Below are 450,041 nucleotides of genomic sequence, written 5' to 3'. Positions count from 1 at the left end.
TTCACGGTGACCTTGGTGCCGCCGGCCAGCGTGTCGGTGGTCGCCGACAGGTTCACCACGACCGGGGCGTAACTCACCGTCACCGGCTTGCCCGGCACCCCGTCGTGCAGCAGGGTCACCGGGGCCGTCGCCGCGGCCGAGGCCGGCATCGGCACCTTCACGTGGGTGGCGTCCACCCAGACCGGGACGACCTTCGAGGTGCCGACCGTGGCGCTGATCGCCTGCGTGCCGAACTCCTTCGGGGTCGCGCCGACCGTCCCGCCGGTCACCGTCAGCGTGACCGTGCCGCCGGAGGCCTTCGCCACCGCGCCGGCGGGAACTTCCAGGCCCAGAGGCGTGCGGTACGTGACGGTCCCGCTCACCGAGCCACCCGCGCTCTTCACCACGACCGGGGCCGCCCCGTTCGCGCCCTCCGGCACCACCGCGGTGATCTGGGTGGCCGACTTGACCGTGAAGCTGGTCGCGTTCCTGCCGCCGAAGGTGACCGATGCCGGGTCGTCGCTGGCCACGTCGGTGAAGCCGTTCCCGGTGATCGTCACCGTCTCGCCGCCCGCGGTGGACACCTTGGCCGGCAACACCCCGCTCAGCAGCGGCGCGTAGCGGATCGTCGACTCGGACGGGGTGCCGGCCACCCCGTCGTGGGTCAGCGTCAGCTTCATCGCGCCGAACTTCGTGCCGGCCGGCACGGTCACCTTGACGTGCGCCTCGTCGGTCCAGGCCACCGTCGCGGTGGCGTCCCCGACCTTCGCGGTCACCTTCTCGGTGGTGAAGGCCGCGGCGGTGGCGCCCACGGTGCCGCCGGTCACGGTGACCGGGACGACGGTGCCGCCCTTCGCCCCGGTCACCGCCTCGAACCGGGCACCCAGCGGCGCCCGGAACCCGAAGCTCACCGTCCCGCTGCTGCTGCCCACCGTGTTGGTGACGGTCACCTTGACCGCGCCGTTCGTCCCGGCCGGGGTGACCGCGGTCAGCCGGGTGTCCGACACGACGGCGAACGAGGCCGCGTTGAGGTCACCGAACTTCACCGCGGCCGGGTTCGTCAGGTCCAGCGACGAGAACCCGGAACCGGTGACCGTGACCGTGGTGCCGCCCGCGGTGGTGCCGCTCGGCGGGGTGACCGCGGTCGCGGTCGGCGCCTTGGTCACCGGCTTCGCGGTCCCCGGGGTGTCGGCCAGAACGCTGACCGGGACACCCGGCGCCGCGCCGGCGGCGATCGGGTAGGCGAGGCTGACAGCGGTGGCGGTGGCGGCGGCGACGGTGAGAGCGGCCCGGCGCGCGTGCTTCTTGGTGGCCATGGAAGACAACGGTCGGTGCGGCTGAGTGTGGAAGCGGTCGCCTCCGGTTGCTAACGGGTTGCTTCGAACACCTCGTCGACGGTCTCCGGCCGCACCTCGGCGAGGGACGACGGCCGCCAGCGCGGATTGCGGTCCTTGTCGATGATCTGCGCCCGGATCCCCTCCGCCAGGTCCGGCAGCCGCAGCATGGCCGCCGACAGCCGCAGCTCCTGCCCCAGCGCGGCGCGCAGATCGGGCAGGCGCGCTGCCGTCCGCAGCGAACGCAGGGTGATCGTCAGGGCGGTGGGGGAGCGGGTGCCGATCTCCTTGGCGGCCGCCTGCGCGCCCGGGGCCGGGTGCCGGGCCAGCCGGTCCACGATCTCGATCACCGAGTCCCCCCGGTAGCAGACGTCGATCCACTCCCGGGCCGTGGCGAACTCACCCGGCGGCGGCTCGGCCGTGAAGGCCCGCACCCCCTGCCCCTGTTCCAGCGCCGCGACCAGCGCGGGCAGGCGCTCGGACGGGACGAAGAAGTCGGCGAGCCCGGCCGCGATCCCGTCCGCCGCCCCCACCGCGGAGCCGGTCAGCGCCAGATGCGTGCCCAGCTCGCCGGGCGCCCGGGAGAGCAGCCAGGAGCCGCCGACGTCCGGGTGCATGCCGATGCCCACCTCGGGCATCGCCAGCCGGGACCGCTCCGTCACCACCCGCACCGACGCGTGCGCCGAGACACCGATCCCGCCACCCATCACGAGACCGTCCATCAGCGCCACGACCGGCTTCGGATACTCCGCGATCGTCGCGTTCAACTCGTACTCGTCAGCCCAGAACCGGATCGACCCGCTGCCCCCGGACACCGCGTCCGCGTGGATCGCCCGGATGTCACCGCCGGCGCAGAGCCCGCGCTCACCCGCTCCCGTGATCAGCACGGCCCGCACGGTGTCCGACGCCGCCCACCCGGCCAGAGCCCGGCGCATGATCGCCACCATGCCGGCGGTGAGCGCGTTGATCGCCCGCGGCCGATTCAGGACCAGGTGCCCGAGGCCTTCCCGGACCTCGACGATCACTTCCTCATCGGTACCCATGATCTTGTTATAGCCCCCCCCGCGCCGCGACAGCGTCCGGCAGGCACGGCGTGGCGGTGATCGCCGGGGTCAGAGCACGGCGAGCCGGTCGACCAGCAGTTCCACTCTCGCCTCGGCGAACGCGGGCAACAACCGGCCGGTGCGGGTCAGGGTGGCCAGGCCGTGCAGCGACGACCAGAAGACCTCGGTGAACAGGCCCTTGTCGACCCCGTCCCCGGCGACCTCACCCAGGGTTTCCCGCAGCGCGGCGAAGGCGTCCCTGAGCGGCGCCGGGGTGTCCTGGCGCCCATACGCCAGGCCGCCGTCCAGGAGGAACAGCGCGTCGTAGACCGCCGGATGGCGCGCGGCGAAGTCGAGGTAGGCGCGGGCCAGGGCGGTGACCCGGGCTCGCGGGTCGTCCGTCGCGTCCGTCGCGGCCCGGACATGGGCGGCCATCTCGGTGGCGCCCTGCAGGGCGACCGCGCCGATGATCTCCCGTTTGCCGCGGAAGTGGCTGTAGAGGACGGGCTGGCTGTACTCGATGCGCTCGGCGAGCCGGCGGGTGGTGACCGCCTCCCAGCCCATCTGCTCGGCGAGCTCCCGGGCGGTCGCCACGATGAGGCGCTCGCGGACGGCCCGTTCCCGCTGCTTGCGTTCTGTTACCGACACGGGCCGATCCTAGCACTGCTAGACATGGGATCGATGACAATGCTAGCCTCGATCCGAAAGCTAGCGCCGCTAGATACCTGGAGAGGTTCGCCATGCTCAACGCTCTGGAAGTCATCACCACCGTGGTCGTCGGCCTGATGGTGGGGGTCGAGTTCTCCGTCGCCTTCGTCATGAACCCGATCCTGGACGCCCTCCCCGAGGACAGCGGCCAGCTCGGCCACGCACACGGCGGCCGGATGCTCGGTCGGCTGATGCCGTTCTGGTACATCGGCTCGGTCGTGCTGATCGCGATCTGGGCGGTGGCCGGCCGGCGGCACGACGGTGACGGGCTCGTCGTCACCGCCGCCGGGCTGCTGATCGTCAGCGTGCTCATGTCGGTGCTGCTCCTGGTCCCGATCAACAACCGCAACCGGACCTGGACGCCGGAGACCCGGCCGGCCGACTGGAAGCAGCAGCTGAACCGGTGGCTGCGCTACCACTACGGCCGGCTCGCCGTCATCCTCGCCGCCTTCACGGTGCTGGTCACCGCCCTGGTCTGAGCGCCACGGCGGGTGGCCGGCGTCAGCCCCGCAGGATCGACCAGCCGGGGCCGGGGACGAGGGTGCCGGTGCCGCCGGAGGACTCGACGACGCGGGCGGGGCCGAGGTCCAAGGGGAAGTCGTGGCCGTGGTCGGCGGCGTTCAGCAGCACGATGAGGCGGTCGGGGCCGGCGGACACCTCGTACGCCAGTTGTTTGTTGGTGAGGTGCAAAGGTTTCGTGGTGGCGCGGTGCAGCCACGGGAATCGGCGGCGCAGGCTGATCAGCTGCTGGTGCAGGTGGAAGGTGGGCTCGCCGAACGGGGCCAGATCCGCCGGGGTCGCGGGGAAGGCCGGGCGGATCTCGTCGTCGCCGAACTCGATGTCGCGTTTGACGCCGGTGAAGGCCTGCTCGTCGCCGGCGTAGACGCTGGGCACGCCGCCGACGGTGAACAGGACGGCCAGGGCCAGGCCGAGATGGCGCGGCTCGGTCAGGGCGCTGGCGATCCGGGTGACGTCGTGATTGCCGACGAAGGTCAGCGGGGGGAAATCGGCGCCGAACGCGTCGTGCCGCTCCAACGCCCAGGCCAACTCGAAGAAGTTCAGGTCGTTCAGACTGGACCGGATCGCCTTCCACAGCTCGTACTGCGTCACGGAATCGAGGCCGCCGTCACGCACGAAAGCCGGATAGTCGCCGTGGATCACCTCACCCACGAACCAGCCGCCGTCGATGCTCCCGGCGGTCGCCCGCCAGAACGGCAGCGGCACCGCATAGGCCGCGTCGAGACGCCAGCCGTCCGCGCCGAACTCCCGCCAGTGCCGCATCACCCCGGCGACGTAGTCGACGACGGCCGGCTCATCGTGATTGAGGGCGACCAGATGGTGGTGACCCTCGAAATCGGCATGGTCGAACCCGCCGTCGTCGTTGTAGGAAAGACGAAACCAGTTGGCGTACGCCGAATCGCGCCCCCGGTCGAGCACGTCCCGGAACGGGCCGAAACCGCGCCCCACGTGATTGAACACGCCGTCGAACAGCACCCGGATCCCGCGCCGACGACACTCGTCGAGCAGCCACCGCAGATCGTCCGTGGTGCCCAACCGCGGATCGACCCGGTAGTGGTCGACCGTGTCGTAGCCGTGCGTCTCCGCCGCGAAGACCGGCCCCAACGCCAGACCGTTGCAGCCCAGCTCCACCAGATAGTCCAGCCACGGCGCGAAACGCCGCAGCCGCGGCACCGGCGCGGCATCCGGTGGCAGCGCCGCCCGCTCAGCCCCCAGGAACGTGAGGGGATGCGCGTGCCACCAGATCACGTGCTCGACCCAGTCGTTCATCGTGAAGCGTCTCCGATCCGGTTGGCCCGAGGGACAACGTACCCGCCGGGCCACCGGACGACATCTCAGAACTCGCCGCTCAGCAGCATCCCCGCGGCGACCGCCGCGCCGTCGGTGCGGATCGTGCCGCCCACCTCGGCGGCCCGTGCCCGGACATCCGCACCCAGTGCCGTGGCCAGCGCCGCGGACAGCGACCCGACCGTGGGGGAGCGGCCCTCGTGTGCCACCCCGATGCCGAGCTCGGCGATCCGCTCCGCCGACATCGTCTGGTCGGCGATCTGCGGCACCACCACCTGCGGCGTCCCCGACCGGCTCGCCGCGGTCGTCGTCCCGGCCCCGCCGTGGTGCACGATCGCGGCCACCCGGGGGAACAGCGCCTGCTGGTTCACCTCGCCCACCACCAGGCAGTCGGCGCCGTCGTCGAGCGCGGACAGGCCGGCCCAGCCCCGGTTGATCAGCACCCGGCGGCCCCGCGCGCGGATCGCCTCGACGGCGACCCGGCCGATGTCGGCCGGCAGGTACGAGGCGATGCTGCCGAAACCCACGTACACCGGCGGCTCGCCGGCATCCAGGAACGCGGTCAGCTCGGCCGGCAGCGGACGGTCGTCCGGCCGGATCCACGCGCCGGTCTGCACCACGTCCAGGTCGGTGGTGTCCGCCCACGGGCACAGCACCGGGTCGGCGGCCAGCAACGGCCGGTCGGTGAAGACGTACGACCGGATGTCCTCGACCGGCGGCATCCCGAGCGCCGCCCGGTGCCGGTTCTCCGGCTCCGCGTACAGGGCGTTGATCCGGTCCGCGTCCTCCTTCCACAGCACCCGCGGATCGGTCTCCTGCGCCGCCGACTGCACCCCGGGCCGGGTGCCCGGCCGGCGGTGCCGCGACGGCAGCCCGTACACGTGGAAGCAGGCCATCGCATACCGGACGCCCAGGTGGTCGGCGACCGAGCGGACACCGGACGGCATCAACCCGGTCGCCAGCAGCGCCTCGGCCCCCTTCGCCACCCGGCCCAGCGTCTCGAACCGGGCCGCGACCAGATCCGCCGCCAGCCGGAACGCGTCCTGCGCCGACGGCGGCCGGCTGCCGGCCACCACCGAACCCACCGCCGGCCCCAGCGGCACGTGCTCGGCGCCCACCCCGTTCAGCAGCGTCGTGAACTCCTCATCCGGCGGCGCGCAGACCTGCACCTCGGCCCCCTGTGCCCGCAACTGGAACGCCAGCGCGGCCAGTGGTTCGACATCGCCCCGCGAACCCCAGGTGCTCAACACCACACGCATCTTCCCGGCCCCCATTCAACGATTGCGGCAGCCAGTGTGCGCCGGTGACGGGGTCTTGCGGCAAGCCCACCCATGCGATATACGTTAAAGTGGGAGATGGCGGTATTCCACGAGCTGTTTCCGCTTCGCGAGTTGTTTCCGCTTAGCGGATCCCTTCGTCACCGGTGGCCCGTCACCGGTGGCCGGCGAGCGCCAGGGCGGTGTCCAGTTCCCGCAGCTTGGCCGGGGACAGCGTGCCGATCCTCTCCACCAGCGAGTCGACGCTGACGGTCGCCTCCCAGGTGCAGAAGACCTTCCCCTCCCGGGGCAGGGCCAGCCGGACCACACCGCTGCGTGGCAGGCCCTCCTCGGCTCCGAGGAAGACCTCGATGCCGCCGGCCCGCGTATCCGGTCCGGCAGCCGCGAGGATCCGGCACCGCTCGTCGGCGTCGACCGCTTGCGCGCCGGACAACAGGACGAACCCGATCTTCTGCGCCGGCGTGGCCGGTTCGACGACCTGCACCGCCGCGAACGCCGGCCCGGGGCCGCCCGAAAGCAGCACGACGGGCTGTTTCCCGTCGATCTCAGCCCACCAGACCTCGCCGCGCTCCACATGTCCTCCCGGGTGCGGTCCCGCTCAGCGCCGCCCGCCCGAACCGCGATGCCATTGTGCACCGCCGGCGCTGGCGGCCGCCGGGTTCGCGCAGGCGCTCGGCAACCGGTCCGGGATCCGAGTCGCGATAGTCGATCATCGAGCGGCATACTCGGCCGGTGCGCCGCCCGATGAGTCTTGCCGTCTCCGCCGGTGTCGCGGTCGCCTGTGGACTGGCCGCCGTCGCCGTCACCGCTTCGTCCCGCCGTGCCGGCCCCGGGGCCGGCACGGCCACGGTGGCCGCTGTCGCCGTCAGCACCGGCGCTCCGGTCCGGCCGGCCCTCTGCGACGCCGCGCGGCCCGCCCCGCGCGACCCGTTCCCGTTCAACCCGGACGCCGCCGGCCGTGACCGGCTGCTCCCCTTCGTCGACCTGCTCGGCAACGGCGCCACCTTCACCGGCGGCGCCGGGTACTTCGGGCCGCTGGACGCCGCCGGGCTGGCCGCGCTCCTCGACGGGAAGTGGCTGGACCCGGACGACCGGCAGAACGCCGCCCCGTCGGCCTGGGACATCTTCCGGTTCGTCTGCGACCACCCGGGCACCCACGCGCAGGGTTACGCGGTCAGCCCGGACCGGGACGACTACCGGGTGTCCCTGGAGACCGTCTGGGCGCCGCGGATCGACGACGCGCTGCGCGCCGACGCGACCAGGTTCTGCGCCGACGCGGACGCCATCGAGACCTCCGACCACCTGGAGTGCTTCTGGGACTGATCGGCGGCCGGCCCCTTCGGGCGATATCTGCCGGGACGAACAGGACGGCAACCTCTACAGTGCGTCGATGGTGACGAAGCTCGATCTCGTGTGTGCCGCCCTCGACGCGCTCTTCGACCTTGACACGGCGGCCCCCGACGCGGCGATGAGCCGGCATGTCCCGCGGGTGTACGACGAGGCCGGAGTCGACTGGCGGGCGTTCGTCGAGCCGCGTTTCGCGCAACGATTCAACGGGTTGATGCACCGCGGGCATCCCTCGGTGGGTGCCGTCCACGGCGCCTGCCTGCCGTCGGCGCAGGTGCTGGACGACTGGCTCTCCGTCGCGCGGACCGGTGACTTGTTGATCACTCACCATCCCATCGACATACGGAACGGCTCGCCCGAACACGACACCTGGGCGGAGGGTTTCGTGCCGATCGCCGACGCGCACCGGCTGGCCATCGTCGAGCGTCAACTGTCGATGTACTCCTGCCACGCGCCGATGGACACCTCGGTGCGGGTCGGTACCGCCGCGGCGATCGTGGAGGGCCTGGGCGGCACCGCGGTGGACTATTTCTGGCCGTACGACGAGGGTTACGCAGGGCATGTCGCGGACATCGCGCCCACGACGACCGACCTGCTCGTGCGCCGTGCCCGCGAACTGTTCGGCCTGGACCTCGTCGAAGTGGAAGGCCGGTCACGCGACGACATCACCCGCATCGCCGTCGTCGGTGGCGTCGGCGACCACGTCGATCAGATGGCCGAGGCGGAGAGGCTCGGTGCTCAGGCCTACCTGACCGGCGAGCTGCATGTGCGCATCGAGGGTGACTACGGCCGCCGCAAGTTCGCCGACGTGCAGAACTTCGCCGCCACGACCGGCATGACCTTGATCGGGGTGTCCCACGCGGCCAGCGAACACCTCGTCATGGAGACCCAGCTGGCTCGCTGGTTCACGGGGACGCTGGGCCTCACCCTGCACCCGATCCGCGAAACCGACTGGTGGCGGTAGGCCGTCGGGCTGATACGCTCCCGGCGCGGTGGGATCGGTAGTGCAGAGGTCGGCACGTCGCCCTGTCAAGGCGGAGGACGCCGGTTCGAATCCGGCTCGGTCCCATCGCCCTCGGCGTACTCGTCCTCTGGGCGGGGCGTATCTGAACAAGACCGCCCGGGGCAGGTTCTGCGTGGTCAGCCTGTCGGTGCGCAATGTCGGCGATCGGGCGCAGATGTTCTCCGGCAGCAACCAGAAGGCGCTGGATTCCGCCGGCACCGAGTTCCAGAACGACGGGGCCGCCGAAATGGACGCCGACGACCACGCGGACACGTTCCTCAACGACATCAACCCCGGCAACCGGGTCAGTGCGAAGGTCGTCTTCGACGTGCCGCGCAGCACCACGCTGACCCGGATCGAGTGGCACGACTCCGCCCGGTCCCGTGGCGTCAAGGTCGCCCCGAGGTAGGTAGGCTGCGGGCGCGGCGGGGCCGGTAGCGCAGCTGGTCGACGCACACCGTTCGCATCGGTGGGGACGCCGGTTCGAATCCGGCTCGGCTCCGCCGCCCTCGATCGCTACACTCCCCCCTTGGCGTGCCGTAGCGCAGAGGTCGTCGCATCGCCCTGCACAGGCGAAGGACGCCGGTTCGAATCCGGCCGGCCGCCACCACGAGGACGGGCGGGGCACGGTGGATCTGGGACGGCGGCGGGACCGCGACGACTATGCGCGGCGGATGGCGTACGCGTCGCCCGGTGGCATGATCGCCCGGGCGACCGCGGCGCGGCTGGCCGGTGACTGGCGGGCCGCGTGCGCCGCGGCGATGGTCGACGTGCGCTTCGAGCCGGCCGCGGTGCGGGACCGGTTCGGTGCCGCAGCGACCGCGGCGATCGAGGACGATCTCGCCGGACTGGCCCCTGACCTGCTGCGTCGCCACCTGCCGGTGGACACCTGGGGGCGGTGGCCGTCCCGGGCCCGGGTGGTGCTGTCGAGCCGTCCGGAGCCGTTCCGCGAGCGCCGCTTTCTCGCCCGCCGGCGTCCGCGGGTTCCGGTGCTGGTCGCGACGCTCCCGCGGGACGGGCTGGTCGCCCGGCGGGTCACCCTCGAGGTGGTCGACGTCCACGAGCTGTCCGGGGTCTGGGTGGATCTGCCGGCCTGGGCCTGGCACGCGGACGCGATCGAGGGGCGCCGCTGGGCCTACGGGGCCTCGGCGGCACGTCTGCCCTGGCACTTCGCGGACGGCACGGCGTACCCGCAGGGAACCGTGACCGACGGGACCGATCGCGCCGGCGAGTTCGAGCGCCTTCTCGGCCCGATAGATCAGGATCGCAGGACGGAGTGGTACGCCGCGGCCGGCATCGCCGTGCCCGATCCGCACCGCGACGCCTGGATCGTGCAGCGGCTCGCCGGTCTGCAGGATCGGCTGCCGGTCGCCGCGGCCGAGGCCCGCCGGCTGATCGAACGGTACCCGGAGCGCACCGGCGGCCTGTTGCGCGCCCCGCAGTGGCTCGACGTGCGGCTGACCGCCGCCCCGGGGGGACTGTTCCGCGCCGAGCCGGCGGACCGGGTCGCCGGTGAGCCGGGCGGCGGGCCGGCCGCGTTCGGCGTCGCCGCGCCCCGGGACGCCGCGCTGCTGCGCTGGGGCATGATCGGCCCGGATCAGCTGCATCCGCTCGTGCACGAGGCGCTGTTCCCGGGCCGGGTCCAGCACTGGCAGCCGATCGAGCACCGGCCACGCCGGACGTTCCGGGTGCTGTGCGGCGGCCGGTGGCATCCGGTCGAGGCGGCCGGGGCGAGCCTGCGCATCCTGCACCCCGACCATCCGGTGACACCGAACGGGTGCACGGCCGCGGTCGACCGGTTCCGCACCGCCGGCGCCGGCACCCCGAAGAAGGTGCGCCGGCTGCGCCAGCGGGTGTTCGAGCGGATCGTGCACGGGGACACCGACGCGGTGCTGGCCGATCTGGCGGCCGGCTGTGATCCGTTGCTGCGCGACCAGCACGGCCGGACGCTGCTGCACTACATCGCGAACGTCGAGCATGAGCGGGTGCTGCCGGTGCTGCTGGCCGCCGGCCTGTCGCTCGCCGACCGGGACTACGACGGCCGCACCCCGCTGCATGTGGCCGCCCTGTCGGCGGACACCGGGGCGATGGCCGCGCTGATCGCCGCCGGCGCCGACGAGAACGCCTTCGACGGCCGCGGTTCGACCGCCGCCCAGGTCCGGCGGGTCGGGTCCTGACGTGGACCGCGCGGACCTCGACGCCGCCGTGGCTGCCCTGGCCCGGCTCGACGACCCGGAGCTGGACCCGGCGTCCCGGCTGGAGCTGGAGCGTGCGGTGACCACCGCGGCGCGCCGGATCAAGCAGCGGGCGAAGGCCCGGCGGTCCGCGCAGTCCCGGGACGCCGACCGGACCCTGCTGGCCGGGGCGAGCCGGTTCCGGACCGAGATCCCGTCCCCGGAGCCCGTCGCACCCGCCGCACCGGCCGAGACGCTGGGCGTGCTGCGCCGGGTGCGGCTCTGCTACGTCTGCAAGGGCGACTACCGCGAGGTCGACGCCGACTACCACCAGATGTGCCCGGTCTGCGCGGCGGAGAACCGGGACTGGCGGCACGCCCGCACCGACCTGACCGGACGGACCGCGATCATCACCGGCGGCCGGGTGAAGATCGGCTTCCACACCGCGCTGAAGCTGCTGCGCGACGGCGCCACCGTGGTGGCCACCACCCGGTTCCCCGACGACGCGGCCCAGCGGTTCGCCGCCCTGTCCGACTTCGACCAGTGGGGTGACCGGCTGCACCTGCACGGCCTGGACCTGCTCGACCTCGACGCGCTGCAGGAGTTCGTACGCTTCGCCGGGCGGCGTTTCGACCACCTCGACATCCTGGTCAACAACGCCGCGCAGACCGTGTACCGGCCGCCCGCCTACTACCGTTCGCTCGGCACCGCGCCCGAACTCCAGGCTCTCGACCAGCGGTTCTTCCCGGCCGGGCGGGTCGACGAGACCGGTTTCCAGCTCGACCTGCGCCCGGTCAACTCGTGGGTCCTGCGCGACGGCGAGGTCAGCCCGCACGAGTGGCTGTCCGCGCACGTGGTCAACGCGTTCGCGCCGTTCCTGCTCACCTCCCGGCTGCGCCCGCTGCTGGCCGCCGGGCCGCCGCGGGACCGGCACGTGGTGCAGGTGTCCGCCATGGAGGGCAGCTTCTCGCGGACCGGCAAGACGGTCCGGCATCCGCACACCAACATGGCCAAGGCGTCACTGAACATGCTGGTCCGGACGTCGGCGCCGGACTACGCCCGGGAGCGGATCCTGATGAACGCGGTGGACACCGGCTGGGTCACCGACGAGCGGCCGCACCCGCACAAGCAGGAGCAGCGGGCCATCGGTTTCCGGCCACCGCTGGACGTCATCGACGGCGCGGCACGGGTCTACCATCCGGTCGTGGCGGCCGGCCGCGGTGCGCCGATCAGCGGGAAGTTCCTCAAGGACTATCGGAGCGTGCCCTGGTGACCATGCCGATCCGCTGCCCGGCGATCCAGAACCCGGACGACGGCCTCGCCCCACCCGCCGACTTCGACCCGTTGGTCAGCTGGCTCGCCGAGGGCCCGGCCGGCCCGGCTGTCTTCCCGCGCGGGGCGGTCCGGCAGGACGGTCGCCTCGACCTGTGCAAGCAGGGCGTCGGCCCGGTCGAGGTGGGCCGGATCGCCGCCGCGGCCGCCGGCTCCCCGCACGTACGGCACCTGCTGCTCGGCACCAACGCGCTGGGCACCGAGGGCGTCGAGGCGGTCGCCGGCGCGCTGCGGCCCGGGCACGGCATCGAAACCCTCTACCTGGGCTGCAACCGGATCGGCCCGGACGGTGCCGCGGTGCTCGCCGAGCGGCTGGCCGCCGACGACACGGTCCGCGCCCTCTGGCTCAAACGCAATCCGGTCGGTGACGAGGGCGTCGCGCGGCTCGCGGCGGCGCTCGCCGGCAACCCGATCCTGCGTACGCTCGATCTGGTCAACACCGGGCTCACCGTGACCGGCCTGACCGTGCTGACCGACGCCCTGGTCGCCGGCGGCGCCCGTCTGCAGCGGCTGTTCCTCGGCGGCAACGGACTCGGCCCGGACGCCGTCGGCGTGCTGGCCCGGCTGATCCACGAGGCCGGCGTGCACGAGCTGTACCTGGCCGCCAACCATCTGGGCGACCGGGGCGCCGCCGCGCTCGGCGAGGCTGCTCACGGCGTACCGGCAATCCTGGGTCTCGGCGGCAACGGGATCACCGCGACCGGCGCCGCGGCCCTGGCCCGCGACTGCGCCGCCTGGCAGATTCTGGACCTGAGCCGGCCACCGTCCGAGCGCGCCCTCGGCGCCACCGCCAACGACCTCGGCGACGAGGGCGCCGCCGCCTTCGCGGCCGCGCTGCCCACCGCCCGGCTGCGCCGCCTCGACCTGCGCCGGACCGGGATCGGCGGCCGCGGCGCCCGGCTGCTGGTCGACGCGATCGCCGACGGGCATCCCACCCTGGAATACCTCGGCATCAACGGCGGCGTTCCCCGCAAACAGCGGCGCCGCGCCGCCGGCCTGCTCGCCGACCGTCCCTCGACCACCCCGCACCCGGACATCCGCGCGATCGCCAGCATCTACCGCTGACACCCGCGCCGTACCTGCAGTGCTGGCTGACGGTCTCCGCCTCCGGCGTCCTTGACCGGGTGGACGACCTGGCGTCGCAGTTGCGGGGGCACGGCTTCGCCGACGGCGTTCGGGTGGCGGCCCTGCTGTGCCTGCTCGTCGGCGTCGGGGTGATCCGCAACGACGTGCGCCGCTCGGTCGCCTTCGCCGCCACCCGCGATTGGCGGGCAGGCTGGGGGGATGGAATCGGTGTGGGATTATCCGCGGCCACCGCGGGTGGAGCGGACGGCCGCGCGGGTGACGATCGTTCACCAGGGGCGGGTGATCGTGGACAGCGACCGCTGCTGGCGGGTGCTGGAGACCTCGCACCCGCCGGTCTACTACGTGCCGCGCGGCGAGATCGCCGCCGGGGTGCTGGAGCCGGGGGAGGGCCGGTCGTTCTGCGAGTTCAAGGGGATCGCGGCCTACTGGGACCTGGTCGGGGACGGCATCCGGGTGCCGCGGGCCGGCTGGTCGTACGAGGATCCTTCGCCGGGGTACGCGGTGATCGCCGGCGCGGTGGCCTTCTACCCCAGCCGGGTGGGCGAGTGCCGGGTGGACGGGGAACTCGTCCGCGCGCAGGAGGGCGACTTCTACGGCGGCTGGATCACCGCGGACATCACCGGCCCGTTCAAGGGTGGCCCGGGCACCACCGGCTGGTGACGGCGCCCGTCTGACCTTTCCGGGACGGATAAGATCCGGGCCGGTCGCGCCGAACGAGGGCAGCGTGACGACGGATGACGACAGCAAGGGCTTCGTGCCACCGCAGCCGATCGAGTTCGCCGGTGCCGTGCCGTGGACGCCGCCGGCCGGGTTCGCCGGGCCGGTCCCGGCCCGCGCGGGCGCCGGCCGGGGCCGCTCGGCGGTGTTCGCCGGGGCCGGGCTCCTCGCCGGCCTGATCGCGGGCGTGGGTCTCGCGGTGGGGCCGCTGCACGATCCGCTCGCGTCGCTGTCGTCGAAGGCGTCCAGCGAGTCGCCGCGACCGACGGCCGCGCCGTCGGGCCGGGGGCCGGTGGTGCCGCTGGGCGACGCGCTGACCCTGAACCTCGCCGACGGGCACTACCTGAAACTGGGCATCGCCCTGCAACTGGCGGCCGGGCAGCCGGACAGTCTGGACGTCAACAAGGCTCTCGAACTGGCGGTCGACAACTACACCGGCCAGGATCTCGGCGAACTCAGCACCGCGCAGGGCCGGGCGCGGCTCAAGCAGCAGCTGCTGGAGAAGACGCAGGCGGCCTACCCGGGTGTCGTGTCGGACCTCTACTTCGTCCAGTTCGTCACCCAGTAGGGCGCGGCCCGCCGCGTCACAGCTGGAAGCGGTCGGAGACCAGGCGCAACTGGTGGGACAGCTGGGCGAGCTCGACGGCGGCCGCCTCGGTCTGGTTGGCGGCCTCGTGGGTCAGGACCGTGGTGTCGGTGACCCGGCCGATCGAGGCGGACACCGCGGCCGCCGAGCGTTCCGCGACCTCGACGTTGCCGGCGATCAGGTCGGTGGCGCTGGTCTGCGCCTCGACCGCGGTGGAGATCGACTGCTGCAGCTCGTCGATGCGGGAGATCACCTGGCCGATCCGGCCGATCGCGTCGAAGGCCTGCCCGGTGTCGGTCTGCATGGCGGTCACCCGGGACGAGATGTCGCCGGTGGCCGTAGCCGTCTCCCGGGACAGGTCCTTGACCTCGCCGGCCACCACGGCGAAACCCTTGCCCTGCTCGCCGGCCCGGGCCGCCTCGATGGTGGCGTTGAGGGCCAGCAGGTTGGTCTGCTCGGCGATCGAGGTGATGATGCTGATCACCGCGGAGACCTCGTCGCTGGAACTGCGCAGCCGCTCGATCATCCGGTTGGCGTCCGAGGCCAGGCCGACGGCGTCGCGGGCGACCGTGTCCGCCTCGGCGACCGCGGTCGTGATCGCCTGGATCGAGCTGCCCAGACCGCGGGCGGCCCGGGTGGATTCGTGCACGCTCGACGTCACCTGCTCCAGGTCCTGCTTGGCGACCGCGGCCTCGGACGACGCGGTGCCGGCGCCCTCGGCCAGGTGCCGGCTGGTCGCGGTCAGCTGCTCGGAGGCCGCGGCGACGGAGCTCGCGTTCCCGCTGATCTCCGACACGGCGGTCCGCAAGGCGCTGACGATCTCGTTGAGGCTGGTGCCGAGCTGGGCCAGCTCGTCGCTGCCACCGAGGCGCGCCTCGACGGTCAGGTCGTAGGCGGCGATCGACCGGGCGGCCGACAGGCAGCTGTTGACCCGCTGGGCGATCCGGCGGGCGAGCAGCATCGCCGCACCGCCGAGCAGCAACGCGGCGACCAGGCCCACCACCACGGTCAGGGTCTTGGACCGCTTGGCGGCCGCGGCGGCATCGTCGTACGCCGCCTTCATCCGCTCGTTGATCGCGGCCTGCAGCGCGCCGATCGCCTGGGCCGCCTTGACGTCGACCGCGTCGTAGGCGGGCCGCGCCGCGAGCGCCGCCGTCCGCTTCGGGTCGGACGCCACCCGGCTGGCCAGCGTGACGATCCGCTGCCCGGACGCGATCAGCTGATTGAGCACCGGCAGGACCGCGTCGGCCTGGGGCCGCACCTGCGGCATGTCGCGGATCACCTCGTCGACGCCCTGCCGGACCTGGCGCACGTTCCTGCCCAGCCGGTCCAGGACCTCCTGGCGTTCCTTGGCGTCGTTGGTGACCAGCGCGGCCAGGACGCTGCCGCGGAACAGCGACCGTGCGATGTCGGCCGACTGCGCCGCCTGCAGCGCGGCGGCCGCGTTGCGGGTCACCGCCTGCTGCTCGTCGAGCGCGGACGTGCCGAGGTATCCGATGGCGCCGGCGACCGCGACCAGCAGGAAGCCGGCGACGGCGAGAGCGGCGATCTGGCGCCGGATGGTGAGCGTCACGTGGTACCCCCCGACCGCCGACGATAGGAGAATCTAGCTGGATTCGTCGCGAATCCGCTCAGTTCGGTCGCCGACCGGCCGAATTGCGGGGCATGGGACGACTGGCCCGTCTTCTCCTTCCCGCCCTGCTGGTGGCGACCGGCGCGACCGGTTGCGGCTCCGCGACCGGCGCCCTGGGGCAGCCCGTCGACCGGCTGGCCGAGGCCCGCGCCGCACTGCCGCCCGGCATGGCCGACGGCGGGGTGCTGGTCGCCGGCACCGACCCGACGTTCGAGCCGATGACGTTCAAGCAGGGCAGCACCTACACCGGTCTGGACGTGCAGCTGGTCGAGGCGATCGCGGCCCGGCTGCGGATGCGCGTCGACTGGCGGACGGTGAGCTTCGGCGACCTGCTCGACCAGGTGCAGCAGCACAAGATCGACCTGTCCGTGTCGTCGATGTTCGACCGGGCCGAACGGCAGAAGAAGGCCGACTTCGTCGACTATCTCAACGCCGGCACGTCGATCGTGGTCGCCAAGGGCACCGGTGACGTCGGCGGCATGCCCGGCCTGTGTGGGCGGCGGGTCGCCGTGCAGCCGGACACCGTCTACGTCGACATGGCGGCCGCGCAGGCCGCCCGGTGCGGCGGCCGGAAACTGGTCTCGGTACGCAGCGACAACCCGTCGGCCGCGGTCGCCCAGAAGGCCGCCGACGCTGCCCTCAACGACTTCCCGATCGCCGCCCTCGACGTACAGAAGAACCCGGGCCTGGAGCTTTCCGGACCGCAGATCGAGGCCATCCCGTACGGCATCGGCATCGCCAAGGATCGTCCGGCGCTGACCACCGCGGTGCAGACCGCGTTGTACTCGCTGGTCGACGACGGCACCTACGACGCCCTGCTGACCAAGTGGAAGGTGACCGAGGGCGCCCTGCGCACCGGTGCCGTCGACGGCGGCGCGTGATCCGTCCGGCTCAGCTTGCCGGTCGGGCGCCTTCTCCCGCGGACATCCGTCATGGTGGACCAGACGGTCGGCACGCGTAGCCGATCGCGCGGCAAACGTGAAAGGCCGTTCCTCCCGCCTTGCCGATCGGAGTTACTGTATATCCGCTCAGGCGGATGGCAGAGGAATGGAGCACTGTGCCCATCGATCCGTCCAAGGCTCCCGCATCAACTTCGCCGTTGTGGATAATCGCGCTCTTCATCGTGCTCAGCGAGGTGATGGCGGGCGTTGCCTCCATCGCCACCGACGGAGCAACCCGAATAATATTCGCGGTGTTTGCGGTGGGATTTCCGCTGATTGTCTTCGCCGTGTTCTCCTACCTGCTGGTGGGTCACACCGCGAAGCTTTACGCTCCAAGTCAGTACAGTGTTGACATCGACCCGGAGCGCTTCGCTGTCGGTGTGAATGCCGGCGGCTTCACGCAGCCTCAGGTGACGCTCATCGCCGAAGCGGTGGCCCAAGCCATCGAGCAGTCCGAACCGGCTTCCCATGGCGACGCGAACGTGGCGTCACGAGCTGTCGAGGTGTTCCGCCAGACGATCTTCCAGTCATCTGTCGCGGTCGATCTTGACGGCATCGGCGATGGAGGTTCGGACGGTCTCGTGATTCCCGTCGACCGCGGCACGGGAGTCGATGACTTTCTTGATCAGGTCTGGTTCGCGATGCGGGGAAGGTTCAGGGCGTTCACGTATGGCAAGGACTGGGTTCTAGTGGACGACGAGAACCGGAAGGAGTTCCGTGAAGCTGGGACTGCCTGGGCCCAGAAGCATGGTGAAACCCGCGATCGGCGTCCGCTTTCGGAAATCGGAATCTCTCCTGGATCGAACCTCAGGGTTGTGGCGTTGTAGTCCCGTTGGACCAGGAACGAGTGGACAGGGTGAGGCGGTAGCCGTCCGGGTCGACGACGGTGACACCCCAGCGGTCCCAGTACCCGCCCTGCGCGACCCGGCGGCCGCCGGCCCGCTCCAGCCGGGCGATCAGGGCCTCGTCGACCGGCCCGGCCAGGTAGAGGACGAGCAGGTCCGCCGCGGTGGGCGACGGCTCGACGGTCAGGTTCGGGCCGCCGACCAGCTCCAGGTGCCAGGTCGCGCCGGGCCAGCCGAGCATGATCAGGTCGTGCTCGCCGGGTTGCAGGTCGCCGGTCGTGCGCCAGATGACGGTCAGCCCGAGACCGTCGACGTAGAAGCGTTCCGCCGCGGCCAGATCGCGACTCGGACGCGCTATCCGGACGGCCACCGTGGGTTCGATCATGCTCTCATCGCCTCGTCTCGTACCGGGTCAGGAGCACGCCGCCGGGGAAGGCGCGGGTCTCCACCAGGTTCAGGTTCACCCAGCTGTCCAGGGCGGTGAAGAACGGCGTGCCGCCGCCCACCAGGACCGGCGCGGTGACCAGCACGTATTCGTCGATCAGCCCGGCCCGCACGGCCGCCGCGGCCAGGGTGGCGCCGCCGATGTCCATCGGGCCGCCGTCGCCGGCCCGGAGCCGGGTGATCTCGGCGACCGCGTCCCCGGTGACCAGACGCGCGTTGCCGTCGACCGCGCCGATCGTCGAGGAGAACACCACCTTCGGCATGGCCCGCCAGCGGCCGGCGTACTCGATCTGCGCCGGGGTGGCATCAGGCCGCCGGTCGGCGGTCGGCCAGTGCGCGTTCATCGTCTCCCACAGCCGGCGCCCGTACAGTGCCAGCCCGGTCGCGGCCACCCGGTCGGACCACCACTGGAACAGCTCGTCACTCGGCGCGCCCCAGCCGAGGTCGCCGCCGGGCGCGGCGATGTAGCCGTCCAGGCTCACGTTCATCCCGTAGGTCAGTTTCCCCATCGTGCCAGTCTCCCGCAGGGGGCGGCTCCCGTGGGATCGCTGCCCGGTGGGTATGTACACGCATACCCAACGTGTGTACGCGCGTACATATGGGCGCCTCGCTCGGCTTCCCGGTCGGGATGGCGCGGGCGGCGACGATCCGCGGATGGCCGCCGCCCGGGACAGGGTGATCGCGTCGATCGGTTACCGCGCGTTCCTCGGCGGGCCGCCGGCGATCGGTTTCCTCGGCCACCATGTCGGCGTGCTGAGGGCACTCATCGTGGTGGCCGCCCTGCCGGCCCTCGCGGTACCGATCGCCGGCAGTGTGCGGCCGGCGCACCGCGACTGATTCACCATCCGACCGCGACCAGCAGATACTGCGGGTCGCCGTGCGACACGAACGAACTCTGGCCGGCCACGTCGTCATAGGGGAACCCGTAGGCCAGTCTCCCCAGCGCGTGGTCGTGCCAGAATTTCGCGTAGTAGTTGGCCGGCGCCGCCCGGTAGAAGTTCGACGGCGTCTCCCACTGCGCCTGCGGCAGGTCGATCGTGTGCCGGTTCAGCGCCGCGCACTGCTGCGGCTGCCCGGCGAGCACCCCGGCGCACCCGAAGATGTCCGACGTGATCGCGGTGATCCCGTTCTGCGCCGCGTAGCCGGACAGATAGTTCTGGTACTGCCCGCCCTGCCGGAACGCCGCGTCGCTGCCCGGCGCCAGGATCCGGTACGGCGCGGTCGCCGTCGCCAGGTGCTTGAACTCGGCCGGCACCTCGTCGGAGAACTTCTGGAAGGTCACCGCCCGGTCCTCGGTGAAGGTCTGGTAATCCTCACCGACCTGCACGTCGTTGCCGTCGTGCGAATGCAGCCGCATCGCGATCTTCAACCCGAAGGCGTCGACCCGCGTGGTGTTGCCGTTGAACTGGTCCGGTCCCACGGTGAATTCGATGAAGTCGTAGTACTGGCTGTTCGGCGAGCCGAGGTAGAAATACATCCGCCCGGCGGTGTTGGCCGGCATGTCGAAATAGGGCTGCTCGGCGATCGAGTGCGCGACCCCGTTGTAACTCCAGTACACCTGGCTGTCCGGATATCTGCCGTTGGTGCGGTTCAAGATCTTGACCTGCAGGACGTTTCCAGCCGCCGGAATGCCGCTCGTGTCACCCCAGAAGGAGTCCGGCATGGTGGTGCCGCCCGGCGGCGTGCCGGTGCCACCCGTCGTGGTGTGCACGACGAAGGACCACAGCGAGTAGCCGTAAACGGTCGCCCGGACGGTCCCGTTCATCCGCACGTACCGCCCGGTGCCGCTGACCGTCAGCGACTGGTTGCCGCCGGCGCCGGTCGTCGTGCTGTAGGCGGTCGTCCAGGTGCTGCCGTCCGCGGAGATCAGGATCTGGAAGGACCTGGCGTACGCCGCCTCCCAGCTCAGCTCCACCCCGCAGACCGTGGCGGCCGCGCCGAGGTCCACCTGGATCCACTGCGGGTCGCTGAACGCGCTGGACCAGCGGGTACTCGCGTTCCCGTCGACCGCCTTGGCCGCCGCGGTGTCGGCGTTCTCCGCGGAGGACGCGGTCGCCGTGGCGCCACGCGCCGAGTCGTTCGCCGAGCATCCGGACGCCGTGAACGTTCCGTGGACCTGGAACTCCCACAGCGAGTAGCCGTACGCGGTGGCCCGCACGGTCCCGTTCATCCGCACGTAACGAGCGGTCCCGCCGACTGCCAGGCTCTGCGTACCGCCCGTCCCGGTGGTGGTGCTGTAGGCGGTCGTCCAGGTGGTGCCGTCGGTGGATATCAGGATCTGGAAGGACCTGGCGTACGCGGCCTCCCAGTTCAGGGTGACCGAGCTGAGGGTGGCGGCCGCGCCGAGGTCGACCTGGATCCACTGAGGGTCGCTGAACGCGCTGGACCAGCGGGTGCTCGCGTTCCCGTCGACCGCCTTGGCCGCCGCGGTGTCGGCGTTCTCGGCGGACGACGCGGTGGCCGGCCGGCCTTGGGAGAGCAGCTGGTCGGCAGCCTGCGCGGGGCCGGCGAAGACCGCCGCGAACGCCGCGACCAGCACGGTGATCAGGGCGCCGATCAGTAGGCGCCGTCGGGGGACAGGGCTCATCGAACCTCCAGGGGAGCGGGCCGGCGGGACTGTGAGAGCGCTCTCTAAGGAGTTTCATCGGTTAACGCCTATGTAACAAGGTGTTCACGGTTCCGGAACCGGTTTCGTGGTGGCCCGTGTCCGGCCGGCCGCTTGCTCCGGCGGTGGTGATCGACAAGACTGCAGCTGTGCGACGGCGAGCGGTACTCACCACCCTGGCGGCGGCGGCCGGACTCCCGGTCCGCCCCCAGCCGCAACCCGTCGGCCTGCAGTTGCGCTACAAACACCTGGGCGACGCGGCACAGGCGATCATCGTGAGCGGCGAGAGCTGGACGTCGACGTATGCCACGTTGCGCAGCTTCCAGCGCGACAGCGACGGCCGGTGGCAGGTGGCGTACCCGGCGATGCCGGCCCGCACCGGCTACGGCGGGTGGGCCTGGGCGGCCAAGCGGGTCCAGGACCGGGGGCTCACCCCGGCCGGGACGTTCACCCTCACCGAGGGCTTCGGGGTGCAGGCGAACCCGGGCAGCCGGCTGCCGTACCGCAAAGTCGACGGCGACGACTACTGGGCCGGCGACAAACTCGACCCGGCGACCTACAACATCTTCCAGCCGTCCGCACCCACCACCCGCACCTGGCGGATCACCGAATCGGAACGCCTCGCCGACTACCCGACGCAGTACGCCTACGCCGCGGTGATCGACTTCAACCGCCCGGCCGGCGTGCACTGGGACGCCTCCCATGGGCAGAACGTCACCGCCACCCCGTCCCACGTCGGCGCCGGCTCCGCCGTCTTCCTGCACTGCAGCGGCGCCGGCAACACCGCCGGCTGCGTCTCGGTCGGCAAGGACGACATGGTCACCCTGCTGAAGTGGCTCGACCCGGCCCGCCACCCCCGCATCGTGATGGCCCCGGCGGCCGACCTGCACAGCGCCTGACATCAGCGGAACGGGGCGACGAACCGCCGCTGCCACGGCATCTCGACGGCCCCGGGAGAGTGGTGGGCCCGGGCGTAGCCGACCGCCCGGTCACCAGGCACGCCGTCCAGGACCGCCAGGCGGGACCATCGAGGCCCGCACCGACAGCCCACGGCTCACCACGGCACATCCCTGACGAGCCGGGCGAACCAGGTGTCGCCGTACGCCGGACGGGTGCGCCGGTCGAAGCGGTAGCCGAGCCGATCGTAGAACCGCCGGGCACCGGCGTTGGCCTCCCACACCTCGGCGTGGGCCGTCCGCAGGCCGCGACGCCGCCAGCTGTCGGCACACACCCGGTGCAGCGCCTGCCCGACACCGCGCCCCTGATGGTCCGGCCGCACCTGGATCTGCCACAACTCGCCGATCCGCGTCACGTCGGCGGCCGGGTCGTGCGGCGGGCCGATCAGCGCCATGCCGACCACCTCGCCGTCGTGCTCCGCGACCAGCAGCTCCCGGCCCGGGTCGCCGAGGATCGCCGGCACATAGGCGCCGCGCACCACCACCGCCCGTGCCGCCAGCTGCGCAGCGCTCTGCACGTCCCGCAGGACCCCGTTGCGCGCGGCGACATGCACCCCGGCCACCGCATCGAGATCCCCCACCCGCGCCGGCCGGACCACCGTCTGCGTCCCGATGCGCTCCCCGCCGACTCCCATGATCCAAGCTTATCGAGGCAAGACATCGACACAGTCAAACTATTGGTGGTACGCGTTAAGGTGCCCCGTGTGATCACCGACGGGGTGCATGTCCACGTGTCCAACGCGGCGGCGATGTGGCGGGTGCTGGTGCCCGGCGCGCGTGAGCTCGGCGATCATCTGCGGGCCGACCGGGCCCCGGCGACCCGGTTGCTGGTCACCCGCCCGCTACCGGCCGCGGCCGTCGCCGCACTGTTGGCGACCGTGCCGGACGGGCGTCCGGTGACGGTCGAGGACACGTTCGGCGCGGAACCGGCTGAGGCCGCCGGGGCCACGGTGCGCCGCATGCCGGTGATGAACCGGCCGGCCGGCCCGCCGGATCCGCGCAACGCGCCCGATGTGCGGGTGACCCCGGTGACCGCCGCCGACGAACTCGCCGTGGCCGAGCGGATCATGGTGGAGAGTTTCCCGATGTCCGAGTTCCTGCCGCTGGTGCGCGGCGCGGCGCTGCCCGAGCGCCTGCTCACCGCGCCCGGCTGGCAGGTCTGGCTGGCGTATCTCGGCGATCGCCCGGCCGCCGCCGCGTACACCTTCGACGACGGCGTCGCGGCCGGCGTCTACTGGCTGGCCACGCTGCCCGGGTTCCGGTCGCGCGGGCTGGCCCGGGCCCTGCTCGCCACCGCGATCGCGGCCTACCCGACGCGCGTCTTCACGCTGGTGGCGACAGCGGCCGGGATACCTCTCTACGAGTCCCTCGGCTTCCGGACGGTGGGTACGACCATCTGGTACCGGAGCCCGGGCGCCGCGCGCTGACCGGCGGGTTCGCCGCCCTGCCGGCAGGACGACCAACGGTGGACGCGGCGAACCCGCCGCCCGGCATCCTCCGAGGGCGTGCGCCACCGCGTCGCGCTCGTCGTTTCGTAGTCTCTATCGGTGCACATCGAATTCACCCATGCGCGGTCGTCGAAGTACTTCCGCCGCAGGTTCGCCGCCGCCGGGTCGAAGGCCGCCAAGCCGTTCGTGATCCCGGCGGTGATTCTCGGCGTGCTGGGCTGGCTCGTCTTCTGCGTTGCCGGGTCGGTGCGTAACGAGCTCGCGGTGGGTGCGGTGTTGGTCACCATGGCCGTCGCGCTCGCCGGCGTCGGGTTCTGGCGGTGGAAGCGTCAGGTGACGGTACCGGCCGCCTGGCGCGGACCTGGGTGCTTACCCGGAAGGAATTCAAGTCCCGCACCGCGGAGACATCGACCGAGCTTCCGTGGTCGGCGTTCACCTGGCTCTGGCAGGACGACGACGCCTACCTGCTGCGTACCGGCGACGGCAAGACCTGGGACATTCCGCGAGAGCCGCTGACCGCGGAACAGGATGCCGTGCTGGCCGGTTTCCTGGACGGGCTCCGTCGGGCCTCTTGATGCCGACGGATCGTGGTGAAGTCCATGGGGTCAGACCGCGGGCGTAGGCACCGACATCCGGATCCGCTGCCGACGAGCTCGGCCGTTGGAGTCGGTCACGATCCGGTCGAAGTGGCGGGCCGGGGCACTCCCTGGCCTGCCACTCCTTCACCGGCCGTAGCGTCAGTTCACGGTTGTGCCGTAGGGCTGAGTGATGATCTCCATGCCGTGCCCTGCCGGATCTTTGAAGTACAGGCCGCGTCCACCGTGGTGGTGGTTGATCTCTCCAGGCTGCTTCAGGTGCGGATCCGCGTAGTATGTGACGCCGGCCTCCCGGATTCGCATGAAGGCCGCGTCGAACTCCTCATCGGAAACCAGAAACGCATAGTGCTGCGTGGCGATCGGCCCCGCCGGGATGGCGGCGAAGTCGAGTGTGACCCCGTTGCCGGTGGTTACCGGAATGAACGGGCCCCACTCGGCTCCGACCTCAAGTCCCAGGATGCGTGCCAGGAACTCGGCCGACTCCCGGCTGTCCCGGGCGTGGACGATGGTGTGATTCAACTCAACTGGCATGTGTGGATGCCTCCGCAAGGCAATCTCACGGGCACCTCCATGCCTCACCCGGCCGGTGACCGACACGCGATGCCGTGCCCACGATCCTAAAGAACCACTCGCACCACGTCGAGGCCCGCTCACCAGCAGGCACCGATAGCCACTCATCACCACCGGCACGTCCAGCGAGAGTAAGAACTGACGACGGTTGAATAGGTGCTCTGAACAGCATTGAGGACCGGAATGTGAGGGTCGGGGAGGGCGATCGGTGTCTAGTGCGTTGACCACGAACGTTCACCGGGTCCGATCCGTCAGGCGGCCTTGGCTCGGGGTCGGCCCCAGCGTTGTTGGCGTTCGCTGCGGACTCGGGCTCGTTCGCGGCGTTGCGCGGCCAGGACGTCGGGGTGGCGGGCGTTGGCGTTGCGCCAGCGCAGGTATTGCTGCAGTTTGCGGGCCAGGACGGTGTGGTTCGGGTGGTTCGAGTTCGCCATGGTGAACATGCGCAGCGGCCCGAACTGCGCCTCGATCGGGTTGGCCCAGGACGCGCTGGTCGGCGTCAGGCACAGCTCGACCTTGTTACGAGCGGCCCAGGCCCGGATGGTCGGCGTTTTGTTCGCCGACAGGTTGTCCATGATTACGTAGATCGGCGCGCCGTCCGGCCGCGCTTTCCGGATGGACTTCAGCGCGGACAGGGTGTGGTCTGCGCCTTTGCGTCGCCGGTTCACGCCCCAGAGGTGGTCGTCGCCGAGGCTGTAGCAGCCGTGGAAGTAGCGGATGCCGTGCGTGCGATGGTAGGTCGCCGGCAGCCGGTCCGGATGCGATCGCGGGGCCCAGCCGCGGCCGTGGTTGGGGCGGATCGACAACGGCCCGAACTGGTCGAACGCAAAGCTGCGGGTCGGGAATCGGGTGGTGACTTCCTCGATCCGGTCGAGTTTGGCGTCGAAGTCCGGGTCCTTCGACTGCTTCCAGGTCCGGGTCCGCTGCCAGCTGACCTGGTTACGGCGCAGGATCTGTCGCAGCCGTTCCCGGCCGATGATGACTTCAGGAGCGGCGTCGGTGGCCAGAAAATCGGCGAGTTTGCGCAGGCTCCAGCAGGTGAAAGGCCGCCCGAGCGTGCTCGGGCGGGCCGTGGCCGTCGCGACGATGAACGCTTCATCGTCGTCACTGATCGGGTGGGGACGGCCTCCCGCCCACTGAGGGTCCAGCGCACGTAAGCCGATCTCGTTGAACGAGTGGATCACGTCGCGGACGGTGTCCTCATGCCCGGCGATCAAGTTCGCGATCGCTGCGACGGGTGTCCCGGACGCGGACGCCATGATGATCAACGCCCGGCGCACCCGGACCGAATCGTGCTTGCCTCTGCGGACTAGTTGTTGCAGCTTGCGGCCTTCTTCTTGCGTCAACCGCCGTGCCCTGACCGGCTCGACCAACCCGCTACCTCACTCTCCACGACGAATGTCACCGCCGTTGAGAGTGAGGTGTTCCCAGCAGTTACCGGTGGAAGTGATCCGGCGTGTCATCGACCCGGCGAACGTTCGTGGTCAACGCACTAGGCCGATCCGGCAGGTGTCGAACGCCGGGGGATCCACGGCAGCGCCTGCGCGGCCTCCGGATCGACGAAGGCGAGGACGGACTCGTCGAGGCGGTGCCAGGAGAGGTCACCGTCGCCGTTCTCGTACGCCTCACCCGCGATGAGGAGCAGGTTCCGCTCGCCGATCCGCAGGACCACCTCGGCCAGGACATCGGCGTCCAGGTGGACGGTGACCTCGTCGACCGGGCCGACCGGCAGCTCGGGCAGGCTCCGCGCGCGGAAGATGCCGTTCCTAGAGGAGGCGCCGTCCTCGGGGGAGGTCAGGAGCAGCCCGAACACATCGTCGTCCTGGTAGGTGCCGACCGTCAGGGCGGGACCGTCGAGCACCTGGGCGCTCAGGGTCAGCAGCTGCAGGCAGGGCGCGTCGGGGCCGGCGAACTCGGGTCCGGCACCGCCACCTTCACGAACGGCCATCTCCACGCCGTACCACCCGGTGACGGTCCGGCCCGGTACGGCGCGGAACTCGGCGATCCTGGCCTGTAGCCATGCGGGCGTCACGAGGTCAGTGTGCCCATACCGCCGCCACTGTGAGTACGGGGTGGATACGCGGCGGGGGTGGACTGGTCAGCGTTTCGGGGTGGAGGCGACGGTGGAGAGGGACCCGGACCCGGTCGGGGTCGGTTGAGCAGTGGCGGAGGCGGCCGACGGGGTGGGCGTGGTGCCGGCCGGCGCGGTGACACCCGGGCCGGTGACGGCGAGGGCGGTGGGGGACGCGGGGCGGGCCGACGATGACGGGACCCGGCCCGCCGAGGACGCCGTGGGGGCCGGCGGCGACGCCGAGGTGGGCAGGGCCGACGGTGTGGGGGAGACCGCCGGGGAGGGCGGGGCGGCCGGCGGGTTCGCCGGGCCGTTGGGTCGCAGCAGGGCGAACGCGGTGATCGACACGGCGGCCGCGGCGGCGCCGGCGGTGAGCGGCAGCCACCAGCGGGCCACCGTGCTTTGGCGGGCGGCCTCGGACGGTGACTCGGCGGGACGCAGGTCCCGGGCGGTGACGGCGGCGGCCCGGGCGGCGAGCGCGTCCCGCAGGCGCCGTTCCAGATCGGTGTCGGTCATTTCTCCCCCAGCTCGGCGCGGAGCAGCGTCAGGGCGCGGTGCGCGGTCGACTTGACGGTTCCGGTGGTGACCCGCAGCGTGGCGGCGATCTCCCGCTCGGACAGCCCGGACCAGTAGCGCAGGACGATGACCTGCCGTTGGCGGGCGGTGAGCCGGTGCAACGCCCCGATCACCGCGCGGTCACCGGCGCCGAGCAGGGCCTCGTCTTCGGCGGCCGGCGCCGGCTCGGGGCGCGGCGGCAGGTAGGCGCGGGCGATCCGGCGCCGGCGCAGCGCCGACCGGGCCGCGTTCATCACCGCTGACACCAGGTAGGCATGGGGGTCGGTGAGGGCGTCCAGGCCCCCGCCGTGCCGGCGGTGCAGCCGGGTGAAGACGTCCTGGACGATGTCCTCGGCGGTGGGCAGGTCGTCGACCATGAGCACGGCCAGCCGGACCAGGGGCAGGCGGCGCTCCCGGTACAACTCGCCGATCTCGGTCGCCGTGGTCGCCGCCGTCCGCACGGCGCCCGGGGGACCGGATCGCCACCAGCGCAGCAACGACGTCGGCATCGGCAACACGAAGATCAAAAGAGGCCTCTCGGGGTGACGGGGCGGCCGGTCGCGTGCCGGCCGCGGGGGCGGCCGGCACGCGACGCCTCAGGACGCGGGCGAGGCGGTGGGCGCGGGCGTCGTCGCCGGGCGGGAGGCGGACGCGGTCGGCCTGGGTGTCGTGGCCGGCCGGGAGGCCGACGGCGTGGGCGCGGCCGTCGGCCTCCCGGCCGAGGCGGTGGGGGCCGGGCGCGACGAGGCCGTCGTGGCCGGCGAGGCGCTCGGGGTGGCGATCACGGTCGCGCTCGGGGTGGTGGCCGGGCTCGCGGTGGCGGACGCGGACGTGGCCGGGGAGGCGATCACGGTAGGGGAGGTCGCCGGGGCGGGTTTCCTGTCGCCGGCGAAGGCGGCTGCTGCGGACACTCCGCCGATCGCGGCGACGGCCACGGCTCCGGCGGTGACCACGAGGGCCCGGGTGGATCTGCGCATCTCAAGCTCCAGCACTGTCGGTCGGTGCACTGTCGCCTGGGAGGACGCCTCAGCGCAAAAAAGGTTGGCGATCATGATGTGACCCGCGACACAGTGCCGGGGCGGCCGGTGGGCGCGGAGCCGGGATAATGAGCGCTGTGGAGAGCTTGCGCTTCGCCCGTGCCGAGGACGGTGTGACCGTCGGATACCAGGTGTTCGGGCGGGGGCCGGCGCTGGTCTGGATGCCGTCGCTGAGCAACATCGTGGCGCAGTGGCGGATTCCGGTGATGCGGGCCGCCTATCGGGGGCTGGCCGAGCGGGTGACCCTGGTGCTCTACGACGGGCGGGGGACCGGCAGCTCGGACCGCCGGATCGACCTCACCGACCTGGGGGTCGACGCGCACCTGCGGGACCTGCGGGCGGTCCTCGACCACGCCGGGATCGCCCGGGCGTCGCTGCTCGGCTACTACCACTCGGTGACCACCGCGCTGGCGTTCGCGGCCCGCGAACCCGGCCGGGTCGAGCGCCTGGTGCTGTTCGGCGGGTCGCCGCGGCTGCGCGAGGCGATGCTGCCGGCCCAGACCCGGGCGCTGCTGTCGTTGATCGAGCAGGACTGGGACCTGTTCGCCGACGCGGCGGCGGCTGCCTGGCTGGGCTGGGATGCGGCGCCGTCGAACCGGTGGACGGCGGAGGCGTTCCGCGGGGCGACGACCGCGCCGGTGGCCAAGGCGTGGTTCGAGGCGGCCGGCGAGATCGACGTCAGCGACGAGGTGGCCCGGGTCCGGGCGCCGGCGCTGGTGCTGCACCGGCAGGGCGAGCAGCAGATCCCGGTCGAGGTGTTCCGCCGGCTCGCGGCCGACCTGCCGGACGCGCGGCTGGTCGAGCTGCCCGGGTCGACGCCGACGCTGTTCATGGAGGATCCGGGGGCGGATCTGCGGCTGGTCACCGATTTCGTGGTCGGCGGGCGGGCCGGCGCCTTCCGGGCCTCGCCGGGGCTGACCGCGCGCGAGGGGGAGGTGCTGGCCCTGCTGGCGGCCGGCGAGTCCAACAGCGCGATCGCCGGGCAGCTCGGAATCGCGGTGCACACTGTGGAACGCCACCTGGGCAGCATCTATCGCAAGATCGGGGCGCGCGGCCGGGCCGACGCGGTGCGCCTGGCGGTCTCCCGCCATCCGCGCTGACCGGCCGCCGCCAAGTGCCGCGGCCGTTGGACGGCGTACGGCGTACGGCAGTGGGTGATGACCGGGACCGAGGCGGCGACCCGATGCCGGCGCGTCTGGCGGTTTTCCGTCATCCGCACTGACGGAACGCCGGGAAGCGCCGGGCCCGTCCGCGGCGGCACGATCGGGGTATGACAACCGTGGCTCCCAGCAGCACCTCCTGGCGTTTCGCCCGGGCCACCGCGCCCGCCGTCCGGGTCCTCGCCGGCCGCCGGCTGATCCCGCTCTGGGCGGTGGTGCACCACCGCGGGCGGGTCAGCGGGCGCGCGCTGACCGTGCCGATCGCGCTCACCGTGGCACCCGACGTGTTCGTGATCAACCTGCCCTGGGGTGCCACCACCAACTGGGTCCGCAACGTCCTGGCCGCGGGCGGGTGCGTGATCCGTTGGAAGGGGGCCGACCATCCGGTGCGTGATCCGCAGGTGATCGGCGAGGTGCAGGCGCGGCCGTACTACGGGCGGGTGGCGTGGGCGATCGCCCGGCGCCTGTTCCCGGCGGACGAGTGGCTGGTGGTCTCCCGGCATACCGCAAATCCCGCCCGATAGAGTGATCGGGTGGGCGAAGGGCGGGCCGCGCCGATGGCGACGCGGCGGCCCGGGGGATGGTGTCGCGGTCGGCTGGTGGAACGCGAAGAGCGGCCCCCCGAACCTCACACCCCACTGTGGACCGTTCCCGGGCCGCGATTCAGCCCGCGCGAACCGGGTATCCGGCGGGCATGCCATGGATCAGACGCCGCCGCTACGACTACTACGACCCGTACTACGACCGGCGTTACCGCAACCCGCAGGGCTCCTGCCTGCGCGATGCCTGCCTGCTGGAGACCGGCTGCTGCATCGCCGAAGGCCTCGACGGCAACTGCCTGATGCTGACCCTGCCGCTGCTGCCCCGGCTGCTGACGGCCACCACCACCGGCGGGGGTGGCCTGCTCGGCGGGATCCGCTTCTACCAGCGGGAGATCAGCGCCCACCGGCCGGCGGTCTGCCGGTTCACCCCGAGCTGCTCCGAGTATGCCGCGCAGGCCATCGAGCGTCGCGGTGCACTGCGCGGCGCCCTGCTCGCCGCCCGGCGCCTGCTGCGCTGCCGGCCCGGCGGCGCCCGCGGCAGCGACCCGGTGCCGGCATAGCCCTGGTGCCGCGGCGCCGAGTGATCTGTTCCACAGCGGAGCCCGCAGGAATTGCCGACAAATGACCTGCTATGTTGGTGAAGTTGCAGTTTTGATTTCCGTAGACGTTGGTCAGCGCCTGATGGGTTATCGGAAACCCATCCAGGCGCTTTTCGTTTTTCGGCGTCCGGGCTGCACCGCGCGACCTGTCACCACCTGCTAAGGAGCAGACATGACCACCGGCACCGTGAAGTGGTTCAACGCCGACAAGGGCTTCGGCTTCATCAGCCCGGACGACGGCGGCGCCGACGTCTTCGCCCACTATTCCGCCATCTCGGCCGGCGGCTACCGCAGCCTCGACGAGAACCAGAAGGTGGAGTTCGAGATCACCCAGGGTCAGAAGGGCCCGCAGGCGCAGAACATCCGCCCGCTCTGATCCACGCCTGCCGACGACGGCCCGACCCATGCGGCGGGCCGTCGTCCGGCATTCCGGGCGCCCGCGCGTCACCGCCATGGGTACCACGGCTTCGTCGCCACTTGACTCCAGCCGCCGGTCCGACTTTCATCGGTTACCGACCGCTACCCGCCTCGCCGCCGCGCCGGCACCCGACCATGCGCGTGCGCCCGACCGAAGAACTGAAGGACAACACCATGACCACGAACTATTCAGGCCCCGCGAAGCTGACCCTGGTCGACGGCGCGTGCATCTCCGGCATGGTCTCCCTCAGCACCAACCAGCGCGGCGGAATCACCGGCTGGGGCGGCACGTTCCGACCCGACCAGATCACGACCGAACTGCGCAACGCGGGCGACGGGTTGCAGCTGGAACTGCCCTACGACCGGGTGGGGACGGTCGCCGTCACCGGCATGCGCAAGCTGCTCGCCACGCAGCTGCTGATGTCGTTGACCGGTCAGGGCCCCGCACCGTTCTGACGGAGCACCGCACCGCAGCGCCCGCCTGCGGACCCGCCGCCACCGGGGCGCCGGCGTAGGATCGGCGGCGTGCTTTCGGTGCAGGTCAGTGGCCGCGATGACGGCCCGGTGCTGCTCCTGCTGGCCGGGCAGGCCAACTCGCACCTCTGGTGGACCGGGCTGCGCGAGGGCTTCGAGGACCGCCACCGGGTGGTCACCTTCGACTGGCGGGGCACCGGCGACAGCCGCGGCCCGGTCGGCGACTGGACCACCCGGTCGTTCGCCGACGATGCGGCGTCCGTGCTGCGGTCGTTGCCCGGCCCGGCCGACGTCTACGGCACGTCGATGGGCGGGCGGGTCGCGCAGCACCTCGCGGCCGGGTATCCGGGCCTGGTGCGCCGGCTGGTGCTGGCCTGCACCTCGCCCGGCGGGCCGCAGGCGCACGAGCGCACCCCTGAGGTCCGGCGCCGGCTGCTGGAGGCCCGCGCCGGCACCCTGCGCGAGCTGTTCTACACCGACGGCTGGGACGGGCACAGCCATCTGTTCGGCGACCCCACGATGAGCGCCGAGGAGAGCCGCGCCCACCTGCGGGCCAGCAACCGGCACGACGCCTGGGACGCGCTGCCCCGCGTCCGGGCGCCCACCCTGATCCTGCACGGCACCGACGACCGGATGGTGCCGTCGGCGAACGCGCCGCTGCTGGCCGCCCGCATCCCGGGCGCCGTGCTGCACCTGCACGAGGGTGGCCGGCACGGCTTCTTCGACGAATTCGCCGGCGAGATCACGCCGATCATCGATGACTTTCTGGGCGACTGAGCGTTCGCCGGGGGCGCGTAGCATCGCGAAGCGTGAACGGGGACAGCGGCGGCACATGGACATCGCCGGACGGCTCGTACATGGAGCGACTGCTCTGTCACCGCCGGCTGCCCCTGATCGCCGGCGTGAACGGGAGCCGCCCGGCGGTGCACGTGTGGGAGCACGGATCGGGCGGGCTCCGGCAGCTCGGCGTCGTCGACGCCGGCGGTGAACCCTATCCGGCCGAAGCCTGGAAACGACAGGCACTCGTCCCCGAGCCGGCCTGGCATCCGTCCGCGGCGCGGCTGGTCGTGACCGGCCCGGCCGGCCCGCACCTCTGGACGCCGGAGGGCACCGCTCCGCTGCCCGCGTCCCGGCCCGGCCACGCCTACCGCTTCGTCGCCTTCAGCCCGGACGGGCGCACGCTGTGGGCGTCGCCGTCCGCACTGTTCGATCCGGAGTCGGCCGGGGAACGGTCGGACGCCATCGACCTGGCCACCGGCGAGCTGCGGCCGGGGCCGAGGTGGGACACCGCCGTCGTCGAGCATCCCGGCGGCGGACTGCTGGCCACCATGGTGAGCGACCAGGGCGCGACCCACATTCTGTTCGCCCGGCCCGGCGCGGACCCGCCCGCGGGCCTGACGCTGTTGCGTGATGCGATCATCCTCGATGTCGACGGCTACGAGACGCCGGTGTTCTCCGACGACGGGCGGTTTCTGGCGGTCCGGGGCAACGCCTACGTTCAGTCTCTCGACGTCTTCACGTTCCCGGCCATGCGCAGGGTCCTCAGCACCACCCTCGGCGAGCCGTATCCGGGTTATCCGTATCCGCCCGAGTGGCTGGCCGAGCAGCAGCGCTGGTCCGCGCACAACATCGCCTTCGCCCCCGGGACCGGCACCCTGCTGGTCGGCACGGCGCGGGGCGGCATCCTCGGCATCGATCTCGACACCGAGCAGGTCGCCGAAGAGGAGCACAGCTCCGCGCCGATCAGCGCGCTGGCGATCACCTCGACCGGCCGCCTGGTGGTCGCGGACCGCGCCGGGCAGGTCACCGTGACACAGCACCGGGGCCGCCGGACCGGAGACAGCCGGCCGGCGAGGGCGGTCGCCGCCCGGTTCCGCGCGGCGACCGTCGAGCTGCCCGAGGGCGCCGACCTGGCGGAACACCTGATCCGCCACGACGGCGAGCGGGTATGGGTGCCCGGCGACCTCGGTGACGTGACCGCGGCCGCGGAGACCGACCCGACCTGGCTCCGCCTCCAGGCCGCCATCAACACGGCTCAGCGCCGCTGACCACCGCAGGCGCGGGTCAGGCCACCAGAAGGCGGAGGCCGAGGTCGGCGGAGTCGAGGGCGAGCAGGTCGCGGTTGCGGGCCGCCCACCCACCGGAGGCCAGGTCGGCGCGCAGCGCGGTGACGGCGCGCCGCTCCGCCCGCGGGCCCACCCGGGTCCAGACCGAGACCGCGCGGCGGACCCGGTCGTCGAGATAGGCCTCGGGACGCCGCCAGTAGGCCTCGAACAGGCCGTCGGTGCAGTCCCACGGGATCGGGACCGGCTCGGCGCGGGCGCCGAGGGCGCCGGTCAGCTCGGCCAGGGACGGCCAGGCGGTCAGCAGACCGTCGAATTCCGGCAGGTAGTCACGGTTCAGCCAGAAGTGTTGCGAGCAGGCGGCGTCGTACGTCAGGACGACCACGCGGCGCGCCACCCGCTGGAGTTCCCGCAGGCCGGCCACCGGGTCGGGCCAGTGGTGCACGGTGCTGACCGCCATCGCGGCGTCGAACGACCGGTCGGCGAAGGGCAGCCGGTCGGCGGTGGCGGCCACGCACGGGGCCGAGCCCGGCGGCCGCAGGGAGCGCATCACCGCGGCCGGTTCCACCGCGGTGACCGCGAGGTCGGGCGGTTCGTAGGAGCCGGTGCCGGCGCCCACGTTGAGCACGGTCCGGGCATCACCGAGAGCCGTCCGGATCCGCGCGGCGATCCGCGGGTCGGTGCTCCGGGTGGTCGGATAGTCGGCGCCGATCATGTCGTACAGAAGCAAGGTTCTTCTCCTTGTGGAAGGGATCAGTCGCGGCGCAGGACGACGACCAGCACGCGCAGGACGAGGACCACCGCGACGATCAGCAACAGGTACCCGAGCACCGGGAACAGGCCGATGCCGGTGGTGACCCGCGGCCCGCCGGTGGTGCCGAGCAGCAGGGTGGCCATCACCCCGGCCGCGGCGCCGATGACCGTGAGCAACGTCTGGTGGACCAGGCCGGTGACCACCTGGCGGTCCCGGTCGTCGGAGAACAGGCGGATGTTGAGCCGCAGCCGGCCGTTCTCGATCGCGTCGCCGATCCGGTCGAGGCGGCGCGGGACGCCGCGCAGCATCGGCAGCAGCGCGATCAGCTCCTCCTCGACGGTGCGGGACAGGTTTGCCGGGGCGAAGGTCGCCGCCAGCCGGCGCCCGGCCGAGGCGCGCGCCTGCGCGATCAGGTCGAAACCGGGCCGGAGCAGGCCCAGCGTGCCCTCCAGGGTGGCGAACGCGCGGAAGACCGCGGCCACCGCCGCCGGGATGCCCAGGCCGTACGCGGTCAGCGTGCGCACCAGGGCGGACACCGCGGCCACCCCGGCACTGCTGCCCGGCGCCGCGTAGCGGACCAGCAGCACGCCCAGCGCCCGCTGCAGATCCCGCTCGTCGACCTCCTCGGTGTGGTCGGCCAGGTCGAGCAGCGCGTCGCTGGCCGCCACCGCGTCACCGCGGCCGACCGCGCCGAGCAGCCGGCCGACCGCGGCGCGGGTGATCGCGTCGAGCCGGCCGACCGAGCCGAGATCCAGCATGCCGAGGGCGCCGTCGTGGTCGACGAGCAGGTTGCCGGGGTGCAGGTCGGCGTGGAAGACGCCGTGCACCAGCACCTGGTCGAGCAGGCTGTCGAGCAGCGCCGCGGCGACCGTCTCGCGCCGGTCGGCGCCCAGCCGGTCGAGCACGGGTGCGGCCGACCCGAGCGGCGTACCCGGCAGCCGGCGCATCACCAGGACCTTTTCCGAGCTTATTGCGGCGTACGGGGTGGGCACCCGCACGCCGCGCTCCGGCGCGGTGGCCAGCGCCGCGGCCATCGTCTGCAGATTGTCGCGTTCGACGGTGAAGTCCAGCTCCTCGCGCAGCGCCTCGGCGAAGCCCAGCGCCAGCCCGCGCACCCCGAGCGAGCGGCCCCAGCTCGTGCGGGCCTCCAGCGTGGCCGCGAGCCGCCGCAGGATGTCCAGATCCCGGTCGACGATCGTGGCGATGCCGGGACGCTGCACCTTCACCACGACCGGGGTGCCGTCCGGCAGGGTGGCCGCGTGCACCTGCGCGACCGAGGCGGCCGCGAGCGGCTCCCGGTCGATGGTCGCGAACACCTCGCCGGCCGAACGTCCCAGCTCCGCGCTGAGGACCGCCTCGATCCGCTCCCACGGCACCGGAGCGGCCCGGTCCTGCAGCGCGGTCAGCTCCTCGACGAACTCGGCGGGCAGCAGGTCACGCCGGGTGGACAGCAGTTGGCCCACCTTGACGAAGGTGACCCCGCCCTCGTCCAGCGCGGCGCGCAACGACCGGGCCAGCCGGCGGCGGGCGGCGGCCGAGGTGGGCCCGGTCTGCCGGCGGCCGCGCAGGAACCGGCCCAGACCGTGGCGCAGCGCGATCCGGACGATCGCCGCATAGCGCCGGGTGCGCACGATCCGCCGGCGGGTGCCGCGCCACAGCTCCACCGGACCGGGCAGGGTGCCGGTCGGCAGCAGCACCTCGGCGATCACCAGGGCGGCCATCGCGATCAGCACCGCGACGCTGGCCGCGGCCAGCATCAGCAGGACGCCTTGACCGGTCGTGACGTGCCGGGGGTCGGGCGGCGCCAGGGCCGCCAGCAGCGGCGAGGTCACCCCGGTGGCCAGCACCGCGGCCAGCAGCGTGCGACCCAGGCCGACCCGGACACCGAGCAGCCGGCGGATGATCGCCGCGAAGGCCAGCACGGTGAGGATCAGGAACGGGACGAACAGCAGCACCGAGAGCACGCACCGACCATAGGGGAGACCGGTGTCGATGCGCGGCCCCGCTCAGCGGTAGCTCAGCAGCCGCGGCTCGGTCTCGGTGTGGGTGTGCTCGTTGAAGGTGGACAGCGACAGCCCGGCCCGCCCGGCGATGATCTTGGTGACGCCGGTGTTCACCGACACCCGGTTCAGCGCCGCCCAGATCGTCGCCAGGGTGTTGGCCGGCGCGTCCGGGCCGGCGGTGAGCAGGGCGGCGGCGATCGCGATCGGGCCGCCCGAGCTGACCGCGACGACGTCCCGGTGCTCGCGCAGCAGGGCGGCGACCGCGGTGAGCGCGGCGGCGACCCGGGTGCGGAACGCGGCGAAGGACTCGGCGTACTCGGCGTCGAAAGCACCGGAACACCAGCGGGCGGTGGCCTCGTCGAAGATCGCCTGGAAGGCGCGGCCCGGCTGCTCCGACCGGTTCAGCTCGGCCATCATCGCGGCCCGGTCCCGGAAGTGCGGGCGATGCACCTCGACGACGTGCTGGAAGTCGAACTCGTTCCAGTTCGCGTCGGTCACCACCGGCGCGTCCAAACCCAGCCCGTCCAGGGTTTCCCGATGCCGGCGCATGGTGCCGCGCAGCAGCAGCGTGGGCCGCACCCCGCGGGCGGCGAGCACCCGGCCCAGCGCGGCGGCCTGCTCGTGCCCCCGGTCGGAGAGGGCGTCGTAGTCGTCGGCGCCGAACGACGCCTGACCGTGCCGGATCAGCAGAAGCCGGGCCACGGCGTCACACCATCCTTCGTACGACGGAAAGCGGAAGAAGCCGCATCGCGGCGCCGATCGGCACCCACGGCCAGGCCGGGACGAACGCCTTCAACCGGCGTTTCTCGATCGCCGCGACCATCGCCCGCACCCCGACCGGGGTGTCGACCATGAACCTGGTCTTCTGCTGGACGTGCTCGTTCATCTCCGACCGGATGTACCCCGGATAGATCACCGACACGTCGACGCCGGGAATCCGCTCCGACCGGACACCCTCGGCGATCGCCGCCACGCCGGCCTTGGTCGCCGCGTACGTCGTCATCGATCTGCGCATCCCGCGCAGCGCCGACATCGACGAGATCAGCACCAGATGGCCGCCCCGCTGCCGGCGGAAGATCTCCAGCGCGGCGTCCGCCTGGGCGAGCGCCCCCACGAAGTTGACCATCGCGGTCGCCCGGTTCGCGGCGAACCGGCCGGTGCCCAGCGGCGCGCCCTTGCCCAGCCCGGCGTTGACCACCACCCGGTCGATCCGGCCGAACTCGGCGGCGAACTCGCCGAACACCCGGGACACCGCGGCGTCGTCGGTGACGTCCAGCTGCTTGACGACCACCCGGCGGCCGGGCAGCTCGTCGCGCAGCGCCGCCAGCCGGTCCACCCGGCGCGCGCACAGCGCCAGGTCGTAGCCGAGCGCCGCGAACTGCCTGGCCATCTCCTCGCCGAGGCCGGCACTGGCACCCGTGATCAGGACGACTCCTCGTGACATGCCGACACGGTAGGGCACGCCGTCGCACCCGTCGAAACCGCGTCCTGATACATCCGATCAACGTCGGCTCCCAGGACGTCGCCGCGGCCAAGGGCGACACCTTCACCTCGATCGCCCACCTCGACCTGGGCGGCAACCGCCACTACGGGATGGTGATGACCGGCGGCGAAACCTCCGGCCCGGTCCAGGCCGCCGAATGAGGAGATCGTCAAACTCCTCTCGGGAACCGGCAACCTGTAGCCGCTCCCCGGCACCCGCCTGACATGATCATGCGACACGTGCCGGGGTGACGGAGGTTCGGATGGTCTGGCGAAAATTCTGGCGTACGGTCGGCTCGATCCCCGGGTTCACCCCGATCGCGAAACGCACCGTGACCCTCGACCGCTGGGTCAGCCGGATCACCCGCGGCCGGATCGTGGCCCTCGGCATGGCCCCCGGCCTGCTGCTCACCACCACCGGCCGGCGCAGTGGTCAGCCCCGCAGCTGCCCGCTGCAGTACGTCACGGACGGCGAGGGGTACGTGGTGGTCGGCTCCAACTGGGGCGGCCCGAACGCCCCGGCATGGGTCCACAACCTGCGCGCGACGCCCCGCGCCACCATCACCATCGGCGGCCGCGACGTGCCGGTCGACGCGCTGGAGGCCGACGGCGACGAGCGGGAACGCCTGTGGCAGTTGTTCGTGGACCAGTGGCCGGGCTACGCCCGATACCGCGACCGGGCCGCCCACCGCACCCTGCGCATCTTCCGCCTCGTCCCGGTCAGGTAACTCACGGCACGGGCCGGCGCTCAGCGGTCGGCGGCGTCTGATCGTCATCGGTCAGGGCCGGATCGGCGGTCCGGCGCATCAGCCGCGACCGCCCGACCCGGTCGGTGAAGCCCCACCGGCGGTAGAACGGCAGCAACTCCGGCTGGCAGACCAGCTCGACGCTGCGCGCCGCCGCCACCGCGGGATGCCGCAGCACCGCGTCCATCACGAGCGCGCCCACGCCGGTGCCGCGATGCTCCGGGGCGACGATCACGTCCAGCACCATCGCCAGGGCGACACCGTCGGTCAGCACCCGGGCGAATCCGGCGAGGCGGCCGGAGTCACGGTCCACGGCGGCGACGACCACGTCCGAGCCGGCCACGATCCGGGCCACCTCGTCGTCGGTGCGCCCGGCCGCCCACCAGGCGGTGGCGAACAGCGCCGCCAGCCGGGGGACCGGCGCGTCCGCGGGGCGGTAGGAGATCTCGACGGTCATCACGCCGGGTCGCCGGCGGGGGTGCGGATCTCCCCGGCCGACATCAGGTCGTTGTCGCCGGCCGGGCGCTGGGCGAGGGTGAGCCTTCCGGTCTGTGGCATCGACACTCCCATCCGGTTGTGCAGCGCTTCGTAGCCGACCCGGGTGACCGGGCTGACCCACCGTGTCCACCCTGCCACCGCAGTGCCGGGACGCCAGGGCGCCGAGCGGACCGGGGCCGCAGGACCGATCACCGACCGGGGTGGGCGGCTCACCCGACCGGGCCGCTCGCCAGGGCCACGGTGCCGGAGCGGGTCCGGCCGGCGGTGTCCGTCCAGGACAGCTTCACCCGGTCGCCGGGGTGGTGCCGGTCCAGCCGCTCGATCAGCGCGGCCGCCGAGCCGACCCGGGCGCCGTCGACGGCGGTGATCGTGTCGCCGCGGGCGAGGCCCGCCGAGGCGGCCGGCGAACCCCGCACCACGCTGCGCACCGCGGCGCCGCCGGCACCGTCGGCCGCGCCGATCCCCAGATAGCCGGTGGCGCCCAGGTGACTGCCGTCGGAGGCCTGACCGGCCTGGATCTGCCGGACGATGCTCATCGCGGCGTCGATCGGGATCGCGTAGCCGGCACCGCCCGAGGCCGGATAGCGGAAACCGGTCGAGGCGGCGGTGTCGACCCCGATCACCGTGCCGTCGGTGGTCAGCAGCGGGCCGCCGGAATCACCGGGCCGGATCGCGGCGTTCACCTCGATCAGGTCGGTGAGCTGCTCGGACGCGCCGCTCGACGCGTCCTGCGCGGTGATCGACCGGTGCAGTGCGGCGACCACGCCGCCGACCGCGCCGGGGGTGCCGCCGGCGCCACCCGCGTTGCCGATCGCGACGACCGGGTCGCCCTGGCGGACCGGGGTCGACTCAGCGAGCGTGGCGGTGGCCAGGCCGGACGCTCCGTCGAGGTGGAGCACGGCGATGTCCCGGGCGCGGTCGTAGCCGACGACGGCGGCCCGGTAAGCCCGGTGGTCGCCGATGTCGGTGACCGTGATGGCGGTGGCGCCGGCGATCACGTGGTTGTTGGTGAGCACGATGCCGTCCGCGCCGATCACGATGCCGGTGCCGGCGGCCGCGCCGTTCTGCGCGCCGAGGACGGTGTCGATGTCGACCAGGGCCGGGTCGACCTTGGCCGCGACCGCGGCGACCTGGGCGTCGGTGGCCCCGGCTGAGGACGAGGCGCCGTCGCCGGGATCTCGGGGCAGGTGGGATCCTCGGGTGCTCTGCTGCGCGACCGGCTCGCTCCGCAGACCCCAACCCGCGGCGAACCCGGCCCCACCGGTGACCATCAGCGCCGCGAGCGCACCGGCCACCAGCGCACCCACCGGCCGTCGCCGCGGCGGCGGGGCCGGCTGCGGCCAGTACTGCTGCGGCGGCATCGGCGTGTACGGCGACTGCTCGTGCGGGTTCACCCCCATTGATGTACTCCCCGATGCTGGAAAGGTCCTGACCTGTTCCTGTGCGTACGCCACGAACCGTTTATCGGCGCCGCGGCGTGGTATCCGGGGGGACATGGGTCGTACACGCAAATCGCTTCTGATCGTCGGACCGCTCGCGGCCGGCGTCGTCGTCGCCGCAACCGCCGTCCGCCGCCGCGGTGCCGCGCCGCCCACCCGCCGGCGGCACGTCCTCACGGTCTACAAACCCCTGTCCGAGTTGGAGAGCACGCAGCTGCCCGGCTCGCTGCGCGAGATCGCCGACCGGGTCGAGATCTCGCTGGCGGCCGCACCCGGCGGCCGCGGCACCGAGATCGCGGTCCGCATCCCGGACGGCTCCCCGGTCACCGACGGCGACGTCCGCCGCGCCCTGCGCGAAACCCGCTCCCTGATCGAGGCCGGTGACGTGCTGCTGCCGTCCGGCCCGGCCACCACCACGCCGACGCTGCTGAACCGGCCGCTGCAGGCGGCCACCCGCAACGGCCGCGAAGGAGGCCTGCTGTGAAGGCGCTGCAGTGGGAGGGTGTGAACAAGCTCGCCGTCGGCACCGTGCCCGACCCGGAGCTGCGCAACCCGGGCGACATCATCGTGAAGGTCGCCAAGACCGTCACCTGCGGCTCCGACCTGCACCTGCTCGGCGGGTACATCCCGTTCATGCAGAAGGGCGACGTGCTCGGGCACGAATTCCTCGGCGAGGTCGTCGAGATCGGCCCGGACGTGCGCAACCACCGGGTCGGCGACCGGGTCGTGGTGTCGTCGTTCATCGCCTGCGGCAACTGCTGGTACTGCGACCAGAAGCTCTACTCGCTGTGCGACAACGGCAACACCAACCCGGCGATCACCGAAACCCTGTGGGGGCACGCGCCCAGCGGCTGCTTCGGCTACTCGCACGCGATGGGCGGCAACGCCGGCAGCCACGCCGAATACATCCGGGTGCCGTTCGCCGACGTCGGCGCGTTCACCGTCCCGGAAGCGGTCAGCGACGAGCGCGCGCTGTTCGCCTCCGACACGGCCGCCACCGGCTGGATGGGCGCCGACCTGGCCGGGGTCGCCCCGGGCGACGTGGTCGCGGTGTGGGGCGCCGGGGCGGTCGGGCAGATGGCGGCCCGCGCCGCCGTGCTGCTCGGCGCCGACCGGGTGGTCGTCATCGACCGGCTCGAGAACCGGCTGCGGCAGGTCCGGCAGCACATCGGCGCGGAGACCCTGAACTACGAGCAGACCGACATCGCCGGCGAACTGCGCGAGCTCAGCGGCGGCCGCGGCCCGGACGTGTGCATCGAGGCGGTCGGCATGGAGGCGCACGCGCCCGGCCCGCACTTCGCCTACGACCAGCTCAAACAGCAGCTGCGGCTGCAGACCGACCGGCCGATCGCGGTCCGCGAGGCGATCCACGCCTGCCGCAAGGGCGGCTCGGTGTTCGTCCTCGGCGTCTACGCCGGTTTCGTCGACAAGTTTCCGCTGGGTGCGTTGATGAACAAGGGATTGACGGTACGCGGCGCCCAGATGCACGGGCAGCGCTACATCCCGATGCTGCTGGACCGGATGGCCACGGGTGAGCTCACCACCGAACACCTGGCCACCCATGTGATGCCGCTGGACCGGGCGCCCGAGGGCTACCAGATCTTCAAGGACAAGAAGGACGACTGCGTACGCGCGGTGTTCGTGCCCTGATCCCGGGCTCTTCCTCCCGGCCGGGTGATCCACGATGGACACCCGGCCGGGATCTGATAGTGTCCGGCTCGATCGTGACCCCGTCGAGGAGGTGAGACCCATGACCGCAGTAACCACGTGGGTGCTCCCCTCGCCGTCACGATCAGGCGATTGAGCTGAGGATTGCCGGGAGCCCCGACCGCCATCGGAAGGCAACCCGTCATGCACTCGCTCCACTTCACCGCCCAGACCACCGCCGACGGCGTCCTCGAACGCGACTTCCTCGTCGGTGACATCCCCGGCGTCCTCTGGTCACCGGCCGGCGACGCCGGTCCCGGCCCGCTGATCCTCATGGGTCACGGCGGTGGCCTGCACAAGAAGACCCCCGCCCAGGCGGCCCGGGCCCGCGACCTGGTCACCGCCCACGGTTTCCGGGTCGCCGCGATCGACGCCCCCGGCCACGGCGACCGCCCCCGCGGCCCCGAGGACGACCGGGCCCGCGCCGCCTTCGCCTCCGGCGACCCGTCGCTGTTCCGGTCGGCCAGCGTCCGCTACGGCATCCACCTGGCCGCCCAGGCGGTTCCCGAGTGGCAGCAGACCCTGGACGCGCTGCAACAGCTGCCGGAGATCGGCCCGGACGCGCCGATCGGTTACGGCGGCGGCATCACCCTGGGCACCGCGATCGGCCTCCAGCTGACCGCGGCAGATCCCCGGATCAGGGCCGCCGTCTTCGGCAGCGGCTTCTTCGTGTACGACGCGGCCCGGCAAGCCGCGCGCCGGATCACCGTCCCGGTCCAGTTCCTGATGCCGTGGGACGACGAACACGTCACCCGGGCCGAGGCCCTGGAGCTGTTCGACGCGTTCGCCAGCCCGGAGAAGACCCTGCACGCCAACCCGGGCGACCACCGGCGGATCCGGTGGTACGGCCTCGACCACGACTTCCTGCCCCGCCACCTGAAGTGAGGCCCGGCCCGCCTGATCAGTCCTCGTCGAGGCCGAGCAGGCGGGCCACCAGGGCGACCTGGTCGGCGTAGTGTTCGACGAACTCGGGGGAGCGCGGGTCCGCCCCGCACAACCCCTCGATCACGTGCGGCAGCGTCGTGGTGGCCATGCTGGCGGCCATCAGCATGATCTGCAGGCAGACCGGGTCGATCTCGGCCGGCAGCCGGCCCGCCTCCTGGAGCCGGCGCAGGTGGGTGACGCTGCCGCCGAGCATCTGGGTGCGGGAGTCCCGGTCCGGGTCGTCGTCGGGGCCGGTGTACTGCAGGCCGCTCCAGGCGAACATCCGGACACCGTCCGGGTTGTGCACGATCTCCATGGCGTACCGGCGGAGCTGTTCGGGCATCGGGGTGCCGTCCGGGGCGAGGTCGTCGCGGCGCTGCCGCCACTGGTCGGACATGGCCCGGTAGAGGCCTTCCTTGCCGCCGAAGTAGTACGACACCAGTTGCTGGTTGACGCCGGCGCGGGCGGCGATGGCCCGGGTGCGGGCGCCGGCGTAGCCGTGGTCGGCGAACTCGACGGCGGCCGCCTCCAGAATCTTCCGGCGGGTGCGTTCCGGGTCTCGCCGGCGTTCCTGAGGCGGGGGTGACCTGCGCGGACGTGGTGATGTCACAGACGGACCCTACACCGGATCAATCAATCACATGATTGACAAAGACATGCGGGCGCTTGATACCGTGTCGGGCATGACGAAAATCCTGATCAGCGGCGCCGGTCTCGGTGGTCTCGCGCTCGCCCAGGCCCTGCACCGCGGCGGCTTCGAGGTCGCCGTCCACGAGCGTGACCCCGGTCCGCAGACCCGCGGTCAGGGCTACCGCCTGCACATCGACGCGGATGGCAACGCCGCCCTGCGCGACTGTCTGCCGCCCGCCGTCCTCGATCTGGTTCGGGACACCAGCGGTGTCACCGGCGACCTGGTCGCCACCCTGACCCCCGACCTGCGGCGGGTGTTCGCCCAGGAGTTCCCCGGCATCCCGGACACGGAGATCACCAACGTCGATCGGGAGACGTTCCGCCGCGGCCTGCTCACCGGTGTGACCGACCTCGTCCACTTCGGCCACACCGTGGCCGACTACCGGGTCACCGAGGCCGGCCGGGTCCGGGTGACGTTCGCCGAGGGCGGCACCGACGAGGGCGATCTGCTGGTGGGTGCGGACGGGGCCGGCTCGGCGGTGCGCGCCCGGCTGCTCCCCGGCGCCGCGCCGCGCGATCTCGGGCTGCGCTGCCGATACGGCCGGATGCCGATCGACGCCACCACCGGCCCGCTGATCCCGGCCGATTTCCGCCGCGGGTTCTGCTGGGTGACCGGGAGCGGGGGCTGGGGCGCCGGCTTCGCGCCGGTGGTCTACCGGGACGGCCGCCCCGGCTACCTGATGATCGCGCTGGTCGGCCCGGCCGGCACCGGTCAACCCGACGACTGGCATCCGAAAATTCAGCAGCTTCTTTCGTACGCCGATGGCTCCTCCTTCTTCCCCATCACCATCCGAGCGAGCGTCCGCACCGACCCGTGGGCGCCCGGTCCGGTGACCCTGCTCGGTGATGCCGTGCACACCATGCCGCCGGCCGGGGGAGTGGGCGCCAACACCGCCCTGCAGGACGCCGCGACCCTGGCCGCCGAGCTGCTGTCCGGCAGGCCACTACCCGACGCGGTCGCCGCCTACGAGCGGGTGATGATTCCCCGGGGATACGACACCGTGGAGCGGTCCGTCCAGATGATCACCCAGATGTCCGGAGCCACCCACTCCTGAAACGCGGCAGCGTGTTAGCCCCGCCTCCACAGGGTGTCGGGCGCAGGGAGGCCCGTCGATGCGTACCTGACTGATCCGGATCGGATCCTGGTGGTACGTCGGGCTGCGGATCGTCGTCCGCTGTCGGGTCACCGCCATGGGGGTGCCGGCTGTGCCGCAGCGCCACGACGGCAGCCGGTGCGGCGTCCGGGTCCTCGGGTGAAGGGAGCTCGACCATGTCGTCGTCAATCGCTGACGACGTCGATCACCCTGCCGCCGAGCCCGGACCGGGACGTGGGCCGGCCGACCGGTTCGACGAGAACGTCGCCCCGGCAACCGTCGCCGAAAACGGCGGTGATGGCCTCGGCGAGCGCGGCGACCAGGTGTGCGGCGACGGTGGCCGCGTCCGGTCGGGCGAACACTTCCTCGCGCATGCCGAACGTGACCGAGGGTGCAGCCGTCGCGACCGCCGCTCCGCCGCGAGCCCACCGTCCGGCCGGGATGCCGACCAGCTTGACGTCCACTGAGCTGCGGACCCGTTCGCCGTAAACGGATACGACGGCGGTGGTCAGTTTCGCGATGAGGGCCGGTTCATGGCTGGCCAGCTCGTGTTCGAGTGCATGGATCGTCACGTGGGGCATCGGCCCCACCTCGGTGTCAGCAACGGCGGCTGGCAGCGTGCCATCGGCGCAGGATAGGACCGTTCATACGCGGCGGGAAGCGATTTCCCGTCGTCCGCTCCGGCGGTGGGTTCACCGATCGCAGCGACGGTGCGACGATGTCCGGCGGTTCCGTGCCATGGTCGGTCACCGGGGCGGCCGCTGCCGGCTCACGATGCGAGGCGGTCAGCCCAGGCCAGCAGTCCAGGATCGGTCAACGACGCGTACGACCGGTGGGCTTTGAGGGTGGTGCCCGGGACCGATGGCACGCCGATCACGAAGAGGCCGGCGGCGCTGGCGGAGGCGACGCCGGTCGCCGAGTCCTCGAAGGCCACGCAGCGGGCCGGGTCGGCGCCGAGGCCCGCGCAGGCCGCCAGGTAGAGGTCGGGTGCCGGTTTGCCGTGTTCGACGTCGCCGACCGCATACACGTACTTGAACAGGTCGGCCAGGCCGGAAGTGATCAGCGCGGCGTCGACGAAGGCGCGCGGGCTGTTGCTGGCGACCGCGATCGGGACCCGGCCCAGCAGCGACTCGACCAGGTTCCGGGCCCCCGGTAGCGGCTCCGCGCCCGTCGCCAATTCCTGCGCGACCAGGGCGGAGAGTCGTGCCGCCAGGGCCGGGCCGCTGCCGGGCAGACCGAAGTGGTCGGCCATCACCTCGCCGGCGGCCGGCAGCGTCTTGCCGATCAGCAGGTTCTTCTGCTCCGGCCCGAAGCCGTGGCCGTGCTCGGCGAACAGGGTCGTCTCGGCGCGTGTCCAGCAGGTCTCGCTGTCGACGAGCAGGCCGTCGCAGTCGAAGATGATGGCCGCGGCGTCGTTCGGAAGATCCACACCGTCACGGTACCCGGTACGGCGGCGCCACCCCCCAGCCCCAGTGCGGCACCGGCGCCTGTCGTGGTGGTGCGGCGCCGGGCTGCGAGTTGGCCAGGGCCAGTCGGGTGCCCCACTCGATGTAGCCCATGAACGCGGCCCGGAACTCCGGGTCGTCGGGCAGCCCGACCTCGTCGGCGGCGTCCACGAGCAGCGCCACCCAGCGGCGGCGTTGCTGCTCGGTGATCGCCCGCCCGAGGTGTTTGCCCAGCATGTGGGCGTATCCGCCGCGCGAGTCGGTGTACGCGGAGGGGCCGCCGAACACTTCGGACAGCCACATCGCCACATATCTCGGGTGGGACGGGTCCATGTGGGCGAACAGCGGGCCGATCGTGTCGTCGGCGAGGACCCGGGTGTAGAAGGCTGCGGTGAGCCGTTCGAAGGCCGCCGCGCCGCCGGCCCACTCGTACATCGTCGGCACCGAGCCCCCGGTGCCGTGCACCCCGGTCACCTCGTAGTGCCGCATTTCTTCGATGTCGTCGACGTAGGGCCGGATCTCGGCCAGAAAACCGGGGAAGAGCTCGCCGCCCCGGAATCCCTTCAGATGATCTTCGGCCGATGTCCAGGTGATCCGCAGCAGGTATGCCGCCGGCTCGTCGACGCAGCGGCTCAACTCGTAGTCGACGCACTGCGGGGCGGCCGCCAGCTGCACGGCCGCCCGCTGGTACGCCTGCTCGAACCCGGCGGCCCGGTCAGCATCGACCCGGTAGCGGAGGTATTCGACGATCATGACGCACCCGTGCCCGTAATCATGTAATCAAGTAATACACGCTTAGTCGGTATCTGTCGACGGCAGGTACGCCCCCGGCACCCGATCGGGCGCGACGATCGTCGCCTCCCCCGGGTACGGCTTGGTCCAGTTGTGCGTCTGATACCAGGTGAAGTGGTTCATCTGCGCCGGGTTGGCGAAGTCAGGCACCGCGTCCGGACCGGTCAGCCGCTGCCGGGACTTCCACGCCTCCCACTGCGCGACCAGCGGGGTGACCGCCGCCGGGACGGCCGCCGCGGGGGCTGCCGCCACCGGGGTGTCCGCACCGCACGGCGGCGGCGTCGACAGGCCCAGGGTCAGCGAGGTGCGGTTCGGCAGCGCGGTGAACGGCGTGAAGTCCGGCCGCCCGGTGAACGCGGTGACCATCGGCGTGGCCGCGCTGTCCTTCTGGTTCATCGGGTGGACCCCGAGGATCTGCTCGATCGTGCGGATCATCGTGATCTGCGAGTAGTACCGGCTGTCCACCACACCGTGCCGCGCGTACGGGCTGATGACCTGGATCGGCGCCCGATGCCCGTCGACGTGGTCCAGCCCGGCCTGCGAGTCGTCCTCGACCACGAAGATCGCCGAGTCCTTCCAGTACTTCGAGTGCGAGATGGTGTCGACCATCTTCCCGACCGCGAGATCGTTGTCGGCGACCTGCGCGGCGGCGCTCGGCGGGCCACCGGTGTGGTCGCTGGACAGCCAGAACATGTTCAGGTTCGCCGGGCCGTTGTGCTCGAAGTCCCGCTTCCAGATCTCGTACCGGTAGATGTCCGGCACCGCGGTGTCGAACTTCGGGAAGCCGGGCACCGACACGCTGTTCAGCGACGGGATCGGCGAGGACGACACGAGGTGGTACGCCGTGTCCGCCCCCGCGGCGCTCATGGTCTTCGCGTCGCAGTACAGGTTCTGCCAGGTCGCATCGGCCGGCTTGGTGAGGAACTGGTGGAATTCGCCGAAGTCGCGCACCGTCCTGCCGGCCGCCTGCGCGCCGGTCCAGATGAACCCGGTCCGCTGGTGACCCAGTGCATCGTCCTCGGTGTCGTAGCTGCGCGTGTACTCGCCGGCCGAGGACTCGGTGTACTCCGGGTCGTCGGCCTGCATCAGCCAGTTGTGCCCTTCGGCCGAGTTGGTGCCGATGTCGTAGGTGTTGTCGTACAGCCCGAACTGCCGTTCGAGCGCGTGCTGGTTCGGCGTCACGGTCTCGCCGAACTCGGCCACCGCAGGGTCACCGTCCGCCCGTGGCTCGTCGCCGAACATCTGGTCGTACGTCCGGTTCTCCTTGACGATCAGGAACACGTGTTTGATCGTCGACGGGTCGCCGAGCCGCGCCGGCACCGGCGTCGCCCGCACGCGTCCCCGTTTCGGGGCCTCGACCACCGAGCCCGGGGTCCAGCCGTTCTGCCGGAAGACCTTGGCGGTGTACGCCTTGATCACCCGATCCGCGGGCAGCGCGAACCGCTGCAGGCTGGACGTGGTGTCGTGGCTGCCGTGCCCGGCCGCGGTGGTGGGCCGCCGCGCGTCGATGCCCCGGGTGTTGGCCACCAGCACCTGCCCGCCGACCGTCGCGATCTCGGCCGGGAAGTAGTCGGTCGGCAGCAGCCCCACGTAGCTGACCGGCTCCTGTGCCCCGCGGAACCGGTAGACCGCGACGGCGTTCGCCCGTCCCAGGGTGACCAGCAGGTGCCCGTCGCCGGTCAGGGTCACCGCATCCGGCTCGTACCCGACCGACGCCTCCGGCCAGGGCTGCGTGGCGATCGTCTGCACCACCGCGTCCCGGGCGGTGTCGATCACCGAGACGTCGTTGGTGGCGGTGTTGGTGACGAACAGCGTGCTGCCGTGCGCGTACACCGCGGTCGGGTGCAGCCCCACGGTGATGCTGCCGACCGCCGCGTCCGGATCCGCCACGTTGATCACGCTGACCGTGCCGGTCGTCGTCGCGCCGGTCACCGGATTGGCCGGCACCTGCGTGTCGTAAGAGTTCAGCGTGGTGTCGCCGGTGACCGCGGTGCGCCCGCCCTCGTTGCTGACGTACAGCTTGGACCCGACCAGCGCCAGGTCCCGCGGCGCGTTGCCGGTTGCCCAGCTCCGGGTGATCGCACCGGTCGCCGCGTCGATCGCGACCACCCGGTTCTGCCCGTTGACCGCGGCGTACACGGTAGCGCCGTCCGCGCTGAACACGGCCTGCCCGGCCAGGGCCTTCTTCGTCGCGTCGGTGGGGATCGGGACGAACGCCGGGTCGGCGAGCGTGCCGTCGTCGTGCACGGTGAATCTGCGGTATCCGGTCGCCTGGGCAAGCCACAGCTGTCTGCCGTCGGGGGAGTAGGTGGGACCCTCCTGCCCGACGTCGTTACCGCTGATCTTCAGGTCGGCGGCCGCGTTGTTGCCGATCAGCTGCTGCACCCGCCACGTCGTGAGGTCGACGACGGCCAGCGCCATCCCGCCGTCGGTGATCGACGCGGCCACGTGCGTGCCGTCCGGGCTCACCACCGCGGACATGATCTTGCCCTTGTCGATGACCAGGCGCTTGCCGATCGGGTCGATGTACTGATCGGCGGAGACCACCTGCCCCTTCGCGGTGACCTGTCCGACCTGGTCGTGACCGAACGGGAGGGTCGACCCGTAGGCCACCCCGGCCCCGGCCAGCACGACCGTCGCGGTCGTCCCGGCGGTCACCGCGAACCACCGGCCGGACCTCTGTCTCACCTGCCTGCGGCGCTGTACCTGCATAGTCGCTATCCCTTCGGAAGCAGCTCGACGATGCCGTCGAACTGCCAGAGCGGATTCGGTGCGTCGCCGTTGTCGGTGCGCACGACGAAATAGCCGTTCACCTCTTTCGGGCCGTCGCCGTCCGCGACATACCGCCCGTCCGTGGCGACATCCAGCTGGTAGACGGCCTGACCCACAGCGGTCACCTCGGGCAGATGCCAGGAGACGACGCAGCGCCAGTCGTTGCCCGGCCCCTCCGCGTCGACCAGACCGCCGCCCTTCGTGCACGCCGCGGCCGCCTGCAACTGCGCCTCGGTCACGTCCGGCCGGTGCAACTGCCCGGCCTGCAGCCGATAGAGACGGGCGAAAGTGGTCGCCACCGAGGACTCCACCCGCGCCTGGGTGATCCCGGTCCCGGTCGAGCCGGGCACCGTGACGAGCAACAGCCCGACCGTCGCCACCGCCAGACCGGCCAGCGGCAGGGCGCCATCGACCAGCGCGCGGCGGCCCGAGCCGTCGTACGCCGCAGGGGTGAAGTCCCGGCGCACGAAGATCCGGTAGGCCAGAGCGGTGGCCGCGGCCGCCCACAGCAGACTGACCGCGACGCTGATCAGAAGCGGACCGAGCTCGCGCGGGCTGGTGAACAGGCCGTGCCAGCTGAGGAACGCGTGAATGGGCAACGCCAGGCGCACCGCCACCGGCAGCGGCAGCATCTGCGCCACCTGCATGCCCAGCCCCACCATCGCGGGCAGCAGCAGCCCCATCGGGTTGCGGCCGAGTGCCACCGAACCGAGCAGCCCGATCGCGGCCAGCGCCAGGGTCGGGGCAAGGGCAGAAATCCAGGACAGGATTGCCGGTACGCCGGCGGACCCCGCCGTCAGCACCTGCCCATCGAGTCCGATCAGCGGGTGGTCACCCACCGCGAGCAGCCCGCCCACCGTGCTGGACACGGCCAGCCCCGCCACCAGCAGCACGATCACCGTCAGGCCGGCCAGCGTCTTGGCCACGAAGATCCGCCGCGGTGACCGCACCGTGACCAGCAGATGCCGCCAGGTCCCCAGCCGGTCCTCCACCGCGAACACGTCGCCCGCGGCCGGCGCCGCCAGCAGCGGCAGCCCCCACGTGCCGGCGAACCCGAGCATGACCAGCGGACTCGCCCACCCGGTCGCGAGCATCCACCGCCCGAACAGCGTGTCCACCGGCAACGTCGTCTGCTGACCGACCCCCGCCACGAACAACCCGGGCGCGATCCAGCAGGCCAGGACCAGTAGCCGGATGCGCCACTGCGCCCCGAGCTTCACCAGCTCGAACCGATACCCCCGCCGCACCGGCACCGGCACCGGTCGCTCGCCGGTCCGTTGCGGGTCCGGTGCGATGCCGGCGGTCATGCCGCGGCTGCTTCGGTGAGTGACAGGAAGGCGGCTTCCAGCGGCGACACGGCCGGGGTCAGCTCGCGCACCGCGATGCCGGCCCGCACCAGCCGCACCACCAGGTCGTCCAGTGCCGGAAGGAGCGCCCGGATCACCAGGTCCCCGGTGACCGCGACCCCCGGCGTGTCCCCGGCCACCCGCCGGGCCCCGGCCGGATCCGAGGTGACCAGGCGATACTCCAGCTCGCGATGCTCGGCGGCCAGCTTGGCCAGCGGCCCCGAGAACACCACCCGCCCCAGGTTCAGAATGGTGACCTCGGAGCAGAACGCCTCCACTTCGTCCATCCGATGGCTGGACAGGATCACCCCGGTCCCGTCCGCGGCCATCCGTTGGAGCACCCCGTGCACCTGCCGTTTGCCGGCCGGGTCGAGCCCGTTGGACGGCTCGTCCAGCACCAGCAGCCGTGGCCTGGTCACCAGCGCCGCCGCCAGTCCCAGCCGCTGCCGCATCCCGAGCGAGAACGTCCCCGCCCGATCATCGGCCACCTCGGCCAGTCCCACCTGGCCGAGCACCTCATCGAGGTCCGCTTCCCGTGCCACCGCCCCGGCCCGGACACGACCGGTGCGGCCCCCGGAAACCTGACCCCGCAGCGCGGCCAGCGCCTCCAGATTCTGCCGCGCGGTCAGCGACGGATAGAGCCCGGGCCCATCCACGAACCCCGCCACCCCATCCGGCCCCGCCAGCGCCCGCCGAACCGGCACCCCGAGAATCTCCAGCGTCCCGCCGTCCGGCACAGCCAGCCCCAGCAGCAGCCCGAGCAGCGTCGTCTTCCCCGCCCCGTTCGGCCCCACCAGCCCGTGAATCTGTCCACGCCCAAGATCCAGGTCAACGCCGTCGAGTGCGACAACCTCCCCGAAGCGCTTGGTGACACCCCGGGCCCGGATCGCATGCAGTGCCGGCATAAGTCCCTCTTTCGTGACCTTCGATGGAATCTAGGGGCCACCGGTTATAGCCGGGTTAACGTCAGACGAAAGCCATCCGTCTGGGTCAATGCCCTAGATCTCTCCGGAGCCCACTACGGTCTCCCGGCCGGCGCGCACGGCTTCGGGTCCCGATTAGCCGCTCGCCGGTTCCGGGTCGTAGCTGGCCGCGAACGCTTTCGCGTCGTAGCTGGCCGCGCACGCCTTCAGGTCGCGGTCGGCCGCTTGCTGGCTCTGGGTTGCGGTCGGCCGCTTGCTGGCTCTGGGTTGCGGTTGGCCGCTTGCTGGTTCCGGGTGGCCGCTTGCCGGCTCCGGGTCGGGGGTGGCCGCTCGCCGGTTCCGGTCGCGGCCGGCCGCTTGTGCCGTGGCCGGCCACCCGCACTGCCGGCAGGTAGGCAACGGCGTACCGACTGGAGCACGCCGCGGAGAGGCGCTGGGCAAGAAGCGTGTGGCTCCCCCGATGGTGGGAAGCCTGGGGATTCGCAGGCGCCTGGTTGGTCAGCCGGGCAAGCCCGAACGATGAAACCGGGGCGGTGAACCCGGTAGTGGCAGGGCCGGGAGGCGGCTGGACGGATCGGCGGGCCGGGAGGCGGCTGGACGGATCGGCGGGCCGGGAGGCGGCTGGACGGATCGGCGGGCCGGGAGGCGGCGGGACGGATCGGCGGGCCGGGAGGCAGCAGGCCCGGAGGCGGCGGGACGGATCGGCGGAAATGGAGGCGGTAGACCCGAGGGCGGTGGGTCGGGCCGCGGAGGACCGGGAGCGGTGACGAGGGTGGTCGGTGGGTGTCAGGCGGGATTGCCTAGCCAGGTGGTCAGGTGGTGGCGGAGGTCGGTCGTGGGGGAACCGGAAGAGGCCCAGGCGACGTAGCCGTCGGGGCGGATGAGTGCGGCGGTGAGGTCGGAGGTGGCGGCTTTGGCCGAGTGGACGGTGAGGCGGTCGGCGTAGCCGGTGGCCAGGGCGGGGAGGTCGGGGTCGTCGGCGAGGTCGACCAGCAGGGCGCGACCGGAGTGGAGGTGGTCGGGGAGTCGGGTGCCGTCGTCGAACGTGAGGTCGGGGGCGCTGCGGCCGGTCAGCGGATGGTCGCCGGGCAGGTCGTAGCCCTGCCAGACGCCGGAGATGCGTTTGGCCAGCCAGGTGGTGGCGTCGACGGTGGAGGTGAGACCCTGAAGGACACCGCGAATGGCGCGGGAGTGCTGGTCGGGGCGCATGATCGCGATCTGGGCACGGGTCCAGTCGAGGATCTGGGCGCCGATCGGGTGGCGCTCCGCGGTGTACGTGTCCAGCAGCCCGTCGGGGGCCCAACCCCGGATGGTGGCGGCCAGTTTCCAGCCCAGGTTCATCGCGTCGCCGAGCCCCAGGTTGATGCCCTGACCACCGAATGGTGAGTGGACGTGGGCGGCGTCTCCGGCGAGCAGCACCCGGCCCGACCGATACGTACCGGCCTGGCGGGCGTTGTCGGTGAACCGGGTGACCGAGCTGATCCCCGTGACGGTCACGTCCACGCCGGTGACCCGGCGGATCGCTCCCTGCAGTTCGTCGACGGTGACCGGGCTGGTGCGGTCGGCCGGGGCGCCGTCGAACTCGGCGACCAGGATGCGGCCGGGGAACGGGCCGAACGTGTAGACCCCGGTGTCGGTGATGTGCCAACCCGGACGCAGGCCCTCGGTGCCGATCATGTCGGCGATCGCCTGGTAGGCGGTGATCTCCGGATCGGTGCCCGGGAATGCGAAACCGGCCAGTTTGCGGACCGTGCTGCGGCCGCCGTCGCACCCCGCGAGCCAACCGGCCTCGATGAGGCCCTGGTCGGTGGTGACGACGACGCCGTCGGCGTGTTGCTCGAAGTCGGTCAGGGTGACGCCACGGCGCACCTCGGCGCCGAGCGCCCGGGCGCGCTCCTCGAGGATGACCTCCAGCTGCTGCTGGCTGACCATGCCGAGCGCGCTGAACCGGCCGCCGGCGGCGATGTCCGGATCGTCGGGGTCGAGAAGCTGGCCGTCGAGCATCATGCCACCGAAGTGGCCGATGAATCGGGGCATCTTCTGCTGGACTGGGCCCCGGCCGGCGAAGCCCATGCGGGCCAGCGTCTCGTCGCGGGCCCGCTCGATCGCGGGCGACAGGCCGCGCCGGTCGAGGGCCTGGATGCCGGGCACGGTGATGTAGCCGGCCTTGACCGTCAGGTCGATCTCGGTGTTTCGCTCCAGCACCACCACAGTGACCCCGGCCAGTCGCAGCTCACAGGCGAGCAGCAGGCCCACCGGGCCCGCCCCGGCCACTACGACGTCGGTCATCGTCGTCCCCCGTCCTCCCCTTTTCACTGTCACCAGAAAAGTACTGCCACTAAAAGGTTCTAGCAAGTAAACTTTTGCTGTGACCGAAATGGGACTGCGGGAGCGCAAGAAGCGCCAGACCCGCGAGCTGATCTCCGGCGTGGCGACGGAGATGTTCGTCCAGCGGGGCTTCGACCTGGTGACCGTCGCCGAGGTGGCCGCCGCGGCCGGCGTCTCGGAGAAGACGGTGTTCAACTACTTCCCGCGCAAGGAGGACCTGTTCCTCGACCGGTTGCCCGAGCTGCTCGCGCTGACCACCGAGGCGGTCCGCAACCGTCCGGAGGGGACGAGTGTGCTCGCCGCCTTCCGGGGTGTCGTGTTCGACCTGCTGGCCGCCGGTCACCCGTTGAGCGCCTACCCGGGTCGGGGGCACGCCGGGTTCTACCGGGTGGTGGTCGGTTCACCGGCGCTGCAGGCACGGGTCCGTGAGTTCCAGCAGGAGTTGGAGGATCTGTTGGTCGAGCTCGCCCGGGAGAGCAGCGGGAGGGGCGGGGGCGAGGGGGAACTGCGGCTCCGGCTGGCCGCGGCGGTCACCGTCGCCGCCTACCGGACGGTCTACTTCCGGGCCGCCGCTCGCGTGCTGGCCGGCGAAGATCCCGTGGCGGTCGGTGAAACCCTCTTCGCGGAGTACGCGGAGACCTTCGCCGCCGCGGAGAAAGCACTGAGCTGAGGAGCGACGGACCACCGGGGCGGGATAGAAGCGTGCTGGTGCGGGAGGGTGCCGGCCGGCGGTCGAGGGGAGGCGCCGGAGCGGGGTTGAGGCGGTGCGGTGCGGTGCGGTGGGGTGCCGGGCCGGTGGTCGAGGGGAGGTACTGGTGCCGGCCCGGCGGTCGAGGGGAGGCGCCGGGGCGGGAGGGTGCCGAAAGTCGTCCCATTCGAATCCCTGGGTGAACGCAAAGGGAGGGCTGCGGAGGGCGCGGGCCGGTGCCGGTCAGGCTCGGGCGATGTCGAGGGTGCCCAGGCCGGCGGTGGCGGTGATGTCGAGGGCGGGGCCGGCGGTGAAGTCACCGGAGCGCAGGGTGGCGCCGGCGCCGATGCCGCCCTGATGGTTGCCGTAGAAGGCGATGTCGCCGGCGCCCTGCCCGACTGTCACCTTGACCGGTATCTCGCCGGCGGTGCGGATCTGCCAGGTGCTCACCCCGCCCGCCATCCGGATCGGCAGGGTTGCGGCCAGGCGGCCGAGGGTGATGTCGATGCGTTCGGCGCCGCCGTTCAGGTCGATGCGGCTGATCGTGCCCGCGCCTAGGTTCAGGGTGACCGATTTGGTGCCGGCGCCGATCCGCAGGCGCCACACCCGCTGGTCGCTCAACTGGACCTCGACCGGGCCGGAGCCGTCGCCGTTGCCGCTGAGCCGCAGCACGCCGTCGTCGAAGGCGCTGTCCGCCGGTCCGCTGACCTTGAAGTCGCCGTCCAGCCGGGCGGTGCGGACCGAAAGGTCGGTGACTCCGGTGACCAGTTCGAACCGGGCGGCGGCCGTGGTCCGGACCGGGATCACCGGGATGCTGGGCGCATGGCTCGGCGCGACGGACGACGGGGTGGGCCTGGGTTCGAGCGGAATGACCACCTGACTCGGCAGGGGCGGCACGACGGGCGCCGCGCGCTGATGGATGTCCGAGTTGGTGAGTGGGCGGGCGAGCAATACCGATCCGATGATGACCAGCAGCGCGAGGACCCCGGCGAGGATGACCGGCCGACGGCGCCGGCGCCGGGACGAGGGAGACGAATCCGGAATGTCGCTACCGCGGCCGGTAGCCGGCCGCCGGTCAGGATGGCGGCTGCCGGCGCTGTGGTCGCCGCCCCCGCCCGGGAGTGGGCCCTGCCGGCGACCCGCACCCGGGAGCAGACCCTGCCAGCCGGCTTTCCGGCGGCCGGGGGCATCCGGCCAGTAGTCGGCGATGTTCGGCAGGCGCCGATCGAATGAGGCGGTAGCCGTCGACGCGGTGGCAGGCAGCGTGGACCTGGTGGCGGTCGACGTCGCTGTGGTGGCAGGCAGCGTGGACCCGGTGGCGGTCGACGTCGCTGTGGTGGCAGGCAGCGTGGACCCGGTGGCGGTCGACGTCGCTGTGGTGGCAGGCAGCGTGGACCCGGTGGCTGCTGACGTCGCTGTGGTGGCAGGCAGCCTGGCCCCGGTGGCTGCTGACGTCGCTGCGGTGGCGGACGACGTCGATGTGTCAGCCGCCGACGTGGGCCCGGCCGCGGACGACGTGGGCGGAGCACCGGCCGGCGGGGATGGTGCATCGCCTGACGCCGATGCAGTCCCGGTTGACGCCGATGCGGTCAGTGGTGGCGCGGACGGTGCCGGGCTGTCCAGGTAACGGGCGATCCGCAGCCGGGTTTCCTCCCGGCCGGCCTGCTCCACACACGTCTCCTCGGGGCGCCGCACTGTTTTCCCGAGGACGGTACCGTCTCGTTGACGCCTCGCCAACAGGGATCACCCCCGGGCGCGGACCTGTCCCACGATCGCGTTGAAGGCGACGTCCTCGATCGACGGCCGGGGCTGCGACGCCTCCTGCGGCCACCACTCGGACACCGACTGCACGCCGGGCTCCAGCAGGTCGAGCCGCTGGAAGAGTTTGCCGAGCTGCTCGCCGGTGCGGGCGCGGAACCGGCCGTCGGCGTTGGCGGCCTCCAGCGCGGCGATCGCGTCGGCCGGCAGATACTCCCACGTGGAGTGGGAGGCGACCACATAGCTGCCGGGCGGCAGCGCGTCCAGGATGGTGTCGACCACGCCCTGCGGGTCCTCGTCGTCGCGGATGAAGTGCAGCACCGCGACCATCATGACCGCGATCGGCCGGTCCCAGTCGAGGGTGGCGCGCACCTCCGGGTCGTCGAGGATGGTGCGCGGGTCGCGCAGGTCGGCGTCGATGTAGGCGGTGACGCCCTCGGGGGTGCTGGTGAGCAGCGCCCGGGCGTGGGTGAGCACGATCGGGTCGTTGTCGACGTAGACGATCCGGGCGGCCGGGTCGATCCGCTGGGCGACCTCGTGCGTGTTGTCCGCGGTCGGGATGCCGGTGCCGATGTCGAGGAACTGCCGGATGCCGCGCTCGGCCAGGAACTTGACGGCCCGCTGCAGGAACGCCCGGTTCTCCAGGGCGGCCAGCCGGATGGCCGGCATCGCTTTCTCGATCGCCTCGGCCGAGGCCCGGTCGGCGGCGAAGTTGTCCTTGCCGCCGAGCAGGTAGTTGTAGCGCCGGGCCGGGTGCGCCACCGTGGTGTCGATCCGATCCAATGCGCTGCGCCGGTCGCTCACGACGTCTCCCCACGAACCACGAAGCCTCACCGAAGATCCGCAAGCATCGTAGTACGTCACCTCGGGTCCGAAACGGACAGCGGCGTGGAGACGGGTCAGGCGAACCGGGCGTGCATCTCCACCAGCAGTTCGCCGGTGCGTCCGTGGAAGGTGTCCAGCGCCGTGGCGAACGTGTCGGCCAGCGCCCGCGCCGGGTCCGGGTCGGCGGTGTTGAAGATCGTGATCACCGCCATCGGTGCACGGTCGATGCGTTCTCGCAGGTCGGCCCGCTGCTCCTCGGTGAGCCGGTCTTCCAGCCGGTCCAGCGGCAGGCCGGTCGCCGCGGTCACCAGCGCCGCCGCGGAGATCAGCCGGAACACCGCCCGCCGGTCCGGGAACGGCAGCGGCGCCCCGCGATCGAGCGCCTCCAGCGCGGGCCGCGCCCAGTCCAGGGTGTCCAGCCCGGCCACCTCGAACGCCCGCCGCGCCAGCCACCGGGTCACCCGCCGCTGCTTATCCGGGTCCCAGGTGGCGAACTGTTTGGCCACCGCCGCGTACGCCGAGGACACCGCCGGGCTCGGGGCCGGCATCACCGGCCGGGGCGGCGCGTCCCGCAGTGCCCGCTGGGCGCACCGCCGCAGCACCGTCGCCTGCAGGCTGCGATCGCTGTCCCGGATCGCGTACGCGGTCCCGAACCGGTCCCCATCGGCGGGGAAAGCCGCCGCGGCGATGTCCCGCACCGCGTTCATCACCTGCGGATCGTCGCGTTCGTGCAGGTCCCGCAGCCGGGCCCGGAGTTCCGGCGCCGGTTCACGTCCGGCTTCCAGAGCTTTCAGCGTCTCCCGCACCGCGGGTTCGCCGATCAGCCCGGCGTCCTCGGCGATCAGTCGCGCCCGGAACGCGGCCATCGCCGGCACGTTCGCCGCGGTCGGTTCGGCGAGCATCCGCCGCAGGAACGGATGGTCGAGCGCGGCCAGGCCGCGCCCGCCCTCCGGGACGAGATCGTCGGGCACCGGAGTCAACACCACGCCGGGCAGATCCCGGTCCAGAAGATCGGGAGGCAGCCGTACGCCGGTGAGCCGCTCCGCCAGGGCCAGACCGGCCGCCTCGGGAATGATGTCGTCCTGGTGGCCGAAGGGCAGCCGGCCGACGTGTTCGTCGAGCAGCCCCGGCTCCTCCCCGGACCGCCGCTGCGGCCGCACCTGGTCCAGCACCACCATCGTGCGCCCGTCGCGGACCAGCGTGAACTCGGAGCGGCCGCGGACGTCCCGGAAGACGCTGAGCGCCGTGCCGTCGCCGGCCTCGGCCGCCCGGCGCAGCACCTCCGGCCGGTTGCCCTGGCCGCCGTTGACCTCGATGCCGAACCGCCACCCGCCGAGGCTGGTGACGACCAGGGTGGCCGGTTCCGCGCCGTGCGGGAACGTGTCCAGGATCTGGGCGAGCTCGGCCTGCGGCAGCACGGCCGCCGGGTCGCCGCCGAACGCGGTGATCAGGTCGGCCTCGGCCAGGCCGCGGACCATGGTCAGGCAGAACGCCTCGCCCCACTCCGCGTCCACCAGCATCCGGTCGTAGTACTCGGCCGCCTCGTCACCCACCCGGTCACCGTACGATCAACGGCCGCGCCCCGGAGCCGATTCCTGACGACGCTCGCCCGACAGCGTGGCGGATCCGGGTGGGACCGCGCACCGCGCCGGACGCATTCCGCTATGGTCGACGGTTCCATTCCGGCACGATTGCCGCCGCGCACCCCGGCCGCCCGCACCGGATCGGCCCGTATTCCGGTCCACCAATCGGTGGCTTTTCTGTTCTCCTTTTGGTGAATAGGCAGGATCCGCGCCGCTGTGACAGCCTTTTTCCTGTGACGGTGCGCCGGGTGACGCTCGCGGAGATCCTCTCCTTCTACCGTCCCGCGGTCGGCGGTGACACGTGGGAGCAGGCCATCCCCGATCTGCTGGCCGACCCCGACGACGCCCGGATCGTCGACCTGCTCCGGTCCGAACTCGTCGCGCACGGCGATTTCGCCGAACCGATCGTCGTCGACCAGCAGGACCGCGACATTCTCAACGGGATGCACCGGATCGCCGCCGCGGTGCTGAATCGGCAGTCGGCGCTGGACGTCGCCGACACCTACGCGGATCTGCCGGAGAAACGGCGGGTTCTCGTGGTTCTCGGCGCCGAGGCGCTCAGCGCCGCGGTCGTGGACCGGCTGACCAAGGTGCTGTGGTCGTTCCCGTTCGCCGGTGGCTGGACCAACTGTGACGTGATGTTCCCCGGTGACGGTCGGGTCTCCGGCTGGTGGCACTGCCCGGACGGGAGGGACCGGGCGCTCGGCGACGAGCTGGTGATCCGCGCCGCCGAGGCCGGGATCCGGCTGACCGTGGAGTCGATCACCGAGGTGACCGGGGCCGATCCGGGGTGACGGTCAGCCGATCCGCAGGCGTTCGCACAGGGCACGCAGCTCGGTGCCGCCGGCCGCCCGGCGCGACCGGTCCAGCAGTGCCCGCGCGGTCTCCTGGACCAGCGACGACGTGTGCACGTGCTGCGGCGCCACCCGTTCCGCGGTGAGCAGGAACCGGATCGCCTCCCGGTCCCGGTGACGCAGCCGGGTCAGGGCGCGCGCCGTGTCGGCATAGAAGAACACCTGCCGGAACCCGACCGGCAGCACCGCCGGATCGGTCTCCCGGGCGATCGCCACCGCCCGGCCCGGCTCGTCGCCGTCGGATTCGATGCCGACCCGCCACACGTTCACGTTGGTCGGGCCGAAGTACAGGCCGAGCGTGGTGGTCTCCCCGGTGCGGGCGGCCAGCGCGGCGGCCTCGGTGAGCCAGGCCCGGCTGTCGTCGGAGCGTTTCCGGCCGCGGCTGCTGTCCGCGCAGATCAGCTGCAGCGAGCCGGTCATCTCCGGCCAGCCGGCCCGGGCCGCGTGCGGGCGCAGCTCGTCCACCGCCTGCGCGGCGAGCGTGTACGCGCGGTCGTAGGAGCCGCACGCGCCGGCCGCGGCGGCTCGCGAATAACCGGCGTACCCCCGCAGGATCGGATCCCGCGCCGCCTCGGCCGCGTCCCGGCAGCGTTCCGCGCCCAGCCATGCCTCGGCCGGATGGCCGAGATTGCGCAGCACCGACGAGGCGATGAAGGTGACCTCGCAGAGCAGCCGCAGGGCGGCCGGCCGCTGCTCGGAGCCGGTCGCGGCGTGCAGGCCGCGGAGCAGCCCGGGCAGCAGCCGTCCGGCGCCGGCGTAGTCGCAGGCCTGCCGCAGCGTGTCCAGCAGCGCGGCCGTCCGGGTCAGTTCCGGGAGCGACGGGAGTGCCGGAAGTGAGGCAGGCGTCGCGGTCAGGTCCAGGTCGACCAGGGCCTGGCGGACGGCGTGCACGGCGGCGTGCGCGGCGACCGCCTCCCGATCCCCGGCCGGCACCGCCGTCCCGGCCAGCTCGGCGGGGGAACAGTCCAGGGCGGCGGCCAGATCGGCGAGCATGAACCGGTTGTCGGCGGCCTGCCGGCCGCGCTCGATCCGGCTCCAGGTGGCGTGTGAGACACCGGCACGGCTCGCGGCGAACCGGATGCTCCAGCCACGCCGCAGGCGGCGGTCCCGGATCCGGTCGCCGATCGCCGGGTCGGCGGAGGGTCGAGGCGTCATGCCCCGACGCTAGGCGGGCATGCACCGCGGTGCGGTACATGCCCGTACCGGTCAGTGCGGGCCGACCGCGACGATCCGGATCGCCGCGCCGCCGATCTCGTCGGACTCGGCGAGGTCGATCGTGGCGTCGATGCCCCAGTCCCGGTCGCCGGCCGGGTCCTCGAAGACCTGCCGGACGCTCCACATCGCCGGGCTCGTCTCGATCTGCAGGAACTGCGGGCCGCGCGCCGACGAGCCGATGCCCAGCTCGTCGTACTCGTCGAAGTAGCTCTCGATCGCGTCCCGCCACCGGTCCGTGGTCCAGCCGGAGGTCTCGCCGTCCAGCTCGCCGAGCTCGGCGTAGCGGCCCAGGGCGGCCAGCTCGACCCGGCGGAACAGGGCGTTGCGGACCAGCACCTTGAACGCGCGCACGTTGCGGGTGACCGCGGGCGGCTTGTCGTCGATCCGCACCTCCTCGATCACCGCGCCCGGGTTGCGCAGCCGCTCCCACTCGTCGAGCAGGCTGGAGTCGACCTGGCGGACCAGCTCGCCGAGCCACTCGATCAGGTCGCCCAACTCCTCGGTGCGGGCGTCCTCCGGTACGGTCTGGCGCAGCGCCCGGTACGCGTCGGCCAGGTAGCGCAGCACCAGCCCCTCCGAGCGGGACAGCCCGTAGAAGGAGATGTACTCGGTGAACGTCATGGCCCGCTCGTACATGTCGCGGACCACGGACTTCGGCTTGATCTCGTAGTCGCCGACCCACGGGTGGCCGCGCCGGTACGTCTCGTACGCGCCCTCCAGCAGCTCCAGCAACGGCTGCGGCCAGGTCACGTCCTCGAGCAGCGCCATCCGCTCCTCGTACTCGATGCCCTCGGCCTTCATCGCGTTGACCGCCTCGCCGCGCGCCTTCTGCCGTTGCGCGGAGACCACCTGGCGCGGGTCCTCCAGGGTCGCCTCGATCACCGAGACCACGTCTAACGGATACTCCGGGGCCTCCCTGTCCAGCAGCTCCAGGCAGGCCAGCGCGAACGGGGACAGCGCCTGGTTCAGCGCGAAGTCCAGCTGCAGGTCGTCGACCAGCTTGTAGACGCCCTCGTCGGTACGTTCCAGGACGCCGCCGGCGATCAGCGCGCGGGCGATCGCGATGGCCCGGCGGATGTGCCGGCGCTGGGCGGCCGGCTCCTCGTGGTTGTCGGTGAGCAGGTGCCGCATCGCCTGGTACGGGTCGCCGCCGCGGGCCACCACGTTGAGCAGCATCGCGTGCGACACCTGGAACGACGAGGTGAGCGGCTCCGGATCCGCCTCGACCAGCCGGTCGAAGGTGGGCCGGCCCCAGCCGATCTGACCCTCCGGCGGCTTCTTGCGGACCACCTTGCGCCGCTTCTTCGGGTCGTCACCGGCCTTCGCCAGGGCGCGCTCGTTGTCGATCACATGCTCCGGCGCCTGCACGATCACCGTGCCGATGGTGTCGTAGCCGGCCCGCCCGGCGCGCCCGGCGATCTGGTGGAACTCCCGGGCCTTGAGCAGCCGGGTCTTCACCCCGTCGTACTTCGACAGGCCGGTGAACAGCACGGTGCGGATCGGCACGTTGATCCCGACGCCGAGCGTGTCCGTCCCGCAGATCACCTTCAGCAGACCGGCCTGGGCCAGGGTCTCCACCAGACGCCGGTACTTCGGCAGCATGCCGGCGTGGTGCACGCCGATGCCGTGCCGGATCAGCCGCGACAGCGTACGCCCGAAACCGGCCGCGAAGCGGAAATTGCCGATCGCCTTGGCGATCGCGTCCTTCTCGTCGCGGGTGCACATGTTGATGCTCATCAGCGACTGCGCCCGCTCCAGCGCGGCCGCCTGGGTGAAGTGCACGATGTAGACCGGCGCCTGCTTCGTGGTGAGCAGCTCCTCGATCGTCTCGTGCAGCGGGGACATCGCGTACTCGAAGAGCAGCGGCACCGGACGCTCGGCGTTGCTGACGGTCGCGGTCTCCCGTCCCGTCCGACGGGTCAGGTCGTCGACGAACCGGGTGGTGTCGCCCAGCGTCGCGGACATCAGCAGGAACTGGGCCTGCGGCAGCTCGATCAGCGGCACCTGCCACGCCCAGCCCCGGTCCGGCTCGGCGTAGAAGTGGAACTCGTCCATCACCACCTGGCCCACATCGGCCTGGGCACCCTCGCGCAACGCCAGGTTGGCCAGCACCTCGGCGGTGCAGCAGATGATCGGGGCGTCCGCGTTCACGCTCGCGTCGCCGGTCAGCATGCCGACGTTGTGCGCGCCGAAGATCGTGCACAGGGCGAAGAACTTCTCGCTGACCAGCGCCTTGATCGGGGCGGTGTAGAAGGTGGTGCGCCCGTCGGCCAGGGCGGCGAAGTGCGCGCCGGCCGCGACCAGGCTCTTACCCGAGCCGGTCGGCGTGTTCAGGATGACGTTGGAGCCGGTCGCGATCTCGATCAGCGCCTCCTCCTGATGCGGATACAGGGTGAGGCCCTGCTCCGTCACCCAGGATTGAAAGGCTTCGAAGACGGCGTCGGGTTCGGCGGTGCCGGGAAGGCGATCGGTCAGCGTCATGATCCTGCAATTTTGTCAGTACGCTCCGAAGATCGCGCGAAGGGGACCCGCCAGGCTGCCTGCGATGCTGACCACAGCCGCGATGACCGCGACGGTTGCGGCGATGCGTACGCGCATGTCCGGATCTGCTCCTCAGATTCTTTGATCTTGTCGGGTGAACTGTGCCCGGCGGCGGTTGCAGACGTGGTAGCCGTTCGGTTGTAGGGTCTGCGCCGTGGGACTTCCTGTGCCGGCGCCGATCTCCGACGGTGACCGTGAACGAACCGCCGAACTCCTCCAGCACGCGTGCGGCGACGGACGCCTCACCCTGGAGGAGTTCAGCGTCCGGGTCGGCGCGGTGTGGGCTGCCGAAACCGACGCCGAGCTCGCCCGGACCATCGACGGGCTGCCCGCCCAGCCGGTGGTCGGATCCGCCGCCACCGTCGACAAGGTGGTGACCATCTTCAGTCAGACCCGGCGGCGCGGCCGGTGGCGGCTGCGGGACCGGATCCTGCGCACCACCACCCTGTTCGGCTCCACCGAGCTCGACCTGCGGTCCGTGCTGACCGGACAGGACGTCATCGAGATCAGCGGCACCTGCTGGTTCGGTCAGATGACCGTGATCGTGCCCGAGGGCATGGAGGTCGACCTGACCGGGACACACGCGTTCAGCCAGCACGAGCTGCGGCTGGCGCCGGTCCGGCGGCTCCCCGGCACCCCCGAGGTGCGGGTCGCGGTCAACGCCTGGTTCTCCCAGGTCAACGTGGAGTCCCGGCCGCCCGAGCTGCCTACTCGTTGAGGAGGTCGCGGAGCAGGCGCTCGTCGTCGGCGTCCAGGTTGCCGACGAAACGGCGCAGCACCGAGGCGCGGTCCGGCTCGATCGCCAGCAGCCGGGACATCCGGTCGGCGACCAGGCCGGCCGGACCGTGCGGCGCGCCGTAGCGGAAGGCACGGCCGTCCCGCTGCCGGACCGCGGACCCCTTCTCGAACAGCCGGGTCAAGGTGGTCACGACGGTGCTGTACGAGACGTCGCCGGCCGGATCGAGCACGTCGCGGACCTCGCCCGGGGTGAGCGGGTGATCGGCGTCGGCCAGCACCGCCATGATCTCGGACTCCAACTGGCCCGGGCGCCGTCTGCTCACGCCCCGCACTGTATCGACCGCCGCTGTGGGTCCACGACCGCGACCCGCTCGGTCTATCGGCCGGCGGGCAGGCCGGGTGCGGCGCGGGGTGCGTTGATCACGGACAGTTCCAGCATCGGGGAGAGGTCGGCGCGGCCCGGCCCGCCGGCCCGCACCCAGCCGCAGATGTCGTCGAGCACCACGTCGTCGAGCACCAGGCCGAACCAGACCGGCCGGGCGCCGTCGCGCCGCGCCGCCGGCGTGGGCTGCACCACCAGCACGTTCGATTGGGCACAGACATCAAGACAGAGACTGCGGCGTACGCGGTGAGCCGGACCGAGCGCCGCCGCGAGCCGGTCGAGCTGGGCGTCGTGGTCCACCGTGGGATGTTTGCCGGCGCTGCCACAGCAGCAGTCCCGGCACACCGTGACCGTGCAGCCGTCCATCGCGTCGTCCTCCATGATCGACCACCCTACGGGTGCCGCCCGCGCGGTCGGCTGGGCGGTACCGCCGGGGGAATGGGAGCATGCGCGGGGGCGCGCGGAGGGGAGCCGGCGATGTTCGACCATTTCCTGTGGTCCGTGGTGGTGGTGCCGCCGCTGGCCGTGCTGGTGGTGCGGCTGCTGGACGACCGGATCGCGCCCGCGCGGGCGGCCGCGGTGATCGCCTGGTCGGCGGTGACCGTCGCGGTGACCAGCATGCTCAACCTCCTCCTGCTGGCCGCGCACGCGCTCGCCCAGGTGCCGGCGATCGGGCGGCGGTTCGGCTGGTCCGCCGCGGTGGTCGCGGCCGACACGGCCGGGGTCGAGTGGGTGCCGTGGCTCAGCGTGGCACTGCTCGTCGGCGGCCTGATCGCGGTGATCCGGCGCTGGCGGCAGCAGCGGCGGGTGCTGGCCATGGTCCCGGCCCGCGGTACGGGCGACCTGGTGATGCTGCCCGACACGGCGCCGCGCGCGTTCGCCGTGCCCGGCCACCCCGGGCACGTGGTGGTCACCACCGGGATGCGCGGCCTGCTCACCGACCCGCAGTTCGAGGCCCTGCTCGCCCACGAGAACGCGCACCTCGCCGAACACCACCACCGCCTCGCCCGGGTCACCGAGCTGGCCGTCGCCGCCCACCCGGCCCTGTGGTGGGTCGGCGGACACGTCGACTACCTGATCGAACGGGCCGCCGACGAACACGCCGCCGCCCGCCTCGGCAACCGGCGCACCCTGGCGCACGCGATCGGCCGGGCCGCGCTGGCCGGCGCCGGCAGCCCGTCCGCGGCCGCGCTGCACGCCGCCGTCCCCGGCGGTGTGGTTCCCCGCCGGGTGGCGCACCTGCTCCGACCGCAGCCGGTGGCAGCCCCGCGCGCCGCCGTCCTGCTGCCGGTCCTGGTCGCGCTCAGCTCGGTGCTCTGGACCGGGGAGGCCACCCTCGACCTGGTCGAACTCCTGCACAGCGCGCTCCGCTGAGCCGGTGCGGTGATCAGGTGAACAGGGTGCGGCCCCAGTAGTCGCCGGCGTCCGGCATGCCGGGCGGGCAGGCGAACAGGGCGCTCGAGGTGTGACGGATGTACTCGTTGAGGGCATCCTGTTTGGCCAGCTGGTTCTGGATGGGGACGAACTGTTTGCGCGGGTCCCGCTGGTAGGCCATGAAGAACAGACCGGCGTTCAGCCGGCCCAGGCCGTCGGAGCCGTCGACGAAGTTGTAGCCGCGGCGCAGGATGCGGGCGCCGGCGTTCTGATCCGGGTGGGCCAGGCGCAGGTGCGAGTCGACCGGGATGACCGGCTGGCCCTCGCCGTCCTGGGCTTTGAAGTCCGGCTCGTCGTGCTCCTGCCGGCCGGAGAGCGGGGCGCCCTCGCCCTTGTCCCGGCCGATGATCGTCTGCTGCTCGGTCAGCGACGAGCGGTCCCAGGTCTCGACCAGCATCCGGATCTTGCGGGTGACCAGGTAGGAGCCGCCGGTCATCCAGTCCGGGCCGTCGCCGGGCTGGACCCAGAGGTGCTCGTCGAGCTGGGCCGGCTCCTCCGCCTTGAGGTTGCGGGTGCCGTCCTTGAAACCGAACAGGTTGCGCGGGGTGGCCTGGGTGGTGGAGGTGGAGGAGGTGCGGCCGAAGCCCAGCTGGGACCAGCGGACGCTGACCTTGCCCATGCCGATCCGGGCCAGGTTGCGGATCGCGTGCACGGCGACCTGCGGGTCGTGGGCGCAGGCCTGCACGCCGATGTCGCCGCCGGAGATCGCCTCCTCGAGCGCGTCGCGGGGGAATTTCGGCAGGTCGGCCAGGGCGGCCGGGCGTTTCGCGGCGATCCCGAACCGGTCCCGGCCCTGCGCGTCGCGGAACAGCGTGGGGCCGAAACCGATGGTCAGGGTGAGACCGGCGGCGGGCAGGCCGAGCGCCTCGCCGGTGTCGTCCGGCGGGGCCTCCAGCGAGCCGCCGACCGCGCCGAACGTGCCGGCGTCCCGGCCCTGGGTCATCCGGGCGGCCGCGGCCGTCCAGTCCTGCAGCATGTCGATCAGGGCGGCCTTGTCGTTGGTGATCACGTCGAAGGCGCAGAAGTGCAGCCGGTCCTGGGCCGGGGTGACGATCCCGGCCTGCCGTGCCCCGTAGAACGGAATCGCCCCGGCGGCGTCCGCCGCGGAGCCGGCGCCGGATGCCGGAGTCGCGGCGGAGTCGCGGTGGGTCAGGGCCACCGCACCGGCTCCGGCGACGGCCACTCCGGCCGCGCCGGCGCCTGCCAACCCGAGCACTCTGCGCCGTTCCATGCCACGAACCTCTTTCCGGGGGATCCTGCTTGCGGTCTTGCCGAGGGGTGTTGTGGGCCCGGACGTGCGACGACGCCTCGCGTCCGGGCCGGTCCGATGCGGTTACTTCTTGGCGACCAGCGCCGCCACCCTGCTGATCGGTTCGGCGAGGGCGTTGATGTCGTCGCTGAGTTCCTTGAGGTCGGCCTGGGTGAGCTGGTTGTGCAGCTTCCAGCCGTCGCCGGCGCGGTGCTTGTCGAGCGCGGCCTGGACCTTGGCGAAATTGTCGTCGAGGGTCTTGACCAGGGCCGGGTCGCGGTCCTGCAGGGCCGGGCGGAGGGCCTGGATGGCGCCCTGCGAGCCCTCGATGTTGGCGGCGAAGTCCCACAGGTCGGTGTGCGAGTAGCGGTCCTCCTCGCCGGTGATCTTGCCGGTGGCGACCTCGTCGAGCAGGCCCTTGGCACCGTTGGCGAGCTCCACCGGAGAGAAGGTGACCGATTCCGCCTTGGTGACGATGGTCTGGACGTCCTTGAGCAGCTGATCGGCGACCGGGCCGTCCTTGGTGATGTCCTTGGTCGCCCAGAGGTCCTTCTCGATCTTGTGGAAGCCGGTCCACTCCTGGCCGGCCTCCACGTCGCCGTCGCGGGCGTCGATCTTCGGGTCGAGGTCGCCGAAGCTCTCGGCGACCGGCTCGATCCGCTCCCAGTAGGTGCGGGCGACCGGGTACAGCGCCTTCGCCTTCGCCACGTCGCCGGCCTTGACCGCGGCGACGAACGCGGTGGTCTGTTCGATCAGGGCGCCGGTCTGCGACTTGACGTAGCGCTGGTAGTCGGCGGTGGCCTGGGCCAGCTTGGCGTCCTCGGTCAGCGGGGCGGCCGAACCGGACACCTGGAAGGCGTTGCGGATGCCCTTGCCGACCATGCCGGGCTTGCAGGCGGTCTCGTACGACCCGGCGGGGAGCTCGACGATCAGCTCGCGGGACAGGCCGGGCGCGATGTTCTCGATCTCGCCCATGATCCGGTCGCCGGCCGCGTACACGTAGAACTCGTTGATCTTGGAGCCCTTGTTGGTGACGCCGAAGGTGACCGTGCCGGCGCCGGCGGTGCCGCGGTCGACCTTGCACTCGGTGTCCGAGGCCGCCACCGTGATCTTGCCGGTGCCGGCGGCGCCCGAACCCGCTTTGTCGGCGCCCTTGTCGGCGCATCCCGTCAGGAGTAGCGCGGCTGCGGCGCCTGCGGTCAGCAGTCGTGCGGTGTTCATCGTTCTCCTAGGAGGCGGTGGTGGCGGGGGTGGTGGGGGAGGCGGCGGCCGGGCGCTGGGGGCGCGCCGGCCAGAGGAAGAGAATGAGGACCGGGATCCCGTACGCCAGCCAGGCGACCGTCTCGATCACGGTGGGCGCGGGCGTAAAGTTGATCATGCCGCGGAGCAGCTCCGCGTACCACGCGGTGGGCGGGAAGCTGTCGGTCAGATCGAACGCGGTCTTGTCCAGACCGCCCAGGACGTTGGCCTCCTGCAGGCCGTGGAAGCCGTACTTGAAGATGCCGGCGGCGACCAGCACCAGCAGCGCGCCGGTCCACTTGAAGAACGTCCCGAGGTTGACCTTGACGGCGCCGAAGTAGAGCAGCCAGCCGAGCACGATCGCGGTGAGCATGCCCAGCGTGATGCCGATCAGCGGCTTGGCGTCGGTGGCGCCCTGCGCGGCCGCGTAGAACAGGATCGACGTCTCCAAACCCTCCCGGATCACCGCGAGGAACGCGACGCCGGCCACCGCGAGCGGGCCGACCTGGATCGCGCCCTCCATCCGGTCGCGCAGGTCCGCGCCGATGTGGCGGGCCATCCGGCGCATCCAGAAGATCATCCAGGTGACGAAGAGCACGGCGACGAACGACGCGATCCCCTCGAACAGCTCCTGGTTGGTGGAGCTGAGCTCGGCGATGCCGACCTGCAGCAGGACCGCGAAACCGATGGAGATCACCGCGGCCAGCGCGACGCCGGCCCAGACCGGGCGCAGCAGCGGACGCCGGTCGCTCTTGACCAGGAAGGCCACGAGAATCGAGACCACGAGCGTGATCTCCAGGCCCTCACGCAGTCCGATGAGGTAGATGGCGGTCATGGAGCTCCAAAGGTTAGCCAATCCTAACTCGGTATCGACACTGTGTTCTACGGAGTTGTAGATGTCAAATCCCGACTTTGTAACAGTGGTTATATAAGTGCTGTTAGGATCCCGGCGTGGTGAACTTCATCGATCCGACCGACCGGGCGGTCTGGCGGCCCCTGTGGGATCTGCAGGCGGCCCTGGACGCCGACATCGCCCGGCTCTACGCCGCGGCCGACCTCGGCGGGCTCAAGAGCACCTGGGTGAAAGAGCTGATCAAGCTGCATGCCGGCGGGCCGATGACGATCACCGAGCTGGCCGCGGCGGTGGGGCGGACCCACTCGGCGATGAGCCAGAAGGTGTCCGCGATGCGCGCCGCCGGATGGGTGCGGACCACGGCCGGGGCTGACGGGCGCACCAAGAAGGTGGCACTGACCGCCAAGGCCGCAGCGGTCGCCGACCGGCTCGCCGCCGAATGGCGGGCCACCGAGGAGGCCGTCGCCGAGATCGAAGCCGAGATTCCGTACGGGATGCTCCGCGTCGTGCGTGACATCGAAGCGGCCCTAAGCCGCAAGAGCTTCCGCGACCGGATCGCCGAGCGGCTCGCCGGGGACCCGGCGTGGGGCCTCGCCGGGGATCCGGCCTGCGGCCTCGCCGGGGATCCGGCGTGGGGCTGAGTGCGGCGCTGATCGACCTCCGGCCGCTGCGGAGCTCGCCGGCCTTCCGCCGGTTGTGGGCGGGCGGGCTGCTGTCCGGGCTGGGCACGCAGATGACCCTGGTCGCCGTGATGTACCAGGTGTGGCGGCAGACCCACAGCACGGTGTGGACCGGCGCGGTCGCGCTCGCGCAGGCGCTGCCGATCGTGGTGTTCGGGCTGTTCGCCGGCGCGCTCGCCGACCGGGCCGATCGGCGCCGGCTCAGCCTCGGCACCACCGCCGGACTCACCCTGTGCTCCGCGCTGCTCACCGTGCAGGGCTTCCTCGGGCTGCTGCCGGTCACCGGGCTGCTCGCCCTGGTCGTCGTGCAGGCCTGCTTCGTCGCGGCCGGCGGCCCCGCCCAGCGGACCTTCCTGCCCCACCTGCTCACGGCCGAGGAACTCCCGGCCGGGCTCGCCCTCAAGCACATCTCGTTCCAGGCGGCGATGCTCGCCGGGCCGGCCCTCGGCGGCCTCATGCTCGGCTGGCTCGGTGTCGGTGGCTGCTACCTGGTCGACACCCTGACCTTCCTCGCCGCGCTGTACGGCATCGCCGGGCTGCCGTCCCTGCCCGGCGGCGCCGAACCCGGCCGCTCCGGGCTCCGCGCCGTCGGCGAAGGACTGCGGTTCATGGCGCACAACCGGGCTGTCCGCGGCGCCCTGCTCACCGACCTCGCGGCCACCGTGCTCGCCATGCCGATCAGCCTGTTCCCGCTGATCAACGCGGAACGCTTCGGCGGCGGCGAACGCACCTTCGGACTGTTCCTCACCTCGGTCGCGGTCGGCGGGGTGATCGCGTCGCTGCTGTCCGGCACCTACACCCGGCTCGGCCGCCCCGGCCTGACCATGCTCGGCGGCGCCATCCTGTGGGGGCTGGCGCTCGCGGCGTTCGGTCTGGTCACCGACCCGTGGCTGAGCCTGGGCTGCCTGGCCCTGGCCGGGCTCGCCGACACCGTCTCCGTCGTGTCCCGGGCCACCGTCATCCAACAGCACACCCCGGCCGCACTGCTCGGCCGGGCCGCCGCCGCCGAGCAGATCGTCGGCCAGGCCGGCCCGGACGTCGGCAACATGCGGGCCGGCCTGGTCGCCGGAGCATTCTCCGGACCGGTCGCACTGGTCAGCGGCGGACTGCTGTGCGTCCTCGCGGTCGGGGTGATCGCCCGCACCTCGTCACCGCGGGCGTGACTTCCCGACCGCGGTCAGCACCTCGGTGCGCGGCTTGTGACACTGGTCGACCGGGATCGACGGGTGGATCCACCGGTTCTGGTCGTCGAGCAGGGCGATCCACGGCGGCGCGATGAAGATCTTGGTGCAGACCGGCGACCGGGACGCCGTGTCATCCGGCAGGCGCAGAGCCGTGACCAGCTCCGAGATGTCGGTCACCCGCTGCTCCACCGGCGCGCTGCTGCCATCGGCCCGCGGCACCGGCCGGATCTGGCAGACCACCGCGGCGACCGGCTTGAACGCGTCGTTGAGCCGGGCGCCGGACGGTGCGCCGGCCTCATCCTTGCGCGCCTGTTCGCAGGACACCCACTTGTCGTGCAGGCCGGTGACCTTGTCGGGCTGGGTGGCCTGAGCCGAACCGCAACCACCGGCGACCAGTGCCAACGCGGGCAGGGCGAAAATCCACTTCCTCATGGGAGTGAGACGTTAGCGGGCCGGGGGCGGTTCCCGTCAATCCGGCCTAATCGCGGGGCCACGCGGACAGCCGGTCACGAAGATCGCTGATCTGGGCGGGATCCAGGCCGTACAGGGTGAAGCGGGCATCATCCAGGCGGTCCAGGTAACGGCCCGCGTCGGCGATGTCCTCCGGATCCAGGGCCGGATCGGCGGCGTACGCCAACTCCAGGATCCGATCCAGCGGATACCGTTCGAGCGCGGCCGCGACGTCGATGTAGTCGCGGACCTCGCGGCGGTTCACCAGCGCGGCGACCTTGGTGGCGACGAGATCGTCCAGGTGCATGACCGGACCCAGGTCCATCACCACCGGGGTGCGGCGGCGGTCCAGGCGGCACAGGGTCAGGCGCAGCGCCCGATGCTCGCCGGCGACCAGGAACTCCTGGATGTCGGCGTCCATGCCGGGAAACAGTTCGTCGCCCTCCTCGCGGACCACCCGGTAGCCCGCCCCGGTCAGCGCCGAGGTCACCTCGCCGGCCGCCGCGGTCACCCCGCCCGCCGTGTCGGTGAACAGGTCGATGTCCTCGGTCGGCCGCGCGACCAGTCCGTTGACCAGCCAGGCGACGCCGCCGCCGAGAACGAACCCGTGCTTGTCGGCGACCGCCAAGGCGATCCGGGCGACGTCACGGTAGAAGTCGTCGACGTTCATCGGTGAGGGTCCGGCTCGCTTCTGGTTGGTTCGCTGTCGTCCGCTGGTCGGCCGGGTGCGGCTTCGCTTGTGTCGGCCGGGTCCAGGTTTGCTTGTGTCGGCCGGGTCCAGGTTTGCTTGTGTCGGCCGGGTGCGGCTTTGCTTGTGTCGGCCGGGTCCGGCTTTGCTCGTGTCGGCCGGGTCCGGGTTCGCTTGTGTCGGCCGTTCTGGCTTTTACGCTCTTCAGGCGGCCGCGCGGAGCCGCAGCCTGGGATGCCGGGCCTCCCAGGCGGCGCGGACGCCGCGCGGAAGGTTCAGCTCGGACCAGACCCGGACCAGGGTCGCGCCATCCAGAAACGCGCGCAACTCGTCGACCCGGATCGATTCCCGCAGCACATTTTCATACATCCACAAGAGCATCGTGCGCTGCGACAGATCGAACGCCCGCTGCGGATGCCACCACAGGCGCAACGGCAACTCGACGAACCCGCACGTCGGCCCGCGCAATTCCGCCAGGGTGCCGGCCACCACCACCGGCCGGTGCGGCCGAGCCAGGTGGACAACGGGTGCGGCGCTCGCGGACATGGGCCAAGCCTAAACCGGAACACCTATGACAAAGCAAGCGCCCGCATTCGTTCGTTGCCCTTTTCTCAGCTTTACGACCTCCAAAAGCAGCCCTCGATTCGCCACCATTGATTCCGTCGTGTCCGTGTGACGTCTCCCGCGATGTGGGTCGCGGGCGTGCCGATACGGTCCGGGCTTTCGCCGAGCGTCATCCGGCGGCGTGGGCCGCCGCCGGATGTCTCGGGCTCCTCAGCCGCTGCGGACGGTCCTCGCGGCGTGAGCTGAGCTGTGCCTGACCGACGCCAACTCCTGTTGTGTCTGAGCGGCGCTGGCTGCCGCCGTGCCCGACCGGCACTGGCTGCCGCCGTGCCCGACCGACACTGGCTGCCGCCGCGTCTCTACCCCGGTGTGGGCTGCCGGTGGAGGCCGTTGTCTGCTCGGCTGGCTTGCTGAGGTGGGGCTTGGTTCATGGCGGCGTCCAAGAGGGCCAGGGCGGTGCCTTGAACGGTCGCGGCGGCCTGGTCACGGGTCTGGGCGGCGATGTCGATCAACCAGATCAGTGACTCGATGCCGGTGGCGGATCGGATGGCGACGGCGAGGGACCGCCGGTCGATGGCGGGGTGGCTGTCGGCAAGGGGGCGAAGTGCGTCCTCGATCCAGCCGATTGCCCTGCCGCGGCGGAGGAGGGGCTGCTCCGTGCCGGCTGATCCACTGCTGTCGGTACCGGCTGGTGCACTGCTGTCCGGCTGCGTCGAGGTGGGGTCGCTGTCCGGGTGCCCCTGCCGTGTCGCAGCTGGGGGCGGTGCGTGCCAAACGGTGTCGTCGTGGCGGCCGGTGTGGGCGCGGGCAGCTGCGAACCGGAGCTCTGGACGGTCAGGGGTCGGCACGGCGGTGTCCCGTGGAGCGGCCAGGGAGAGCCGCAGGGCGGAGCGGAGCTGGGGCTCCCACTGGAGGTTGTAGGCCGTGAACGCGTCCATGAACGCCGTCATCCGGGCGCGAGGCTCGGTCGGGGCGGTGGCATCGAGCAGCGTGTCGGGCTGGATCTGGGGCTGTGCCGCCAGCAGGAGCGAGTGCTGGTTGGCGAAGTAGCGGTATGCCGTCGTGCGGGAGATGCCGCTGTGTGCGGCGGCGTCCTCCACCCGCGGCGTCAGCCCGTCGGCCAGCAGCTCACGGGTGGCCTCGACCAGCGCCTGCCGGGTGCGGGACTTCTGCCGGGTGCGCCCGGTCGACTCATATGGCATCCGCATGCCCATCATGGTACCGTCGTCCCACGAGGCACGGCAACCGGAGGTGGCAAGTCCGATGAGCAGTCACGATCCGATCCAGACCGATCCCGACCTCTACAAGGTGGTCTTCGAGAACGAGCGCGTGCGCGTCCTGGAATATCGGGATGCACCAGGAGACAAGACCCATACTCATCGGCATCCGGACAGCGTGATGGTGACCCTCAGCAGCTTCCGGCGCCGGGTCAGTTCCGGCGATCAGGCTGTCGATGTGGAGCTGCCCGCGGGCGCCGTCCGCTGGGTCGGGGCGCAGGAGCATCAAGGCCACAACGTCGGGGACACCCCGACGCACGGCATCTTCATCGAGCTCAAGGAGAAGCCCGCGGTTCAGGTTCCCGGGCTGCTCGGCCCACAGACCTGATCATTCGCCGAGCGCCGGGTCAGGTTCAGGCGAATCTTTCCGTTGTCAGCGGGACAAGTCCCTGACGGCGTACGTCGGCGGTCAACTTCCGCAGGACGGTGCCGGTGATGTCGGCGGTTTCGGCGCCCAGCAGCACGGTCACGTCGAGCCCCCAGGCTATGCCCTGGCCGACCCGGCGCAGATTCCAGGTGAACAGGTGGTCACCGGCCCGCCCGTTGCCGGAGGGCATGCCCCCGCCGGTGGTGCCGCGCCAGGCGGCGGACAGTTCGGCCAGTTGTGCGGCTCGCGGTTCTTTGGCGAACAGCACTCGATAGATCCGCTTCTCCTGAAAGCCGTCGGGGGTGTCGTCCATGCTCAAGCGCAACGGCGCGGCGTTCGCGAAGCGTACGACTTCTCCGAACACTCCGCGCAGAGCCGCCTCGGTCGGCAGGGCCCCACCACTGAGTTCGAGATGAATCCGCTCCGCCCGATCGCGGGTGATCGGCGTGGCCGTGGCGAGCAACTGCTCATTGGTGCGCAGCAGGCGGCCGAAGCTGCCCGCGTCAGACCAGCCGTCGCTACCCGCCGACCACATCGCGCCGCTCAGGGCAACGGTGACGTGGTCCGGTCCGTAGGTGAACTCCTCGACCAGCAGAACGTCCCCGGCCAACAGGTAGTAATCCATCGACATCCCCCATGACAACACCCGTCTATGGAAACCGGTGCCGGTCGATGTCGCGGGAAACGACGCGCCCCTTGCACTGTCCAGTAGCCGACCCGCCCAGGCTGGTGGGCAGGTCCCGCGGAGGACGGTCAGACCGAGGAATCAGCGAGAACGCACCTGAGGAGGCACGAAGTCACGGAGCCGGAACGATGAGGCCGCGTATCCGTGTCACGGGGTCGGACTGACGCGGTCGGACTGGCGGGGTCCCGGTTACGGAGTCAGGTGGCCGGGGGGTTACGGAGTCACGGGGCCGGGGAGTGCCTTGCGGGCGGCTTCGTGGTCGCCGGTGAGGCTGGACCAAGGGAGCCGGTTCCACAGCGCGAGCAGGATGTCCGCGGCCGGACCGGAGAGGGTGGTGATCGGGTCGCCCTCGCCCAGGGTCCATGACTCGGCGAGATCGGTGGCGGCGAAACAGACGGCCGCGGTGGGAGCGGGAATGCGACCGAGTGCGATCTGCCGCGGGAGGAAGGTGTCGCCGACTTCGGCAATGCCGTCGGCGCACCATGCGGGGTCGAGTTCGCTGGGGAGGTGGAGGGCGTTTTCGGCGTCCCAGCGGTGGATCAGGGTTTCCAGCCAGCGGCGGCGGCGCCAGAAGGCGACGGTTCGCGGTGGCCAGAATGTCGAGGCTTCGGTGTCCGGGTCGGCGGACAGAGTGGCGAGGAGGATGCGGCTGGATTCCTCGACCCACGGGGCGATGTCGTCCGGGGCGGGCGGGCCTTGGAAACGGCCGTGCCGTTCGGTGACCGCGGTGGCTGCCCAGAGGTTGCCCTGAGCCAGGTGGCCGGCCAGGTCACGGAGGGTCCAGTCGCCGCAGTGCTCGACCGGGGCGTCCAGGTCACCGGTCAGGCGCGACTGGAAGGTGGTCAGTTCGTTACGCAGGAGTGCCAGGTAGTCGGGTCCCATGGGCGGGACCCTACCGAGGACTGACACTGGGAGGGTGCCCCTTGGACGCTTGCACCATGTGATTGTGGACTGTCCCGAGCCGCGGGAGCTTGCCGAGTTCTGGAGCGCGGTGCTGGGGGAACCGGTCACCTACGACGACGGTGACTTCGTGGTGGTGTCGGCTGATACGACCACGTCCGGGTTGGCCTTTCAGCGGGCGCCGGACCATCGGGCGCCGACCTGGCCGGATGCGGCGGTGCCGCAGCAACTTCACCTGGACGTCATGGTGGAGGACGTGGCGCTGGCAGGCGCGGCGGTGGTCGCGCTCGGCGCCGTGGCGTTGCCTGGTGATCACGTGTTCGCTGACCCGGCGGGGCATCCGTTCTGCCTCATCCCGCGGCCCGGCTGGGCGCCGCCAATGCAATAGTCCGCGCCCGCTTGCCTGCCCGCGCCCGCCCGCTTGCCTGCCCGCGCGCGCCCGCTTGCCTGCCCGCGCGCGCCCGCTTGCCTGCCCGCGCGCGCCCGCTTGCCTGCCCGCGCCCGCCCGCTTGCCTGCCCGCGCTCGGTCGCTCGCATGCCGGCCCGATCCGCTTTGAGCCTGCGTGTGGCCTGATGCCGGCCTGCGTCTGTGCCTCGTCGGCGGTGGCGCGGCGTGGGCTGGGTCAGGAGTGGGGATGGTGAGGGCGGAGGTGGGAGCGTTCGCCCTCCTGGTCGAGGATGCAGAGGACTTCGGCGGGGCCGCCGGCGGAGCCGAAGGCGTGCGGGACCATGGTGGAGAACTCGGCGGCTTCGCCGGCTCGGACGGTGATCGTGCGGTCGGCCAGGCGGAGCGTGATGGTGCCGGCGAGGACGACGAACCAGTCGCGGCCGGGGTGGACTCTCAAGTCCTGGGGGACGGGGCGGTCGATCCGGAGTTTGGCGACGGTCATGCCGGTGGGGGCGCCTTCGCGGTTCAGCAGCCAGGTGGTCATGCCGCGGGAGTCGTCGTGGTGGGGGCGGATCACCACGTCCTCGTCGCGGCCTGACTCGACCAGCTGGTCGAGGGTGGTGCCGAGGGCCCGGGCGATGGGGGCCAGCTGGTCGAGGGCGATGCGGCGGTGGCCGGTTTCGATGCGGCTCAAGGTTGACGGAGTGAGGTAGGCGCGGGAGGCCAGCTCGTCGAGGGTCCAGCCGCGGGCGATCCGGAGGCCTCGGATCCGCTGCCGGACCAGAACATCCAACTCTCCGTCTTGCGTCATGCGCAAGATGATATGCCCATAACGCAAGGTGGGGGTAGCGTCGAGGCATGGCGAACGAACACGGTCACGGCGGGCAGCACGGTAACGGTGAGCTCAGGGGTGACGCGCAGCTCCGGCATGGCGGGCATGGGCATGGCGGCGACGGATCCGGCGGGCATGGGCATGGCGGGCATGGGCATGGCGGCCATGCGGACGGCGGTGACGGGTCCGGGCTTGCTCAGATGCTTGATCTTGATGCGGAGGTGTTGGGGGACTACTACCGGGAGCTGATGGACTGGGCTGCTTCGCTGGTGCCGGGGGAGCCGGCAATCGTCGACCTCGGGGCGGGGACCGGGACGGGAACCATTGCGCTGGCTCGGCATCTGGTGGGGGCTCGGGTGACCGCGGTGGATGTCGATGAGGAGATGCTTGCCCTGCTGCGGCAGCGGGTGGATGCGGCGGGGCTCCGGGACAGGGTTCGGACGGTTCGGGCGGATCTGGACGGCGACTGGCCGGCGCTCGGGGCGGCGGATCTGGTGTGGGCTTCCGCGTCGATGCATCATCTGGCTGATCCGCAGCGGACCTTGGAGCAGGTCAAGGATGTGCTGCGGCCGGGCGGCGTATTCATGATCACGGAGCTGGACGGGTTCCCGCGGTTTCTGAGCGATCCGGCGGGTGTGGCACTGGAGGAACGGTGCCATGCCGAGCTGGCGCGGATGCGGTTGGAGGGCGGCCTGCACATGGGTGAGGACTGGGGTGCCCGGCTTACGGCGGCGGGGTTCGCGGTCGAGGCGGAACGCCGCTTCGACATCGACCTGACACCGCCGTTGCCGCCGCAGGCCGGGCGCTACGCGCAGGTGACGCTGGAGCGCACGGCGAGCCGGCTTGCTGATCGGCTCAGCGGCGACGACCTCGCGGCGCTGCGCGACTACGCCGCGAGCGCGCCGGCCCGGTCCGACCTGACCGTCCGCGCCACCCGCGACGTCTGGATCGGCCGCCGCCCCTGACGGTCCGGCCGAAACCGCCCACCGGCGATGCGCTCCGGGAGCGTGCGTACCGGCGGCGCGTCCGAACAGCCGCGCGTGCGGCGGCGCGCCGCGAAAAGGCCGGCCGGTGGTGTGCGGGGGAGAGCGGGTGGTCCTCCCGAGGCCGGTCCGGGAGGGGCGGTGTCAGCTCAGGCGGGTCGTCACGATCAGGTTGTGGAGGGCGGTGACGGTGGCTTCGGCGGGGCGGTCCGGGAGCGCCGAGGCGTCCTTCGCCGCTTCCAGGTCGGCGCGCAGGCGGGGGATGTCGGCGGCCAGGCGGGTGGCCACTCCGGGCGGGAACGGGCCGTGTTCGGCCTCGCGCTTGGCGGCGATCAGGTCCGGGACGTAGGCGATCTCGGCCCCCAGCACGCCCAGATCCGTCTCCAGGCGCCCGGTCCTCATCAGATGGATGCCGGTCAGCAGCACCCGTAGGGTGTACAGCGCCGGTTTCAGTTCGCCGGTTTTCGCGTACAGCTTCTCCTGGCTGTGTGAGAAGCCCAGGTAGTGGTAGCTGTGATGCCGGGTGATCAGGCCGGGTGCCAGCGCGGTCAGCGCCTCGTGCAGCGGGCTGGTGACCACGACCAGCGGGGACAGCAGCTGCTCCAGCACGTAACCGTTGCGGCTGTTCAGCAGCTTGGCGAACTTCAGCAGGTCGTGGGAGACCACGTCGAGTTCGACGCCGTCGCGGACGCCGCCGCGCTGCAGGGTTTCCGGGCCGTGGTGCAGGCCGACGACCTCGGCGGCGGGCAGCACGTGGGCGGCGCGCAGGTCGAGGTCCGAGTCGACGGAGGCGAAACCGTACAGGTGGGCCCCGCTGACCGTGCAGAAGACCAGGGGATACGGGAGTTCCCGGGCGGCCGAGGCGGCCCAGGACGGCACGTCGATCGTCATGACAACCTCCGTTGGCGGATTCCGGTCAACAGGTGCTCGACCCGGTCGCGGTCCGGGTCGGACGGCAGCCGGGTCTCGGACCGGGCGCGGTCCAGGTCGGCCAGCAGGTCGGCGGCCCAGCCGGTGACCGCCTCCCAGGACAGCTCGCCGTGCCTGACGGCGAGCAGCCGGTCCCGCAGCGGGCGCACGTCGACCAGCACCTCGCCGGTGCGCAGCACATGCGCGCCGGCGATCAGCAGCCGGATCATGTGCATCGCCTGCTTGTGGTTGGTCTCCCCGGTCCGGGCCCGACGGGCGGCGACCCGGTCCAGCTGATCGCGGGCATAGTTGCCGTAGGTGTCGGCGACGCGGCGGGAGAGGAACGCCGTACGCGCGGCAAGAAGCTCTTCGCCGTCCGCGGTGACCGTTTCGACCAGCGGCGACCAGAGGACCTCCAGCACGGTGGGGTTGGCCTGCAGGGCGAGCGTGCAGAACCGCTCGACCTCCCAGGAGAACTGCTCCTCGACCGGCCCGTCGAGATGGGTGGGCGGTTTGTCGAGGCGCCAGAAGTCCCGGGTGGGCGCCGCGTAGACGCCCCGGCGGTCGTGGTCGCTGCCCGGCCCGTCCAGCCCGTAGGCGCGGGACCCGACCACGACCCCGAGGATCGTGTGCTTCTCGACAAGGTCCGTCATGATCCGGAACCGTAGTCAATCAGTCCCGGGCCGGCGACGGGTTTACAGGTCGAGGACGGTGGCGTCGATCTCGCCCAGCTCGGCCTCGGAGAGCACCGGGTTGGTCAGCGCGGCGATGTTGTCCTCCAGCTGCCGCACGCTGGACGCGCCGATGATCAGGCTGGTCATCCGCGGGTCGCGCAGCGCCCAGGCCAGGGCCAGCTGGGCGAGCGACTGGCCGCGCCGCTGGGCGATGTCGTCGAGCGCGTGCAGCCGGCCGAGAGTCTTGGCGTCCAGGGCGTCCTCGTCGAGGAACACGCTGGTGCGGATCCGGGAGTCGTCCGGGATGCCGTTGAGGTACCGGTCGGTGAGCAGGCCCTGCTGCAGCGGGCTGAACGCGATGCAGCCGGCGCCCACCTCCTCGAGGGTGTCGAGCAGGTTGTCGTGTTCGATCCAGCGGTTCAGGATCGAGTACGACGGCTGGTGGATCAGCAGGGGCGTGCCGAGATCGCGCAGGATCGCCGCGGCCCGGGCGGTCTGCTCGGCCTTGTAGTTGCTGAGACCGACGTACAACGCCTTGCCGGATCTGACGATCCGGTCCAGCGCGGACATGGTCTCCTCCAGCGGCGTCTCCGGGTCGGGCCGGTGGTGGTAGAAGACGTCGACGTAGTCGACGCCGAGCCGCCGCAACGACTGGTCGAGCGAGCTGATCAGGTACTTGCGCGAGCCGAAGTCACCGTACGGGCCGTCCCACATGGCGTAGCCGGCCTTCGACGAGATGATCATCTCGTCGCGGTGGTGGCGGAAGTCGGCGGCCAGGATGCGGCCGAAGTTGGTCTCCGCGCTGCCCGGCGGCGGACCGTAGTTGTTGGCCAGGTCGAAGTGGGTGACCCCGAGGTCGAAGGCACGGCGGACGATGTCGCGCTGGCGGTCGGCGGGGCGGCCGTCACCGAAGTTGTGCCACAGGCCCAGCGAGATGGCGGGGAGTCTGAGGCCGCTGCGGCCGGCGCGGCGGTACGTCATGGACGCGTAGCGGTTCTCGGCAGGGGAGTAGGTCACACGTACAGCCTAGGCATTCCGATCTTGATCGTGTGCGCTGGTAGGTTGGTGGGGACCCGCGTGGGAGAGACCGATCATCGGCGCCGAAGAGGCAAATCCTCCCCGGAAACTTTCAGGCAAACGGACCGCGCGGGCCAGCGACTCTGAAGTGCCCGAAACGGGGTATGACAGAGGGGGAGGTTGTTCCTCGACCTTCTCACCGCGCTGGAGTCGCCCATGACCTCGTCATTCACGCACCGCCACATCGGCCCGCAGGCCGACGAGCAGGCGGCGATGCTCAAAGCCGTCGGGTACGCGTCGCTCGACGAGCTGATGGATGCCGCGATCCCCGAGTCGATCCGGTTCCGTGGCGACCTGGACCTGCCCTCCGGTGCCTCCGAGGAGGAGACGATCGCCGAGCTGCGGTCGATCGCGGCCCGCAACACCGTGGCCACCCCGATGATCGGCCTCGGCTACTACGGCACCCACACGCCCGCGGTGATCAAGCGGAACGTCCTGGAGAACCCGGCGTGGTACACCGCGTACACCCCGTATCAGCCGGAGATCAGCCAGGGCCGCCTCGAGGCGCTGCTCAACTTCCAGACCATGGTCACCGACCTGACCGGGCTGACCACCGCGAACGCCTCGATGCTCGACGAGGCCACGGCGGTCGCGGAGGCGATGACGCTCGCGCGCCGCTCCTGCCGCAGCAAGAGCCCGGTGTACGTCGTGGACGCCGACACCCTCCCGCAGACGCTCGCCGTGCTGCGCACCCGGGCCGAACCGCTCGGGATCGAGGTGCGGCTCATCGACCTGGACGCCGGCGCCGACCTGCCCGACGAGTTCTTCGGCCTGCACCTGCAGTACCCGGGTGCGTCCGGCGCGGTCCGTGACCACGCCGCCCTGGTCGAGGCGGCGCACGCCAAGGGCGCCCTGGTCACCGTCGCCGCCGACCTGCTCGCGCTGACCCTGCTGCGTGCCCCCGGTGAGATCGGGGCGGACATCGCGGCCGGCACCACGCAGCGTTTCGGGGTGCCGCTGGGCTTCGGCGGCCCGCACGCCGGCTATCTGGCGGTGCGCGCCGGCCTGGAGCGCAGCCTGCCCGGCCGCCTGGTCGGGGTGTCCAAGGACGCCGACGGGGCGCCGGCGTACCGGCTCGCGCTGCAGACCCGGGAGCAGCACATCCGCCGGGAGAAGGCGACCAGCAACATCTGCACCGCGCAGGTGCTGCTCGCGGTGATGGCCAGCATGTACGCGGTGTACCACGGCCCGGCCGGGCTGCGCGCGATCGCCCAGCGGACGCACGGGCACGCGCTGACCCTGGCCGGCAGCCTGAGCGCGGCCGGCGTCGAGGTCGCCCACCGGGCGTTCTTCGACACGGTCACCGCGGTGGTGCCGGGCCGGGCCGCGGCGATCGTCGCGGCCGCCGCCGAGCAGGGCGTGGACCTGCGCCTGGTGGACGCCGACCGGGTGTCGGTCGCGACCGACGAGACGACCACGGCGGCGCACGTCGCCACCGTGCTGGCCGCGTTCGGAGTGCCGGTGGCCGAGGCCGCCGAGTGCGGTGCGAAGGCCCTGGCCCGCACCGGCGACTACCTGCACCACCCGGTGTTCAACACCCACCACTCGGAGACCGGCATGCTGCGCTACCTGCGCAAGCTGTCCGACCGGGACTACGCGCTGGACCGCGGCATGATCCCGCTGGGCTCCTGCACGATGAAGCTGAACGCCACCACCGAGATGGAGGCGGTCACCTGGCCGGAGTTCGCCAACATCCACCCGTTCGCGCCGGCGTCGCAGACCGAGGGCTACGAGGACCTCGTCGCCCAGCTGGAACGCTGGCTCGCCGAGATCACCGGGTACGACGCGGTCAGCGTCCAGCCGAACGCCGGCTCGCAGGGTGAGCTGGCCGGTCTGCTGGCGATCCGCGGCTACCACCGCTCGCGCGGCTCGCTGGGGCGCGACGTCTGCCTGATCCCGTCGTCGGCGCACGGCACCAACGCGGCCAGCGCCGTGATGGCCGGCATGCGGGTGGTCGTGGTGGCCTGCGACGAGAACGGCAACGTCGACCTGACCGACCTGGCCGCCAAGATCGAGAAGCACCGGGACGCGCTGGCCGCGATCATGGTGACCTACCCGTCGACCCACGGCGTCTACGAGACCGGCATCGCCGAGCTCTGCGAGCGGGTGCACGAGGCCGGCGGCCAGGTGTACGTCGACGGTGCCAACCTGAACGCGCTGGTCGGCTTCGCCAAGCCGGGCAGGTTCGGCGCCGACGTGTCGCACCTGAACCTGCACAAGACGTTCTGCATCCCGCACGGCGGTGGTGGCCCCGGCGTCGGCCCGGTCGCGGTCCGCGCGCATCTGGCCGAGTTCCTGCCCGGGAACCCCCTGGAGCAGGGCGACCACCACGCGGTCTCGGCCGCCGCGCACGGCTCGGCCGGCATCCTGCCGATCTCCTGGGCGTACGTGCGGATGATGGGCCCGGACGGCCTGGCCCAGGCCACCGCCACCGCGGTCCTGGCGGCCAACTACGTGGCGAGCCGGCTGCGCGAGCACTTCCCGGTGCTGTACGCCGGGGAGAACGGTCTGGTCGCCCACGAGTGCATCCTCGACCTGCGGCCGATCACCAAGGCCACCGGGGTCAGCGTCGACGACGTGGCGAAGCGGCTGATCGACTACGGCTTCCACGCGCCGACCATGTCGTTCCCGGTTGCCGGCACCCTGATGGTGGAGCCGACCGAGAGCGAGGACCTGGCCGAACTGGACCGGTTCTGCGCCGCGCTGATCGCGATCAAGGCGGAGATCGACCAGGTGGCCGCGGGGACCTGGCCGCGGGACGACAATCCGCTGGCGAACGCGCCGCACACCGCCTCCGCGGTGACCGCGGACGAGTGGTCGCACCCGTACCCGCGTTCGGTGGCCGGTTTCCCGGAGGGCGTCGACCGGACGGCGAAATACTGGCCGCCGGTACGCCGCATCGACGGGGCGTACGGGGACCGGAACCTGGTCTGCTCATGCCCCTCGCCGGAGGCGTTCGAGAGCTGATCCCGGGTCTCTAGCGCAGGTCGCGGTCGTCATGATCGCGGCCTGCGCCGTCTTCGGGGAGGGCCGGAACTTCCGCCAAACCGGGCGGCCGTATTGTTACCCTCAGTGATTTACGCCGCGAGGGCGTGGCGGGCCGGACCGCGGTGCGGCTCGATCGTCGTGCCGTCCGGCAGCAGCTCGCCGGTGTCCTCGAAGACGATGACGCCGTTGCAGAGCAGGCTCCAGCCCTGTTCGCAGAAGGTCGCCACGGTACGGGCCGCCTCCCGGTCGATAGCGTCGGCGGGCGGACATTGATTCAGGTGCTGGCACATCGGGTTTACTCCGGTAGGGGGCTGTGTGAAGGTTCACAAAGTCGGGCTCGAACGTTACCTCAGATCGAACGATGACGGTGCACTGCGGTGACGGTGCCGAGCCACGGTTTCGCGGTTTCGATGGTCCACGCTGAGACCCCTCGCGACCACTCTTCGCCACCTCCTCCCGGTGCTCCGCCGGCGGCGCCGACCACCTGCACCGCCCGTCACCATGCGTTACGTTCCTTTTCGTGGCACCGGGGTGATTCCGGTGACCCTGCCGAGCTTGTGACCGGGTTCCTGGCCGACAACGGACTGCCGGTGCGAAACCTCGGCCGAACGGATGACAAAGACAGGACTATCGGCCATGGCGCTATCTGCGGAGCGTCGCTCTACGTGTCGGCTGATGCCGGATCCGTAATGATCAACGCCACTCCCGGCGGCCCCAGTCCGATCCCCGTGGTACCGGACGTGTACGCCGTCGTCTGGGTACACGCCAGCGTGGCCCCGCCCGGTTCAACCGGAGACTGGGAACTCGGTTCCTGGCACGAAAGCTGGACCACCGACGAGCACGCCCGGGCCGTCCAGGACGTGCGTGACGCGATCGGCCGCGGTGACGTCTACCAGGTCAACGTGGTGGGGCACGCGGCCGCGGCGTACACCGGAAATCCGCAGGCGGCCCTGCGCCGCGTCGCCGCCCTGCCCGGCGCCCGCTACGGCGGGATCCTCGCCGACGACCGGGCCGGCTGGGCGATCGCCACCGCCTCCCCGGAGACCCTGGTCGAGGTGCGCGACGGGCGCGTCGTCACCCGGCCGATCAAGGGCACCCGGCCGGCCACCGCGGCCGGCCGCCGGGAACTGCTCGCCTCGGCCAAGGAGCGCGCCGAGCACATCATGATCGTCGACCTGGAACGCAACGACCTCGCCCGGCTCCCCGGCACCGGTCCGGTCCGCGTCGACGAACTGTTCGCGGTCCGCCGATGGTGCGGACTCTGGCAGGCCGAATCGGTCGTCTCCGCGCCCCTGACGGGTGACGTCGGACTCGCCGACCTGCTCCGCGCGGTCTGCCCCGGCGGCAGTGTCACCGGCGCCCCCAAGATCGCCGCGTTGGCCCGGATCGCCGCCCTGGAGCCGGTCGGCCGCGGGGTCAGCATGGGCGCCCTCGGCTGGATCGGGCACGACCACCTCGACCTGGGGCTGAGCATCCGCACCGTGGCGGTCGACGGCCGGCGGGTGCACGCCTGGGCCGGTGGCGGGATCACCGCGGACAGCGATCCGGAAGCCGAGGTCGCCGAGGCCGCCGCGAAAGCCGCACCGCTGCGTGCCGCCCTCGCCGGGACGGTCACCGCCACCGCATAGCGGTGCGGAGCGTCTTCTACCTATTGCGTGCCACTCTCCCTGTCCGCCCGCACGATCGGGGCCGGAGCGCGTACGTTGACGCACGCGTTTCCCCGGACACGGTCCACAGTGACTGCAGAGAAGGCAACACCCATGCTCGATGCCCTCGACCCGCCCGCCGCGGTGGAGTTCACCCGTTTCGCGCGGGACACCCGGCAGCGCCTGCACGGCAGCGCCTTCCAGCTCTGCCGCGACTGGCACCTGGCGCAGGACCTGACCCAGGCCACGCTGACCAAGCTGTTTCTGAGCTGGGAGCGGGCCGCGGACAGCGACAACCTTTCGGCGTACGCGCAGAAGATCCTCTTTCGCACGTACGTCGATCATCGCCGGCGCCGCGCCTCGACCGAGGCGGCCATCGGCGAGCTGAGTGAGCCGGCCTACTCGATCGACCCGGACCTGCGGATCACCGTGCTCGCCGCGCTCGGCCGGCTGCCCGCCCGGGACCGCGCCATCGTGCTGCTGCGCTACTTCGCCGACCACAGTGTCGAGCAGGTGGCCGCCGAGCTGGACGTGCCGATCACCGTCGTGAAGAGCCAGACCCGGCGCTCGCTGATCAAGCTCAAGCACATGCTCGTCGGTGACCGTCAGGCTCTGCTTGCCGCGTGAGGGTAGACTTCGCTGCGAAGGGGAGTAGTCCTTCGCCGGTCGTTCGACATCCTGGAGCCCGCCCGGGCTCCCGGCGCCCGGGCCCCGCTGGGGTGGACCAGACCTTCGGCCCTGCAGTGACGTGAGTCGCCGCGGACAGGGGCCGGGGTCTCGGCGTGCCTGGGGTTTCGGTCTCCTGCCACGGCAGGAGAGGACCGGCCATGGCAGCCGTCGGACACGACCTGCGCGGACGTCTGATGCCCGCGCTCAACTATCCGGCCGGGGCGCTGCTGATCGTCGCCGGAGTGCCCGGGGCCGGCAAAACCACCCTGCTCCAGCGGCTCCTCCCGCACCCGGGTGTCCGGCTGCTCGACTCCGGCCAGGCCCGCGAGGAGTTGCGGCCCTACCTCGGCGCGGTGCCGTACCGGTACTGGCGACCCGTCGTGCACGCGGCCCACTACGTGCGGCTGTACCGGGCGCTGCGACAGCCCGGGGCCATCGTGGTGCACGAATCCGGCACCCGCCGCTGGGCTACCAGGCTGATCACCGCCGCGGCCCGCCGGGCCGGCCGGCGCACCCACCTGCTGTTGCTCGACGTCGACCCGGCGCAGGCGCGGGCCGGGCAGGTGGCCCGCAACCGGAAGGTGCGGCGGTCGTCGTTCGCCGGGCACTGCCGGAACTGGCAGCGGCTGCTGCGATCGGTGGCCGACCCGGCCGATCGGATCCACCGGGACACCGCCACCATCACCATCATCGACCGGCCGCTGGCGGCCGGGCTGACCGCGATCCGGTTCGACGGGCTGCACATCGTTCCCGCGGCGCGGGCTCTGCGTCGCGCGGCCTAGCCAGGCGGGCCGTGGCCCGGCTTTGTCCGTGGCCCGGCTTTGTCCGCGGCCCGGCCGGCGGCGACGCGCCGATGGTAGCCGGTGACCGCGAGCAGCAGGCCGGCCCGGAGCAGCACCTCGACCAGCGTGCCGGTGTCGTGCGGGCCTGTCGGGGCGGTGGTGTAACCGGCGTACGCCCGGAAGTTGCGCCGCTGCTGCGGCGGCAGGACGAGGTGCGGCACCCGGGCAGGGTGCAACGGTCCCGCACGCCGGCGGGTAACGAGCGGATAGGCTCTCGGGCATGACGATCCGGCCGATTCGGCTCTATGGTGACCCGGTCCTGCGCACCCCTGCCGACCCGGTCACCGACTTCGACGCCAGCCTGCGCGAGATCGTGCGGGACCTCGAGGACACCGTCCGGGAACCGGGACGGGCCGGGGTCGCCGGGCCGCAGATCGGGGTCGGGCTGCGGGTGTTCTCCTACAACGTCGCCGGGCAGGTCGGACACCTGATCAACCCGGTGCTCAGCGACTTCGACGGGGAGCAGGAGGACGACGAGGCGTGCCTGTCGCTGCCCGGCCTCGGATACTCCACGAAACGGGCCATGTCGGTCACCGCACGCGGCTTCGACCAGCACGGGGAGCCGCTGGTGATCCACGGGACCGGGTTCCTCGCGCGGGCACTGCAGCACGAGACCGATCACCTCGACGGCCGCCTCTACATCGACACGCTGACCGGCGACACCCGCCGCCAGGCGCTGCGCGAGCTGCGCCGGGTCGTCCCGCGGTGACCGTTCCTGATCCGACCGACACGCGGCGGTACGCGGCGCAGTCGCTCGCCGCGGGCGATGCGACGGGCTGGTTCGAGCGGCTCTACCGCGACGCCCGTGCCGGCCGGGCGGTCGTGCCCTGGGACGTCGCGGCGGCGAGCGTGAGCCTGCGCGAGTTCCCGCTGCCACCCGGTGACGGCCGAGCCGCCCTGGTGGTCGGCTGCGGTCCGGGGCGCGACGCGGAACACCTGGCCGCGCTCGGCTACGCGGTGACCGCTTTCGACATCTCGGCGACGGCGATCGACCTGGCCCGGCAGCGGCATCCGGGGTCGTCGGTCGACTACCGGGTGGCCGACCTGCTCGACCCGCCGGCCTCCTGGCGGCGGGCTTTCGCGCTGGTGCTGGAGAGCAACAACGTGCAGGCACTGCCCGCGCAGATCCGGGCGCGGGCGATCGGTGCGGTGGGCGGGTTCGTGGCCGACGGCGGGACGCTGCTGGTCCTGGCCGCGGCGGCCACCGACGACCCGGCCGCGGGGCCGCCCTGGCCGCTGAGCCGGGCGGAGATCGGCGCCTTCGCTGCGCCGGGCCTGCGCGAGGTCTCGGTCGAGGAGCTGGCCACGCCGGGGTCGCGGTTGCCGGCCCGCTGGCGGGCCGTCTTCACGCGGTGAGGGACCTTGTCCGCGTGACCCGCTGACGTCCGCACCGGCCGGGCCGTTGACGCGGGGAGCAGCGGGGTGGCGCGCCGGGGCGTGCCGTCCGCGGCGGGCTTCGCGGGCTCGGCGGGTGGTGCGGGCCCGGCGGGCGGTTCGGGTTTCGGGGGCTCGGCGGGCGGTCCGGGTATCGCGGGTCTCGGCGGGTGAGCTGATCCCGGGTTTCGGGGGCTCGGCGGGTGGGCTCACGGCGTACGCGCCAATCGAAACGATCGGGAGGTCGGCGAAGGCTGGACGTGTCCGCCTACCCTGTCGCCGTGATCTTGCGAGGGCGATGGTCGGTGGCCGGCGCGGCGGTCGTGGTCGTCATGGCCGGTGTCGTGGTCTACGAAGTCCGGAAGCCCCGGGGGGACGACCTGCCGGACACGGTGCGCGACGGCCTCGCGGTGGCGGCCCGGGACGCGATCGAGGGCGCCGCCACCGGTGACCGGCTGGCCTGCGCGGTCCGGGTCATCGGCGCGGATCCGCCGACGGCGACGGCCGCGGCGCAGGTGCGTACGGCGTACGTGTGGTCGTTGTGCGAGACGGTCGGCGCCCGGGTCCAGTCCGGATCGTCGATGCCGGCCGCGGTGCATCTGACCGTTCCGCCGACGGTGGAGACGCCCGGTGACGGTGTCGCCTACGGCCCGGACCTCGAGCGGATCTTCCCCGCCCGGCTCCGCGATGCGGTCCTCGACGTCGACGGCGCCGCCCTGGAGCCCCAGGTTCGGCAGCGGATCCGCGAGCGCTCCTGAGCCCGCACCCGGTGAGTGGCTGTCTCGCGACCTGTTTCCGCAGCTAGCGTGACTATTGCACCGCTGAGCTCAGTCTCTGCCGTTCGGATCGGCGTACCGGTGACGCCGATGCGAACGCGTGAAGCTCTCGATCAGCCGGCGGTAAGATCGCGGCGAGTTCGGACTGGTCAGCGAGCGGGAGCGTCAGCATGGGTACCTGGGACGTCGGGCCATTCGACAATGACACCGCCGCGGATTGGTGCGGTGATCTGGACGAGGCCGCCCCGGGGCAGCGAGAAGCGCTGATCCGCGATGCGTTGAATAGGGTCGCCGAGCACGGCGACGAGTATCTCGACAGCGACGAGGCAGTGGAGGCGATCGCCGCCGCGGCCATCGTCGCATCTCAACTGCCGGGCGGGACGGCGATTACGACCCCCTACGCACCCGACTTCCTGCTGGAGGGCGGCCGGATCGAGGTACCCGACGATATCCCCGCCATCGCAGTACGAGCTTTGGATCGGATCGTCGGGGACGACTCGGAGTGGCGTGAGCTGTGGGCGGAGGCTGAGGAGTCGTATCCGCAGGCGCTCGCCTCGGTGCAAGCCATCCGCGACACTCTCGAACGGGCGATTCGCCGCTGAGCTGAGCGCCTGTTCGCCGACGCACGAGTCGGGACAACGTCCGCTTCGACCATGATCTGCGCCTCTGGCGAGCCTGCTGATCTGGCCGCAATGGGCTGAGGTAGCGCAGGCCGCCGGCCATCCGCGCGCGTGATCCGACGGGTCATGAGGGCGATGTCTGCCCGAGTGCAAGAGATGGAGGCGCCGGTGCCCGGATCTGCCGAATTGAGTGCGTCTGACCACCGAGTGGGCCACTACCTGTTCGTGTTGGCCGCATTAAGAGAACCTTGACCCACCCGCGGCCAGGTGGGCTCAAATGGCAGACGTGGCGGGGTGAGGACACGGATAACGAAGCGGTTGTGCACCAGGAAAACCTGCTCAGGGATGCCACGAGCAAGCGTGTTGCGACGCGGCTTGCCGTGGCGGAGGATCGGAAGACGCCACCCGGGATCATCGCTCGTCTGGCCGTCGACCCGTCGACGAGAGTTCGCCGGGCCGTTGCCGTTCGCTCGGATCTGACACGAACGGTGCTCAACACGCTCGCATCGGACGACGACAGGAACGTGCGGGAAGCGGTGGCAGCCAACCCGGCAACATCCCAAGAAGACCTGATCCGGCTCGTCGGCGATCCGCACCCGCACGTCCGCTGGGAGGTGGCAGACAATCCCGGGTGCGACGAACACGTGCAGCGCGCGATCTGTGCGTCACCCGACGAGGATCTTCGCTTCAAGCTCGTCTACCGCAAAGACCTCGCGCCCGACGTAGTAGCGGCGCTCGTTGCCGACAGCTCCGTCAATGTCCGCAGTGAACTTGCCTTCGAAACGGCTGATTCGGTCGCCTTGGCCGCCTTGGGCGCCGACTCCGTCGCCAAAGTCCGAGCCGGCGCGGCAATGAACACCCGCACGACGGCCGAGCAACGCCGCGTCCTCGCCAGGGATCGCTCAGCGCTGGTCCGGTCCGCACTCGTTCGCGCCGTCACCCTGGAGGAGAAAGACCTCCAGCGGCTCGCCCGAGATCGATCGGTAGAGGTCCGCTGGCGGATGGCCGCCGCGCTCATTACCCCACGACACATCCGCGACATCCTCAGACAGGACCCTGACGCCTCAGTCCGCTCGCAGGCGGAGGATCCTTCGTACTAAATCGCCTCGCCGGCGCATCCGCAGACGGCGCCACCCTGTTCCCTGCCCACGGTGCCTATCCTCGGCACTTTCAACTGCCGACGAGAGTGCGTTCAAGCCCATGATTTGAACGCCAAATAAGCCAGCGATGAAGCGGCTCCTGCCATTTGAAGGCCTGGACTATATCCGCGGATGACCCTAGGGTGCGACGAACCTCGTCGCTCGCGATCTTGGTGAATGATTTGTCCGGACCGTCAAGCGCTATACATCCGACAACCTTCCGGATAGCCGACGAGTCGTCAAAAACAGGAGTAGCCAGCGCAACGTGATGCCGTTCGATCGTACTGTGAAACTCCGAGTGGCTCATGCCCATCCGGTCGGCAGTGGGTAATGCGTTCCACTGATCCTCCGTAAGGCCTTTATGCGCCTTCCAATGCTTTTGAGGTCAATCCACTGGTCTTGACCCGTTTCGACGCATAGGCCGATGATGCCTTTGCCTGGCCGCCACACGACAGCCGTCGTGGCGCGGCGTCGTCGGGATCGATCGCGGAACACCCGCACTAGCCGCGTTTGGCGGGTCAGTCTTCGGTTGACCCAAGTTGGCCACCGTTCTTTACGTACCGCATACAGGGCGATTCCCAAATCGCCTGGAGGAATTCCTGTCAGTCGTGATATCTCGTACATTGCCGTCCGCAGTGTATCGCCGATCTTTTGAATATCCTCCAAGCGTCGACTCTTGCGACGCTCGGCGAAGGCACCAGAAATTTGCGTTAGTAGAGTAATTATGCCGGAAGCGATAGCCAGATACGCACGAGTCAGATCTGAAGCATTCCAGACGCGAGTCTGGATCAAGGCCAGTGCGATCACGAGCGCCGCTGCAATTGCGGCAAGGACTATCTTGCGATAGAGGGACGAACGCCCTGATTTCACATCATCCTCCCCGAAAGCCTATGTAGCACAATAGGGGGCATTGGTGTTGCTGTCTTGGATTCGCGATCCTTGGGCTGGCTTATCTGCCGACCGGACGGCGGGAACGGGGAAACCACCAATCGGTTTGTCTGGCGGAATGCAAAAATCGCTCGGTTCGTGCAACAACAGGCGTTCCGGAGCGCCTGAGGGCGTGGGTCGAACCGGTGGAAGTGCGAGGCGACTCACGGCGGTCATGCGCGTGATGCACGAACGGCGGCCTGGATAGGCGCTACGGACCTGGGTTGAGCTGCGCGGCCGTACTCAAGGCTGCTGGCTGGCATTCCTCGCCACATCGGACATGTCTTCGTCAACACCGGCAATCGCGACTGACTCCGCACCAGCAATGTCCATTGCGCAAGCGATCTCTGTATCTGGAGCTTCGCTTCCACTGATGTCCAACTTCAGCACAAGCCGGCAGAAGGCTTACGCGTTGCGCGACGAAGTTCATAGGGACACCCCACCGACACCAGCTGATGGTTGCGCCCTTGTGCCAGGATGGCGGGCCGGAACGGCGCAGGCGCTACCGGAGGACAGCCATGGTGACCAGCAAAATCGGCAGGATCGCCATAGGCATGGTCAGCACCCCGCTGCTGCTGTTCGTGGCGATTCCGCTCGTGTTGGCCCTGCTGGATGCGGTGACCAGCGCGGGCAATCAGACAGGTGAAATGGATCGCACGATCCAGTGGATGTTCGTGATCGAGGTGGCGCCCTTCCTGACCGAACCGATTCGCGAGTTCATCGACGCACGCGCCGCGGAGCTTTCAGTCAGCGCTGACGTACTGTGGTCAGCCTGGCAGTTCACCGCGCTGGCGATCCTGGTAGCCGGCTTTACCGGGGTGCTCTGGGCCCGGATTGCCCGGCTGGGATTGTGTCTGAGCATCGGTGGGATGCTCTGGGTGACCACCACAGGCCTGCACCGGCAGGCGACGCTGAGCTTCACACTGGCGTGGCTGATGCTCGAGGTAGTGCTGAGCATCCGGCCGGTCGAACGCCTTCGCCGGTCGCGCGCGATCGAACTCCTTCGCCGGTTCTGGCGGAATCTGACGCGTCCGCAGCTGGCGTCGTACGAACAGCAGCATCTCGAAATCGAGGTGCTGCCGGAACATTCCCTGGATGCTCGTTCAGGCACCCCCAACGGCCAGCCTCAGCGGTGATTTCGACACCATCATCCAACTCTCCTTGCGCCTGGGGCCGAGCAGGCCACTCCGGGGTGATGAGAATCGATAGCGGTCGTCCCGGCGGGCTTTGGTCTGGGTCAACTCTCATGCCGCCGAGAAGGCTAGTGATGTCGTCGGGCGGACCCTGGGGGATGTCGAACGTCCTCCAGCCAGCCTTCGTGCGAAGACCGCTTCCGGGATAGGGAGGTCGGCAGGCGATGGGTACCTGGGGCGCTGGACCGTTCGACAACGACGACGCCGCGGACCTCGCTGGCGACCTTGACGACGCGCCGGCGCATGTCCGGGTCGAGATGATCGGTGCCGTCCTCGCACGCGTTGCCGACCCAGCCGACGACGACTCCCAGCTCTCGGACGCTCCACGCGTCGTCGCCGCAGCTGCCTTGATTGCAGCCCAGTGCCCAGGTGGTGCTCCCGTCGTCTCCAACTATGGCCCGGGCACGCCCATGCCGCAGTTCCCTATGTACCTGCGAGGCCTCGCCATCAACGCGTTGGACTGTTTGATCGCGAAACCGACATGGCTAGCAGATGCTTGGAGGGAGAGCCCGAACGGCCCCGAATGGCGCCGGACCGTTTCAGATCTCCGCGCCGTTCTGGACCCGCCTCAGCAGGAAGCACTCTTCGCACTTTGAGAGACGCGCCGCACTCATCTGCCGCAGTCCGCGCACAGGACGCGCGGAGCACGTCACGCACCGTGTGCGGCACTCTCGCTCCCGGCCGGCCGCTCAGTCATAGCCGTAGTCGCTCTCCGGCCGCAGCGCTTGGAGGAAGCTGACGAAATCCGGCGCCAGTACGGTGATCCGGTAGTCAACCTCCTGATCCACGTGGACAACGCGCGGTTCGCCCCGGGGGCCGCAGTCCCGGTAGTCGAACGCGATCATGTCGTGGCCGGCCGAAGGACGGTCAGCGAAGTACACGCCGATCTCTGGATAGCCCCACTCCTGGATGAGGAACCGGCTGCCCGAGCGCCCAGCCAGGGAACAGTCCTTCTCCCGTCCGATCCCCATGATCGCGGTGAGGGCGACGTGGTCTTCGGCCCAGCTCGTTCCGCTCGGAGCCGGACACTGCCGGGATCCGCGCGCCAGCTGACGCCAGACTGCTCGGATAGAGCTCGACTCCGCGACAATGCGTAGTCGGCGGCGGTCGGTCGGGGGACTGTGCCGATCGCGGTACGGACCCTCGGTCGGACGCCGCGCAACCAGTTGGTCGGCTATTGCTGGACAACTTGACAGATCAGATTCCACAGAAGGCGGGGCAGCACCTTGAAGCCGACCCGGTTCGGCGGCCTATTCACGACCTTGAAGGTGAGGTTGAGGTCGTTGCGGGCCCGGTCGGCCAGACCTGTGTAGGCGTTGTCGGCCCACATCAGGGTCACCTCCGGGTTGTTCTTGCGCAGCTTAGGAAGCATCTCGCGGGCGGCATCGCGGTCGGTGACGTCTGCCGGTGTCACCTGCACCGTCATCAACAGACCCTTCGTGTCCACGATTGAGACTGGGGTGGAAGATGGTCTGGCGCCGACGATCCGTCGGGTGGCTGGATATTCCGATGCTCGCCGAACCGGCATTTCCAGGCCGGTGTGGAGGCTTCCGGCATTACGCAGACCCTGAAGGGATCGGCTTGCGACACCTACACTTAGGAGGTTTGAGCTCCTCGTTGTCGGTCTGGTCGCGGAGATCTGTGATGCGTTGGCGAGCAGCTGCAGCGTGGATGATGGCGATTATTGTGTGCGTGGCATCGGCGGGTTGTTCACACCGCTCCGGGCCGCCGCAGATGAGCTCGGCGGCTCGTGCCTACTTGGCGCGGGCCCTTGATCTGCTCCAGCGCAATTCGATTGACGCCGGCGCGGTCGACTGGCCGGTGCTTCGGGCTAAGGCCTACGAGGTGGCTGCCACGGCACAGACGAGCACCGACACCTACGAGGCGATCCACCGGGCGGTCTACCTGCTGCACGACGCGCACACCCGTTTCTTCACCCGGACCGAGGCCAACCTTGCGTTCGACCAGGCCACTATGTCGGACGGCCCACCCACCGGACGGATTCTGCCCGGCGGCTATGCCCTGTTGACGGTTCCCGCGATGAGCGGCAACGACCAAGCCGTGGCCGCCTACATGAAGGGCGGCGTTCAAGCCGTCCATGAGCTGGATCAGGACCACCCCTGCGGCTGGGTCGTCGACCTGCGCGGAAACGGGGGCGGGAACATGTGGCCGATGCTCACCGCGCTGGCGCCGCTACTCATCGGGCCCACTCTCGGCTACTTCGTCGACGCATCAGGTAAGCGCAGTTCGTGGATCCTGCGGGACGGCCAACTGTTCGTCGACGGCAGCCCACAGCTACCGCAACCCGACAACTATTCGTTGGCCCGACCGCAGCCACCGGTGGCGATCCTCACCGACCCACTCACCGCCAGCGCTGCAGAGGCCACACTCATCGCCTTCCGCGGACAGGCGAACAGCCGAACGTTCGGCCAACCGACCGCCGGATTTCCCTCAGCCAACGAGGCCTTCGCACTAAGCGACGGCGCCGTTCTTCTGATCACGGTTGCCAACGACGCCGACCGAACTGGCCACGTCTATCCCAACCTCGTCGCGATCCCACCAGATCAACCCGTGTCGCATTCAAAGCCGGGCCCCAGCACCCCGCGCGGAGCTGATCCGGTCATCGACGCCGCGACCCAATGGCTTGCCGGCACACCGGCCTGCCGGTAACCGATCCACGTCCCTCCTTTCGCATTTCTCACACCCACCTCGGCACACGGACATACATGCCCGGGCACGGCGTCACGAGATCGCACGCCTCCCGCTCGCCCCGGCCGGACACGAGACCGACGACCAGGCCCAGCAACGCGGGCAGACATCCGGTCGTCTCGAGTACCGCACATGCGTAGGTGGCGAGCGCACTACATTCGGCAGATCCGGATGTTGCCGACCGCCCCACCGTCACGCCGCGTAGCTGACGAAATTCAGGCGCGGGTCCATCCGTCCCATCTGCCGAACGCCCTCGTCCTGAGGACCACCCAGACGGACTACAACGGCTGCCCCAGCACCGCGCTTCGCACCGCTCATCCCACGAGCGTAAAACCGACCCTGAAGCGATCTTGAAGTAGCGAGCCAGGCAGTGAGCGGGAATGCCGCGACCGGGAACGACGATCCCATGGGGAATGACATGCCGCGGTCCCGAGCCGGGATTCCGCGGTCGGGAACCGAAAGGCCGTCGCGAGCTGGCGGTCAGGAACCGGCCGGGTCCAGGTGGGCGCGCAGCGTCAGCGCCAGCTCGTCGCGCTCCGCCTCGGTGAGGCCCTGGGTCGGAGCCTTGGCAAGATACCGGAAGACGGCGGGGCCGCGGCGGTCGTCCGGGAGGTCCGGCATCCGGGGCACGATGGGGAAGTGGACGTGGCCGAAGCCGTCCTGCTCCGCGAACTGCACCACGTAGGTCTTCGCGCAGCGGGTCGCGGCGTGCAGGGCGCGGGACACCCGGACCTGCCACGTGCCGAGAGCCGCCGCCTCGTCGTCGGTCAGGTCGGCGATCGCGGTGACGTGGCGGCGGGGGATCAGCACCAGCCAGCCGGGCAGCGTGCTGGTGAAGGCGTGGACCACCCGCCAGTGCGGGTCGGCCGCGATCCGCTCGCGGGGCGGCGGGTCGTCGAACCGGGCGTCGGTCGCGCAGGCGAGGCAATCCACGCCTGGACGATAGCGGCCGGCCTCAAGTCACCAGGTGTCACCGGCCATGTTGTAGGGGCGGGCCTCGCCGGGGCTCGGCTCGGGACGGCGGGCCTGCGGGATGACCGGCGCGGGCCGCGTCCCGGTGGGATCGTCCGCCGATCCGGCGCCGCTGAGGCGGGCGGTGGCCGGGCGCAGGGCGAGCGCGGCGGCGTAGCCGAAAGCCAGGGCGACCGGGAGCCAGAGGGGCAGCATCAGGCGGTCATACTGGCTTTTCAGCGGGTGCGCCGCGACCATCATCACACCGGTCAGACCGGTGAAGATCCAGAGCGGGGCGTACGGGCGCATCTTGATGATCAGGACGGCGACCGCGAAGCCGAACGCGGCCAGGGTGGTCGGCACGGTCAGCTCGGCCTTCAGCTGGGTGGGCCAGAAGTCCAGGTCACGGTCGATCAGCCAGCTGATCGGGTGGGGCACGTCCGGCTTCGCGGTGAAGTGGCCGGTGGCGTAGTCCTGAATGGTGTCGTTCAGGCTCGGCAGGTGCAGCAGCGAGCTGAGCAGCTGCCAGCCGAGCACCGCGACGGCGCCGGTCGCGACCAGGATCAGGCTGGTCCGGCGGTGCTCCCGGCGCAGCGCGGCCAGGGCGCCGGCGGCGAGTAGGGCCAGGGCCATCGCCATGCCGCTGGCCGAGCGGAAGGCGAACAGCCAGACCAGCGAGGCCGCGATGATCGCGAAACCGGACCGCCGCCCGCGCAGCACCAGCATGCCGCCGATGATCGAGGCGAGATAGCCGGCCATGACGCCGCCCTCGGTCAGCATCCGGGTCATCAGGAAGCCGGTGGGCAGCAGGAACATGGCGACGGCACTCAGCACGCCGGCCAGCCGCAGGCCGCTGGCCATCCAGACGGCCAGGTACGCCAGGGTGGCGGCGAGCAGGGCCAGCACCATGGTGGCCGCCATCATGCCGGTCCAGGCGCCGAGAACAGCCACGAACGGGCTGGCGAACAGCGGATAGCCCGGGCGGCTGTCGAAGATCGCGATGTACCGCGGGGAGATGCCGGCCAGCGTGTACTCGACGCACTCGGGGCGGTGCCCGTTGGCGACCAGCGACCGGTTGATCTCCCGGCAGATCTGCCGGGCGGCCTCGGTGTGCGCCTCCTGCTTGGTCAGCCCGGTGTACATCAGCGCCTGCCGCATGTACCAGAAGCTGTCACCGCTGACGATCTTGCGAGGATCGTTGTACCGGGCGAGGAAGAGCAGCGAGAGGATGACCAGGAGCAGAGCCAGCCACGCCGTTTCGACGAGCCCGCGCCTGCGCCCCGGCCGGCTCGTGCGGGCCCCGGTTTCGGTTGTCACGGTGAACACCTGATCTTGTGGGATGGGGTGGCGGCAACAGTGGACGATCCACACTGTCGGCGACAAGATACCGCAACGCGAAAAACCTGCACGATCCCCGGTGTGGGCGACGGGACGGCACCCGGCCGGAGACCGGGCACCGTCGTGCCGCCTACAGGTAGGGCCGGGTGATCAGCTCGATGGCGTGACCGGACGGGTCCTTGAAGTAGACGCCGCGCCCGCCGTGCTCGTTGTTGATCTCACCGGGGCGCCGCATCTGCGGGTCGGCCCAGTGCACGATCTCCTGCTCGACGAGCCGGGAGTACGCCCGGTCGAACAGCTCGTCGTCGAGCAGGAACGCGTAGTGCTGCATCTGGATCTCGACCGGCGGCTCGGCGAACTGCAGCAGCACGCCGTCGGTGAGCTGAAGGTTGGCGAACGGGCCCCAGGACGGGGCCTCCGGGATCTCCAGCAGGTCGCGGAAGAACCGCGCCGACGCGGAGCGGTCCCGGCTGGCGATGATGGTGTGGTTGAAGGAAGCGGGCAAGTGACTCGACCTCACGATACGTTCGGATGGGGCGGGACCTGGGCGCGCGAGGCGCGGGAGGTCCGCGGGCCGAACGTGGGGCGGTCAGCTAGCCACCGGGTCGCCGATCCGTGCGTGGCGCAGAGCCGGTCCGGTGTTCACGGTGGACGATGCTACCGGACAACTCCTGCAACGTCACGCGCAGCGCGTGCAACTCGTCCGCGACGGCCAGCACGGCGTGCGCGTGCGCGGCCGCGATCACCGTCGCCGTGCCGGGGAGTTTGCCCTCCAGACTGGCCAGCATCTCGCTGGCCCGGCCCCGGTGCGTCATGGTGCTCCCCTCGCGGTCCGCTTCGCTGACACGCCTATGAGTCTTGGCCCATCCGGATCGCGCGGTCCGGTGTTCGGCCAGATTCGCCCGGTCGATGCCATCGACGACGTTCATCTGCGTCCATCTTCTCGACGCGTGCCGGAAAGGTTCCGCGGGTTGCCGGGTTCATCCGTTGTGCGGCGCGCCGGTGGCTACCCTCCGGCGTGGGAGGCACGGGTTGACCATCGAATACGCGGCTCAGCGGACAGGGCTTCCCGCTGGGCGGCAATGAGAACGAACCGGACCGGCCCCGGCGGATGGGGCGGCTCAGCAGCCGGCGGGCGTTCGGGCACAACGGCTCGAACGCCTGCCTCGGCTGGGCCGACCCGGACCGCGGGCTGGTCATGGCGTATGGGATCGGCCCGGCCTGCGGGGAGTGACGCAGGCCCGTGGAGGCGAGCTAGGCCTGTGGGGTGGGCAGGGCGATCACCTGGCGCAGGTTGACGTGGCGGGGGCGGGACACCACGTACGCGATCAGATCGGCGATGTCGTCGGCGCGCAGCGCCGGCAGCAGCTCGAACATGCCGCCCAGCTGGCCGGCGAGCTCCGGGTTGTCGATGTGGTCGCCCAGCTCGGTGCCGGTCAGGCCGGGCTCCAGGTTGGTCACCCGGACCATCTCGGCGCCCAGCTCGGTGCGCAGCGACGCGGAGAGATGGGTGAGCGCGGCCTTGGTCGCCGCGTACACCGCATAGCCCGGGAAGGTCACGTGCGCGCCGATCGACGACACGTTGACCAGGTCGGCGGGGCGGCCGGCGGCCGCGGCGGCCCGCAGCCCCGGCAGGAAGGCGCGGAGCACGTGCAGCGCGCCGGTCAGATTCGTGTCGATCATCCGGGCCCACTCGTCGGCGCGGCCGTCGGCGATCGGATTGGGCAGCATCACGCCGGCGGCGTTGACGATCAGATCCACCTCGCCGGCCGTCGCCGCGGCGGCCGTGACCGCGTCCAGGTCGGTGACGTCGACCGGCAGCGCCTGAGCCCGGCCACCGCCGGCGATGATCTTGGCGGCCAGGTCTTCGAGCCGGTCACGGCGGCGGGAGAGCAGGAGGACGCGGGCGCCCGAGACGGCGAGGAGCTCCGCGGTGGCGGCGCCCATGCCGCTGGCGGCTCCGGTGATGACGGCGGTGCGATCCCGCAGGTCGTAGGTGTTCATGCGGCCCAGCCTGGACCGGTTTCCGCGCGGTAGGCAGGGGTGCGTCGATACGGGGATCGCCGTTGCCTAGGACTGACAGAACCAGGCTCCGATGTGCTCGCCGGGGCAGAATGGGGCCATGAACGGGGAGGCGGAAATCGGGGCGTTCCTGCGGGCACGCCGGGCGGCGATCAAGCCGCAGGACGTGGGGCTGCCCGCGCTCGGCCGACGCCGGGTGCCCGGGCTGCGGCGCGAGGAGCTGGCCCAGCTGGCCGGGGTCAGCCCGGACTACTACATCCGGCTGGAGCAGGGCCGCGGGCGGAACGTGTCCGATGCGGTGCTCGACGCGGTCGCCCGCGTCCTCGGGCTCGACGAGACCGAGCGGCGGCATCTGCACCGCCTGGCCCGGCCGGCCATCGCCCCCGTGCGCCGGCAGCGGGTCCGGCCCGGCGTGCGACTGCTGCTCGACATGATGGAGACGGTGCCGGCGTTCATCCTCGGGCGGCGGATGGACGTGCTCGCGTGGAATGCGCTCGGCGACGCGGTCAACGGGTTCAGCTCCTGGCCGGCCGACCGGCGCAACGTCGCCAGGCAGGCCTTCCTCGACCCGGCGGCGCGCACCTTCTATCCGCAGTGGACCGAGGTCGCGGCCGAGACGGTGGCGTTCCTGCAGCTCGACGCGGGACGGCATCCGGGCGACCCGCTGCTGGCCGCGATGGTCGACGAGCTCTCCGGCGCCAGCCCCGAGTTCGCCCGTCTGTGGGCCGACCGCCGGGTCAAGGAGAAGGCGTCCGGGACCAAGGTCCTGCGGCATCCCACGGTCGGTGAGATGGCCCTGGGATATGAGACGCTCACCCTGCCCGGCGAGACCGATCAGATGCTGGTCACCTACACCGCCCCGATCGGCAGCCCGGCCCACGACGCGCTGCGCCTGCTGACCAGCTGGAACGCACCCACCCGGGCGGTCGCATGATCGGTTACTGTGCCGGGCATGCGATTCGAGCCGGGTCAGGTCATCATTCGGCGGTATCGGCGCGGGCCGTGGCGCACGTGGGCGCAGCCGATGCGGGTGATCCGGGACGATGACGCGGGGCTGCTGCTCTGGGCGCCCGAGGGCGGCGACTTCGCCCGGCTGGTCGATGTGGACGGGCGGACCACCCGCGACGTGAGCCCCGACCTGATGCAGGATCCGCGGCTGGCCCGGCACACCTGGCGTGGCAACGACGTGCTGATCCTGATGCCGCCCGGCGCCGGATACTCGGTCTGGTGGTTCTTCGTCGCCGGCGGGTTCACCGGGTGGTACATCAACCTGGAGAAACCGGCGGTCCGGCAGGAGGACGGCGTCGAGACCACCGACCTGGTCCTCGACATCGTCGCCGACCCGGCCCGGAACTGGGAGTGGAAGGACACCGACGAGTTCGCCGAGCTGACCGGCCATCCGCTCTACTTCGACAGCGCCGAGGCGGCCGTGATCGAAGCCGAAGCAGCCCGGCTGATCACGCTCCTCGAGGCGGGCGACTTCCCGTTCGACGGCACCTTCACCGGTTTCCGCCCCGACCCGGCCTGGGATCCGCCCCGCCTGACCGACGCGGCGATGCACCGGTGATCGACGTGCGCCCCAGCTCCGCCTGATTCCGCCTCGCCGGCGCGGCGAGGCACGGCCACCGGTCTGCCGGTTCTCGGGGCTGCCGGCAACCGGCTACGGCGCGGGACGACCCGGCCCAGCCGAGACCCCCGACGGGCGCCGCGCCCAGGAGCAGCGGTGGACTTTCTCCACGAAAGCGGCCGCGACGTATCAAAGGGCGGGCATACCTGCCGCGAGGCGGTGTCGGACCCCTCGCTTAGGATGCGCGCCATGCGGGGTGAGGCGGGGGCGGCGGTTCTGCCGTTACGGGTGGCGACCGCGGGGGAATCGCTGGACAACGCGGTGGCGTTGTTGCGGCGGCGGGCCCTGCCGCTGCTGGTCATGGCGGCCGTGCTGGCGGCGGGCGAGCAGGTGCTGCTGCACCGGCTGCGGACGGGGCTGTATCTGCGGCCGCCGTTCTACTGGCCGGACATGGGCTACGACCCCTATTACGGCTATCGCGGGCAGCCGGGCGCCTTCGGCGTCTGGTGGCAGGTGGTGGCGACCGGGCTGGCGACCGAGGTGCTGATCATCACGTTGTTGGGGGCGTATGCGGGGGCCGCCGCGGGGCCGGCCCTGGTCGGCCGCTCGGTGACCAACCGGGGGGTGTTACGGCGTACGCCACCCTGGTCCGCCCTGCTGATCGCGGTCGTGCTGGCCGCGGCGGCCTGGCCCCTGGCGTACCTGGGCCTGGTGGGGTTGATCGTGCTTTACGGCCTTTTCGGGCTGGCCGTGCCGATGCTGGCGTTCGACGGGGTCAACCCGGTGCGCGCGGTGGTGCGGTCCGGGCAGTTGTCGGTGCGGACCGGGGCGCGGGTGGCGCGGGTCCGGATTCTGGGCTACCTGACCTGGCTGGGCATCCGGGCGGCGCTCGGCTTCGGGTGGATCGCGGTGGCCGGCATGCTGGCCGTCAACGTGGCCGACGCCGGCTGGCTGGACTGGGTCGTCCCGATCGCCTGGGGGATCGCGAACACGGTGGCCTACGCCGCGCTGGCCTGCCTCGACGCGGTGCTGCTGGTGGACGCCCGGATCCGGACCGAGGGGCTGGACATCGCGCTGCACCGCGCCCGGGCGCGCGGCGAGGATGACGCCGCCGTGGTGGCGGGCGCGCGATGAGGGGCTACGACGAGTTCGTCGGCCGGATCTTCGACGTGGTGCCGGGCCGGGTCCTGCTGCTCATCCTGATCATCGTGGCGGGTCTGACCGCCGCCCTGTGGTACTGGTATCCGTCCTGGGTGCCGCGCCGGATGCCCCGGATGCCCCGGCTGCCGCGCTTCCGGCTGCCGCGGTTCCCCCGCTGGCGACTGCCCCGGTTCCGGCGGCGGCGGAGGGTCAGGAAGAAACCGGACCCCGTGCGGCCGTCGCCGGTGCCCGACGACGACCCGGTGGCCGATGAGCCACAGCCGATCGGCGGCCTGTCCCTGGCCGACCGGTTCGCCCTGCAGGGGCGGTATGCCGAGGCGATCCGGGAGCGGCTGCGTGACACCGTCCGCGACCTCGCCCGGGCCGGCGTGATCACCCCGGAGCCGGGCGCCACCGCGGCCGAGCTGGCCGCGGCCGCCGCGGTGCGCCAGCCGGTGGTGAGCGCGCCGCTGGGCGGCGCCACCGAGATCTTCTCCGAGATCTGGTACGGGCGGCGGGAGGCCTCGCCGGGTCACGACGCCCGGATGCGTACGCTCACCGACGAGGTCCGTGCCGCCCTCACCACCGTGCCGGGAGGGCCGCGACCGTGACCGTCAAGAGACGCCGCCTGCGCGTCGTGATCCCGCTGGCGGTGCTGTTCGCGCTGGTCGCCGGCACCCTGATCGTCCACGCGATCGAGCAGCCCGATCAGGACGACAGCGACTTCCTGTCGCCGGTCAGCAGCGCCGGGATCGGCGCCGACCGGCTCGCCGGCCTGCTGCGCGGGCGCGGGGTCGGCATCGTCCGGGAGACCACCTCGGACGAGGCGATCGCCGCGCTCGCCGGCGGGGACGCCACCCTGTTCGTCACCACCCCGGCGATCGCCGACCTGGCCCGGATCAGCCTGCCCGACGGCCGGGCCGGGATCCGGATCGTCGTCGTCGCCCCCGAGCAGGCGCAGCTGACCGCGACGCCGTGGCCGGTGCGGGTGCGGGATTCCCGGTGGACCACCGAGGTCGCCAGTCCCGACTGTGCCGATCCGCTGGCCACCGGCGCCGGGCGGGCCGGCGTGCACGGCCTGCGCTACACCTCCGCGGCGGCGACCAGCTGCTACGACGGCTCGCTGCTCGACGTGCCGGCCGGGCAGGCCGCGGTCACCGTGATCGGGGCGGCCGACCCGTTCCGCAACGACCGGATCGGCGAGCACGGCAACGAGGCGCTCGCGGTAGGGCTGCTGGCACGCACCTCCCGGGTGGTCTGGCTGGACCAGCACCGGCGGGACACCCCGCCGGCACCGGCCACGACGCCGACCGACGAGGACACCGAGGACCCGTACGCCGCGCCGCCGACCCGGGAGCGGGAGACCGCCCGGCCCGACCGGGCGCCGCGGCGGACCCCGGCGGGTCCCGGCGGTGGCGGCGACGATGACCAGGCGCGGGGCGGCGGCGAGCCGGACCCGCTGTTCCAGGCGTTCCCGCCGGCCGTCTTCGCGACCGTCGCCCTGCTCGCGCTGGCCCTGCTGGCGCTGGCCGGGGCGGCCGCGCGCCGGCTCGGCACACCGGTCAGCGAGCCGTTGCCGTCCCGGGTGCCGTCGAACGAGACGATGCTCGGGCATGCCCGGCTCTACCAGCGGGCCCGGGCCCGCGACGAGTCGCTGGGCCTGCTGCGGTCCGCGGCCCGCCGGCGGATCACGGCGCACCTGGGCCTGCCGCCCGGGGCGCTGCTCGCCGACCTGGCCGAGCATTCCGGATACGACGAGGACGACATCCGCGAGATCCTCGCCGACTTCCACCCCGACAACGACGACGAGCTGGTCTCGGCCGCCGCCGCCGTGCAGAACCTGGTACGCGAGATCACCGGATTTGAAGGAGACCAGCCGTGACCCCCGATGCCCAAGAAGCCCGCCTCGCCCTGGGCCGGCTGCGCGCCGAGGTCGGCAAGGCCGTCGTCGGCCAGGACGCGGTGATCGGCGGCGTCGTGGTGGCGCTGCTCTGCGGCGGCCACGTGCTCCTCGAGGGCGTTCCCGGGGTGGCCAAGACGCTGCTGGTGCGCACCCTGGCCGCCGCCCTCGACCTGGACACCAAGCGGGTGCAGTTCACCCCCGACCTGATGCCCGGCGACGTCACCGGCTCGCTGGTGTACGACTCGCGGACCGCCGCGTTCAACTTCCGGGCCGGCCCGGTCTTCACCAACCTGCTGCTCGCCGACGAGATCAACCGGACGCCGCCGAAGACGCAGGCGGCCCTGCTGGAGGCGATGGAGGAACGCCAGGTCAGTGTGGACGGCACGGCCCGGCTGCTGCCCCAGCCGTTCCTGGTCGCCGCCACCCAGAACCCGATCGAGTACGAGGGCACCTACCCGCTGCCCGAGGCCCAGCTGGACCGCTTCCTGCTCAAGCTCGTGGTGCCGTTGCCGGAACGCGACGCCGAGCTGAACGTGCTGCGCGCCCACCACCACGGCTTCGACCCGCGCGACCTCAAGGCCGCCGGGGTGAGCGCGGTGGCCGGCGCCGCCGACCTGGCCGCCGGCCGGGCCGCGGTGCAGCGGGTGCAGGTCGCCGACCCGGTGCTCGCCTACGTCGTCGACCTGTGCCGGGCCACCCGGGTGGCCCCGGCGCTGGAGCTGGGCGCGTCCCCGCGCGGTGCGACCGCGCTGCTGGCCGCGTCCAAGGCGCACGCCTGGCTGAACGGCCGCGACTACGTGGTGCCCGACGATGTGAAGGGCTACACGTTGCCGACCCTGCGACACCGGATCCGGCTGCGCGCCGACGCCGAGCTGGACGGGGTGACCGTCGAGTCGGTGCTGGCCGCCGTCCTGGCCTCGGTGCCGGCGCCGCGCTGATGATCACCAGGCGTTTCGCCGGGCTGCTCGCGGCCGGACTGCCGCTGCCGGCGCTGCTGCCGTCGCCGTGGCTGGGACTGGCCGTGGTGCTGATCCTGGCCGGCGGGCTGGCCCTGGCCGACCTGGCCGTCGCCGGCCCGCTGAACGGGCTGCGGCTGCGCCGCGACGGCGACCGCACGGTCTGGCTCGGCCACCCGGCCACCACCCGGCTGACCGTCACCAACACCTCGGACCGCACCGTCCGGGTCGGCCTGCGGGACAGCTGGGTGCCGTCGGCCGGCGCCGGGCCGCTGCGGCACAGCCTGGAGCTGGCGCCGGGCGGGGAGGGCACGGTCACCACGACACTGACGCCGACCCGGCACGGCGACCGGCCCGCGGTGCGGGTCACCACCCGGTCGTACGGACCGCTCGGTCTCGCCTACCGGCAGCGGCGCCGGGCGTTCAACGACCGGCAGACCCCGGCGTGGACGCTGCGGGTGCTGCCCCGCTTCCCGTCCCGCCGGATCCTGCCGGAGAAACTCGCCCGGATCCGGGTCCTGGACGGCGCCGTGGTCACCCGCGGCCGCGGCCACGGCACCGAGTTCGACGTGCTGCGCGAGTACGTGATCGGCGACGACGTCCGGTCGATCGACTGGCGGGCCAGCGCCCGGCATCACGACGTGGTGGTCCGCACCTGGCGCCCGGAACGCGACCGGCGCGTCTACTGCGTGCTGGACACCGGCCGCACGTCGGCGGTCCGGATCGGCGACGCGCCCCGGCTGGACAACGCGATCGACGCGGCCCTGCTGCTGTCGGTGCTGGCCGCCCGCGCCGACGACCGGGTCGACCTGCTCGCCCTGGACACCGAGATCCGGGTCCGGGTCGAGGGCGGCGGGCACCGCACCCAGCTGCCCCGGCTGATCGACGGCATGGCCTCGCTGGAACCGGCCCTGGCCGAGACCGACTTCACGCTGCTGGGCCGCGAGCTGCTGCGCCGGGACCGCAAGCGCGCCCTCGTGGTGATCTTCACGGCGCTGGACACCGCCCCGATGATCGAGGGCCTGCTGCCGGTGCTGCCGCGGCTGGCCGCCCGGCACAAGGTGGTGGTGGCCGGGGTGCGCGATCCGCAGGTGGCCCGGCTGGCCGCGCTGCCGGCCACGCCGACCGCCGCGGACGTGCACACGGCCGCGGCCGCCGAGCGGGTGCTCGCCGAACGGGACCGGGTGCGCGACGTGCTGGGCCGGTCCGGGGCGACCGTGGTCGACGCCGACGCGGCCGACTTCGCGAGCCGGGTGGCCGACGTCTACCTGCTGCTCAAGGCCAGCGGCCGGCTCTGAGCGCTCAGGCGGTCGGCAGGTCCGCGTGGTCCGGGCCGGCCGGCGCCCGGGCGTCCGCCCGCCGGCCCCAGAGCAGGGCGTACCAGAGGAAGCCGAGCCAGACCACGGCGCCGATGCCGACCCGGACCACGGCCGGCAGCCCGGACGGGGTGACGAACGCCTCCAGGCAGCCGGCCACCGCGAGCGCCACCACCAGGCCGACCGCGATCACCATGCCCTCCCGGAACCAGTCGATCAGCGACTGGCGGCGGGTCCGGGACGGCCCCGGCGCGATCCACGCCCAGCCGATCCGCAGCCCGACCCCGGCGCCGACGAACAGGCAGGTGATCTCCAGCAGGCCGTGCGGGGCCAGATAGATCAGGAAGGTGTCACCGGCGTTGCGGCTGACCATCACCGCGCCGAGCACCCCGGTGTTGAGCAGGTTGCCCCAGAGCAGGTAGAGCACCGGCAGGATGAGCACCCCGGCGGCCAGGCACTGGGCGGTCAGCAGCGCGTTGTTCGTCCATACCTGCAGCGCGAAGTTCTGCGCCCGGTACTCGCTGTAGTAGCTGACGAAGCTGCGGCCGGCGATGTCCTCGATCTGGTCGCCGGAGACGAAGGCGGCCAGCGCGTCCGGGTGGTCGGCCAGATACCACACCATCGCCGCGGTCACCGTGACCAGCACCACGCCCACCGTGCCCCACCAGGCCCGGGTCCGGAAGAGCGCGCCGGGCAGGCGGTAGGCGAAGAAGTCGGCCAGCGGTCGCAGGGAGAAGCCGCCGGAGGTACGGGTCACCGCGGCCCGCCCGGCCAGCACCAGCCGGGACAGGTCGGCCAGCAGCACCGGATCGGCGTTGCGGCTGCGCAGCGCCGACAGGTGGGTGGCCGCCCGCTGGTAGAGCACCACCAGCTCGTCCAGCTCGCCCGGGTTGAGGTCCTTGGCCCGGCCGGCGAGCAGCTCCAGCCGCCGCCACTCGCCGCCGCGCTCGGCCAGATACGCGTCGAGATCCATCATGAGTTCTGCCGCCCCCGCCGGTTCGTTGTGCGGAAGCGTAGTGGACGCTGTGCGGGTGACAGCAGCAGCCACCGACCTGGTCACCGCCGAGGCGGTCGCCCTCGACCTGCGCCCGGCCCGGCTCGGTTCCCGGGCCATCGCGTTGGGCATCGACATCCTGGTGCAGGCGGTCATCGCCCTCGTCCTGTCCATGGTCGGCAGCGCGGTGCTGGCCACCCTGCCGGAGAGCATCGTCGACGACGCGCTGTACGCGGCGACGGTGCGGATCGCGATCGTGCTGGTCCTGCTCGGCTATCCGACGCTGGTCGAGACCCGGACCAACGGCCGCAGCCTCGGCAAGTCGGCGATGGGCCTGCGGGTGATCCGCGAGGACGGCGGTCCGATCCGGGCCCGGCACGCCTTCACCCGCGCCCTGGTCGGCCTGGCCATCGAGTGGCCCGGCCTGCTGCTGCCGTTGGTGACCTGGGTGGTGGCGCTGGCCGTGATGCTGTTCTCGGCGCAGGGCCGGCGTCTCGGCGATCTCGCGGCCGGCACGATCGTGGTGCACGAGCGGCGGCCGATGTCGTTCCGTTTCGTGCCGGCCATGCCGGTCGGCCTGGCCCCGTGGGCGGCCGGGCTGGACCTGGCCGCGGTCGACGACGAGCTGGCCGGGCAGGTGCGGCAGCTGCTGTCCCGCTTCGGTGACCTGGCCGAGCCGCACCGCACCGCGCTGATGCACCTGCTCGCCGGTGAGGTGGGCGCCCGGGTGACGCCACCGCCACCGCCGGGCACCCCGCCGTACTACTTCCTGGCCGCGGTGCTCGCCGAGCGGCGCCGGCGGTCGGCCGCGTCGCTGATGGCCGGGCGCCTGGTCACCGAGCGGCTGCTGCCTGGTTTCGGGCGGTTCGTGCAGGCCGCGCCGCGGCTGGTGCGCCCCGGCACGCCGCCCGGCGGGTCGATGTGACCGGGGTGCGGCTGGAGCCGATGACCGAGGAGGAGTACCGGTCGTGGCGGGCCGACGCGGAGGCGCACTACACCCGGAGCGTCATCGCGTCCGGCCGGTCACCGCACGATGCGGCCCGTTTCGCCGCCGACACCTATCAGCGGTTGCTGCCCGGCGGCTTCGCCACCGCGGACAACCATCTCTGGTACGCCCATGACGGTGACCGCCGGGTCGGCTTCCTCTGGATCAAGGTGGAGCACGGCGCCGCGTTCGTCCACAACGTGGCTGTCGAGCCGGACCTGCGCCGGCAGGGTCACGGCCGGGCGATCATGCAGGCTGTCGAGCGCTGGTGCCGGGAGCGCGGACTGACCCGGATCGGCCTGCACGTCTTCGCCCACAACACCGGCGCCCGCGCCCTGTACGAGGCGCTGGGCTTCGTCGAGACCGGCCGCAACCTCGCCAAGGATCTCTAGAACAGGCCGGCCGGCAGGTCGAGGGCCGCTCCGGCGAGGTTTTCCCGCAGGTGGGCGACCGACGACGTACCGGGAATCAGCATGATGTTCGGGGAGCGCCGCAGCAGCCAGGCGAGCGCGACCGCCATCGGCGTCGCGCCGAGGTCGTCGGCGGCCCGCCGCAACTCGGCGGTCTGCAGCGGGCTGAAGCCGCCGAGCGGGAAATAGGGCACGTAGGCGATGCCCTGCGCGGCCAGCGCGTCGATCAGCGGATCGTCCTCCCGGTTCGCCAGGTTGTAGAAGTTCTGCACGCAGACGACCGGGGCGATGGCCTGCGCCTCGGCGACCTGCTCGGCGCTGACCGTGCTCAGCCCCAGGTGCCGGATCAGGCCCTCGCGGCGCAGGTCGGCGAGGGTGCCGAACATCTCCGCGATCGAGCCCGGCTCGGGCCGGTCGAAGCCGCCGACCCGCAGGTTGACCACGTCGAGGGTGTCCAGGCCGAGGCGGCGCAGGTTGTCGTGGACCTGGTCGCGCAGCTCGCGCGGGCTGCGGGCGTGCGGCCAGCCGCCGGTCTCGTCGCGGCGGGCGCCGACCTTGGTGACGATGTGCAGATCGTCCGGGTAGGGGGCGAGGGCCTCGCGGATGATCTCGTTGGTCACGTGCGGGCCGTAGAAGTCGGCCGTGTCCAGGTGGTTGATGCCCAGGTCGACGGCGGTGCGCAGGACGGCGATCGCGGCGTCGCGGTCTTTCGGCGGGCCGAAGACGCCGGGCCCGGCGAGCTGCATCGCGCCGTAGCCGAAACGGGTGAGGTCGAGGTCGCCGACGCGGTAGCGCCCGCCGGGCAGGTCGTGGTTCATGCCACCACCATGCCGCGCGGCGCCGCCGGTAGGGAGGACCCGGTCATCCTGGGACCGGCAGGGCCAGGCAAGCGGTCCAGCCTCCTAGGATGCGTGAGGCGCCGTGACGGGCGTGCCGCCGCCCGGGCTGCGGGAACCGGCCACGCGACACTGCACCCCGCTCTAGCCGGTGACGGCCTGTTCCAGCCGCACGTCCACGGCCTGTCGGGCGGCCCGGCCAAAGGCGTCGCCGCCGTCACATGATTGCCGGATCCGCCCGGGACGCCTACGCGGCCCGGTGCGGGCTGCCAGGATCGTGAGGTGGACTTCCGGCAGGCAGCGGCGGACGGGCGGCAGACGGCCGAGGCGCTCGGGGCGCTGCAGGCCTGGCTGCTCGCCGAGGACGCCTATCGGCGTGGCGGGGTGCCCGACGAGGTGCTCCAGTTCCTTCAGGACCATGTCGGCCACCTGCTCGGGCCGCAGGCGATGGCCACGGCCCAGATCTTCCTGCGCGGACACGCTGACTGGGCCACGCCCGCGCGGGACCGGGCGCTGCTGCTGGACCTGCTCGCGGAGATCGAGGGCGCGCGCCGGCCCGGCTTCGAGTTCGGGTGGTACGCCTTCGGGCCGGACGGTGCGGACGACGGGCCGACGACGCTGCTGGTGATGGCGGAGTACGGCGTCCACGATCCGGTGTGGGAGCGGCCGCGGGGCAGCGGCTCACCGGTGTCGCTGGCCGATCACGGCGTCTCGGAGTCGCTGGTGCGGCGGCTGCGGGCGTGGAACGAGACGTTCGAGCGGTACGGGACCCGCGACGAGGATCGGGCGGACGACGCGTGGGCCGCCGAGGGTCTGGCGCTGGCGCACGAGTTGCAGCGGGAGCTGCCGGACGTGGAGGTCCGCTACTACCACGGTGACGACGACCGTCCGCTGCGCGACGTGGTCACCGGGGCGTCCTGACCGGCCCGGCGTCGGTCAGGCCCGGGGCCACAGGTCCCACGGGGTGCGGCCGGGGCGGAAGCCGAAGGCGTCGGCCATCGCGGTGGCCTCGCGGAAACCGTTGGCGACCAGCTCGGGGCGGTGCGCGTCGCTGCCGAAGCTGACCGCCCGGCCGCCCTCCTCGTGCCACCAGCGCAGGATGGTGGCGTCCATCGGGATCCGGGTGTTGATCTCCAGGGCGCGGCCGGACTCGGCGGTGGCGCGCAACGCGTACCGGAAATCGTCCTCGAACAACGCCGGGTCGAACGGCCCGGACTTCTCGGCGGGCCAGGAGCGCAGCGGATAGTCGATGTGCGCCAGCACGGTGAACGGGTCGTCGCCGGCGACCATCCGGGGGATCTCGGCGAGGTACTCGCGGACCAGGGCGGCCGGGTCGCGGTGCGGGAACAGCGCCCACGGCTCGGCGAAGCCGGCGCCGTCGGGCAGGCAGTGCAGCGAGCCGAGGACCCGGTCGAAGGTGCCGGCCGAGAGGATCCTGGCGCACTGCTCGGCGTACCAGTGCGGCTCGCCGATCTCCAGCCCGGTGAGGATCCGCAGGCCGGGGAAGCGGTCGCGGCAGCGTTCGACGGCGGCCAGGTAGCCCTCGGCGTCGAAGGCGGGCGGGTGCAGGATGCCGTCGGCGTCGGCGGCGGCGGTCAGCTCCGGGCTCGCGTACGGGCCGTCGACCGGGACCGGCCAGCTGGTGTGGTCGACGTGCTCGGTGAACGCGAGCGCGGGCAGGCCGATCGCGACGGCCCGCTCGCAGGTGCCCTCCATCGACCCGACCCGGGTGTCCCAGGACCACTCGCTGTGCACATGGCTGTCGGCCGGCAAGGTCATGCGCACCAACCTATCGGTGTGGCGCCGCCGGTACCGGTGCGACCCGGGTGACCGCCGCCGCGGTGCTGCGCCGGCGGCTGCCGGCGACGGTCAGGGCCAGGCCCGCGGCCAGCCAGCAGAGCAGCACGGTCAGTGGCCGGGCCGCGGCGTGCCCGTCGAAGAAGGCGGCCGAGCGCAGCAGGGACTGCGAGGCCCCCGGCGGCAGGAACTGCCCGGCGGCGCCGGACCACCCGGGCAGCATCTCGGGCGCGCTGGTCGCCCCGCTCAGCGGGTTGCCCAGCAGCATCAGCAGGACCGCGCCGGCGCCGAAGCCGGCCGTGCCCAGCAGCGACTCGAAGCCCAGGATGGTCAGTGCCGGTGCGCCCAGGGCGAGCGCCATCACCGCGGCGTTGGTCAGGTAGTCACCGGTCAGCGAGCCCAGCCAGTACTGCAGGATGGCGGTCATCGCGAGGCCGCCGAGCGCGGCATAGGTGAGCGCGCCGGCGATCCGCCGGGTGGCGCCGTCGACGCGCAGGCTGAGCAGTACTGCGGCGAGCATGCCGCCGAGGACCATGGGCAGGGCGGCGGCGGCCAGGCCGGCGCCGCGGGCGTCGTCGGCGGGCAGCGGCACGATGTCGCGGACCGGGGGAGCGGCCGATCCGCTGAGGGCCGCGGCGACACCCTGTAGGGCCTGGGCGACGGCCGGGCTGGCGGCCGAGGCGGTGAGCACCTGCGGGGTGCCGCCGGTGAGGTCGATCGCGCCGTACACGTCGCGGTGCCGGATGGCGGTCTCCGCGGCGGCCGTGCCGGCGACGGTGGAAACCGTGAAGGCGCCCGGGCGGTTGTCGGCGACGGCCGCGGTGACCCGGGCCGCGGCGGCCGGGGGACCGGCGACGGCGATCGGGATGTCGTGCACCGCGGCCCGGGTGGCGGGCCAGGCGAACGCGGTCAGCAGCGCGCTGATGATCACCGTGAGCAGGGCGACGGTGGCCAGGACGCGCGGCCAGGGGCTCGGTGCGGTGTTCATGCCGGCTCCTACAAGAGAACGATCATTCGTTTTAGAGTTTGGAGCCCCTCGTGCCGCCGTGTCAAGAACGATCGTTCGTTTTATGGCTCAGGCCGCCTCCGCCGGCGTGATGCTGCCCAGCAGGTCCTCCGGATGCACCGGCCGGCACAGGTGGTACCCCTGCCCCAGGTCGCACCCGAGCATCCGCATCGCGGTGCGCTGTGCCTCCGTCTCGATCCCCTCGATCACCGTGCGCAGCCGCAGCGTCCGGGCCAGCTCGACGATCGTCCGGATCACCGCCATGTCCGCGGTCGTCGGGATCTGCTTGCTGATGAACGCCCGGTCGATCTTCAGTTCGTCGACCGGCAGCCGCTGCAGGTAGGACAGTGACGAATAGCCGGTCCCGAAGTCGTCGATCGACACGTCCACCCCGAGGTCCTGCAGGTCGCGCAGGCAGGCGATGGCCGTCTTCGGGTCGCTCATCAGCACCGACTCGGTCAGCTCCAGGGTGACCGCCTCGGCCGGCAGCCGGGTGTCGCTGAGCATCCGCTCCACGTCCGCGGCGAACTGCGGATCGGTCAGCTGGCGGCCCGAGACGTTCACGTTGATCCCCAGGTGCGGGCGGGTGCGGCGCCAGGCCGCCGCCTGCCGACCGGCGGTGTGCAGCACCCACCGGCCCAGGTCGCTGATCAACCCGGTCTCCTCGGCCATCGGCACGAAGTCGGCCGGCGACACGTACCCCCGCTCCGGGTTCTGCCAGCGCACCAGCGCCTCCACCCCGACCGGCTCGCCGCTGTCCAGGTCGATCAGCGGCTGATACTGCAGCCGGAACTCGCCCAGCGTCAGCGCCCGCTGCAGATCGCCGTTGAGGGTCAGCCGGGCCAGGGCCTCGGCGTGCATCTGCGGCTCGAACAGCACCACCTTGCCCGGGCCCTCGGTCTTGGCCCGGTACATCGCCACGTCTGCGTTGCCCAGCAGCTCACCGGGCGCCGGGCCGGGGCCGGCCGCGATCCCGATGCTGGCGCCGATGAACACGTCCTGCCCGGCCACCGTGAACGGCTTCTTGATCGCGTCGATCAGCCGCTGCGCCACCGGGACGGCCTGGTCCGCCGGGCAGTCGGCGAGCAGCACCGCGAACTCGTCGCCGCCGATCCGGGCGGCCGTGTCGGTCGGCCGCAGGCAGCCGCGCACCCGGCCGGCGACCAGGCCGAGCAGTTCGTCGCCGGCCCGGTGCCCGAGGCTGTCGTTGACCGCCTTGAACCGGTCCAGGTCGATGAAGAGCACACTGGCCGGCACGCTGCCGGCCAGCCGCTCGGCGAGCATCTCGAGGAACAGCATCCGGGTCGGCAGACCGGTCAGCGGGTCGTGCCGGGCCTCGCGCAGCGACTCGATCAGGGTGAGCCGCTCGGACGCCTCCCGCTCCCGGTCCTCGCGCAGCGACCGTTCCGTGGTGAGCAGGCCGATGTTGGTCAGCGCCAGGCCCAGCGTCTGCGCCATCGCCTGCAGCAGCTGCCGCTCCTCCGGGTCCAGCGGGTCGCCGGCCCGGGCCAGCAGCAGCGTCCCGCCCGGCTTCGCCCCGAACCGGACGGTGCTCACGTGCAGCTCACCGATCCCGGGCACGGTCAGCATCGCCGGCCGCGGGTCACCGTCCAGCAGGGACTGCAGCTGCTCGCGGCTCGCGCCCCAGGCCACCTCGACCCGGCCGTCGCGCAGCACCGCCCCGATCTCGGTCTCCAGCACCTCGGCAGCCCGTTCGACGGCGACCATGATCGCGGAGTGTTCCTCCTGCGGCGCGCAGACCGCGGCGAAGAACTCGGTGAGCTGATGGGTCGACCAGTGGTTCATCGTGCTGTCCGTTCTCAGGCCAGGGCCAGGGTGACCAGGGTGAAGTGGTGCATGCCGAGGGCGCCACGGACCCGGGCGATCTCCCCGTTGGTGTAGAAGCCGCCGTACGGCACGCCGTCGAGCCGTTTGCCGATCTCGGCGTTCTCCCGCTCCACCCCCGCCTCACCCAGCTTGATCCAGCGGGCCGCGCAGTCGAACACCAGCATGCCCAGCGCCGGGACCCCGCCCAGCGCGTCGAGCGCCTGCCCGGCCGCCTCGCCGGCCCCGTCGAGCAGCGCGTCGCTGTCGCTCTCCATCAGCCAGACCAGCGCGCCCTGCGGCACGTCGGCCAGGCAGAGCAGCGACCGGTCGGTCCGGTTTCCGTCGTGGATCACCCGGATGTCCTCGCCGCTGCGCCGGGACAGCCCCAGCGGGTGGTGGAACGCCAGCTCCCGGAACCCGGCCGGGTCGTCGAGCGCGGACTCGTCCACGCCCAGCCGGCGCAGGAAGACGTCCAGGGCCGGTTCGCCGTCGAGCTCCAGCACCCGTCCGTCACGGCTGCTGGTCACCACCAGCGCGTCGCCGTCCTTGCGCCAGCCGTGTGCGATGCCCACCCCGAGCGGCCGATCCGAGCCGACCGCCACCCCGACCACCGCGTCGGACAGGATCGCCACCCCGTCGCGACCGCCGTGGAACTGGTAGGTCCGCACATACGTCAGGTCGTCCCCGGCGCACCCGCCGACCAGCGGGATCGCCGCGCCGGCCACCGAGAAGGCGCCGCGCACGATTTCGTGCTGGGTGCCGGTCAACCCGTCCCCGATCATCAGCAACGCCCGATGCTCCGCATCGATCCCGGCCAGTGCCGACGCGGCCCGCGCTCCCGACTCCCGGAGGCGGCCACTCACGCTCTCCGACACCTGGGTACGGACGGAGAACCCCGCCCCGCCCCACGCCGTCATGGCCACCCCGGCCCGACTCACCCGCCCCTCGGCCAACTGCCCCGACGTCGTGCAGCCGACGATCACCGTGGCCGGCCCGGCCTGCGCCCGCAGCGCGTCGAACAGCTCGGGCACCTGGTAGCCGACCGAGCAGAACACGAACACGACGGCCGGCACCCGCCCGCCCAGCGCGCCGGCGGCCGCCTCCGCCCCGGCCGCGGCCGGATCGCTCAGCGTGCTGTGCCCACTGCCGAACCACCGCTCCCCACCGATGCCATCCGTCATGCCCGCAGACATCGGCCGCCGGTCGCCCGAGTTGAGGTGCGCGCCTAGAGTCGGCCGATGAGCTCCCTCATTCGCAACGTCTCGTTCGATGCGGCCGACGCGTACGCGCTCGCGGTGTTCTGGTCCGGGGTGATCGGGCATCCGGTGCACCCGGAATGCGCGCCCGGCGATCCCGAGGTGGTCATCGAGCCGCCGGACGGCCCGCGGCTGTACTTCCAGACGGTGCCCGAGCCCAAGCAGGCCAAGAACCGCGTCCACGTCTGCCTGACCCCGCGGGACGGGGGGCGCGACGCGGAGATCGACCGGCTGCTGCGGGCCGGCGCCACGCTGTTCGCCGACCACCGCACCCCGGACGGCGCGGGCTGGGCGGTGCTGCGCGACCCGGCCGGCAACGAGTTCTGCCTGACCCGCTCCGCCGCTGAACGACACAGTTGAGCATTTTTCAGGTTTTGTCGGATCTGTCGACGGGTACAAGATCACTACACCTCCGGTGCGGGCCCCCCACCGGCCTCACCGTGGCTTCGCCCGTCTTCCGGAGGTGTAGTGATGAAGAACGTTCTCCCTGCCGCCCTGCTCACCGCGGCCACGTCCCTCGCCGCCATCCCGCACCCGGCCCTCGCCGCCGCACCCTCTCCGATCGCCGCGCCGTCTTCCGCGGCCGCGCGGTCTTCTGCCGCCGCGCCGGCAGTGTCCGCCACCGCCCAGGTCTACGACGAGGACAGCCGCCTGCTCGCCGAAGCCCGCTTCGACGCCCCGGCCGACGCCTTCACGGTGACCAAGCGCATCACCGGCACCGAACGCGCCTACCTGGAATACCGCTACACCACGCCGGCCGGGGCCGTGCAGACCGGCACCCAATGGGGCTCCCGCGCAGCCGGCGAAACCCTCCGATTCCGGCACGACTTCGCCAAGGGCCGTCAGGTCACCTTCCGCGTCTGCCTGGAGGGCGACCACCCCTTCAACCCCTGCAGCGGCGCCGACAACGGCGAGAACTGGACCCTGGCCATCGCCTGATAAGCCCGCCGCCCGACTGCCACCGGGCGCGGAGAAACTCGCGACAGTCGTCGCCGGCCACCCCGCAGTTGACCCAGCGGTCAGGGCGGGCGGCAGCAGCCAGTTCGGCGCCGGACAGTGCCTCCTCCGGTCCGGCGGCGCGGGCGACGGGCACGTTCTCGAACTCGAAGCCGGCCGGAGGTGGCGGCAGGCTGGGCAGGTCGCCGAATCGGGGATCGCCGAGGCTCTGCCGGCGATGCACGACGACCAGGAAACCCTCCCCGGCCGGGCGGACGCTCACCCATCGCACGGTTTCGTCATCGGCGCTGAGAAACTGCTCGACCTCGCCACCGCGCCGCAGAGCACCGACAGCGAAGTTACGGGTCAGATACCGCATTCAAAGAACTTAACGGCTCGCCGTCGTGCTCGGCGGTCCAGTGGCCGACGACGCAGGCGGCCTCCGGGGAGCCTCTGCTCGGTTACCGCGGACCAGTCGGTCCGCTTGATGGCGACAGTCTGGTCGCCAGGCCTCCGGGGCCGGGCCGCAGGGAGGAGACCGGGGCATGGCAGCCCGCACCCGGCGCGCCCATCGCCGGCGGACTTCCGGGATAGGGTGCTCCGGTGCTTGTACTGACCGGCGCCGATGTGGAAGCTCTGTGTGACCTGGACGCGCTGACGGCGGCGATGGCCACCGCCCTGCGCGAGCTGAGCTGCGGGCGGGCGCACCTGCCGCCGCGGGCGAGCCTGCTGGTGGACGGGGCCGGGCTCCTCGACATGCCGAGCTGGATTCCGGCGCTGGGGGCGCTCACCACCAAGGTGGTCAGTGTGTTCCCGGGCAATGCGGGCGGGGATGTACCCGTACGGCAGGCGATGATCGTCGTTTTCGATCCGGAGAACGGCGTGCCGGTTGCGATGATCGATGCCGGGTGGCTGACCGCGGCCCGGACGGCGGCCTGCTCGGCGCTGTCGGTGCGGCTGCTGGCCAGGCCGGACGCCGCGGTGCTGGCGATCGCCGGGACCGGGGTGCAGGCGCGGGCGCACGCGGTGGCGGTGAGCCGGGTGCGGCCGTTCCGGGAGGTGCGCGTCGCCGGTTCGTCGCCGGACCGGGCCGCCGCGCTGGCGGAGGAGCTGTCCGCGGTGCTGCCCATGCGGGTGCGGGCCGTCGCCGACCATCGGACGGCGCTGCGCGGGGCCGACGTGGTGTGCGGGGCGAGTTTCGCGGTGCGGCCGCCGATCCGCCGGGAGTGGCTGGCGCCCGGCACCCATGTGACCTCGGTCGGCTACCGGCTGGACGGCCGAGAGGTGGACGATGCGACGGTGGCCGGGGCGGCGCTGTTCGTGGAGTCACGGGACGCCGCGCTGCGCGCCGTGCCACCCACCCCGGATCTGGCGCAGCCGCTGGCCGCCGGGCTGATCACCGCCGGACACGTGCGGGCCGAGCTGGGCGAGGTGATCGCCGGAACCGCGCCCGGACGGCTCGACGACGCCGAGTTGACGCTGTACAAGTCGGTCGGTGTGGCGGTGCAGGACGGCGCCGCGGCCGCGCTGCTCCTGGCCGCGGCCCGCGATCACGGCCGCGGTCAGGAGATCACCGGGTTCTCGCCGATCGCCGGCACCAGTACGGCGAAGTCGAAGGCGTCCGCGGCCGGCAGCTCGATGTAGCCGTCGAGATTGCGGAACCGGCGCGGTGCCTCCGGTGTGCCGCGCAGCGGGCGCAGATCGGTGATCCGGACGCCGTCGTGGGGGAGCAGCGCCTCGAGGCTGCCCGGGACCGGCTCGGCGAGGTCGACGGTGAGCACCTCGACACCGCTCTCGGTACCCGGGGCGGGCCGCCGGGTCGGAGTTCGGCCCCCGCCGCAGGTGACCGCGATCGACAGGTAGTCGTCGCCCAGGTCGCCGGCCAGGTGACCACCGGCGACCGGCACCTCGAAGGTGCCGCCCAGGCTGATCGGAATCCGCTGCAGGTGGGTGTTGGCCGCGGAGATCACCAATCGGCCGCCGCCGGCCAGCAGGTGGCGGGCGGTGGCTGCCATCGCCGCGTCCCGCACGTTCACCGCGGCGTGGACGCCCGACCCGCCGACCGCCGCGACCTGCGCGCGCAGCATCTGGTCGAGCAGGCCCGCCAGGCGCAGCTCGTGCCGGGCGGTGGCGAATCCGTCCCCGGCGCCACGTCGCGCGTACAGCGGGCGCATCGCCTCCATCCGGGTGGCGAGTTCGGACAGCAGGATCGTCAGCGCGTCCCGGTCCGCTGGCGGGACGGCCTGGTAGGCGCGGAACGCCACCAGGGTGTGCGGGCTGGCCCAGGCCTTGCCGTACGTCCGGATCCGATCAACCAGCTGGGCGGCGGCGGGGTCGGCTTCGGCGAGATAGCGGGCCACCCCGTCGATCGCCGGGAGCAGGGATCCGAGCTGAGCCGGCAGGTCCAGACCGGCGAACCGAACATTTCGCCCGGTGCGGTGGTGCTCGCGAAGCCAGCGGATCAGTCGCCGCGTCTCCGCGGTGCCCCCGAACCCGTAGGTCAGCCCCCGGTCCGTCACGTCGTCGGCTGCACCGGCGCGATCTTCCACGGCGACGTCCGGGTGCACATCGCTCGCTGCGTCATGGTCGTCATGGGCAGTGCTGTGCGCGCCGGCGATCCAGCGGCCGACCGCGAGGCCCTCGCTGAAGCCGGACTCCAGCGCCACGTCGGTGAAGCCCATCCGCTCCACCAGGAACCGCACCAAACGATGCCTGACCTGCTGATACTCCCGGACGTTGTGCGCCGACTCGCCGATCCCGACCACCCGCGCCCCGCCGACGAGCTCGCGGAGCGGCTCAAGGTCGTCAAGGCCGGCGTCCGGGTCCAGAGTGGACAGAAGCATCGCGCGGGCTCCCTCGCGTCGTGGTGATCCAGCGCCCTCGGCCGGGACCTGACGACCCTACCGTCACCACCAACAACCTAGAATCCTAGGATGCTAGAGAGGCGGTGCGGCACGCCGCCCCGAGAACGGATACGACGGCTTCGCCGACAACCGAAAATCAACGATCACATTCATTCTTTTGTACGGTGTTCCGGGCCCCCAACCGCAGAGATCAGGTCCCGTTGGTGCGCGGCGAGGTCGCGGCCACCCGGGATCGCTGGGCGGCATCCGGGGCGTGTCGCCGGGTCGAGGCGGGCCGCCCATCTCCTCGCGCCGCCGTTTTCGGTCACAGCCAGTGCGCTCCGTAGTGAGATCAGGCGCTTGTTCACCGGCGCGGCGGGGTGCGCAGACCTACCACCGGGCGGCTGCGGCGGGCCGGGGCTGAGTGCGGACTGCAGAGGCTTGCCGGGCGATCGGGCTGAAAGCGGCCCGCGCCCTTCCGGGGCGGGTGAGCGCTGCCGGAAAATGGTCCCGGGCGAGTGCCGGGTTGTCGCGGCCGGCCGGTGGTGCCGGCTTTTCCCGGGCCGCTGATCCCGGCGTCCGCACGCACCGAAGGCCATCGACGCAGGTGATCCGAACGCCGGGTGGAACCTTGCCGCCGTCGTCGACCGGGCCGTGGTGCGCGACGTCAGTGGTCGGGCGGAACCTTGTCGCCGTCGTCGACCGGGCCGTGGTGCGCGACTTCAGGGGTCGCTGTCGTCGACCGGGCCGTGGTGCGCGACTTCAGGGGTCGCTCATTTCTCCGCGTCGATGATGAGGAATTCCGGGTGCGGGTGGCGGAGGAAGTCGTGGTGGGAGATGTCCCAGCCGTAGGCGCCGGCCCGGCTGAAGATGAGCAGGTCGCCGACGCGGAGGTGGGCGACGTGCTGGCCGCGGGTGAGGACGTCGCGGGGGGTGCAGAGTTCGCCGACGGCGTCGATCTCGGTGTCGGTGACCTCGGGGCGGGGGTAGGGGCGGGTCCAGGACTCGATCGGCAGGATGGTGAACGGGTGGCTGTAGCCCCAGGCGGCGGGCAGGCGGAAGTGGTGGGTGCCGCCGCGGAGCACCGCGAAGGTGCGGCCGTGGGTGGTTTTCAGGTCGACGACCTCGGCCGCGTAGAAGCCGGCGTCGGCGGCCAGGAAGCGGCCCGGTTCGAGGATCAGTTCGAGGCTGTCGGGGACGGTGACCGTGGACAGCGGGGCGAGGTCGATCGAGGTGTCGGAGGTGTAGTCGATTCCCAGGCCGCCGCCGGCGTTGACGACGCGCAGGTCCACCCCGTACCGGGAAGCCGTCGTCATCGACCAGGCGATGGCCTGCGTGAGGAAGGCCGCGTGCGCTGCGCCGTCGAGGTTGTTGGAGACGGCGTGCAGGTGGAATCCGATGACGGTGAGCTGTGGGGGGAGTTCACGCAGGACGGTGGCGAGCTGATTTTCGTCGATGCCGAACGGGGTGGGGCTGCCGGTCATGGTGTGGCTGCCGGTGACCGCGACGGTGGTGCGGTTGATGCGCAGGCAGATGTCGCCGCGGAAGCCCAGGGCGGCCAGGCGCCGGGCTTCGAAGGGGCTCTCGACGTTGATCAGGGCGCCGGCGTCGATGGCGGCGGTGAGTTCCGCGTCGGTCTTGGCGGGGCCGCCGAAGACGATGCGGCGGGCGCCGGCGTGGCGGGCCAGGGTGAGTTCGCCGCCGGAGGCGACCTCCAGGCCGTCGCAGGCGGACAGCAGGGCACGGACGACGTCCGGGTGGCCGTTGGCTTTGACGGCGTAGAGCAGGGTGGTGCGCGGTGGCAGGGCGGCGCGCAGGCGGGCGGCCTGGCGGCGCAGCGTGGTGGTGTCGTAGAGGTAGGCGCAGACCGGGGTTGGTCGGGCGGTGAGCGCGTCGGTGATGTGCGGGGGCGGCTCAGCCATGCAGGGGGTTCTCCACCGGGAGGTAGATGTCGCCGTTGTCGGCGAGCCGCATCCGGACGAGGGCCTTGTGCGGGACGGTCGGTGCGGTGAGGGCGGCGTGGTCGGCGCGGGCGTCCGGGGTGTCCAGAGCGTCGTAGGTTTCGTCGACGACGTCGCGGATGATCCGCCAGGCGTCGGGTTCGTCGAGGTCGAGGTGCAGGACGAGTTCGCCGAGGTGGGCCTGGAACGCGGTGTAGCCGAGTTTGGCGCGCATGACGGCGGGGTCGGTGGTGCCGACGACGGAGTCGGGCCAGAGGTCGACGTCGTGGCCGGCGGCGGCGAGGCGGGGCAGGTGCAGGCGCAGGCCGGCGAAGTCGCGCAGGGCGAGCCGGTGGGGCCGGCCGTGCAGGAAGGTGGGCAGGCAGTTCTGCAGGTGGGCTTCGATGCCGACGCCGTGGGCGGCGAGGCGGAGCAGTGGGGGGAGCAGGAGCCGGGTGTAGTCGCGCAGCCAGGCGGCGGGACCGCCACCGTGCCGGGTGAGCAGGCCGGGGAGCCGGTGGGGCAGGGCGCTGCCGGGGATGGCCTCCTCGCCGGGGTGCAGGCGGCCGGTGAGGCCGTCGCGGACGATGGCGGACAGGTCGCGTCCGGTGCCGGCGGGGACGGCGGCGCCGTGGGTTTCGGCCATCAGCAGCAGGGTGGGTTCGCCGGTGGTGAGGCGGTGCAGGAGGGCGGAGACGGCGGGGCCGTTGCGGGTGCTGGCGACGGAGATGCTGCGGCGGGTGGAGGTGATCTGGATGTCGAGGGAGACCTTGAGGTAGTGGCGGCGGCCGTCGGCGGCGGGTGGGAGCAGCAGGGTGCGCAGGGCGGCGGTGGGGACGGCGTCGAGGTGGCCGTCGGCCGGGCGCAGGACGCCGGCGTCGAACAGGTCGCGGTATCGGTGGCGGACGAGGTCGTGCTGCCAGGCGTGGACGGGCTGCAGCCGGAAACCGGACGGTGGGCGCGGGATGGCGGGGTAGTGCGTGCTGAGGTCGTCGCCGAGGTGGGCGTCATCGCGGACGGCGATGAATCGGATGTCGGTGGATCCGGATTCGAGGTCGTGGGCGAGGACGTCGCAGGTGTCCCAGCCGAGCCGGGTGCGGCCGCAGGGGTGCAGGTTGTGTCCGGTGACGGCGAGTCGTTCGGCGGCGATGGCGGCCTCGTCGGCGTCGCCGCCGGGGGCCGGGCCGGGCCGGGCCAGTGCGACCGCCAGGTTGATCACCGCGTTGCGGATCTCGGCGGCGAAGCGGGGTGCGTCGATGCCGGTGAGCAGGTCCACCGGGTCGGCCACGCCGGAGCGGGCGAATTCGATCCGGTGGAACGCGTGCCGGGTGGCGCCGGGTGCGTCGTCGTCGGTGAGGCCTTCGCGGGCGAGGGCGCCGCGCAGTCGCCGGCCGACGGTGTCGGCGGCCCGGGGCAGGTTGTCGAGGAAGCCGGTGACCAGGTCGGGTGCGTGTACGGCGAGGGCGGCCTGGGTGTGCGCGGCGGCCGCGGCGAGGCGGCCGGTGGTCAGGCTGGAGGTCATGCGTACACCGCCATGGGGTTGGGCTGGTGGATCCAGATGTCCTGCAGCGGGTCGGCGGCCAGGCGCATCGCGGTGGTCGCCTTGATCGGGAGGGGTTCGGTGAGCAGGGCGGGGTGGTCGCGCAGGCCGGCGGCGACGATCGCCCAGAGGCGGCCGGGTTCGGCGCCGTGGTGGGTGGCGAAGGCGTCGGTGAGCTGGGTGGCGACGGTGCCGAGGGCGGCCGCGGCGAGTTTGGTGCGCAGTGCGGTGGGGTCGTCGGTGGGCAGGTCGCCGTGCAGGTCGAGGCCGAGGCGCCGGTCGACGCGGACGCCGCCGAGGTCGCGGTAGAGGATCCGGACGGGGTGCCGGTCGCGGAGTACGACCAGGGTGTTCTGGCCGTGTGCCTCCAGGGCGACGCCGCGGCTCAGCAGGGTGGCGAGCGGGGTGAACAGGATGCCGGTGAGGGCGGTCAGCCAGGTGTACGGGTCGTCGACGGTGTGCAGGAAGCGGGTGGCGAAAACGCCGAGTGGCACGGCGGTTTCGCCGGGGGCGAGGTGGGGGGCGCGGCGGATCAGGTGGGCGAGGCGCCGGTCCGGTCCGTCCTCGGTGATCACGGCGCCGGCCTCGGTCTCGGCGAGGATGTCGATGGGCAGGTCGGCGCAGAGGCGGGTGAGGGCCTCGGAGAGGATCGGCCCGTTGTGCACGGCGGCCGGGCTGACCGTGCGTACGGCGGAGGTCATCTGCACGTCGACGGCGGTTTTGAGGTGGGGGCCGCCGCTGACCGGGGCGACGGTGCGCAGCGACATCAGGGGGCGCATCGGGCGGGTCGGGCCGGCGTCGGTGAGCCACGGGTATCGCCGGAGCAGGCGGGCGGCCTGCCAGGGGTGGGCGTAGAGGACGGGTTGCCCGGTGCCGTGCCAGCGTTCGGCGGGGACGCGCAGGCGGCGCAGGCGGATCACCGGCCGGTGTTCGGGGGCGTAGGCGAGGACGTCGGCGACGGTCATCCCGGCGCGGGTGCGGCAGCACGGGTGCCGCGGGTGTCCGTCGGTGTCCAGCTGTTCGACGGCGGCGAGGTCGGTGGGCAGGGTGGCCGGGGGGAGCGCGTCGGCCCGGGCCAGGGCCAGGTTGGCGACGCTGTTGGCGATCTCGGTGACCAAGGTGGTGCCCGGCCACAGTTTCGCGGCGAGGTCGACCGGGTCCATCTCGGTGTAGGTGGCGCCGGGCAGTGGCTCGCGGTCGATCGCCAGGCGTAGCCGGTGCAGCACGGCGGCGCGGGCTGCGGGCAGTGCCGCGTCGTAGCGTTCGACCAGGTCGGGCCGGAGGTTTTCGAGCTCGGCGCGGGTCTGGGCCGGGTCGGCGGTGGGGGTCGGCTGCGGCACCTCGTCATTGTCGCGTCGCGGGGGCGCGGTGTGGCTCGCGGGTGGGTGCCGGGCGAGCGGCGACACACTGGTGACGCGCCCATCGGAGAAAATCCGATACATTCTCATATCTTCAACGAGCGGGAGGTCATCGTGGACACGGATGTCATCGTGGTCGGCGCCGGGCTGGCCGGGCTGGTCGCGGCGCGTGAGGTGACCGCCGCCGGCAAGCGGGTCCTGCTGCTCGACCAGGAGAACGCGGCGAATCTGGGCGGGCAGGCGTGGTGGTCGTTCGGCGGGCTGTTCTTCGTCGACAGCCCGGAGCAGCGGCGCGCCCGGATCAGCGACAGTCTGGAGCTGGCCTGGAGCGACTGGCGGGGCAGTGCCGGCTTCGACCGGCTCGGCGACGAGGACTCGTGGGCGGTGAGGTGGGCACGGGCGTACGTCGAGTTCGCCGCCGGCGAGAAGCGGTCCTGGCTGGCCGGGCTGGGCCTGAGGTGGCTGCCGTTCGCCGGCTGGGCTGAGCGCGGTGACCTGCGCGCCGGCGGGCACGGCAACTCGGTGCCGCGCTTCCATGTCACCTGGGGCACCGGCACCGGGGTGGTCGAGCCGTTCGTCGCCGCCGCGCACCGGTCCGCCGAGGCCGGCCTGCTCGGGTTCCGGCACCGCCACCGGGTCGACGAGCTGATCGTCGAGGGGGGCGCGGTCGTCGGCGTACGCGGGAAGATCCTTGCTCCGGACGAGGGCGCCCGGGGGGTGGCGTCGAACCGCGAAGAGCTGCAGGATTTCGAGGTACGGGCGCAGGCCGTGATCGTGACGACCGGGGGGATCGGCGCCAACCACGATCTGGTCCGCGAGTACTGGCCGGCCCGGCTGGGCACCGCCCCCCGGGAGATGATCACCGGGGTGCCGGCGTACGTCGACGGCCGGATGCTCGCGATCGCCGAGGCGGCCGGGGTGCGCCTGGTCAATCGTGACCGGATGTGGCATTACACCGAGGGCATCCGCAACTGGGCGCCGATCTGGCCCGGGCACGGCATCCGGGTGCTGTCCGCTCCGTCGCCGATGTGGTTCGACGCGCTCGGGCGCCGGCTCCCGCAGCCGTACTACCCGAGCTACGACACTCTGGGGACGTTGCGCTACCTGCGGACGACGCCGGAACTGGCCGAGCACGACCACTCGTGGTTCATCCTCACCCAGAAGATGATCGAGAAGGAGTGGGCGCTGTCCGGGTGCGAGCAGAACCCGGACGTGACCGCGAAGGATCGTCGGGCGTTCGTGCGCGAGCGGCTGTTTGGCAAGGGCGCCCCGGCGCCGGTCGAGGCGTTCAAGGAGCACGGCGCCGACTTCGTGGTGGCCGGCACGCTCGACGAGCTGATCGCCGGGATGAACAGGCTGACCGACCGGCCGCTGCTGGACGCCGCGCACGTGCGTGGGCAGATCGAGGCCCGGGACCGGCAGCTGGCCAACAAGGTCACCAAGGACGCGCAGATCCAGGGTATCCACAACTCGCGCCGCTACCTCGGCGACAAGCTCGGCCGGACCTCGGCGCCGCACCGGGTGCTCGACCCGGCGGCGGGCCCGCTGATCGGCGTCAAGCTGCACATCCTGACCCGCAAGACGCTCGGCGGCATCCAGACCGATCTGGACTCGCGCGCCCTGGCCCCGGACGGCTCGGCGCTGCCCGGGCTGTACGCGGCCGGCGAGGTCGCCGGTTTCGGCGGCGGCGGTGTGCACGGCTACAACGCCCTGGAGGGGACGTTCCTCGGCGGCTGCATCTTCAGCGGCCGCGCCGCCGGCCGGCACGCGGCCCGATCCCTCTGAACGCTCAGCGCCGTCGATCGGTTCAGATGCGGCGGCGTGATTCGCGGTCGCCGCACAGTTGCGCCCGGCACCCGTCCACGACCGGGCCGGGCGGGGTTCACCCCGGTGACCGACCACGGAACGGGGGACTGGCGATGGCGGACACGGCGCCCGGGCTCGGCCCCGACCTGCACCCGGGTGCCGCCCAGTCCGGCGCGGACGACGACGGCCTGGTCCGGGTCCGGCTCGGACCGGACGGCCGGATGCTGTCGCTGGAGGTCGACGCGCGCTGGCCGGACCGGCTGCCCGGGCCGGAGGCGCTGACCGCGGCGATCCTCACGGCGTACCGCCAAGCGCTCCTGAAACGCATGGCGGCCCGCCTGCTCACCGATCCGGCGGCGGCGCCGCTGCCGGACGTCACCGACGCCCACTGGCTCGCCGGGATCCGCGACGCCCTGGACGGCACGCTGCGCCGGATCTGTCCAACCGGCCCGGCCCGGCACCCCGCCGGCGGAGACGGCGCATGAGCGCGATCCGGGGTGCTCGCGATGAGCTGCTCGACTGCCTGGCCCGGGAGGTCGGCGCGGTCGCCGTCGCGCACCCGGTGCGGGTCGCCGTGGACGGGCCGCCCGCGGCCGGCAAGACGACGCTCGCCGACGAACTGGCCGGCGTGCTGCGCGCCGCGGGCCGCGTCGTCGTGCGCGCCACGATCGACGACTTCCTGGTGCCCCGGGCACGGCGCTATGCGCGGGGCGAGTTCTCGATGGAGGGGTGCTACCGCGACGCCCACGACCACGATGCGCTCAAGCGGGTCCTGCTCGACCCGCTGGGCCCGGGCGGCGACCGGCGTTTGCGCACCGCGGTCCACGACCACGGTGCGGATGCGGTGTGCTGCCCGCCGCCGTCGCCGGCCCCGGCCGACGCGGTGCTGATCTTCGACGGTGTCTTCCTGCTGCGGCCGGAGCTGGTCGACCGGTGGGACCTGCGGGTGCTCGTGACGGTGTCACTCGACACCACGGTGGAGCGGGCCCTGGTCCGGGAGCGGGAGAAGGCGTCCCGGGCGGCGATCGAGCGGCGGTGGCGGGAACGGTACATCCCCGCGCAGCGGATCTACTTCCGCACGGCGCATCCGGTGCAGCGTGCCGACGTCATCGTCCACAACGACGATCCGCGGTGCCCGGCCTGGCAGGTGCGGCGGGCTCCGGGGTAGATGGCCTCGAAGGCGGGACAGAAGGCTGAAATCCGGCAAGACCGCCTGGACGACGGTGCGGGCCGATGCCTTCGACGCGAAGACCGGCGACTCCTGCGACTCGGTCCCGGAGCTCACGGTCGGTGCCCCCGGCGAGGCGCCGGCCGTCACCTTCGCCGGGGACGGCGGCTGCGCCGACTTCGTCGTGTTCCCGCTGGTCAGCGGCACCGACATGCGGTAGTCGCCCGGCCGGGTAGCCAGCTCATCGTCGGCGGCCCGGCCGCCGTGCCCGCAGGCCGGCACCCGCCAGGACGACGCCGATGACGACACCGGTCACGAAGGCCGCCGGCCCGGAACGGGCCGGGCGTTGCACCGGCAGACGGGACGGCTCCGGCGCGGGCGGGTCGACCGGCGGCGGTTCGGGCCGGGAGTCCGGCGCGATGTACATCGTCGCCGTGGTGAGCGCGAGCACCAGGGCGCAGACCGCCTGGAGCACCAGGATGACCGTCGCGAGGTGTGCCACGCCGTTCCGGGCGTCCGGGGTGTCCGCGGTGAAGAAGGTCATCACAGCGAAGTAGACGCAGGTGAGCACGTCGCCGGCGACCCCGGCCGGCGTGGTCTGCGCGATGCGGAACGCGTCGTACCGAGCGCCGTGGCCGGCCGAGAAGTAGAAGATCATGCTGCCGATGAGCAACGAGTAGAGCACGGCCCCGACGAGCGTCTTCACCTCGGCGAAGTAGGTGCCGGCACGCTCGCGTTCGACATATCTGCTGGCCCCGTGGAAGCCCAGGCCGTAGGAGCCGATCCGCGCATACGACACGCAGGCTTCGGCGTAGATGGCGATCAGCTGCAGCGCGCCCAGCCCCGCCGAGATCCAGGCCAGCGTGGTCACCGGGCCGTGCACCCGGTTCCGGAGAGCGGGCGCACCGGTGATCAGGAGGAAGGCCGCGACGTACACACCGATCGCCGTGAAGTCGTAGAGGATCGTCCGGCCGAACCTGATCGCGACGCCGGCCGCTCTGCCGCGTCGGCTCGCGAACCGCAGGAGCCGGTACTCCAGCACTCCGAACGGCGGCACCGCCCGGCCGTTGCACCGGTCGAGCACCTCCCAGTAGGCCGCCTCGGAGAAGGTGTCCTGCCGTTTGCGCAGCTCGACGATGAACTCCCGCCCGTTGGCGAGGATCCACCGGATCGCCGAGAGCACCCCGGAGAACTTGACGATCTGCAGGAGCAGCAGCACCGATCCGGCGACGAGGAGAACTCGCTGGAGGCTCACCGCCCGCCTCCTCCCGCCGGCATCCAGGTGCGCGACGGTTCGATCTTCACCGATCGGGGTGCCCCGCGCAACGGCCGGTCGTGCCCGATGCTGGGACGGTGATGATCGATGAAGGGGCGGGGATCCGGCGGCCGCGGCTGGCGCAGGCGCCGCCGCGGGTGCGGCTGGCCGTGCGGGAGATGCTGGGCGGGCCGGTCGTCGCGGAACAGGCGGCGGATGCCGGGTTCACCCCCTCGATCGCTTCGGTGGTCACCGGCGGTGACGGGAGGCGGCTGTTCGTCAAGGCGGCGCCGGTCGGTGACGGGCTCGGTGAGGCGGTGACGGCCGGGGTGGTCCTGGCCGGGGTGACCGGACCGGTGGGTCCGCGGCTGGTCGGCTGCGCGTCGGCCGGACGGTGGCGGGTGGCGGCCTACGAGGTGGTCGACGGGACCGCTGTGACCTGCTGGCGGGCCGCTGATCTGCCGCATCTGCTGCGGGTGGTGGATCGGCTGCGGAAGATCGCGCAGCCGTGCCCGGTGGTCGGTGTCACTCCGTACGCCGAAGCCTTCGTTCCTCTTCTCGGTACCTGGCGAGCGCTGAACGGGGAGGGTGACGGCGGGGTCGCGGTCGATCATCTGCGCGGGCGGCCGCTGCCGGTCGAGCTGCCGATCCCGCTGCTCGCCGGGCTGGAGGGGGACTGGCTCGACGCGCTCGCTGCCGGCACGGCCCTGCATCACGGGGACCTGCGGCGCGACAACGTCATCCGGGAGCCGGGCGGCCGGCTTCGGATCGTGGACTGGACCCATCTGTGGACGGCGCCGGGATGGCTGGATCTGGTGCGGCTGGGGCCGGACCTGGCGATCTGCGGGCATGATCCGGAGCGGATGCTGCGGCGTTCCTGCTGGCGGGACGCTCCGGCGGACGCGGTGGACGTGGCGCTGGCCGGGCTGGCCGGGCGGGCCTGGCGAGAGGGCTGGCTGCCCCCGGTCCCGGGCCTGCCGGGGCTGCGGCGCATGCAACGGCGTCAGGGCCTGCACCTGCTGCGCTGGCTGGCGGCGCGAAGGCGGCGCACCTTGCCTCCGCCCCTTGCGCAATGACAAGATGTCACGCATGCAGTTGCGGGATGACTATCTCAGTGGCAGTGCGCTGGCCGAACGTGGGTGGACGCCGGCGGCGATCCGCCGGTTCCTGGGGGCGCCGGACCGGACCTCGCCGAGACCGGGGTTCTGCCGGGAGCGGGTGGTCGCCGCGGAGCAGTCGGAGCCGTGGCGGCGGTGGCGGGCCGGGGCGGTGCGCCGGTCGGCGCGCGGCCGGGCGGTCGTCGACGCGCGGCGGGCAGCGCTGCTGGCGCAGGTCGCGGCGCTCGACATCCGGGTGCCGGTGCTGGCGTCCGCGGCGCTGGCCGAGCTGGCGGTCGCGCATCGCCATCGGGGCTACCGGGTGGACGAGGTGGATCGGACGACGCTGCGCCGCTGGATGGTCGATTACCTGCGGCAGCAGGCCACGCTGTACGACGCGGCGCTCGACGCGGTCTTTGCCACGGTCGGGCGGGCGGAGGCGACGGTCGCGATCCGCAACACGGTGTACGCGGTGATCGCCGCCGCCTACCCGGAGCTGGCCGGGGAGGCGCGCCGGCAGGTCGCCGAGCACGCCGCGGCGGTCCCCGCCCGCCCCCGCCGGTCCCGCGCCGGCCACCGGCGGTGACGGCGCGCCGGTCGGTCCTTTTCGGGCCTTGCGGGGGTACGCGATGAGCCGGTGCCGTCGGATCCGTCAGTCCCGTTGCGCCTCCCGACGGATCTGCTCGATCGCGGTCACGGCCGCCTGCCAGCCGACCGTGACGTCCGGGGCCGCGTCCGTCCCGGACAGCAGCGGTGCGAGTTCCCGGCACATCTGGACGAGGGCGGCCCGGGTGCCCGTCAGCCAGGCCCGCGCGCTGCTCACCGCCCGCCGGTCACCGCCCCGGCCGGCGCCGATCCGACGGTGCTCGGCCAGGGCGGTGGCGAGCGTCTCGCGGTAGCGGGCCAGGTAGGCCTCCGGGGTGCCGCCGAGCGCCGCTTCGAGGTGGTCGAGCACCAGCTTCGGGTCGCGCACCGGGTCACCGGTCCGCGTCCCGAAGTAGTGGATCGCCGCGAGGCAGGCCGCGAGCCGGCGGTGGACGGTCTCGGCGACGCCGAGCGCCGGGCGGCGCTCGGCGGCATCCAGGGACTCCACCAGCACCGGCGCCCAGGCGCGGGCGCCGGGCTGTCCGGATTCGGCGCCCAGCAGCGCGGCCTGCCCGACCGAGATCACCGCGAGCCACCACTGCGGGTCGTCGGGCAGGTCGTCGCGCCGGATCAGGTCCCGCATGGTCGCGGCGGACCTGATCCGGTTCACCTCGGCGAAGCTCGGGACGCTCATCAGTTCGGCGCGAACGGCAGCAGCCAGTCGCCGTCGCGCCACGAGCTGGGGAACACGTCGATGCCCGCCTCGTGGAATTTCTCGACGCCGAGGTCGATGAGTCCGTCGGTCGGCTGGAAGTGACCGCTCGAATCGTTGATCTCGACGCCGAACAGGTCGTCGATGTGGCCGGTCCCGGCTGCCCGGAGTTTGCCTTTCAGCCCGGCCAGGACGGTGTGTGCGATCTCCACCCGGGGCCAGCCGCTGCCGGTGGTCCCGGCGAAGGCGGGGATCACCTTGAGCTCACCGTCCATCGTGATCCCCCATTTGAAGTATCCCTCGGTGCCGGGCGACGCCTTGCTGATCGCGTCCTTGAGTGCCTGCAGCCCGCTGCCCGGCCCGATCGTAACCGGGCTGACCCCGCGTTTGGCCGCCGCGTCCAATTCGATCTTCTGCATGCCCTCGTCCCTGAGGTTGGGCAGGCAGTTGTGGACGAGGACCGGCGTGGCGCCGGCCAGCACGTAGAAGGTGTGCAGCGTCGCGACCGTGAGGTTGTGCATGATCCGGCGGCCGGTGTGCTGCTGGACGGCGGTGACGGTCGCCGGCCCGCCGCGCCCGAGCAGGGTGTCGCCGGGCTGCAGGGCCCCGGCGTCGGTCCACTGCCGGGTTCCCGCGTTCCAGAACGGGTGGTGTGCGGTGGTGTGCACGGCCTGGTCGCCGTGCCGGCCGCCGATGCGGACGTCGGCGAACGCGGTGTCCAGGTTGCGGTGCAGGTCGGTCACCGGTTCGGCGGCGGTCACCCCGGTCTCCGGGTCGGTGGCCAGGACCAGGTCGCCGACCCGGACGGCGGCGATCGGCACCGCGCGGCCGTCCGCGAGCAGCACCCGGGTCTGCGGCGTGAAGCTGTCGCCCAGGCATTTCTTGATCAGATCGTCGAGGCCGTCGAGGATGCCCTTGCCGTCGATCAGGCCCTTGAGTGCGTCCGCGACGGCCGGGAACCCCTTGACGTCGATGGCGAGCTTGAGGGCACTCAGTTCGTCCGCGCTGAAGGTGATCTTCTTGGGCAGGTCGACGTTGAGCTCGATCAGCTTCGTGAGCTTGAGCGCGCCGAGTTTCTTGAGCGCCGCGTCGATCAGGTCGGCGCCGATGTTCTTGAGGCCGTTGAGCAGCTCGCCGGAGAGCAGTTTGGCCAGGCCCGCGGCGATGCCGTCGCGCAGCACGTCGATCGCCGCGGTGATCTTCCCGATCTTCGGCAGGTCGAGGGTGGCCAGGTCGACCACGCTCATGCCGAGCGCCTTGGCGTAGTCCCCGTTGCGCCATTCGTCCAGGTGGATGAGGGAGCCGGGGTGGTCGATGAGCTGCTTGACGCCGTCCTTGAGCATGTCGCAGGCTTCTTCGGAGTCCGGCGTGTTGCCCGGGGTGTTGCCGGGGGCGCCGAACGCGCAGAGCCCGGAGAGCCAGAGGCCGCCGGCGATGCCGAGCACCTCCTCGCTTTCGCCGCGGTAGAACTTCTTCAGCCAGTCGGGGAGGTCCTTGGCGGCGAGCTTCTTGTCGACGTAGTCGCGCCAGGTCTGCATCCAGGAGGTCTGGCGGGCCTTCTTCTCCGCCTCGGTGAGATCGGCGAGCTGGTGCACCGCGGTGTGGGTGTCGGCCGCGATCTGCACCATCCGGGCGGCGGTGTTCTTCATCGCGGTGGCGAAGGTGGTGGCCGAGTCCGACGCCGCCTTGATCTGCTTGGCGATCGAGTCGGCGTTGTCGGCGGCGGTCTTCGCCTGGTTGGCGTAGTTGCGGGCGGCGCCCGCCGCCTGCCGGCCCACGGCGGCGTCGTGTCCGGCCTGAACCGCCATGCCCTCGGCGGCGTTGGCGTAGGCGGTCGCCTGCTGGGCGGCGTGTGCGGCGTCGTTGGCGGCCGCCACGGTGGCGCGCGCCTCGGTGGCGGCGTTGTTCGCGGCGGTGATCGCGGCCTTGCTCGCCTTGATCGCCCGGCTGGCGTCCTCGGCGGCTTTCTGTGCCGCGGCGTAGGCGGGCTTGACCTGTTCCTGCGCCCGCAGCGCCTCCTCGGCCGCGTGCACCGCGGCGGCCTCCGCGTCGGCCGCGTGCTGTTCGGCCGCGGCGCTCTGTTCGGCGCCGATCAGGATGGCGCTGTTCGCGACGTCGATCGCCATCTGCGCGTCGTTGTCGGTGGCCGCGTACTGGTCGGCGACGCTGAGCGCGGCGGCGGCCGGGTCGGCGATCGCCCGGGCCGAGGCGCGGGCGTCGATGGCGGCCCGCCCGGCGATCCGGCTCTGGAACGCGGCGATGCCGGCTTCGCGCAGCGCCGAGTCGGCCGCCGAGCTGGTCAGGTCGGCGTCGGCTTTGGCGGCGGCGGCCCGGTTGATCGCCTGCCGGGCCACGTCGACCGACTGCCGGGCCAGGTCCTCGGCCCGCTGGGCGTCGGCGATGGCCCGGTTCGCCGCGGCGGCGGCGTCGGCCGCGTCACGGCGCGCGGCGGCGGCCGCGGCCGCGGCGGCTTCCGCCTCGGCCTTGGCGGCGGCCGCGGCGCCGTTCGCCTCGGTCCGTGCCTGATCGGCGGCGGCCCGGGCGCCGGGCAGCTGGGCGCCGATGATCGCGGCCTGTTGCGCGGCGTAGTCGCCCTCGGCGGTGCCCTTCTTGGCGATCGCGTCCTGCTGGTACGCCTCGTAGCTGAGCTGTTTGGTGTCGCGGTCGCTGATCGCCTTCTGGGCGCGCAGGGAGGCCGCCTTGGAGTCGTTGACCAGAGTGTCGAACCGGTCGATCGACTTGGTGACCTCGTCGGCCGCGGCCTTGGCGGTGGCGCCCTTGCCGGCCGCGACGTTCTGCTGCTCGACCGCCCGGCGCGCGGCGTCGTAGGCGGCGGCCTGTTGGGCGATCGCGATCGCACTCTGCTGCCGGGCGATGTCGCGCTGGGTCTTGGCCCGGGTGTAGTGCTCGCGGGCCTCGGCGGCGCGGGACCGGGCGTCGCGGGCGTCCTGTTCGGCGCGCAGCCGCTGCTGGTGCGCGTCGGCTTCGGCGGCCTGGGCGGCGGCGGCGAGTTTCTCGGCCTGGGCGGCGAGCTTCGCCGCCGCGGCCGCTTCCCGTTCGGCCTCCTGCCGGTACTTCACCGCGTTGTTCGCATCGACGGTGGCGTGGTGGTCGGCGTCGAGCGTCCTGGCCGCGGCCTCGGTGGCCTCGGCGGCATGGCAGGCGGTCGCGGCGGCCTGGCCGGCGGCGTCGGCGGCGTCGTTCTGCGCCTGCATGACCGCGGCCCAGTCGACGCCGTGCGTCAGGCCGGTGGTGACCAGGGTGTCGGCGGCGGTCTTGGCGACGCCGGTGTGCGCGGTGACCTGGCCGGCGTTGCGGGCGGTGGTGGCCGACTCGGTGCAGGCGTCGGTGCGCAGCCGAGTGAGGTCGGCGGTGTGGGTGGCGCCGCCGGCTGTGCGGATCGGCAGGTCCGCGGCGTAGACGGCGTCGGCCTGCTTGGCGTATTTGTCGGCCAGGCCCATCGAGTTCGCGGCCACGGTCAGCGCCTGGGTGGCGGTGACGCTCTCGGTGATGATCGTCGTGCGGGCGGTGGCCGCCTGGGTGGCCCGCCGGGCGAGCGCGGTCAGGTCGTCGACAGCCTTGGTGCGCGCGGCCAGCGCGGCCTCGATCTGCTGCTGCGCGGCGGTGTCGCGGGCCGCGGCCGCGGCGTAGCCGGTGGTGTAGAACGCGGCGATCGTCGCCGGGTCCTCGGTGTCGAGGGCACCCTGGCCGGCCCACCTGACCTCGTAGCCGCCGGCGGCGACGATCTGCTCGACCCGCGCCTTGATCGTTTTGGCCTGCTCGGCCGCGGTGATCCGGTCCTGCTGGTCGGCCGCGACCGCGGCGGCGTGCCCGACCGCGATGAAGTCCGCGATCCTGTCGTCGTTCCCGGTGGCCAGCGCCGCGGCCGCCTTCTGCCGCTCGACCGGGCCGCCGGTGGCGGCCCAGTCCTGCACGATCTCCCGGTTCTCGGCGGCGTCGCGCGTGCGACGTTCGGCGGCGGCCGCCCGGTAGACCGGCAACGCGCGGTCCAGGAACGGCGCGAACTGGGCCGGGTCGCCGGCCTGCAGCACCTGCGCGGCGGCGGCCCGGACGTCCGGGTCCGCGTCGTAGTCGGCGAGGTCCTGGATCAGCATCCGGTCGAGTTCGGTGTCGTCGATCGGGCCGTCGGCCGCGAGCCGGCGTTCCCGGTCGGCGTCGGCGGCCGCCTCGCGGGCGATCCAGTCCTGCAGCGTCGGGGCCGCCGCGGGCGGCACGGCCTCCGGTGTGATCGGTACGGCGGCGTTCGCGGCCTGCGGCAGCATCACCACTGCGAGCAGGCTTGCGACGACCGCGGCGATACGTGCGCGCGTCATCCCGTTGTTCCCCCGTGTTGATGATCGACAAGTGTCGATGCGTTGCTTCTGTCAGTCGTACCAGAAGCGGGGCGTTCGTGGGGGGCCCGGGAACGGGAAAACGCCCGGGCCGGCGTACGGCCCGGGCGTTTTCGCGGTCTTACTGGGTGATGCGGATGTCGTCGATGTAGCCGCGGTAGCCGCCGGTGCCGGCCGGCTGGTCGTAGCCGAGGTCGATCTGGGTGATCCGCTTGCCGTTCGCGATCGCGCCGAGCGGCACGATCACCTGGGTCCACGTGTCCAGCGGCAGTTTGCCGCACTGCTTGAACGGGTGCACGACGTTGCCGCGGGTGTCCTTGACGCCGGTGTCGCGCAGGGAGACCGTGGTCGCCGCGATCTTGTCCTCGAGCAGCAGGTCGAGCGACACGCAGGAGCTGTTGCTGCCGGTCACCCCGCCGAACGACCGGGTGCTCTGCGGGTAGATCCAGTAGGACAGCTGGGTGCTCGGGGTCACGTAGGTCTCGCCGAGGCTGTAACCCTTCATGTACGCGTGCGAGCTGGTGGCGCTGGTGTCCTTGCCCGAGTAGAGCACGACGTTCGAGCCGGTGCGGCCGGTGGCCGGCCCCTCCTTGAGCTCCGGACCGGTGACGCTGGCGACGATCGGGCCGACGTTGAGCGATCCGCCGGCCGGCTTGGCGCCGGTGTCGGCACTGTTGGTCCAGGTCAGCTTGGTGTCACCGGGCTCCGCCGAGGTGCGGAACTTCGGCGCGCTCTCCAGGTCGGAGAACGACAGGTCGTCGATGAAGCCACGGTAGCCGCCGGTGTTCGCCGCCTGGTCGTAGCCGACGGTGACCCGCAGGATCGTGCGTCCGGCCGCGACCGCGCCGAGGTCCACGTCCACCTCGTTCCAGGTGTCGAGGGTCAGCTTGCCGCACTGCGCGGCCGGGTGGACCGAGTTGCCGTGCTGGTCCTTGGCGCCCGAGTCACGCAGGTTGGTGCCGTCCGAGAAGATCAGGTCGACCGCCACGCAGGAGCTGTTGGCGCCGGACACCTGAGTCATCTGCGCCGAGCTCTGCGGGTAGATCCAGTACGACAGCTTGGTGGTCGGCCGCACCGAGACGCCCTTGAGCCCGAACACCTGGTTGTAGGCGAACGACTTGGTGGCGTTGTTGTCCATGCCGGAGTACATCAGCGCCTGCGACCCGGTGTGCGCCTTCTCGGCGCGCACGCCCAGCTCCGAAGTGGTCACCGAGTTGACGATGCCGCCGACGTTGATCGTGCCGCCGTGCCCGTTGCCGGTGTTGTCGACCGTGTTCTGCCAGTTCGGCCGGGCGTCGGCGGCCTCGAAGCCGCTGCCGAAGTCCAGCCGGCGGTCCTTGGCGCGCGCCTCGTCCTGGCCCTTGAGCAGGAAGGTCTGCAGGGCGACCAGGGTGTTGGCGGCCAGTGCCGCCTGGGCCGCGGCGAGCAGGTTCGGCGAGAAGCCGTCGTGCTCGGCGGCGTCGCGGATCGGGATGACCCGGGCGTGGTAGCCGTCGCGCTCGATGACCGCGGCGGCGTCCTCGTCGCGCTTGTTGGCGGCGGCGCCGCCGGTGAAGATGAAGTCGGTCAGCGCCTTGTCGAGCTGGTCGTCGGGCGCGTTCAGGGCGACCTGGGAGGCCAGGGAGACCTCGGAGCCCTTGGCGTTGTTGTGGACGAACAGCACGAACTGCCGGTTCGGCGCGCTGACCAGCTCGTCGGTCACCTGCAGCAGCAGGAGCTGCAGCAGCGACTTCTTGGCGGCCAGGAGCTGCGCGGCCCGCAGCTTGGCGGCCTGCTCCGCGTCCGCCTTGGCGATCGCCTCGCGGATGTCCAGGTCGGCCGCCGCGGCCGCGCCGGTGTTCAGAAAGGTGTCCCAGTCGGCCTGGGTGGTGCCGTCGGCGATCGCGGCCTGGGCGGCATCCCGGACGTGGCTGCCGGCCTCGACCCGCTGCCAGACCCCGAAGATGAAGTCGCGGTCGTTGCGCTCGATCAGCGCGGTGTCGGACGGGTCGAGCCCGACGGTCACCGCGACCGAGCGCCGGCGGGCCTGCGCGGCGGCCTCGGCGATCTTGGCCTGGGCGTCGTCGTTGGCGGCCACGAAGATGCCGGTGACGATGAAGTCGTACGCGGCGTGCGGGTCGTCGGACTCGTACGCCCGCAGCGCGGCGGCCTTGACGTTCGTGCCGGCCTCGTCGCGGCGCCACAGCGCGAAGACGAACGCCTGGTCGTTGAGGACGAGCAGGTCGACACCCGGGTTGACGCCGATCGCGCCGGCCGCCTTGACCTTGTCCTCGTCGGTGGCCAGGTTCGTCGGATCGTCCACCGTGGCGGCGGAGGCCTTGGCGGCCCGCACGCCGGCGGAGGCCGACGGCGACGGTGACGGGGCGGCGTGGGCGGCTCCCGGCACACCCAGCAGCCCGCACACCAGGCCGGCCGCGAGCAGGCCGGCCTGGACGGTTCTCACAGACATGACGATTCTTCCCCCATGAAGATGGCCGGTCCCGCGGTATGCGCGCCCCGGCCGTCCGGTCCGGACAGTCGCCGGGCACGATCTTGCCCACAGCGACGGGCGCAAATATACGGCACCGCCGCTCGGCGGTGTGTCCGGTGGGACATACCGCACAGGCCCGGGCCGGCCGCCGGAGCGGCCCGCCCGGGCCCGGGAGTGCGTGATGCGGGGGAGTGGGGTCAGGCCAGGTTCAGCGCGACCTCGACGTTGCCGCGGGTGGCGTTGGAGTAGGGGCAGACCTGGTGGGCGGCCTCCAGCAGCGCCGTGGCCTGCTCCTCGGACAGGCCGGGCAGCTCGGCCTCGATGGTGACGTTCAGCCCGAAGCCGCCGCTGGGGAGCTGGCCGATGCCGACGTCGACGGTGATCGCGGTGTCGGTCAGCGTGACCTTCTGCATGCTGGCGACCCGCTTGAGGGCGCTGTGGAAGCAGGCCGCGTAGCCGGCGGCGAACAGCTGCTCGGGGTTGGTCAGGGCGCCGCCCGGGCCGCCCATCTCCTTCGGGATGGCCAGGTCGAAGTCGAGGACGCCGTCGCTGGAGCGGACGTGGCCGTTACGGCCGTCGCCGGTCGCGGTCGCCGAGGCGGTGTAGATCGCGGTCATCCGGGGATGCCCCTTTCGAGGGATGGTCGACTCAGCCGCGGGCGCGGATGAGCAGGCTGTGCAACTGGGTGAGCTCGTCGACGGTCAGGTTGACCGAGCAGAGCAGGGCCTGGGTCAGATCGCCGATCGCGTCCCGCAGCCGCAGGCCGGAGTCGGTCAGGCTGATCAGGACGGTGCGTTCGTCGTCGGCCCCGCGGACCCGGGTCAGATGGCCCTGCGCCGCCAGGCGTTTCAGCAGCGGGGAGAGGGTGCCGCTGTCGAGCCGCAGGGTGCGACCGAGATCACGCACGGTAGTGGGGCCGTCGTGCCAGAGGACGCGCAGCACCAGGTATTGCGGGTAGGTCAGGCCGTGCGGGTCGAGCAGCGGACGGTAGAGCGCGGTGATCGATCGGCTGGCCGCATAGAGCTGGAAGCAGATCATCTCGTCCAGTGCCGTGCTCTCCCGCATGCCCAGAAAGGTAGTGGGCAATTTAGTTGTGCACAACTGATTGGTGGCGACCGTCACCACCGTGTGTGATCATCGCGGGATGCCGGGCATCCGATTCGTGAAGCTTCCCCCCGCCGCCCTCAGCGCCCTCATCGACGGCGACCTGGCCGCCGCGAGCCACGCCGCCGGTACCCCGCTGAGCCGCTACCTGATCGACGAAAGCTGGCTGTGGCGCATCCGGCTGGAGGACGTGCGACGCGACCCGGAGGCCGCCGACTGGATCGCCCGGGCCGCGGTCACCGACCCGGACGGCGTCGTGGTCGGGCACGGCGGCTTCCACGGGCCGCCCGACGCCGACGGGATCGTCGAGGTCGCCTACTCCGTCGACCCGGCACACCGCCGGCAGGGCCACGCCAAGGCGATGCTGCGCAGCCTGCTCGACCGCGCCGACGCCGACCCGCGGGTCACCGCCGTGCGGGCCAGCATCCGCCCGGACAATCTCGGCTCCCGCGCCACCATCAAGGGCTTCGGCTTCCGCAAGATCGGCGAGCAGTGGGACCCGGAGGACGGCCTGGAGGACGTCTACCTGCGCCCCACCCGCTGATCAGCGGTCCAGCCGGACCACCAGCGGCCGGTGATCGGACACCGCCGGATGCGGCGTGCGAACCTGCACCACCCGACCCAGCTGCCGCCCACCGCGCGGATCGGCCAGCACATGATCGAGCTGGGTGCGCGGCGACGGACTCGGAAACGTCGCCGCCCGCGCCAGCGGCCGCCACCCGGAGAACGCGCGGACCGGCCCGGCCGGCATGTTCAGATCACCCAGCAGCACCCGCGGCGCCGGCAGCGCCCGCATCGCCCGGACCGCGTGCCGCAGCTGCCGCACGTTCCAGCCCGGCACGAACGACAGATGCGTGGTCCCGACACTCATCAGCCCGTACGGCGTCTCCAGCACCGCCGCGAGCAGCACCCGCGGCTCGTCCTTGAGCAGCAGCAGCCCCTCCGGGGTGAGCACCGGCGACCGGATCGGCGCCCCCGGCAGCTGGGTGATCTGCCACTGCCGCACCGGAAAGCGGCTGACCAGCGCGATCCCGTACTGCGGATGGGCGATGTCCGCGTCGGCATGCCACGGCTCCCAGGTCTGCCCCGGCGTGCCGACCACCGCCGCCGCGAACCGGTGCGCGGGCGCCCCCAGCGCCTCGGCGCACAACACGGTCAGATCCAGCCCGCCCGACCGGGGCTGCGCCCGGTCGACCTCCTGCAGCCCGAGGACGTCCGCGTCGAGCTCGCCGACAGCGTCGCGGACCCGATCGGCGTGTACCGTGCCGTCGGACAGTGATCTGCCGTGCAACAGGTTGAACGTGGCCAGGCGCACCGGCCCGACCTTAGTCGATGGAGGCTGGCATGTTCATCAAGGCCCTGTGCTGCACGATGCTGATCTTCGTGGCCGGCGCGATGCTCGGCATCTGGCTGCAGCGGGCGCGCGGCCGCAAGTGATCGTCCTGCTTTTGGTGGCGGCCGCGGCGGCCGGGTGGGTCGACGCGGTCGTCGGGGGTGGCGGCCTGCTCCTGCTGCCCGCGCTGCTGCTCGCCGCACCCGGGCTGCCGCTGCCGACCGCGCTGGGCACCAACAAGCTCGCCGCGATCTGCGGCACCGGCACGGCCGCGGTCACGTACGCGCGCCGGACCAAGATCGACTGGGGGGTCGCCGGGCCCTCCGCGGCGGTGGCGCTGATCTGCGCCGGCTGCGGGGCACTGCTGGCCGGGGCGATCCCGGCAACGGCGTACCGGCCGATCGTGATGATGGTGTTGATCTTCGTGGCGATCTTCGTGACCGTGCGGCCGGCCATGGGGCTGGCCGAGCACGGGGAGAAACGCACGCCGGTGCGCCGGGCGCTGGCCGTGGCGACCGCGGGCGGGCTGGTCGCCGCCTACGACGGACTGATCGGTCCGGGTACCGGCACGTTCCTGGTGCTGGCCTTCACCACGATCGTCGGCGCGGACTTCGTGCGCGGCTCGGCGATGGCCAAACTCGTCAACACCGGCACCAACCTCGGGGCGCTGATCGTTTTCGGCGTCACCGGGCACGTCGACTGGCTGCTCGGCGCCGGCATGGCGGTCTGCAACATCGGCGGTGCGTTCCTCGGTGCCCGGATGGCGCTGCGCCGCGGCTCCGGCTTCGTCCGGATCGTGCTGCTGATCGTGGTGCTCGCCCTGATCGTCAAGCTCGGCGTCGACCAGATGAGAATGGGCTGATGAGCGACGAGTCGCAGAACCTGATCGCGGAACTCAAGGACCAGGAACGCCGCCTGGTCTTCGACCACTTCGACGAGGCCGACGCGTGGGCGTTGGGCTGCCTGCTGGTCAACCTCGCCACCGAGCGCAGCCTGCCCGTCGCGATCGACATCCGCCGCGGCGAACAGCAACTGTTCCACGCCGGGCTGCCCGGCTCCACCGCCGACAACGACGTCTGGATCCAGCGCAAGGTCCGGGTGGTCTACCGGTTCGCCGCCTCCTCCTACCTGGTCGGCCGCGAACTCGCGGCCAACGGCAGAGAGCTCGACGCCGCGATGGGCGTCGATCCGATGCGGTACGCGGCCCATGGCGGGGCTTTCCCGGTACGCGTTGCCGGGGCCGGCGTGATCGGCGTCGTCACCGTGTCCGGGCTGCCGCAAGCCGACGACCACGCGTTGGTCCTCGAGGCGCTGGAGACCTTCCTCGACCGATGAGCTCTGCCGTCGGCAGATCCGTTTGGGGCCGGGCCGGATCCTCGGGCAGGCTCGACCCATGCGGATACTGATTCTCGGCGGCAGCGGATTCGTCGGCCGGGTCCTGGCGGCCACCGCGGTGGCCGACGGCCATGCGGTGACGGTATTCAATCGCGGGCACCGCGACCCGATCCCCGGCACCACCCTGATCACCGGCGACCGCCTCGCCGACGACGGACTGGCCGGTCTGGCCACCGGGACGTGGGACGCGGTCGTGGACACGTGGTCGGCTCAGGCGTCCGCGGTGCGGGCCGCCGCCCGGCTGCTCGCCGGGCGTGCCGGGCACTGGACGTATGTGTCCAGCCGATCCGTGTACCGGTGGCTGGCACCGCAGCCGCTGACCGAACAGACCGCACTCGCGGACGTCGACGATCCCGGATACGCCGGGGACAAACTGCGCGGCGAGATCGCCACCGAGGCGTTCGGCGGGCCGGTGCTGCTGGCCCGCGCCGGGCTGATCCTCGGCCCGCACGAGGACGTCGGCCGGCTGCCGTGGTGGCTGCGGCGGATGCACCGTGGCGGCCCGACCCTCGCGCCCGGCCCCCGCTCGCTGCCGCTGCAGTACATCGACGTCCGCGACCTGGCGCTGTTCCTGCTCGCCACCATCGGCGCCGAGGGGCCGGTCAACGTGGTCAGCGAAGCCGGCCACGCCACCATGGGCAGCCTCCTGGACGCGGCGAACGCGGTCACCGGCGGGCACGCCGAGCTGCGGTGGACCGACCCGGAGCCGATCCTGGCCGCCGGGGTGCAACCGTGGACCGACCTGCCGATCTGGATGCCGCCGGGGGAGGCCCACGACTTCATGCACAAGGGGGACGTCAGCCGGGCCCTGGCGGCGGGGATGCGGTGCCGACCGGTGATGGAGACGGTCAGCGACACCTGGGCGTGGCTGTCGGGGCTGCCGGGGGCGGCGCCGTTACGGACCGATCGGCCCGCGGTCGGACTCGATCCGGACGTCGAGGCGAAACTGCTGTCGGACTGACGGCCCGCGGTGGTGCGTCTCCCGCCCGGATGGCCGGAGACGCACCGGCGGTCATCCGCGTTTTCGCAGGGCGAAAACGCCCCAGCCGAGATACTCGCGCCGATGGCGCACGTGGCGCAGCGGGTCGGTGTCGAGTTCGGCGCGCATCCGCGGGGCCAGCTCATCGTGCGGGTTGGCGTCCAGCCAGGTCCGGATGTTCAGCCAATGCGCGGCCGCGTACCGGTCCCAGCAGTCCTGATCGGCCAGCACCATCTCGACGAGGTCCCAGCCGAGGTCGGCACCGAGGTGGGCGACCAGTTCCGGCAGCGACCGGAAGTCGTCGCGGGCCTGCGCGTGGCACGCCTCGACGGTCTGCTGGTCGGGCGGTTCCCGTCGCCAGTACGGCTCGCCGATCAGCAGCATGCCACCGGGACGCAGGCTGCGCTCCAGGATCTCGATGGTGCCGGCGACGCCGTGGCCGATCCAGGTGGCGCCGATGCAGGCGGCCACGTCAGCCGGTTCCGGCGCGACGAAGCCGGCGGCGTCGCCGTGGACGAACTCCACCGGAAGGCCGGCCGCGTGCTCGCGCGCCTCCGCGATGAAGGCGGTGCTGAGGTCCACCCCGATGCCGCGGATGCCGTGCGCCAGGTGCCAGCTGCGGAGCAGTTCGCCCTTGCCGCAGCACAGGTCGACGAGGCGGTCGCCGGCCCGCAGCTTGATCGCTCGGCCGAGGACGGCCAGCTTCGCGGGCGAGAACGGGTTGAGAATGCGAAGGTCACCCTCGCGGATGACGTGATGACGGGGGATGTCCATGGCGGAGTGTCCTGTCTGGGCTCGGTGCGATGGCGAAGGTCGTCGAGGAATCGCTACGCAGCGGCATCAGATGCACCCACACTCTCCGGTCCGGATTTCGGGGTCAGGCTAGATCTCGTCCGGATGACCGGGCAACCGGTATATCCCGGTGGTAATACAGCGTTTCATGCCGATACAGTGTATCGGCATGAGACCTCGTATCGCTGTGGTGGGGGCCGGTCCCGGGGGGCTGAGCTTCGCGCGGGTCATGCATCACCATGGCCACTGCGTCACCGTCCTGGAGCGTGATTCCGGACCGGATGCCCGGCCACCCGGCGGCACCCTGGACCTGCACGAGGGCATGGGCCAGGTGGCGCTGGAGAAGGCCGGCCTGTTGCCGGAGTTCGAGAAGCTGTCCCGGCCCGAGGGCCAGGCCATGCGGATCCTCGCCGCGGACGGCACGGTCCTGCGGGACTGGCGGCCCCGCCCGGACGAGCGGGCCAACCCGGAGATCGACCGGGGCCAGCTGCGCGACCTGCTGATCGGGCCCCTCGACGTGCGGTGGGGACACGCGGTGTCCGGGGTCGTTCCGGGGGCGGTGCACTTCGCCGACGGGCGGCGGGAATCCTTCGACCTGGTGGTCGGCGCGGACGGCGCCTGGTCCCGGGTGCGCCCGGCCGTCTCGCCGGTGACGCCCCACTACACCGGTGTCACCGTGGTCGAGACCGCCCTGGACGACGTCGACACCCGCCACCCCGAACTCGCCGGGCTGATCGGTGACGGTTCCGTCGGGGCGTACGGCGTGAACCGCAGCATCGTCGCCCAGCGCAACAGTGGCGGCCACGTCAAGGTGTCCGCCCGCTTCCGGGCACCGCTGGACTGGCACGCCGGCCTGGATTTGACCGACGCCGCGGCGGTGCGCGCGACACTGCTCGCCCGGTTCGACGGCTGGGCGGCCCCGGTCCTCGATCTGGTCCGCCGGGGGACCGCGTTCGTTCACCGTCCGATCCACGTTCTACCGGTGGGCCATACCTGGGCCCATGGTCCCGGGGTGACCCTGCTGGGCGACGCCGCGCACCTGATGCCCCCGCTGGGCGCCGGTGCCAACCTGGCCATGCTGGAGGGCGCCGAGCTCGCCGAGGCGGTCGCCGCCGGTCCGGAGGATCTCGACGGGGTGGTCCGAACTTTCGAGGAACGGATGTGGGCGCGGGCCGGGATGTGGGCGCGGATCACGACGGCCGGCCTCGAACGCCTCGTCAGCGCGGACCCGGCGGAAGCCGTCGCGCAGTTCGACCGGGTCAACCAGGATTCCGGTGCCCGAACCGGTCGCTGCCCTGCTGCTTGAGTACCTGGGACAGCGCACAAACCTGCGCACTGCGACCAACCGCGACTCGCGCTGGCCGTTCCCCGGCCGCTGGGCCGGTCAACCGCTCCAGTCCCGCGTCCTGTCACCGCTGATTCACGCGCTCGGCGTCCCGACCACCAGCGGCCGCGCCGCCGCAATCCGTCAGCACGTGCTCACCAGCCCCAACGGCCGGGTCGCTCCGCGGGTGCGCTCGGCCGGCCACTGCCGGTCCGGGTGGAGGCCGATGCCGCGGCGTACGGCATCGTGGTGATGCGACTCGGCACGCATTCCGCGCTGCGGGAGGCGATCGTTCTGTACCGGGCTGCCGGATACAGCTCATCGCCGTACCGTCAATCGGTCCTGGAGAAACCGCTCACCGGTCAGATGAGGCGGTCGGCGGGCGGCTGGAGAATGCAGAACTCGTTGCCGTCCGGGTCGGCCAGAATGTGCCAGACCCAGCCCTCCTCGGCGATCGGCTGCTCGGTGAGCAGGCGGGCGCCGAGGGCGGTGACGCGTTCCCTCTCGGCCTGCAGGTCGGGGACGCGTAGGTCGAGGTGCAGACGATTCTTGGTGGCTTTGCGCTCGGGGACGCGCTGCAGGAGCAGTTCGACGCCGTTGCCGTCGGGCGGGAGCAGGCGGCGATAGGGGCCGTCGCCGTCCGGGCCGGGGGTGTAGCCGAGGACGCCGGACCAGAAGGCGGTGGATTTCTCCAGGTCGCCGCAGTCCAACACGATCGCCAGGACGACGGTGGAGCGCCCGCCGAATCGGGCCGGTCCGTGAGTCACCCTGACACCCTAGCCGGTTTCCAATCCTAGAATCCTAGGACGCCTTAGAGGCAGTGCGGCAAGCCGCACCAAAACTCGAAAAGGACGGCTTCGCCGACCCCGGTAAATTCAAGAGCCGTGATGCTTGAGCTGCCGGCGGGCTGGGATTGGGAGATTCACAGGTACGACGGATGGCGGTTGACATTGATCGGGGATGTCGATCTGACGTACCACTGGAACCGGGAAGTCATCTTCTGCGACGTCACCCATCTGGCATGTCCGTTCCAGTTCTGCGACCCGATCTTTCGCGAGCCGACGCCGCGGGAACTCGCCTCGGTCCGCGAGGATGAGCCGGCGGTGGTCGTGGCGTTCGACGTCGAGGACATGCCGTGCCTGATCGCGGCCGAGTCGGTCGCGATCAGGCACGGCACGGTGATGCGCCGCTAGTGGGCGTATTTCAGGCCGACAACGCCGGCCACCACCAGGAACAGGCAGATGATCCGGGCCGGCGAGGTGTTCTCGCCGAGCGCGACCATGCCGACGACCGCGGTTCCCACCGCGCCGATCCCGACCCATACGGCGTATCCGGTGCCGACCGGGATGGTGCGCAGCGCGTAGCCGAGCCCCAGCATGCTGAGGATGACGGCCACGCCGAAAACGCCGGTGGGGAGGAGTCTGCTGAAGCCGGCGCTGCGGTCCAGGGCGATCGCCCAGACGGTTTCGAGCAGACCGGAGACGACGAGAACGGTCCAGGCCATGACGGACTCACCTCGGTGAAGGCGGTCGTCTTGTCGGGCCGGGTACGACACGCATCTCGTCCGGGGCGGCCACGGTCGTGGCGCCGTGACAAACGGTAGCACCGGTGGCACCGGTGGCACCGGTGGCGGAGCGGCCGATGGATGCGGGTGTGCGGGGCGTGTCATCATGGCCCGCCTATGGAGACGTCTACTACCTGGCGAGCGCCGCTGTTGTGGCGGTTTCTGCTCGCGCTGTCCCGCGTGGTGATCGCGCCGGTGTGCCGGTTGCGGGTGTCGGGTTCGGTGCCGGCGGAGTTGCGGTCGGGGCCGGTGATCCTCGCGGCGAATCATGTGAGTCCGTTCGACCCGCTGGTGTTGGTGGCGGCGTGTCACCGGGTGGGGTTGGCGCCGCGGATCATGATCACCGGTGGGTTGTTCGACGCGCCGGTGGTGGGTGCGGCGATGCGGGCGTGTGGGCACATCCGGGTGGATCGGGGTACGGCGCGGGTGGCGGAGGCGTTGCCGGCGGCGGCGCAGGCGCTGAAGGACGGTGCGACCGTGCTGCTGTATCCGGAGGGGCGGATCGGGCTGGATCCGTGGATGTGGCCGGAGCGGGGTAAGACCGGGGTGGCGCGGATGGCGGCGGCGACGGATGCGCCGGTGGTGCCGGTGGCGCAGTGGGGTGCGCATCGGGTGTTGCCGTATGAGGCGCCGACGCGGATCGGGCGGGCGTTGTTGCGGGCTCTGTTCACGCGGCCGGTGGTGCGGGTCGGGTTCGGCGCTCAGGTGGATGTGTCGGGCCTGTCGGGTTCGGCGGGTGCGCAGGCGATGCGCGCGACGCGGTTGATCATGGAGGGGATCGACGCGGCTCTGGCGCCGCTGCGGGCTGATGAGATGCAGTTGCCGCGGTACGTCGATGCCTCTCGCCCGGTCGACCTGTCGCGGGTGCGGCGCCCGCTCTGATCGGGGGCGGGTGTTCGTGGTCGGCTCGCCTGCCGCTGCGGTCGGTGTCGTGGCCCGGTGGCAGGATCGGCGGCATGGTGAAGGGGCGGATCGTCGCCGAGAGTCTGCGTCCGGGTGCCGCGTTGGTCGTGCCCGGGCTGGAGCTGGCGCGGGTGGCGCGGGTGGCGGTGGCGGCTCCCGGGCCGGGGCAGCCGGCGGTGTGGACGCTGCTGGATGTGGTGGCGCCGGAGGAGCGGTCGGCGGAGTTGGCGGCGGCGTTGAGTGCGGCACTGGCTCCCGACGGTGGGTGGTATGCGGATTTCCGGTCCGGTGGCGAGCATGTGGTGGTGTTCGCCGGCCGGGTGTTCCGGTATGCGGTGGGTGATGGGGTGGGGCGGGCCGAGGCGGTGGCTTACGGGCGGTCGCTCGGGGTGCCGCGGGCGCAGCTGGACTGGGGTCCCTGAGGGCGTTGCGGTCTGGTGGGTGAGGGGGCGTGGTAGGCGGGGTGTTAAGTCACCGGTTGGCGGTGCGGGCGGATCTGCCGGTGCTGGAGTCGCTGGTCGAGGCGGCGATCGGGGAGTTGCAGAGGGGTTTTCTCGACGAGGGGCAGATCGCGTCCAGTCGGGCGATCATGGGGTTGGACACGGCGTTGATCGACGATGGGACGTATTTCGTGGTCGAGGCCGATGGGCGGGTGGCCGGGTGTGGTGGCTGGAGCCGGCGCGCCACGCTGTACGGGGGTGATCATCGCGCGGGGCGGGATGCGGCGTTGCTGGATCCCGTGACGGATCCGGCGAGGGTCCGCGCCATGTACACGCATCCGGATTTCGTCCGTCGCGGCATCGCTCGGTTGATCCTGTCGTTGAGTGAGGCGGCTGCGGCGGCGGAGGGTTTCCGTGCGTGTGAGTTGATAGCGACGCTGTCCGGGGAGCCGTTGTACCGGGCCGCGGGTTTCGTTCCGGTCGAGCGTCTCAGCGATGCTTCGGGTGGGGTGGCCGTCCCTTTGGTGCGGATGCGCAAGGCTCTTTGATGCCGTTGGCCGGATCGCCCGGCGGCCACCTTCGCCCTCGTTCCGGCGCATCCGGACGGCATGGCGCCCGGATTTATCTTGGGATCCGATTTGTCAGCGCTGCGGGCGTGCTCTCGACTGACCGGTGGTGCCGGGGCCGCGGCTGCGGGCTTCGGTGGACGGTCTGCCTGTCTGAGGGTGTCGGGGGTTACCAGTCGCGCCATTGGTCGGTGAGTTCGGCGGGGTGCAGGCCTCGGCGGCCGGCCACGGCGGTGACGTCGACGCCGGCGCCGACGAGGACGTCGTGGACGTAGGCGGCGAGTTGTTCGCGTTCGTCGGTTTCGATGTAGTCGTCGACCTCGTTGAGGGCGAGCACGACGCGTTCGACGGCGGTCCAGATGTCGTGGTCGCTGCTGGTGGGGGAGAACTCGCGGACGTCGTCCTCGTAGGCGGTGAGGGCGAGGTCGACGGCGGCGATGAAGTCGGGGGGCCACAGCTCGGCCGCGTACGCCTTGTCGGGGGTGAGTTGGCCGGCGGTGATCTGGGCGGTCTGGGTGCTCACCTGGCGGCGCCAGAGGTCGCTGGGTCGCTCGCCGGTGGCCCCGCGGCTGTCGCCGGGCTGGTGTCCGGTGGGGCCGGGCTCGGTGGGCCGGTCGTCGGGTCGGTGGCCGGTGGGCCGGTCGTCGGGTCGCTGGCCGGGGTGGTGTTCGCTCATGTCGTGAACCTAGCGAGACCCACCGACACTTTCGGGTGGCTTCCGGCGCCGGTTCCCTCGAAGGCGATTGTCGTTTCGCTGGCTGGGACCGGAGGCGGTAGGGGAGTCGGGATGCCGGCGCCGGCCGCCGAGCGCCGTGCGGGCGAGCCGGGGTTGGGTGGTCGAGCCGGGCCCGCAGGGTGTGCGGGTGGCCGGGTCAGGCGTGCAGGGCGGCTTCGACCAGGGCGAGGGCTTTGTCGGCGGGGATGCCCAGGGCGCGTGTGGTTTCGGCGTACGCCGCTGCTGCTTTCTGGGCCCGCAGCGATGTGCCGGTGGCGCGGGCGGTGATGACCGTGCCGGCTCGGCCGCGGGTTTCGACGAGGCCGGCCTGTTCGAGTTCCTTGTAGGCGCGGGCGACGGTGTTGGCGGCCAGGCCGAGGTCGGTGGCGAGGTGCCGGACGGGGGGCAGGCGGGTGCCGGCGGCGAGGTGGCCGTCGGCGGCGAGTGCGGCGATGCGTAGGCGGACCTGTTCGTAGGGCGGGGTGGGGGAGTCGGGGTCGATCGTGATGTCCATGGGTTGTCCGGCCTGTTCGGGCGACGAAGGGAACGAAGCGGGGGTCTCAGATGAGTGTGGGGGGTGTGTTGCCGGCGGCGATGACGGCCCGCCGGATCGGGACGAGGGCGAGCAGGATGCCGCCGGTGACGAAGAAGACGACGAGCGAGACGATGCCGAGGCGGTAGCTGCTGGTGAGCTGGAAGATGATGCCGAAGAACAGCGGGCCGAGCCAGCTGGTGCCCTTGTCGCTGATTTCGTAGAAGCCGTAGTACTCGCCTTCCCGGCCGGTGGGGATGAGTTGGGAGAACAGGCTGCGGCTGAGGGCTTGGCTGCCGCCCATGACCAGGCCGATGCCGGCGCCCAGGAGCATGAAGGGGACGGGGGCGCCGGCGGGGAGCCAGAAGGCGGCCACGACGACGACGAGCCACAGGGCGAGGGCGACCAGGATGGTGTTGCGGGCGCCGATGCGGTTGGCGAGGGCGCCGAGCAGCAGGGCGCCGCCGAAGGCGAGGAATTGGACGATCAGGATGGTGATGATCAGCGTGGATTGTTCGAGTTTGAGTTCCTCGGTGCCGAATTGGCTGGCGAGGGAGATGACGGTCTGGATGCCGTCGTTGTAGATCAGGTAGGCGCCGAGGAAGGCGAGGGTGAGCGGGTAGGCGCGCATCGACTTGAGGGTGTGGCCGAGCTGCCGGAAGCCGTCGGTGACGACGTTGCCGCGGGTGGGGGTGCTGTCGGCGCCGGGGTGTTCGCGGAGCCAGAGCAGGGGCAGCAGGGTGAAGGCGGCCCACCAGACGCCGGCCGAGACGATGGACCAGCGGGCCAGGTCGAGGGTGCGTTGGGGGTTGCCGTCCTGGCTGAACAGGGTGACGGCGACGAGGTTGAGCAGCAGCAGGACGCCGCCGCCGAGGTAGCCGATGCCCCAGCCGCGGCTGGAGATCCGGTCGCGTTCGTCGGGGCCGCCGAGGTGGGGCAGGAACGAGTTGTAGACGACGACGGAGGCGCCGAAGGCGATGTTGGCGATCAGGAACAGGATGCCGCCGAGCAGGTAGCGGTCGCCGGTGACCAGGGCCATCGCGACGGTGGCGGCGGCGCCGGTGAACGCGGCGGTGGCGAGCAGGGGTTTCTTGCGCGGGGAGCGGTCGGCGACGGCGCCCATCACCGGTAGGACGAAGACGGTGAGCAGCACCGACAGCGACACCAGGTAGGGGAAGTAGGAGCCGGCGGCGACGGTGAGCCCGAACGGGTGCACGGAGGCGTGGCACTCGTCGGCGTCGATGGAGCAGCCGGCGGCCCGTTCGGTGACCTTGGTGAGGAACGGGCCGAGGAAGACGGTGATGACCGTGGTGGAGAACGCGGAGTTGGCCCAGTCGTAGAGGTACCAGCCGGTGCGTTCCCGTTTACCGGCGGGTGCGGGTGTCGGGGTGCCGGTGAGGGCCATCGTGTGCGCTCCAGGGTGTGGGTCGGTGCGCGCACATGATGCCATCCACGGGCGTTTCAAGCGAGATGTTGGTCACTGTTCATCGGGTGTCCACCAGCGGGCCAGGGCGCTGATCGCGGGGTCGTCGGAGGCGGTCAGGGCGGTCCACGGGTCGCTGCCTTCGGGGACGTCGAGGCCGGCGTAGGCGGCGAGGTCGTGCGGGTCGACCGGGTCGGTGGTGGGGGTGTAGGCGGCGGCGTGTCCGAGGGTGGCGGCGTCGGTCCAGGGGAAGCCGTCGACGGGTTCGGGGAGTTCGCCGACTTCGAGGTGGGGCGGGAAGTCGTCGGTCAGCGCCACCGGGTCGTGGTGGGTGTCCGGGATTTCGGCGATGTCGTGCTGGGCGTCGTCGTGGTGGGCGTCGTCGTGTCCCGGGTCGTCATGATCGTGCTGATCGTGCAGGTCGGACATGTCCGTCAGGTCGTGGCCGGCGGGCAGGTCGTGGGAGTCGTCGAAGTCCGGCAGGTGGTGATCGCCGCCGTCGTCGTGGTGGTCGAAACCGCCCCAGTGGTCGCTCATCTGTCCCTCTCGTCGATCGGTGCCGGGGTCAGCGCCCGGGCCCGCAGCAGCGCCTCGTCCGCCTGGCGCACCCGTACGCGTACCGTGTCAAGCTCTTGCTGGGCCACCGCGCGCCGTTTGGCGCGCCCGGCGGTGTCCTCCGCGGCGGCCGCGTCGATGTCGGCGATCTGCGCGTCGAGGTCGCGCAGCCGCCGCTGGGTGGCGTCGTCCAGGGCGACCGACAGGGCGTACTGCAGGTCGGTGAACCGGACGGTGATCTCGTCGGCGAGGGCGGCGCGGGCCTCGCCGAGCACGTCGCGCAGCCAGCCGCGGGCGTGCTGCCGGTCGGAGTGCACGCGCCGGCGGTACAGCACGTACCCGCCGGCGGCCAGGCCCAGTCCGATTCCGGCGACCGGGACGAGCAGGCCGCCGGCGGCGCCGAGCACCGAGATGCCCAGGGCGGCGCCGCGCCCGGCCATGAACGCGATGCCGCCGGCGGACAGGGCGATCAGCATGTTGTCGCCGGCGCCGTCGCGCGGTGGCGCCGCGGTCAGTTCGTGGCGCAGTGTCGCGTTCAGTTTACCCAGCACGGCGTCGCGTTCGTCCGGTTCGAAGGCGCTGGTGAGCACGGTCTCGGCGACCTGGGCGAAGGTGTTCTCCAGGCGTTGCGACAGGTCGGCGGCGACCGCCCGCAGGTGGGTGTCGACGTCGTCGGGCAGGTGGGTGAGCTGCTCGCCGCGCATCTTGTCGATCCGGGCGGACAGGTCCTGCTGGATGTCGGCGACCCGGCTGCGCAGCCCGCCGACCGCTTCGACCCGGGCGCGCTGCACCTCGGCGTTGAGCAGCAGCGACCACTGGCGGGACTCGGTGCGTTTGCGGGCGGCCAGGGCGGCCCGGTCGGCGCGCAGTTCGGCCTGGCGGGCCGGGTCGGCGGTGGCGGCTTGGACCCGGGTTTCGGCCTGGGTCTGCAGGCGGCCGAGTTCGCCGCGGGCGGCGCGCAGCACGTTGGCCAGTTGCAGCTGGTGGCCGCGGCCGGCGAGTTCGATCAGGGCGTGCTGCAGGGCGGGGATCTGTGACGCTTCGGCCAGGGTGCTCTGGTGGTCGCCGGCGGCGGTCAGGGCGAGTTCGGCGAGGCGGGCGGAGACCGGGTACCAGGGTGCGGCGGCGAAGCGCGGGGCGTGGGCCTGCAGCAGGGCCCGGTTGTCCTCGGCGATGCGCCGCCACTGCCCGAACGCGTCGATCTTGGTGAGGGCGAAGACGACGGCGTCGACGCGTTCGGCGGCCTGGGCCAGGAAGGCGAGTTCGGGGCTGGACAGGGGGGCGGAGGCGTCGGCGACGAACAGCAGGGCGGTGCCGCGGCGGACCGCGTCGAGGGCGACGACGGCGTGCACCGGGTCGAGGCCGCCGGCGCCCGGGGTGTCGAGCAGGCTCAGGTACTGCAGCAGCGGGGCGGGGTGGGTGACCTCGATGCGGCGGGCGCGGTGGGCGCCGCGGGCCCAGGCGCCGAGGTCGTCGACCGGGACGCTGTCGCCGCCCTCGGGCAGCCAGGCGCGGGCCGAGTACGCCGGGCCGGGCACGAAGTCGAGGTAGGCGGCGGTGGTGACGGCGGCGTCGACCGGGGACAGGCCGGGGACCCCGAGCAGGGCGTTGACCAGGGAGCTCTTGCCGCGTTTGGTTTCGCCGACGACGACCACGCCGGGTCGGGTGAGCTGGGTGCGGCGCAGCTCGGCGAGGTCGGCGGCGGCGTCCATGTCGACGCCGCGCAGGTAGGCGAGGCTGTCGCGGACGGCGGCGTCCAGGGTGGCGGTCAGGTCACGCATGGCGGACCTCCTGGGCCAGCAGCTGGAAGCCGCGGTGCGCGATGTGCGCGACGCGGGCCTGGGCGGGGCCGGCGCCGTCGACGGCGTAGGCGCGCCAGCGGCCGGCCGCGGCGATGGCGGCGGTGGCCAGTTCCTGCTCGGGTGCCTGCGGCAGGTCGAGGATGTACCGGGGGTCGGTGGAGGTGGCGAGGCGGATCAGTTCGGTCTCCCGGTCGGCGGGCAGGCGTACGGCGCCGGTCGCGGCGCGCTGGGCGGCGTCGAGCAGTCGCAGCCGGTGGTAGGCGGGGTCGCGCAGCACGGTTTCCAGGGCGTCGCGGACGCCGGCGCGCAGGCGGGGGTCGCCGGTGTGCCCGGCGAGGCGGTCCAGCCGGGTCAGCGCCCAGCCGGCCTTGATCGCGTCGGCGCGCCAGCCGAACGACTGTTGCAGGGTGGTGCGCAGCCGGGGGATGCCGGAGGCGGCTTCGAGGCGGCGCACCAGGTCGCCGGTGCCCAGCCGGGGTTCGGCGGCGAGCTGCGCGCAGGCGAAGCCGATGCCGTACAGGTCCAGGCGCCCGAGGAGCCGTTCGCGGTGGTCGGCCGGGATCGGGGCGGGCAGGGTGCGCAGCAGGTCGGTGGAGGTGAGCAGCAGGGTGAGCTCGCCGGTGGGCAGGGCGGCCAGGCGGGCCAGGGCGTCGCGGTCGGCGTCGGTGAGCCGGCCGGCGCCGGTGGTCTCGGCGAGCAGGCCGATCAGCGGGACGACGCCGCTGACCGTGCGGCGCAGCAGGGCGGCCTGCTGCTCGGCCAGGGGCGCGGCGACCGGCCACGGGTCGCCGGCGCCGCCGGCCAGGGTGTCGACCTTGGCCAGGACGCCGAGGGCGTTGATCGGGCTGGCCGCCAGACGGGCGGACGCGTCGTGGAAGGCGTCCAGGGCGCGTACGTCGTCGGCGCGCACCGCCTGGGTGAAGACGTAGATGACGGCTTCGGCGGCGGCGACCTCGCCGGCCGAGTCGGCGTCGATGTCGTCGTCGAAGGGTGCGTCGCCGACGACGTGGCGGGCGCGGTCGCTGGAGGCGGTGTCGGTCGAGGACAGGCCCGGGGTGTCCACGACGGTGATCGTTTTCAGTCGGTCGTTGGTGAGGGTGACGTCGAGGTAGGCGATCCGGGTGGCGGGCACGCCGAGGCGGGCGGGGACCATGCCGTCGTCGTCGAGGGGCAGGCTGTGGTGGATGCCGTCGCGGGTGACGATGTTCACCCGGTCGGCCGGGCCGTACCGGAACCGGGTGACGACCCGGGTGCACTCGCCGGCGGCGGTCGGGGCGACCCGCCGGCCGATCAGGGCGTTCACTAGTGTCGACTTTCCGGCTTTCAGGCGCCCGGCGATCGCGACGCGTAACGGCTCGTGGAGACGGTTGCCGATCTGTCGTACCTGGCCACCAGCAGCGGAACCGAATTCCGTGACAATATCGTGACAGAGGGTAGCCAGTCGGGTGCTGAGCGGGCCGGTCACCGTGACTCGTCAGCTGAGCACACCGTCAGCGACAATGTGCAGAAGGCGGCAGTCGACGTCACGAAACGGGGCCCTTTCTCGACCGTGGATCAGGATCAGGTTTGATTACCTGTCCGCGGCACAGCCTACGGATGCCGACACCACCCGGGGGATCCCGTGTTCGTGCCAGAGAAGGAGGACCACTAGTGGCGGACGAGGCTCACCTGGCCGCATCCTCCACTCTGCGTCACGGCCCCGGCCTCGTCGTGCTCGCCGGCCCGCCCGGCTGCGGCCGCAGCACCCTGCTGCAGCGCCTCGCCGCGACCCTCGGCGGCCCGGTGCACGCCGGCGGCGGCCTGGCCATGCTCGCCGGCGTCCCGGCCCTGGCGCTGTCCCGCGCGGTCCGCGCCCGGCTGCCCGGCGACGACGTGCACCTGCTCGCCGAGGCGGTCCGCTCCCGGGTCCGCGGCGGCCTGCTCGTCCTGGACGACCTGCACCACTGCGACCCGGCCACGATCGCCGCCCTGCCGCACCTGGCCCGCACCTGCCGGGTGCTGGTCGCGCTGCGCACCCCGCACCGGCTGCCCGACGAGGCACATCAGCGGCTGCGGGCCGCGGCGAGCGCCTGGATCGGCGTACCCCCGCTGACCGACGACGAAGCGCTCGCCCTGGCCCGGCGCACCGCCGCCCGCCTCGACGAGGGCACGCTGACCGCGGTCGCCGCCCGGGCCGGCGGCAACCCCCTCGCGATCATCGCTCTGGCCCGGCAGGCGGCCGCGGGTCGCGCACCCGCCGGCCAGGACATCGATCAGATTGCGTACGCGATAGCCACCGCCCTGGCCGATCTGCCCCGCCCGGCCCGCACCGCCCTGGCCGCCCTCGGTCTGCTCGGCCGGCCCGCCCCCGCCGGACTGCTCGGTCCCGGCGCGGCCGACCTGCTCGCCGCGGGCCTGGTCGGCACCGAACCCGGCGGCGATCTGTACCCGGTGTCGGCCTACGTCGCGGAAACCGCCGCCGGGCTGCTCGACACCGCCGCCCGCGCGGACATGCACCAGCGTCTGGCCCAGCTCACCCCACCGGCCGAAGCGGCCCGGCACCTGGCCGCCGCCGGCGACACCGCCGGCGCGTACCGGCACGCCCTGACCGCCGCCGACCAGGTCGTCGGCGGGCAACGCGCCGCCCTGCTGCTGTTCGCCTGCCGCCTCGACACCCCGGTCGACCTGCGGGTGCGCCTGGCCGCCGCGGACGCCCTGCTGCAGGCCGGGCAGCCCGGGGACGCGGCGGGCGTGCTGGCCGCGGCCGGCGCCCGGGCGAGCGGCGCGGCCGCCCCGCTGGCCCTGGAAGTCGCCGTCCTGCACGGCGAGGCCCTGCTGCAGGCCGGTGACCCGCACGCCGCCGCGGCCGCGGTCACCGGCGTGCCGGACACCGCCGCCGCCCCCGTGGTCGCCGCCCGCGACCGGGTCATGCTGCTGTCCGCCCTGGCCACCGCACCCATGTCCGCCCTCGACCTGGCCGAGAAGATCGCCGCCCGGCACGCCACCGCACCCCCCGGGGTCGCCGCCGCCCTGGCCGCCGTGCGTGCCGCGCACCGGGTCGCCGGCTGGGACACCGACCTCGCCGCCGCCGCCGACCCCGGCGGCGACCCGCTGATCAGCCGGTGGAGCGCCTGGCTGCTGGTCGAACACCTGGCCGGCGACGGCCGCCTGCAGGAGTCCGCCGAGGTCGCGCTGCGCGCCGCCGAGGTCGCCGGGCAGCAATTGGCCTACACCTGGCAGACCCGGTTCCTGGCCGCCGCCGACTGGGCGCTGGCCCTGCACGGGCCCGCCGACGGCGTCGTCAAACGCGCCACCACCCTCACCGACCTGGCCGTCCCCGACGACGCGCAGGCGTACGCCACCGCCGCGACCGCCCTCATCGAGGCCGACACCGGCCTGCTCGCCGCCGCCCGGGCCCGGCTGAAGACGGCGCCACCGCACCCGGCCGCCGACTGGGTCGCCCGCGAAGCCGCCTGGCTCGACGGGCAACCCGAGCGCGGCGCCGCCACCGGCACCGGCGACGGCCTGCTCGCCGGCCTGCACGCGATCACCGGCCGGTGGGCCGCCCACGACCTCGGGCTGCCGGCCGCCGCACCCATCCCCACCGGACTGCCCGGTCCCGCCCGGCGCACCCTGACCGCCTGGGCGGTCGGCACCGGCTTCCCGGCCGCCGCCGACAGCTGGCAACCCGTCGCCCTGCGCGAACAGATCCGCTGCCTGCTCGCCGCCGGCCTCACCGACCCGGACCGGGACCGGGCCGTCACCGCCCTGCTGCGCGCCGAGGAGCTCGCCGACGCCGCCGGGCTGACCGTGCTGGCCGGCCGCGCCCGCCGCGGCCTGCGCCAGCACGGCATCCACCGCGACACCCGCAGCCGCCGCTCCGAGGGCGGCCTCACCCAACGCGAACAGGACGTGCTGCGCCTGGTCGCGGCCGGCGAGCCGACCCGGCGCATCGCCGGGCAACTCGGCATCTCCACCGAGACCGTCGACACCCACATCCGGGCCAGCATGCGCAAACTCGGCGCCCGGACCCGCACCGAAGCCGCCGCCCTGGCCTTCGCCGCCGCCGGGCCCCGCGCAGACACCAGCGACAACAGCGAGGATGGCCGGTGAACAATCCACCCGACACACCACGCCACGTAGTTGCCGGCACCGCCGACGCCGAGACCATCCTGCGGCGCCTGGTCCGCGACGGCTGGACCGCCCGGCCCGGCTTCGCCCTGCCCGACGCCAACTGGGATGTCACCGCCGCCCACCTCGTCCTGCACGGCCGGGTCTCCGACGACGACACCCACACCGCCGGCCTGGCCGTCCTGGCCGCCGCCCGCGGCGCCGCCGTCATCGTCATCTGCGACACCGACTCCCCGGCCGGCCGCGCCCTGATCGACGACCTGTCCCGCATCGGCGCCGTCAACCAGGACCCCGACGGCGCCGACCCGGTCGCCCACCTCATCCCCGAACAACGCGCCCTGCTCGACCGCCTCGCCGCCGGCGACACCATCGCCGCCGCGGCCGCCGCCGAGTTTCTGTCCCTGCGCACCGCCAACCGACGCATCGCCGAAGCCCGCGCCCTGTTCGGCGTCCGCACCACCCGCGAAGCCGTCCTGGCCTACCTGCGCCAGCGTCAACCCGACTGACCTTCGCCCCACCCGCTGGACCCGTCCCCGCACCCTCGCCGATCATGAACGGATGAGGCGCTACACGCTGGCCGGATTCGTGGCCGGCCACCCGTGGACGACCGGCGGTCAACCCTGGACCGCCGACCTGCCGGGCACGGTGGCCACCGTCAGCGACTGCCTCACCGCATTCCTGCCTCTGGGCCGGGACATCGAGCCGTGGCAGCAGCCCCTGTTCGAGCCGTGGCACCGTACCCTGCGTCAGGCAGCCCGCGCGGCCGAGCGGGCACCCGGGTCGCACGTGCTGAGCATGAGCGTGCCGGCCGACGGGTCCGACCCACTCACCACCATGATCGAAGAGTGGATCGGTGACCTTCCGCACCCGATCCGGATCAACCTCGCGCACCCCGCGGCCGCCCCACCCGGAACGATCCGCGGACACGAGGTCCTCGGCTTCTCCGGCGGCCGCTTCCACAGCTGGCTCTGCTACCGCCTGGACATTCCGGCAGCCGCCGAACTCGGCGTGCAGGCGGCCGGCAACGCCCTGCTGAGCACCCTCGACGACGCCCGGCGAGTCGCCGACATGGCCAACGACAACCGCGGCACCCCTGACGGCACCCCGCACGACATCACCTGGTTTCCCGCGCTCATCACCGAACACCACGACGCGGCCCCGGCACCGCAACGCTGAACCGGGACAGGGCGCTCGACGCCGGCCGCCGGCACCGTCACGCCGTCCTATGGCAAGGGAGCCGGATGACCGGCGATGGGGCGTGGAACGCGCTCATGCCGATGCGTCCGATCATGCCCGTGGTGACGGCCTATCCTGGGCCGGTGCTGGAAACCGTGGCCCGTGCCCTGTTCGAGTGTCTGATGTTCGTTGAACTCAGCGACGACGACGCCGTTGACCCCGACAGCGCGGTGGCCTTGATGGAATCGGTCTCTCACGTGCTGCTCGAGCTGCCGCTCGCCGAGCGACTCGTCCTGGTCCAGCTGGCGCAGCGCCAGGCCGAGCAGGAGTCACTACCGGCTCGCCGAGATTTTCTGGCGTCGCTCGGTGGCGGCCTCGGACTTATCGACGAAGGCTGACCGACCGCGGCTGTGGGCGCCGCCGGCACCTGCATGCGCGAGGGTGATCCCTCGGTCACGGCCACCCGGACACGTGACGCCGGCCCGGTCAAAGCGAGGGGTGTTCGCCTAATCCGGTTCGTCGCCGCATGGCGCTGAGCATGGACCGGACGTCGTCGCGGGCCAGCCCCGCCGGGTCAGTGGCCTGAGCGAGCGTGCTTGCGGGGCGTCGGATCGTCGCTCGCCACCGGTGGTGGGCGTGACGGATCGAAATCGCGGTTGCAGCGGCCGCGAAGTCGTACCGGATCTCCAGGACCCCCTGCGTGCCGGCCGCCCACCAGGCCTGCCAGGGTGGTGTGCAGAGTTGCTCGAGCAGGGCGTGAAGAGTGGTCTCGTAACCGGCAGGGATGCCGTTCATCGGTCCGCCACCGATGACCTCGACGCGGGCGCCGAGGTCATCGGGAGTCAGCACGGTGATCGCGGGACGAGTGACAGATCCGTCGGTGGTGCCGGCTGCCGACTCATCCGGCTCGGCGGTGCCCGACGAGCCCGGATTCGTCAGATCGAGCCGGAGTACGCCCTGCTCCTCGCCGAGCAGGCCGATCCAGGGCTTGATCTCCATGGTGTTCGCATCCGTCCAGCGCAGCGTCCGGGCGGCGCGCCGGAAACCTGCCGAGGTGCTGAACGCCAGAGCGGACGCGGACGCGGCGACCACCTGCCCATCGACACGTCGCCGGGCCTCGATGATCACCCGGCCATAGCCGTCATCATGCAGCACGAATACCGGACGAGCGGTATGCCGCCGGTCCGGGCTGGTCTTTGCCGGCCCGGTCCACCGGAAACGCAGACCGGCCGCCAGCGCGTGGTCATACGCGCGAGCCAGAGCGTCGCAGTTCCCGCCACGGTCGTGCGCCAGTCGAGTGGCGGCGGCATGCACCACGTCCAAGACCAGACGCGCACGGTCGGTGGCCGGCAGTGCCGCAACGGTGGGCGGTATCGCGGCCGCCGCCGTCTCGAACCCCTCGCGAACCTCCGGATACACCGTCACCACGACATCCGCACGGCTCCGGTCGAGCCGGCAGAAGAGCCGCAGCTCCGAATGACGTGCAGGAATGGCCGCCTGCGCCACCGCTTCGCTGTACAACTCACAGACACTACGTGCGCTGCGCACGAACGCGTCCTCGTCGGGGTGCTCCAGCCAGGGCCGATCAGGGAACCCGGCAGGCGGCCAGAACCCGACCATACGCAGGTACGACATGCTATCGATCATGCCGCACGGCAGGGAGAGCCACCGGCGGTCGCCTGCGCCATGGGACGGACTCGACGAAGGCTGGCGCCGCAACTCGCGAACGGGACCGGCGCATGGTCTCCGCGGGTTTGCACCGTTGACTACGATCCGGGACATGGCGTTCCGGGTGAAGCGGGTGCACGACGATGCCGATCCGGCCGACGGCTGTCGCGCCGAACTCGACGCCCACCCGCAGGCCGTGGCCGACCCGCGCCGGACGCCCCGCGAGCACGGCACGATCACCCTGCTGCACAGCGTCCGCGAGACCACCGACAACCATGCCCGCGTGCTCGCCGACCATCTGTCCGCCGGCGCCGACCTGCCGGCACCGGCATGACGCTCGGCCGCGGGAAGCTCGCCGCCACCGCCGCCGCGATCGCCGCCATCGGCGTCGGCATCGGCATCGGCATCCACGGGCTCGGGGGCCGCACCATCACCAGCAGCAGCCCCAGCCCCAGCAGCCCCAGCGCCAGCCCGAGCCCCAGCGCCACCTCCAGCCCCATCACCACAGCCACCACCAGCAGCACCAGCCCCGGCACCACGACCGCCGACACCCCGGCCGGGGCGCCACCGCCGGGCAACGCGAGTTTCGACTACCAGATCGGCGGTGCCTACACCCCACCTACCGGGGTCACCGTGGTCAGCCGCGACAGCCAGGCGTCCCCGGCGCCCGGGCTCTACAACATCTGCTACGTCAATGCCTTCCAGGCCCAGCCGGGCACCCAGCCGTGGTGGCAGGCCCACCACCCCGAGCTGCTGCTGCGCACCGCCGACGGCGACCCGGTCATCGACAAGGACTGGAACGAGGCCCTGCTCGACTTCTCCACCGACGCCAAGCGCAGCGCGCTGACCGCGATCGCCGGCGCCTGGATCGACCGGTGTGCCGCCGCGGGTTTCCAGGCCGTCGAGCCGGACAACCTGGACTCGTACACCCGCTCCGCAGGGCTTTTGACCAAGAATCAGGCCATGGTGTACGCCACGGCGCTGGCCGGCCGCGCCCACGAGGAGAAACTGGCGATCGGGCAGAAGAACACCGCCGAGCTGAGCAGTGCCGACGCGCACCGCATCGGCTTCGATTTCGCCGTCACCGAGCAGTGCGCCGACTTCGACGAATGTGACGCGTACACCGCCTCGTACGGCGATCGGGTCTTCGTCATCGAATATTCCACGGCCGGTTTCACCAAAGCCTGCCACGCCTACGGCGCCCGCCTGTCCATCGTGCTGCGCGACCTGGAAGTGAGCACCCCCGATTCCCCGTCGTACCGTTACCGGGCATGCTGAACGCGGATCCCAAGCGACCTGTAGGGGAGAAACGTTGAGTTCAGTGGTCAATCACATCACCGTCGACTGCGTCGGCGACCCGTACGACCTGGCGCGGTTCTGGAGCGCGGTCACCGGCAACCCGTTGTCCGACGACGATCAGCCGGGCGATCCGGAGGCCATGGTGATCCCGCCGGCCGGTACCGGTCCGTTGATGCTGTTCGTCCGGGTGCCCGAGACCAAGACGGTGAAGAACCGGCTGCACCTGGATGTCAAACCGACCGACCGGACCCGCGACGAGGAGGTCACCCGCCTGCTCGGGCTCGGTGCCCGTCCGGTGACCGATCACCGCCGCGGCGACGGCTCCGGCTGGGTCACGCTCGCCGACCCCGAGGGCAACGAGTTCTGCGTCGAGCGTTCCGACGCCGAGCGCCGCGGGGGCTGACCCGGGGGTTACGCACCTTGAAGTGCGTACTTCCTGATGGAGAGTTACCACGCCATGGTGGAGGAACACATCCGCTGGGTGGCACGTGCCGCCCAGCCCGCCAAGGATCAGAGGTAACAGCATGTCGTCTCCTTCGCTTCCCGGTGGCTCCGGGAATCTGGGTGGCTCGCCGGTCACCCGGTTCGGGTACGGCGCCATGCAGCTGGCCGGTCCGTGGGTGATGGGGCCGCCGGCCGACCGCGACGGAGCGCTGGCCGTGCTGCGGGAGGCCGTCGAGCTCGGGATCACCCACATCGACACCAGCGGGGCGTACGGGCCGCGGATCACCAACGAGCTGATCCGTGCGGCGCTGCACCCGTACCCGGCGTCGTTGTTCATCGCGACCAAGGTGGGCGCCCACCGTGACGCGCAGGGCGGCTGGCCGACGGCCCGGCGCCCGCAGGATCTGCGTCAGCAGGTCTCCGACGATCTGCGGACTCTCGGGGTGGACACGCTCGACCTGGTGAACATGCGGATGGGTGACGCCCGGGGGCCGCGGCCCGGCTCGCTGGCCGAGGCGTTCGGGACGCTCGTCGAGCTGCAGAAGCAGGGGCTGATCCGCCATCTGGGGGTCAGCAACGTCACCGCCGAGCAGGTCGGCGAGGCGCAGTCGATCGCGCCGATCGTGAGCGTGCAGAACATGTACAACCTGGCGCACCGGCACGATGACGCCCTCGTCGACCGGCTCGCGGCGGACGGGATCGCCTATGTGCCGTTCTTCCCGCTGGGCGGTTTCACCCCGTTGCAGTCCGCGGCGTTGACGTCGGTGGCGGACCGGCGCGGGAGCACGCCGATGGCGGTCGCGCTGGCCTGGCTGCTGCAGCGGTCGCCGAACATCCTGCTGATCCCGGGCACCTCGAAGGTGGCGCACCTGCGGGAGAACGTCGCCGGGGCCGGTCTGGTCCTGTCCGGCGAGGATGTCGCCGAGCTGGACGGCATCGGCCGCTAGCGCAAGCGGGCGGCGTAGCCGGGCCGAGGAGGCGGGGAGGAGGATGCTTCGGGGGATCGAGGGTGAGGAGCATCCGGTGGCAACGACGACAGCCGCGCAGGCACGGGCCGACGCCAGAGGGCGGTACAACGCGTTTCTGGCGGTGTGTCCCAGCCACAAGATGCTGGAGCGGATCTCCGGGAAGTGGGTCATCCTCATCCTGTCGGCGCTGGGCAGCGGGCCCGGCTGTGACGGCGACCCCCGCCCGATGCGCTACTCGGAGCTGTCCCGGGTGCTGGCCGGGGTCAGCCAGAAGATGCTGACCCAGACCCTGCGCTCCCTGGAAGGCGACGGGCTGATCAGCCGGACCGTGGTGCCGAGCGTGCCGGTCACGGTCTCCTACGAGCTGACCGAGCTGGGCCTGTCCCTGCACCACCTGATGCGCGGCCTGAAGAGGTGGGCCGAGGATCACGTGGAGGCGGTGTCGGCCAGCCGCACCCCGGAGTGAGACTCGACCGTGGTGGCGGCGCGCAGTGCCGCCGCCACCCGCCGGTTGCCGGTCATCGTCGCCGTCACCAGGGTCATGCTCAGCAGCAGGCCGCCGCCCACGTACAGCGGGGTGCGCACGTCGAACGCGGCGGCGAGCCAGCCGCCGAGGAAGGCGCCCAGCGGTGCCGCGCACATGGCCAGCATCCGGGAGGTGGCGGTGACCCGGCCCAGCAGATGACCGGGGACGATCGACTGGCGCAGCGACGGCGCGAGGACCATGGTCGCGCCCATGCCGGCGCCACAGACGGCCAGGGCCAGCCCGGCGGCATACGGGTTCGGGGCGGCGGCCAGGCCCAGGACGGCGAGGCCTTCGATGGCGGCGGTGCAGGTCAGCGCGGTGCCGGTGCCCAGGGTCCGGCGAAGCGGCGAGGCGAGGCCGGCGCCGAGCAGCCCGCCGGCGGCCTCGGCGGTCAGCAGCAGGCCGAAACCGGCGGTGCCCAGGCCGAGGCGATCGTGGGCGAACAGGGCCAGGACGGTTTCGGCGGCCACGAAGGCGATGTTGCCGATCGCGGGGCGCAGCGCGAGGCCGAGCAGCAGCCGGTCGCGGAACACGTACGACGCCCCGGACCGGGCCTGCCGCAGCAGCGACTCCCGGGCCTGGCGGGCCGGCCGGTGCAGCGCCGGCAGTGACCTGACCAGCAGGGCGGAGACGGCGAACGACGCCGCGTCGGCCAGCAGCGGGAAGGCCCGGCCGAGGCTGAGCAGGGCGCTGCCGGCGGGGCCACCGGCGCTGACCACCTCGTCCGGCGCCCACAGGATGCCCCGCTCGCGCAGCAGATCCGCGGTCCGCGGGTCGTCGAGCTGGTTGTTGGCCGGCCCGGCCACCGCGGCGCACCGCAGCCGCGGCACGGTCGCCGCGGTCAGCACCCCGCCCAGCGCGGCCGGCACCAGGATGTCGGTCTCGGCGCGCAGGCAGTCGTCCGGGCCGGTCCAGGTCGCGCCGTGCCGGTCGGCGAGCGCCCGCCGGCTGTCGTCGACGTCGGCCACGGTCAGCACCGCGCCCTCGGCGGCCAGCATGCGCAGCAGGTGCGCGCCGACGTGGCCCAGCCCGAGGATCGCGATCCGGCGCCCGGCCAGCTCCGGCGTGCCGAACCGGTGGGTGCCCACGGCCCGCAGGGCGGCCACGACACCGGCCGCGGTGTGCGGCGAGGAATCCCCGCTGCCCCCCTGCGACCGCGGACGGCAGAACACGTGCCGCGTCCGGTCGTGGATGACCGTCATGTCGTCGGGGCCGGTGCCGACATCCGGACCGGTCGCGTACCGCCCGCCCAGATCCTCGATCAGGTCACCGACGTCGTGCAGCAGATCCCGCCGCCCGGCCGCGTCCAGCCGGTGTCCGGGCGGCAGCGTCACCACCGTCTTGCCACCCCCGAGCGGGAGACCGGCGTACGCACACTTGGCGGTCATCGCCGCCGACAACCGCAACGCGTCGGCGAGCCCCGCGCGCCAATCCGGATAGTGCTTGATCCGGCAGCCGCCGGCGGACCGGCCGTGCGCGGTGGCATGCACCGCGATCGTCACGGCCAGCCCCGAGCGCTCCCCACGCCGCGTAACAACATATTCGTGGTCCATGGCAAAAAACTAATGAGGTGTACGTCGTGGGCGATCTGTTTCCGAACGATGTTCGCGCGCTGGGCGATAATTCCGGCCGTGGACGAACTTGATTCGGCGATCGTGGCCCATTTGCAGACCGACGCCCGGCAGACCAACCGCGACCTGGCCCGCGCCGTCGGGATCGCCCCGTCGACCTGCCTGGAGCGGGTCCGGTCACTGCGCGAGCGCGGGGTGATCAGCGGCTTCCACGCCGAAGTGGACCTCGGCGCCCTCAACCGCGCGGTGCAGGCCCTGCTGCACGTGCAGGTCCGCCCGCTGAACCGTGGTGTCATCGAGAGCTTCAAGGCGTACGCGATGGGCCTGCCCGAAGTGCTGTCGGTGTACGTGCTGGCCGGCGGCGACGACTTCCTGGTACACGTCGCCGTGCCCAGCGTCGACGGGCTGCACGCGTTCCTGATGGACAAGCTCAGCGGCCGCCGGGAGATCATCGGTTTCCGCAGCTCGATCATCTACGAGCACACCCGGAAACCGGTGATCGACCCGCTCGACCTGTGAGCCGTCAGTCGGCGACCGGGACCGGGGTCCGCGAGGGCATCGGCATCAGCGCCACACATCCGATGGTGATCCACGATCGCCGTGACGAGCAGCACGATTCCGGTGGGCACCCCGGCGAAGAACGCCGGCAGCGCGGTCAGCACGGCGACCCGGCCACCCGCCGGGCACTGCACTGGTTGGCCCTGGGCGCCGGACCGGGCACGCTGACCGCCGCGGCGGCCGCGGACGCTGAGCCCCGGCGTGCTCGGCCTGATCGCGGCCGGCTGCGCGCTCGGCTACGCCCCGTTCGCCCGGCTGTTCCGGCAGATCATCGAGATCCTGCTGTTCGGCGCCCGGCACGACCCGATCCGGGCCGCCACCCGCGCCGGCGGCCGCCTCGGCGACGACCCGGTCCCGGCCCTGCGGTCGCTGCGCGAATCCCTGGCCCTGCCGTACGCGGCGCTGCTCGACGCCGCCGGCGAGGTGGTGGCCGCCAGCGGCACCACCAGCGCGACCGTGGTGCGCCACCGGCTGGCCGGCCTCGGGCACCTCGACGTCGGCCTGCGGACCGGTCAGTCCCACCTGCTGCCCGGCGCCGTGCAGGTGCTGACCGTGCTCGCCCCCGCCCTGGCCCAGCTGCTGCACGCCCGCCGGCTCGGCGCCGACCTGCGCGCCTCCCGCGCCGCCATGGTCCAGGCCATCGAGGAGGAGCGCCGCCGGCTGCGCCGCGACCTGCACGACGGGCTCGGCCCCGGCTGACCGGTCTCGCCTACGCCGCCGACGCGATCGTGGAAGCCGCCGCGCGCGTCGAGCAACCGACTGCCTGTGCTGCACTGCCCTCGGAGCGGGTCAGCACCCGTACGTTCCGGTGCGGTTCCGGGTCTGCACAATGTCGCGGGCCGGCATCCAGGACCTGTCGGTCAGGTGTCGACCGTCAGGTCCTGGGTGCCGATGACGGAGAGCAGGGCCAGCTTCTGGTGGCTGTCACTGCCCGGGACGGCGGTGTAGACCAGCAGCGAGTGGCCCTGCTCGGGGTCGAGCAGCGCCTGGCAGGTCAGTTCCAGCCCGCCGACCTCGGGATGCACGAAGCGTTTGACGTGCTGGTACCGAATGCCGATCTCGTGCTCGTTCCAGACCTCCCGGAATTCCGCGCACCCGTCGAGCAACTGCTGCTGCAGTTGCGCGGCGCGGGAGCCGGGGCCGCGCAGGGTTGCCACCTGCCGCAGGCCGGAGGCGAAGACCCGGGAGTGCAGCCGGTGGTCGTCCGGGTGATACCGGGCCCGGCTGGCCGGGTCGGTGAACCAGCGCCAGCCGATGCTGCGGGCCGGGCCGGTGAACCGGGTGAGGTCGCCGTTGAGGGCGACGCCCAGCGCGTTCTGGCGCAGGGTTTCGCCGAGCTCGGTGATGATCTCGGCCGGGGTGTCGGTGAGCCGGTCGAAGATGCGCAGCAGGCCGGGGCTGATGTGGTCGCCGGCGTCGCCGCGCACCGGTGGGTGGTGCCCGGCCAGGCGGAACAGGTGGTCGCGTTCGTCGAGGGACAGGTGCAGGCCCTGCGCGATCGACGCGACCATCTGCGGCGAGGGGTGCGGTCCGCGGCCGCGTTCCAGGCGGCTGTAATAGTCGGCGGACAGGTGGCAGAGCGTGGCGACCTCTTCGCGGCGCAGCCCCGCCGTGCGGCGGCGGGTCCCGCGGGGCAGGCCGACGTCCTCAGGTTGCAGGGACTCCCGGCGTCGCCGCAGAAACTCGGCGAGCCCGGCCCGGTCGATCAGCATGCGTCCCCCTCCATCACCACAACCACGCTTCCCTCGCCAGGACGCGCCCACCGGTCAACCAGGACGCGAACACGATCAGGACGACCGGTCGCTCACCGGTGCAACCCGGCGGCGAACGACACCCGCGTCATCTCCTCGGAGACGCGCCAGATCCGCTCGGCGTCGGCCTCCCCGCGCAGCCGCGAGTACAGCTTCTGCTCGGCCGGCGCCCCACCCAGGCGCCCGGGCCCGCCCGGGCCGTAGAAGGCGCCGTCGCGCCCGGTCGCGGCGAGCAGCGCGGGCAGGCTCGCCGAGTCGGCGGTGCCGAGCAGGATGCCGCGCGCCGACAGGGCGCCGATCAGTCGCCGGCCGATGGTCTGCCGGTCGCGGCCGACCTCCGGGCGGGCGGCCAGCAGACTGGTCGGTGCGACCCCGGGGTGTGCCAGGGTGCAGGTGATGCCCCAGCCCAGCCGCCGGCTGCGGCGGCTCAGCTCCAGCCCGAACAACCCGAGAGCGATCTTCGATTGGCTGTACGCCCGCATGCCGTCGTACGAGCGTTCCCCGTTCAGATCGTCCCAGTCGATGGCGTGGGAGTCGGCCGCGACGCTGATCTGGTTGACCACCCGCGCCGCGCCCGCCCGCAGGAGCGGCAACAGGTGCGCGACCAGGGCGAAGTGGCCCAGGTGGTTGGTGGCGAACTGCAGCTCGAAGCCGTCGATGGTGCTCTGCCGGCTCGGCGGGGTCATCACCCCCGCATTGTTGATCAGCAGGTGGATCGGCCGGTCCTCGGTCCGCAGCGTGGCGCCCAGCGCCGCCACCGAGGCCAGCGACGACAGGTCGAGCTCGCGCAGAGAGACCCGTGCGGCGGGCTGCTGCCGGCGGATCGCCGCGATCGCGGCCTCGCCCTTGTCCCGGTTGCGGACCGGGAGGACGACCTCGGCGCCGGCGGCGGCGAGCCGGGTGGCCACGCGCAGGCCGATGCCGTCGCTGCCGCCGGTGACCACGGCCCGCCGGTCGGACAGGTCGGGAAGGGTGAGGTCGGGCTGGGTGCGCGGCATGGGCTGCTCCTCCGTGGTCGGTGCGCGGGTGCTGTGACCAGGATGCGGCGGCCGGCCGGCGTTAACCACGGCCTGTCGATCCCAGGCTCGCGGAACTCACGACCGGCCGGCGCGGCCGCGCCATGCCTTGGAGGTGGCGGCGGCGGCCGGTGCCGATATGACATCGTGGTCGCCGTGCCGGCGCCCGCGGACCGGCTCGACCTGGCCCGGCATCCGAGCTCGGACGCCGACGACGCTGTCCGAGGTAGGACGGGGTACTTCGATACAGTCGTGGCGTGCAGCCGAGAATCGACGCCGGCAATACCGTCCTACGGCCGTTGGTGTTGACTGGAGGACCGGCGGTCGGCAAGACGACTACGGGTCGGCTTCTGGCGGAAGGCCGAGCTCAGGCCGCTTTCGTTGATGTCGATGATGTGCGGCAGCTGGTGGTGGCCGGGGCTGAGGCGCCCTGGCGGGGCACCCAGGGAGCCACTCAAGCCGCTCTTGCGGCCGAGAACGCCTGCGGTCTTGCTCAGCGGTTTCTGGCTGAGGGGTTCGACGTCGTGATCGTTGACGTGCTTACGCCGGCTACGTCGGTGATTTACCGGCGGCTGCTTCCGACCTGCCTGATAGTTCATCTTCGGGCAAGTCCGGATGAAGCGCGGCGCAGGGCGATGACTCGGAAGGTCTGGTTGACGGATGCGGAGTTTGAGCTGCTCCACCGCAGAGATCGAGAGGCGCCTCCGCAAGCCGACGCTCGGATCGAGGTCGCGGGTCTGACGGTTGAGCAGCAGGTAACCGCCGTCGCGGACCTCTGGTTCGGCGAGCGCTGACAGGGTCGCCGACCTGCCCGCCAGCCTCGCCGAGCAGCAGTGGCGGGCGCCGACCGTGTGCGCGGGCTGGCGGGTGCACGAGATGGCCGCACACCTGCTCCAGCCGGTTCCTGCGTGACTACCTCGCCGGCCGGGACGCCGCGCCGACCCTGGTCAGGACCGTCGGCCGGCGCCTTCAGCCCGGACGGCGGGGCGGGCGGGCGGTCAAGCAGTACTCCCGGCCGGCCGGGTCCCGCAGCGTCGTCCAGTCCCCGGGCACCCGGCGCACCACCGTGGCACCCAGCGACTCGTGCCGCGCCACCTCGCCCGGCACATCCGTGCACGCCCAGTCCAGGTGCATTCCGGCCGGCCCCGCGCCCACCCGCTGCAGCAGCAGCTTCATCGGGAGCGTCGGCGGCGGGGTCAGATGCTCGAACTCCGGCGCCCCGGACGGGGTCCGCGCCCAGCCGGTCAGGGCCGTCCAGAACGCGGCCTCCACCTCGTACAGCTGATCGGGAATGTCGAGACACACCTGGTCGACGACCGCGGACCGGTCCAGCGCGACGATCTTCTCCCCGGACCACGGGACCACACAGAACACGATCCCGGCCGGGGACCGCAGCACCATCACGTCGTCCTGCCGGTCGACGACCCGCGCCCCGGGCACCTCGAAGCCGGCGAAGTCGTCGACGTGCAGGTCCAGATGCGTACGGGCCGGGCCGTCCCCGACGACCTGCACCCGCAGCCACGGGTCACCGGCCGGCGGCAGCAACGTCGCGAACGTGCCACCGCCGCGCCGCGGCGACATCACCGAACCGGTCACGGCGAGCCAGAACCGCTCACCGGCCGCGGCCAGCCCGGCGGGGGAGTCCAGGAAACCGGTCACCCAGCGGATCGTCACGGCAGCAGCACCACCTTCCCGCAGTTCGCCCGCGCCTCGACGATCTCGTGCGCCCGCGCCGCCTGCGCCAGCGGCAACGCCGCGTGCACACACACCGTCAGCCCGAGATCCCACAGCTCACGACCGTGCCCGGCATACACCTCAGGATTGCCGCGGGCGAAGTTGGCCATCGTGAACCCGGTCATCGTCTTGGCCCCCGCCAGCAGATCGAAAGCGGGCACCGTGCCACCACCACTGGCGAAGAAGATCAGCCTGCCGCCGGCCCGCACCGACCCGAGCGCCGCGCCCAGCAGGTCACCACCGGCCCCGTCGAGCACCACATCCACCGGGTCCGGCAACGGCAACCGGTCGTACGTGACCACGGCATCCGCCCCGAGCCCGTACAGGAAATCGGCTTTTCCGGGCCCCGCCGCCGCGACCACCCGCCCCGCCCCGCGCCGCCGAGCGGCCTGCACCAGCAGATGACCGACCCCGCTGGCCGCCGCCGTGACCAGCACCGACTCACCCCCGCGCAGCGCCGCGACGGTCAGCACCCCGAGCGCCACATGCCCGGAGCGCACCAACGCCACCGCGTCGACGAACGAACCGGGAATCCGCTCCGCAAACGCCGCCGGCACCGCCACCACCTCGGCATACGAACCACCGAACGGCAACGCCGCCACCCGGTCCCCGACCGCCCAACCCGACACGCCCGGACCGATACCGATCACCTCACCGGCGACCTCCCCACCCGGCATCGCCGGCAGCGGACCGTCCCCGCCGCGCACCCGCGCCACCCCGGGCCGGGTCACCCCGATCGCCGCCGCCCGGATGAGCAGCTCACCCTCGCCCGCAACCGGCTCCGGACCGTCCTCCACCACCAGCACCTCGGGACCGCCGTGCCGGTGATAACGCACCCGCCGCATCAGTGTCAGTTCCTCCCCGTCCGCAACGCCCGCGCCACATCCGGGCGCCCGAAACCCTCGGCGAACCCGGCGGCGACCTCCCACGGATACTCCACCGCCCGCAACTGCGCCTCCCACCGGCCCGACGCATCGTCGACCACCGCATACCGGGCATGCGGGCTGCCGGCCGCCATCTGGTGCTCGAACGGCCGGTCATCGGTGTACGCCGGCCAGCCGACACTGCCGGGGTTCACGATCAGCGGCCCGCCCGGCAGCCGCAGCGATCCGGCCAGATGGGTGTGCCCGCACAGCAGCAGCGCCGGCCCGGCGGCCGCCGCACCGAGCCGCTCACGCACCTCGTCCCCGGTCGCGTCCCGAACCCCGTCCGCGGTGACCGTGTGCAGCAGATACTGCAGGTCGTCGGTGGGCGTGCCGTGAAACGCCAGCACCCCCGGTGCGGGCGACACCACCGCCGGCAGCGCCGCCAGCCACGCCCGATGCGCACCGGTCAGCAACCCGGTGGTGATCCGGTCCGCCATGCCCTGGCGATCCTCGGGCAGAGTCAGCACCTGCCGCTCGTGGTTGCCGGCCACCGTCACCAGATCCGCGGCGATCAACCGGTCCGCGGTCTCGGCCGGCTGCACATAGCCCGACAGCAGATCACCCAGGTTGACGGTCAGATCGACGCCGTCCGCGGCGATCGCCGCGAGCACCGCGTCCAACGCCGGCAGATTGCCGTGCACATCGGAGATCACCGCAAGCCGCATGCGATCACCCTACGGCGACGGGAAACCCATTTTGATACGCCAACCGGGCGTCCGCCCCCGCCGCCAGCACATCCAGCTGATCATCCAAGGTCAGAAACACCGACCACGGCTCACGCCCGGACACCGCCACCAGCCGCTCCACCACCAGCTGCTCCAGATCCGGCACCCGCTTCGCCTTCCACACCTTGTCGGCGACGGCGACCAGCAGATCCTCCACGCCCAGCCCCGGCGCATCCCACACCCCGTGACTGGCCGCGAACCGGGCCAGCCGCGGCGCCACCCCCGCCGCCAGGAGCAGCCGCTGCCCGGCCGACTCATGCCGCGACCCCGGACCCGACAACTCCCGCGGATGCCACACCTTGCCGATGTCGTGCGTGGCCGCCCCGAACAGCACCGCCGCCCGATCGAAGACCAGCCCCGGATACGCCGCGGCGAGCCAGCCGGTCAACTCCCACGCCACATCGTGCACCGCCCGCAGATGCGCGCCCAGCCGCGGTGGTGCCTGCATCGACACCAGAAGATCAGCCACCTCCGGCGGCAACAACCGCAGCCGCGGTACGCACGGATCCCGCAACGCCCCGCTCAACGTGGCCGCAGCCATCAGGCACCCCCCTCGGCGAGCCGGGTGAACCGGCGGGCGAACTCGCGGTAGGCGACCGCGTACCCGTCGTCGCGCCCGCTCAACTGTCGCACCTCGGCCCGGACCAGACCCACCGCACGCTCGCGCTGCCCGCCGGCCAGCGCCACCGCCGGCACCACCAGATGCCGCGTCTGCTGCGCCACCACCGTGCCGATGTCACGGCGCAACGCCACCGGATCCGACCAGCGGTCGATGAACGGCTGCCCGCGCACCACCACCTCCTCCGCCAGCTCCGCGGCGATCTCGCTCAGATCCGCCCCCGCCGGGAACCGCCAGCCCCGCCCCAGCGGCAACGTCACACACGCCACCGGCTCATCCCAGCCGGCCGTCGCCACCAGGATCCGCTCCACCACCGCATGCCGCACCCCGACCACCGGCTCCGCCACCACCGACGTCTGATGATCGGTCAGGCCCAGGTCCAGCCAGCCGGAATCGGCCTGCAACAGGATCCCGTGCCGCCGCCGGGTGAAACCGCAACAGGCCAGCGCTCGCGCGCAGGCGTCCGTGACCCGTTTCCGCACCGCACATTCATAGCATCCACAAAGGACGGGTGAGCGCATTTCGCGATACCTGTCGTTACCGACAGTTCCACCGCCGTCGATTCAATGGAGTATCGACCCCGCTCCCGCCGGCCCGGTCGGCTTACCCGCTCAGCCACAGCGACCGGACCGGACCCGCCGTCACCCACACCGCTCGACGACCACCACCACACCCACCGCGGCGAGCTGTTGCCGCAACAGCTCCATCTCCGCCTCGGTCCCGGTCACCCCCCTCTGCCGTACGCCGTCCAACGACCCGATCGCCACCCCGCGCCGCCGCAACACCCGCAGCACCGCCAGCCGATCCGCCTCCGGAAACCCGACCCGGAACCGTCCACCCTGCGCCAGCACCGCCTGCCGCAGCTCGTCAGGCAACCCGTCCCGGCCGCACGAGACCTGATCCCCGTCCGGACACCGGTGATGGACGTCCCACAGCAGCCGCCCATCCCGGACAGCCTCCGACACCGTCGCCGTCCCGCAGTGAAACGGCACCCGCACCTCACCCACCGCAGCATCATGGCAGCCACCACCACAGCGACCGGGACTGTGCCAGGAGCGGTGTCTCCGGCCCGACATGCCGGGCTGAGGCCCGGCGGGATGGGCACTGTGAGTAGCGACATTGAACGTTGCGAGTCCACTCGCTGAGCTGCCCCGCCGGTAGATCATCCGGCGGTCTCACGAGGGTGATACCGAGGAGCGGGCGCTCAGCGGGCCAGGACGATGAGGGCAGCGGCGACGTACCAGGCGTTCGTGACCAGAAGGAACAGCCGCTCGGTGACCCCGAAGAGCCGGCGTAGTGGCCGGAACATGGTGACGGCGACGGCGGCGAGCAGTACGGGCGTCGCGATGGCGAGCCAATGTGGCACGTCGGGGTGTGAGGTGGCGGCGCGCAGCGTGGGGGTGAGGCCGTCGATGGCGAGGTAGGTGAGGGTGAACGCGGCGATGGCCGACAGGTAGTGGGCGATGCCGGTCGGTGTGAGCCCGCGGCCTTCGAGGTCGGTCGGGAAGACGGCGATGCCGATCCTGGCTACCGGCAGCAGCACCAGGTAGACCAGGGGAGTCGTGGGCGGGTCCAGGTTCGGTGCGAGGGCCAGGGCGGCCGCGAGCGCGAGGACGCCCAGCGAGTTGACGATCAGGCCGGTGTGGAACAGGCGGGCGTACCGGCCCACGCCGTAGTCGCTGACGGCGTGGTCGGCCAGCCGGTATCCGGTCGGCAGGACGTGCAGCGCGGTGATGATGATCAGGTAGGCGGCGAGCGCGATGAGAGCCGCGGTGGCAGCGGTCTGCGAATTGATCATGATGATGGGGAAGATATCAAGCGCTCGCATTCCGATCTTCGCCCGCAGCCGTCCACCGCCGGACCACCCTCAGCGACCCCGCCCAGGACGACACCATCCGCGTCGGCACCCACCAGCGGACCCACCATCAGGAGCACCACCGAGCCGGAAACGGCGCACCGTATCCTCGGCGTACGCGACGACCAGATCACCGCCCGGGCCCCCGGCCAGCCGATCGCGACAGGACCGTACAAAAGCAATCCCGGTTTAAAGTTCCCGAGTCCAAACCCGGAATCAGACCAACAAAGCCTCAACCACAGGAGAATCCATGAGCGACTACGACGAACGCTACCGCAGCGGCAACACACCCTGGGAGATCGGGAAACCACAACCCGCCCTCACCGCACTGCTCGAACACGGCGTCCGCGGACCCAAAGTCCTCGACCTCGGCTGCGGCACCGGCGACCTCGCCTGCACCCTCGCCCGCCGCGGATACCACGTCACCGGCATCGACATCTCGCCCACCGCCATCGAACGCGCCCGCCAGAAAGCCGCCGGACTCACCGCCACCTTCCACGTGCAGGACGCCACCAAACTCGACCTGCCCAACAAACCGTTCGACACCATCTTCGACTCCGGCCTGCTGCACAACCTGCACCGCAACGGCGGACCCGTCGACCAGTACCTCGCCCAACTCCCCGAACTCGCCGAACCCGGCACCCTGCTCTACATCCTCGCCATCTCCGCCACCGCCGGACAGGGATGGACCATCACCCGCGAATACCTCCAGGAAAACCTCCCCGAACCCACCTGGACCGACACCAGAATCAAAGACGTCACCGTCACCGCCCAGGTCGACGACACCACCATCACCATGCCCGCCTACCTACTGCGCACCGCCCGCTCCTACTGACCCACATCCCCCGGAATCACACTGAACACCGCCAGATCAGCCCGCCCCGACCGCGTCCACGACGCATTCCGCAACACCCCCTCGAACCGGAAACCCGCCCCCCGCGCCACCCGCCGCGAACCCACATTCCGCACATCCGTCTGCAACGTCACCCGCGCGAACCCCAACACCGACAACGCCCACCCCGCCACCAACCGCGCCGCCTCCACCGCGAAACCATTACCGCGCGCCCACACCGCCGTCCAGTAATGAATCTCCACCGTCATCGCCGACCAGTCCGCCCCGAACAACCCCACATGACACGCCAACCGCCCACTGGACCGCTCCACCCCGGCGAACACCTCACCCCGGGCACACCAGTCCGCCACCCGGGACAGATCCGCACCCGCGAACCGGAAACCGACCGGCGCGAACCGCAGAAACTCCCGCTCGTTCCACACCGCATGCACCCCCGGCGCATCCCCGGACTCGAACGGCCGCAACACCAGGCGCGCCGACTCCAACCTCACCCGCGGAATCCCCGACTCAACGCCCACGGTAAAAAGAAACCGCCTCCGCCAACGCCAGATCCGTCAGCACCGGATCATGCCGGGCACCCACATCCCGCATGAACGCATGCTCCCCACCCTGATAAACATGCAACTCCGCATCATCGAGCCCCGCCGCATACAACGCACCCACGATCCGCAGCCGCGCCTGCGAAGGAACATGCGGATCCCGCGACCCGAACACCACCATCAACCGCCCCCGGATCTCCCCGGCCCGCGCCAGCGAATCCGCCACATCCGCACCCAACCCACCATCCTGCAAACCGGTCGGATAAAAACACACCGTCGCCGACACCCGCGGATCCAACGCCGCCCGGAACGCCAGATGCCCACCGATACAGAAGCCCGTCACCAACAGCGCCGACACATCCGCCCGGGCCTGCAGATAATCCAGCACCGCCACCCGATCGGCATCGAACTGCGCCGTCGGCGTCGCCGCCGCACCCGCCAACCCCCGCGCCTTGCCCGCATCGTCGAACGCCAACGCCACCCCGGCCAGCTCACCCCGCGGATAGATCTCCGGAACACACACCACAAAACCCTCCGACGCCAGCCTGCGCGCCGACCGCAACGTCGACTCCGTCAGCTGAAAAATGTCGGTGTACAACAACACCCCGGGAAACGACCCACCACCGGACGGCCCCACCACCACCGCACGAATCTCACCGATTCGCACCTCATCCTCGACCAGCTTCATGCGAGCCAACCTACGCCCGGCACGATCACGCCAACTCGCGCAACACCCGGTTCGTACGATTCGACTGGATCGCCGCCCGCTGCTGCTCCGCCGTCACCTCGATATAGTTCTGCGACGTCGCCAACGACGCATGCCCCAACAGCCGCATGATCTCCGACGCATTCGCCCCATCCTCGGCAAGACGCGTCGCAAAGGTATGCCGCAATGCATGCAACTGCGCACCCCGCGGCACCCGGTCACCGATACCCGCCCGCCGGAAACACGACCGCACCAGATACTGCAGACCACCCCGCTGCAACGGCGCCCCATGCCGATCCACCAGCAACCGATCCACACTCGCCACCCGACCGAACCGCACCCGCCGGCTCGCCACATACCGCGCCACCGCGGCATCCAGCCCCGCATCGATCGGCACCGACCGCGGCCGCCCACCCTTACCGGCCACCTCGATCCGCCGCTCACCATCACGACCCGACACCGCACCGACGGTCAACCCCAGCAACTCCGAAAGCCGCAACCCGGCACACAGAGCCAACGCCAGAACCAGCACATCCCGCTCCGGCCACGGATCACGCTGACGCTCATCCGCGACACTCGCCACCCGCAACAATTGCTCCGGCGTGTCCTCACCCCGCAACGGCTTGGGGGAGTGCGCCACCATCCGCGGCTTGTCCACCGCCGACATCGGATTGCCCGCCACCACACCCTCGGTCACCAGAAACGTGAAAAACGCATTCCACGACGACCAGGCACGCGCCACGGAAGCGGGGGCGCGGTCCGCCGCGAAACGCGCGAACGCCGCCCGCAACAGGCGAGGGGAGAGGTCCGCCGGATCGGCCGGCGCGGGGGACACCTGCCGCAACACCAGGGACAGATCGCGCCGATACGCAGCGAGAGTGTGCGCCGACGGCTTCCGCGTGGCCCGCGCGGCGAGGAACTCCTCGACCAGGTCAGAAAGGGGAGAGGGCGGATCGACAGATGGTTCGTGCTGCATAAGAGATATTATGCATGATATATCCGCATTCGTGCCCGTCTGCACCGTAGCATGCCCGCCACCGACCAGGACACCCGATCACCCGAATCCGCCGGTCGGGGAGGGCAGCCACGATGCCGAACACCCCCGCATGCGTGGCGTGGCTAAACCGGTGTGGAAATCATCTCGGGAACGGTTCCGCCCAGCACGGTAGTCACCCGGAAACGCTCGGACCGGTCGGTGGTCACCGTTGGCCGGCTACCACGGGCGGATCGGGCCGCGGCTGACTTGGTTCGGCTCGCCGATCCACACGACGCCCGGCAACTGGCCCGACTCGGCCATCTCGATCTGCCGGAAACCATTGAGTTCGGCGTGATGCGCTCGCCGGAACGGGCCGGCCCCGCGGTGAAACCTCCACAGCTTCCGGGCCGGTCTGCCGATCGCACGAGACGTCCCGGAGTGACACCGCAGGGGATGGCACGACCACACCTCTCCAGCCTCTAGTTGACATAATATACATTATCGACCTGAGATTTTGGCGAGCGGACCATAGGCTGACGCGCATGCCGATCCCCGCATTCGTCCTCGCCCTGCGCGCCAAGCTCGGGCACGACCCACTGCCCTTGAACGGTGTGATCGCCGTGGTGCTCGACGAGAACAACCGGATCCTGCTCGTCCGGCGCTCCGACACCGGCGAATGGGCCCTCACCACCGGATGCCTCGAACCCGGCGAACAACCCGCCGACGGCGCGCTCCGCGAGGTCTTCGAGGAAACCGGTGTCCGCGCACGGGTGGAACGCCTGCTTTCCGTGGAGGCGCTGGATCTGTCGGTCGCACCCAACGGCGATCAGATCTACTGGCTCGCCATCGGTTTGCTGTGCCGGTCCGTCGAGGGTGACGCCCGGGTCAACGACGATGAATCCGTCGAGGTGGGCTGGTTCGATCCGGATTCGGTGCCGCCGTTGCCGGCGCACCAGGCGCGATGTCTGGCGCTCGCGTTGTCTGACGACGCCGGTCCCTGGTTTGCCGCTCCCCTGGATTGACGGCGTCACAGGGACGGCTGAGCGGATTCAGCGGCGGCGGCGATGGGCGCGGCGGGAAATGCCGGGTTGCGGTGGCTGCGTGCGGCGCGGTTGGTTTGCGGGGCGAAGTAGACAGCGGTTGTACGGTGTTTCGGCCGGCTCCGAACGCAGGCTCGTGCCCTCGTTCGCACGCGGCGATGTGGTCTCGGTGCGGGGCTCGCGGGGCGGCATCCGAGGTGTGCTCCCGGGTCAAGGCGGTTTGCCCTCTCCCCGGCTCAAGGTGATCCCGCAACTTGCGGTTGCGAAAAGGTCGAGCCGGTCAGTCCCGGTGACGGGCCGTCGGCTGAATGGGTTCGGGCGGGTTTCGCGCGAGGACGGTTGTCTCTCCCCCGGGCCTCCATGATGATCAACATCGGTGGTCGGTCGGCGGGATGGGTGTCGTGGTGGATGCGGGGCGCGCGGGGCGGGCCGACGTGCGGGATGCGCTGGCGGGTGCGGGTTTCGTGGTGGAGGGTTTCCTCGACCACGCGGAGCTGCCCGCGCAGGGTGAGGTGTGGCGGCCGTTCATCATGTCGTCGGCGCGGCCGGTGAAATGGGTACGTCATGAGTCTGACGATCATGATGCCCGGGTGGATCGGCTGTGGCATCTGGTGAGTCGCCGCAACGGCACGATCGATGCGGACGGTGCGGTGCTGCTGTCGTTGGCTCAGGGTTCGTTCGGTCCGTTGCCGTGGATTCGGGTGCGGGTCGGTGAGTCGTTGCCGCGGGTCGCGGGGTTCCGGGAGTTCGTGGCGTTGTCACCGACGACGTGGGCGAGTAGCGCGGTCAGCGAGGAGGAGTATGCGACGTGGATTCTCGCTGATCCGCTCCCCTGAGCCGCCCACCCGCGTGTGCGGCTGATCGGCCGTCGGCCCGGTCTCGTCCGCGCGCGCTGCTTCCTGAGCCCGTCGATTTTGTCCTCGTCCCGGCTGGATCCGTTCTTTGCGGCTGTCAGTCATGAGGGCGACCGGTTGCCCGGGATGAGACGGTCCGCCGAGCCGGTCGACCCGGTTGCGTCCGGCTGAGTCGTTGTCGGGTCCGGCGCGGCGGGCGTCGGCGGTTCCCTTGAGCGCTGCCGCCCTCTGGGGCGCCGGCCGGTGGGTCGCGGTCTTGCGGGTGATCTTGTCGCCGGCCACTCCCTCAATAATGATCATCTTCGCCGGAGCGCTGGGCCTGGTCGATGAAGTGCCCGATCAGGCTCTCCCCCGGGCTCGCATGATGATCAACGTCGGGGGTCGGTCGGCGGGATGGGTGTCGTGGTGGATGCGGGGCGCGGTGGGTGTCCGTGCTCTGTGGGCTGCTCTGTGGGCCGTGCCGGGGTGGTACACCGGTGCGTGCCCGGTGATGTGGCGGCCGGTCGGATCGGCGGCGGTGGTGCGGTGGTGCGTCACGTGCGGTGGGGTGGTCGGCGGGGCGTGGGGTTCTTGTCGGTGGGGGCTGGTAGAAAGAAGGCCCTCTCATACAGGCGTACGAAGGTGGGGCTGAGATTGATGGCGGCGGCGGGTGTGGAGGCCCGTGGGTTGACCACGGAGGAGTTGGACGGGATCCGGGACGCGTTGGCGGCCGGGCGCAAGCCTCGGGTGCAGTTCACCGAGGCGGCGGGGCAGATCGCCGGGCAGATCGGGCAGGTGGTGGGGCTGGCGGATCCGGCGGTCTCCGATGAGTGGGTGGTGGTCCGGTTCGGTCGTGATGAGCTGCCCTTCTCCCCCGGTGATCTGCGGATCGCGCCGAAAGGGGCGCCGGTGAGGAAGGTGGTGCCGGTGGTGGAGCCGGAGCCTGAGCCGGTGTTGTCGGGGCCGGAGTTTCTGATCGACAAGCCGATCGGGAGACCGGTGGAGAAGCCGCGGGCGGCTCCGGTGCAGCGGCGTGGGGATGACGATGGTGTGGTGGGAAAGGATGTGCAGGACGTGACGGCTCCGGCTCCGCGTAAGGTGGCGGCTCGTTCGGTGAAGGCGAAGCCTTCGCCGTCGTTGACGGTGACGCTGGCCTACGGCGAGGGTGAGTGGACGGTCGGGGCGACGCAAGGTGCCAAGGCGCTGGCGAAGCCCTATGTGATCCGTCCGGCCGAGGCGTTGAAGATGGTGCAGCTGATCGACGTTCCGGGGGTGCAGGAGGCGGTGGAGCAGATCCTGTCGGCGGAGCGGGCGGAGGCGGAGCAGCAGGCGCAGCGGTTGCGGGCGGAGTTGGCGGAGATCGAGGCGCGGTTGGCGGAGCTGGGTGAGGCGGGTCAGCAGCCGTCGTGATCACCGGTGGTCCGGTGGTGCGTCGATCAGGGAGCACGGGCCGGGTGTCGGTGTGCGTCCGTGCCCGGCCGTCTCGTGGGCGGCTTGGTGACGGGGTGCTGCTCCCCCGGCGCCGCTAGCGGCGGGTTTCCCGATGGCCGGAAACGGCGAAGCGCTCGCACGGGGCGAGCGCTTCGGCGGGATGGGGGCGTGACGACTGGCCGGGGCCGGTTCGGCGCGGCCGGTGGGGGCTGTTTACTGGGCGCTGATGGTGCCGGTGCCCAGCAGCAGCAGGAGCAGGGCGCCGAGGGCGAGGCGGTAGAAGATGAAGATGCGGTAGGAGTGCTTGGCGACGAATTTGAGCAGCCAGGTCACGGCGAAGTAGGCGACGATGAAGCTCACGGCGGTGGCGACGATGGTGTTGGTCCAGCCGACGCCGTGGGAGATGTTGTCGTATTCCTCGTAGCCCTGCAGCAGTGAGGCGCCGGTGAGGGCGGGCACGGACAGGAAGAACGAGAGTTTGGTGACGGTGACCCGGTCGAGGTCGCGCAGCAGGCCGGCGGACATGGTGGAGCCGGAGCGGGAGATGCCGGGGATGACGGCCAGGCACTGGACGGTGCCGATGATGAGGGCGTCTTTCCAGGTGACGTCGTCTTCGTGGCGGACCTGGGTGGCGGCGTAGTCGGCGAAGGCCATGACGGCTGACCAGACGATCAGGGCGATGGCGACGAACCAGAGGCTGCGCAGGGTGGTTTCGATGGCGTCTTTGAAGGTGAGTCCGGCGATCACGATGGGGATCGAGCCGAGGATGACGGCCAGGGCGAATCGGTAGTCGGGGTGTTTGCGGGCGTCGGCGTTGGTGAGGCCTTTGAAGAAGGCCGGGACGATCCGCAGGATGTCCTTCATCAGGAAGATGATGGTGGCCAGGACGGCGCCGGACTGGATGATCACGGTGAAGGCGGTGATGTCCGGGTCGTCGAGGCGGTAGCCGAGCAGTTTTTCCAGGATGGTCAGGTGTCCGGTGCTGGAGACCGGGAGGAATTCGGTGACGCCTTCCACCGCGCCCATCAGAATCGCCTGAAAGATGTTCAACCTGTTCCCGCCCTGTTTGTTCCGTTGCCTGGCCGGTCAGAGCATAGGGGGCGGGCGACGCGCTCGGTGTGTGGGGCTAGGCGGTGCGGCGGCGGTCGCGGGCGGCGGCGATGGTGTAGGCGGGGTCGCGGTCGAGGTTGTGGCGGTCGCGGTCGTAGCGGCGGGTGGTGCGTGGGTCGGCGTGGCCCATGGCGTCCTGGACGTCTTCGAGGGGTACGCCTTCGGCGCGGGCGGTGGTGGCGAAGGCGTGGCGTAGCGAGTGTGGGGAGAGTTTGTCGGCGCCGGCGATGCCGGCTTCGGCGGCCAGGCGCCGGACGAGGCGGAAGACGGCGTGCCGGTCGAGGCGGGCGCCGGTGGTGGTGGCGAACAGGGGGCCGGGCTGGGTGCCGCGGACGCGGAGGTAGGTGTCGAGGGCGGCGGCGGCGCTGGGGGTCAGGACGCGGCGGCGGGGGCGGCCGCCTTTGCCGGTGAAGCGGACGGTGCGGTGGCCGCGCTCCCAGCCGAGGTCGGTGAGGTCGAGGCTGACGAGTTCGCCGACGCGCAGGCCGAGGTCGGCGAGCAGGGTGAGCACGGCGCGGTGGCGCACGGCGGCGGGTCCGTCCTGGCGGTCGGCGGCGGCCAGCAGGTTGTCGACTTCGTCGGGGGTCAGGCCGATGGTGGCGGAGTGGTCGCGGTCGACGTAGGGGCGGTCGGCGTCGGCGACGGGGTTGCCGGTGACGACGCGGAGTTTGACGAGGAAGGCGTACCAGCTGGAGAGCCCGGAGAGTTTGCGGGCGACGGTGGCGGCGGCCATGGGGCGGGCTTCCAGGCCGCGGGCGTAGGCGTTGACGTCGAGGAAGGTGGCCTGCAGGGGGTCGAGGTGGTGTTCGGTGCACCAGGTGAGCCAGGTGGTGACGTCGCGGCGGTAGGCGTCGCGGGTGTGGTCGGACAGTCGCCGGTTTTCCAGCCAGGCGTCGGTGAAGCGGGTGGCTGACGCGGTGACGTGGGGCAGCAGCGACATGGGGTCCATGGTGTCAGTTCTCGATCACGGTGCGGTCGGCGACATGCCAGTGGCGGGTGTGTCCGACGGCGTCGGCGAAGTAGTGGTCGTGGGTGACGGTGAGCAGGGTGCCGCGGTAGCGGCGCAGGGCTTCCTCGATGACGTCGAGGGCGTCGAAGTCGAGGAAGTTGGTGGGTTCGTCGAGGAGCAGGATGCGGGCGGGACTGTTGACGAGGATGGCGAGCAGCAGGCGGCGTAGTTCGCCGGCGGACAGGTCGCGCAGCCGGGCGGTCCACTGGTCGGGGTCGAACTGGTGGCCGGTGAGCAGGCGTTCGGCGTCGTCGGCGTAGACCGGGACGTGGGCGCGGAAGTGGTCCAGGACGGTGGTGTCGGTGCGCAGGTGGTCGGTGGTCTGCGGGAGGACGGCGACGTCGGGGTGGCCGGCGGCGATGGCGCGCAGCAGGGTGGTTTTGCCGGTGCCGTTGCGGCCGGTGATCAGGATCCGGTCGCCACGGGTGACGTCGAGGTCGATGTGGTCGAGCAGGGTGCGCTCGCCGAAGCCGAGGGTGAGGTCGCGGATTGCCAGGACGGTGTCGGCGGGGTCGCCGTCGTCGTCGGGGAAGGCGAGGGTCAGGGGTGGGCGGCGGCGGGGTTCGGCGATCCATCGTACGGAGGCCATCTGGCGGCGGAGCCGGCGTTCTCTGACTTTGGCTTTGCGGGCGACGCGGCGGGCGACGCGGCGCAGGTGGGGGGCTTCGGCGCCGGAGCGGACGGTGTTCTCGACGCCGCGGGCGTGGTTCTTGGTGCGTTCGATGTCGGTTTCCCAGCGCAGGCGGTCCTTCTCCTGGGCTTCGTAGTCGAGCAGCAGGCGTTCCCAGCGACGTTGTTTTTCCTGGCGGTAGGCGGTGTAGCCGCCGCCGGGATAGTCCTGGGGGTGTTCGTCGATGCCGTCGAGTTCGATGATGCGGGTGACGGTGGCGTCGAGGAAGGCGCGGTCGTGGCTGACGGTGAGCACGCCGCCGGGGAATTGCTGGAGCCAGTCGCGCAGCCAGGTGGCGCCGTCGGTGTCGAGGTGGTTGGTGGGTTCGTCGAGGAGCAGCAGGTGGGGGTGGGAGAGCAGGGCGCGGGCGAGCATGAGGCGGGCCTGTTCGCCGCCGGAGACGGTGGCCAGGGGCAGGGTGTCGTCGAGGTGGTCGATGTCGAGGCGCTGGCGGATTTCGGTGAGGCGGGTTTCGGCGGTCCAGCCTTGCAGGGCGGTCCAGCGTTCCTGGGCCCGGGCGTAGGCGTCGAGGACGTCGGCGCCGGCGGCGAGCCGGTTCTCCAGGGTGCGCATGGTGGTGGTGACGGTGGCGAGTTCGCCGAGGCCGGCGGTGAGGTAGGCGCCGACGGTGTGGTCGGGGTCGGGGATCTGCTGGGTGACGTGGGCGATGCGGGTTCCGGGGGTGCGGGTGACGGTGCCGTGGGTGGGTGGCAGGTCGCCGGCGAGCACGCGCAGCAGGGTGGTTTTGCCGGCGCCGTTGGGGCCGACGAGGCCGTAGCGGTCGCCGTCCTGCAGGATCAGGTCGACGCCGGAGAACAGCAGGTCGCCGTCGTGGGTGCGGGCCAGCCCGGTGGCTTTGAGGTGGGCGGGCATGGCGGCCTCCTGGGGGTGGGCTCGGGTGGGAACCAATCCGGGGACCAATAGTGGACGGCCGGATGGGCCTGACCGGCGTTAGGCTGCGGGCGTCGGCCTCGACCAGGCCCGTGTGCGCCACGCGCGTTGATGGCACGACCGTCCGTGATCCGTGGGTTATGTTCTCCCGCTGGAAGGACCCTGTCATGCGTGTTTCCGCTGTTGCCAGCTCCCCCGTGCGTGATCTGTTGGCGCTCGTCGACCGGCCGGAGGTGATCTCGTTCGCCGGTGGGCTGCCGGCGCCGGAGATGTTCGATGTGCCGGGGTGGCGGGCGGCGTTCGACGCGGCGTTGAGCGGGCCGGCCGCGCGCCGGCATCTGCAGTATGCGCCGACCGAGGGTGATCCGCGGTTGCGGGAGTTGGTCGCGGCCCGGATGGCCGGGCGCGGGTTGGCGACCGGGGCCGGTGACCTGTTGGTGACGACCGGGTCGCAGCAGGGGTTGACGCTGGTGGCGGCGGCGTTGCTGGAGCCGGGGTCGACGGTGGTGGTGCAGGAGCCGACGTATCTGGCGGCGTTGCAGTGTTTCGCGATGGCCGGGGCGCGGGTCGTGTCGGTGCCCTCCGATGAGCAGGGGGTGGATCCGGCGGCTCTGGCGGAGGTTCTCGTGCGGGAGCGGCCGGCGCTGGTGTATCTGGTGCCGACGTTCGCGAATCCGACCGGGGCGACGATGAGTGCGGCGCGGCGGGCGCAGGTGGCCGCGGTGGCGGCCGGGCACGAGGTGTGGATCGTGGAGGACGACCCGTACGGCGAGTTGCGGTATCGCGGGACGCCGCTGGCGCCGCTCACGACGTACGGTGATCGGGGTATTTATCTGGGTAGTTTGTCGAAGATCGGTGCGCCGGGGCTGCGGCTGGGTTGGGTGCGCACCCCGGCGGCGCTGCGGTCGGCGCTGGTGATCGCGAAGCAGGCGGCCGATCTGCACACGTCCACGATCGATCAGGCCGCGGCGGCGGCCTATCTGGCGGCCACCGACCTTGACGATCATGTGCGCCGGCTGTGCGACGGGTATCGGTTGCGGCGCGACACCATGCTCGCCGGACTGCAGGGGATCACCCCGGGTGGTACGTCGTGGACCGATCCGGACGGCGGCATGTTCGTCTGGGTGCGGCTGCCGGAGGGCACCGACACGACCGCGCTGCTGCCCGTCGCGTTGCGGCACGACGTGGCGTTCGTACCCGGCGCGCCGTTCTACGCCGGCCGGCCGGACCCGGCCACGCTGCGGCTGTCGTTCACCACCGGCACGCCGGAGCAGATCACCGAGGGTCTGGGTCGGCTGGGGCGTGCGATCGACGCCGCATTTGACATGCTGGCGGGGTCCGACACGTGACCTGAGGAGACACCGCGATGGCGAAGCTGGTCTCGACACTGTTCATTTCGGCCGATGGGGTGGCCGAGATTGATCCCGCATGGCATTTCCCGTACTTCGACGACAACATGGGCCGCGCGGTCAGCGAGGACTACGAGACCGCGGACGTGCTGCTGCTGGGCCGATCGACGTACGACAGTTTCGCCGGGGCGTGGCCGCTGCGCGAGGCCGGCGGCGAGGACGACGCGCCGTTCGCCAAGCAGCTCGGCGACACCCGCAAGGTGGTGGTGTCCCGGCAGTCGCTGGAGTTCACCTGGCGCAACTCGGAGCTGCTCGGCGGGGAGCTGGCCGCGGGTGTGGCGGCGCTCAAGGCCGACCCGCAGGTCAAGGGCATCCTGGTGCCCGGGTCGATCTCGGTGGTGCAGCAGCTGCTGGCCGCCGGGCTGGTCGACGAGCTGCGCCTGCTGGTGCATCCGGTCGCCGCGCGGCGGGGGCGGCGGCTGTTCGACGAGGGGGACACGGCGTACCACCTGAAGGTGGTGAGCACCGAGGCGTTCCCGACCGGGGTGCTACGGGTGATCTATGCGCCGGGTGAGGCGCCGTTCGTGGCCGGCTACGAGGAGACCAAGGGCAAGGTCTGACTCCGGTGGGGCCGCCGCGGCGGCCCCACCGGCTGCAACCGGGTCATGCCGCCACGGCCAGGCGCATGCCCTGCGCGTCGGTGGCACTCAGCCGCGTCGCCATGGTCGAGCGGGCGGCGATCTGCGCGGCGTACGCGGCGCGGCGCCGGGCGACACACCCGTCCTTGGCGACCGGGCCGGACACCTGCTCCATGTGCGTGGTCAGACCGTCGCGCAGCAGGGCGAGAGCCTCGGTGCGCAGCTGCGACACCCGCGACTCGGTCACCCCGAGCTCGGCGGCGACCTCGGACAGCGGACGCTCCTGCAGGAACGAGGCCTCGACCACGAACCGCAGCCGCTCCGGGAGCACCGTCACCGCGTCGTGCAGGTAGCCCAGGCGCTCCCGGTGCAGCAGCATCTCCTCCGGGTTCATCGCCGACTCGGTCACCATGTCCTCGGCGGTGCCCGAGGTGAACCCCTGCAACGACAGCACCGCGGCACGCTGCACGTCGTCGTCGACGCTGCTGAGCTCGCCGACCGCGACACCGAGCAGTTCGGCCAGTTCCTCGGCGGTCGGGGTGCGGCCCAGCTGGCGGGTCAGCTCCTCGCGGGCCACATCGGCGCGGCGGGCCCGGGCGCGCACCGACCGGCTCGCCCAGTCCATGCTGCGCAGCTCGTCGAGCAGTGCGCCGCGGACCCGGACGGCGGCGAAACGGCCGAACGGGATGCCGCGTGCCGGGTCGTAGGCCTGCGCGGCGGTGACCAGCGCGGCGTAGCCGGCCGAGGCCAGGTCGTCGCGGTGCACGTGCGGCGGAACCTTGAACAGCATCTCGCGGACCATGTGACCGACAAGCGCCATGTTGTCGCGGATCATCTGCTCCTGCTCCCGGCTGACGGAGCGGGTGTTGCCGGTGTGCTGCGCGGTCGCGGTCATGTCGAATCCCCCCGTGGTGTCGGTTGCAGGGGGAACTTTTCGCGGCGACGGGTGCAGCGGATGGGCACTCTTGGTTGCCGCTCGGTTGCACTGCGAATTTCTTCTCAAGTCCGGGAGGCGGGTTCATAGCAGACCCACAGCGCGGCCGTCTTGACTTTGCCGGCGGCCGTCTCGGCTTTGCCGGCAGGAACGCCGCCGGGCCTGGGCGGCCGGCGGCGTCTGTATCTACCCGCTGTTGCCACCCGGCTTTCGCCGGGGGTGCGGTGTGGCTTACGCCTGGTCGGCTCAGCCCAGCAGCCAGCCGTTGTCGACGGCGAGGCGGACCGCCTCGGCGCGGGTGCGGGCGCCGGTCTTGCCGATCGCCGAGGACAGGTGGTTGCGCACCGTGCCGTCGGACAGGCGCAGCTCCCGGGCGATGTCGGCGACCGTGCCGCCGTCCCGGGCGGCCTGCAACACCTGCGACTCCCGTTCGGTCAGCGGCGAATCGCCGTGGGCCAGGCTCTGTGCGGCCAGCGCCGGATCCACCACCCGCAGGCCCTGGTGCACCCGGCGGACCGCGTCGGCCAGCTGCCGGGCCGGGGTGTCCTTGACGACGAACCCGTGCGCGCCGGCCGCCATCGCCTGACGCAGATAGCCGGCCCGGCCGAAGGTGGTCACCATCAGCACCCGGCACTGCGGCAGCGCCTCGTTGAGGCTGCGCGCGGCGCTGATCCCGTCCAGGCCGGGCATCTGCACGTCGAGCAGGGCGACGTCGACCTCGTGGGCGCGGGCCGCGTCGACGACCTCGTCACCCCGGCCCACCTCGGCGACCACCTTGATGTCCGGTTCCAGGTCGAGCAGGGCCGCCATCGCGCCGCGGACCAGAGCCTGGTCGTCGGCCAGCAACAGTTTGATCATGAGGGGACCTCCACTCGAACACGGAACCCCGGCCGGTCCCCCCGCTGGCCGGCGGTGAGGTGCGCGCCCAGTTCCTCGGCCCGCCGGCGCAGCCCGGCAAGCCCCTGACCTGGATTGTCATTGCCGACGGCGCCCTGACCGTCGTCGACTATCTCGACACTGTTGGGGCTCAGGCGCACCTCGGCGTGCCGGGCCCGGCTGTGCCGGACGATGTTGGTGACCGCCTCCCGGATGGTCCAGGCGAACAGCTCCCGGTTACGGGTCGGCACGTCGTCGGCGGCACCGGGCAGATCCGCCTGGACGTTCGCCGCGGTCAGCGCGGCCTTGGCGGCGGCGATCTCGCCGGGCAGCGAGATGCCGCGCATGCCCAGTGCGGTCGCCCGCACGTCGGCCAGCGCGTCGCGGGCCAGTGACTCCAGATCGGCCAGCTCGGCGCGGGCCCGGTCCAGGTCGACGTCGAGCAGCCGCTGGGCGAGCTCCGCCTTGACCGCGACCACGGTCAGCGAATGCCCGAGAATGTCGTGCAGGTCGATGGCGATCCGGGCCCGCTCGTCGGAGACGGCCAGCTCGGCCAGCTCGTGCTGGGCCTGGATCAGCCGGCCCTGCCGTTCGAAGGCCAGCCGCATGCCCCAGGTCGCGGCGCCGGCCAGGATCACCGCCAGGGCGTAGCCGTGGGCGCTGGTGGTCTGCCACCCGGGCACGAACCGCACGGTCAACTCGATGGCCGCGGCGATGACCACCACGACCGTCAGGCCGTGCCGCAGGGGCAGGCCCATCACCGCGGTCGCCGCGATGTACACCCCGCAGGTCAGCGTCGTCTCACCGACCGCCGGCACCTGCAACACCGTGAACACCAGCATGACCAGCAGCGCGATCCAGATCTGCAGGGCCGAGGCCGTTTCCGGGCCGTCGCGGCGGTGCCGGCGCATGGTGGTCGAGGCGACCAGGAAGGTCGCCGCGAACAGCAACAGCGACACCAGGCCGGTGTCGCGCCACATGCCGTCCGGCTGGTGGAGCAGGATGTTCAGGTTCTCACCGAGATAGAACAGCCAGATCCCGGCGAACACCCAGCCGGCCCGGAAGCCTGGGCTGGGTGTTCGCGTCGTGGCCGCTGCCCCGGACGGTGCCGGTGTCGCGGTCGGTGCCGGTGCCATGTGATGACGGTACCGGCAGGTCAGACGCGGGCGGTGTCGCGACGGAACCGCCACATCGCGCCGGCGGCGAAGACCAACGTCCAGGCGACCACGTTCAGCACGGCCTGCCACAGCTGACCGTCGTGGGTGTCCGGGTAGCGGGCCAGCTCACCGACGCCGTACACCGGGGTCCACTTGGCGATCGCGGCGAACGTCGAGCCGAACTGGTCGAGCGGCACGAACAGGCCACCGGCGAACGACAGGAGTGCCAGCACCGGGCCGAGGATCTGCATCACGTTCTCGCTGGGCAGCAGGTAGCCCATGAACAGGCCGAACGCGGCGAACACCAGGGCACACACCCAGGCCAGCGCGGCGCAGGCCAGCCACTGGGCGACCGGCAGGTCCGCGCCGAAGAACAGCCCGGTGACGTTGACGACCACTACCGACACCAGGCCGATCAGCATCGCCAGGGTCAGCTTGATCGCGACGTACGCCGCCGGCTTGAGCGGGGTCAGGCGCAGCTGACGGCTCCACCCGGCGGCCCGCTCGATGGACACCATCGCCCCGCCCGAGGTGGTCGCCAGCATCGCACCGTAGACGGCCATGCTGATCAGCACGTACGCGGTGACGTTGCCGTCGCCGATGCGCTCGTGCTTGTAGTCGGCGCTGGTGCCGAAGAGCAGGAAGAACGCCGGCGGCATCACGACACTGAAGATGACGGTGCGCTTGTTGCGGATCAGGCGCCGCAACTCCAGGGCGATCATGCCCAGGTTGAAGCCGCCGAATTTGGGAAGTTTGCGGTCCGTCCGGCTACGGTCCACGGTCACGGCGGTCATGCCGGCTTCTCCTCGTCATCGTCGGCGGTCAGGGTCAGGAACGCGTCTTCCAGGTTCCGGGAGGTGATCTCCAGGTCCCGGGCCTCGGTCTGGGTCAGCAGATACCGGGCGATCGCGTCGGTGTCGCGCCCGTGCAGGTAGATCGTGTCGCCGCGGATCTCGGTCGTCTCGACCCCGGGCACCTGCGACAGGTCGGCGCGTTCCGCGTCGGGCAGGGTGGCGCGCACCGTCCGGCCCGCGGCCAGCGCCTTGACCTCGGCGGCGGTGCCGTCGGCGACGATCCGGCCGCGGCGCACCAGAACCACCCGGTCGGCGTACGCGTCGGCCTCCTCCAGGTAGTGGGTCGCGAAGATGACCGTGCGGCCACCCTCGGCGTCCTGGCGGATCGCGTCCCAGAACTCGCGGCGGCCACCGACGTCCATGCCGGTGGTCGGCTCGTCGAGGATCAGCAGCTCCGGATCGGGCAGCAGGGCCATCGCGAACCGCAGCCGCTGCTGCTGGCCGCCGGAGCACTTGCCGACCAGCCGGTCGGCGATGTCGGCGATCCCGGCCCGTTTCAGGGCCACCTGCACCGACGAGCGCGGCTTGCCGAACAGCACCGCGGTCAGCCGCACGGTCTCCTCGACCGTGTAGTCCTTGAGCAGACCACCGGTCTGCATGACCGCGGACACCAGCCCGAGCGCGACCGCCTCGTGCGGGGCCCGCCCGTACACCTGGACGGTGCCCGCGCTGGGCTGCGAGAGCCCGAGCAGCATGTCCACCGTGGTCGTCTTGCCGGCACCGTTCGGGCCGAGCAAGGCCACCACCTCTCCGGGGCGGATGCGCAGGTCGATTCCGTTCACGGCGGTGACCGTGCCGAAACGTTTGACCACGCCGTCCAGATTCACGGCCAGCTGCCCCGTACCGGAGGCCGCGAGATCGGTTGAAGCGGTGAGCGTCATGGGAACATTGTGTTGGCGCACCATCGTGCTGTCCCCCGCTATGCGTCACGGCTCGCCCATGACATCCGTCAGTATGTGCTTTGTCCGGCGGCGTCCATCGACGACACTTTCCGGGATGGAACCGACGCACAGCGCCCTTATCGTTCCTGTACCCGAAGCCGAGCCGGCGGTGGCCGACCTGAGGGCCCGACTCGACCGGGCCGCGTCCTGGGGAGTGCCCGCACACATCACCGTCCTCTACCCGTTCCTGCCACCGGCCCAGCTGACCCCGCAGGTGCTGGCCGCGATCCGGCTGATCGCCGCCGGCGTGCCGCGCTTCTATCTGACCCTGGACAGGATCGGCTGGTTCGACGACCGGGTGCTGTGGCTGTCACCCAGCCCGGCCGAACCCTTCCGCGAACTGACCAACCGGCTCGCCGTCCGATTCCCCCAGACCCAGCCCTACGAGGGTGAATTCGCCGACGTCATCCCACACCTGACCGTCGGGCACGACACACCGGGCCTGCCCGAAGCAGCCGCCCAGGTGCAGCCGCTACTGCCGATCCGGGCCAGGGTCACCTCGCTACGGCTGATCGCCGGCCGCCGGGAGCCCGGCGACTCCTGGCACACCCTGACCGACTTTCCCCTCGGCTGACCCTCCCCCGACCCGGCTCGCCCACCTGACCTACCTCAGGTGACGGCCCAGTCCGCTGTCCCTCAGGTGACCGCCCACCTGACCGTCCCCGGATGATGACCCACCTGGCGATGCTGGCCCGGGCTAAGCGTCGGCCGGCTCGCTCGCCACGACCTGCTCGACGGCGGCCTTGGACAGGCCCAGATTGCGCAGCGTGCCGTCCTCCTGCTCCTCCTCCAGCAGGGCCAGCAGAACATGGCCGGTGCCGATGTCCTCGTGCGACAGCCGCAACGCCTCCCGGAAGGTCAACTCCAGCGCCTTGCGCGCCCGGGCGTCGTAGGGCACCAGCTCCGGGACCTCACCGGCCGGGGCCGGCAGGACCGCGGTCAGCCGCTGCCGGATCTCGTCGATGCCCAGGCCCTGCGCCATGATCGCGGTCACCGCGGTGCCCTGCGGCTGGTCGAGCAGGCCGAGAGCCAGGTGCGCCGGGCTGATCTCCGGGTTGCCGTGCGCCTTGGCCAGGTTCAACGAGGCGACGATCGCGGCGCGGGCTGCCTCGGAGAACCGGTTGAAGCCCTGCGAGGGGTCCAGCTTCTCCCGGGGGACGAAGCGTTTCTGCGCGGCCTGCTTGGACACCCCCATGCTGCGGCCGATGTCGGTCCAGGACGCGCCGGAGCGCCGGGCCTGGTCGACGAAGTGCCCGATCAGGTGGTCGGCCAGCTCGCCGAGGTGGTCGCCGAGCAGCACGGCATCGGACAGGCGGTCCAGCGGGTCGTCGGGGCGGTTTCGGCTGATGGCGGCGATCAGATCATCGAGGCGTACCGGCGGATCAATCTGCGTCATGCCGTCAACCTTAGGTTGACGAATTGCTGGCGTCAACCTTGAGTTGACGGCGTAGGGTGAGGGTATGGATCTGACCCCGCGGCGATGGCGTCCGGCCGACGCCGACGAGCTCGGCCCGCTGCTCGACGACCTGGACGTCCGCCGAAACCATCGTCGCCTCGACGGGACCGGCTGGGTGACCATGCTCGACCCGGAGGGCAACGAGTTCTGTGTGGAGCGCAGCGCGCCCGAGCGGGCCGGTCAGGAGCCGCTTCGGCTGCGCGGGGCCCCCGCTTCGCGGCCCTCCCGGACAACCGGGGGTTCCGGGACTCCCCGGAGGCGGGCACGCATCCCGCACGACGGCCCGCTCCGCGCGCCCGGCAGCCAGGGGGAATCAGGACTTCGCGGCCTCGCGGCGGCCGCGCTTGCCCAGCGGCACTTCGGACATGTCGACCGTCTGCGAGGTGATCTTCTTGTAGCCGTAACCGTGCTCCTCCAGCCACGCCACCGCCTTCATCTCGGCGTTGATCGCGGCCTGCGGGATCTCCTTCTCCTCGGTGACCTGCTCGGCGAAGCGGAAGGTGAAGAACGGGCGGGCCGCGATGTCGTACGTCAGGTGACCCTGCTCGGTGTACTGCGCGGTCAGCAGGTCGTCACCACCGTTGGCGGTCAGCTCGGTCTTCTGCTTGTCGGTCAGATTGTCGAAGGATCCGCGGACGGTGACACGGATCGTGCGGGTCTGGCTCATCCGGCCAGTATCGGCATGCCGGCCCGTCAGCGACAGCCGATTATCGGCAGCAGGTCGCCGGGGGCGGCCAGGGTGTGGTCGGCGGGGGCTGCCGGGTCGTGCATGTGGCCCCAGGCCGCGGCGGCGCTGCGGCTGCCCGCGGCGGTGGCGGAGCCCAGGTCCAGGGGCGAGTCCCCCACCATGATCAGCCGGTCGGGGGTGACCCCGAGGCGGTCGGCGGCCAGCAGCATGCCGTCCGGGGCCGGTTTCGGGGCCCTGATCTGGTCGCCGCCGATCAGCAGGTCGCAGGTGATGCCGGCGGCGTGCAGCAGCAGCGTGGCGGCGCGGGTGGAGGCGCCGGTGAAGACGACCAGCGGCAGGCCGGCGGCATGCAGAGCGCAGAGGGTGTCGAGGATGCCGGGGTAGACGGGCACGCTGACGTCGTCCAGCTGGCGGAAATAGATCTCCTGTTCAGCCGGGGACAGGGGGCGGCCGACCAGGTGGGTGAGGATGACCTCGTTCGTGCCGCGCCAATAGGAGCCGACCACGTCGGCGGGCGTGACCGGTGGGCCGCCCAGCACGGCCACCGCCTGCACGAAGGCGCGCGGGACGGCCTCGGTGGAGTCGATCAGTGTGCCGTCCATGTCCCACACCGGAATGATCATGCGGGACCTCTCTGGGGTGGGCGGTGTCAAGTGGGGCTTCTCCTGACTGGAGTGGATCATGCAGTGAGGAATTCGTGGGCGCCGCGCAGGCGGGTGTGCAGCAGCTGTTCGGCACGGTCGACAACGAGGCGGACGTCGCCGGGGCGGTGCAGGCCCCGTGCGGTGAGCGTGGTGGCGGGGATCGCGGCCGGATCGAGGCCTTCCCGGCGGGCGACCAGGACGCCCAGGTCGTAACGGGAGATCGGGTCGGCGCCGGCGACGTTCAGGATTCCGGCGTAGTCGCCGGCGGCCAGTTCGAGCAGGGCGTCGGCCAGGTCGTCGACGTGGACGGGGGTGCGGATCTCGTCGGTGAACAGGGCGCCCCGGGCCCGGCCGGCGATCAGGGCGCGGGTGAGGATCTCGTGGGCGCCGTTGCCGTCGCCCAGGATCAGGGAGGTGCGGACGACGGCCGCGGAGGGGGTGATGGCGCGGACGGCGGTCTCGGCGGCGGCCTTCGCGGCGCCGTAGCGGTAGACGGGATCGGGGAGGGCTGACTCGTCGTAGTGGATCTCGCGGCCGGAGAAGACGGCGTCGCTGGAGACGTGTACCAGGCGGATGCCCGCGGCGGCGACGGCCAGGTGGGCGGCGCCGTCGGCGGTGGACGGCCAGTCGTTGCGGTCGCGGCCCGAGGCGGTGTGCACGATCGCGTCGGGGCGCAGGTCGGCGAGGACCCGACGGATGCCGGCCGGGTCGCGGATGTCGAGGTGGACAGACGCGGTCGGGGCCGGTGCGGCCACATAGGTGCCGATCGGCTCCCATCCGGCGGCCGCGGCACGGGCGAAGACCCGGCGGCCCAGGGAGCCACTGCCGCCGGTGATCAACAGTCGTCGTGTCACGCCGGGCAGCTTAACCGGGCTCCGCGATCAGTCCGGAAGCAGCGAGACGGCGCGGGCGCGGGATTCGGGGGTGGCGGGGAGCAGCGGCAGGCGTACGGACGGGGTGGGGATCCGGCCCTGCGCGTGCAGGACGGCTTTGATGACCGAGGGGTTGGGCTCGGCGAACAGGGCCGCGGACAGCGGGGCGAGCAGGTGGCCCAGTTTGCGGGCGGTGTCCAAGTCGCCGGTCTGCCAGGCCGCGGCCAGGGCGGCGAACCGGTCGGTGGCCAGGTGCGCGGACGCGGTGATGCCACCGGCGGCGCCGAGGGCCAGCATCGGGGACAGCAGGGCGTCGTCGCCGGCCAGGATGGCGAAGCCGGGCGGCGGGTCGGCCAGCAACGCGACCGCGTCCGGGTCGAGGCTGCCGGTGGCGTACTTGATCCCGATCACGCGGTCGAGTGAGCCGATCCGTCGCAGGGTGCCGGCGTCCAGCACCTGACCGGTGCGGGCCGGCACGTGATAGATGACCAACGGGACCGGGCTGGTTTCGCTGAGCGCGGTGAAATGGGCCACGACACCGTCCGGGCCGGGGCGCACGAACGGCGGGACGACGCTCAACCCCGCGTCGGCCGGCGCGGACACGGCGCTACCGACCGATGCGGACACAGCGCCGCGGGGCGGTGCGGACACGGGCCCGCCGGCCAGCAGCGGGACGTGGTGGGCGGTGGCGACCCGGGACAGCACGGCGAGCACCGCCTGCTGCTCGCCGGGGGTGAGTGACGACGGCTCCCCGGTGGTGCCGAGCCCCACCAGGCCGGCCGCGCCCGCCTCCAGGACCTCGTGCGCGAGCCGTTCCAGGGCGGGTAACGCCACCGCTCCGGACGCGTCGAAAGGAGTGATCATCGGGACGAGGACACCGGTCAGCTGCATGCAGTCCAGCCTTGCCGCCAACGAGCATCACATCCAGTTCACGTTTGTGGGGCCATCCGTAAGCTCAGCTGATGCTCGACGTACGCAAGCTGCTGCTTTTTTGTGATCTTGAACGTCTGGGAACGATCGCCGCGGTCGCCGCGGCGCGGGCCTATACGCCGTCGGCGGTGTCGCAGCAGCTGGCCGCGCTGGAACGGGAGGCCGGGGTGCCGCTGCTGGAACGCACCGGGCGGCGGGTGACGTTCACCGCGGCCGGGCGGATCCTGGCCCGGCACGCCACCGCCGTCCTGGCGACGCTGGAGGAGGCGGACGCGGCGCTCGCCGCGGTGCGGACCGGGCCGGCCGGGCCGATCCGGATCGGCGCCTTCCCCAGCGCGATGCGGGCGCTGCTGCCGCAGGTGCTGGTCGCGCTGGGCCGCGACCATCCGGCCCTCGAACTGACGGTGACCGAATTGGACCCGGTCGCGGTGCCGGCCGCGCTCCTCGACCGCAGCCTCGACGTCGGGCTGCTCAACGACTACGACATCGCGCCCGCCGGGACCGACCCGGCGCTGGAGTCCGTGCCCCTGCTGCAGGAGACCGTCTACCTGGCCGTACCGGCGCCCGCCGGCGCCGGCACGCTGGCCGCGGCCGCGGATCTGCCGTGGATCCTGGCCACCCCGGGCACCCTGTGTCACGAGGTCACGCTGCTGATCTGCCGGACCGCCGGGTTCCGCCCGCAGGCCCGCCACCATGCCGACGACTTCGCCACGGTCCTCGCCCTGGTCGCCGCCGGGCAGGGGGTGTCGATCGTCCCCGAACTCGCGGTTCCGGCCGCGCCGGCCGGAGTCCGGCTGACCGCCCTGGACACCCGGCGGCGCACCCGGATCGCCTACCGCCGCGGTGCCGCGACCCACCCGGCCGTCGCCGCGGTGATCACCGCCCTGGACACCGCCACCCGCACCGCGCCGACGCTCAGCGGCGCGCCCCGATGAGGAAGCGACGGGAATGGGCGACGAGATCCTCGAACGTACCCATGGGTGAAGATCATGCAGGATGGGTCGCATGACTGTCGCCGATGTCTACCGGGAGTTCGCGGCCACCGAGGCGCGCGGGGTGTCGCCGATCTACGAACGCCTGGCCCGGCAGGTGGCCGCCGACCCGGAGCTGCTCGACCGGCTGGCCATGCTGCCCGCACCGAAGCGTCAGCCGAACCTGCTGTTCGCGGTGGTCCGGCTGCTCGGCGGGCCGGTGGGTGACCCGGCCGGCTTCCACGACTTCGCGCTCGCGCAGTGGGACGCGATCCTGGCTCAGCTGATGGTCCGGGGCACCCAGACCAACGAGATCGGGCGTACCGCCGCGCTTCTTCCGGTTCTTGCGGCGTTGCCGCAACCGCTCGCGTTGATCGATGTCGGTGCGTCCGCGGGCCTGTGTCTGTATCCGGACCGGTATTCCTACCGCTACGGATCGCACGTGGTCGGCGACAGCGGCCCGCTGCTCGACTGCGCGGCCACCGGGTTCACCCCGCCGGACCGGCTGCCGCGGGTGGTGTGGCGCGCCGGCCTCGACCTCAACCCCCTCGACGTGACCGATCCCGACGATGTCGCCTGGCTCGACGCGCTGATCTGGCCGGAGCACACCCACCGGCGCGATCGGCTGCGCCAGGCGGTCGCCATCGCCCGGGCCGACCCGCCACACCTGGTCCGCGGCGATGCGGTGACCGACCTGCCGGCTCTGGCCGCCCAGGCTCCGGCGGGTGCGACGCTGGTCGTCTACCACACCTCGATGCTGTACCAGTTGCCCGACCGGCAGGCGTTCCTCGACGTGGTGCGGGCCCTGCCGGCCCGCTGGGTCGCCGTCGACGGCGACATCGGCGCCGACCTGCCCGAGCCGCCCACCGCCGATCTGTACAACGTGCTCGCCCTCGACGGCGAGCCCCTGGCCTGGGTGCGCGGGCACGGGCAGAGCGTCACCTGGTTCGGCGCACATTCACTCACGTAAACGTTTTAAACACCCCACGCGTCGAGGTTCTTCGATAGGTTGCAGCGGACTGCTTCACCCGATCGGAAGGAGCTCGACGTGCGACGACTGCTCGTGGCCACCCTTGCCACAGCGTTGACGCTGGCCGCAACGGGCGCGGCCGCCCAGGCACACCCCAGGGTCGCCGCGCCCGCACCCGGCGCGCCCGGCATCGGGGACCCGTACTACCCGGACTACGGCAACGGCGGGTACGACGTCTCCCACTACGACATCCGGCTGCGCTACACCCCGGCCACCGACAAGCTGACCGGGACCACCACGATCCTGGCCACCGCCACCCAGGATCTGAGCCGGCTCAACCTCGACTTCGTCCTGGACGTGTCGACCGTCCTGGTCAACAACCGGCCGGCCACCTTCGCCCGCGAGGGCGACCACGAACTGGTCGTCACCCCCGCCCGGACCGTCGCCAAGGGGGGCGCGCTGACCATCGTCGTCACGTACTCCGGCGTGCCGTCCACCAAGGTCGCCGGCGGATTCACCGCGTGGACCCGCACCCCGGACGGCGCCCTGGCCGTCGGCGAACCGGAAATCGCCTGGTGGTGGTACCCGAGCAACGACCACCCGGCGGACAAGGCCACCTTCGACGTGTCGGTCTCGGTGCCCGACGGCGTCGAAGCGATCAGCAACGGCGTCCAGCCGCGCCCGCCGGTCCGGGAAACCCTCGGATACACCCGGTGGAGCTGGCGTTCGCTGAAGCCGCAGGCCACCTATCTGACCTTCCTGACCATCGGCCAGTACGACGTCACCACCGACACCACCGCGGACGGGTCGGTCGTCTACAACGCCTACTCCCAGCTGCTGAGCCCGGACTTCCGGGACGCCGCCCAGGCCAGCGTCGAACGCACCGCGGAGATCACCGACTGGGAGTCGACGGTCTTCGGCCCGTTCCCGTTCGAGGCCCGCGGCGGCATCGTCGTCCCGCCGAACACGATCAATTTCGCGCTGGAGAACCAGACCCGGCCCAACTACTCCGCCGGCTTCTTCCGGCGCGGCTCGAACACCTACGTGATCGCGCACGAGAACGCGCACCAGTGGTTCGGTGACTCCGTCTCGGTGCGGACCTGGCAGAACATCTGGCTCAACGAAGGTTTCGCCAGTTACGCCGAATGGCTCTGGTCGGAGAAGAACAACGAGGGAACCGCCCAGGAGATCTTCGATTACCTGTACGCCACGTCTCCCGACGACGCGCCGGTGTGGACCACCGCGCCGGCCGATCCCGGCACCGCCGAGCTGTTCGGCGACGCCGTCTACGACCGCGGGGCGATGACCCTGCACCAGCTGCGCCTGGCCGTCGGCGACGACGCGTTCTTCCAGATCCTGCGCACCTGGACCGCCACCCACAGGTACGGCAACGGCACGACCCCGGAATTCACCGCCCTGGCCGAGAAGATCTCCGGAAAGGACCTGGACGCACTGTTCCAGGCCTGGCTCTACACCCCGGCCAAGCCGGTGGTGGCCACCGCGGCACGCTCGCTGAGCGCGCCGGTCGCCCCGAAGTCGTGGGCGGCGATCAAGCAGACCCACGCGCTGCTGCACGAGCACTGACCGGTCGGGGGCCGCGGCGCGCGCCGCGGCCCCCGACTACGGGCGGACGGCGGCGAGCTGGGTGGCCTGGGCGACCAGGGCGCCCTTGCTGTCCCAGAGCAGCGCGGTCTCGTCCATCCGGCCGCTGGTGACCTCGGCGGCCCGCATGGTCATGCGCAGCGGGCCGGGGGCGGGCAGCCGCCGCAGGTACGCGGTGAGGCTGACCGTCGGAGCCCAACCCTGGATGCCGAGGGTGAGCGAGATCGGCGGGGACGGATCGAGCGCGACGAGCAGGCTCCACGGGTCCCAGTCGGTGCCGTCGCTCAGCCGCAGCCAGCCGCTGACCTGCCCGGTCGACGACGGCTGGCCCACGGCGAAACCCAGACACGACGGGTCGAGGCGATGATCGACGACGTCGAGCAGGTGCACCGGGAACGCGGCGCCCGGCGGGCGCGACGGCAGCAGGAAACAGTCGTCCTCGGCCGGCAGGTCCGGGACCGGCAGGCCCGACCACCACGGCGCCGCATCGTCGAGCCGGCCCTGGGTGAGCAGCGACTCGGCGCACGGCTCGCCGTCCTGGCTGAGCCGGGCCCGGTACTGCGCCGAGCCGCGGCCGGAGCGCAGCAGCTCGACACCGACCGTCGCGGCGCCGGCCGCGGCGGCCGCAGGAACGCGGTGGTCATCGCCACCGGATGCGGGTGCGCCGCGGTGTCCGCGGCGGCGGCGACCGCGCGGGCGATCACCGCCATCAGGTAGCCGCCGTGGAGTTTGTCGCCGACACCCCACTGCGGATCGAGGTCGGCGTGGTATCCGTCGTCGGCCGGCTGCACGGCGGTGGCCTGCGGGAAGCTCTGCACCCGACCACCCTAGAGGCGTTCGATGATCGTCGCGTTGGCGGTGCCGCCGGCCTCGCACATGGTCTGCAGCCCGTACCGGCCACCGGTGCGCTCCAGCACACCGAGCAGGGTGGTGGCCAGCCGGGCGCCGCTGGCGCCCAGCGGGTGACCGATCGCGAGCGCGCCGCCGTCGACGTTGACCTTGGCCGGGTCGGCGCCGGTCTCGGCGAGCCAGGCCAGCACCACCGAGGAGAACGCCTCGTTGACCTCGAAGGCGTCGATGTCGGCCAGGGTCAGCCCGGCACGCCGCAGCACCGCCGCGGTGGCCGGGATGATGCCGGTCAGCATGTGGATCGGGTCGTCGCCGACGGCCACCGCGGTGTGGATCCGGGCGCGCGGGCGCCAGCCGTGCCGGGCGGCGTACTCACCGGTGGTGATCAGCAGGGCGGCGGCGCCGTCGTTGACCGGGCTGGAGTTGCCGGCGGTCACCTTCCAGTCGATCACCCCGAACCGGCGCTCCCACCGCGGGTCGGCGAACGACGGCGCCAGCGCGCTCATCGCTTCCCGGTTCGCCCCCGGGCGTACCGTCTCGTCGGTGTCCAGGCCGGCCAGCGGGGCGACCTGCGCCGCGAATCGGCCGGCCGACCAGGCGCGCGCCGCGTTGTGGTGGCTGAGCAGGGCGAACTCGTCGAGCTGGGCGCGCGACAGGCCCCATTTGCGGGCGATCAGCTCGGCCGCGACGCCCTGCGGGATCAGGCCGCCGTCGTAGCGTTCGGTGATCAGCGGCCCGCCGACGTCGTGGCCCAGGGTCTGGCTGCCGATCGGCACCCGCGACATCGATTCCGATCCGGACGCGATGACCAGGTCGTACGCTCCGGAGATCACGCCCTGGGCGGCGAAGCTGAGCGCCTGCTGGCTGCTGCCGCACTGCCGGTCGACGGTCACGCCGGGCACCGATTCGGGGAGTCCGGCGGCCAGCGCGGCGAGCCGGGTGGTGTTCCCGGACTGCTCCCCCACCTGGCCGACGGCGCCGCCGATCACGTCGTCGATCGTGGCCGGATCGAGGTCGGGGACGCGGGCGATCAGCGCGCGCAGCACGTGGGCGTGCAGCGAGACGGGGTGGATCCCGGCGTACGCACCGGTGGGCTTGCCTTTGCCGAGCGGGGTGCGCACCGCGTCGACGATGACGGCGTCTCGCATGGGGGTTTCTCCTGACCACAAGTTTCGGACCGATCGGTCCCAGCGTAGCGGAGAGTTGGACCGAGCGGTCCGTTACCATTGTCACCGTGCCCCGCCCCGCCACCCCCGGCTCCCGCGACGCGATCCTGCACGCCGCCAGCCGGCTGTTCTACTCGCACGGCGTCCGCGCGGTCGGCATGGCCCAGGTGATCGACGCCGCCGGCTGCGGCAAGAACCTGCTGTACCGGCACTTCCCCAGCAAGACCGACCTCGCCGCGGCCTACCTGAAGCTGGTCCGCGCCGACCGTGACCGGTCCGCCGACATCGCCCTGAACGGCGCCGCCGACCCGGGCAGCCGACTGGTCGCGCTGGTCGGCGAGGTCGCCGCCCTGGTCCGCGGCCCGCACTACCGCGGCTGCGCGTTTCGCAACTACCTCACCGAGTTCCCCGGCGACGACGACGAACCGGCCCGGATCGCCCGCGCCTACCTGCGTGACACCCGTGCCCGCATCGACGACCTGGTCGCCGCCCGGGGCCTGGCACCGGTCACCGCCGACCGGATCTGGCTGATCGTCGGCGGCCTGTACGCCGGCCCCGCCGACCAGGCCGAGGTCGCCGTCGACTGGGTCCGCGAACTCGTCGCCCAGGTCGGATATCCGACCGGCAGCACTGGTTCGCCCCGCCACGGGATAAATAACGGCTGATGTCTCGGTCGTGGGGTTCCTCGCCCGGCCCGACTCTGGGACGCTGCACATAGTTCCCCGTCGTTGTGGACTGCTGGGAGGTCGTCGCCCGTGGAGGTTGCCGCCTGGTTGTGGACGGTCACCCTGGTCGGACTCGGCGCCCTCGTGCTCGCCGACCTCGCCCTGGTCAGCCGCCGCCCGCACGAGCCGAGCCTGCGCGAATGCGCCCTGTGGGTCACCGGTTACGTCACCGCCGCACTGCTGTTCGCCGGTTTCCTGTGGCTGCGCTTCGACGGCGCCGCCGCCGGGCAGTACCTGGCCGGCTGGCTCACCGAGTACAGCCTGTCGGTCGACAACCTGTTCGTCTTCGTCATCATCATGTCGCGGTTCCGGATCGAACGACGCCACCAGCAGAAGGTCCTGCTGATCGGGATCATCCTGTCGCTGCTGCTCCGCGGCGTCTTCATCGCCCTCGGCGCCGCCGCGATCAGCCGCTTCACCGGGGTGTTCTACATTTTCGGCGGCTTCCTGATCTACACCGCGGTCCGGCTGTTCGGCTACGACACCGACGAGCCGGAATACGCCGAGAACATCGTCATCCGCTGGGCCCGCCACGTCCTGCCGATGACCGGCAGCTACGACAACGCCCGCCTGACCACCCGCGATGCCCGCGGCCGCCGCCGCCTCACCCCGCTGATCGTCGTGTTCATCGCGATCGGCACCACCGACGTGATCTTCGCTCTGGACTCGCTGCCGGCCATCTTCGGCCTCACCGACCAGCCCTACCTGATCTTCACCGCGACCGTTTTCGCCATGATGGGCCTGCGTCAGCTCTACTTCCTGCTCGGCGGCCTCCTGGACCGCCTGGCCTACCTGTCCATCGGCCTCAGCGTCGTCCTCGGATTCATCGGCGTCAAACTCGTGCTGCAGGCCCTGGCCGACAACAATCTGCCCTTCGTCAACGGCGGCGACCCGGTCGACTGGGCCCCGCACATCAGCATCGGCGTCTCCCTGTCGGTCATCGCCGGCACTTTGTCGATCACCGCCCTGGCCTCGATCCTCAAAGCCCGCCTCGACGCGTCGAAGATCAGCTCACGACGATGACGCATTCCCACGGCGACGGATTCGCGGGGCGACGGTCCGGACGGCGATGTGGACGGGCGGACAAATAAAGATCAGTTTCTTCATGTCCCATGCTGCGGCCGATATCTGATCGCCGCTCCCGCGGAGGCCGGGCAGGGCGATTTTGGCCGCTGGCGCGTCCAGGACAAATCGCCCTGCCCTTCATTGCCCGTGGCCGGTCACCGAAAAGACCGCCCGTGGCCGCCGGCCGAGCCACGGCTTTCCCGCACCATCGACACCGACCGTGTGCGTCCGCCACGCGAAGGGCGCTCGCCATCACTCCCGGAAAAAGTGCTCGCCGCGCCACCGGCGACCAACCGGACGTGGCTGATATAAAACCACCGGCTCACCCTTTTACCGATCGGACATCTTCACCATCTCTCGTGGGCGCGACGATTCAGCGAAACTCGCCGCACCTCCCCCGGTACTGCGACCTGAGCCTGATCCCGATAAGTCAGAAGTATCGCCGGGCGCCCGCATTCCCTGCCGACAAGTGGCATGTTCCTGTTGTGCCCGGATCGCGCGGCCCGGCCGAACTACGGAGGAGATTCCCATGAATATTCGTAAGCCGTTCCTCGGCGCCGCACTGACCACCGCAGTCCTGGCCGGGACGCTTGGCGTGAGCCGGGCCGCACAGGCCCGGGCCGCCGACTGGAGCACCGTGGCCGCACCGTATTTCGCCCTGGTCTTCGACGAGTATGGTGGCCCCACCACCATCGGGCACACCCAGAACGAGTACGTCTACGCGGTCTGCCAGCAGGACGGCATCTGGGGCTGGCAAACCAACGCCTACGTGCCGTCGCTGTCCGCATACGGCTGGATCCGCAACGGCGACCTCTTCGGCTATACCAATCCGGCTGAGGGTCTCAGCGTGTGCTGACGGATGAGCATGCCGACCATCGCCGGCGCACCATCCCCGCGCTCCCGGTGGATCCGGGTCGGCGCTAGGCTCGTCCGTAGCGTCGCGTGTCGGTGGCAGACCGTGTCAGGCATGGAGGCGCCGGACGGAAGGGGAGATCACCATGATGATCGTTGTCCCTTCGCCCCGCCCCTGTGGGTGAGGGCGAGAAGACCAGGGTGATCGCCTGGAATCGCGAGCTGCGCAGCGTCCACGGCAGATTGCGCGAGGCGCTGGCAGTGACCCGGCACGCGTTGGCCGCGGGCGAAGCGGTCGAGCCGGCCACCAGAGATCTGCTGCTGTTCTGTCACGGGTTCTGCACGGCGCTGGCCGCCCACCACGAGGGCGAGGATCATCACCTGTTCCCCGCGATCGTCGAGCAGCATCCCCACCTGCGGGAAACGCTGCGTCGCCTGCAGCAGGACCACTCGATGATCGCTCACCTGGTGGGTGGGCTGCAGTCCGCCGTCGCCCGGGCTGCGCCACCCGCAGAGCTGCACCGTCACCTGGACGGTGTGGCGGCGATCATGGAATCGCACTTCAGGTACGAGGAGCGCCAGCTGCTGAGCATCCTGGAGGGCCTGGCTCTCGACGTGGAACCGCACTCAGCGCTGGGGCCCCTGTAACCCCACGGCTATGCGCCCGCGGTGGATGCGCTACCAGGTGAGCTCCGGGCCGTCCAGCGAGAAGTAGCGGGGCGAGGTCTGATCGTGCCGGTCCAGCAGTGCCGCGAGGCGTTCCGCGGCGTCGACCGGATCGGTGGCGGCGTCCCGGCCACCCATCGCCGTGGTCAGCGCGCCCGGATGGACCGCCCAGCAGCGGATCCGCCCGGCGAATTCCTGGGCGAGGGCGACCGTCAGCATGTTCTGGGCCGCCTTCGAGATCCGGTAGGCGTAGCTGGTCCGGTGCGCGGCGAACACCCCGGCCGCCTGCGCGGTCAGCGAACCCAACCGCGACGACACGTTGACGATCAGCGGATCACGGGCCTGCAGCAGCCGCGGCGCCAGCGCCTGAGCCAGACGCAGCGGACCGGCCACGTTCACGTCGACCGCGGCCAGAATCGTCGCCGGGTCGGTCTCCGCGAGCGGCCGGCCCGGCGCACCGATCCCCGCGTTGTTGACCAGCACGTCGACGGCCCGCTCCCCGACCGCGGCGAGTAGCTCCTCCCCGACCGGGTCCCGCACGTCGTGCCGCACGACCCGCACCCGGCCACGGCCCGCAGCCGCACCGGCATCCCGGACGCAGGCCACCACATCCCAGCCGCCGGCGGCGAGCCGCTCGGACAGGGCCGCGCCGAAACCGCGGGCCGCCCCGGTCACCACCGCCAGGCGGTTCACCGGCTCACCGCGCACTGCCGGAAGCGACGGTGCGGAACAGCCGGTCGCACCACCGAGCCAGCCACGGCCGTTGAGGAGCATCGGAACGAGAACTGGCGCTAAGGGTGATCTTGATCCGGGCGGACACGATTGGGGTACGTCGGTCGTCGTGATCGGCTGACCGTTAGCCCGGCTTCGATCATGTTCGATCTCTTCTAGCGTTTTGGGCTGTGCCGGTTGAGTTCCTCACTGATGAGCAGGCCTCCGCCTATGGCCGGTTTCCGGCCAGGCTGACGCCGACGGAGCTGGAGGGCCTGTTCTTCCTGGACGACTTCGACCGGGACCTGGTGGCCCGGCGCCGCGGTGACGAGAACCGGATCGGGTTCGGGTTGCAGGTGGCGACCGTGCGGGCGCTGGGCTTGTTTTTGGCCGATCCCCTCGAAGTGCCGACCGAGGCGGTCGACTACGTCGCGCGCCAGGTCGGCGTGGCGGATCCGTCCAGGGTCAAGGGGTACCTGCGGCGGGAGAAGACGCGTTTCGAGCATCAGTGGGAGATCGCCCGGGAGTACGGGTACACCGACTTCGCCGCGGCGGAGCCGGAGCTGATTCGCTGGGTCGATGACCAGGCGTGGACGAGTGGGGACGGGCCGAAGGCGCTGTTCGACGTGGCGGTGGGCTGGCTGCGCGAGCGCAAGGTGCTACTGCCGGCGGTGAGCACGCTGGCCCGGCTGGTGGCGCAGGTTCGTGGGAAGGCCACTGATCGGCTGCACGAGCGGCTGTCGGGGCTGGTGTCGGCGGAGCAGGCGCGGCTGCTGGAGGGTCTGCTCGACGTTCCGGAGGGTTCTCGGTTCTCGCAGCTGGAGCGGTTACGGACGCCGGTGACGAGGACGTCGGGTATCGGCATGGTGCGGGCGTTGCAGCGGGCCGGTGAGGTCGCCGGGCTCGGCTTGGGTGGGCTGGATGTCGCGATGGTGCCGTGGCGGCGGGTGTGGGAGCTGGCCCGCTACGGGTTGGAGGCGAAGGCGCCGACGCTGCGCCGGCACCCGTACCCGCGCAAGCTGGCCACCTTGCTGGCGACGGTGCGGGCGTTGGAGGCGCGCTCGGTCGATGACGCGTTGGAGTTGTTCGACGTGCTGATGACCACGGAGTTGATGAGCCGGGCCGAGCGGCAGTCGAAAAAGGAGAAGCTGCGCCGCTATCCGAAGGTGTCGCGGCATGCCGGGAAGCTCGCGGCCGCGGTGGCGGTGCTGCTGGAGGCGGCCGAGTGGGGTGAGCAGGTGCGCCTGCAGCAGGTGTGGGACGCGATCGAGAGCAAGGTGTCGCGCGCTGAGCTGCGGGCGGCGGTCGCCGGGATCGCTGAGGTGTTGCCGCCGGCGGACGCGGATCCGGATGGGGAGTGGCGGGCGCATTTGCTGGAGCGGATGGCCACCATCCGCGGGTTCGTGCCCATGTTGTGTCAGGTCATCGAGTTCGGCGCCACCGCGGACGCCGCGCCGGTGCTGTACGCGGTCAACGGCCTGCCGGAGCTGCTGGATGCACGGCAGGGCCGCAAGGTCGCCGCCGGGTTCCTCGACGCCCGCCGGATCCAGGTGGACGTCGTGCCGTCCGGCTGGTGGCAGCGCCTGGTGTTCCCGAAGGACCGGCCGCCGGGCACGGTGGACAAGGCCGCGTACGTGTTCTGCGTGCTCGAGCAGTTCCATCAGCGGCTCAAGCGCCGTGACATCTTCGCCGCGGTCTCCGAACGCTGGGGTGACCCGCGGGCCCGGCTACTCGACGGCGACGCCTGGCAGCAGGCCAAGGCGCCCGCGTTGAACGCGCTGCAACTGCCCGAGGAACCCCACGACCTGCTGCAGGCTCACGCGGTGACGCTGGACGAGGCGTGGCGGACGGTCGCGGCCGGGCTGTCCGCGGACACCGCGGCCCGGCTCGACGACGAGGGCCGGCTGCACGCGCAGAAGGTCACCGCGATCCCGGACCCGGCGAGCCTGGTCGACCTGCGCCATCGGGTGCAGGCGATGCTGCCGCGCATCGACCTGGGCGAGCTGATCTTGGAGGTGATGGCCTGGTACCCGGGCTTCGCGGCCGCGTTCACCGCGCTGTCCGGGTCGGCCACCCGCCTGGACGACCTGCACGTGACGATCGCCGCGACCTTGACGGCGCACGCGCTCAACGTCGGGTTCGCCCGGTCATCTCCGACGGCATCCCGGCGCTGACCAGGGGCCGGATCAGCCACGTCGACGCGACCTACCTGCGGCCGGAGACCTACGCCGCCGCGAACGGCGTGTTGATCGACGCCCAGGACGGCATCGGCATGGCCCGGGCGTGGGGCGGCGGCTTGGTCGCCGCAGCTGACGGGATGCGGTTCGTGGTTCCGGTGCGCAGCGTGCACGCCCGGCCGAACCCGAAATACTTCGGTCAGCGGCGCGGCGCGACCTGGCTCAACATGGTCAACGACCAGGCCGTCGGCACCGCCGGCCGGGTGTTGTCCGGTACGCCGCGCGACTCGATGCACCTGATCGACCTGCTGTACCGGCGCGACGGCGGCCGCCGCCCCGAGGTCATCATCACCGACACCGGCTCGTACTCCGACGTCGTCTTCGGCCTGCTGCAGCTACTCGGCTTCGACTACCGGCCGCAGCTGGCCGACCTGCCCGACGCCAAGCTGTGGCGCATCGACCGCAGCGCCGACTACGGCCCCTTGGACGCGACCGCCCGCGGGATCATCGACCTGGACCGGATCCGCCGGCACTGGCCCGACATGCTGCGCATCGCCGGATCCATTCACACCTGGCAGGTGTCGGCCTACGACGTGCTGCGGGTGCTGTCGGCCGGCGGGAACCTGACCCAGCTCGGCGAGGCCCTGGCGGCCTATGGGCGGATTTTTAAGACCCTGCACGTGCTGACCTTCGTCGACGACGAACCGTACCGGCGCCAGATCAAGGGCATGCGCAACCTCAACGAGGGACGCCATGACCTGGCCCGGCACGTCTTCCACGGCCGCCGCGGGGAACTGCACCGTGCCTACCACGACGGCATGGAGGACCAGCTCGGCGCGCTCGGCCTGGTCCTTAACTGCATCACGCTGTGGAACACCCTCTACCTGGACCTCGCCCTGGCCGGGCTGCGTGCGCAGGGCTATCCGGTCCTGGACGCCGACGTCGGCCGGCTCTCGCCGTTCGTGCGCCACCACATCCGCGTCCACGGCCACTACACCTTCACCCTGCCCGACTTGGGTGGGCGCACCTACCGCAGGCTGCGCGACCCGGACGCCGGCGACGACGAGTAGATCGGAGAGGAGCTCAGCAGGGCTAGTGCCCTGTTGACCGGCTTGGCTGGCACAACGGTGGTGGCGACGCTGGCGGTGATGCGGTCGCGGCGGTCGTGGGAGATGTCGGTGTGGTGCTGGCCGCCGGGGTGGCTGTCGGGGTCGACGTGGACGGTGACGCCGGTCAGCCGGGGCACGCCGTGGGTGAGTTGGTGTTCGGCGTCGGCGGCGATTTCGTGTGCGGCGAGCAGGGTGAGGTTGGCGTCGACGACGACGGCGGCTTCGGCGTGCATGCGGTGCCCGATCCAGCGCAGCCGCAGACCGGAGACGTCGTGAACGCCGGGGATGGCGCGCAAGGTCCGCTCGGCCTGGTCGACCAGTTCAGGGTCGACGCGGTCCATGAGCCGGTGGTAGACCTCGCGGGCGGCGTCTTTGAGGACGAAGGCGATCGCGATGGTGATGGCCAGGCCCACGGCCGGGTCGGCCCAGCTCCAGCCCGCCCAGGTGCCGAGCGCGGCGAGGACGACCGCGAGGGAGGTGAAGCCGTCGGTGCGCGCGTGCAGGCCGTCGGCGACCAGGGCGGCGGAGCCGATCCGGCGGCCGACGGTGATGCGGTAGCGGGCGACGATCTCGTTACCGGCAAAGCCAATCACGGCAGCGGCGAGAACCCAGGGCAGGTGCGTCATGGGTTGCGGGTGCAGCAGCCGGTCAACGGCGAGCCAGGCGGCGGTGATCGACGAGGCGGCGATGACCAGCACGATGACGATGCCGGCGAGGTCTTCGGCGCGGCCGAAGCCGTAGGTGTAGGCGCGGGTGGCGGCCCGGCGTCCGAGCATGAAGGCGATGCCCAGCGGGACGGCGGTGAGTGCGTCGGCGACGTTGTGCAGGGTGTCACCGAGCAGGGCGACCGATCCGGAGAACACCACGATCAGCGCCTGCATGATCGCGGTCGCGCCGAGCACGGCGAGCGAGATCCACAGGGCGCGCATGCCGTCGCGGGAGGCTTCCATGGCCGAGTCGACCTTGTCGGCGCTGTCGTGCGAGTGCGGTGTGATCATGTGCTGGAGGCGATGCCAGAGTCCCTGGCCGTGCTCGTGGCCTCCGTGATCGTGATCATGTCCGTGGCTTTCACCGTGCGGGTGCTCATGGCCATGGTCGTGGCCGTGGCCGTGGTGCTCGGGTGCGACGCCGTGCGGTTCGTGGCGGTGCGCCGGCTCAGCCATCGCAATCGTCCTCGTGCTCGCGGGTGGTCTACGTGCTGTCACCGCCATAATATGTGCTCATGCACGCACGCGACAACATGGCAAGTGCCAGTGACCTGCAACAACGCGCTGTGAGTGACAACGTCATCGGTGCAGCAACGCTGGCGCTGGGGATGCTTGCGGACGCGACGCGGCTGCGGCTGATGGTCGCGCTGCTGGCCGGCGAGCAGGACGTGACCGCGTTGACGGCAGCGGTGGGCGCGGCGCGTCCGGCGGTGTCCCAGCACTTGAGCAAGCTGCGACTGGCCGGCCTGGTGGCCGCTCGGCGCGACGGGCGCCGGGTGATCTACGTGATCGCCGACGAGCATGTGGCCCGGCTGGTGACCGAGGCGGTCTACACCGCCGAGCACCGGGTGTCGGCCAGCCCGGACCATCATCTGCCCCCGCAACGCTGACCCGCCTCGGCGAATACCCAGCCGGAACCGCAGGGAGGCGGTGTCCGCCCCCGATCGGCTCCCCTGCCTCGCGTTGCTGCGCACGATCGCAGTGCGTCTCAGTACAGGTAGACGTCGATGAGGAAGGCTGCCAGGCCGGCGAGTGCGGCGGTGGCGGCGAGCCGGCGGCCGGTTCCCGCGGCGAGGGGCCCGAGGCCGAGCGCGAGCGCGGTGACCGCGATGGTGAACACGCCGCTGCCGGTGTCCTGCCACGAGGCGGGCAGGACCGCGACGGGCGCGTCGGTGAAGAACTGGGCGCCGTGGGCGGCGCGCAGGATCGCGTTCCACGCCAGCGGCCCGAGCAGGGCGCCGATCGCGGCGGTGGCGATCACGGCCGGGCGACGCGGCCGCACGGCGGCGGCGACCAGAACGGCGGCGAGCAGCGCGGACAGCGCCGCGCCGTAGATCATCGTGCCCCAACTGAGCATGATTCCTCCCGAACTCGTTCCCGCCAGCGATACCGTAACCACGGTTACATTACCGAGGGTGGACGGGGACGCGCGATGGACACGACACGCAGGCGACTCCTGCAGGCCGGCTGGACAGTCCCGGCCGCGGCATTGACCGTCGCGGCCGCGGCGCAACCGGCGCGGGCCGCCGGCGATGACCATGCCGGGGACTGCCATGGCCGCCTCGCGCCGGTGGTGACCGCCGCGGCGGACTGGGCGCCGGTCGCGCAGGCGCTGGGGCGAGAGGGCAAGCTGCTCGACGACGGCCGGGTCTACCGGGTCGGGTTCGCCCGTCGGGACCTGACCGTGGTCAGCGGCGCCGTGACGATCAAGCCGGCGTTGTCGCTGGGGTCCTACGCGGCTTTCACCCGCTACCGCGACGGACAGGTCCTGCTGATGGGCGACCTGGTGGTCACCGAGCAGGAAATGCCCGCCGTCACCGACGCGCTGCAGGCTGCCGGGCTGGCGCAGACCGGCATCCACAAACACCTGCTCGCGCACGAGCCGCAGCTGTGGTGGACCCACATCCACGCCGTCGGCGACCCGGTGAGCGCCGCCCGCGGTGTCCGCGCGGCCCTCGACCACACTGGCACTCCACCGCCCGCACCGGCGAACACCACCCCTGGCGAGCTGGACACCGCCGCCCTCGACCAGGCCCTGGGCCGGACCGGCGCCTGGGACGGCGGGGTCTACAAATACACGATCGCCCGCGCGGAAACGATCACCGACCACGGCCGGACCCTCACCCCGGGCATGGGCGTCACCACCGGGCTCGGCTTCCAGCCCGCCGGCGACGGCCAGGCGGCGGTCAACGGTGACATCGCCATGCGCGCCGACGAGGTCCAGCCGGTGATCACCGCCCTGCGCGGCGGCGGCGTAGCGGTGGTGGAGTTGCACAACCACGCCCTGCACGACGAGCCGCGCATGTTCTACCTGCATTTTTGGGGCCACGCGGACGCGCAGGCCCTCGCCCGGACGCTGCGCGCCGCGGTCAACGCCACCGCCACCACGCCGTAAGCACCTCGGCACGAGGGCCGCCTCGTCAGCCTGGGCGTCGCTGTCCGGCTTGCTGGTCCGCCTGTCCGTGTGCCGGCCGGGTAGTGCCGTTTCCCGACGACTCATCTACTGTAACCATGGTTACATCAATCGGGATGAGGGTGGTATGCGGTGACGGCACAGCGCACGGTGGTGTTCGTGTGTCCCCACGGGGCGGGCAAGAGCCGGATCGCGGCGGCCTGGTTCAACGGGCTGGGCCTGCCCGGCTGGACGGCGACCTCGGCCGGCATGGAACCTCAGCAGCAGGTCAGCGTGCACGCCGCACGGCTGCTGCAGAACACGCCGGTGCTGCCGTTGCTGGACGAGGCGATGCCCCGGCCCCTGTCGGCAGTCCCGGAGCGGGACCTGCTGGTCGCCATCGACTGCTCCCGCGAGTTCCCCGCCGACCACCGGTGGGACCTGGAGCAGCAGCAGTTCACCCCGCAGATGTGCACCGAGATCCGCGACCGGGTGCAGGCCCTCGCCGCTGCTCTTGCCGGGCAGCCGTCATGAGCCGACCAGCCGGGCAGTGGGTGTTGCTGTCCTACCGGATTCCGCGGGAGCCGTCCGCGCCGCGCATCGCGGTGTGGCGCAAGCTGGAACGCCTGGGCGTCGCCCGCCTCGGCGATGGCCTGGTGGGGTTGCCGGCCGACGCGCGCACCCGGGAGGCGCTCGACTGGATCGCCGACGAGATCCTGCAGGCCGGCGGATCGGCGACGGTGTGGCTGGCCGCTCCGACCACAGCCGCCCAGGAACGCGCCATCGCCGAGTCGATGCGCGACGCCCGTGCCGGCGAGTACGAGGCCGTGCGACTCGAAGCGCAAGCCGCTGCCGGGTTGCCGGACACCGAGCGGGCCCGCGTCGTGCGCCGGCTGCGGGCTGAGCTACGCCGGATCGACCGCCGCGACTTCTTCCCGCCGGCCGAGCGCGACGCGGCCCGCGCCGCGATCCAGGCCCTCACCGGCGCCGCAACCGACGTCCCGGTGGAGGAGGACGCATGAAGTGGGCCACCCGTGCCGGCGTACACATCGACCGGGCCGCATGCGCCTGGCTGATCCGCCGCCACATCGACCCAGACGCCGAGTTCGTGTTCGTCACCGACATGACGGCGGTCCCGGCCGATGCGACCCCGTTCGACATGCGCGGCGTGGATCTGGGCCACCACGGCGACGACTGCAGCTTCGAAACGATCGTGCGCCGCTACGAACTCACCGACCCGATCCTGTGGAAACTCGCCGAGATCGTGCACGAAGCCGACCTCGACGACGAACGCTACGACGCCCCCGAAGCCCCCGGCCTCGACGTGATCCTGCGCGGCTTGTCGATGATCTGCGACGACGAGCAGATCCTCGCCCTGACCGGGCCGGTCTTCGACGGCCTGTACGAGTACCACCGCCGCGCCCTGCTGCTGAACCGCCCACCTGCCTGAGCATCAGCCGTCACCCGCATGCCCGCCCGAGCTCCAGAAAGGCGCTGATGAACAGCACCGACCCGTCGTCCCACCCCTCCGCTGCGCCAACCGGCCCGGCACCGGGGCAGCAGCCGGCCCGTGACGTGGTCCCGTTCGGCGAGGCCGTCAAGGCGTGGCTCGTGATCTCACTGCAGACCTTCGGCGGCCCGGCCGGGCAGATCGCCGTCATGCAACGCCACCTGGTCGACGAACGCCGCTGGATCGGGCAGAAACGGTTCCTGCACGCGCTGAACTACTGCATGCTGCTGCCCGGGCCCGAGGCCCAGCAACTGGCCATCTACGTCGGCTGGCTGCTCAACGGCCTACGCGGCGGCCTGTTCGCCGGCACCCTGTTCGTGCTGCCCGGCGTGGCCGCCCTGCTCGCGCTGTCGGCGGTGTACGTCGGCTTCGGCGACACCACCGTGGTCACCGCCCTGTTCGCCGGCCTCGCCCCGGCCGTCGTCGCGATCGTCGCCCAGGCGGTGTGGCGCGTCGGCAGCCGCGCCCTGACCACCAAGATCCTCGTCGGCTTCGCGGTGGCCGCGTTCGTCGCCCTCGCCGTGTTCGGGGTGCCGTTCCCGACCGTGGTCGCCGCGGCCGGTGTGACCGGCTGGGCACTGCACCGCTGGCGGCCCGCCCTCGTCGCCGGCGGTGGCGGCCATGGCGGCGCCCAGGACGGCCCCCAGCCGTTGATCTCCGACGACGCGCTGCACGACGACCGGCCCTCGGCCCGGCGGGCGCTGACCATCCTGACGGTGGGGCTGCTCGCATGGTTCCTGCCGATCGCCACGGTCGCCGCCCTCACCGGGGTCAACAGCGTCTACACGCAGCAAGGACTGTTCTTCTCCGGTACCGCCGTGGTCACCTTCGGCGGCGCCTACGCCGTGCTCGCCTTCGTCGCCCAGCGCGCCGTCGAGCACTACGGCTGGCTGGCCGCCGGCGACATGGTCCGCGGCCTGGCCCTGGCCGAGACCACCCCGGGCCCGCTGATCATGGTCGTGCAGTTCGTCGCGTTCCTCGGCGCCTACCACCATCCCGGCACCGTCAACCCGTGGACCGCCGGCATCGTCGCTTCCCTGCTCACCACCTGGGTGACGTTCGTGCCGTGCTTCCTGTTCATCCTGTTCGGCGCCCCCTACGTCGAACGGTTGCGCGGCAACCACGCCCTGTCGGCCGCGCTGACCGGGATCTCCGCCGCCGTGGTCGGCGTGATCGCCAACCTCGGCCTCTACTTCGCCGTGCACACCCTCTTCACCGACATGCACGAGGTCACCAGCGGGCCGTTGCACCTGCAACTACCCGACGTCGCCACGATCCGCCCGGTGCCGGTAGGGATCGCCGTGGTCTCCGCCGGGCTGATCTTCCGGCTGAAATGGTCGGTCCTGCGGGTCCTGGGCATCAGCGCCGGCCTCGGCCTCGCCGCCGGACTGGCCGGCCTGCCCGGCATCTGACAAACCGGCGCCCCCGGGCGGACGTCCCGGCCCGGTTAAAGATCACTCTCGCTTGTGCCTTTCCCGGCACCCGACCCGCGGCACCTGTAGGCGTTCTCACAAACGGTCCATTGTGAGAACCGTCCGCCGACCGACACCACCGGCATCACTTCGGGTCGGATTTGTTCTCACAACGCGTTCTCACGCAAGCGCGTCGGTCCGCGATTCTGAGAAATGTTTGTGCGAGCATTCCGGGCATGGCCGAACCCGAGAACCGCGAATCCGACTCGCGTGACGCCGCCGCGATCGAGCGGCACCCGTGCCCACGCTGTCTGGCGCAGCCCGGCTCGCCGTGCCGGTCGCGCTCCGGCGTGGTCGCAACCTCGTACCACACCGGCCGGTTCACCAGGGTCGGCCGGCTGAGCAAGGCCCTGCGCGTGCTCACCCCGGCCGGCCGCGGCCCGGGCCAGCCGTGGCGGCCCGGCACCCCGCCGCTGACGCTGATACCCGCCGACCTCCCGAGCGCCGACATCCGGATCGGGTACGCCCGGTGCAGCACCATGACCCAGGAGCTCCAGTCACAGCTGGACGCGCTCGCCGCGCACGGCATCCCCCGCGACAAGATCTTTTCCGAGAAGATCTCCACCCGGATGCGCATCCGGCCACAGTTCGAGGCGGCCCTCGCCCTCGCCCGCGAGATCAAGGCCCACGCCCCGCACTGCCGGGTCATCCTCACCGTCAACGAGATGAAGCGCCTCGGCCGCGACGCCGCCGAACTCACCGCCCTCGCCGACCACCTCGTCGCGCACGGCCTGGTCCTGGAGATGCTCGCCGGACCGCTGCCGGGCATCTACGACCCGACCGGGCCCGGCCGGATCCTGTTCGCGTTCTTCGCCGCCCTGGCCGAGACCGAACGCGACAACATCCGCGAAGGCACCCTCGAAGGCCTCGATGCCGCCGCCCGGCAGGGCAAACACGGCGGCCGGCCCCCGGTCATCACCGACGACATGCTGCACACCGTGCTACGGCGCCGCGCCAACGGCGAGACCGTCGAAAGGATCCAGCCCGACCTGATCATCCCAACCGGCAAGCGCAAAGGCCGCAACCCGAGCGTGGCCAGCATCTACCGGGCCATCGCCGCGTACGAGAAGGCCCAGGGCTACCCGGACGCCATCGAGCAGGCACACGCTGAGCACGCAAAGCGAGCCAGCGACCGCCTCCCGGCGATCGTGCGCCCCCGGCCCGCTCGGGTTCTCGACCCGATCGACCCCGAACTGGCCGCCCGGATCCAAGGCCGCCCCCTCGACCGGATCGAGTAGCCGCTCCTCACCTTCACGCCGCAGCGGAACTCTCCAAGATCACCGTTAGCGCCAGTTTTCGCTCCGATGCTCCTCAACCCCCGCCACCGGCGCGGTCATCGCAGGACCAGCAGTCGCGGCGAAGCAGCGGCGTCGCCGGAGTCGTACGCAATAGGCGCCATGGAGGCCAGCGAACCCGGCGGCGGGGCCGCGGTGCAAGAGAAGGTACGACATCGCACCGGGAGAAGCTTTCAGAAGCGGCTGTTGGCCAGCCAGCGGCGCAGCAGGGCGCGGTCGCCGGTGGACGGGCCCGGTTCGCGGCGCCGGTTCAGGGTCAGCAGCAGCTCCTTGGCCGGCGCGCGCAGGGTCACGGCGGCGGGGACGGTGACGTCCGGAGTGTCGGTCCAGGCGGCGCCGGTCGGGGTGAGGGTGGCATGCCAGGTGTGCCGGCCATCGCTGAAGCGCAACGTTTCGCCAGCGCCGCGCAGGCCGGCCATCCTCGGCTGCGGGCGGGCGCTGAGCGTGGCGCAGCACAGCAGGATGTCGCTGACCCCGTCGACGGCCAGATCCTGGTCCAGGTCACCGCCGGGCGCCACGTCGAACCGGTGGATGATCAGGTCGTGCAGCATGCGGCGCGCCCAGAAACCGGCGATCGGATACTTCGGCACCCACGCCCAGACCGTCGTGTCGAAGCCGACGTCGCGGACCGCGGCGATCAGGTCCGCGGCACCCGAACTCAGCCACCCGGGCCAGTCGTCCGGGTCGTCGGGGGCCGGGATCACCGCGTACGCCGGCGGGGTCGGCGATGGTGATCTGATCACGCCGGTGGCCGTCCGATGGCCGGTGCCGACGTGGGTGACCAGGTCACGCAGCGTCCAGTCGGGGCAGGTCGGGATCGGCTCCCCGGCCGCACGCCCGCGGATCGCGGTGATCAGGCGGGTGGTCTCGGATTCCAGGGCGGACAGATACCGGTCAGGAGTGAGCCAGTCCACAGTTGTCGATGCTACGCACTCCGCAGCAGCCGGTACACCTCTGACCGTGGGCGGCGCCGGATCCGAAAATTCGTGCCACGCCGCCCGACTCCATCGAGGCCGGCAGTGTTGCTCTCCGGGCACCCGGTTCCGGGCTTTTCCGGCGGGCACAGGTGACGTCCTGGTTCACTCAACGGCGCCGAGACTGTCGCCTCTTGTGTGATCAACTCGAGCCAACGCCGCCCCGTGGTCAGAGCGCTCCGAGTCCGGCTCCGCCGGACCGTGCGCCAATGCCCGGGCCCGGCACGCCGACGAGCAGAAAAGCAGCGGTGTCCTTACTTCCTCGAATTCACGAACCGCCGCTTCTCGCGGTGTCTCGCCCCGCTCCACCATGCCACCCGATAGTTCCCACTGCCCTCAAGACCGGTTCAGCACGAGCAGGGTCTCGCCCTCGTGCGTGGCCACCACCAGCGCGAGCGGAAGCGGGATGTCGGCTTCGAGCAGCCCTGGCTCAATTTCCGCCTGGTCGGAACTCCAGCAATTCGATACCCGCCGCATCGGCGGCGATGAGTGGGGCCATGAGGTGAGTATTGCTCCGAAGCGGGCGGTGCCTGCTGTTTGATTCCCGACATGTCGGGAATGCGGCGCCGGACATCGCCGAAGGAGTTCTCCATGACATCCACGTCGAGCCGCATCACCACGGACGACGCACAGGCTCACTGGTACGAGGAGCGTGCGGCGCAAGCCACCTCACCCTGGATGTTCTCGCCCGCCGATGACCAGGCCACCCGGCGAGAGCCGCTCTGGTCCGGCTCCTGCCACGACGCCCGGTTCACCACGGTGCAGGGCCACGACTCGGTCTGGGTCCTGGCCACGGCCGGCGACGGGGCCCGCACGGCCCTGCGCGTGGCGTACTGTCCCGGCGGGCTGCTGCGAACGGTGGACGTGGAGCCGGCCGGCAGCGGTGTACGCCTGCGGGTCGAATCGGCGATCGGGACGTTCCGCACCGAGATCGCGCTGCCGGATTCTGACGTGGCCCTGCTGCACGCGACGACCACGCTGACGCCCGCCGCCACGCTGAGCGTGCCGTACTGGCCCCGGGATCTGATCCCGCTGGGTGACGGCGACGCCCTCACCGACTCGGCCGGGCGCGTGTACGCGTATCAGGAGGGCGTGCGCACCGGATGCGTGCACTTCAGCGTCACCCGGCCCGAAGGCGCCGGCAGCATCTACTACTTCCAGAACCTCACGGCGCTCAACGACTACGCCGAACAGACCACCACCTCGCTGGCCGGGGTGGTGGGCGGCGCGTGGCCGGAACTCGGCCTGTCCTTGCCGGTCTCGGTGGACAACCCCCTGCGTGCGGGGCAGGAGACGGTGCTGTCCGACGCGTACGTGCTGTTCTGGCCGTCGATCCCCGATGACGACACGGGGATGGCCGAGCAGTTCCTCGACTCGCTGGCGCGCATCCTGCTGCTGCTGCCGCACCGCGAGCCGGCCTACATGCCGTGGCCGGACATCGCCGAGAAAGCGCTGCGGGACCTGTCCCAAGCGGCCGGCTGCAGCACCCGCATCGACGGGCACCGGTTCCTCAACGCCTACGTCGGCGACGTCGATACACCGCCGGAGAGCATGGTGCAGCTGGCCGTCCTGCTGCCGCTGCTGGAGTACGCAGAGTGGCGCGGCGACGAGATCGCGCTGACCGGCGAACTGCTGGACGGGCTGCCGGGCTTCTTCGACGACGAGGCCGGGGTGATGGGGCGCTGGCTGATGGCCCGGAAGGACCGGCTGGACGGCTCCGAGCCGCAGAAGAAGCCGGGGACCATGGACTCCTGGTACCTGTACCACTCGTTGCTCAACCTCGCCCGGCTGGCACGCCACGGTGACCGTACGGCCCGGCGGCTGTTCCTCGACTCGATGGACTTCGCCGTCGAGGTGGCGCACCATTTCGAGTACCGCTGGCCGGTGCTCTACGACATGTACACCCTCGACGTGGAGGTGGCCCGCTCGGGCGAGGACGAGGCCGGGGAGAGCGACGTCGCCGGCCTGTACGTGCACGTCATGCTGGAGGCCTTCGAGCTGACCCAGGACCGGCGCTTCGTCACCGAGGCGACGGTCGCCGCCGACCGGCTGGCAGGGCTCGGGATGCGGATGTTCTACCAGGCCAACGTGACCATGTTCGGCTGCGCCGCGCTGCTGCGCCTGGCCGAGCTCACCGGCGAGCAGCGGTTCCGCCGCCTGAGCTACGTGGCCCTGGCCAGCGCCTTCAACAACACCTGGACCTGGGAGTGCGACTACGGCCACGCCGCTCACTACCCGACGTTCCTGGCCATGCTGCCGCTGCGCGCCGCTCCGTACATCGCCGTCATGGAAGCGATCGAGGCCTTCAGTGCGGTCCAGTACTACCTGCGCTCGTTCTCCGAGCCGATGCCGTCCTGGATGACGGTCCTGCTGCCGCAGTTCTGCCGCGGACTGCTGGAGCGTGCGGCCTTCTACTACCCGCAGAACCTGCCGGACGACGTGATCAGCGACGAGCAGGAGTCAGGATCGCTCGACGCGCGGCTCTGGATCCCCCTGGAGGACCTGCGCGACGGCTGGGAACGGCCGGGCCAGGTCGGGCAGGAGGTGTACGGCGCCGGTGTGCCCTTCGCCCTCGTCCCCCGGCAGTACCGCCGGATCCCCGAGGCCGGCCTGCTGGTCTTCACCGACTACCCGATCGCCGCGTTCACCGTCGGCACCGGCCGGGCGACGCTGCGGGTGACCGGGGACGCCCGGTTCACCTGCCGGCTGCTGCTGATCCCCGACGATCCCGACCGTACGCCGCAGGTCTCGGTGAGCGACGCCGCCGACGGCGGGCTCGTGCCCGCTGACCGCACCAGCGAGGGATACCTGGACCACCGGCTGCGCGGCGACCAGGCCGTGATCATCCGTTGGCAACCGACTGAGAACGAGGAGCACGTCCATGACCGCCACCGCGCAGAAGCATGAACCCGCCACTGCCCTGCTACCCGAGTCGGTAGCCGGCAAGAACATCCTGATCACCGGCGGAAGCACCGGTATCGGCCGGGCCACCGCCGAGCTGCTGGCGTCCGCCGGGGCCCGGGTGGCGATCGTCGGACGCCACCAGCCGGAACTCGACGACGCGACACACGACATCCACGCGGCCGGCGGTGACGTGCTGGCACTGCGGGCCGACCTCACCGCCGACCGCGACGTCCAGCGGGTCTTCGCCGAGCTCGACCGGCATTTCGGCGACGTTCACATCGTGATCAACAACGCCGCGCTGGGTGCCGGGTCGATCGCCGAGGGCACGTACGAGCAGTGGGAGTACGTGGTACGCACCAACCTGCTGGCCTACCTGGCCGTCACCCATGAGGCCGTCACCCGGATGAGAGAGCAGGGCAGCGGCCACATCGTCTGCATCGGGTCGATGAGCGCGGACGTACGCGAGAAGGGCAGCTCGGTCTACGTGGCCACCAAATCCGGGATCCAGGGCTTCACCGAGGCGCTGCGCAAGGAGGTCAACGAGTTCGGGATCAAGGTGAGCCTGATCGAACCGGGCGCGGTCGGCACCGACATGCAGGCGCAGTTCTCGCCGCAACAGCAGCGTGAGCAGATCGAAGCGATGACGATGCTGGACGCCCGGGACATCGCCGCCTGCGTGCTCTACACGCTCACCCAGCCGCGCCGCTGCGACGTCGTCGACATCAAGATCCGTCCGCACCGGCAGGAGATCTGATCCACCGCCCGTGTGGCCGCCTCATGCCGCGGCCACCGCCAGTTGGTCCGCGGCGCGCGGCACGCTCGCCACGGCGGACGCGGCGACCGGCGGCACCGCTCGCTGCCGGCGGGCGCTGACGAGCACCGTGCACACCACCAGAGAACAGGCCAGCCCGGTCAGCGAGCACACCAGCACGGCGCCCTGGCCGAGGCTGTAGGCGTACGCCGCCCAGCTGAGGTTCGCCGCGCTGGCCAGCACCCACCGCAGCCCGGACACTCCGGACAGGTCTTGCCGGCGGTCGCGCAGCAGGGCCAGCGGTTGCGGCACGTTGGCCAGCACGACCGCCACGGTCAGGACCATGCCCAGGACCGACGCGAGCGTGCGGTGCTCACCGCCGGGCAGGCTCGCGAGCCCGGCGGTGAGCGCCGTGGCCGACAGCAGCACCGCCGCACCCACGGCGGCACGCGCACCGAAACGGCGCTGACGCAGCTCGGCGCGTGCCGCGAGCAGAGCGACCAGCACCGCGATTCCGGCGCCCGCGCCCACCGTGTTGGTGTAGATCTGCACCGGGTCGTCGATCAGCAGCCCGTACTCGACCCATCCCACCGGCAGCGCGAATCCCAGCCAGGTGGCGGTGGGCGACAACCCGGCGGTGCGGCGCAGCACACACGAGCGCCACACCTGCGGCCACATCAGGGCGATCGACAACGCCGCGGCGAACCAGCCCAGCACAGCGGAGAACATGAACCTACCCATCGCAGACATGCGACGGCCGGGTGCCAGCCGCCGGGGAACGTCTGCTGATTCGGCCCGCGTCACGAGCCGCTGAGTCGAGCCGGCCGGCTGCTACCGACCGGGACCCGAGAGCAAACCGGGGTCAGGTCACACGCTGATCGCCACGAAGACCGCCCCGGTGCCGCTCTTGTCGGCCGCGGTCTCGAACGCCTCGTTGATGCGTTCCAGCGGGAACCGGTGGGTGATCAATCGCTGGGCGTCGAGCATGCCGCTGGCCAGCAGGTCGACCACCATGCCCTGTTCCGGGTCGAGCTCGTGCACGGCGAAACTGGCGCTGGGCAGGATCCGGATTTCCGACTTCTGGATGTCCTGCCACGGCAGTGCGATCTCCACGTCACCCTCGTCGAAGCCGCCCACCACCACGACCGCTGCGCCGCGGCGCGCCGCCCGGGTGGCTTGCGGGAGCGTCACCGGCATCGCCGGGCCGCCCACGCACTCGAACACGACGTCAGCGCCCCGACCGCCCGTGAACTCCATCACCCGGGCGACGACGTCCTCGTTCGCGGCGTCGACGACGGCGTCCGCCCCCAGCTCGCGGGCCATGCGCCGCGACGACGCCACCACGTCACTGATGATCACCCGGGCGCCGGTGGCCTTGGCGAGCATCAGTTGGCCCAGCCCGATCGGGCCGGCGCCGAGCACGGCGACCCGGTCGCCGATCGAGAGCCCGCTCAGATGCTGCGCATGCAGGCACACCGAAAGCGTGTCGACGAGCGCCGCCTCCTCGAAACTGATCCGCTCCGGGAGCCGGTACAGCTTCGCCCGCGGCGCGACGAGGAACTCGGCGTAGGCGCGCGAGACGGTGCGCGTACGCACGTCGTACAGATGGGGGCAGATGTTGTAGCGGCGGACCCGGCACCATGGGCAGACACCGTCACCCATCACGGTTTCGACCACCACGCGGTCGCCCGGGTTCAGGTCTGACACGCCCGGTCCCACCTCGGCGACCTCGCCGGCCACCTCATGTCCCATGACACGGCCCGTCACCGCGGGATCGGGGACCTTCCAGTGCCGCAGATCCGTTCCACAGACACCGGCCACACGCACCCGGATCCGGGCCCAGTCCGGGCCGGGAAGCTCCGGCGAGTCGACTTGTTCGACGGTGAATGTCCCGTCCGCTGTCTTGACCGCTGCCCGCATGCGCGGCGCCTCCTCGATCCGGTTCGCGAGCCGGTCGCGCAGGCGAGTGGCACGCCAGCTCAGCCGGGGGCCGACTCTTCGCACTCTACGGATCGCCGGGGCCGCGGATGCGCCAATCCGGATCATGGCGGTCATGCCCGGCCGGGGCGTGATGACGAGGCCCGTCGTATAGAAGGCCATTGAGACTGGCGGGCTCCGTTGATCGAGTAGTCGGAGCCTGCCAGTCTCAATGGCCGTGACGGGGTGCGGCGTCGGAACGGCCTGCTGGGGTGCCGGTAAGAAACCTGTCACCAGCCGCAGATGACGGCCTGTATGTGCGTTCGCTTAATGGGTGTCTGTTTCAGTTCGCGTCTGTCCGTTAGGGGCGTCGGCTGCTAGGTCCAGTGCTCGGTACAGCGTTGACCGGCCGACGCCCAGGTGCGCGGCGATCGCGGTCACGGATTCGCCGCGGGACAGCCGGGCGCGGGCGATGTCGAGTTGGTCGGCGGTGACGGCGACCGGTCGGCCACCGCGGCGCCCGGCGGCTGCGGCGGCGCGTAGCCCGTCGAGGGTTCGTTCGCGGATCAGTTCGCGTTCCAGTTCGGCGAACAGCAGCCGGTCGGCGATGGTGGCTCCGTCGGGGCGGTGGACGCCGGCGCAGACCCCTGTCAGGATCTCCAGCACGATGCCGCGGGCGTGCAGTTGGTCCTCGACGAAGATCAGCAGCTCCTTCATCGACCGGGCTACTCGGTCCGGCTTGTAGATCACCAGGGTGTCGCCCGGCTGCAGCCGGGCGAGGGTGGCGCGTAGTTTCGGTCGATCGCCTCGGGTGCTTGCCGTTTCCACCACCACCTCGCGACAGTGCGCGCCGGTGAGGGCATCCAGCTGCGCTTGATGATCCTGGGCCCGAGTCGACACCCGGGCGTAGCCGACGCGGATCCGGTTGTGCGGATGCTCGATGCCGGCCGGGATGCCGGTAGGGGCAGTGGTCATGCCCGGCATCGTCCCGCAAACGTCCCACAACCAGGATGAATACACGCTGGTTTCGGGACGGATTACGGGACTCTGCGACCTGCGGAAACGGCGGCGATCGTGGCTGCAGGTCCGGGCGTCCCGGAAACCCTCGTTTGCGAGACGACTCCGGGAAGCCGGCACGGACACAGTTGTCGTTCATCCGGCCGCGACCGGCCGCGCATGTTGGCATGTGCGGCTGTGGGGGTTCGACGGTTCGCCTGCCGGGCACCTGTCAGCGTCGGGGTTACCGTGAAGGCGGCCGGTCCCGACGCACCGGATCGTGTCGACTCAGCCGTCCAGCCGCACTAGCCGTTCTCCAGGAGGTTGTTGATGGGTGACGCCGGCAACGCCTGGGTTACCGTGACGCGGACCGATCGTGCCGGCGTGGTCTGCACCGTCCATGGGGATGTCGATCAAGACACCCGTGCTGTGGTGACGCGTGAACTGTTGGCGGCTGTCACCGCCTCATCACCTCCGGACGTGGTCGTCATCGACCTGAGCGCCGTGGCGTTTCTTGCCGCCGCAGGGTTGCACGTGCTCGGCGAGGTTGCCGCAGTCTGCTCTGAGCGGCGCGTTCCGGTCCGGCTCGTCAGCGCCCCGGGCGCCTGCACTACCAGAGTCTTGCAGCTGTGTCCGCCCGGTGGCGACGTGCCGGTGTTCGGCAGCGTGGCCGATGCTCTCGCCCTCGGTCAGGCGGCTCATGCACCACAACCATCGGCGTCGGCGGTGCCCGAACCACTTCACCGCTTCGTCGGCGCTCCCGCGCTGCCGGCGGTCGCGGGACCGGCGTGGCGCAGTCGCCCCGAGCAGGCGATCATCGACGCCGAGATGCGGGCCAGCCGGCGCGCGATCCTGGCGCTGTTTCGCCGCCGGTTGCGCACCGACGTGGCCACGCTGGTCGCGCCGGATTTCCTGGTGCTCGCCGACGAGCCACTCGTGTTCTCGGCGATCACTACCGCGGCGTTCGGTGTCGCCGATGCCTGTGATGTGCAGACCTACGACCCGGTGACCCGGTCGTTGCAGGTGGTTGCGCAGCGGGGTCTGCCGCGGGCCTTCGTGGAGCATGTCGCCACGCTCGACGTGACGGCCGGTTCCGCGGCCGGGGTCGCGGCGCGCACCGGTGAACCGGTGCTCGTCGACGGCGTCGCGGCCAGCCGGGTATTCGACGGCCAGCCGACACGCGAGGTATTGCTGGCCGCCGGGTCACGTGCTGTGCACAGCTATCCCTTGCACGACGACCACCGCCGGCTACGAGCGGTCCTGTCGCTGCACTATCACAGTGCGGGACGCCATCCCGGTCAGGAGTTGCTCGCCTGGTACGCCGAGCAGGCACTCTCCCGCGTTGCCCTGCCTTTCACACTCGCAGCCGATGCCGGGCAGCTCATGACAGAGTCGATGAGCGCCGGCATCGCCGTGGCCGCCTCTGATGCGAGCACCACGACGATCACCGTGTCCGGATCGCTCGACGCCAGCACCGCCCCTGAGCTGACCGACCTCATCCATCAGACGCTGAACCGCCTCACGACGCCCCATGCAGTCCACATGGACCTGCGTCAGCTGCAGCATCTCGCGGCGGCGGGCGGGCGCGCCCTCATCCAGGCCGCCGAGCGATGCCACGCCCATGGGGTCGACTGCTACCTGATCATGGGCGCCGATGATCCCGCCCGCACCGTGCTGACCCGGCTGCAAGCACCCAGCAGCCTGCGCATCGTCGAGGACGTGCACCTGCTTCGTGGCCAGCAGGGGCAAGGACCGGCCGCGCCGTAAGTCTCGACCGCGACGTCGTCCTCGCCCAAGGGTCGCGACGCTAGTGGCCAACCCAGCCATCCGCTTGTGTAGACCTCTACCGCGACAGCCACGACGCGCTACCGGTGCGGCAACGTCGCGAGGTAAGTTCCGGCCGGCGCGGGGAGTCGCTGCGCACCAAGGCGTTTGATCAGTGAGATGGTGAGTCCGTGCAGAACAGCTCAGCTAACGACCTCGATGGCCTGGTGGGGGACGCGCAGACCGTCCGGCACACCTTCGAGTCCATGCCGTTGATCATGATTGAGTGGGCGGGTAGCGACCACCGCATCGCCGCCATCAACGCGGCGTTCCGCCGGATCGTGGGCCGCGAGCACGAGCGGCTGGTCGGCCTGCCGACGCGTGAGGCCACGCCGGAACTCGCCGGTCAGCAGGTCTTCGAGATGTTCGACGAGGTCTACACGACCGGCCGCGAGCAGGTAGCGCGGGAATGGCGTTTGCAGGTCAGTGCCGGACCGGGCGGCGAGCTGCGGGAAATCTTCCTCGACTTTTACCTGGTCCCGGTGTACGACGACAGCGGTGCGGTGGTCGGCATGCGAGCGTTCTCCACCGACGTAACCGACCGCGTACGGGAACGGCAGGCGGCCCAGGAGCGCACGGCGGCGGCCGAACATCGCTATACCCAAGCCCGCGACGTCATCAACGCCCTGCAACGACAGCTGCTGCCCCCCGGGTTGCCCGTGCTGCCGTCGGCGCGGATCGCGGGCAGCTACCTGCTCGCCGACGCCGAAACCGCCGCGGGCGGTGACTGGTTCGACGCGGTGCCGTTAGCCGGCGGCCGGGTGGCGCTGGTCGTCGGCGACGTGGTCGGGCACGGCGTCGCCGCGTCCGCCGCGATGGGGCAGCTGCGTGCGGTGCTGCAGGACCGGCTTGACGACAGCGGTGACATTCTGACCGCGATGGGCGCGGCTGACCGGATGGCCCGTCGGATGCCGGCCGCCCGCGCCGCTACGGTGTGCATCGTGGTACTCGACCCCGTCGACGGCGCACTGAGCTGGTGTTCGGCCGGGCATCCGCCGCCGCTGGTGGTCAACGCCGACGCCGCCCGGTTCCTGCCTTCGTCCGGGACCGCCCCGCTGGGCACCGGCGGGCGCTACACCGTGTCCAGCGACCAGTTGCGCGCCGGTGAGATGGTGCTGCTCTACAGCGACGGCATCATCGAACGACCCGGCCGCGAACCCGCCGCCGCCACCGTCGAGCTGTCCCAGGTCGCCGTCGACACCGTCGCCGGGCGCGGCATGGACACCGACGACCTGTCCGCCGTCGAGCGGGCCTGCACACAGATTCTGGAACTACTGGTCCGCCGAACCGGGCACACCGACGACATCACCCTGCTCGCCGCGCAACGCCGCACGCCGTCACCGCCGCTGCACCTGAGCGGTCCGACAGCAACAGTGACCCCGCGGGCTGCCCGGGCCGCCGTCGAGGACTGGCTGAGGCTGCATGAAGCCGGGGAAGAAGACCTTGTCGCGCTGACGCACGCGGTCGGCGAGCTGGTCACCAATGCCGACGAGCACGCCCGGCCCGACACCGCCGACGCCACGGTGACGGTCACCGCCGAACTGCGCGACGACGGCGAGGCACGACTGTGCGTCGCCGACAACGGCCGCTGGCGGCACCGCGACCGCCCCGGCGACGAGCAATTCCGTGCCGGCCATGGCTTCGGATTGGCCATGACCGCCAGCTTCGCCGATGACCTCGACATCGACCGCGGTGAGCACGGCACTACCGTCAGCGTGCGGCGGCGACTGTACCGCCCGGCCCGGCTGCTCACCGCCGAACAGATCAACCACGAGCGTCCCCCCGCGGACGAAGCGCCGAAAGTGATGATCATTCTTGATCAGCCGCACGCTGCCGGCAGCCGCATCGCCATCCACGGCCCCCTCGACACCGACACCGTCGACAACCTGCGTACAGAACTGGACCGATACACCCTCGGGGGCACCCACGAGCTGACCGTCGACCTCACCGGCGTCACCCACCTCGCCAGCGCGGCCGTCGCCGAGCTGTACCGGCCACAGCAGTACGACCCAGCACGCCCCTACCCGCTACGCCTCTACGCGCCCGCCGGCAGCACCGCCCACCACGTGCTGAGCCTGATCAACCTGCCCCACACCACCACCGACCCCGACGGCAACGACAACGATCCGCAACCGCCCCGATAGGCCGCCAGCCCTGTTTTCACCCTTTGGTCCATCACGTGGGCCAGTAGGTCAGCCCAGCGGCAGACGGCTGCTCATATCGAGTTTGACCTCGCCGTACAGGGCCACATGGGTCCAGAACAGCGGGGTCAGGCCGCGCCGGTCGGCGTCGGTGAGCGTGCCGGCCCAGTCGGCGTCGGCCAGGACATCCTGGACCATGAGGGTGTTGACGTAGACCAGAGCGGCCTGGAGAACGCGCAGGCACAGTACGGACAGTTCCTGCTCGCCGCGGCGGTTGGTAGCGATGTCGCCGCCCTTGCCGAAGAAGATCACACTGTTGGCCCGGTTCCACGACTCGACGACGTTGAGCCCTTCGTTGATCTCGCGTTGCAGGTCCCGGTCGCGCAGGTAGCGGGCGACGAAGATGGTCCGCTGGGCACGGCCGACCTCGATCATGGCCTGGTAGGTGGGGTGGATCGCATTGGCCCGGGTGAACCGGCGCAGGATCGCCTCGGTGGAGGCGGTGCCGGCCCGAGCCGCGGGTACGCGTCCGCCTCGCCCGCGGCAGGCCGGTAGAGCCGGACCTTGTTGATCCGCTTGATCCGGGGCAGCAGGTCGAAACCGGGCAGCCGGGTAATGCCGAACCCGACCTCGGATTGGCTGTGGGAGTCGACGTAGTTGCCCTCGACCTCCATGGTGGTGCCGTGCCGCATCGCGCCCTCGACCATCGCGGCGACCTCGGAGGCGGTGCAGTTGATCAGCTGCGAGTGAATGGCCATGCTCTTGCGCTCGACGTGCCAGTAGATGAGCACGCCGCGGCCGCCGTAGCGCGAATGCCACTCGGTGAAGATGTTCTGGTCGAACGCCCCGAAGTGGGTGGAGTCCGACGCCACCGCGGTGGAGCCGGCGTCCCACACGGTCTGTGCCCGGGCCGCGAAAGTGGCGTTGGCGATCTCAACCGCCAGCGCCGTGCTGCGGTGATGCCGATCCGCGCGGATGCACGGTGCCTCCGATGATCTTCGAGTGCACCATAACTGTCACTATGGTGCATCGCCGTTATGTCCGTTTCTTGCGGTCTCTCGTGTTACTGGATTACTGGTAATTGTAATGCAATAATCCGGCAAGTTCTGTCAGAGCGATCCTGCTCGGGTTTTCCGGGTGCTGCGTCCGGATCGAACCGCTGTTCACTGAGCGGCACGGCCAAGGCGTGGTGCCCACATTCCGTCCCCGAGCGACCTGCTACGGCTCTTGACTAGGCGCCGGGACAGTCCGAGACTCGCTGAACGCGATCGACCTGCTCTATCGCCGCGAGGGCGGCGTCTGACCTTGCCGGCCTCTACGCGATTCCGACGCGGCGGGCGAGGGATGGGCGGGTTGGTCATGTAATCCGCCATGCAGGCTTGCCGCCAGTCACAACGGCGATCGGGAGCACGTGGTGGCTTGCATGTGGGGGTCCATGACGGCAAAATCTCCCCATGATCAAAAGAATTGAGCTCTCCGGTACCCGGTGAACGCGTTCGAGGCCCGGGTGGACCGGGTGCTAGGTGCTGGCCCCTTCCGCGAAATCGGTCGTCCACGCGTTACCGCGATCTCGCCCCATGAATCGCTTATCGCGGTAGGCGGGTCGCTGGATCGGCCACAATGGCACGGTCGGGACGTCTCTGATCGTTCACGACCGCATCCGGGTTGGCACCCGACGGCGGTCTACCGCTCCGACAACCTGACCTGCGTGTTCCATATGACCACGCGATGGCCAGCCAACGCGCTCGCCTTCCATCCCACCCTGCCGTTGTTGGCGATCGGCACCGGCGCGTACGACGGCGGATGGTCCTACAACGGCGAACTGCTGCTGCTGGACCTGACCACCGGTGCGACCGTGTCGCTGCTGGCCGATCCGCGGGAGGTCCGGCAGCTCACTTGGCAGGATCCAGAAACTCTCGCACTGGTGCTCGCTGTTCCGTGCGACGAGGATGAGGAGCGGTTCGGTACCACATCTCTGGCCTGCACCATCCGCCGCGACGACTGGAGCCGGGCCACCGCAGGCATGCTTCGTATGCCCTACGGCGAAGAGCCGTACATGGACGAATGTCGAACGGGCCCGGCTGCCGCTGCCGCTGCCATTGAACGGTTGTGCTCAGCACGAGGACTTGCCTGGACGCCCCGCCGCGCCGTCTGGGCGGTGCAGGCACTCCCAGACGGCCGTATTCTCGCCGCCCTCGAAGGTATTGCTCTGGAGTGCTGGACACCGACGTCCGAGAGCCCCGCCTGGCAGGTGCCCATCGACGGTACCGGTTGCCAGGTCACCACGCTGCCGGACGGACGAACAGCGGTGGCGTTGACACAAACCCCACCCGCCTTCCACGGCGGCCGATGGACGAGTGAGCCGAGCGTGGTGGTGGAGGTCGACCTCAATGAGGGCACGGTCCGAAATACCCGCCAGGCCGCCTCGCCCGCAATCGTGGTATCCCGGGCTGACGGCCGGTGGGCGTTACGCAACACCGAACACGACACCGCAACGATGACCGGCGAGGTCACATTCATCGATCCTGGTGATGCCCAGCCGACCACGGTTCATCTGGGTCGTTACGACCTGTTCAATCACTACTTCGACATCCGGTATGCCCCCGACCTGCTCTTCCTGCAAGGTGTGGGCAGCAAACCCTGGCGTGACAAGTGGGTGGTCGCCGTCGATGTGCCACGCGGGCGGATACGGCGGCTCTTCCCGCTCGAGTGGGATGCGTCGCGCGGTGGGCACCTATTCGGTGGCTGTGGCGCCTACCTCAGCGACCGAGCCGGCCCCGCGCTCCTCCACACCGGTGCCGTTCACGATGGTGCGGGACTGTTGACCGGGAACGCTTTCGTGGCCCGTCGCGCGTATCCGACCGGCGAGCTGCAATGGGTGTTCACCGCCGACCATCAGGCCACCGCACTCGACGCAGACGGCGACTTCGTCTACGTGACGTTCAACTCGGGAGAGCTGGTCATCCTGCGCGCCGTGGACGGCGCGGTGCAGGTGCGGCAGCAGCTCCAGGTGAACGGGTACCGGGTCATTCCGCTCTCACTGGCACGGGTGGGAGCGAACCGGCTTGTGGTTGGCACGCTGGACGGTCGTGTACTCGACTGTTCGATCGCCGCGCTGCCTCGATCGGGGTAAGAGGGGCTCGGTTCGGATCCGTGTGCACGAGCCGAGCTCTTTGAGGGAGGGCTCCGTATTCGAGCCCGGTGTTGCGTTTGAGGGTCGCCCAACGCTCCATCCGCTCCCGCTGCGCCGAAGGCGCCCTGTCCCTGGCGACCTCGCGGAGGAATACAGCGTCGGCCGTTCCGCTGTCCAGGCGACCCGGCATCCGGCAGCCATGAAGAGGCGGGTCCCGAGATCAACTACATCTCCTCTGACCAGCCTTCCCGCTAGTCCTCACGAGATCGTTGGTCGAGGGCCGGGATCGGGGGCCACTTCATACCGGCCGCGCGGGAGCAGGGAAGGGCGTCCCGCGCGGCCGGTGTCGATCAGCCGGCGAGCTGGCCGGACTCGACGGGCAGGCCGGCGGTCACCCAGTCCTGGATGCCTTCGCGGTACTTGCGCACGTTGGTGTAGCCGAGGGCGGTGAGCTTGTCGGCCACCCGCTGGCTGTTCGGGCAGGCCGGGTTCGAGCAGTAGGTCACGATCGGCGCGTCGCGGTCGGGCAGCAGCTCGCCGGCGCGGTCCGCGACGTCGGCCTCCACCAGCGCGATGGCGCCGGGTAGGTGCTGCTGAGCGTAGTAGTCGCCGCCGAGGGCGTCGACGACGGTGACCGTGCCCGCGTCGATCTCGGCGCGAAGCTGCTCGCGGGTGATGAGGGTGGTCATGGCAACCTCCAAGTGATCGGACTACAGTCCGGTTATGCCTCAGGACATTAGCGGACCGCAGTCCGTTTACGCCAGCGCGGCCGAGGAACTCCTGCTGTTGCGCAGCTCACCGCCGACCGAGCGGGCCGACGCCGCCCGCAACCGGGCCGCCGTGCTGGACGCGGCAGCGGCCCTGTTCAGCCGACACGGCATCGAAGCGGTATCCATGGACGCGATCGCCGCGGCCGCCGGCGTGGGCAAGGGCACGCTGTTTCGCCGCTTCGGCGACAAGGCGGGACTGGCCGTCGCCCTGCTCGATGAGCAGGAGCGCAGCCTGCAGGAGGCGATCCTGTTCGGCCCGGCCCCGCTCGGGCCGGGCACGCCGGGCGACGATCCGGGCGTCCGCGAGCGGTTGCGGGCTTTCGTGGCCGCCTACCTCGACTACCTTCTGGCCCATCTGCCACTGGTACGGATGTCGGAGACCGCTTCGCCCGGCGCGCGCTACCGGATCGGCGCATACCGGTTCTGGCACCGGCACGTCTCGCTGCTTCTGCAGGATCGCGATGACCCGCAGGCCGACGCGCACACCCTGCTCGCCGCACTCGCCGCCGATCACGTGCACGCCGTGGCCGACGAAATCGGTGCCACCCGGGTACGCCAAAGCGTGCAGTGCCTCGCCGACGTCCTCACCGCCTGAAGCCATCGGGGCGAAGGAAGGTCGGTACAGCTGTCGGCGGTTCTCCCCCCGCGCATCGCCGATGTGGGCGGCACCGGGTTCTGGCGTCAGGTCCGCGCCTGCCCCGCTCGGGCAGGCCCTGGCCGCATCATGCGGCCCTACCGCGCCGGGCAGGAGGACCGGCGCGGCGCGGGCATGAGATCAGCGGCCGTTTCTGCGGAATTCGGGAACGGGCAGGCCCCCGATGCCCCAGTCGTCGAGCTCCACCTCGTCGATGACGACGAAGGTCGTCCGGGGGTCCTTGCCGAGCACGTCGACGAGGACCTGCGTCATCTCACCGATGATGCGGCGCTTCTGCTCTCGCGTCACACCCTCACGAGTGATTTTCACATTGATGTACGGCATGGTCAGTCCTTTCCGTGGCGTCGGGGAGTCGCGTGGAACGCCTTGGTCACGATCTGCCAGCGTCCGTCGGCGTCGAGCAGGGTCAGCACGTCGGTGTAGTCGACGTCGCCCAGGGAGCATTCGACGACGGCGACGATGAGACTCGGGGCGACCTGCGTGATCGCAACGATGCGGTCGTTGCGGGCTTCGCCGCGTGCTGCGGGAGCCGTCCGGTGTGCCACCACGTCGAGGTAGGTCGGCAGGTCGCGGTGCAGCGTGCCGTCCGGGGTTTGAGTGATGTAGAGCGCGGCGGGGTGGAAGACGGCCGCGAGACGGTCGACGTCGCCGCGGTACAACCCGTCGAAGTAGGTCCTCAGCAGCCCCTCGACGTCCGGGAATCCGACGGCGCCACCCGCGGGAGCGACCGTCATGACCGCACCGTGACGAAGCCGCCGTCCACCGCGAGGGTGTGACCGGTGACGAACTGTGCCGTCGCGAGGTAGTGCACCGCCTCGGCGATCTCGTCGGCTTCGCCGACGCGGTCGAGCACGGCAAGGCCGGCGAACGCGTCGACGTCGACGGCGGCGTGCAGCGGAGTCCGCACGACACCGGGGGCCACTTCGTTGACCCGGATCGCGTTCGGTGCGAGCTCGGCCGCGAGTGCCACGGTCAACGCGCGGATCCCACCCTTGGAAACGAGCGCCGCGGACGCCGGGAAGCCGCTGACCGCGTGGTCGTTGAGTACCGTGCCGATGTTCACCACGCAGCCGCCGCGGCCCTGCGCGACCATGCGACGAACGACTGCCTGGGTGGTGAGGTAGGTCCCGCGCAGATTCCCGGCGAGGAAGCCGTCGAGTTCCTCGCCGGTCACGTCGAGGAACGGCTTCGCGGCGAACGTGCCGGCACTGTTGACGAGTACGTCGACCCCACCGAACCGGTCGACAGCGGTGCGGACGAGGCGCTGTCCGGTGTCGGCCGCACCGATGTCACCAGCGACCGTCGCCACCCGGTCGCCCGCCGACAGGTCGTACTCCGCCTGCTTGAGCCGCGCATCGTCACGTCCGCCGAGGACCACCTGGTAACCGTCGGCGAGGAAGCGGCGCGCCGCGGCGAGGCCGAGACCACTGCTGCCGCCCGTGATGATCACTGTCGAGGAACTGCTCATGGCTCATCCTGTCGTCGAAGGGGACCGGTCGGATCCGGCCGGCCCGTCAAGCAGTGACGCTACGGAGAAACCAACCGATCAGTCCAAGACGCGGTGACCTCGAATGTCATAAGCTCGGCTTATGAACGTGGACGTGCGGGACCTGGAGTTGCTGGCGGCGCTGGCGAGCGGGGGGACCCTGCTTCAGGCAGCCGAGGAGCTCTATGTGAGTCAGCCCGCGCTCAGCCAGCGGCTCGCCAAGATCGAAGCGCGCGTCGACGCGCAGCTCTTCGAACGCCGCGGGCGCCGCCTGGTGCCCACCGAGGCCGGCAGACGCCTCACGGTCAGCGCCGTGCACGTGCTCCGGGAACTCAGCGCGGCCGAAAACGACGTACGCCGCATCGCGCAATTCGGACGCAGTCGCGTGCGGGTCGCAACCCAGTGCAGTACGACCTTCGGCTGGCTCACCCCGGTGATCCGCCGCCACCGTGAAGATCACCCTGACAGCCAGGTGCGGGTGGAGTCCGTGCCGGATGACGACGTCGTCGGCGCACTGCTCGACCAGCGCCTCGACGTCGCGGTCCTGACCAAACTCGACCGGCGGGCGGAGGAGCTCCAGCTGACCCCGCTCTTCGACGACGAGATGGTCGCGGTGGTCGCGCCGCACCATGCGTGGGCACGGCGCGACCATGTGGCGCCGCGCGACTTCGCCCACGTCGATCTGATCTTGTATGACTCCTACGACCCGGCCCGGGCCCTGGCCACGCCGCTCCCGCTGCCACCCGGCGCCCACCCGCGCAGCCTCACGACGGTACCCATGGTGACGGACCTCGTCGTCGAGCTTGTCGCAGCCCAGGAGGGCGTCTCGGTGCTCCCCTCCTGGGTGATCGCGCCGTACTCCGAACGCGGTGACGTCGCTGTGGTGCGCATCGGCGCGCGGCCGACTACACGCACGTGGTACGCCGCTGTGCGCGCCGGCGACGAGCGCGCGTCAGTACGCGGATTCATCAGCGCCCTGAAACAGCACTTCGCCGCCCAGGGCCCCGGCGAGGTGCTGCTGAACGCGGCGGGCGGCTCGGGTCACCTCTAGTACGGGACATGTGCTGGTTGCACCGGCGCTCCCATTCCCTTCTAGAGGACCCGTCCCGCCAGGGCGCTCTCGCTGATCGGGCCGTACTGGCGGGAGTCGAAGGACACCGTCCGGTGATCGCCGAGCACATACACCTGGTCGGCCGGCACGGTGACCGGCGTGCAGTCGGTGCCGGACCAGCCCGGGTCCGCCGGCAGGTACGACTCGTCGAGCGGCCTGCCGTTGCGCCACACCTGCCCGTCGCGGCAGGTGATCTCGTCACCGGGCAGGCCGATGACGCGTTTGATGACCAGGCGGTCGGTGCCGGGCATGGTGAACTCGACGATGTCCCCCCGTTGGACACCGGTGAGCCGGAACGCCACCCGGTCGAGCACATACCGGTCGCCGATGTCGTAGGCGGGCTGCATGCTGCCGCTCGGCTCGTACCCCACGGTCACCACGAACCGGTTGACCAGCAACCCGCCGACGATGCCGATCAGTGCGATCAGCACGGCCCGCCGCCGGATCCGGACCATCCGCGGGAGTTCCCGCACCCGGGCGCGACGTTCGTAGCGGGCCGCGCGCAGCCCGCCGGCGGCCCACCGTACGGCCGCCCAGTCTCCGGTGACCAGGGGGAATTCGGCGAGTACAGCCTCACCCCAGTCGCCGCCACGATCCCGGCGGCCGCGCACCGCGGCGGCCAGGACGGCATGCGCCATCCGGCGGACCGCGCTCATGCTGTCCGCGCCTGAATGGCGCCGCCGAGACGGCGAACCGGTTCGGCGGCGGGTTTCGCCGCGGCCAGACGCTGCTGCGCCAGGGCGGCCCCCTCCGCGCTCAGCCGGTACATGTGCCGTGGTGGACGGCCCGGCTCGTCGGAGGGCTCCCACCTGGTCTCCAGGAGGCGCTGCTCGCTCAGGCGCATCAGGATCGGGTAGAGGGTGCCGGAGGCCAGGGTGGTCTCCCGGCTCAGGTCGTAGCCGTACCGCCAGCGTTGCGGCGCGTCCAGCAGCGCGCTGAACAGCAGCAACGTCTGCGGTGACGTATGCGGTTTCCGTGGCATGCGCGAAACTCTACATAACTCGACCAACGAAGATCAAGTGAAGTGGCAGCCGAGCTCGACGAAGGCACACGGCATGACCCGGTTCAACGGCCCGGTCGGCGCCCTGACCGGCAACAAGCCGATGTTCGACAAGGTCACCTTCACCTGGCTCGCCGAGTGGCTGGTACCGATCCCGCCGACCGCCGAGGCCAGGGTGACGGTTCTCGCCGGCCTGGTCGGCCGCCAGAGCGTGCAGTAGCCACGCCGTCAGTCCCAGCAGAGACAGAACGGCTTGCCGGCCGGGTCCGCGTACACCCGCCAGTTCTCCCCGGAGGCCGCCAGGGCGGTCGCGCCGAGCTTCAGCGTGGCCGCTTCGGCCCGGTCGATGTCGTCGACGGTCACGTCGATGTGCACCTGCTGCGGATGCGCCGGGTCCGGCCAGCGCGGCGCCCGATAGTCGGCCACCTGCTGAAACATGATCGGCTGCGCGCCGTCCTCGCCGATCATCGCCATGCCCTCACCCTCGTATGTGACGGGTTTGCCGAGCAGCTCGGCGTAGAACGCGGCCAGCCGCGACGCGTCCGGGCAGTCCAGCATCACGCCCATCAGCGTCGTCGCCGGCGCACCCGCCTGCAGGCACAGGTCGAACGGATGCCCGGCCGGATCGGCCAGGGTGTGCCACGTCTGGTTCTCCCGCAGCAGCGTGGCACCCAGCTCCACGGCCCGCGCGGCGCCGGCCGCCAGGTCGGGCACCCGCAGATCCAGGTGGGCCTGCTGCGGAAACCGCGGATCCGGCCACCGCGGCGGCACATGATCGGGCGCGGCCTGCACCGCCACCCGCCAACCCTCGGCGGTGCGCAGCTGGATCCAGTCGTCGTCGGCGTACTGCTCGCTCCACCCGCCGAGCGCCACATAGAAGTCGGCAAGCCCCCGATGGTCGGCGGCATCCAGCGCCACTGTCCGCAATGTCCCGGTCATCGCTCCATCATCCCCGTTTCCCGCTCCCGCACCAGCCACCAAACCCCGGATCACCATCCGCTTGCGGGGGTACGCGGTGACCCGCCCGCCCGCTGCCGCACCCGGGCCGCCTCCCGGGTCAGATGATCGCGTTCCGGCACACTGCCGGCCTCCCGCGCCGCCCGTGCATACAGCCGCGCCGCCGCCTGCACGTCCCCGGCGCGCTCGCACAGATACGCCTTGACCGCCGCGTACCGCGGCACCTGCTCCCCCACCGCCTGCAGGGCCACCAGCCCGGCCCGCGGCCCGTCCGCCGCACCGACCGCCACCGCCCGGTTCAGCCGCACCACCGGACTGTCGGTGATCCGCACCAACTCGTCGTACCACTCGACGATCTGCACCCAGTCGGTATCGGCCGCCCGCGGCGCATCCGCGTGCAACGCCGCGATCGCGGCCTGCGCCTGATACTCCCCCAGCCGATCCTGCGCCAGAGCGTTCTGCAGGATCAGCACCCCTTCACCGATCATGGCGGTATCCCACAGCGACCGATCCTGATCCGCCAACGGGATCAGCCGCCCGCCCTCGCCCGTCCGCGACGCCCGTCGGGCATGATGCAGCAGCATCAGCGCGAGCAGCCCCGCCACCTCCGGGTCGGCGGTCAGCCCGGCCAGCTGCCGCGTCAGCCGGATCGCCTCGGCCGCCAGATCCACATCGCCGCTGTAACCCTCGTTGAACACCAGGTACAGCACGCGCAGCACGGTGCCCGGATCACCGGGCCGGTCGAGGGCCACCCCGGTGATCTTCTTCTTGGCGCGGCTGATCCGCTGCGCCATGGTCGCCTCGGGCACCAGATACGCGGCGGCGATCTGCCGGGTGGTCAGCCCGCCGACCGCCCGCAACGTCAACGCGACCGCCGCGCTCTGCGACAGGCTCGGATGCGCGCAGAGAAAATACAGGCGCAGCGTGTCGTCCACGCCCGGCGCCGGCCCGGCCGGCGGCTGTGCGTCCACCGCCTCCTCCCGCCCGCGCCGCGACGCGTCGGCCCGGACCGCGTCGACGAACTTGCGCCAGGCCGCCGCGACCAGCCACCCTTGCGGATCCCGCGGCGGATCCGCGGGCCACGTCTGCAGAGCCCGGATCAGCGCCTCCTGCACGGCGTCCTCGGCCGACGCGAAATCCGCGCCACGGCGCACGAGGACACCGATCACCGCCGGCACCAGGTCCCGCAGAAGTCGTTCGTTCATCTGATCCCCCAGCCCCGCAGCATCCGCTCGTTGCGTCGTGCCGATGGCCGGGTGCGCTCGCCGGGCCGGCACCGGGGGCGGCGGGTGCTCGCCCCCGGTGCACACGCGGTCACCACGTCGCGGGGCGGCCGCCGGCCCCCGCCGTCACCGGCGCGGACCGTGGCCGCCCGGTCATTCGGTCACCGTGGGCGGCTCGGCCAGGAACGGCCGGACCTCCAGCCACTCGTGGATCGGCGCGCCGCCCTGGCCGGGGGCCGCGGACAGTTCGCCGGCCAGGGCCACGGCCCGCTCCCACGAGTCGACGTCGATCACCATCCAGCCCGCGATCAGGTCTTTGGTCTCGGCGAACGGCCCGTCGGTGACCGGCGGCCGGCCCTCGCCGTCGTAGCGCACCCATGCCCCGGTGGGCGCCAGGGCCTGCGCGTCGACGAACTCGCCGGTGGTTTCCAGGCGGGCGGCGAAGTCGCGCATGAACTGGATGTGCGCGTCGACCTCCTGCGGCGTCCACTCGTCCATCGGCGCGCAGTCGGCCGCCGGCTTCGGACCGCCCCGGTAGTGCTTGAGCAGCAGGTATTTCATGGTGTCTCCCTACGTCGGCACGACCCGTGGCGGGCCGTCGCACCCCTGGGACGGAGCCGCTCCCGTATTCTCGACACCCCGTACGACAATTTTGTGGAAAAGATCGTCAGCGGTCGGTGAGGTCGTCCATCTCCTCGGCGTCGGCGGTCGCGGCCGCGGGCCGGTTGGCGCCGGTCCGGTTGATGCCGGCGTTGCTGCTGCCGTCGGCCGGTGTGCCGGACGTCGGCGGCGCGTCGGTGAGGAAGTCCCCGGTCTCCGGCAGCCCGGAGACGTGCTGGTCGGTGCTGCCACCCGCAACGGTTTCAGGTTCGCTCATACCGGGACCCTTACCCGGTTCGCGGCTGATTGTTACCGTCTGAAGCGGATACGCCGCCTTGGGGGGACCGGGACGTGACGACGACGCTGGATGTGCACGGGATCACCATCGCCTACCGTCGCGCCGGCGACCCGGGCAACCCGCCGATGCTGCTGCTGCACGGCCTGGGTGACAGCTCCGCCGACTGGCATCCGGTCCTGCCCGACCTCGTCGAGACCCACTGTGTGTACGCGGTGGATCTGCGCGGCCACGGCGACAGCGCCCACCCGGGCACGTATTCGTTCGAGCTGATGCGCGACGACGTCCTGGGGTTCCTCGACGCCGCCGGCATCGAGAAATGTGTGCTGGTCGGGCATTCGATGGGGGCGGTCGTCGCGGTGCTGCTGGCGTTGCGTGCCCCGCAGCGGGTCACCCACCTGGTCCTGGAGGACGCCTCGGTGCCCCGGCCCGGTATGCTGCGCCGCCCGCCGCTGCCCCCGCCGGTCGAGCCGGTCCCCTACGATGTCCCCGTCGTCAACGCGATCCGCGCGCAGCTGGACCAGCCCGACCCGGCCTGGTTCGAGGCGCTCGCCACCCTGCCCGTGCCGACCCTGCTGATCAGCGGCGCGGAGAGCCCGTTCCCGCACGAGCTGCTCGCCGATTCCGCCGACCGGATCCCGGACGCGGTCCTGGCCACCGTCACCGCCGGCCATCACGTGCATCTGGAGCAGCCGACCGCGTTCACCACCGAGATCGCCCGGTTCCTCACCGGCCGCGTCCCCCGGTGACCGACCGGCCGCCCACGCCCCGCACGGACCGGGCCTCGAACACCCGGGAGAACCAGCCGGGCGCGTACCGCCGCATAGTGGTCTACGGCGTGACCGGCTCCGGCAAGTCGACCCTGGCCGCCCGGATCGCCGCCCGCACCGGCCTGCCCTATCACCCGGTCGACGACCTGGCCTGGGAACCCGGCTGGGTCGAGGTCCCCGTCCCCCTGCAGCGGCAGCGGATCGCCACCATCTGCGCCGGCGACTCCTGGGTCCTGGACAGCGCGTACATGTCGTGGCTGCAGGTGCCGATGGCCCGCGCCGACCTGATCGTCGGCCTGGACCTCCCGCAGTGGCGGTGCCTGGCCCGGCTGCTGCGCCGCACCCTCGTCCGGCTGCTGCTGCGCACCCGGGTCTGCAACGGCAACGTCGAATCGCTGCGCGAACTGTTCACCCGCGATTCGATCATCCGCCAGCAGTTCTCGTCGTACCCCCGCAAGCGCATGCGGATGCGGGCCTGGCACCTCGACCCGGCCATGCCCCCGGTCGTCCTGCTCCGCTCGCCGCGCGCCGTCCGGGCGTGGCTGGCCGCACTGCCCCCGGGCCCGGGACCGGCCTCCTCCGGCTGACGTGCCGGCCACCCGGAGCCCGCCCGGCGGCGAAGGTGTTCGCGGCCCGGCCGCAGTCACCTTCGCCGCCGCCCGCCGACAGCATCCTCACCCGAGCTGTCCGAGGATGATCGAGGCGCCGGCGGTCAGCACCACCAGACCCAGCGTCCGCCACCCCGGCAGCCCGGCCCCGCGCAGGCAGGTGACGCCGTGCGGCACCAGCGCCACCGCCAGCCCGGCGACCTCCACCACCGACGCCACGGTGCTGCCCTTGAGCACCCCGATCATCAGCCCCGACATCAACGCCAGCGCGACCGCCTGCCACGCCCGCAAGACCCGCGACAGCCGGCCGCCGACGGCCAGCACGATCCACCCCGTCATGATCGCGACGCTGAGGCTGGAGACCACCCACTCCGGATACCGGTAGTAGGCGCCGACCGCCTGCTCGGCGACGACCGGCCCGGCACTGCCGGTCAGGGAGAACGCGAACGTGTCGGCGCCGTGCTGGAAGACCCGCGCGAACAGCCCGGTGATCACCAGGGTGCCGCCCCACCGGCCCCAGCCGGGCCGGCTGTCCGCGATCTGGGCGGCGAGCATGGCGATGCCCGGCCACAGGGCGATGATGCCGGCCAGCGCCAACGCGTACGACGTACCCCACAATCCTGGTCTCTGCTGGTAGGCGGCGATCTGGTGGGGGAAGAAGAACGGCACGCCGAGCCGCAGCGCGGTGCCGGCCAGCAGCAGCGGCGGCCCGGCGATCAGGGACAGGCCGCCCAGCCGCGGCCCGGGGAACACGAGGGTCATGCCGGACACCATGCCGCCGGCGGCCGGTGCCGCACATCGGGCCACGGCATCGACAACGGGCACGCCGGTGCGACCCGAGGATGAGCGACCCGAGACGGATGGCATCGACGCCGGTTGCCGGTAGCCTGACGTCGTGACCGCAGCGCGCGCACCGATGGTGGATGTGGCCGCCGCCGTCGCCGTCCTCGCCGCGTGCGGGGTCGCGGCGCAGGAGGTCGGGCCGCCCGCCGGGTGGCGGTGGGTGCCGATCGTCGCGGTGGCCGCGCCGGTCGCGGTGCGCCGCCGCTGGCCGGTGCCGGCCGCGTTGACCGCCCTGGCCGCCGCCGGCGTGCTCCTGCGGTCCGGGATCGTCCCGTCCTACGCGGCGCCCGGCCCGATCGCCGCGGTCGCCCTCACCCTGTACGTGGTCACCGCGGTCCCGGTGCTGATCGCCGGCCTGGCCGGTGCGGCGCTGCTCGGCCCGCTGTGGCCGACCGTGGTCGCCGTCCCCTGGCTGACCGGCTGGCTGGTCCGGCACCGCCGGCACCTCGCCGAGCAGCTCGCCGAGCAACGCTCCGCCCGCGCGGTCACCGAGGAACGGCTGCGCATCGCCCGCGACGTGCACGACACGGTCGCCCACAGCCTCAGCATGATCACCATGAAGGCGAGTGTGGCCCGGCACGTCGCCGCGACCCGCCCCGAGGAGTCCGCGGCCGCCCTGGAGGTGATCGAGACGGCGGGCCGGGAGGCGCTGCTGCAGATGCGCCGCACCCTCGGACTGCTGCGAGACGAGCCGGCCGACCTGCACGCTCTCGGCGACCGCGACGGGGTGACGATGAGCGTGGCCGGGGAGGCGTCGCTGCCCCCCGGAGTGCGCGCGGTGGTGTACCGGATCGTGCAGGAGTCGCTGACCAACGTGACCCGGCACGCGCCCGGCGCGGCCTGCACGGTCGACGTCGACGCGGGGCCGCGGGCGGTCACCGTCCGGGTCGCCGACGACGGCGGATTCGGGCTGCGCGGGATGCGCGAGCGGGTCACCGCGTACGGCGGCACGCTGGCCGCCGGGCCGCAGCCCGACGGCGGGTTCGCGGTGACCGCACACATCCCGTACGACGACGAGACACCGTGACCGAGCCGATCCGGGTCCTGATCGCCGACGACCAGACCCTGCTGCGCGACAGCTTCCGGGTGCTGCTCGACAGCACACCCGGATTCACCGTGACCGGCGAGGCCGCCACCGGGCGCGACGCCGCCCGGCTAGCGCTCGCCCACCGGCCGGACGTGGTACTGATGGACGTGCGCATGCCGGACCTGACCGGCATCGAGGCCACCGAGCTGATCTGCCGGCAGACCGACGACGTGCGGGTGCTGATCCTGACCACGTTCGACCTCGACGAGTACGTGTACGGCGCGTTGCGCGCCGGCGCCAGCGGCTTCCTGCTCAAGGACACCACCGCGGCCGGCCTGATCGCCGCGATCCGGGTCGTCGCCGCCGGGGAGGCGCTGCTCGCCCCGACGGTGACCCGCCGGCTGATCGCCGCGTTCACCGCGGCGCCGCCGCGCCCGGCACCCGCCGTCGCGGCGCACCTGACCGCCCGCGAGCAACAGGTACTGCTGCTGATCGCCCGCGGCCGGTCCAACACGGAGATCGCCGGGCAGCTGCGGCTGAGCGTGCCGACCGTCAAGACGCACGTCGGCCGGCTGCTCACCAAGCTCGCCGCCCGCGACCGGGCGCAACTGGTCGTCGCCGCCTACGAATCCGGCCTGGTCACCGCGGCGATCGCGGATTCCCGGGTGTCGCCGAAGTAGAGCGGCACGAACCGGCCGGCCGCGTCGCGCCCGCAACGCACCAGGACCCCGGCGACCAGGCCGCCGCGCGGCGGATCCCAGGTGACCAGCGGCGAGAACCGGGCCTCGGCCCCGGACGCGGCGACCCCGTCGGCGATCTTCTCCGCGGCCGCCGTCTCCGGCGCCGGCTGATCCGACATCCAGCCGAACACCCGACCGGCGCGCACCTCCGCGCCGTCGCGGGTCGCGCACCACAGCGGGTAACTCTGCGCTATCACGCTCACCCGCCCATTCTGGCGCCCCGGCTCACCGCGCCGGGCGGCTGATCGCATTCTCCACCAGATCGACCGTGGCCCGCGGGTCGTCGACCTCGACGACCAGCCGCGCGTACGTCTCGTCGCGCAACGCGATGACCACAGCCCGGTTCGGGTCGCTGACATCCCAGAAGATCCGCTCGCCGGCGTGGTGGAACGAGCCGGCGGTCAGCACCCCGGGAAGGTGGGTGCCGCCGGTGCGGATCCCCTTCCACCCGCGGGTGATACCCGGGTCGATGGTGGCGCCGGCGACATTGGCCAGCGGAATCTCCAGCCGGCTGCGCAGCGCCCACACCTTGTGCAGACCGAGGACCTCGACATGCAGGGTGTCACCGACAACGCTGATCTTGGCGGCCATCTGCCGCCTCCTTCCCGAGGGGGTTGATCCGGGCGCACAGCCGCAGCCCGAGCAGGGTGGCCGCCTGACCGCCCAGGGCGGTGTCCAGGTCGGCGAGCGCCGCGGCGACCTCCGCGGCGACCTCCGGATCCTGCGGGGCACGTTCCGCGGCGGCCAGCAGCAGCAGATCGAGCACCGGGTCGGCGGCAAGATCGGTCAGCGACCCCGGCCCCGCGTGCCGCAGCAGCGGCCCGACCTCGTGCTGCAGGCTCCAGCGCAGCGCCCGCAGGTAGAGCCCGCGTTTACTGCCGAACACCTGGTAGAGACTGTTGCGGTGGACGCCCAGGTGGGCGACCAGGTCGTCGACCGAGACGCCGTCGAACGCGCGCCGGGCGAACAGCCCGGCCGCGGCCCGCACGACCTCGGTCTCGTCGAACGCTCGCGGCCTTCCCATGGGCACGACGCTACGCCGTTTAGGAACGACCAGTCAAGAACGATCGTTCCTCAACGCTGCGATGCGCCGTAGCAGCCAGCTCACCGAACCACCCGATCACCCGACGGGCACCCCGCGACCGTCACCACCACACCCAGAAACCCCGCCGGAACCGCAGCGCACCTCATGACCAGCCGTACAACACAATCCCCACCGCCACCCCCGAGCCCCGAGATGTTGATCACCGAAAGACCCGACAATCCCGGACCGGTTGTGCCGCCACCACCACGACAGTTAGGTTGTGGAGGCCAACTGCGGCGACGTGAGGGAAACCGGTGCAATCCCGGTGCGGTCGCGCCACTGTGAACTGCCATCAACGGCAGTAAGCCAGGACGCTCACCCGTCCGCAGCTCGATGATCGGGACGCGCAATCCCGTAGGAGGACGACACCACCATGCCCAAGGCCCAGACCACCCGGCCCCTCGCCATCCCGGCGATCTCCACCCGCCTGCTGCTCACCGCCGCCGGCATCACCCTCCTGCTGCTCGCCCTCGCCTACCTGGTCGCCTTCGACCAGGGCGCCCTCTCCCGCAGCGGCATGTACATGCACGAACTCATGCACGACGGCCGGCACCTGCTGGGCGTCCCGTGCCACTGAGGCCCACCTTCGGGCGGCTCCTCATCGCCGGCCTCCTGGCCGGCCTCATCGCGGGCATACTCGCCGGCACCTTCGCCTACTTCGCCGGCGAGCCCCGCGTCGACGCCGCCATCGCCATCGAGCAGCAGAACGCCCTGGCCCACGGCGAAGCCGGCGGCGGCGAGGAACTCGTCAGCCGCGACACCCAGAAACACGTCGGCCTGTTCCTCGCCACCGGCCTCTACGGCATCGCCATGGGCGGCTTCCTCGCCACCGCCTACACCCTGCTCCGCCGACGCCTGCACACCACCAGCGACACCCGCGCCGCGATCGGCCTCGCCGCCGCCGCCCTCACCGGCATCGTCCTGGTCCCCTGGCTCAAATACCCACCCAACCCACCGGCCGTCGGCGACCCCGCCACCATCAACCAACGCACCACCAGCTACCTCGCCGTCCTCGCACTCGGCCTGGTCGCCATCTGGGCCGGCATCATCGCCGCCCGCACCCAACCCACCGAATGGCGCCGCGCCACCGCCGCACTCCTCGGCTTCCTGACCGTCGTCACCATCGCCTACACCCTGCTGCCCACGGTCAACGAAGTCCCCGCCACCTTCCCCGCCGTCCTGCTGTGGAAATTCCGGCTCGCCTCCCTCGGCACCCAGACCATCCTCTGGACCGTCCTCGGCATCGCCTTCGCCGCCCAACTCCACCGCATCGCCACCAGCACCACCCCGGCCCAACCGGCCACACCACAAACCACCACCGCCTGACCGCACCACCGCCGAGACCGCTGCGCGCCCCAGGCCCGCAGCGGTCCTTCGCATACCGCCTGCGTACGCCACCAGCACCCGCGACATCGTTCATCGCAGGCCCAGGTCGCCCAGGACGCGGTCGCTGAGCCGAACAGGGTTGGCACTCGTCGCGCGAACCCTGCCATCCACGACGCGGTAATAGCCCTGGGTCGTGCTGACCAGGTTCCACCGCCTGGCGCCCCGGGCCTGCAGCACCACGCACTCGCCGCCAGGGTGCAGGCCGGCCTGCCCGGGTCCGTCGCCGATCAGTAATGGGTGCCGGGGCCTCCGGACGCGACACCGCAGTTGCGGCAAACTCTCCACAGGTCCCAGTCCTCCCGACCGCAGACCAGGCACCCTCCGGCCCGGTCGGCACCGGCGGCGCACGCATCGAGCACCCGGTCCACCACAACCGGCAGCGGCTCGGCCGGATGCTTCCGCGGATCGGGACAGTAGGCGATGTCGTGGCAACCCCATGAGTCCCACGGATGCAGCGCCGCCGGGACACGTCTGCCCTCCCGCTTCTGCAGGCGTCGCCGGGCAGCGAAGGCGACCACCCTCGGCAGCACCAGAGCGCGGGCCGCCTCCACCTCGTCGAGGGCCCGGACCAGCGACGACGGATCGGCCTCGATACGCCCCGGAATGCGGTGCGTGGTCGCCAGATGATGCCAAGTGGCGTGGAAACCATACGGCGCGAAATGGTAGAGGCAGTTCCGCAGACGCACTCGCCGTCGTCGGGGGTCGAGGCTCTCGTCACGAACCCGGCGCGCGGTCGCGGGAAAACTGGTCACCCCAGAATGATCACAGAGCCGGCCTGCTGACCATCGATGCCGGTTCCTTCACCGAGCAGGCAAACCCCACGCGCACCGCACCGACACCGAAAGCCACCGCCGGTCGAGGGCCACCCGGACGACCCCGGCTCCTCTAGGGTGTCGCCATGCCCCGATTCACCGGACTCGACGACCTCCTCAGCCGCGAAGAACTGGGCACCACCGCCTGGCACCTGATCGACCAGCCCCGCATCACCGGCTTCGCCGACATCACCGGCGACCACCAGTGGATCCACACCGACCCCGCCCGCGCCCGCCGCGAGGGCCCGTTCGGCACCACCATCGCCCACGGCGCGCTCACCCTCTCCCTGTGCATGACCTTCCTGACCGAGATCGTCCAGGTCGACAACGTCACCTTCGTCGTCAACGGCGGCTTCGACCGCGTCCGCTTCCACACCCCGGTCCGCGCCGGCGCCCGCCTGCGAGGCAGCATCCGCCTCCTCCAGTCCCGACGCCTGCCCAACGGCGCCCGCCTGGTCCTGCGCACCACCGCCGAAATCGACGGCGAACCTCGCCCCGCCTGCGTAGCCGACCAGATCCTCGCCCTCTACGAAGCACCTCCGGCCCGGTAACCACCCACCGGGTCCTCGGAACCGTCTGCGGTGGCACCCCGCCCGGGCTCGAAAGCCGGGCCACCACGACCTCGTGTCGGACAGGCCGCTCCGAGCCGCAACCGCTTTCGGCGCGAGCTGCCACCGTCGTACGCGCCAATCGGCTTTTGATCTTTTCTGTGCGGTCGGCGGAGCCGTCCTTTTGGAGTTTGGTGCGACTTGTCGCACCGCCTCTAAGGCATCCTAGGAAGATAGGAAACGGCCTCCCGTAGCGTCCGGAGCGTGACCGATGTGATGACCTGGCACCCGGTGACCGAGAACGACTGATCTCCTGCTCCAGCGCTGGCTGAACGCCCCGCACGTGCACCGCTGGTGGTTCCACGAGGCCGCCGCGGAGGCGATCGACCGCGGCTTGGGGCCCGGCTCGGAACCGAACGAGGATCGTTCCGTGGCGCAGCCGGGTCGACCGTTTCCCCGCAGGTCAAGCCGGCCGGCGCGCTGACCCCTCGGCGCGCAACGCCGATGGCACCACCACAGCAGTGTCATCCGACGTAGCCCTCTGGCGTGTCCGCATCGCCCCGAGGGACTGTGCCACGAGCGGCTTTTCTGGCTCGATTCGCGGGTTTTGGTTCGGCGGGATGGGCACGGTGAGTAAAAGACCGCAGAGATCGTGGAGCCGTCGAAGAGGGCCGTGGTCAAAGGCCGTGGGCTGTCGCCTGAGCAGTCCGCGGCGGCTGCGACGGTGGCCGAGGCCCGGCAGCGAGGCTGAGAGCTGACCGGCCCGAACGGGCTGTTGAAGCTGTTCACCAAGAATGTTCTCGAGACGGCGCTGAACGAGGTGATGACGGAGCACCTCGGTCATGGGCCGCCCTACTGGTGAGAGCGCCTATTCAACTGTCGCCTATTCTCGACGTTGAGCCCCCCGCCGATTACTTCCGTATGCGGGCACCTGGGGCCGAATCAGGCGCGTGCAGGGCAGGCGTTCGCAGCATCGAGTCTCCTGGTCGGCACTCAGGCGAAGGCGTCCAAGAGCGTGCTGATCTGCAACCGCAACGCCGGCGAGTGCGCGCCGGCGACAATGACAGAGACCATGTCACCGTGGGGTGCCAGGCGGACGTCGAGCGTCTCGAAGATCCCGTCCATGGTGTATGAGTGCCAGCTGCCCCTGCCTTCGTCCTTGCTGTTGTCCATTGCCCTGGCCACCACCTCGCGAGCTTTGCCGGTGGGGCGGTGCAGGGCGTACTCGGAGAGCAGGTCGAGGAAGGCACCAAGGTGCGGTAGCTGGATTCGCCCGTCTATCTCGGTGCCCTTCGGCTTCGGCAGCCCCGCCTCCTCCTCGGTGTCGTCGCGCGGCTGTAGGCCACCACTGACGGCGTGCTTGTCGTCGAATCCAAGACGCACGTCCGCCCAGAGGTCCAGATTGCGGATCGAGCGAGCGGGATCGTAGGCAGCGGTGGGCAACTGCGGGATGCGTTTCCGGCCCGTCTCGTCGAGGCGGTAAGGGGCGTCGAACGCGGAATGCCAGTGCTCGACGGCCGATGCGAACCGCTGCTCCGCTGCGGGACCGCTGAGGTCTAGATACCGGCCGATGTCCTCCCAGGAACTGCCGCGTTCCCGTTCGTAGATCACCGCAGTGATGACGAGCCGATCCGCATGACTGGCCACCGCCGCCGCCTCGCTGACGCGGCCGCCGGCGCCGGAGAACTCGTCGTAGCGGGTGACCGCCAGACTCGCCGCAGCATTGGACAGACCGCTGGCCTGGTCGGAGAGGACCAGACGGGCAAGGGCACGGCGCGAGAAATGGGAGCGGTCGTCGTCGTACGGCGTTCTGGCGATCATCGACGGAGCGTTGCACATCGGCGCCGCGAGCAATTGCTGGCCCCTCACGAAGTGGTTTCCAGACCAAAAACAACGGTGAGTAGTTGATGTCGGCCCTCTCCTGGACGCCTGTCCCCAATAGCTGGCAGTGGCCGCGCCCAAAGCCGAGCAGCCGACGACCGTCCGGCGATCCCGGTCGCCGCAACCGTTACACCGCCCGCTCGACCAGCGCGGCCGGGAACCGTACGCCGGTCAGCTTCTCGGATACCGACCACAGGCGCGCCGCCAGTTGCTCGTCGCGAGCGCGGGCGGAGCGGTTGATCAATTGGGGCTCGCCGATCATGTGGGCGAAGCGGCTCGGCCCGGTGAAGCTGTTGCCGGGCAGGTCGGCGGCTGCGGCGTAGAGGACCGGCAGCGCACCCTGCTCGGCACTCTGGCCCAAGGTGCGGACGATGAACCGGCTGACCGGGCCGGCCTCGGTGTAGATGTCGGTACGCACCAGCCCGGGGTGCGCGGCCATGGCCCGCACCGGCGAGCCGGCCGCGTCCAGGCGCCGCTGCAGTTCCGCGATGAACAGCATGTTCGCCAGCTTCGACCGGTTGTAGGCCGGCGACTGCCTGTAGGCGCGGCGCTCGTCGTTCGGATCGTCCAGGTCCAGACGGCCCATCCGCTCGGCCTGCGACGCCAGGCTCACCACCCGCCCGGTGACCTGTGGCAACAGCAGGTTGGTCAGGGCGAACGGCCCGAGATGGTTGGTGCCGAACTGCAATTCGAACCCATCGACGGTACGGCGTAGCTCCGGCGCGGTGATCCCGGCGTTGTTGATCAGCAGGTCGATCGGCCCGGACCAGCTGTCGGCGAACGACCGTACGGACGACAGGTCGGCCAGGTCGAGGCGGCGCACCTCGACGCTGCCGCTGATGGTGCGGGCGGCGGCCTCGCCCTTGCCCATGTCACGCACGGCGAGCACGACCCGGGCGCCGGCGCCGGCCAGCGCCCGGGTGGTGGCCAGGCCGACGCCGGAGTTGGCTCCGGTGACGATCGCGATCCGCCCGGTCAGATCGGGAAGGGTGAATGGGGACATGGGGGCACTCCTCCAGTACGTGATTGCACTCAGTGGCATCACGATACGATGATGATGCCACTGAGTGCAATCACGTAGGCTGTGCCCCATGGCGAGATGGGTACCCGGCACGGTCGAGCGCCTGCGCACGGCGGCGCTGACGCTCTTCGACGAGCAGGGCTTCGAGAAGACGACGGTCGCGCAGATCACCGAACGGGCCGGGATGAACCGGCGCACGTTCTTCCACCACTTCGCCGACAAGCGCGAGGTGGTCTTCGCCGGCCAGGAACACTCCGAGGAACTCATCGCCGCCGAGATCCGCGGCCAGGACCACGGGACGGACCCGCTTCGCGCCGCGGTCGCCGGGCTGCAGGCCGTCTCCGACCAGGTCTACGAGCAGTTCCGCGAGGGCGCGGTCGTGCTCGGCCGGGTCATCGCCGCCAGCCCCGAACTGCAGGAACGTGAACTGGTCAAACGCGCCATCCTGGCGGACCGGATCGCCGCCGCGCTGCGCGACCGCGGCACGGCCGACGCCGCCGCGACCGTCGCCGCCTGGACCGCGGTGGCGATCTTTTTCGTGGCCCGCAATCAGTGGAACCAGCCGGATAACCAGCACACGCTGGCCCACCTCATCGCCATGAGCCGGGAGGACTTCCTGGGCGCCACCCGGCCCACACCCTAGAAGCCGGGTCGCGACCGTCGGATCCGGCGCGCACAGGCCGGGTCCACGACGTGCCGAAGGGTTGGTCGATGGTGTCTCCGCACAACGAAGCTGGCCCGGCGGCAGCGGTTGCGTAAGAGCTGACCATCTTCCGCCCGGGGCCACGGGAGCTGACAGGCGCACACCGAAGCCGACCTTGTCGCCCGAGGCCTGCCGTCGCGGTGAGGGCCACGGCAATATCGGGCTGACCCACTTTCAGGTGGGGAATGCGGCGAGGAGATGGTCTCGGAGCGCTCTGACGGCGAGCGGTACGTGCCGGGCGGAGGGGTAGGCCAGGTACAGGGGGAAGCCGGCTGTCTCATAGGCGGGCAAGACGGGGATGAGCTCGCCGCTGGCGACGGCGTACTCGCCGACGAGTCGGGGTAGCAGGGCGATGCCGGCGCCGGCGACAGCGGCTCGCCGGACGAAGGACATGTCGTTGACGGTCAGCCTTCCGCTCACGGTGACGTCGACCCCGTCGTCGCCGTGCGGATGACGGTGCAGCTGCCATCGGGCCTGTCCGTTGTGGGCGCGGAACAGGATGCAGCTGTGCTCGGCGAGCTGCTCCACCGTGGCGGGGATGCCGGTGGGGCCGGCCAGGTAGCCGGGCGAGGCGTAGAGCCGGAAGCTCATGTCCTGCAACTTGTCGGTGGTCAACCCGTGCTGGGATGGCCGACCCACCCGCAGGGCCAGGTCGTAGCCGGCTTCGACAAGGTCGGGGGTGTGCGCGAGCAGGTCGATGTCGACGCGTACCAGCGGGTGTTGGGCGGTGAAGCTGGTCAGCAACGCGGGCAGCACCTCCGCGCCGAGGTCCGGCGGCGCGGTGAACCGGATGACACCGCGGGGCACTTCGCGGGCGTCGACGGCCGCGGTGACGGCGTCGCCGACCTCGGCGAGGGCGGCTGCGACGCGACGGTGGAAGGCCCGGCCGGCGTCGGTCAGGCTGACCGCTCGGGTGCTGCGGTGCAGCAGCTGCGTGCCGAGGCGTTGCTCAAGCCGCTTGACCTGGCGGCTGACCGACGACTTCGGTATGCGCAGTACCCGAGCCGCGGCGGTGAACCCGCCGCAGTCCACGACTTGGACGAAAACCGCGACGTCGTCGAGGTCGAGACCGCCCGGTGTGTGCGGGGCCTGACCGGCAGCGGTGTGGTGCGGCGAGGTGGGTCGAAGGGTCCCGCCGGCGACTGCCGGCTTCGCCGTGGGCTCCAGTGTCACGGTGTGAAGTGTCCCTGCGATTGTTCCCCGTGTGCAACAACGCGTTCGGATCTTCGCGTCTAGTGCCCATGCTGGCAACGCCCGTACCGTCGGCGGCAGCGGGAGAGACCCGCCGGCAGCGCCTCCGAAGGGACCCCCGCCGATGCCCCCCACCGAATCAACCAGCAGCCCGCTTGCGACTGGCCACCCCGGGCCGCAGCGTGCGCCAGACCGGCCTCCTGTGCTGGTGGCGCTGGCCACCGCCGTCGTCCCTGCGTATCTGCTCCCGGCGGTGACCACGGCCGGGAACGCGCTGGTGATCCCCGACCGTGCGGTCGCCACGGCACTGGCCACAGCCGCCTGGACCACGATCGCTATCCCGTCGGCCGTCGCGTCGGCGCTGGTAACGCTGTGGACCCGTGGGCGCACACCGCCCCGACGGCCGACGGCCGCGCGCAGCGCCCGGGCGTTCACCCTCGCGGCCCTGGCCTGCACGGTACTCGCGGGCGCCGGCAGCGCTGTCCTCATCGGCAACGGTGTCCTGCCACTGTCCGCGCTGCAGTACACCCTCACGTCCGCCGCGATCGGCGGCGGTCTGGTCGCCGGCCGATGGGCCCGCACCAACCGGACCAGCCGCCGCGCCGGACGTCGGCGCGTTGCCGCGCGTCCCGCCAGCCGATGACCGCAGTCCATCTCAGCTCGCTGCGACGGCTCGGCACACCCTTTCCCGCTGGAGCCCCGACCGGGCAACCGCCCCCGGTGTCCGGTCACCGCATCGCCGACGACCCGCACGCTGTCACCGACGAAAGGCAACCCCATGATCCTCGTTCTCGGAGCCACCGGACTCGTCGGCGGCGCCGTCCTGCACCGCCTGGCCGCACTCCAGGCGCCCGTACGCGCCCTGGTCCGACGCCCCACACCCGCCGTGATGTCGCTGTCCGCGGCCGGCACCATCGACGTGGTCGTCGGCGACGTCGCCGACGAGGACTGCCTGCGCCGCGCCGTCCACGGCGTACGGCAGGTCTTCCTGGTCATGGCCAACGGGCCGCAGCAGCAGCACCACGAACTCGCCGTCGTCCGCGCCGCCCTGGATGCCCGGGTCGAGCACCTGGTCAAGGTCTCCGCGCCCTACGTCGGACCCGAAGTGCCCGTCGCCATCGCCCGCATGCACCACACCATCGAGCAAGCCATCGTCGCCGCGGGCGCACGCCACGACATGCGACACACGTTCCTGCGCCCGTACGCGTTCATGCAGAACCTGCTCCACAACGCTCCGCCCATCCGGATGGCCGGCTTCTTCACCGGCACCACCGCGGACACCCCGATGAACATGGTCGACGTCCGCGACATCGCCGACGTCGCCACCACCGCCCTCACCACCACCCGCACCCACGGCCGCGCGCTGGTCCTCACCGGACCCAGAGCCGTCAGCTACCCCGACGTCGCGCGGCACCTGAGCGCACTCGGGCGTCCCACCCGCTACCTCACCATGCGACCACCCGAGTACGCCGCGAAGCTGCACCGCGCCGGCCTGCCAACCTGGACCATCGAACACCTCCTCGAAATCCAGGCCATGACCCTGACCCACCCCGAAACCCCCACCAGCACCGTACGGGACGTCACCGGCCACACACCGAGAACGATCGAAGCCTTCCTCGCCGAGAACCTCACCGAGTTCACCCACCCCCGCGGCCTCCGCGAACGACTCATCGCCGTCCCCCTCCGGCTGGCCACCCGCCGCCACACCACCGCGGCAGCCCCCATCGCCTGACGCCATCACCACCGGTGGTCTGGGGGAGCTGATACCTGGTCGACCCTGAGGACCACCGCGGCTGACGACCCCGCCCACCACATCTACCGCAGACGGTCAGCTCGGTCGGCAACGAGCGGCCCGCGCCTCCAGGTGGCGCCGTTCGGCCAGGCTCGCCGTCGCTTTCGCCGCACGCCGGTAGAAGTCGTACGCCGCGCCCCGCTCCCCCGCCGCCTCCAGCAGATGCGCCCGCACCGACCACAACCGGTGATGCCCGGCCAGCCGCTCGTCGGCGTCCAGGCCGGCCAGCAGTGCCAGCCCCGCCCGCGGACCATCGATCTCGGCCAGCGCGATCGCCCGGTTCAGGGTCACCATCGGGTTCGGCGCGATCCGCTCCAGGATCAGGTACAGCGCGTGGATCTGCCGCCAGTCCGTCTCCCCCGCGGCAGCCGCGTCCGCGTGCGTCGCCGCGATTGCCGCCTGCAACTGATACTGCCCGAGCGTCGGCCCGCCCAGCGCCGCCTTCGCCAGCGACAACCCTTCCCGGATCAGATCCCGGTCCCAGAGTGACCGATCCTGCTCCTGCAACGGAATCAGATCACCGGCAGCGGTCGTCCGTGCGGTCCGCCGGGCGTGCGTCAGCACCATCAGTGCCAGCAGCCCGCTCACCTCCGCGTCGTCGGGCAGGTGGGCGTGCACCAGCCGGGCCAGCCGGATCGCCTCCCCGGCCAGATCGGCCCGGTCCAGCGACCGCCCCGACGACGCCGTGTACCCCTCGTTGAAGATCAGGTAGAGCACGTGCAGCACCACCGGCAACCGCTCCGGCGCCGACGGCAGCGGAAACGTGCTGCCCGCCGCCCGGATCCGCTGTTTCGCCCGGCTGACCCGCGCCGCCATCGTCGCCTCCGGCACCAGGAACGCCCGCGCGATCTCGGCTGTCGTCAGCCCGCCGACCGCCCGCAACGTCAGCGCCGTCTGCGAGGCCGCGGTCAGCGCCGGATGACAGCACAGGAACAGCAAAAGCAGCGTGTCGTCCCGATCCGGCACCTCCTCCGGCTGCACCTCGGCCCGCGCCGCCACGGCCGATTCCCGGTCCCGCCGCGCCGAGCCGCTACGCACCTCGTCGACCAGCCGGCGCGCCGCCACCGTCATCAGCCAGCCTCGCGGATGGGCCGGCACCCCGTCCACCGGCCACTGCAGCGCCGCCGCCAGGCCGGCCTCCTGCACCGCGTCCTCACACCCGTCGAACTGCCCGTACCGCCGCACCAGCGAACCGAGGACTTGGGGCATCAACCGCCGCAGCGTCTCCTCGACACCCGTCGGGGCGGGTGTCGCGGCCGCACCCGGGCCGGCCGCGGCCGGGACACCCGGCCCGCTCACGCCTCGAGCAGCCCGTCCGCGAACATCACCTGACGCACCTCGACCGCCAGCCCGTCGATCGCCGCATCCGGGATCCGCGCCGCCAGCTCCACCGCCCGCGCCCGGTCCGCACAGTCGACCAGGTAGAACCCGCCCAGGAACTCCTTCGCCTCGGCGAACGGCCCGTCGGTCACCACGGTCTGCCCGTCGCGCACCGACACCACCACCGCCTGCGACGGATCCACCAGCGCCTGGGTGGTGATCAGCTCCCCGGACTCCTTGAGCGTTTCCATGAACCGCCCGTGCCCGTCACCGATGGCGCCCTTCTCCTCGTCGGTCAGGGCCTCCAGCACGGCCGGGTTGATGTAGAGGCTGATCAGGAACTTCATCGTCGTACCCCACAGACTTCGCCCGGGCTCCTCTGGGAGCCCTCTCGCCGACAGGTCGGAGCCACGGATCCCACCTTGACATCCCCCACCGACATTTTTTGCCGGGCCCGCCTCGGCAACACCCCATCGCGGTCCGCAAGGCCGTCGAATCGGTTGGGCCGCACGCGCTCATCGACGCTGATCTTCGCGGCCATGACACCGGAGACGTCCCGCGTGGGTCGCGCCCTATCTGACCAGGCTCGGCGTCGGGGCGCCGACCTTCGATACAACGCGCAGGCGGCACTGTGCGCACGTCGAGCGCATCGCCTCGGAGAACATCGGCAGCCAGCTCAGACGCCCCCGGGGCATCAGCCCAGAGGAACCGCAGCCGACTCGCATCACGAACCGATCCCGTTACGGAAGGACGTCCACGTCTAGGACCCTTCAGCTTGCGCGGCGGGCGTCGGTCGCTCAGCACTCCTGACCGAAGATGCCCCTATCACCTGGGTGATGTCCCACTCCGGCTAGCGCATCCTAGGAAGATAGGACAAACGCCTCGGGAGAATCCGCGGCGGTGAGGCACCTTGCGGAAGCAACCGTGACCTGGGATCCGCACGACGCCACCGGGGACCGGATTCGATCCGCGCATGGAGCCCCGTCGGCGATGGCCGTGGCTGCTGTCGAACGCCGGAATCATGAGCGTCACCGTGTTCGTCGCTGGGCTCGGGATCACCGCGCTGGTGATCATGCTGTTGATCGCAGGTGGCGCTGCGGACGCCGGCCAGGCGAAACTGCAGATTGAAGCGCTCAAGTACGGGCTGGGCTTCTCTGCCACGGCCGGCGCGGTCGCCGCGCTGCTGCTGGGCTCTCATCGCCAGGTGCTCGCCGAACACCACTGTCACGGATGCTGTGGTGCCCGTGTCGAGCCGCACCGCACCTACACCGTCATCGCGCGCCGGTGTCGGCGTCGTAGCGACAGAGGGCTCAACAGCAGCGCAGGCGGGGCGGCGTCACTGCCGAGGTCATCCTTCTCAAGCCGGTCCGTTCGGGTGGTCTTCGCCTGGGCCGGCAGCGCGTAGCAGGTTGTCGTGGATACGGGCGAGGGCGGCTGCGGCGTCGGTGAGGTCCGCGGCTGCTTGAGGCTGATCACCGGGCGTAAGGGCTGCAGTACGCAGGACATCTTGGAGTGCGGCGCGGGCTTGTAGGGCGGCGGCGAGCAGATGGTTGACGACGTCTTGTCGGTCGTAGTTCACGGTGGCCGCTGCTGGAGAGTGCATGGCGTGTCCTAGTGGGTTCGTTCGTCTGTCCCGGGTTTGCTGCGGCGGTGGCGTTGGTCTTACACCGAGCAGCGGGGCGGGACGATGTACCGGCTGTTGCCCTGCGAGGCGCCGGATGTGCAGGCTCTCTGCAGCCGTGGGCGACGCGGCGTGGTCGTGATGCTGAGCACGGGCCGCCGTCGCTCAGCCGGCCGGGTGGGGCCGGGTGCGATGTTCGGTCAGCAGGCGCATGGCTTCGGTGGCGCCGGTGGTCAAGGTGGCGATGTCAGCGTCGGTGAAGGTGCGGGGGACGACGTCGATGACGCAGTGGGCGCCGAGGACATGGCCGCTGTCGTCGGTGAGGGGTACGCCGGCGTAGCTGCGGATCGGGGCCATGGCGAACAGTGGGTTGTCGGCGTGGACGGGGTCGACGGTGCCGTCGGCGATGCAGTACGGCTCGCCGGCCAGGACGGTGTGGCTGCACAGTGCCCATTCGGCGGGGGTGCCCTGGACTTCGGCCATCCAGCCGGGCACGCCGTGCTGGCCGATGATGAATTGCGAGCTGTCGAGCACGACCGAAACCATGGACACCGGAGTACCCAGCAGATCGGCGGTGCGAGCGGACAGAGCATCGAGTTGGGCCTGCAGGGTGGAGTCGAAGACGTCGTATCGGGCGATCTGCTGGATACGGGCCGGCTGGCCGAGTCGGCTGAACAGTTCCGTGGTGGTGATGGTGTTCATGCGGTGCTCCTGGTCATGGTGTGCGCGGCGGACAGGTGGGTGTGCGACGACAGGCGGATGTTCAGGGCCTGGGCGCAGAGCCGGCTGACGGGATCGAGGCCGGCCATCGCGGTGAGCAGCCGGTGCAGGGCATCGTCGCCGCTCTCTTCGCCTGACATGCCGGCGGCCTGCAGCAGCCGTTCCCAGGTGGAGCGGCCGGTGTGGCCGTGCACGCGCAGCATCGCCTCGCGGGCGTCGGCCATGGTCGGCCGTTGCAGCCCGTAAGAGCCGGGCGCCGTGTCGCCGGATGTGATCGACATGAATGCCTCCTGGACGAGCGGGGCCGCCGAGCCCCGCTCCGGGTTGGTGGTGTGCCGGGTGGCGCCGGTCAGTGGCGGAAGGCGCTGACCAGAGTGGTCAGGTCGCTGGCCAGGCGGGTCAGGTCGCCGGAGGCCTGTTGGGTGGCCTTGGCGCTTTCGGCGGTGGCGTTGGCGACCTCGGCCACCCCGGACATGGTGCGGGCGACATTCGCGCTACTGGTCGCGGCCTCGGCCACGGATCGGCTCATCTCACCGGTGGTAGCGGTCTGTTCCTCCACGGCGGAGGCGATGGTGGTGGTGTAGTCGCCGATCTGCCGGATCACGTCGGTGATCTCCCCGATCGCGGTGGCGGCGGTGGTGCTGGAGTTCTGGATGTTGCTGATCCGGTGCGTGATCTCCTCGGTGGCCTTCGCGGTCTGCTGGGCGAGTTCCTTGACCTCCCCGGCGACCACTGCGAAGCCCTTGCCGAGTTCTCCGGCCCGGGCGGCCTCGATGGTCGCGTTGAGGGCCAGCAGGTTGGTCTGTTCGGCGATGCTGGTGATCAGCCGGACCACATCACCGATCTCTGCACTGGCGGCACCGAGTGCGGCGACCTGATTGGTGGTGCGTTCGGCGACGGCCATGCCGTTCTGCGAGACCTGCGCCGCGGCGCTGGCGTTCGACGCGATCTCGGTGATGGAGGCGCTCATCTCTTCGGCGCCGGCGGCGATGGACTGCACGCCTGCGTTGACGTTCTCGCTGGCGGTCGTCGCCGTGGTGGCCCGGTGTGCAGCGTCTGCCGCACCGGTCTGGAGCTGGGTGCTGACCGCGGTCAGTTCCTCCGACGCGCCGGCCAGGGTCACGGCTGACCCTTCGATGGTGGTGACCGCCTGCCGTAGGGCTCCGACCGCGGTGTCCAACGCGCGGCCCATCTGCCCGGTCTCGTCGCGGGAGGTCATCCCGGTCGTGCGGGTCAGGTCGTTGCCGGCCAGGGCCTCGCAGACGGCCTTGACTTTGTTCAACGACCTGACGATGGAACGGGCCACGAACACACCCAGCCCCAGGGCCAGGGCCAGCCCCGCCACCAGGAGCAGGATCGACACGATACGGCTGGAGTCGTAGGCGGACTGTGCCGTCCCGGCGTTGCGGGCCGCGTCGGCGTCCTCGGCCCCGGTCAGCGCGGCGATGTCCTTGTTCATCTGGGCCATCAGCGGCAGGACCTGGGTGGTGCGGATCGTCTCCCAGCCGACGATGTCGTCGCGTTGCCCGGCGGGCAGGAGCTTGGTCTGCGCGATCTGCACGTAGGCCTGCCACTGCGACTCCAGATCGGCTATCAGCGCCGGATCGCCGGCAGGTCTGCTCGCCTTGTAAGCGGCCAGCGCCGTGGTGAAGGCCTGCTGGTCCGCGGAGAACGCGTCGGCGTACTTCTGGGTGTCGGCGGGCTTCTGGGCGATCAGTTGGAAGGCGGTGTCCAGCCGCGCCTGCACCAGCGTCTTGTCCACCGTACCGATTGCTTTGACCGACGCGACGTTACTGCGATAGATCAGCTGCGCGGACCCGCTGGCCTTTCCCAGTGCGGACAGCCCCAGCACCCCGATGAGCAACGCGACCAGCGCGGCAAGCGCGACAGCCATCAGAATCTTGACGTTCACGCTCAGGTCGGCGAACGATCGCCGTCCCCGGGCCGTGGGCGCCACCGGAACGGCGGCAGCAGTGGTACTCATGGTGCTCTCCTCGGCGCGTGACAGAAGGACTCCGAGCCGTTTTCCGGCCCAGACATCCCGCGGTCAGACTCCGCCGGCCGCTCTACACCTGATCGGCAACCCCCGGCACCGGACTGAGCCCTCACCAGGTACCCGGGATACCGCGCAGGTCTCAGCACCGCTGAGACGAACCGCAGGTGAGGCCTGGATCAACTGCTTGCCGTTGTGGTCCAGGCACCGGCCCGTTGCAGCGCTCGGACCATGCCGGTGTCCGCTGTCCTGGTCACCGGTGTCCGCAACCGCTCCAACTGCGGGAGCCGGGAACCGTCCGGAACGTCGAGCAGATCCTGCAACTGTCGGGCCTGCCCGGCCGAAAGCAACCCGGGCTGTCCCCGGTAGTCCACGCCCGATCATCGATCCACCGAACAAGATCCGGCTCGGCGTCGGCGAAGTCGGTGTACCCGTACTCCCGGACGATCTCCCACTGATGCTCGAACCGGGTCAGCCGGCGCCGCAGATACCCCTTCACCACCGACGCATCCGCCGCGCCGACCTGCCCGGCGACGTGGTCGACCGGCTCGGTCGGCACCTGCAGCGGCTTCCCGTTCCGATCTCTTTCCAGGGCCGCATCAGTGCAGCCCCGTGATGAGCTGGCAATTCCTGACCCTCGACCGACGACCCCGCGCACCGCGACGAGAGCCGGCGGTCGATCGAGCCGCTGAGGCTACGGGCGGTCAGAACCCGCAGAAGGAGTAGTCGTAGGGGCGCCCCCGGGCGTAGACGGCTCGCAACCGCGGCTGCCTGACCTCGGGCCTGCGGGCCAGAACGCGGAGGAAGACCCGGCCGTCGGGCTCGAACCGGTGCGGGAGGCGCGCCGGCAGGGCCTCCGGCGGGATGAGCACCGACCGCCCGACCGGCTTCGGGTCGCGGTGCACCGCGAGGTGCCGCCAGACCTCCCAGGCCAGCGGGACCGGCTTCACCGGTGGGGCCACCGGCCAGGGTTCGCCGGTCTGCGGATGCTCCGGGATGAGAGCGAAGTCGCCGGCGGGGTCCGGAAGGCCGGGTCCCGCCAGGACCAGGGTGCCCTCCCGCCCGGTGCCGGGCGGGCCGACGAGACGGTCGAGAGTGGGCCGGAGAATTCCGGCGACCCGGTGATCGTCGATCATCACCGGGTCACCGCCCGAGGCGGCCAGGAGGTGCGCCAGCGCTGAGCCGGCGGCGGCCTCCCACATCGGGTGCCAGCCGCCGTCCGGGTCGCACGGCGGGATACCGGACTCCTGGCCGAGCAGGCCCGCCCACTCGCGCACCGGGTGCGGGCCGGGGCCGTCCTCGGTGGTGCGGGTGGTCAGCGGGTCCAGCCAGACCGCCTGCGGCAGGCCGCAGTCGTCGACCCGGCGGCCCACCGGCGTGCCGCAGGTCTCACAGACCAGGTTCGGTTCGCCACCGCCGAGGCCGCAACAGGCGGCGTCGTCGACCAGCGCCAGGTCGATGACGGCGCCGCGGACGTCCCCCGGGGTGAGCAGCACCTGACCGGCCGGACCGGCGGAGATGCTGAACCTCGGCGCGTACCAGCCGAGTGCCTCGGCCTCACCGGGCTCACAGTCGTCCCACCGCCGCCACGGCGATCCGGAGGGCAGGGGATTCACCGCGAACGTGCCGGGCTCCAGCGCCGGCGCGAGCGATCCCTGCGCGTTGCCGTAACTCTGCTCCGCGTGGGCCGGCAGCGCCACCCTCGACACCGGAACCGTCAGAGTGGCGTCGCAGGTCCGGCAGCCGAAAACCGTCACGCATCCCCCGTCGACTGAAGTCGATCTAGGCTACCGGTCCGACGGCGGGAATGCCGTCGAGGAGCAGGACCACGCCATGGGTGGCGGCTTCGCGGTCTCGGGAGATCTCCCGGTACTCCGGCGAGGTGGACCACTGTTCGAAGTGTTCGCGGGTGTCGAAGGACATCAGGATGGCCTTCTCGTAGGGCCATTCTCCCTCGACCACCCGAGGTGACTCGTCGGCGGCGAGGAGGCGGCCGTGGTACCGGGTCAGGACGGGCATGAAGGCGGCGGCGTAACGGTCGTAGCGCTGCCGGTCGTGGATGGCGATCTGGGCGAGTGCGAAAACGGTCACCGCCTCAGGTTACTCATCGGTAGCTTGGCGTCAATGGCCGATCAGCGGCCGGCGGGTGGCCGCTGATCGGCGCGGGGTCAAGCGGCGTCAACGGGTGGGGTACAACCCTTCGGACAGTTCGACCACCTGGTCGTGGGTCAGCGGGATGTCCTGCGGATCCCAGCCGACCTCGATCTGTGTGTCACCGCCCCACTCGATGATCAGGGAGGCGGCGTCGGGCAGGTAGGCGACGCGGCGGCCGTTCACCTTCCACGTGTCGGTGGCGCCGTCCGGGTCGAAGGCGCCCTGCTGCATGGTGACGCAGAGGCCGGTCGGGTTGCGCTCGCGGGCGGCCTTGTCCGGTGTGGCCAGGCACATCTGGTCCGCGCCGAGGTACTGCAGGATCAGGCCGGGCGGGGCGAACGGGAGACTGAACGGGGTCGGCACGGCCGGGATGCGGGCACCGCCGGTGAGGTGCTGGGCGATGGATCGCACGGTGCCGCTGTCGCGCGGGCCCCAGCTCTGCACGGTCACCCAGGTGCCGTCGGTCCGCTGCCATTGGACGAAGACGTACGTGTCGCCATGGCGGGCGCCGTCGTAGTGGCCGGTGACGTGCAGGCTGGCCGGGCGGTCCTGGATGACCGTCGTGGTGCTGTCCGGGGTCTCGGTCTCCGGGTCCGGTCGGATCGGGCCCTCCTCGATGGAGAGCACGTCCGCGTCGCCCGACGAGTTCTCGAGCCGCAGGTTCGGGCCGAGCTGGGTGACGACCGAGCCGTAGGAGGCGTCGATCCCGGCCGGGAGGTAGCCGGGCCGCAGCGGGAACGTCGGGGCTTCGTAGACCGGGCGGGCCGGGGTGACCGAGGCCGTGGCCGCGGGGCCGGGACGGGGGGCCGGGTGGTGCCGCAGGACCAGCGGCGTGCCGGCGGCCGCGGCGACCGCCACGACCGCGACGGCGGCCAGGGCGCGGCGGCGGCGCCGGTTCCGGTGGATCCCGGCGGTCACCGCGGACAGCAGGTCGGGGTGCGGGGCGGGGCGCTCGGCGCGGTCGAGCAACGTCGTACGCAGGTCGTCTTCGAGGTTCACGGTTTTGCTCCGGCCGTCGTCGGGTGGGCGGGGTCCAGGTCGGTGCGCAACTTGGCGAGGCCGCGCGAGGCGTGCACCCGCACGGTGCCCGGCGCGCAGCGGACGATCTCGGCGATCTGCTGGTCGTCGAGGTCCTCGTAATAGCGCAGCACCAGCACGGCACGCTGGGTGCGGGTCAGCTCGGCCAGCCGCGCCCACATGTCGTCGCGCAGCGCCTGCCGGTCGGCGAACTCGGCGCCGGCCCCGGTCGCCGCGCGATCGTCGGCGATCTCCGCCGGGCGTTCGGTGTTCGACAATCGGCGCAGCCACGAGATGTGGGTGCGGACCAGGGCGGTCCGCAGATACCTGTCCGGCTGATCAGTCTCGATTCTCGACCAGCGGCGGTACGCCTTGACCAGCACCTCCTGCACGAGGTCCTCGCCGTGGTGCCGATCGCCGCAGAGCACGTAGGCGAAGCGCCGTAACGCGTCGCCCCGGGCCCGGACGTATTCCTCGAAACCACTGTCCACTGATCCCCGCCTTTTGTGCCGTCACCCTTCCTGACGCGGTGAGTGGGCCGCGCTGCATACCGCCCGGCAGATGTCGGGCCGTTCCAGCACGCCGGTACTGTCGCAGATCTGGTCGATCGAGCCGATCGCCGGCCGCCCGTCCAGCAGAGCCTCGGCGAACCGGCCGGCGTCGATCACCGGATAGCCGCGGTCGAAATACGGCCGCCGGCGGGTGTCCAGGGGCGGGCACAGGCCGAGGGCGTTCTGCCGCCGGGCCGCCTCCTCATAGGCGTCGGCGAGCGCGTCGGACCGCGTTTTCGCATCGTCCGCCGCCAATGCCGCGGCGAGCCGCGGATCGGGGCACGCCGCCGACAGCCATTTCTGATAGGGCGGCCACCGTCGCTGCTGCAGCAGCAGGAGCCGGGCGACATCCCGGGCCAGGCGTGCGGTCACCATGCGGGATCCCGGGTCATCGCCGATTTCCGCGGTACGACCGACGAACGCCTCTTCCTGCCCGATGCGGGCCCACTGACAGCCCAGCACATGGCGCAACAGGTCGTCCGGATACCACTTCCAGGTCGCCCGGACCGCCGCCAACTCCCCGCCGGGGTCGTGGAACACCGCGCCGCCGGCCACCTCGGCGAGCCGCTGCCACGGGAGGCTCAGCCACTGCGGGTCGGCACCGAGCCGGTGCCGCAGCCAGGTTTCCAGCGGCAGAATGTCGATGTAGTGGTCGACCGGGCCGTCGGTGTCGGCCATCGACCGGACCCGGGCGCCGGGCGGCACGAAGTGCGTCGGCCAGCCCCGGAACCGTTTCGGCAGCCCCTCGCGCAGGCGTTGGTCGAGGTCGCCGGGATCGTCGAGAAACAACTGCAGGCGCGGACCCCAGTCGTGGTCGGTGGAGCGTGCCGTGTCGAAGCCGAGGACGTCACTGCCCGGGCCGATCCGGGCCGCGAGGTGCGGGCGGTCGTCGAGCAGTGGGCGGACCGCCTCCCGGTAGAAGTCGCGGGCCAGTTCGACGCCGCGCCGGAATTCGGGCATGAATCCGGTCTACCATCCGGAACTATGTGGATCATCGGGATTTCCGCGCCGTGACGGCATTGACGCACAGCACCGCGAACGAGGTCACCGGCGGGGTGTGGCGGATTCCGCACCAGGGCGGGACCGCGGTACGGAAACTGGTGATGCGCCGCCGGGCGGGGGCCGCGGCACATCTGGCCGCCAGCGACGATCCCGGCCATTTCAACTATTGGCGGCGGGAGCCCACCGCGTACGCCGAGGGGCTGGCCCGGACCGCGTTCACCGCCGGTGGACTGTCGGTTCCCGAGGTTTACCGGATCACCGAACTGGCCGACGGGTCGGTGGAGATGCTGCTCGCCGACGTGCCGGGCCGGCCGATGCAGGCATGGCGGCCGGACGATCTCGGGGAACTCGCCTATCGCCTCGGCGTCGCGCAGTGCCGGCGGCTGGCGGAGATACCCGCGTACGACTGGCTGGCCCGGGATTTTCTGCGGGACTACACGCTCGCTCAACCCGTTCCGGAGGAATTGGACTGGGATCACCCGGTGGTGCGTGCGGCGTGGGATCCGGAATTGCGGGCGCGGCTGCGGGAGATGTGCGCGGCCCGGCAGGACCTGCTGGCGGCCGCCGACCGGTTGCCGCGCACCCTGTGCCACCACGACGTGTGGCCGATGAACGTGGTCCTCGCCGCCTCCGGGCCGGTGCTGCTGGACTGGGCGTTCGTCGGGCCGGGCGCGATCGGCGAGGACGCGGCGAACCTGGCCCTCGACACCTTCTTCGACGGCCTGATCGACCTGAGCCTGCTCGACGGGGTCCTGGAAGCCGTCACCGACGGCTACGTGCGCGGCATGACCGAGGTGGACCCGCTCGTCGTCCAGCGCGCCATCATGATCACCGGCGCGGCGAAGTACTTCTGGCTGGCCCCGCGCATGATCGACATGCTGATGCGCGACCAGTCGGCCGCCTACGACCGGCGGGACTGGCCGGAACGCTTCGCCGGCCGCGCGCCGATCCTGGAGGTGGTCGCCCGCTGGGCCGGCGAGGCGCTGCGCTGACCGGAGTTGATCTCGGCTGCCAGGATGGGCCGCATGTCCTATGACGACTTCGCCGAGGCATACGCGTCCGAGACGGAGGGCAGCCTCGAGAACGCGTACTACGCCCGTCCCGCGATCCTCGACCTGGCCGCAGACGTGACCGGGCGGCGCATCCTCGACGTCGGCTGCGGCGCCGGCCCGCTCCTCGAGGCACTGCGCGACCGCGGCGCCGACGTGACCGGGATCGAGCCCAGCGCCGGCATGCTCCACCTGGCCCGGCGGCGGCTCGGCGCCGGCGTCGCCCTGCACCGGCTCGGCCTGGGCGGCGATCCGCTGCCGTTCCCCGACGCCACGTTCGACGACGTCGTCGCCTGCCTGGTGCTGCACTACCTGGAGGACTGGACGGGCCCGCTCGCCGACCTGCGGCGCATCCTCAAACCCGGCGGCCGGCTCATCGTGGCGGTCAACCATCCCTTCCTCTACAAGCTGATCAAGCCCGAGGGTGACTACTTCGCCGTCGAGGAGTGGTCCGACGAGTTCATGTTCAGCGGCCGCACCACCGTGCTCACCTTCTGGCACCGGCCGCTGCACGCCATGTTCACCGCGTTCCTCGCGGCCGGTTTCCGGGTCGCGGTCGTCAGTGAACCCGCACCGGCTCCCGGCGCCCGCGAAGCCTTCCCCGACCTGATCACCTCGCCGTCGGGCCGCTTCATGGGTTTCCTCTTCCTCGTCCTCGATGCGGCCTAAGTACTGCAACGGCACTCAGCAGGCACCACGTATTGATGATCGGCTCGTTGGGCGGGTCATGGTGGACGTCGATGTGTCGGGCTGGTCGGCGGAGTAGGACCGGTTGCATGGCCGGTTCGCTCACCGTTTACCCGGTCTGAGCCACGGCGGCGGGCCCGGCAGTACCTGTCTGGGCTGGCCGCCGGGTTGGACCGCAAGAATGGCTGGACTCTGGCGGAGCAGGCCGGTGACATCTCACCCGACGGCATGCAACGGCTGTTGGGGTGGGCGGACTGGGACGTCGACAAGGTCCGTGACGACGTGCATGACTACGTTGTCGAACACCTGCACGACCCGCAAGCGGTGCTGATTATCGACGACACCGGGTTCCTGAAGAAGGGCGTGAAGTCTGCCGGCGTGGCCCGGCAGTATTCCGGCACCGCCGGCCGGATCGAGAACTGCCAGGTCGGGGGTGTTCCTGGCCTACCGTTCGAGCAAAGGTCACGCGCTGATCGACCGGCAGCTGTATCTGCCCGTGGCGTGGACTGACGACCGTGACCGCTGCCAGGCCGCCGGTATCCCGGACGAGGTTGAGTTCGCCACCAGAGTGCAGATCGCCCGGACCATGCTCGGCCGGACGTTCGCCGCAGGGATCCGGGCGGGCTGGGTGAGCATGGACGAGGCCTACGGCCAGTCGAATTCGCTTCGGGTCTGGCTCGAAAGCCACGACCAGCCGTACGTGGTAGCGACCCGCCGCAACGACGACATGATCACCACCAGCATGGACACCGCCCGCGCCGACGAGCTGATCGCCACCCTGCCCGGCCGGGCCTGGTCCCGCATCTCTGCCGGCCTTGGTGCTCACGGCCCCCGCGAATACGACTGGGCCCGGGCGCCAGTGCGGATTTGCTGGCGGCCCGGCCGCGGGCACTGGCTCCTCGCCCGCCGCCATCGCACCACCCGGCGAACTGGCCTACTACGTCTGTTACGGACCGCGGAAGACCGGCCGATGGACCTGGCCCGCAGCGCCGGCGGCCGCTGGGCTATCGGCCCGATCTGCAGTCGTCGCCGCACCCGGCCGATCCATGGACGTCCCTGCAGCAGGAAGCGGCCCATCATGCCACTCGGCGGCCCCGCCGGGTCACACCGGACGGACCGGAACGCCCCCGGCGAGCGAGTTGAGCGGGGTCCGTGACCGCTGTGGTCCGCGCTGGACGCGGTCGACGTGTGGTCCCTGTCAAAAACCTCATCGTCGGGATACGACACCTGGCCGACCTCGGCGCCCACCAGGATCATGGCACCACGGCACGCTGCCCGCATCAGGACGGATGATCCCCAAGAAGTTAGGGCTGCGAGCCGGCCCAACCGCGGATGCGCTGTAGGGCGCGGTCGGTGTGGTCCGGTCCGGGTGGAAGATCTTGGACTGTCCACCGGTGATGCTCAGCGAGAATTGCCCGGGTGGTGGAGGGTGGATATGCGGGCAGCCTCACGCCGTAGGGGGCGTGAGGCTGCCTGCTGCCGATTACTTAGCTGATCTGGTCGGAGGGTTACGGTGCCCGGTCGTCACGGTCCTCGGCGTAGGGGGTGTCGAGGGAAGTCGCCGGACTTGCTGGTTCAGCTGTAGGAAACCCAGGACTTGGTGGTCGGGGTGTTCTTGGCGGTGCAGACGGCGTGGTTGCCCGAGAGCAGTTCGGTGCTGAGCACGTTGACGGTCAGGCCGCACACGTTGGCGGCGACGTCGACCGGCACGTTCTGCAGCGCGATGACCTGGTTGCCGCTGGCGACGTCCTGGACGTAGACGTTGACCAGGCCGTTCTGCGGGTTCGCCATGGCGGGGCCGGTCAGCGCGAGGCTGCCGGCGGCGGCGCCGGCGGTCAGGGCGAGGGCGGCGACAGCGGTACGGATACGCATCAGAGAATCTCCGTTCAACCGTAGGGGGTGTTGCTCGAACGGGGGCTCTAATCCCCTCCACGAAGATCAGTAATCACAGAGAAAACAAAAGTCTAATTTCCTGCAAACGTCTTTCGGCCAAAGCTGAACCATGCTATTTACGCCGACCGCGAATGCAACATTCTTCATATGTGCAACTTGCACATATGAACAGAGTGGAGCCACTCTCTGAAATTACTGATGAGTCACTTTCTTGTATGGCGTTGCAATGCCGATAGCGGACACAGAGTCTGGTGCCGCAGGTGGTTAGATGCCCCGTCTGCGCAGGTGGTTCGGCTGGTGCCAGGGCCCCAGGGGGCGTCTCGATCGGGTTCGTCCGGTTGGGGCCTGCACCCGGCTGTCTTCACGATCCCTGCTCGTGATTGACGGGGGTTAGCGTCGATGCCGAGGTGATGCAGATGGCAGCCACGGCGCTACAGGTCGAAACCGTCGCTAGTCGGCGCGGAATTCGGGTGCGCGTCGCCGGCGAACTCGACCTGGCAACTGCCGGGATACTCGGCGACGCCCTAGCCGAAGCACTGACGGCCGGGACCGGTCATATCGACCTGGATATGGCGGACGTGTCGTTTCTCGACTGCGCTGGCCTGCGGATGCTGGAGCGCGCCGTCACAGCGTCAGACAAGCGGCTGCGTCTGGTGGCAGCCAGTGCGACTGTCTGCTGGATGCTGCGCATCGCCGGCATGTCGGCTTTCACGAACATACCCGCTACGTCGACTTTGTTGCACCGAAGCGTGACCGCCGCCTTGATCTTCGGTCCCCTCTCCGTACGGCAGCTTGCCCGATGGCGCACGAAGGAACGGCGGCATGGTGGGGTCGCCATTCGGTAAACCCGGCTGCCGTTCTGCCGGCGAGTCGTCATCATGGGCGCGTGCTGACCCTCGAAGCTCCTCTCGTCACGAAGCGCCTGCGCCTACGTCCCTTCCGCTCCCAAGACGCCGATGCCCTCTACGACCTCCGCTCGTGCCCTGAAGTCCTGCGCTACCTCTACTGGCCACCGGCTTCAGTGGAAGGCGTACGCGAGGTCGTCGCGGCACGGCTCGCCATGACTAAATTAGCCGCCGACGGGGACTGTCTAGTGCTGGCCGTGGAGGTGGCGGCCACCGGCAGCTTCATCGGGGAGGTGGACCTCAGCCTGGTCAGCACCGAGCATCGTCACGGCGAGATCGGCGTGATCCTGCATCCGAGCGCTCAGGGTCACGGGTACGCGACCGAGGCGGTAGGCGCCCTGCTGAACTTGGCCTTCGACGTGTTGAAGCTGCACCGGGTGACTGCTCAGACCAGCGCCGGCAATCAGGCGGCGGCGGGGGCGATGCTACGGCTCGGCATGCGTCAAGAAGGACACCTGCGTCAGTGCGTACGCTTCGCCGGCGAGTGGTACGACGAGCTGATCTTCGCGATCCTTGCCGAGGAGTGGGCCAACCGAACGGGCTCAGCGCCATCGCACACGGAAGGCGGGCACGGCTTTATTGGACACCATGGCTTCCACAACGGTCACCCATAAGCTTGTATTCTAACCTTCAGCGCAGCTTGATCACCTGTCCGCCGGTAGGCGATTCGCCGGTGCGTGGAGCCCGTGACCAGGGCAGCATTCCGCCGCGCCGCCTGGCGCGCTGTTGATTCGAGCACCCGCCTGGCGTCGAAGTGAGGGCCTCGCCGAGGTTTAGGGACACGCGCTGGTCACGCCCTCGTAGCGCTGGGGTTCCTAACGTCCGCCGTCCCCTGAGTAAGGCCGCGTCTCTCCGGTGGCACCGGTTTCTCGAGCGGCACCATACACGTTGAAGGTGACGGTGCGTTACAGACACTGCGGAGCTACGCCAGCTCGCACAGCATCCGCTTCTAGCCGACGAGCGGATACCTGATCTTGCAGGCGCCCTCCACAGTGCCATTGGCAAATAGCCTATGTGTGGTGTTCCGTCGATGGTCTCCGTCCGCCGGTACAGTTGCGCAGGTGACGGACGAGCTGTGGGACAGCTACGACCGGGATCCGAGCGGTCGCGCTGCGTGCTCGCGCTCTATGCCGTTCCTAGCGGCGTTCGCGCCCAGGCCCGTGCTGTTCTCACGGCCGGAGGCGGGCTTGATCGCGCTTGCGCATGGCTCGCGGCCGCGGAGGCCGCAGACCCGACCTGGCACTACAAGTCACACGGCTGGACGGCTTCCCTGATCAACGGCGCTCTGCAGATAGCAGAGACAACTGAATGACCGCGGTGCCGGCCGCATCTCGAAGGCGGCTGCAATTTCCTCTACCGCTGCGTCTAGTCAAGCGCAGAAATGGAGGGATCCCCATCCGGATTTGCTACGTCCGCGCGTAAGGCGTCGGCAAATAGGTCACGGACTGTAGTCATCGGTCCGTGACCGGCACGAGTCGATGGGGAGGTCCTGTTCGGTAGTGTCCGTTCGTCGATCTGCTGACCCATCCGACTGTCGGAGTTGCGGTGATGTGGAGACGCCGAGTGGGCAGCATGAGGGTCACTCGGCCGATGTCGCGCTGCTGAAGACGCTGGCGGTGTCGGTGACCATGCTGACGCTCACGGCCATCGGGCAGTTGGTCACCTTGCCTGGGGTGCCGGTGTACTGGCGCGCCACAAACGGCGATGCGGTGTTCACGACAAGCGGCCCGACGGCACCACCAACGCGCACATGACATGAGCGGACCGGGATGGCGGCTGCGGACTGCCGGGCCGCCGCTACCGGGGAACGCAGTTCCTCAGGAGTCGATATACGCCGATAGCATTGCCGCGTGAAATCCGTACTCGGGGCCAGAATTCGCCTCACCCGCCGGTGCCTGGCAGCAGCAGTTGCCGTTTCCGTCCTACTCGTCCCGGCCCGGGCTGCCCAGGCCACGGAGACCGCCGCGACTCTCAGCCCGTTCGCCGCCGACGTCACGCTCACCCGCGTGACGCCGGACACGACCAGTCTCATCAGAGCCGTCGAGAACGCCGGGGTAACCAAGGGCTCGATCAGCGATGTGCTGGCGACCGGCCGGACCGGAACCCCGGGGCTGTGCCACACCCCGAACGGTTTGAACGGCGCCCTCATCCCCGACGGCTTCTGCTGGGACAAAACCGACGACGAATCGACCTATGGCGAAGGCGGCGGCGGCTGGATGCCGCAGGGCTTCACCACCGCCGACGGCGCCTATGTGGGCCGCTCACTCACGATCACCTCGTGGTACCACGGCACCTACGTTCGCGACCGCGAGCCGCCGGCCATTGAGGACTACGCCCGTATCTCGATCGCCGAGTCGACTCCGACCCGGGTCCGCTACGGGCACGTGGCGCTGGTCGAACCCGCGGCCGGTGGCACGTTCAAGCCGCTCACCTTCCGCACCCATGCCGACGGCATCGCGTGGTACGGCGACCGGTTGTTCGTCGCCAACGGCGCCGAACTTCAGATCTACGATCTGACCCACCTGTGGCGGATGACCGACACTGCCGGCGACGGCACGGGCCTCACCGCAGGAAGGTCGTCGGCCCGCGGCCACCTGTGGGCACTGCCGCTGGTGGCTCGCTACAGCACCGTCGGCACCGCCCAGGTCGACACCGAATCTTCGGCCTTCGACAAGGACAACCCACGCGCCTGCGGTCCCGCAGTCGCCAACTACCTGTGCCTGAGCAGCCTGAGCCTCGACCGCGCCGGCGTGACGCCGGCCCTCGTCTCGGCGGAGAACCGGACGAAGCCCGGCGGCCGGGTCGTCCGCTGGCCGCTGACCGCTCTCGGCGCGGGCACGCCCAGCACGGTGGCTTCGGAGCCGGAGGGGTACATCTCGCCGGTCGGTGGAATCCAGGGGACCGCCACGGATGGCACGAGCTACTACATGAGCGGCACCTGCCCGCTCTCCTATCCGAGCGCCGACACGCTCTACGCCTGCATCTTCGTGGCCGCACCGGGAGAGACGCCACGTGTGTTGACCCAGGCGCCGCGGCTGACCGAGGGTCTGTCCTGGGATCCGCGCGCTAAGCGGCTGTGGGGCACCAACGAGGCGGTGCCCTCAGCCGGCCACGCGCTCCGCGTCGTGTTCTCACTCAACCCCGGCGCGGGTGCGGCCGTCGACGGCTGGGGCTGGCTGACCAATTACCACATGGCCGGCTCGGCCTGCGCGACGCCGGAGGGCAACGACACGGGCCTCGGCACCAAGATTGCTGTCTGGACCTGTACGGGTTCGGACCTCCAGCGGTGGCGGTACGACAACGGCCTCATCGTGCACAAGGTCAGCGGTCTGTGCCTGACGCCCGCGGGCAACGGCGCAGATGCCCAGGGCACGGTACTCACCTTGTGGACCTGTGATGGGGCCAGCGACGTCCAGCGCTTCTCCGCCGGCCCGGACGGCAGCCTCGTGAACCCGTGGGGAAAGGGCCTCACTCCGAGCGGCAACGACGTCGAGAAGGGAAGGTACCTGACTCTCTGGACCAAGGGGACACCGACACCTGACGTTCAAGACTGGGTCATCAAGGGATTCTGAGTTCGTGGAGGCCGGACCCACGTCCGGTCTCCACCGAACTCTGCTCAGCAGAACCCGGTCCACGGGCCCACCGTGTTGACAGGGGGTCCGTACCAAGATCGGTGTCTCCGACTATTCGGCCGGTAGATTTCAGCGGCCGAACAGCCGGTCACCGAAGGTAACGGCGAAGGCGCACGTTGCCGCAGCGCGCCCGCCGGCCCGCCGGATGGCGCCGCAGACGACAACACCAAGCCCGCCTCAGCCACTACAAACGCTGAGGCTACGCACCCTGCTGAATGCCGTTGCAGTACTAGAGCGCCGATGCGGGCCGCACCGGGACGGGGATCGGCGTGGCTGCCGTCGATGTGCGCGGCCGTGCCGGGCGGCTACTACGATGTGCTGATCGCCGGGTTGGCCGCCACGGCGCTGGTCACCGCTTTCTGGGCGTACGCCGTGGTGGCGCACGTCCGGCACACCCGCACCGTGCCGTGGCCGCTGCTGCTGACCCCGCTGCTGTTCGCCGCCGTGTGGCTGCTCGCCTCCGGTGACCTTCTTCGCCGTCAAGGACCCCGCGATGGCCAAGGCCGCCGGGCTGGCCTGGTTCCCCGGCATCCGCCCCCGGCCCGGCGACGAAGGCGAGTCCTTCGAGCCGATCGACGGCGACTGGTACGCGTATGTGATCCGGCACGGGCTGTGACAGGATCGCGACCACGGTGCCCCGCCGTGGGGCCTGCAGCTGAGCGAGTGGGAAGGCCGCACCGAGGCATGAGGCGATTCTTCTTCCCCGGCGAGCGTGCCGGCCTGACGAAGCGGCCGTCCCGGCTGACCGGTTTCCGGGCGCTCCTGGCCGGCGGCACCCTGCTGACGGTGCTGACCCTGATCCTGCAGCCCGCCACCGAAGTCCGCGGCTGCTCGAACTACGGCGGCAACGGCAACGGCACCGCCTTCGCCGACGAGGGCTGGGACCTGACGTACCACGTGCTGCTGCTCGTCTGGTTGCTCACGGTCATCACGGAGCAGCTGCTCCCGATCACCTGGAACGGCCGCATGGCGGGACCGGTCATCGCCCGCGGTGTCCTCGCCGTCACCCTCACCCTGATCGCCTGCTGCGGCATCGGCCTCAAGCTACTCATCCTCTGCCATTAGCCCTCCCCTCACCCAGCCCCGCTGATGAAGCAGAACGGCGCCCTGGCGAGGGTCCTCGCCCGCATGCGCCATGAAGGTCGGCATGGCCGAGGGATCTTCGATGGGACGTGGCGGTACCGCTGCTGGGCCCGGGCGACGTCGTCGGCGCGAGTGCAGACGACGTCGGATGAGCGCCCGGTCGGGTTGGCGCTGCAAGCACGCCGAGCACAGTCCGAGGCCGGCGTGTCGGCGCACCTGCCCGCACTGACGGCAGGCTCGCGCCGGTTGCTTCGGCGGGCGGGGGGCGCGAACAGGTTCCGCACCAGTGGCTATTTGCTGAAGAACCTGCCCAGGTAGCGGGCGGCTGTGTGGTCACCTGATTCCGCGGCGCGCCGGACTTCTTCCACTCGACCGTGCTCGAGCAGCACGGTCAGGCGGCGCGCATGGGCCAGACGGGCCTGGTCCGGATGCTGGTCCGCCCACTCCTGGAGAGCAGCAAGCGCGTCGTCCATGCGACCGCGGTCGTTGAGGTGGTGCACAAGCCACATGACGTCATGGCCGGCAGCGATCTCGCGGCGGAGTTCGTCCTCCCGGCCCTGGCGGGTCAATGCCTCCATGAGCGTGACACCGGCGCGATCGTCGCCCGCTTCCTGCATCGCCCGCAAGTCGTCGAGCCGGTCGGCATCGACCAGGATCTCGAAGAGGGTGACAGCGGCGCACCTGTCGCCGGCACCGGCTCGGCGCCGCAGCTCGGCTTCGTCGCCGGCCAGACGAAGCGCGCCCATCGTTCGATCGCACAGCCGATCGGCGCCCTCATCTTCGTGGACGGCATACCGGTGCGCGGCGCCGTAGTAGGACCAATCCCGCACCGCGGCATCATGCCATGGGACGCATGCCCGGGTGTCCGCTCGCCGACAGGCTCGAACGCCCGCACGTCGGCTCCGGATCCGGAGGCTGAGCCCAAGCCGGGAAGGCAACGCAGCGTCATGCCGACGCCGGCGCTGAGGTGAACTCCGACCACTCGATCCAGGGAGCCTGCCGGTCTCGACCCCGGAAACGGTGGTCGTCAGCGGTGCCGGGCGGCCGCGTGCAGGACCTCGGTGATCAGCGTGGCGATGTGCGGGCCGGCCAGGGCGTACACCTGCCGCCGGCCCTCCCTGCGGACCCGGACCAGGCCGGCGAGACGGAGTTTCGCGAGATGCTGGGAGACCGCGGGCCGGGCGGCGCCGGTTGTGGTGGTGAGCGCGGAGACGTCCTGATCGGTGGGGACGAGGGCGGCGAGCAGGCGCAGCCGGGTGGGGTCGGCGAGCAGTCCGAGCATCGTCGTTGCCACGGTGAGGGTGTCGCCCGTTAGGTGTTTCTGCAGCTCACTGGCATCTGCAACGTTGTCGCGTGCGCGCATGAGCACATATTATGGGTCTCGCCCACACGGCGACCACGCACGGGGAGTTCCGCCGATGACCACATGGCACGGGATCAGGCACCGCCTCACCCCGCATTCGCACGCCGCCGCGGACCGGGTCGATGACGCGCTGGAGTCGTCGCGGGTCGGCATGCGAGCCCTGTGGATCTCCCTGGGCGTGCTCGGCCTGACCGCTTTCGCCCAGGCGGTCATCGTGTGGCGCTCCGGGTCGGCGGCGCTGCTCGGCGACACCCTGCACAACGCCGCCGACGCGCTCACCGCCGTGCCGCTGGGGATCGCCTTCTGGCTCGGCCGGCGGGCCGCCACCCGGGCGTACACCTACGGTTTCGGTCGCGCCGAGGACCTGGCCGGGATCGTGATCGTGCTGGTCGTCGCCACTTCCGCGGCGTTTTCCGGGATTGTCGCGGTACGCCGTCTGGCCGACCCGCACTCTCTCACCCACCTGCCGTGGGTGGTCGCGGCCGGGCTGGCCGGGTTCGCCGGCAACGAGCTGGTCGCGCGGTACCGGATCGCGGTGGGCCGGCGGATCGGCTCGGCGGCTCTGGTCGCCGACGGCCTGCACGCCCGCGCCGACGGGTTCGCCTCGCTCGCCGTGGTGCTCGCCGCCGGGGGTGCCTGGCGCGGCTGGGCCTGGGCCGATCCGGCGGCCGGGCTGCTGATCACGGTGGCGATCGGGCTGGTCCTGCGGGACGCGGCGCGGGAGGTGTACCGGCGGCTGATGGATCGGGTCGACCCGCACCTGGTCGACGCCGCCGAGCGGGAGCTGCGCCGGATCCCGGGTGTGCGGGGCGTGTCCGGGATCCGGATGCGCTGGATCGGACACCGCCTGTACGCCGAGGCGTCGGTGCTGGTCGACGCCCATGTGAGCCTGATGGCGGCGCACGAGATCGCCGCGGACGCCGAGCATCGGCTCACCCACCAGGTGCCCCGGCTGACCGAGGCGAGCGTGCACGTGGACCCGGACACGCCTCCCGGTGCCGCGCATCACCTGCGGCTCTCCCACGCCGCGCCACCGGCTACATTCGGATCGTGATCGACATCGCGGTGGCCGGCCCCGAGCATCGTACGAGAATCGTCTCCGCCCTGGTCGCAGCGTTCCGTGGGGATCCGGTGATCCGCTGGCAGTTCCCGGACGACGACAGCTATCCGGAGCTGGCCGCGGTCTTCTTCGGGCACCTGTTCGACAAGCGGGTGCACCGCGGCGCGGTGTGGGTGGCCGAGGGCGGCAACGCGGTCGCGATCTGGGAGCCGCCGGCCGACGCCAGCCCCGCGGTCGAGGATGTGCTGCCCCGCAAGCTGCCGGCCGACGTGCTGGCCCGGGTGCGCGCCTACGACGACGCGGTGCACGCGGCACTGCCCGCCGAGCCGTACTGGTATCTCGGCGTGCTGGGTACCCACCCGGACCACAGCGGCCGCCGGCTGGGTCACGCGGTGATGGCCGAGGGGCTGCGGGCGGCCGCCGCGGATGGGCGGCCGGCGGTTCTGGAGACCGCCACCGAGGGCAACGTGCGGATGTACGAACGGGCCGGCTGGCGGGTGATCGCCGAGCTCACCGACCCGCTGCCGGTGTGGGTGCTCCAGAACGACACCTACGGGTCATCCCGGATGTGATCAAACGCCCACATTCGGGAGGGTTCATCTATGCGAATCCTGCTTCCCGCAGTCGCGCTGTTGCTGGTCGCGGCCTGCGGCACCACCACGACCCCGACGTCGGCGCCGGCCGGGGTGAACCCGCACGCCGGGCACCTGGCCGGCTCCGCGCCGCCGTCGCAACCGCTGCGCGCCGGTGAACGGTTCGTCGATCTGGCCCTCCCGCAGGCGTACACCCCGAAGGCTCCGAACGGCGGCACCGACGAATACCGGTGCTTCCTGGTCGACCCGGGCCTGACCGGGAACGCCTACCTGACCGGCAGCCGCTTCCTGCCGCAGAACGCGGCCATCGTGCACCACGCGATCTTCTACCGTCTCGACCCGCAGCAGGCCACCGAGGCCGCCCGGATCGACGCGCAGACCCCGGGTGAGGGCTGGACGTGCTTCGGTGACTCCGGCGTCGAGGGCCAGACCGCGTGGGTCGCGCACTGGGCGCCGGGCGCCGGTGAGACGCAGATGCCGGCCGGCTTCGGTTTCGCCATGCCGCCGGGCGGCAAACTGGTCATGCAGGTGCACTACAACCTGCTGGAGCCGGGCGCGGCCGGGCAGAGCGACCAGTCCGGCATCCGGCTGCGGGTCGCCGCCGGCGCCACCCCGCTCAAGCCGCTGTCCACCGATCTGTTCCCGGCCCCGATCGAGCTGCCGTGCGCGGCCGGCGAGTCCGGACCGCTCTGCGATCGCGCCGCCGCGATCGCCGACGTCGGTTCCCGCTTCGGTGCCGACGCCGGCGAGCAGGAGGGCCACCTCGTCGAACGATGCGACGCCGGCAAGGTCACCCCGGGCACCACCCAGCACTGCGACCGGCCGATCGAGGAGCCCGCCACGGTGTACCTGGCCGCCGGCCACATGCACCTGCTCGGCCGCTCCATCACAATCGAGCTGAACCCGGGCCGGCCCGGCGCCCGGACCATCCTGGACGTCCCGCAGTACAACTTCGACAATCAGGCCCTGGTCACCCTGCCGAAGCCGATCCCGGTCAAGCGCGGCGACGTCGTACGGGTCACCTGCTCCCACGACGCCAAACTGCGCCGGCTCCTCCCCCAACTGCACACCGTCGCCCCGCGGTACGTCGTATGGGGCGAAGGCACCAGCGACGAGATGTGCCTCGGCATCCTCGTCACCGGCCCCGCGTCCTGACCGGGCGCCGCCGGCCGCCTCGCGATCAGGCGGCCGGCCACCCGATCGGGTGACAGCCGTTCGTCGGCCACTCCGAACCCGGCACAGGGCATCTGGCCTCGCGACAAGCGCTCGCCGCGCCGTCCCGCCCGGCCGCCGGGCACCGCGGTTTCCGGATCAACCGGCCGCGCGGGGTACCCGCCAGGGTTGCTGTATGACTATAGTCCCACGCATGAAGACCACACGGCCCCGATTGATGGGCACCACTGAAATCTGCGTCCGGCTGGGCGACCTGAGTCGCCAGCGGGTCAACCAGCTCTCCGCCAAGACGAACTTCCCGAAGCCGATCGCCGACCTGGCCCAGGGCCGCGTCTGGCTCGCCGACGAGATCGAGGAGTGGATCGCCCGCCACCGCACCACCCCGATGCCCCCGCACCACGACGCCTGACCCGGTACACCGCACGCCGCCCCGGACCATTCGACGGACCCCACTCCACGCACGTGTCCCGGACGGCATGCAGGACCCCTCCCCCCGCTGAGCGACGCGCCCTCCCGGAGGTGCACATCCCGGAGGCCGCGCCCGACGCGGATCACCACGGCCCCGCACGCGCCAGGGCGACCCCCGGAATCAGGGACCGGGGGCAGCCTCGGGAGTCACCCGGCCGGAATGGACGCCGCGGTCGGAGACCGGAGCCGGCCACCGGAACCAGGCGACCGGGATGGACGCCCGAGTCAGGGACCGGAGGCGCCCCGGAATCAGGCGGCCAGGGCGGACGTCGGGGTGAGGCGGGCCGCGCGCATCGCCGGGTAGACGCCCGCCACCACCCCGGCCAGCAACGCGCCACCGAGCCCGGCGGCGACGCTCCCCGGCGGGATCACCGGCGGCCAGCGCTGCCAGGTCGCGTATCCGATGGTCGCGGCCACGCCGATCGCCGTCCCGGCACCCCCGCCCAGCCCGGCGAGCAGCACCGACTCGGTCAGGAACTGGAGCCGGATGTGCCCGCGGGGCGCGCCGAGCGCACGGCGCAGCCCAATCTCGCGGCGGCGTTCGAGCACCGAGATGACCATGGTGTTGGCCACCCCCACCCCGCCGACCAGCAGCGACACTCCGGCCAGGCCGAGCAGCAGCGCACCGAAGGCGCTGTCCGCGGCCCGCTTCGCGGACAGCGCGTCGGAGGGCCGGGACACCCGGACCAGTCCGGGCAGCTGCGGGCTGACGGTCGCCGGCAGCACCGCCCGGACCTGCTCGATGGCCGCCTCCCGGCAGCGGACGTAGAGCACCGTCGGATGCCCGTCGAAGCCCAGCAACCGGCCGGCCACCGCCCAGCCGACCAGCACCGACTGGTCCAGGTCCGGGGCCAGCGGCACCGGCGCCAGGATGCCGGTCACGGCGAATCGGCGGTTGCCGACGCTGACCTGCGGGGCCGGACCGTCCGGGCGGATCTCGCCCAGTCCGAGCCGGGCCGCCGCCTCGGCGCCCAGCACCACGGTCGGGAACCGGGACGTCGCCGTGGTGAGGAACCGTCCGGATCGGATCCTCGCGTTCACCGCGGTGAGCAGGTCGGTGCGGGCGGCCAGCACGGTCAGTCCGGATCCGTCGTACGGGTCGACCAGGTCCGAGCGGCGCACCACGGCGTGCACGTTAGCGACGGCGCTGACCGCGGTCACCGGCCCGATCCGCGCGGCCATCGCCACCGACTCCGGCGGCAGCGGCACCGGCCGGTCGCCGGCGCTCTCCGGCTGGACCCGGAGCAGGTTGGTGCCGAGCGCAGCGAGCCGGTCGGCCACCGCCTGTCGGCTGGACGCCGGGATCCCGGTCACCACCAGCATGGTCGCGATACCGATCGCGATGCCCAGCGCGGAGAGCGCGGCCCGCAGCTTCCGGGTCCGCAGGCCGACCACGCCGAGCCGCAGAACGTCACCCGGCAGCATCGCCCCGCCCATCCCGGAGACCGGCACCATCGATCCGCGCCTCCCGGAGACCGGCACCATCGATCCGCGCGCCCCGGAGGACTGCACCATCGGTCCGCGCGGCGCCGAAGCCCGCCTCCCCGGACCCGGTGTCCTCGAGCCGTCCGTCCCGGATGGTGATGCGCCGCGGCAGCCGCGCCGCGATCTCCCGGTCGTGGGTGATCACCGCGATCGTCGCCCCTTCCGCGTTCAGCCGGCCGAGCAGTTCCAGAACGGCCTCGCCGTTCGCCGAGTCCAGCGCACCGGTCGGCTCGTCGGCGAGCACCAGCGCCGGGGCGTTCACCACCGCCCGGGCGATCGCCACCCGCTGCTTCTCGCCACCGGAGAGCTGCCCCGGCCGATGCCCGCGGCGGTGGCCGAGCCCCACCCGGTCGAGCGCCTCCTCGGCAAGGCTCCGGCGTCGCCGGGCCGGCACCCCGGCGTGCAGCAGGCCGGTCGCCACGTTCTCCGCCGCGCTGATCCCGTCGATCAGATGGAACTGCTGGAAGACGAATCCGATCCGGCGCCCGCGCAGACCGGCGAGCCGACGGTCGCCGAGCGTGGTGACGTCCCGGCCCTCAATCGCCACGGTTCCGCTGGTCGGCAGGTCCAGGGTGCCCATGATGTGCAGGAGGGTGGACTTGCCGGAGCCGGACGGCCCGACGATCGCCGCGAGCTCGCCGGGGGCGAGGTCGAGCGACACCCGGTCGAGGGCGGTCACCCCACCGGGATAGATCCGGCTGATCTCGCGCAGCGACAGCACCGGTGCCGTCACGGGGTGCTCACCACCGTCAGGCCGTCGGTGATTCCGGGGCCACTGACCTGCACCAGGCCGCCGGAGAAGACGCCGGTGGCCGCCGCGATCAGGGACCCGTCGGGGCGTTGCAGGGCGTAGCCGCCCTCGGCCAGCGCGACCAGGGCGCCGACCGGGACGGCCAGCACACCCTTGCGCACCAGGGTGGTGATGCGCACCTGGACGGCGGCCGCGTCGTACGCGGAAATCGGGGTGTCCGGGGTGACCGTGACGTCGACCTTGGCGGCTTCCCCACCCTCCCCGCCGGTGACCGCCCGGCCGATCGCGGTGACCTTGGCCGGCGCCGCGGTGCCGGACGGCGCGATCACGGTGACCGCGGTCCCGGTGCGCACGGTGGCCACGTCCGCCGGGCTCATCGGCACGGAGACCACGGCGCCGGTCGCGGTGACCGCCAGCACCGGCCCCTCGGCCGGGTCCCCGGCCTGCGCCCGCACCTCGCTGACCCGGCTCGGCCCGGGCAGCACCACGACGCCGCCCGGGGCGATGCCGGAACCCGGTAGGTCGTCCTCCCCGCGCCACCGTTTGATCGCGGCGAGCAGTCCGGCGTCGGCCACCTCCGGGTGCAGCGACCGCGCCGGGTAGCCGAGTGCGGTCAGGTTCTGCCGGACCTCGAGCACGTCCCGCCCGCTCAGCCCGGGCTTGTTCAGCGGCCGGAACAGAGGCGTGTCGCCGTAGATGACGATCACCGGCTGGTCGTCGACCCGGTACAGTTCCCGGCCCCGGATGGTCTTGCGGCCGGTCTCCGGCAGGTGGGTGATCACGCCGGTGCCGGGGCCCTTGACGACGCGGGCCGGGCCGAAGCCGAGCGTCCCCGGCACGGTGCGCTCGTCGGTGAGGTCCATCGTGCGCACCTGGATGGTGGTGACGGCCGGTGCGGCGGGCGGCGCCGGAGCCGCCGGGCGGTGCCCGCGCACCGCGAGGGTCGCGCCCGCCGCGGTCACCGCGACCGCGGCGACCGCCCCGGTCGCCCGCAGCGCGCGACTAGGAGCCATGGCCGAACGCCTCCAGCAGGCAGTCGTGCTCGATCTGGCTCTCGTTGGCCGGGATTCCGCCGTCGGACGAGTCGTAGGTCCACTCGCCCGGCTTGGTCACGTGCACCTTCAGACCGTGCGCGCGCAGACATTTCACGTGGTCGTTCCATTGCGCCGCGTATTTCGGGTTGGCGTCCTCGTCCAGTTCGGGCGGCTGCCGCGGAAGTCTCCCGGCGCAGGCGGTGTACGCGGACCTGGGCTCGCCGCTCTGGTCGAGCCGGCGCCCCGGGCCGGCCGGGCCGGGCTGATCGACCGGATCGGCCTTGACCCCGTGGGCGACCAGGCAGTCGTCGTAGGCGGTCCAGAACCGGTTCGCCTCCTCCTCGCTGGTGTCGAGTCGCAGCTGCGGCCGGGAGGCGGCGGGCGCCGAGGTGGCGGCGGCGGGCGGGGCGCTCTGCAGGGTGGCGACCCGACCACCACCATCGGCGGCGGTGGGATCGGGAGCGGGCGCACTGCACGCGCCGAGCGCCAGCAGAGCGGTCAGATAGAGGATCTTCGGCATGGACAGGACTCTGGCCGGAACTTGTCAGAGACCTGTTGTGGTCCGGTAGTGGTCCGGTTCCCGGGCCGTTGGGTGGCGCGCGGCCGCCTACACTCGCCGCCGTGTGCGCATACGTGCTGGTCGCCGAGGACGACCCGAAGCAGGCCGAACTCGTGCGGCGTTACCTGGAGCACGAGGGTCACGCCGTCGTCGTGGTCGGTGACGGCCGGGCGGCGCTGGAGGAGATCCGGCAGAACCCGCCCGACCTGGTGGTGCTCGACGTGATGATGCCCCGCGTCGACGGCCTGGACGTGTGCCGGATTTTGCGCCGCGACTCGGAGCTGCCGGTGCTGATGCTGACCGCGCGCACCACCGAGGACGACCTGTTGCTCGGGCTGGACCTGGGCGCCGACGACTACATGACCAAGCCGTACAGTCCGCGCGAGCTGGCCGCCCGGGTGCGCACGCTGCTGCGCCGCAACCGGCCGGCGGCCCGGGTCGCGGATCCGGTGCTGCGGGTGGGCAATCTGCAGGTCGATCCGGTACGCCACGAGGTGCGCGCCGACGGACGCCCGGTGACCTGCACCCCGGGCGAGTTCCACCTGCTGCGGACGCTGGCCGCCGAGCCGGGCCGGGTGTTCACCCGCGAGACGCTGCTGCGGCACCTGCACGGCTTCGACTCGTACGTCACCGCCCGCACCGTCGACGTGCACGTGATGAACCTGCGCCGCAAGATCGAGCCGGATCCGCGCCGACCCGCGCGGCTGCTCACCGTCTACGGTGTCGGCTACAAGCTCGCCGATGGCTAGGGCCCGCTCCGCCGGCCGGGGCAGCCTGCTGGGCCGGCTGCTGGTGCTGTCCGCGGTGGTGTCGCTGCTGTCGATCGGGGCGACCGCCTGGCTCGCGGTCCGCACCACCACCCGCGCGATCCAGCGGGAGCAGGGCCAGGCGCTCACCGACGACGCGAAGATCTACGACACGCTGCTCGGCTACGCGGCCACCCATCGCGACTGGTCCGCGGTCGCCCCGGTGGTCGCGCAGCTGGCCGGGAGCACGGGTCACCGGGTCGTGCTGACCGGGCAGGCCCGGGAGCCGATCGCGGACTCGGCGTCCGGCCCGCTCCCCCAGCAGCCGCTGACCACCGTCGACCCCACCGACGCCGGCAACCGGATCGATCCGCGGGCGGTCGGCCCGTTCCGGCTCACCACCGCCGAGCGGGCCGGACTGCGCCAGATCGCCGCCCGGGTGCAGAGCTGCCTGCGGGAGCCGAGCACCCCGGCGCCGGCCCGCGACGGCCAGCAGCGGGTCCTGCCGCACAATGTGGAGATCGTCGACGAGCCCAGCGGCCGCCCGCGGCTCGAAACGCCCGGCAGCGACCTGAGCGCCGACACGGTGACCTGCATGGAAGGCCGCACCGCGCTGGCCGCGCCGACCGCCACCGAGGCCACAGCGCTGCAGCAGCTCGATCGGCTGGTCAACTCCTGCCTGGCCCGCCAGCACCTGCCGGCCGTCACGATCGGCCTGGAGAACACCTGGACCTGGGCCGACGCGGAGTCGGCCCGCTCCGGTCGGCGCCGCAACCAGCCGGTGGCCGACTGCCTCACGGCCGGTCGGCGCGAGCAGCTGGCCGGCTGGGTGGCGCCGGCCGCGCTGCTCTTCGTCACCGCCCCCGGGGAGCAGAGCGCGCGGCGCGCGTCCACGCTGGACCTGTCGCGCCCCAACCAGATCCGGATCGGCGCGGTGACCGGGCTCGTGCTGCTCGCCGCGATCGGGGTGACCGCGCTGGTCGGGGTGCGCCTGGTCCGCCCGCTGCGGGCGCTGACCGCGGCCGCCGGTCGGATGCGCGACGGCGACGCGACCGCCCGGGTCCGGGTCACCGGGCGCGACGAGATCGCCCGCCTGGCGACCGCCTTCAACGACATGGCCGATCGGCGACGGCATGTCGAGCAGCTGCGGCACGCGATGGTCGGCGACATCGCGCACGAGATGCGCACCCCGGTCACGAACATCCGCGGCTGGCTGGAAGCGGCCGCCGACGGCGTCGTCCCGCTCGACCGCGAGCTGATGGCCTCCCTGCTGGAGGAGGCGATGCTGCTCCAGCACGTGATCGACGACCTGCAGGACCTCTCCGCGGCGGACGCCGGCGAGCTGCGCCTGCACCCGCAGCTCGTGGAGGTGGCCGAGCTGCTGCCCGCGATCACCGACGCCTTCACCGCCGCCGCGGACCGGGCCGGCGTCACCCTGCACACGACGGCGGCGTCGGCGCTGGTCACCGTGGATCCGATCCGGATACGCCAGGCCGTCGGCAACCTGATCACCAACGCGATCCGGCACACCCCCTCCGGGGGCAGGATCGACATCATCTCCGGTACGAGCGCGGGCCGGCTGCGCATCGACGTCACCGACACCGGCCCCGGCATCCCGCCCGAGCAGCAGGCCCTCGTGTTCGAGCGGTTCTGGCGCGCGGACAAGTCCCGCAGCCGGCAGACCGGTGGCAGCGGCCTGGGCCTGTCGATCGTCCGCAAACTCGCCGAGGCGCACGCGGGCACGGTGACGGTGACCAGTCCGCCCGGCCAGGGTGCCACGTTCCGCATCGACCTGCCGGTCGCCGGGCCCCCCGGTTCGCAGCGCGCCGGGCGTGGTTCGATGGGACGGTGAGCGGGCCTGGGCAGCGGATCGCGTCGACGACCTCGCCGGGCGGCGCCCGGATCGGGTATGCGACCGTCGGCAGCGGACCGCCGCTGGTGTTCGTCACCGGGTGGCTCAGTCACCTGGAGCTGAGCTGGGCGCTGCCGGCCGAGCGTGGCTTCTTCCAGGCCCTCGCCGACGGGCGGCGGCTGATCCGCTACGACAAGCCCGGCTGCGGCCTGTCCACCGCGGCCGGCGACGGGCCGCACACCATGGAGCGGGAGGTGGACGCCCTGCGGGCGGTGGTCGACGCGACCGGGCTGGAGCGTTTCGACCTGGTCGGGATCTCCACCGGGGCGGCGGTCGCCGCGGCCTGGGCGGCCCGGGAGCCGCGGAGCGTGTCGCGGCTGGTGCTCTACGGCGGCTGGCCGTACGGTCCGGACGTGGCGAGCCCGGAGATCCGCACGCATGTGCTCGGGCTGATCCGGGAGCACTGGGGGCTGGCCAGCGACCTGCTCGGCGGCGTCTTCGCCCCGGACGCCGACCCCGGTACGAGGGCCGCGTTCGTGCGCTACCAGCGCGAGGCCGCCACGGCGGAGGTGGCGGGCGCGATGCTGCTCATGGCGTACCGGATAGACGTCCTTGACCTGCTGCCGTCGATCTCCGCCCCGACCTTGGTGGTGCACCGCGAACGGGACCGGGCCGCCCCGATCGAGCAGGGCCGGCGGCTCGCCGACGGCATTCCCGGAGCCCGCCTGGAGGTGGTGCCGGGACGGTCGCACCTGCCGTACATCGGGGACTACCGGCCGATCACCCGCGCCATCCGCCAGTTCCTCGGCCTGCCCGCCGCCCACCGTGGCGCCGCGCCGGGCCTGACCGAGCGGCAGCGCGAGGTGGCCGCGCTGATCGCGCAGGGCCGCACCAACCGGGAGATCGGCGAGCGGCTCGGCATCACCGAACGCTCCGCGGAGGCGCATGTGGAGCGGATCCGCACCCGGATGGATTTCCGGTCCCGGGCGCAGATCGCCGCCTGGTACGTGGCGACGGCCGGCCCGGCATGACCGGGAGCCCGGCAGTGAGCAGCTTCAAATCCAGGGACCTTGACGTGACAGAGCGCACCATCGGGTGCGGGTGTACCTGGCGTGACTAGCTGTCAGCGGTGTCCGGGGCATCTGCACCGGTCATCTTGTGCGACACGCTGTTCTCGGTCGGGGTCAGCCGGCGCGCCGCCAGCCTGGAGGAGCCGACCTTCACCCGTTTGACTCTCGCGAGATCACGACGTCACCGCTCCAGTTGTGCCGCTGCCTGCAACTCGCCACGTACCTGGCGCAGGTGCATGCGCATCGCATCGGTGGCGGCCATCGAGTCTCGGGATTCGACAGCCTCCAGCAGGTGGGTGTGCCACATGATGGCCCGATCGACCCCGCCGGGCACCTGAGTGGCCAGCGTGCGGGAACGCCGCCCCAGGGTGACCAGTGACGTGTGCATGGCAATCAGTAGCGGATTGTGTGTCGCGTACGCGAGCGCGCTATGGAATCGGATGTCCGCCTCGGCCTGCGCCTCGGGTTCGCGATCCCCGAACCGCTGTTGCTCCGCCAGCAGAGCACGTAATGTCCGGCGTTCCTCCTCGGTGGCGCGCTGCGCGGCCAGTCCGGCGATGACCGGCTCCAGAGACTCTCGCGCCTCGATGAGGTGGGTCACGACCAGCTCGTGAAACATGTCGGTGTCGACACCGCAGCGGAGGTAGTCGGGATCGAGCTCATTCCACTGCTCACGCGGGGCGATCGTGCTGCCGCTCCCCTGCCGTACGGAGACGAACCCTTTACCGGCCAACTTATGGACTGCCTCGCGGATGGCGCTGCGGCTCATGCCGTAGGCATCACACATCTCGATCTCGGTGGGCAGCTTGTCACCCGGCCGTAGATCACCAGCCGCGATCCGCTGCAGATGGTCGTCGACCACGATGTCGGCAAGGTTCGCCTTGGTCACGTGATCTCCCACCGGTCGCTTCCTCGCCTCGGCCGGAACTAGCTCGGCATCGCCAGGATAGCGATCGCCCACAGACGCCTGCAGCCCTGGTCATAGTCGGCCCGATGACTCGGCCGGCCGCCATCCCGGCATCCGGATCGATGGCGTACTCGTACTTCACCGTGCATCAGCTCCACGGACCGCTGCCCCTGCGGAACGGCGGCGACACCCCGGCATTGTTCTGCTGGTCGTTCCTGGTGATAGCGGCCGGCGCCGGATCCTGGTCCATTGACGCATGGCTGTACCACCGCTGGGCCGACATGGCACCGCTTCGCAACTGACCAAACCGGGCGCCACCACCTCACGCGCCAGCCAGTCGGCATCGATGATCACCGCTCCGGGTTCCGCCAGCGCCCCGGCTCTGCACCCCCGGCTGCGGCCGGGGCGCCGACGACGAGGAGAGAGACATGTCCTCTGATGAGGCCGGCAAGCAAGGCGCGACGCCTGATCGCTCCGGCGGTTCTAAGCTGGGCGAGCTCAGACCGCGCCGGCGACACGTGACGTTTCCCTCAGGCTTGCGGCCGACAACACTGAGTAACCGCCGTCGACCATCATCTCGGTGCCGGAAATGAACGACGCATCCTCGCTGCACAGGAAAAGCACCGCTCGGGCAACGTCGCAGGGCTGACCGGCCCGAGGCAGAATTCGGTGGACGCCCCACGCAGATTCCCCCGCGTCGCCATCGCCGGGGACGGGCCGGACCCCCTCCGGTGCTCCCATCCATCCCGGGCTCACCAGGTTCACTCGAATCCCGCGAGGAGCCAGGTCGAACGCCTGACAGCGGGTCATCGCGAAGATGGCGCCCTTGGCGGCGTCGTGAATCCATCGAAGCGGTTGAGCCTCGCGGGCCGCGATGCTCGCCGTATGCACCGCCGCCGACCCAGGCATCATGTGTGGCACGCATTCGCCGAGCAACATCGCGGCGCTGCGAACATTCACCGCCAAAGCTCGGTCCCATTGTTCGTTGGCCGCATGGGCTCCGGCCGCCACCAAGCCCGCCGTACAGTTGACGAGGTACGAGATGGCGCCCCAACCGGCGGTGAGATCGCCGACCGCGCTTCGCACCGCGTCGGGATCCGACACGTCCACCTCGATCGGGCGAAGCGCTCCCTCCACTTCGTCGGCGAGCGCATCGACGAGGCGAAACAGCGCGGGCCGGTCGGCGTCCAGCAGGGCCACATGGCAGCCCTGAGCCGCGAAGTCACGGGCAACGGCGGCACCGATGCCGGAAGCCGCTCCGGTCACCACAGCGACCTGATCCTGCATCTCGGGATAGCGCTGTATCGAGTTGACCATCACCACCCGAAACCCATTTCGTGAATGGCGACGGTCCGGTCGCCGACAGCGATGCCTCCCATCTGGTCACCGACCATCCTTCACGCGACACGCCCGGCGGGAAACCGGGTGAAGTTCTTCGGGTCGTACAGCGGCAAGATGATGTCGGCGGTCCGCCGGACCCGCTCGTACGCGGTCAACGCTTCGTAGATGTTCTCGGTAATGCCGATGGGATGGTTCTGCTCGACGTTCTCCAGGTGGAAGAACGCGTCGGAGATGGCGACCACGCCGTTGGCGGTGTCCACCTCCACCACCATCGACGCTCGGTGGTGTGCGCCGGCCCACCAGGTACGCAGGCCGGGCGCGATGTGATCCTCGTCGGCCAGCAGGCGTACCCGGGGCCATGCGGTTGTCACCAGCGGCACCAGGATGTCGTCGGGCAGCGAGGTGGCGCGGTCGTCGTGCGGGTGGTCGTGGGTCCTGTGGAAATGTGACCAGCCACGCTCACTGATGCAGATGGCCGCGTTGTTGAAGGCGAGCACGTTGCTCACCGAATACAGTTGCAGGGGCGTGAGGATGACGTGGGTGACCTCCTCAGCCGTCACTCCGACCCGGGCAAGCTGATCTGGCAGGAATTCGCCCTCGGCACGCCGCATCGCGGCCCGCTCACCGAGAAATGCCGCCCAACCTCGGTTCATCGGCTCGAGATCAAGCGCCGGGCCGGTGTTGACCAGCGCGACGATCCCCTCACCACGGATCAACACCACCTGAAAGGTCAAGGGATGCCAGCGGTCCCAGTCGCGCATCCAGAACAGCTCTGGACCGGGTATCTCACTGTGACCGACGGCGAGCGTGGTCACCTCGTACCGGGGCATGCCGCTCCTCCCGAGATCTGCCGAGGGACATCAGCGGCGAAGCCAATGCGATCGACGCGCCCCGTCGGGCCGGGTTCCGCGCCAATCTGGCGCACGTACGTGCACGTCGCGTCAGCCGCGGCTGGCGAATCGCCGCCGGCGACGGTGTCCACAACGTGGCGGTGCCAGGCGAACGCACGATCCACCGCGCCCGGCATCACTGCCGTCCTCATTCCGGATCGCCGGCCGAGACCGGTGATCGAGGCGTGAATGGACACCAGGATAGGGTTGCCGGTCGCGTGCGCCAGCGCCTCGTGGAAGGCCATGTCGGCCTCCGCATGCCGACTCGGATCAGCTCCATTGAGCTGCGCCGATTCTCCGGCCAGCTCCCCGAGTCTCCGGAGTTCGGCGGGTGACGCGCGGTCCGCGGCCAGCGCCGCGATGGCCGGCTCGACGACCTCCCGCGCCTCCGCCAGATACCGGAGTAGGTCACCGTCATGTCTCATGGCCAGATACTCGGCGTCCAACTGATTCCAGTCGCTCCGCGGAGCAACGGTGGATCTGCTGCCCTGCCGCAGCGTGACGAAGCCCTTGGCGGCAAGCGCTTGCAGTGCCTCCCGCACCGCGCTGCGGCCGAACCCGAAGAGTTTGCACAATTCGGCCTCGGTCGGCAGCACGGCACCTTCCTTCCATTCACCCGTGGCGATCCGGTGAATGCACTCGTCGACAACCATCTGGCTGCGCTTACGCCGGACCACCACGCATACCCCCGTCAGAAGTCAAGATGGCCGATACCGGTGTCGTGTCCCACGAGGAGTACAGGCTTGCCCGCTTCGGCATCGTCCTGCCAAGTGAGCGCCCGGGAGCCGCTTGGGCAGCCCTGGCCGCCCGACGCTGGCTCCATGGATTCCTCCGTCCCAGCCTCGCGTCCACAAGCACGATGGGACGACGAACCAATTTTCATAATATGTATGTCAAGATCTTGCCCGCGAAGCCACCTGATGTCTACCAGTGTTCGCATATAGATGTTATGAGAGCGAGAAGGGGCGGGTCTTCAGCCAGCAGCCTGGGCCCGTGTTTGCGACACCCGCGAGGTCGTGGGCCCGTAGAAGTCGCCAGTACGAACGCTTGTTGCTCCGTGGTCGGACGCGGATCGGCCCGCCGCCGATGCCGGCGAGGGAACGCCCCTCGCCGGCATCGTGGTCGTCAGGCGTCGAAGCGAACGTTGCGCCTACGACGCATCAGCATCATCGTCACGCCACCCCCGAGGATCAGGACAGCACCTACGATGCCGACCAGCATGACGGGCGAACCGGTCAGCGGCAGGCCGGAACCTCCGCCGCTTGGCGTCGCGGGCGCAGCGACAGGGGTGCTCGCGTCGGGCCCATCCGGCTTGCAAGCGCCGACCCGGGCGTACCGGAGCGAGGCGCGCGCCGTGGAGCGGCGCGTCCCGACGAGGAGGTTCGCCTCATTGATCACCGCGGTGACACCATCCGAGGCGCATGCGGTGTCCACCTTGGTGCTCAGACAGACCTGCGGGTCGTCCCCACGGAAGGCCAGCGTCACCGCGGCCTTGCCGGCCTCCACGGCGTCGCCCGTCGGGGCGGTCAGCACGACGTCGGCGGTCAGTCGCGCGGTCGCACCGGTGGCCGGGATGGACGAGAGGTCCAGTTCCTGACCCTTCAGCGCGATCCGGTCGAAGCCGGCCACCGGCTGGTTGGTGGCGTCACGAAGGGTGACCACGGCGCTTGCGTACCGGCTGGGTTCGATGCCCGTAAGGGCAAGGGTGGCCCAACCCTTCACGTGGCCGGTCTTGTTGTCACAGTAATAGGAGGCGGGAACGATGGCGGGCACCGAGGCGATCGCGACATTGCAGCCGGTGTGGCCCGCGGCGTCGAACACCTCGAAGCGCCCGGAGTCACCGACCGACCAGAGGCAACCGGGAGCCGCCGGGTCCTCGCGCAGCGAGTAGGTCCGGGTGGCGAGCCCGGTGTTCAGCGCCGCAACGCCGGCGCAGGGACCACCTGTGGCGAAGTCGTAGCACATGTAGGTGGACGTGTCGTCGGAGTGCACCATCGGCAGGTAGATCCGGGCACCCAGCCGTTCAGGCGATCCGAGACCGTCATAGCCGAGGACGCTGGTGCCGGCTGCGGGGAAGCCCGTAGGCGTCGCCACCTGCTCGCCCTGGATGCTGTAGCAACGCCAGCCGACCAGCCGATGATTGGCGCTCAGCGTCCAGCAGGCGCCGGTCACCGCGCCGCCGTGGTCGAGCATCGGCACGAAGAACTTCGACGCGTCGCCGGCCGCCGGCTCGGACTTCGGGAAGCCGGGACAGACCGCGTTCGTCGTGGTGTCGAAGCAGACCAGGTCGATACGACCGGCGATATGGAACGACGTGAAGACGTAGCGGTCGTCAAAGGCGTCGGTTTGCGCACGGGCGCCTTCGGTCGTGTCGGTGTTCGCCGCGGCTGCCGCGTCGACGGTCACCGGGAAGCCCGCGCACCCGGTGCCCTTCACCGAGTCGAAACAGAACAGCTTGCCGGTCTCGTTGCGCAGGTAGAGACGGCCTCGCACCAGAGCCGCGCCGCTCAGGTCGATTCCCCCGCGGACGCGGGGCATCGCGTCACCGGCCAGCACGGTGAAGCCGCAGGAACGGTTGCTCACCAGGTCGACGCAGGCGACTCCGACGGTGTTGTGGTTGCCGTCCGCGGCGCCGCGCTGCGCCGGGAAGTAGAGCCGCCCGCTGGACTGGTCGACGACGGTACCCGGTGATAGCGCAGTGTAGTAATCGTCTGCGCCGGTGTTGATCGCCTTGCCGGCCTCTGACGAGAAGAAGGTGGTGCTGGTCTCGTATCCCGGGCAGACCGCGCCGGTGGCCTTGTCATGGCATTCCATCAGCTTGGCCCCGGGCGCACGGTGATGGTGCACGGTGTAGACGTTCGACCCGAAGAAGGCCGCGTACGTGCCGTCGCCGCCGCCGGAGTTTCCGACGAAGCCCTTGCCGGCGGGCTTGACCGGCGCCTCGCTGCCGTTCGTGCCGGCCGGTAGGACCGCACCGGCCACCCGGACACTCTTCACCGTGGCCGGCTGCTCCGACGCGTACGCGCTGCCGTCCGCACTGAAGGCGGTGGTATAGCCGGTCGGCGCGCGCAGGGATCCCGGAACGAACGCCTGCCCCGCCTCCACCGGATCGGTCACTTGCGCGGGGACTGCGGCATTCGTTCCGTTGTGCAGGCCGATGACCCAGTTGATTCGCTGACCGGCAGCCACGTCGCTGCTCGATCCGGTCTCCGCCACTGTGCCCGACTTGGTGGCCGAGACGTCGCCCGGGGCGGCGCCCGCGGCGTACGGGTTCACCGTCAGCGCCGCAGTGGTCACGGCCAGAACGGCACCCAGGCGACGGCTAAGTGATGTGATGAATTGCGCGTCCGAAGGCGCTTTACCCATTGGTAAGGTTTCCTTATCGTACTGCTGACGGTCATACATGTGATTACTGACCAGTTGATCAAGGAACTGGAGCTTGCCATCGCCGGCCATCGGGCGCAAGCGGCTGAGGTGCCCGGCGCCCGCGAGTGCCGAAGATCATCTGTTCGGTCAAACCCGTCCCTGATGAGGAGAAGGTGTGCGGGGCATCAGTAGGGTGGTGGTGGAGATTCGCCGGACGAAGGGTCGAGAGGTGGGGCGACCGAAAGATCCTCAGCGGCGGCAGGACGTGGCCGATGCTGCGCGCCGCGCCGTCGTTCGCGATGGGCTCACCCAGGTGCGCCTACGGTCGATCGCCGATGAGGCCGGCCTCACCGCGGGTGCGGTGTTGTACTACTACGGCAACGTCGACGCTCTGCTCATCGAGGTGTATCACCAGGGCGTCGAACGCTGGTGTGTGGAGCGGGAAGCGCTGGTCCGCAGACACGACGACGCACGGCTGCGTCTACGCGAGTGCATCGAGACCGGCGTTGCCGACGGCCCGGACGATGAGCTCGGCCGGCTGCTGATGGAGTTCACGCCGCGGGTGCTGCACGACCCGACCGCAGCCCGGCTCGACGGGGAATTCGCGCAGCGTCAGGCCGACATCTACGCAGAAGTGCTGAACCGCGGCGTAGACCAGGGGCATTTCCGGCTCAGCGATGCCGCGGAGCTACTCGCCGCCACGTTCGTCGCCATCGAGGACGGCCGTCAGCTCGACGTGCTCAGCGGTCGCATCAGCCGGCAGGAGTCGGTGCGGACCCTCGTGTCGTATGCCCGGGCAGTGACCTCCTGCCATATCCCCGACACCGTCGGCTGACCGGCCGATCGGCCGGTCAGCCGGTGAGCGCCGGCTCCGGTCGCGGGCAGCCGATGAGGTTTGCACGAACCCGGCGGCAATGGAAAGCACACCAATCGCCACCGCGCTCCTGTCTCACTGCCCATCCTGGGGCGCGCGAACTCTGCCCTCACACCGCACATATTTGCCAGGAGAACGGTGGGCGCGAACGTCACGGCGTCGCAGCGGTCCTGCGCCCGGTGGTGAGGCGGTCACCATCCGGCGCCCGGGACACATCCGCGAGTGGGCACCCATTGTGATCAACATCGCTGCAGGAAACGTAGGCGGCCTCGGCGAACGTCTACATTGACATGAACAGAGCAACGAGGCGCGTGCTGGCCATCGCTACCGGCGCCGCGGCTGTGGTCGGTGCCGTCCCACCGGGCAGCGCCGCCGCGGCCGACATCCAGGTCAGTTACATCGCCACCATCCGCGTCGACAGCGGCCATGGCGCGGAGTACTTCCAGGCCCGCTTGACCGACCCGGCCGACGTCCGCGCCGCTACGGACAATATGCAGGGCGTCACCAACCAGCACATCAACGGGCGGGTCGTATACACCGGTGCGGACGTCAACAAGGGTTACACCTGGCACCTGGACCCGGCCGACGTCAGCTTCGTCGACCAGTCGATGGAACTCTGCGACGGCGCGCCCAGCTACGTCGCCGGCGACCCGAACAGCTACACGCGGTACTGCCCCTGGCACAGCAAGGTTCAGGACCTCCGCGTCACCTACACGCCGTACCGCCCGCGAGGCTGACCTGATCGGCGCCGCGGTCTCGCTGCGGGGCCAAGCGGGCCGGACGGCGCCGAGTCCCGGCGGGCTCATCTCCGACCCGGAAGTCGTGGGCCAGCCCTGTACCTTCCGTCCCGGGACGCTTGCGGCAAAGCGGGTCCAAGATGTCTGACACCGAGCCGGCATGACACCCGTCCGGGTCGTCTTCGTCTGCCCCGCACAAGGGTGGAGACGCGCTCCGCCCTCTCGGACGCTTCAGCGTCCACTGTCGTTGTAAGACCGTCACCAGCACATCGCATGGCCGTGGATCACGAGTCCACGGCGTGAGCAATCCAGCAGGAGGATCCCTTGCGCACTACGAAAATCGCTGTGTCCGTCGCCACCGTTCTTGCCGGTCTCGCCGGCACGGTGAGCCCGGCCGCCGCCGAACCCGCAGAACCGGCACTTGCCGTCAGTGACCTCACTGTCCTCGGTGGCGGCACCCGCGACGCCCGCGGCAACACTGTCGGCCGGGACGTGTGCGGGCCGCGCGGCACCGTCCTGCCCCGACACGCACTCGGGGACGGTTCGAGCGCGTACTACGCCCACGGCGACGCCCTGGGCGCGGGCCTGGACCCGGACCGGGCAGTCACGACCGACCTGTGGTGCACGTTCTCCCTGACGGTCACCGCCGCCCAGGGCCGGGCGTACAACCTGACGAACCTATGGATGGCCGGCCAGAGTCGTCTGGCAGCCGGCACCTCCGGCACCGCGACTACCAGCGTCAGCTCACCGAGCGGCCACACCAACCTCACCACCACGATCAGCGGCCCCACCACGCTGGGCGAGAACTGGCAGCTGAACGGCCTGCCGAGCGACAGGGCGCTGATCGGCGGTTGCGGCACGGCGGAGACCCTCGTCGTCACCCAGCGGATGCACCTCCCGCGGGAGTCGAACGGCTACCTGAGCAACGTGGCGGACCCCGGCTGGAACTCCACCCGGCTGATGCTGTCCAGCGTGCCCTGTAACGACTGACCCCAGAAAACTGTTCGCGGTTGCGGCGTACCGCGCCGCCGCAGCCGCGAACAGCCCACTGCCCAAGCGCCTCACGGGCACCAGCCCAACCGCCAGCTGGCTGGGCAGCGATGCCGACAGATCCGGGCCGATCGCTTCCCGGACACTTGATCAGCCCAGCGTGCGCGAACAGGCCGATACACGCTGGGCCGCCGACGGGCTGGGGCGACGGCGGCCAACCGCGTTGACGCGTGGTTCCGACAGCCGGCGCTGGTAGCGGGCGTGCACCCGCCGCGGTGTAGTACCGCATCCGAGGCACGTCGCCTGAGCCGTACCGGCGTGACACGGCAGACGACCGCCGCTTGGCGCGGCTTCGCCATCCGAGGCCACTTCGGATCCGGATCCTTAAACGGCGTGATCGTCGAGACTTTGTCGGACCGCGGCCAGCACCTCAGGGTCCTCACAACCGCGCGCATATCCTTCGATGCGGCGCCGGATGTCATGGCCCAGCAGCCACGTACCGATCCGTTCGGCGACGGGGCGCAATATCGCCGGGCGGCAGCGGAAATGGTACCGCCACGTCGCCACGGTGTGATCGGGCAGATCCGGGGCGGGCGCGAATCGCCAGCCGCCCGCGAACACGTCGAAGAACCACGGACCGCGCACCATTTTCATGCCGACATGGCTCGGCGGGGCGAAGGACACGTACTCGCTGATCATGACGATGCCGTGCCGTGAACGCGTGAAGGTGCGCACGCCCTTGCCAGGATCAGTCGCGCCATCGATGAAGTGCTGTTCGCGGACGAACGGATCCCAGCGGTAACGCAACGGTGCGGCGGTCTGGGATACAGCAAACGCGACGTCCGGGGTCACGGGGACAACGATCACGGCTTCCACGACAGGCATGCGGTCATTATCGGCCGCCGGACCTCAGGGCGCTCAGTGCCGAGCAAGGCGTGAGCCGGGTCATCTTCGCAGCGGTCATAGGAAGAAGTCGGCGACGGTCGGGGCATAGGGGATGTCGATGAGGAATCGACGCGGCCGGCCCGGCGGGTGGTAGACGGTCACGGCGGCGCCGGACGCGGTCCGCTTCAGGAAATCGTCACGGGCGGAGCCGAAAAACCGGTAACGCCGCTGTCCCCCGTGTTCTGCGGTGGCCTCATGCCAGTGCACTGAAATCGTGTACTGGCAGACATCGGGGCCCCGCGGGTTGACCGTCTGGACCAGCTCACGGTTGGTCACCTTCGCCGTAGCGCAGACACCGTGGCGGCGCAGCCTGCGTAGTCGTGCCCGGAGCCACCACATCCGCGCTCGACGACAGGCCATCACCGCCGCTATGCCGGAAGTGACACCGGCCGCCTCAACCAGTTCGTCGGTGTGGAACCCGGCGAGTCCGGTCAGCGGTGGGGTCTCCAGCAGAAGACCGACGCCGATCATGGAGGCCAGCACGGACGTCGCGAAGAACGCCAGCATCACGACACCCCACGCGGCGCTGATGCCGAAACGCGTCCAAGCCCCGGTCCGCCCCTTCTCCGGCGGCACCGGCTCGCGGTGGACGTGGTACGGCATGCCGCCCATTGTCTCGCATGGGCGAGGCGGGGAGCGGCGTGCGGCAACACCGGTCGGTCGGGTCCGCGCACCGCTATGGCGCCGCATGCCGCACCCGTTTAACGCCTGCCTTTGGCCCGGAGTCCAGCGTCAGCAGAAAGAGCCCATGACGACCGCAAGTGGCGCAGGTCGCGGCCACCACTGCCGACGGCGCCAAGGCCACCCAGCAGGCAGCCACCGACCTCACCGTGCTCGCCGGGGAACTCACGGCCACCGTCAACAGCTTCCGCCACTGATCGCTCCCCATCCGGTGGTGTGCAGTCAACAGATGAGGGCCGAAACCCGAGCGGCCTGACCGGGGAGCCCAGCATGCGCCGATCCGGTTTCAAGCCGATCAGCGACAGGTACGGGCCGCCGCGATTTGCAACCGGCTGGCACTTCGCAGGCAGGCCTGAATGCCGAACGGTCTGACTGTGAAGCCACCACGAGCAGTTGATGTCTTGAGCGGAGACACACAGCCGGGTCGCCAGGCGGGTTCCTGGCGGTCGGCCTGTCCTGCCCGACTCGGGGTCACCGTTTGCGGTGTCGTGTTGGTCTCTTACTGCTGGCTACTGATGGCCCAGCCGATGTCCGGCCGCGCAATGATGATCATGAGCAACCTGATGATGATCGGCGCGGCCGTGACCGCCACCACCGTTGCAGCGCTCGGGTTCCGTCGCCTGACCACATCCTCGCGGCGGGGTGCCGCCTTGCTGATCGGCTCGATGGTCAGTTTCGCCATCGGCCAGACCATGTACTTCAGCTATGAACTGCACCCAGAACACGGCCAGCCGTTCCCGGCACCGGCGGACGTCGCGTATGTATGCTCCTCGTTGCTCCTCGTTGCCGCCATAGCGATCCTTGCGCCACGGCAACGCCGGCGTCTCCAGACTGCACTCGATGCCGCCATGATCGGTTGCGCTCTGTTGTACGTGAGCTGGGCACTGGTGCTCGGGCCCATCGTGCGCGGGGGCGCTGGATCGGCGATGGAGTGGACCCTGCTGCTCCTGTACCCGATCGTTGATCTGATCACCGGCAGCATCGCCTTGCTCGTCGTCGCACAGGCCGGCACCCAATATCGCGGCCCACGGCTGACCATCGGATTGGGCGCGCTCGCCTTGGCTGTCGGAGACAGCGGCTTCGCGTACCTGGCTCACCTCGGCCTCTACGTATCCGGCGAATCGGTCACCGACGCCGGTTGGGTCATCGGCTATCTGGCCATGGGGTGGGGTGTCTGGTACCTCGCCGCGATGCAGGAACGGCCTGCGGGCCAAGCCCGCGCGCGTTCCGTAGCCAGCGACGCCGGAGCCGCGACCGTGCCGACGCGGGCGACGGTGGTTGGTGTGACCACGCCTTACCTGCCTTTCGCAGCAGCGCTGGTCACCACGGTGTTCCTGGTCGCCCGGGACGGCTCCGTGCCCAAGGAACTACTACTCCTCGGTCTGGGTTTTGCGCTGCTGGTGATGGTTCGGCAGGTGGTGGCGTTGTGGGACAACATTCTGCTGGCGGGAAAGCTCCGCAGTACCGTCGAACGGCTACAGCTGCGCGAGCAGGAACTCGAGATGCTCGCGTTTCACGACTCGCTGACGGGGCTCGCCAACCGGACACTGTTCCATGATCGAGCGCGGCACGCGCTGATCCGGCAAGACCGGCTCAAGACCTCCCTGTCGGTGCTTTACATCGATCTCGACGGTTTCAAGGCCGTCAACGATCGGCTGGGCCACGCGGCGGGCGACGCTCTGCTGGTGACCGTTGCCGAGCGTCTGCGCTCCTGCGTCCGGGCCTCTGACACACTGGCGCGCCTTGGCGGCGACGAGTTCGCGGTGCTCGCCGATCCGATGCAGGCTGTCGAGGATGTTGCCGTCATCGCGGAACGCATCGTGCGGTGCCTGGCCGCACCGGTATCACTGAGCAACGGTACAGCCATGGTTACCGCCAGCGTTGGCATCGCCACCCGCGAACCGTTCAGCGGAGACCTCGACGCACTGCTTCGGCGTGCCGACGAGGCGATGTACCAGGCAAAGGGGGGCGGCAAGAATCAAGTCGTACAGGCAAGATGATGACTCGCTGGCAATGACTTCCGGCGATCGCGCTGGGTGACGTAGCTGGCCATCGTCGGGCAGTCCTGTGCGGCGAACAACTGCCCCCGCTCGTTCCCGCGTACTTGCCGCAGGCTGCGCCGGATCGGGTGTGCAATCGTGAAGCCCTTGCTCGGCATGTGTCGTGGCCCGAATGGACCCGTCGGAGATAGGCGGCCCGGCATCGCTGAGCGATCTCCCATGCCAGGACGTGCTGGCGGATAGTCCCTGCGACGGCTTCGTCAGCGCGAAATTCGAACACGACATGCTGCCGCTGGCCTTTGGCCGCTGGGCTGACGTCGTGGACTGTTGCCGTGACCGCCACCTCGCCGGGATCGAGCGACGCCGACAATGAAACTTGATCACCAGCCCGGAGCTGCACCGATGGGTTCACCAAGCAGGTGTGAGATCGGCCAGTCTCGCTCGCTCGGGAGAGAAGGGCACGGCGAACGCCTCGTAGCTGGGCCGAGTAGCTGCTCGATGGGGCTCAGCTGGCGTGGGCATCCGAACGCGCATCACTCGGTAGATGCTTCGGGGGCTGTCGGCTCCGCCACGACGTGCTCAGCATCGCCGTGCTCCAGCCGATGAGTCAGCGTGCCTGCGAAACGGATGGGGCGAGCCCAGGGACCAGCTTGGGCTTGGTTCGCCGGAATCGGCCTGCTCGTGGTTATGGCGTATCCGTTGCTGCCCGGTGATGGACTTCCGAGATGTTATTTCGACGGGATTGGCGTCGGCGGCACCGTAGCGGTGATCCTTGGCATCCTCCGCAACCGGCCTCGAGCGGCGGGAAGCTGGTGGCTGCTTGCCGCGGGCCAGCTGGGCACCGTTGCGGGCGACATCATGTACGACTACCGGCAAGCCGTGTTGCACAACGCCTCGTGGCCTGGACCGCCTGAAGCGCTGTACCTGACCAGCGACCTTGCCGTGGCAGCCGGGCTTTTCGGCCTGCTGCGTAGGCGCCGCCGCAGCAGTGATCACGCCGCGTTCGTCGACTCGGCGATCATCGCAAGCGCCTTCGCCCTACTCAGCTGGATATTCCTCATCAAGCCCGCAGCCAGGGACGCCTCGCTGGGTAGATGGGCGCAGGCGATGATGGTCGCCTTTCCCACGGTGGATCTGCTGTTGCTGGCGATGGTGGCGTGCCTGCTCACCGTGAACGGTGCTCGCAACACCGCATTCTTTCTGATCATCAGTCGGATAGCAGTCACCCTCGTTGGCGACTACACATGGCTCATCGCCGACCGGACCTCCTACGATCCCGGTGAGGTCGCCAGCCGGCTGGTCGATATCGGATTTCTGATCGCATACGTCACGCTAGGGGCGGCAGCGCTGCATCCGAACATGGTCGAGGTCGGGCAGCCCACCACCGCTCCGCGACGCCCGACATCGGCGATACGGCTGGTGTTCTTGGCTGCTGCCGTCCTGATAGCTCCCGTTCTACTGGCATGGCAGGCGCGAACAGCAAGCGGATATGTCCCCGACGCGAATGCCATCGCTTCGGGCAGCGCTGGTCTTTTCCTCCTCGTCGTCATCCGCATGGCGCTCCTGTTGCAGCAGGTGCGCGCCCAGAACCACCTGGTGGAGCGACAAGCCCAACGACTGCGGGAGCTGGCTGAACGTGACGTGCTGACCGGCCTGCCCAACCGCCGGGCGTGGGACGAGGCCCTGCCCGCTGCCCTGAACCGGGCCGCCCGCGATGGCAGCCCGGTCACCGTGGCGATTTTGGACGTCGATCATTTCAAGGCGTTCAACGATACTTACGGCCATCCAGCGGGGGACCGGCTGCTGCGCGAGGCCGCAGCTTCCTGGAGAGCGAACCTGCGTGAGGCCGATCTTATCGCCCGATACGGCGGTGAAGAATTCGTTGCGTTACTTCCCGGCACGCCGCTCGGCGAGGCCACGATAACGGTGGATAGGCTCCGTCCGACTACGCCGATGGGGTGCACTTTCTCCGCTGGTGTGGCCACCTGGGACGGTCATGAGAGCGCTGCCGAGCTCGTCAGCCGTGCAGACCGCGCGCTTTACCGGGCAAAGCACGCCGGTCGTGATCGCGTTTAAAGCGACATGCCTCCGGAATCCGTAGCCGCTTGAACTGGCTCCTCGCTGCCGTTATCGCGGAATTCCTAATACCGGAACGAGGCGACGAGAGTGTCCAAGTCAGTGGCCAAGTCACCGAGCTCACGAGCCGCTTCTCGCGTGGACGTGGCGTCGCGGGTGGTCGCCGCGGCTATGTCGGCGACGCTGGCCACGTTGTCCGCGATGTGCTGGGAGCCCAGTGCCACCTCCGACACGCTACGGTTGATCTCGTCGGTGGTGGCCGACTGTTCTTCGACGGCCGCGGCGATATTCTCCTGCAGCTCCGCAATCTGCATCACGACGTCAGTGATGCGGCCGATCGCCGCTGTGGCATGTTCCGTGGTTCGTTGAATGGCATTGATTTTTGCGATGATGTCATCGGAAGCCCGTGCGGTTTCCTGCGCGAGATCCTTCACCTCGCTGGCCACCACAGCGAATCCCTTACCGGCGTCGCCGGCTCGTGCGGACTCGATGGTCGCGTTGAGGGCGAGCAGATTCGTCTGTTCGGCGACCGAAGTGATCGTCGCGACGATCGCGCCGATCTCCGCACTGGCGGTGACCAGTTGGGCAACCGACTCTGCGGTTTGCTGCGCGGACGTGACCGCTTCCGCAGCGACGCCCGCGGCAGAGGTGGTGCTCCGGGAGATTTCTGAAATGGCCGACACCATCTCCTGAGCCGCGCCGGCCATGGTCTGCACGTTGCCGGACACTTCGTCGGCAGCACCGGCCACGACCGTGGCCTGGGAACTGGTGTCGAACGCCTGCGTGTCCATGCGCTGGGCGACGTCGGCGAGTCCCCGGGACGCGGCGGCCAGCGAGGACGCCCGCTCGCCGACTCCCGAGAGGATTTGCCGCATCGCGTCGCCGGCCTCGTTGAATGCCTGCGCCATGTCGGTCAGCTCGTCGCGGCCGTCGGTTGGCAAGCGTGGCGTGACGTCGCGTCCGGCGAGAACACGCAAGGCTCTGGCCACTCTGGCGGCCGGCTGGACAATGCTTGCCGTGAGCAGCAGGCCGAGCAGCACGGTCAGCACCAGCGCCAGCCCGCACCCGATCAACAAGGCCGTCCGCAGGCGCTGGGCCGCCGCCTGTGTCTCACGCTGCGCAGCGTCGCTGCGGGCGATGACTGAGTCGGCCAGCTTGTCGATGTTCTCGCCCACCGCCTGAAACGTTTCGTAGGCGGGCCCGTTCATCAGGTCCGCCGTCCGCTGCGGCGCGCTCCGGCCGCCGGTGCGCATGATGGCGACGATCTGATTATCGAAACTGAGGAAGTCGGCAAAATGTTTCTTGACCGCGTTCAAAGAATCCCGCTCGCCGGCAGCTAGATCAGCACCCTCGATCTTGGCGATTTGCCGCTTCACCAGCTCGTACGCCTCCAGCGTGCCTTTACGGTTGCTCGACTCAGGGTCGGCGGCGGCTTTTCCGCCGATCAGCGAGGAATCCCAGCCGAAACCCAGCTGCCAGGCGCTGGCGTCGGCGTTCAAGAACTTCAGCTGCATGACGTCACGGGTCAGCACCTGCAGTCGCCCCACCTCGTCGGCTACGTGTGTCTGCCGCCGCGACTCCACGACCCCCACCGAGGTCATCACTGCCACCAGCAGGCAGAACAGCCCGAAGGCCAGAAACAGCCGGCTACGCAGTCGGAGGCGTCGCAAGACACCGAGCATGCCAGCCTCCCGTACGAACCGCGATCACCCCGACTTTACGACTCCATGACGGCGCATTCGTCGCTTCGGCTGACCAGGCCATCCGGTGTCCGAGAATCAAGCGGTGCCGGCGAACTGCGAGGTCTGGCCGAGCCCTTCGGCTGACAGGGCCGAGTAGCCCCCGTCCACCATCAGCTCTGTTCCGGTGATGAACGAGGCGTCGTCACTACAGAGGAAGAGCACCGCCCGAGCCACCTCATGTGGTTCTCCCAGGCGGCGCAGGATGTGGTAAGGACCCCATACCGGCTCCCAGGCCTCCCGGTCGTCCTGGGCCGCCCGCAAGACCTCCGGCGTCCAGATCCAGCCCGGGCTCACCACGTTCACCCGGATCCCCCGCGGCGCGAGATCCAGAGCCTGGCACCGGGTCATCGATACGATGGCACCTTTGGTCGCGTTGTATGTCCACCGGTCCGGCTGCGCAACATGTGCGGAGATGCTGGCCGTGTTCACCGCGGCGGAGCCGGGCAGCATGTATGGCACACATGCAGCGAGGACCATCGCTGTCCCCCGGACATTCACCTGCAGGACGCGGTCCCACTGCTCCTGAGTGGCGTCGACCCCGGCGGCCACGAAGCTCACCGCGCAGCTGGCGAGGTAAGAAATCCCGCCCCATCCCGCAACCAGCTCGGCGAGTGACTCCTTCACGGCCGTGGAGTCGGCGATGTCCACCGTAATCGGACGGACTGTGCCCGGCGCTCCGGCGGCGATGTCGGCCGCGGTCCGGTGCAGTTGCGTCTCATTGATGTCGAGCAGGGCGACCCGGCATCCCTGCGCGGCGAAGTCCTGAGCGATGGCGGCGCCGATGCCGGATGCCGCTCCGGTGACCACGGCGACCTGGTCGCGCATCTCGGGATAGCGCTGAACAACGTTCACTGTCGAAGCTGATCACATTCATCATATGAATGTCAATCATGGGGTTGGCATCCCGACGCCGTTTCAGGAACAGGATGAGACTTGCGGGTGGAAGCCGGAAGCCGCTCCCTGCGCGTCCACCGGGCCGCCGGCTTGCAGGTCACCGCGCACCTGGCGCAGGTGCATCCGCATGGCATCGGTAGCCGCCAGCGCGTCGCGCGCCTCAACCGCCTCGACAAGATGCGTGTGCCAGGCGATCGCCCGGTCGACACCGCCAGGCGTCTGAGCCGCAAGAGTGCGAGAACGACGGCCCAGCGTGACCAGTGAGGCGTGCATAGCGATGATCAACGGGTTGTGTGTGGCGCGCGCCAGCGCGCTGTGGAACCGGATGTCCGCCTCGGCCTGAGCATCGGCATCCCGGTCGCCGAGCCACTCCTGCTCAACTAGCAGCGCGCGCAACTCCCGGCGCTGGTCTTCGGAGGCGCGGATAGCCGCCAGGCTCGCCGTCACCGGCTCCAGCGCCTGTCGAGCCTCAATGAGGTGCACCTCGACCAGTTCGCGCAGCATGTCGGTGTCGCTGCCGCAGCGCACGAAGTCGGGATCGAGCTCATTCCATTGTTCGCGCGGTCCGATCGTCGTGCCGCTGCCCTGGCGCACCGTGACGAATCCCTTGCCCGCGAGCTTGTGCATGGCTTCCCGGACCGCGCTGCGGCTCATCCCGTAGGCGTCGCACATCTCTGGCTCGGTAGGCAGGCGATCCCCCGGCCGCAACTCTCCGACCGCAATGCGACGCAGGTGGTCGTCCACCACGATGTCGGCAAGATTGACCTTGGCCACGTCGGACTCCTGCCGGTAGCTCCGCGTACCGACTTGGCGCCAGTACGCGGAACATAATACCAATTTCTCTGAGGTCGAAGGTTGTGCCGTCTCCCCTTCAGCAGGCTTGACGGCCGGTCGGCCGAATCACCGTCTTGACGGTGGCCCGCTCACCGGATGCCAGTTGCCGGAACGCTTCCGGCGCCTCGTCCAGACCGATCTCCCGATCGATGAACAGGTCGACCGGCACGGTGCCATCGAGCAACGCCTCAGCGGCTTCGCGGAAATGTGCCTCGCTGTAGCAGAACGATCCCACGATCCGGCGCTCCGCGGTGGTGAGGGCATACGCCGGCAACTGCACCTGCGGGGAGCCCATCCCCACGATGCACACCGTGCCCCCTGGGGTCACCATGTCCAGCGCGGAGTCGATCGTCGCTGAGATGCCGATGGCATCGACCACTCGGGCGATTTCGGTGACCCCGCGAGCCTCCAACGCTTCTCGCAGGGTGGTGGCGCTGAGGGACAACCCGACCGCGCCGAGCCGCTCGGCACGGCGTACTTTGGTAGCGTCGAGGTCTCCCGTGAAGACGTCGCGGGCGCCGTCACGCCAGGCGGCCCACGTCGCGGCGAGGCCGATCATTCCGGCGCCGAGAACAGCCACCTCAGTGTCTCTGCACACCCCTGCCTGACGCACTGCCTGCAGCCCGACGGCGAGCGGCTCGATCAGAGCGCCCTGCCAGAGACCCGCTTCCAGGGGAACGGCGTTGGCGGCCGGCACGACGATCTGCTCGGCGTAACCGCCCCGGTAGTGAGAGTCGACGCCGATGACACGACGATAGGGGCAGAGGTTCGTATTGCCGGCATGGCATCGGATGCACTGACGACAGCCGATCACCGGGTTCACCGCAACGCAATCGCCCGAGGACCACCCTGTCACGCCGTCTCCGAGCTCGAGCACGGTCGCCGAGATCTCGTGTCCCATCACCATGCCGGCGGTGCGCCGGCCTGTCTCGCCCGCGTAACCGTGCACGTCCGAGCCGCAGATGCCGACTGCGTCCACTCGCAGCAACAACTCGCCTGCGGCAGCCACCGGCTCCGGTACGTCCTCCACGACCATGCGCATCGGGCCCTGGAAGATCAGCGCTTTCATGCCACCCGTCCATCCGGGAAGCGTGCAAAGTTCTTGGGGTCGTACAACGGAAGCACGATGGCAGCCGTACGCCGCACACGCTCGTGGACGGCGAGCGCCTCGTAGATGTTCTCGGTGATTCCGATCGGATGGTCCTGTTCCACGTTCTCCAGATGGAAGTACGCGTCGGAGATCGCCACCACACCACTCTCGGTGTCCACCTCCACGACCACCGACGCGCGATGATGCGCCCCGGCCCACCAGGTACGGATCCCTGGCGCGACCTCGTCCTCGTCGGCCAGCAGCCGAACCCGGGGCCAGGCCGTTGTGACCAACGGAACGAGGATTTCGTCCGGCAGCGAGGTGCTCCGGTCGTCGTGCGGGTGCCGGTGCGTTGTGTGGAAGTGACGCCAGCCCCGTTCGCTGATGCAGATGACCGCGTTGTCGAAGGCGAGGACATTGCTCACGGAGTACAGCTGCAAGGGCGTGAGGATGACGTGGGTCACCTCCTCCGATGACACGCAGACCCGAGCGAGCTGATCAAGAACAAACTCGCCCTCCTCCCGGCGCATCGCCGCCCGCTCGCCCAGAAACGCCGCCCATCCCCGGTTCATCGGCTCGAGGTCGCGGGCCGGGCCGGTGTTGACCAGTGCGGTCACGCCGTTCCCGCGGATCAGCACAGTTTGGAACGTCAGCGGATGCCATTGCTCCCAGTCACGCATCCAGAACAGCTCCGGACCAGGTATCTGGCTGTGACCGACGGCAAGCGTGATCACCTCGTAGGTGGACATTGCGCTCCCTTCACCTTCCCCGAGCTGGGCACCTGGTCCGGCATGGCAGCGCCGACTCGGTGGATCTCGGTGCGAACCTGTCGCATATGCATCCTCATCGCGTCGCGGACGGCGTCCGGGTCACCGCCGGCCACGGCGTCCACGACGTGCCGATGCCAGAACACGGCGCGTTCCACGGCCCCGGGCACCGCCGCCGTGGCGACTCTCGATCGCCGTCCGAGGCCGGCGATCGAGGCGTGGATCGACACGAGAACCGGGTTGCCGGTGGCTCTGGCAAGCGCCTCGTGGAAAGCCATGTCCACCGCGGCGTGCCTGCCGGGGTCTGCGCCGCCCACTTGTTCGAGTTCCTCGGCCAGTTCCCGCAACCGCTGCACGTGCACCGGTGAGGCCCGGTACGCGGCGATCGCCGCGATCGCCGGCTCGAGGATCTCGCGCGCTTCCACGAGGTGACTCAGCAGGTCGCCGTTGTGGCTGACGCGAAGGTACGCAGGGTCCAGCTGGTTCCACTCGACGCGCGGCGCGACCGTGCAGCCACTTCCCTGCCGTACCTTCACGAAGCCCTTGGCCGCCAGCGCCTGCAGCGCCTCACGGACGGCACTGCGCCCCACCCCGTACAACCGGCACAACTCCGACTCTGTCGGAAGGGTGTCTCCCTCCACCAGTTCCCGTGCGGCAATCCTGCGCAGGTAGTCATCGACAAGGACTTCGCTACGTTTTCGCCGGACCACCGCACGCCCCCGTCAGAAGTTGAACTGGCTGATGTTGGAACCGTCGAAGGTCACCAGCGGACCCGAGATGACCTGACCCGCCGGCGTGATGCTCATCGTCCCCAGGCTGCCGGCGCTGAACGTGGCGCCCGGCTGGGCGGTTATCGTGCCCCTCGCCATGCCGGCGAGCAGGTAGCCGGCGATGACGCCTTCCCGCTTGGGATCCCATAGACCGAACTTCTTGACCGTCCCGTCCTGGATGTACGCCTTCATCGAACTCGGCAGGCCCAGACCGGTCAGCACGAGCGTGCCCTTCTGCGGCGACTCGCTGATCACTTTGGCCGCCGCTGGCAGGCCCACGGCAGTCGGCGAGATGATCGCCGCCAGGTCAGGGTGTTTGGTCAGCAGCGCCCGTGCCTGCGTAGTGCTCTTGTCGACCTGGTCGTCGCCGTAGACGGTGTCGACCAGCTGCATCTTGGCGTACTGCGGATCGTTCTTCAGCTCCTTCTTGAGACCCTCGATCCAGGCGTTCTGGTCCGGTGCGGTGGAGGTTGCGGACAGGATGGCGAACTTGCCCGTGTAGTTCATCTGCTGGGCGGCGAGGTCGAGCAGGAACTTGCCCATCGGCGAGAAGTCGGTGGGCATGATCGCGGCATCGCGCCCGTCCGTGGCCTTCATGTCGGAGTTGATGGTGATGACCTTGACACCGGCCGCCTTCGCCTTCTCCAAGCTGGGCAGTAGCGCTTCGTCGTCGTTGGGCGAGATGGCGATCGCGCTGACCTTCTTCTGGATCGCCGCGTCGATGAACGGGATTTGCGCTGTCGGATCGGGGCTGGCGGGACCGGCTTCCTCGAACTGGTAACCGAGCGTCTGGGACGTCTCCTTGAAGCCGGCGACAATCGCGTCGAAGTACGGGTTGCCGAGGTTCTTCGGTATGTAGACGACTTTGACCGGTCCGCTTGACGTCGTCGATCCGCTCTTGGCGGAAGGCGACTTCTGACAGGCGGTTGCCGACACCATCGTCGTTACGGCCAGCGCTGTCAGTAAGAATCGGGGTATCGTGCGAATGGACAACAGTTCCTCCTATGGAGTTGCAGCTCCGTACGGAATTCGTCGCGACGGGTCCAGGTGCGGACGCCGTCGTGCCCTACGATCGGCGACGGCCCACCGACGACGGTCGCCGTCGTGTGTGGTGGCGCAGGCGCGCAGCGAGGGAGGCCGTCATCGTCGGTACGAGGATCGATCCGATGAGCAGAAGGCCGATGACGGCGTTCTGCATCTCGCCGTTGACCGAGGCGACGGTCATGGCCTGACGAACGACGACGATCGCGAAGAACGCCAGCAATGTGGCGAGCATCGAACCCCGGCCACCGAAGATGTCCGTGCCTCCCAGAACCACAACGGTGATGACCAGCAATTCCATGCCGGTGGCGAAATTCGACTGGGCGGACCCCAGGCGCGAGGTGAGCAAAATGGCGGCCAGGCCGCAGACGGTTCCCGACAGCGTGAATGCCACCGTGCGGACCATCGCCGTGCGGATTCCCGAGTACCTTGCTGCCTCGGCATTGCTACCGATCAGGTAGCAGAGTCGCCCGTATACCGTGCGATGCAGCAGGAACCAGAAGGCGGCGGCCGCGACCAGCAGCACGAGCACCGGCATCGGTAAGTCCGGCATGGTGCCGAAAACGCCGTACTGGTCAAAACCCACGAACGCTTCGGGAAAGTCGCCGATGGACTTGTCGGTGAGAACGACCTCGGCCATGCCCTGGTACAGCGCCAACGTGCCGAGTGTCACCACCAGACTGGGCAGTCCGAAGTAGGTGATGATCACCCCGTTCACGGCACCGAGCAGCGCGCCGGCGAGGACCGCCAGCACACATGCCAGCCAGGTCGGCACTCCGGCTTGATATGTCTTTGCCAGTGTCGCGGCGCTGAGCGTCACCATCGAAGCGACCGACAGGTCGATGTCACCGTTGATCACGATGAGCGTCATCGGCAGCGCGACGAGGCCCATCTCGACGTAAGAGCTCGTGTTGGTCAGTAGTGCCGCGGGATCCCAGAAATCGGCTGACATGAGGACTCCGACCAGCAATGCGGCGACCAGCAATGCGGCGGCAGTCGACTCCGGAGCGTGCAGCAGGCGCTGCCGCCACGTCTCCGTAGATGCCGTCAGCGGCTCGCCGGCATCGGCCGTTACCGACGGGGAGATCGTTTCGCTGGTCATGCCAGTGCCCTTCCTGACAGGCGCCGCCGCTTCTCGTAGTTCATGCGGATGCGCGCGTCGAAGATGACGGCGGCGAGGATGATGGCCCCCTGCGCGGCGCTCTGCCAGAACGGCGACACCCCCACGACGGTGAGACCGTTGCCGAGGATGCCGATCAGCAGGCAACCGAGCAGGCTGCCCAGGATGCTGCCGCTGCCGCCGAAGATGTTCGTACCGCCGATGACCACCGCGCTGATCACTGCGAACTCCATGTGCAGGCCCGCGTCGGCGGGATTGATGCTGGCGAATCGGGCGACGTACATGGCGCCGCCGAGCCCGGCGAGTGCGCCGGAGATCACGAAAACGCCGACGGTCAGCCGTTTGACCGGAAGGCCCCGCGCGACGGCGGCCTCGGGAGACGAACCGACGGCGTAGAACCTGCGTCCGGTCAGCGTGTACCGGGTGAGGAAGATACCGAACACCAGTGTGGCCGCCGCCGATACCAGCAGCCACGGCACGGCGGTGTGCGCTCCTGAAGCCAGGCTCACCACGCCGCGAGGCAGATCCCAGTCGTTGACCTGACGGCCACCGGAGATCAGAAAGATCACGCCGCGGAAGGCGGCGAGGGTACCCAGGGTGGCGATGATCGCCGGCACTCTGCCGACGCTTACCACCAGCCCGTTGCACAGACCAGCGGCGGCGCCGACGAGGACGGCTACCAGAACCGCCATCGGCACGGAGACGCCGGGATGGTCGCGGACCAGCATCGCCATCGCCATTGCGCTCAGTCCGACGATGGACCCCACGGAGAGATCGATGTTGCGGGTGACGATGACGAGCATCTGGCCGACCGCCACAATCGTGATGATGCCGATGTCCAGCAGAATCTGGTTGACATTCGTCGGAGACAGAAAGCGTCCCTGCAGACCACCGAACACAGCCGTCAACGCCAGGACGAAAACGCCGATACCGAGATCACGGAAGAGATAGAGGCCGCGCCCACGTGGCATGGAGAATTTCATGTGCTCGCACCCGCCACGTCCACGTTGCGAGTGGCCAGTGCGACGATGCGTTCATCGGTCGCGTCGGCGCGGCCCAGTTCGCCGGCTAGTCGGCCCTCCCGGACCACCAGGATGCGGTCGGCCAGCAGACGCAGTTCCTTGGTCTCGCTCGAGATCACCACGATGGCGATTCCCCGGTCGGCGAGGTCGAGCACAATACGGTGGATGGCGGCCTTCGCGCCGACGTCGACGCCCCGGGTCGGCTCATCGACGATCACCACCTGCGGCCCGGTGAGCAACCACTTCGCCACCGCGATCTTCTGCTGGTTGCCGCCGGAGAGCGAACTCACGGGTTGCTCGGTTGACGCCGCGCGAACTGCGTACTGCCGGATCGCCCCCGCCGCGGTTTCCCGCTCCCGGCGCCCACGCCGGACGCCGTGACGAGCCAGCGACGACAAGAGCCCCACCGTGGCGTTCTCCCGGATGCTGCAGCGCACGGCGAGACCATGGCGTGCACGGTCCTCCGGCACGTAGACCAGTCCGGCGCGAACCGCCTGAGCGGCGTTGCGCGGCCGTGACCGCGAAGTGCCCACCTCCACTGTGCCGCCTTCGCGCGACCGAACTCCGAAGATGGCCTCAGCGATCTCTGTACGGCCCGCGCCGACCAGTCCGGCCAGTCCCACGACCTCCCCCGCGCGCACGTCGAAGCTGACCTCCCGGAATGCCCCGGCGCTCGCAAGATCTCGCACCCGCAGCAGTACGTCGCCGGTGGGCCTTGCGGCGGGCGCCGCTGCCTCCTCGACGGCCCGCCCGGCCATCGCCCGCACCAGGGCGTCGGCATCCGTCTCGGCAGCCCGGACCACGGTGACCAACTCGCCGTCGCGCAGCACGGTGATCCGGTCAGCGATCTCCATGATCTCTTCGAGGCGATGACCGATGAACACGATCGCTACACCCCGGTCGCGCAGTCCCCGCAGATTGCTGAAGAGCCGGGCCACCTCCGCAGGAGTCAGCGATGCGGTGGGCTCATCGACGATCAGCACTTTGGGATCTCGGCGCAGTGCCGCCGCGATGTCGACCATCTGTTGGTCGGCAACGGATAGATCACGGACCTTGGCCCGGGGGGACACCCGGCAGCCGACCCGGTCCAGCAGCTTCTGAGTCTCCCGGATCGCGGCGGCCCAGTCGATGGTTCCCCAACGGCGCGGCGGACGGTCCAAGTAGATGTTGCCCACCACGTCGAGGTCGCCGAACAACCGTGGCTCCTGGTGGATGATGTTGACGCCGGCTGCCTGGGCAGCCTGCACGTTACCGGGAGGAAGTGACACTCCCCCGACGTCGACCGTGCCGGTGTCCGACGCCACGACGCCCGCCGCGATCTTGACAAGAGTGCTCTTGCCAGCGCCGTTCTCGCCTAGAAGGACGTGGATCTCACCGGGCTCGACGACGAACGTGACATCGGTCAGCGCCCGGGCGCCACCGTACGACTTCGACAGGCCCCGGCAGGCCAAGGCTGCTTCCACCGGATCGTCCTCCACCTCATGCCGTCGCCGATGTGATGGCGGTGACGCTCGCAGTTCATAAGATGTATGTCAAGGGTGTTGCCGGTTAGCTCGCGCGAGCCCTACCGTATGGGCTCGATACATCACATCAATTCGAGGACTGCCATGGCTGACGGACCACACATTGTGATCACGGACTGTGACCTGGGAGATACGGACATCGAGGAAGAGCTCCTGATCTCAGGTCTCGACGCGCGGGTGACGGTCGCTCGGTGCAAGAGCGAGGATGATGTCATCGACGCGGCCGGCGACGCTGACGCTCTGCTCGTGCAATGGGCGCCCATCACCGCCCGCGTCCTCGAAGCGCTTCCCCACCTCAGGGCGATCAGCCGGTACGGCATCGGACTGGACATGATCGACCTCGACGCCGCCCGGACTCGCGGCATCGAGGTGGCCAACGTGCCGCACTACTGCACCGAGGAGGTCGCCTCCCACGCGGCGGCCTTACTACTCGCGCTCTGGCGGCGCCTTCCCGCGCTGGACCGCAGCGTCCGGGCCGGGCGATGGGAGCCGGTGCCGGTCATGGCCGGCGTCAAGCCGCTCTCGTCCGCCACTCTCGGCCTGCTCGGCGCCGGGCGCATCGCGCAACTGACCGCGCGTCCCTTCACCGCCTTGGGTACACGAGTCGTGGCCTACGACCCGTACGCCACAGCAACGCCGGGTGTCATCGAGCTGGTCGGCCTGGACGAACTCGCCGACGCTGACCTGATCAGCTTGCACGCTCCGCTCAACGCGGAGACCCGGCACCTGGTCGACGCGGCATTCCTGAGCCGGTTGAAGTCGCACGCGGTTCTGGTCAATACCGCCCGCGGTGCTCTCGTTGATACCGCGGCGCTGATCGACGCTCTTCGCGGCGAACGCATCGCCGGCGCGGGCCTCGACGTCTACGAGACCGAGCCGCTGCCGGCTCACCACGAGTTGACCTCACTGGAACGAGTTCTCATCACCCCGCACGCGGCCTGGTGCTCGACCGACGCGCTGCCGACGTTGCAACGACAAGCCGCCGAGAACCTTCTGCGGCTTCTCGCCCCCTCCGCCTGACCGCCATCCGAGAAGGAGTTCCATGCGCATCGCGCTGCTGGACACCGCCTCCGGGCCTCGGCTCGCCGCCGAATGCGACGGCGCCTACCTGCCGATGGCCGGCAACGACCTGCGAGCAATGTTGACCGCGGATGCCGATCTGACCGATCCGGTACTCGGTTCACCACCGGTGACCGGCAGTCTTCGCGCCCCGTTACGACCCGGCAAGATCGTCGCAATCGGCCTCAACTATCTCGACCACATCCGCGAGACCGGCCTCGACAAGCCCGTTGAGCCGCTCATCTTCACCAAGTTCGTGTCCAGCGTGGTGGGCCCCACGGATGACATCGTCGTGGACCCGGCGCTGACCGAGCGCGTCGACTGGGAGGTCGAGCTGGCCGCGGTGATCGGCCGCCGCGCGCGCAACGTCGACGTTACCCAGGCACTCTCCCACGTCGCCGGATACCTGGTCGCCAACGACATCTCCGCTCGGGACCTGCAGTTCCGCGATGGTCAGTGGGTGCGCGGCAAAAGCCTCGACACCTTCTGCCCGCTCGGCCCGGTCTTCGTGACCGCGGACGAGATTCCCGATCCGCAGAGGCTCTCGCTACGGACGATCGTCAACGGCGAGATTGTCCAGGACTCCAGCACCGAGGAGATGATCTTCTCCGTGGCCGAGTTGGTCGCCTTCTGCTCGCGAAGCTTCACCCTCGATCCCGGCGATGTCATCCTCACCGGCACGCCGTGGGGCTGCGGGGAGTTCATGAACCCGAAGCGGTCGCTGCGCGAGGGCGACGTGGTCGAGGTGTCGGTCGACGGAATCGGCCGGCTGCGCAACACGGTCCGTCACGCCTCCTGGTCACTCAGCCGAAGGACCGAGCCGTGCGAATAGCGCTCTTCATCACCTGCGTCAACGAACTGCTGCGACCACAGACCGGGCAAGCAGTCGTCCGCGTGCTGCGCCGGCTCGGTCACGCTGTCGAGTTTCCCATGGCCCAGACCTGCTGCGGGCAGATGCAACTCAACTCCGGCTATCCCGATCTGGTCATGCCGCTCGTGCACGACTATGTATCGACTTTCGAGGAGTACGACGCGGTGGTGACCCCCTCAGGATCGTGTGCCGCCATGGTGCGCGAGCATTACGGCAGGCTCGACGCCCGAGCCGCCTCGGTGGCCGCGCGTACCTTCGAGCTTTCCGAGCTGTTGCTCGACGTGCTGGGCGTGGAAGATGTCGGTGGCAGGTTCGCGCATCGCGTCTCCTACCACCCGACGTGTCACGGGCTGCGTATGCTCCGGCTCGGCGACCGCCCGCTGCGCTTGTTGCGCCGCGTGCGAGGCCTCGAGCTCTGCGAAATACCGGAAGCGACGCAGTGCTGTGGCTTCGGGGGCACGTTCTCGCTGAAGAACGCCGCGGTTTCGGGTGCGATGCTCGCCGACAAATGTGCTGCCGCGGAAACCACGGGCGCTCACTATCTGGCCGCTGCCGACAATTCCTGCCTGGCCCACATCGGCGGCGGCCTCAGCCGGCGCCGCAGCGGTCTCCAGACGATCCACTATGCCGAGATCCTGGCGGCCGGGCAGTGAGCGGCCTCGGCATACCGGGAACGGCCCGAGGCGTCCCCTTTCCCACCGCCGCGGCGCGGGCACTCGCCGACGAACAGCTGCGGGCCAACCTGCGCCGAGCGACCAGCACCATCCGCCGTCGCCGCGACGAGGCAGTCGGTGAGATCGCCGGCTGGGAACAGCTGCGCGACGCCGCAGCGGCCATCAAAGCCGAGACCATGGCCCGGCTGCCAGAACTGCTGGAACGATTCGAGGCGGCCGCGACAGCAGCCGGCGCCCAGGTGCACTGGGCACGTGACGCGGTAGAGGCCGGCGCCATCGTTGCCAGGCTGGTGGCCGCCGCAGGAGCCAGCGAGGTCGTCAAGGTCAAATCGATGGCGACTCAAGAAATCGCGCTGAATCACACGCTCGCCCGCTCGGGCGTCGACGTGGTCGAGACCGACCTGGCGGAGCTCATCGTCCAGCTCGCCGACGACGTTCCTTCACACATTCTCGTACCCGCGATCCATTACAACCGCAAGCAGATCCGCGACCTGTTCCGCGATCGGATGCCGGACGCGCCCGCTGATCTCAGCGACGATCCGCATGCGTTGGCGGCGGCCGCACGCGCACACCTGCGCGCGCGTTTTCTCTCCGCCCAGGTGGCGGTCTCGGGCGCCAACTTCGCCATCGCCGAGTCCGGCACCCTGGTCGTGGTGGAAAGTGAGGGCAACGGCCGGATGTGCCTCACCCTGCCGCGCACCTTGATCAGCGTGGTAGGGATTGAGAAAATCATTCCGCGCTTCACCGACCTGTCGATATTCCTGCGCCTTCTACCTCGCTCGTCGACCGGTGAACGCATGAACCCCTACACCTCGACGTGGACCGGCGTGACTCCGGACGACGGTCCGCAACAGCTTCACATCGTCCTGCTCGACAACGGCCGCTCAGCAACCCTGGCCGACCCGGTCGGACGCCAGGCGCTGCACTGTATCCGGTGCTCGGCGTGCCTGAACGTCTGCCCCGTCTACGAACGCACGGGCGGTCACGCGTACGGCAGCGTCTACCCGGGGCCGATCGGTGCGGTCCTCACGCCACAGCTGACCGGAGTCGCCGCGAACCCGTCGCTGCCGTTCGCCTCGACGCTGTGCGGCGCGTGCTACGACGTCTGCCCGGTGAAAATAGATATTCCCCGCGTGCTGGTACACCTGAGGCAACAAGCGGTGCTCGCCTCACCGGCGGCACCCGAAGGCGCCGTGATGCGGGCATTGACCTGGACCATGAGCGATCGCCGCCGGTACGAACGAGCCTTACGGGCCGCTCGCGCCGGCGCCGCTCCGCTGGTGCGGATACTCGGCCGACGCACGGTACGCCGGCTACCGGCACCACTGTCGCCCTGGACGCGCTATCGCGACGCCCCGCTGCCCGCAGCCGAATCCTTCCGGGATTGGTGGAGACGCAATGACCCACGCACGTGACGAAATCCTGTCCCGCCTCCGGCGAGCCTTGTCAGACTCGCCGGCGGTGCCGCAAGCTCTCCCGCTGCCGACTCCGACACAACCGCCGGACGCTCTCGCTCTGCTTTGCGAACGGTTGCTCGACTACCGGGCGCAGGTGGTCACCACCACGTGGCACCTGCTGCCTGACATGCTGACCGAACTCGTCACGGGCGTAGCGGACGACATCGCCGTGCCCGCGGATCTGCCTTCACGCTGGACCGCGGCCTGGCAGGCACGTGCCGTCGTGGACCGGGGCCACCTGAGCAACGCGGTGCTGGACCAGGTGGGTGCTGTGGTCACCGGTTGCGCGCTCGCGGTGGCCGAGACCGGCACGATCATCCTTGACGCCGGCCCCCGCCAAGGGCGCCGGGTGCTGACCCTGCTTCCGGATCGGCACATCTGCGTAGTCGATGCCCGGCAAGTAGTCGCGGACGTGCCTGACACCTTTGCCCGGCTGGACCACAGCCGTCCACTCACCTGGATTTCCGGGCCCTCCGCTACCAGCGACATCGAACTACGCCGCGTGGAAGGCGTTCACGGTCCCCGTCTGCTGCAGGTCGTACTGGTCAGCTGAGCTTGCCGCATGCGCGGCGAGCGGCAAGCGGCGCGACAACCAGCCCGGCAACCACCACTAGACACCATAACGGCCGGCCTGGCTCGGACCTTCACCACCTCGGAGATCTCATGAACCGACGCCCCACCACGACAGCGCCGACGCGGGTCATGGCTCGCACGCTGAGCATCGTCGTCGCCGTGCTGGGCGCGGTGACGCTAGGCAGCCGCACCGCACGGCCCAGGCCAGTGTCGCCGTGACCATCGTGACGCACTGGAAAGATCGCGACTCCTTCGATTGCTACGCATTCCCGAGGCCACCCAAGCATTCGGCGGGCCCATCCACGACGCTCACGCTCACCGATCACATGCGCACTCCACCGAGCCGGGACGTTGCAACCTCCGGCGGGTGGACTCACTCGACACGAGCGACCTGGTGCACCCGAAGAGCCGACACTCAACGGCGCTCACTCGAAGGCACCGGACGGTGACTGGGTCACTCAGGCCATCGAGCTGTGCCGGCTCGTCGAACGCGGGCTGCACCTGTATCTGTGGTTCATCGGCGACCGATCCGCTCGGCTGCGGTGTGGCGATGACCGCCGGGATCCGCCCCGGCCGAGCGGGCCCACGGCGGCGGCCCGGCTCGCCGGCTGCGGTATTTTCCGGCCTGTCCACCGGCCCCGGCGCCGCGACGATGGGTCGATGGTGATTCTCGGCTATGCCGTTCTGGCCTATGTGACGTTCCTGTTCAGCATCGGGTGGGCGGTCGTCTTCCTGACCGGCCCGGTGGACGGCCCGGCCACCCACTCCCCCGCCACCGCCCTGACCGTCGACGCCCTGCTGCTGCTCGCGTTCGCCGTCCAGCACACGATCATGGCCCGCCCCCGGTTCAAACGTCACCTGCCGGCCGCCGTCGAGCGGAGCACCTTCGTGCTCGCCGCCAGCCTGGTCCTGGTAGCCCTGTTCGCCTGGTGGGAGCCGGTTCCCGCGGTCGTCTGGCGGGGCAGCCCGCTGCTCTGGGTGCTGTACGCGGCGGGCTGGGCGCTCGCCGTCGCGGCGACCTACATGATCGACCACTTCGACATGTTCGGGTTGAAGCAGGCCGTCCGGCGGGACGCGTATCAGGCGCCGGCCTTCCGGGAGCGCTGGCTCTACAAGCGGGTCCGCCACCCCATGATGCTCGGCATGATCATCGCTTTCTGGGCGACGCCGACGATGACCGTCGGGCACCTGTTCTTCGCGGTGGCCTCGACCGGCTACATCGCGATCGGTATCCGTTTCGAGGAGCGTGACCTGCGGCGGCAGCTGGGCGACACCTATGCGGAGTATGCCGCCCGGGTGCCGATGCTGATTCCGGGCACGCGGCGCGCGCACTCGAAAGTTGCTTAGCATATCGAAAGGCATCAGGATCTTACGGGATGGATCCGTTCACCAGGGTGCCGCTCGGCCGCACCGATCTCACCGTGACCCGCCTCGGCATGGGCCTGGCCCCGATCGCCGGGCTGTTCCGGCCGGTCGGGGACGCCGGGGCGATCGCCGCGATCGACGCCGCCGGGGATGCCGGGGTGCGCTTCTTCGACACCGCGCCGCTGTACGGCGCGGGGTTGTCCGAGGTCCGGGCGGGCCGCGCGCTGCGCGGCCGCCGGGGGTTCGTGCTGTCCAGCAAGGTGGGCCGCCGCCTGGTCCCGGCCGGCGAGACGCGGAACGAGCTGTGGTCCGAGCCGTCCGGCGCGGCACAGGTCTGGGATTTCAGCGATGCCGGCGTACGTACGCTGTGGCGCGCCAGCCCGGACCGACTCGCCGTGGATCGCCTGGACATCCTGCATCTGCACGACCCGGACGACCATTTCGGGCAGGCCGTGCACGAGGCCCTGCCCGCCCTGGTGGAGCTGCGCCGCCAGAGGGTGATCAGTGCGGTTTCGGCGGGGATGAACCAGTCGGCGATGCTGACCGACCTCGTCCGCACCGGGCAGCTGGACCGTGTGCTGCTGGCCGGCCGGTACCCGCTGCTGGACCAGTCCGGCCTCGCCGACCTGCTGCCCGAGTGCCACGCGCGGGGTGTCGCGGTGATCTGCGGCGGCGTCTACAACTCCGGCATCCTGACCGATCCCGATGGCAGTCCCACCTACCACTACCGGCCGGCTCCGGCGGCGCTGGCCGCCCGGGCTCGGGCGATCGCCGCGGTCTGCGACCGGCACGGCGTGCCGCTGCGGGCCGCCGCCCTGCAGTTCCCGCTCGCCCACCCGGCCGTCGTGTCGGTGCTGGTCGGGATGCGGTCGGCCGCCGAGGTCGCCGACGCCGCCGCGATGGCTCTGCCCGGTCCGGATCTGCGCGCATGCGCCCGTACGTCGACATCGCTCCCGATCTTCCGGGTCGGACCGGCTCATGTCCGGTGCGAACCGGCCGGTGTGCGAGGTGGTGGCGTCCTGCGGGGAGGTCACTCTGGTGCTCACCGGCATTCCCGGCGGCCGCTCCGGCGCTGCGTCCGGCCGCACCGCGATCCGCGTCTATCGATGGGAGATCTCGTGAGGTATCTGCGCGCCGGAGCGCCGGGGGCGGAACGTCCGATTCTGTACGCCGGGGGGCGGCTGCGCGACCTGTCCGAGGTGACCGCGGACATCGACGGGGCGTTCCTGGCCGCCGGCGGGTTCACCGGGGACCCCGACGAGCTGCCGCCGGCCGATCTCGACCATCACCGGATCGCCCCGCCGATCGCCCGGCCCGGCGTCGTCCTCTGCATCGGGCCGAACTACGCGGCGCATGCCGGCGAGTCCGGGGCGGCGCCGCCGGCCGAGCCGATCGTCTTCTCCAAGGCGCCGAACACGGTGATCGGCGCCGAGGACGACATCCTGATCCCGCCCGGGTCGAAGCGCCTCGACGGGGAGGTGGAGCTGGGCGTCGTGATCGGCCGCCAGGCGCGGTATCTGTCGGACCCGGCGGCCGGGCTGCAGTGCGTGGCCGGCTACGTGCTCTCCAACGACGTGTCCGAACGTGATTACCAGCTGGAGCGGTCCGGCGGGCAGTGGTCCAAGGGCAGGTCGTGCGAGACGTTCAACCCGCTCGGCCCGTGGCTGGTCAGCCCGGACGAGCTGCGGTTCCCGCTGCGGCTGCGCAGCTGGGTGAACCGGGAGCCGCGGCAGGACTCCAGCACCGCCGACATGATCTTCGACGTCGGCCACCTGATCTGGCACCTGTCCCAGTTCACCGTCCTGGAACCGGGCGACCTGATCAACACCGGGACTCCGCAGGGGGTGGCGCTCGGCGGCCGCTTCCCCTACCTGAACGCCGGCGACGTGGTGGAGATGGAGATCGACGGACTGGGTCGGCAGCGCAACGTGGTGAAAGGGTGAGAAACGCCGCGGGACCGGGCCGTCGAACGGGCTCGGTCCCGCGGCAGGCGCGGGAGTCGGCGTCCTCGACCCTCGGCCCCACCGCATCGCCCGCCACCTGTGCTCCCCCGGGCGCGCCGCCTCTCGTCCGGTTGCGGGAGGCGCCACGCGGATCGCCGGCCGGGCACCTGCGTCAGCGGATAGCAATAGAGACATATGTCATCACCCACATGTGCAACCTTGCCGAAGCCGCTGGTCAACGGGCCGGAAACGTGAGTGACCGTCCGGTAACACAAGATCACATGCCACGGAAATGCTCTTGGCCTCGTCTATGCGGGTGTGCAGCAGGAATCCATCGAGAAACGAACCGTCCGCTGGCGCCGACTGGTGACCACCGTCGTCGCCGTACTGTTGTTCTGGGTCGGCGCGGGGGCGGCCGCAGCCGAGGCGTACGTCGAATCCGTGCCGGTGCCCGGCGTGAGCCCGGAGCCACAGGCGTCCGTCCTGTACTACCGCGACGGTCGGACCATCCTGGCCCGGGTCGGTGCCACCGACCACAACGACGTGGCGCTGTCGGCCGTCTCGCCCGAGCTGCGCCGGGCTGTGCTGATCGCCGAGGACCGCGACTTCTACCACCACGTCGGCGTCTCCCTGCGCGGCGTGATGCGGGCCATGGTGGCCGACGCGGGCGGCGCGCACCAGGGCGCCTCGACGATCACCCAGCAGTACGCCCGCAACGCCTTCCTCACCCAGAACGTCACGGTGAACCGCAAGGCCCGGGAATTCGCGCTGGCCCTCAACCTGGAACGCGAGCACTCCAAGGACGAGATCCTGGAGCGGTACCTGAACACGATCTACTTCGGTCGGGGCGCGTACGGGATCGCCGCCGCCGCGCACGCCTACTTCGGGATCACCCCGGATCGGCTCGACTTCGCCCAGAGCGCGGTGCTCGCCGCGGTCATCAAGGATCCCTGGGGATACGACCCGGACCACGACGCCAAGGCGGCCCGGCGGCGCTGGAACTGGATCTTGGCGAGCGCCCAGGCCAACGGCTGGGTGGACCCGGCGGTGACGTACCCGCAGCTGCAGCCGGCCGGCTCGCCGATCGGCGGCCCGCTCGGTCTGGTCGTCGACCAGGTGGAACGCGAGTTGTCCACCCACCAGATCACCTCCCAGCAGCTGCACACCCAGGGCCTGCAGGTGGTCACCACGCTGGACGCGGCGGCGCAGCAGGCCGCGGTGGGCACCGTCGCGGCACAACTGCACGGCCAGCCGTCCGGCCTGCAGGCGGCCCTGGTCGCGGTCGATCCGGCGACCGGTGGGGTACGGGCGTACTACGGCGGCGAGCACGGCAGCGGCTACTTCGACTACGCGGCGGCTCTGCACCCGGCCGCGTCCACGTTCAAGCCGATCGTGCTGGCGGCCGCGCTGGGTCGGGGCATCGCCTATCAGTCCCACTGGGACGGCAGCTCGCCGCGGTTGTTCCCGGACCGGGGCGTGCCCCTGCGCAACCACAACGATCTGCAGTGCGCCGACTGCACGCTGCAGCACGCGATGGTCGACTCGCTGAACACGCCGTTCTACGCGGTGACCGCGGAGATCGGCCCGGACCGGGTCCGGGACATGGCGGTGAAGCTCGGCATTCCGGACACTTACCACGGGGCCAAGTCGATGGTGGATGTCAAGGGTGACCCGGCCCCCGGCCACACCCGCGGCGACATCGCCATGGGTCGTTACCCGGTCACGCCGGGCGACCTGGCCACCGTGTACGCGACGCTGGCCGGCAACGGCGACCGGCACCAGCGCCACTTCGTGCGTTCGGTGACCGGGGCGACCGGCTTCGACTACACCGAGCCGACCGGCGGTACCGCCGCGGTCGACCCGAAGATCGCCGCCGACGTCTCCACGGTGTTGCGGTCGGTGGTGCAGGAGCACGGTTTCACCCCGGGTCGTCCGGCCGCCGGCAAGACCGGCACCCAGCAGTACCTCGAGACGCGCGACAACCAGGACGCCTGGATGGCCGGCTACACGCCGGAACTGGCCACCGCGGTGTGGCTCGGCAGGGCGAAACCGGGGCCGCTGCGCGACGCGAAGAACAAGCGGATCGAGGGTGACACGATCCCGGCCCAGCTCTGGCGCGAGTTCACCCGGTCGGCGCTGCAGGGCGCGCCGGTCACGCCGCTGCCGGCACCGGCGCACGTCGGGCGCGCCGACACGGGCGACTTCGGCAAGACCGGCCACGGCGGACACAGCCCCGACTCGGTCACCGATCTGCACGCCGCCGCGGCCGGTTACGAGCCGGTCGTGCACACCGAGCACCCCGGCAAACGGCTCGCGCTGACCTTCGACGACGGCCCGTCCGACTACACCCCGGCGGTCCTCGACCTGCTCGCCCGGTACCACGTCAAGGCGACGTTCTGCATGGTCGGCGAGAACGCCGGCTGGTATCCGCAGCAGGTGCGCCGCATCGTGGCCGACGGCCACCGGCTGTGCAACCACTCGATGCACCACGACGACCTGGGCATCGTCTCGGAGGCCAAGAGTCGGGCGGACATCGCCGAGACGGACGCGGCCATCGCCGAGGCCGTCCCGGGCGCGACGGTGACCTACTACCGCGCCCCGTACGGCGACTTCGGCCCCTCGGCGAAGGCCGGCGGCAAGGCCGGGCACACCCCGCTGGGCTGGGTCGTCGACCCGGACGACTGGACGCTGCCCGGCGTCGACACGATCGTGTCGCGGATCCGGGCGCAGCTGACACCGCGGGCGGTGGTGCTCGTCCACGACGGCGGCGGCGACCGCAAGCAGACCGTGGAGGCGCTGCGCAAACTGATCCCGGGCCTGCTCGCCGAGGGGTGGACCTTCGACTTCCCGGAGACGACGATCACCTCCTCGCCACTGCCCGGCCCGCACGCCGGCGCCACCACCCCGGCGCCGTCCCCGTCGTCGGCGTCACCGTCCGCATCGGCTTCCCCGTCACCGTCCGCCTCGACCTCGCCGGTGCCCGTCCCCACGCCGGCACTCCCGGCGAAGACCGACGCGCCGCGGCCGGACACCACGCCGTGACACTGCCGCCGCCGCCGGCACGGTGCCGGCGGCGGCACCGGATCCGCGGCGATCCCGACGGTCGGCCTCGGCCCCACCCGGGCCAGCGACGAGAACCCCGTCCCGCAACGCGCCGTCAACGGCGGCGGGGGCACGCTGGGTGCGGAGGGTCTTGGCGTAACGTGTGGGATCATGCCGGCGTGGTGATTCAGCCGGTCGAGGCTCTCAAGGGTCGGAGTTGAGCATGTCTCACGCCGCGGACGACACGATCGGGAGCGATCCGTTGGCGGTCATGACGTTGTCCTACCTGGATGATCCCGAGATCGCGTTGCGTGCAGACGACCTCGAAGCCGAACATCGAACGAACACGTGGCACTACAGTGTGCCGAACCGCTTTGACCTCACCGCCGTTGCCGCCGCCCTGGAACATGTCGTTCGGCACCTGGCGAAGCGACACGGCCCCGGCCCGGGCATCTTCTACTGCTGGTACGACGAACAGGCTGGGCAGCTTCGCTGTTCGTTGACATCCAAGCCCGCGGACAGTCTCCCGTTCGGTGGTCGTTACCGATTGACGCCCGAGGTCACCGATGTACTTCTTCTTGCGGCCTCCGATGCTCAGCCGGGAAGGATCCCCTGGACGGAGCTGACCGAGGTTCAGAACTCGGCCGATCTGAGCCGGCAGAATCCGGATCCCTTCCCCGTGTGGGCCGCCGCTCTGTCCTGAAGCAAGCTCTACTCCCCCGCTGACGTCGTCCACCGTGTCCCCGTCGGTGCCGCTGAGGGTGGTCAGCGCCGCCCGGACCGGTGGAGGTGCCGTTCACCCGGGACGCGCTGCGCCGGATGCTCGGCGGGGTCGGGGTGCCGCACCTGGCTGTCCGGCTGGGCCTGCAGGATCCGGAGCACACCGCCCCGCCGCACACCCCGCGGCTGGCCACCGAGCAGGTCGTCGAGATCGTCTAGGAACCGCCGTGCGGGTGGTCGCCCAGCAGGCGGGTGGCCAGCACCGCGGCCTGGGTGCGGCGTTCCAGCCCCAGCTTGGCCAGCAGGCTGGACACGTAGTTCTTCACCGTCTTCTCCGCCAGGAACATCCGGCCGGCGATGTCCCGGTTGGTCAGGCCCTCGGCGATCAGCTCCAGGATCCTGCGTTCCTGGTCGGTGAGGCCGGCCAGCTCGCGGGGCTGCTCCACGCCGTGCCGGATCCGCTCCAGTACCCGCTGGGTGACCGCCGGGTCGAGCAGCGACTGGCCCTGCGCCACCCGGCGGACCGCGTCGACCAGGTCGGTGCCGCGGATCTGTTTGAGCACGTAGCCGGACGCCCCGGCCATGATCGCGGCGAACAGCGCCTCGTCATCCTCGTACGACGTGAGGATCAGGCCTTTGATCGTCGAGTCGACGGCGCGCACGTCCCGGCACACGTCGATGCCGCTGCCGTCGGGCAGGCGGGCGTCGAGCACCGCCACGTCGGGCCGCAGCGCCGGGATGCGGGCCGCCGCCTCGTGGGCCGAACCGGACTCACCGACCACCTCGATGTCACCGGCGGCCTGCAGCAGGTCGATCAGGCCGCGCCGGACGACCTCATGGTCGTCGAGCAGGAAGACGCGAATCATGGGTTCTTTCTACACGTGAGGGCGCCGCGGCGGCCAAGCTAGCCTGTGCGGCATGGGTGATCCGATTGCCGGGGACGGACCGCCGTCGCTGGGTTTGAGCCCGCTGTCGCGGGTCCGCCTCGACGAGCTGCTGCACGAGATGCTCGACCGGGTCGGCGAGGTGATGTCCAGCCGGGAGCGGCTGCGCGCCCTGCTCGACGCGGTCGTCGGCATCGGCAGCGACCTCGACCTGCGCAGCACCCTGCAACGCATCGTCGAGGCGGCATGCGCGCTGGCCGGCGCCCGGTACGGCGCACTCGGCGTGATCGGCGCCGACCGCACCCAGCTCGCCGACTTCATCACGCACGGCATCGACCCGGCGGCGCACGCCCGGATCGGCGACCTGCCGCACGGCCGCGGCGTGCTCGGCCTGCTGATCACCGATCCGAAACCGGTGCGGCTGCCGGACATCACCCGGCACCCCGACTCGTTCGGCTTCCCGCCGAACCACCCGCCGATGCACAGCTTCCTCGGCGTGCCGGTCCGCACCCGGGACCAGATCTTCGGCAACCTGTACCTCGCCGAGAAGCAGGGCGCCGCCGAGTTCAGCGAGGACGACGAGGAGATCGTCGTCGCCCTGGCCGCCGCCGCGGGCGTCGCGATCGACAACGCCCGCCTGTTCGCCGTCGCCCAGCGCCGGGCCCGCTGGCTCACCGCGACCGCGGAGATCACCAGCGTGCTGCTCGGCGACGTGCAGCGCACCGATGCGCTGCGGCTGATCGCCCGCCGGGCCCGCGAGCTGTCCGGCTCCGATCTGGTGATGGTCCTGCTGCACGACGAGGTGACCGGGCGGTACACGGTCGAGGTCGCCGACGGCGCCGACCCGGGCTGCGCCACTCTCACCGGCAGGTCGCTGCTGGTCGAGGACACGGCCCTGGCCGACCTGGGTCGGGAGACGTATCGGCACGTGCCGCGCCTGCCGACGGTCGCCGACTGGCCGGTCCCGGTGCCCGACGGTCCGGCGCTGGCCGCCCCGCTCAGCGGCACCGACATGCTGCACGGCGTGCTGCTCGTCGCCCAGCCCAGCGCCCAGCCGCTCGGCGACGAGGACGCGGTGCTGCTGGCCAGCTTCGCCGGACAGGCCTCGCTGGCCCTGCAGCGGGCCCGCGCCCAGGAGGAACGCGGTCTGCTGCTGGTCCTGGAGGACCGTGAGCGGATCGCCCGGGACCTGCACGACGTGGTGATCCAGCGGTTGTTCGCCACCGGCATGCAGTTGCAGGCCGCGATCGTCCACGCCACCCGCCCGGAGGTGGCGGACCGGATCAACACCGCGGTCAACGATCTGGACGCGACGATCCGCGACATCCGCTCGTCCATCTTCGAGCTGCGCGCCCCGGTGGGTCCGTCGCTGCGGGCGGAGCTCCGCGAGGCGGTGACCGCGGCGGCCGGCACCCTCGGGTTCACCCCGGTGCTCGACACCACCGGGCCGATCGACAGTGTGGTGCCCGACGACGTCGTTCCCGAGCTGCTCGCCGTGCTGCGCGAGGCACTGTCGAATGTCGCCCGGCACGCGCAGGCGCGCAGTGCCCGGGTCAGCGTGCACGCCGGCAACACGGAGGTCACGCTGCGGGTGGAGGACGACGGGATCGGCTTCGATCCGGCGCGGGCCCGCGGTGGCCTGGTCAACATGGCCGACCGTGCCGACGACCTGGGCGGCACGTTCAGCACGGGGCCCCGGGCGGACGGCACCGGGACCACGGTGACCTGGCGGGTCCCGCTCGGCACTTGACCATCGGCAACCGACTCCGGCACCGGCCACCGGGCCGCTCCCCGGCGGCGACCGAACCCCGGAAAAGGTCCTTCGGCCCTGACCACCGGCCCGCCGGCCCGGCATCGTGAAACAAACCGGCGTTTCCTGGCCGCGGCGGTGACCTGCCGAGAGGACTGATGATCATGGCCACCTACGACGACACCGACCTGCACCGTGCCGCCGCCGCGGGCATCCGCGCACCGTCGCTGCACAACAGCCAGCCGTGGCGGTTCCGGCTGGCCGGCGGCGCCATCGAGATCCTCGCCGACCCGTCCCGCCAGCTGCGGGTCGCCGATTCCGCGGGCTGGGCCGCCCGGCTCGCGTGCGGCGCCGCCACCTACAACGCCCGGCTGGCCCTGGCCGTCGCCGGCCGCCCCGCCGACGTGCTGCTGACCGCCGACAGCGACCGCCCCGACCTGGTCGCCCGGCTCACCCCCGGCCGGGAGCGCCCGCCCACATACGCCGAGCAGGACCTGCACGCCGCCATCACCCGCCGGCACAGCCACCGCAACCCGTTCTGGCCCGACCCGGTCCCGGCCACCGCCCGGATCCGGCTGGTCGAGGCGGCCCGCAGCGAACACGCCTGGCTCGACCTGCTGGTCGGCATGGCCGCCCTGGCCGGCTTCGCGCAGATCGCGCACAGCGCCGACCGCGTCCTGCGCCGCGACACCGCGTACCAGGCCGAAATGATCGCCTGGACCGACGCCGGCAGTGCCCCCGACGGCATCCCCGCACACGCCGGCGCCCCGATCACCGAACCGCAGGACCTGCTCCCCCAGCGCATCCTCAGCGACCGGCACCGCGCCCCCGGCCGCGACTACGAACCCGAACCGCTGATCGGCATCCTCGGCGTCGCGGGCGACCGCCGCCTCGACCAGGTCGTCGCCGGTCAGGCCCTGCAGAAGGTGCTGCTCACCGCCACCGCCGCCGGCCTGGCCACCTCGCTGATCTCGCAGCCGATCGAGGTGCCCGCCGCCCGCGACCAGCTCCGCCGTTCCCTGGGCCGCACCGGGTACCCCCAGCTGGCCCTGCGCGTCGGTTACGGCACCACCACCGGCCCGCTCACCGGGCGCCGCGACGTCCCCGAGGTGCTGACCGGCGCGCCGGTCACGCAGGCACAGTCCCGGTAGAAGGTGAGGTCGTTGCCGGGAACCGGGTGCACGGGGCGTCACCACCGGTTCGGCCATCTCTCAGACTCGCGGCCGCCCTGCCGATGGGCTCCAGGAGAGAACCCCCGCGAAGATGGAGTTCCGAATGGGCGCAATCGTTACCCGAGCAGCTCCGATCGGGTCGGGGCACAGTTGCGGGAGTGACGCGGCGACAGCCGCCGCCGAGTCGGTGCTGCAGGCACTCGGCGGCCGGGTGCCGGCCGCCGGTGACCTCGTCATCGTCTTTCCGACCTTCGACCTGGAGCCCGCGATCGTCCTTGCCGCGGCTGAGGCGGCGGCGGGCGATGCCACGGTGGTCGGCTGCTCGTCGTTCGCATCGTTCACCGAGGCCGAGCACGTGTCGGCCGGTTGCACCGCGGTCTACGTCCCGGCCCACGGTGCGTCGTTCGGCGTGGCCGCCGGCGAACCGCTTGCCGATGACATCGCCGGGGTCACCCGCCAGGTGGTGGAATCGGCTCGCGCGAAAGCCGGCGTACGGCACCCGCATTCGGTCCTGATGATCCTTTCCGACGGTCTCGCCGGCGACCAGCGTGAGGTGCTGCGCGGGGCATACGCGGTCGCCGGCGCCACGGTGCCCATCGTCGGCGGCGCGGCGGCAGAACCGTTGCGGATGGCCAGGACGTACCAGCTCGGCGAGGGCCGCGTGCTGCACAACGGGGTGGTCGCCGTGTGGATCAACTCGCCCGTTCCGCTCGGTGTGGCGGTCCAGCACGGCTGGCGGCCCACTGGCGAGCCCATGATCGTCACGCGCGCGGAGGGCAACGTGATCCGCGAGATCGACGGCCGGCCGGCCCGCGAGGCGTACCTCGCGATGCGTGGCTGCGGTACCGGTGAGGACACCGGCATGTCCTTCGCGGGTCTCGTGATGGACCGGCCCCTGGGATTGCCGAACGCCTCCGGGCGGTTCGACGTGCGCCACATCCTGGACTGCACCCCGGACGGTGGTCTCGTCATGTTCGGCTACGTCAGTGACTATGCGGTCGTACAGGTCATGGAGAGCAGTTTCGAGGAGCTCATCGACGCGGCCCGGCAGGCGACCGCCGAGGCGGTCGGCCAGCTTGCCGGGTCACCGAGGGGCGCGCTCGTGTTCAGCTGCACCGCGCGCACCGCCCTGTTCAGTGAGCGGGTCGGTGCCGAAGCCGGTGCGGTGCGAGCAGCGTTGGCCGGGGCGCAGGCCGGTGGTCTGTTCACCTACGGGGAGTTCGCGAGGGTCTCCGGCTCCTCCGGTTTCCACAACGCAACGGTCTCGGTGCTGGCGTTCTGATGACCGACACCATCCCGGCGGACGTTGTACCGGCAGACTCCGCGGAGCTGGCCCGACTGCAGGAGGAGGTCCGGCAGCTGCGCACACAGATCGCCGCCTCGCACGCCACCTCCGCACGTGCGTTATCGCGAGCCACCCGCCTGGCACAGGTGGTGAGCGTGCTCGGCCAGCTGGCCGATGTCGACGACATCTTCGCTCGCGCCGCCGGCGAGGTGGCCGAGCTGTTCAACGCCGATGTCGCGCTCTTCTGGCTGGTCACGGACCATGGCGTGGAGCTGTCCGGCTGCTGGGGAATCCCGGCACATGATCTGCCCGCCAACGCCGCTGAGCTGCCGCCCGACCTGGCGGCCACGCGACGCGGCGAGACGGTGACGGCCGGTCCGGCCGGCCAGGTGCCGTTGCCTGCCTGGCTCAACCGTGACGGCGTCCAGCACGCCGCCTGGGCGCGCCTTGCCAGTGGCGCGGAGAACCTGGGCTACATGCTGCTGATACGTCATTCCGAATCGCCGTTCGACGCAGCCGACTCCCTCGAGTTGCGCGCAGTGGCCAGCCGGGTGGCGCTCGCCGTCGACAACACGCGCCTGCAGCGGCGTACCCGCATGCAGCTGGAGCGGCTGCGCCGCCTGCATGATCTCACCTCGAATCTGGTCGGCATGCTCGATCTTGATGAAGTCCTGCACGCGGTCGCCCGGATGACGATCGCCGAGGTTCCGGTGGACGACGTGACGATCGCCCTGCACGGGGATCACCCGGAGCCGATCTCGGCGTCCGCCGGGAAGGTCCTCCCGAGTGCCGCGGACCAGGCCGATGGTCCGGACACCACCGCACTGCGCCTCCACGCCGGCGGCCGTGAGGTCGGAACTCTGACGGTGCACGGAGCGCCGCCGGCCGGCGGTGAGGCCGACGCGCTGCTACGCCACCTGGCAGATCTGGCCGCGCTGGTGATCTCGAAGGCGTTGCTGTTCCAGCGGGTCAGAGAACAGGCGGAACACGACACGCTGACCCGGCTGGCGAACCGTGCCCTGTTCATGGAACGCCTGGAGCAGGCGGTGGTCGATGCCGAACGCACCGGCGGCACGGTCGGAGTGATCTTCGCGGATCTCGACAAGTTCAAAGCGGTCAACGATACGTACGGCCATGACGTCGGTGACGCGTTGCTCGTCGCCATGGCCGCACGGCTGTCCGCGGCCGCCGGTCCTGCCCACCTGGTCGCGCGGCTGGGCGGCGACGAGTTCGTGGTCCTCTGCGCGCCGCTGACCGATCCGGCGGAGGCGCGCGCCGTCGCCGATCGGCTGGGGCGCGTGCTGGAGGCGCCCTTCGAGCTGGGCGGCACCCGCCTGCCGGCCGGTGCCAGTTTCGGGCTGGCGACCACCGGCGAGGCCGGCTACGACCCGGAGGCGCTGCTCCGCGCTGCGGATGAGGCCATGTACACCGCCAAGGCCGCTGCCCGTACCGCGGCGAACCGGGCAGAACCCTGACTCGGAACTCCTGACCCGATCGGGCGCATCGGCATGACCTGCCGGCGCGCCTGCGGGACTGAACAACGCCGGCGTCTGGCAGCGGCTGCATGAGGTTCTGCTGGCCGGGCTACGCGCGGCCGTAGCGGCTTCAGCAGCCGAAAGGCTGTCTCGTATCTCTCATCTGAGCTGTTGAGGCACGGGGCAGCCAGCAGGGCACCGATCGTGAAAGACGGCGGGGGCACCCCGGGTCGGCGGAAGCAATGGCTCCCTGAAGGTCACAGCCACCCACCGCCCCGGCTGTCGAGAGGACGCTACACCGGGAGGACAGCAGCGCGGCGCCGACCGCTTCGGCTCACCATTGGCCGCCCGACCCGTCGTGGTTGGTGGCGAGCATCGTGGACGCCCAGTGGTCGTCGCCTCCGCTTCCGGTCCCGCGGAGCGAGGTCCTCCTCTGCCGCTGGTTCTTCGCCAGGCCTCGCAGGGCCGTCGCCGCAACCTCGCGAGGCGCCCTCGCTCGCCGCCGAACCAGGAGAACCACAGCAAGCGCGGCCGGCACCACGCCGATCATCACTGTTGTCACCACGCCCGCACTCCTCATGTCCGTAGTGTGCGCACCCCTGGCAACCGCCACCGACTGCCCGGACGCAGCGGGTCATGCCGCAGCCGAAGCCGAGCTCGTTGAGCAGCCATTCCCCAGCGGATGCCGGTGAACAAGACGAACAAGATGCCGCACGACCCGTCGTGGTCGTCGACCGGCCGGCGACCAGGGCCCGACCGTGACCGCTGCTTGGGGACCAGCGATATGCTGCCGAGGCATACCGGCTTCCGGACCGCCCCGGCTACCGCCTACTCGTCACGCCGGCCGGTGATCGCGGCCAGACGACGAGCTCGCCGCTCAGACACAGTCCCAGTAGAAGCGCCCCTCCCGCAGGTCCTCACTGAGGAACGCGTATCCGGTCCCGCCGCCGAAGTTCAGCGTGAACGGATTGCCACCCCAGCCGTCCGACCCGTCCAGCTGGAAGAAGAACCGCCAGCTGTCGTCCAGCACCTCGGACGTCCACGGCTGCCAGAGGATCGGCTCGCCCCCCACGTAGCTGCGCCACTCCACGTACGCGTCGTCGTCAGGCTCCGGCAGCCCACCCCGGGCCGCCCGCTGGAACGCCGCCGCCCGCTCGAACGCCGCCGCGTCGGCCGGATCCGGATCACGAAGATCAAGAGACAATTCAGCCGGTACGCGGTCCTCCCACGACGCCCCCCGCCGCCACAACGACGGCCCGCTCCGGCGCGCCTCCCCCCGCACGAACCCCGGCACCCGCCCGCCCGGCTGGACCAGCAGCGCGTTCTCCCAACCCTCCGCCAGGAAGGTGCCGTCCTCGTCGCTGAGGAACAGGTAGGCCATCCGGGTATCCGGCCCCGGCAGCGGGAACTGCCCCACGAACGTCATCGCCGCACCGGACGTCCCGGACACCGGCCAGAACGGCTCATCCAGCCAGAACGGCTGCCCGCCGAGCTTGGCGACCGGCCCATCGATCGCCCGGTCACCGACCCGCCAGAACAACTCCCGCCGCGGCGTCAGCCACCGATCGAACGGCCCCGCCGCCCCCGGCGACAGCTCCGCATCCTCCAGCCACACCATCGGCCCATCCTGCCACCCGGACCAGGTCTTCGACGTCTTCCTCGACCTGTGCTCCGCTCGTGCACTCCCGTTGGCCGGTGAGTCGTCGGCTCTGCGCCCCTCGGGTCGCGGCGCATCGCGCGGGATCAGCCGGTCAGTGGCCCGGACCGGTGATGATTCTGCGGCGTTCGGACTCGTGGGCGCCGCCCTTGTTGTCCAACGTGGCGCAGGCGTCGTCGATGTCCTCGGCGAGCAGGTCGACATGTTGACGGGTCATGGTCTCCTTGACCAGCGCCCGCATGATCGTCACGTGTTGGGCGTTCGGCGGCAGGGTGTAGGCGGGCACCATCCAGCCGCGTTCGGCGGACAACTGCCACGCCAGGTCGAACTCGTCGTATCCGTTGTCGGCGGCCAGGCGGAACGCCACCAGCGGAAGCTGCTCCTGGTCCGCACCGATCAGCTCGAAGCGGTTCATCGCCGCCAGCTTCTCGCCGAGCGTACGGGCGTTGGCCCGCATGTTCGCCATGATGTATCGGTATCCGGCACGGCCGTAGCGGACCAGGTTGTAGTACTGGGCGAGGACCATCGCGGATCCCGTGGAGAAGTTGAGGGTGAACGTCTTGTCGGTCTTGCCGAGATAGTTCTCCTCGAAGACGAGGTCCTCGGCCAGATCCGCCCGTTCCCGGAAGATCAGCCAGCCGATGCCCGGATAGACCAGACCGAACTTGTGCCCGGATACGTTGATCGAGCGCACCTGTTCGAGGCGGAAGTCCCACGGCGAGTCCGGGTAGAGGAACGGCCACACGAAACCGCCGCTGGCGGCGTCGACGTGCAGCGGCACGTCCAGGCCGCGCTCGCCTCTGATCCGTAGCAGCAGATGGTTGAGGCCGGCGATGTCGTCCTTGTGCCCGGTGAACGTCGTCCCCAGCACGGCCGCGACTCCGATCGTGTTCTCGTCGAGGTGGGGTTCGACATCCTCCGGCCCGATCGTGTACCTGCCGGGCCGCAGCGGCACGATCCGCGGCTCCACGTCGAAATACCGGCAGAACTTCTCCCACACCACGTGGACGTCGCCGCCGAAGACCAGGTTCGGGGAACCGGTGTCACCACGCCGCTTGCGCCAGTTCCACTTGAGCGACAGACCGGCCAGCATGATCGCTTCGGAGGAGCCCTGGGTGCGCGCGCCGGTCGTCTCGCCCGGAGCGTGGAAGAGGTCGGCGATCATCCGGATGCAGCGCTGCTCGATCTCCGCGGTGAGCGGATACTCGGCGTGGTCGATGAAGTTGCGGTGCAGGTTGGCGGCGATCAGGCGCTGCGCCTCCGGCTCCATCCAGGTCGTGACGAAGGTGGCCAGGTTCCGGGCCGGGTCGCCCTCCAGCGCCATCTCCTCGGCGACCAGCCGGAAGGCGTCGGTGGCCGTCATACCCTCGTCCGGAAACGTCCGGCTCGGCACCTCCTGCGTCACGAACCGGTTGCCGAACAGCGCGGCGTCGGCGTCAGTGCTCATCTGTCCCCCTGCGAATAGTGGCCGGAAGCATCAGGACGGCGACGGTCCATGACCGCTCGACGTCACTCAACCCGCGCTGGACGACCTCAGCCGGCGACAGCGACGCCGGCGGGCGGGCTGCCCCGGCAGCGGCTCCCTCCGGCCAGCGCACCCGGCGACGACGACCGCGCCGGCGATCAGCGAAACCCTCGCGCGGTGCCCGATCATCCGATCCGTCCTCCACTGTCGGCGGCGGCTCAGTCTGGCGCGGCGGCCCGCCGATTCCGTCATCCCCCGCGGATGACCGGATCGCCCCGCGGCGATACGGCGATGCGGCGGTCGGCGAGCGGTTCGAGGTCACGCACACGCCACCGTCGACCTTGCTCGGCGGCTCCGGGGGAACGAGGGCGAAGGCCACGACGGCGGACGATCGAACGCCGGGAAGCCCGGGCCGCCACACCGGGCGGCGAAGAGCTGGAGCAGATCCGTCTGATCGCCCGGTCGCCCGCCCGCCGACCCGGTGAACCGGCGCATCGGCGCCGAGGGTCGATAGACTGGCCGATGCCGCCAGAGTCGGCATGCAGCTCGGAGGAAAGAGCGATGGGATGACCGCCGCCGGCGTAGTGGACACCGCCGCGCTGTCGATGTTGTGGGACGACCGGTGGCCCGGCTGTTCGAAGCTGCCTTACGAGCTTCGCGATGTCAGAGACCGGTGGATACGGTTTCACACTCTGCCCGGATCCAAGCGCTATCCCGGATCGGATGCCGAGTACGAGATGGTCCTCGCCCGGCACAACAACATCCTTGACGAGTTGGTGACCGGCCCGACGGTCCTGGTGGCCACTGCCGGTTATTCCGACACCGCACAGCCACAGCAACCATGCCGGTCACCGGAGACCCTGGCCGTGCACCCACGCGCCGTGTATTGGACGAGCGTCTGCATCGACGACGAGCCGGGGTTCGAGAGCTGGATGCACCTGTACGTCAGCCGGCTGTCCTGGTCGGTAGGGTGCCTGGATCCGTTGTTGCGTCGGGTCGCTGACGATGTGATCGCCAACGTGCTGGTCGCGGATCCCGGCTTGCGATGGCTGTATCACCCCTATGACGGCGGCATGGACGTCATGCTGTCCACCACGGCCGAGCGTGACGCTCTCCGGGACCGGCATCAGGACTGGTTGTCTTCGCACCCGGGCGGCTTGTGACTCGCATCTGACAGGATCGCCGAGGGACGTAGGGTGAGCTTCTCTCGATGATCGAGCACCGTGCCGGTATGTACGTCGACCGTCCGAGGTAGGACCGCGCTTTCGCCGTGGTGACCGGTTCTGACCTTGCGCGCGGGCCCGGTGAACCCACGGGCTTCCAGGGGTCGGCCTCGGTGCGCACGGCGGCCCTACGGATTTCCGCAGGGCCGCCGCCGTACCACTCCGCCGGAATCAGCCGCAGGCGGTGCCGTTGCCGTCCGCGTCGAGCTTCTGCCGGTCCTTGCCCACCACCTTGATGTGGGTGAAACCGTGGGCCGCGAGCCAGGCACAGTGATCGGTGACCCCGGTCGGGTAGACCAGCGGGATGCACTGCGCCTGCGTCCCATAGTTCCGGTCACAGCCGTCGACCGTCGGCGCCACCTTGACCGGCGTCTTCGGCGACTTCTGCGGGCGGACCCGGGCCCGCCCGGGCTGGGCCGCGAACTGCTGCACGAACGGCGCGGGTGCCCCGTGCGGCCGGGGCCGGGCGCCCGATCCGGAGCGGGAGGTGTTCTCCTCCCGGCGCTGCGGAGAAGCGGACTGGGCGGCGGCCCCGGGCACGTCACCGACCGGGTCCGGCGAGCCGGCGAAGGAGGCCGACGGGCTGACGAAAGATGCCGGCGAGCCCGCGAAGGAGGAGGGTGACCCGGTGACCGTCCAGGCCGCCGCACCGCACACCGCGGCGGCCGCCACGGCGATTCCGGCGAATCGAATCCGGATCATCCGACATGCACCCACTTCGCGACTGAGGGGACTCCGTTGGTGCCGACCGCGAACAGCATGTACCAGCCGGGCGGCGCCAGGTTCGGGTTGCTGGTCAGGTTCAGGCCGATGGTGTTGCCGGTGACCGTCATCGGCAGGTCGACGAACCGCTGGTTCGGGTCGCTGGAGTGGGTCACCGCGGCCGGGCGGATCAGTTCGGCCTTGAGGATCGGCGCGTCGACGGTGATCGTGTGCGAGGTGCCGTACGCCCACTGGGTGTCGGGCATCGCGGTGATGTGCGGGCGCGCGCCGTTGGCCAGGTAGGGCGGGGAGTACACCGAGATCCGCATGTCGAAGGTGCCGTTGCCGGGGTTGTCGCCGACCGCCATGACCCGGCCGTCGGGCAGCAGGAACGCCGACGAGTGGTAGGTGCGCGGCACCGGGTCGGTGGCCATGCCGGGGGTGAAGGTGTTGGTGGCCGGGTTGTACATCGACGCCTCGTACACCGGGTCGGCGCGGTTGTGCAGGCCGCCGCCGGTCTCGAAGACCTTGCCGTCGGGCAGCAGCACCGCGGAGACGTACATCTTGCCCTGGGTGCCGGTCTCCGGGACGCCGCCGGTGAGGGTGCCCCCGGGCAGTGCCGGGCCGGCCGTGTAGACCGGGTTGGCCTGCTTGAGGTCGATCAGGTCGGTGAGCCGGTGCGCGTCCGGGTTGGTCTCGATGTTGCCGCCGCCCATGGTCAGCACCTTCTGGTCCTGGGCGGGCGGCAGCAGCACGCTCATCGACTGGTCGCGCTGGTCCTTCTGGCGCAGGCCGTCGACCGGGGTGATGGTGTTGGCGGTGTAGTTGTAGATCGACGAGCCGGTGCCGGGCAGGCCGTTGCCGAAGACGTGGCTGCCGGTGTAGAAGAGCCGGCCGTCCTGCATCAGGATCATCGACGGGTACAGGCCCCAGAAGTTCCAGCTCTGGTGTGCCTCGTTGAGTCCGAGCCAGCGCTGTTGGGCGGTGGCGAAGTACTGGGTGGCGACCGTGCCGGAGGAGTCCTCGCCGAGGCCGCCGAGCGAGATGATGTCGCCGTTGCCCATCTCGGTGGCCGACGGGTACCACGATCCGGAGGTCATGTCGTTGACCCGGGTGTAGGCGTTGGTGGCCGGGTCGAAGACGTACGAGGTCTTCAATCCTTCGTAGCCGTGGCTGCCGTCGGCGGCCGGATAGTCCTTGTTGCCGCCCATCACCAGCACCCGGCCGTCGGGCAGTTGCACGTGCCCGGAGCAGAACAGGTCGGCCGGGGTGGCCACCGTGGTGAAGGTGCCGTTCGACGGGTGGTAGACGGCGGTCTTGAAGGTCTTGGCCGCGAAGTCGTCCGGGTTGTTGCCGGAGCCGGCGACCAGCAGCACGTCCCCGTTGCGCAGCACCACCGAGTGGATGCTGCGGACCGGCGAGTTGAACGGCATCACCGCCCAGGTGCCCTGGGTGCAGGCGGCGCCGGCGCTGCAGGACTGTTCCGGGGCGGGCTGGGTGGCGTCGTTCATCTGGTAGTCGTCGGTCAGCAGGGTGCCGACGCCGTAGATGGTGATCCCCCAGACGATCTGGTCGGTGTTGGCCGGCACCTGCGGGGTGCGCACGGTCTTCTGGGTCCAGGCGGTGGTCACCGGCAGGGTGGCCAGGTCGGTCCAGTACACCCAGCCCTGTGCGACGTCGTGCCGGAACATCGTCATCACGGTGTTCGCGGTGCTGGTCTGGTACCAGGCGGACAGATCGTACTGGTGGCCCGGCGTGACGTTGGGCGCGCACGAGGTGTCTTCGAGCATCATCGCCTTGCGGTCGCCGGAGCCGGCCGAGCTGATGCTGATCTGCATGGCGTTGGCGCCGCTGTGCGCGGTGTGCGAGACGGCGAAGCTGTAGCCGCTGGAGCCCCAGCCGGACTTCTCCCAGCAGACCGGGAAGCCGGTGCTGTCCAGAGCTTCCAGGCCGGGGTTGCCGACCAGGTTGGCGCTGGCGCCGGCCGGCAGCTGAGGCAGGCCGACGAAGAGCGCCAGGGCCAGAACTATCAGCTGGGCGATGCGGAGCCGGTTGCGCCGGCTCATCAGTGGACGGTGCGGGTGGGTCACGGACGCCCCAAACGGGTCGGTGGGTGGGTTCATCGGGGCCGGCCGCCCAGTCGCAGCCGACCGACGTGTTTGAGGAACCGCAGGCCCTCGGACACGGTCGACTTGGATTCGCCGGCGAACCGGGCCTGGAAGGTGTAGGGCACCTCCACGACGCGTCCCGGCCGGTTGCGCACGATGAGTTCGAGCAGGATCTTGTATCCGAGCGGCCGCAGCCGCCCCGCGTCGAGCGAGCTGGCCCGGATCGCGAACAGCCCGCTCATCGGGTCGCTGACCGCCAGCAGGCTGTTCCGGAAGAGGGTCTTCACCAGCAGCGTCGACCCGCGGGACACCAGTTTGCGGTATCCGTCGGCCAGTCCCCCGGTGCTGCCGCCGGCGGTGTACCGGGAGCCGACCACCAGGTCGGCCCCGTCGCGCATCCCGGCCGCGATCAGGTCGGGCACGATTTCCGGCGGATGCTGCAGATCGGCGTCCATCACCACGATCCATTCGCCGCGGGCGATCCGCATGCCCTCGACCACCGCGCCGCCGAGGCCGCCCGCACCGTCGTCGCGGTGGTGCACGGTGATCGGCATCGGGTAGGTGCGGGCCAGGTCGCGCAGGAGGGCCACGGTGTCGTCGGTGCTGTCGTCGACGAAGACGATCTCCGTCTCGGTGTGCGGCAGTGCCGCGGCGAGCCGGTCGAGCAGCGCGTGCACGTTGTCCCGCTCGTTGTACGTCGGCACGATGATGCTCTGCCGCAGTGCGGTGCGGGCGCCGGGCACGCCGATCTCGCCGGGCAGCACGGCCCGGGTCCGCCCGGGCTTGCGATACCGGTCGAGCGGGACGGTCTTGTCGCCGGGTGTGACGGTGGCCCGGATCGGGGAACCGGGGGTGACGATGGCCCGGATCGGGGAACCGGGGGTGACGATGGCGCGGGCCCGGGAGCCGGGGGTCATGAGTTCTCCTGTCGGTTGATCCGGCGGACCTCGATCCGGCCGCCGTCCGGGCCGAACCCGGCGACCACTGTCGAGTGGGTCAGCAGGGTGTTCACGGTCGGCAGCGCGCTCGGGTCCTGCCGCAGTGCCGGGGTGGAGACGATGTAGTCCACGTCGTGCCATCCGTGCGGCAGGGTGGCCTTCACCGCCGGGTCCAGGTCGAGCTTGTAGAACCAGATCACCTTCTGCTGCTGATATCCGGCGCGCACGCAGTCGAGCCACAGCACGTCGTCGACGACCACGGTGGTGTGCGCCCGGTCCAGCACCGCGGTGCGCAGGTAGTCGGCGGCCGCCGCGTACCCCGCGTTGTCCTCGGCGGTCAGCGCCCGCTCGTTCCCGGTCCACCAGCGCGGCACCACCAGGACCGCGGCGAGCAGCGCGAGTACGGCCAGGGCGGCCGGCCGGATCCAGCGCCGCGGCGCCAGCACCGCGAGCTGGTCGAGGGCGCCGGCGATGGCGATCGCGAAGAACGGCAGGATCTGCACCACGTACATGGCCGGCAGGTAGCCGCCGGGCCGCAGCGCCACGAGGGTCAGGATCAGTCCGGCCACGGCGGGCGGCCGCAGACGACGTACCGCCACGATCGCAACGGTCGCGACCAGGCCGGCGATCAGAATGATGGGGTCGTAGAACAACCACGAGTGCAGCAGCTGGTTGGCGCCGGATCCGGTGGTGAAGATGCTGCCCGAGCCCGAGCGGTTGGCCAGCTGGAACTGCCAGGCACCGATCAGCGAGACGTGCCCGGGTCCGGGGAACAGTTCGCCGCGCAGCAGGGCGTACAGCGGATAGAACGCGCCGACCAGCACCAGCCCGCTGGCGTAACCGCCGATCGCCCACGGCCGGGTCGAACTGCGCGCCGCGTTCTGCCAGAGCGCGACCAGCACCGCGGGCAGGGTGACCAGCATGGTCTCCTTGCTGAGCACGGCGATCGCGGTGGCCGCGCCGGCCGCGGTGACGTGCCACAGGTGCCGGCGCGGGGAGAGGACGAGGGCGAGCGCGCCGAGCATCCAGGCGACCGCGAAACTGTCCAGGTAGATCTCCCGGTCCATGGTGACGGCCAGCGGGGACAGTCCGAAGATGAGCAGTGCGGCGGTGGCCGACCAGACGGCCATCCCCATCCGCCGGCAGATCGTGTAGACCAGCATCAGGCTGGCCGCGATCACGGGGAGCATGGCGATCCGCCCGGCGGCCACGGCCGGGCTGTGCACCCCGAACACGCCGGGCAGCCAGGACAGCGCGGCGAGCTGGATCCACGCCAGCGGCGGATGGTCGTACCAGTAGGTGTAGTGCGCCAGGCCCCGGCCGTGCGCCACCGCCCAGGCCTGCGCGAGGTAGGTGCCCTCGTCGTCGCTGGCGCCGGGGAAGCCGGTGATGTTGAGCGCGTAGACCGTGAGGATCAGCGCGGTCACCGTCACCATCAGGTAGGTCTCGGGGTTGCGGCCGCGGCGTCGCCGCCGGGCGGGTTGTTCGGTTGCGGTGGCGATTGCTTGGGTACGGTCGTCAGCCGCGTCCAGGAGAAGACTCACGCCGCGGCACCGGCCTCGGCGGGCGTGGCATTGCCGTGCAGGTGGGCGCCGACGTGCGCGGTCAGCTCCCAGTTGCGCCGGCCGGTGTACTCACGCCACACCGCGCGCAGCGCCGCCACGCTCAGGACCAACGCGTACGGGAAGGCGCCGAGGGTCAGCCAGGCATAGTGCCGGAAGCCGATCCTGAGGTTGTACTGCAGGCCGAAGTCGCGCAGCCCGACGGTCTGGAACACGATGTTGGCCAGCATCGGCACCACCGGCACGAAGGTGGCCAGGGCGATGCCGACCGGCAGGTCCGCCCAGAGCGCCGCGCCCACCCCGACCGGGATGGCCAGGCCGGAGAACGCCTGCAGGAACGGGCCGGTGAGGGTGTAGCGGGCGAGCAGCCGCTGCCGGAACGACGGTAGCCGGCGCCACTCCCCCTTGCGCAGCACCTGCAGGAAGCCCTGGTTCCACCGGGTGCGCTGCTTGAGCAGGCTGCCGATCGAGTCGGGCGTCTCCTCCCGGGTGACCAGCGACGCCTCGTAGGCGACGACCACCTTGGCGCCCCGGCTGGACAGCCGTACCCCGAGGTCGCAGTCCTCGGCCAGGCAGGTGCCGTCCCAGCCGTTGGCGGTGCGCAGCACGTCGGTGCGGACGAACACGGTGTTGCCGCCGAGCGGGATGAACCCCTTGTCGGCGTGCAGGTGCAGCCGGCTGCGGAACCAGAAGAAGTACTCCAGGCAGTTGTGCAGGCTGTACCAGCTGGAGTGGAAGTTGATCAGCTGCACGCCGCCCTGCACCACGTCGGCGCCGGTGGCCCGGAACGCGTGGTCGACGTGTTCCAGCAGGTCGGGGTGGACCTGGTCCTCGGCGTCGAAGACGCCGACCACGTCACCGCGTACGTACGGCAGCGCGGTGTTCAGCGCCCGCGGCTTGTTCTTCACCTCGTTGTGGTCGGTGACCACCAGGATCCGGTCCGGCGCGCTCGCCGCGACCCGGTGGGCCACCGCGGCCGTCTCCGGGTCGTCGTGCCCGATGATCAGGATGATCTCGTAGCCCTGGTGGGTGGAGCGCAGCAGCCGCTCCACCGTGTGTTCCAGCACGGCCTGTTCGTGGCGGGCCGGGACGAGCAGCGAGAAGGTGACCCGGTGATCGCCGTCCGGCTCCTCGAACCGGGTGGCGGCCAGCGTCTCCGGCGTACGCCAGGCGTGCATGGTCCACCACAGCGTCACCGCGGCGAATACGGAGAGCACGACGGAAATTGAAATCATGACGGCGGCAGCCAAGATCGGAGGCCCTTTCGGCAAACTGCGGCAGCTCAACGGAAATGGTGTGCGGCGAGACTTTATCGCTGCGCGCCGGGTGCAATTCAAGTCGATCAGAGCACATTCCCCTGATCCAGTGAGCCGTGCCAATATAGCCGCTATTGTCCGTTTGGCTACGCTTGCACAGATCCGAAAATCTGGGACAAGACATGAAAAGGCATCCGCCCCGACCGTGGGAGCGGATGCCTTTTCGTTATCGCTTTCAAGAAAGAAGGTAAACCATCTAGCCTATTTCCCGACATCCCGCTTGCGGGGGATCTCGCGGCGACCTTGCCAAGATCGATTCGCCGGTACGCGGTTACCCGTTCTAGCAGGTGGCGGACCTCCGCCACCCCGCGGCGCGCCCGCCCGGGCCGGGATCACCCGATCGGGCGCGGCACCGCGGAGGGGGATCAGTCCGTGTCGGTGGAGAGCAGCTCGTAGTCCTGGGCGGTGACCTCACCGCTGGTCGCCGGGGCCGGCTGCACGCCGGTCTGGCCGTACCGCGAGATCCGGATGACCAGGGGCGGCTGTGGGGTGATCGGCTCGGCCGGCTGCGAGGCCATCCGCTGGTCGGGCATCGACACGGTGAACTCGGTGAGCCGGCCCTGATCGTCCAGCACGGCCCGGTAGGGCATCGCTTTGGCGCCGACGCCGTACAGGTAGGTCGGGTCGTTGAACAGCTTCTGCAGCTCCGGATCCTTGCCGGTGGCGTCCAGCGTCCCGGTGATCACGGTGCCGGATCGCTGGGCGCTGGTCACCGCGGCAATCAGCGTCCCGGCTCCGGTGGCGTCGGGCCGCCGGGCGTCGGGCAGCCGGGCCATGGAGTCCAGGCCGCTCTGCTCCTCGATGGCGGCAGCCGCGATCAGTTTCTTCTCGTCGGCGGCGACCCAGTGCTCGCCGTCGAGTCGGGCGTAGCTCTGCTCCACCGAGCGCAGCTGGGCGCCGCTGAGATGTTTGCGGTAATACCCGAGAAGCTGGGCGCGCAGCTCCGGGTTCGCGTCGAGCAGGTATTTCAGGTAGAAGTGCGGGCCCACGCGCGCCATCGCGAAGGTGTCGGAGTGCTCGATCAGCACGCTGTCGGGCAGGTGCACGACGCCCTGCCGGATGTCGGCGACGTCGCTGGCGCCGCTGCGGGTGAAGGTGTAATCGCCGGCGGCCAGGGCGGTCACCGAGTCGCGCAGCGCCTGCCGGGCGTCGCCGGGCAGGGCGGTCCCGGCGGCCGGGCGGTCCGCCCGATGGTCCGGGCCGAGCACGGTGATCGCGACCGGCACGGCCAGCACCGCCGCGGCGGCCGCCGTGACGACGGCCAGTCGCCGGCGCGTCCGCCGGCGGTGCGCGAGGTGCAGCACACCGGTGGGCGGGAGTGGATCGGTGGAGCGGGCCATCTCGTTCATGGCAGTCCTCAGGTCGTCTTCGGTAGGCATGGTCGTCCCTCAGGGCCGGTGGTCGGTGTGCTCGGTGAGGCTCTCGCCGGACGCCGGGTCGGCGAAGCTGACCCGGAGCTTGCGCAGCGCGCGGAAACAGGTCGACTTCACCGTGCCGAGGGTGACGCCGAGCGCCTCCGCTGTCTCCCGCTCCGTGTAGTCGTCCAGGTAGCGCAACACCACGACGGCGCGTTCCCGGGGGGCGAGAGCGTCCAGGGCGGCCAGGAGCGAGTGGCGGTCCTCGACCGTGTTCTCCATCACCGGCGGCAGGTCGGGCAGCACGTCGACCGGCTGCTCGTGACGCTGGTGCGCGGTGCGCCACCAGTCGATGACCGCGTTGGTCACCGCCCGGTGCAGATACCCGTAGGGATCGTCCTGCTCGATGTGCTGCCACCGGCGGTAGGCGCGGACCAGGGCCGACTGCACGATGTCGCGCGCCTGCTCATGGTGGCCGCACAGCAGTTCGGCGTGCGCGATGAGCCGACCGGAGCGCGCCGCCACGAAGGCGCTGAACGTCTCGTCGGTATGGCGGCGTTGTCTGACTCTCATGATCACTAAGACGGCATGGCCGGGCGAAAGGTTGACAGACCCGCCGGCCGATCGCGTTGGCATGTTTCCGGGATTCGCCGGGCGCGGCCGGTCGGCATGCTCATGGACATCACACGCATCACGGGATGCGGGATCGTCCTCCGGGGGAGAAAAAGATCGTGAACGTTCGTACGCCGCTCGTCGTCGCCGCCGTCGTCACCGCCGCCGCCCTCACCGGCTGCTCCAGCACCGCGACCACCGGCAGCGCCGCCCCCGCCACCACCGCGCCCGGCACGGCCGGCAGCCCGGCAGCCGGTGGCATCGCCGGCGGCGGCTCCGCCAAGCCGGCCCCCGGCACCCACACCCCGACCACCAAGCCGGCCGGCACGCACGCGCCGACCGGGAAGCCGGCCGCTTCCGACGGCTGCACCCCGTCGGAGGCGACGCTGCTCAAGGCGCTGCGCACCGGCAAGCTCGTCGGCGTGCTGGCGCCGACCGACACGCTGACCGAGATCACCTGCTACCAGGGTTACGCGCTGGCGCTGACCCACCCGAAGGAGGCCGACAACGCCCGGGCGGTCTTCCACTACACCGGTGGCGCGTGGCACGGCATCGGCGGCGGCACCTCCGACTACTGCGAGGGCATCGTCCCGGCCGCCGTCCAGCCGCACCTCAAGCACTGCTGATCCGCCGCCCGCGGTGCAGGGTGCCGCTGATACCGGCGACGTCGAGGTCCAGGCCGCGACCATCGTGCAGGTGCAGGTGCAGGTGCGGCTCGGTGCTGTTACCGGAGTTGCCGACCAGCCCGACCTGCTCGCCGGCCCGGACCTGCTGACCCGGCACGACCCGCACCGACCCCGGTCGCAGGTGGGCCAGCACGACCCGGATGCCGGCCCGGTCGATGACGACGTGGTTGCCGAACGGCGGTCCGTAGCGGATCACCCCCGGCACCTGGTCGGGCAGGCCGTCGACCGCGGTGACGATCCGGCCGTCGCACGGCGCGGTCACCGGTGCGCCGTACGACGGATGGTCCGTCAGTCTCCGGCCGCCTGCGCCACCGGGCCGGACCAGGTCCACCGCGCCACGCTGCTCGGGGACGCGCCGGTGGTGGTTGAGCCCGCGGCCGCCACCCTGGACCACGTACCAGGTCCCGCGCAGCGGGAACGCGGTCAGCCTCGCGGCGCTCCCCCACCGGAACCGCCGCCCGCGCACCAGCAGCACACCGACAGCCCCGAGGAGCAACGCACCCGGCACGACCCGCCACGCGGCGCCCGCGGGCAGGCCCGGGACCCGCCCCACCGCGGCGAACGCCACCAGGAACTCCGCCTCCACCAGCCGTCGCCACCACCGGGGCAGCGCACCCGGAGCGCCGAAGCCCTCGAACAGCACCAGCCCGGCCAGCAGGGCCAGCAGCCGGCCCGCCGCGCCCGCCACCGACCCGGCCTGCCAGCAGGAGACCACCCAGCACGCCAGGCCCGCCCCGGCGACACCGCGCAGCACCGCCGGCCGCGACCACGGCCGTCGCCGCGGCCGGTAGCGCCGGCCGTCGACGAGCAGGCCGGTCAGCCGTCCGTCGCGGACCCGCGCCCAGGCCAGCACCGCCCCGGCCGGACCGGTGACCAGCAGCCCGTCCGGAGCGTCCGCCACCCCGGAGATCCCGCCGACCCGCTCCCCGGTGGCGGCCACGATCGCGCGCAGCCGGTCCTCGCCCACCCGCCGCACCACCTCGGGCGCGAGCTGCGGCCACACCCGCGGGTCGGCGGTCAGGAAGCGCCGCAGAACCTCCGCCTCGTCGGTCATCACGCGGTGAGCCGGTGCCCGTATCCGGTCGCCAGGGGCAGCAGATCCGGTTCGCCGTACGCGGTGACCATCTCGCCGAACCGCTGCGCCTTGCCCGGCCCGAAGCGGGCGACGCTGACCGTGTAGGCCGCCGCCGACACGAACACCGGCGGGTTCTTCTTGCTGTGGAACTTGTCGGCGTACATGACCAGGGTCTCCTCCGGCGTCTCGGCCACATAGTCGCCCGGCGGCAGCGGCAACCCCTGGTCGAGCACGTCCGCCCGGGTCACCCCGACGCCGGTGTGGCAGGAACAGAATCGGCACAGGTAGTCCGGCCAGCCCTGCGCCTCGAGGAGTTGATGCCCGAGCAGCCCGTGCCGGATGTAGTTCGGGTAGTCGAGCACCCCGTCCCGCCCGTACAGCCGGTAGACCCCGATGTCGTGCAGCAGGCAGCCGGCCCGGACCAGATCCGGATCCACCCCGAGCTCGCGGCGCGCCATCAGCTGCTCGGCGATCCGGCAGACGATTTCGCAGTGCGTCCACACCAGGTCGAACGCCTCCGGAGTGGGGGCCACGCGCTCGTGCAACTGCCGGATCTCGGCATCCGAGGGAATCCACATGTCCGCGAATCATTCCAGGCGGCCATGGGTGTCCCCGGACCGGATCCGGCGCGAATGTGGGGTGGGACTACCGATGCGCCGGCCCCGGCCGGGCCGGAGGGTGGTGAGCGGCGCGCAGGACCCGGCGGCCACGAGGTGGGGAGAGACCGTGGAGACGTTGCAGGCACATCTGTTCGGGCGCGACATCGACGGGCTGGCCGCCCTGCTGGTGCGGGCCGGCGTCCGGGTCACCCCGCTGCGGGACGAGCCGCAGGCGACCGTGGTGGTCAGCGGGGCCACCGTCGCCGAGGCCCTCGACGCCTGCCCGGAGACGTACCGCAAGCAGCGGTTCGGCCTGCTCGTCGTGGCGGAGTCGCTCGACGCCGCCGGGGTGCGGCACGGGTTCCGGGCCGGGGTGCGCGCGATGCTGCCGCGGGCCGGGGTGACTCCGGACCGGCTGGCCGCGGCCCTGCATTCCGCCGGCCAGGGTGACCGGCGGATACCCTACCCGGCGATGGTCAAGCTGCTCGCCGGCGCGGCGCCGGCACCACGGGAGCTGTCGGCCGAGCCGCTGACCCCGCAGCAGGCCCGGGTGCTACGGATGATCGCCGAGGGGCAGAGCAACGCCGCCATCGCCCGGGACCTGGCCTGCTCGGAGCACACCGTGAAGAACGCCGTGTACGACCTGATGGCCCGGCTGCATGTGAACAACCGGGCGCACGCGGTGGCCCGCGGCATCCGGACCGGGCTGATCTGAACCACCGAATCCGGGTAGTTCCTACGCCTGTCCCGCGACCGCGCACCCGCTTGGCTGGGCGGCATGACGGGTGAATCGGTGAATGTCAGTGTCATCGCGCTGGATCCTGTGCTCGAAGCCGGCACGCGCAGCGCGCTGAGCGATCGTCCCGGCGTGGCGGTGGTGGGCGTGGGGGTGCCCGCCGCGGTCACCATCGTGATCGTCGACGAGGTCGACGAGCAGGTGCTGGACCTGGTCCGGCTGACCCGGGCGGCGCCGCACCGGCCCGAGGTGGTGGTGGTCGCCACGGAGGTGGCGCAGCCGCAGGCCCTGCACGCCATCGCCTCCGGGGCCCGCGGCCTGCTGCGCCGGCGGGAGGCGAGCGCGGCGCGGCTGACCCGGGCCGTGCTGGCCGCGGCGAGCGGCGACTGCACCGTACCGCCCGATCTGCTCGACGATCTGCTGGACACGGGCGCGCGCGGCCCGGCGGTCGCCGGGCTGACCGACCGGGAACGGGCGGTGCTGCGGCTGGTCGCCGACGGCCGGGAGACCGGCGACATCGCCCGGACACTGTCCTACTCGCCGCGCACGGTGACCAGCATCGTGCACGACATCACCCAGCGGTACCGGCTGCGCAACCGGGCGCACGCCGTCGCGTACGCCATGCGGGTCGGTCTGCTGTGAACGGTGAGAGTGCCTGTTCTTCTCTGCCGCGGGCGCCGGCCGCTGGCGACTCTGGAGGACGTCACGCAGCTCCAGGGATTCACGCAGAACAGAGGAACCTCATGGCGATCGCACCCGTCACCCGGCAGGTCAAGAGGGCATCCGACTTCTCGGTCTTCGAAGATCTCGAGTCCGACGTCCGGATCTACTGTCGCAAGTTCCCCGCGGTCTTCCACCGGGCGAAGGGCGCGGAGCTCTACGCCGAGGACGGCCGGATGTTCATCGACTTCTTCGGCGGCGCCGGCACGATGAACTACGGCCACAACAACGAGTACATCAAGAGCCGGGTGACCGGATACCTGGCCGGCGACGGGCTGATGCACGGCCTGGACATGCACACCGTCGCCAAACGGGAGTTCCTGTCGGCCTTCGCCGAGCTCGTGCTGCGCCCCCGCGACCTCGACTACAAGGTGCAGTTCTGCGGCCCGACCGGCACCGACGCGGTGGAGGCGGCGCTCAAGCTGGCCCGCAAGGCCACCGGGCGCACCGGTCTGATCGCGTTCACCGGCGCCTACCACGGGATGTCGCGCGGCTCGCTCGGCGTCACCGGCGGGTTGCGGGCCCGCCGGGCCGGCGGCGTCACCGCGCAGGACGTCACCTTCATCCCGTACGAGGACGGACCGCACGGCGCCTTCGACGGGGTCGCGCTGCTCGAACGCCTGCTCGACGATCCGTCGTCGGGGGTGGCCCGGCCGGCCGCGGTCATCGTCGAACCGATGCAGATGGAGGGTGGGATGTATCCGGCCTCCCCGGACTGGTTGCGCCGGCTGCGCGCGGTCACCGAGAAGTACGGTGTGCTGCTCATCCTCGACGAGATCCAGGCGGGTTGCGGGCGTACCGGCACGTTCTTCTGTTTCGAGCGGGCCGGGATCGTGCCCGACGTCGTCACCGTCTCCAAGGCCATCGGCGGTTACGGCCTCCCGCTGTCGATGACCCTGTTCCGGCGGGAGCTCGACGCCTGGGAGCCGGGCGAGCACACCGGGACCTTCCGCGGCAACCAGCTCGCCTTCGTCGCCGCCACCGCCGCCTGCGAACTGTGGCAGCAGACCCAGTTCCGCACCGACGTGGTGGCCGCGGCCCGGCGGCTGGAGCGGTTCGGCGCGGAGATCGCGCGGACGCATCCGGGCGTCGCGGTCCGCGGGCTCGGCACGGCGCTCGGCATCGACCTCGGCCGCGACGGCGGCGGCGGCGGTCCGGAGCGGGCCGCGCTCGTCCAGCGGTACGCGTTCGACCACGGCGTGCTGGTCGAACTGTGCGGCCGCCACGACGAGGTCGTCAAGATCCTGCCACCGCTGAACATCGACATCCCCCGGCTCGACCGCGGCCTGGACGTGCTGCGCGACGCCCTCGGCACGGTGTGAGACCACCCGCGGCACCCAGGAGGAGACATGCGCACGCGACGGCACCTCATCTCGATCGACGACCTCAGCGACGAGGACCTGCGCTGGATCGTGCGCCGCGGCGCGGAGTACAGCGCGGGCACCGCGGGCGGCGGCCGCCCGCTCGACGGCGACATCGTCGGTGTGCTGTTCCGCAACACGTCCACCCGGACCCGGACCGCGTTCTCGGCGGCGGCGCTGCGACTCGGCGGGCGGCTCATCACGTACGGGCCGCAGGATCTGCAGGAGAACACCGGCGAGACCGCGGGCGACACCGGCGCGGTGCTGTCCCGGATGCTCGACGTGCTGGTGGTGCGCACCGCCGGCGGGGACGCCGAGCTGCGGGCGTACGCGGCGTCGCGGCGGATGGCCGTGATCAACGCGATGAGTGCCAGCGAGCACCCGACCCAGGCGCTGACCGATCTGACCACGCTCACCCGCCACTTCGGTGGCGTCGACGGACTGCGCGTGCTCTACGTCGGCGAGGGCAACAACACCGCGTCGGCGCTGTGCCTGGCGCTGTCCCGGTTCCCCGGCACCGAGCTGCACCTGCGGACGCCGCCGGGCTTCGGCGTCGACCGGTCGTTCCTGGACCGCGCCGGCTCCCGGGTCGTCCAGCGCCACGACATGACCGACCTGCCGAAGGTCGACGTCGTCTACACCACCCGATGGCAGACCACCGGCACCACCAAACCGGTGCCGAACTGGCGCGAGCTGTTCGCGCCGTTCCAGGCCGACGATGCGGTGATGGCGGCCACCGGCGCCGGCGTCTTCCTGCACGACCTGCCCGCGCACCGTGGCGAGGAGGTCACCGCCGAGTTGCTCGACGGGCCGCAGAGCATCGCCTTCGAGCAGGCCGAGAACAAGTACCACAGTGCCCGGGCGGTGCTGGAATGGTGCTCCCGGTGAGCCGCGCCGGCGCGCGGGCCGCGATGTACACCGCCGGCGGCATCTCCTCGTTCGGCACCCAGATGACCATGCTGGCGCTGCCCTGGCTGGTGCTGGAGACGACCGGTTCGGCGGCCCGGACCGGCGTGGTCTACGCCGTGCAGGTGCTTCCGCTGGCGCTGCTCGGCTTCGCCGGTGGCGGCGTGCTGCAGCGGCTGGGCGCACGGCGCACCATGCTGCTGGGCGACGCGTTGCGGGCGCCGCTGGTGGCCGCCGTCCCGATCCTGCACGCGGCCGGCGCGCTGAGCTTCGGGCTGCTGCTCACCCTGGTCGCGGTGGTCGGCGTGTGCGGCGTCCCGTACGCGGCCGCCCAGCGGGTGCTGGCGATGGACCTGATCGGTGCCTCGCCGGGCGCGCTGACCCGGGCCTACGGCGTGCTGGACGGCGTCTACAACGCGGCGGCGCTGGGCGGTCCCGCGGTGGCGGGCACGCTGATCGCCGTGGCCGGCGCCGCCGACGTGCTGTGGATCGACGCCGCCTCGTTCGCGGTCTCCTTCCTGCTCCTGCTGACCCTGGTGCCGGGCGGCGCCGGCCGGGCCGCGGCGGCCGGCCGGGATCGCGGCACCTGGGCGGGGCTGCGCTATCTGCGCAGCGACCGGGTCCTCGGCCAGGCGGTGCTCTCGACGGTGCTGTTCGGCCTGGTGCTGCGGGTGCTGGCGTTGAGCCTGCCGCTGCTGGCGTACACCCGGTTCGGTCACGACGCCCGGGCCGGGGGCCTGCTGGTCGCCGGCTCCGGTGCGGGCGCGCTGATCGGCTCGCTGGTCACCTACCTGGTGTCCACCCGGGTGGAGCCGGTGCGCCTGGCCCGCGCCGCCATGGTGATGATCGCCCTGCCGCTGTGGTTCCTGCTCTGGCCCGCCCCGCCCGCCGCGCTGGTGGTGGCGGTCGCCGTGTCGTCGGCGGCGGTGACCGTCTCGAACGCCCCCTACGCCGCGATCGTGAGCACCCGGGCACCGGCCGGCGTGCTGCCGGCCGTGGTCCAGACGGTGATCACGATCAGTACCCTCGCCGGGCCGCTGGGCCTGCTGCTGGCCGGGGTGCTGACCGACCGCGCCGGCATCGGCGTGGTCCTGCTCGCCGTCGCCGGCACCGCCACGATCGCCGCCGTCAACGTGCTGGTCGCGCTCTCCCGCCTGCGGCCCGCTCCGGAAAGGACGCTGGGACATGTCTGACCAAGTGCATCTGGCCGGTGGCTGGCGGCTGTGGAGCCAGTTCGCGCTGCGCGGGCCCGGTTTCCCGGCCGACGGCGTACTGCGGCTGGCTCCCGCCGGTCTCGCCGCCGCGGCCGACAAGGCCGCCCAGGCGCCGCCGGCCGGCCCGGAGTGGGCGGACTTCACCGGACTCTACGATGCGGCCGCGGTCGCCACCGCGCTGGAGCTGCAGCGGGTCGCGGCGCTGCCGGCCTTCCAGGCCGCCGTCGCCTGGCAGAACCGGGCCGTGCTCGGCACCGGGATCCGCCCCTTCCTGGCCTGGCAGCCGAGTGCGGCCGGGCGGACCAGCATGCCGCGCCAGCGGGAGGAGCTCGTCGCCCACTACTGGCAGCGGTTCTGCGTCAAGAACGACACCATCGGCTTCTTCGGCCCGGTCGGGTGGGGCCGGATCGACCGCACGGTGCCGGGCGTCGTGGTCGACCCCGGCGACCGGTTCCTGGCGGCGTCCGAGGTGTACTTCTCCAGCTGGGCGATCGACGCGGTGGCCAAGACCGTCGAACAGATTCCGGGCCTGCGCGAGCACGTCGCCCCGCGCCGCGTCTCCTACGCCCGGATCGGCGCGGACACCGTCACGGTCGCCGGCAGCCCCGCCCAGCCGATCGACGCCGAGGCCCGGCGGATCCTCGCCCTGTGTGACGGCGCCCGGCTGCCGGCCGAGATCGCCGCGGCGACCGGCCGGCCCGCCGGTGAGGTGCTGGACGTGCTGGACGTGCTGGCCCGCCGCCGCTGGATCGTGTGGCGCCTGGAGATCCCCGCCGACACCCACCCGGACCGCTGGCTGCGGGCCACCCTGGCGCGCATCGCCGACCCCCGGATCCGGCAGGACGCCCTGTCCCGGCTGGCGGTCGTGGAGCGCGGCCGGGACCGGGTGCGGGCGGCGGGCCGCGACCCGGCCGCGCTGCTGGACGCCTTCGACCGCATGGAGACGGCGTTCGCCGAGCTGACCGCGACGGCCGCCCAGCGGGAGAAGGGTGCGCGGACGGCACCGTGCCGGGCACTGACGTATGCCGACACCCGGCGCGCCGCGACCGTCCGGGTGGGCGCGGCCGTGCTGGCCGAGCTCACCCCGCTGAGCTTCTGCCTGACCGCGGCCCGTTGGCTGGTCCACCGGTTCGCCGAGGTCGCCGAGGGCCGGATCCGGGAACGGTTCGAGACACTGCGCGCCGAGCTGGGCACCGTGGATCTCGCCTCGCTGTGGATGCGGTGCATCCCCAACCCGTACGCCGGAGCCCCCGACGACGCCGAGGAGATCCGCCGGGAGCTCCAGCGACGCTGGGCCGCGATCATCGACGCGCCGCCCGGCGCCCGCCGGGTGCGGCTGCGCGCCGCCGACATCGCCGACCGGGTCGCCGCCGCCTTCGACGAGCCCGGCCGCGGCTGGGCCCTCGCCCGCTACGCGAGTCCCGACGTGTTCGTGCTGGCCGACAGCGCCGAGGCGGTGGCCCGGGGGGACTTCGAGCTGGTGCTGGGCGAGATGCACGTGGGCACCAACACCCTGACCCAGTCGCTGTTCGTCATGCAGCACCCGGACGCGGCGGAGCTGATCGCCGAGACCGACACCGACTTCCCCGGCCCGCGGCTGATGCCGATGCTGCCCAAGGAGTCCAAGGCACTGCGCTGGTCGACCCGCAGCCGACCGGCCCTGATCCGGCCGGCGGACTACCTGGTCGGCGTGGTCGACCACACCGCCGACCCGCATCGGCCGCGCACCCTCGCCGGGGCCGACGTCCTGGTCGAGGAGCGCGACGGCACGCTGGAAGCGGTCCTGCCCGGCGGCGAGCGGTTCCCCCTGCTCGACGTGTTCGGCAACGCGCTGACCAACCAGGTCATGAACCGGTTCGCCGTGCAGCCCGACGAGGGACACACCCCCCGGGTCACGGTCGACCGGATGGTGCTCTCCCGGGAGACCTGGCGGCTGCCCGCGGACACCCTGCGATTCGCGGCCGAGAAGTCCGAGGCCGCCCGCTTCGTGGCCGCCCGGGCGTGGCGGGAGCACCAGGGCCTGCCCCGGTTCGCCTTCGTCGTGTCACCGGCCGAGCCACGGCCGTTCTACGTGGACTTCGACAGCCCGGTCTACGTGAGCATCCTGGCCAAGGCGATCCGCCGGCTCAGCAGGGCCGACCCGGTGGCCGTGCTGACCGTCAGCGAGATGCTGCCCACCCCCGAGCAGGCCTGGCTCACCGACGACCAGGGCGCCCGCTACTGCAGCGAACTGCGGTTCGTGGCGGTCGACCAGAGCACCGGAGGCCCGCGATGATGCCCACCTTCGTATCCGAGCTGCCGGACGGCGACACTCCGGCGCTCATCACCCCCGGCGGCAGCCTCAGCCGCCGCGACCTGCACCACCGCTCCCGGGCCCTGGCCTGGGCGCTCGCCGCCCGGCAGGCCGGCCCGGAGAAGATCTGCGTCGTCGCCCTGGCGGACGGCGTCGACCGGATCGTCGCGGTCACCGCGACCGTGCGCACCGGGGCGGCGTTCCTGATCGTCGACACCGACCTGCCCGACCAGCGGCTCGCCGCCCTGGCCCGCGGCGCGGACCTGACGATCACCAGCGCGGCCCTGGCGCCCCGGCTCGCCGCCCTCGGCCTGCCCGGGCCGGCCGTCCTGGTCGACGACACCCATCCCGAGCTGCCCCTGCCCACCCGGGTGGCGCCGCGCTCGCTGGCCTATGTCAGCCACACCTCCGGCTCGACCGGCACCCCCAACGCGGTCCTGATCGAACACCGCTGGATGCATCCCTACCTGCGCGGCATCGTGCGCGACTACGACCTCGGCCCGGACACGGTGGCCGTGCAGCTCGCCCCGCCCGGCTTCGACGCCGCCCTGCGCGACACCTATGCCCCGCTGGTCGCCGGCGGCCGCCTGGTGGTCCTGCCGCGCGCCACGCTGCTGCGGCCGGCGCAGTTCTTCGCGGCCCTGGCCGAACACGGGGTCAACAGCATGCTCAGCGTCACGCCCTCGTTCCTCACCTTCCTGCTCGGACAGCCGGGCGCCGAGCAGGCCCTGCGCGGTCTGCGGCTGGTCGCGACGACCGGCGAGCCGATCCGTCCGTTCCTGCTCGCCGGCGGACGCCGGCTGATCGCCGGACGGCTGATCAACCAGTACGGGCCGACCGAGTGCACGATGACCACCACCCGCTTCGAGGTGCCCCGGGAACCGGACACGAGCCGGGACGTGATCGGCACGCCCGTCGACGGCACCGCGGTGCGGCTGGCGGCCGGTGGTGAGCTGTGCATCGCCGGTCCCGGCGTCGCGCGCGGCTACGCCGGCCGGCCCGGCCTGACCGCCGACCGGTTCGTGCCCGACCCGGACGGGCCGCCCGGCGCCCGCATGTACCGCACCGGGGACCTGGCCCGGCGCGGGCCGGACGGCAACCTGGAGTACCTCGGCCGCCGCGACCGGCAGATCAAGATCCGCGGTTACCGGATCGACCCCGGCGAGGTCGAGGGCGCGCTGCTCACCCACCCGGCCGTGACCGGCGCCGCGATCACCGCGGCGGCCGACGACAGGGCCCGCACCTACCTGGTCGCCCACCTGACCGGCGACCTGGCCGGGGTCGCCGACGCCGCGCTGCGCGCGCACCTCGCCCGGACCCTGCCGCCGCACATGATCCCCCGGCGCTTCGCCCGGCTGCACCGCTTCCCGACCACCCGCACCGGCAAGGTGGACCGCCTCACCCTGGCCGCCTCGGAAAGGACCGCTCGATGAGCACCAACCAGACCACCGATCTCACCGAACTGATCACCGAGATCTACCGGGAGACGCTCGCGGACGCCACGCTCGGACCCGACTGCGACTTCTTCGAGGCGGGCGGGGACTCGCTGGCCGCCTTCCAGATCACCGCCCGGCTCCAGGAGCACCTGGGCACCGACGTACCGGTGGCGCTGGTGTTCTCCTATCCGACGCCGGCCGACCTGGCCGAGTGGGTGCGCTGAGATGGCCGGTTCGGAGAGCACGCCGCTGCTGCTCGGCGGCCGGTTCCGGCTGTGGGAACAGTTCGCGCTGCGCGGCCCGGGTTTCCCGGCCGAGGGGGTGTTGCGGCTCGTCGCCCCGGAACTGTCGGCGGCCGCCCTTTCGGAGGTGCCTTCCCCGGAGGCCGCTTTTCCGGAGGCCGCTTCTCCGGAGGCCGCTTCTCCGGAGGCCGCTTTTCTGGAGACCTATGACGCGGCCGCGGTGAAGACCGCGCTCACCCTGCAGGAGATCGCGGCCCGGCCCGACTACAAGGCCGCGGTGGCGTGGCAGAACCGGGCGCTGCTCGACCGGGCGGTCCGGCCGTTCCTGCGCGCGCGCCCCGCGTCGGCCCGCACCAGCAAGGACCGTCAGCGTGAGGAGCTGGTGGCCCACTACTGGCAGCGGTTCTGCGTCAAGAACGACACCATCGGCTTCTTCGGCCCGGTCGGCTGGGGCAGGTACGACCCCGGAGTGTCCGGCCTGGTGGTCGAGCCGGGCGAGGGCCTGGTCGAGCGGACGAACATCTACTTCGCGAGCTGGGCGATCGACGCTCTGGCCCGCAGCCTGGGCGCCGATCCGGTGCTGGCCCGCTGGGTGGCCCCGCGGCGGGTCCCGTTCGTGACCACCGCGGCCGCCCTGCCCGGCTGCCCGGCCCAGGATCTGTCGCCGGAGCTGCTGCGGGTGCTGCGCTACTGCGACGGGATCCGGACGCCCGCGGCGATCGGGGAACTGACCGGCACGGATCCCACTGAGGCGCTGTCCGAACTGGTCCGGCGGCGGCTGGTGCACTGGCGGCTGGATCTGCCCGCCGACGCGTACCCGGAGCGGCATCTGCGCGCCTGGCTCGAGGGGGTCGGCGACGATGACGCCCGGCGGCGCGGGCTCGACCGGCTCGACCGGCTCGAACGCGGTCGGGAGCGGGTCCGCGCGGCCACCGGCCCGGGCGAGCTGGCGGCCGCGATCGAGGCGCTGGAGAACGACTTCGCCGCGCTGACCGACGCCGCCTCGGCCCGGGAGAAGAGCGCCGGCACGGCACCCGGGCGCGGCCTGATCTACGCGGACTGCCGGCGATCCGCGTCGGTCCGCGTCGGCGGCGACGTGGTCGCCGCCCTCGCCCCGCTGGAGCTGCTCCTGTCCAGCACCACCTGGCTCACCTCGGAGTTGGCCCGGCGGTTCCGCTCCCGGATCCGGCAGGTGTTCGACGAGTCGCGCCCGGCCGACCTGGCCGCCTTCTGGTTCGCCTGCATGCCGGTGGTGCACCGCGACGCCCCGGCCGACGCGGCCGAGCTGCAGCAGGAGTTCTGGCGCCGCTGGCAGGACATCCTCGGCCCGTGCTCGGACGCCCGCCGGGTACGGCTGCGCCTCGCCGACATCGAGGAGCGGGTCCACCACAGTTTCCCCTCGACCGGCGGTGGCTGGCCGTCCGCCCGCTACCTCAGCCCGGACGTCATGATCGCCGCGGCGAGCGCCGAGGCGGCCGGCCGCGGCGAGTTCGCACTGGTCCTCGGCGAACTGCACGTCGCCATCAACACCCTCGGCGCCGCCCTGTACCTCCATCAGCACCCGAATCCGGACGAGATGCTGGAGCTGACCACCCGGGACCACCCGGCGCCCCGGCTGCTGCCGATGATCGCCAAGGAGAACCGTTCCCGGCTGTCCATCCGGATCCGCTACAGCCTGGCCCGGCCCGAGGACCACTACGTCGCGTTGGCCGACTTCACCGCGGACCCACGCCGCCCCCGTACGGTCAACTGCGCGGACGTCGCCGTCCAGGCCGACGGCGACACCCTGTTCGCGGTCCTCCCGGACGGCACGCGGTACGACGTCGTCGACGCGTTCTCCCACGTCCTGACCACCCTCGTGATGGACCGGTGGCGGATCCTGCCCGAAGCGGACCACACCCCGCGGGTGACCGTCGACAAGGTGGTGCTGGCCCGGGAGACGTGGCGGTTCCCCGCCGCCGAGCAGGGCTTCGCCGACGCGAAGACGGAGGCGCTCCGGTTCGCCGCGGCACGCCGATGGGCCGCGGAGCGGCAGCTCCCCCGGTTCGTCTTCGTGACCTCGCCGGCCGAGCCACGGCCGCTGTTCGTCGACTTCGACAGCCCGGTCTTCGTGAATCTGCTCGCCAAGGCCGTCCGCCGGCTGGTGCGCAAGGACCCGGCGGCCCGGCTGACGGTGAGCGAGATGCTGCCCACCCCGGAGCAGACCTGGCTCACCGACGACCAGGGCAACCGGTACACCTCGGAGCTGCGCTTCGTCGCCTACGACACGGCACGCTGAGCACCCGGCTGATCTCCGCGGCGGTGGGCTTGGTGGCCGGATCTACGATTCTCGATCGTGACGACGACACCGGGCACGATACGAGTCGCGATCCAGATCCCACCGTCGCGGGCGGACTATGCGGCCATCCGGCGGGCCGTGGCCGAAGCCGACGCGCTCGGCGTCGACGCGATCTTCAACTGGGACCACTTCTTCCCGCTCGGCAAGGACCCCTCCGGCAAGCATTTCGAGTGCTGGACCACGCTCGCGGCCTGGGCCGAGTCCACCGGCCACGCCGCGATCGGCGCGTTGGTCAGTTGCGTCGCCTACCGCAACCCCGACCTGCTCGCCGACATGGCCCGCACCGTCGACCACATCAGCGACGGTCGGGCGATCCTCGGCATCGGCGCGGGCTTCCGCGAGTGGGAGGCCGAGGAGTACGGCTTCGCGTTCGGATCACCGGCTCAGCGGGTGCGCGAGCTACGCGAGGCCCTGCACCGCATCGAACGCCGGCTGCAGCTGCTCAACCCGCGCCCGATCCGGCGGATGCCGATCCTGGTTGCCGCCGACGGGCCCCAGGCGCTGCGGCTGGTGGCCCGGTACGCCGACATCTGGCAGACCTTCGCCGAGGACGACGTCTTCAGCGAGAAGTCGCGCCGACTCGACGGGTTCTGCGATGAACTGCGGCGTGACCCGGCCACCATCGAACGGGCGGTGTTCGTCGACGGCGACCCGTGGACCGTCGCAGCGCCGCTGCGTGCGCGCGGCGCCGGCATGTTCACCCTGATGACCCGCGGCCCGGACTTCGATCTCGACGAGCTACGCCGCTGGCTCGCCTGGCGCGACGAGGAGAACGCCCGCCTCCCGGTGGCCGCCCGGAATCCGTGATGATGCAGTGGTGACCACCTTCTCCGGCACCGGGCAGTTCGCCGGCGCGACCTTCGTCAGGACCAGCTTCCAGGGCGCCACCCTGCGATTCTCCGATGTCAGCGGTGTGACGATGCGCAGCGTCGAGGTGGACGGCCTCGACATCGACAGCCACGACCTGTTCTCCGGCCGTCTCCTGGTCAACGGCGTCGATGTGGTGCCGCTCGTGGATGCCGAGCTCAACCGGCAGTTCCCGGGCCGCGAGCTGCAGCGGGCCCAGACCCCCGCGGGGCTGCGCGAGGGCTGGGCCGCGGTACGTGCCGCCTGGCAGACGACGGTGGCGGACACTCCCCCGGACCTCGTGGACGCCCACGTCGCGGACGAGTGGTCACTGGCCCAGACCCTGCGGCACCTCGTCCTGGCGACCGACGCCTGGCTGCGCGGCGCGATCCTGCGGACGCCCCGCCCGTTTCACGAGATCGGCCAGATCTTCACCGGGGCCGACCGGATGGGCTTCGACATGTCGATCTTCCGCACCGATCCGCCGGCCTACGCGGAGATCCTCACGGTCCGTGCCGAGCGTCAGCGGATGGTCACCGACTTTTTGGCCACGGCCACGACGGACCTGCTCGCCGAGCAGCGCGACAACCCTTGGGGCGGCGGCGACCGGCGTCCCAGCGTCGGTGACTGCATCCGGGTGATCCTGGAGGAGGAGTGGGCGCACCTGCGCTACATCAAACGGGATCTCGCCCGCCTGCGCCAGCGGCCGGCAACCTGACCCGTGGGACGCTGGGAGCCGCGGTCACCGGCTGACCGGAGATGCAGCCCGGTCGTCGGCACCGGGCTGATCGGACGTGATCCGGTACCCGCCGCCGGGCAACGGCTCGGATCGGTCGGCGATCCATGTCGACCACCCGGCCGGCCAGACCGTGGACCGATCCCACACCGCCTCGTCGAGCCTGGCCGGGGTGGCCCATGCCCCACGAAGATCCGCTCCGCGCAGGTCCGCCCCACGAAGATCCGCCCCGCCCAGATTCGCCCTGGTGAGGTTTGCACCGATGAGGTATGTCCCGATGAGGTGCGACTCGTTGAGGTCCGCGTTGGCGAGATTCGCCCCGGTGAGGTCCGCCCCGATGAGGTACGCCTGATGAAGGTTCGCTCCGCGCAGGTTCGCCCTGGTGAGGTCCGCCCAGGAGAGCTTCGCCCCGAAGAGGTTCGCCTCGAAGAGGATCACCTCGATGAGCTTGACCCCGCGGAGGTTCGCACCGCGGAGGTCTGCCTCGCTGAGGTCGTAGTGGGTGCCGAGGCGGCGAGTTCCCTGACGGATGACGTCGATCGGGGGTTGAGCTCTACCGTTGCCGGGATTGGCGCGGATCCGGGCAACGGCGGCGTCGGCGTGCTGCTGAATGTCGGCGTCGGTCAGGGGGTCCGGATACCCGTCGCGCAGGAGGCGGGCCGCCAGGGCGTGGAAGCTGCCGAACGTGCGCGGTGGGGTGACGGGATCGGTCATTCGGTGGCCTCCTTACCGGTGGCAGAGGCGCGGGCAAGCTCCTCGGTGGGCACCGGGGTGCCTTTGCGGCACCAACAACACCAGGGAAAATATCGCCTGGTGGTGAAGAAATCAGCGGTTGCGGTCACGGCCTGGCGTACGGCGGTGTCGCCGGTGGCGGTCTTGGCGACCGCGTCGGTGTTGAAGACTGCCTGCACGGCGCGTTCCCAGTGGTCCTCGGCGGCCGGCCAGTCGTGATCGTGCAGGACGACGAAGGCGGCGGCGAAGCCGTCCGGGACGTTGTAGCCACTGTGGGCATACACGAGGTTCTTCAGCGGAGGGATCTCCGGGATCCAGTCAGGCATCCGGGTCGTCCAACGGGGTGCCGAGGACATCGGTGATCGAGCGGCTGCGGCGGGCGGTAATGGCCCGCTCGATGGTGATGCCGATGGCGGCACCGACGATCGCCGGGGTGGCCAGCCAGCCCGCCACCGACAACGGCCAGGCCAGCGCGGGCACGGCGACCGCATGATCGCCCGGGGAGATGACGCCGATGGTCACGTCGTAGGTTGTCCGCCAGCAATTGACCAGGCCGTTGGTCACATACAGCGCGAGGAAGACGCCGGTCAGAGGCAAACCGCGGACCAGAAGCCAGTGCTGCAGGCCGGTGTGCGCGCCCACCGCCCGCAAGCGGCGGCGCCACCGGGCCCGGGTCCAGAACGGCTCCGGCGGTGGCGGCAACAGCGGGAGGCCGGACGGGTTCGACGCCGCGGTTGCCGGTGCGCAGGGCGCGGAGCCGGCAGGGTCCGGCGGATCGGGCATGGCGGCCACGGTAGTGGGCCGGGACCAGTGATTCCACTGGCCATGGTCGGGCTTCCACTAATGGGCGATGACCCGTACGGGGCATGTCGACGGCGTGTCGCCGCGCCGGCTCGGGCAAGTCTTCCCGACCTGGCACCGACCGGGCACCTCGGGCCGGCTCCCATGATCACTGCCGGGTTCGAGGCCTGGGCGAGGGCGGTCATGACGGGGTGACCGGCCCGTCATGACCGCCGCGTGCTGTGTCAGGCGTCGTCCAGCAGGCCGGTGATCAGCTCGGCGAAGCGGCGGACGTGCGGCTCCCGCAGGACGCTGAAGTGGTCGCCCGGGACGCGATGCACCCGGACCCCACCGGTGACCAGTTCCCGCCAGCGGGCCAGATAGTCGCCGTAGCTCTGCCCCGAGGCGACCTCGTGCTCACCGCGGACCAGCTCGTCGCTGGCAATCAGTTCCAGGCGCCCCGGGAAGACGCGGTGCCGGTAGCTCATGTCCATCTCCATCACCTCCCGCCAGATGCGCACCGCGGCCGGCCAGTGGCCGGCGCCGCCCTCGGGCAGGACGATGCCGGTCGCCGGGTCGACGTCGTCGACCAGGTGGTCGAGCAGGCTCAGGATCTCGGTCCGGCGCTGTGGCGTGTCCGCTCCCTCGGCCAGCAACGCCTCCAGGCGGCGCATCAGGGCCAGCTCGCTCCAGCCGTCGTCCCGGCTGTGCATGTCCAGGCCGGGGTCGAGCAGCATCACCGTGACCTGCTCCCCCGCGTCGATCAACCGGTGGGCCATCTCCATCGCGATGCCGCTGCCGCCGCACCAGCTGAGGATCCGGTAGGGACCCTCCAGCCGCGCGTCGCGCAGTTCGGCCAGGTAGCGGGCCGCCATCTGTTCGGTGCTCGGGGTGCCCTGCGGGTGCGGTCCGGGCCATTCGAACGCGGCCACCGGCTGCTCGGGGTGCAGGTGCGGGAGCAGCCGCTGGTACCAGTGCGCACTGCCACCGCCGGGGTGTACGCAGATCAGCGGCACCCGCCCGGTCCCGTCGCGCAGCCACATCAGTGCCCTGCCGGAGCTCTGTTCGGTCAGGGTGGCCGCCAGCCGGGCGACCGTGCGCTGTTCCAGGAAGGATCGGAAGGTCAGCTCGTAGCCGTGCCGGGAGCGCAGCGCCGCGATCACCCGCATCATGGCCAGTGAGTGTCCGCCGAGGTCGAAGAAGTCGTCGTCGGCACCGATCCGGGCGACGCCGAGCGCCTCGCTCCACGCCTGCGCGAGGTGCCGCTCCCGGTCGGTGCGGGGTGCGGTGTACGCGGCGCCGGTCGCCGGCCGGGATCCGTCCGGGGCGGGCAGCGCGGCCCGGTCGACCTTGCCCGCCGGGGTCAGCGGGAAGTCGTCGACCGCGCGGAAGTGGGTCGGGATCAGGTGCTGCGGCAGCCGGTCGGCCAGGTGCGCACGGAGGTCGGCCGCCGGGACACCGCCACGGGTGTAGGCGACGAGGGTGGCGTCGGGCGTGCCGGGCCGGTGCACGGTGCAGACCGCGCCGGTGACCCCGGGGCAGGCGGCCAGGGCGTGTTCGACCTCGCCCAGCTCGATCCGGAAGCCGCGGACCTTGACCTGGTGATCGCGGCGGCCGTGGAAGCTCAGGGTGCCCTCGGCTGACCGGGAGGCCACGTCGCCGGTGCGGTACATCCGCTGGCCGGGCACGGTCGCGTACGGGTCGGGGACGAACCGTTCGGCGGTCAGCGCCGGACGGCCCAGGTAGCCGCGGCTCACGCCGGCCCCGCCGACGACCAGTTCGCCGCGCACGCCGGCGGGCAGCGGCCGCTGATCGTGGTCGAGGACGTAGACGCGGGCGTTGGCGAACGGCTGCCCGATCGGCGGCGGGCCGGCCGGCGCCGAGGTGCCGAGCTCGGCGGCGGCCGCGCAGACCGCGGTCTCGGTCGGCCCGTACCCGTTGACCACCCGGGTGTGCGGGGCCCACCGCGCCACCTGTTCGGCGGTGACCGCCTCACCCGCCGTGACCAGCACCCGCAGGTGCGGGAAGTCGTCGGGCCGGAGACGGTCCAGCAGGGACGGCGGCACCGTCATGTGGGTGACGACGCCGGCCTGGGCGCGCAGGTCACCCGGGTCGGTGCCGGGCGGCGGCAGCACCAGCGCGGCGCCGTTGGTGAGCGCCATCGCCAGTTCCCACACCGAGGCGTCGAAGCTGGGTGAGGCGAACTGCAGCACCCGGTCGCCGGGGCGGACGTCGAGGTGCCGGTTCTGGGCGTGGCGCAGGTTGAGCAGCGCCCGGTGCGGCACGCCGACGCCCTTGGGCCGCCCGGTGGAGCCCGAGGTGTAGATGACGTAGGCGAGGTTCTCCCCGTTGAGCGCCGGCGGCGGGGCGGCGGGCAGGGTGCGGTAGGCCTCGTGGTCGACGATCTCGGCGCCGGGGGCGAGGGCGGCGTACGCCGGGTCGGTGAGCACGACCGCGGGTGCCGCGTCGTCGAGCATGTACCGGATCCGCTCGGCCGGGTAGGCGGGATCCAGCGGCAGGAAGGCGCCGCCGGCCCGGAGCACGGCGAGCATGGCGACGACGAGATCCGTGCCGCGGGGCAGCAGCAGGCCGACCACCGTGTCCGGGCCGACGCCCAGCCGGTGCAGGCGGGCGGCGAGCCCGCCGGCGAGGGCGTGGACCTCGTCGTAGGACAGGGTTCGGTCGCCCTGCCGCAGCGCGACCGCCGCGCCGGTCGGGACCAGGTCGTGCAGCAGCGGCAGCGCGGGGAAGGCGACCGGGTTCTGGAACCGGTCGACGGCGTCGTGGCGGTCGGCGGCCGCCAGGCCCACGGCTCGGGCGTCGCCGCCGGGGTCGGCCGCCATGGCCTCCAGGACGTGCCGGTACGTGCGCCGCAGCAGCTCCAGGTGGGGCCGCCCGATCCGGGCCGGGTCGGCACCGAGCCGCAGCACGCCGGGGAAGGTCCACACTTCCAGCGCGAGGCTGCCCGGGCTGAAGTCGTCGATCATCCGCACCCCGGACTCGGCCTCGCCGGCCAGCACGTGGAAGTCGAGGTAGCCGAACGCGACCTCGATCAGCCGCGAGGCCGATCCCCAGTCCCGTTGCATCGTGGGCTGCGGGTAGCGCCGGTGCGGCCACAGCCGGGCCTCCTCGGCGAACACTCCGGCGACCAGCTCGCGCCACGTGCGGGCGCGGGTGTCGGCGGCGAACGGCACGGTGTTGAGGTACATGCCGAACACCTCGTCGCCGCGCAGCCGCTCCGGCCGGCCGTTGCAGAGCAGTCCGTCGAAGAAGCGTTCCTGGCCGGTGGCGACGCTCAACGCCTTGAGGTGGGCGGCGTGCAGCACGCTCTTGAGCGAGGCGTTCGCCGCGGCGGCCAGCCGCTTGAGCCCCGGGGCCAGGTCGGCCCAGGGCACGTCGACGATGGTGGCCGGGGCGCCGGCGGGCTCGGTGGCCCACTCCGGCGGCAGCTCGAACCGGTCGCGGGAGGCGACCGTGGCGGCCCAGAACTCCCGGTCCTCGGTGGAATCGAGGGCGGCGCGCTCCAGGTGGACGAAGTCGGCGAACCGGACGCCGGGCGGCGCGGGCAGCTCGGGCGGGGTGCCGTCGCGCACGCCGCGGTAGAGGTCGATCAGCATCGCGACGGTCGCGGTGTGACTCCAGCCGTCCAGTATCGCGTGGCACTCGGCGTGGGTGAGCAGCCACTCCTGGTCGCTGAGCAGGTGCACGGTGTAGCGCACCAGCGGGGCCCGGCCGATGTCGAACGGTACTTCCCGCTCGGCGGCCAGGAACGAACGTACCGCGTCCTGTTGGTCCGCAGCGGGCCGGCCGCGCAGATCGCGGACCTCGACCGGCAGCTCGGCCCGTTCGTGCACCAGCTGCATGATCTCCGAGTAGGTGCCCAGGTCGAACGAGGTACGCAGGATCTCGTGCCGGACGAGCAGCAGCCGCAGTGCCTGCTCCAGCGCCCCGGCCGCGAACGGCTTGCCGTCGCGGATCCGGTAGCAGGAGACGTTGCGGTACACCGCCCGGTCCGCCCCGGACAGCATCTCGTACAGCATGCCGGCCTGGTTCTGGGTGATCGGGTAGGCGTCGCTGAGTCCCGGCGGCAGCAGACGCCGATCGGCGTCGCTGATCTGGGTGAACGGCTCGACCGGCCGCTCCGGGGAGGACTCGGCGCGGGACCCGGTCAGCTCGGCGAGCGCGGCGACGCTCTGGTGGGTGAACATGTCCTGCACCCGCAGGGCGATCCCGGCGGCACGGGCCGCGCCCACCACCCGGATCGCCCGCATGGAGTCGCCGCCGAGCTGGAAGAAGCTGTCGTGGCGGCCGACCTTCGCGATGCCGAGGGCGGCGCCGAACTCGCCGGCGAGCAGGTTCTCCACCTCGCCGTGCGGGGCGTCGTACGCGCCGGTCGGCACCGGGGCGTCCGGGTCGGGCAGGGCCCGGCGGTCGAGCTTGCCGCTGCCGGTCAGCGGCAGGGCGGCCAGCACGGCCCAGCGTGCCGGGATCATCGCCTCGGGCAGCCGACGGCGCAGGTGGGCCCGGATGTCGTCGACGCTCGTGTCGGTGACGACGTAGCCGACGAGCTGTCCGTCGGCGACGGCGGCCGCCGCGTCGGTGACCCCCGGGCACTCCCGCAACACGGTCTCGACCTCGCCCAGCTCGATGCGCTGCCCGGCGATCTTCACCTGGTGGTCGAGGCGGCCGAGGTATTCGATGGTGCCGTCGGGCCGGTGGCGGGCCAGATCACCGGTGCGGTAGAGGCGGCCGCCGGGGTCGGCACCGAACGGGTCGGGCACGAACCGGTCCGCGGTCAGGCCGGGCCGCCCGATGTAGCCGCGGGCCACCTGCACGCCGCCGATCAGCAGTTCGCCGGGCACGCCCACCGGTTGCGGCCGCCCGCGGTCGTCGACGATGTACGCGCTGGTGTTGGCGATCGGCCGGCCGATGGTGACCGGCTCGCCGGGCAGACAGCGCAGGGCGGTGACGTCCACGGCGGTCTCGGTCGGCCCGTACAGATTGTGCAGTTCGCCGCCGATCCGCTCGTGCACCGCGTCGGCCAGGTCCGCCGGCAGCGCCTCGCCGCTGCAGATGATCCGCCGCACCGAGGGCAGCGTGCCGCACGGCTCGGCCAGGAAGGCGCGCAGCATCGACGGGACGAAGTGCAGCGTGGTGATCCGCTCGGCGGCGATCAGGGCGGCGAGATAGGCCGGGTCGCGGTGGCCGCCGGGGCGGGCCACCACCAGCGTCGCGCCGGTCAGCAGCGGCCAGAAGAACTCCCACACCGAGACGTCGAACCCGGCCGGTGTCTTCTGCAGCACCCGGTCGCCGGCGTCCAGCCGGTAGGTCTGCTGCATCCACTGCAGCCGGTTGACGATGGCCCGGTGCTCGATCAGCACGCCCTTGGGCCGGCCGGTCGAGCCCGAGGTGTAGATGACATAGGCGGCGTGGGCGGGGGTGACCCCGCTGACCGGATCGCTGTCGTCCCCGCCCTCGGCATCGGCGAGCAGCCGCTCGGTGACCACGATGCGGGCGCCGGCGTCCTGGGCCATGAAGGCCCGCCGGTCGGCCGGGTGCTCCGGGTCCAGCGGCAGATAGGCGGCGCCCGCCTTGAGCACGCCGAGCAGGGCGAACACCAGGTCGGCGCCGCGCGGCAGCTCGACCGCCACCACCGACTCCGGCCCGGCGCCGAGGCCGCGCAGGTGGTGGGCGATCCGGTTGGCACGGGCGTTGACTTCGGCGTACGTCCATTCCCGCCCCTCGTATCGCAACGCTGTCGCCGTGGGTGTGCCGGCGGCCTGCGCCTCGAGCAGGGCGGGCAGTGTGCCACCCGGATAGGTCTGCACGCTGCCGTTCCCACCGCGGGTGAGCTGCCGCAGCTCCCCCGCGGTGAGCAGATCCAGCCGGTCGGCTGGGGATCGCGGGTCGGCCACGGCCCCGGCGAGCAGCTGCCCGAGATGCCCGGCGAGCCGCTCGACGGTGGCCCGGTCGAACAGGGCGGTGGCGTAGGTGATGCCGCCGGCCAGCGATCCGTCGGGCCGCTCGGCGATCGCGACGGTCAGGTCGAACTTGGCGCTGCTCTCCCCGACCGGGATCCGCTCGAACCGCAGTCCGCCCGCCTCGCGAACGGTGGCCGGCGTGTCGTCCATCAGGAACATCGTGCTGAACAGCGGGGTCCGCGACGGATCGCGCCCCGGCGCCAGTTCCTCGACGAGCCGTTCGAACGGCAGATCCTGGTGGGCGTGGGCGTCCAGCGTGACGTCGCGCACCCGGTCGAGGACGTCGGAGTAGGACGGGCTGCCGCTCAGGTCGGCGCGCAGCACGACGGTGTTGACGAACAGGCCGGGAAGGTCCTGGACCTGCGGGTGGTCGCGGCCGGCGACGGTGGTGCCGACCGCGATGTCGTCGAGCCCGGTGTATCGCGACAGCAGGATCAGGTATCCGGCGAGGGCCGCCTGGAACGTGGTCGCGCCACGCCGCCGGGCCAGCTCGGACAGCTTCCGGGCGACCGGCGCGGGGATCACGAACGGCAGGAAGGCACCCGCGGGGTCGCGCACCGGCGGCCGGGGACGGTCGGCCGGCAGTTCCACCGGGACGAGACCGGCCAGCCGGTCACGCCAGAAGGCCAGGTGCTCGTCGAGTGGGGCGCCGGTGCGCTGCCAGAGAGCGACGTCGGCGTACTGCAGGGCCGGTGGCCCGGGAAACCGGTGCCCGGCGTAGAGCCGGATGAGCTCGTCGACGAGCAGGCCGTCGGACCAGCCGTCGGTGGCGATGTGGTGGATGGTCAGCGCGAGTGCGTGCTCGTGCGGGCCGAGCCGGGCCAGGGTCGCCCGCAGCACCGGGCCGTCGGCGAGGTCGACCGGCTGCCGGTCGGTGGTGCCCAGGGCGGCGAGCCGGGCCTCGGCCCGGGCCCGGTCGAGCGCGCGCAGGTCGAGCCGGGTCAGATCGACCGGGGCCGGGTCGTCGATCACCTGCACCGGGTCGCCGTCGCGGAGCGGATAGCGGGTGCGCAGCACCTCGTGGCGGGCGACGAGAGTGTCGAGCGCGCGGCGCAGGGCGGGCTCGTCGAGCGGGCCGGTGAGGCGCAACACCGTGCTGGCCAGGTATTCGGTGGTGCCCGGCTGGAGCTGGTCGAGCAGCCAGAGCCGCTGCTGGGCGTACGAAAGCGGAATCGGCGCCGAACGATCCGCCGGTCGCGGGCCGGCGGCCGGCCGCGGCGCGGTGACGCCGCTGAGCCGGCGGCGCATCAGCTCCGCGCGCAGCGACGCCGGATCCATGGTCTCGGTCATAGCGCACCCTCCGGGGTTTGCGGGCCACACTCGTCGGATCATCAGGGTGCCGCCCGGGCGGCCGCCGGGTCAGAGAACAACCGGTGCCGGCCCGGTGCCGGCAAGACTGCGCGTCCTTCTCTGCGCCGCTGCCGTACCGTCCGACAAGGCTCGGTGCATGAAGACGCCGGCATTCGCCAGCGGGATCACCGGCACGATCGGTGCGACCCCGCTCGTCGAGCTCACGCGGCTCGGGGAGAGCAGTCCGCTCCGGGTGTTCGCGAAATTGGAAGGTCACAACCCCGGCGGCAGCATCAAGGACCGGTCCGCGCTCGAGATGATCCGGCACGGTGTCGCCGTCGGCCGGATCGTCCCGGGTCGCTCGGTGGTGGTGGAGTCCAGTTCCGGCAACCTCGGCATCGGACTCGCCCAGGTCTGCGCCTACTACGGGGTGCGGTTCGTGTGCGTGACCGACCCGCGGGCCAACCAGCAGAACATCGCGATCATGCGGGCGCTCGGGGCCGAGGTGGAGGTCGTGACCCGGCCCGACCCGGCGACCGGGGAATTCCTGCCGGCACGGATCGCCCGCGTCCGGGAGCTGGCGGCGGCCCTGCCGGGCGGCTACTGCCCGGACCAGTACTCCAGCCCGCTGAACCCGCAGGCCCACCATGCCACCATGCGGGAGATCGTCGAGGCGCTGCCGGCGCCACCCGACGTGCTGTTCTGCTCCACCGGATCGTTCGGGACGCTGCGCGGCTGCGCCGAATACGCGCGGGAGCAGCGGCTTGCGGTACGGATCGTGGCGGTGGACGCGGTGGGCAGCACGATCTTCGGCACGCCCCGTGGGCCCCGGGTCATCCCGGGGCACGGCGCGGCCGTACGTCCCGCCCTGTTCCGTGACGGGCTCGCCGACGAGGTGGTGCACGTCGACGACGCCGCCTGCGTGGTGGGGTGCCGGCGGCTCGTCGCGCTGGAGGCCATCCTCGCCGGCGGCTCCTCCGGCGCGGTCGTGGCGGCGCTGGACCGGGTTCGCGACCGGATCGCGCCGGGTTCGAGCTGTGTCCTGATCTTTCCGGACCGCGGCGAGCGCTACCTGGACACCATCTACGACGACGACTGGGTCGCCGAGCGGTTCGGCGACATCGCCCACCTGTGGAAGCAGAACGCCATGGAGGCCAGCCCGTGTTGATCCTGGGAAGAGCAGACGTCCAGCGCATCCTGGAGGATGCCGACGAGGAGGTGCTCCGGGCGGTCCGGGCGGCCTACCTGCGCCACGAGGAGGGCCGGACGGCGGTGCCGCACTCGGTCTTCCTGCGCTTCCCGGACGACGACCGGAACCGGATCATCGCGCTGCCGGCCTACCTGGGCGGCGACGACCCGGTGGCCGGCGTCAAGTGGATCGCCTCGTTCCCGGCGAACATCGGAGCCGGGCTGCCACGGGCGACCGCCGTCATGATCCTCAACTCGATGCGGACCGGCGCGCCGGAGGCCGTGCTGGCCGCCGAGACCATCTCGGCGCGACGGACCGCGGCCTCCGCGGCCCTGGCCGCCGGCACCCTGGCCCCGGACACGCCGGGAGTGACGCTGATCGGCTGCGGGGTGATCAACGCCGCGGTGCTGCGGTTCCTGCGTACGACGCTGCCGGAGTTGAGCACGGTGACCGTCTTCGACCTCGACGACGGGCGGGCACGGTCGTTCGCGGACCGGATCACCGGCCTCAAGGTGGAGGTGGCGCCGAGCATCGAGGCGGCGCTGGGCGCGCACCGGCTGGTCTCGTTGGCGACCACGGCGGCCCGGCCCCATCTGGACACCGACCACTGCCGGCCCGGGGCGGTCCTGCTGCACCTGTCGCTGCGGGACCTGCCGGTGCCCGCCGTGCTCGCGAGCTCGAACATCGTGGACGACGCCGACCACGTGTGCCGGGCCTCGACGTCGCTGCACCTGGCCGAGCAGGAGACCGGGCACCGCGACTTCATCAGCGGCTCACTGGGGTCGTTGCTGGCCGGGACGCCGTACCGGCGTCCCGCCGATCGGCTGACCGTGTTCTCGCCGTTCGGGCTGGGCATCCTGGACCTCGCCGTGGCCCGGCTGGTGCTCCGGCGGGCCACCGAGCGGGGCGCGGGCGTCGAGTTCGCCGGGTTCTGATCCGGGCCGGCGAGGCGGAGCCGACCGTCAGCCACGGTATGACCCATCAGGGATGAGCGAAATTCACCAATGAAACGAGATGATCACGTAAATAGAAGGCAATTGATGCCTGTGCATCGTCTCCCGCACCCCTGCCGCGAGGAAGGGGCATCCGCAGAAGTCGATGGCCGAGAAGGGAAACCACGTGCGCATCTCCCGACGTCAGCTCTGGACGGCCTGCCTCGCCGCCGGGCTGGCCATCCCGGCGGCCACCGCCGTCGCCACGAGCGCGGCGGCAGCCGGCAGCACCGCCGGCCTCACCGCGACCGTCCAGATCGGCCAGGTCACCGGCAGCGCCCTCACCGTGCACGTCACGGTGCGCAACACGTCACGGTCGGCGATCGACGTGCTGTCCCGGGACCTCCCGCAGGCCCGCGAGATCAAAGCCGTCCTGGCCGTCACCCGCGACGGTGTACCGGTGCCCTATCGCGGCAGGCTGGCCAAGCTCGCGGCGCCGACCGCGGCCGACTACACCCACATCCCGGCCGGTGGCACCTACGCGGCGACGGTGAACCTGGCGGACGACTATGACCTGTCACGGCCGGGAACCTTCACCGTCGCACTGGCATCGGCCCAGGTGCGGACCCTGAACGCGGCGACCGCGGCCCGTCCGGGCACACTGCGGGTCGACGCCGGTCCGGCCTCCGTCCGCACCAGCGCCGGCATCCGGCACGCCGGCAAGGCCGCCAGCGTCGCGCCGACCACCACCGAGCGGGTGAGCCTGGCGGCCGCCGCGGTCACCCTCACCTATCGCGGCTGCACCACCAGTGAGAAGACCGCCCTGAAGCTGGCCGTCAGCAACGCCGCGACGTTCTCGCAGAAGTCCACCACCTGGCTCGCGGCGAACCCGTCCGGCGGGGGCGCCTACGCCACCTGGTTCGGCGCCTACAGCTCGTCCCGGTTCAACCGGGTGACCTCGGCGTACAACAAGATCACCGGCGAGCTGACCGGCAAGACCGTGACGCTCGACTGCACCAGCACCGAGGACTACTACGCGTACGTCTACCCGGACGAGCCCTACATCATCTACCTGTGCAACGCGTTCTGGACGGCGCCGGCCACGGGCACCGACTCGAAGGCCGGAACCCTGGTCCACGAGTCGAGCCACTTCACCGTCAACGGCGGCACCGACGACCACGTGTACGGCCAGACGGCGGCCAGGCAGCTCGCCGCGTCGAACCCGGGCAACGCCGTCGACAACGCCGACAACTACGAGTACTTCGCCGAGAGTCGCTGACCCGCGATCGGCCGGCTCCGACCGGCCGCCCGTCATGACCGCACGCGGGGCTGTCCCGATCGGGACAGCCCCGCGTGCGGTGCCGGATCGCCGGATCAGGAGCCGGTGTAGAGCAGGCGGTTCGGCGAGCCGCTGCCGGCGCCGGTGACCACGCCGGTGGTGGCCGCGTTCACGATCGCCGCGTTCACCGTGGCGACCGAGGCGCCCGGGTACGCGGCCAGGTAGAGCGCCACCGCACCGGTCACGTGCGGGGCGGAGAAGGACGTTCCGCTTCCGGTGTACGTCGCGGTGTTGCCGGTCCGCCAGTCCGAGGTGATCGAGACGCCGGGGGCGAACAGGTCGAGCACCGAGCCGTAGTTCGACCAGGAGGCCCTGGCGTCGGAGCTGTCGGTGGCGCCGACGGTCAGCGCCTCGGTCACCCGGGCCGGGGAGCTCCCGCCGGCGTCGACTCCCGAGTTGCCGGCCGCGATGGCGTACGGAATCCCGGCGCCGATCGAACGGCGCACCGCCGCGTCCAGGGTGCTGCTGGTGCCGCCGCCGAGGCTGAGGTTGGCGACCGAGCGGCCGGGGGTGGCGTGGGCGGTCACCCAGTCGACGCCGGCGATCACCCCGGAGGTGCTGCCGGAGCCGTTGTTGTCCAGGACCCGGACGTCGACGAGATTCGCGCTCTTGGCCACGCCGTACGTGGTCCCGGCCGCGACACCGGCGACGACGTGCCGTGCCCGTTGCCGTCCTGCGCGACGTTGTCGCCGTCGACCGCGTCGTAGCCGTACGAGGCCCGGCCGCCGAAGTCCTGATGACTGACGGTGATGCCGGTGTCGACGACGTAGACGGTGACGCCGGCGCTCGGGCCGTACGAATAGGTGCCGCTCAGCGGCCGCGCCCGCTGGTCGATGCGGTCCAGGCCCCAGGGTGCGCCGCTCTGGGTGTCGGCGATCCGCACCCGCTGATCGGCCTCGACGGAGGCGACCGAGGGGTCGGCGGCGAGCCGGGCGGCCTGCGGCGCTCAGCTTGGCGGCCCACCCCTCGACGGCGTGGCCGAAGACGTGGGAGACGGTGCCGCCGTACCGCTTGGTGATCTGGTCCGCGCGGGTCTGGTCGGCCTCGCCGCGCTTGAGCACGACGACGTACGAGCCGCCGATCGCGGTGGCACTGTCCGCGTAGAGCACCGTTGCGGTCGCGGGGGCGGCGAAGGCCGGGGTCGTGAGGGAGAGGGCGAGCGTGATGCCGGCGAGGATCGCGGCACTGCGGGTAGCGGGGCGCATGGTGTCCTCCATGGTCGCGGCGCCCTGGCCGGGCACCTGGCGACGACAGCAGGAGCAGAAGTTTGATTGACGATCAACGATATGTAAGCCTCTCGGCAACGACCTTTGTCAATTTTCGTCACGATTGCGGAAAAGGCGAGGTCAGGCGTTGATGGTGACAGTTGTCAGCTTTCCGGACTGACGTCACTCACCCGCAACCGATGACAGCGCGCACTGGGCTGACCTCGAGTGGGCAGCCAGGCTTGTCGATGACAGTGAACCCAGGCGCATCGTTATCGCAGGAGAAACGGATGACACATCGGCAACGACTCTCGATGATCGCGGTCATGGTGGTGGCCGCGTTGGGACTCAGCTTCACGGGTGCGAGCGCGGCCGGCGCCGCCCCGGACACCCCGGTGGCCGCGCCACCGGTGACCGCCCTCGCCACCCCGATCACCGGCACGGCCACCGACGGCGGCTCCTTCGCCGGCAGCTTCACCCCGGCCCGGTTCGTCGCCCGCAACGGCAGGCTGCTGGCCACCGGCGTGCTTTCCGGTACGGTCAGGGACCCGTCCGGTGCACCCGTCGGCACGGTCAGCCGCACCGTCAGCCTGCCCGTGACCGTGGCGGCGGCGACCTGTCAGGTGCTCGACCTCGTACTGGGGCCGCTGCACCTGAACCTGCTCGGTCTGGTCGTCGACCTGAACCAGGTACACCTGCTGATCACCGCGGTGCAGGCGCCCGGCGACCTGCTCGGCAACCTGCTGTGCGCCATCACCCATCTGCTCGACGGCGCCCCGGCGGTGGGCCCGCTGGCCGCACTGCTCAATGCCGTCCTGGCCTTGCTGGGCCGGCTCTGACCCGTCCCGCTCCCGCCATCAGGACCGGCGCAGCGCACCCCGCCAGGTGCGCTGCGCCCCCGTTACGTCAGCCAGCCGGCGTTCTCGGCCAACCGGACCGCCTCCCAGCGGTTGCGGGCGCCGGTCTTGCGCAGGATCGCCGAGAGGTAGTTGCGCACGGTGCCCGGGCTCAGGTGCAACTCGGCGGCCATCTCGGTCGACGGCATCCCGGATGCGGCCACGCTGAGCACGGTGAGCTCGCGCGACGACAGTGGACTGCGCGGCGCCGTCACCATGGCCACGGCCAGGCTCGCGTCGATCACACGCTCACCCCGGACCAGGCGGCGGATGCCGCGGACCAGTTCGCACGGCGCGGCCTGGGTGTTGACCACGCCGTCGATGCGGCCGCCGAGCGCCCGGTTGAGCAGCACCGACTCGTCCGGGCCGGCCAGCGCCAGGGTGGCGCACCGCGGTTGACCGGCGGTGAACCGGGCGATCGTCGCCAGACCGTCGCCGGCCATCAGCGCAATGTTGATCACGGCCACGTCCGGCGACACGGCGCCGGCCATGTCGAGCGCCGGGCCGAGCGCGTCCAGATCGGCGACCACGTCCAGGTCGTCCTCCTGGGACAGCGTTGCGGTCAGGGCGCCGCGGAGCAGGGTCAAGGGTTCGACGAGCAGAATGCGGATCACGATGGCCTCCCAGCCGGGGTCGAAGAGCTTCGGTACGGCCGGATGCCGGCCGGTTTCCGGATCCCTGCGGGGAGGCTGGTCAGCGGGGAGGCCCCAGGTGGCGGACGGTGCGTCCGCGAGCGGGCAGAGGGGTGCCCCGGTGCGGCGTGGTGGCCGGGACGTCGGGCCACCACGATGAACAGACGATGGCCATCGCGGGCGCGTTGCCGCCACCGGCGTCACGGATCTGCCCGGTGGAGGCCGAGTGCTCGCCCGGCTGACCGGGCGAAGCCGGTACCGGGGCGCTCGGCGCTGGAGCGTACGGGGACGCGCGGCGAGGCGCCGGGGCGCCGGCGCCGGGCGTGGTCAGGATCGGCGTCCGGCGCACCGAGAAGGAGCTGGACCGCGGCATGCCCGGCCCGGGCGACGCGGCCGGCCCCGCCGGGCCGGCCGGTGAAACAGGCTCGTCCAGCTGGGGCAGCGCCTGTCGAACCGCGGCCGTCCGGGCCGGGACCATCGTGTCGGGGAGCACGGCCCGGCCGGTCTCGGACACGAGGTGATGCACCGGCTTCGTGGCGGCTCGCACCCGACGGACCGTCGCACCGGCCGAGGCGTGAACGGCGGCGACGACCGGGGCTGCGGCGCGGATGCGCGGCGCCGCGACCGTGCGACGCGGCGCCGCGATCGTGGGCCGGTGAACCTCGGCCCCGGGCACCGGTGCGTGGGCGACGGCTCTGGTGACGCCACCGGCCACGGTCGTGAGCGGGTCGACCGCGGCCGGCGCGCCGAGGGAGCCCGACGGCCGGTCCCCCACCCCGGTATCGGCACGCGCCGCATGATCGAAGAGGGTCAGCACGAGATACGCCGCGACGGCGACGCCGAGCAGCAGGAGCAGCCGGACGACGCGCCGGGTACCCCCGGGCGCGTGATCCTCTCCGTGCGCGGCTGGGTGTCGCATTCCCTTCGACTTACCCGGCCCGCACGCGCTGACACCTATCGATGAAACCAAGGACCCGGTGACGCCGCCGCGGCTTACCCGCCGGGTTGCGGGACCGTCCCGATCGCGACGGCGGGCGACAGGTGCTCAGGCACCGGCCATCAGGCGACGCAGGCTCAGCGGCCGCATGTCGGTCCAGACGCGGTCGATGTGGGCGAGGCACGTGGCCCGGTCACCGGTCGTGCCCTCGGCGGACCAGCCCGGCGGCAGGTCCCGGTCGGCCAACCAGATGGAGTACTGCTCCTCGTCGTTGACGACCACCCGGTAGGTGCGCTCGTCCGTCTGCTCGTCGTTCATGGCCGCCGTCCCTGTCTCCTACGGTGCCGGGCGATCCGGCTAATCGGAGCTTGCCCGCTGTGTCACGGCGGCGGCAGAGAAGAACCGGCAGCGCCGCCGACGATCTGTGCGGCCCAGTCCGCCAGCTCCACCCGGTTGGCCCGGCCGGTCTTGGTGATCAGGCTCGCGACATGTTTCTCGACGGTGCGCGGCGACAGGTGCAGCCGGCCGGCGAGCGCCCGGTTGCCGAGGCGTTCGACGAGCAGCCGGAGCACCTCGTACTCCCGGACGGTGACGCCGAGCTCGCGCAGTTCCCGGGGCACCTCGTCGGTTCCGCTGCGACGCTGGTTGACCGCTGCCCCGGCGCGGCGCAGCAGCGACCGGCAGGCGCTGGCGACCGGGACCACGTCGAGCCGGTGGAAGTACTCCTCGGCGGTCCGCAACCACGGCACCGGGTCGCCCCAGCCCCCGTCGAGCGCGGCCTCCCCGGCCAGCCGCAGGCACAGGTGCCGGGCCATCTCGTAGGGCTCGGCCGCGATGAGGGCCTCGTCGACCCCGGCCGCCGCCTCCCGCGCCCGGCGGGCCCGGCCCTCGGTCACCGCACCGGCGAGCAGGGCGAACTGCCTGTTCCAGCGGAGCGCACCGGCGGCCGATGGGACGACGCCGCGGGGCTGTGGCCGGCCGGGCCCGGAGAGCGCCGCGAGCAGCGGGCCGATGCCGTGCGCACCACCGAAGTGGCCGCTGACGTTGCCCTCGCCGCCGGCCCGGCTGCGGGCGAGCTCCCCGACCGCGCGCTCCCGGTCCTCTTCGAGCAGCGCGCAGAAGACGCGGGCCAGCCCGTACACGCGCGGCGCGTGCACCTCCGGGTCACCGCCCCAGCGCCGGAACTCGGCGATCGCGTCGTTCATCTCCCGGCGCCGACCCTGGTGGGCGCCGAGGATGGCGCGGGCGAGCAGCAGCAGCTGGGTGGTCTCGAACATCTTGAGGCGCATCGTGTCGCCCAGCGACCGGTCGATCAGGCTGCTCGCGGCCGGGAAGTCGCCGCGCAGCACGGTGTGCAGGGCGAGGTTGGTCTCGGCATGGTACCCGGCGGTGACGGCGCCGCAGGCCAGCGCGGCCTGCCGGGTCTTCTCCAGGGTTGCGGTGCTGCCGTCGCGGAGCGCCTCGTCGTGGCCCAGCCGGACCAGTGCGTGGATCTCCCAGATCGGCAGGTCGTGGCGGACCGCCAGGGCCCGGGAGCGTTCCAGGCACGCGGTCGCCTCGGCCGGGTCGCGGGCCCGGGTCAGCGCGCCGAGCAGCTGCCACGCCTGGCAGGCGACCACCGGCAGCGGCCGGGCCTCGGCCACCGCGGCCGCGTGCCGGGTCATCGCCTCGGCGCGGGCGAGGTTCTCCGCGCCGGGCCGGTCGACGAGGACGTGGGCCTCGACCACGTCGATCGGGACGGTGTCCTCGTCCGGCGCGCCCGGGCCGAGCGCGGCGCGGGCGAGCGACACCTGGCGCAGGCCGTCGTCGACGCGGCCGGCGACGTTGGCCGCCCAGGCGAGCCGGGTGTGCAGGTCGGCGCGGCGGCGTCGGTCGCGGCTGTCGGGCAGCTCGTCGAAACGGTCGGCCATCCCGAGCGCGCGCTCCATCTCCCCCGCCTCGGCCAGCGCCGGGACCAGTGCCTCGATGACCTCGGCCTGCACGGTCCGGTCCGGATGGTCGTCGAGCAGTTCACGGGCCCGGTCGAGCAGCCGCACCGCCGAGGAGGCGGCGCCCTGGGCCGCCGCCCGGCGGCCGGCTTCGAGGTAGCAGCGGGCGGCGGCGCCCGGTTCCTGGGCGCGCAGGCGCAGCGAGGCGGAGACCAGGCACCACTCGCCCGGCAGGCCGGGGTAGGCCTGCTCGACCGCGGCGGCGGCGCGCCGGGCCAGGTCGACGCGGTGGCCGGGGGTGAGGGTCCGCAGCAGCGCTTCGCCGTGCAGCGGATGCCGGAAGGCGTACCACCCGGGGGTCTGCTCGTCGGGGACCAGCAGCTGGCTGGCGACCTCGCCGTGCAGATGGTTGAGCAGCGTCCGGTCGTCGAGGCCGGAGACGGCGCGGACCAGGCCGAGCGGGAAACGCTTGCCGAGCACCGCGCCGATGGAGAGCAGGCCGCGCGCCGCCGGGTCGAGTTGCTCGACCCGGCGGGCGATGGTGCGCACCAGCGTGTCCGGCACGGCGGGCCGGATCGTCTCGGTCAGCCGCCAGGTGTCGCCCTCGCGAACCAGCTGCCCACTGTCGACGGCGGCGTCCAGCAGTTCCTCGACGAACAGCGGGGTTCCGGTGCTGTTCTCGGTGAGCCGGTCGATCAACGGCTGCGGCAGGTCGCCCGGGGAACAGCCCAGCCGGGACGCGGCCAGGCCGCGCACGCCCCCGGCGTCGAGCGGGCCCAGTGTCTCGATGACGGCGCTGCCGCGCTGTTCGGCGGCGAGCGCCAGGTCGAGGGCCGGGCAGGGTTCGCTGCGCACGGTGCAGAGCAGCACGGTGGCCTGGTGGTCGAGGTTGTCGGTGAGGTATTCGACGACGGCGAGGGTTTCGGCGTCGGCGTCCTGCAGGTCGTCGAGGACGATCAGGCAGCCCCGGTCCCGGCCGGCGAGCGCGGTGAGCCGCAGGACCGCCTCGGCGAGCACCATCAGCGGGACACCGCCCGAGGCGGCCGGGCCGTCGGCCCAGTCGGGGATGAGCCGGCCCAGGGCGCTGCGGTAGGGGCCGAGCTCGGTGACGTCGACCGGGTCGCCGCTGTGCACCAGGGACAGCAGCGCCTCGGTGAGTGACCGGAACGGAACGGTCAGCCCGACCATGCTGCCGCGCCCACGGAGCAGGCACATGTCGGCGGCGAAGGCCATGTCGGCGGCGGCCGCCGCGAGGCGGGACTTGCCGATGCCGCCCGCGCCGACGACGAACATGCTGCCGCCGTGCCCGGCGCGGGCCCTGGACAGCGTCTGCTGCACGGTGTGCAGTTCCTCGTCGCGTCCGGCCAGGTCCGGAGTACGGCGGCCGACGACTGCGTCACGCGACGATCGTTTCACGAGGAGTGATTATTCCCATCCCGCGCAGACACTGTCCAGGGACGTGAAACCGACTCAGCGGGGGTCCGGCGGGGGGCAGCAGGTGGTGCTGGCGATCCCGAACGCGGTGACCACCTCGGCGGCCCGCGCCTCGGTCCGGCCGGTGTCGGCCACGCCCACGCCGGCCACCAGAACGCCGGCCAGGACCGCGGCCTGCACCCCGAAAGGCACTCGGGCCACCAGGTCGAGCAGAGTGGATCGTGCGTCGGTCTCGGTGGTCTCGGTGGCCTGCCGGTCGTCTCGCATGGTGCTCCTCCTCGTCGATCCGTCGCGCGGGCGCGCGGCGGTCATCCTGTCCACTTGCCGGTCCGGCCCGGCTCGAGCAGCAACACCGAGGGCACCTGTGCGGAGAACCCCAGGCGGAGCAGCCCGTAGCCGATCCCGGCCAGTCCGTTGAGCAACCCGGGTGTGGCGACGCCGTCGGGCGCGCCGCAGCCGGGTCCGTGCCGTTCCAGCGCGTCGAGCACCAGGCCGGCCCGCCAGCGCAACACGCGCTGGACGAACCGGTCGGACTCGGCCGCCGCCAGTACGACGAGCGCCTCGGTGACGCCCAGTTCGCCGTGGCAGAGGCTGAGATCGCGCAGCACCGGCCGCCGGGTGAACCGCTGGGCGACCGCGGCCGGGTCGTCGCCCGCGCGGATCCCCCGGATAGCCACGATGCCCGCGGTCCCGGTGCACCAACCGTGGTCGTCGCCGGTTTCCGGCAGCGGCAGGGCGGCCGCCGCGGTGTCGTCGCCGCGGGCCCAGGCGATGCCGGCCCGGCCGTCGGCGAGCGCGTCGCCGGTCGGCCGCGGGAGGGTGGCGAGCCGGTCGGCGCAGGTCCTGGCGAGCTCGTCCGCGGCGGCCAGACCGAGTTCGCGGTGGACCGTGCGCATCGCGGCCAGGCACCCGGCGATCCCGCCGGCCAGTCCGGGCGGGCAGGGCGCGGCGACCGCCGCGGTGGCGGCCGCGACCCCGTAGGGAACGTCGTCGGCCAGTGCCGGCTCGTCGAGCAGCGCGGCGAGCCGGGTCAGGCCGTAACAGATGCCGCCGAAGCCGTCGTAGCCACCGGCGCCGACGTGGACGGCCAGATCGGGTCGTCCGGCGAGGGCCCGCAGCAGCGGACCGGCGGCGCCGGCCGCGCGCCGGGCGGTGTCCCGGTAGCGGCTGACCCCGGTGAGGCCGGCGAGCTGGGCCAGAAAGAGGGCCACGCCGAGGTAGCCGGTGGCCAGACCGGCGCCCATCGGCAGGACCATCCAGCGGGCGCCGTCGACGATCTCCAGGCCCAGCCAGTTCACCCGGTCGCCGTCGGCGATGCCCCGGGCGAGGATCTGGTCGGCGAGCCCGCACGCGGCGGTGAGCAGCCGGTCGGGGCCGGCCTCGGAGCCGGCGGCCGGGCCGGCCAGGAAGCCGGCGGCGCGATGCCCGTCGACCGGCTGCCGGGTGGCCAGCGTCGCCGAGACGATCCATTCCTGGTCCCGGCGGTCGGCGGTGTTCATGCCGGCGAGCACGGTGGCGGCGGCGTCGAGCCCGGTGCCGGGCAGCAGGCCGGGCAGCGGCGCGCCGGTCGAGGACCATACGTCGCGGCGCCCGGGCACGGCGGTGAAGACCGGGATGTCGCCGCGGCGCAGGTCGGCCAGCTCGTGCGGCACCAGCGGTCCGGGCTCGTCGGCCAGCAGCTCCGGATCGGTGGCCCGGTCCAGCAGCGCCGCGTACACGGCGGTCGGCCGGAACACCACGCGGACCGGCAGATCGGCGGCCTTGTCGAGAAGCCGCCGGAAGCTCTCCCGCCCGGCGCTGATGGCGTCGTAGCCGGCGCGCAGCCCGGCGCGCAGCGCCGTGTCGTAGTGGCCCGGGTCCAGCTCCCGTCCGTGGAGCCGGGGCAGGTTGTGCCCGGCGGCCTCGGCCGGGCGGGGTCGCAGCCGGCCGTCGGCCAGCTCCCAGTCCGGGCCGTCGGTGGAGTGCGTGCCCAGGCGACCGGACAGCCCGGAACAGTCGACGACGCCGGCCGGACCGACCGTGATCATCGGCAGCAGCCCGGTGCGGTAGACCGACGCGGCCAGCATCCGCCGCGCCGGGTCGGCACCCACCGCCGCGGGCGCGGAGTCCGGGTGGAACAGCGCCTCGGCGTCGATCAGCACCGGATGCTCGCCGCAGGCGATCAGGTTCTCGTGGTGCAGATCGACGGCCCGCACCGCGTGCAGCAGGGCCAGCAGGGCGCCGGCCCGGCGATAGAACCGCTCCGCGGCCGCCAGGCTGTCCAGCGGCAGGTGCTCGATGAATTCGGCGTAGCCGTAGCCGGCCCGGGTCACCGTCGCCGCGGTGCGCAGGCCGAGACCGGGCAGCGCACCGTCGAGCCAGGCGGTCAGTTCGGTCAGCAGCACGTACGCGTCCACCCCGCGCGGCTTGTAGATGACGTGCCGCCCGTCGGCGAAGGTCAGCCGCGCGACCGTCCGGCCGCCCTGATGCGGGTCGCCCAGCCCCGCGCGGACCTCGGTCAGCGGCCCCGGGTCCACCCCACCGAGCAGCACCCGGACCAGGTCGGCCCGGTCGGCGGCGTACCGGTGCAGCAGCTCCACCCTGGTCCGCACGGCCGTGCCGACGGTGCCGTGCAGACGCCCGGCCAGCCGCGGGTGGCGGGCCAGCAGGTCGTCGGGACCGTCGGCCAGGCGGGCCAGCAGGGCGGCGAGCCGCTGCGGGCCACCGGCGCCGGCCCGGTCGAACTCGGCCGCGACCGTGCTGCCGGCCTGCCTAGCCAGGCGGGTGCCGAGCTCGGCGGCGAACCCGTCGGCCAGCGCGCCCGCTTCGGCGGCGGGCACCTCGCGCACCTGCCCGGCCAGCAGGTCACGGGCGGGGGTGACCAGGCCACGCAGGCACGCGGCGAGGGCAGCCATCACGTCGTCGGTCACCGGCTCGGTCATGTCCACGACCCTGCCAGAGTCACCGGTCAGCGACATGCGTAGATGTCACCCAGGTTTTACCCGGGATCGCCGCCGTGCCCAGAGAAGAAGCGGCACCCACGTGCGCGGGCGTACCCCGCCGGTCGTTCTCTGCCGGACGCCGGGCACCCGCCGCGATGCTGGGCCGATGTGGACCCCAGTCGTGCCGGTCACGGATGCCGCAGCGGGATCTGACCTGGCCTTGCCCTACGTCATGTCGCCGGCGGCGCACATCCCGCCGGCCGCCTGTCCCGATGCCCTGGACACGCCGGCCATCCGCCGCCGGCTGCTCACCCACGGCGCCGTGCTGTTGCGCGGCTTTTCCGTCGACGGCGTCGACGGCTTCGACCGCGTCGTGCGCGCGATCGGCGGGGAACCCCTGGCCTACACCGAACGATCGTCCCCGCGCAGCACGATCAAGGGGCAGGTGTACACCTCCACGGACTATCCGCCGGAGGAGGAGATCTTCCTGCACAACGAGAACTCGTACCAGGCCCGGTGGCCGCTGACGCTGTTCTTCTACTGCGCGCAGCCGCCGGCGACCCGCGGGGCGACGCCGCTCGCCGACACCCGGACGGTGCTGCGGTTGATCGACCCGGCGGTCCGCGAGGAGTTCACCGCCCGGGGCTGGATGGTGGTCCGCAACTTCAGCGACGACTACGGCGTGCCCTGGCGGCAGGCGTTCGGCACCGAGGACCGCGCCGCCGTCGAGGCCTACTGCGCGGCCAACGGCATGGTGCCGGAGTGGACGGGCGGTACCGGTCTGCGGACCCGGGCCCGGCGCGAGGCGGTCCACCGGCACCCGGTGACCGGGGAGGCGGTCTGGTTCAACCATCTGACCTTCTTCCACGTCACCACGCTGGCCCCGGACATCAGCGAGGCGCTGCGCGAGATGCTGGACGAGGCGGATCTGCCGACCAACACCTACTACGGCGACGGCGCGCCGATTCCCGACGACGTGGTGGCCCACCTGCGGGACTGCTATCGGCGGGCGCTGCGCCGCTTCGACTGGCAGCGGGACGACGTGCTGGTGGTCGACAACATGCTGGCCGCACACGCCCGGGAGCCCTACACCGGGGCACGCCGCATCGCGGTGGCGATGACCGAGGCCTACGACGAGCGCTCCGGAGGCCAGGCGTGACGACCACTCCGGACACCCTGGTCCACCATCCCCTGTCGTATCCCCAGCAGCAGATCTGGTTCCTCGACCAGCTGCGCCCGGGCGCCGCGATCGACCAGCTGCTCTCGGCCGCGCTGCGGTTGCGCGGGCCGCTGGACGAGGCGGCGCTGGCCGGCGCGCTGACCGGCGTCGCGGCCCGCCACGACGTGCTGCGTTCCCGCTACGAGACGGTCGGGGACCGGGTCGTGCAGGTGCCCGGGCCGGTCGCCGACGTCGAGCTGTCGGTCACCGACCTCAGCGGCCTGACCGCCGCCGAGCGGGACCGCCGGCTGCACGAGATCCGGGTCGCCGAGCTGCGCGACCCGATCGACCTGCGCCGGCAGGCCCCGTGGCGGGCGGGACTGGTCCGGCTCGGCGACCGGGACACGGTCCTGCTGATCACCGTGCACCACATCGCGTTCGACGGCCTGTCCTGGATCCGGTTCGCCGAGGAACTCTCCGTGCTGTACGCCGCCGGCCGGTGCGGCGAGGAGCCGGTTCTGCCTTCGGTCCCCCGGCAGTACCACGAGGTGGCCCCGGGCGGGGACGGCCACGAGCTTGCCGGCCTCGACTACTGGCGGGAGCGGCTGGCCGGGCTGCCACCGCTGGAGCTGCCCACCGACCGGGCCCGGCCGGCCATCTGGGAGCCCGGCGGCGACAGCGTCGAGGTGACCGTGCCCGCCGGTGTGGCGCAGGGGTTGCGCCGGATCGGCAGCACCTGCCGGGCCACGCCGTTCATGGTGCACCTGGCGGCGTACCAGCTGCTGCTGGCCCGGCTCAGCGGCCGCGGCGACATCGCGGTCGGCGTCTCGGTCAACACCCGCACCGGCGCCGAGCAGGCGAACGTGATCGGCATGTTCGCCAACACCGTGGTGATGCGCACGACGATCGACCCGGCCGACGATTTCCCCGGGCTCGTGGAGCGGGTCCGCCGGGAGACCCTCGGCGCGTTCGGTCACCAGCACGTGCCGTTCGACCGGGTGGTGGCCGCCGTCGCGCCGGCCCGCGACCCCGCCCGCAACCCGCTGTTCCAGGCGGCGTTCCAGCTGGCCGGGCGCCGCCGGCAGTCGTTCGCGCTGGCCGGGCTGGCCGTCGAGACCTGCCCGCCGATCTGGGTGGGATCGCCGTTCGACCTGTCGCTGCACCTGGCCGAGAACCCCGACGGGTCGCTGACCGGCCAGCTCGTCTACGCGACCAGCCTGTTCAGCCGGACCCGCGCCGAGCAGATCGCGGCGGCCTACCTGCGGCTGCTGGCCGGGATCGCCGAGCGGGACACCCGGCCGGTCGGCGTCCTGCCGATCGTGCCCGACGACGAGCTGCACCGGTTCGCCGTGTGGAACAGCACCGCGCTGGAGCGGCCGACCGAGTCCCTGCCGGAGCTGTTCCTGCGCCGGGCCGCGGCGACCCCCGACGCGGTGGCCGTGCGCGGCGACGCCGGCGAGCTCACCTACGCCGAGCTGGCGGGCCGGGCCCGCGCGCTCGCCGGCGACCTGCGCCGGCGCGGAGTGACCGCCGAGGTCCCGGTCGGTGTCGCCCTGGAGCGCACCGGCGACCTCGCCACCGCCGTCCTCGCCGTGCTGCTGGCCGGCGGCGTCTACGTGCCGCTGTCACCGGAGTATCCGGCCGACCGGCTGGCATACATGATCGCCGATTCGGGCGCCGCGCTGATCCTCACCTCCCGGGCCGTCGAGGAGCGCCTGCCGGCCGGCCTCCCGGTGCTCCGGATGGACGGCGCACGCCCGGCCGCGCCCGAGCCGGAACTGCCCGCGATCGCCGGCGACCAGGCGGCCTACCTGGTCTACACCTCCGGGTCGACCGGGCGACCCAAGGGCGTCGTGGTCACCCACGCCGGTATCCGCAACCGGGTCCTCTGGTCGGTCGAGCGGTACCGGATGACCGACGCCGACCGGCTGCTGCACAAGACCACGATCGGCTTCGACGCCGCCGTGTGGGAGATCCTGGCCCCGCTGGTGTCGGGCGGCTCGGTGGTGATGGCCCCACCGGAGGGCCACCGGGACCCCGCCGTCATGATCGACGCGGTGATCCGCGGCGGCGCGACGATGCTGCAGGTCGTGCCGTCGGTGCTGCGTCTGCTGGTCGCCGACGCGCGCCTGGCCGAATGCACTTCGCTGCGGGTGATCTGCTCCGCCGGGGAGGCGTTGCCGGCCGAGCTCTGCCGGCGGCTGACCGGGATCCTGCCGGTCGAGGTGGTCAACACGTACGGGCCGACCGAGTGCTCGATCGACGCCACCGCCTGGACCTGGTCGCCCGCCGACCGCACGCCGACGGTCCCGATCGGATCGCCGCTACCCAACACCCGGGGGTACGTGGTGGACCGCGACGGCGGACTCGTCGGCATCGGGGTCCCCGGCGAGCTGCGTCTGGGCGGCACCGGCCTGGCCCGCGGCTACCGCGGCCGGCCCGGGCTGACCGCCGAGCGGTTCAGCCCGGACCCGTACGCGGGCATCCCGGGCGCGCGCTGGTACCACACCGGTGACCTGGTGCGTTGGCGGGCGGACGGCGCCCTGGAGTTCCTCGGCCGCACCGACGACCAGGTGAAGGTCAACGGGGTACGGGTGGAGCCGGATGAGGTGCGCGCCGCGATCGAGGAGCACCCCGAGGTCGAGGCGGCCACGGTGATCGCCCGGCGGACGGAAGCGGGCGAGACGCTGCTCACCGCGTACGTGGTGCCGGCTGTACCGGCCGACCTGCGCGACCGCCTCGGGGACCGGCTGCCGGCCGCGATGGTGCCGGCCGGGTTCGTCGCGCTCGGCGCGCTGCCGCTGACCGCCAACGGCAAGGTCGACCGGGCGGCACTGCCGGATCCGGCCGCGACGGACCCGGCCACCCCGGCCGGGCGCGCGCCGCGGACCCCGCTCGAGCACGAGCTGACCCGGATGACGGCCGAGGTGCTGGGCGTCGAGACGGTCGGGGTCACCGACAACTTCTTCGCGCTCGGCGGGCACTCGATGGTGGCGATCCGGCTGGTGCTGCGGGTGCGGCGGGCGCTGGGCGTCGCCCTGTCGGTGGGTGACTTCCTGGCCCGCCCGACCGTCGAGGCCCTGGCCGCGTGGCTCGACGAGACCGCTGCCCCGGACGCCGGGGACACCGCCGACGACCCGCGGGCGATCCGGCCGGTGCCGCGCGACCGGCCGCTGCCGCTCTCCCCCGGCCAGCAGCGGCTCTGGTTCCTCGACCGGCTCACCCCGGACTCCGCGGAGTATCTGATCCCGCTGGCGCTGCGGGTGCGGGGCCCGCTCGACGCCCCGCGGCTGCGCCGGGCGCTGCACGACGTCACCGCCCGCCACGAGGTGCTGCGGACCCGCTACGCCGAGCGCGACGGCGAGCCGGTGCAGGTGATCGACGAGCCCGGCCCGATCGCCTTCGAGGAGGTCGACCTGTCCGGCCGCCCGGACGCCGAGAGCACCGGCCTCGATCTGATCGAACGCGCCGCCGCCCGCCCCTTCGACCTGACCCGCGAGCAGCCGCTGCGGGTCACCCTGATCCGGGTCGGTCACGAGGACCACCTGCTGCTCGTCCTGCTGCACCACATCGCCTTCGACGCCTGGTCGATGGGCATCTTCCTGCGCGACCTGGAGGCCGCCTGCACCGGGCAGCTGCCGCCGGCCCCGCCGATCCAGTACGCGGACCTCGCCGCGTGGCAGCACGACCACGCCGGCGACACCGCCGGGCAGCTGGAACACTGGCGGGAACGGCTCACCGGGCTCACCCCGGTGGAGCTGATCACCGACCGGCCGCGGGGCGCGCAGCGTGACCCGAGCGGGGCGATCCTGCGCGTCGACGTACCCGACGACCTGGCCCGCAAGCTGGTCGAGCTGGCCGGCGCCCGCGACGCCACCCCGTTCATGCTGCTGCTCGCGGCGTTCCAGGCGCTGCTCGCGCGCTACACCGCAAGCACCGACATCGCGGTGGGCTCGCCGGTGGCCGGGCGCACCCGGCCGGAGACCGAGGATCTGGTCGGCTTCCTCACCAACACCCTGGTGCTGCGGGCCGACCTGAGCGGCGATCCCCGGTTCACCGCGCTGCTGGCGCAGGTCCGGGCGACGGCCCTGGACGCGTACGCCCACCAGGACGTGCCGTTCGAGCAGCTGGTCGACACCCTGCAGCCGGACCGGGACCTGTCGCGCAACCCGCTCTTCCAGATCATGTTCGACGTGCAGCACCTCGACCGTTTCCCGGCGACCCTGGGCGGCGCGGCGATCGAGGCGCTGCGGGCGGGTGCCGCGGTGGCCAAGTTCGACCTCACGCTGACCGTCCAGCAGCGGGCCGGCGACCGGCTGCGCTGCGTCTTCGAGTACGCCACCGAGCTGTTCGACGCCGCCACCGTCGACCGGCTGGCCGGCCACTACCTGCGGCTGCTGGCCGGTGTCGTGGCCGATCCGGACGTCCGGCTCAGCGAGGTGGACCTGCTCGGCGAGCAGGATCGGCGGCTGCTGCGGCAGGGTGCGCCGGCCCCGCGGGAACCCCGCTGCGTGCCCCAGCTCTTCGAGGAGCAGGTCGCACGCACCCCGTACGCGATCGCGGCCGTGCACGGCGCCGAGACCCTGACCTACGCGCAGCTCAACGAGCGGGCCAACGCCTTCGCCCGGTATCTGCGGGGCCGCGGGGTGACCCCGGAGACCGCGGTGGCGGTCTGCCTGGAGCGCGGCCTCGAGGCGGTGATCGCGCTGCTCGGGGTGCTCAAGTCGGGTGGTGTGTACGCGCCGCTGGACCCGGGCCACCCGGCCGACCGCCTGGCGACCACGATCGCCGACGCGGACGCCCGGATCGTCGTCACCACCGCGGAGCTCGCCGCCCGGTTCACCGCGGACACCTACGAGGTGGTGACACACTTCGCCGACCGCAGCGAGACGAACCCGCGGCCGGTCGCGGGCCCCGGCAACCTGGCGTACCTGATCTACACCTCGGGGTCGACCGGCCGCCCCAAGGCCGTGATGATCGACCATCAGGCGTACGCCCACCACTGCCGGGTGATCGCCGAGGCGTACGACATCACGCCGCGCGACCGGGTGGTCCTGCTCTCCGCGCTCACCTTCGACGTGGCCATGGACCAGATCGCGGCGACGCTGCTGGCCGGTGCGACGATCGTGGTCAGCGACCCGGTCTTCTGGCCGCCGGCCGAGCTGCCCGGCAAGATCGCCCGGTACGGCATCACCATCATGGAGATCACCCCGGCGTACTACCGCGAGGTGCTGGAGTACGACGTCGGCGAGCTGCGCGGGCTCAAGCTCATGAACGTGGGCAGTGACGTCGTCACGGTCGCCGACGCCCGGCGCTGGCACGAGACCGGGCTGCCCGGCCGGTTCCTGTGCAACTACGGGCCGACCGAGGCGACCGTGACCTGCCTGCTGCACCCGGTCCGGGGGGCGCTCCCCGGCGAGCATCCGTCGGCGGCCCTGCCGATCGGCCGGCCGGTGGACGGCACCCGCGCCTACGTGCTCGACCGGGATCTGCGGCCGTTGCCGGTCGGGGTGCCGGGCGAGCTGTGCCTGGGCGGCATCCGGCTGGCCCGCGGCTATCGCGGCCGGCCCGGGCTGACCGCGGCCCAGTTCGTGCCCGACCCGCTGTCCGGCGAGCCGGGGGCCCGGCTGTACCGCACCGGCGACCTGGTCCGCCTGCGCGCCGACGGCACGGTGGAGTTCCTCGGCCGGATCGACCAGCAGGTCAAGATCCGCGGGCTGCGGATGGAGCTCGGGGAGATCGAGGCGGCCCTGGCCCGGCATCCCGGGGTGCAGGCCGCGGCCGTGACGGTCGTCGAGCTGGTCCCCGGCGACAAGAGCCTGGCCGCGTACGTGGTCGGCCGGCCGGGCGCCGAGCCGTCCGCCGACGAGCTGCGCGCGCACCTGCAGGCGCTGCTGCCGGAGAACATGGTCCCGGCGTGGTGGACGATGCTGCCGGCCCTGCCGCTGACCGCCAGCAAGAAGGTGGACCGCAAGGCGCTGCCCGTCCCGGAGCCGCTCGGCGCCGGGCCGAAACGCCCACCCCGCAACCCCGCCGAGCGGATCGTCGCGGACATCTGGGGCGAGGTGCTGCGCTGCGAGACGGTCGGCATCGACGACGACTTCTTCGCCGTCGGCGGGCATTCGCTGCTGGCCACCCGGGTGCTGGCCCGCCTGCAGCAGGCCTTCGCCGTCCGGCTCCCGCTGCGCTGCCTGTTCGAGGCGCGGACGGTCGCCGCCCTGGCCGCGGCGGTCGAGGCGGCGGTCGAGGCGGACATCGCCGGGCTCTCCGACGCGGAGGTGGCCGACCTGATGGCCCGCGGTTAGGCGGGACGCGTGCTCCTGCTCGCGCCGGCCGGGCCGAACGTCAGGTCGGCGCCGAGCAGGAGCTGCGACTGCCAGGCCGGGACGGCGGCCCGGATCTCGTCGAGGAACTTGCGGGTCGCCTGCTCGGCGACCTGCGCGGCGACCTGGTGCAGCCCCGGGTGCGGCGACAGGATCGAGACCGGGAAGTCCTTGCTGATGCCGCCACTGCCGGGCCCGGAGTCGAGCGGCCCGCCGTGCCGGCACTTGCTCGCCAGCACGAGCGGGACGCGGTCCTCACCGCCGTAGTACCCGCTGGTCAGCTTGGTGGTGATCAGGATGCCGCCCAGCGTGCAGGTGTTCTCCAGAATGCCGGCGACCGGCCCGATCACCCGGCCGGGGACGCCGAGGTCCGGGTCGGGACCCCGGTTGCCCAGCTCCACCCAGTTGGAGTGGGCGTAGAAGTCCTGGATCGGGTGCAGCGCCGTACCGAGACGGCCGCGGGCTGCCGCGCCGTCGCCCGCGGTCAGGGCGGCCAGCAGCGCTGCCCGGTTGGCCAGCACGAACCTCTGACCCCCGTCGAAGTTCTCCCCGTCGAAGTGCTTGTCCGAGGAGACCTGGTCGTCGTCGACCGCCTTGTCCGCGGCGACGATCTCCTCGATCGCGGCCCGCATCCGCGGGGTCGGCTCGGCCACCCCGAAATAGGAGCCGAGGGCCTGGGTCACCGCGTGCTCGGTGATGCTCCGGTGGGTCTGCACGCCGAGCGGGATCGGGCTGGGCACGAAGGACAGGTCGGGAGCGAAGGCCTGCGCCGGCTCGGCCGGCAGTGCCACCTGAGCCGGGACCAGGCCGATCAGGGTGGCGCAGAGAGCCGTCCGCCACCGGCGCTTTCGTTGGCTGTCCCGCATGGGCCGAAGGTAGGCGGCGCGATGTCGCGCTGTCCCGGGAATCGCCCGATCACCCTCGGCCGGGGACGGCCCGGTGGCGGCGGGCGCCGGTGGGGCGCAGCCTGGACCGGTGGACGACATCCGGGAGTACGCGCGCTCGCTGATCGCGACGAACCTGTATCTGACCCTGGGCACCGCGGATGCGGACGGCCTGCCGTGGACCTCGCCGGTCTATTTCGCGCCGGGGGACGCGCTGCACGAGTTCTACTGGGTGTCGGCGACCGACGCCCGGCATTCGCTGAACCTGGCCGTCCGGCCGCAGGCCAGCCTGGTCGTCTTCGACTCGACGGTGGAGCCGTACCGAGGCCGGGCGCTGTACGCCGAGGGCACCACCGCTCCGGCGACGAACCTGAACCACTATCCCCGCAGCGGGGCACGGGTGTCCGCCGAGGACGTCTCGGGTGCCTCCCCGTACCGGATGTACCTGCTCACCGCTACCGCGATGTGGGTGTTGTGCGCCCGCGAGCCGGGGCTGCCGTGCGCTCTGCACGGCCGGGCCGAGGATCACCGTACTCCGGTTCCGCTCGGCTGACCGCACCCCCGACGGCGAGCGGTCACGGCCTGACGTACCCGGCTCGACTCCGCCTGACACAATGGGTATCGATGAATGCCTCATCGACGGAACCGCTGCCACCGTGGTGGAAGAAGGTCCATGACACCGCCCAACTGCTGGCCTCTCAGCTCAATGCGGCCGTGGGACAGGCCTCCCGGGATGGCGTCTACACCCCGCCGCCGGGCTCACCGCCGCCGCGGCGGCGCCGACAGGCCGCCTCGCTGCGTCACCTGGCCGAGGTGATCCGTACCCATCGTCTTGCCCCCGGAATGTCGGTCGACAAGGACGACATCGCGGCGGTCCTCGCCGGCGACCCGCGCCGGATCACCGATCCGGTCCTGGTGATCGCGGTCGCCCGAGCCGCGCATCAGATCGCCGATCTGCCCTTCACCGACGACGACGCCGACCGGCTCAGGGTCGCCAGCGCCCACGTCGCGGCGCTCACCGACGTGGCACGGCAGGCGGACGAGAAGGCGCCGCGCACCGTGCCGGCGCGCCTCAAGCCCGTAGAGCCCCCGGTCATCGACGCGTACTTCACCACTCGCCGACCCCGGAGGCGGTGGCCATTGGTGGCCACCGCCTCCGGCTCGGTGCTGCTCGCCGGCATCGGCACCTTTCTTGTCCTCGGCGATCGCAAGAGCGAGAAACCCTCGCCGCCGTCCGCAACGGAAACCCGGCCGGCACCGGTGGCCGCCGACGCCGAGTGCCGGCTGGGCGCCACCGACGACGACATCATCGCGAACACCCCGGCGCTCTTCGACGACGACCGGGCCACCCGGCTCAGTCCCACCCTCGACTTCGACCAGATGAACGGCTCGGCCCGCTACGCCCGGCACGACGGCCGGACCTACTACTGGGGACGGGCCGGGTCCGACGACCAGGATCCGCACGCCGGCGGTGCCCGCATCCGGTGGAGCACCCCCGACGGCCGCTGGCGCAGCTGCGCCAGCGCGCTGGCCACGACAGAGCGGGGTTACGTCCACACGCCGGCAGTCGCCACCACCATCGGGGGGCAGCCGATCACGGTTCAGATCTGCCTCTGGCGCGACGAGCCGCGCCGGGAGAACTGCACCCAGCAGATCTCCAACGGCCGCTGAGCCACCCCCGCAGACCGGACCCGGCTGGTCAGGGTCCTCCCCGGCGGGCACGCGGGATGCGTTCGAACCCTCGGCCAGGGCGGTAGGTGAGCAGGCTGTGGTCGCGGCCCGATCGCGGACCTCGCCGGCATCCGCGCCGCCGTCTGGATCATCGCCGCGCTCATCGGCCACATCCGGCCTGGTGGCCTGTCAAGTCGCTCACCGGCGCCCGCGGCCCGAGCTACCGCGGGAGCTGACCGGGGTGCGCGCTCGTGCCGCGCACCCCGGTGACAGCTCTATCCGGCCGGCGGCCGGACCACCCGGGAGTTGCCGGTCGAGCCGAACGCCAGCGACCCCAGCGGCGCGGGAACACCGGGCTGTGGTGGGCCGAGCACCGCCAGCGCCTCGACCCAGTAGCGGACCATCGCCCGGCTGGTGCTGTCCTCACGGCTGACTCCCGCGTCGAGCCGGCGGCGCGCGGCCGCCGGGTCGGACAGCGCCAGGTCGGCGGCGAAGAGGTCGCCCCAGACGCTCGGGCGGGCACCCAGCTCACGCTGGCGGGCCTCGGACGGGCCGCGGTAGAACGAGCCGGCGGTCAGCGGGAGCAGCTGAATGCCGAGAACCGACTCCGGTTTCGGGTCGAACCAGGTGGCGTAGTCGATTTTGGCATCCCAGACGATCCCGGCGGTGGTGTGCGCGTATCCCGGCGGCCGGGTCAGCCCGGCGCCGAGCCAATACATCCGGGCCGTCGCCGCCTCCATGGCGTAGTGGGTGACGCCGTACCCGGTCATCGCCTTGTCGCCCCGGACCAGCCCCCAGCGGGCCACCGCCTCCCACGCGGCCACCGCCTCGCTCGACGACTCCTGGTTGTTGCCGTCGGCGAACGGCGCGAAGCCCGAGGCGGCCGAGCTGCCCAGATAGGCGTTGAAGGCGCGGAACGGGGGCAGCCCGGACGCCGGCCCGATCGCGAGCGACCCGGCGTAGTCACGGACGATCAGGTCGATCACGTCGCCGTAGTCGCGGGCGAACAGCGGATCGGCCGACGCCAGCACGGATGCGGCGCGGACCAGGTAGCCGTACTGGAAATGATGGTCGTTGTAGTCCTGGGCGCCGAACTCGGCCGGCACGGCGATCAGCCCGCCCCACGTCCCGTCGTAGCCGAAGTAGCGCCCGTCGGACGGCCCGGAGCAGGTCAGCCAGTCGATCAGTAGCGGCCGCAGCCGGGCGAGCGCCGCCGTCCGCTCCGCCTTCGCACCCACCGCTGCCGCCACCTCGGCGATGGTGGCGAGCCGGCCGAGTTCCTTGAGCCCGAAGTAGCTGCCGCCCGCGCCCCCCGGGTCCGCCAGGTCCCGCCCGAGGTCGTCGCGGACCGCGCGGCTCGCCGCCGCATTCAGCGGCACCTGCGGCACGGCGGTCAGCAGCCCCGGCATCGGCACCCGCACCCGCACCGTGTCGGCGGAGACCAGCGACATCGTCCCGCGAGCGTCCGGGTAGGAACCGGCCACGGCGGCCGGTCCGGCCAGCAGCCCGCTCTGCTGGTGCGGCAACAGCGCCCACACCCCGGCGCCGCCGCCGGCTCGCCGGGCCGTGAGGGTCTGGGTGACCGTCCCCGCCGCGGCGTCGTAGTCCATCGCCGCCGTGGTTTGCACCACCGGATCGGCGGTGCTGGCCCGTTCCCAGCTCGCCCGGTCGCTGCCGTCCGGCACCCGGGCGACGGCCAGGTTCTCACCGGACCCGGTGACCGTGGCGCCGCTGAGGCCCAGGCCGTCGCCGATGACGTCCCACCGGCCGCCGGCGATGTCGAGCCGGACACGTGAGGCCGTGCTCCCCACGTCCCGGAAGGCGCCGGTCAGGCTGGGCGTCGCGCCCTGGAAGCGGAGCCAGACCACCGGGCTGCCCTGCACCAGGGTGGCGTCGACCGACCCCCCACCGGCCAGGCCCACGCGCAGCACGACGTGGAACGCGCCGTAGCCGGCGACCTGCACCGCCCCGGTCGCGGCGCCGACGGTCAGCGCCGGAAGAAACGGCGTCGTGACGGCGTTGGCGGAGGCCGTGACCGGCGCGCCGCTGATCTGCACGCCCACGTCAGCGGCTCGCACCGCCAGCGGATGCGTCCAGATCGGCTGGGTACGCGGTCCGGTCAGCGCGGAACTCCACCACTGGTTGGTCGGGACCGCCCGGCCGGCGAGACCACCGGCCTGGTCCGGGTTCTTCGTCGGCCGGTCCGCGGCCGGCAGGGTATCGGCGATGCTGCCGTCACCGGACACCTTGGGCACGCCGATCGGAGACGCCGAGACGTCCTCCATGACCGGGCCGGCGTCCGGCGCCGGTGCTCGACCGGCCGGCTCGGCAGAGCAGGCGGCCACCGTGACGAGTGCCGTCACCACCACGGCCGCGGCCAGGACACGAGGGATCATGCGCTGTTCACCGCCGGGGTGGCACCGACGGCCGTGGTGGTGTCCACCACGGCGTGGAACCGGAGTCCCGGCACGAGCGTGCGCACGGTCGGCAGGGCGGCCGGGTCGGGCCGCAACACGACGGTGAGCAGGTCGGAGGGCGCGGTCGCCCCGCCACTGCCGACCTTGGGCTCGACCTCTTCGAGCATGGTGGCGATCCGGCCGGGCAGACCGGGCCCGGAGACGTAGGCGGTCATCCCCAGCCGGAGCTCGCGCAGCGTCTCGAGCGGCACATCGACGCGGAAGGTGAGCTGGGACGGGTCGTACAGGGTGACGATCGGTTCGCCGGCTCGGGCGATCTGCCCCGGTGCGATGTTGATCTCGGTGACGATGCCGGCAGCCGGCGCCTTCAGTTGCTGCACCCGTGGCCCGCCGCCGGCGGCGGTGTGGGTGATCGTGACGACGGGCGCGCCGGCGGTCACGCTGTCGCGATCGGCGATCAGCACCCGGTTGACGACCGAGGCGTCGGGCGAACCCACGGTGATCGGCTGGGCGGCCAGCACCGCCGTGCCGGCGTCCAGCATGTTCCGCTCGGCGTATCGTTGCCGCACGATGCGCGTGCCGCCCGCGACGGCCGACGCCAGCAGGATCAGGACCACGGCCAGGGTGCGCACGAATCGCAGCACAGCCCGCCACCGCTTTCTCGGCGGGGCCGGCGCCGGTCCGGGCGGTTCGGCCTCACTCGGTACGGGATGGGGGTCGATACCGGTCTTCTCGATGGTGGTGCTCATGGTCAGGCCTCTCTCGGAGGGTGTGTCGTCTCGTCGGTCGCGGGCCGCGACGGCGGAGGGATCGTGGCGCCGTCGAGCCCGGCGTCCGGTCGCCACTGGCGCGCGACGGGACCCGGTCCCGCGCCGAATGACGAGGAGCAGGTCAGGCGGTGGCCGGGACGGGCTGGGGCTCGGAGTCGGACTCCAGGCCGGTCCGTGGCGATGCGGGCAGCTCCCGGGTCACGGGCGGGTGGGTACCCACCCCGGGCATGGCGGGCGTCGTGAACCGGCGGCGGATGCGGCCGCCGGTGACCGACTCGATGATCATCCGACCGAGAATGAGCACGATCATGCTCGCCCAGCCGACGGAGAGCCAGGTCGGCGCCGGATCGGCCATCACCAGGACACCGACGACGATGGCGGTGGCGTTCAGCAGCAGCAGGGCGACCAGCGGCATGACGGCCCACAGCGACCGCGCGTCGTCGCCGCCGGCGTTGGTGGCCTTCCATTTCGCCGGCCGGCCGAGCAGCACGCCGACCAGCGCTCGCAGGTGCACGGGAACCGCGCCGATGCTGGCCACGATCGCGGACAGCTTGAACCCGCCCGACTGCAACCAGGTGACCAGGAGCACGGCGGCCTGGAACGGCAGATAGTGGGTGGCCCAGGCGAAGCCGTCGGCGCGGATCGGGCTCAGCGCGAAGAGCAGGTAGAGCGACGGAAAGAACATGAAGGTCAGCATCGCCAGGGACAGCAGGTAGTGCGTGCCGCAGAAGAGGTACTGCAGGCGCTGGTCGATGGTGAGGCCGCTGCCGCGTTTGAGCAGCCGGCCGCGGAGCAGTACCTCGAAGCCGCCACTGGCCCACCGCATCTGCTGCTTGAGGTAGGACGGGACGTCCTGCGGGGCGAGGCCTCGGGCCAGCACCTGGGGCACGTAGATCGACTTCCACCCGCGCTTGTGCAGCTCGATCGAGGTCCAGATGTCCTCGGAGTTGCTGCCCGTCCAGATGCCGCCGATGCCGTCCAGCGCCGCCCGCCGGAACATGACATTCGTCCCGACGCAGAACGCGGCGTTGAAGTGGTTCTTGCCGGGGCAGACCAGCTCGTAGAAGATGCGCTGGGCCTCGCCGGATCCGGTGGCGACCAGGTTGACGTTGTTCGTGTACGACTGTGGGGACTGCACGAACGCGACATCCGGGTCCTGGAAGTGCGGCAGGATGCTGAGCAGGAAGTTGCGCTCGGGCACGTGGTCGGCGTCGAAGATGACGACGAACTCGCCGTCGGTACGGGCCAGCCCGGCGTTGACGTTGCCGGCCTTGGCGTGGGCCCCACCCGGTCGCCGCAGATATCCGATGCCGGCCTGCCCCGCGATCCGCTGCAATGCGTCGCTGTCGCCGTCGTCGAGCAGGAAGGTGCGGTGGGGCAGGTCCATGTCGCGGGCGGCGAGGACGGTGGCCCGCACCAGTGCGGGATCCTCCCCGTAGGCGGTCACGAACACGTCGATGGCCGGCACGTCGGCGCCGGCCCGCAGCCGGTTGCGCCAGACGACGACATCCACCGGCTCCGGCTGGTCGTCGTGGGCCAGGATGGTCCACCATGTGCCGACCAGGTGCAGGGCGGTCAGACCCTCGGCCGCCAGCATCGCGACCCAGAGCCAGGTGGGTCCGCGGTACGCCGGGTTGAGCAGGAACAGCTGGTAGAAGACGGTCGCGGCGAGCGCGGCGATGATCGCGACGCGCGTCGAGCGCTGCAGCTTCCGCCAGGCCAGGCGCGTGCCCGGCCCGGCCGACGGTACGGGGGGTGCCGTCATGAATGCTCCCAGATCTTCGGCATTCAGCACCGTGGATTCGGTGCCGCCCCCTACAAAACAGCAAAAGTCGAAGATGCGCGAGCACCGTGGCCGCGTCTGGATTGGCGTCAATGTTTCCCGGTTGTAGCTTTTCCATTGCGACCTTGGCATCGGATTTAATCGACAGGCCCACCCAACGCACTGAGCTGCGGTTGACCGTCCGGCCCGGTTAAAAAGAAGTATCCACGTCAGCAACATCCGATACGTCGAGAAGTTGATCAGTGAGCGACGTTACATCCCGCTGGAAACGGAATGATCTCCCCCGAAACGTCCCCGGAATGAGACCGCGCCTCTCCTGAAACACTTGATGTCGGCCGACCGGGACGGATGCCGGATCATTGAAGGAGATGACCGTGGAGCGGCACCGGTCACCGGCGGGCGCAGCGGCGTGCACGGCGAGGTTCATGCCGCCGCGGTCCGCAGCCGCACCCGGGAGGATGACGATCATGACTCGGGATCGACATCGTCGAGTACGACCCAGACCCGGGACGGCGCGTCGGCGCCAACCGGATCCTGCGCTCGGGGGAAACGGGCGCCGGACCGGACACGACACCCGGGCACGCCCCTTCGCCGGCTCCGTATGGGGTTCGAGTCGGGCAACCCTGGAGTACCGGGCAGTCGGTGCACGAGGTCGTCGTCGCGGCGGCCACGGTCCGTACGCGGCACGATGATCGGGTGCGCGCACTTCCGCCGATGGGTGCGCCGACCTTTGCCCGATGCGAGGCGGGTACCCTGCCGACCGGATATTTTATTCACCGATAGTTGTCGTCGGATTCGCCAGTAGTGCGGCCAAAGGCGAACCGAATGCATACGCGCATGGTGATCACCGACGAGACTGAGGTGATCTGAATAAAATCGCCAGTGGGCCTGCTCCGGCGACGGCGGGCATTCGTTCCGAACGGCGCCAACGCCCTCAGGAAATGGGAGCCCTCCCACGCGAACATGGCAAGGTTAATGAACTATAAGGTGATCCCGGTAGCCGGATCACCGACGTTGACGATGCATTACCTGGTGTGCAGAATGTGAATCCCGTTTCCGGCGCGCCGTCAAGAGGTTGAGATGTTCGAGGACACTCCCGTGACTCCCCCAGGCGATCCTTCGCCGGACACCGGCCGGCGTGTCGGCGCGACGCCGGCGCCGCGACGGGTGGTGTCGGGAGACGTCCGCCACCGGATTCACCTGTCCCGGCGGTACCGCCTCATCGCCACCGGCTTGGCCGCCGGCGCGGCCGGCATCGTGTCCGGCGTGTCGCTCGTGGGCCTGTTGCGGCCGACCACAGATCCGGCCGAGGTGCACGCCGGTGCGGCATCCGTCGCCGTCACGAATCCAGGCTGGTACCCACCGAGGCCGCAGATCCCGGTCTCCGTGGAGCCCAGCCCCACCCGTGCTTCGCTCCCCCCGTCACGGCGACCACCGGCGAGCCCGGCGCCGACCGCTGTTCCCGCCACGGTCACCATCCTCCCGGCCGACCACGAGAGGGATCTGCGCTCGGTCGAGTCCGACCGGGAGACCGAAATCAGGTTCGTCAACCGGCGCGACGAGCCCATCGTGATCAATTGGTTGGACTACCGGGGAAAAAGGGAGAATTACGGAATTCTCGCCGCCGGGGGCGTCCGGGAACAGGTAACCTACGTCAACCACCCGTGGGTGATCACCGACCTGCGGGGCCGGGCCCTGGCGATCCTGCTGCCCGACACCCGACCCGCTCAGGCGACGATCACCTGAACGCAACGGGGTTTCGCAACCGTCCTTGTCGGTCGGTACGGGCAGGGACCACTTTCCGCCGGCCGTCCTTTCCTTGAGTGACGGGTTCGTCGGGGTGGGCCGGCCGAACTTTTCGGCATCGGCAACCGCGGCCCTGTATGCGGAGGAATTCTCTCGGCATTGGTCGCCGAGGTCTTTCCGGAATGCGCACCAGCGCTGTCGGGCGTACGCCCACGATCCGTAGGGTTTCACCGGCTCGGCCGTCACCGTGAGGAACGTCGGCTACAACGGCGACCGCCGCGGCCGGGGATCAGCCCGATCCGGCGGCGCACCCGCTCACTTCTCGTGCGGCTCGAGGTCGAGCGCGTTCAGCCAGCGGTCGAGCGCCTGCCCGGCATCGGCGTCGACGGCCTCGCTGAGCCACGCCTGGGCCCGCCGCCAGGCCGGTGCGGCAGTCGCCAGCGCCCGGTATCCGGCGTCCGTGACGGACACCCGCGTGGTCCGGCCCGCCGAGGAGGTCGCCGCCGCGTGCACGTATCCACGCTGGGTCAGCACGTCGAGGTTGCGGCTGATCGTCGAGCGCTCCAGGCCGAGCCAACCGGCGATCTCCGACGGTCGCGCCGGCGCGCCGTGCAACGCCATCTCGGAGAGGACCTCCAGTTGGGGGTGGGTCAGACCGCACTCCCGCAACTCCGCCTCGAACCGCCGCGACACCAGCCGGTGCAGTCGTGCGATCCGTCTGCCCAGACACCGGTCCGCCATCGCCAGCATCTGCTCGTGCGACCCGGGCGCCGCCTCCTGTTGCATATGCACCTCCAGCCTGTATCGTAGCCCCCCGACCGATGTTGCAGATACAACAATGGAGTTCCCATGGTCCCGCTCAGCGAGCTGCTGCGCCGCAACCGCCACTTCGCCGCCCACGCCGACCTGACCAGACTCACCCTGCCCACAGCCCTGCCCGACCGGCTGCTCCTGATCCTCACCTGCCTGGACCCGCGCGTCGAACCGGCCGGCTTCCTGGGCCTGGGCCCCGGCGAAGCCGCGGTCCTGCGCAACGCCGGGGGCCGCGTCGACGAGCGGGTGACGCAGGACATCGCGCTGCTGGCCCTGCGCTTCGGCGTCCGGATGGACGTGGCGATCATCCAACACACCCAGTGCGGAACCGGCCTGCTGGCCGATCCCGCGTTCCGGCGCGACGTCGCCGACCGCACCGGGGCCGGCGACGCCGAGCTGACCGCGAAGGCGGTGACCGACCCGGTCGCCACCGTGCGACAGGACGTCGCCAGGCTGCTCGCTCATCCTCTGGCGGCGGACGGCCTCGTCGTCAGCGTCTCCGGTCACGCGTTCCGGCTGGAGACGGGGCTCGTCGAAACGGTCGTCGACGCCGTTGCGCCGGCCGGGCGCCACGCAGCGTAACCGCCCGCGCCGCAGCCGGCCGGGGGATGCCATCCCGGTGTGCGGCGTCCGCGGACGGCCGCGGACGCCGCACACCGGACCGTCTCGCCGGCCGGTACGGCAATGCGTGCCCCGTCGACCCTCAGCAGCCGTTGCGAGCCGAAGACACCGCGACGTCGTCGTACCAGAGGGTGTCAGCGCCCTCGCCATAGGCTTCCCAGCCCAGCCGCAGGTCGGTCAGGGCCGGCCGCCACGTCCGGTCGAGCCACTGACCGTCGACGTCGTGGGTCGCCACGCCGTCCTCCAGCAGGCCGGGCACCGAGGTGCCGTTGAGCCAGGTCTCGATCGTGCCGGTCGAGCCGTCGACCTTGAACTCGACGCAGTTCCAGGTGCCGGTCGGCAGCGCCCGGGACAGCGCCACCCCGGCCGGGCTCTGCTCGGGCAGCGTCGCGTCGTCGGAGGCCCGGTTGAACTGCAGCGCCCCGTTCTGCCCGCCGAACCGCAGATCCCGGCCGCCGTCATTGGCGTCGGCCATCGCCACCGCGGTGACGTGCGCGGCCGGCAGCGCGGTGGTGTGCCGCACCCAGTAACGGACATACCAGACGTTGCCGGTCCCGGCGAGCAGACTGGTGTTGCGGGCGAACACGTGGTTGCAGTATCCGGCGGCGCCGTTGATCCGCAACGAGGCGGTGCCGGAGTGCGCCACCGTCGTGTCGATCGCGGCGGTGCCCGCCCCGGAACAGTCCTGGGTGGTCACCGTCCAGTTCGCCAGCTTGTTCTCGAAGCCGTCACAACGGGTGCCGCAGGTGCCGGGAACGGTCGACGTGGACGCCGACGGTGTGACCGGCGGCGTCGGTTCCGCCCCGCAGGTCACCCCGTTGAAGCGGAAGGTCGACGGCGCGGTGTTGGTCCCGGAGTAGGTGCCCTGGAAGCCGAACGACGTGGTCGCCCCGGTGGGCAGGGGCCCGTTCCAGCCGACGCTGGCCGCGGTCACCGTCGTCCCGGACTGGGTGACGGTCGCGTTCCAGGCCGAGGTGACCTTCTGGCCGCCGGCGAAATCCCAGCCCAGCGTCCACGAGGTGACCGCCGCGCCGAGGTTGGTGACCTTCACGTCGGCGGTGAACCCGGTGCTCCACGAGTTCGCCGTCCAGGTCACGTCACAGGTCGATGCTGCCGCCCGGGCCGGACCCCGGCCGGCGACGCCCACGGCGGCGCCGGCCAGGATCACGACAGCGGCGAGGGCCGCATGTTTCACGAGCAGGCCACGCCGTTGAGTTTCACGGTGGCCGGAGCACTGGCCGTACCGTTGGCGGTGAAACCAACCGAGACCGAGGCGCCCGCCGCGAGCGACGACGCGTAGCTCGGCGCGGCCGCGGTGACCGTGGTCCCGCTCTGGACGACGGTCGCGTTCCAGCCGTTGACCAGGGTCACCCCGGACGGCCAGGTCCAGGTGACCTGCCACGGGCTGACCGTGCCGGTGCCGGTGTTCTGCACCTTGACCTGCCCCTGGAAGCCGCCCTGCCAGGCGTTGTCCTGGGTGTACGTGACCTTGCACGACCAGCCGGGCACCGGCGTCGACGAGGACGACGAGGCGGACGGGGACGGCGAGCCGGTGCCCCCGTTGCCGCCACCGATCGGCGCGATCAGGTACGGCTGCAGGATCGCCTGCTTGGCCTGGTTGATCGTGGTCCAGTCGTCGTTGGCGATGCCGCCGGTGTCGCCCGAGTTCGGGTTCCACGACCAGTAGGTGAACGACATCCCGTTCACCCCGGTGCCGGTGTACTTCAGCAGCTCTTGCAGCCAGATCCTGTCGATGGTGCTGGCCAGCGTGGTGCCGAACTCACCCATCATGATCGGGGCGAGGTTCTGCTTGTACAGGTAGCCCCAGTAGTGGTCCCAGATGGCCGGCATGTTCGCCGGGTACGACGGGTCGTCGAACCACGCCTGGTGGTAGACCGACGTCGCGTATTCGTGCGGGGAGTAGACCAGCCGGTTCGCCACACTGAGCCGGACCGGGAAATCCCCCGCCTTGGACAGGTTGCCGCCCCACCAGCCGCAGTCCTCGTCGTTGCCGGGGTCGTTGTCCCACACGTTGGAGAGTCCGCCACTCGGGCAGCTGACCCCCTCCACGAAGATCAGCCAGTTCGGCTGGACGCCGAGGATCGCGTTGCCGGCCCGCTCGGCCGCCAGCCGCCAGTCGCGGGCCGTGTCCCCGCAGCCCCAGCAGGCGCCGGTCGCGGCCGGGTTGGTGCCCTCCGCGTGCGGCTCGTTGTGCAGGTCGGCGCCGATCACGGTGGGGTTGCCCGCGTACCGCTGGGCCAGGCTCTTCCAATCGGCGATCCAGGTGGTCTCCGGCACGGCGGCGGTGTACCAGAGCGCGGTCTGCCCGGCCGAGGTCGGCCGGTGCCGGTCCAGGATGATCCGCATCCCCTTGGTCCCGGCGTACGCCACGACCCTGTCCAGGATCTGCAGCGGTGACAGCCCCACCAGGTCCGGGTTGGTGTTGTCGTTGATCCCGGTCGCGGTCGCCCCGGCCTTGAGCGAGTCGTCGGAGAACGGCACCCGCAGCGTGTTGTAGCCCAGCGAGGCCATCGTGTCGATCTGGCTCTTCCACGGGTTGCTGGACCACAGCCCGTGGAAGGTCTTGTTGTCGGTCTCCATGCCGAACCAGTTGATCCCGGTCAGCCGGACGGTGGCGCCCGTGCTGTCCACGATCTTGTTGCCGCTGGTGTGCAGGTAGCCGGTCCCGGTACCGCCGCCGGCGGCGACGGCCGGTTGCGCGGTGACGACCGCAGCCATCGCCGCCGCGGCCGCCAGCGCTGTCGCGCCGGCCAGCCACATTCGGGTCTTCATGTGGGAGCTCCTTCGAGGACGGAAGGCATGAAACATCATGGTGACATGGGAGCGCTCCCACAACAATGCCTGTCAATGTCTTTCAGGAAACCGATTTCTCGGTACGCGGTTGATCACGGCTCGAGGCGCGAATCCCGCTGCCAGCCGTGTCGATCCGATCGAGGGCCAGGTCGGCGTTCTCCCCAGGCGCCGGGATCACTCGTGGGCCCGGTGGAGCTGGCGCGACGACTGAGATCCCCATTCGGCGACCTGCCGAAGGCGGGATTGCTGATGGTCCTTCCGGGCCCGCAGATGGCCGGTGCGTGATTCCACTTTTACTCGGTACTCCCCGAAGCCGATCGCTTGAGGTGTCCGCACGCACCACCCCTGAGGCATCCTAGGAAGATAGGAAAGCGTCCTCGACGAGGAACGCTTCCCGACCGGGCGGACGGGGCGACCGGGCCGCTTCGCGATCTTCGCGCCGGGTAGGCTCCGGATCGACGGCCGAATCGTGACGGGCGGCGCGGGGATGTCGCCCACTGGCCGCCGGGATACTGCGGAGGGCGAGTCTGATGGATCTGTACGGGACCGAACCCGAGGGTGTCGAATCCGAGGGCATGGGCGCCGCGCCGTCGGTGGCGAAACTGCTTCTGGAGCTCCGCGGCCGGACCACCGTCGACGTCAAGCCGGTCGGTCGCAGCATCCAGATCCGCCCGCAGGGCGCGCGGAACGTGGCGGTGCACATCCACCCGGGCGGGGTCGACATCGCGGTGGCCCGCAACCAGGCCGACGAGGTCGCGGCGACGATCTTCGGAGCGACGGTGAAGGATCCGGACGACCCGGTGCCGTTCGTGTCGGTCGAGGGTCATCTGATCGACACCAACTACGACGCCATCCTGGCCGCCTCGGTGCAGGCCGTCGAGCTGCGCAAGGCCGGCGGCCCGGCGAAGGCGCCGCGCGCCGCGGCGAGTGGCGGCTCCGGCACGCCCCGCGCCGCCTCGACCCGCTCGGCGGCACCGAAGGCGACCAAATCGACCCGGCCCGCGCCGCGCCCCGACCGGCCGATCTGCCCGCGCTGTAAGCAGTACGAGCTGCTGGCCAGCGGCGAGTGCCCGTCCGGTTACTGCTGAGCCGCCTCAGCGGAAGCCGGCGCCCACCGACCCCTGGTCCCGCCGCATCCGGCGGGCCAGGGCCGCGGGCGGCAGCCCGGCGAACTCCACCGTCTCCCGGCTCAGATGCGCCTGATCGGTGTACCCGGCGCGCACCGCCAGCTCCCCGGCGCTCCCCTCCCCCACCATCGCCAGATACCGCCGGAACCGGTAGATCCGCTGCAGCGTCTTCGGTCCGTACCCGACCGCCGCCGTGAACCGCCGCCGCAGCTGCCGATCGCTGAGCCCGACCTCAACTGCCACCTCATCCACCCGGATCCGCGGATCGCGCAGCATCCGGGCCGCCGCCAGCATCGCCGGATCCACCGGGTTCTCCCGGGCCAGCCGCCCGGTCGCCACGATCAGCCGGCGCAGCGCCTCCCCCGCCCGCACCTCCGCCGGCACCACCAGCCCGGGAACGACCTCGCCGAGCCCGGGCCGCAGGTTCTGCAACGGTTCCAGCGGCATCCCGAGCACCGTCCCCCCGGCCCCGGGCCGCAGCCGCACCCCGACGATCTCCCGCCCGGCACGTCCCTCGTTCGGCACCGGCCGGGTGTCCGGGCCGGCCAGGAACGCCCCGTGCCCGCTCTGCCAGATCAGGTCCACGCACCCGTCCGGCAGGATCGGCATCGGCACCCGGCTCGGCCGCTCCGGCAGCGTGCTGCGCCACAGGCAGGCCACCACCCCACGCAGCGACGGCGGCGGCGCCCACTCGATGTAGCCCATGGCCGATTCATACAAGACCCGGCCCCGCGCCGCACCTAGGGTCGACCCCATGAGCGCTGATTTCGCCGCCGCCGACCGTTTCCTTCAGGCCGAGGGTCGCCTTCTCGACCGCCGCCTGTTCGCCACCCTGTTCCGGGGCGCGTCCCCGGACGGCGTGGTCGACGCCCTGCGCGGCTACCGCAACGCCGACGGCGGTTTCGGGCACGGCCTGGAGCCGGACAAGCGCTGTCCGGCCAGCCTCCCGATCGACGTCGAGGTCGCCTTCCAGGCCCTGGCCGCCGCCGGGGTCGCCGACCCGGGCCTGCTCGGCCCGGCGTGCGACTTCCTGACCACCGTGACGAAGGACGGCGCCGTCCCGCTGGCGTTCCCGGTCATCGAGGACCATCCGCGGGCCGCCCACTGGACCGACTGGACCTACGAGCCGGGCGTCAATCCCACCGCCGGCCTCGCCGGTCTGCTGCACCAGCTCGGCTTCGCCCACCCGTGGCTCGACACCGCCACCAGCTACTGCTGGACCGTGATCGAGTCGGGCCGCCTTCCGGAGGAGACGCACGCACTCTCCGAGCTGCTCGTCTTCCTCACCCACGTGCCCGACCGGCCCCGCGCCGAGCGCAGCGCCGAGAGCGTGCTGGCCGCGATCACCGGTTCGGAGCTCTTTCAGACCGAACCCCGGATCGGCGCGTACGGGTTGACCCCACTGCACGTGGCTCCCACCGCCGGCTCGCCGTGGCGGGCCCTGTTCGAGGACGCGCAGCTCGACGCCCACCTGGAGGCTCTGGCCGCGGCCCAGCAGGACGACGGCGGCTGGCCGGTCACCTGGGAGCCGCCGAGCGCGGCGGCCCTCCTGGACTGGCGCGGCCACGTGACCCTGCAGGCGGTGCGCACGCTGACCTCGTACGGGAAACCGGGGTAGAAAGCGACCGGACGTGGACGTGCGCGATCGGGCCCGGGCCGGGAAGATGGGTCTGATGCACGCGCCGATGGGGGCCGTTCGCCGGCTGATGGATCTGCGACACCGGGGGCGAGCCGAGGATCTGCCCGGGGTCCTCACGGCCGCCGCGCCGCTGCTCGACGCCCGGGCGGCGATCGTGCTGCTGGTCGACTACGCGCAGCGTGAGCTGCATCCGCTGCGCGGGACGACGCCGGTGGCGCCACAGGCGGTGGAGGGCACCCCGGCGGGGCGGGCGTTCACCACCGGTGATCAGCAGTGGTCACCGGAGCCGGACGGTGGCGGCGTGCTGTGGCTGCCGCTGCTGCACGGGGCGGAGCGGCTGGGTGTGCTGGCGTTGCGGTTCACGACGTACCCCGTCATCGATCTTCGCGACGATCTGGAGGTGATCGCGGCGCTGGTGGCGGAGCTGATCGCGAGCCGGCGGTTCTACGGTGACGCGGTGGAGCAGACCCGGCGGCGGCTGCCGATGCAGCTGGCCGCCGAGGTGATCTGGAACCAGTTGCCGCCGCTGACCTATGCGATCGACGGGACCACGGTCACCGCGGTCCTCGAACCCTGCTACGACGTGGGCGGAGACGCGTTCGACTACGCGGCCAACGGCGAGACCCTGCACGTGGCGCTCTTCGACACGGTCGGGCACGGGATCAGCGCGAGCGCGCTGACCACGCTCACCCTCAACACGTACCGTAATGCCCGTCGGTCCGGCCTGTCGCTGGTGGACACGTGCCGGTCGATCGACAAGTGGATCCGCGCGCAGTATCCGGGGGCGTTCGTCACCGCGCTGCTCGCCGAGCTCGACCTGGCGTCCGGGGTGTACCGGCGGATCAGCGCCGGTCATCCGGCCGAGCTGTTCTTCCGCGGTGATCGGAGCCGGTCACCGCTACCGTCGCCGAACACACTGCCGCTCGGCCTGGGGCACATGCTCACCCGGCCGCCGCGGGTGGTGGAGCAGCGGCTGGAGCCGGGTGACACGCTGGTCTTCTACACCGACGGGATCACCGAGGCGCGCGACGCGTCCGGCGTGCTGTTCGGGGTGGACCGGCTGACCGCGTTCTTCGAGGACGCACTGCGACACCGCCGGCCGGCGCCGGAGACGATGCGCCGGCTGATCCACACCATCGTGTCGTACGAGGAGGAGGAGCTCCGCGACGACGCGACCGCGGCGATGCTGCGCTGGCGGACTACGTGAAAGCCACACCACCGAGCATGTAGACGTCGGCGTCGCTGACCGCGCGGTCCTCGTCGGCCGGATGCCAGTGGTGCACCGGGACGACACCCGGCTCGACCAGGTCGAAGCCGGCGAACAGGCGCTCGACCGCGGCACGCGGGCGGGCGACGACCGGCACACCGTTCTGGTTGTACGTCCGGACGGTGCCCTCACCGGCCGCGTCGTTGTCGACGGTGACCACCGACAGGGCCACCGCGCTGCCCGCCGGCAGCGGTGCGGTCAGCTGGGCCAGGATGTCGCGGACCTGATCGTCATCGGTCACATGCTGCAGGACGGCGATTAGCGTGACGGCCACCGGCCGGTTCAGGTCGAATCCGTCCCGGACGGCCGCCGACCCCAGGATCGTGTCCGGCCGGCGCAGGTCGGCGTCCAGGTAGGAGACGCTGCCGGTGCCGATCGGGGTGAGCAGGGCACGGGCGTGCGCCAGCACCAGCGGGTCGTTGTCGACGTAGACGATCGACGCTTCCGGAGCCTCGGTCTGCACCACCTCGTGCAGGTTGGGCCGGGTCGGCAGCCCGGTGCCGACGTCGAGGAACTGCCGGATGCCGCGCCCGGCCAGGTAGCGCCCGACCCGGGCCATCCACCGCCGGTTGGCCGCCATCGAGATCGGCAGCGCCGGCGTGTGCTCCAGCATCTGCGCCGCGGCCCGCCGGTCCGCCTCGAAGTTGTCCTTGCCCCCCAGCAGGAAGTCGTAGATCCGCGCCGAGTGCGGCCGATCCGTCTGAAGATCACCGGGCACCATGACAACTCCTCGAAACCGGTCAGTGAGGCCGAAACACGCCACCGCATCCTAAGGTGACGCCCGGCACCCCGCCTACCCTCCGTACAGCTGGTGCCGTGACCACCGACATTTCCGGCCGAGGCTGCATACCTACCTGCGCCGGCGCAACCCAACGCACGCCACCCGACGGCCGAACAGCACTTTTACACCTAATTCTGGCGTTACGGTAATATTTAACAAGTAGTGCTGGCACTCTCGGCACTATGGCGCATCGCCGTTCGCGAACCGACCCCGTGCTGGGCGCCGTCACGATCGCCGTACGTCCGGAGACCGATCCGGCACTGTGGGTCCTGCTGGACCGCTACCCGATCGGCTCAACGGGGCAACCGCAGGCACTCGTCGGCGACCTGATGACCCAGACGAGGCTGAACATGCCGGGCACGTTTGTGCACGAGTGGGCGCATGTCCTCCAGGCGGCCGCGTACCCGATGCTGTATCTACGAGCCTCACGCGAATGGCGGATGGTCCGGACGACATGGAATTATCTCGCCGCGCATCCCGGGCGCTATCCGCTGCCCATAGGGATCCAGTGGGACGCCGACATACGCCGTGCACGACAGGTGGAGACTGCTCCGGCGCGGATCGAGATACGCGGACGCAGTGTTCAGGTCGTGCCGGCGAGTTTCGACAAATTCGAGCGGGGCGTGCTCGTCGACAACGACCTCCTGGAGGAGGATGCGAGCATTTTCCAATACCGTGTGGAGCGCGGCGGCTGGGGAAGCGGAACCGACTACCAGCGGTGGGTGAACGAACGCTGCAGTTACTCGGCGGTCTTCTCCTTCCTGCGTCGATACCTGCCGATCGATACGGCGTACGCGCTCATTCCCATCGCCGCACGCGTCGCTTACCGCACCACCGACCCGCTCACCGCTTTGGCCATCATGGTGGGGTCCTCTCTGCACGAAGGCGACAAACACATCGACGAGGAGAACGAGGATTTCTGGGAATTCCTCATGGCCATGTCCGTCGACCGCCTTCTGTCGCCGGCTGCCGACGAGGCGGTCGGCTGGACTCGTCACGCGGATGTCGACGCGGCGCTGATCACCAGTCAGCAGATGCGCCGGGCGGTTGACGCCGGCAGCTTCCTGCCGATCAACCACCTCGCGCGCCGCAATGTCTCCGACGCCAGTGTCGAGAAAGTGCTGCGCCGCCCCTGGGAGCACATCGCGCCGAACGGGGGTGCCGACGAGTGCGCCACCTCGTTGTTGCCGCCGGCGACTGTCTTCGAACTCGCCGATCCGGCACGGTTGGCAATCAGTCTCCACCGCTCCTTCGCCCAGCTGCACCCGGTGGCGGGTGCGGAGTTCACGTTCGCTGATGTGTACCCGACGATGCTCCAGCAGAAATTGATGTTCGACGTGCAGGTGGGGGGTCGCAGTGCGCTTCGCGTCTGTCCGCACCAGACCTGCCGTGTCCACGGCACCGATCTGTGTGAAGGGTACTTCCCGGTGCCGCGTGAACCGGAGGACTGCGGCTTCCCAGATCTGTTCCGCATGCTGACCGGCATGACCGTCTCGTCAGACGGCGCCACCTTGGAACCCGTCCAGGAAGGATGAGCGCATGGAACTTCTCATCGAGGGTGACCCGCAGACACTCCACATTCTGCGACGGGAGATCGACGACCGGATCGGCGCCGCGGCAGAGCTCGAGCCCCGGTACGACCGGACGGTGGGCACCCTCAACGAACCGATTCTGATTGCTCTCATCGTGGCACTCGGCGGCAAGGAGATCATCCTCGCCGTCCGCGACATCATCAACCGACGCTACGAACACCTGGAGCGGATCGAGGCGACCAGGTACGCCGCCGATCTGACATTGACTCTTCGCGACCAGAGGGGCGACCGCGTAGTCAGCGTCGACGAGCTGATCGGGGAGGCGCGCGATGGGCAGCCGTCTGCCGACATACGACCGTAGGCAGGTGTACGTGGAGGTCGATCCCGATACTGCCCACGATCCGAGTAGGCTCGCCTGGCACTTCCGGAGCGCGTCGCTCGCGACGGCCGACTGGGCCGGATGTACGGTATTCATCTTCCCCGACCTCGAGCGGGAGGACCTGCCGATATTCCTGGACGAGCGGGTCCGGACGTTCTACCGCAAACTCTGTGACGACGTCCCGTTTCTCCTCTATTTCCTCGATCCGGAACCGGGCACGGGAACTCTGCTCAGCGTGCTGTGCGCCCATGCCCGCGACGACCAGATCGCTCAGCGCCACGGCATGGTCGAGATCGATCCGGACGAACGACTGCGCGACCGGTGCGCCCGGCTGGTCGCCGACGCCGCGGTCTACGCCGATCGGCTGGGTGACGATTGGCCGGCGTTCGTCGACGAACTGCCTCTCCCGGACGACTTCCGCACCCGGGCGCTGAGGATGTGCCAAGGTCGCATTCCCTGAGCGCGCACGCCGGCCGTCGCCGTCCGGCAGCATCTGTGCCGACACCCCAAACGCGCGTGGTCAAGGCGCTAGAGTGCGCCGATGGGTTTCTTCGGGACGGTGATGCTCATCCGGGCGGATGTGGACCTCGAGACGTTGCCCGCCGTCGTCGCGCTCGGCGGCACGCTGGACGCCGCCTGGACCGGGGAGCACGGCTGGCGGTTCGCCCGGGTGTACGACGGGAAGTCGTTCCTGCCGGCCGGGGTCCGTGCCGTCGCCGAGCAGACCGGCGCGCCGTTCCTGGCCGCCTACGTCGTGGACAGCGACTTCGCGATCGTCCAGTGTGCCGCCCCGAGCCTGCCGGAGATCCAGTTCGTGCTCAACCCGGCGTGCGCCGCGGACTACGACTACCCGGTCGACCCGGCGGTCCAGGAGGCCGCGGTGCGCTACCTCCTGGACTTCGCCGGCGGGCGGGGTGACGCGGCCCGGATCCGGGCCGTGGTCGAGGACGATCTGACGTTCGCCGAGGAAGCGGTGCCGCGGCTGGCGGCCGCGCTGGGGGCCGGATCCGTCGAGGATCCCGACCGGTAGTGCCCGGTGAATTCCGGGCGGTCGACAGCGACCTGGTCGGTCCCGCCGATGGCAGCGGGCCCTGCTACTCAGTGGCCGAGGCCGCCGACCCCCTTGGCGATCACCAGCACCGAGATGACCAGAGCGGACGTCGACTCGATGCCCATCAGGATCTTCGCCCGGGTGGACAGCGGCATGGTGTCGGTCGGGCTGAACGCCGACGAGTTGCTCAACGACACGTACAGGTAATCGACGATGGCCGGCACCCAGTCGCTGACCTTGCTGGAACCCGCCTGCACCTCGTCGATCGTGTCATGGTCCTCGTCCTGCGGGAACCGGAAGTCGGCCCGGGGCAGCCGGTCACGCGCGACGTGGGTCCGCGCGACCGGTCCGCCGCGGTCCAGCTCCCAGAACGCGAGCCCGTAGACGATCACATTGGTCAGCCACACCTGCCCGGCGGCGATCAGCAACTCCACCGACTGCGAGTCGTCGGTGGTGACCAGCTGGCGCAGCAGCAGCACCAGGGCGACCGCGTTGGCCACCGCGATCAGCGCGACCAGGGTCAGCGCGGCGACCCGCTCCCACGGACTGTCCCGGGTCATCCGGTACGGATTGACCACCAGCAACGCGATCAGCAGCATCACTTCGAGGGCCGGGATCACCAGGCGCGGCCCGATGATCAGCTGCTCCGGCAGCAGCGCGTAGAGGGCGATCGCCACCACGACCACCGCGGCGGACGGCAGCCGCGCTTCCCCGCGGCGGGCTTTGACGGTATCGGGCATCGCCGCGAGGTGCCCCAGCCGCTGGAAAATCAAACAAGCGGTGATCGGAAGGGCCCCCATCCTTGTGCCCCCGCCTGGTGATCCTCGACATGACTCCGCTCGACTTCGGTCGAATCTCCCGACGTCTCCCCGCCTCCCACTGATCGTCGACGTTGTCGAGCAGGTGGCGCAGGGGCGACGCGGGCGCTGCAGGAAGGACCGGAAGTGACCACGGAACGAAACTTCGCCGACGCCGAAACCTTGACTCCGGTGATGCGGGAGGTCTTCGGCACCCGCCGCCGGATCACCGCCGTCGACCGCCTACCGAACGGCACCAAGACGGGCGTCTACCGCGTCACCATGGACGACTTGACGAGCGCGATCGCCTATATCTGGAACGCCGAAGAGGACTACTGGGACGGGCTGCTCACGGACGGCCACGACGACCCCTCGAACCCTTTCGCCCACGCACCTCGGTTACGTGGCGAGGTGACCTGCTGATCGGTCAGGCGAGCGCGAGTGCGTCGATCTCCACCCGAAATGCGGGATTGATCAATGCCGCGACCTGCACCAACGAACTTGCCGGCAGGGCCGCCCCGTCCAGGTACTCGTCGCGAACCTCCCGGAAGACATCCAGGTCGGCCATGTCGGTGAGGAAGACGGTCAACTTGACGATCCGCTCGAAGCCTGAGCCTGCCGCGGCGAGAGCGACACCGAGATTGTGGAACACCTGACGCATCTGTTGCGCGGGATCGTCGAGGCCGACCAACTGGCCGTTCCCGTCAAGCGGGACCTGACCTGACACGGCGACCATGGTGCCCGAGAACGCGACGACATGGCTGTACCCATTGACCGGAGGCAGGCCCGCAGGCCGCTCGAAACGCTGCATCGGGACACCCTACGGTCCCGCTTGCCCGACCGATGTCCCCGGACATCACACCTAGGCGCGCATCACCGTGGCGATCGGGATGCCGGCCGCCCGGATCGCCGGGATGAAGCCGCCGAGGATGCCGGCCGCCAGGCCGGCGATGATCCCCGAGACGCCGGCCGACCAGGGGAACACCACGGATTGCAGGAACGGCTCGGACGGCCCGAGGACGATCGTGCCCACCTTGAGCGCCGCGATGCTGAAGCCGATCGCGAGTGCTGCGGTGAGCAGGCCGGTGAGCAGGGTTTCGGCGAGGACGATGCCGGCCAGCACGGCCCGCGGTGTGCCGACGGCGCGGCGCAGGGCGAATTCCTCGACGCGTTCGCCGACGGTGGCCAGGCCGACGTTGAGGACACCGGCCGCGCCGATGATCAGGACCAGGGACGCCATCGCCAGGAAGATCATCCGGAGCAGGTTGAGCTGTTCCTTCATCTCCTTGCGGGAGTTGATCGTCTCAGCGGTCACGTCGTTGCCACTGAGGGCTTTGAGTTTGGTGAGCAGGACCGGTTCGACCGGGGTGGCCGCGGCCAGCAGCACCTGGCTGTCGACGTTGCCGCCGTTCGGGTCGGACAGTCTGGCCAGCGGCAGCCAGCTGGTCAGCTCGTCAAGACGTACATAGGCATGGGGTTGTGAATCTCCGTCCTTGATCACGCCGAGGATCCGGGGTGTCATGTTGGCCGTGGCACCGCTGACTCGCATCTCGGCGGGCACGTGGTAGCGGTCGAGGCCTTTGGCGGCCTCCTCGTTGAGGACCAGGCCGGGGGCGAGCATCGGCTGGCTGGTGAAGTCGAGCCAGCGCCCGGAGCGGTGCCGATAGGGCCGGAAGGTGCGCACGTCGCCGGTCAGCGCGCTGATCCGCAACTCGATCGCCTGCCCCTTGGGGGCGCCCGCGTTCGGGTCGTAGCAGTGTGTCGGCGTGTCGCAGATGGTCACCGCGCCGCCACCGCTGTAGTCCTGGTCGAAGGAGCCGCCGCCCTCGTTGACCGGCCGGACGCCGGGCTCGCCGATGATCGCGGTGACGTTGAACATGGCGACCGCGTCGGTGCGCCCCTTGACCGTCGAGGCGACCGCTTCGGCAGCGCCCGCGGCCGGCGGCACCCCGTAGATGACCTTGGTGCCGTCGATGCCGGACTGCAGCTCCAGGTCGGCCAGCTGCAGGCGTTCGGCGATGCCGGCGCCGGCCTGCACCACCACCACGGCCAGCACGCCGAGGAAGAGACTCACCATGGACAGCAGGGTGCGCAGCTTACGGGCGCGGATGCCCTGCAGGCCGATGATCGTCGCCGAGCGCAGCCGGCCGTTGAAACGCCTCACGTCAAAACCCGATCATTGAGTACGCCGTTGCGCAGGTCCAGGGTCCGTCCCATCCGTGCCGCGTGGTCCCGGTCGTGGGTGACCAGGATCAGCGCGCAGCCCCGGCCGGTCGCCTCCTGCAGCGCGTCGATCACGATGGTGCCGGTCTCCAGGTCGAGCGCCCCGGTCGGCTCGTCGGCCAGCAGCACCCGGGGTTCGCGGACCAGGGCCCGGGCGATCGCCACCCGCTGCTGTTCGCCGCCGGACATCTTGGCCGGCCGGTTCTTCGCCAGGTGCGCGATGCCGACCTGCTCGAGGGCCTGCATCACCCGGGCTCGGCGTTCCCGGCGGGGCTGCCAGCCCTGCCCGTTGACCAGCGCCATCGCCACGTTCTGCGCCGCGGTCAGGTGCTTGAGCAGGAAGAAGCGCTGAAACACGAAGCCGTAGTGGGAGCTGCGCAGCCGGGCGGCGTGCCGTTCTTTGAGGCGGCTGATGTCCTGGCCGTCGAGCAGGTAGGTGCCGGAGTCCGGCCGGTCGAACAGGCCCAGCACGCTGAGCAGGGTGCTCTTGCCGGAGCCGGAGCGGCCGACGATGGCCACGCTCTCGCCGGGATGGACGGTCAGGTCGACGCCGTCCAGGATGGTCCGCGGCTCCTTCTGGCCCTTGAGGACCTTGGTGATCCCGGTCAGTTCGATCAGCGCGGTCATCCGTTGGTCCCGCCGCCGGTCGGTGCCACCGTGGGCAGGTTCGGCCCGGGCACGGCGACCGTCTCGTCGCCGGTCAGCCCCTTCTTGATCTCGATCACCTTGCCGTCCGAGATGCCCAGCGTGACGTCGATCGTCTTGCGCGTCTGCCCGTCGCCGACGACCAGGTCGACCTTGCCCCGGCCCTGCGCGCCGGCGACCGCCTCGACCGGCAGCACGAGCACCTTGCTCGCCCGGTCGGTGACCACCTCGATGGTCACGTCGGCGCCGTTGATCAGCTTGACGCCGGCCGGTGGCACGCAGACCAGGCGCATCCCGGTCGCCTCGGACCCGCCGGTGGCGCCGCCGGCGGTGCCCCGGTCGGGCGCGGCCGGGGCGGACGGGTTCTGCGCGGCCGGGGTGGTGGCGGCGACGACCGGCTCCGGCACCGTGCCCGCCGGCAGCGCCGCGATGGTCCCGAGGGTGGTACAGGTGAACGGGCCGGGACCGTTCTTGATCTGCGCCTGCACCCGGCTGATCGCCCCGGACACCCGGTAGGCCTGCGCGCTGTCGATGTCGGCCACGATCCCGTACCCGGAGTGGGTCGCCGAGATGACCGGCATGCCCTTGGTGACCTGGGCGTGGTCGTCCATCAGCCGGCCCGCGAAGACCGACCCGACCGGGATCTCCACGTGCTGCGGGTAGCCGTCGTGCCACACGCTGGCCACCCAGAGCGGGTTCTTGGCCGGCGTCCGGGGCGGGGTCCGGCCGGGGAACCGCAACTCCCCGTCGACCGGCGCGACCAGGCCGAAGACCGGGTTGATCGTCACCTTGCCGGCCAGGCTGAGCCGGTTCGCCAGATCCTGCCGGACGGGTTTGACCGTGGTCAGGACCGTGCCACGGTCGGCGAGCCCGGGGGTTTCGGCGGTATCGTGCGAGGCGGAGCAGCCTCCGGCCGCCAGGACCACCACCAGGCCCAGGAGGGCATGCCTGCGAAGAACCACCGAATCCCCCGTCGTCAATGCATTCAACAGCGCGGCGAAGGGTACCGGACCGGCGCAACCCCGGCAGCCGGCTGCCATCATGGTCGGATGATGCTCCTGGTCCCCGGGGATCCGGTGCGGCCGCGGCGACCCGACGGGCACTTCGCGGCCGAGGCCGCCGCCGCGCCGGCGTTCGCCGTGGTCGACCACGACGCACTGGCCGCGGGCGGCGACGCGGACGCGGCGGTGAGCCGGGTGCCGGCCGCGGCGGACGCTGTCTATCGCGGGTGGATGCTGAGCGCCCCGCACTATGCGGCGATGGCGGCGGCGCTGTGCCGGCGCGGGGTGACACTGCGCACGAGCCCCGGCGACTACCAGCGGGCCCACGAGCTGCCCGGCTGGTACGCGGTGGTCGCCGGGCACACCCCGGAGACGGTGTGGACCGACGCTGACATCGCCCCGGCCTGCGCGGCGCTGGGTGGCGGCGCGGCGGTGCTGCGCGACTACACGAAGTCGATGAAGCATTACTGGCACGAGGCGGCGTACGTCCCGGACGTGACCGACGTCGAGGCCGCGCGCCGGGTCGCCGCCCGCTTCCGCGAGCTGCGCGACGACGCGTTCACCGGCGGCCTGGTGCTGCGCCGCTTCGAGCCGTTCCGCGGCGCCGAGGTGCGCACCTGGTGGCTGCGCGGTTCCTGCCGCCTGGTCACCGCACACCCGGACACCCCGGACGAGCTGCCGCCGGACGACCTCGACCCGGGTTTCCTGGCGCCGGCGATGCGCACGCTGGCTCTGCCGTTCGTCACCGCCGACCTGGCCCGCCACGCCGACGGTCGCTGGCGTCTCGTCGAAATCGGCGACGGCCAGGTCAGCGACCGCCCCGCCACCACGCCGCCGGCCCGTCTGATCGACCTCCTCGCGACCGCGTCATGAGCGAATACCGTGCCGAGGACATCGTGGTTCTGGAGTTCCCGGAGGCGGTCCAGCGGCGGCCCGGGATGTACTTCGGAGTCGGTCGGGGCGATCCACGACTGCCGTCCGAGGTGGTGCGCACCGTCGCCGGCGCCGCGTTCCACCCCGCACCGCCCGGCGTCGAGCATCGACCGGACGTCGTCGTGGAGATCCTCGGCGATCTGGTGTTCTCCGTGACCGTCCGATCGGTCACCGCGCTGCCCGACGGCACCGCCCGCGGCTGTCAAGGATGCCTGCTCACCGCGCCACTGATGTGGTGGGCGGCGGCCGCCGCGGTCAGCGTCTCGGCCGTGGTCGAGACCTGGGCGGACGGTCGTGCGCTCCGCGAGGAACTCCGCCACGGCCGGCCGGCCGGACCGCCGCAGCCCCGGCCGGCGCCGGAGGGACGGGGGCTGCGGGTCACGTACCACCTGGACCCGGAGCTGCTCGCGCCCGGCGCGGCGATCGCCACCGAACCGGCTTCCCTGGACCCTTACGGCCCGTACTGCGCCGCGCACCGCGGCCCCGGTCAGGTGACCCTCCACGACCGGCGTGCCCCGGGAACTCCGGCGGTCCGATGGCCCGGCGACCGGTCAGCGATAGGTCTGGCGGCTGACCAGGACGGCGACGATGGTGACCAGCAGCAGGGCGAACGGGAGGCGGCCGCGGGCGCGCAGCGGGATGTTCACGCCGGCGAACATGGCGGTCAGGACGAGCATGGTGGTCGCGCCGAGCCGGATCGCGAAGCTGCCGTAGTCCTCGGTGATCCGGGGATCGCCGGTGATCCAGCCCGCCCGCGCGGCGACGGCGTAGCCCGCGAGGTAGAGGAACGGCCAGCCCAGGCCGGCGAGGGCGCCGACGATGGTATTGCCGGCCAGGTAAAGAAGGCGTGAGATCACCGGCGCGACGTTAGGTGGCGCGGAGCGGGCCGGCGGCTTCCGGCGTGGACAGTGGCATGAAATGGGGGTCTCGCCAGCCGACGCGCCGCGGTACGGACGGCTCAGTCGGCCGGGGCCGAGTAGCGGGCGCGGATGAAGGCGCCGAGGCGGGCGGCGAAGGACTCCAGGGTGGGTGCGGCGGCGTGCCGGGAGTCCCAGACGGCGGCGAGGCGGATGCTCAGGCGCCGGCCGCCGACGTCGACCGGGAGCGGGACCAGGCCGAAGCGCGGGTCGTCGGAGGCGACGGCAACCCCACGCCCCGCGGCGGCCAGTGCCTGGGCGACCGTGCCGTTCGCGGTTTCGATGCTGCTGGTGTACGTCGCGCCCGCCGCGGCCACGGCCGACTCCAGCGATTGCCGGGCGGTGAAGGCGGGCGGTTGCACGATCAGCGTCGCGGTGAGCAACTCGGTGAGCGTGACGGCCGGCCGGCCCGACCACGGGTGATCCGTGGTGACGTACGCCCAGACCGGCAGGACCGCGAGCGGCAGCGACCGGAAGGGATCAGCGGCCCGGACCGTGCCGATGGCGAGGTCGGCGCCGAGCCGCAACGTCTCGACCGGTGACAGTCCGTCAGCGTCGAGGACGTCGGCGTTGGGGTCCTCGGGGGCCAGCGTGGCGATGAACGGCGAGACGACGTCGGTGAGCGTGACGGTGGGTGCGCCGATGGTGAGGCGTTCCAGGCGGCCGGAGGCGGCGACCGCGGCCGCGACCCGCAGCGCGTCGACCCGGGTGAGCACGTCGCGCGCCAGCGGGAGCAGGGCGCGGCCGGTGGTGGACAGGTCGAGCCGGCGGCCGGTGCGGTCGAAGAGCGCCACCCCGAGGGCGCGTTCCAGCAGCCGCAGCTGCCGGGACAGGGCGGGCTGGGTCAGGTGCAGCCGGACGGCGGCGGCGCTGACCGTGCCGGCTTCGGCGGTCGCGACGAAGTAGCGCAGCAGCCGCAGCTCCACTTATGCCTCCAGGGCATGGTGCACAGGCCTGACAGGACTTGGACGAGCATAGTGCGAGGTGAACAGACTGTGCCGCGTGAGCCTCGAACAGAAGCGCCGGCTGGTCACCGCACTGCCCGGCCCCCGGTCCCAGGAACTGATGGAACGCAAGCTGGCCGCGGTCGCCGGCGGTGTCGGCACCACGATGCCGGTGTTCGCGGCGCGGGCCGGCGGCGGCATCGTGGTCGACGTCGACGGCAACCACCTGATCGACCTCGGCTCCGGCATCGCGGTCACCACCGTGGGCGCCGGCGCGCCGCGGGTGGTCGCCGCCGTCACCGAGCAGGTGGCGGCGTTCACGCACACCTGTTTCATGGTTACGCCGTACGACGGTTACGTGGCCGTCGCCGAGGCCCTGAACCGCGTCACCCCCGGTGACCACGAGAAGCGCAGCGTGCTGTTCAACTCCGGCGCGGAAGCCGTGGAGAACGCCGTGAAGATCGCCCGGGCGCACACCGGCAGGGACGCGGTGGTCGTCTTCGATCACGCATACCACGGCCGGACGAACCTGACCATGGCGATGACCGCGAAGAGCATGCCCTACAAGCACGGGTTCGGGCCGTTCGCGCCCGAGGTGTACCGGGCGCCCGGGTCGTATCCGTACCGGGACGCCGGCGTCGACGGCCGGGCCGCCGCGGCGCGGGCCATCGACCAGATCGAGAAGCAGATCGGCGCGGACAACCTGGCCGCGCTGGTGATCGAGCCGATCCAGGGCGAGGGCGGGTTCATCGAGCCGGCCGCCGGATTCCTGCCGGCGCTCGCCGCCTGGTGCCGGGCCAACGGCGTGGTGTTCGTGGCCGACGAGGTGCAGACCGGGTTCGCCCGCACCGGCGACATGTTCGCCTGCGACCGCGAGGGCGTGGTACCCGACCTGATCGTCACCGCGAAGGGCATCGCCGGCGGGCTGCCGCTGTCCGCGGTGACCGGGCGCGCCGAGATCATGGACGCGCCGCACGCCGGCGGGCTGGGCGGCACCTACGGCGGCAACCCGATCGCCTGCGCCGCGGCCCTCGCCGCGATCGAGACCATCGAGCAGGACGGGCTGCTCGCCCGGGCCCGCGAGATCGAGACCCGGGTGACCGGGCGGCTGCATGACATCCGGGACAAGGACGACCGGCTCGGTGACATCCGCGGACGCGGCGCGATGATCGCGGTCGAGCTGGTCCGGGCCGGGGGCCGCGAAGCCGACCCGCGGCTGGCCCGGGACGTCGCCCGGTACGCCCATCAGCGCGGCGTGATCGTCCTGACCTGCGGAACGTACGGCAATGTTCTCCGATTCCTGCCGCCGTTGTCGATCACCAATGAGCTGCTCGATGACGCGTTCGACGTGCTGGCCGCCGCATTCCAGGAGATTCGATGAGCATTGTCGTGGTGGACCCCGCCTCGTTGCGGGCGGTTGCCGAGGTCCCGGACCAGGGCGTCGAGGACGCCCGGGCGGCGGTCGACGCGGCATACGCGGCGTTCCCCGCGTGGGCGCGGACCGCCCCGCGGCACCGGTCGGAGATCCTGCGCCGGGCGTACGAGCTGATGCTGCGCGACCGGGAGCGGCTGGCCGCGCTGATCGCCGAGGAGAACGGTAAGTCACTGAGCGACGCGGCCGGCGAGGTGACGTACGCGGCGGAGTTCTTCCGCTGGTTCGCCGAGGAGGCCGTCCGGCCCGGCGGCGAATACGGCGAAGCCCCGGCCGGTGGTGCCCGCACCCTGGTCACGCACCGGCCCGTCGGGGTCGCCGCGCTGGTCACGCCGTGGAACTTCCCGGCCGCGATGATCACCCGCAAGGTGGGGCCGGCGTTGGCCGCCGGATGCACCGCGGTGATCAAGCCGGCCGCGGAGACGCCGCTGACCGCGCTGGCCCTGGCCGGGCTGCTCACCGAGGCGGGCGTGCCGGACGGGGTCGTCACCGTGGTCACCACCTCGGACGCGTCCGGGGTGGTCGGGGCGTGGCTCAACGACCAGCGGGTCCGCAAGATCAGCTTCACCGGGTCGACCGCCGTCGGCCGGGTGCTGCTGCGGCACGCCGCCGACCGGGTGGTCAACTCCTCGATGGAGCTGGGCGGGAACGCGCCGTTCATCGTCACCGAGGACGCCGACCTCGACGCGGCGGTGGCCGGGGCGATGATCGCGAAATTCCGCAACGGCGGGCAGGCGTGCACGGCGGCGAACCGGTTCTATGTGCACGCGGCGGTCGCCGGTGAGTTCGTGGCCCGGTTCGGTGCGGCCGTCGAGAAGCTCACCGTGGGCGCGGCGGCGGACGGCGCCGACATCGGGCCGCTGATCAGCGCGCAGGCGCTGCGGCGGGTGACCCGGACGGTGGCGGCCGCGGTGGAGAGCGGGGCGCGGATCGCGCACCGGGCGGCGACACCGTCGCTGCCCGGCCACTTCTATCCGCCGACGATCCTGGTCGACGTGGCGCCCGACGCCGAGATCCTGCACGACGAGATCTTCGGGCCGGTCGCGCCGATCGTCACCTGGACCGACGAGGCACGCATGGTGGCGCAGGTCAACGCCGCAGAGTACGGCCTCGCGGCGTACGTGTTCTCCGGCGACCTGGCCCGGGCCATCCGGATCGGGGAATCGATCGAGGCCGGAATGGTCGGCATCAACCGGGGCCTCGTCTCCGACCCGTCGGCGCCGTTCGGCGGGGTGAAGCAGAGCGGGCTGGGCCGGGAGGGCGCCCGCGAAGGTCTGCGGGAATTCCAGGAGACGCACTACCTGAGCGTCGCCTGGCCGGCCTGACGCTTCCCGGCGGCTTGCCGGCCCGGGCGCCCTCGCACCTGCCCGGGCCGGTCGCCGCCTGCTCGGTCAGCGCAGTCCGGTCCTCCCGGCCGCTTCCGGCAAGCCGGCCGCTTCCACAAGCCGGCCACTTCCACAAGCCGGCCACTTCCACAAGCCGGCCACTTCCGCAAGCCGGCCACTTCCGCAAGCCGGCCACTTCCGCAAGCCGGCGGGACCGGTCCTGCTCACCACTGCCCGGTCTGCGTGGGCTGTTTCGTTGTCGCGCTCACTTCTTCTTCGGCTTGTGCGCCTTCTTCGTCTTGGCCGGCTTGCCCTTCGCCGGTGCCACCACGGTGATCGGCGCGGCCGGCTTGGCGACCGGTGGCGCGACCCGCTGCTGCCGCACCACGGCGACCGTCTGCGGACGAGATGACGGGCCGGTGGTCGTCACGCTGCTCGGTGTGGCCGACGACGGGGTGCTGGCCGCGGCCGGCGCGACCCCGACCGGCCCGGCATCCTGCGCCCACCACAGGCCGCCGGCCGCGAGCAGCCCGGCCGCCGCGGCGACCAGCACACCCCGCCTGCCGCGTCCCGGCCGCACCGGCAGCTCGGCCGTCGGGGCGACCGCGCCCCGCAGCAGGGCCGGCGACGGCAGTCCGGCGATCTCCCCGAGTACGTGCGCGGCCTCGGCGGAAGACGGCCGGTCGGCGGGACGTTTCGCCAGGCATCGGGTCACCAGCCGGGCGACGACCGGAGGCAGGCCGGGCACGGCCGGCAGCGGTGCCGGGACGGCGTACACGTTCGCCTTGACCATCTGGGTGACCGTCGACGCCTCCCACGGCATCTGTCCGGCGAGGGCCAGGTAGAGCAGCAGCCCGAGCGCGTAGACATCGGTCGCCGGACGCACCGGCCCACCCTTGACGCGCTCCGGCGCCAAGTAGGCCGGGGTGCCCATCAGCCGCCCGTCCTGCCCGTCGAGCGCACCCACCGCGGCCGAGATACCGAAGTCGACCAGCTTGACCCCGGCCCCGGTGACCATCACGTTCGCCGGTTTCACATCCCGGTGCACGATGCCGTCGGCGTGCGCGGCCGCCAGCGCCGCGGCCACCTGGGCGCCGATCAGGACCGCCTGCCGCCAGGTGAGCCGCCCGCGTCGGAGCATGTCGTCCAGGGACTGCCCGTCGACGAGTTCCATCACGACGTACGGCAGCCGCCCACCGGCATCCTCGAGTTCGCCGCAGTCATGGATCCCCACCACATTCACGTGCCGCAGCCGAGCGGCGGCCCGAGCCTCAGCCGCCACCTGCCGCCGCAGATCGGGATCAGCGGCCAACGCCGGCGCCAGCACCTTCAGCGCGACTCCCCGTCCGAGCAACTCGTCGACGGCCCGCCACACCACCGCCGACCCACCCTGCCCCAGCCGTCGCTCCAGCCGATACCGGCCCGCGATCAGATCTCCGCTCTCCACGGGGCATTGCCGTTCCCCGATGGCCCCGCCCTAAACCCGACCGGCCCGCGACTCGTCGGACCCGACCGGCCCATCGGCCCGTCAGCCCGTCGGGGTCAATCCTCGACGTGCAGCACGATCCGCCCGTCGGCCACGCCCTTGTACCAGCTCGGGTCGCTGGTCATCACGTCGACGCCCAGGTCCAGGGCGAGCATCGCCGCCGAAGCGCAGTCGGCCCGCCCGGTCAGCGCCCGCAGCGCCACCAACGCATCCCAGTCCTCGGCGTCGTCGGTGATCAGGGACGTCGCCGGATGTGCCAGCAGCAGCTCCAACCGCTCCCGCCCCAGCACCGCCGTGTGGTATCCCGCCTCCACCAGGCAGGACAGCGGAATGACGACCGCGCCATCCTCGTCGTTCACCTCGGCCAGCGTCTCACCGACCGCCACCGACCCGCGCACCCACGCCGCGATCGCCGACGTGTCGAGAACCAGTTTCGCGTCCCGCCCGCCGGTCACGCCGGCCGCGACCGCAGCCCGGCGAGAAAGGCCGCCCGCCCCTCGTCGTCCCGGGCCCGCTCCGCTTTGCGCCGCCGCTGCCGCGCCCGAGCCTTGCCCTCGTCGGTAACCGCCAGCCCCATCCGCGCGTGGATGTCCTCAACGCTCAGCTTCGGCCTGGTGTCCTGTTCCATCTGCTCAGGGTAGCCGCGGCCGCCCTGTTGTCCTACTCCCGTTCGCCCCGGAATCCGCTTTCGCCCACCCCACCGCCTGCGCATCCGCTCGGGCCGGCCGCATGCGCGACAAAACCGATCGCGACCGGACCGGGCCTGTGTTTGGGTGACGGCATGGGCCAACCGACCTTGCGTACCGACCGGCTGCTGCTGGTCCCACTCGCCGACCGGCATTTCGAGCTGGAGGTCGGGCTCGACGCCGACGCCGAGGTGCTGCGATACATCTGGGGGCGGGCCCGGACCCGGGACGAGGTGGTCACCTCGCACGCCGAACGGATGGCGCTCGCCACCAGGGTGAACGGCCTCGGCCACTGGATGGCCTTCGGCACGGACGGCGGCCGCCGCGGCTCGACGGCCCCCGACGGCGAGGCCGACGGCGAGTTCATCGGCCTGATGATGCTCCCGCCGGCGCACGGCGACGACCAGCCGGACGATCCCACGGTCGCCGAGCTGGGCTATCGGCTGGCCCGGCGGTACTGGCGGCTGGGATTGGCCAGTGAGGCCTCCCGCGCCCTGCTGCGGCACGCCTTCGACACGGTGGGTCAGAGCCGGGTGATCGCCCAGACCATGGCGGTCAACACCGGATCGCGCGGGGTGATGGAGACGGTCGGCATGCGTTACGTCCGCACCTTCCACACCTCCTGGGACGATCCCTTGCCGGGCACCGAGGCCGGCGAGGTGGAGTACGAGATGACCCGGGCGATGTGGGAATCGCACCGCGGCACGCTCTGAGCCCCGCAGCCGCCACTGTCTCACCGGCTCCTCCCTCCGCTCCATCGTGATGGCCGGCCACCGCGCCGGGGCCGCCTCGCCGGTCACTCGACGTCCGCGCCGCCGAAGCCGGGGATCGCCGCACGGCCCGCCTTCTGGTTCGCGGTGACATAGGGGCGCAACTCGGTCTCGTACCGCTGGAAGGCGGTCGCGTGGTCGTCGCCGGCCTCAGCCAGGCAGCGGGCCAGCGTGGAGGCGGCGATCAACGCCTGGGAGGTGCCCATGCCGCTGGTCGGCGCGGCGCAGTAGCCCGCGTCGCCGAGCAGCGCGACCCGGCCGGTCGACCAGGAGTCGAGGTGGACCTGGGCGGTCGAGGCGAAGTAGAAGTCGTCGGCCGCGGACATCGCATCCAGCAGCCGAGGCACCTCCGCCCACGGATGGGTGGCGAACACCCCGCGCAGGGCACCCTCATGGACCGGCCGATCGAAGCGGTCGAACTCCGGATTGCCCGTCGCGAAGGACAGACTGACCCACATCCGCCCCGGGTCGATGGCCGGGAACAGGTAGATCGCGCGGCCCGGCCCGGCCTGCAACAGGCCTCGACGGTCGAGCTGGAGATAGTCGTCGGTGCTGAACGCCCCGCCGGACATGCCGAGATGCTCGACCGGGTCGACGCCGGGGAAGGCGAGGCGGCGCACCGCCGATCGGAGCCCGTCGGCGCCGAAGACCAGGTCGAAGTCGCGCGCCGGCGCCCTCTCGAAGGTCACCGCGACCCGGTCGTCGTGCTGCGTGAGGGCGGTGACGGTGTCGTCGAAGAGGTATGCGACGTCGGCGATCCGGTGCAGGATCCGGGTCAGGGCCACCTTGGGCACCTCGAGATCACCGCCGAAGGCCTCGGGGGGCAGCTCACCGACCGGCTGCCCGGTGGGATCCAGCAGCGTCGTGCCGAGCGTCCCGGTCTCGTGGGTCCGGACCTCGTCGAGGACGCCGAGCTCCGCCAGCACGCCGAGGGCGTCGCCGCGGAAATCCACCGAATAGCCGCTGTCTCGCAGAGCCGGCGCGCGTTCGACGACTGTCACCTGCCAGCCGTCGCGACGGAGAAACCAGGCCAGGGCGGGACCGGCGACGCTGGCGCCGGAGATCAGAGCGCTTCTCATGCCGACGACCCTAGCCCGCTCTTATCCAAGTGGTCAATCCAATTGGATAAGCCAGGCGGATAAGGAATCTGGTAGGCTCGGCGCGTGGGAAATCGGGAGGCCCTCATCGAGGGCGCGAAGCGCTGCCTGACCGAGCGCGGCTGGGCTCGGACGACCGTGCGCGACATCGCGTTCACCGCCGGCGTCAACCACGCCGCGATCGGCTATCACTTCGGCTCCCGCGAGTCGCTGCTGGTCCACGCCCTGGTGGAGGCCGTCGAGGAGCTGTCGGAGACGGTCGCCACCCAGGCTCAGGACAGCTCCGCGGAGGCTCGCTGGCAGGCGCTGATCGACACCTTCGGCACCCATCGCGCGTTGTGGATCGCCCAGCTGGAGGCGGCGGTGCAGGCCGAGCACTCCCCCGAGCTGCGGGAGCGGCTCGCCGCCGCGCAACGCCAGGGCCGGGAGGGGCTCGGCGGTTCCGTTCCCCTCGCCCTGCTCAGCGGTCTGATGCTGCAGTGGCTGGTCGACCCCGACGAGGCGCCCGACGGCGCCCAGGTGGTCAGCGAGCTGCGCGCTCAGGCAGCCGAGGTGTGATCCGCCATGCCCGACGTCCGCCGCCTGATTGCGACGGCCCTGCCTGACTACCGGGTCGAGTCGGTCAGCGTGCTCGGCCAGGGTCTGGACAACGTGGCCTATGAGATCAACGGCGACTTGATCGTACGTCTCAGCAAGACCCCGGACGCTTCACGAACCGTCCGGGAGGCCCGCCTGCTCACCGAGGTCCGCCGGTTCGCGCCGCTGCCCGTCCCCGAGCCGGTGCTCACCCTCGCCGAGCAGGGCTGTCTCGCCTATCGCAAGCTGCCCGGGGTTCCCCTGCTCGACCTGCCGGCGGCCGGGCAGCCCGAGAGGATCATCGCCGCGCTAAGAGATTTCCTGGCGGCCCTGCACGCCATCGCGCCGGAGCGGCTGGCCGGCCTGGCGGATGCCGACGAGCAGGCGCCGTCCGAGTGGCTGGAGGAGGCCGCCGAGACCTACGCGTTCATCTCGCACCGGATACCGGCGTCCTACCGTCCCCGGGTCGACGCCTTCCTGTCCGCCGAGCCGCCGCCGGCCGGCGACACGCTCGTGTTCTCGCACAACGACCTGGGCATCGAACACGTCCTGATCGACCCGGCGACGTCGCAGGTCACCGGCATCATCGATTGGAGCGACGCCGCCCTGGTCGATCCGGCCCACGACCCGGGCCGGCTCTACCGTGACCTGGGCCCGGCCGCGCTGCCCGCCGATCAGTCGCCGGCCGTCCATGACCGGGCGATCTTCTACGCCCGATGCGGCGTGCTGGAGGACTTCGCCTACGGCGTGGAAACCGGCCGGACCCGATACACCGAGAAGTCCCTGAACGCGCTGGCATGGCTGTTCCCACCATAGAGCGCCCCCGGACGCGGTATCGGAACGCCACACCGCCATGGACTGTCGCTGATTTGCCAGTTCGTATTCGCACGGACGGCGATAGCCTCTTCACGCTCAGTGGGGCCAGCGCACCTCGACTCGAAGGGTGACCATGGACGCTCTAGCCGGCCGGCTCGCGGCCGAAACCGACATCCGTACTCTGCAGATGGGGCAGTACTCCGGGTATCTCGACGATCCGTCGGAACCCGCGGTCACCCGGCACGGGCTGCAACCCGACGGCCGCTTCCACCCCGGCGACGTCCTGGTGGACCTGCCCGCCGGCGAGCCGATCGGCGACGTCGGTTATCAGAACTGTGTCCCGGCGGCGATGGCCCTGCTCGCGCAGGCCTGGTACGCGGCCGGCAAGGAGCAGTACAACCCGACCCTTGAGGACACGCTGCGCATCTACGAGAAGGTCTCCCCCTTCCGGCGTGATCCGGCCGGCGCGGCGGTGGCGAGCAATGCCGCGGGCAGGGCAGCGAACGAAGCAGACCGATCGGCGCAGCGACCGACCCCCGCCCAGCCGATCTCGAAGCACCGGGAAGCCCACAACGACTTCGGCACGAGTCTGCTCCTGGCGCTGAAGGTGTGGGTCCACAAAGACCAGCCACTGGCCGGCCTGCTCCCGGAGGCCCGCTCGTTCCTGGAGATCGAGCCCCGCAATCTGGACCAGCTGCGCGAGGCGGTGCTCCGGTTCGGCGGCGTCCTGCTCGGCCTGGCACTGCCTCAGTCGATCAAGGATGCGCAGGGCACGCTGCGCGAATCCTGGTATGTGCCCGGCTACGGCCCGGTCTACGACGCCACTGCGGGCAGCCTGTCGAGTCACTGCGTGGCGATCACCGGTTTCTCGCAGCGTGAGTTCTTCTGCCTCAGCGCCGGTCGGGTCCGGCGACTGTCGCCGGAGTTCGTGCTGACCTACGCCGACGAGGCGTACACGGTCACCCCGCCCGCCGCGCTGGACGCCAACCCGGGCCTGCGCGACCGGATCAGCAGGGATGTCGACGACATCCGCAGGAGCGACCGTCCGGCCGGAATGCCGGCCTTCAACCACCGCTGGCGAGGCGGCAACATCATGTAGGGCGGGGTCATGCCGGGCGAGGCCACCGGCGGGTCACGGCGGGGTCATGCCGGGCGAGGCCACCGGCGGGTCACGGCGGGGTCATGCCGGGCGAGGCCACCGGCGGGTCACGGCGGGATCATGCCCCGTGAGTCCCGGCGGGTCAGCGCGGGATCATTCCGGGCGGGGTTCCCCACGACGGATCAGGGCGGCCTCCCACCGGTTCGCCGCCCCGAGCTTCGCCAGGACGTTGGACACGTGCACGCTCACCGTCTTCTCCGCGATGTCCAGACTCCGCGCGATCCGCGCATTGGTGTAGCCCAGCGCGATCAGGTCCAGCACCTGCCCTTCGCGGCGGGTCAGGCCCCAATCGTTCCTGGGCGCCGCTTCCGGCACCGGCTCGGAACGGATCACCACCCCGCTGAGCGTCGCCAGTTCGGCGAGTTCACGGCTGAGCCGCCGGGCCCCGAGTCCGGCGGCCAGCCGGGCGCCCGCCGTGATCTCCCGGTGCAGGGCGCTGGTCGCCCCTCGGCGCAGCAGGCAGGCCGCCAGTCGCAACCGCGCCTGAGCTTCCGGATACGGGTGTCCGAGCGCCTGCCAGGTGGCCGCCACCGCGGTCCACGCCGCCTCCTGCGCTTCGCCGCGCACCCGTAACGCTTCGGCCTGCGCCACCGCGTGCAGTGCCTCCGCCACCGGCAGTGCCTGCCCGCCACCCGCCCGCCGCAGCTCTTCCAGGGCCTCACCGGCTCGCCCGGCGAGCATGTCCCCCCAGGTCACCCACCGGTGCACCCCGTCCGGATCGGCCCGCCGCGCCTGGTCCGCCGCCTCGCCGGCCGCCTGCAGGCCGCTGACGGCGAGCCGGAGGACGGGGAACGCCCCTTCGCCGCCGCCGAGTTTGGCCAGCCCCTCGTCGACGGCCCGCCGGGCGGCCCGCCAGTTCCCGTCCGCGATCTCCAGGGCGGCCAGCGCGGCGTACGCATGTCCGACGAAGTCCTGATCGGTCTTGCCCGCCGACCGGCTCATCACCAGGTCCAGAATGTCCCGCGCGGCCCGGCGTTCGTCACGCGCCACGAACACTTCCGCCCGTACATACTGGATGTACAGCGGCAGATCGTCGGCCGCTTCATCGGGCAGCACCTCCCCGATGAGCCGTTCGATCTCCTCCCAGCGCCCCAGGTCGAGCAGGATGTCGGCGGCGTTCCCGACCAGCACCACCCCGGTCGTCATCCGCAACCCGAACCCGGCGGCCAGCTCACATCCGCGCCGGGCCAGCGCGAGCCCCTCCTCGAGCCGGTTCAGCATCTGCAGGCAGTAGGTCAGATTGGTGTACGCCCGCAGGATGTTCTCCTTGCTGTCGGTGCTCTCGGCGAGCGCGAGTCCCTCCCGCAACTGGGCGACCCCCTGGTCCCGCTCCCCGAGCAGGAATCGCACGGTGCCGAGCGTGACCAGCAGATACCCTCGCTCGACCGGGTCGGCTGCCACGGCGAGGGCTGCCGACGCCTCATCCAAGGCCTGCCGGTAGTGACCACTGAGCATCAACACGCGGGCGTACGTTGCGCCCGCGCGCGCCTTCAGTCCGGCGTCCGCCAGCGACATGCACGTCCGGGCGGAGGCCACCGCCCCCGGTGTGTCGTTGGCCCGCCACCGCAGGCGCGCGAGATGCTCGTACAGCCGGGCCAGTTCCTGCCGGTCCCCGCCGGCCCCGACGACCTGGATCGCCTCCCCGGTCAGTTGCACCGCCCGCTGCGGGTCCCCGGCGTAGTCGAGCACTTCGGCCGCCTCGTCGAGCAGCCGCGGATAGGTGGTCTCGCACAACTCGGCCGCTTCGGGCACCCGCCGCCACAGGTCGAGCACCCGCCCGTACTGCCGCCGGGCTTCCGCGTACGCGTGCACCAGGGCCGCCGATCGAGCCGCCCGCAGCGTCCAGAACAGCGCGTCGTCGTCCTTGCGGCCCTGAAACCAGTGGTGGGCCAGTTCGGCCTGCACGATCGCGGACGTCTCCGGCCCGGCCGACGCGGCCAGCGCACCCGCCACCGCCAGGTGCAGACCGGCCCGCTCGCCGGGGAGCAGGTCCTGGTAGTAGGTCTCCGCAGTGAGCGAATGACGCAATTGGTAACTTTCTTCGGGCGTACGGACAAGAACCTGCCGGGCCACCGCATCGCGCAACCCGGACCGCAATGCCGGACCGGGCAGCCCGCTGGCCGCCTCCAGCAACGCCCCGGAGACCGGACGGCCGGCCGCGGCCAACACCCCGACGATCCTCTGGCCCTCCTCGGAGAGCCCTTCGACCCGCATCATCAGCAGGTCCCGCAGGTGGTCGGGGACCGGTCCGCCGGGGTTGCGCTGCTCGGCGGCGAGGATCTCCTGGGCCAGAAACGCGTTGCCGCCGGACCGCTGGTACACCTTGCTGATCACCGCGTCCGAGATCGGCGCGGACACGCGCAGCAGATCCGCGAGTTCACTCTCGCCGAATCGGGACATTTCCCGGTACGTCGTCGACCGGCCCCGGATCAGCTCGCCGAACACGACCCGGTGGCGCGAGTCCTCCTCCAGCTCATCGGTGCGGAACGTCCCGACCAGCAGGACGGCGGCCCGCCGCAGGTTGCGGCTGAGGAAGAGCAGCAGGTCCAGCGACGACGTGTCCGCCCAGTGCAGGTCTTCGAGCAGCACCACCAGTGGCCGTTTCGCCGCCAGCCGCCCCAGGAATTCCAGGAACAGCGAGAACAGGTGGGCCCGGGCCAGTTGCCCGCCCTCGCGCGGGCTGCCCGGGTCGGGCAGCGCCGGGATCAGCGCGGACAGCGCCGCCTGTTCCGCGCCCGGCACCTCGGCGAGCGCCTCGGCCTCGACCGCGCGCATCGCCGCGAGCCACGGGCTGTAGGGCAGCTCGCCGGCGCCGACCGACACGCAGGCGCCGCGGGCGAGCAGCAGCTCACGCCCGGCGCAGCGTTCCTCGAACTCCTCCAACAGCCGGGTCTTGCCGACACCGGCCTCGCCGGCGATCAACACGGTTCGGGGGTCGCCGCGGACCGCGTCGCCGAGCGCTCCGGCCAGGTCCGCCAGCTCGGCCGCACGACCCACGAAGCCCTTCAAGCCAGCCATACATTGCAGTATTTACGGACACGACAGCTCCGGGAAGACGTGCGCGAGCTGCGCCCGGCTCGACACGCCGAGTTTGCGGAACACCTTGGACAGGTGAAATTCCACTGTTTTCGGACTCAGGAACAGCCGCGCGGCGGTCTCCCGGGTGGACACCCCGGTCGCGACGATCCGGGCCACCTCGAACTCGGCGGGGGTCAGCCCGGCCGGCACCCGGCTCTCATCGGTGCCTTTCAGCTCCCGCTCGGCCCGCGCCACCCACGGCGTCGCGCGCAGGTCGGCGAAGGTGTCCCGCGCGATCCGCAGCTGGTTGCGCGCCGCCCGGCGGTCCCCGTCGCGGCGCAGCCGTTCCCCGTACGACAGGTGTACCCGCGCGTTGTCGAACGGCAGGTCCATCGCCCGGTGCAGCCTGGTCGCCTGCGCGAAGCAGTCATCAGCCGAATCCCGGCTGGTCAATCCCAGCACCCGCCACGCGTTCGCGGCGATCGGCCCGGCCGTCGACCGGGTCAGCCCGTGCAATGTGCTCAGGTCGTCGCGACTCAGTGCCCGATCCCGGATCAGCCGGCATTCCAGCAGGTCCGGCAGGTGTTCCGCGGCCACTTCGACCGCCTCCGCCGGATCCCGCCCGGCGAGCGCGCCGAGCAGGGCGAGACCGGCTCCGAGCGGATCCCCCCCACTCGCCGGAGCCGGCCCGCCCCGCAGCACGGTGATCAGCGTTCGCGTATGCCCGGCCTGCACGGTCGCACCCTGATCCCCGGTCAGCGCGGCCAGCGTGACCGCCCGATCCGCCTCACTCTCCGCCGCGCCCAGGTCCCCCGCCCGCGCCAGCGCCCAGCTGCGCAGGGCAAGAACGGTCGGCAACCGGCGAATCGCCCCCGACTGCCACATTCCCGCTGCAACCCCCGCAAGCCCGCGTTCCGCCGCCCGGTGCCGCCCCTGCGCCATCGCCTTGCGCGCCGCGACCAGCGCCATGCCGACCAGCGGCGCGGGCAGCGACTCCCCGGTCTCCGCCGCCCGCCGCAGCAGCTCCCCCGCCCGCTGACGCTCCCCGGCAAGCTGCGCGTCCGCCGCCGCCAGCGTCAGCAGTCGCCGCCGCCCCGACCAGGCCACCTCCGCGGCCAGCTCCAGCGCCGCAGCCGCCGCCGCATGCCCGTTCCCCCCGCGAGCCACCGTCGACAGGTGCTCCAAAATCTCCTCGGTCGGCCGCCGCGCGATCTCCCCGACCGATTCCCGAGCCTGTCCCCCCGCCAGAAGCCGCGCGCTTCCCCCGGCCGCAGCCGCCCGCGCGACATCTCCCGCCGCGCCACCCGCCACCACTTCTGTTGCCGCGCACGGAACATTCGCCACGGCCCCGCGAGCAACGGTTTCCGCGAGCGGGTGCGGAGCGTTCGCCTTGGCCGCGTGCCGGGTGGCCGTCGCGGCCGGCCGTTGGGCGATAACGGTCATCGCGCACCCCCGAACACGCTGGCGATGACCCAGCGCGCCCAGGCCATCCGGCGTACCGCATATTCCGGAATCTCCCCGTAGCAGGCCGCCACCTCGCCCGCGCACCCCCGTGACCCGCGGTAACAGCGGACCATGGCGCGGACGGTGGCGTCGACCTCGTCCCTCCCCGGATGCGACCCGGTCGGCAGCCCACTGACGAACAGCGCATCGGCTCGCGCCACGGTCAGCATCGTCGCGGACATCTTCGCTCCCCTCGCCGCTTCGCTTCCGGAAACAGCCTGCGACGCGCCGTCGCCCACCGATTAGGTAGGTCTTCCTACTCCCGGTCCGCCCACCTCCCTAGGTCCCGGCCACCACCTCCCTAAAATCGCTTATTTTGTACGTCGACCGCACCGCCACCCCGGGGAGTCGTTCCGTGCCTGACACCGATGCCGATCACGCCGAGCTCACCACCCTCGTGCAGATCTTCTTCGACGCTTTCGTCTCCGGCCCCGAATCCCCCGCCCGCCTCGACACGCTGCGCACCGTGCTTCTCCCCGAAGCCGTGATCGCCCGGACCACGCCTGAGCTGGCCGTCTACACCGTCGACTCGTTCATCGAGCCCCGTCGCACGCTGCTGACCAGCGGCCGCCTGACCGATTTCCACGAGTGGCCCGGGTCCGGCCACACCGAGGTCATCGGCGACCTGGCCCAGCACCGCTGCGCCTACGCCAAGTCCGGCATCCTGGACGGCACCCCGTTCACCGCCGAGGGCACGAAGACCTTCCAGTTCGTCCGGACACCCGCCGGCTGGCGCATCCTCGCCGTCGCCTGGCAGGACCACTGACCCCGCCCGGCTCCACCGATCTCCCTCCGTGGAGGGATCCGGATGACCCCGAGGAGGGATCCTCCGGCCGCGCCGTGCCGCGATGCTCGATCCAGCAGAGATCAGCCGGATCCAGTAGGGATCGCCGCACAGTCGAGGAGCATCATGCCTGCAACGACGGCACGAACGGCGGCACTGTCCGCCATCGCCGCCACCACCCTGTGGGTCTCCCCCACAGCAGCGCAAGCCCACCCTGTACTGCCGAAACCCCCAGCCGTGACCACCGTGTCGACGGCTGACAGCGTGTCGACGGCGAACAGCATGTCGGCCGTGATCGGCCTGGGCCAGATCCGGCTCAGCGGCCCGAACGTCGCCGGCGACCCCGTCTGGTTCGGCATCGAAGCCTTCACCGACCGGACCGGCTCAGCACACGGCCGGTTCCGGTTCCGGCACGAACGTCCGGACGGAACGGTTGTCGGTGACGGCTGGGCCGAGGTGACCTGCCTGCGGGTCACCGGAGACGTCGCCCTGTTGACCGCCGTCGTCCCCGACGGCGTAGGCGTGGTGAAGAACCACGCCTACTACATGAAGGTCACCGACGGAGGCTCCCAGCCGGACCAGCTCGCCTTCGTCCAGGCCCAGAACGGCACGGAACGCCCGCCCACCCGCTGTGTCGACTTCGACGTCGAACACCCGGGCCTGGCCGACCGATCCCCCGTCTACACCGGCGGCTTCACCATCCTGACCAGCCGTATCACCCCCGAGGGCTCCGCCGGCAGCACAACCGCCCCCGCGAACAGCCGCACCACCAGCGGCACCGGCCGCAGCGACAGCGGCGGCATCGGCAGTGTCGGGGGGATCCGGTGACCATCACTTGCCATGCGGCGCCGAAGCTGACCGGTGTGGGCGTGTGGCGGCGGTGGGCCGCGACCTGGCCCGCGTGGGCCGGGTACGCGGCCGCCGGCTGGTCGGCCGCTTACGCCACGCTCGGCCTGTATTGGACGTTCGGCGGGAACGGCTTCCCGTTCGCCCCGATCGACGAAGCCCACGTGTCGGGCTCCATCCTGGAGGGCACACCCGTCACCGACGGCGCGCCCGTCATGGCCGTGATCGGCCTGCTCGGCACCGCGGCCGCCTGGGCAATGGCTCGTGGAGTCGGCATCTCCGGCAGAGCAACAGGCCGGTCCACCCCTCGGCCGCCGGGCCGAGCCCGGCCCGCTGTTCGACCCTTGGCGCGTGCGTCGCGTCCGAGTGGACGCGACGTGGGAGCCGGGACGGGAGTCGGCACACGGGCGCTGGCGTTGATCGCCGGTGGTTGGATCGTGGCGGCGGGCCTGACCCTGATCATCCCGGACTACACCATGATCGCCCTGGTGGCGTTCGCGCCGTTGCTGCTGGTGTTCAGCTTCACCGGGGTGCCGGGCGAGCAGAACGGCATCGGCGACATTCTCTACTGGCATCGCACCAACCTGATCATCATTTTCCTCGGGGGTGTGCTGTGGGCCGCGGCCACCCTGGCCTACCAGCGGCGTGCCCGCGGCGCATGCCTGCACTGCGGCCGTCACCCGGATGCCGGCGGCGGCCGATCGCGGGAGGACATGCTCCGTTGGGGACGTCGCGCGGTCGCGGTCGCCATCACGGCACCGCTGCTGTACGAGATCACCAGAGTCGCCTGGTATTTCGGATACCCGCTCGGCATCACTCCCGACTTCCTGCGGATGATGCAGGACACGCCCGGCATGCTCGACGTCGGCCTGGGTTGTGCCATCGCCTCGACCGTCGGCGGCGTACTCACCCATGGTCTGGTCAGCAGTTGGGGCGAGACCTACCCCCGCTGGCTCTGGTTCAAGAAGGGCAGACCGGTCCCGCCGGCGCTCGCCGTCGTCCCGGCGTCGATCGTCGCGGTCTCCATCATCCCGGCCGGTCTGATGGTCCTCTGGACCACCGAGGTGCGCACCACCTGGGCTCTCTGGGTCCCCAGCATGCTCTGGCTGGCCTGGGGCGTCGGCCTGGGCGCCGCCACCATCACCTACCACCTGCGCCGGCGCGGTGCCTGCCGGCACTGCGGTCAAGGTGACGGTCACCCCGAGCCGATCGCAAGTCCTTCCGACCGGCCCGAACCCAGCCCGCACTGACCCCACCGAACCCGGCCCAGCACCGATCCAGCCAGCGCCCACCGAGCCAGGCCCTGCACGGCACGGCGCCCACCCCGCCAGGTCCGGCCCGGCGCTCACCCCGCCAGCTCCGGCCCGGCGCCCACCCCGCCAGGTCCTCCACGGCACGGCGCCCACCCCGCCAGAACCCGCCCGGCGCTCAGCCGGTCAGCCCCGGCACTGACCACGTGAACAGTTGCGGCTGGCCGAGGGCCGCGAAGCACAGCCCTCGGCCGGTGTCATGGACCCCCGTCGGTCAAGGGTGCCGACACCGGCCTCGACCGTGGCCGGCCCGCCACCCGCCACCGTCGCCAGATCACGGCGGATGAGTTCCAGCGGATCCGGCGTGATGCCCGGCGCGCCCGGGAGGCAGATCGGGGCGTGCGTTCGCTGTAGCGGCGTCCCGACCTCATTGGGCACCTCGCCTGAACATCGGCTCATAGCCGCGATCCGCTCGATCGTCACGCGGGGGTTGTGCAGAGGACTTGTCCGTCTGCGGCCCGACGGGTGCCATCCACTCCGCTGACGCCCGTATCTGTCTGACCTGCGATCCTATTTGTCTTTAGGGGACAGTTGAGCCTTGTTGGGGCGATCTGGTGCCGCCCACAGTGGTCCGCATGTTCGGTCACACCAAGCGGGTACTGCTCCCGTCCATCGTGCTGCTGACGGCGGCCTGTGCGAGCCCCCACCCCACCCTCCTCCCGGCGGACGTGCGCTCGATGGCACAGGGCGCCGACGGCGCCGCCGTCCTGCGGCTGGCCGAAACGATCCTGGTCGGCCGGTGCATGCGGAATGCGGGTTTCGAATACCCCCTGGATCCGGCCGAGGCACGGCGAGAGCTGGCCGCCACGCCGCCCCCGGCGAGCCTCGAGTCGGCCTGGCAGGACGACGACGAGAAACGTGCGGCCGCCGGTCCCACCAGCCCGCCCCCGGAGTCACCGCAGCCACGGACCGACCTCGACCGCTACGTCGAAGGACTCGATCCGGGTCGCGTCCAGGCGTTCACCACCGCCCTGTACGGCGATCAGACCACGGGCCCGTGGGTGAGGGTGGAGATGCCCATCGGCACCGTGCGGCAAAGCCGGGCCGGCTGCCAGAGCGACGCGCAGCGTCGGCTCTACGGTGACCTCGACGCGTACCTCCGCGGCCGGATCACCCAGGACAACCTCAACCCGATCATTCAGGCCCGGGTCACCGGCGATGCCGCGTTCACCGCCGCCGAGGGCAGGTGGCGGACCTGCATGGCGAAAGAACATTGGCCCGTCGCTGACCAGGCCGAGCTCGACACCCGCGTGGCCAAGGCGAACGAGAACCTGCCACCCGAGCAGCAGAAGGAGCGGTCGCGGGACGCCGCCGTGCTCTCCGCCCGGTGCAACCGGCAAACCGGCCTGTCGGCGACCGCGCGGCGCCTTATCCCCGTCGCCGAACGACGGGTCCTGGCCGACCTGAGCCCTCAGCTGACCGATCTGTCCCGCCGGCAGCAGGCCGCACTGCCCTACGCGCGGCGCCTGCTCGACGGCGAGGACGCCTGACTCCCCGGGACCGGCCCGGGGTTGCACACCCACCACCATGAAGGAGCACCGGCAATGAAACGCACCCTAGCCGTCGCACTCACCTTCGCCGGCGCCGCCGCGACCATCGCGGTCGCCGCGTCACCCGCGCAGGCCGCCCCGGCCCAGTGCCCGTATCGGTCGTTCTGCGTTTACAACAACCAGCACTACAGGAACGGCGTCTGGAGCACTCCCAACAACGACAACGACTGGTCCGACAACCTCTTCAGCAACCGGTCGGACAACGTGGCCAACCACGACTCGTCCTGGTTCAACAACGGCTCGGCGGCCAGTCCGAGCTTCGTGCGGGTGTACGACCGGCCCGGCCGGACCGGCGGAGTGACCATCTGCCTGGCCCACGGCACCGGGTTCGAGTCCAAGCCCGCATCCGTCAGCGACCACGGCGAATCGCACGAGTGGGCGAACGGCTGCTGAGCCTGCCTGGACGTGGGCGGATCGGCTACGGCCGGTCCGCTCACCTTCATGGCCCGGCCGGCGTATGTTGTCGGCCATGATCATCTGCGAGAGCGGCCGCTGCCGCGCTCGCCGCGGCCGAGCGTGATCTCGACCGGTCCCCAAAGAGCCGTTCGGTGGTGGGTCAGCTCGAGCGGTCGGTTCTCGGCACGATGGGATCCATCGGTTGGGCGGGGCTGTTCTCTGCTCCGAACCAGTCGGCCACCTTCACCGTGCTTCCGCAGGCGCCGCATCCCGCTCGGCCGCAGAGGTATGTGAGCCCAGTGGCCAAGATCGTGTCGCGTGCGGCGACCGCGGTGTCGTGCATGCTCACGACTGAAGCCGCTCCTCGTCGAAGTCGTGCAGGTCGGTGGCGAGCAACTGCTCAGCACCGTTTTCCAGGAGCTTGGCGCACTCCGTGGAGCGCGGGAGCATCGTGGCCTCGTAGTGGCGAAGGGCCTCGTCGACCGTCGGCGACGAGGCCAGCGCCAGGGCCAACTCGCTGGCGTCGAGCATCGCCAGGTTGACCCCGACGCCGAGCGGCGGCATGACATGGGCGGCGTCGCCGAGCAGCGTGACCGACGGGTGCGGGTCCCAGGTGTGCGGGACCGGGAGGGCGAAGATCGGGCGGTCGACGTAAACGCCGTCGTTCTCCGTCACCATCTGCAGCATGCGCGGGGACCAATCGGCGAACTCGGCAAGCAGCCTGGCCCGGATCCCGGCGGTGTCGGCGATGGTCAGCCCGGCCGCGGTGATCCAGTCGACCGGAGCCTTGCGAATGATGTAGACGCGGATGTGGTCACCGCTGTTGCGTTGCGCGAACAGGGCGCGGGTGCCGTCCGCGGCGTGGGCCCCGCCCTGGCCGACCAGATCGGAGAGGTCGGGGTGACGCTCGCTCACGTCGTCGAACCAGGCCTCGAGGAAGGTGACTCCGCTGTAGTGCGGCACCGCGGGCGAGACGACCGGGCGCACCCGGGAGAAGGCGCCGTCGGCGCCGATCACCAGGTCGGTCTCGGCTGTGCTGCCGTCGGCGAACCGCAGGACGCGGCCATCGGTCGAGGTCAGGGCGCGACCCCACTGCACCGTCCCGGGCTCCAGGGAGTCGAGCAGCAGGTCACGAAGCTGGCCACGGTCAATCTCGGGTTTGACCAACTCGTCAGGCGCGGGCAGGTGGTGCTCCTGGAGCGTGCCGTCGATGCCCAGCCTGCGCATCTCCTGCCCCTCGGCGCGGGCCAGCCGGAAGAAGTCGTCGAGCAGCCCGGCCGCACGGAGCGCGACCTGACCGTCGTCGGCGTGCAGGTCGAGGGTGCCGCCCTGGTTGCGGGCGTCACGCCGCTGGTCACGGTCGTAAACGGTCACGGCGAGGCCGTGACGCTGCAGGATGCGGGCACAGGTGAGCCCACCGGGGCCGGCCCCGATCACGCTGATCCGGGCGGTGGAGGGTGCTGGCGAAGTCATGGTGGTGTCCTCTCGGCGGCAGACGGCTCGCAGGGGGAGCCGGCGGGATGGGAGCGGCTCGCTGGTCGGCGAGCGGCCGGTGAACCAAGGAAAGCAGACTTGGTAAAAAAGTGCAACAAGTCAACTTTGCTTTGCACTCAACTTTTGGGTACGCTGCACTCATGGATGAACGCCCCGTCGGTCGCCGAGAACGCAAGAAGGCCGCCACCCGCCAGGCGCTCGCCGACGCGGCTCTCCGGCTGTTCCTGGAGCACGGCTACGACCGGGTGAGCATCAGGGACATCGCCGAGGTGGCGGACGTTTCCACCACCACTCTGTTCAAGCACTTCCCCGGGAAGGAGGCGCTGGTCTTCGATCAGGAGGAGGATCGGGACGCGCAACTGGTCGCCGCGATCCGCGACCGCCCGGACGGGCAATCGATCCCCGACGCCCTGCGCCGGCACGTCCTCGACACGTATCTTCCGGTGGTCGCCCACCCGCTGCGGGAGGATTACACGAGGCTCGTCGACTCCACTCCGGCCCTGCGCGACTACTCGGAGCGGATGTGGACCCGGCACACCGAGACGTTGGCGGCCGCCATCGCCGACGATCTCGGAGTCCCGCACGACAACCTGGAATGCGTGACGCTCGCCCGCTTCGTCCTCGACATTCCGTCCCTGACCCGCGGCCGTCCCGATCAAGAGGTCGCCGTCGAGACGGTCTTCGCCATCATCACCGATGGCTGGCACGCCCGACGGCCCGGTTCCGACGCAGCGACACCCGACCAGCTCGCCGCGGAAAGCTGACGACCTGCGGCGAGGAGGCGGCGGGCGGACGCCCCGACCGTGACAGTGAGTCGATAGCGTTCCGAGAGCGGACTTCGCCATCATGGGCGAGCCGGGCGAGGCGAGAACGCCCCAACTTTTGAGCCTCGCCCGGCTCGTGCGCGGGCTCATCGGGGAGGAGCCCGCGCACGGATAGAACGACAGCGCCGCGCTGCAACCGCAAGACAACCGCGGACGAGGGCAGCGGGCCGGCCGAGACCACGGGCAGCGGGCAGCGGGCAGCGGGCAGCGGGCCAACTACGCGGAGGCGGCCGCGGGCAGCGAGCAGCAGGCCGGCCAAAGACCATGCGCACCCCGCGCGCAGCCAGCCCGCGCGCAGCCGACCCTGCGGAGCCGACCCTGCGGGCAGCGGGTGGGCCGAATCCCACGCGCGCCGGCCAGCCGCAAGTCGCAGACCGCAGACCGCAGGCCGCCAACCGCGAGCCAACCGCGCGAAGCCGATCACCAGGCCGGCCCGCGGAGATGACCCCCGGACCTCCGTGCGAGTTCACCACGATGTGGCTGACCGCCTCCCCACCCCCAGAGTGACCGGCCAGGATGTAGGTGGCCGGCCGCCAGCTGCCGGCCCGGTGGTCTCTGCGGCCGCCGCACGGCCGGATGGCGACCCGTCGACTTCGGTGACTGCGCGGTGAGCGAACCCGGTAGCCTCATGCGCGCCGTTCAGCGGCCGATCATGCGGCACAGAAGCGCACGTCCGGGTGAGGAGGAGCATGATCGGCTGGTCGGCGGTGGTCCGCCATGCCCGTGCCGCGGCCTTCCTCACCGGTCTGCTGGTGCTGCTGTTCAGCGTGTTCACCAGTGTGGTGACCGCGCGCGACAAGCAGGTCGCGACCCAGGATCACGCGCTCGACCTGAGCCTCGGTCAGCAGGTGGCGGCGGTCCGCAACTACTTCGACCAGGCGCGGGCGATCGCCGAGGTGTTCGCCAACAATCCGGTGTTCATCGACTTCTATCAGGCGCCCGGGACCACCCGGGAGAAGATCGCCGCGGGTGGCCCGCTGATCGGTCGGGTCAACGACGCGCTGGCCTACCTGGAGCAGCTGTATCCGGGGCGGATCCAGTCGGCCAGTTTCGTCGACCGGGACGGCCGGCAGATCGCCCGGGTGGCCGGCGGGGTGCCGGTGCGCGCCGTCAACCTGCGCGACAACGAGCAGCTGCGGCCGTACTTCGCGCCGACGCTGCAGCTCGGGCCGGAGCGGGTGTACCAGACGGCGGCGTACCGGTCGCTGGACACCGGCGACATGGTGATTTCCGATTCGACCCTGCTGATGGCCAACGGGTTCACCGGGATCGTCCAGTTCGAGGTGTCGCTGTCGAGTTTCCGGATGCCGGACACCAGCGGCGGCCGGGTCGCCTCGATCCTCGGCGCGAGCAGCGGCGAAGTGCTGATCGACTCCCGGACCACGGGTGTCGGCGACCGCACGTTCGCGCCGATCGCGCGGGCCGGGGCGCTGGCCGGCATGACGAATCTGAACGGGCTGCGGGTCGCCTACCAGCGGATGCCGGCCACCCTCAACAACGCCAACGACTGGTACGTGGTGGTCTCCGACCAGGCGTACGGCGCCGGCTGGAACCGGGGTTTCCCGGTCCGCTCGCTGGCGCTGGTGCTGGCCGCGCTGCTGACCATTCTGATCTCCGGGGTGAGCTGGCGGGCCCACGCCCGCTCGGTGCGCCGGGCCGGCACGCACGACGCGCTGACCGGGCTGCCGAACCGGACCCTGTACAACGAGCGCACCCAGGCCGCGCTGCGCGGGGGCCGGCCGGCCGCCGCGGTGATCATCAACCTGCGCGGGTTCCGGGACGTCAACGACGTGCTCGGGCACCGGCACGGCGACCTGCTGCTCACCCAGGTGGCGCAGCGCCTGACCGCGGCGGTGCCGGAGGGCGCCACGGTGGCCCGGATCGGCGCCGACGACTTCGCCGTGCTGCTGCCCGGCGCCGACGCGGCGACCGCGCGGGCGACCGCGGAGGCGCTGCTCGCCGGGCTGCACCACACCTTCGTCATCGACGACTTCCAGCTGGATGTGGAGGCGAACGCCGGGGTGGCCGCCGCGCCCGAGCACGGCGTGGACGCCGAGACCCTGCTGCGGCACGCCGACGCGGCCCTGCACCTGGCCAAGGAGCAGGTGTCGGGGGTGCAGCAGTACGACGCGGCCAACGACACCGGCACCGCCAGCCGTCTGGAACTGCTCGGCGACCTGCGCCGGGCGATGGGCACCGACGATCAGCTGGATCTGCACTATCAGCCGAAGATCGACCTGCGGTCCGGCCGGGTGACCGGCGTGGAGGCGCTGATCCGCTGGCAGCATCCGAAACTGGGCCGGATGGCGCCGGACATGTTCATCCCGATGGCCGAGTCGACCAGCCTGATCCGGCCGCTGACCGGGCATGTGCTGTCGATGGCGGTCCGGCAGGCCCGGATCTGGGCGGACCGGGGCACCCCGATCCCGATCGCGGTCAACCTGTCCACCCGCTGCCTGCTCGATCCGGGGTTCGCGGCGCAGGTCTTCGGTCTGCTGTACCGGACCGGGCTGCCGGCGCACCTGCTCAAGCTGGAGATCACCGAGAGTGCCGCGATGGCCGACCCGGACCGGGCGCTGGCGGTGCTGCGGGCGCTGCACGACGGCGGGATCAGCCTGTCGGTCGACGACTTCGGCACCGGGCACTCGTCGATGACCTACCTGCAGCGGCTGCCGGTCGACGAGCTCAAGATCGATAAGTCGTTCGTGCAGGCGATGGCGGACAGCCCGGGCGACGAGATGCTGGTCCGCACGGCGATCACTCTCGGACACAACCTGGGACTGTCGGTGGTGGCCGAGGGCGTCGAGGACGAGGCGGCGGTCGCCGCGCTGCGCGAGCTGGGCTGTGACATCGCGCAGGGCTACCACTACGCCCGACCGATGCCCGCCGGGGACTTCGACAGATGGTTCGCCGAATACTGCCAGAAAGCGGCCGCTCCGGTCGCCTGAGGCCGCGGGACATAGACGGCCGCCGGTGTTTCAGGGCAGGATGGGGCGAGGCCCGACGCCCAGGGGACCGGCGTCCGGACGCAAAGGGCGTGAAGACCCATGACCCTGACCCTGCTGGCATCCGACGGCGGCGTCGTCACTCTCCGCCCGGCCCGGCCCGGCGACCGCACCGGCATGCTGCGTTTCCGGCTGGCCGCCGCCGCCACCGACCGCATCATTCTGGTGGCCTGCGCCGGCCCACCACCGCCCGACGCCGCGAAAGACCACGCCGCGGAGAAAGACGCCGCGAACGACCACGCCGCAGAGAAAGACGCCGCGAACGACCACGCCACAGCGAAAGACGCCGCGAACGACCACGCCACACAGAAGGACGCCGCCAAGAAAGCGGAACGAGCGGAAAGAGCCGAACAAGCCACCGCCAGAAAGGGCGCACCACCCGTGATCGGCGTGGCGGCCTACGCCCGCCTGGACCCGGCCGGCCGCACCGCGGAGATCGCCGTCCACGTCGCCCCGCACCACCGCGGCCGCGGCATCGCCACCCTCCTGGTCGAGCAGCTCACCGCCCACGCCCGGCAGGCCGGGATCACCGAACTCATCGGCCCCGGCCCCGATGGCGGCACCGAGCTGCGCCCGATGCTCACCCCGGCCTCGGTGGTCGTGATCGGCGCCGGCCCGCGGCACGGCGGCGCCGGCCACGAAACGCTGCGCGCCCTGCGCGACTACGGTTTCGCCGGCCGGTTGTACGCGGTCAACCCGGCCGGCCGCCCGGTCTGCGGCGTCCCCGCGTACCGCAGCGTCTCGGATCTGCCCGAGCCCGCCGACCTGGCGGTGGTCGCGGTCCGCGCCGACCTGGTCCCGGCCGCTCTCAAGGAGGCCGGTCGGTGCGGGGTCCGCTGCGCCGTCGTGCTCAGCAAGGGTTTCGCCAGTTCCGGCCCGGTCAGCCGGCAGCGCCGCGCCGAGGTCCTGCAGGTGGCCCGGGAGCAGGGTGTCCGGCTGCTCGGCCCGAGCAGCATCGGGGTGCTCAACACCGGCCCGGACGCCCGGCTCAACGCCTGTCTCTCCCCGGAGCGCCCGCCGGCGGGCGGTCTGGCGCTCGCCGCCCAGTCCGGTCCGGTCGGGATCGCGCTGCTGGCCGGCGCGGCCCGCGGCGGCTGCGGCGTCGCCAGTTTCGTCTCACTCGGCGAGGGCCTCGACGTGACCGAGAACGACCTGGTCACCCACTGGTTCGACGATCCGGCCACCCGGGCGGTGGGGTTGTGCCTGGAGTCGGTGCGCGACCCGGCCGGCTTCGCCACGCTGGTCCGGGCGCTGGGCCGGCGCAAGCCGGTGCTGGCCGTCTCACGGGCCGGTGCGCTGCTGGAATCGGCCGGGGTCATCTGTACCACCGGGATCGGCGAGATGCTGGACACCGCCCGGATGCTGATCGGTCAGCCGGCCCCGGCGGGGGCGCGGATGGCGATCGTCGGTAACGGCGGCGGGCTGACCGGTCAGGCCGCGGACCTGGCGGAGGCGGCCGGTTTCACCCTGCTGCCGCTGACCTCGGCGACCCGCCGGCAGGTGGCGCGCGGCCGGGACAATCCGGTGGATCTGGGCATCGACGCGACACCGGCGTCGATCGCCGCGGCCGCCGAGACGGTGGCGAACAGCGGCGAGGCCGACACCCTGCTGCTGATCATCGTGGGAACCCGGGCGAACTGTCCGATCGCCATCATGACCGCGCTGGGTGAGGTGGTCGACGGCCACCCGGACGTCACCATCGCGGCGGTCCTGACCGGCGGCAACGACGGCATCCAGACCTTCGGCTCGCGCGCCGCGCCGGTCTATCCGGACGCGGCCCGCGCCGTCCGCGCCCTCGCCTACGCCCACCGCTACGCGGTCTGGCGCAACACCGACACCTGAAACCCCGATTGCGGTGTACGTGACCTGCCACGCCGCCCCGCCATGGCCTACCGTCCACGCATGGAGGTCGACAGCGAACGTGACGTGGTGGCCCTGATCGAGTCCGACCCGGCCGCCATGCGGGTTCTGCACGCCGCGGCCACCCTCGCCCTGCCGGACTGGTGGATCGGCGCCGGTTTCGTCCGCAACCGGGTCTGGGACGCGATCACCGGCCGCCCGCCTTCCCCGGAGCGCGATGTGGACCTCGCCTACTACGCCCCGGATTCCGTGGATCCTGCCGATGACGCCCGTGCCGAGGCTCATGCCGCCGAACTCCTGCCCGGCGTGCCCTGGGAGATCCGCAACCAGGCCCGGATGCATCTGCGCAACGGCGACGCCCCGTACACGTCGACTCTGGACGCGATCGCCCACTGGGTCGAGACGGCGACCTGTGCCGCGGTCACCCTCCGCGCCGGCACGGTCCACCTGGCCGCCTGCCACGGCCTCACCGACCTGACCACCATGGTGGTCCGCCCCGCGCCCAGCTTCGACAACGCCGCGGGCCACGCCGCGGTTCGCGCCCGCGTCGAGGCCAAAGGCTGGCTCCGCCGCTGGCCCACCCTGCGCCTGGAGCTCGGACGGTAGGAGAGTTCAGCACCCCGGAACCGCGACGGCGGACCCGACGGCGGCGAGGTGGCTGCGGATCTGCTCGGCCCCGGGCAGCCCCAGGTGGGCGCAGAGGGTCAGGGCGTGCCGGTAGTGCCGGCGGGCCCGGGCGAGGTCGCCCACCGCGTGGTGGACGTGGCCGAGGCCGGTGTGGGCGCGGGCCTGTTGGTGGCCGTCGCCGATCTCGATCGCGATGGTGACCGAGGCCGTCCAGCGTCGACCGGGACCGATCGCACGGTGACGGCCGGTCGGCGAGGCCCCTGATCCGGGTCCCGCCGCCGGCCTGCCCGCGCAACCGGCCACCAGCCGGCGGTCACTGCCGATCGCTGCGGCTCAGCAGCGCGGTGGCGAGCAGGGACACCGGACGGTCCCCGTCGGTCGAGAGGTCGCGGAGCAGGTCGTGGGCGAGGCTGCCGGGGAGCTCGGCGAGGGCCTGGGTGAGCCGCAGCCGGGCCGCCGGGCCGGTGTCCGGGGCGGCCAGCTCGGCGGTCAGCGCCGCGAGGATCGGGGCGGCCAGCGTCGGGTCCGCGGCCAGGGCGCCGAGGAGTTCGCCCGCCTCCACATCGTTGGGACCGTCGACGACCATGGCGATCAGGGTGGGCACGGCGGCCGGGACACCGCGTACGCCCAATGCCCGGGCGGCCTGACGCCGGACAGCGGCGTCGGTGTCGGACAGGGCCTCGGTGAGCAGGGCGACGGCCTCGTCGCCGGGCAGTCCGGCGACCGCCTGCAGGGCTCGGCGGCGCACATCGGCGTCGGCGGACGCCGCACCGGCGGCCAGACCGGCGATGCCGTCGGCGCCGGCCCGGGCGAGGGCCCAGCGCAGCGCCCCCGCCACGTTCGGATCGGATTCGGACAGCACCGCGCGGGCCAGCAGGTCGGCCGGGACCGCGGCCGGGGCCAGCACGGCCTGCTGACGGCGGGCCGCGTCGGGCGAGTCCAGACCGTGCAGCAGGCCGACGATCCGGGCGACGTCCGGCCAGCCGGCCGGTTCGGACACGTCGACGGCGTGCAGCCGGTCGAGGAGTTCGCGGTCGGCGGCCAGGCGCTCCTCGGTCCGGCGGATCAGGTCGCCGACCAGGGCGGCCGGGGTGAAGCCGGGATCGTCGAGGGTGCGCCCGATCTGCCGCAGCGACAGGCCCAGGGTGCGCAGGCCCTCGACGTAGAGGATCCGTCGCAGGTCGTCCGCAGTGTACTCACGGTAGCCGCCGTGGGTCCGCCCGGTCGGCCGGACCAGCCCCAGCGTGTCGTAGTGGCGCAGCATCCGCGCGCTCACCCCGGTGCGGCGGGCCACGTCACCGATCAGCACGACGGCGCCCTCCCGAGCCGGGCCCGGTCACCGGTCACCTCGGCCGGGAGGCATGGTGGGCCAGCGCGACGATCCTGGTCGCCTCGTGTACGGCGTGGTCGAAACCCGGCTTGCGGGTCACGCAGGAGCTGCTCGGTGGCGAGGGCATGCGTACGTACCTCCGGATCGTGGTTGTCCCCGGCCGCCCGCAGGACGGGTTCGATCACCGTGCCGAGCGCGACCAGCGACCGGCTCAGACTCATCCGCACCTCCCGGTCACCGCGGCCGAGCTCGGCGGTCAGTTCGACGGCGAGCGCCGCCCGCTCCCGTTCCGGCGCGAGTGTCGCGGCCACCCGCCACGCGGCCCGCGCCACCTCGTCGTCCACATCGTGCAGCAGGGCCGGGGTGATCGACGGCCAGGCGCTCCGGTCACCGATCTTGGACAGCGTATGCAACGCCTGACTGCGGGCCTGCGCCACCTCCGAGCCCAACTCCGCGCACAGCCGCGGCACGGTGACCTCGGGCGGCAGCCGGGTCAGCGCCCAGGTGAGCATGTCCCGGACGAAGAAGTCGGGTTCGGCCGCGCACCGCGCCATCAGCATCTCGAGGTCGTCCGGGTCAGGGTTCGTCCCGATCGCCAGAACGGCCTGCAACCGGGCGGACGCGTTGGTCTCGGTCATGGATACCACCTCCACCACCGAGTCAAAGCGTTGCCATAGTGACAAGGTCAAGCCCACTCGCTACGGTCTGGTGGCATGAAACGGGCTCTCGTACTCGGCGGCGGCGGTGTCACCGGCATCGCCTGGCACCTCGGACTGCTCTGCGGCCTGCAGCGGGCCGGTCTCCCGCTCGGCGACGCGGACACCATCATCGGCACCTCGGCCGGCTCGGTCGTCGGCACGCTGCTGGCCGCCGGCGTCGACCTGGAGGCCGCGGTCGCCGCGCAGCAGGTGGAGGCGGCCGCGCCGCCGCGCTCCGGCGGTTCCGGGCGGGGCACCAGTCAGTGGCTGGCCGCCATGTCGGTGCTGATCGACCCGTCGGTGCCGGCCCAGCAGGCCCGCGCCCAGGTCGGCACGATGGCCTCGGCCGCCGACACCACCGACGAGCAGACCTGGCTGCGCCGCATCGGTGACCTGCTGCCGATCCGCGACTGGCCGCAGGGCCGTGACCTGCGCCTGGTCGTCGTCGACACGGCCGACGGCCGGGATGTCGTGCTGGACGCCGCCGCCGGCGCCCCCCTGCTGCAGGCGGTCGCCGCGAGTTGCGCGGTGCCCGGCCTGATGCCGCCGGTCACCATCGGCGAGCACCGCTTCATGGACGGCGGGGTCCGCCTCGGCGCGGGTGCCGACCTGGCCGCCGGCGCCGACCGGCTCATCGTGATCGCCCCGATGGCGATGCTGGGCCGCGAGCGCATCGAGGCGGAGATGGCCGCCGCCGGCGCTGCCGGGTCGCTGCTGATCGAGCCGGATCAGGAGGCCTTGGAGGCCTTCGGCCCCAACTTCATGGACCCGGCCCGCCGAGCGCCGTCGGTCGCCGCCGGGCTGCGGCAGGCCGAGGAATTGGCGGACGCCGTACGAGGTGTCTGGCGCTGAACGACGGAGCGAGCCCGTCGCCGCCTCCGGGCGGGGCGGGCTCGGGCTCCACACTCCGGAGCCCGAGCCGCTCACCTCAGCCGAGCGCGGTCAGGAACGGCTTGTGACTGTTCCGGAACTCCCAGGACGAGAACCGGTCCCAGTTGATCGACCAGGTCATCAGGCCGCGGAAGTCCGGGTTCAGGCCACTGCGCGGCGTGTACCCGCCACAGTCGGCGCCCTTCACCAGACAGGTCACCGCCTGTTGGATCGCGGCCGGCGCGACATAGCCGTTACCGGCGTTCGTCGAGCTGGGAGCGCCGAAACCGATCTGGTCCTCCCGCAGCGCCGGAAACAGGTTCGCCGTGTTGCCGGCCACCGGGAACCCCGCCATCAGCATGTCGGTCATCGCGATGTGGAAGTCCGCGCCGCCCATCGAGTGATACTGGTTGTCCAGGCCCATGATCGAGCCGGAGTTGTAGTCCTGCACGTGCAGGATGGTGAGGAAGTCCCGCACCGCGTAGATCACCGGCAGATACGACCCGGCCCGCGGGTCCTGACCGCCCCACGGCCCCGACCCGTAATACTGGTATCCGAGCTGGACGAAGAACGTCTCCGGCGCCATCGTCAGCACGAACCCGGCCCCGTACCGCGCCTTCAGGCTCTTCAGCGCGCTGATCAGGTTGACGATCACCGGGGTGGTCGGGTTCTTGAAGTCGGTGTCCCCGGTGTTCAGCGACAGCGAGTGACCCTCGAAATCGATGTCCACGCCGTCCAGCCCGTACCGGTCGATGATCGCGCTGACCGAGCTCACGAACGTGTCCCGGGCCGCGGTCGTGGTCAGCTGCACCTGCCCGTTGGCACCGCCGATCGACAGCAGCACCTTCTTGCCGGCCGCCCGCTTCGCCTTGATCGCCGCGACGAACTCGGCCTCGGACTCCACCCCCGGGCACTCGCTGACCGGGCAGAGGCTGAAGCGGATGTCGCCGGAGGTGACGCTGGTCGGCTCGCCGAACGCCAGGTCGATCACGTCCCAGTCACTCGGGACGTCGGCCATCCGCAGGTAGCCGGAGCCGTTGGCGAAACTGGTGTGCAGGTAGCCGACGAGGGCATGCTTGGGCAGGTTTCCGGCCGGGATGGGGGTGGTCGGAGACGTGCTCGGGCTGCCACTGGGGCTCGGGCTCGTGCTGGGCGACGGCGACTTGCTGGTCACGGACGGCGATGGGGACGGGTTCGTCGTACCGCCGCACGCGCCGTTGTTGATCCAGACATCCCACTGGCCGCTCTTGACGACCGGGTCCTCACCCTGGGTCCACCACTTGGCGGTGTAGTTGCTGCCGCCCTTGGACACCACGTTGTCCTTGACGTAGGCGACGGACGCGCTCCAGACCGGAGCACAGGCCACCGCGGCACTCGCGGTGGCGGCGACATAGACGGTTGAGCACGCAGCGGCCACGGCCGCCGCTGCCGCGAGTATCACGGATCGACGCATGCTGAATTATTAGGACTGTTAACTGAAAATGTAAAGAGCCTTCACCAGGCACCGCGTCAGCACGACCGACCGTCCGGAACACCGGCACCACCGCCTCCCCCGCGGTGCCGGCCGGAACCTCGGGCTCACCGGGACACGTCCGGCACACCGACCGCGGCGCCCGGAGGGCCGACTGGTGATGATTCCTGAAACCGTCCCGAGACGGACAGGACGAGTCGCGTTGGGCTCAACCCCGGGCCGGAGCCGCCTCGGGTGAACCCGGTTCGGTCCGGCGTGCCAGGTTGTTGATGAGGGAGCGAGCTATCTCAGCGTGCAGCTCGTTTCTGCTCTTCTCCTCGGTAACCGCCACAACGAGTTCGCGGACAGTGGTGATGCGGCGATCATCCTGGCTTTCCTCGCGCAGCTGAACAGCCTGGGTCGTCATGTTCTTCCTGGTCGAGTTGGCCTGTGCGAAGAACAGCGCGGAGGTGAGTGTGACGACAGTTCCGGAAAGAGCCGCAACGACAGACGCATATTGGGCGCCGTCGGTCGGCGCCCGAAACACGGCAAGCCCGACGCCGCAAAAGAGAAGGATCGCGCCGATCCCGGCGAAGGACATGCTCAGGTTGAAGCTGAGCCGGGCCTGCACCAAACCCAAGGTGTAGATCTCCCGGAGAATGGCCTCCTGTCGGCGAAGCCCCTCCGCGGACCGCGCAAGTTGCTGTGCCAGCACCTCCTGGGCGGGGTTATACCCTTCAGGGTAGGTGATATACAGGTCACTCACATTCCCAGCGATATAGACACCGCCTTGGGACTCGCCCGTGTTTACGCCCCGGCGGGTTGCCCGTTCTGCGGAGCCTACGAAGTCGGACCTGAGAATGCCGCCCACCAGAAGTAGTCCCACGCTGGCCAAGGCCATGGGTGTGCTGTCAATATGAAGAGACGGAAGGGCATACGAGGGCACGAGCGCGAAGAGTACCGCGAATAGAGCGAAGAGGACTCCAAGAAGGATCAAAACCTGCCCGAGTACGCTCTTGTCAGCCAGGGCATCGCTACTATCCTTTATGGCGTTCCTTAATTCTGAAGCCCCCTCGGTGAACCGATCCATCCGCCCGCTTATCCACCTTCGCACACCCATGGGTGTCAAAGTTAGCGCCCAATAGTCCGTACGGCCAAGTTGGACACAGGACATCCTCGCCATGATCAATGGCACTCTCATCGGTATGTGAAGGCGAAGCCGGGAAGACATCTTGACGCCCATACCGAAGCTTTCCAGCCTGTTCCTGCGCGCCGATCGCGATCGGTTGTTCCGCCTGTACCAGGGTCGCGTGTCTGAACATGGCCCTGGTGGGGCGTCGACCCGGCCGCGACGATGTGGAGACATCCCATGGTGTTCGGGCGTCCAGGCCTTTGCGGTCGTGGTTCTCGGTCCGGATAGGGCTCGTCCTGGGTCACTACGCTGGGGGCATGACGCGGGACGGCATTCGAGGTGGTCAGCAACGGGTCGACGTGTTGCTCGACCGGCTGACGGACGCTGAGGAGCGGCTGCATCAACTCGGGGATGGTCACTGGGCGAACTGGCTCGCCCGTGATCGGGCGCGTGTCGCGCAGGGCGACGCGTATGGCCTCGAGCACTTGAAACAAGCGTTCGGCGGCATGGGCAGCATCAACGACGCCTACCCGCAGGATGACGGCGCCATCGGCGCCACATTGGCCGACATTCACAGGTTGGCGGCCCAGCTACTCGCCGACCACCAGGCAGCCGACGGTCCGGGCGTGCATCGAAGTCCGCCGCGGTAGGCGAAGGGTTCTCTGCCGCACCCCCGGGAGTTCCGCGATGATGTCGTGCGGACGGCCCAAGGCCGCGGCCCAGGCGTGACGGCGAGGGGCGAGGCCGCGGCGGGGCGGATTCGCGGAAGGCGCCGGGGCGCGGACACGCGGCGGGGATAATCGGCGGATGAACCCCGTGCGCAGCGGGACTCCGGCGGAGCCGGTGCGGCCGGAGCTGGAGATGGTCACCGGCGCGGTGTCGCAGGACGCCGCGGACCGGCTGGCCGCGCTGACCGTGCGCGGGGCGCGGGGCGACTCCGCGATGATCCATCTGACCGACGGCCGGCACATGCGGCTGATCGGCGGGCACGCCCTGCCGCCCGGGTTCGAGCCGATGCAGCAGGTGCCGATGCCGTCGACGCTGGCCGGGCTGGTGATCCGGACCGGGTTCCCGGTGGTCATCGAGGATGTCGAGGCCGATGACCGGGTTCCGGGTGACGCGCCGGTGCGGGCCGTCGGGATCCGGGCGTACGCCGGTTTCCCGGTCCGTGATCCGGGCGGCGTGATCGTCGGGGTGTGCGCGGTGATGTCGTTCGAACCGCGGCGGTGGGCGCCGGAGGACCTGACCGCGGTCGACGACGGGGCGCAGGCGTGCACCGCGTTCGTGGCGGAGCAGCGGGCGCACGAGGCCGAGCACCATCAGCGGCAGTACCTGGACATTCTGCTGGACAGCCTGGACACCGGGGTGGCCGCGTGTGACGCCGAGGGGCGCATGGTGCTGGTGAACCGGTCGCTGCGGCACCGGCTCGGGGATCGGCCGGTCGACGGCAGCGCCGAGCAGTGGATCCGGCGGCTGCCGGTGACCACCCCGGACGGGCGGCCCAGCGACCCGGATCAGGCGCCGCTGCTGCGCGCGCTGCACGGGACGGACGTGCGCGGGGTCGAGTATCTGCTGCACTCCGGCGGGCAGCCGCGGGTGCTGCGGGTGAACGCGCACCCGATCTCGGACCGACGGGGGCGGCGGCTGGGCGCGGTGACCGTCTTCCACGACATCACCGAGGCGCGCCGGGCCGAGCATCTGCAGGCGATGCTGAGCCGCAGCAAGGACGAGTACCTGAACCTGGTCGGGCACGAGCTGCGCACCCCGCTGACGCTGATCGGGTCGTACCTCGAATTGATGAACGACGCCGATCCGGACGCGCCCGCCGCCGAGCTGCTGCCGATGGTGGCCGCGGCCCGGCGGGGCAGTGAGCGGCTGCGCCGCCTGGTCGAGGCGCTGCTCGACCTGTCCGCGCTGGACGCCGGGCGCAACCCGCTGAATTTCGCCGACCTGGACCTGGTGACCGTGGTGAGCAGCGCGGCGTGCCAGATCGACGACCGGGCGGCGGCCAAGCACGTCTCGCTGGTCCAGACGACCCCGGCCCGGATGCCGTTGCACGGCGACCAGCGCC

447 protein-coding genes, 3 tRNA genes, 5 pseudogenes and 3 riboswitches (2 of these 458 running past the window's edge) are annotated in these 450,041 nt (G+C 71.4%); of the genes and pseudogenes, 223 read left to right on the top strand and 232 right to left on the bottom strand.

Features of this window, described 5'->3' with window-relative positions:
- The 3 genes from ACSP50_RS21965 to ACSP50_RS21955 form a co-directional block, all read right to left on the bottom strand.
- Positions 1-1,295 carry the 5' portion of an IPT/TIG domain-containing protein gene (locus tag ACSP50_RS21965; RefSeq protein ID WP_014691467.1) on the bottom strand. 217 nt of this gene lie to the left of the window's left edge, so the window shows 1,295 of its 1,512 coding nt (coding positions 1-1,295); its start codon is at positions 1,293-1,295; its stop codon lies off the left edge, out of view.
- 50 nt (positions 1,296-1,345) lie between these two features.
- Positions 1,346-2,356: an enoyl-CoA hydratase/isomerase family protein gene (locus ACSP50_RS21960; RefSeq protein ID WP_014691466.1), complete on the bottom strand. Its 1,011-nt coding sequence runs from the start codon at positions 2,354-2,356 to the stop codon at positions 1,346-1,348.
- 69 nt (positions 2,357-2,425) lie between these two features.
- Positions 2,426-3,004, bottom strand: coding sequence for a TetR/AcrR family transcriptional regulator (locus ACSP50_RS21955; protein WP_014691465.1), 579 nt, complete (start codon positions 3,002-3,004; stop codon positions 2,426-2,428).
- A gap of 92 nt (positions 3,005-3,096) precedes the next feature.
- Here ACSP50_RS21955 and ACSP50_RS21950 point away from each other — a divergent pair, with 92 nt between their 5' ends.
- Entirely contained in the window at positions 3,097-3,543 is a 447-nt protein-coding gene (locus tag ACSP50_RS21950) for a DUF1772 domain-containing protein (protein ID WP_014691464.1), read from the top strand.
- Between the two features lie 22 nt (positions 3,544-3,565).
- Here ACSP50_RS21950 and ACSP50_RS21945 read toward each other — a convergent pair whose 3' ends face one another.
- From ACSP50_RS21945 to ACSP50_RS21935, 3 genes are all read right to left on the bottom strand, one after another.
- A complete protein-coding gene (locus ACSP50_RS21945; RefSeq protein WP_014691463.1) occupies positions 3,566-4,852 on the bottom strand; it encodes an alpha-amylase family glycosyl hydrolase in 1,287 nt (428 codons plus the stop codon).
- Between the two features lie 65 nt (positions 4,853-4,917).
- A complete protein-coding gene (locus ACSP50_RS21940; RefSeq protein WP_014691462.1) occupies positions 4,918-6,129 on the bottom strand; it encodes a glycosyltransferase in 1,212 nt (403 codons plus the stop codon).
- Between the two features lie 172 nt (positions 6,130-6,301).
- Positions 6,302-6,721 carry a hypothetical protein gene (locus ACSP50_RS21935; RefSeq protein WP_014691461.1) on the bottom strand — a complete coding sequence of 140 codons (420 nt, stop codon included), beginning with the start codon at positions 6,719-6,721 and terminating at the stop codon, positions 6,302-6,304.
- Positions 6,722-6,879: 158 nt separating this feature from the next.
- Here ACSP50_RS21935 and ACSP50_RS21930 point away from each other — a divergent pair, with 158 nt between their 5' ends.
- The 11 genes from ACSP50_RS21930 to fliL all read left to right on the top strand — a co-directional run bounded on the left by ACSP50_RS21930 (position 6,880) and on the right by fliL (position 14,374).
- The gene (locus ACSP50_RS21930; protein WP_155123583.1) at positions 6,880-7,470 is read left to right on the top strand and encodes a hypothetical protein; all 591 of its coding nucleotides are present in this window, start codon (positions 6,880-6,882) and stop codon (positions 7,468-7,470) included.
- Between the two features lie 67 nt (positions 7,471-7,537).
- Positions 7,538-8,458, top strand: coding sequence for a Nif3-like dinuclear metal center hexameric protein (locus ACSP50_RS21925; protein WP_014691459.1), 921 nt, complete (start codon positions 7,538-7,540; stop codon positions 8,456-8,458).
- Positions 8,459-8,489: 31 nt separating this feature from the next.
- Positions 8,490-8,562 (top strand) — tRNA-Asp (locus ACSP50_RS21920).
- Between the two features lie 68 nt (positions 8,563-8,630).
- Positions 8,631-8,906, top strand: a complete 276-nt coding sequence (locus ACSP50_RS21915) for a DUF4352 domain-containing protein (RefSeq protein ID WP_014691458.1) — start codon at positions 8,631-8,633, stop codon at positions 8,904-8,906.
- Positions 8,907-8,925: 19 nt separating this feature from the next.
- Positions 8,926-8,999 (top strand) — tRNA-Ala (locus tag ACSP50_RS21910).
- A gap of 29 nt (positions 9,000-9,028) precedes the next feature.
- Positions 9,029-9,107: transfer RNA gene (locus ACSP50_RS21905), tRNA-Cys, on the top strand.
- A 19-nt stretch (positions 9,108-9,126) separates the two neighbouring features.
- On the top strand, positions 9,127-10,674 hold the full coding sequence (locus ACSP50_RS21900; RefSeq protein WP_014691457.1) for an ankyrin repeat domain-containing protein: 1,548 nt from the start codon (positions 9,127-9,129) through the stop codon (positions 10,672-10,674).
- Between the two features lies 1 nt (position 10,675).
- Positions 10,676-11,944: an SDR family NAD(P)-dependent oxidoreductase gene (locus tag ACSP50_RS21895; RefSeq protein WP_014691456.1), complete on the top strand. Its 1,269-nt coding sequence runs from the start codon at positions 10,676-10,678 to the stop codon at positions 11,942-11,944.
- 2 nt (positions 11,945-11,946) lie between these two features.
- Positions 11,947-13,068, top strand: coding sequence for a gala protein (locus ACSP50_RS21890; RefSeq protein ID WP_043511909.1), 1,122 nt, complete (start codon positions 11,947-11,949; stop codon positions 13,066-13,068).
- A gap of 219 nt (positions 13,069-13,287) precedes the next feature.
- Complete coding sequence (locus ACSP50_RS21885) at positions 13,288-13,749, top strand: DUF427 domain-containing protein (RefSeq protein ID WP_014691454.1); 462 nt, start codon at positions 13,288-13,290, stop codon at positions 13,747-13,749.
- A 64-nt stretch (positions 13,750-13,813) separates the two neighbouring features.
- Complete coding sequence (gene fliL / locus ACSP50_RS21880; RefSeq protein ID WP_014691453.1) at positions 13,814-14,374, top strand: flagellar basal body-associated protein FliL; 561 nt, start codon at positions 13,814-13,816, stop codon at positions 14,372-14,374.
- Positions 14,375-14,390: 16 nt separating this feature from the next.
- Here the strand turns inward: fliL and ACSP50_RS21875 are convergent, their stop codons facing one another.
- A complete protein-coding gene (locus ACSP50_RS21875; protein ID WP_014691452.1) occupies positions 14,391-15,965 on the bottom strand; it encodes a methyl-accepting chemotaxis protein in 1,575 nt (524 codons plus the stop codon).
- A gap of 92 nt (positions 15,966-16,057) precedes the next feature.
- Between ACSP50_RS21875 and ACSP50_RS21870 the strand changes: the two genes are divergently transcribed.
- Positions 16,058-16,906 carry a transporter substrate-binding domain-containing protein gene (locus ACSP50_RS21870; RefSeq protein ID WP_014691451.1) on the top strand — a complete coding sequence of 283 codons (849 nt, stop codon included), beginning with the start codon at positions 16,058-16,060 and terminating at the stop codon, positions 16,904-16,906.
- A 176-nt stretch (positions 16,907-17,082) separates the two neighbouring features.
- Positions 17,083-17,793 carry a hypothetical protein gene (locus ACSP50_RS21865; RefSeq protein ID WP_014691450.1) on the top strand — a complete coding sequence of 237 codons (711 nt, stop codon included), beginning with the start codon at positions 17,083-17,085 and terminating at the stop codon, positions 17,791-17,793.
- On the opposite strand, the gene ACSP50_RS21860 is transcribed toward ACSP50_RS21865, so the two are convergent.
- Positions 17,774-18,196, bottom strand: coding sequence for a VOC family protein (locus tag ACSP50_RS21860; protein ID WP_014691449.1), 423 nt, complete (start codon positions 18,194-18,196; stop codon positions 17,774-17,776). The genes ACSP50_RS21865 and ACSP50_RS21860 overlap by 20 nt on opposite strands.
- A gap of 4 nt (positions 18,197-18,200) precedes the next feature.
- Positions 18,201-18,764, bottom strand: coding sequence for a dihydrofolate reductase family protein (locus ACSP50_RS21855; RefSeq protein WP_014691448.1), 564 nt, complete (start codon positions 18,762-18,764; stop codon positions 18,201-18,203).
- A gap of 145 nt (positions 18,765-18,909) precedes the next feature.
- Between ACSP50_RS21855 and ACSP50_RS21850 the strand changes: the two genes are divergently transcribed.
- Positions 18,910-19,092, top strand: coding sequence for a hypothetical protein (locus ACSP50_RS21850; protein WP_014691447.1), 183 nt, complete (start codon positions 18,910-18,912; stop codon positions 19,090-19,092).
- A 1-nt stretch (position 19,093) separates the two neighbouring features.
- On the opposite strand, the gene ACSP50_RS21845 is transcribed toward ACSP50_RS21850, so the two are convergent.
- Complete coding sequence (locus ACSP50_RS21845; RefSeq protein WP_014691446.1) at positions 19,094-20,842, bottom strand: discoidin domain-containing protein; 1,749 nt, start codon at positions 20,840-20,842, stop codon at positions 19,094-19,096.
- A gap of 167 nt (positions 20,843-21,009) precedes the next feature.
- Between ACSP50_RS21845 and ACSP50_RS21840 the strand changes: the two genes are divergently transcribed.
- Positions 21,010-21,759 (top strand): L,D-transpeptidase family protein, encoded by a 750-nt coding sequence (locus ACSP50_RS21840; RefSeq protein WP_231956685.1) that lies wholly within the window; start codon positions 21,010-21,012, stop codon positions 21,757-21,759.
- A gap of 155 nt (positions 21,760-21,914) precedes the next feature.
- On the opposite strand, the gene ACSP50_RS21830 is transcribed toward ACSP50_RS21840, so the two are convergent.
- Entirely contained in the window at positions 21,915-22,451 is a 537-nt protein-coding gene (locus tag ACSP50_RS21830; RefSeq protein WP_014691444.1) for a GNAT family N-acetyltransferase, read from the bottom strand.
- Positions 22,452-22,520: 69 nt separating this feature from the next.
- Between ACSP50_RS21830 and ACSP50_RS21825 the strand changes: the two genes are divergently transcribed.
- Both ACSP50_RS21825 and ACSP50_RS21820 read left to right on the top strand, forming a co-directional pair.
- The gene (locus tag ACSP50_RS21825; protein WP_014691443.1) at positions 22,521-23,243 is read left to right on the top strand and encodes a GNAT family N-acetyltransferase; all 723 of its coding nucleotides are present in this window, start codon (positions 22,521-22,523) and stop codon (positions 23,241-23,243) included.
- A gap of 341 nt (positions 23,244-23,584) precedes the next feature.
- Entirely contained in the window at positions 23,585-23,839 is a 255-nt protein-coding gene (locus ACSP50_RS21820; RefSeq protein ID WP_043511903.1) for a YcxB family protein, read from the top strand.
- A gap of 162 nt (positions 23,840-24,001) precedes the next feature.
- On the opposite strand, the gene ACSP50_RS21815 is transcribed toward ACSP50_RS21820, so the two are convergent.
- The 5 genes from ACSP50_RS21815 to ACSP50_RS21795 all read right to left on the bottom strand — a co-directional run bounded on the left by ACSP50_RS21815 (position 24,002) and on the right by ACSP50_RS21795 (position 27,562).
- Positions 24,002-24,391 (bottom strand): VOC family protein, encoded by a 390-nt coding sequence (locus ACSP50_RS21815; protein WP_014691440.1) that lies wholly within the window; start codon positions 24,389-24,391, stop codon positions 24,002-24,004.
- 290 nt (positions 24,392-24,681) lie between these two features.
- Positions 24,682-25,800: an IS630 family transposase gene (locus ACSP50_RS21810; protein WP_014691439.1), complete on the bottom strand. Its 1,119-nt coding sequence runs from the start codon at positions 25,798-25,800 to the stop codon at positions 24,682-24,684.
- Between the two features lie 119 nt (positions 25,801-25,919).
- Positions 25,920-26,459: a hypothetical protein gene (locus ACSP50_RS21805; RefSeq protein ID WP_014691438.1), complete on the bottom strand. Its 540-nt coding sequence runs from the start codon at positions 26,457-26,459 to the stop codon at positions 25,920-25,922.
- Between the two features lie 66 nt (positions 26,460-26,525).
- Positions 26,526-27,014, bottom strand: a complete 489-nt coding sequence (locus tag ACSP50_RS21800; protein WP_014691437.1) for a hypothetical protein — start codon at positions 27,012-27,014, stop codon at positions 26,526-26,528.
- On the bottom strand, positions 27,011-27,562 hold the full coding sequence (locus ACSP50_RS21795; protein ID WP_080128232.1) for an RNA polymerase sigma factor: 552 nt from the start codon (positions 27,560-27,562) through the stop codon (positions 27,011-27,013). Before ACSP50_RS21795 ends, ACSP50_RS21800 begins: the two co-directional genes overlap by 4 nt.
- A gap of 106 nt (positions 27,563-27,668) precedes the next feature.
- On the opposite strand from ACSP50_RS21795, the gene ACSP50_RS21790 reads away from it, so the two are divergent.
- From ACSP50_RS21790 to ACSP50_RS21755, 8 genes are all read left to right on the top strand, one after another.
- Positions 27,669-28,112, top strand: coding sequence for a hypothetical protein (locus tag ACSP50_RS21790; RefSeq protein WP_014691435.1), 444 nt, complete (start codon positions 27,669-27,671; stop codon positions 28,110-28,112).
- 46 nt (positions 28,113-28,158) lie between these two features.
- Positions 28,159-29,190, top strand: a complete 1,032-nt coding sequence (locus ACSP50_RS21785; protein WP_014691434.1) for an alpha/beta fold hydrolase — start codon at positions 28,159-28,161, stop codon at positions 29,188-29,190.
- A gap of 170 nt (positions 29,191-29,360) precedes the next feature.
- Positions 29,361-29,774: a hypothetical protein gene (locus ACSP50_RS21780; protein ID WP_014691433.1), complete on the top strand. Its 414-nt coding sequence runs from the start codon at positions 29,361-29,363 to the stop codon at positions 29,772-29,774.
- 170 nt (positions 29,775-29,944) lie between these two features.
- Positions 29,945-30,352: a membrane protein insertion efficiency factor YidD gene (gene yidD / locus ACSP50_RS21775; RefSeq protein ID WP_014691432.1), complete on the top strand. Its 408-nt coding sequence runs from the start codon at positions 29,945-29,947 to the stop codon at positions 30,350-30,352.
- Positions 30,353-30,563: 211 nt separating this feature from the next.
- Entirely contained in the window at positions 30,564-30,767 is a 204-nt protein-coding gene (locus ACSP50_RS21770; protein WP_014691431.1) for a cold-shock protein, read from the top strand.
- A 215-nt stretch (positions 30,768-30,982) separates the two neighbouring features.
- Complete coding sequence (locus ACSP50_RS21765; RefSeq protein WP_043515040.1) at positions 30,983-31,264, top strand: hypothetical protein; 282 nt, start codon at positions 30,983-30,985, stop codon at positions 31,262-31,264.
- A 69-nt stretch (positions 31,265-31,333) separates the two neighbouring features.
- Positions 31,334-32,059 carry an alpha/beta fold hydrolase gene (locus ACSP50_RS21760; RefSeq protein ID WP_014691429.1) on the top strand — a complete coding sequence of 242 codons (726 nt, stop codon included), beginning with the start codon at positions 31,334-31,336 and terminating at the stop codon, positions 32,057-32,059.
- Between the two features lie 32 nt (positions 32,060-32,091).
- Complete coding sequence (locus ACSP50_RS21755; protein WP_197688073.1) at positions 32,092-33,330, top strand: hypothetical protein; 1,239 nt, start codon at positions 32,092-32,094, stop codon at positions 33,328-33,330.
- A 16-nt stretch (positions 33,331-33,346) separates the two neighbouring features.
- On the opposite strand, the pseudogene ACSP50_RS21750 reads toward ACSP50_RS21755, so the two are convergent.
- From ACSP50_RS21750 to ACSP50_RS21735, 4 genes and pseudogenes are all read right to left on the bottom strand, one after another.
- Positions 33,347-34,069, bottom strand: a pseudogene (locus ACSP50_RS21750) (class I SAM-dependent methyltransferase); the annotation flags it as partial.
- Positions 34,070-34,098: 29 nt separating this feature from the next.
- On the bottom strand, positions 34,099-36,063 hold the full coding sequence (locus ACSP50_RS21745) for an AarF/ABC1/UbiB kinase family protein (protein WP_014691426.1): 1,965 nt from the start codon (positions 36,061-36,063) through the stop codon (positions 34,099-34,101).
- Between the two features lie 42 nt (positions 36,064-36,105).
- On the bottom strand, positions 36,106-36,804 hold the full coding sequence (locus tag ACSP50_RS21740; RefSeq protein WP_014691425.1) for a histidine phosphatase family protein: 699 nt from the start codon (positions 36,802-36,804) through the stop codon (positions 36,106-36,108).
- A gap of 4 nt (positions 36,805-36,808) precedes the next feature.
- On the bottom strand, positions 36,809-37,546 hold the full coding sequence (locus ACSP50_RS21735) for an SDR family oxidoreductase (RefSeq protein ID WP_043515037.1): 738 nt from the start codon (positions 37,544-37,546) through the stop codon (positions 36,809-36,811).
- Here ACSP50_RS21735 and ACSP50_RS42110 point away from each other — a divergent pair.
- Complete coding sequence (locus ACSP50_RS42110) at positions 37,540-37,746, top strand: hypothetical protein (protein WP_014691423.1); 207 nt, start codon at positions 37,540-37,542, stop codon at positions 37,744-37,746. The genes ACSP50_RS21735 and ACSP50_RS42110 overlap by 7 nt on opposite strands.
- 101 nt (positions 37,747-37,847) lie before the next feature.
- The gene (locus ACSP50_RS21730; RefSeq protein ID WP_014691422.1) at positions 37,848-38,312 is read left to right on the top strand and encodes a nitroreductase/quinone reductase family protein; all 465 of its coding nucleotides are present in this window, start codon (positions 37,848-37,850) and stop codon (positions 38,310-38,312) included.
- 1 nt (position 38,313) lies between these two features.
- Here ACSP50_RS21730 and ACSP50_RS21725 read toward each other — a convergent pair whose 3' ends face one another.
- Positions 38,314-38,787: a GNAT family N-acetyltransferase gene (locus ACSP50_RS21725; RefSeq protein WP_014691421.1), complete on the bottom strand. Its 474-nt coding sequence runs from the start codon at positions 38,785-38,787 to the stop codon at positions 38,314-38,316.
- Between the two features lie 250 nt (positions 38,788-39,037).
- A complete protein-coding gene (locus tag ACSP50_RS21715; protein ID WP_014691419.1) occupies positions 39,038-40,228 on the bottom strand; it encodes a S1C family serine protease in 1,191 nt (396 codons plus the stop codon).
- 94 nt (positions 40,229-40,322) lie between these two features.
- Here ACSP50_RS21715 and ACSP50_RS21710 point away from each other — a divergent pair, with 94 nt between their 5' ends.
- The 3 genes from ACSP50_RS21710 to ACSP50_RS21700 all read left to right on the top strand — a co-directional run bounded on the left by ACSP50_RS21710 (position 40,323) and on the right by ACSP50_RS21700 (position 42,859).
- Positions 40,323-40,751 carry a hypothetical protein gene (locus tag ACSP50_RS21710; protein WP_014691418.1) on the top strand — a complete coding sequence of 143 codons (429 nt, stop codon included), beginning with the start codon at positions 40,323-40,325 and terminating at the stop codon, positions 40,749-40,751.
- On the top strand, positions 40,748-41,917 hold the full coding sequence (locus ACSP50_RS21705; protein ID WP_014691417.1) for a zinc-dependent alcohol dehydrogenase: 1,170 nt from the start codon (positions 40,748-40,750) through the stop codon (positions 41,915-41,917). The genes ACSP50_RS21710 and ACSP50_RS21705 overlap by 4 nt, the downstream gene beginning before the upstream one ends.
- 201 nt (positions 41,918-42,118) lie before the next feature.
- Positions 42,119-42,859 (top strand): dienelactone hydrolase family protein, encoded by a 741-nt coding sequence (locus ACSP50_RS21700; RefSeq protein WP_014691416.1) that lies wholly within the window; start codon positions 42,119-42,121, stop codon positions 42,857-42,859.
- A 16-nt stretch (positions 42,860-42,875) separates the two neighbouring features.
- Here the strand turns inward: ACSP50_RS21700 and ACSP50_RS21695 are convergent, their stop codons facing one another.
- Positions 42,876-43,508: a TetR/AcrR family transcriptional regulator gene (locus ACSP50_RS21695; RefSeq protein WP_014691415.1), complete on the bottom strand. Its 633-nt coding sequence runs from the start codon at positions 43,506-43,508 to the stop codon at positions 42,876-42,878.
- Positions 43,509-43,581: 73 nt separating this feature from the next.
- Here ACSP50_RS21695 and ACSP50_RS21690 point away from each other — a divergent pair, with 73 nt between their 5' ends.
- The gene (locus tag ACSP50_RS21690) at positions 43,582-44,643 is read left to right on the top strand and encodes an NAD(P)/FAD-dependent oxidoreductase (protein WP_080127955.1); all 1,062 of its coding nucleotides are present in this window, start codon (positions 43,582-43,584) and stop codon (positions 44,641-44,643) included.
- Between the two features lie 224 nt (positions 44,644-44,867).
- On the opposite strand, the gene ACSP50_RS21685 is transcribed toward ACSP50_RS21690, so the two are convergent.
- From ACSP50_RS21685 to ACSP50_RS21655, 7 genes are all read right to left on the bottom strand, one after another.
- Positions 44,868-45,263, bottom strand: coding sequence for a hypothetical protein (locus tag ACSP50_RS21685; protein WP_014691413.1), 396 nt, complete (start codon positions 45,261-45,263; stop codon positions 44,868-44,870).
- 188 nt (positions 45,264-45,451) lie between these two features.
- The gene (locus tag ACSP50_RS21680; protein WP_014691412.1) at positions 45,452-46,111 is read right to left on the bottom strand and encodes an HAD family phosphatase; all 660 of its coding nucleotides are present in this window, start codon (positions 46,109-46,111) and stop codon (positions 45,452-45,454) included.
- Between the two features lie 4 nt (positions 46,112-46,115).
- The gene (locus ACSP50_RS21675) at positions 46,116-46,880 is read right to left on the bottom strand and encodes an antibiotic biosynthesis monooxygenase (protein WP_014691411.1); all 765 of its coding nucleotides are present in this window, start codon (positions 46,878-46,880) and stop codon (positions 46,116-46,118) included.
- A 42-nt stretch (positions 46,881-46,922) separates the two neighbouring features.
- Positions 46,923-49,577, bottom strand: a complete 2,655-nt coding sequence (locus tag ACSP50_RS21670) for an alkaline phosphatase family protein (RefSeq protein ID WP_231956683.1) — start codon at positions 49,575-49,577, stop codon at positions 46,923-46,925.
- A gap of 59 nt (positions 49,578-49,636) precedes the next feature.
- Positions 49,637-50,998, bottom strand: coding sequence for an ABC transporter permease (locus ACSP50_RS21665; protein WP_014691409.1), 1,362 nt, complete (start codon positions 50,996-50,998; stop codon positions 49,637-49,639).
- Entirely contained in the window at positions 50,995-51,942 is a 948-nt protein-coding gene (locus ACSP50_RS21660; protein WP_014691408.1) for an ABC transporter ATP-binding protein, read from the bottom strand. Before ACSP50_RS21660 ends, ACSP50_RS21665 begins: the two co-directional genes overlap by 4 nt.
- An 804-nt stretch (positions 51,943-52,746) precedes the next feature.
- A complete protein-coding gene (locus tag ACSP50_RS21655; RefSeq protein ID WP_014691407.1) occupies positions 52,747-54,249 on the bottom strand; it encodes an FAD-dependent oxidoreductase in 1,503 nt (500 codons plus the stop codon).
- 88 nt (positions 54,250-54,337) lie between these two features.
- Between ACSP50_RS21655 and ACSP50_RS21650 the strand changes: the two genes are divergently transcribed.
- Entirely contained in the window at positions 54,338-54,958 is a 621-nt protein-coding gene (locus tag ACSP50_RS21650; RefSeq protein ID WP_014691406.1) for a TetR/AcrR family transcriptional regulator, read from the top strand.
- Positions 54,959-55,219: 261 nt separating this feature from the next.
- On the opposite strand, the gene ACSP50_RS21645 is transcribed toward ACSP50_RS21650, so the two are convergent.
- A complete protein-coding gene (locus ACSP50_RS21645) occupies positions 55,220-55,927 on the bottom strand; it encodes a hypothetical protein (RefSeq protein WP_014691405.1) in 708 nt (235 codons plus the stop codon).
- Between the two features lie 322 nt (positions 55,928-56,249).
- On the opposite strand from ACSP50_RS21645, the gene ACSP50_RS21640 reads away from it, so the two are divergent.
- Entirely contained in the window at positions 56,250-56,603 is a 354-nt protein-coding gene (locus ACSP50_RS21640; protein ID WP_155123581.1) for a hypothetical protein, read from the top strand.
- 116 nt (positions 56,604-56,719) lie between these two features.
- On the opposite strand, the gene ACSP50_RS21635 is transcribed toward ACSP50_RS21640, so the two are convergent.
- Complete coding sequence (locus ACSP50_RS21635; protein ID WP_014691403.1) at positions 56,720-57,538, bottom strand: SAM-dependent methyltransferase; 819 nt, start codon at positions 57,536-57,538, stop codon at positions 56,720-56,722.
- A gap of 95 nt (positions 57,539-57,633) precedes the next feature.
- A complete protein-coding gene (locus ACSP50_RS21630) occupies positions 57,634-59,112 on the bottom strand; it encodes a DUF6461 domain-containing protein (RefSeq protein ID WP_014691402.1) in 1,479 nt (492 codons plus the stop codon).
- A gap of 278 nt (positions 59,113-59,390) precedes the next feature.
- On the opposite strand from ACSP50_RS21630, the gene ACSP50_RS21625 reads away from it, so the two are divergent.
- Positions 59,391-59,936 (top strand): hypothetical protein, encoded by a 546-nt coding sequence (locus ACSP50_RS21625; protein WP_155123580.1) that lies wholly within the window; start codon positions 59,391-59,393, stop codon positions 59,934-59,936.
- A 3-nt stretch (positions 59,937-59,939) separates the two neighbouring features.
- Here ACSP50_RS21625 and ACSP50_RS21620 read toward each other — a convergent pair whose 3' ends face one another.
- Both ACSP50_RS21620 and ACSP50_RS21615 read right to left on the bottom strand, forming a co-directional pair.
- Positions 59,940-61,151: a helix-turn-helix domain-containing protein gene (locus ACSP50_RS21620; protein ID WP_014691400.1), complete on the bottom strand. Its 1,212-nt coding sequence runs from the start codon at positions 61,149-61,151 to the stop codon at positions 59,940-59,942.
- A 51-nt stretch (positions 61,152-61,202) separates the two neighbouring features.
- Positions 61,203-63,692, bottom strand: coding sequence for an RNA helicase (locus ACSP50_RS21615; RefSeq protein ID WP_014691399.1), 2,490 nt, complete (start codon positions 63,690-63,692; stop codon positions 61,203-61,205).
- Positions 63,693-63,906: 214 nt separating this feature from the next.
- On the opposite strand from ACSP50_RS21615, the gene ACSP50_RS21610 reads away from it, so the two are divergent.
- The gene (locus ACSP50_RS21610; protein ID WP_099343832.1) at positions 63,907-64,470 is read left to right on the top strand and encodes a DUF1707 domain-containing protein; all 564 of its coding nucleotides are present in this window, start codon (positions 63,907-63,909) and stop codon (positions 64,468-64,470) included.
- Here the strand turns inward: ACSP50_RS21610 and ACSP50_RS21605 are convergent.
- Together ACSP50_RS21605 and ACSP50_RS21600 are read right to left on the bottom strand one after the other, a co-directional pair.
- On the bottom strand, positions 64,460-64,813 hold the full coding sequence (locus ACSP50_RS21605) for a BlaI/MecI/CopY family transcriptional regulator (RefSeq protein ID WP_231956682.1): 354 nt from the start codon (positions 64,811-64,813) through the stop codon (positions 64,460-64,462). The two genes, ACSP50_RS21610 and ACSP50_RS21605, sit on opposite strands and share 11 nt — an antisense overlap.
- Before the next feature lie 53 nt (positions 64,814-64,866).
- Positions 64,867-65,253 carry a hypothetical protein gene (locus tag ACSP50_RS21600; protein ID WP_231956681.1) on the bottom strand — a complete coding sequence of 129 codons (387 nt, stop codon included), beginning with the start codon at positions 65,251-65,253 and terminating at the stop codon, positions 64,867-64,869.
- Positions 65,254-65,349: 96 nt separating this feature from the next.
- Here ACSP50_RS21600 and ACSP50_RS21595 point away from each other — a divergent pair, with 96 nt between their 5' ends.
- Positions 65,350-66,246: a M56 family metallopeptidase gene (locus ACSP50_RS21595; protein WP_014691394.1), complete on the top strand. Its 897-nt coding sequence runs from the start codon at positions 65,350-65,352 to the stop codon at positions 66,244-66,246.
- A 13-nt stretch (positions 66,247-66,259) separates the two neighbouring features.
- On the opposite strand, the gene efeB is transcribed toward ACSP50_RS21595, so the two are convergent.
- The 3 genes from efeB to efeU all read right to left on the bottom strand — a co-directional run bounded on the left by efeB (position 66,260) and on the right by efeU (position 69,629).
- On the bottom strand, positions 66,260-67,537 hold the full coding sequence (gene efeB, locus ACSP50_RS21590; protein WP_014691393.1) for an iron uptake transporter deferrochelatase/peroxidase subunit: 1,278 nt from the start codon (positions 67,535-67,537) through the stop codon (positions 66,260-66,262).
- Positions 67,538-67,639: 102 nt separating this feature from the next.
- Positions 67,640-68,776, bottom strand: a complete 1,137-nt coding sequence (efeO, locus tag ACSP50_RS21585; RefSeq protein WP_014691392.1) for an iron uptake system protein EfeO — start codon at positions 68,774-68,776, stop codon at positions 67,640-67,642.
- Between the two features lie 7 nt (positions 68,777-68,783).
- Positions 68,784-69,629, bottom strand: a complete 846-nt coding sequence (gene efeU, locus ACSP50_RS21580) for an iron uptake transporter permease EfeU (RefSeq protein ID WP_014691391.1) — start codon at positions 69,627-69,629, stop codon at positions 68,784-68,786.
- A 116-nt stretch (positions 69,630-69,745) separates the two neighbouring features.
- On the opposite strand from efeU, the gene ACSP50_RS21575 reads away from it, so the two are divergent.
- Together ACSP50_RS21575 and ACSP50_RS21570 are read left to right on the top strand one after the other, a co-directional pair.
- Positions 69,746-70,288 carry a MarR family winged helix-turn-helix transcriptional regulator gene (locus tag ACSP50_RS21575; protein WP_014691390.1) on the top strand — a complete coding sequence of 181 codons (543 nt, stop codon included), beginning with the start codon at positions 69,746-69,748 and terminating at the stop codon, positions 70,286-70,288.
- On the top strand, positions 70,279-71,490 hold the full coding sequence (locus tag ACSP50_RS21570) for an MFS transporter (RefSeq protein WP_014691389.1): 1,212 nt from the start codon (positions 70,279-70,281) through the stop codon (positions 71,488-71,490). The genes ACSP50_RS21575 and ACSP50_RS21570 overlap by 10 nt, the downstream gene beginning before the upstream one ends.
- Here ACSP50_RS21570 and ACSP50_RS21565 read toward each other — a convergent pair.
- The 4 genes from ACSP50_RS21565 to ACSP50_RS44095 form a co-directional block, all read right to left on the bottom strand.
- The gene (locus ACSP50_RS21565) at positions 71,476-71,943 is read right to left on the bottom strand and encodes a hypothetical protein (RefSeq protein WP_014691388.1); all 468 of its coding nucleotides are present in this window, start codon (positions 71,941-71,943) and stop codon (positions 71,476-71,478) included. The two genes, ACSP50_RS21570 and ACSP50_RS21565, sit on opposite strands and share 15 nt — an antisense overlap.
- 46 nt (positions 71,944-71,989) lie before the next feature.
- Entirely contained in the window at positions 71,990-72,631 is a 642-nt protein-coding gene (locus tag ACSP50_RS21560) for a nucleotidyl transferase AbiEii/AbiGii toxin family protein (RefSeq protein WP_014691387.1), read from the bottom strand.
- 222 nt (positions 72,632-72,853) lie between these two features.
- Complete coding sequence (locus tag ACSP50_RS21555) at positions 72,854-73,195, bottom strand: hypothetical protein (protein WP_014691386.1); 342 nt, start codon at positions 73,193-73,195, stop codon at positions 72,854-72,856.
- A gap of 377 nt (positions 73,196-73,572) precedes the next feature.
- The gene (locus ACSP50_RS44095; protein WP_081493615.1) at positions 73,573-74,421 is read right to left on the bottom strand and encodes a TetR/AcrR family transcriptional regulator; all 849 of its coding nucleotides are present in this window, start codon (positions 74,419-74,421) and stop codon (positions 73,573-73,575) included.
- Between the two features lie 55 nt (positions 74,422-74,476).
- Between ACSP50_RS44095 and ACSP50_RS21545 the strand changes: the two genes are divergently transcribed.
- On the top strand, positions 74,477-74,818 hold the full coding sequence (locus ACSP50_RS21545; RefSeq protein WP_014691384.1) for a hypothetical protein: 342 nt from the start codon (positions 74,477-74,479) through the stop codon (positions 74,816-74,818).
- 25 nt (positions 74,819-74,843) lie between these two features.
- On the opposite strand, the gene ACSP50_RS21540 is transcribed toward ACSP50_RS21545, so the two are convergent.
- Both ACSP50_RS21540 and ACSP50_RS21535 read right to left on the bottom strand, forming a co-directional pair.
- A complete protein-coding gene (locus ACSP50_RS21540) occupies positions 74,844-75,482 on the bottom strand; it encodes a hypothetical protein (protein WP_014691383.1) in 639 nt (212 codons plus the stop codon).
- A 273-nt stretch (positions 75,483-75,755) separates the two neighbouring features.
- The gene (locus ACSP50_RS21535) at positions 75,756-76,424 is read right to left on the bottom strand and encodes a maleylpyruvate isomerase family mycothiol-dependent enzyme (RefSeq protein ID WP_014691382.1); all 669 of its coding nucleotides are present in this window, start codon (positions 76,422-76,424) and stop codon (positions 75,756-75,758) included.
- A gap of 58 nt (positions 76,425-76,482) precedes the next feature.
- Here ACSP50_RS21535 and ACSP50_RS21530 point away from each other — a divergent pair, with 58 nt between their 5' ends.
- On the top strand, positions 76,483-76,830 hold the full coding sequence (locus ACSP50_RS21530; RefSeq protein ID WP_014691381.1) for a VOC family protein: 348 nt from the start codon (positions 76,483-76,485) through the stop codon (positions 76,828-76,830).
- A 235-nt stretch (positions 76,831-77,065) separates the two neighbouring features.
- Here the strand turns inward: ACSP50_RS21530 and ACSP50_RS21525 are convergent, their stop codons facing one another.
- Positions 77,066-77,641 (bottom strand): helix-turn-helix domain-containing protein, encoded by a 576-nt coding sequence (locus tag ACSP50_RS21525; RefSeq protein ID WP_014691380.1) that lies wholly within the window; start codon positions 77,639-77,641, stop codon positions 77,066-77,068.
- A 47-nt stretch (positions 77,642-77,688) separates the two neighbouring features.
- Here ACSP50_RS21525 and ACSP50_RS21520 point away from each other — a divergent pair, with 47 nt between their 5' ends.
- Positions 77,689-78,627, top strand: a complete 939-nt coding sequence (locus tag ACSP50_RS21520; protein WP_080127954.1) for a class I SAM-dependent methyltransferase — start codon at positions 77,689-77,691, stop codon at positions 78,625-78,627.
- 162 nt (positions 78,628-78,789) lie between these two features.
- Here the strand turns inward: ACSP50_RS21520 and ACSP50_RS21515 are convergent, their stop codons facing one another.
- From ACSP50_RS21515 to mgrA, 3 genes are read right to left on the bottom strand one after another with little or no spacing between them, the layout of a single operon-like run.
- Positions 78,790-79,536 carry a DNA polymerase beta superfamily protein gene (locus tag ACSP50_RS21515; protein ID WP_014691378.1) on the bottom strand — a complete coding sequence of 249 codons (747 nt, stop codon included), beginning with the start codon at positions 79,534-79,536 and terminating at the stop codon, positions 78,790-78,792.
- Positions 79,533-80,207: a DNA polymerase beta superfamily protein gene (locus ACSP50_RS21510; protein WP_014691377.1), complete on the bottom strand. Its 675-nt coding sequence runs from the start codon at positions 80,205-80,207 to the stop codon at positions 79,533-79,535. The genes ACSP50_RS21515 and ACSP50_RS21510 overlap by 4 nt, the downstream gene beginning before the upstream one ends.
- 42 nt (positions 80,208-80,249) lie before the next feature.
- On the bottom strand, positions 80,250-81,209 hold the full coding sequence (mgrA, locus tag ACSP50_RS21505; protein WP_231957045.1) for an L-glyceraldehyde 3-phosphate reductase: 960 nt from the start codon (positions 81,207-81,209) through the stop codon (positions 80,250-80,252).
- A gap of 87 nt (positions 81,210-81,296) precedes the next feature.
- Positions 81,297-81,383: riboswitch (glycine riboswitch) on the top strand.
- A gap of 78 nt (positions 81,384-81,461) precedes the next feature.
- Here mgrA and gcvP point away from each other — a divergent pair.
- A complete protein-coding gene (gcvP, locus tag ACSP50_RS21500) occupies positions 81,462-84,272 on the top strand; it encodes an aminomethyl-transferring glycine dehydrogenase (protein ID WP_043515025.1) in 2,811 nt (936 codons plus the stop codon).
- 110 nt (positions 84,273-84,382) lie between these two features.
- Here the strand turns inward: gcvP and ACSP50_RS21495 are convergent, their stop codons facing one another.
- Positions 84,383-84,583, bottom strand: a complete 201-nt coding sequence (locus tag ACSP50_RS21495; protein ID WP_014691374.1) for a DUF5999 family protein — start codon at positions 84,581-84,583, stop codon at positions 84,383-84,385.
- A 120-nt stretch (positions 84,584-84,703) separates the two neighbouring features.
- On the opposite strand from ACSP50_RS21495, the gene ACSP50_RS21490 reads away from it, so the two are divergent.
- The 3 genes from ACSP50_RS21490 to ACSP50_RS21480 all read left to right on the top strand — a co-directional run bounded on the left by ACSP50_RS21490 (position 84,704) and on the right by ACSP50_RS21480 (position 87,390).
- Positions 84,704-85,921 carry a chorismate-binding protein gene (locus ACSP50_RS21490; protein ID WP_080128230.1) on the top strand — a complete coding sequence of 406 codons (1,218 nt, stop codon included), beginning with the start codon at positions 84,704-84,706 and terminating at the stop codon, positions 85,919-85,921.
- A gap of 132 nt (positions 85,922-86,053) precedes the next feature.
- Complete coding sequence (locus ACSP50_RS21485; RefSeq protein WP_014691372.1) at positions 86,054-86,566, top strand: sigma-70 family RNA polymerase sigma factor; 513 nt, start codon at positions 86,054-86,056, stop codon at positions 86,564-86,566.
- A 200-nt stretch (positions 86,567-86,766) separates the two neighbouring features.
- Positions 86,767-87,390 carry an AAA family ATPase gene (locus tag ACSP50_RS21480; RefSeq protein ID WP_014691371.1) on the top strand — a complete coding sequence of 208 codons (624 nt, stop codon included), beginning with the start codon at positions 86,767-86,769 and terminating at the stop codon, positions 87,388-87,390.
- On the opposite strand, the gene ACSP50_RS21475 is transcribed toward ACSP50_RS21480, so the two are convergent.
- Complete coding sequence (locus tag ACSP50_RS21475) at positions 87,387-87,611, bottom strand: hypothetical protein (RefSeq protein WP_014691370.1); 225 nt, start codon at positions 87,609-87,611, stop codon at positions 87,387-87,389. The genes ACSP50_RS21480 and ACSP50_RS21475 overlap by 4 nt on opposite strands.
- Positions 87,612-87,670: 59 nt before the next feature.
- Here ACSP50_RS21475 and ACSP50_RS21470 point away from each other — a divergent pair, with 59 nt between their 5' ends.
- The 7 genes from ACSP50_RS21470 (at position 87,671) to ACSP50_RS21440 (ending at position 94,075) form a co-directional block, all read left to right on the top strand.
- On the top strand, positions 87,671-88,159 hold the full coding sequence (locus tag ACSP50_RS21470) for a peptide deformylase (RefSeq protein WP_014691369.1): 489 nt from the start codon (positions 87,671-87,673) through the stop codon (positions 88,157-88,159).
- Positions 88,156-88,806: a bifunctional 2-polyprenyl-6-hydroxyphenol methylase/3-demethylubiquinol 3-O-methyltransferase UbiG gene (locus tag ACSP50_RS21465; RefSeq protein ID WP_014691368.1), complete on the top strand. Its 651-nt coding sequence runs from the start codon at positions 88,156-88,158 to the stop codon at positions 88,804-88,806. Before ACSP50_RS21470 ends, ACSP50_RS21465 begins: the two co-directional genes overlap by 4 nt.
- A 299-nt stretch (positions 88,807-89,105) precedes the next feature.
- On the top strand, positions 89,106-89,582 hold the full coding sequence (locus ACSP50_RS21460; RefSeq protein WP_155123579.1) for a hypothetical protein: 477 nt from the start codon (positions 89,106-89,108) through the stop codon (positions 89,580-89,582).
- Positions 89,583-89,770: 188 nt separating this feature from the next.
- Positions 89,771-90,202, top strand: coding sequence for a DUF4259 domain-containing protein (locus ACSP50_RS21455; RefSeq protein ID WP_014691366.1), 432 nt, complete (start codon positions 89,771-89,773; stop codon positions 90,200-90,202).
- A gap of 338 nt (positions 90,203-90,540) precedes the next feature.
- Positions 90,541-91,320 carry a hypothetical protein gene (locus tag ACSP50_RS21450; protein WP_080127952.1) on the top strand — a complete coding sequence of 260 codons (780 nt, stop codon included), beginning with the start codon at positions 90,541-90,543 and terminating at the stop codon, positions 91,318-91,320.
- A gap of 1,487 nt (positions 91,321-92,807) precedes the next feature.
- Positions 92,808-93,422, top strand: coding sequence for a hypothetical protein (locus ACSP50_RS21445; RefSeq protein ID WP_172898781.1), 615 nt, complete (start codon positions 92,808-92,810; stop codon positions 93,420-93,422).
- Positions 93,423-93,643: 221 nt separating this feature from the next.
- Positions 93,644-94,075 carry a DUF4259 domain-containing protein gene (locus ACSP50_RS21440; protein ID WP_014691363.1) on the top strand — a complete coding sequence of 144 codons (432 nt, stop codon included), beginning with the start codon at positions 93,644-93,646 and terminating at the stop codon, positions 94,073-94,075.
- Between the two features lie 93 nt (positions 94,076-94,168).
- Here the strand turns inward: ACSP50_RS21440 and ACSP50_RS21435 are convergent, their stop codons facing one another.
- Positions 94,169-94,450 (bottom strand): SMI1/KNR4 family protein, encoded by a 282-nt coding sequence (locus ACSP50_RS21435; RefSeq protein WP_014691362.1) that lies wholly within the window; start codon positions 94,448-94,450, stop codon positions 94,169-94,171.
- A gap of 203 nt (positions 94,451-94,653) precedes the next feature.
- Positions 94,654-94,905 (bottom strand): hypothetical protein, encoded by a 252-nt coding sequence (locus tag ACSP50_RS21430; protein WP_014691361.1) that lies wholly within the window; start codon positions 94,903-94,905, stop codon positions 94,654-94,656.
- Between the two features lie 248 nt (positions 94,906-95,153).
- On the opposite strand from ACSP50_RS21430, the gene ACSP50_RS21425 reads away from it, so the two are divergent.
- The gene (locus ACSP50_RS21425) at positions 95,154-96,149 is read left to right on the top strand and encodes a S41 family peptidase (RefSeq protein ID WP_231956679.1); all 996 of its coding nucleotides are present in this window, start codon (positions 95,154-95,156) and stop codon (positions 96,147-96,149) included.
- A gap of 519 nt (positions 96,150-96,668) precedes the next feature.
- On the opposite strand, the gene ACSP50_RS21420 is transcribed toward ACSP50_RS21425, so the two are convergent.
- The 5 genes from ACSP50_RS21420 to ACSP50_RS21400 form a co-directional block, all read right to left on the bottom strand.
- On the bottom strand, positions 96,669-97,121 hold the full coding sequence (locus tag ACSP50_RS21420) for an HIT family protein (RefSeq protein WP_014691359.1): 453 nt from the start codon (positions 97,119-97,121) through the stop codon (positions 96,669-96,671).
- Between the two features lie 27 nt (positions 97,122-97,148).
- Positions 97,149-98,456: a hypothetical protein gene (locus ACSP50_RS21415; protein WP_014691358.1), complete on the bottom strand. Its 1,308-nt coding sequence runs from the start codon at positions 98,454-98,456 to the stop codon at positions 97,149-97,151.
- A gap of 151 nt (positions 98,457-98,607) precedes the next feature.
- The gene (locus tag ACSP50_RS21410; protein ID WP_014691357.1) at positions 98,608-98,982 is read right to left on the bottom strand and encodes a VOC family protein; all 375 of its coding nucleotides are present in this window, start codon (positions 98,980-98,982) and stop codon (positions 98,608-98,610) included.
- Between the two features lie 88 nt (positions 98,983-99,070).
- On the bottom strand, positions 99,071-99,292 hold the full coding sequence (locus tag ACSP50_RS21405; RefSeq protein WP_157432791.1) for a hypothetical protein: 222 nt from the start codon (positions 99,290-99,292) through the stop codon (positions 99,071-99,073).
- Between the two features lie 439 nt (positions 99,293-99,731).
- A complete protein-coding gene (locus ACSP50_RS21400) occupies positions 99,732-100,481 on the bottom strand; it encodes an SDR family oxidoreductase (protein ID WP_014691354.1) in 750 nt (249 codons plus the stop codon).
- Positions 100,482-100,599: 118 nt separating this feature from the next.
- Here ACSP50_RS21400 and ACSP50_RS21395 point away from each other — a divergent pair, with 118 nt between their 5' ends.
- The 7 genes from ACSP50_RS21395 (at position 100,600) to ACSP50_RS21365 (ending at position 107,363) form a co-directional block, all read left to right on the top strand.
- The gene (locus ACSP50_RS21395; protein WP_043511870.1) at positions 100,600-101,433 is read left to right on the top strand and encodes a helix-turn-helix transcriptional regulator; all 834 of its coding nucleotides are present in this window, start codon (positions 100,600-100,602) and stop codon (positions 101,431-101,433) included.
- 18 nt (positions 101,434-101,451) lie between these two features.
- Positions 101,452-102,066 carry a DUF402 domain-containing protein gene (locus tag ACSP50_RS21390; protein ID WP_014691352.1) on the top strand — a complete coding sequence of 205 codons (615 nt, stop codon included), beginning with the start codon at positions 101,452-101,454 and terminating at the stop codon, positions 102,064-102,066.
- 249 nt (positions 102,067-102,315) lie between these two features.
- On the top strand, positions 102,316-103,200 hold the full coding sequence (locus ACSP50_RS21385; RefSeq protein WP_052311673.1) for a hypothetical protein: 885 nt from the start codon (positions 102,316-102,318) through the stop codon (positions 103,198-103,200).
- On the top strand, positions 103,197-103,817 hold the full coding sequence (locus ACSP50_RS21380; RefSeq protein WP_014691350.1) for a DUF4129 domain-containing protein: 621 nt from the start codon (positions 103,197-103,199) through the stop codon (positions 103,815-103,817). The genes ACSP50_RS21385 and ACSP50_RS21380 overlap by 4 nt, the downstream gene beginning before the upstream one ends.
- The gene (locus ACSP50_RS21375; RefSeq protein ID WP_014691349.1) at positions 103,814-105,088 is read left to right on the top strand and encodes a DUF4350 domain-containing protein; all 1,275 of its coding nucleotides are present in this window, start codon (positions 103,814-103,816) and stop codon (positions 105,086-105,088) included. The genes ACSP50_RS21380 and ACSP50_RS21375 overlap by 4 nt, the downstream gene beginning before the upstream one ends.
- Positions 105,085-106,047, top strand: a complete 963-nt coding sequence (locus ACSP50_RS21370) for a MoxR family ATPase (protein ID WP_014691348.1) — start codon at positions 105,085-105,087, stop codon at positions 106,045-106,047. Before ACSP50_RS21375 ends, ACSP50_RS21370 begins: the two co-directional genes overlap by 4 nt.
- Positions 106,047-107,363, top strand: a complete 1,317-nt coding sequence (locus tag ACSP50_RS21365) for a DUF58 domain-containing protein (protein ID WP_014691347.1) — start codon at positions 106,047-106,049, stop codon at positions 107,361-107,363. The genes ACSP50_RS21370 and ACSP50_RS21365 overlap by 1 nt, the downstream gene beginning before the upstream one ends.
- Positions 107,364-107,367: 4 nt before the next feature.
- On the opposite strand, the gene ACSP50_RS21360 is transcribed toward ACSP50_RS21365, so the two are convergent.
- Positions 107,368-108,354 carry a stage II sporulation protein M gene (locus ACSP50_RS21360; RefSeq protein ID WP_043515011.1) on the bottom strand — a complete coding sequence of 329 codons (987 nt, stop codon included), beginning with the start codon at positions 108,352-108,354 and terminating at the stop codon, positions 107,368-107,370.
- Between the two features lie 58 nt (positions 108,355-108,412).
- On the opposite strand from ACSP50_RS21360, the gene ACSP50_RS21355 reads away from it, so the two are divergent.
- Together ACSP50_RS21355 and ACSP50_RS21350 are read left to right on the top strand one after the other, a co-directional pair.
- Positions 108,413-109,300: an RDD family protein gene (locus tag ACSP50_RS21355; RefSeq protein ID WP_043515009.1), complete on the top strand. Its 888-nt coding sequence runs from the start codon at positions 108,413-108,415 to the stop codon at positions 109,298-109,300.
- A gap of 5 nt (positions 109,301-109,305) precedes the next feature.
- The gene (locus tag ACSP50_RS21350) at positions 109,306-109,752 is read left to right on the top strand and encodes a GNAT family N-acetyltransferase (RefSeq protein ID WP_052311672.1); all 447 of its coding nucleotides are present in this window, start codon (positions 109,306-109,308) and stop codon (positions 109,750-109,752) included.
- Here the strand turns inward: ACSP50_RS21350 and ACSP50_RS21345 are convergent.
- Entirely contained in the window at positions 109,749-110,588 is an 840-nt protein-coding gene (locus ACSP50_RS21345; RefSeq protein ID WP_014691343.1) for an oxidoreductase, read from the bottom strand. The two genes, ACSP50_RS21350 and ACSP50_RS21345, sit on opposite strands and share 4 nt — an antisense overlap.
- 300 nt (positions 110,589-110,888) lie before the next feature.
- On the opposite strand from ACSP50_RS21345, the gene ACSP50_RS21340 reads away from it, so the two are divergent.
- A complete protein-coding gene (locus ACSP50_RS21340) occupies positions 110,889-111,527 on the top strand; it encodes a hypothetical protein (RefSeq protein ID WP_014691342.1) in 639 nt (212 codons plus the stop codon).
- Between the two features lie 15 nt (positions 111,528-111,542).
- Here the strand turns inward: ACSP50_RS21340 and ACSP50_RS21335 are convergent, their stop codons facing one another.
- The 4 genes from ACSP50_RS21335 to ACSP50_RS21320 all read right to left on the bottom strand — a co-directional run bounded on the left by ACSP50_RS21335 (position 111,543) and on the right by ACSP50_RS21320 (position 116,417).
- The gene (locus ACSP50_RS21335) at positions 111,543-112,385 is read right to left on the bottom strand and encodes a PHP domain-containing protein (RefSeq protein WP_014691341.1); all 843 of its coding nucleotides are present in this window, start codon (positions 112,383-112,385) and stop codon (positions 111,543-111,545) included.
- Between the two features lie 10 nt (positions 112,386-112,395).
- Entirely contained in the window at positions 112,396-113,391 is a 996-nt protein-coding gene (locus ACSP50_RS21330) for a hypothetical protein (RefSeq protein WP_014691340.1), read from the bottom strand.
- Positions 113,392-113,478: 87 nt separating this feature from the next.
- Positions 113,479-115,215, bottom strand: a complete 1,737-nt coding sequence (locus ACSP50_RS21325) for a bifunctional diguanylate cyclase/phosphodiesterase (protein ID WP_014691339.1) — start codon at positions 115,213-115,215, stop codon at positions 113,479-113,481.
- A 14-nt stretch (positions 115,216-115,229) separates the two neighbouring features.
- Positions 115,230-116,417 carry an FIST signal transduction protein gene (locus tag ACSP50_RS21320; RefSeq protein WP_043511866.1) on the bottom strand — a complete coding sequence of 396 codons (1,188 nt, stop codon included), beginning with the start codon at positions 116,415-116,417 and terminating at the stop codon, positions 115,230-115,232.
- A 57-nt stretch (positions 116,418-116,474) separates the two neighbouring features.
- Between ACSP50_RS21320 and ACSP50_RS21315 the strand changes: the two genes are divergently transcribed.
- Together ACSP50_RS21315 and ACSP50_RS21310 are read left to right on the top strand one after the other, a co-directional pair.
- Complete coding sequence (locus ACSP50_RS21315) at positions 116,475-116,852, top strand: VOC family protein (RefSeq protein ID WP_014691337.1); 378 nt, start codon at positions 116,475-116,477, stop codon at positions 116,850-116,852.
- A 111-nt stretch (positions 116,853-116,963) separates the two neighbouring features.
- Complete coding sequence (locus ACSP50_RS21310; RefSeq protein ID WP_014691336.1) at positions 116,964-117,431, top strand: hypothetical protein; 468 nt, start codon at positions 116,964-116,966, stop codon at positions 117,429-117,431.
- Here the strand turns inward: ACSP50_RS21310 and ACSP50_RS42095 are convergent.
- Complete coding sequence (locus ACSP50_RS42095; RefSeq protein WP_155123576.1) at positions 117,376-117,807, bottom strand: hypothetical protein; 432 nt, start codon at positions 117,805-117,807, stop codon at positions 117,376-117,378. The genes ACSP50_RS21310 and ACSP50_RS42095 overlap by 56 nt on opposite strands.
- Positions 117,808-118,031: 224 nt before the next feature.
- Here ACSP50_RS42095 and ACSP50_RS21305 point away from each other — a divergent pair, with 224 nt between their 5' ends.
- Entirely contained in the window at positions 118,032-119,072 is a 1,041-nt protein-coding gene (locus tag ACSP50_RS21305; protein ID WP_014691335.1) for an ornithine cyclodeaminase family protein, read from the top strand.
- Here the strand turns inward: ACSP50_RS21305 and ACSP50_RS21300 are convergent.
- The 4 genes from ACSP50_RS21300 to ACSP50_RS21285 form a co-directional block, all read right to left on the bottom strand.
- On the bottom strand, positions 118,991-120,271 hold the full coding sequence (locus tag ACSP50_RS21300; RefSeq protein ID WP_014691334.1) for an erythromycin esterase family protein: 1,281 nt from the start codon (positions 120,269-120,271) through the stop codon (positions 118,991-118,993). The two genes, ACSP50_RS21305 and ACSP50_RS21300, sit on opposite strands and share 82 nt — an antisense overlap.
- 773 nt (positions 120,272-121,044) lie before the next feature.
- A complete protein-coding gene (locus tag ACSP50_RS21295) occupies positions 121,045-122,193 on the bottom strand; it encodes an alanine racemase (RefSeq protein ID WP_014691333.1) in 1,149 nt (382 codons plus the stop codon).
- Positions 122,186-123,733: an IucA/IucC family protein gene (locus ACSP50_RS21290; protein ID WP_014691332.1), complete on the bottom strand. Its 1,548-nt coding sequence runs from the start codon at positions 123,731-123,733 to the stop codon at positions 122,186-122,188. Before ACSP50_RS21290 ends, ACSP50_RS21295 begins: the two co-directional genes overlap by 8 nt.
- Positions 123,730-125,091, bottom strand: coding sequence for an IucA/IucC family protein (locus ACSP50_RS21285; RefSeq protein ID WP_043515000.1), 1,362 nt, complete (start codon positions 125,089-125,091; stop codon positions 123,730-123,732). Before ACSP50_RS21285 ends, ACSP50_RS21290 begins: the two co-directional genes overlap by 4 nt.
- Positions 125,092-125,223: 132 nt before the next feature.
- On the opposite strand from ACSP50_RS21285, the gene ACSP50_RS21280 reads away from it, so the two are divergent.
- From ACSP50_RS21280 to ACSP50_RS42090, 4 genes are all read left to right on the top strand, one after another.
- Positions 125,224-126,894, top strand: a complete 1,671-nt coding sequence (locus tag ACSP50_RS21280; protein ID WP_014691330.1) for an FAD-binding dehydrogenase — start codon at positions 125,224-125,226, stop codon at positions 126,892-126,894.
- Between the two features lie 134 nt (positions 126,895-127,028).
- Entirely contained in the window at positions 127,029-127,400 is a 372-nt protein-coding gene (locus tag ACSP50_RS21275; RefSeq protein ID WP_014691329.1) for a YbaB/EbfC family nucleoid-associated protein, read from the top strand.
- Entirely contained in the window at positions 127,397-128,083 is a 687-nt protein-coding gene (locus ACSP50_RS21270) for a uridylate kinase (RefSeq protein WP_014691328.1), read from the top strand. The genes ACSP50_RS21275 and ACSP50_RS21270 overlap by 4 nt, the downstream gene beginning before the upstream one ends.
- A 55-nt stretch (positions 128,084-128,138) precedes the next feature.
- Positions 128,139-128,303 (top strand): hypothetical protein, encoded by a 165-nt coding sequence (locus tag ACSP50_RS42090; protein ID WP_014691327.1) that lies wholly within the window; start codon positions 128,139-128,141, stop codon positions 128,301-128,303.
- 21 nt (positions 128,304-128,324) lie between these two features.
- On the opposite strand, the gene ACSP50_RS21265 is transcribed toward ACSP50_RS42090, so the two are convergent.
- Positions 128,325-129,338 (bottom strand): hypothetical protein, encoded by a 1,014-nt coding sequence (locus ACSP50_RS21265; protein WP_014691326.1) that lies wholly within the window; start codon positions 129,336-129,338, stop codon positions 128,325-128,327.
- 101 nt (positions 129,339-129,439) lie between these two features.
- Here ACSP50_RS21265 and ACSP50_RS21260 point away from each other — a divergent pair, with 101 nt between their 5' ends.
- Positions 129,440-130,414 (top strand): aminoglycoside phosphotransferase, encoded by a 975-nt coding sequence (locus tag ACSP50_RS21260; RefSeq protein ID WP_014691325.1) that lies wholly within the window; start codon positions 129,440-129,442, stop codon positions 130,412-130,414.
- Positions 130,415-130,427: 13 nt separating this feature from the next.
- Entirely contained in the window at positions 130,428-131,021 is a 594-nt protein-coding gene (locus tag ACSP50_RS21255; RefSeq protein WP_014691324.1) for a hypothetical protein, read from the top strand.
- Between the two features lie 66 nt (positions 131,022-131,087).
- On the opposite strand, the gene ACSP50_RS42085 is transcribed toward ACSP50_RS21255, so the two are convergent.
- From ACSP50_RS42085 to ACSP50_RS21225, 5 genes are all read right to left on the bottom strand, one after another.
- Complete coding sequence (locus ACSP50_RS42085) at positions 131,088-131,714, bottom strand: hypothetical protein (protein WP_014691323.1); 627 nt, start codon at positions 131,712-131,714, stop codon at positions 131,088-131,090.
- Positions 131,714-136,066, bottom strand: coding sequence for a polymorphic toxin-type HINT domain-containing protein (locus ACSP50_RS21240; RefSeq protein ID WP_014691322.1), 4,353 nt, complete (start codon positions 136,064-136,066; stop codon positions 131,714-131,716). The genes ACSP50_RS42085 and ACSP50_RS21240 overlap by 1 nt, the downstream gene beginning before the upstream one ends.
- Before the next feature lie 139 nt (positions 136,067-136,205).
- Entirely contained in the window at positions 136,206-138,533 is a 2,328-nt protein-coding gene (locus ACSP50_RS21235; RefSeq protein WP_014691321.1) for a hypothetical protein, read from the bottom strand.
- 218 nt (positions 138,534-138,751) lie between these two features.
- Positions 138,752-139,171 carry an organic hydroperoxide resistance protein gene (locus ACSP50_RS21230; RefSeq protein ID WP_014691320.1) on the bottom strand — a complete coding sequence of 140 codons (420 nt, stop codon included), beginning with the start codon at positions 139,169-139,171 and terminating at the stop codon, positions 138,752-138,754.
- 31 nt (positions 139,172-139,202) lie between these two features.
- Positions 139,203-139,619: a MarR family winged helix-turn-helix transcriptional regulator gene (locus ACSP50_RS21225; RefSeq protein ID WP_014691319.1), complete on the bottom strand. Its 417-nt coding sequence runs from the start codon at positions 139,617-139,619 to the stop codon at positions 139,203-139,205.
- A 97-nt stretch (positions 139,620-139,716) separates the two neighbouring features.
- On the opposite strand from ACSP50_RS21225, the gene ACSP50_RS21220 reads away from it, so the two are divergent.
- Positions 139,717-140,202, top strand: coding sequence for a GNAT family N-acetyltransferase (locus tag ACSP50_RS21220; RefSeq protein WP_231956678.1), 486 nt, complete (start codon positions 139,717-139,719; stop codon positions 140,200-140,202).
- On the opposite strand, the gene ACSP50_RS21215 is transcribed toward ACSP50_RS21220, so the two are convergent.
- Complete coding sequence (locus tag ACSP50_RS21215) at positions 140,203-140,973, bottom strand: endonuclease/exonuclease/phosphatase family protein (RefSeq protein ID WP_014691317.1); 771 nt, start codon at positions 140,971-140,973, stop codon at positions 140,203-140,205. It lies immediately after the preceding gene.
- 118 nt (positions 140,974-141,091) lie between these two features.
- On the opposite strand from ACSP50_RS21215, the gene ACSP50_RS21210 reads away from it, so the two are divergent.
- From ACSP50_RS21210 to ACSP50_RS21200, 3 genes are read left to right on the top strand one after another with little or no spacing between them, the layout of a single operon-like run.
- Complete coding sequence (locus ACSP50_RS21210; RefSeq protein WP_014691315.1) at positions 141,092-141,853, top strand: TSUP family transporter; 762 nt, start codon at positions 141,092-141,094, stop codon at positions 141,851-141,853.
- Positions 141,853-142,326, top strand: coding sequence for a heme-degrading domain-containing protein (locus ACSP50_RS21205; RefSeq protein WP_014691314.1), 474 nt, complete (start codon positions 141,853-141,855; stop codon positions 142,324-142,326). The genes ACSP50_RS21210 and ACSP50_RS21205 overlap by 1 nt, the downstream gene beginning before the upstream one ends.
- Before the next feature lie 58 nt (positions 142,327-142,384).
- Positions 142,385-143,347, top strand: a complete 963-nt coding sequence (locus ACSP50_RS21200; RefSeq protein ID WP_014691313.1) for an NAD-dependent epimerase/dehydratase family protein — start codon at positions 142,385-142,387, stop codon at positions 143,345-143,347.
- Positions 143,348-143,398: 51 nt separating this feature from the next.
- Here ACSP50_RS21200 and ACSP50_RS21195 read toward each other — a convergent pair whose 3' ends face one another.
- Positions 143,399-144,139: a cyclopropane-fatty-acyl-phospholipid synthase family protein gene (locus ACSP50_RS21195; protein ID WP_014691312.1), complete on the bottom strand. Its 741-nt coding sequence runs from the start codon at positions 144,137-144,139 to the stop codon at positions 143,399-143,401.
- 187 nt (positions 144,140-144,326) lie between these two features.
- Between ACSP50_RS21195 and ACSP50_RS21190 the strand changes: the two genes are divergently transcribed.
- The gene (locus ACSP50_RS21190; protein ID WP_052311671.1) at positions 144,327-145,463 is read left to right on the top strand and encodes an NAD(P)/FAD-dependent oxidoreductase; all 1,137 of its coding nucleotides are present in this window, start codon (positions 144,327-144,329) and stop codon (positions 145,461-145,463) included.
- A 380-nt stretch (positions 145,464-145,843) separates the two neighbouring features.
- Here ACSP50_RS21190 and ACSP50_RS21180 read toward each other — a convergent pair whose 3' ends face one another.
- A complete protein-coding gene (locus ACSP50_RS21180; protein WP_014691310.1) occupies positions 145,844-146,248 on the bottom strand; it encodes a VOC family protein in 405 nt (134 codons plus the stop codon).
- Positions 146,249-146,425: 177 nt separating this feature from the next.
- On the opposite strand from ACSP50_RS21180, the gene ACSP50_RS21175 reads away from it, so the two are divergent.
- Positions 146,426-146,674: a hypothetical protein gene (locus tag ACSP50_RS21175; protein WP_155123575.1), complete on the top strand. Its 249-nt coding sequence runs from the start codon at positions 146,426-146,428 to the stop codon at positions 146,672-146,674.
- Here ACSP50_RS21175 and ACSP50_RS21170 read toward each other — a convergent pair.
- Positions 146,671-146,985 carry a multidrug efflux SMR transporter gene (locus ACSP50_RS21170; protein WP_014691308.1) on the bottom strand — a complete coding sequence of 105 codons (315 nt, stop codon included), beginning with the start codon at positions 146,983-146,985 and terminating at the stop codon, positions 146,671-146,673. The two genes, ACSP50_RS21175 and ACSP50_RS21170, sit on opposite strands and share 4 nt — an antisense overlap.
- 18 nt (positions 146,986-147,003) lie before the next feature.
- Positions 147,004-147,072, bottom strand: a riboswitch (guanidine-III (ykkC-III) riboswitch).
- Between the two features lie 90 nt (positions 147,073-147,162).
- On the opposite strand from ACSP50_RS21170, the gene ACSP50_RS21165 reads away from it, so the two are divergent.
- The 3 genes from ACSP50_RS21165 to ACSP50_RS21155 all read left to right on the top strand — a co-directional run bounded on the left by ACSP50_RS21165 (position 147,163) and on the right by ACSP50_RS21155 (position 148,936).
- Entirely contained in the window at positions 147,163-147,927 is a 765-nt protein-coding gene (locus ACSP50_RS21165) for a 1-acyl-sn-glycerol-3-phosphate acyltransferase (protein ID WP_043511856.1), read from the top strand.
- A 74-nt stretch (positions 147,928-148,001) separates the two neighbouring features.
- Entirely contained in the window at positions 148,002-148,370 is a 369-nt protein-coding gene (locus tag ACSP50_RS21160; RefSeq protein WP_014691306.1) for a hypothetical protein, read from the top strand.
- 80 nt (positions 148,371-148,450) lie between these two features.
- Positions 148,451-148,936 carry a GNAT family N-acetyltransferase gene (locus tag ACSP50_RS21155; protein WP_231956677.1) on the top strand — a complete coding sequence of 162 codons (486 nt, stop codon included), beginning with the start codon at positions 148,451-148,453 and terminating at the stop codon, positions 148,934-148,936.
- 187 nt (positions 148,937-149,123) lie between these two features.
- Here ACSP50_RS21155 and ACSP50_RS21150 read toward each other — a convergent pair whose 3' ends face one another.
- The 6 genes from ACSP50_RS21150 to ACSP50_RS21125 form a co-directional block, all read right to left on the bottom strand.
- The gene (locus tag ACSP50_RS21150) at positions 149,124-149,630 is read right to left on the bottom strand and encodes a hypothetical protein (protein WP_014691304.1); all 507 of its coding nucleotides are present in this window, start codon (positions 149,628-149,630) and stop codon (positions 149,124-149,126) included.
- A 196-nt stretch (positions 149,631-149,826) separates the two neighbouring features.
- Complete coding sequence (locus ACSP50_RS21145; protein WP_014691303.1) at positions 149,827-150,183, bottom strand: GntR family transcriptional regulator; 357 nt, start codon at positions 150,181-150,183, stop codon at positions 149,827-149,829.
- Positions 150,184-150,229: 46 nt separating this feature from the next.
- Positions 150,230-151,606, bottom strand: coding sequence for an MFS transporter (locus ACSP50_RS21140; protein WP_014691302.1), 1,377 nt, complete (start codon positions 151,604-151,606; stop codon positions 150,230-150,232).
- A 72-nt stretch (positions 151,607-151,678) separates the two neighbouring features.
- A complete protein-coding gene (locus ACSP50_RS21135; RefSeq protein WP_014691301.1) occupies positions 151,679-152,161 on the bottom strand; it encodes a hypothetical protein in 483 nt (160 codons plus the stop codon).
- Positions 152,158-153,960 carry a dynamin family protein gene (locus ACSP50_RS21130; protein WP_014691300.1) on the bottom strand — a complete coding sequence of 601 codons (1,803 nt, stop codon included), beginning with the start codon at positions 153,958-153,960 and terminating at the stop codon, positions 152,158-152,160. The genes ACSP50_RS21135 and ACSP50_RS21130 overlap by 4 nt, the downstream gene beginning before the upstream one ends.
- The gene (locus ACSP50_RS21125) at positions 153,953-155,284 is read right to left on the bottom strand and encodes a hypothetical protein (protein WP_231956676.1); all 1,332 of its coding nucleotides are present in this window, start codon (positions 155,282-155,284) and stop codon (positions 153,953-153,955) included. Before ACSP50_RS21125 ends, ACSP50_RS21130 begins: the two co-directional genes overlap by 8 nt.
- A 347-nt stretch (positions 155,285-155,631) precedes the next feature.
- Here ACSP50_RS21125 and ACSP50_RS21120 point away from each other — a divergent pair, with 347 nt between their 5' ends.
- The 4 genes from ACSP50_RS21120 to ACSP50_RS21105 all read left to right on the top strand — a co-directional run bounded on the left by ACSP50_RS21120 (position 155,632) and on the right by ACSP50_RS21105 (position 159,665).
- Entirely contained in the window at positions 155,632-158,073 is a 2,442-nt protein-coding gene (locus tag ACSP50_RS21120) for a LuxR C-terminal-related transcriptional regulator (protein WP_014691298.1), read from the top strand.
- The gene (locus ACSP50_RS21115) at positions 158,070-158,597 is read left to right on the top strand and encodes a hypothetical protein (protein ID WP_014691297.1); all 528 of its coding nucleotides are present in this window, start codon (positions 158,070-158,072) and stop codon (positions 158,595-158,597) included. Before ACSP50_RS21120 ends, ACSP50_RS21115 begins: the two co-directional genes overlap by 4 nt.
- A gap of 52 nt (positions 158,598-158,649) precedes the next feature.
- On the top strand, positions 158,650-159,267 hold the full coding sequence (locus tag ACSP50_RS21110; RefSeq protein ID WP_014691296.1) for a hypothetical protein: 618 nt from the start codon (positions 158,650-158,652) through the stop codon (positions 159,265-159,267).
- Positions 159,268-159,332: 65 nt separating this feature from the next.
- On the top strand, positions 159,333-159,665 hold the full coding sequence (locus ACSP50_RS21105) for a hypothetical protein (protein ID WP_014691295.1): 333 nt from the start codon (positions 159,333-159,335) through the stop codon (positions 159,663-159,665).
- 88 nt (positions 159,666-159,753) lie between these two features.
- Here the strand turns inward: ACSP50_RS21105 and ACSP50_RS21100 are convergent, their stop codons facing one another.
- Positions 159,754-160,902 (bottom strand): hypothetical protein, encoded by a 1,149-nt coding sequence (locus tag ACSP50_RS21100; RefSeq protein ID WP_155123574.1) that lies wholly within the window; start codon positions 160,900-160,902, stop codon positions 159,754-159,756.
- Between the two features lie 145 nt (positions 160,903-161,047).
- On the opposite strand from ACSP50_RS21100, the gene ACSP50_RS21095 reads away from it, so the two are divergent.
- The 5 genes from ACSP50_RS21095 to ACSP50_RS21075 all read left to right on the top strand — a co-directional run bounded on the left by ACSP50_RS21095 (position 161,048) and on the right by ACSP50_RS21075 (position 164,112).
- Entirely contained in the window at positions 161,048-161,269 is a 222-nt protein-coding gene (locus tag ACSP50_RS21095; protein ID WP_014691293.1) for a hypothetical protein, read from the top strand.
- On the top strand, positions 161,266-162,213 hold the full coding sequence (locus tag ACSP50_RS21090; protein ID WP_014691292.1) for an endo alpha-1,4 polygalactosaminidase: 948 nt from the start codon (positions 161,266-161,268) through the stop codon (positions 162,211-162,213). The genes ACSP50_RS21095 and ACSP50_RS21090 overlap by 4 nt, the downstream gene beginning before the upstream one ends.
- Before the next feature lie 34 nt (positions 162,214-162,247).
- Entirely contained in the window at positions 162,248-162,637 is a 390-nt protein-coding gene (locus ACSP50_RS21085) for a VOC family protein (RefSeq protein ID WP_014691291.1), read from the top strand.
- 121 nt (positions 162,638-162,758) lie between these two features.
- The gene (locus ACSP50_RS21080) at positions 162,759-163,625 is read left to right on the top strand and encodes an aldo/keto reductase family oxidoreductase (RefSeq protein WP_014691290.1); all 867 of its coding nucleotides are present in this window, start codon (positions 162,759-162,761) and stop codon (positions 163,623-163,625) included.
- Positions 163,626-163,701: 76 nt separating this feature from the next.
- Positions 163,702-164,112, top strand: a complete 411-nt coding sequence (locus ACSP50_RS21075; protein WP_043511847.1) for a helix-turn-helix domain-containing protein — start codon at positions 163,702-163,704, stop codon at positions 164,110-164,112.
- Here ACSP50_RS21075 and ACSP50_RS44090 read toward each other — a convergent pair.
- Complete coding sequence (locus ACSP50_RS44090; RefSeq protein WP_014691288.1) at positions 164,073-165,725, bottom strand: MFS transporter; 1,653 nt, start codon at positions 165,723-165,725, stop codon at positions 164,073-164,075. The genes ACSP50_RS21075 and ACSP50_RS44090 overlap by 40 nt on opposite strands.
- 78 nt (positions 165,726-165,803) lie before the next feature.
- Between ACSP50_RS44090 and ACSP50_RS21065 the strand changes: the two genes are divergently transcribed.
- Together ACSP50_RS21065 and ACSP50_RS21060 are read left to right on the top strand one after the other, a co-directional pair.
- Positions 165,804-166,262: an Lrp/AsnC family transcriptional regulator gene (locus ACSP50_RS21065; protein ID WP_043514973.1), complete on the top strand. Its 459-nt coding sequence runs from the start codon at positions 165,804-165,806 to the stop codon at positions 166,260-166,262.
- A gap of 240 nt (positions 166,263-166,502) precedes the next feature.
- Positions 166,503-167,000, top strand: a complete 498-nt coding sequence (locus ACSP50_RS21060) for a hypothetical protein (RefSeq protein ID WP_014691286.1) — start codon at positions 166,503-166,505, stop codon at positions 166,998-167,000.
- Between the two features lie 161 nt (positions 167,001-167,161).
- Here the strand turns inward: ACSP50_RS21060 and ACSP50_RS21055 are convergent, their stop codons facing one another.
- Entirely contained in the window at positions 167,162-168,013 is an 852-nt protein-coding gene (locus ACSP50_RS21055; protein ID WP_014691285.1) for a helix-turn-helix transcriptional regulator, read from the bottom strand.
- 92 nt (positions 168,014-168,105) lie between these two features.
- Complete coding sequence (locus ACSP50_RS21050; protein WP_014691284.1) at positions 168,106-169,050, bottom strand: SDR family oxidoreductase; 945 nt, start codon at positions 169,048-169,050, stop codon at positions 168,106-168,108.
- Between the two features lie 275 nt (positions 169,051-169,325).
- Between ACSP50_RS21050 and ACSP50_RS21045 the strand changes: the two genes are divergently transcribed.
- Complete coding sequence (locus ACSP50_RS21045) at positions 169,326-169,862, top strand: hypothetical protein (RefSeq protein WP_155123573.1); 537 nt, start codon at positions 169,326-169,328, stop codon at positions 169,860-169,862.
- Between the two features lie 13 nt (positions 169,863-169,875).
- Entirely contained in the window at positions 169,876-169,980 is a 105-nt protein-coding gene (locus ACSP50_RS45120) for a maleylpyruvate isomerase N-terminal domain-containing protein (RefSeq protein WP_080128229.1), read from the top strand.
- Positions 169,981-170,037: 57 nt separating this feature from the next.
- On the opposite strand, the gene ACSP50_RS21035 is transcribed toward ACSP50_RS45120, so the two are convergent.
- The 7 genes from ACSP50_RS21035 to ACSP50_RS21005 form a co-directional block, all read right to left on the bottom strand.
- Positions 170,038-170,742, bottom strand: a complete 705-nt coding sequence (locus ACSP50_RS21035) for a VOC family protein (protein ID WP_014691283.1) — start codon at positions 170,740-170,742, stop codon at positions 170,038-170,040.
- The gene (locus ACSP50_RS21030; RefSeq protein WP_014691282.1) at positions 170,739-171,647 is read right to left on the bottom strand and encodes a zinc-binding dehydrogenase; all 909 of its coding nucleotides are present in this window, start codon (positions 171,645-171,647) and stop codon (positions 170,739-170,741) included. Before ACSP50_RS21030 ends, ACSP50_RS21035 begins: the two co-directional genes overlap by 4 nt.
- Positions 171,648-171,652: 5 nt before the next feature.
- Positions 171,653-172,393: a metallophosphoesterase gene (locus ACSP50_RS21025; RefSeq protein ID WP_014691281.1), complete on the bottom strand. Its 741-nt coding sequence runs from the start codon at positions 172,391-172,393 to the stop codon at positions 171,653-171,655.
- Between the two features lie 4 nt (positions 172,394-172,397).
- Entirely contained in the window at positions 172,398-172,994 is a 597-nt protein-coding gene (locus tag ACSP50_RS21020; protein WP_014691280.1) for a phosphohydrolase, read from the bottom strand.
- Positions 172,994-173,554 carry a hypothetical protein gene (locus ACSP50_RS21015; RefSeq protein WP_043511843.1) on the bottom strand — a complete coding sequence of 187 codons (561 nt, stop codon included), beginning with the start codon at positions 173,552-173,554 and terminating at the stop codon, positions 172,994-172,996. Before ACSP50_RS21015 ends, ACSP50_RS21020 begins: the two co-directional genes overlap by 1 nt.
- Positions 173,555-173,713: 159 nt before the next feature.
- Positions 173,714-174,079 carry a hypothetical protein gene (locus tag ACSP50_RS21010; protein ID WP_052311669.1) on the bottom strand — a complete coding sequence of 122 codons (366 nt, stop codon included), beginning with the start codon at positions 174,077-174,079 and terminating at the stop codon, positions 173,714-173,716.
- A 197-nt stretch (positions 174,080-174,276) separates the two neighbouring features.
- Positions 174,277-174,870 carry a DUF998 domain-containing protein gene (locus ACSP50_RS21005; protein WP_014691277.1) on the bottom strand — a complete coding sequence of 198 codons (594 nt, stop codon included), beginning with the start codon at positions 174,868-174,870 and terminating at the stop codon, positions 174,277-174,279.
- Between the two features lie 307 nt (positions 174,871-175,177).
- On the opposite strand from ACSP50_RS21005, the gene ACSP50_RS21000 reads away from it, so the two are divergent.
- Positions 175,178-175,762 (top strand): bifunctional 2-polyprenyl-6-hydroxyphenol methylase/3-demethylubiquinol 3-O-methyltransferase UbiG, encoded by a 585-nt coding sequence (locus ACSP50_RS21000; RefSeq protein ID WP_014691276.1) that lies wholly within the window; start codon positions 175,178-175,180, stop codon positions 175,760-175,762.
- On the opposite strand, the gene ACSP50_RS20995 is transcribed toward ACSP50_RS21000, so the two are convergent.
- The 3 genes from ACSP50_RS20995 to ACSP50_RS20985 are packed head-to-tail and all read right to left on the bottom strand — an operon-like array spanning position 175,756 to position 178,001.
- Entirely contained in the window at positions 175,756-176,271 is a 516-nt protein-coding gene (locus tag ACSP50_RS20995) for a GNAT family N-acetyltransferase (RefSeq protein WP_014691275.1), read from the bottom strand. The genes ACSP50_RS21000 and ACSP50_RS20995 overlap by 7 nt on opposite strands.
- Before the next feature lie 16 nt (positions 176,272-176,287).
- A complete protein-coding gene (locus tag ACSP50_RS20990; protein WP_014691274.1) occupies positions 176,288-177,007 on the bottom strand; it encodes a dienelactone hydrolase family protein in 720 nt (239 codons plus the stop codon).
- A gap of 25 nt (positions 177,008-177,032) precedes the next feature.
- Positions 177,033-178,001: a tyrosine-type recombinase/integrase gene (locus tag ACSP50_RS20985; protein ID WP_014691273.1), complete on the bottom strand. Its 969-nt coding sequence runs from the start codon at positions 177,999-178,001 to the stop codon at positions 177,033-177,035.
- A 542-nt stretch (positions 178,002-178,543) separates the two neighbouring features.
- Between ACSP50_RS20985 and ACSP50_RS20980 the strand changes: the two genes are divergently transcribed.
- The 3 genes from ACSP50_RS20980 (at position 178,544) to ACSP50_RS20970 (ending at position 181,284) form a co-directional block, all read left to right on the top strand.
- Positions 178,544-179,023 (top strand): NUDIX domain-containing protein, encoded by a 480-nt coding sequence (locus tag ACSP50_RS20980; RefSeq protein ID WP_014691271.1) that lies wholly within the window; start codon positions 178,544-178,546, stop codon positions 179,021-179,023.
- Between the two features lie 410 nt (positions 179,024-179,433).
- Positions 179,434-179,877, top strand: a complete 444-nt coding sequence (locus ACSP50_RS20975) for a hypothetical protein (RefSeq protein ID WP_014691270.1) — start codon at positions 179,434-179,436, stop codon at positions 179,875-179,877.
- Between the two features lie 669 nt (positions 179,878-180,546).
- The gene (locus ACSP50_RS20970; protein WP_085945645.1) at positions 180,547-181,284 is read left to right on the top strand and encodes a hypothetical protein; all 738 of its coding nucleotides are present in this window, start codon (positions 180,547-180,549) and stop codon (positions 181,282-181,284) included.
- Between the two features lie 234 nt (positions 181,285-181,518).
- Here ACSP50_RS20970 and ACSP50_RS20965 read toward each other — a convergent pair whose 3' ends face one another.
- The 3 genes from ACSP50_RS20965 to ACSP50_RS20955 all read right to left on the bottom strand — a co-directional run bounded on the left by ACSP50_RS20965 (position 181,519) and on the right by ACSP50_RS20955 (position 184,967).
- Positions 181,519-182,331 (bottom strand): undecaprenyl-diphosphate phosphatase, encoded by an 813-nt coding sequence (locus ACSP50_RS20965; RefSeq protein ID WP_014691268.1) that lies wholly within the window; start codon positions 182,329-182,331, stop codon positions 181,519-181,521.
- Positions 182,332-182,431: 100 nt separating this feature from the next.
- A complete protein-coding gene (locus tag ACSP50_RS20960) occupies positions 182,432-183,364 on the bottom strand; it encodes a tyrosine-type recombinase/integrase (protein WP_014691267.1) in 933 nt (310 codons plus the stop codon).
- 4 nt (positions 183,365-183,368) lie between these two features.
- The gene (locus ACSP50_RS20955) at positions 183,369-184,967 is read right to left on the bottom strand and encodes an ABC-F family ATP-binding cassette domain-containing protein (RefSeq protein ID WP_014691266.1); all 1,599 of its coding nucleotides are present in this window, start codon (positions 184,965-184,967) and stop codon (positions 183,369-183,371) included.
- A 185-nt stretch (positions 184,968-185,152) separates the two neighbouring features.
- Here ACSP50_RS20955 and ACSP50_RS20950 point away from each other — a divergent pair, with 185 nt between their 5' ends.
- The gene (locus ACSP50_RS20950; RefSeq protein WP_014691265.1) at positions 185,153-186,334 is read left to right on the top strand and encodes a PLP-dependent aminotransferase family protein; all 1,182 of its coding nucleotides are present in this window, start codon (positions 185,153-185,155) and stop codon (positions 186,332-186,334) included.
- A gap of 17 nt (positions 186,335-186,351) precedes the next feature.
- Positions 186,352-186,954 (top strand): dihydrofolate reductase family protein, encoded by a 603-nt coding sequence (locus ACSP50_RS20945; RefSeq protein ID WP_014691264.1) that lies wholly within the window; start codon positions 186,352-186,354, stop codon positions 186,952-186,954.
- Positions 186,955-186,997: 43 nt separating this feature from the next.
- Here ACSP50_RS20945 and ACSP50_RS20940 read toward each other — a convergent pair whose 3' ends face one another.
- The 5 genes from ACSP50_RS20940 to ACSP50_RS20920 form a co-directional block, all read right to left on the bottom strand.
- The gene (locus ACSP50_RS20940) at positions 186,998-187,867 is read right to left on the bottom strand and encodes a sigma-70 family RNA polymerase sigma factor (protein ID WP_014691263.1); all 870 of its coding nucleotides are present in this window, start codon (positions 187,865-187,867) and stop codon (positions 186,998-187,000) included.
- A gap of 285 nt (positions 187,868-188,152) precedes the next feature.
- Positions 188,153-188,764, bottom strand: a complete 612-nt coding sequence (locus ACSP50_RS20935) for a response regulator transcription factor (protein WP_014691262.1) — start codon at positions 188,762-188,764, stop codon at positions 188,153-188,155.
- Positions 188,761-189,918 (bottom strand): sensor histidine kinase, encoded by a 1,158-nt coding sequence (locus ACSP50_RS20930; RefSeq protein ID WP_080127941.1) that lies wholly within the window; start codon positions 189,916-189,918, stop codon positions 188,761-188,763. Before ACSP50_RS20930 ends, ACSP50_RS20935 begins: the two co-directional genes overlap by 4 nt.
- A gap of 20 nt (positions 189,919-189,938) precedes the next feature.
- The gene (locus ACSP50_RS20925; RefSeq protein WP_014691260.1) at positions 189,939-190,733 is read right to left on the bottom strand and encodes an ABC transporter permease; all 795 of its coding nucleotides are present in this window, start codon (positions 190,731-190,733) and stop codon (positions 189,939-189,941) included.
- On the bottom strand, positions 190,730-191,674 hold the full coding sequence (locus tag ACSP50_RS20920; RefSeq protein ID WP_043511833.1) for an ABC transporter ATP-binding protein: 945 nt from the start codon (positions 191,672-191,674) through the stop codon (positions 190,730-190,732). Before ACSP50_RS20920 ends, ACSP50_RS20925 begins: the two co-directional genes overlap by 4 nt.
- Positions 191,675-191,789: 115 nt before the next feature.
- On the opposite strand from ACSP50_RS20920, the gene ACSP50_RS20915 reads away from it, so the two are divergent.
- The gene (locus tag ACSP50_RS20915) at positions 191,790-192,308 is read left to right on the top strand and encodes a 2'-5' RNA ligase family protein (RefSeq protein WP_014691258.1); all 519 of its coding nucleotides are present in this window, start codon (positions 191,790-191,792) and stop codon (positions 192,306-192,308) included.
- A 123-nt stretch (positions 192,309-192,431) separates the two neighbouring features.
- Here the strand turns inward: ACSP50_RS20915 and ACSP50_RS20910 are convergent, their stop codons facing one another.
- Positions 192,432-193,130, bottom strand: a complete 699-nt coding sequence (locus ACSP50_RS20910) for a Clp protease N-terminal domain-containing protein (RefSeq protein ID WP_014691257.1) — start codon at positions 193,128-193,130, stop codon at positions 192,432-192,434.
- A gap of 145 nt (positions 193,131-193,275) precedes the next feature.
- Here ACSP50_RS20910 and ACSP50_RS44085 point away from each other — a divergent pair.
- Positions 193,276-193,365 (top strand): annotated as a pseudogene (locus ACSP50_RS44085) (VOC family protein); the annotation flags it as partial.
- A gap of 138 nt (positions 193,366-193,503) precedes the next feature.
- Here ACSP50_RS44085 and ACSP50_RS20900 read toward each other — a convergent pair.
- The 4 genes from ACSP50_RS20900 to ACSP50_RS20885 are packed head-to-tail and all read right to left on the bottom strand — an operon-like array spanning position 193,504 to position 196,285.
- On the bottom strand, positions 193,504-193,857 hold the full coding sequence (locus ACSP50_RS20900) for a DUF6204 family protein (protein WP_014691256.1): 354 nt from the start codon (positions 193,855-193,857) through the stop codon (positions 193,504-193,506).
- Positions 193,858-193,883: 26 nt separating this feature from the next.
- Positions 193,884-194,501 carry an HAD family hydrolase gene (locus ACSP50_RS20895; protein ID WP_014691255.1) on the bottom strand — a complete coding sequence of 206 codons (618 nt, stop codon included), beginning with the start codon at positions 194,499-194,501 and terminating at the stop codon, positions 193,884-193,886.
- Positions 194,502-194,557: 56 nt separating this feature from the next.
- Positions 194,558-195,376 carry a sugar nucleotide-binding protein gene (locus ACSP50_RS20890; RefSeq protein ID WP_014691254.1) on the bottom strand — a complete coding sequence of 273 codons (819 nt, stop codon included), beginning with the start codon at positions 195,374-195,376 and terminating at the stop codon, positions 194,558-194,560.
- 27 nt (positions 195,377-195,403) lie between these two features.
- The gene (locus ACSP50_RS20885) at positions 195,404-196,285 is read right to left on the bottom strand and encodes a dihydrodipicolinate synthase family protein (protein WP_014691253.1); all 882 of its coding nucleotides are present in this window, start codon (positions 196,283-196,285) and stop codon (positions 195,404-195,406) included.
- Positions 196,286-196,356: 71 nt separating this feature from the next.
- Between ACSP50_RS20885 and ACSP50_RS20880 the strand changes: the two genes are divergently transcribed.
- The 3 genes from ACSP50_RS20880 (at position 196,357) to ACSP50_RS20870 (ending at position 199,849) form a co-directional block, all read left to right on the top strand.
- Entirely contained in the window at positions 196,357-197,259 is a 903-nt protein-coding gene (locus ACSP50_RS20880; protein ID WP_014691252.1) for a LysR substrate-binding domain-containing protein, read from the top strand.
- Between the two features lie 70 nt (positions 197,260-197,329).
- A complete protein-coding gene (locus ACSP50_RS20875) occupies positions 197,330-198,265 on the top strand; it encodes a DUF2332 domain-containing protein (RefSeq protein ID WP_014691251.1) in 936 nt (311 codons plus the stop codon).
- A 78-nt stretch (positions 198,266-198,343) separates the two neighbouring features.
- The gene (locus tag ACSP50_RS20870; protein WP_014691250.1) at positions 198,344-199,849 is read left to right on the top strand and encodes a M1 family metallopeptidase; all 1,506 of its coding nucleotides are present in this window, start codon (positions 198,344-198,346) and stop codon (positions 199,847-199,849) included.
- A 36-nt stretch (positions 199,850-199,885) separates the two neighbouring features.
- Here ACSP50_RS20870 and ACSP50_RS45115 read toward each other — a convergent pair whose 3' ends face one another.
- The 3 genes from ACSP50_RS45115 to ACSP50_RS20860 form a co-directional block, all read right to left on the bottom strand.
- On the bottom strand, positions 199,886-200,257 hold the full coding sequence (locus ACSP50_RS45115; protein ID WP_014691249.1) for a thioesterase family protein: 372 nt from the start codon (positions 200,255-200,257) through the stop codon (positions 199,886-199,888).
- A complete protein-coding gene (locus tag ACSP50_RS45110; RefSeq protein WP_369793960.1) occupies positions 200,152-200,577 on the bottom strand; it encodes a hypothetical protein in 426 nt (141 codons plus the stop codon). Before ACSP50_RS45110 ends, ACSP50_RS45115 begins: the two co-directional genes overlap by 106 nt.
- A gap of 117 nt (positions 200,578-200,694) precedes the next feature.
- Positions 200,695-201,864, bottom strand: a complete 1,170-nt coding sequence (locus tag ACSP50_RS20860; protein ID WP_014691248.1) for an acetyl-CoA C-acyltransferase — start codon at positions 201,862-201,864, stop codon at positions 200,695-200,697.
- 86 nt (positions 201,865-201,950) lie between these two features.
- Here ACSP50_RS20860 and ACSP50_RS20855 point away from each other — a divergent pair, with 86 nt between their 5' ends.
- The 4 genes from ACSP50_RS20855 to ACSP50_RS20840 all read left to right on the top strand — a co-directional run bounded on the left by ACSP50_RS20855 (position 201,951) and on the right by ACSP50_RS20840 (position 205,172).
- Positions 201,951-202,547 (top strand): TetR/AcrR family transcriptional regulator, encoded by a 597-nt coding sequence (locus tag ACSP50_RS20855; protein ID WP_014691247.1) that lies wholly within the window; start codon positions 201,951-201,953, stop codon positions 202,545-202,547.
- 90 nt (positions 202,548-202,637) lie between these two features.
- A complete protein-coding gene (locus ACSP50_RS20850; protein WP_014691246.1) occupies positions 202,638-203,630 on the top strand; it encodes a TerC/Alx family metal homeostasis membrane protein in 993 nt (330 codons plus the stop codon).
- 571 nt (positions 203,631-204,201) lie between these two features.
- A complete protein-coding gene (locus tag ACSP50_RS20845; protein WP_014691245.1) occupies positions 204,202-204,528 on the top strand; it encodes a hypothetical protein in 327 nt (108 codons plus the stop codon).
- A 197-nt stretch (positions 204,529-204,725) separates the two neighbouring features.
- On the top strand, positions 204,726-205,172 hold the full coding sequence (locus tag ACSP50_RS20840; protein ID WP_231956672.1) for a hemerythrin domain-containing protein: 447 nt from the start codon (positions 204,726-204,728) through the stop codon (positions 205,170-205,172).
- Positions 205,173-205,202: 30 nt separating this feature from the next.
- Here the strand turns inward: ACSP50_RS20840 and ACSP50_RS20835 are convergent, their stop codons facing one another.
- The gene (locus tag ACSP50_RS20835) at positions 205,203-205,883 is read right to left on the bottom strand and encodes an SDR family NAD(P)-dependent oxidoreductase (protein ID WP_043514953.1); all 681 of its coding nucleotides are present in this window, start codon (positions 205,881-205,883) and stop codon (positions 205,203-205,205) included.
- Positions 205,884-206,092: 209 nt separating this feature from the next.
- Between ACSP50_RS20835 and ACSP50_RS43450 the strand changes: the two genes are divergently transcribed.
- Both ACSP50_RS43450 and ACSP50_RS43445 read left to right on the top strand, forming a co-directional pair.
- Positions 206,093-208,075 (top strand): DUF4158 domain-containing protein, encoded by a 1,983-nt coding sequence (locus ACSP50_RS43450; protein ID WP_197688071.1) that lies wholly within the window; start codon positions 206,093-206,095, stop codon positions 208,073-208,075.
- Entirely contained in the window at positions 208,051-209,148 is a 1,098-nt protein-coding gene (locus ACSP50_RS43445; RefSeq protein ID WP_231957044.1) for a transposase, read from the top strand. The genes ACSP50_RS43450 and ACSP50_RS43445 overlap by 25 nt, the downstream gene beginning before the upstream one ends.
- Here ACSP50_RS43445 and ACSP50_RS20825 read toward each other — a convergent pair.
- Positions 209,106-210,350, bottom strand: coding sequence for a cation diffusion facilitator family transporter (locus ACSP50_RS20825; RefSeq protein WP_014691242.1), 1,245 nt, complete (start codon positions 210,348-210,350; stop codon positions 209,106-209,108). The two genes, ACSP50_RS43445 and ACSP50_RS20825, sit on opposite strands and share 43 nt — an antisense overlap.
- A gap of 59 nt (positions 210,351-210,409) precedes the next feature.
- On the opposite strand from ACSP50_RS20825, the gene ACSP50_RS20820 reads away from it, so the two are divergent.
- On the top strand, positions 210,410-210,784 hold the full coding sequence (locus tag ACSP50_RS20820; protein WP_014691241.1) for a metalloregulator ArsR/SmtB family transcription factor: 375 nt from the start codon (positions 210,410-210,412) through the stop codon (positions 210,782-210,784).
- 98 nt (positions 210,785-210,882) lie between these two features.
- On the opposite strand, the gene ACSP50_RS20815 is transcribed toward ACSP50_RS20820, so the two are convergent.
- Positions 210,883-211,251 carry a hypothetical protein gene (locus ACSP50_RS20815; RefSeq protein WP_014691240.1) on the bottom strand — a complete coding sequence of 123 codons (369 nt, stop codon included), beginning with the start codon at positions 211,249-211,251 and terminating at the stop codon, positions 210,883-210,885.
- A 75-nt stretch (positions 211,252-211,326) separates the two neighbouring features.
- Between ACSP50_RS20815 and ACSP50_RS20810 the strand changes: the two genes are divergently transcribed.
- The 6 genes from ACSP50_RS20810 (at position 211,327) to ACSP50_RS20785 (ending at position 216,506) form a co-directional block, all read left to right on the top strand.
- Positions 211,327-212,289 (top strand): DUF1259 domain-containing protein, encoded by a 963-nt coding sequence (locus ACSP50_RS20810; protein WP_014691239.1) that lies wholly within the window; start codon positions 211,327-211,329, stop codon positions 212,287-212,289.
- Positions 212,290-212,439: 150 nt separating this feature from the next.
- Positions 212,440-212,820, top strand: a complete 381-nt coding sequence (locus tag ACSP50_RS20805; RefSeq protein ID WP_014691238.1) for a hypothetical protein — start codon at positions 212,440-212,442, stop codon at positions 212,818-212,820.
- A complete protein-coding gene (locus ACSP50_RS20800) occupies positions 212,817-213,308 on the top strand; it encodes a Chromate resistance protein ChrB (RefSeq protein WP_014691237.1) in 492 nt (163 codons plus the stop codon). The genes ACSP50_RS20805 and ACSP50_RS20800 overlap by 4 nt, the downstream gene beginning before the upstream one ends.
- Positions 213,305-213,736 carry a chromate resistance protein ChrB domain-containing protein gene (locus ACSP50_RS20795; protein ID WP_014691236.1) on the top strand — a complete coding sequence of 144 codons (432 nt, stop codon included), beginning with the start codon at positions 213,305-213,307 and terminating at the stop codon, positions 213,734-213,736. Before ACSP50_RS20800 ends, ACSP50_RS20795 begins: the two co-directional genes overlap by 4 nt.
- A 47-nt stretch (positions 213,737-213,783) precedes the next feature.
- Positions 213,784-215,208 carry a chromate efflux transporter gene (gene chrA / locus ACSP50_RS20790; protein WP_014691235.1) on the top strand — a complete coding sequence of 475 codons (1,425 nt, stop codon included), beginning with the start codon at positions 213,784-213,786 and terminating at the stop codon, positions 215,206-215,208.
- A 236-nt stretch (positions 215,209-215,444) separates the two neighbouring features.
- Entirely contained in the window at positions 215,445-216,506 is a 1,062-nt protein-coding gene (locus ACSP50_RS20785; RefSeq protein WP_014691234.1) for a recombinase family protein, read from the top strand.
- A gap of 230 nt (positions 216,507-216,736) precedes the next feature.
- Here the strand turns inward: ACSP50_RS20785 and ACSP50_RS20780 are convergent, their stop codons facing one another.
- Together ACSP50_RS20780 and ACSP50_RS45105 are read right to left on the bottom strand one after the other, a co-directional pair.
- Positions 216,737-217,477, bottom strand: a complete 741-nt coding sequence (locus tag ACSP50_RS20780; protein ID WP_014691233.1) for a maleylpyruvate isomerase N-terminal domain-containing protein — start codon at positions 217,475-217,477, stop codon at positions 216,737-216,739.
- A 165-nt stretch (positions 217,478-217,642) separates the two neighbouring features.
- Positions 217,643-217,849, bottom strand: coding sequence for a hypothetical protein (locus tag ACSP50_RS45105; protein WP_172898779.1), 207 nt, complete (start codon positions 217,847-217,849; stop codon positions 217,643-217,645).
- A 279-nt stretch (positions 217,850-218,128) separates the two neighbouring features.
- On the opposite strand from ACSP50_RS45105, the gene ACSP50_RS20775 reads away from it, so the two are divergent.
- Both ACSP50_RS20775 and ACSP50_RS20770 read left to right on the top strand, forming a co-directional pair.
- Entirely contained in the window at positions 218,129-220,444 is a 2,316-nt protein-coding gene (locus ACSP50_RS20775; RefSeq protein WP_014691231.1) for a hypothetical protein, read from the top strand.
- Positions 220,419-221,195: an SDR family oxidoreductase gene (locus tag ACSP50_RS20770; protein ID WP_014691230.1), complete on the top strand. Its 777-nt coding sequence runs from the start codon at positions 220,419-220,421 to the stop codon at positions 221,193-221,195. The genes ACSP50_RS20775 and ACSP50_RS20770 overlap by 26 nt, the downstream gene beginning before the upstream one ends.
- Positions 221,196-221,216: 21 nt before the next feature.
- On the opposite strand, the gene ACSP50_RS20765 is transcribed toward ACSP50_RS20770, so the two are convergent.
- From ACSP50_RS20765 to ACSP50_RS20755, 3 genes are all read right to left on the bottom strand, one after another.
- Positions 221,217-221,933, bottom strand: coding sequence for a SemiSWEET transporter (locus ACSP50_RS20765; RefSeq protein ID WP_231956669.1), 717 nt, complete (start codon positions 221,931-221,933; stop codon positions 221,217-221,219).
- A gap of 126 nt (positions 221,934-222,059) precedes the next feature.
- A complete protein-coding gene (locus tag ACSP50_RS20760) occupies positions 222,060-223,196 on the bottom strand; it encodes a zinc-binding dehydrogenase (protein WP_197688070.1) in 1,137 nt (378 codons plus the stop codon).
- Between the two features lie 240 nt (positions 223,197-223,436).
- Positions 223,437-224,084, bottom strand: coding sequence for a recombinase family protein (locus ACSP50_RS20755; RefSeq protein WP_014691227.1), 648 nt, complete (start codon positions 224,082-224,084; stop codon positions 223,437-223,439).
- A gap of 351 nt (positions 224,085-224,435) precedes the next feature.
- Between ACSP50_RS20755 and ACSP50_RS20750 the strand changes: the two genes are divergently transcribed.
- Positions 224,436-225,872, top strand: a complete 1,437-nt coding sequence (locus ACSP50_RS20750) for an STAS domain-containing protein (protein WP_014691226.1) — start codon at positions 224,436-224,438, stop codon at positions 225,870-225,872.
- A gap of 188 nt (positions 225,873-226,060) precedes the next feature.
- Positions 226,061-228,073: a SpoIIE family protein phosphatase gene (locus ACSP50_RS20745; protein WP_014691225.1), complete on the top strand. Its 2,013-nt coding sequence runs from the start codon at positions 226,061-226,063 to the stop codon at positions 228,071-228,073.
- Between the two features lie 48 nt (positions 228,074-228,121).
- Here the strand turns inward: ACSP50_RS20745 and ACSP50_RS45100 are convergent.
- A pseudogene (locus tag ACSP50_RS45100) lies at positions 228,122-229,002 on the bottom strand (Tn3 family transposase); the annotation flags it as partial.
- A 554-nt stretch (positions 229,003-229,556) separates the two neighbouring features.
- On the opposite strand from ACSP50_RS45100, the gene ACSP50_RS42080 reads away from it, so the two are divergent.
- Positions 229,557-231,203 carry a hypothetical protein gene (locus ACSP50_RS42080; RefSeq protein ID WP_155123572.1) on the top strand — a complete coding sequence of 549 codons (1,647 nt, stop codon included), beginning with the start codon at positions 229,557-229,559 and terminating at the stop codon, positions 231,201-231,203.
- A gap of 350 nt (positions 231,204-231,553) precedes the next feature.
- Here ACSP50_RS42080 and ACSP50_RS20730 read toward each other — a convergent pair whose 3' ends face one another.
- The gene (locus ACSP50_RS20730; protein WP_014691223.1) at positions 231,554-231,892 is read right to left on the bottom strand and encodes a rhodanese-like domain-containing protein; all 339 of its coding nucleotides are present in this window, start codon (positions 231,890-231,892) and stop codon (positions 231,554-231,556) included.
- A gap of 34 nt (positions 231,893-231,926) precedes the next feature.
- On the opposite strand from ACSP50_RS20730, the gene ACSP50_RS20725 reads away from it, so the two are divergent.
- Positions 231,927-232,568, top strand: a complete 642-nt coding sequence (locus tag ACSP50_RS20725) for a TetR/AcrR family transcriptional regulator (protein ID WP_014691222.1) — start codon at positions 231,927-231,929, stop codon at positions 232,566-232,568.
- A 180-nt stretch (positions 232,569-232,748) separates the two neighbouring features.
- Here the strand turns inward: ACSP50_RS20725 and ACSP50_RS20720 are convergent, their stop codons facing one another.
- Genes ACSP50_RS20720 through ACSP50_RS20710 form a run of 3 tightly spaced genes read right to left on the bottom strand, consistent with a single transcriptional unit; the run spans position 232,749 to position 234,096 of the window.
- Positions 232,749-232,952 carry a 4-oxalocrotonate tautomerase family protein gene (locus ACSP50_RS20720; protein WP_014691221.1) on the bottom strand — a complete coding sequence of 68 codons (204 nt, stop codon included), beginning with the start codon at positions 232,950-232,952 and terminating at the stop codon, positions 232,749-232,751.
- A 2-nt stretch (positions 232,953-232,954) separates the two neighbouring features.
- The gene (locus tag ACSP50_RS20715; protein ID WP_014691220.1) at positions 232,955-233,362 is read right to left on the bottom strand and encodes a nuclear transport factor 2 family protein; all 408 of its coding nucleotides are present in this window, start codon (positions 233,360-233,362) and stop codon (positions 232,955-232,957) included.
- Positions 233,359-234,096 (bottom strand): SDR family NAD(P)-dependent oxidoreductase, encoded by a 738-nt coding sequence (locus tag ACSP50_RS20710; protein WP_014691219.1) that lies wholly within the window; start codon positions 234,094-234,096, stop codon positions 233,359-233,361. The genes ACSP50_RS20715 and ACSP50_RS20710 overlap by 4 nt, the downstream gene beginning before the upstream one ends.
- Positions 234,097-234,217: 121 nt before the next feature.
- Here ACSP50_RS20710 and ACSP50_RS20705 point away from each other — a divergent pair, with 121 nt between their 5' ends.
- Positions 234,218-235,165, top strand: a complete 948-nt coding sequence (locus tag ACSP50_RS20705) for a LysR family transcriptional regulator (RefSeq protein WP_014691218.1) — start codon at positions 234,218-234,220, stop codon at positions 235,163-235,165.
- A gap of 41 nt (positions 235,166-235,206) precedes the next feature.
- On the opposite strand, the gene lepB is transcribed toward ACSP50_RS20705, so the two are convergent.
- Together lepB and ACSP50_RS20695 are read right to left on the bottom strand one after the other, a co-directional pair.
- Positions 235,207-235,881, bottom strand: coding sequence for a signal peptidase I (lepB, locus tag ACSP50_RS20700; RefSeq protein WP_014691217.1), 675 nt, complete (start codon positions 235,879-235,881; stop codon positions 235,207-235,209).
- Positions 235,878-236,207 (bottom strand): PadR family transcriptional regulator, encoded by a 330-nt coding sequence (locus ACSP50_RS20695; protein ID WP_014691216.1) that lies wholly within the window; start codon positions 236,205-236,207, stop codon positions 235,878-235,880. The genes lepB and ACSP50_RS20695 overlap by 4 nt, the downstream gene beginning before the upstream one ends.
- Positions 236,208-236,244: 37 nt before the next feature.
- On the opposite strand from ACSP50_RS20695, the gene ACSP50_RS20690 reads away from it, so the two are divergent.
- A complete protein-coding gene (locus tag ACSP50_RS20690) occupies positions 236,245-236,445 on the top strand; it encodes a hypothetical protein (protein ID WP_043511823.1) in 201 nt (66 codons plus the stop codon).
- Between the two features lie 8 nt (positions 236,446-236,453).
- On the opposite strand, the gene ACSP50_RS20685 is transcribed toward ACSP50_RS20690, so the two are convergent.
- The 4 genes from ACSP50_RS20685 to ACSP50_RS20670 all read right to left on the bottom strand — a co-directional run bounded on the left by ACSP50_RS20685 (position 236,454) and on the right by ACSP50_RS20670 (position 239,282).
- On the bottom strand, positions 236,454-237,164 hold the full coding sequence (locus ACSP50_RS20685) for a VOC family protein (protein WP_014691214.1): 711 nt from the start codon (positions 237,162-237,164) through the stop codon (positions 236,454-236,456).
- Positions 237,165-237,214: 50 nt separating this feature from the next.
- On the bottom strand, positions 237,215-238,387 hold the full coding sequence (locus tag ACSP50_RS20680) for an RNA polymerase sigma factor (RefSeq protein WP_014691213.1): 1,173 nt from the start codon (positions 238,385-238,387) through the stop codon (positions 237,215-237,217).
- Between the two features lie 171 nt (positions 238,388-238,558).
- Positions 238,559-238,966: a YciI family protein gene (locus ACSP50_RS20675; protein WP_014691212.1), complete on the bottom strand. Its 408-nt coding sequence runs from the start codon at positions 238,964-238,966 to the stop codon at positions 238,559-238,561.
- Between the two features lie 106 nt (positions 238,967-239,072).
- On the bottom strand, positions 239,073-239,282 hold the full coding sequence (locus tag ACSP50_RS20670; RefSeq protein ID WP_014691211.1) for a hypothetical protein: 210 nt from the start codon (positions 239,280-239,282) through the stop codon (positions 239,073-239,075).
- 92 nt (positions 239,283-239,374) lie between these two features.
- Here ACSP50_RS20670 and ACSP50_RS20665 point away from each other — a divergent pair, with 92 nt between their 5' ends.
- The gene (locus ACSP50_RS20665) at positions 239,375-240,049 is read left to right on the top strand and encodes an alpha/beta fold hydrolase (RefSeq protein ID WP_043514922.1); all 675 of its coding nucleotides are present in this window, start codon (positions 239,375-239,377) and stop codon (positions 240,047-240,049) included.
- Positions 240,046-240,657 (top strand): hypothetical protein, encoded by a 612-nt coding sequence (locus tag ACSP50_RS20660; protein ID WP_014691209.1) that lies wholly within the window; start codon positions 240,046-240,048, stop codon positions 240,655-240,657. The genes ACSP50_RS20665 and ACSP50_RS20660 overlap by 4 nt, the downstream gene beginning before the upstream one ends.
- Before the next feature lie 87 nt (positions 240,658-240,744).
- On the opposite strand, the gene ACSP50_RS20655 is transcribed toward ACSP50_RS20660, so the two are convergent.
- On the bottom strand, positions 240,745-241,440 hold the full coding sequence (locus ACSP50_RS20655) for a hypothetical protein (protein ID WP_063714072.1): 696 nt from the start codon (positions 241,438-241,440) through the stop codon (positions 240,745-240,747).
- A 133-nt stretch (positions 241,441-241,573) separates the two neighbouring features.
- Here ACSP50_RS20655 and ACSP50_RS20650 point away from each other — a divergent pair, with 133 nt between their 5' ends.
- Together ACSP50_RS20650 and ACSP50_RS20645 are read left to right on the top strand one after the other, a co-directional pair.
- A complete protein-coding gene (locus ACSP50_RS20650; protein WP_043511819.1) occupies positions 241,574-242,548 on the top strand; it encodes a sensor histidine kinase in 975 nt (324 codons plus the stop codon).
- Entirely contained in the window at positions 242,545-243,228 is a 684-nt protein-coding gene (locus ACSP50_RS20645) for a response regulator transcription factor (RefSeq protein ID WP_014691206.1), read from the top strand. Before ACSP50_RS20650 ends, ACSP50_RS20645 begins: the two co-directional genes overlap by 4 nt.
- Here the strand turns inward: ACSP50_RS20645 and ACSP50_RS20640 are convergent.
- From ACSP50_RS20640 to ACSP50_RS20630, 3 genes are read right to left on the bottom strand one after another with little or no spacing between them, the layout of a single operon-like run.
- A complete protein-coding gene (locus ACSP50_RS20640; protein WP_043511817.1) occupies positions 243,171-243,491 on the bottom strand; it encodes a hypothetical protein in 321 nt (106 codons plus the stop codon). The genes ACSP50_RS20645 and ACSP50_RS20640 overlap by 58 nt on opposite strands.
- A 22-nt stretch (positions 243,492-243,513) precedes the next feature.
- The gene (locus ACSP50_RS20635; RefSeq protein ID WP_014691204.1) at positions 243,514-243,879 is read right to left on the bottom strand and encodes a hypothetical protein; all 366 of its coding nucleotides are present in this window, start codon (positions 243,877-243,879) and stop codon (positions 243,514-243,516) included.
- Positions 243,851-244,312, bottom strand: coding sequence for a helix-turn-helix domain-containing protein (locus ACSP50_RS20630; protein ID WP_014691203.1), 462 nt, complete (start codon positions 244,310-244,312; stop codon positions 243,851-243,853). Before ACSP50_RS20630 ends, ACSP50_RS20635 begins: the two co-directional genes overlap by 29 nt.
- Positions 244,313-244,618: 306 nt before the next feature.
- Positions 244,619-244,687, top strand: a riboswitch (cobalamin riboswitch).
- Positions 244,688-244,745: 58 nt separating this feature from the next.
- Between ACSP50_RS20630 and ACSP50_RS20625 the strand changes: the two genes are divergently transcribed.
- Positions 244,746-244,949, top strand: coding sequence for a CbtB-domain containing protein (locus ACSP50_RS20625; protein ID WP_014691202.1), 204 nt, complete (start codon positions 244,746-244,748; stop codon positions 244,947-244,949).
- Positions 244,940-245,698 carry a CbtA family protein gene (locus tag ACSP50_RS20620; protein ID WP_014691201.1) on the top strand — a complete coding sequence of 253 codons (759 nt, stop codon included), beginning with the start codon at positions 244,940-244,942 and terminating at the stop codon, positions 245,696-245,698. Before ACSP50_RS20625 ends, ACSP50_RS20620 begins: the two co-directional genes overlap by 10 nt.
- Before the next feature lie 287 nt (positions 245,699-245,985).
- On the opposite strand, the gene ACSP50_RS20615 is transcribed toward ACSP50_RS20620, so the two are convergent.
- On the bottom strand, positions 245,986-246,510 hold the full coding sequence (locus ACSP50_RS20615) for a hypothetical protein (RefSeq protein ID WP_155123571.1): 525 nt from the start codon (positions 246,508-246,510) through the stop codon (positions 245,986-245,988).
- Positions 246,511-246,656: 146 nt separating this feature from the next.
- Here ACSP50_RS20615 and ACSP50_RS20610 point away from each other — a divergent pair, with 146 nt between their 5' ends.
- Positions 246,657-247,121 (top strand): MaoC family dehydratase, encoded by a 465-nt coding sequence (locus tag ACSP50_RS20610; protein WP_014691198.1) that lies wholly within the window; start codon positions 246,657-246,659, stop codon positions 247,119-247,121.
- Positions 247,122-248,111: 990 nt separating this feature from the next.
- Here ACSP50_RS20610 and ACSP50_RS20600 read toward each other — a convergent pair.
- Together ACSP50_RS20600 and ACSP50_RS20595 are read right to left on the bottom strand one after the other, a co-directional pair.
- The gene (locus ACSP50_RS20600) at positions 248,112-248,939 is read right to left on the bottom strand and encodes a hypothetical protein (protein ID WP_099344124.1); all 828 of its coding nucleotides are present in this window, start codon (positions 248,937-248,939) and stop codon (positions 248,112-248,114) included.
- 187 nt (positions 248,940-249,126) lie between these two features.
- Positions 249,127-250,002 (bottom strand): oxidoreductase, encoded by an 876-nt coding sequence (locus ACSP50_RS20595; RefSeq protein WP_014691196.1) that lies wholly within the window; start codon positions 250,000-250,002, stop codon positions 249,127-249,129.
- An 88-nt stretch (positions 250,003-250,090) separates the two neighbouring features.
- Between ACSP50_RS20595 and ACSP50_RS20590 the strand changes: the two genes are divergently transcribed.
- Entirely contained in the window at positions 250,091-250,663 is a 573-nt protein-coding gene (locus ACSP50_RS20590; protein WP_014691195.1) for a TetR/AcrR family transcriptional regulator, read from the top strand.
- A 234-nt stretch (positions 250,664-250,897) separates the two neighbouring features.
- Here ACSP50_RS20590 and ACSP50_RS20585 read toward each other — a convergent pair whose 3' ends face one another.
- Positions 250,898-251,896, bottom strand: coding sequence for a LysR family transcriptional regulator (locus tag ACSP50_RS20585; protein WP_014691194.1), 999 nt, complete (start codon positions 251,894-251,896; stop codon positions 250,898-250,900).
- Between the two features lie 226 nt (positions 251,897-252,122).
- On the opposite strand from ACSP50_RS20585, the gene ACSP50_RS20580 reads away from it, so the two are divergent.
- Positions 252,123-252,557 (top strand): hypothetical protein, encoded by a 435-nt coding sequence (locus ACSP50_RS20580; protein ID WP_197688069.1) that lies wholly within the window; start codon positions 252,123-252,125, stop codon positions 252,555-252,557.
- A 135-nt stretch (positions 252,558-252,692) separates the two neighbouring features.
- Positions 252,693-253,646 (top strand): NmrA family NAD(P)-binding protein, encoded by a 954-nt coding sequence (locus ACSP50_RS20575; RefSeq protein ID WP_014691192.1) that lies wholly within the window; start codon positions 252,693-252,695, stop codon positions 253,644-253,646.
- A gap of 96 nt (positions 253,647-253,742) precedes the next feature.
- Here ACSP50_RS20575 and ACSP50_RS20570 read toward each other — a convergent pair whose 3' ends face one another.
- The gene (locus ACSP50_RS20570; RefSeq protein ID WP_052311929.1) at positions 253,743-254,915 is read right to left on the bottom strand and encodes an RNA polymerase sigma factor; all 1,173 of its coding nucleotides are present in this window, start codon (positions 254,913-254,915) and stop codon (positions 253,743-253,745) included.
- Between the two features lie 86 nt (positions 254,916-255,001).
- Positions 255,002-255,373: a YciI family protein gene (locus ACSP50_RS20565; protein WP_014691190.1), complete on the bottom strand. Its 372-nt coding sequence runs from the start codon at positions 255,371-255,373 to the stop codon at positions 255,002-255,004.
- A gap of 674 nt (positions 255,374-256,047) precedes the next feature.
- On the opposite strand from ACSP50_RS20565, the gene ACSP50_RS20560 reads away from it, so the two are divergent.
- Entirely contained in the window at positions 256,048-256,431 is a 384-nt protein-coding gene (locus ACSP50_RS20560) for a hypothetical protein (protein ID WP_155123570.1), read from the top strand.
- 381 nt (positions 256,432-256,812) lie between these two features.
- On the opposite strand, the gene ACSP50_RS20555 is transcribed toward ACSP50_RS20560, so the two are convergent.
- The 9 genes from ACSP50_RS20555 to ACSP50_RS20515 form a co-directional block, all read right to left on the bottom strand.
- The gene (locus ACSP50_RS20555; protein WP_014691188.1) at positions 256,813-257,349 is read right to left on the bottom strand and encodes a GAF domain-containing protein; all 537 of its coding nucleotides are present in this window, start codon (positions 257,347-257,349) and stop codon (positions 256,813-256,815) included.
- A complete protein-coding gene (locus tag ACSP50_RS20550; RefSeq protein WP_014691187.1) occupies positions 257,346-257,648 on the bottom strand; it encodes a hypothetical protein in 303 nt (100 codons plus the stop codon). The genes ACSP50_RS20555 and ACSP50_RS20550 overlap by 4 nt, the downstream gene beginning before the upstream one ends.
- Positions 257,649-257,716: 68 nt before the next feature.
- Positions 257,717-259,351, bottom strand: coding sequence for a methyl-accepting chemotaxis protein (locus tag ACSP50_RS20545; protein WP_014691186.1), 1,635 nt, complete (start codon positions 259,349-259,351; stop codon positions 257,717-257,719).
- 262 nt (positions 259,352-259,613) lie between these two features.
- Complete coding sequence (locus ACSP50_RS20540) at positions 259,614-259,919, bottom strand: DUF4158 domain-containing protein (protein WP_014691185.1); 306 nt, start codon at positions 259,917-259,919, stop codon at positions 259,614-259,616.
- Between the two features lie 145 nt (positions 259,920-260,064).
- Entirely contained in the window at positions 260,065-261,117 is a 1,053-nt protein-coding gene (locus ACSP50_RS20535) for a hypothetical protein (protein WP_014691184.1), read from the bottom strand.
- A gap of 25 nt (positions 261,118-261,142) precedes the next feature.
- Positions 261,143-261,451: a DUF1330 domain-containing protein gene (locus tag ACSP50_RS20530; RefSeq protein ID WP_014691183.1), complete on the bottom strand. Its 309-nt coding sequence runs from the start codon at positions 261,449-261,451 to the stop codon at positions 261,143-261,145.
- An 87-nt stretch (positions 261,452-261,538) separates the two neighbouring features.
- Positions 261,539-262,513, bottom strand: a complete 975-nt coding sequence (locus ACSP50_RS20525; protein WP_014691182.1) for a hypothetical protein — start codon at positions 262,511-262,513, stop codon at positions 261,539-261,541.
- Complete coding sequence (locus ACSP50_RS20520; protein WP_014691181.1) at positions 262,510-263,022, bottom strand: SigE family RNA polymerase sigma factor; 513 nt, start codon at positions 263,020-263,022, stop codon at positions 262,510-262,512. The genes ACSP50_RS20525 and ACSP50_RS20520 overlap by 4 nt, the downstream gene beginning before the upstream one ends.
- A gap of 21 nt (positions 263,023-263,043) precedes the next feature.
- The gene (locus ACSP50_RS20515; protein WP_014691180.1) at positions 263,044-264,042 is read right to left on the bottom strand and encodes a DUF4037 domain-containing protein; all 999 of its coding nucleotides are present in this window, start codon (positions 264,040-264,042) and stop codon (positions 263,044-263,046) included.
- A gap of 26 nt (positions 264,043-264,068) precedes the next feature.
- On the opposite strand from ACSP50_RS20515, the gene ACSP50_RS20510 reads away from it, so the two are divergent.
- From ACSP50_RS20510 to ACSP50_RS20500, 3 genes and pseudogenes are all read left to right on the top strand, one after another.
- Positions 264,069-265,076 carry a phosphotransferase gene (locus ACSP50_RS20510; protein WP_231956667.1) on the top strand — a complete coding sequence of 336 codons (1,008 nt, stop codon included), beginning with the start codon at positions 264,069-264,071 and terminating at the stop codon, positions 265,074-265,076.
- Between the two features lie 33 nt (positions 265,077-265,109).
- On the top strand, positions 265,110-265,802 hold the full coding sequence (locus ACSP50_RS20505; RefSeq protein ID WP_014691178.1) for a class I SAM-dependent methyltransferase: 693 nt from the start codon (positions 265,110-265,112) through the stop codon (positions 265,800-265,802).
- Between the two features lie 81 nt (positions 265,803-265,883).
- Positions 265,884-266,829: pseudogene (locus ACSP50_RS20500) on the top strand (IS701 family transposase); the annotation flags it as partial.
- A gap of 566 nt (positions 266,830-267,395) precedes the next feature.
- On the opposite strand, the gene ACSP50_RS20495 reads toward ACSP50_RS20500, so the two are convergent.
- Entirely contained in the window at positions 267,396-267,692 is a 297-nt protein-coding gene (locus tag ACSP50_RS20495; RefSeq protein ID WP_080127937.1) for a hypothetical protein, read from the bottom strand.
- Between the two features lie 437 nt (positions 267,693-268,129).
- On the opposite strand from ACSP50_RS20495, the gene ACSP50_RS20490 reads away from it, so the two are divergent.
- Both ACSP50_RS20490 and ACSP50_RS20485 read left to right on the top strand, forming a co-directional pair.
- Entirely contained in the window at positions 268,130-268,558 is a 429-nt protein-coding gene (locus ACSP50_RS20490; protein ID WP_014691175.1) for an STAS domain-containing protein, read from the top strand.
- Between the two features lie 41 nt (positions 268,559-268,599).
- Entirely contained in the window at positions 268,600-269,232 is a 633-nt protein-coding gene (locus tag ACSP50_RS20485) for a GNAT family N-acetyltransferase (RefSeq protein ID WP_052311663.1), read from the top strand.
- Positions 269,233-270,197: 965 nt separating this feature from the next.
- Here ACSP50_RS20485 and ACSP50_RS42075 read toward each other — a convergent pair.
- On the bottom strand, positions 270,198-270,335 hold the full coding sequence (locus tag ACSP50_RS42075; protein ID WP_155123568.1) for a hypothetical protein: 138 nt from the start codon (positions 270,333-270,335) through the stop codon (positions 270,198-270,200).
- A 289-nt stretch (positions 270,336-270,624) separates the two neighbouring features.
- Here ACSP50_RS42075 and ACSP50_RS20480 point away from each other — a divergent pair, with 289 nt between their 5' ends.
- The 3 genes from ACSP50_RS20480 (at position 270,625) to ACSP50_RS20475 (ending at position 273,315) form a co-directional block, all read left to right on the top strand.
- The gene (locus ACSP50_RS20480) at positions 270,625-272,190 is read left to right on the top strand and encodes an RICIN domain-containing protein (RefSeq protein ID WP_052311662.1); all 1,566 of its coding nucleotides are present in this window, start codon (positions 270,625-270,627) and stop codon (positions 272,188-272,190) included.
- Positions 272,191-272,713: 523 nt separating this feature from the next.
- Positions 272,714-272,866 (top strand): hypothetical protein, encoded by a 153-nt coding sequence (locus ACSP50_RS42070; RefSeq protein ID WP_014691171.1) that lies wholly within the window; start codon positions 272,714-272,716, stop codon positions 272,864-272,866.
- A gap of 68 nt (positions 272,867-272,934) precedes the next feature.
- Entirely contained in the window at positions 272,935-273,315 is a 381-nt protein-coding gene (locus tag ACSP50_RS20475) for a hypothetical protein (RefSeq protein WP_014691170.1), read from the top strand.
- Positions 273,316-273,623: 308 nt separating this feature from the next.
- On the opposite strand, the gene ACSP50_RS20470 is transcribed toward ACSP50_RS20475, so the two are convergent.
- Positions 273,624-274,163: a hypothetical protein gene (locus ACSP50_RS20470; protein ID WP_052311661.1), complete on the bottom strand. Its 540-nt coding sequence runs from the start codon at positions 274,161-274,163 to the stop codon at positions 273,624-273,626.
- Positions 274,164-274,360: 197 nt separating this feature from the next.
- Positions 274,361-274,696 (bottom strand): metalloregulator ArsR/SmtB family transcription factor, encoded by a 336-nt coding sequence (locus tag ACSP50_RS20465; RefSeq protein ID WP_014691168.1) that lies wholly within the window; start codon positions 274,694-274,696, stop codon positions 274,361-274,363.
- Between the two features lie 55 nt (positions 274,697-274,751).
- Here ACSP50_RS20465 and ACSP50_RS20460 point away from each other — a divergent pair, with 55 nt between their 5' ends.
- The 4 genes from ACSP50_RS20460 to ACSP50_RS20445 all read left to right on the top strand — a co-directional run bounded on the left by ACSP50_RS20460 (position 274,752) and on the right by ACSP50_RS20445 (position 277,931).
- Positions 274,752-275,750 carry a cation diffusion facilitator family transporter gene (locus ACSP50_RS20460; RefSeq protein WP_014691167.1) on the top strand — a complete coding sequence of 333 codons (999 nt, stop codon included), beginning with the start codon at positions 274,752-274,754 and terminating at the stop codon, positions 275,748-275,750.
- Positions 275,747-276,328, top strand: coding sequence for a GNAT family N-acetyltransferase (locus ACSP50_RS20455; protein WP_014691166.1), 582 nt, complete (start codon positions 275,747-275,749; stop codon positions 276,326-276,328). Before ACSP50_RS20460 ends, ACSP50_RS20455 begins: the two co-directional genes overlap by 4 nt.
- A gap of 30 nt (positions 276,329-276,358) precedes the next feature.
- Positions 276,359-277,504 (top strand): monooxygenase, encoded by a 1,146-nt coding sequence (locus tag ACSP50_RS20450; protein WP_014691165.1) that lies wholly within the window; start codon positions 276,359-276,361, stop codon positions 277,502-277,504.
- A 211-nt stretch (positions 277,505-277,715) separates the two neighbouring features.
- Positions 277,716-277,931 (top strand): AlpA family transcriptional regulator, encoded by a 216-nt coding sequence (locus ACSP50_RS20445; protein ID WP_231956666.1) that lies wholly within the window; start codon positions 277,716-277,718, stop codon positions 277,929-277,931.
- 308 nt (positions 277,932-278,239) lie between these two features.
- Here ACSP50_RS20445 and ACSP50_RS20440 read toward each other — a convergent pair whose 3' ends face one another.
- The 4 genes and pseudogenes from ACSP50_RS20440 to ACSP50_RS20425 all read right to left on the bottom strand — a co-directional run bounded on the left by ACSP50_RS20440 (position 278,240) and on the right by ACSP50_RS20425 (position 281,780).
- Positions 278,240-279,445, bottom strand: a complete 1,206-nt coding sequence (locus ACSP50_RS20440; protein WP_014691163.1) for an ABC transporter permease — start codon at positions 279,443-279,445, stop codon at positions 278,240-278,242.
- Positions 279,446-279,557: 112 nt separating this feature from the next.
- Positions 279,558-280,208, bottom strand: a pseudogene (locus ACSP50_RS20435) (ABC transporter ATP-binding protein); the annotation flags it as partial.
- Positions 280,205-281,239 carry a hypothetical protein gene (locus ACSP50_RS20430; RefSeq protein WP_014691161.1) on the bottom strand — a complete coding sequence of 345 codons (1,035 nt, stop codon included), beginning with the start codon at positions 281,237-281,239 and terminating at the stop codon, positions 280,205-280,207. The gene ACSP50_RS20430 and the pseudogene ACSP50_RS20435, both read right to left, overlap by 4 nt.
- Positions 281,229-281,780, bottom strand: coding sequence for a hypothetical protein (locus ACSP50_RS20425; RefSeq protein WP_014691160.1), 552 nt, complete (start codon positions 281,778-281,780; stop codon positions 281,229-281,231). The genes ACSP50_RS20430 and ACSP50_RS20425 overlap by 11 nt, the downstream gene beginning before the upstream one ends.
- Before the next feature lie 101 nt (positions 281,781-281,881).
- Between ACSP50_RS20425 and ACSP50_RS20420 the strand changes: the two genes are divergently transcribed.
- From ACSP50_RS20420 to ACSP50_RS20410, 3 genes are read left to right on the top strand one after another with little or no spacing between them, the layout of a single operon-like run.
- Entirely contained in the window at positions 281,882-282,568 is a 687-nt protein-coding gene (locus tag ACSP50_RS20420; protein WP_080127935.1) for a response regulator transcription factor, read from the top strand.
- Positions 282,561-284,417, top strand: coding sequence for a cell wall metabolism sensor histidine kinase WalK (locus ACSP50_RS20415; protein ID WP_014691158.1), 1,857 nt, complete (start codon positions 282,561-282,563; stop codon positions 284,415-284,417). The genes ACSP50_RS20420 and ACSP50_RS20415 overlap by 8 nt, the downstream gene beginning before the upstream one ends.
- Positions 284,414-285,448, top strand: a complete 1,035-nt coding sequence (locus ACSP50_RS20410; protein WP_014691157.1) for an alpha/beta fold hydrolase — start codon at positions 284,414-284,416, stop codon at positions 285,446-285,448. The genes ACSP50_RS20415 and ACSP50_RS20410 overlap by 4 nt, the downstream gene beginning before the upstream one ends.
- Before the next feature lie 220 nt (positions 285,449-285,668).
- Here the strand turns inward: ACSP50_RS20410 and ACSP50_RS20405 are convergent, their stop codons facing one another.
- The gene (locus tag ACSP50_RS20405) at positions 285,669-286,376 is read right to left on the bottom strand and encodes a FadR/GntR family transcriptional regulator (RefSeq protein ID WP_014691156.1); all 708 of its coding nucleotides are present in this window, start codon (positions 286,374-286,376) and stop codon (positions 285,669-285,671) included.
- 104 nt (positions 286,377-286,480) lie between these two features.
- Between ACSP50_RS20405 and ACSP50_RS20400 the strand changes: the two genes are divergently transcribed.
- The gene (locus ACSP50_RS20400; RefSeq protein ID WP_014691155.1) at positions 286,481-286,696 is read left to right on the top strand and encodes a DoxX family protein; all 216 of its coding nucleotides are present in this window, start codon (positions 286,481-286,483) and stop codon (positions 286,694-286,696) included.
- Positions 286,697-286,892: 196 nt separating this feature from the next.
- Here the strand turns inward: ACSP50_RS20400 and ACSP50_RS20395 are convergent, their stop codons facing one another.
- The 4 genes from ACSP50_RS20395 to ACSP50_RS20380 all read right to left on the bottom strand — a co-directional run bounded on the left by ACSP50_RS20395 (position 286,893) and on the right by ACSP50_RS20380 (position 292,081).
- The gene (locus tag ACSP50_RS20395; protein ID WP_014691154.1) at positions 286,893-287,711 is read right to left on the bottom strand and encodes an SDR family oxidoreductase; all 819 of its coding nucleotides are present in this window, start codon (positions 287,709-287,711) and stop codon (positions 286,893-286,895) included.
- 80 nt (positions 287,712-287,791) lie between these two features.
- Positions 287,792-288,565, bottom strand: a complete 774-nt coding sequence (locus tag ACSP50_RS20390) for a hypothetical protein (RefSeq protein ID WP_014691153.1) — start codon at positions 288,563-288,565, stop codon at positions 287,792-287,794.
- Entirely contained in the window at positions 288,547-289,278 is a 732-nt protein-coding gene (locus ACSP50_RS20385; RefSeq protein ID WP_231956665.1) for a FadR/GntR family transcriptional regulator, read from the bottom strand. The genes ACSP50_RS20390 and ACSP50_RS20385 overlap by 19 nt, the downstream gene beginning before the upstream one ends.
- A 472-nt stretch (positions 289,279-289,750) precedes the next feature.
- Complete coding sequence (locus tag ACSP50_RS20380; protein WP_155123567.1) at positions 289,751-292,081, bottom strand: hypothetical protein; 2,331 nt, start codon at positions 292,079-292,081, stop codon at positions 289,751-289,753.
- Positions 292,082-292,184: 103 nt separating this feature from the next.
- Here ACSP50_RS20380 and ACSP50_RS20375 point away from each other — a divergent pair, with 103 nt between their 5' ends.
- The 3 genes from ACSP50_RS20375 to ACSP50_RS20365 all read left to right on the top strand — a co-directional run bounded on the left by ACSP50_RS20375 (position 292,185) and on the right by ACSP50_RS20365 (position 294,592).
- A complete protein-coding gene (locus ACSP50_RS20375) occupies positions 292,185-292,826 on the top strand; it encodes a TetR/AcrR family transcriptional regulator (protein WP_197688162.1) in 642 nt (213 codons plus the stop codon).
- A 350-nt stretch (positions 292,827-293,176) separates the two neighbouring features.
- A complete protein-coding gene (locus ACSP50_RS20370; protein WP_014691149.1) occupies positions 293,177-293,602 on the top strand; it encodes a hypothetical protein in 426 nt (141 codons plus the stop codon).
- A gap of 345 nt (positions 293,603-293,947) precedes the next feature.
- Positions 293,948-294,592 carry a DUF4360 domain-containing protein gene (locus ACSP50_RS20365; RefSeq protein WP_043511802.1) on the top strand — a complete coding sequence of 215 codons (645 nt, stop codon included), beginning with the start codon at positions 293,948-293,950 and terminating at the stop codon, positions 294,590-294,592.
- A 384-nt stretch (positions 294,593-294,976) separates the two neighbouring features.
- On the opposite strand, the gene ACSP50_RS20360 is transcribed toward ACSP50_RS20365, so the two are convergent.
- Positions 294,977-295,477: an SRPBCC family protein gene (locus tag ACSP50_RS20360; protein ID WP_014691147.1), complete on the bottom strand. Its 501-nt coding sequence runs from the start codon at positions 295,475-295,477 to the stop codon at positions 294,977-294,979.
- 75 nt (positions 295,478-295,552) lie between these two features.
- The gene (locus ACSP50_RS20355) at positions 295,553-296,140 is read right to left on the bottom strand and encodes a hypothetical protein (RefSeq protein ID WP_014691146.1); all 588 of its coding nucleotides are present in this window, start codon (positions 296,138-296,140) and stop codon (positions 295,553-295,555) included.
- Between the two features lie 629 nt (positions 296,141-296,769).
- Between ACSP50_RS20355 and ACSP50_RS20350 the strand changes: the two genes are divergently transcribed.
- Together ACSP50_RS20350 and ACSP50_RS20340 are read left to right on the top strand one after the other, a co-directional pair.
- Entirely contained in the window at positions 296,770-298,218 is a 1,449-nt protein-coding gene (locus tag ACSP50_RS20350; RefSeq protein WP_157432790.1) for a GGDEF domain-containing protein, read from the top strand.
- Positions 298,219-298,905: 687 nt separating this feature from the next.
- Positions 298,906-300,294, top strand: coding sequence for a GGDEF domain-containing protein (locus ACSP50_RS20340; RefSeq protein ID WP_014691144.1), 1,389 nt, complete (start codon positions 298,906-298,908; stop codon positions 300,292-300,294).
- Between the two features lie 65 nt (positions 300,295-300,359).
- Here ACSP50_RS20340 and ACSP50_RS20335 read toward each other — a convergent pair whose 3' ends face one another.
- The 10 genes from ACSP50_RS20335 to ACSP50_RS20290 all read right to left on the bottom strand — a co-directional run bounded on the left by ACSP50_RS20335 (position 300,360) and on the right by ACSP50_RS20290 (position 311,052).
- On the bottom strand, positions 300,360-301,976 hold the full coding sequence (locus tag ACSP50_RS20335; RefSeq protein ID WP_014691143.1) for a methyl-accepting chemotaxis protein: 1,617 nt from the start codon (positions 301,974-301,976) through the stop codon (positions 300,360-300,362).
- A gap of 96 nt (positions 301,977-302,072) precedes the next feature.
- The gene (locus ACSP50_RS20330; protein WP_052311658.1) at positions 302,073-302,888 is read right to left on the bottom strand and encodes an SDR family oxidoreductase; all 816 of its coding nucleotides are present in this window, start codon (positions 302,886-302,888) and stop codon (positions 302,073-302,075) included.
- Positions 302,889-302,951: 63 nt separating this feature from the next.
- Positions 302,952-303,704, bottom strand: a complete 753-nt coding sequence (locus tag ACSP50_RS20325; RefSeq protein ID WP_014691141.1) for a FadR/GntR family transcriptional regulator — start codon at positions 303,702-303,704, stop codon at positions 302,952-302,954.
- Positions 303,705-303,801: 97 nt separating this feature from the next.
- Positions 303,802-304,833 carry a zinc-binding dehydrogenase gene (locus ACSP50_RS20320; RefSeq protein ID WP_014691140.1) on the bottom strand — a complete coding sequence of 344 codons (1,032 nt, stop codon included), beginning with the start codon at positions 304,831-304,833 and terminating at the stop codon, positions 303,802-303,804.
- Entirely contained in the window at positions 304,830-305,603 is a 774-nt protein-coding gene (locus ACSP50_RS20315) for a hypothetical protein (protein ID WP_014691139.1), read from the bottom strand. Before ACSP50_RS20315 ends, ACSP50_RS20320 begins: the two co-directional genes overlap by 4 nt.
- The gene (locus tag ACSP50_RS20310; RefSeq protein ID WP_014691138.1) at positions 305,585-306,331 is read right to left on the bottom strand and encodes a FadR/GntR family transcriptional regulator; all 747 of its coding nucleotides are present in this window, start codon (positions 306,329-306,331) and stop codon (positions 305,585-305,587) included. The genes ACSP50_RS20315 and ACSP50_RS20310 overlap by 19 nt, the downstream gene beginning before the upstream one ends.
- A 12-nt stretch (positions 306,332-306,343) precedes the next feature.
- On the bottom strand, positions 306,344-307,384 hold the full coding sequence (locus ACSP50_RS20305; RefSeq protein ID WP_014691137.1) for a substrate-binding domain-containing protein: 1,041 nt from the start codon (positions 307,382-307,384) through the stop codon (positions 306,344-306,346).
- Positions 307,385-307,457: 73 nt separating this feature from the next.
- A complete protein-coding gene (locus tag ACSP50_RS20300) occupies positions 307,458-308,534 on the bottom strand; it encodes an ABC transporter permease (RefSeq protein WP_014691136.1) in 1,077 nt (358 codons plus the stop codon).
- Positions 308,531-309,535 carry an ABC transporter permease gene (locus ACSP50_RS20295; RefSeq protein ID WP_014691135.1) on the bottom strand — a complete coding sequence of 335 codons (1,005 nt, stop codon included), beginning with the start codon at positions 309,533-309,535 and terminating at the stop codon, positions 308,531-308,533. The genes ACSP50_RS20300 and ACSP50_RS20295 overlap by 4 nt, the downstream gene beginning before the upstream one ends.
- Positions 309,532-311,052, bottom strand: a complete 1,521-nt coding sequence (locus ACSP50_RS20290; protein ID WP_080127931.1) for a sugar ABC transporter ATP-binding protein — start codon at positions 311,050-311,052, stop codon at positions 309,532-309,534. Before ACSP50_RS20290 ends, ACSP50_RS20295 begins: the two co-directional genes overlap by 4 nt.
- Positions 311,053-311,103: 51 nt before the next feature.
- On the opposite strand from ACSP50_RS20290, the gene ACSP50_RS20285 reads away from it, so the two are divergent.
- From ACSP50_RS20285 to ACSP50_RS42065, 10 genes are all read left to right on the top strand, one after another.
- Entirely contained in the window at positions 311,104-312,117 is a 1,014-nt protein-coding gene (locus ACSP50_RS20285) for a C-terminal binding protein (protein ID WP_197688161.1), read from the top strand.
- A 22-nt stretch (positions 312,118-312,139) separates the two neighbouring features.
- Complete coding sequence (locus tag ACSP50_RS20280) at positions 312,140-312,988, top strand: fumarylacetoacetate hydrolase family protein (RefSeq protein ID WP_014691132.1); 849 nt, start codon at positions 312,140-312,142, stop codon at positions 312,986-312,988.
- Positions 312,979-313,680, top strand: coding sequence for a (Fe-S)-binding protein (locus tag ACSP50_RS44070; protein ID WP_014691131.1), 702 nt, complete (start codon positions 312,979-312,981; stop codon positions 313,678-313,680). The genes ACSP50_RS20280 and ACSP50_RS44070 overlap by 10 nt, the downstream gene beginning before the upstream one ends.
- Positions 313,677-315,116, top strand: a complete 1,440-nt coding sequence (locus ACSP50_RS20270; protein WP_014691130.1) for a lactate utilization protein B — start codon at positions 313,677-313,679, stop codon at positions 315,114-315,116. The genes ACSP50_RS44070 and ACSP50_RS20270 overlap by 4 nt, the downstream gene beginning before the upstream one ends.
- Positions 315,100-315,711, top strand: coding sequence for an LUD domain-containing protein (locus ACSP50_RS20265; protein ID WP_014691129.1), 612 nt, complete (start codon positions 315,100-315,102; stop codon positions 315,709-315,711). Before ACSP50_RS20270 ends, ACSP50_RS20265 begins: the two co-directional genes overlap by 17 nt.
- A gap of 680 nt (positions 315,712-316,391) precedes the next feature.
- Positions 316,392-317,078 (top strand): isoprenylcysteine carboxylmethyltransferase family protein, encoded by a 687-nt coding sequence (locus tag ACSP50_RS20260; protein WP_014691128.1) that lies wholly within the window; start codon positions 316,392-316,394, stop codon positions 317,076-317,078.
- A gap of 29 nt (positions 317,079-317,107) precedes the next feature.
- Positions 317,108-319,039, top strand: a complete 1,932-nt coding sequence (locus tag ACSP50_RS45095) for an aldo/keto reductase (protein WP_014691127.1) — start codon at positions 317,108-317,110, stop codon at positions 319,037-319,039.
- Positions 319,040-319,357: 318 nt separating this feature from the next.
- Positions 319,358-322,081 carry a transglycosylase domain-containing protein gene (locus tag ACSP50_RS20245; RefSeq protein WP_014691126.1) on the top strand — a complete coding sequence of 908 codons (2,724 nt, stop codon included), beginning with the start codon at positions 319,358-319,360 and terminating at the stop codon, positions 322,079-322,081.
- A 223-nt stretch (positions 322,082-322,304) separates the two neighbouring features.
- Complete coding sequence (locus ACSP50_RS20240; RefSeq protein WP_014691125.1) at positions 322,305-322,784, top strand: hypothetical protein; 480 nt, start codon at positions 322,305-322,307, stop codon at positions 322,782-322,784.
- 86 nt (positions 322,785-322,870) lie between these two features.
- Complete coding sequence (locus ACSP50_RS42065) at positions 322,871-323,020, top strand: hypothetical protein (RefSeq protein ID WP_014691124.1); 150 nt, start codon at positions 322,871-322,873, stop codon at positions 323,018-323,020.
- Here the strand turns inward: ACSP50_RS42065 and ACSP50_RS20235 are convergent.
- A complete protein-coding gene (locus tag ACSP50_RS20235) occupies positions 323,017-323,667 on the bottom strand; it encodes a response regulator transcription factor (RefSeq protein WP_014691123.1) in 651 nt (216 codons plus the stop codon). The genes ACSP50_RS42065 and ACSP50_RS20235 overlap by 4 nt on opposite strands.
- Positions 323,668-323,719: 52 nt before the next feature.
- Between ACSP50_RS20235 and ACSP50_RS20230 the strand changes: the two genes are divergently transcribed.
- The 4 genes from ACSP50_RS20230 to ACSP50_RS20215 all read left to right on the top strand — a co-directional run bounded on the left by ACSP50_RS20230 (position 323,720) and on the right by ACSP50_RS20215 (position 329,367).
- The gene (locus ACSP50_RS20230) at positions 323,720-325,435 is read left to right on the top strand and encodes a GAF domain-containing sensor histidine kinase (protein WP_014691122.1); all 1,716 of its coding nucleotides are present in this window, start codon (positions 323,720-323,722) and stop codon (positions 325,433-325,435) included.
- 164 nt (positions 325,436-325,599) lie between these two features.
- Entirely contained in the window at positions 325,600-326,586 is a 987-nt protein-coding gene (locus ACSP50_RS20225) for a nitroreductase (RefSeq protein WP_014691121.1), read from the top strand.
- 124 nt (positions 326,587-326,710) lie between these two features.
- Positions 326,711-327,889 (top strand): FIST signal transduction protein, encoded by a 1,179-nt coding sequence (locus ACSP50_RS20220; protein WP_014691120.1) that lies wholly within the window; start codon positions 326,711-326,713, stop codon positions 327,887-327,889.
- Positions 327,889-329,367 carry a sensor domain-containing diguanylate cyclase gene (locus ACSP50_RS20215; protein ID WP_014691119.1) on the top strand — a complete coding sequence of 493 codons (1,479 nt, stop codon included), beginning with the start codon at positions 327,889-327,891 and terminating at the stop codon, positions 329,365-329,367. The genes ACSP50_RS20220 and ACSP50_RS20215 overlap by 1 nt, the downstream gene beginning before the upstream one ends.
- A gap of 877 nt (positions 329,368-330,244) precedes the next feature.
- Here ACSP50_RS20215 and ACSP50_RS20205 read toward each other — a convergent pair.
- Together ACSP50_RS20205 and ACSP50_RS20200 are read right to left on the bottom strand one after the other, a co-directional pair.
- Positions 330,245-330,985, bottom strand: coding sequence for a hypothetical protein (locus tag ACSP50_RS20205; RefSeq protein WP_014691117.1), 741 nt, complete (start codon positions 330,983-330,985; stop codon positions 330,245-330,247).
- A 133-nt stretch (positions 330,986-331,118) separates the two neighbouring features.
- On the bottom strand, positions 331,119-332,471 hold the full coding sequence (locus ACSP50_RS20200) for a glutamate decarboxylase (RefSeq protein ID WP_014691116.1): 1,353 nt from the start codon (positions 332,469-332,471) through the stop codon (positions 331,119-331,121).
- Positions 332,472-333,055: 584 nt separating this feature from the next.
- Between ACSP50_RS20200 and ACSP50_RS20195 the strand changes: the two genes are divergently transcribed.
- A complete protein-coding gene (locus tag ACSP50_RS20195; protein ID WP_043511785.1) occupies positions 333,056-333,652 on the top strand; it encodes a hypothetical protein in 597 nt (198 codons plus the stop codon).
- A gap of 231 nt (positions 333,653-333,883) precedes the next feature.
- Here the strand turns inward: ACSP50_RS20195 and ACSP50_RS20190 are convergent, their stop codons facing one another.
- From ACSP50_RS20190 to ACSP50_RS20160, 7 genes are all read right to left on the bottom strand, one after another.
- Positions 333,884-334,414, bottom strand: a complete 531-nt coding sequence (locus ACSP50_RS20190; RefSeq protein WP_014691114.1) for a hypothetical protein — start codon at positions 334,412-334,414, stop codon at positions 333,884-333,886.
- Positions 334,411-336,480, bottom strand: coding sequence for a galactose oxidase early set domain-containing protein (locus ACSP50_RS20185; RefSeq protein WP_099343820.1), 2,070 nt, complete (start codon positions 336,478-336,480; stop codon positions 334,411-334,413). The genes ACSP50_RS20190 and ACSP50_RS20185 overlap by 4 nt, the downstream gene beginning before the upstream one ends.
- 53 nt (positions 336,481-336,533) lie before the next feature.
- Positions 336,534-337,439, bottom strand: coding sequence for a polyprenol monophosphomannose synthase (locus ACSP50_RS20180; protein WP_014691112.1), 906 nt, complete (start codon positions 337,437-337,439; stop codon positions 336,534-336,536).
- Entirely contained in the window at positions 337,436-339,004 is a 1,569-nt protein-coding gene (locus tag ACSP50_RS20175) for a glycosyltransferase family 39 protein (RefSeq protein WP_014691111.1), read from the bottom strand. The genes ACSP50_RS20180 and ACSP50_RS20175 overlap by 4 nt, the downstream gene beginning before the upstream one ends.
- Complete coding sequence (locus ACSP50_RS20170; protein WP_231956986.1) at positions 339,001-340,239, bottom strand: glycosyltransferase; 1,239 nt, start codon at positions 340,237-340,239, stop codon at positions 339,001-339,003. The genes ACSP50_RS20175 and ACSP50_RS20170 overlap by 4 nt, the downstream gene beginning before the upstream one ends.
- 464 nt (positions 340,240-340,703) lie before the next feature.
- A complete protein-coding gene (locus ACSP50_RS20165; protein ID WP_155123565.1) occupies positions 340,704-341,717 on the bottom strand; it encodes a hypothetical protein in 1,014 nt (337 codons plus the stop codon).
- Positions 341,718-341,726: 9 nt separating this feature from the next.
- Positions 341,727-342,266 carry a SigE family RNA polymerase sigma factor gene (locus ACSP50_RS20160; protein WP_014691108.1) on the bottom strand — a complete coding sequence of 180 codons (540 nt, stop codon included), beginning with the start codon at positions 342,264-342,266 and terminating at the stop codon, positions 341,727-341,729.
- A gap of 158 nt (positions 342,267-342,424) precedes the next feature.
- Between ACSP50_RS20160 and ACSP50_RS20155 the strand changes: the two genes are divergently transcribed.
- Positions 342,425-342,931, top strand: coding sequence for a hypothetical protein (locus ACSP50_RS20155; protein ID WP_014691107.1), 507 nt, complete (start codon positions 342,425-342,427; stop codon positions 342,929-342,931).
- On the opposite strand, the gene ACSP50_RS20150 is transcribed toward ACSP50_RS20155, so the two are convergent.
- Both ACSP50_RS20150 and ACSP50_RS20145 read right to left on the bottom strand, forming a co-directional pair.
- Positions 342,918-344,045 (bottom strand): M23 family metallopeptidase, encoded by a 1,128-nt coding sequence (locus tag ACSP50_RS20150; RefSeq protein ID WP_014691106.1) that lies wholly within the window; start codon positions 344,043-344,045, stop codon positions 342,918-342,920. The genes ACSP50_RS20155 and ACSP50_RS20150 overlap by 14 nt on opposite strands.
- On the bottom strand, positions 344,045-344,644 hold the full coding sequence (locus tag ACSP50_RS20145) for an HD domain-containing protein (RefSeq protein ID WP_014691105.1): 600 nt from the start codon (positions 344,642-344,644) through the stop codon (positions 344,045-344,047). Before ACSP50_RS20145 ends, ACSP50_RS20150 begins: the two co-directional genes overlap by 1 nt.
- A gap of 148 nt (positions 344,645-344,792) precedes the next feature.
- Between ACSP50_RS20145 and ACSP50_RS20140 the strand changes: the two genes are divergently transcribed.
- The 11 genes from ACSP50_RS20140 (at position 344,793) to ACSP50_RS20090 (ending at position 357,475) form a co-directional block, all read left to right on the top strand.
- Positions 344,793-345,380, top strand: coding sequence for a response regulator transcription factor (locus tag ACSP50_RS20140; protein WP_052311652.1), 588 nt, complete (start codon positions 344,793-344,795; stop codon positions 345,378-345,380).
- A 63-nt stretch (positions 345,381-345,443) separates the two neighbouring features.
- Positions 345,444-346,043 carry a LuxR C-terminal-related transcriptional regulator gene (locus ACSP50_RS20135; RefSeq protein ID WP_014691103.1) on the top strand — a complete coding sequence of 200 codons (600 nt, stop codon included), beginning with the start codon at positions 345,444-345,446 and terminating at the stop codon, positions 346,041-346,043.
- Positions 346,044-346,144: 101 nt separating this feature from the next.
- Positions 346,145-347,443 carry a diaminobutyrate--2-oxoglutarate transaminase gene (locus ACSP50_RS20130; protein WP_014691102.1) on the top strand — a complete coding sequence of 433 codons (1,299 nt, stop codon included), beginning with the start codon at positions 346,145-346,147 and terminating at the stop codon, positions 347,441-347,443.
- 27 nt (positions 347,444-347,470) lie between these two features.
- Complete coding sequence (locus ACSP50_RS20125) at positions 347,471-348,370, top strand: ornithine carbamoyltransferase (protein ID WP_014691101.1); 900 nt, start codon at positions 347,471-347,473, stop codon at positions 348,368-348,370.
- Positions 348,367-349,581, top strand: a complete 1,215-nt coding sequence (locus ACSP50_RS20120) for an MFS transporter (RefSeq protein ID WP_231956984.1) — start codon at positions 348,367-348,369, stop codon at positions 349,579-349,581. The genes ACSP50_RS20125 and ACSP50_RS20120 overlap by 4 nt, the downstream gene beginning before the upstream one ends.
- A complete protein-coding gene (locus ACSP50_RS20115) occupies positions 349,574-351,877 on the top strand; it encodes a lantibiotic dehydratase family protein (protein ID WP_014691099.1) in 2,304 nt (767 codons plus the stop codon). The genes ACSP50_RS20120 and ACSP50_RS20115 overlap by 8 nt, the downstream gene beginning before the upstream one ends.
- Positions 351,874-353,328 (top strand): amino acid adenylation domain-containing protein, encoded by a 1,455-nt coding sequence (locus ACSP50_RS20110; protein ID WP_014691098.1) that lies wholly within the window; start codon positions 351,874-351,876, stop codon positions 353,326-353,328. The genes ACSP50_RS20115 and ACSP50_RS20110 overlap by 4 nt, the downstream gene beginning before the upstream one ends.
- Positions 353,325-353,555, top strand: a complete 231-nt coding sequence (locus ACSP50_RS20105; RefSeq protein WP_014691097.1) for an acyl carrier protein — start codon at positions 353,325-353,327, stop codon at positions 353,553-353,555. The genes ACSP50_RS20110 and ACSP50_RS20105 overlap by 4 nt, the downstream gene beginning before the upstream one ends.
- 1 nt (position 353,556) lies before the next feature.
- Entirely contained in the window at positions 353,557-355,851 is a 2,295-nt protein-coding gene (locus tag ACSP50_RS20100) for a lantibiotic dehydratase (RefSeq protein WP_014691096.1), read from the top strand.
- 57 nt (positions 355,852-355,908) lie between these two features.
- The gene (locus ACSP50_RS20095; RefSeq protein WP_014691095.1) at positions 355,909-356,718 is read left to right on the top strand and encodes an LLM class F420-dependent oxidoreductase; all 810 of its coding nucleotides are present in this window, start codon (positions 355,909-355,911) and stop codon (positions 356,716-356,718) included.
- 10 nt (positions 356,719-356,728) lie between these two features.
- On the top strand, positions 356,729-357,475 hold the full coding sequence (locus ACSP50_RS20090; protein ID WP_043514828.1) for a DinB family protein: 747 nt from the start codon (positions 356,729-356,731) through the stop codon (positions 357,473-357,475).
- Positions 357,476-357,499: 24 nt separating this feature from the next.
- Here ACSP50_RS20090 and ACSP50_RS20085 read toward each other — a convergent pair whose 3' ends face one another.
- The 4 genes from ACSP50_RS20085 to ACSP50_RS20070 form a co-directional block, all read right to left on the bottom strand.
- Positions 357,500-358,207, bottom strand: coding sequence for a pentapeptide repeat-containing protein (locus tag ACSP50_RS20085; RefSeq protein WP_014691093.1), 708 nt, complete (start codon positions 358,205-358,207; stop codon positions 357,500-357,502).
- Positions 358,204-358,551 carry a hypothetical protein gene (locus ACSP50_RS20080; protein ID WP_014691092.1) on the bottom strand — a complete coding sequence of 116 codons (348 nt, stop codon included), beginning with the start codon at positions 358,549-358,551 and terminating at the stop codon, positions 358,204-358,206. Before ACSP50_RS20080 ends, ACSP50_RS20085 begins: the two co-directional genes overlap by 4 nt.
- Complete coding sequence (locus ACSP50_RS20075; protein ID WP_014691091.1) at positions 358,544-359,008, bottom strand: hypothetical protein; 465 nt, start codon at positions 359,006-359,008, stop codon at positions 358,544-358,546. The genes ACSP50_RS20080 and ACSP50_RS20075 overlap by 8 nt, the downstream gene beginning before the upstream one ends.
- A 242-nt stretch (positions 359,009-359,250) precedes the next feature.
- Positions 359,251-366,276 (bottom strand): non-ribosomal peptide synthetase, encoded by a 7,026-nt coding sequence (locus ACSP50_RS20070; protein ID WP_014691090.1) that lies wholly within the window; start codon positions 366,274-366,276, stop codon positions 359,251-359,253.
- Positions 366,277-366,433: 157 nt separating this feature from the next.
- Between ACSP50_RS20070 and sbnA the strand changes: the two genes are divergently transcribed.
- The 3 genes from sbnA (at position 366,434) to ACSP50_RS20055 (ending at position 369,676) form a co-directional block, all read left to right on the top strand.
- Entirely contained in the window at positions 366,434-367,444 is a 1,011-nt protein-coding gene (gene sbnA / locus ACSP50_RS20065; RefSeq protein WP_014691089.1) for a 2,3-diaminopropionate biosynthesis protein SbnA, read from the top strand.
- Positions 367,438-368,400: a 2,3-diaminopropionate biosynthesis protein SbnB gene (sbnB, locus tag ACSP50_RS20060; RefSeq protein WP_014691088.1), complete on the top strand. Its 963-nt coding sequence runs from the start codon at positions 367,438-367,440 to the stop codon at positions 368,398-368,400. The genes sbnA and sbnB overlap by 7 nt, the downstream gene beginning before the upstream one ends.
- A gap of 184 nt (positions 368,401-368,584) precedes the next feature.
- Complete coding sequence (locus tag ACSP50_RS20055; RefSeq protein ID WP_157432789.1) at positions 368,585-369,676, top strand: M35 family metallo-endopeptidase; 1,092 nt, start codon at positions 368,585-368,587, stop codon at positions 369,674-369,676.
- A 95-nt stretch (positions 369,677-369,771) separates the two neighbouring features.
- On the opposite strand, the gene ACSP50_RS45090 is transcribed toward ACSP50_RS20055, so the two are convergent.
- Both ACSP50_RS45090 and ACSP50_RS45085 read right to left on the bottom strand, forming a co-directional pair.
- Positions 369,772-370,353 carry a S8 family serine peptidase gene (locus ACSP50_RS45090; RefSeq protein ID WP_014691086.1) on the bottom strand — a complete coding sequence of 194 codons (582 nt, stop codon included), beginning with the start codon at positions 370,351-370,353 and terminating at the stop codon, positions 369,772-369,774.
- The gene (locus ACSP50_RS45085; protein ID WP_369793935.1) at positions 370,281-370,619 is read right to left on the bottom strand and encodes a hypothetical protein; all 339 of its coding nucleotides are present in this window, start codon (positions 370,617-370,619) and stop codon (positions 370,281-370,283) included. Before ACSP50_RS45085 ends, ACSP50_RS45090 begins: the two co-directional genes overlap by 73 nt.
- Before the next feature lie 612 nt (positions 370,620-371,231).
- On the opposite strand from ACSP50_RS45085, the gene ACSP50_RS20045 reads away from it, so the two are divergent.
- Positions 371,232-371,780 (top strand): hypothetical protein, encoded by a 549-nt coding sequence (locus ACSP50_RS20045; protein ID WP_014691085.1) that lies wholly within the window; start codon positions 371,232-371,234, stop codon positions 371,778-371,780.
- A 62-nt stretch (positions 371,781-371,842) separates the two neighbouring features.
- Here the strand turns inward: ACSP50_RS20045 and ACSP50_RS20040 are convergent, their stop codons facing one another.
- The 6 genes from ACSP50_RS20040 to ACSP50_RS20015 form a co-directional block, all read right to left on the bottom strand.
- Positions 371,843-372,451 (bottom strand): response regulator transcription factor, encoded by a 609-nt coding sequence (locus ACSP50_RS20040; RefSeq protein WP_014691084.1) that lies wholly within the window; start codon positions 372,449-372,451, stop codon positions 371,843-371,845.
- A gap of 79 nt (positions 372,452-372,530) precedes the next feature.
- Positions 372,531-373,388 (bottom strand): hypothetical protein, encoded by an 858-nt coding sequence (locus tag ACSP50_RS20035; RefSeq protein ID WP_014691083.1) that lies wholly within the window; start codon positions 373,386-373,388, stop codon positions 372,531-372,533.
- Positions 373,389-373,514: 126 nt separating this feature from the next.
- Positions 373,515-373,724, bottom strand: a complete 210-nt coding sequence (locus ACSP50_RS20030; RefSeq protein ID WP_014691082.1) for an MbtH family protein — start codon at positions 373,722-373,724, stop codon at positions 373,515-373,517.
- A gap of 62 nt (positions 373,725-373,786) precedes the next feature.
- On the bottom strand, positions 373,787-376,750 hold the full coding sequence (locus tag ACSP50_RS20025) for an AAA family ATPase (RefSeq protein ID WP_085945582.1): 2,964 nt from the start codon (positions 376,748-376,750) through the stop codon (positions 373,787-373,789).
- Between the two features lie 54 nt (positions 376,751-376,804).
- A complete protein-coding gene (locus tag ACSP50_RS20020; protein WP_014691080.1) occupies positions 376,805-377,035 on the bottom strand; it encodes a hypothetical protein in 231 nt (76 codons plus the stop codon).
- Between the two features lie 41 nt (positions 377,036-377,076).
- Positions 377,077-379,689, bottom strand: coding sequence for a type 2 lanthipeptide synthetase LanM family protein (locus tag ACSP50_RS20015; RefSeq protein WP_014691079.1), 2,613 nt, complete (start codon positions 379,687-379,689; stop codon positions 377,077-377,079).
- 166 nt (positions 379,690-379,855) lie between these two features.
- On the opposite strand from ACSP50_RS20015, the gene ACSP50_RS20010 reads away from it, so the two are divergent.
- Complete coding sequence (locus tag ACSP50_RS20010) at positions 379,856-380,848, top strand: TauD/TfdA family dioxygenase (RefSeq protein ID WP_014691078.1); 993 nt, start codon at positions 379,856-379,858, stop codon at positions 380,846-380,848.
- Positions 380,845-387,153: a non-ribosomal peptide synthetase gene (locus ACSP50_RS20005; RefSeq protein ID WP_014691077.1), complete on the top strand. Its 6,309-nt coding sequence runs from the start codon at positions 380,845-380,847 to the stop codon at positions 387,151-387,153. Before ACSP50_RS20010 ends, ACSP50_RS20005 begins: the two co-directional genes overlap by 4 nt.
- On the opposite strand, the gene ACSP50_RS20000 is transcribed toward ACSP50_RS20005, so the two are convergent.
- Complete coding sequence (locus tag ACSP50_RS20000) at positions 387,150-388,037, bottom strand: protein G7c (protein ID WP_014691076.1); 888 nt, start codon at positions 388,035-388,037, stop codon at positions 387,150-387,152. The two genes, ACSP50_RS20005 and ACSP50_RS20000, sit on opposite strands and share 4 nt — an antisense overlap.
- Before the next feature lie 109 nt (positions 388,038-388,146).
- Here ACSP50_RS20000 and ACSP50_RS19995 point away from each other — a divergent pair, with 109 nt between their 5' ends.
- Both ACSP50_RS19995 and ACSP50_RS19990 read left to right on the top strand, forming a co-directional pair.
- Positions 388,147-388,608: a pyridoxamine 5'-phosphate oxidase family protein gene (locus ACSP50_RS19995; RefSeq protein ID WP_043511769.1), complete on the top strand. Its 462-nt coding sequence runs from the start codon at positions 388,147-388,149 to the stop codon at positions 388,606-388,608.
- Between the two features lie 71 nt (positions 388,609-388,679).
- Complete coding sequence (locus tag ACSP50_RS19990) at positions 388,680-389,726, top strand: hypothetical protein (RefSeq protein WP_014691074.1); 1,047 nt, start codon at positions 388,680-388,682, stop codon at positions 389,724-389,726.
- 275 nt (positions 389,727-390,001) lie between these two features.
- Here the strand turns inward: ACSP50_RS19990 and ACSP50_RS19985 are convergent, their stop codons facing one another.
- The 3 genes from ACSP50_RS19985 to ACSP50_RS19975 all read right to left on the bottom strand — a co-directional run bounded on the left by ACSP50_RS19985 (position 390,002) and on the right by ACSP50_RS19975 (position 394,678).
- Positions 390,002-392,122 carry a glycosyl hydrolase gene (locus ACSP50_RS19985; RefSeq protein WP_014691073.1) on the bottom strand — a complete coding sequence of 707 codons (2,121 nt, stop codon included), beginning with the start codon at positions 392,120-392,122 and terminating at the stop codon, positions 390,002-390,004.
- Positions 392,119-392,787, bottom strand: a complete 669-nt coding sequence (locus tag ACSP50_RS19980; protein ID WP_157432788.1) for an HlyD family efflux transporter periplasmic adaptor subunit — start codon at positions 392,785-392,787, stop codon at positions 392,119-392,121. Before ACSP50_RS19980 ends, ACSP50_RS19985 begins: the two co-directional genes overlap by 4 nt.
- A gap of 247 nt (positions 392,788-393,034) precedes the next feature.
- The gene (locus ACSP50_RS19975) at positions 393,035-394,678 is read right to left on the bottom strand and encodes a glycosyltransferase family 2 protein (protein WP_014691071.1); all 1,644 of its coding nucleotides are present in this window, start codon (positions 394,676-394,678) and stop codon (positions 393,035-393,037) included.
- Between the two features lie 1,116 nt (positions 394,679-395,794).
- Here ACSP50_RS19975 and ACSP50_RS19970 point away from each other — a divergent pair.
- Entirely contained in the window at positions 395,795-396,442 is a 648-nt protein-coding gene (locus tag ACSP50_RS19970) for a hypothetical protein (RefSeq protein WP_157432787.1), read from the top strand.
- Between the two features lie 315 nt (positions 396,443-396,757).
- Here the strand turns inward: ACSP50_RS19970 and ACSP50_RS19965 are convergent, their stop codons facing one another.
- Entirely contained in the window at positions 396,758-397,228 is a 471-nt protein-coding gene (locus ACSP50_RS19965) for a MarR family winged helix-turn-helix transcriptional regulator (RefSeq protein ID WP_014691069.1), read from the bottom strand.
- Positions 397,229-397,291: 63 nt separating this feature from the next.
- Between ACSP50_RS19965 and ACSP50_RS19960 the strand changes: the two genes are divergently transcribed.
- Positions 397,292-397,837 (top strand): carbonic anhydrase, encoded by a 546-nt coding sequence (locus tag ACSP50_RS19960; RefSeq protein ID WP_014691068.1) that lies wholly within the window; start codon positions 397,292-397,294, stop codon positions 397,835-397,837.
- A 121-nt stretch (positions 397,838-397,958) separates the two neighbouring features.
- Here ACSP50_RS19960 and ACSP50_RS19955 read toward each other — a convergent pair whose 3' ends face one another.
- Positions 397,959-399,071 (bottom strand): cellulose-binding domain-containing protein, encoded by a 1,113-nt coding sequence (locus tag ACSP50_RS19955; RefSeq protein WP_014691067.1) that lies wholly within the window; start codon positions 399,069-399,071, stop codon positions 397,959-397,961.
- Complete coding sequence (locus ACSP50_RS19950) at positions 399,068-400,669, bottom strand: cellulase family glycosylhydrolase (RefSeq protein WP_014691066.1); 1,602 nt, start codon at positions 400,667-400,669, stop codon at positions 399,068-399,070. The genes ACSP50_RS19955 and ACSP50_RS19950 overlap by 4 nt, the downstream gene beginning before the upstream one ends.
- A 551-nt stretch (positions 400,670-401,220) precedes the next feature.
- Here ACSP50_RS19950 and ACSP50_RS19945 point away from each other — a divergent pair.
- On the top strand, positions 401,221-401,778 hold the full coding sequence (locus ACSP50_RS19945; RefSeq protein ID WP_014691065.1) for a hypothetical protein: 558 nt from the start codon (positions 401,221-401,223) through the stop codon (positions 401,776-401,778).
- Between the two features lie 6 nt (positions 401,779-401,784).
- Here the strand turns inward: ACSP50_RS19945 and ACSP50_RS19940 are convergent, their stop codons facing one another.
- Positions 401,785-402,522, bottom strand: a complete 738-nt coding sequence (locus ACSP50_RS19940; protein ID WP_014691064.1) for an AraC family transcriptional regulator — start codon at positions 402,520-402,522, stop codon at positions 401,785-401,787.
- Between the two features lie 49 nt (positions 402,523-402,571).
- On the opposite strand from ACSP50_RS19940, the gene ACSP50_RS19935 reads away from it, so the two are divergent.
- Complete coding sequence (locus ACSP50_RS19935) at positions 402,572-403,435, top strand: hypothetical protein (RefSeq protein ID WP_014691063.1); 864 nt, start codon at positions 402,572-402,574, stop codon at positions 403,433-403,435.
- A 13-nt stretch (positions 403,436-403,448) separates the two neighbouring features.
- On the top strand, positions 403,449-404,663 hold the full coding sequence (locus ACSP50_RS19930; protein WP_231956983.1) for a PP2C family protein-serine/threonine phosphatase: 1,215 nt from the start codon (positions 403,449-403,451) through the stop codon (positions 404,661-404,663).
- Here ACSP50_RS19930 and ACSP50_RS19925 read toward each other — a convergent pair.
- Positions 404,656-405,444 (bottom strand): SAM-dependent methyltransferase, encoded by a 789-nt coding sequence (locus ACSP50_RS19925; RefSeq protein ID WP_014691061.1) that lies wholly within the window; start codon positions 405,442-405,444, stop codon positions 404,656-404,658. The two genes, ACSP50_RS19930 and ACSP50_RS19925, sit on opposite strands and share 8 nt — an antisense overlap.
- Positions 405,445-405,686: 242 nt before the next feature.
- Here ACSP50_RS19925 and ACSP50_RS19920 point away from each other — a divergent pair, with 242 nt between their 5' ends.
- From ACSP50_RS19920 to ACSP50_RS19905, 4 genes are all read left to right on the top strand, one after another.
- Positions 405,687-407,039, top strand: a complete 1,353-nt coding sequence (locus ACSP50_RS19920; protein ID WP_014691060.1) for a hypothetical protein — start codon at positions 405,687-405,689, stop codon at positions 407,037-407,039.
- Between the two features lie 4 nt (positions 407,040-407,043).
- Positions 407,044-407,397, top strand: a complete 354-nt coding sequence (locus ACSP50_RS19915; RefSeq protein ID WP_014691059.1) for a hypothetical protein — start codon at positions 407,044-407,046, stop codon at positions 407,395-407,397.
- Positions 407,398-407,407: 10 nt separating this feature from the next.
- Positions 407,408-407,875, top strand: a complete 468-nt coding sequence (locus tag ACSP50_RS19910; RefSeq protein ID WP_155123563.1) for a hypothetical protein — start codon at positions 407,408-407,410, stop codon at positions 407,873-407,875.
- An 81-nt stretch (positions 407,876-407,956) separates the two neighbouring features.
- The gene (locus ACSP50_RS19905) at positions 407,957-408,445 is read left to right on the top strand and encodes a hypothetical protein (RefSeq protein ID WP_014691057.1); all 489 of its coding nucleotides are present in this window, start codon (positions 407,957-407,959) and stop codon (positions 408,443-408,445) included.
- A gap of 68 nt (positions 408,446-408,513) precedes the next feature.
- Here ACSP50_RS19905 and ACSP50_RS19900 read toward each other — a convergent pair whose 3' ends face one another.
- Positions 408,514-409,206, bottom strand: a complete 693-nt coding sequence (locus tag ACSP50_RS19900) for a hypothetical protein (protein WP_043514798.1) — start codon at positions 409,204-409,206, stop codon at positions 408,514-408,516.
- 204 nt (positions 409,207-409,410) lie between these two features.
- On the opposite strand from ACSP50_RS19900, the gene ACSP50_RS19895 reads away from it, so the two are divergent.
- Positions 409,411-409,686, top strand: a complete 276-nt coding sequence (locus ACSP50_RS19895) for a hypothetical protein (RefSeq protein WP_014691055.1) — start codon at positions 409,411-409,413, stop codon at positions 409,684-409,686.
- A 4-nt stretch (positions 409,687-409,690) separates the two neighbouring features.
- On the opposite strand, the gene ACSP50_RS19890 is transcribed toward ACSP50_RS19895, so the two are convergent.
- From ACSP50_RS19890 to ACSP50_RS19875, 4 genes are read right to left on the bottom strand one after another with little or no spacing between them, the layout of a single operon-like run.
- Positions 409,691-410,074 (bottom strand): RidA family protein, encoded by a 384-nt coding sequence (locus tag ACSP50_RS19890; RefSeq protein WP_014691054.1) that lies wholly within the window; start codon positions 410,072-410,074, stop codon positions 409,691-409,693.
- Positions 410,075-410,125: 51 nt separating this feature from the next.
- Entirely contained in the window at positions 410,126-411,427 is a 1,302-nt protein-coding gene (locus ACSP50_RS19885; protein WP_014691053.1) for an ABC transporter permease, read from the bottom strand.
- Positions 411,424-412,113 (bottom strand): ABC transporter ATP-binding protein, encoded by a 690-nt coding sequence (locus ACSP50_RS19880; protein WP_014691052.1) that lies wholly within the window; start codon positions 412,111-412,113, stop codon positions 411,424-411,426. The genes ACSP50_RS19885 and ACSP50_RS19880 overlap by 4 nt, the downstream gene beginning before the upstream one ends.
- Positions 412,110-413,093 carry an efflux RND transporter periplasmic adaptor subunit gene (locus ACSP50_RS19875; protein WP_231956982.1) on the bottom strand — a complete coding sequence of 328 codons (984 nt, stop codon included), beginning with the start codon at positions 413,091-413,093 and terminating at the stop codon, positions 412,110-412,112. The genes ACSP50_RS19880 and ACSP50_RS19875 overlap by 4 nt, the downstream gene beginning before the upstream one ends.
- Positions 413,094-413,180: 87 nt before the next feature.
- On the opposite strand from ACSP50_RS19875, the gene ACSP50_RS19870 reads away from it, so the two are divergent.
- Positions 413,181-414,005, top strand: coding sequence for an ATP-grasp domain-containing protein (locus tag ACSP50_RS19870; protein WP_014691050.1), 825 nt, complete (start codon positions 413,181-413,183; stop codon positions 414,003-414,005).
- 611 nt (positions 414,006-414,616) lie between these two features.
- On the opposite strand, the gene ACSP50_RS19865 is transcribed toward ACSP50_RS19870, so the two are convergent.
- Positions 414,617-414,922 carry a hypothetical protein gene (locus tag ACSP50_RS19865; protein ID WP_014691049.1) on the bottom strand — a complete coding sequence of 102 codons (306 nt, stop codon included), beginning with the start codon at positions 414,920-414,922 and terminating at the stop codon, positions 414,617-414,619.
- A 101-nt stretch (positions 414,923-415,023) separates the two neighbouring features.
- Positions 415,024-415,908, bottom strand: a complete 885-nt coding sequence (locus tag ACSP50_RS19860) for a LysR family transcriptional regulator (protein WP_014691048.1) — start codon at positions 415,906-415,908, stop codon at positions 415,024-415,026.
- Positions 415,909-415,984: 76 nt separating this feature from the next.
- Between ACSP50_RS19860 and gabT the strand changes: the two genes are divergently transcribed.
- Positions 415,985-417,307, top strand: coding sequence for a 4-aminobutyrate--2-oxoglutarate transaminase (gene gabT, locus ACSP50_RS19855; RefSeq protein ID WP_043511760.1), 1,323 nt, complete (start codon positions 415,985-415,987; stop codon positions 417,305-417,307).
- Complete coding sequence (locus ACSP50_RS19850; RefSeq protein WP_014691046.1) at positions 417,304-418,683, top strand: NAD-dependent succinate-semialdehyde dehydrogenase; 1,380 nt, start codon at positions 417,304-417,306, stop codon at positions 418,681-418,683. Before gabT ends, ACSP50_RS19850 begins: the two co-directional genes overlap by 4 nt.
- A gap of 265 nt (positions 418,684-418,948) precedes the next feature.
- On the opposite strand, the gene ACSP50_RS19845 is transcribed toward ACSP50_RS19850, so the two are convergent.
- From ACSP50_RS19845 to ACSP50_RS43060, 3 genes are all read right to left on the bottom strand, one after another.
- Positions 418,949-420,130 (bottom strand): serine/threonine-protein kinase, encoded by a 1,182-nt coding sequence (locus ACSP50_RS19845; RefSeq protein ID WP_014691045.1) that lies wholly within the window; start codon positions 420,128-420,130, stop codon positions 418,949-418,951.
- A 95-nt stretch (positions 420,131-420,225) separates the two neighbouring features.
- Positions 420,226-420,624: a PIN domain-containing protein gene (locus ACSP50_RS19840; protein WP_014691044.1), complete on the bottom strand. Its 399-nt coding sequence runs from the start codon at positions 420,622-420,624 to the stop codon at positions 420,226-420,228.
- A complete protein-coding gene (locus tag ACSP50_RS43060) occupies positions 420,621-420,797 on the bottom strand; it encodes a hypothetical protein (RefSeq protein WP_014691043.1) in 177 nt (58 codons plus the stop codon). The genes ACSP50_RS19840 and ACSP50_RS43060 overlap by 4 nt, the downstream gene beginning before the upstream one ends.
- Positions 420,798-420,950: 153 nt before the next feature.
- Here ACSP50_RS43060 and ACSP50_RS19835 point away from each other — a divergent pair, with 153 nt between their 5' ends.
- Positions 420,951-421,568: a GNAT family N-acetyltransferase gene (locus ACSP50_RS19835; RefSeq protein WP_014691042.1), complete on the top strand. Its 618-nt coding sequence runs from the start codon at positions 420,951-420,953 to the stop codon at positions 421,566-421,568.
- An 83-nt stretch (positions 421,569-421,651) separates the two neighbouring features.
- Here ACSP50_RS19835 and ACSP50_RS19830 read toward each other — a convergent pair whose 3' ends face one another.
- Positions 421,652-422,704 (bottom strand): FAD-dependent monooxygenase, encoded by a 1,053-nt coding sequence (locus ACSP50_RS19830; RefSeq protein ID WP_014691041.1) that lies wholly within the window; start codon positions 422,702-422,704, stop codon positions 421,652-421,654.
- Positions 422,705-422,788: 84 nt separating this feature from the next.
- Here ACSP50_RS19830 and ACSP50_RS19825 point away from each other — a divergent pair, with 84 nt between their 5' ends.
- From ACSP50_RS19825 to ACSP50_RS19815, 3 genes are all read left to right on the top strand, one after another.
- Positions 422,789-423,280, top strand: coding sequence for a TetR/AcrR family transcriptional regulator (locus tag ACSP50_RS19825; protein WP_014691040.1), 492 nt, complete (start codon positions 422,789-422,791; stop codon positions 423,278-423,280).
- A gap of 6 nt (positions 423,281-423,286) precedes the next feature.
- Positions 423,287-424,114: a phosphotransferase family protein gene (locus ACSP50_RS19820; protein ID WP_014691039.1), complete on the top strand. Its 828-nt coding sequence runs from the start codon at positions 423,287-423,289 to the stop codon at positions 424,112-424,114.
- 133 nt (positions 424,115-424,247) lie between these two features.
- Positions 424,248-425,213, top strand: coding sequence for a hypothetical protein (locus tag ACSP50_RS19815; RefSeq protein ID WP_014691038.1), 966 nt, complete (start codon positions 424,248-424,250; stop codon positions 425,211-425,213).
- Between the two features lie 153 nt (positions 425,214-425,366).
- On the opposite strand, the gene ACSP50_RS44825 is transcribed toward ACSP50_RS19815, so the two are convergent.
- From ACSP50_RS44825 to ACSP50_RS19800, 3 genes are all read right to left on the bottom strand, one after another.
- On the bottom strand, positions 425,367-428,291 hold the full coding sequence (locus tag ACSP50_RS44825) for an AAA family ATPase (RefSeq protein WP_014691037.1): 2,925 nt from the start codon (positions 428,289-428,291) through the stop codon (positions 425,367-425,369).
- A gap of 12 nt (positions 428,292-428,303) precedes the next feature.
- Positions 428,304-429,458: a helix-turn-helix transcriptional regulator gene (locus tag ACSP50_RS19805; RefSeq protein ID WP_155123562.1), complete on the bottom strand. Its 1,155-nt coding sequence runs from the start codon at positions 429,456-429,458 to the stop codon at positions 428,304-428,306.
- A 272-nt stretch (positions 429,459-429,730) separates the two neighbouring features.
- Entirely contained in the window at positions 429,731-429,976 is a 246-nt protein-coding gene (locus tag ACSP50_RS19800) for a hypothetical protein (protein ID WP_014691035.1), read from the bottom strand.
- 173 nt (positions 429,977-430,149) lie between these two features.
- Between ACSP50_RS19800 and ACSP50_RS19795 the strand changes: the two genes are divergently transcribed.
- From ACSP50_RS19795 to ACSP50_RS19770, 5 genes are all read left to right on the top strand, one after another.
- Positions 430,150-430,560, top strand: coding sequence for a DUF4440 domain-containing protein (locus ACSP50_RS19795; protein ID WP_014691034.1), 411 nt, complete (start codon positions 430,150-430,152; stop codon positions 430,558-430,560).
- Between the two features lie 144 nt (positions 430,561-430,704).
- Positions 430,705-431,406 (top strand): hypothetical protein, encoded by a 702-nt coding sequence (locus ACSP50_RS19785; protein ID WP_014691033.1) that lies wholly within the window; start codon positions 430,705-430,707, stop codon positions 431,404-431,406.
- Positions 431,403-432,674, top strand: coding sequence for a hypothetical protein (locus ACSP50_RS43430; protein WP_014691032.1), 1,272 nt, complete (start codon positions 431,403-431,405; stop codon positions 432,672-432,674). The genes ACSP50_RS19785 and ACSP50_RS43430 overlap by 4 nt, the downstream gene beginning before the upstream one ends.
- Positions 432,675-433,309: 635 nt before the next feature.
- The gene (locus tag ACSP50_RS19775; RefSeq protein WP_014691031.1) at positions 433,310-434,224 is read left to right on the top strand and encodes a hypothetical protein; all 915 of its coding nucleotides are present in this window, start codon (positions 433,310-433,312) and stop codon (positions 434,222-434,224) included.
- A 54-nt stretch (positions 434,225-434,278) separates the two neighbouring features.
- A complete protein-coding gene (locus ACSP50_RS19770) occupies positions 434,279-434,677 on the top strand; it encodes a peptidase inhibitor family I36 protein (RefSeq protein WP_014691030.1) in 399 nt (132 codons plus the stop codon).
- A gap of 348 nt (positions 434,678-435,025) precedes the next feature.
- Here ACSP50_RS19770 and ACSP50_RS19760 read toward each other — a convergent pair whose 3' ends face one another.
- Entirely contained in the window at positions 435,026-436,153 is a 1,128-nt protein-coding gene (locus tag ACSP50_RS19760; protein WP_014691029.1) for an NAD(P)/FAD-dependent oxidoreductase, read from the bottom strand.
- Between the two features lie 161 nt (positions 436,154-436,314).
- Here ACSP50_RS19760 and ACSP50_RS19755 point away from each other — a divergent pair, with 161 nt between their 5' ends.
- The 4 genes from ACSP50_RS19755 to ACSP50_RS19740 all read left to right on the top strand — a co-directional run bounded on the left by ACSP50_RS19755 (position 436,315) and on the right by ACSP50_RS19740 (position 442,469).
- Positions 436,315-436,938 carry a TetR/AcrR family transcriptional regulator gene (locus tag ACSP50_RS19755; RefSeq protein WP_014691028.1) on the top strand — a complete coding sequence of 208 codons (624 nt, stop codon included), beginning with the start codon at positions 436,315-436,317 and terminating at the stop codon, positions 436,936-436,938.
- Between the two features lie 749 nt (positions 436,939-437,687).
- Positions 437,688-439,946: a bifunctional diguanylate cyclase/phosphodiesterase gene (locus ACSP50_RS19750; RefSeq protein ID WP_014691026.1), complete on the top strand. Its 2,259-nt coding sequence runs from the start codon at positions 437,688-437,690 to the stop codon at positions 439,944-439,946.
- 99 nt (positions 439,947-440,045) lie between these two features.
- Positions 440,046-441,845: a GNAT family N-acetyltransferase gene (locus ACSP50_RS19745; RefSeq protein WP_014691025.1), complete on the top strand. Its 1,800-nt coding sequence runs from the start codon at positions 440,046-440,048 to the stop codon at positions 441,843-441,845.
- Positions 441,846-441,905: 60 nt separating this feature from the next.
- A complete protein-coding gene (locus ACSP50_RS19740; protein WP_043514787.1) occupies positions 441,906-442,469 on the top strand; it encodes a nucleotidyltransferase family protein in 564 nt (187 codons plus the stop codon).
- A 6-nt stretch (positions 442,470-442,475) separates the two neighbouring features.
- Here ACSP50_RS19740 and ACSP50_RS19735 read toward each other — a convergent pair whose 3' ends face one another.
- From ACSP50_RS19735 to ACSP50_RS19725, 3 genes are read right to left on the bottom strand one after another with little or no spacing between them, the layout of a single operon-like run.
- Complete coding sequence (locus tag ACSP50_RS19735) at positions 442,476-442,793, bottom strand: tetratricopeptide repeat protein (RefSeq protein WP_014691023.1); 318 nt, start codon at positions 442,791-442,793, stop codon at positions 442,476-442,478.
- Positions 442,794-442,803: 10 nt separating this feature from the next.
- Positions 442,804-443,799 carry a MerR family transcriptional regulator gene (locus ACSP50_RS19730; protein ID WP_014691022.1) on the bottom strand — a complete coding sequence of 332 codons (996 nt, stop codon included), beginning with the start codon at positions 443,797-443,799 and terminating at the stop codon, positions 442,804-442,806.
- Positions 443,793-444,458 (bottom strand): HEAT repeat domain-containing protein, encoded by a 666-nt coding sequence (locus ACSP50_RS19725; protein ID WP_014691021.1) that lies wholly within the window; start codon positions 444,456-444,458, stop codon positions 443,793-443,795. The genes ACSP50_RS19730 and ACSP50_RS19725 overlap by 7 nt, the downstream gene beginning before the upstream one ends.
- 75 nt (positions 444,459-444,533) lie before the next feature.
- Between ACSP50_RS19725 and ACSP50_RS19720 the strand changes: the two genes are divergently transcribed.
- On the top strand, positions 444,534-445,370 hold the full coding sequence (locus ACSP50_RS19720; RefSeq protein WP_014691020.1) for a patatin-like phospholipase family protein: 837 nt from the start codon (positions 444,534-444,536) through the stop codon (positions 445,368-445,370).
- 76 nt (positions 445,371-445,446) lie between these two features.
- Here the strand turns inward: ACSP50_RS19720 and ACSP50_RS19715 are convergent, their stop codons facing one another.
- Entirely contained in the window at positions 445,447-446,841 is a 1,395-nt protein-coding gene (locus ACSP50_RS19715) for a chitinase (protein ID WP_014691019.1), read from the bottom strand.
- Between the two features lie 226 nt (positions 446,842-447,067).
- Complete coding sequence (locus tag ACSP50_RS19710; protein ID WP_080127924.1) at positions 447,068-447,928, bottom strand: hypothetical protein; 861 nt, start codon at positions 447,926-447,928, stop codon at positions 447,068-447,070.
- A gap of 359 nt (positions 447,929-448,287) precedes the next feature.
- On the opposite strand from ACSP50_RS19710, the gene ACSP50_RS19705 reads away from it, so the two are divergent.
- Together ACSP50_RS19705 and ACSP50_RS19700 are read left to right on the top strand one after the other, a co-directional pair.
- Positions 448,288-448,620 carry a hypothetical protein gene (locus ACSP50_RS19705; RefSeq protein ID WP_014691017.1) on the top strand — a complete coding sequence of 111 codons (333 nt, stop codon included), beginning with the start codon at positions 448,288-448,290 and terminating at the stop codon, positions 448,618-448,620.
- A 157-nt stretch (positions 448,621-448,777) separates the two neighbouring features.
- A protein-coding gene (locus ACSP50_RS19700; RefSeq protein WP_014691016.1) for an ATP-binding protein crosses the window boundary here: on the top strand, positions 448,778-450,041 show its 5' portion. Its footprint extends 332 nt past the window's final position; the window shows 1,264 of its 1,596 coding nt (coding positions 1-1,264); its start codon is at positions 448,778-448,780; its stop codon lies beyond the right edge, outside the window.

The organism is Actinoplanes sp. SE50/110, from assembly GCF_900119315.1.
In the GTDB taxonomy this organism is placed as follows: Bacteria; Actinomycetota; Actinomycetes; order Mycobacteriales; family Micromonosporaceae; genus Actinoplanes.
Note: the sequence above shows the minus strand (reverse complement) of the source record. Positions and strands in the feature narration are given on the sequence as shown.

Coding starts and splice junctions, on each gene's coding strand:
- ACSP50_RS21960 (WP_014691466.1), bottom strand. CDS start 2,356: ATGGGTACCGATGAGGAAGTGATCGTCGAGGTCCGGGAAGGCCTCGGG.
- ACSP50_RS21950 (WP_014691464.1), top strand. CDS start 3,097: ATGCTCAACGCTCTGGAAGTCATCACCACCGTGGTCGTCGGCCTGATG.
- ACSP50_RS21945 (WP_014691463.1), bottom strand. CDS start 4,852: ATGAACGACTGGGTCGAGCACGTGATCTGGTGGCACGCGCATCCCCTC.
- ACSP50_RS21940 (WP_014691462.1), bottom strand. CDS start 6,129: ATGCGTGTGGTGTTGAGCACCTGGGGTTCGCGGGGCGATGTCGAACCA.
- ACSP50_RS21925 (WP_014691459.1), top strand. CDS start 7,538: ATGGTGACGAAGCTCGATCTCGTGTGTGCCGCCCTCGACGCGCTCTTC.
- ACSP50_RS21890 (WP_043511909.1), top strand. CDS start 11,947: ATGCCGATCCGCTGCCCGGCGATCCAGAACCCGGACGACGGCCTCGCC.
- ACSP50_RS21885 (WP_014691454.1), top strand. CDS start 13,288: ATGGAATCGGTGTGGGATTATCCGCGGCCACCGCGGGTGGAGCGGACG.
- ACSP50_RS21870 (WP_014691451.1), top strand. CDS start 16,058: ATGGGACGACTGGCCCGTCTTCTCCTTCCCGCCCTGCTGGTGGCGACC.
- ACSP50_RS21860 (WP_014691449.1), bottom strand. CDS start 18,196: ATGATCGAACCCACGGTGGCCGTCCGGATAGCGCGTCCGAGTCGCGAT.
- ACSP50_RS21855 (WP_014691448.1), bottom strand. CDS start 18,764: ATGGGGAAACTGACCTACGGGATGAACGTGAGCCTGGACGGCTACATC.
- ACSP50_RS21850 (WP_014691447.1), top strand. CDS start 18,910: ATGGCCGCCGCCCGGGACAGGGTGATCGCGTCGATCGGTTACCGCGCG.
- ACSP50_RS21845 (WP_014691446.1), bottom strand. CDS start 20,842: ATGAGCCCTGTCCCCCGACGGCGCCTACTGATCGGCGCCCTGATCACC.
- ACSP50_RS21830 (WP_014691444.1), bottom strand. CDS start 22,451: ATGGGAGTCGGCGGGGAGCGCATCGGGACGCAGACGGTGGTCCGGCCG.
- ACSP50_RS21815 (WP_014691440.1), bottom strand. CDS start 24,391: ATGCCAGTTGAGTTGAATCACACCATCGTCCACGCCCGGGACAGCCGG.
- ACSP50_RS21800 (WP_014691437.1), bottom strand. CDS start 27,014: ATGACCGACACCGATCTGGAACGGCGCCTGCGGGACGCGCTCGCCGCC.
- ACSP50_RS21795 (WP_080128232.1), bottom strand. CDS start 27,562: ATGCCGACGTCGTTGCTGCGCTGGTGGCGATCCGGTCCCCCGGGCGCC.
- ACSP50_RS21785 (WP_014691434.1), top strand. CDS start 28,159: ATGAGCGCTGTGGAGAGCTTGCGCTTCGCCCGTGCCGAGGACGGTGTG.
- ACSP50_RS21780 (WP_014691433.1), top strand. CDS start 29,361: ATGACAACCGTGGCTCCCAGCAGCACCTCCTGGCGTTTCGCCCGGGCC.
- yidD (WP_014691432.1), top strand. CDS start 29,945: ATGCCATGGATCAGACGCCGCCGCTACGACTACTACGACCCGTACTAC.
- ACSP50_RS21770 (WP_014691431.1), top strand. CDS start 30,564: ATGACCACCGGCACCGTGAAGTGGTTCAACGCCGACAAGGGCTTCGGC.
- ACSP50_RS21765 (WP_043515040.1), top strand. CDS start 30,983: ATGACCACGAACTATTCAGGCCCCGCGAAGCTGACCCTGGTCGACGGC.
- ACSP50_RS21735 (WP_043515037.1), bottom strand. CDS start 37,546: ATGTCACGAGGAGTCGTCCTGATCACGGGTGCCAGTGCCGGCCTCGGC.
- ACSP50_RS21730 (WP_014691422.1), top strand. CDS start 37,848: ATGGTCTGGCGAAAATTCTGGCGTACGGTCGGCTCGATCCCCGGGTTC.
- ACSP50_RS21725 (WP_014691421.1), bottom strand. CDS start 38,787: ATGACCGTCGAGATCTCCTACCGCCCCGCGGACGCGCCGGTCCCCCGG.
- ACSP50_RS21715 (WP_014691419.1), bottom strand. CDS start 40,228: ATGGGGGTGAACCCGCACGAGCAGTCGCCGTACACGCCGATGCCGCCG.
- ACSP50_RS21710 (WP_014691418.1), top strand. CDS start 40,323: ATGGGTCGTACACGCAAATCGCTTCTGATCGTCGGACCGCTCGCGGCC.
- ACSP50_RS21700 (WP_014691416.1), top strand. CDS start 42,119: ATGCACTCGCTCCACTTCACCGCCCAGACCACCGCCGACGGCGTCCTC.
- ACSP50_RS21690 (WP_080127955.1), top strand. CDS start 43,582: ATGACGAAAATCCTGATCAGCGGCGCCGGTCTCGGTGGTCTCGCGCTC.
- ACSP50_RS21685 (WP_014691413.1), bottom strand. CDS start 45,263: ATGCCCCACGTGACGATCCATGCACTCGAACACGAGCTGGCCAGCCAT.
- ACSP50_RS21675 (WP_014691411.1), bottom strand. CDS start 46,880: ATGATCGTCGAATACCTCCGCTACCGGGTCGATGCTGACCGGGCCGCC.
- ACSP50_RS21665 (WP_014691409.1), bottom strand. CDS start 50,998: ATGACCGCCGGCATCGCACCGGACCCGCAACGGACCGGCGAGCGACCG.
- ACSP50_RS21660 (WP_014691408.1), bottom strand. CDS start 51,942: ATGCCGGCACTGCATGCGATCCGGGCCCGGGGTGTCACCAAGCGCTTC.
- ACSP50_RS21655 (WP_014691407.1), bottom strand. CDS start 54,249: ATGACCGACGTCGTAGTGGCCGGGGCGGGCCCGGTGGGCCTGCTGCTC.
- ACSP50_RS21650 (WP_014691406.1), top strand. CDS start 54,338: ATGGGACTGCGGGAGCGCAAGAAGCGCCAGACCCGCGAGCTGATCTCC.
- ACSP50_RS21620 (WP_014691400.1), bottom strand. CDS start 61,151: ATGACGCCTCGACCCTCCGCCGACCCGGCGATCGGCGACCGGATCCGG.
- ACSP50_RS21615 (WP_014691399.1), bottom strand. CDS start 63,692: ATGACGCTGACCGATCGCCTTCCCGGCACCGCCGAACCCGACGCCGTC.
- ACSP50_RS21600 (WP_231956681.1), bottom strand. CDS start 65,253: ATGGAGGACGACGCGATGGACGGCTGCACGGTCACGGTGTGCCGGGAC.
- ACSP50_RS21595 (WP_014691394.1), top strand. CDS start 65,350: ATGTTCGACCATTTCCTGTGGTCCGTGGTGGTGGTGCCGCCGCTGGCC.
- efeB (WP_014691393.1), bottom strand. CDS start 67,537: ATGGAACGGCGCAGAGTGCTCGGGTTGGCAGGCGCCGGCGCGGCCGGA.
- efeO (WP_014691392.1), bottom strand. CDS start 68,776: ATGAACACCGCACGACTGCTGACCGCAGGCGCCGCAGCCGCGCTACTC.
- efeU (WP_014691391.1), bottom strand. CDS start 69,629: ATGACCGCCATCTACCTCATCGGACTGCGTGAGGGCCTGGAGATCACG.
- ACSP50_RS21565 (WP_014691388.1), bottom strand. CDS start 71,943: ATGAGGAAGTGGATTTTCGCCCTGCCCGCGTTGGCACTGGTCGCCGGT.
- ACSP50_RS21560 (WP_014691387.1), bottom strand. CDS start 72,631: ATGAACGTCGACGACTTCTACCGTGACGTCGCCCGGATCGCCTTGGCG.
- ACSP50_RS21555 (WP_014691386.1), bottom strand. CDS start 73,195: ATGTCCGCGAGCGCCGCACCCGTTGTCCACCTGGCTCGGCCGCACCGG.
- ACSP50_RS44095 (WP_081493615.1), bottom strand. CDS start 74,421: ATGCGGATGCCATATGAGTCGACCGGGCGCACCCGGCAGAAGTCCCGC.
- ACSP50_RS21545 (WP_014691384.1), top strand. CDS start 74,477: ATGAGCAGTCACGATCCGATCCAGACCGATCCCGACCTCTACAAGGTG.
- ACSP50_RS21540 (WP_014691383.1), bottom strand. CDS start 75,482: ATGGATTACTACCTGTTGGCCGGGGACGTTCTGCTGGTCGAGGAGTTC.
- ACSP50_RS21535 (WP_014691382.1), bottom strand. CDS start 76,424: ATGGGACCCGACTACCTGGCACTCCTGCGTAACGAACTGACCACCTTC.
- ACSP50_RS21525 (WP_014691380.1), bottom strand. CDS start 77,641: ATGACGCAAGACGGAGAGTTGGATGTTCTGGTCCGGCAGCGGATCCGA.
- ACSP50_RS21520 (WP_080127954.1), top strand. CDS start 77,689: ATGGCGAACGAACACGGTCACGGCGGGCAGCACGGTAACGGTGAGCTC.
- ACSP50_RS21515 (WP_014691378.1), bottom strand. CDS start 79,536: ATGACGATCGACGTGCCGTCCTGGGCCGCCTCGGCCGCCCGGGAACTC.
- ACSP50_RS21510 (WP_014691377.1), bottom strand. CDS start 80,207: ATGACGGACCTTGTCGAGAAGCACACGATCCTCGGGGTCGTGGTCGGG.
- mgrA (WP_231957045.1), bottom strand. CDS start 81,209: ATGACGTACCGCCGCGCCGGCCGCAGCGGCCTCAGACTCCCCGCCATC.
- gcvP (WP_043515025.1), top strand. CDS start 81,462: ATGACCTCGTCATTCACGCACCGCCACATCGGCCCGCAGGCCGACGAG.
- ACSP50_RS21495 (WP_014691374.1), bottom strand. CDS start 84,583: ATGTGCCAGCACCTGAATCAATGTCCGCCCGCCGACGCTATCGACCGG.
- ACSP50_RS21490 (WP_080128230.1), top strand. CDS start 84,704: ATGGTCCACGCTGAGACCCCTCGCGACCACTCTTCGCCACCTCCTCCC.
- ACSP50_RS21485 (WP_014691372.1), top strand. CDS start 86,054: ATGCTCGATGCCCTCGACCCGCCCGCCGCGGTGGAGTTCACCCGTTTC.
- ACSP50_RS21480 (WP_014691371.1), top strand. CDS start 86,767: ATGGCAGCCGTCGGACACGACCTGCGCGGACGTCTGATGCCCGCGCTC.
- ACSP50_RS21470 (WP_014691369.1), top strand. CDS start 87,671: ATGACGATCCGGCCGATTCGGCTCTATGGTGACCCGGTCCTGCGCACC.
- ACSP50_RS21455 (WP_014691366.1), top strand. CDS start 89,771: ATGGGTACCTGGGACGTCGGGCCATTCGACAATGACACCGCCGCGGAT.
- ACSP50_RS21440 (WP_014691363.1), top strand. CDS start 93,644: ATGGGTACCTGGGGCGCTGGACCGTTCGACAACGACGACGCCGCGGAC.
- ACSP50_RS21435 (WP_014691362.1), bottom strand. CDS start 94,450: ATGGGGATCGGACGGGAGAAGGACTGTTCCCTGGCTGGGCGCTCGGGC.
- ACSP50_RS21430 (WP_014691361.1), bottom strand. CDS start 94,905: ATGACGGTGCAGGTGACACCGGCAGACGTCACCGACCGCGATGCCGCC.
- ACSP50_RS21425 (WP_231956679.1), top strand. CDS start 95,154: ATGGCGATTATTGTGTGCGTGGCATCGGCGGGTTGTTCACACCGCTCC.
- ACSP50_RS21405 (WP_157432791.1), bottom strand. CDS start 99,292: ATGACGCACCGGGGCCGGGCCAGCGAGATGCTGGCCAGTCTGGAGGGC.
- ACSP50_RS21400 (WP_014691354.1), bottom strand. CDS start 100,481: ATGAACACCTACGACCTGCGGGATCGCACCGCCGTCATCACCGGAGCC.
- ACSP50_RS21395 (WP_043511870.1), top strand. CDS start 100,600: ATGAACGGGGAGGCGGAAATCGGGGCGTTCCTGCGGGCACGCCGGGCG.
- ACSP50_RS21390 (WP_014691352.1), top strand. CDS start 101,452: ATGCGATTCGAGCCGGGTCAGGTCATCATTCGGCGGTATCGGCGCGGG.
- ACSP50_RS21385 (WP_052311673.1), top strand. CDS start 102,316: ATGCGGGGTGAGGCGGGGGCGGCGGTTCTGCCGTTACGGGTGGCGACC.
- ACSP50_RS21380 (WP_014691350.1), top strand. CDS start 103,197: ATGAGGGGCTACGACGAGTTCGTCGGCCGGATCTTCGACGTGGTGCCG.
- ACSP50_RS21365 (WP_014691347.1), top strand. CDS start 106,047: ATGATCACCAGGCGTTTCGCCGGGCTGCTCGCGGCCGGACTGCCGCTG.
- ACSP50_RS21360 (WP_043515011.1), bottom strand. CDS start 108,354: ATGGATCTCGACGCGTATCTGGCCGAGCGCGGCGGCGAGTGGCGGCGG.
- ACSP50_RS21345 (WP_014691343.1), bottom strand. CDS start 110,588: ATGAACCACGACCTGCCCGGCGGGCGCTACCGCGTCGGCGACCTCGAC.
- ACSP50_RS21335 (WP_014691341.1), bottom strand. CDS start 112,385: ATGACCTTGCCGGCCGACAGCCATGTGCACAGCGAGTGGTCCTGGGAC.
- ACSP50_RS21330 (WP_014691340.1), bottom strand. CDS start 113,391: ATGAACACCGCACCGAGCCCCTGGCCGCGCGTCCTGGCCACCGTCGCC.
- ACSP50_RS21325 (WP_014691339.1), bottom strand. CDS start 115,215: ATGAACCACTGGTCGACCCATCAGCTCACCGAGTTCTTCGCCGCGGTC.
- ACSP50_RS21320 (WP_043511866.1), bottom strand. CDS start 116,417: ATGACGGATGGCATCGGTGGGGAGCGGTGGTTCGGCAGTGGGCACAGC.
- ACSP50_RS21315 (WP_014691337.1), top strand. CDS start 116,475: ATGAGCTCCCTCATTCGCAACGTCTCGTTCGATGCGGCCGACGCGTAC.
- ACSP50_RS21310 (WP_014691336.1), top strand. CDS start 116,964: ATGAAGAACGTTCTCCCTGCCGCCCTGCTCACCGCGGCCACGTCCCTC.
- ACSP50_RS42095 (WP_155123576.1), bottom strand. CDS start 117,807: ATGCGGTATCTGACCCGTAACTTCGCTGTCGGTGCTCTGCGGCGCGGT.
- ACSP50_RS21300 (WP_014691334.1), bottom strand. CDS start 120,271: ATGCTTCTGTCCACTCTGGACCCGGACGCCGGCCTTGACGACCTTGAG.
- ACSP50_RS21295 (WP_014691333.1), bottom strand. CDS start 122,193: ATGGCTGAGCCGCCCCCGCACATCACCGACGCGCTCACCGCCCGACCA.
- ACSP50_RS21290 (WP_014691332.1), bottom strand. CDS start 123,733: ATGACCTCCAGCCTGACCACCGGCCGCCTCGCCGCGGCCGCCGCGCAC.
- ACSP50_RS21275 (WP_014691329.1), top strand. CDS start 127,029: ATGGCGGACACGGCGCCCGGGCTCGGCCCCGACCTGCACCCGGGTGCC.
- ACSP50_RS21270 (WP_014691328.1), top strand. CDS start 127,397: ATGAGCGCGATCCGGGGTGCTCGCGATGAGCTGCTCGACTGCCTGGCC.
- ACSP50_RS21260 (WP_014691325.1), top strand. CDS start 129,440: ATGATCGATGAAGGGGCGGGGATCCGGCGGCCGCGGCTGGCGCAGGCG.
- ACSP50_RS21255 (WP_014691324.1), top strand. CDS start 130,428: ATGCAGTTGCGGGATGACTATCTCAGTGGCAGTGCGCTGGCCGAACGT.
- ACSP50_RS42085 (WP_014691323.1), bottom strand. CDS start 131,714: ATGAGCGTCCCGAGCTTCGCCGAGGTGAACCGGATCAGGTCCGCCGCG.
- ACSP50_RS21240 (WP_014691322.1), bottom strand. CDS start 136,066: ATGACGCGCGCACGTATCGCCGCGGTCGTCGCAAGCCTGCTCGCAGTG.
- ACSP50_RS21235 (WP_014691321.1), bottom strand. CDS start 138,533: ATGTCTGTGAGAACCGTCCAGGCCGGCCTGCTCGCGGCCGGCCTGGTG.
- ACSP50_RS21230 (WP_014691320.1), bottom strand. CDS start 139,171: ATGACCGCGATCTACACCGCCTCGGCGACCGCGACCGGCGACGGCCGT.
- ACSP50_RS21225 (WP_014691319.1), bottom strand. CDS start 139,619: ATGCGGGAGAGCACGGCACTGGACGAGATGATCTGCTTCCAGCTCTAT.
- ACSP50_RS21205 (WP_014691314.1), top strand. CDS start 141,853: ATGAGCGACGAGTCGCAGAACCTGATCGCGGAACTCAAGGACCAGGAA.
- ACSP50_RS21200 (WP_014691313.1), top strand. CDS start 142,385: ATGCGGATACTGATTCTCGGCGGCAGCGGATTCGTCGGCCGGGTCCTG.
- ACSP50_RS21195 (WP_014691312.1), bottom strand. CDS start 144,139: ATGGACATCCCCCGTCATCACGTCATCCGCGAGGGTGACCTTCGCATT.
- ACSP50_RS21190 (WP_052311671.1), top strand. CDS start 144,327: ATGAGACCTCGTATCGCTGTGGTGGGGGCCGGTCCCGGGGGGCTGAGC.
- ACSP50_RS21170 (WP_014691308.1), bottom strand. CDS start 146,985: ATGGCCTGGACCGTTCTCGTCGTCTCCGGTCTGCTCGAAACCGTCTGG.
- ACSP50_RS21165 (WP_043511856.1), top strand. CDS start 147,163: ATGGAGACGTCTACTACCTGGCGAGCGCCGCTGTTGTGGCGGTTTCTG.
- ACSP50_RS21160 (WP_014691306.1), top strand. CDS start 148,002: ATGGTGAAGGGGCGGATCGTCGCCGAGAGTCTGCGTCCGGGTGCCGCG.
- ACSP50_RS21150 (WP_014691304.1), bottom strand. CDS start 149,630: ATGAGCGAACACCACCCCGGCCAGCGACCCGACGACCGGCCCACCGGC.
- ACSP50_RS21145 (WP_014691303.1), bottom strand. CDS start 150,183: ATGGACATCACGATCGACCCCGACTCCCCCACCCCGCCCTACGAACAG.
- ACSP50_RS21140 (WP_014691302.1), bottom strand. CDS start 151,606: ATGGCCCTCACCGGCACCCCGACACCCGCACCCGCCGGTAAACGGGAA.
- ACSP50_RS21135 (WP_014691301.1), bottom strand. CDS start 152,161: ATGAGCGACCACTGGGGCGGTTTCGACCACCACGACGACGGCGGCGAT.
- ACSP50_RS21130 (WP_014691300.1), bottom strand. CDS start 153,960: ATGCGTGACCTGACCGCCACCCTGGACGCCGCCGTCCGCGACAGCCTC.
- ACSP50_RS21110 (WP_014691296.1), top strand. CDS start 158,650: ATGAGGCGCTACACGCTGGCCGGATTCGTGGCCGGCCACCCGTGGACG.
- ACSP50_RS21105 (WP_014691295.1), top strand. CDS start 159,333: ATGACCGGCGATGGGGCGTGGAACGCGCTCATGCCGATGCGTCCGATC.
- ACSP50_RS21100 (WP_155123574.1), bottom strand. CDS start 160,902: ATGTCGTACCTGCGTATGGTCGGGTTCTGGCCGCCTGCCGGGTTCCCT.
- ACSP50_RS21095 (WP_014691293.1), top strand. CDS start 161,048: ATGGCGTTCCGGGTGAAGCGGGTGCACGACGATGCCGATCCGGCCGAC.
- ACSP50_RS21090 (WP_014691292.1), top strand. CDS start 161,266: ATGACGCTCGGCCGCGGGAAGCTCGCCGCCACCGCCGCCGCGATCGCC.
- ACSP50_RS21080 (WP_014691290.1), top strand. CDS start 162,759: ATGTCGTCTCCTTCGCTTCCCGGTGGCTCCGGGAATCTGGGTGGCTCG.
- ACSP50_RS44090 (WP_014691288.1), bottom strand. CDS start 165,725: ATGGACCACGAATATGTTGTTACGCGGCGTGGGGAGCGCTCGGGGCTG.
- ACSP50_RS21055 (WP_014691285.1), bottom strand. CDS start 168,013: ATGCTGATCGACCGGGCCGGGCTCGCCGAGTTTCTGCGGCGACGCCGG.
- ACSP50_RS21050 (WP_014691284.1), bottom strand. CDS start 169,050: ATGCCGCGCACCCAGCCCGACCTCACCCTTCCCGACCTGTCCGACCGG.
- ACSP50_RS21030 (WP_014691282.1), bottom strand. CDS start 171,647: ATGCGGCGGGTGCGTTATCACCGGCACGGCGGTCCCGAGGTGCTGGTG.
- ACSP50_RS21025 (WP_014691281.1), bottom strand. CDS start 172,393: ATGCGGCTTGCGGTGATCTCCGATGTGCACGGCAATCTGCCGGCGTTG.
- ACSP50_RS21020 (WP_014691280.1), bottom strand. CDS start 172,994: ATGGCTGCGGCCACGTTGAGCGGGGCGTTGCGGGATCCGTGCGTACCG.
- ACSP50_RS21005 (WP_014691277.1), bottom strand. CDS start 174,870: ATGATCAATTCGCAGACCGCTGCCACCGCGGCTCTCATCGCGCTCGCC.
- ACSP50_RS21000 (WP_014691276.1), top strand. CDS start 175,178: ATGAGCGACTACGACGAACGCTACCGCAGCGGCAACACACCCTGGGAG.
- ACSP50_RS20990 (WP_014691274.1), bottom strand. CDS start 177,007: ATGAAGCTGGTCGAGGATGAGGTGCGAATCGGTGAGATTCGTGCGGTG.
- ACSP50_RS20985 (WP_014691273.1), bottom strand. CDS start 178,001: ATGCAGCACGAACCATCTGTCGATCCGCCCTCTCCCCTTTCTGACCTG.
- ACSP50_RS20980 (WP_014691271.1), top strand. CDS start 178,544: ATGCCGATCCCCGCATTCGTCCTCGCCCTGCGCGCCAAGCTCGGGCAC.
- ACSP50_RS20975 (WP_014691270.1), top strand. CDS start 179,434: ATGGGTGTCGTGGTGGATGCGGGGCGCGCGGGGCGGGCCGACGTGCGG.
- ACSP50_RS20965 (WP_014691268.1), bottom strand. CDS start 182,331: ATGGGCGCGGTGGAAGGCGTCACCGAATTCCTCCCGGTCTCCAGCACC.
- ACSP50_RS20960 (WP_014691267.1), bottom strand. CDS start 183,364: ATGGACCCCATGTCGCTGCTGCCCCACGTCACCGCGTCAGCCACCCGC.
- ACSP50_RS20955 (WP_014691266.1), bottom strand. CDS start 184,967: ATGCCCGCCCACCTCAAAGCCACCGGGCTGGCCCGCACCCACGACGGC.
- ACSP50_RS20950 (WP_014691265.1), top strand. CDS start 185,153: ATGCGTGTTTCCGCTGTTGCCAGCTCCCCCGTGCGTGATCTGTTGGCG.
- ACSP50_RS20945 (WP_014691264.1), top strand. CDS start 186,352: ATGGCGAAGCTGGTCTCGACACTGTTCATTTCGGCCGATGGGGTGGCC.
- ACSP50_RS20940 (WP_014691263.1), bottom strand. CDS start 187,867: ATGACCGCGACCGCGCAGCACACCGGCAACACCCGCTCCGTCAGCCGG.
- ACSP50_RS20935 (WP_014691262.1), bottom strand. CDS start 188,764: ATGATCAAACTGTTGCTGGCCGACGACCAGGCTCTGGTCCGCGGCGCG.
- ACSP50_RS20930 (WP_080127941.1), bottom strand. CDS start 189,918: ATGGCACCGGCACCGACCGCGACACCGGCACCGTCCGGGGCAGCGGCC.
- ACSP50_RS20925 (WP_014691260.1), bottom strand. CDS start 190,733: ATGACCGCCGTGACCGTGGACCGTAGCCGGACGGACCGCAAACTTCCC.
- ACSP50_RS20920 (WP_043511833.1), bottom strand. CDS start 191,674: ATGACGCTCACCGCTTCAACCGATCTCGCGGCCTCCGGTACGGGGCAG.
- ACSP50_RS20915 (WP_014691258.1), top strand. CDS start 191,790: ATGGAACCGACGCACAGCGCCCTTATCGTTCCTGTACCCGAAGCCGAG.
- ACSP50_RS20910 (WP_014691257.1), bottom strand. CDS start 193,130: ATGACGCAGATTGATCCGCCGGTACGCCTCGATGATCTGATCGCCGCC.
- ACSP50_RS20900 (WP_014691256.1), bottom strand. CDS start 193,857: ATGAGCCAGACCCGCACGATCCGTGTCACCGTCCGCGGATCCTTCGAC.
- ACSP50_RS20895 (WP_014691255.1), bottom strand. CDS start 194,501: ATGATCATTCCGGTGTGGGACATGGACGGCACACTGATCGACTCCACC.
- ACSP50_RS20885 (WP_014691253.1), bottom strand. CDS start 196,285: ATGCAGCTGACCGGTGTCCTCGTCCCGATGATCACTCCTTTCGACGCG.
- ACSP50_RS20880 (WP_014691252.1), top strand. CDS start 196,357: ATGCTCGACGTACGCAAGCTGCTGCTTTTTTGTGATCTTGAACGTCTG.
- ACSP50_RS20875 (WP_014691251.1), top strand. CDS start 197,330: ATGACTGTCGCCGATGTCTACCGGGAGTTCGCGGCCACCGAGGCGCGC.
- ACSP50_RS45110 (WP_369793960.1), bottom strand. CDS start 200,577: ATGGCGGTGATCGCCCGCGCGGTCGCCGCCGCCGCGGACACCGCGGCG.
- ACSP50_RS20860 (WP_014691248.1), bottom strand. CDS start 201,864: ATGCGAGACGCCGTCATCGTCGACGCGGTGCGCACCCCGCTCGGCAAA.
- ACSP50_RS20845 (WP_014691245.1), top strand. CDS start 204,202: ATGAATATTCGTAAGCCGTTCCTCGGCGCCGCACTGACCACCGCAGTC.
- ACSP50_RS20825 (WP_014691242.1), bottom strand. CDS start 210,350: ATGGCTGAGCCGGCGCACCGCCACGAACCGCACGGCGTCGCACCCGAG.
- ACSP50_RS20820 (WP_014691241.1), top strand. CDS start 210,410: ATGCACGCACGCGACAACATGGCAAGTGCCAGTGACCTGCAACAACGC.
- ACSP50_RS20815 (WP_014691240.1), bottom strand. CDS start 211,251: ATGCTCAGTTGGGGCACGATGATCTACGGCGCGGCGCTGTCCGCGCTG.
- ACSP50_RS20810 (WP_014691239.1), top strand. CDS start 211,327: ATGGACACGACACGCAGGCGACTCCTGCAGGCCGGCTGGACAGTCCCG.
- ACSP50_RS20800 (WP_014691237.1), top strand. CDS start 212,817: ATGAGCCGACCAGCCGGGCAGTGGGTGTTGCTGTCCTACCGGATTCCG.
- ACSP50_RS20795 (WP_014691236.1), top strand. CDS start 213,305: ATGAAGTGGGCCACCCGTGCCGGCGTACACATCGACCGGGCCGCATGC.
- chrA (WP_014691235.1), top strand. CDS start 213,784: ATGAACAGCACCGACCCGTCGTCCCACCCCTCCGCTGCGCCAACCGGC.
- ACSP50_RS20785 (WP_014691234.1), top strand. CDS start 215,445: ATGGCCGAACCCGAGAACCGCGAATCCGACTCGCGTGACGCCGCCGCG.
- ACSP50_RS45105 (WP_172898779.1), bottom strand. CDS start 217,849: ATGGTGGAGCGGGGCGAGACACCGCGAGAAGCGGCGGTTCGTGAATTC.
- ACSP50_RS20775 (WP_014691231.1), top strand. CDS start 218,129: ATGACATCCACGTCGAGCCGCATCACCACGGACGACGCACAGGCTCAC.
- ACSP50_RS20770 (WP_014691230.1), top strand. CDS start 220,419: ATGACCGCCACCGCGCAGAAGCATGAACCCGCCACTGCCCTGCTACCC.
- ACSP50_RS20765 (WP_231956669.1), bottom strand. CDS start 221,933: ATGGGTAGGTTCATGTTCTCCGCTGTGCTGGGCTGGTTCGCCGCGGCG.
- ACSP50_RS20755 (WP_014691227.1), bottom strand. CDS start 224,084: ATGACCACTGCCCCTACCGGCATCCCGGCCGGCATCGAGCATCCGCAC.
- ACSP50_RS20750 (WP_014691226.1), top strand. CDS start 224,436: ATGGGTGACGCCGGCAACGCCTGGGTTACCGTGACGCGGACCGATCGT.
- ACSP50_RS20730 (WP_014691223.1), bottom strand. CDS start 231,892: ATGACCACCCTCATCACCCGCGAGCAGCTTCGCGCCGAGATCGACGCG.
- ACSP50_RS20725 (WP_014691222.1), top strand. CDS start 231,927: ATGCCTCAGGACATTAGCGGACCGCAGTCCGTTTACGCCAGCGCGGCC.
- ACSP50_RS20720 (WP_014691221.1), bottom strand. CDS start 232,952: ATGCCGTACATCAATGTGAAAATCACTCGTGAGGGTGTGACGCGAGAG.
- ACSP50_RS20715 (WP_014691220.1), bottom strand. CDS start 233,362: ATGACGGTCGCTCCCGCGGGTGGCGCCGTCGGATTCCCGGACGTCGAG.
- ACSP50_RS20710 (WP_014691219.1), bottom strand. CDS start 234,096: ATGAGCAGTTCCTCGACAGTGATCATCACGGGCGGCAGCAGTGGTCTC.
- ACSP50_RS20705 (WP_014691218.1), top strand. CDS start 234,218: ATGAACGTGGACGTGCGGGACCTGGAGTTGCTGGCGGCGCTGGCGAGC.
- lepB (WP_014691217.1), bottom strand. CDS start 235,881: ATGAGCGCGGTCCGCCGGATGGCGCATGCCGTCCTGGCCGCCGCGGTG.
- ACSP50_RS20695 (WP_014691216.1), bottom strand. CDS start 236,207: ATGCCACGGAAACCGCATACGTCACCGCAGACGTTGCTGCTGTTCAGC.
- ACSP50_RS20685 (WP_014691214.1), bottom strand. CDS start 237,164: ATGACCGGGACATTGCGGACAGTGGCGCTGGATGCCGCCGACCATCGG.
- ACSP50_RS20680 (WP_014691213.1), bottom strand. CDS start 238,387: ATGAACGAACGACTTCTGCGGGACCTGGTGCCGGCGGTGATCGGTGTC.
- ACSP50_RS20675 (WP_014691212.1), bottom strand. CDS start 238,966: ATGAAATACCTGCTGCTCAAGCACTACCGGGGCGGTCCGAAGCCGGCG.
- ACSP50_RS20670 (WP_014691211.1), bottom strand. CDS start 239,282: ATGAGCGAACCTGAAACCGTTGCGGGTGGCAGCACCGACCAGCACGTC.
- ACSP50_RS20655 (WP_063714072.1), bottom strand. CDS start 241,440: ATGACCCTCGTGTTCCCCGGGCCGCGGCTGGGCGGCCTGTCCCTGATC.
- ACSP50_RS20635 (WP_014691204.1), bottom strand. CDS start 243,879: ATGGCCGCCAAGATCAGCGTTGTCGGTGACACCCTGCATGTCGAGGTC.
- ACSP50_RS20630 (WP_014691203.1), bottom strand. CDS start 244,312: ATGGGAAGGCCGCGAGCGTTCGACGAGACCGAGGTCGTGCGGGCCGCG.
- ACSP50_RS20625 (WP_014691202.1), top strand. CDS start 244,746: ATGCCCAAGGCCCAGACCACCCGGCCCCTCGCCATCCCGGCGATCTCC.
- ACSP50_RS20610 (WP_014691198.1), top strand. CDS start 246,657: ATGCCCCGATTCACCGGACTCGACGACCTCCTCAGCCGCGAAGAACTG.
- ACSP50_RS20600 (WP_099344124.1), bottom strand. CDS start 248,939: ATGATCGCCAGAACGCCGTACGACGACGACCGCTCCCATTTCTCGCGC.
- ACSP50_RS20595 (WP_014691196.1), bottom strand. CDS start 250,002: ATGTCCCCATTCACCCTTCCCGATCTGACCGGGCGGATCGCGATCGTC.
- ACSP50_RS20590 (WP_014691195.1), top strand. CDS start 250,091: ATGGCGAGATGGGTACCCGGCACGGTCGAGCGCCTGCGCACGGCGGCG.
- ACSP50_RS20575 (WP_014691192.1), top strand. CDS start 252,693: ATGATCCTCGTTCTCGGAGCCACCGGACTCGTCGGCGGCGCCGTCCTG.
- ACSP50_RS20570 (WP_052311929.1), bottom strand. CDS start 254,915: ATGCCCCAAGTCCTCGGTTCGCTGGTGCGGCGGTACGGGCAGTTCGAC.
- ACSP50_RS20565 (WP_014691190.1), bottom strand. CDS start 255,373: ATGAAGTTCCTGATCAGCCTCTACATCAACCCGGCCGTGCTGGAGGCC.
- ACSP50_RS20560 (WP_155123570.1), top strand. CDS start 256,048: ATGAGCGTCACCGTGTTCGTCGCTGGGCTCGGGATCACCGCGCTGGTG.
- ACSP50_RS20555 (WP_014691188.1), bottom strand. CDS start 257,349: ATGAACACCATCACCACCACGGAACTGTTCAGCCGACTCGGCCAGCCG.
- ACSP50_RS20550 (WP_014691187.1), bottom strand. CDS start 257,648: ATGTCGATCACATCCGGCGACACGGCGCCCGGCTCTTACGGGCTGCAA.
- ACSP50_RS20545 (WP_014691186.1), bottom strand. CDS start 259,351: ATGAGTACCACTGCTGCCGCCGTTCCGGTGGCGCCCACGGCCCGGGGA.
- ACSP50_RS20515 (WP_014691180.1), bottom strand. CDS start 264,042: ATGCCCGAATTCCGGCGCGGCGTCGAACTGGCCCGCGACTTCTACCGG.
- ACSP50_RS20505 (WP_014691178.1), top strand. CDS start 265,110: ATGTCCTATGACGACTTCGCCGAGGCATACGCGTCCGAGACGGAGGGC.
- ACSP50_RS20495 (WP_080127937.1), bottom strand. CDS start 267,692: ATGCGTATCCGTACCGCTGTCGCCGCCCTCGCCCTGACCGCCGGCGCC.
- ACSP50_RS20490 (WP_014691175.1), top strand. CDS start 268,130: ATGGCAGCCACGGCGCTACAGGTCGAAACCGTCGCTAGTCGGCGCGGA.
- ACSP50_RS20475 (WP_014691170.1), top strand. CDS start 272,935: ATGAGGCGATTCTTCTTCCCCGGCGAGCGTGCCGGCCTGACGAAGCGG.
- ACSP50_RS20465 (WP_014691168.1), bottom strand. CDS start 274,696: ATGCGCGCACGCGACAACGTTGCAGATGCCAGTGAGCTGCAGAAACAC.
- ACSP50_RS20460 (WP_014691167.1), top strand. CDS start 274,752: ATGACCACATGGCACGGGATCAGGCACCGCCTCACCCCGCATTCGCAC.
- ACSP50_RS20450 (WP_014691165.1), top strand. CDS start 276,359: ATGCGAATCCTGCTTCCCGCAGTCGCGCTGTTGCTGGTCGCGGCCTGC.
- ACSP50_RS20445 (WP_231956666.1), top strand. CDS start 277,716: ATGAAGACCACACGGCCCCGATTGATGGGCACCACTGAAATCTGCGTC.
- ACSP50_RS20440 (WP_014691163.1), bottom strand. CDS start 279,445: ATGGTGCCGGTCTCCGGGATGGGCGGGGCGATGCTGCCGGGTGACGTT.
- ACSP50_RS20430 (WP_014691161.1), bottom strand. CDS start 281,239: ATGGCTCCTAGTCGCGCGCTGCGGGCGACCGGGGCGGTCGCCGCGGTC.
- ACSP50_RS20425 (WP_014691160.1), bottom strand. CDS start 281,780: ATGCCGAAGATCCTCTATCTGACCGCTCTGCTGGCGCTCGGCGCGTGC.
- ACSP50_RS20415 (WP_014691158.1), top strand. CDS start 282,561: ATGGCTAGGGCCCGCTCCGCCGGCCGGGGCAGCCTGCTGGGCCGGCTG.
- ACSP50_RS20400 (WP_014691155.1), top strand. CDS start 286,481: ATGACTCGGCCGGCCGCCATCCCGGCATCCGGATCGATGGCGTACTCG.
- ACSP50_RS20395 (WP_014691154.1), bottom strand. CDS start 287,711: ATGGTCAACTCGATACAGCGCTATCCCGAGATGCAGGATCAGGTCGCT.
- ACSP50_RS20390 (WP_014691153.1), bottom strand. CDS start 288,565: ATGCCCCGGTACGAGGTGACCACGCTCGCCGTCGGTCACAGTGAGATA.
- ACSP50_RS20385 (WP_231956665.1), bottom strand. CDS start 289,278: ATGGTTGTCGACGAGTGCATTCACCGGATCGCCACGGGTGAATGGAAG.
- ACSP50_RS20380 (WP_155123567.1), bottom strand. CDS start 292,081: ATGGCCGGCGATGGCAAGCTCCAGTTCCTTGATCAACTGGTCAGTAAT.
- ACSP50_RS20360 (WP_014691147.1), bottom strand. CDS start 295,477: ATGCCTGTCGTGGAAGCCGTGATCGTTGTCCCCGTGACCCCGGACGTC.
- ACSP50_RS20355 (WP_014691146.1), bottom strand. CDS start 296,140: ATGCCGTACCACGTCCACCGCGAGCCGGTGCCGCCGGAGAAGGGGCGG.
- ACSP50_RS20350 (WP_157432790.1), top strand. CDS start 296,770: ATGAGCAACCTGATGATGATCGGCGCGGCCGTGACCGCCACCACCGTT.
- ACSP50_RS20340 (WP_014691144.1), top strand. CDS start 298,906: ATGGCGTATCCGTTGCTGCCCGGTGATGGACTTCCGAGATGTTATTTC.
- ACSP50_RS20335 (WP_014691143.1), bottom strand. CDS start 301,976: ATGCTCGGTGTCTTGCGACGCCTCCGACTGCGTAGCCGGCTGTTTCTG.
- ACSP50_RS20320 (WP_014691140.1), bottom strand. CDS start 304,833: ATGAAAGCGCTGATCTTCCAGGGCCCGATGCGCATGGTCGTGGAGGAC.
- ACSP50_RS20315 (WP_014691139.1), bottom strand. CDS start 305,603: ATGTCCACCTACGAGGTGATCACGCTTGCCGTCGGTCACAGCCAGATA.
- ACSP50_RS20300 (WP_014691136.1), bottom strand. CDS start 308,534: ATGACCAGCGAAACGATCTCCCCGTCGGTAACGGCCGATGCCGGCGAG.
- ACSP50_RS20295 (WP_014691135.1), bottom strand. CDS start 309,535: ATGAAATTCTCCATGCCACGTGGGCGCGGCCTCTATCTCTTCCGTGAT.
- ACSP50_RS20285 (WP_197688161.1), top strand. CDS start 311,104: ATGTCAAGGGTGTTGCCGGTTAGCTCGCGCGAGCCCTACCGTATGGGC.
- ACSP50_RS20280 (WP_014691132.1), top strand. CDS start 312,140: ATGCGCATCGCGCTGCTGGACACCGCCTCCGGGCCTCGGCTCGCCGCC.
- ACSP50_RS20265 (WP_014691129.1), top strand. CDS start 315,100: ATGACCCACGCACGTGACGAAATCCTGTCCCGCCTCCGGCGAGCCTTG.
- ACSP50_RS20260 (WP_014691128.1), top strand. CDS start 316,392: ATGGTGATTCTCGGCTATGCCGTTCTGGCCTATGTGACGTTCCTGTTC.
- ACSP50_RS45095 (WP_014691127.1), top strand. CDS start 317,108: ATGGATCCGTTCACCAGGGTGCCGCTCGGCCGCACCGATCTCACCGTG.
- ACSP50_RS20240 (WP_014691125.1), top strand. CDS start 322,305: ATGTCTCACGCCGCGGACGACACGATCGGGAGCGATCCGTTGGCGGTC.
- ACSP50_RS20235 (WP_014691123.1), bottom strand. CDS start 323,667: ATGATTCGCGTCTTCCTGCTCGACGACCATGAGGTCGTCCGGCGCGGC.
- ACSP50_RS20230 (WP_014691122.1), top strand. CDS start 323,720: ATGGGTGATCCGATTGCCGGGGACGGACCGCCGTCGCTGGGTTTGAGC.
- ACSP50_RS20225 (WP_014691121.1), top strand. CDS start 325,600: ATGGCCACCTACGACGACACCGACCTGCACCGTGCCGCCGCCGCGGGC.
- ACSP50_RS20220 (WP_014691120.1), top strand. CDS start 326,711: ATGGGCGCAATCGTTACCCGAGCAGCTCCGATCGGGTCGGGGCACAGT.
- ACSP50_RS20215 (WP_014691119.1), top strand. CDS start 327,889: ATGACCGACACCATCCCGGCGGACGTTGTACCGGCAGACTCCGCGGAG.
- ACSP50_RS20205 (WP_014691117.1), bottom strand. CDS start 330,985: ATGGTGTGGCTGGAGGATGCGGAGCTGTCGCCGGGGGCGGCGGGGCCG.
- ACSP50_RS20200 (WP_014691116.1), bottom strand. CDS start 332,471: ATGAGCACTGACGCCGACGCCGCGCTGTTCGGCAACCGGTTCGTGACG.
- ACSP50_RS20195 (WP_043511785.1), top strand. CDS start 333,056: ATGACCGCCGCCGGCGTAGTGGACACCGCCGCGCTGTCGATGTTGTGG.
- ACSP50_RS20190 (WP_014691114.1), bottom strand. CDS start 334,414: ATGATCCGGATTCGATTCGCCGGAATCGCCGTGGCGGCCGCCGCGGTG.
- ACSP50_RS20185 (WP_099343820.1), bottom strand. CDS start 336,480: ATGAGCCGGCGCAACCGGCTCCGCATCGCCCAGCTGATAGTTCTGGCC.
- ACSP50_RS20180 (WP_014691112.1), bottom strand. CDS start 337,439: ATGACCCCCGGCTCCCGGGCCCGCGCCATCGTCACCCCCGGTTCCCCG.
- ACSP50_RS20165 (WP_155123565.1), bottom strand. CDS start 341,717: ATGCCTACCGAAGACGACCTGAGGACTGCCATGAACGAGATGGCCCGC.
- ACSP50_RS20160 (WP_014691108.1), bottom strand. CDS start 342,266: ATGAGAGTCAGACAACGCCGCCATACCGACGAGACGTTCAGCGCCTTC.
- ACSP50_RS20150 (WP_014691106.1), bottom strand. CDS start 344,045: ATGACCGACGAGGCGGAGGTTCTGCGGCGCTTCCTGACCGCCGACCCG.
- ACSP50_RS20145 (WP_014691105.1), bottom strand. CDS start 344,644: ATGTGGATTCCCTCGGATGCCGAGATCCGGCAGTTGCACGAGCGCGTG.
- ACSP50_RS20135 (WP_014691103.1), top strand. CDS start 345,444: ATGACGGGTGAATCGGTGAATGTCAGTGTCATCGCGCTGGATCCTGTG.
- ACSP50_RS20130 (WP_014691102.1), top strand. CDS start 346,145: ATGGCGATCGCACCCGTCACCCGGCAGGTCAAGAGGGCATCCGACTTC.
- ACSP50_RS20125 (WP_014691101.1), top strand. CDS start 347,471: ATGCGCACGCGACGGCACCTCATCTCGATCGACGACCTCAGCGACGAG.
- ACSP50_RS20115 (WP_014691099.1), top strand. CDS start 349,574: ATGTCTGACCAAGTGCATCTGGCCGGTGGCTGGCGGCTGTGGAGCCAG.
- ACSP50_RS20110 (WP_014691098.1), top strand. CDS start 351,874: ATGATGCCCACCTTCGTATCCGAGCTGCCGGACGGCGACACTCCGGCG.
- ACSP50_RS20105 (WP_014691097.1), top strand. CDS start 353,325: ATGAGCACCAACCAGACCACCGATCTCACCGAACTGATCACCGAGATC.
- ACSP50_RS20100 (WP_014691096.1), top strand. CDS start 353,557: ATGGCCGGTTCGGAGAGCACGCCGCTGCTGCTCGGCGGCCGGTTCCGG.
- ACSP50_RS20085 (WP_014691093.1), bottom strand. CDS start 358,207: ATGACCGATCCCGTCACCCCACCGCGCACGTTCGGCAGCTTCCACGCC.
- ACSP50_RS20080 (WP_014691092.1), bottom strand. CDS start 358,551: ATGCCTGACTGGATCCCGGAGATCCCTCCGCTGAAGAACCTCGTGTAT.
- ACSP50_RS20075 (WP_014691091.1), bottom strand. CDS start 359,008: ATGCCCGATCCGCCGGACCCTGCCGGCTCCGCGCCCTGCGCACCGGCA.
- ACSP50_RS20070 (WP_014691090.1), bottom strand. CDS start 366,276: ATGACCGAGACCATGGATCCGGCGTCGCTGCGCGCGGAGCTGATGCGC.
- sbnA (WP_014691089.1), top strand. CDS start 366,434: ATGAAGACGCCGGCATTCGCCAGCGGGATCACCGGCACGATCGGTGCG.
- ACSP50_RS20045 (WP_014691085.1), top strand. CDS start 371,232: ATGACACATCGGCAACGACTCTCGATGATCGCGGTCATGGTGGTGGCC.
- ACSP50_RS20035 (WP_014691083.1), bottom strand. CDS start 373,388: ATGCGACACCCAGCCGCGCACGGAGAGGATCACGCGCCCGGGGGTACC.
- ACSP50_RS20030 (WP_014691082.1), bottom strand. CDS start 373,724: ATGAACGACGAGCAGACGGACGAGCGCACCTACCGGGTGGTCGTCAAC.
- ACSP50_RS20020 (WP_014691080.1), bottom strand. CDS start 377,035: ATGCGAGACGACCGGCAGGCCACCGAGACCACCGAGACCGACGCACGA.
- ACSP50_RS20015 (WP_014691079.1), bottom strand. CDS start 379,689: ATGACCGAGCCGGTGACCGACGACGTGATGGCTGCCCTCGCCGCGTGC.
- ACSP50_RS20010 (WP_014691078.1), top strand. CDS start 379,856: ATGTGGACCCCAGTCGTGCCGGTCACGGATGCCGCAGCGGGATCTGAC.
- ACSP50_RS20000 (WP_014691076.1), bottom strand. CDS start 388,037: ATGCGGGACAGCCAACGAAAGCGCCGGTGGCGGACGGCTCTCTGCGCC.
- ACSP50_RS19990 (WP_014691074.1), top strand. CDS start 388,680: ATGAATGCCTCATCGACGGAACCGCTGCCACCGTGGTGGAAGAAGGTC.
- ACSP50_RS19985 (WP_014691073.1), bottom strand. CDS start 392,122: ATGATCCCTCGTGTCCTGGCCGCGGCCGTGGTGGTGACGGCACTCGTC.
- ACSP50_RS19975 (WP_014691071.1), bottom strand. CDS start 394,678: ATGACGGCACCCCCCGTACCGTCGGCCGGGCCGGGCACGCGCCTGGCC.
- ACSP50_RS19965 (WP_014691069.1), bottom strand. CDS start 397,228: ATGCAACAGGAGGCGGCGCCCGGGTCGCACGAGCAGATGCTGGCGATG.
- ACSP50_RS19960 (WP_014691068.1), top strand. CDS start 397,292: ATGGTCCCGCTCAGCGAGCTGCTGCGCCGCAACCGCCACTTCGCCGCC.
- ACSP50_RS19950 (WP_014691066.1), bottom strand. CDS start 400,669: ATGAAGACCCGAATGTGGCTGGCCGGCGCGACAGCGCTGGCGGCCGCG.
- ACSP50_RS19945 (WP_014691065.1), top strand. CDS start 401,221: ATGGATCTGTACGGGACCGAACCCGAGGGTGTCGAATCCGAGGGCATG.
- ACSP50_RS19940 (WP_014691064.1), bottom strand. CDS start 402,522: ATGGGCTACATCGAGTGGGCGCCGCCGCCGTCGCTGCGTGGGGTGGTG.
- ACSP50_RS19935 (WP_014691063.1), top strand. CDS start 402,572: ATGAGCGCTGATTTCGCCGCCGCCGACCGTTTCCTTCAGGCCGAGGGT.
- ACSP50_RS19925 (WP_014691061.1), bottom strand. CDS start 405,444: ATGGTGCCCGGTGATCTTCAGACGGATCGGCCGCACTCGGCGCGGATC.
- ACSP50_RS19920 (WP_014691060.1), top strand. CDS start 405,687: ATGGCGCATCGCCGTTCGCGAACCGACCCCGTGCTGGGCGCCGTCACG.
- ACSP50_RS19915 (WP_014691059.1), top strand. CDS start 407,044: ATGGAACTTCTCATCGAGGGTGACCCGCAGACACTCCACATTCTGCGA.
- ACSP50_RS19905 (WP_014691057.1), top strand. CDS start 407,957: ATGGGTTTCTTCGGGACGGTGATGCTCATCCGGGCGGATGTGGACCTC.
- ACSP50_RS19900 (WP_043514798.1), bottom strand. CDS start 409,206: ATGCCCGATACCGTCAAAGCCCGCCGCGGGGAAGCGCGGCTGCCGTCC.
- ACSP50_RS19890 (WP_014691054.1), bottom strand. CDS start 410,074: ATGCAGCGTTTCGAGCGGCCTGCGGGCCTGCCTCCGGTCAATGGGTAC.
- ACSP50_RS19880 (WP_014691052.1), bottom strand. CDS start 412,113: ATGACCGCGCTGATCGAACTGACCGGGATCACCAAGGTCCTCAAGGGC.
- ACSP50_RS19870 (WP_014691050.1), top strand. CDS start 413,181: ATGATGCTCCTGGTCCCCGGGGATCCGGTGCGGCCGCGGCGACCCGAC.
- ACSP50_RS19850 (WP_014691046.1), top strand. CDS start 417,304: ATGAGCATTGTCGTGGTGGACCCCGCCTCGTTGCGGGCGGTTGCCGAG.
- ACSP50_RS43060 (WP_014691043.1), bottom strand. CDS start 420,797: ATGGAACAGGACACCAGGCCGAAGCTGAGCGTTGAGGACATCCACGCG.
- ACSP50_RS19835 (WP_014691042.1), top strand. CDS start 420,951: ATGGGCCAACCGACCTTGCGTACCGACCGGCTGCTGCTGGTCCCACTC.
- ACSP50_RS19830 (WP_014691041.1), bottom strand. CDS start 422,704: ATGAGAAGCGCTCTGATCTCCGGCGCCAGCGTCGCCGGTCCCGCCCTG.
- ACSP50_RS19820 (WP_014691039.1), top strand. CDS start 423,287: ATGCCCGACGTCCGCCGCCTGATTGCGACGGCCCTGCCTGACTACCGG.
- ACSP50_RS19815 (WP_014691038.1), top strand. CDS start 424,248: ATGGACGCTCTAGCCGGCCGGCTCGCGGCCGAAACCGACATCCGTACT.
- ACSP50_RS44825 (WP_014691037.1), bottom strand. CDS start 428,291: ATGGCTGGCTTGAAGGGCTTCGTGGGTCGTGCGGCCGAGCTGGCGGAC.
- ACSP50_RS19800 (WP_014691035.1), bottom strand. CDS start 429,976: ATGTCCGCGACGATGCTGACCGTGGCGCGAGCCGATGCGCTGTTCGTC.
- ACSP50_RS19785 (WP_014691033.1), top strand. CDS start 430,705: ATGCCTGCAACGACGGCACGAACGGCGGCACTGTCCGCCATCGCCGCC.
- ACSP50_RS19775 (WP_014691031.1), top strand. CDS start 433,310: ATGTTCGGTCACACCAAGCGGGTACTGCTCCCGTCCATCGTGCTGCTG.
- ACSP50_RS19770 (WP_014691030.1), top strand. CDS start 434,279: ATGAAACGCACCCTAGCCGTCGCACTCACCTTCGCCGGCGCCGCCGCG.
- ACSP50_RS19760 (WP_014691029.1), bottom strand. CDS start 436,153: ATGACTTCGCCAGCACCCTCCACCGCCCGGATCAGCGTGATCGGGGCC.
- ACSP50_RS19755 (WP_014691028.1), top strand. CDS start 436,315: ATGGATGAACGCCCCGTCGGTCGCCGAGAACGCAAGAAGGCCGCCACC.
- ACSP50_RS19750 (WP_014691026.1), top strand. CDS start 437,688: ATGATCGGCTGGTCGGCGGTGGTCCGCCATGCCCGTGCCGCGGCCTTC.
- ACSP50_RS19745 (WP_014691025.1), top strand. CDS start 440,046: ATGACCCTGACCCTGCTGGCATCCGACGGCGGCGTCGTCACTCTCCGC.
- ACSP50_RS19740 (WP_043514787.1), top strand. CDS start 441,906: ATGGAGGTCGACAGCGAACGTGACGTGGTGGCCCTGATCGAGTCCGAC.
- ACSP50_RS19725 (WP_014691021.1), bottom strand. CDS start 444,458: ATGACCGAGACCAACGCGTCCGCCCGGTTGCAGGCCGTTCTGGCGATC.
- ACSP50_RS19720 (WP_014691020.1), top strand. CDS start 444,534: ATGAAACGGGCTCTCGTACTCGGCGGCGGCGGTGTCACCGGCATCGCC.
- ACSP50_RS19715 (WP_014691019.1), bottom strand. CDS start 446,841: ATGCGTCGATCCGTGATACTCGCGGCAGCGGCGGCCGTGGCCGCTGCG.
- ACSP50_RS19710 (WP_080127924.1), bottom strand. CDS start 447,928: ATGGATCGGTTCACCGAGGGGGCTTCAGAATTAAGGAACGCCATAAAG.
- ACSP50_RS19705 (WP_014691017.1), top strand. CDS start 448,288: ATGACGCGGGACGGCATTCGAGGTGGTCAGCAACGGGTCGACGTGTTG.